The 461,373-nt window shown below is 66.2% G+C and carries 395 protein-coding genes, 3 tRNA genes and 2 pseudogenes; 177 read left to right on the top strand and 223 right to left on the bottom strand.

Annotated elements, in window-relative coordinates; all coding sequences use genetic code 11:
- Positions 1-63 precede the first annotated feature (63 nt).
- The 11 genes from LQ564_RS15270 to LQ564_RS15220 form a co-directional block, all read right to left on the bottom strand.
- A complete protein-coding gene (locus LQ564_RS15270; RefSeq protein ID WP_231058950.1) occupies positions 64-840 on the bottom strand; it encodes an SDR family oxidoreductase in 777 nt (258 codons plus the stop codon).
- 103 nt (positions 841-943) lie between these two features.
- The gene (locus LQ564_RS15265; RefSeq protein ID WP_371873502.1) at positions 944-3,628 is read right to left on the bottom strand and encodes a M16 family metallopeptidase; all 2,685 of its coding nucleotides are present in this window, start codon (positions 3,626-3,628) and stop codon (positions 944-946) included.
- A gap of 138 nt (positions 3,629-3,766) precedes the next feature.
- Entirely contained in the window at positions 3,767-4,216 is a 450-nt protein-coding gene (locus LQ564_RS15260) for a CBS domain-containing protein (RefSeq protein WP_231058948.1), read from the bottom strand.
- 257 nt (positions 4,217-4,473) lie between these two features.
- Positions 4,474-4,818, bottom strand: coding sequence for a DUF3579 domain-containing protein (locus LQ564_RS15255; protein ID WP_231058947.1), 345 nt, complete (start codon positions 4,816-4,818; stop codon positions 4,474-4,476).
- A 99-nt stretch (positions 4,819-4,917) separates the two neighbouring features.
- Positions 4,918-5,877, bottom strand: a complete 960-nt coding sequence (locus LQ564_RS15250) for a CobD/CbiB family protein (RefSeq protein ID WP_231058946.1) — start codon at positions 5,875-5,877, stop codon at positions 4,918-4,920.
- Between the two features lie 113 nt (positions 5,878-5,990).
- Positions 5,991-6,656: a CoA pyrophosphatase gene (locus LQ564_RS15245; RefSeq protein ID WP_231058945.1), complete on the bottom strand. Its 666-nt coding sequence runs from the start codon at positions 6,654-6,656 to the stop codon at positions 5,991-5,993.
- 68 nt (positions 6,657-6,724) lie between these two features.
- Positions 6,725-7,111, bottom strand: a complete 387-nt coding sequence (gene rplS, locus LQ564_RS15240) for a 50S ribosomal protein L19 (RefSeq protein WP_231058944.1) — start codon at positions 7,109-7,111, stop codon at positions 6,725-6,727.
- A gap of 115 nt (positions 7,112-7,226) precedes the next feature.
- The gene (trmD, locus tag LQ564_RS15235; protein WP_231058943.1) at positions 7,227-7,988 is read right to left on the bottom strand and encodes a tRNA (guanosine(37)-N1)-methyltransferase TrmD; all 762 of its coding nucleotides are present in this window, start codon (positions 7,986-7,988) and stop codon (positions 7,227-7,229) included.
- 26 nt (positions 7,989-8,014) lie between these two features.
- Positions 8,015-8,548, bottom strand: a complete 534-nt coding sequence (rimM, locus tag LQ564_RS15230; RefSeq protein WP_231059002.1) for a ribosome maturation factor RimM — start codon at positions 8,546-8,548, stop codon at positions 8,015-8,017.
- Positions 8,549-8,585: 37 nt separating this feature from the next.
- Positions 8,586-8,834, bottom strand: coding sequence for a 30S ribosomal protein S16 (gene rpsP / locus LQ564_RS15225; RefSeq protein ID WP_036216003.1), 249 nt, complete (start codon positions 8,832-8,834; stop codon positions 8,586-8,588).
- A gap of 156 nt (positions 8,835-8,990) precedes the next feature.
- Complete coding sequence (locus LQ564_RS15220; protein ID WP_231059001.1) at positions 8,991-9,746, bottom strand: AAA family ATPase; 756 nt, start codon at positions 9,744-9,746, stop codon at positions 8,991-8,993.
- 77 nt (positions 9,747-9,823) lie between these two features.
- Here LQ564_RS15220 and LQ564_RS15215 point away from each other — a divergent pair, with 77 nt between their 5' ends.
- Entirely contained in the window at positions 9,824-10,237 is a 414-nt protein-coding gene (locus LQ564_RS15215) for an NINE protein (protein ID WP_231058942.1), read from the top strand.
- A gap of 109 nt (positions 10,238-10,346) precedes the next feature.
- Here the strand turns inward: LQ564_RS15215 and LQ564_RS15210 are convergent, their stop codons facing one another.
- The 5 genes from LQ564_RS15210 to LQ564_RS15190 all read right to left on the bottom strand — a co-directional run bounded on the left by LQ564_RS15210 (position 10,347) and on the right by LQ564_RS15190 (position 15,752).
- A complete protein-coding gene (locus LQ564_RS15210) occupies positions 10,347-12,137 on the bottom strand; it encodes an acyl-CoA dehydrogenase (protein ID WP_231058941.1) in 1,791 nt (596 codons plus the stop codon).
- 198 nt (positions 12,138-12,335) lie between these two features.
- Positions 12,336-13,277, bottom strand: a complete 942-nt coding sequence (locus LQ564_RS15205; RefSeq protein ID WP_231058940.1) for an electron transfer flavoprotein subunit alpha/FixB family protein — start codon at positions 13,275-13,277, stop codon at positions 12,336-12,338.
- 19 nt (positions 13,278-13,296) lie between these two features.
- Complete coding sequence (locus LQ564_RS15200; RefSeq protein WP_231058939.1) at positions 13,297-14,046, bottom strand: electron transfer flavoprotein subunit beta/FixA family protein; 750 nt, start codon at positions 14,044-14,046, stop codon at positions 13,297-13,299.
- Positions 14,047-14,243: 197 nt separating this feature from the next.
- A complete protein-coding gene (locus LQ564_RS15195) occupies positions 14,244-14,471 on the bottom strand; it encodes a sulfurtransferase TusA family protein (RefSeq protein ID WP_231059000.1) in 228 nt (75 codons plus the stop codon).
- 279 nt (positions 14,472-14,750) lie between these two features.
- Entirely contained in the window at positions 14,751-15,752 is a 1,002-nt protein-coding gene (locus LQ564_RS15190; RefSeq protein ID WP_231058938.1) for an OmpA family protein, read from the bottom strand.
- Between the two features lie 242 nt (positions 15,753-15,994).
- Between LQ564_RS15190 and LQ564_RS15185 the strand changes: the two genes are divergently transcribed.
- Entirely contained in the window at positions 15,995-16,633 is a 639-nt protein-coding gene (locus LQ564_RS15185) for a PEP-CTERM sorting domain-containing protein (protein ID WP_231058937.1), read from the top strand.
- A gap of 56 nt (positions 16,634-16,689) precedes the next feature.
- Here LQ564_RS15185 and alaS read toward each other — a convergent pair whose 3' ends face one another.
- The 3 genes from alaS to ugpQ all read right to left on the bottom strand — a co-directional run bounded on the left by alaS (position 16,690) and on the right by ugpQ (position 22,114).
- Complete coding sequence (gene alaS / locus LQ564_RS15180) at positions 16,690-19,299, bottom strand: alanine--tRNA ligase (RefSeq protein ID WP_231058936.1); 2,610 nt, start codon at positions 19,297-19,299, stop codon at positions 16,690-16,692.
- Positions 19,300-19,580: 281 nt separating this feature from the next.
- Positions 19,581-21,248 (bottom strand): flagellinolysin, encoded by a 1,668-nt coding sequence (locus LQ564_RS15175; protein WP_231058935.1) that lies wholly within the window; start codon positions 21,246-21,248, stop codon positions 19,581-19,583.
- Between the two features lie 101 nt (positions 21,249-21,349).
- Positions 21,350-22,114: a glycerophosphodiester phosphodiesterase gene (ugpQ, locus tag LQ564_RS15170; RefSeq protein ID WP_231058934.1), complete on the bottom strand. Its 765-nt coding sequence runs from the start codon at positions 22,112-22,114 to the stop codon at positions 21,350-21,352.
- 717 nt (positions 22,115-22,831) lie between these two features.
- Here ugpQ and LQ564_RS15165 point away from each other — a divergent pair.
- On the top strand, positions 22,832-23,260 hold the full coding sequence (locus LQ564_RS15165; protein WP_231058999.1) for a DUF3597 domain-containing protein: 429 nt from the start codon (positions 22,832-22,834) through the stop codon (positions 23,258-23,260).
- Position 23,261: 1 nt separating this feature from the next.
- On the opposite strand, the gene LQ564_RS15160 is transcribed toward LQ564_RS15165, so the two are convergent.
- Positions 23,262-24,311 carry a zinc ribbon domain-containing protein gene (locus LQ564_RS15160; RefSeq protein ID WP_231058933.1) on the bottom strand — a complete coding sequence of 350 codons (1,050 nt, stop codon included), beginning with the start codon at positions 24,309-24,311 and terminating at the stop codon, positions 23,262-23,264.
- A 142-nt stretch (positions 24,312-24,453) separates the two neighbouring features.
- On the bottom strand, positions 24,454-25,482 hold the full coding sequence (gene trpS / locus LQ564_RS15155; RefSeq protein WP_231058932.1) for a tryptophan--tRNA ligase: 1,029 nt from the start codon (positions 25,480-25,482) through the stop codon (positions 24,454-24,456).
- A gap of 307 nt (positions 25,483-25,789) precedes the next feature.
- Here trpS and LQ564_RS15150 point away from each other — a divergent pair, with 307 nt between their 5' ends.
- The 3 genes from LQ564_RS15150 (at position 25,790) to LQ564_RS15140 (ending at position 31,611) form a co-directional block, all read left to right on the top strand.
- Entirely contained in the window at positions 25,790-28,108 is a 2,319-nt protein-coding gene (locus LQ564_RS15150; RefSeq protein ID WP_231058931.1) for a family 1 glycosylhydrolase, read from the top strand.
- Between the two features lie 114 nt (positions 28,109-28,222).
- Positions 28,223-29,986 carry a cation:proton antiporter domain-containing protein gene (locus tag LQ564_RS15145; protein ID WP_231058930.1) on the top strand — a complete coding sequence of 588 codons (1,764 nt, stop codon included), beginning with the start codon at positions 28,223-28,225 and terminating at the stop codon, positions 29,984-29,986.
- A 23-nt stretch (positions 29,987-30,009) separates the two neighbouring features.
- Complete coding sequence (locus LQ564_RS15140; RefSeq protein WP_231058929.1) at positions 30,010-31,611, top strand: mechanosensitive ion channel family protein; 1,602 nt, start codon at positions 30,010-30,012, stop codon at positions 31,609-31,611.
- A 4-nt stretch (positions 31,612-31,615) separates the two neighbouring features.
- On the opposite strand, the gene LQ564_RS15135 is transcribed toward LQ564_RS15140, so the two are convergent.
- From LQ564_RS15135 to LQ564_RS15100, 8 genes are all read right to left on the bottom strand, one after another.
- The gene (locus LQ564_RS15135) at positions 31,616-32,371 is read right to left on the bottom strand and encodes a TerC family protein (protein WP_231058928.1); all 756 of its coding nucleotides are present in this window, start codon (positions 32,369-32,371) and stop codon (positions 31,616-31,618) included.
- A gap of 64 nt (positions 32,372-32,435) precedes the next feature.
- Entirely contained in the window at positions 32,436-32,990 is a 555-nt protein-coding gene (locus LQ564_RS15130) for a TMEM175 family protein (RefSeq protein WP_231058927.1), read from the bottom strand.
- A complete protein-coding gene (locus LQ564_RS15125; protein ID WP_231058926.1) occupies positions 32,987-33,667 on the bottom strand; it encodes a YoaK family protein in 681 nt (226 codons plus the stop codon). Before LQ564_RS15125 ends, LQ564_RS15130 begins: the two co-directional genes overlap by 4 nt.
- A 10-nt stretch (positions 33,668-33,677) precedes the next feature.
- Positions 33,678-35,552, bottom strand: a complete 1,875-nt coding sequence (locus LQ564_RS15120; protein WP_231058925.1) for an amidohydrolase — start codon at positions 35,550-35,552, stop codon at positions 33,678-33,680.
- 68 nt (positions 35,553-35,620) lie between these two features.
- Positions 35,621-36,313, bottom strand: a complete 693-nt coding sequence (locus LQ564_RS15115; RefSeq protein WP_231058924.1) for a hydrolase — start codon at positions 36,311-36,313, stop codon at positions 35,621-35,623.
- A gap of 354 nt (positions 36,314-36,667) precedes the next feature.
- Complete coding sequence (locus LQ564_RS15110) at positions 36,668-38,059, bottom strand: class I SAM-dependent methyltransferase (protein ID WP_231058923.1); 1,392 nt, start codon at positions 38,057-38,059, stop codon at positions 36,668-36,670.
- Between the two features lie 31 nt (positions 38,060-38,090).
- Complete coding sequence (locus tag LQ564_RS15105) at positions 38,091-39,692, bottom strand: NAD(P)-binding protein (protein WP_231058922.1); 1,602 nt, start codon at positions 39,690-39,692, stop codon at positions 38,091-38,093.
- Positions 39,692-41,203, bottom strand: a complete 1,512-nt coding sequence (locus tag LQ564_RS15100) for a polyamine aminopropyltransferase (RefSeq protein WP_231058921.1) — start codon at positions 41,201-41,203, stop codon at positions 39,692-39,694. Before LQ564_RS15100 ends, LQ564_RS15105 begins: the two co-directional genes overlap by 1 nt.
- A gap of 57 nt (positions 41,204-41,260) precedes the next feature.
- Between LQ564_RS15100 and LQ564_RS15095 the strand changes: the two genes are divergently transcribed.
- Genes LQ564_RS15095 through LQ564_RS15070 form a run of 6 tightly spaced genes read left to right on the top strand, consistent with a single transcriptional unit; the run spans position 41,261 to position 45,930 of the window.
- On the top strand, positions 41,261-41,647 hold the full coding sequence (locus LQ564_RS15095; protein ID WP_231058920.1) for a DUF350 domain-containing protein: 387 nt from the start codon (positions 41,261-41,263) through the stop codon (positions 41,645-41,647).
- Positions 41,648-41,683: 36 nt separating this feature from the next.
- Entirely contained in the window at positions 41,684-42,709 is a 1,026-nt protein-coding gene (locus tag LQ564_RS15090) for an SPFH domain-containing protein (RefSeq protein WP_231058919.1), read from the top strand.
- Positions 42,709-44,160 carry a DUF4178 domain-containing protein gene (locus LQ564_RS15085; RefSeq protein WP_231058918.1) on the top strand — a complete coding sequence of 484 codons (1,452 nt, stop codon included), beginning with the start codon at positions 42,709-42,711 and terminating at the stop codon, positions 44,158-44,160. Before LQ564_RS15090 ends, LQ564_RS15085 begins: the two co-directional genes overlap by 1 nt.
- Positions 44,157-44,321: a hypothetical protein gene (locus LQ564_RS15080; protein WP_231058917.1), complete on the top strand. Its 165-nt coding sequence runs from the start codon at positions 44,157-44,159 to the stop codon at positions 44,319-44,321. Before LQ564_RS15085 ends, LQ564_RS15080 begins: the two co-directional genes overlap by 4 nt.
- Positions 44,322-44,323: 2 nt before the next feature.
- Positions 44,324-44,677 carry an adenosylmethionine decarboxylase gene (gene speD, locus LQ564_RS15075; protein ID WP_231058916.1) on the top strand — a complete coding sequence of 118 codons (354 nt, stop codon included), beginning with the start codon at positions 44,324-44,326 and terminating at the stop codon, positions 44,675-44,677.
- Between the two features lie 8 nt (positions 44,678-44,685).
- Complete coding sequence (locus LQ564_RS15070; RefSeq protein WP_231058915.1) at positions 44,686-45,930, top strand: CaiB/BaiF CoA transferase family protein; 1,245 nt, start codon at positions 44,686-44,688, stop codon at positions 45,928-45,930.
- Positions 45,931-45,961: 31 nt separating this feature from the next.
- Here LQ564_RS15070 and LQ564_RS15065 read toward each other — a convergent pair whose 3' ends face one another.
- The gene (locus LQ564_RS15065) at positions 45,962-46,285 is read right to left on the bottom strand and encodes a hypothetical protein (protein WP_231058914.1); all 324 of its coding nucleotides are present in this window, start codon (positions 46,283-46,285) and stop codon (positions 45,962-45,964) included.
- A gap of 178 nt (positions 46,286-46,463) precedes the next feature.
- On the opposite strand from LQ564_RS15065, the gene LQ564_RS15060 reads away from it, so the two are divergent.
- The gene (locus LQ564_RS15060; RefSeq protein WP_231058913.1) at positions 46,464-47,744 is read left to right on the top strand and encodes a Xaa-Pro dipeptidase; all 1,281 of its coding nucleotides are present in this window, start codon (positions 46,464-46,466) and stop codon (positions 47,742-47,744) included.
- Positions 47,745-47,749: 5 nt separating this feature from the next.
- Here the strand turns inward: LQ564_RS15060 and LQ564_RS15055 are convergent, their stop codons facing one another.
- Both LQ564_RS15055 and LQ564_RS15050 read right to left on the bottom strand, forming a co-directional pair.
- A complete protein-coding gene (locus LQ564_RS15055; protein WP_231058912.1) occupies positions 47,750-48,934 on the bottom strand; it encodes a sensor domain-containing phosphodiesterase in 1,185 nt (394 codons plus the stop codon).
- Between the two features lie 76 nt (positions 48,935-49,010).
- Positions 49,011-49,907: a LysR family transcriptional regulator gene (locus tag LQ564_RS15050; RefSeq protein ID WP_231058911.1), complete on the bottom strand. Its 897-nt coding sequence runs from the start codon at positions 49,905-49,907 to the stop codon at positions 49,011-49,013.
- A 105-nt stretch (positions 49,908-50,012) separates the two neighbouring features.
- Here LQ564_RS15050 and LQ564_RS15045 point away from each other — a divergent pair, with 105 nt between their 5' ends.
- Positions 50,013-50,987 carry an NAD-dependent epimerase/dehydratase family protein gene (locus tag LQ564_RS15045; protein ID WP_231058910.1) on the top strand — a complete coding sequence of 325 codons (975 nt, stop codon included), beginning with the start codon at positions 50,013-50,015 and terminating at the stop codon, positions 50,985-50,987.
- 50 nt (positions 50,988-51,037) lie between these two features.
- On the top strand, positions 51,038-51,520 hold the full coding sequence (locus LQ564_RS15040) for a hypothetical protein (RefSeq protein WP_231058909.1): 483 nt from the start codon (positions 51,038-51,040) through the stop codon (positions 51,518-51,520).
- Between the two features lie 30 nt (positions 51,521-51,550).
- On the opposite strand, the gene LQ564_RS15035 is transcribed toward LQ564_RS15040, so the two are convergent.
- Positions 51,551-53,746 (bottom strand): TonB-dependent receptor plug domain-containing protein, encoded by a 2,196-nt coding sequence (locus LQ564_RS15035; protein ID WP_231058908.1) that lies wholly within the window; start codon positions 53,744-53,746, stop codon positions 51,551-51,553.
- A gap of 156 nt (positions 53,747-53,902) precedes the next feature.
- Here LQ564_RS15035 and LQ564_RS15030 point away from each other — a divergent pair, with 156 nt between their 5' ends.
- Positions 53,903-54,241: a PadR family transcriptional regulator gene (locus tag LQ564_RS15030; protein ID WP_231058907.1), complete on the top strand. Its 339-nt coding sequence runs from the start codon at positions 53,903-53,905 to the stop codon at positions 54,239-54,241.
- Positions 54,238-54,765 carry a DUF2812 domain-containing protein gene (locus tag LQ564_RS15025; RefSeq protein ID WP_231058906.1) on the top strand — a complete coding sequence of 176 codons (528 nt, stop codon included), beginning with the start codon at positions 54,238-54,240 and terminating at the stop codon, positions 54,763-54,765. The genes LQ564_RS15030 and LQ564_RS15025 overlap by 4 nt, the downstream gene beginning before the upstream one ends.
- A gap of 148 nt (positions 54,766-54,913) precedes the next feature.
- Here LQ564_RS15025 and LQ564_RS15020 read toward each other — a convergent pair whose 3' ends face one another.
- The 6 genes from LQ564_RS15020 to LQ564_RS14995 form a co-directional block, all read right to left on the bottom strand.
- The gene (locus LQ564_RS15020) at positions 54,914-56,137 is read right to left on the bottom strand and encodes an MFS transporter (RefSeq protein ID WP_231058905.1); all 1,224 of its coding nucleotides are present in this window, start codon (positions 56,135-56,137) and stop codon (positions 54,914-54,916) included.
- 10 nt (positions 56,138-56,147) lie between these two features.
- On the bottom strand, positions 56,148-57,020 hold the full coding sequence (locus LQ564_RS15015) for a hypothetical protein (protein ID WP_231058904.1): 873 nt from the start codon (positions 57,018-57,020) through the stop codon (positions 56,148-56,150).
- Positions 57,021-57,037: 17 nt separating this feature from the next.
- The gene (locus LQ564_RS15010) at positions 57,038-57,820 is read right to left on the bottom strand and encodes a hypothetical protein (RefSeq protein ID WP_231058903.1); all 783 of its coding nucleotides are present in this window, start codon (positions 57,818-57,820) and stop codon (positions 57,038-57,040) included.
- Entirely contained in the window at positions 57,817-58,326 is a 510-nt protein-coding gene (locus LQ564_RS15005) for a hypothetical protein (RefSeq protein WP_231058902.1), read from the bottom strand. The genes LQ564_RS15010 and LQ564_RS15005 overlap by 4 nt, the downstream gene beginning before the upstream one ends.
- Before the next feature lie 13 nt (positions 58,327-58,339).
- Complete coding sequence (locus LQ564_RS15000; protein ID WP_231058901.1) at positions 58,340-58,630, bottom strand: DnaJ domain-containing protein; 291 nt, start codon at positions 58,628-58,630, stop codon at positions 58,340-58,342.
- Positions 58,631-58,722: 92 nt separating this feature from the next.
- Positions 58,723-58,860, bottom strand: a complete 138-nt coding sequence (locus tag LQ564_RS14995; RefSeq protein WP_231058900.1) for a hypothetical protein — start codon at positions 58,858-58,860, stop codon at positions 58,723-58,725.
- Positions 58,861-58,998: 138 nt separating this feature from the next.
- Here LQ564_RS14995 and LQ564_RS14990 point away from each other — a divergent pair, with 138 nt between their 5' ends.
- The 3 genes from LQ564_RS14990 (at position 58,999) to LQ564_RS14980 (ending at position 64,015) form a co-directional block, all read left to right on the top strand.
- A complete protein-coding gene (locus LQ564_RS14990) occupies positions 58,999-60,753 on the top strand; it encodes a glutamine--tRNA ligase/YqeY domain fusion protein (protein WP_231058899.1) in 1,755 nt (584 codons plus the stop codon).
- Between the two features lie 271 nt (positions 60,754-61,024).
- Positions 61,025-62,869: a sensor histidine kinase gene (locus LQ564_RS14985; protein ID WP_231058898.1), complete on the top strand. Its 1,845-nt coding sequence runs from the start codon at positions 61,025-61,027 to the stop codon at positions 62,867-62,869.
- Positions 62,870-63,109: 240 nt separating this feature from the next.
- A complete protein-coding gene (locus tag LQ564_RS14980) occupies positions 63,110-64,015 on the top strand; it encodes a glycine-rich domain-containing protein (RefSeq protein ID WP_231058897.1) in 906 nt (301 codons plus the stop codon).
- A gap of 56 nt (positions 64,016-64,071) precedes the next feature.
- On the opposite strand, the gene LQ564_RS14975 is transcribed toward LQ564_RS14980, so the two are convergent.
- The 3 genes from LQ564_RS14975 to LQ564_RS14965 all read right to left on the bottom strand — a co-directional run bounded on the left by LQ564_RS14975 (position 64,072) and on the right by LQ564_RS14965 (position 65,690).
- Entirely contained in the window at positions 64,072-64,332 is a 261-nt protein-coding gene (locus LQ564_RS14975) for a hypothetical protein (RefSeq protein WP_231058896.1), read from the bottom strand.
- A 219-nt stretch (positions 64,333-64,551) separates the two neighbouring features.
- Positions 64,552-64,776, bottom strand: a complete 225-nt coding sequence (locus tag LQ564_RS14970) for a hypothetical protein (protein ID WP_231058895.1) — start codon at positions 64,774-64,776, stop codon at positions 64,552-64,554.
- Positions 64,773-65,690 carry an NAD(P)H-binding protein gene (locus LQ564_RS14965; protein ID WP_231058894.1) on the bottom strand — a complete coding sequence of 306 codons (918 nt, stop codon included), beginning with the start codon at positions 65,688-65,690 and terminating at the stop codon, positions 64,773-64,775. The genes LQ564_RS14970 and LQ564_RS14965 overlap by 4 nt, the downstream gene beginning before the upstream one ends.
- Positions 65,691-65,817: 127 nt before the next feature.
- On the opposite strand from LQ564_RS14965, the gene LQ564_RS14960 reads away from it, so the two are divergent.
- The 3 genes from LQ564_RS14960 (at position 65,818) to LQ564_RS14950 (ending at position 68,766) form a co-directional block, all read left to right on the top strand.
- Positions 65,818-66,846, top strand: coding sequence for a CDP-6-deoxy-delta-3,4-glucoseen reductase (locus LQ564_RS14960; protein ID WP_231058893.1), 1,029 nt, complete (start codon positions 65,818-65,820; stop codon positions 66,844-66,846).
- 95 nt (positions 66,847-66,941) lie between these two features.
- A complete protein-coding gene (locus LQ564_RS14955; protein WP_231058892.1) occupies positions 66,942-68,207 on the top strand; it encodes an MFS transporter in 1,266 nt (421 codons plus the stop codon).
- Between the two features lie 184 nt (positions 68,208-68,391).
- Positions 68,392-68,766 carry an HPF/RaiA family ribosome-associated protein gene (locus LQ564_RS14950; protein WP_231058891.1) on the top strand — a complete coding sequence of 125 codons (375 nt, stop codon included), beginning with the start codon at positions 68,392-68,394 and terminating at the stop codon, positions 68,764-68,766.
- A 41-nt stretch (positions 68,767-68,807) separates the two neighbouring features.
- Here LQ564_RS14950 and LQ564_RS14945 read toward each other — a convergent pair whose 3' ends face one another.
- Complete coding sequence (locus LQ564_RS14945) at positions 68,808-69,617, bottom strand: helical backbone metal receptor (protein ID WP_231058890.1); 810 nt, start codon at positions 69,615-69,617, stop codon at positions 68,808-68,810.
- Positions 69,618-69,721: 104 nt separating this feature from the next.
- Between LQ564_RS14945 and LQ564_RS14940 the strand changes: the two genes are divergently transcribed.
- The 3 genes from LQ564_RS14940 (at position 69,722) to LQ564_RS14930 (ending at position 74,084) form a co-directional block, all read left to right on the top strand.
- On the top strand, positions 69,722-70,684 hold the full coding sequence (locus LQ564_RS14940) for a GGDEF domain-containing protein (protein ID WP_231058889.1): 963 nt from the start codon (positions 69,722-69,724) through the stop codon (positions 70,682-70,684).
- A 102-nt stretch (positions 70,685-70,786) separates the two neighbouring features.
- Entirely contained in the window at positions 70,787-71,986 is a 1,200-nt protein-coding gene (locus tag LQ564_RS14935) for an ABC transporter substrate-binding protein (RefSeq protein ID WP_231058888.1), read from the top strand.
- A gap of 1 nt (position 71,987) precedes the next feature.
- Positions 71,988-74,084, top strand: coding sequence for a hybrid sensor histidine kinase/response regulator (locus tag LQ564_RS14930; protein ID WP_231058887.1), 2,097 nt, complete (start codon positions 71,988-71,990; stop codon positions 74,082-74,084).
- A gap of 61 nt (positions 74,085-74,145) precedes the next feature.
- Here the strand turns inward: LQ564_RS14930 and LQ564_RS14925 are convergent, their stop codons facing one another.
- Positions 74,146-74,667 (bottom strand): hypothetical protein, encoded by a 522-nt coding sequence (locus LQ564_RS14925; RefSeq protein WP_231058886.1) that lies wholly within the window; start codon positions 74,665-74,667, stop codon positions 74,146-74,148.
- Between the two features lie 122 nt (positions 74,668-74,789).
- Positions 74,790-75,236 (bottom strand): hypothetical protein, encoded by a 447-nt coding sequence (locus LQ564_RS14920; protein WP_231058885.1) that lies wholly within the window; start codon positions 75,234-75,236, stop codon positions 74,790-74,792.
- A gap of 195 nt (positions 75,237-75,431) precedes the next feature.
- On the opposite strand from LQ564_RS14920, the gene sbcB reads away from it, so the two are divergent.
- Entirely contained in the window at positions 75,432-76,889 is a 1,458-nt protein-coding gene (sbcB, locus tag LQ564_RS14915) for an exodeoxyribonuclease I (protein WP_231058884.1), read from the top strand.
- A 35-nt stretch (positions 76,890-76,924) separates the two neighbouring features.
- Here the strand turns inward: sbcB and LQ564_RS14910 are convergent, their stop codons facing one another.
- Positions 76,925-77,131 carry a hypothetical protein gene (locus LQ564_RS14910; RefSeq protein ID WP_231058883.1) on the bottom strand — a complete coding sequence of 69 codons (207 nt, stop codon included), beginning with the start codon at positions 77,129-77,131 and terminating at the stop codon, positions 76,925-76,927.
- A 63-nt stretch (positions 77,132-77,194) separates the two neighbouring features.
- Complete coding sequence (gene pyrF, locus LQ564_RS14905; protein WP_231058882.1) at positions 77,195-78,019, bottom strand: orotidine-5'-phosphate decarboxylase; 825 nt, start codon at positions 78,017-78,019, stop codon at positions 77,195-77,197.
- 148 nt (positions 78,020-78,167) lie between these two features.
- On the opposite strand from pyrF, the gene LQ564_RS14900 reads away from it, so the two are divergent.
- The 7 genes from LQ564_RS14900 to LQ564_RS14870 all read left to right on the top strand — a co-directional run bounded on the left by LQ564_RS14900 (position 78,168) and on the right by LQ564_RS14870 (position 83,245).
- Positions 78,168-78,788: a LemA family protein gene (locus LQ564_RS14900; protein ID WP_231058881.1), complete on the top strand. Its 621-nt coding sequence runs from the start codon at positions 78,168-78,170 to the stop codon at positions 78,786-78,788.
- A 4-nt stretch (positions 78,789-78,792) separates the two neighbouring features.
- The gene (locus LQ564_RS14895; RefSeq protein ID WP_231058880.1) at positions 78,793-79,662 is read left to right on the top strand and encodes a TPM domain-containing protein; all 870 of its coding nucleotides are present in this window, start codon (positions 78,793-78,795) and stop codon (positions 79,660-79,662) included.
- A complete protein-coding gene (locus tag LQ564_RS14890; RefSeq protein WP_231058879.1) occupies positions 79,662-80,171 on the top strand; it encodes a TPM domain-containing protein in 510 nt (169 codons plus the stop codon). The genes LQ564_RS14895 and LQ564_RS14890 overlap by 1 nt, the downstream gene beginning before the upstream one ends.
- Positions 80,172-80,240: 69 nt before the next feature.
- Entirely contained in the window at positions 80,241-81,011 is a 771-nt protein-coding gene (locus LQ564_RS14885; protein ID WP_231058878.1) for an SDR family NAD(P)-dependent oxidoreductase, read from the top strand.
- A 578-nt stretch (positions 81,012-81,589) separates the two neighbouring features.
- Complete coding sequence (locus LQ564_RS14880) at positions 81,590-81,901, top strand: hypothetical protein (protein WP_231058877.1); 312 nt, start codon at positions 81,590-81,592, stop codon at positions 81,899-81,901.
- Positions 81,902-81,971: 70 nt separating this feature from the next.
- Positions 81,972-82,373 carry a VanZ family protein gene (locus LQ564_RS14875; RefSeq protein WP_231058876.1) on the top strand — a complete coding sequence of 134 codons (402 nt, stop codon included), beginning with the start codon at positions 81,972-81,974 and terminating at the stop codon, positions 82,371-82,373.
- A gap of 281 nt (positions 82,374-82,654) precedes the next feature.
- On the top strand, positions 82,655-83,245 hold the full coding sequence (locus LQ564_RS14870; protein ID WP_231058875.1) for a hypothetical protein: 591 nt from the start codon (positions 82,655-82,657) through the stop codon (positions 83,243-83,245).
- 121 nt (positions 83,246-83,366) lie between these two features.
- Here the strand turns inward: LQ564_RS14870 and LQ564_RS14865 are convergent, their stop codons facing one another.
- The 5 genes from LQ564_RS14865 to LQ564_RS14845 all read right to left on the bottom strand — a co-directional run bounded on the left by LQ564_RS14865 (position 83,367) and on the right by LQ564_RS14845 (position 90,404).
- Positions 83,367-85,193, bottom strand: a complete 1,827-nt coding sequence (locus tag LQ564_RS14865) for a glycoside hydrolase family 2 protein (RefSeq protein WP_231058874.1) — start codon at positions 85,191-85,193, stop codon at positions 83,367-83,369.
- Complete coding sequence (gene galK / locus LQ564_RS14860; RefSeq protein WP_231058873.1) at positions 85,190-86,278, bottom strand: galactokinase; 1,089 nt, start codon at positions 86,276-86,278, stop codon at positions 85,190-85,192. The genes LQ564_RS14865 and galK overlap by 4 nt, the downstream gene beginning before the upstream one ends.
- The gene (locus LQ564_RS14855; protein WP_231058872.1) at positions 86,272-87,375 is read right to left on the bottom strand and encodes a M24 family metallopeptidase; all 1,104 of its coding nucleotides are present in this window, start codon (positions 87,373-87,375) and stop codon (positions 86,272-86,274) included. The genes galK and LQ564_RS14855 overlap by 7 nt, the downstream gene beginning before the upstream one ends.
- A complete protein-coding gene (galT, locus tag LQ564_RS14850) occupies positions 87,372-88,466 on the bottom strand; it encodes a galactose-1-phosphate uridylyltransferase (protein WP_231058871.1) in 1,095 nt (364 codons plus the stop codon). Before galT ends, LQ564_RS14855 begins: the two co-directional genes overlap by 4 nt.
- Before the next feature lie 393 nt (positions 88,467-88,859).
- Positions 88,860-90,404 carry a dipeptidase gene (locus LQ564_RS14845; RefSeq protein ID WP_231058870.1) on the bottom strand — a complete coding sequence of 515 codons (1,545 nt, stop codon included), beginning with the start codon at positions 90,402-90,404 and terminating at the stop codon, positions 88,860-88,862.
- A gap of 118 nt (positions 90,405-90,522) precedes the next feature.
- Between LQ564_RS14845 and LQ564_RS14840 the strand changes: the two genes are divergently transcribed.
- Positions 90,523-91,389, top strand: a complete 867-nt coding sequence (locus LQ564_RS14840) for a pirin family protein (protein ID WP_231058869.1) — start codon at positions 90,523-90,525, stop codon at positions 91,387-91,389.
- Between the two features lie 7 nt (positions 91,390-91,396).
- Here LQ564_RS14840 and LQ564_RS14835 read toward each other — a convergent pair whose 3' ends face one another.
- Entirely contained in the window at positions 91,397-91,792 is a 396-nt protein-coding gene (locus tag LQ564_RS14835) for a hypothetical protein (protein WP_231058868.1), read from the bottom strand.
- A gap of 232 nt (positions 91,793-92,024) precedes the next feature.
- Here LQ564_RS14835 and LQ564_RS14830 point away from each other — a divergent pair, with 232 nt between their 5' ends.
- On the top strand, positions 92,025-93,056 hold the full coding sequence (locus tag LQ564_RS14830; RefSeq protein ID WP_231058867.1) for an asparaginase: 1,032 nt from the start codon (positions 92,025-92,027) through the stop codon (positions 93,054-93,056).
- Between the two features lie 4 nt (positions 93,057-93,060).
- Here LQ564_RS14830 and LQ564_RS14825 read toward each other — a convergent pair whose 3' ends face one another.
- Positions 93,061-93,918, bottom strand: coding sequence for a hypothetical protein (locus LQ564_RS14825; protein ID WP_231058866.1), 858 nt, complete (start codon positions 93,916-93,918; stop codon positions 93,061-93,063).
- Between the two features lie 88 nt (positions 93,919-94,006).
- Here LQ564_RS14825 and LQ564_RS14820 point away from each other — a divergent pair, with 88 nt between their 5' ends.
- Positions 94,007-94,804: a hypothetical protein gene (locus tag LQ564_RS14820; protein ID WP_231058865.1), complete on the top strand. Its 798-nt coding sequence runs from the start codon at positions 94,007-94,009 to the stop codon at positions 94,802-94,804.
- On the opposite strand, the gene LQ564_RS14815 is transcribed toward LQ564_RS14820, so the two are convergent.
- From LQ564_RS14815 to LQ564_RS14800, 4 genes are all read right to left on the bottom strand, one after another.
- Entirely contained in the window at positions 94,794-95,483 is a 690-nt protein-coding gene (locus LQ564_RS14815; RefSeq protein ID WP_231058864.1) for a fumarylacetoacetate hydrolase family protein, read from the bottom strand. The genes LQ564_RS14820 and LQ564_RS14815 overlap by 11 nt on opposite strands.
- 52 nt (positions 95,484-95,535) lie before the next feature.
- Complete coding sequence (locus tag LQ564_RS14810) at positions 95,536-98,268, bottom strand: hybrid sensor histidine kinase/response regulator (protein WP_231058863.1); 2,733 nt, start codon at positions 98,266-98,268, stop codon at positions 95,536-95,538.
- A gap of 567 nt (positions 98,269-98,835) precedes the next feature.
- Positions 98,836-99,714: an SMP-30/gluconolactonase/LRE family protein gene (locus tag LQ564_RS14805; protein WP_231058862.1), complete on the bottom strand. Its 879-nt coding sequence runs from the start codon at positions 99,712-99,714 to the stop codon at positions 98,836-98,838.
- Positions 99,714-100,763 carry an aldose epimerase family protein gene (locus LQ564_RS14800; protein WP_231058861.1) on the bottom strand — a complete coding sequence of 350 codons (1,050 nt, stop codon included), beginning with the start codon at positions 100,761-100,763 and terminating at the stop codon, positions 99,714-99,716. The genes LQ564_RS14805 and LQ564_RS14800 overlap by 1 nt, the downstream gene beginning before the upstream one ends.
- 342 nt (positions 100,764-101,105) lie before the next feature.
- Between LQ564_RS14800 and LQ564_RS14795 the strand changes: the two genes are divergently transcribed.
- Entirely contained in the window at positions 101,106-102,122 is a 1,017-nt protein-coding gene (locus tag LQ564_RS14795; RefSeq protein WP_231058860.1) for a porin, read from the top strand.
- Between the two features lie 168 nt (positions 102,123-102,290).
- Here LQ564_RS14795 and LQ564_RS14790 read toward each other — a convergent pair whose 3' ends face one another.
- Both LQ564_RS14790 and LQ564_RS14785 read right to left on the bottom strand, forming a co-directional pair.
- Positions 102,291-103,895, bottom strand: a complete 1,605-nt coding sequence (locus LQ564_RS14790) for a methyl-accepting chemotaxis protein (protein WP_231058859.1) — start codon at positions 103,893-103,895, stop codon at positions 102,291-102,293.
- Positions 103,896-103,943: 48 nt separating this feature from the next.
- Positions 103,944-104,423: a chemotaxis protein CheW gene (locus tag LQ564_RS14785; RefSeq protein ID WP_231058858.1), complete on the bottom strand. Its 480-nt coding sequence runs from the start codon at positions 104,421-104,423 to the stop codon at positions 103,944-103,946.
- Positions 104,424-104,652: 229 nt separating this feature from the next.
- On the opposite strand from LQ564_RS14785, the gene LQ564_RS14780 reads away from it, so the two are divergent.
- The 3 genes from LQ564_RS14780 to LQ564_RS14770 all read left to right on the top strand — a co-directional run bounded on the left by LQ564_RS14780 (position 104,653) and on the right by LQ564_RS14770 (position 108,336).
- Entirely contained in the window at positions 104,653-105,186 is a 534-nt protein-coding gene (locus tag LQ564_RS14780; protein WP_231058857.1) for a GNAT family N-acetyltransferase, read from the top strand.
- A complete protein-coding gene (locus tag LQ564_RS14775; RefSeq protein ID WP_231058856.1) occupies positions 105,183-105,671 on the top strand; it encodes an urease accessory protein UreE in 489 nt (162 codons plus the stop codon). The genes LQ564_RS14780 and LQ564_RS14775 overlap by 4 nt, the downstream gene beginning before the upstream one ends.
- 79 nt (positions 105,672-105,750) lie before the next feature.
- On the top strand, positions 105,751-108,336 hold the full coding sequence (locus LQ564_RS14770; protein ID WP_231058855.1) for a hybrid sensor histidine kinase/response regulator: 2,586 nt from the start codon (positions 105,751-105,753) through the stop codon (positions 108,334-108,336).
- A gap of 159 nt (positions 108,337-108,495) precedes the next feature.
- Here LQ564_RS14770 and LQ564_RS14765 read toward each other — a convergent pair whose 3' ends face one another.
- On the bottom strand, positions 108,496-110,118 hold the full coding sequence (locus tag LQ564_RS14765; protein ID WP_231058854.1) for a M28 family peptidase: 1,623 nt from the start codon (positions 110,116-110,118) through the stop codon (positions 108,496-108,498).
- Between the two features lie 131 nt (positions 110,119-110,249).
- On the opposite strand from LQ564_RS14765, the gene LQ564_RS14760 reads away from it, so the two are divergent.
- A complete protein-coding gene (locus LQ564_RS14760) occupies positions 110,250-110,549 on the top strand; it encodes a putative quinol monooxygenase (RefSeq protein ID WP_231058853.1) in 300 nt (99 codons plus the stop codon).
- A gap of 4 nt (positions 110,550-110,553) precedes the next feature.
- Here LQ564_RS14760 and LQ564_RS14755 read toward each other — a convergent pair whose 3' ends face one another.
- The 12 genes from LQ564_RS14755 to LQ564_RS14700 form a co-directional block, all read right to left on the bottom strand.
- Positions 110,554-111,699 carry a sensor histidine kinase gene (locus tag LQ564_RS14755; RefSeq protein ID WP_231058852.1) on the bottom strand — a complete coding sequence of 382 codons (1,146 nt, stop codon included), beginning with the start codon at positions 111,697-111,699 and terminating at the stop codon, positions 110,554-110,556.
- 85 nt (positions 111,700-111,784) lie between these two features.
- Positions 111,785-112,480, bottom strand: coding sequence for a two-component system response regulator KdpE (gene kdpE / locus LQ564_RS14750; protein WP_231058851.1), 696 nt, complete (start codon positions 112,478-112,480; stop codon positions 111,785-111,787).
- Positions 112,473-115,169: a DUF4118 domain-containing protein gene (locus tag LQ564_RS14745; protein ID WP_231058850.1), complete on the bottom strand. Its 2,697-nt coding sequence runs from the start codon at positions 115,167-115,169 to the stop codon at positions 112,473-112,475. The genes kdpE and LQ564_RS14745 overlap by 8 nt, the downstream gene beginning before the upstream one ends.
- Positions 115,170-115,172: 3 nt before the next feature.
- The gene (gene kdpC, locus LQ564_RS14740) at positions 115,173-115,757 is read right to left on the bottom strand and encodes a potassium-transporting ATPase subunit KdpC (protein ID WP_231058849.1); all 585 of its coding nucleotides are present in this window, start codon (positions 115,755-115,757) and stop codon (positions 115,173-115,175) included.
- Between the two features lie 10 nt (positions 115,758-115,767).
- Complete coding sequence (gene kdpB, locus LQ564_RS14735; RefSeq protein WP_269143546.1) at positions 115,768-117,876, bottom strand: potassium-transporting ATPase subunit KdpB; 2,109 nt, start codon at positions 117,874-117,876, stop codon at positions 115,768-115,770.
- 2 nt (positions 117,877-117,878) lie between these two features.
- Positions 117,879-119,621: a potassium-transporting ATPase subunit KdpA gene (gene kdpA, locus LQ564_RS14730; protein WP_231058848.1), complete on the bottom strand. Its 1,743-nt coding sequence runs from the start codon at positions 119,619-119,621 to the stop codon at positions 117,879-117,881.
- Entirely contained in the window at positions 119,622-119,711 is a 90-nt protein-coding gene (gene kdpF / locus LQ564_RS14725; protein WP_231058847.1) for a K(+)-transporting ATPase subunit F, read from the bottom strand.
- Positions 119,708-119,800, bottom strand: a complete 93-nt coding sequence (locus tag LQ564_RS14720) for a potassium ABC transporter ATPase (RefSeq protein ID WP_231058846.1) — start codon at positions 119,798-119,800, stop codon at positions 119,708-119,710. Before LQ564_RS14720 ends, kdpF begins: the two co-directional genes overlap by 4 nt.
- Before the next feature lie 111 nt (positions 119,801-119,911).
- The gene (locus tag LQ564_RS14715; protein ID WP_231058845.1) at positions 119,912-120,646 is read right to left on the bottom strand and encodes a TorF family putative porin; all 735 of its coding nucleotides are present in this window, start codon (positions 120,644-120,646) and stop codon (positions 119,912-119,914) included.
- Positions 120,647-120,795: 149 nt separating this feature from the next.
- Positions 120,796-121,797 carry an ADP-glyceromanno-heptose 6-epimerase gene (gene rfaD, locus LQ564_RS14710; RefSeq protein WP_231058844.1) on the bottom strand — a complete coding sequence of 334 codons (1,002 nt, stop codon included), beginning with the start codon at positions 121,795-121,797 and terminating at the stop codon, positions 120,796-120,798.
- Between the two features lie 27 nt (positions 121,798-121,824).
- Positions 121,825-122,844, bottom strand: coding sequence for a lipopolysaccharide heptosyltransferase II (gene waaF / locus LQ564_RS14705; RefSeq protein WP_269143545.1), 1,020 nt, complete (start codon positions 122,842-122,844; stop codon positions 121,825-121,827).
- A gap of 59 nt (positions 122,845-122,903) precedes the next feature.
- Entirely contained in the window at positions 122,904-124,517 is a 1,614-nt protein-coding gene (locus tag LQ564_RS14700) for an ABC-F family ATP-binding cassette domain-containing protein (protein WP_231058843.1), read from the bottom strand.
- Positions 124,518-124,816: 299 nt separating this feature from the next.
- On the opposite strand from LQ564_RS14700, the gene LQ564_RS14695 reads away from it, so the two are divergent.
- On the top strand, positions 124,817-125,407 hold the full coding sequence (locus LQ564_RS14695; protein ID WP_231058842.1) for a PEP-CTERM sorting domain-containing protein: 591 nt from the start codon (positions 124,817-124,819) through the stop codon (positions 125,405-125,407).
- Positions 125,408-125,446: 39 nt separating this feature from the next.
- Positions 125,447-126,124: pseudogene (locus LQ564_RS26025) on the top strand (TMEM175 family protein).
- A gap of 73 nt (positions 126,125-126,197) precedes the next feature.
- On the opposite strand, the gene LQ564_RS14690 reads toward LQ564_RS26025, so the two are convergent.
- The 3 genes from LQ564_RS14690 to LQ564_RS14680 form a co-directional block, all read right to left on the bottom strand.
- Positions 126,198-126,809: an Rv1289 family protein gene (locus LQ564_RS14690; RefSeq protein WP_231058841.1), complete on the bottom strand. Its 612-nt coding sequence runs from the start codon at positions 126,807-126,809 to the stop codon at positions 126,198-126,200.
- Positions 126,810-128,215: 1,406 nt separating this feature from the next.
- Positions 128,216-128,306 (bottom strand) — tRNA-Ser (locus LQ564_RS14685).
- Positions 128,307-128,383: 77 nt separating this feature from the next.
- The gene (locus LQ564_RS14680) at positions 128,384-128,707 is read right to left on the bottom strand and encodes a helix-turn-helix domain-containing protein (RefSeq protein ID WP_231058840.1); all 324 of its coding nucleotides are present in this window, start codon (positions 128,705-128,707) and stop codon (positions 128,384-128,386) included.
- An 83-nt stretch (positions 128,708-128,790) separates the two neighbouring features.
- Between LQ564_RS14680 and LQ564_RS14675 the strand changes: the two genes are divergently transcribed.
- Together LQ564_RS14675 and LQ564_RS14670 are read left to right on the top strand one after the other, a co-directional pair.
- Entirely contained in the window at positions 128,791-129,156 is a 366-nt protein-coding gene (locus LQ564_RS14675) for a VOC family protein (protein WP_231058839.1), read from the top strand.
- A 146-nt stretch (positions 129,157-129,302) separates the two neighbouring features.
- Complete coding sequence (locus LQ564_RS14670; protein ID WP_231058838.1) at positions 129,303-131,978, top strand: polysaccharide deacetylase family protein; 2,676 nt, start codon at positions 129,303-129,305, stop codon at positions 131,976-131,978.
- 2 nt (positions 131,979-131,980) lie between these two features.
- On the opposite strand, the gene LQ564_RS14665 is transcribed toward LQ564_RS14670, so the two are convergent.
- Entirely contained in the window at positions 131,981-132,913 is a 933-nt protein-coding gene (locus LQ564_RS14665; protein ID WP_231058837.1) for a lipase secretion chaperone, read from the bottom strand.
- On the bottom strand, positions 132,910-133,839 hold the full coding sequence (locus tag LQ564_RS14660) for an esterase/lipase family protein (RefSeq protein ID WP_231058836.1): 930 nt from the start codon (positions 133,837-133,839) through the stop codon (positions 132,910-132,912). Before LQ564_RS14660 ends, LQ564_RS14665 begins: the two co-directional genes overlap by 4 nt.
- 405 nt (positions 133,840-134,244) lie before the next feature.
- On the opposite strand from LQ564_RS14660, the gene LQ564_RS14655 reads away from it, so the two are divergent.
- The gene (locus tag LQ564_RS14655) at positions 134,245-134,565 is read left to right on the top strand and encodes a KTSC domain-containing protein (protein WP_231058835.1); all 321 of its coding nucleotides are present in this window, start codon (positions 134,245-134,247) and stop codon (positions 134,563-134,565) included.
- 52 nt (positions 134,566-134,617) lie between these two features.
- Here LQ564_RS14655 and acs read toward each other — a convergent pair whose 3' ends face one another.
- Entirely contained in the window at positions 134,618-136,612 is a 1,995-nt protein-coding gene (acs, locus tag LQ564_RS14650; RefSeq protein ID WP_231058834.1) for an acetate--CoA ligase, read from the bottom strand.
- A gap of 204 nt (positions 136,613-136,816) precedes the next feature.
- Here acs and LQ564_RS14645 point away from each other — a divergent pair, with 204 nt between their 5' ends.
- The 5 genes from LQ564_RS14645 to LQ564_RS14625 all read left to right on the top strand — a co-directional run bounded on the left by LQ564_RS14645 (position 136,817) and on the right by LQ564_RS14625 (position 140,853).
- Positions 136,817-137,419: a TIGR00645 family protein gene (locus tag LQ564_RS14645; protein ID WP_231058833.1), complete on the top strand. Its 603-nt coding sequence runs from the start codon at positions 136,817-136,819 to the stop codon at positions 137,417-137,419.
- Between the two features lie 25 nt (positions 137,420-137,444).
- Entirely contained in the window at positions 137,445-138,980 is a 1,536-nt protein-coding gene (locus LQ564_RS14640; protein ID WP_231058832.1) for a fumarate hydratase, read from the top strand.
- A gap of 19 nt (positions 138,981-138,999) precedes the next feature.
- Complete coding sequence (gene murI, locus LQ564_RS14635) at positions 139,000-139,869, top strand: glutamate racemase (protein WP_231058831.1); 870 nt, start codon at positions 139,000-139,002, stop codon at positions 139,867-139,869.
- A 75-nt stretch (positions 139,870-139,944) separates the two neighbouring features.
- Positions 139,945-140,020 (top strand) — tRNA-His (locus LQ564_RS14630).
- Between the two features lie 122 nt (positions 140,021-140,142).
- Positions 140,143-140,853, top strand: coding sequence for a nitrogenase component 1 family protein (locus tag LQ564_RS14625; RefSeq protein ID WP_231058830.1), 711 nt, complete (start codon positions 140,143-140,145; stop codon positions 140,851-140,853).
- Here LQ564_RS14625 and LQ564_RS14620 read toward each other — a convergent pair.
- Complete coding sequence (locus LQ564_RS14620) at positions 140,811-141,251, bottom strand: tyrosine-type recombinase/integrase (protein WP_231058829.1); 441 nt, start codon at positions 141,249-141,251, stop codon at positions 140,811-140,813. The two genes, LQ564_RS14625 and LQ564_RS14620, sit on opposite strands and share 43 nt — an antisense overlap.
- On the opposite strand from LQ564_RS14620, the gene LQ564_RS14615 reads away from it, so the two are divergent.
- The gene (locus LQ564_RS14615; RefSeq protein WP_231059007.1) at positions 141,211-141,372 is read left to right on the top strand and encodes a hypothetical protein; all 162 of its coding nucleotides are present in this window, start codon (positions 141,211-141,213) and stop codon (positions 141,370-141,372) included. The two genes, LQ564_RS14620 and LQ564_RS14615, sit on opposite strands and share 41 nt — an antisense overlap.
- A 189-nt stretch (positions 141,373-141,561) precedes the next feature.
- Here the strand turns inward: LQ564_RS14615 and LQ564_RS14610 are convergent, their stop codons facing one another.
- Positions 141,562-141,903 carry a protein tyrosine phosphatase family protein gene (locus LQ564_RS14610; protein ID WP_231058828.1) on the bottom strand — a complete coding sequence of 114 codons (342 nt, stop codon included), beginning with the start codon at positions 141,901-141,903 and terminating at the stop codon, positions 141,562-141,564.
- Positions 141,904-141,995: 92 nt separating this feature from the next.
- On the opposite strand from LQ564_RS14610, the gene LQ564_RS14605 reads away from it, so the two are divergent.
- From LQ564_RS14605 to LQ564_RS14565, 9 genes are all read left to right on the top strand, one after another.
- On the top strand, positions 141,996-142,328 hold the full coding sequence (locus LQ564_RS14605) for an ArsR/SmtB family transcription factor (protein ID WP_231058827.1): 333 nt from the start codon (positions 141,996-141,998) through the stop codon (positions 142,326-142,328).
- Complete coding sequence (locus LQ564_RS14600; RefSeq protein ID WP_231058826.1) at positions 142,325-142,756, top strand: YeeE/YedE family protein; 432 nt, start codon at positions 142,325-142,327, stop codon at positions 142,754-142,756. Before LQ564_RS14605 ends, LQ564_RS14600 begins: the two co-directional genes overlap by 4 nt.
- A 17-nt stretch (positions 142,757-142,773) precedes the next feature.
- Positions 142,774-143,217 (top strand): YeeE/YedE family protein, encoded by a 444-nt coding sequence (locus LQ564_RS14595; protein ID WP_231058825.1) that lies wholly within the window; start codon positions 142,774-142,776, stop codon positions 143,215-143,217.
- A 3-nt stretch (positions 143,218-143,220) separates the two neighbouring features.
- Positions 143,221-144,024 carry a sulfite exporter TauE/SafE family protein gene (locus LQ564_RS14590; protein ID WP_231058824.1) on the top strand — a complete coding sequence of 268 codons (804 nt, stop codon included), beginning with the start codon at positions 143,221-143,223 and terminating at the stop codon, positions 144,022-144,024.
- Between the two features lie 31 nt (positions 144,025-144,055).
- The gene (locus tag LQ564_RS14585) at positions 144,056-144,757 is read left to right on the top strand and encodes an MBL fold metallo-hydrolase (RefSeq protein ID WP_272492087.1); all 702 of its coding nucleotides are present in this window, start codon (positions 144,056-144,058) and stop codon (positions 144,755-144,757) included.
- Between the two features lie 238 nt (positions 144,758-144,995).
- A complete protein-coding gene (locus tag LQ564_RS14580) occupies positions 144,996-145,625 on the top strand; it encodes a hypothetical protein (protein ID WP_231058823.1) in 630 nt (209 codons plus the stop codon).
- A 14-nt stretch (positions 145,626-145,639) separates the two neighbouring features.
- Positions 145,640-147,052, top strand: a complete 1,413-nt coding sequence (locus tag LQ564_RS14575) for a hypothetical protein (RefSeq protein ID WP_231058822.1) — start codon at positions 145,640-145,642, stop codon at positions 147,050-147,052.
- 325 nt (positions 147,053-147,377) lie between these two features.
- Positions 147,378-148,595 carry a glycoside hydrolase family 88 protein gene (locus LQ564_RS14570; RefSeq protein ID WP_231058821.1) on the top strand — a complete coding sequence of 406 codons (1,218 nt, stop codon included), beginning with the start codon at positions 147,378-147,380 and terminating at the stop codon, positions 148,593-148,595.
- Positions 148,596-148,675: 80 nt separating this feature from the next.
- Positions 148,676-151,204, top strand: coding sequence for a TonB-dependent receptor (locus LQ564_RS14565; RefSeq protein ID WP_231058820.1), 2,529 nt, complete (start codon positions 148,676-148,678; stop codon positions 151,202-151,204).
- A 108-nt stretch (positions 151,205-151,312) separates the two neighbouring features.
- Here LQ564_RS14565 and LQ564_RS14560 read toward each other — a convergent pair whose 3' ends face one another.
- Entirely contained in the window at positions 151,313-152,137 is an 825-nt protein-coding gene (locus LQ564_RS14560; RefSeq protein WP_231058819.1) for an NAD-dependent epimerase/dehydratase family protein, read from the bottom strand.
- Between the two features lie 188 nt (positions 152,138-152,325).
- On the opposite strand from LQ564_RS14560, the gene LQ564_RS14555 reads away from it, so the two are divergent.
- Entirely contained in the window at positions 152,326-153,321 is a 996-nt protein-coding gene (locus tag LQ564_RS14555; protein WP_231058818.1) for a LacI family DNA-binding transcriptional regulator, read from the top strand.
- Positions 153,322-153,410: 89 nt separating this feature from the next.
- The gene (locus tag LQ564_RS14550) at positions 153,411-155,267 is read left to right on the top strand and encodes a hypothetical protein (RefSeq protein ID WP_231058995.1); all 1,857 of its coding nucleotides are present in this window, start codon (positions 153,411-153,413) and stop codon (positions 155,265-155,267) included.
- 196 nt (positions 155,268-155,463) lie between these two features.
- Here the strand turns inward: LQ564_RS14550 and LQ564_RS14545 are convergent, their stop codons facing one another.
- On the bottom strand, positions 155,464-156,429 hold the full coding sequence (locus tag LQ564_RS14545) for an alginate lyase family protein (protein ID WP_231058817.1): 966 nt from the start codon (positions 156,427-156,429) through the stop codon (positions 155,464-155,466).
- A 178-nt stretch (positions 156,430-156,607) separates the two neighbouring features.
- On the opposite strand from LQ564_RS14545, the gene LQ564_RS14540 reads away from it, so the two are divergent.
- Positions 156,608-158,200 carry a sensor domain-containing diguanylate cyclase gene (locus tag LQ564_RS14540; RefSeq protein WP_231058816.1) on the top strand — a complete coding sequence of 531 codons (1,593 nt, stop codon included), beginning with the start codon at positions 156,608-156,610 and terminating at the stop codon, positions 158,198-158,200.
- Positions 158,201-158,249: 49 nt separating this feature from the next.
- On the opposite strand, the gene LQ564_RS14535 is transcribed toward LQ564_RS14540, so the two are convergent.
- The 4 genes from LQ564_RS14535 to dusA form a co-directional block, all read right to left on the bottom strand.
- On the bottom strand, positions 158,250-158,651 hold the full coding sequence (locus tag LQ564_RS14535; RefSeq protein ID WP_231058815.1) for a hypothetical protein: 402 nt from the start codon (positions 158,649-158,651) through the stop codon (positions 158,250-158,252).
- Positions 158,652-158,825: 174 nt separating this feature from the next.
- A complete protein-coding gene (locus LQ564_RS14530) occupies positions 158,826-159,170 on the bottom strand; it encodes an energy transducer TonB (protein ID WP_231058814.1) in 345 nt (114 codons plus the stop codon).
- Positions 159,171-159,245: 75 nt separating this feature from the next.
- Positions 159,246-161,033 carry a methyl-accepting chemotaxis protein gene (locus LQ564_RS14525; protein WP_231058813.1) on the bottom strand — a complete coding sequence of 596 codons (1,788 nt, stop codon included), beginning with the start codon at positions 161,031-161,033 and terminating at the stop codon, positions 159,246-159,248.
- A 343-nt stretch (positions 161,034-161,376) separates the two neighbouring features.
- The gene (gene dusA / locus LQ564_RS14520; protein WP_269143543.1) at positions 161,377-162,369 is read right to left on the bottom strand and encodes a tRNA dihydrouridine(20/20a) synthase DusA; all 993 of its coding nucleotides are present in this window, start codon (positions 162,367-162,369) and stop codon (positions 161,377-161,379) included.
- A 101-nt stretch (positions 162,370-162,470) separates the two neighbouring features.
- On the opposite strand from dusA, the gene LQ564_RS14515 reads away from it, so the two are divergent.
- Positions 162,471-162,890, top strand: a complete 420-nt coding sequence (locus LQ564_RS14515) for a hypothetical protein (protein ID WP_231058811.1) — start codon at positions 162,471-162,473, stop codon at positions 162,888-162,890.
- A 241-nt stretch (positions 162,891-163,131) separates the two neighbouring features.
- Here LQ564_RS14515 and LQ564_RS14510 read toward each other — a convergent pair whose 3' ends face one another.
- Positions 163,132-163,977 carry an STAS domain-containing protein gene (locus LQ564_RS14510; RefSeq protein ID WP_231058810.1) on the bottom strand — a complete coding sequence of 282 codons (846 nt, stop codon included), beginning with the start codon at positions 163,975-163,977 and terminating at the stop codon, positions 163,132-163,134.
- Between the two features lie 254 nt (positions 163,978-164,231).
- On the opposite strand from LQ564_RS14510, the gene LQ564_RS14505 reads away from it, so the two are divergent.
- The gene (locus LQ564_RS14505) at positions 164,232-165,635 is read left to right on the top strand and encodes a sensor histidine kinase (RefSeq protein ID WP_231058809.1); all 1,404 of its coding nucleotides are present in this window, start codon (positions 164,232-164,234) and stop codon (positions 165,633-165,635) included.
- Between the two features lie 14 nt (positions 165,636-165,649).
- Here LQ564_RS14505 and LQ564_RS14500 read toward each other — a convergent pair whose 3' ends face one another.
- Positions 165,650-166,741, bottom strand: coding sequence for a PAS domain-containing sensor histidine kinase (locus LQ564_RS14500; protein WP_231058808.1), 1,092 nt, complete (start codon positions 166,739-166,741; stop codon positions 165,650-165,652).
- 232 nt (positions 166,742-166,973) lie between these two features.
- Between LQ564_RS14500 and LQ564_RS14495 the strand changes: the two genes are divergently transcribed.
- Complete coding sequence (locus LQ564_RS14495; protein WP_231058807.1) at positions 166,974-169,052, top strand: putative bifunctional diguanylate cyclase/phosphodiesterase; 2,079 nt, start codon at positions 166,974-166,976, stop codon at positions 169,050-169,052.
- Between the two features lie 241 nt (positions 169,053-169,293).
- Here LQ564_RS14495 and LQ564_RS14490 read toward each other — a convergent pair whose 3' ends face one another.
- The 9 genes from LQ564_RS14490 to LQ564_RS14450 all read right to left on the bottom strand — a co-directional run bounded on the left by LQ564_RS14490 (position 169,294) and on the right by LQ564_RS14450 (position 177,976).
- Entirely contained in the window at positions 169,294-170,265 is a 972-nt protein-coding gene (locus LQ564_RS14490) for an extracellular catalytic domain type 1 short-chain-length polyhydroxyalkanoate depolymerase (protein ID WP_231058806.1), read from the bottom strand.
- Positions 170,266-170,424: 159 nt separating this feature from the next.
- A complete protein-coding gene (locus LQ564_RS14485) occupies positions 170,425-171,738 on the bottom strand; it encodes a cation:proton antiporter (RefSeq protein WP_231058805.1) in 1,314 nt (437 codons plus the stop codon).
- The gene (locus LQ564_RS14480; RefSeq protein ID WP_231058994.1) at positions 171,735-172,115 is read right to left on the bottom strand and encodes a response regulator; all 381 of its coding nucleotides are present in this window, start codon (positions 172,113-172,115) and stop codon (positions 171,735-171,737) included. The genes LQ564_RS14485 and LQ564_RS14480 overlap by 4 nt, the downstream gene beginning before the upstream one ends.
- The gene (locus tag LQ564_RS14475; protein WP_231058993.1) at positions 172,112-173,833 is read right to left on the bottom strand and encodes a sensor histidine kinase; all 1,722 of its coding nucleotides are present in this window, start codon (positions 173,831-173,833) and stop codon (positions 172,112-172,114) included. The genes LQ564_RS14480 and LQ564_RS14475 overlap by 4 nt, the downstream gene beginning before the upstream one ends.
- Positions 173,715-174,641: a PAS domain-containing protein gene (locus LQ564_RS14470; protein WP_231058804.1), complete on the bottom strand. Its 927-nt coding sequence runs from the start codon at positions 174,639-174,641 to the stop codon at positions 173,715-173,717. Before LQ564_RS14470 ends, LQ564_RS14475 begins: the two co-directional genes overlap by 119 nt.
- A gap of 103 nt (positions 174,642-174,744) precedes the next feature.
- Complete coding sequence (gene trhA, locus LQ564_RS14465) at positions 174,745-175,362, bottom strand: PAQR family membrane homeostasis protein TrhA (RefSeq protein ID WP_231058992.1); 618 nt, start codon at positions 175,360-175,362, stop codon at positions 174,745-174,747.
- Positions 175,363-175,384: 22 nt separating this feature from the next.
- A complete protein-coding gene (locus tag LQ564_RS14460) occupies positions 175,385-175,966 on the bottom strand; it encodes a phasin family protein (RefSeq protein ID WP_269143542.1) in 582 nt (193 codons plus the stop codon).
- A 304-nt stretch (positions 175,967-176,270) separates the two neighbouring features.
- Entirely contained in the window at positions 176,271-177,467 is a 1,197-nt protein-coding gene (locus LQ564_RS14455; RefSeq protein ID WP_231058802.1) for a GAF domain-containing sensor histidine kinase, read from the bottom strand.
- Positions 177,468-177,541: 74 nt separating this feature from the next.
- Entirely contained in the window at positions 177,542-177,976 is a 435-nt protein-coding gene (locus LQ564_RS14450; protein ID WP_231058801.1) for a response regulator, read from the bottom strand.
- A 188-nt stretch (positions 177,977-178,164) separates the two neighbouring features.
- Here LQ564_RS14450 and LQ564_RS14445 point away from each other — a divergent pair, with 188 nt between their 5' ends.
- From LQ564_RS14445 to arsH, 5 genes are all read left to right on the top strand, one after another.
- Complete coding sequence (locus LQ564_RS14445; protein ID WP_307729966.1) at positions 178,165-180,156, top strand: PAS domain-containing hybrid sensor histidine kinase/response regulator; 1,992 nt, start codon at positions 178,165-178,167, stop codon at positions 180,154-180,156.
- 450 nt (positions 180,157-180,606) lie between these two features.
- Positions 180,607-180,933, top strand: a complete 327-nt coding sequence (locus tag LQ564_RS14440; protein ID WP_231058799.1) for an ArsR/SmtB family transcription factor — start codon at positions 180,607-180,609, stop codon at positions 180,931-180,933.
- Positions 180,934-180,955: 22 nt separating this feature from the next.
- Complete coding sequence (locus LQ564_RS14435) at positions 180,956-181,438, top strand: arsenate reductase ArsC (RefSeq protein ID WP_231058798.1); 483 nt, start codon at positions 180,956-180,958, stop codon at positions 181,436-181,438.
- Between the two features lie 13 nt (positions 181,439-181,451).
- Positions 181,452-182,732 (top strand): arsenic transporter, encoded by a 1,281-nt coding sequence (locus LQ564_RS14430; protein ID WP_231058797.1) that lies wholly within the window; start codon positions 181,452-181,454, stop codon positions 182,730-182,732.
- 16 nt (positions 182,733-182,748) lie between these two features.
- Positions 182,749-183,465 carry an arsenical resistance protein ArsH gene (arsH, locus tag LQ564_RS14425; RefSeq protein ID WP_269143541.1) on the top strand — a complete coding sequence of 239 codons (717 nt, stop codon included), beginning with the start codon at positions 182,749-182,751 and terminating at the stop codon, positions 183,463-183,465.
- A 133-nt stretch (positions 183,466-183,598) separates the two neighbouring features.
- Here the strand turns inward: arsH and LQ564_RS14420 are convergent, their stop codons facing one another.
- Positions 183,599-184,417, bottom strand: coding sequence for an SDR family NAD(P)-dependent oxidoreductase (locus tag LQ564_RS14420; RefSeq protein WP_231058796.1), 819 nt, complete (start codon positions 184,415-184,417; stop codon positions 183,599-183,601).
- A gap of 97 nt (positions 184,418-184,514) precedes the next feature.
- Positions 184,515-186,188 carry an alkaline phosphatase family protein gene (locus LQ564_RS14415; RefSeq protein ID WP_231058795.1) on the bottom strand — a complete coding sequence of 558 codons (1,674 nt, stop codon included), beginning with the start codon at positions 186,186-186,188 and terminating at the stop codon, positions 184,515-184,517.
- Between the two features lie 182 nt (positions 186,189-186,370).
- Here LQ564_RS14415 and LQ564_RS14410 point away from each other — a divergent pair, with 182 nt between their 5' ends.
- Together LQ564_RS14410 and LQ564_RS14405 are read left to right on the top strand one after the other, a co-directional pair.
- Positions 186,371-188,770, top strand: coding sequence for a TonB-dependent receptor (locus tag LQ564_RS14410; RefSeq protein ID WP_231058794.1), 2,400 nt, complete (start codon positions 186,371-186,373; stop codon positions 188,768-188,770).
- 11 nt (positions 188,771-188,781) lie between these two features.
- The gene (locus tag LQ564_RS14405; RefSeq protein ID WP_231058793.1) at positions 188,782-189,915 is read left to right on the top strand and encodes a glycerophosphodiester phosphodiesterase family protein; all 1,134 of its coding nucleotides are present in this window, start codon (positions 188,782-188,784) and stop codon (positions 189,913-189,915) included.
- Positions 189,916-189,931: 16 nt separating this feature from the next.
- On the opposite strand, the gene LQ564_RS14400 is transcribed toward LQ564_RS14405, so the two are convergent.
- Entirely contained in the window at positions 189,932-190,762 is an 831-nt protein-coding gene (locus LQ564_RS14400) for an alpha/beta fold hydrolase (protein WP_231058792.1), read from the bottom strand.
- Positions 190,763-190,969: 207 nt separating this feature from the next.
- Between LQ564_RS14400 and LQ564_RS14395 the strand changes: the two genes are divergently transcribed.
- The 10 genes from LQ564_RS14395 to LQ564_RS14350 all read left to right on the top strand — a co-directional run bounded on the left by LQ564_RS14395 (position 190,970) and on the right by LQ564_RS14350 (position 198,498).
- Positions 190,970-191,836, top strand: coding sequence for an urease accessory protein UreD (locus LQ564_RS14395; RefSeq protein WP_231058791.1), 867 nt, complete (start codon positions 190,970-190,972; stop codon positions 191,834-191,836).
- 26 nt (positions 191,837-191,862) lie between these two features.
- The gene (locus LQ564_RS14390; RefSeq protein ID WP_231058790.1) at positions 191,863-192,165 is read left to right on the top strand and encodes an urease subunit gamma; all 303 of its coding nucleotides are present in this window, start codon (positions 191,863-191,865) and stop codon (positions 192,163-192,165) included.
- Positions 192,166-192,174: 9 nt separating this feature from the next.
- Positions 192,175-192,498, top strand: a complete 324-nt coding sequence (locus LQ564_RS14385; protein WP_231058789.1) for an urease subunit beta — start codon at positions 192,175-192,177, stop codon at positions 192,496-192,498.
- A gap of 1 nt (position 192,499) precedes the next feature.
- Positions 192,500-194,215: an urease subunit alpha gene (gene ureC, locus LQ564_RS14380; protein WP_231058788.1), complete on the top strand. Its 1,716-nt coding sequence runs from the start codon at positions 192,500-192,502 to the stop codon at positions 194,213-194,215.
- A 10-nt stretch (positions 194,216-194,225) separates the two neighbouring features.
- Positions 194,226-194,738 (top strand): urease accessory protein UreE, encoded by a 513-nt coding sequence (gene ureE, locus LQ564_RS14375; RefSeq protein WP_231058787.1) that lies wholly within the window; start codon positions 194,226-194,228, stop codon positions 194,736-194,738.
- Positions 194,735-195,397, top strand: a complete 663-nt coding sequence (locus LQ564_RS14370) for an urease accessory protein UreF (RefSeq protein WP_231058786.1) — start codon at positions 194,735-194,737, stop codon at positions 195,395-195,397. Before ureE ends, LQ564_RS14370 begins: the two co-directional genes overlap by 4 nt.
- A 24-nt stretch (positions 195,398-195,421) precedes the next feature.
- On the top strand, positions 195,422-196,054 hold the full coding sequence (gene ureG, locus LQ564_RS14365) for an urease accessory protein UreG (protein WP_231058785.1): 633 nt from the start codon (positions 195,422-195,424) through the stop codon (positions 196,052-196,054).
- On the top strand, positions 196,051-196,575 hold the full coding sequence (locus LQ564_RS14360) for a HupE/UreJ family protein (RefSeq protein ID WP_231058784.1): 525 nt from the start codon (positions 196,051-196,053) through the stop codon (positions 196,573-196,575). The genes ureG and LQ564_RS14360 overlap by 4 nt, the downstream gene beginning before the upstream one ends.
- Positions 196,576-196,722: 147 nt before the next feature.
- On the top strand, positions 196,723-197,550 hold the full coding sequence (locus LQ564_RS14355) for a flagellin N-terminal helical domain-containing protein (protein ID WP_231058783.1): 828 nt from the start codon (positions 196,723-196,725) through the stop codon (positions 197,548-197,550).
- A 90-nt stretch (positions 197,551-197,640) separates the two neighbouring features.
- Positions 197,641-198,498 carry a hypothetical protein gene (locus LQ564_RS14350; RefSeq protein WP_231058782.1) on the top strand — a complete coding sequence of 286 codons (858 nt, stop codon included), beginning with the start codon at positions 197,641-197,643 and terminating at the stop codon, positions 198,496-198,498.
- A gap of 66 nt (positions 198,499-198,564) precedes the next feature.
- On the opposite strand, the gene LQ564_RS14345 is transcribed toward LQ564_RS14350, so the two are convergent.
- The 7 genes from LQ564_RS14345 to LQ564_RS14315 are packed head-to-tail and all read right to left on the bottom strand — an operon-like array spanning position 198,565 to position 204,866.
- Complete coding sequence (locus LQ564_RS14345; protein ID WP_231058781.1) at positions 198,565-200,667, bottom strand: flagellar biosynthesis protein FlhA; 2,103 nt, start codon at positions 200,665-200,667, stop codon at positions 198,565-198,567.
- Positions 200,664-201,803, bottom strand: coding sequence for a flagellar type III secretion system protein FlhB (gene flhB, locus LQ564_RS14340; RefSeq protein WP_231058780.1), 1,140 nt, complete (start codon positions 201,801-201,803; stop codon positions 200,664-200,666). The genes LQ564_RS14345 and flhB overlap by 4 nt, the downstream gene beginning before the upstream one ends.
- Positions 201,793-202,578, bottom strand: coding sequence for a flagellar biosynthetic protein FliR (gene fliR, locus LQ564_RS14335; RefSeq protein ID WP_231058779.1), 786 nt, complete (start codon positions 202,576-202,578; stop codon positions 201,793-201,795). The genes flhB and fliR overlap by 11 nt, the downstream gene beginning before the upstream one ends.
- Positions 202,579-202,593: 15 nt before the next feature.
- Positions 202,594-202,863 carry a flagellar biosynthesis protein FliQ gene (gene fliQ / locus LQ564_RS14330; RefSeq protein WP_231058778.1) on the bottom strand — a complete coding sequence of 90 codons (270 nt, stop codon included), beginning with the start codon at positions 202,861-202,863 and terminating at the stop codon, positions 202,594-202,596.
- A 15-nt stretch (positions 202,864-202,878) separates the two neighbouring features.
- On the bottom strand, positions 202,879-203,643 hold the full coding sequence (fliP, locus tag LQ564_RS14325; RefSeq protein ID WP_371873501.1) for a flagellar type III secretion system pore protein FliP: 765 nt from the start codon (positions 203,641-203,643) through the stop codon (positions 202,879-202,881).
- Entirely contained in the window at positions 203,643-203,996 is a 354-nt protein-coding gene (locus LQ564_RS14320; RefSeq protein WP_231058776.1) for a FliM/FliN family flagellar motor switch protein, read from the bottom strand. Before LQ564_RS14320 ends, fliP begins: the two co-directional genes overlap by 1 nt.
- Before the next feature lie 3 nt (positions 203,997-203,999).
- Positions 204,000-204,866, bottom strand: a complete 867-nt coding sequence (locus LQ564_RS14315) for a FliM/FliN family flagellar motor C-terminal domain-containing protein (RefSeq protein ID WP_231058775.1) — start codon at positions 204,864-204,866, stop codon at positions 204,000-204,002.
- A gap of 342 nt (positions 204,867-205,208) precedes the next feature.
- Here LQ564_RS14315 and fliE point away from each other — a divergent pair, with 342 nt between their 5' ends.
- The 17 genes from fliE to LQ564_RS14230 all read left to right on the top strand — a co-directional run bounded on the left by fliE (position 205,209) and on the right by LQ564_RS14230 (position 218,717).
- Positions 205,209-205,556: a flagellar hook-basal body complex protein FliE gene (fliE, locus tag LQ564_RS14310; RefSeq protein WP_231058774.1), complete on the top strand. Its 348-nt coding sequence runs from the start codon at positions 205,209-205,211 to the stop codon at positions 205,554-205,556.
- An 89-nt stretch (positions 205,557-205,645) separates the two neighbouring features.
- Positions 205,646-207,379, top strand: coding sequence for a flagellar basal-body MS-ring/collar protein FliF (gene fliF / locus LQ564_RS14305; protein WP_231058773.1), 1,734 nt, complete (start codon positions 205,646-205,648; stop codon positions 207,377-207,379).
- Entirely contained in the window at positions 207,363-208,385 is a 1,023-nt protein-coding gene (locus tag LQ564_RS14300) for a FliG C-terminal domain-containing protein (protein ID WP_231058772.1), read from the top strand. The genes fliF and LQ564_RS14300 overlap by 17 nt, the downstream gene beginning before the upstream one ends.
- A complete protein-coding gene (fliH, locus tag LQ564_RS14295; protein WP_231058771.1) occupies positions 208,382-209,068 on the top strand; it encodes a flagellar assembly protein FliH in 687 nt (228 codons plus the stop codon). Before LQ564_RS14300 ends, fliH begins: the two co-directional genes overlap by 4 nt.
- The gene (fliI, locus tag LQ564_RS14290) at positions 209,065-210,381 is read left to right on the top strand and encodes a flagellar protein export ATPase FliI (RefSeq protein WP_288380833.1); all 1,317 of its coding nucleotides are present in this window, start codon (positions 209,065-209,067) and stop codon (positions 210,379-210,381) included. The genes fliH and fliI overlap by 4 nt, the downstream gene beginning before the upstream one ends.
- 8 nt (positions 210,382-210,389) lie before the next feature.
- Positions 210,390-210,827: a flagellar FliJ family protein gene (locus LQ564_RS14285; RefSeq protein ID WP_231058770.1), complete on the top strand. Its 438-nt coding sequence runs from the start codon at positions 210,390-210,392 to the stop codon at positions 210,825-210,827.
- 35 nt (positions 210,828-210,862) lie between these two features.
- Entirely contained in the window at positions 210,863-212,260 is a 1,398-nt protein-coding gene (gene fliD / locus LQ564_RS14280; RefSeq protein WP_231058769.1) for a flagellar filament capping protein FliD, read from the top strand.
- Between the two features lie 28 nt (positions 212,261-212,288).
- Entirely contained in the window at positions 212,289-212,678 is a 390-nt protein-coding gene (gene fliS, locus LQ564_RS14275; protein ID WP_231058768.1) for a flagellar export chaperone FliS, read from the top strand.
- Entirely contained in the window at positions 212,671-212,985 is a 315-nt protein-coding gene (locus LQ564_RS14270) for a hypothetical protein (RefSeq protein WP_231058767.1), read from the top strand. Before fliS ends, LQ564_RS14270 begins: the two co-directional genes overlap by 8 nt.
- Positions 212,986-212,993: 8 nt before the next feature.
- Positions 212,994-214,139 carry a flagellar hook-length control protein FliK gene (locus LQ564_RS14265; protein WP_231058766.1) on the top strand — a complete coding sequence of 382 codons (1,146 nt, stop codon included), beginning with the start codon at positions 212,994-212,996 and terminating at the stop codon, positions 214,137-214,139.
- A 10-nt stretch (positions 214,140-214,149) separates the two neighbouring features.
- A complete protein-coding gene (locus tag LQ564_RS14260) occupies positions 214,150-214,617 on the top strand; it encodes a flagellar basal body-associated FliL family protein (protein WP_231058765.1) in 468 nt (155 codons plus the stop codon).
- 4 nt (positions 214,618-214,621) lie between these two features.
- Complete coding sequence (locus LQ564_RS14255) at positions 214,622-215,359, top strand: FliA/WhiG family RNA polymerase sigma factor (protein WP_231058764.1); 738 nt, start codon at positions 214,622-214,624, stop codon at positions 215,357-215,359.
- A gap of 30 nt (positions 215,360-215,389) precedes the next feature.
- On the top strand, positions 215,390-216,301 hold the full coding sequence (gene motA / locus LQ564_RS14250) for a flagellar motor stator protein MotA (RefSeq protein ID WP_231058763.1): 912 nt from the start codon (positions 215,390-215,392) through the stop codon (positions 216,299-216,301).
- 2 nt (positions 216,302-216,303) lie between these two features.
- Complete coding sequence (locus LQ564_RS14245) at positions 216,304-217,245, top strand: flagellar motor protein MotB (RefSeq protein WP_231058762.1); 942 nt, start codon at positions 216,304-216,306, stop codon at positions 217,243-217,245.
- Between the two features lie 35 nt (positions 217,246-217,280).
- Positions 217,281-217,553: a flagellar biosynthesis anti-sigma factor FlgM gene (gene flgM, locus LQ564_RS14240; protein ID WP_231058761.1), complete on the top strand. Its 273-nt coding sequence runs from the start codon at positions 217,281-217,283 to the stop codon at positions 217,551-217,553.
- Positions 217,550-217,987: a flagellar export chaperone FlgN gene (gene flgN, locus LQ564_RS14235; RefSeq protein ID WP_231058760.1), complete on the top strand. Its 438-nt coding sequence runs from the start codon at positions 217,550-217,552 to the stop codon at positions 217,985-217,987. Before flgM ends, flgN begins: the two co-directional genes overlap by 4 nt.
- Entirely contained in the window at positions 217,974-218,717 is a 744-nt protein-coding gene (locus LQ564_RS14230) for a glycoside hydrolase family 73 protein (protein ID WP_231058759.1), read from the top strand. The genes flgN and LQ564_RS14230 overlap by 14 nt, the downstream gene beginning before the upstream one ends.
- Here the strand turns inward: LQ564_RS14230 and flgA are convergent.
- Entirely contained in the window at positions 218,707-219,291 is a 585-nt protein-coding gene (gene flgA / locus LQ564_RS14225) for a flagellar basal body P-ring formation chaperone FlgA (RefSeq protein WP_231058758.1), read from the bottom strand. The genes LQ564_RS14230 and flgA overlap by 11 nt on opposite strands.
- Positions 219,292-219,498: 207 nt before the next feature.
- Here flgA and flgB point away from each other — a divergent pair, with 207 nt between their 5' ends.
- From flgB to LQ564_RS14165, 12 genes are all read left to right on the top strand, one after another.
- Positions 219,499-219,858 carry a flagellar basal body rod protein FlgB gene (gene flgB, locus LQ564_RS14220; protein ID WP_231058757.1) on the top strand — a complete coding sequence of 120 codons (360 nt, stop codon included), beginning with the start codon at positions 219,499-219,501 and terminating at the stop codon, positions 219,856-219,858.
- A gap of 23 nt (positions 219,859-219,881) precedes the next feature.
- Positions 219,882-220,286, top strand: a complete 405-nt coding sequence (flgC, locus tag LQ564_RS14215; protein WP_231058756.1) for a flagellar basal body rod protein FlgC — start codon at positions 219,882-219,884, stop codon at positions 220,284-220,286.
- Between the two features lie 5 nt (positions 220,287-220,291).
- A complete protein-coding gene (locus tag LQ564_RS14210; RefSeq protein WP_231058755.1) occupies positions 220,292-220,987 on the top strand; it encodes a flagellar hook capping FlgD N-terminal domain-containing protein in 696 nt (231 codons plus the stop codon).
- An 11-nt stretch (positions 220,988-220,998) separates the two neighbouring features.
- The gene (locus tag LQ564_RS14205; RefSeq protein WP_231058754.1) at positions 220,999-222,189 is read left to right on the top strand and encodes a flagellar hook-basal body complex protein; all 1,191 of its coding nucleotides are present in this window, start codon (positions 220,999-221,001) and stop codon (positions 222,187-222,189) included.
- Positions 222,190-222,200: 11 nt separating this feature from the next.
- Entirely contained in the window at positions 222,201-222,929 is a 729-nt protein-coding gene (locus LQ564_RS14200; protein ID WP_231058753.1) for a flagellar basal body rod protein FlgF, read from the top strand.
- Positions 222,930-222,954: 25 nt separating this feature from the next.
- Entirely contained in the window at positions 222,955-223,740 is a 786-nt protein-coding gene (flgG, locus tag LQ564_RS14195; RefSeq protein WP_231058752.1) for a flagellar basal-body rod protein FlgG, read from the top strand.
- Positions 223,740-224,390 (top strand): flagellar basal body L-ring protein FlgH, encoded by a 651-nt coding sequence (gene flgH / locus LQ564_RS14190; RefSeq protein ID WP_231058751.1) that lies wholly within the window; start codon positions 223,740-223,742, stop codon positions 224,388-224,390. Before flgG ends, flgH begins: the two co-directional genes overlap by 1 nt.
- Positions 224,391-224,439: 49 nt before the next feature.
- On the top strand, positions 224,440-225,528 hold the full coding sequence (locus LQ564_RS14185) for a flagellar basal body P-ring protein FlgI (RefSeq protein WP_371873500.1): 1,089 nt from the start codon (positions 224,440-224,442) through the stop codon (positions 225,526-225,528).
- A complete protein-coding gene (locus LQ564_RS14180; protein ID WP_231058750.1) occupies positions 225,528-225,860 on the top strand; it encodes a rod-binding protein in 333 nt (110 codons plus the stop codon). Before LQ564_RS14185 ends, LQ564_RS14180 begins: the two co-directional genes overlap by 1 nt.
- Before the next feature lie 67 nt (positions 225,861-225,927).
- Complete coding sequence (flgK, locus tag LQ564_RS14175) at positions 225,928-227,301, top strand: flagellar hook-associated protein FlgK (RefSeq protein WP_231058749.1); 1,374 nt, start codon at positions 225,928-225,930, stop codon at positions 227,299-227,301.
- 10 nt (positions 227,302-227,311) lie between these two features.
- Positions 227,312-228,223: a flagellar hook-associated protein FlgL gene (flgL, locus tag LQ564_RS14170; protein ID WP_231058748.1), complete on the top strand. Its 912-nt coding sequence runs from the start codon at positions 227,312-227,314 to the stop codon at positions 228,221-228,223.
- Positions 228,224-228,232: 9 nt separating this feature from the next.
- Positions 228,233-229,252, top strand: a complete 1,020-nt coding sequence (locus LQ564_RS14165; RefSeq protein WP_231058747.1) for a hypothetical protein — start codon at positions 228,233-228,235, stop codon at positions 229,250-229,252.
- Between the two features lie 70 nt (positions 229,253-229,322).
- Here the strand turns inward: LQ564_RS14165 and LQ564_RS14160 are convergent, their stop codons facing one another.
- The 16 genes from LQ564_RS14160 to aroG all read right to left on the bottom strand — a co-directional run bounded on the left by LQ564_RS14160 (position 229,323) and on the right by aroG (position 250,192).
- Positions 229,323-229,841: a porin family protein gene (locus LQ564_RS14160; RefSeq protein WP_231058746.1), complete on the bottom strand. Its 519-nt coding sequence runs from the start codon at positions 229,839-229,841 to the stop codon at positions 229,323-229,325.
- 247 nt (positions 229,842-230,088) lie between these two features.
- On the bottom strand, positions 230,089-231,924 hold the full coding sequence (gene typA / locus LQ564_RS14155; RefSeq protein WP_231058745.1) for a translational GTPase TypA: 1,836 nt from the start codon (positions 231,922-231,924) through the stop codon (positions 230,089-230,091).
- Between the two features lie 165 nt (positions 231,925-232,089).
- Positions 232,090-233,112 carry a S41 family peptidase gene (locus LQ564_RS14150; protein WP_231058744.1) on the bottom strand — a complete coding sequence of 341 codons (1,023 nt, stop codon included), beginning with the start codon at positions 233,110-233,112 and terminating at the stop codon, positions 232,090-232,092.
- 146 nt (positions 233,113-233,258) lie between these two features.
- The gene (truB, locus tag LQ564_RS14145) at positions 233,259-234,176 is read right to left on the bottom strand and encodes a tRNA pseudouridine(55) synthase TruB (RefSeq protein ID WP_231058743.1); all 918 of its coding nucleotides are present in this window, start codon (positions 234,174-234,176) and stop codon (positions 233,259-233,261) included.
- Positions 234,173-234,583 carry a 30S ribosome-binding factor RbfA gene (gene rbfA / locus LQ564_RS14140; RefSeq protein WP_231058742.1) on the bottom strand — a complete coding sequence of 137 codons (411 nt, stop codon included), beginning with the start codon at positions 234,581-234,583 and terminating at the stop codon, positions 234,173-234,175. The genes truB and rbfA overlap by 4 nt, the downstream gene beginning before the upstream one ends.
- A 296-nt stretch (positions 234,584-234,879) precedes the next feature.
- Positions 234,880-237,732 carry a translation initiation factor IF-2 gene (gene infB, locus LQ564_RS14135; protein WP_231058741.1) on the bottom strand — a complete coding sequence of 951 codons (2,853 nt, stop codon included), beginning with the start codon at positions 237,730-237,732 and terminating at the stop codon, positions 234,880-234,882.
- Positions 237,733-237,778: 46 nt separating this feature from the next.
- Positions 237,779-239,344 carry a transcription termination factor NusA gene (nusA, locus tag LQ564_RS14130; protein ID WP_231058740.1) on the bottom strand — a complete coding sequence of 522 codons (1,566 nt, stop codon included), beginning with the start codon at positions 239,342-239,344 and terminating at the stop codon, positions 237,779-237,781.
- Positions 239,341-239,829 (bottom strand): ribosome maturation factor RimP, encoded by a 489-nt coding sequence (gene rimP, locus LQ564_RS14125; protein WP_231058739.1) that lies wholly within the window; start codon positions 239,827-239,829, stop codon positions 239,341-239,343. The genes nusA and rimP overlap by 4 nt, the downstream gene beginning before the upstream one ends.
- A 296-nt stretch (positions 239,830-240,125) precedes the next feature.
- Positions 240,126-242,045: a 23S rRNA pseudouridine(2605) synthase RluB gene (gene rluB, locus LQ564_RS14120; protein ID WP_231058738.1), complete on the bottom strand. Its 1,920-nt coding sequence runs from the start codon at positions 242,043-242,045 to the stop codon at positions 240,126-240,128.
- Positions 242,032-242,802 (bottom strand): SMC-Scp complex subunit ScpB, encoded by a 771-nt coding sequence (scpB, locus tag LQ564_RS14115; RefSeq protein WP_231058737.1) that lies wholly within the window; start codon positions 242,800-242,802, stop codon positions 242,032-242,034. Before scpB ends, rluB begins: the two co-directional genes overlap by 14 nt.
- A 385-nt stretch (positions 242,803-243,187) precedes the next feature.
- Positions 243,188-244,204, bottom strand: a complete 1,017-nt coding sequence (locus LQ564_RS14110) for a glucokinase (protein ID WP_231058736.1) — start codon at positions 244,202-244,204, stop codon at positions 243,188-243,190.
- A gap of 147 nt (positions 244,205-244,351) precedes the next feature.
- Positions 244,352-245,296: a VTT domain-containing protein gene (locus tag LQ564_RS14105; RefSeq protein WP_231058735.1), complete on the bottom strand. Its 945-nt coding sequence runs from the start codon at positions 245,294-245,296 to the stop codon at positions 244,352-244,354.
- A 95-nt stretch (positions 245,297-245,391) separates the two neighbouring features.
- Complete coding sequence (locus LQ564_RS14100; protein WP_231058734.1) at positions 245,392-247,077, bottom strand: ABC transporter ATP-binding protein; 1,686 nt, start codon at positions 247,075-247,077, stop codon at positions 245,392-245,394.
- Positions 247,074-248,084: an ABC transporter permease gene (locus LQ564_RS14095; protein ID WP_231058733.1), complete on the bottom strand. Its 1,011-nt coding sequence runs from the start codon at positions 248,082-248,084 to the stop codon at positions 247,074-247,076. The genes LQ564_RS14100 and LQ564_RS14095 overlap by 4 nt, the downstream gene beginning before the upstream one ends.
- Positions 248,081-249,019, bottom strand: a complete 939-nt coding sequence (locus tag LQ564_RS14090; protein WP_231058732.1) for an ABC transporter permease — start codon at positions 249,017-249,019, stop codon at positions 248,081-248,083. Before LQ564_RS14090 ends, LQ564_RS14095 begins: the two co-directional genes overlap by 4 nt.
- A gap of 114 nt (positions 249,020-249,133) precedes the next feature.
- A complete protein-coding gene (aroG, locus tag LQ564_RS14085) occupies positions 249,134-250,192 on the bottom strand; it encodes a 3-deoxy-7-phosphoheptulonate synthase AroG (RefSeq protein WP_231058731.1) in 1,059 nt (352 codons plus the stop codon).
- A 520-nt stretch (positions 250,193-250,712) separates the two neighbouring features.
- Between aroG and LQ564_RS14080 the strand changes: the two genes are divergently transcribed.
- Positions 250,713-253,592 (top strand): TonB-dependent receptor, encoded by a 2,880-nt coding sequence (locus LQ564_RS14080; RefSeq protein WP_231058730.1) that lies wholly within the window; start codon positions 250,713-250,715, stop codon positions 253,590-253,592.
- Between the two features lie 73 nt (positions 253,593-253,665).
- Positions 253,666-254,997 carry a TonB-dependent receptor gene (locus LQ564_RS14075; RefSeq protein WP_231058729.1) on the top strand — a complete coding sequence of 444 codons (1,332 nt, stop codon included), beginning with the start codon at positions 253,666-253,668 and terminating at the stop codon, positions 254,995-254,997.
- Positions 254,998-255,181: 184 nt separating this feature from the next.
- Here the strand turns inward: LQ564_RS14075 and tldD are convergent, their stop codons facing one another.
- The 3 genes from tldD to LQ564_RS14060 all read right to left on the bottom strand — a co-directional run bounded on the left by tldD (position 255,182) and on the right by LQ564_RS14060 (position 262,236).
- A complete protein-coding gene (tldD, locus tag LQ564_RS14070; RefSeq protein ID WP_231058728.1) occupies positions 255,182-256,642 on the bottom strand; it encodes a metalloprotease TldD in 1,461 nt (486 codons plus the stop codon).
- A 607-nt stretch (positions 256,643-257,249) separates the two neighbouring features.
- Complete coding sequence (locus LQ564_RS14065) at positions 257,250-258,047, bottom strand: carbon-nitrogen hydrolase family protein (RefSeq protein ID WP_231058727.1); 798 nt, start codon at positions 258,045-258,047, stop codon at positions 257,250-257,252.
- A 1-nt stretch (position 258,048) separates the two neighbouring features.
- Positions 258,049-262,236 carry a YhdP family protein gene (locus LQ564_RS14060; protein WP_307729964.1) on the bottom strand — a complete coding sequence of 1,396 codons (4,188 nt, stop codon included), beginning with the start codon at positions 262,234-262,236 and terminating at the stop codon, positions 258,049-258,051.
- Between the two features lie 149 nt (positions 262,237-262,385).
- On the opposite strand from LQ564_RS14060, the gene glnE reads away from it, so the two are divergent.
- The 3 genes from glnE (at position 262,386) to map (ending at position 269,128) form a co-directional block, all read left to right on the top strand.
- Entirely contained in the window at positions 262,386-265,115 is a 2,730-nt protein-coding gene (gene glnE / locus LQ564_RS14055) for a bifunctional [glutamate--ammonia ligase]-adenylyl-L-tyrosine phosphorylase/[glutamate--ammonia-ligase] adenylyltransferase (protein ID WP_231058726.1), read from the top strand.
- A 222-nt stretch (positions 265,116-265,337) separates the two neighbouring features.
- Complete coding sequence (locus LQ564_RS14050; protein WP_231058725.1) at positions 265,338-268,232, top strand: TonB-dependent receptor domain-containing protein; 2,895 nt, start codon at positions 265,338-265,340, stop codon at positions 268,230-268,232.
- A 128-nt stretch (positions 268,233-268,360) separates the two neighbouring features.
- Positions 268,361-269,128 (top strand): type I methionyl aminopeptidase, encoded by a 768-nt coding sequence (gene map / locus LQ564_RS14045; protein WP_231058724.1) that lies wholly within the window; start codon positions 268,361-268,363, stop codon positions 269,126-269,128.
- 66 nt (positions 269,129-269,194) lie between these two features.
- Here the strand turns inward: map and gap are convergent, their stop codons facing one another.
- From gap to LQ564_RS14030, 3 genes are all read right to left on the bottom strand, one after another.
- A complete protein-coding gene (gap, locus tag LQ564_RS14040; RefSeq protein WP_231058723.1) occupies positions 269,195-270,205 on the bottom strand; it encodes a type I glyceraldehyde-3-phosphate dehydrogenase in 1,011 nt (336 codons plus the stop codon).
- Positions 270,206-270,286: 81 nt separating this feature from the next.
- Positions 270,287-272,284, bottom strand: coding sequence for a transketolase (gene tkt / locus LQ564_RS14035; RefSeq protein WP_231058722.1), 1,998 nt, complete (start codon positions 272,282-272,284; stop codon positions 270,287-270,289).
- Between the two features lie 186 nt (positions 272,285-272,470).
- On the bottom strand, positions 272,471-275,371 hold the full coding sequence (locus LQ564_RS14030) for a TonB-dependent receptor domain-containing protein (protein WP_231058721.1): 2,901 nt from the start codon (positions 275,369-275,371) through the stop codon (positions 272,471-272,473).
- 292 nt (positions 275,372-275,663) lie between these two features.
- Between LQ564_RS14030 and LQ564_RS14025 the strand changes: the two genes are divergently transcribed.
- Positions 275,664-276,395, top strand: a complete 732-nt coding sequence (locus LQ564_RS14025; RefSeq protein ID WP_231058720.1) for a 16S rRNA (uracil(1498)-N(3))-methyltransferase — start codon at positions 275,664-275,666, stop codon at positions 276,393-276,395.
- Between the two features lie 97 nt (positions 276,396-276,492).
- Here the strand turns inward: LQ564_RS14025 and LQ564_RS14020 are convergent, their stop codons facing one another.
- Both LQ564_RS14020 and LQ564_RS14015 read right to left on the bottom strand, forming a co-directional pair.
- Positions 276,493-279,504, bottom strand: coding sequence for a TonB-dependent receptor (locus tag LQ564_RS14020; protein WP_231058719.1), 3,012 nt, complete (start codon positions 279,502-279,504; stop codon positions 276,493-276,495).
- Positions 279,505-280,337: 833 nt separating this feature from the next.
- Entirely contained in the window at positions 280,338-283,409 is a 3,072-nt protein-coding gene (locus LQ564_RS14015) for a TonB-dependent receptor (protein ID WP_231058718.1), read from the bottom strand.
- 726 nt (positions 283,410-284,135) lie between these two features.
- Between LQ564_RS14015 and LQ564_RS14010 the strand changes: the two genes are divergently transcribed.
- Positions 284,136-285,752, top strand: coding sequence for an NAD(P)/FAD-dependent oxidoreductase (locus tag LQ564_RS14010; RefSeq protein ID WP_231058717.1), 1,617 nt, complete (start codon positions 284,136-284,138; stop codon positions 285,750-285,752).
- A 44-nt stretch (positions 285,753-285,796) separates the two neighbouring features.
- Positions 285,797-286,600, top strand: coding sequence for an EamA family transporter (locus LQ564_RS14005; RefSeq protein WP_231058987.1), 804 nt, complete (start codon positions 285,797-285,799; stop codon positions 286,598-286,600).
- Here the strand turns inward: LQ564_RS14005 and corA are convergent.
- The 5 genes from corA to glnA all read right to left on the bottom strand — a co-directional run bounded on the left by corA (position 286,578) and on the right by glnA (position 292,300).
- A complete protein-coding gene (corA, locus tag LQ564_RS14000) occupies positions 286,578-287,546 on the bottom strand; it encodes a magnesium/cobalt transporter CorA (protein WP_231058716.1) in 969 nt (322 codons plus the stop codon). The genes LQ564_RS14005 and corA overlap by 23 nt on opposite strands.
- A 46-nt stretch (positions 287,547-287,592) precedes the next feature.
- Positions 287,593-289,068 carry a nitrogen regulation protein NR(I) gene (gene ntrC, locus LQ564_RS13995; RefSeq protein ID WP_231058715.1) on the bottom strand — a complete coding sequence of 492 codons (1,476 nt, stop codon included), beginning with the start codon at positions 289,066-289,068 and terminating at the stop codon, positions 287,593-287,595.
- 62 nt (positions 289,069-289,130) lie between these two features.
- Positions 289,131-290,204: a nitrogen regulation protein NR(II) gene (gene glnL, locus LQ564_RS13990; protein WP_231058714.1), complete on the bottom strand. Its 1,074-nt coding sequence runs from the start codon at positions 290,202-290,204 to the stop codon at positions 289,131-289,133.
- A 6-nt stretch (positions 290,205-290,210) separates the two neighbouring features.
- Complete coding sequence (locus LQ564_RS13985; protein ID WP_231058713.1) at positions 290,211-290,732, bottom strand: DUF4124 domain-containing protein; 522 nt, start codon at positions 290,730-290,732, stop codon at positions 290,211-290,213.
- A gap of 152 nt (positions 290,733-290,884) precedes the next feature.
- Positions 290,885-292,300, bottom strand: a complete 1,416-nt coding sequence (gene glnA / locus LQ564_RS13980; RefSeq protein WP_231058712.1) for a type I glutamate--ammonia ligase — start codon at positions 292,298-292,300, stop codon at positions 290,885-290,887.
- Between the two features lie 290 nt (positions 292,301-292,590).
- Between glnA and LQ564_RS13975 the strand changes: the two genes are divergently transcribed.
- Positions 292,591-293,049, top strand: a complete 459-nt coding sequence (locus LQ564_RS13975; RefSeq protein WP_231058711.1) for a rhodanese-like domain-containing protein — start codon at positions 292,591-292,593, stop codon at positions 293,047-293,049.
- A gap of 40 nt (positions 293,050-293,089) precedes the next feature.
- Here the strand turns inward: LQ564_RS13975 and LQ564_RS13970 are convergent, their stop codons facing one another.
- From LQ564_RS13970 to LQ564_RS13955, 4 genes and pseudogenes are all read right to left on the bottom strand, one after another.
- Positions 293,090-295,054, bottom strand: coding sequence for a CocE/NonD family hydrolase (locus LQ564_RS13970; protein ID WP_231058710.1), 1,965 nt, complete (start codon positions 295,052-295,054; stop codon positions 293,090-293,092).
- A gap of 61 nt (positions 295,055-295,115) precedes the next feature.
- Entirely contained in the window at positions 295,116-296,489 is a 1,374-nt protein-coding gene (locus LQ564_RS13965; protein WP_231058986.1) for a TAXI family TRAP transporter solute-binding subunit, read from the bottom strand.
- The gene (locus LQ564_RS13960) at positions 296,486-299,773 is read right to left on the bottom strand and encodes a transglycosylase domain-containing protein (RefSeq protein ID WP_231058709.1); all 3,288 of its coding nucleotides are present in this window, start codon (positions 299,771-299,773) and stop codon (positions 296,486-296,488) included. The genes LQ564_RS13965 and LQ564_RS13960 overlap by 4 nt, the downstream gene beginning before the upstream one ends.
- A gap of 254 nt (positions 299,774-300,027) precedes the next feature.
- Positions 300,028-300,587: pseudogene (locus tag LQ564_RS13955) on the bottom strand (molybdopterin-binding protein).
- Positions 300,588-300,663: 76 nt separating this feature from the next.
- On the opposite strand from LQ564_RS13955, the gene LQ564_RS13950 reads away from it, so the two are divergent.
- Positions 300,664-301,398 carry a DNA alkylation repair protein gene (locus LQ564_RS13950; RefSeq protein ID WP_231058708.1) on the top strand — a complete coding sequence of 245 codons (735 nt, stop codon included), beginning with the start codon at positions 300,664-300,666 and terminating at the stop codon, positions 301,396-301,398.
- Here the strand turns inward: LQ564_RS13950 and LQ564_RS13945 are convergent.
- Positions 301,301-302,119, bottom strand: coding sequence for an EI24 domain-containing protein (locus tag LQ564_RS13945; RefSeq protein WP_231058707.1), 819 nt, complete (start codon positions 302,117-302,119; stop codon positions 301,301-301,303). The two genes, LQ564_RS13950 and LQ564_RS13945, sit on opposite strands and share 98 nt — an antisense overlap.
- Positions 302,120-302,258: 139 nt before the next feature.
- On the opposite strand from LQ564_RS13945, the gene LQ564_RS13940 reads away from it, so the two are divergent.
- Together LQ564_RS13940 and LQ564_RS13935 are read left to right on the top strand one after the other, a co-directional pair.
- Positions 302,259-302,615, top strand: coding sequence for an FKBP-type peptidyl-prolyl cis-trans isomerase (locus LQ564_RS13940; RefSeq protein WP_231058706.1), 357 nt, complete (start codon positions 302,259-302,261; stop codon positions 302,613-302,615).
- Positions 302,616-302,744: 129 nt separating this feature from the next.
- Positions 302,745-302,999, top strand: coding sequence for an acyl-CoA-binding protein (locus LQ564_RS13935; RefSeq protein ID WP_231058705.1), 255 nt, complete (start codon positions 302,745-302,747; stop codon positions 302,997-302,999).
- 60 nt (positions 303,000-303,059) lie between these two features.
- Here the strand turns inward: LQ564_RS13935 and LQ564_RS13930 are convergent, their stop codons facing one another.
- Positions 303,060-303,341: a polyhydroxyalkanoic acid system family protein gene (locus tag LQ564_RS13930; protein WP_231058704.1), complete on the bottom strand. Its 282-nt coding sequence runs from the start codon at positions 303,339-303,341 to the stop codon at positions 303,060-303,062.
- A 178-nt stretch (positions 303,342-303,519) separates the two neighbouring features.
- On the opposite strand from LQ564_RS13930, the gene LQ564_RS13925 reads away from it, so the two are divergent.
- From LQ564_RS13925 to LQ564_RS13905, 5 genes are all read left to right on the top strand, one after another.
- Positions 303,520-305,001 carry a gluzincin family metallopeptidase gene (locus LQ564_RS13925; RefSeq protein WP_231058703.1) on the top strand — a complete coding sequence of 494 codons (1,482 nt, stop codon included), beginning with the start codon at positions 303,520-303,522 and terminating at the stop codon, positions 304,999-305,001.
- Positions 304,998-305,273 carry a protealysin inhibitor emfourin gene (locus LQ564_RS13920; RefSeq protein ID WP_231058702.1) on the top strand — a complete coding sequence of 92 codons (276 nt, stop codon included), beginning with the start codon at positions 304,998-305,000 and terminating at the stop codon, positions 305,271-305,273. The genes LQ564_RS13925 and LQ564_RS13920 overlap by 4 nt, the downstream gene beginning before the upstream one ends.
- Before the next feature lie 172 nt (positions 305,274-305,445).
- Complete coding sequence (fdxA, locus tag LQ564_RS13915; RefSeq protein WP_231058701.1) at positions 305,446-305,769, top strand: ferredoxin FdxA; 324 nt, start codon at positions 305,446-305,448, stop codon at positions 305,767-305,769.
- Positions 305,770-305,885: 116 nt separating this feature from the next.
- On the top strand, positions 305,886-306,983 hold the full coding sequence (locus tag LQ564_RS13910; protein WP_231058700.1) for an NAD(P)/FAD-dependent oxidoreductase: 1,098 nt from the start codon (positions 305,886-305,888) through the stop codon (positions 306,981-306,983).
- A gap of 287 nt (positions 306,984-307,270) precedes the next feature.
- A complete protein-coding gene (locus LQ564_RS13905; RefSeq protein ID WP_231058699.1) occupies positions 307,271-308,506 on the top strand; it encodes a polyhydroxyalkanoate depolymerase in 1,236 nt (411 codons plus the stop codon).
- Between the two features lie 219 nt (positions 308,507-308,725).
- Here LQ564_RS13905 and LQ564_RS13900 read toward each other — a convergent pair whose 3' ends face one another.
- Positions 308,726-309,058: an RcnB family protein gene (locus LQ564_RS13900; protein WP_231058698.1), complete on the bottom strand. Its 333-nt coding sequence runs from the start codon at positions 309,056-309,058 to the stop codon at positions 308,726-308,728.
- Between the two features lie 132 nt (positions 309,059-309,190).
- Between LQ564_RS13900 and rsxB the strand changes: the two genes are divergently transcribed.
- Together rsxB and nth are read left to right on the top strand one after the other, a co-directional pair.
- Positions 309,191-309,868, top strand: coding sequence for an electron transport complex subunit RsxB (gene rsxB, locus LQ564_RS13895; protein WP_231058697.1), 678 nt, complete (start codon positions 309,191-309,193; stop codon positions 309,866-309,868).
- Between the two features lies 1 nt (position 309,869).
- Positions 309,870-310,559: an endonuclease III gene (gene nth, locus LQ564_RS13890; protein ID WP_231058696.1), complete on the top strand. Its 690-nt coding sequence runs from the start codon at positions 309,870-309,872 to the stop codon at positions 310,557-310,559.
- 4 nt (positions 310,560-310,563) lie between these two features.
- Here nth and LQ564_RS13885 read toward each other — a convergent pair whose 3' ends face one another.
- The 7 genes from LQ564_RS13885 to rplU form a co-directional block, all read right to left on the bottom strand.
- Positions 310,564-310,923, bottom strand: coding sequence for a nuclear transport factor 2 family protein (locus LQ564_RS13885; RefSeq protein WP_231058695.1), 360 nt, complete (start codon positions 310,921-310,923; stop codon positions 310,564-310,566).
- A 51-nt stretch (positions 310,924-310,974) separates the two neighbouring features.
- Positions 310,975-312,546, bottom strand: coding sequence for a methyl-accepting chemotaxis protein (locus LQ564_RS13880; RefSeq protein WP_231058694.1), 1,572 nt, complete (start codon positions 312,544-312,546; stop codon positions 310,975-310,977).
- A 134-nt stretch (positions 312,547-312,680) separates the two neighbouring features.
- A complete protein-coding gene (gene proB, locus LQ564_RS13875; RefSeq protein WP_231058693.1) occupies positions 312,681-313,799 on the bottom strand; it encodes a glutamate 5-kinase in 1,119 nt (372 codons plus the stop codon).
- Positions 313,796-314,206, bottom strand: a complete 411-nt coding sequence (locus LQ564_RS13870) for a hypothetical protein (protein ID WP_231058692.1) — start codon at positions 314,204-314,206, stop codon at positions 313,796-313,798. The genes proB and LQ564_RS13870 overlap by 4 nt, the downstream gene beginning before the upstream one ends.
- A gap of 1 nt (position 314,207) precedes the next feature.
- On the bottom strand, positions 314,208-315,320 hold the full coding sequence (cgtA, locus tag LQ564_RS13865; RefSeq protein ID WP_231058691.1) for an Obg family GTPase CgtA: 1,113 nt from the start codon (positions 315,318-315,320) through the stop codon (positions 314,208-314,210).
- Positions 315,321-315,436: 116 nt separating this feature from the next.
- A complete protein-coding gene (rpmA, locus tag LQ564_RS13860; RefSeq protein ID WP_231058690.1) occupies positions 315,437-315,709 on the bottom strand; it encodes a 50S ribosomal protein L27 in 273 nt (90 codons plus the stop codon).
- Between the two features lie 43 nt (positions 315,710-315,752).
- Entirely contained in the window at positions 315,753-316,064 is a 312-nt protein-coding gene (gene rplU / locus LQ564_RS13855; RefSeq protein ID WP_027865917.1) for a 50S ribosomal protein L21, read from the bottom strand.
- A gap of 293 nt (positions 316,065-316,357) precedes the next feature.
- Here rplU and ispB point away from each other — a divergent pair, with 293 nt between their 5' ends.
- Complete coding sequence (ispB, locus tag LQ564_RS13850; protein ID WP_269143538.1) at positions 316,358-317,344, top strand: octaprenyl diphosphate synthase; 987 nt, start codon at positions 316,358-316,360, stop codon at positions 317,342-317,344.
- Positions 317,345-317,398: 54 nt separating this feature from the next.
- Positions 317,399-317,475, top strand: a tRNA-Pro gene (locus LQ564_RS13845).
- 142 nt (positions 317,476-317,617) lie between these two features.
- On the opposite strand, the gene LQ564_RS13840 is transcribed toward LQ564_RS13845, so the two are convergent.
- The 22 genes from LQ564_RS13840 to LQ564_RS13740 form a co-directional block, all read right to left on the bottom strand.
- Positions 317,618-318,256, bottom strand: coding sequence for an NAD(P)H-dependent oxidoreductase (locus LQ564_RS13840; protein WP_231058689.1), 639 nt, complete (start codon positions 318,254-318,256; stop codon positions 317,618-317,620).
- A gap of 88 nt (positions 318,257-318,344) precedes the next feature.
- Positions 318,345-318,902 (bottom strand): hypothetical protein, encoded by a 558-nt coding sequence (locus LQ564_RS13835; protein ID WP_231058688.1) that lies wholly within the window; start codon positions 318,900-318,902, stop codon positions 318,345-318,347.
- A complete protein-coding gene (locus LQ564_RS25840; RefSeq protein WP_269143537.1) occupies positions 318,899-320,818 on the bottom strand; it encodes a M23 family metallopeptidase in 1,920 nt (639 codons plus the stop codon). Before LQ564_RS25840 ends, LQ564_RS13835 begins: the two co-directional genes overlap by 4 nt.
- Before the next feature lie 15 nt (positions 320,819-320,833).
- Entirely contained in the window at positions 320,834-321,355 is a 522-nt protein-coding gene (locus LQ564_RS13825; RefSeq protein ID WP_231058687.1) for a hypothetical protein, read from the bottom strand.
- Positions 321,348-324,308, bottom strand: coding sequence for a type VI secretion system Vgr family protein (locus tag LQ564_RS13820; protein ID WP_231058686.1), 2,961 nt, complete (start codon positions 324,306-324,308; stop codon positions 321,348-321,350). Before LQ564_RS13820 ends, LQ564_RS13825 begins: the two co-directional genes overlap by 8 nt.
- 215 nt (positions 324,309-324,523) lie before the next feature.
- Positions 324,524-324,610, bottom strand: a complete 87-nt coding sequence (locus LQ564_RS26075; protein WP_443094013.1) for a small membrane protein YohP — start codon at positions 324,608-324,610, stop codon at positions 324,524-324,526.
- Positions 324,611-324,690: 80 nt separating this feature from the next.
- The gene (locus tag LQ564_RS13815) at positions 324,691-327,147 is read right to left on the bottom strand and encodes a glycoside hydrolase family 31 protein (protein WP_231058685.1); all 2,457 of its coding nucleotides are present in this window, start codon (positions 327,145-327,147) and stop codon (positions 324,691-324,693) included.
- A 23-nt stretch (positions 327,148-327,170) separates the two neighbouring features.
- Positions 327,171-328,478 carry a sugar MFS transporter gene (locus LQ564_RS13810; RefSeq protein WP_231058684.1) on the bottom strand — a complete coding sequence of 436 codons (1,308 nt, stop codon included), beginning with the start codon at positions 328,476-328,478 and terminating at the stop codon, positions 327,171-327,173.
- A gap of 142 nt (positions 328,479-328,620) precedes the next feature.
- Entirely contained in the window at positions 328,621-331,032 is a 2,412-nt protein-coding gene (locus LQ564_RS13805; protein ID WP_231058683.1) for a GH92 family glycosyl hydrolase, read from the bottom strand.
- Positions 331,032-331,955 (bottom strand): carbohydrate kinase family protein, encoded by a 924-nt coding sequence (locus LQ564_RS13800; RefSeq protein ID WP_231058682.1) that lies wholly within the window; start codon positions 331,953-331,955, stop codon positions 331,032-331,034. Before LQ564_RS13800 ends, LQ564_RS13805 begins: the two co-directional genes overlap by 1 nt.
- Positions 331,952-333,166 carry an AGE family epimerase/isomerase gene (locus LQ564_RS13795; RefSeq protein ID WP_231058681.1) on the bottom strand — a complete coding sequence of 405 codons (1,215 nt, stop codon included), beginning with the start codon at positions 333,164-333,166 and terminating at the stop codon, positions 331,952-331,954. Before LQ564_RS13795 ends, LQ564_RS13800 begins: the two co-directional genes overlap by 4 nt.
- Before the next feature lie 24 nt (positions 333,167-333,190).
- On the bottom strand, positions 333,191-334,177 hold the full coding sequence (locus LQ564_RS13790; protein WP_231058680.1) for a LacI family DNA-binding transcriptional regulator: 987 nt from the start codon (positions 334,175-334,177) through the stop codon (positions 333,191-333,193).
- A 238-nt stretch (positions 334,178-334,415) separates the two neighbouring features.
- Positions 334,416-337,052, bottom strand: a complete 2,637-nt coding sequence (locus tag LQ564_RS13785; RefSeq protein ID WP_231058679.1) for a beta-mannosidase — start codon at positions 337,050-337,052, stop codon at positions 334,416-334,418.
- On the bottom strand, positions 337,049-338,563 hold the full coding sequence (locus tag LQ564_RS13780) for a tryptophan halogenase family protein (protein ID WP_231058678.1): 1,515 nt from the start codon (positions 338,561-338,563) through the stop codon (positions 337,049-337,051). The genes LQ564_RS13785 and LQ564_RS13780 overlap by 4 nt, the downstream gene beginning before the upstream one ends.
- An 84-nt stretch (positions 338,564-338,647) precedes the next feature.
- Positions 338,648-341,776, bottom strand: coding sequence for a TonB-dependent receptor (locus LQ564_RS13775; RefSeq protein WP_231058677.1), 3,129 nt, complete (start codon positions 341,774-341,776; stop codon positions 338,648-338,650).
- 413 nt (positions 341,777-342,189) lie between these two features.
- Positions 342,190-344,844, bottom strand: coding sequence for a nitrate reductase (locus LQ564_RS13770; protein ID WP_231058676.1), 2,655 nt, complete (start codon positions 344,842-344,844; stop codon positions 342,190-342,192).
- A complete protein-coding gene (locus tag LQ564_RS13765) occupies positions 344,841-346,064 on the bottom strand; it encodes an NAD(P)/FAD-dependent oxidoreductase (protein ID WP_231058675.1) in 1,224 nt (407 codons plus the stop codon). The genes LQ564_RS13770 and LQ564_RS13765 overlap by 4 nt, the downstream gene beginning before the upstream one ends.
- Positions 346,049-346,396: a nitrite reductase small subunit NirD gene (gene nirD, locus LQ564_RS13760; RefSeq protein ID WP_231058674.1), complete on the bottom strand. Its 348-nt coding sequence runs from the start codon at positions 346,394-346,396 to the stop codon at positions 346,049-346,051. Before nirD ends, LQ564_RS13765 begins: the two co-directional genes overlap by 16 nt.
- The gene (gene nirB, locus LQ564_RS13755; RefSeq protein WP_231058673.1) at positions 346,386-348,911 is read right to left on the bottom strand and encodes a nitrite reductase large subunit NirB; all 2,526 of its coding nucleotides are present in this window, start codon (positions 348,909-348,911) and stop codon (positions 346,386-346,388) included. Before nirB ends, nirD begins: the two co-directional genes overlap by 11 nt.
- 10 nt (positions 348,912-348,921) lie before the next feature.
- The gene (locus tag LQ564_RS13750) at positions 348,922-350,223 is read right to left on the bottom strand and encodes an MFS transporter (RefSeq protein ID WP_231058672.1); all 1,302 of its coding nucleotides are present in this window, start codon (positions 350,221-350,223) and stop codon (positions 348,922-348,924) included.
- A 246-nt stretch (positions 350,224-350,469) separates the two neighbouring features.
- The gene (locus LQ564_RS13745; RefSeq protein ID WP_231058671.1) at positions 350,470-351,603 is read right to left on the bottom strand and encodes a CmpA/NrtA family ABC transporter substrate-binding protein; all 1,134 of its coding nucleotides are present in this window, start codon (positions 351,601-351,603) and stop codon (positions 350,470-350,472) included.
- Between the two features lie 26 nt (positions 351,604-351,629).
- A complete protein-coding gene (locus LQ564_RS13740; RefSeq protein WP_231058670.1) occupies positions 351,630-352,271 on the bottom strand; it encodes an ANTAR domain-containing response regulator in 642 nt (213 codons plus the stop codon).
- A 536-nt stretch (positions 352,272-352,807) separates the two neighbouring features.
- On the opposite strand from LQ564_RS13740, the gene LQ564_RS13735 reads away from it, so the two are divergent.
- Together LQ564_RS13735 and LQ564_RS13730 are read left to right on the top strand one after the other, a co-directional pair.
- On the top strand, positions 352,808-355,177 hold the full coding sequence (locus LQ564_RS13735) for a S9 family peptidase (protein ID WP_231058669.1): 2,370 nt from the start codon (positions 352,808-352,810) through the stop codon (positions 355,175-355,177).
- A gap of 56 nt (positions 355,178-355,233) precedes the next feature.
- A complete protein-coding gene (locus LQ564_RS13730; RefSeq protein WP_231058668.1) occupies positions 355,234-357,447 on the top strand; it encodes an RIFT barrel domain-containing protein in 2,214 nt (737 codons plus the stop codon).
- On the opposite strand, the gene LQ564_RS13725 is transcribed toward LQ564_RS13730, so the two are convergent.
- Positions 357,415-358,653: a M20/M25/M40 family metallo-hydrolase gene (locus LQ564_RS13725; RefSeq protein ID WP_231058667.1), complete on the bottom strand. Its 1,239-nt coding sequence runs from the start codon at positions 358,651-358,653 to the stop codon at positions 357,415-357,417. The two genes, LQ564_RS13730 and LQ564_RS13725, sit on opposite strands and share 33 nt — an antisense overlap.
- Positions 358,654-359,892, bottom strand: coding sequence for a urate hydroxylase PuuD (locus LQ564_RS13720; protein ID WP_231058666.1), 1,239 nt, complete (start codon positions 359,890-359,892; stop codon positions 358,654-358,656).
- A gap of 111 nt (positions 359,893-360,003) precedes the next feature.
- On the opposite strand from LQ564_RS13720, the gene LQ564_RS13715 reads away from it, so the two are divergent.
- Both LQ564_RS13715 and LQ564_RS13710 read left to right on the top strand, forming a co-directional pair.
- On the top strand, positions 360,004-360,942 hold the full coding sequence (locus LQ564_RS13715) for a LysR substrate-binding domain-containing protein (protein WP_231058665.1): 939 nt from the start codon (positions 360,004-360,006) through the stop codon (positions 360,940-360,942).
- A gap of 79 nt (positions 360,943-361,021) precedes the next feature.
- Positions 361,022-362,776, top strand: coding sequence for an allantoate amidohydrolase (locus LQ564_RS13710; protein ID WP_231058664.1), 1,755 nt, complete (start codon positions 361,022-361,024; stop codon positions 362,774-362,776).
- On the opposite strand, the gene LQ564_RS13705 is transcribed toward LQ564_RS13710, so the two are convergent.
- The 8 genes from LQ564_RS13705 to aptA all read right to left on the bottom strand — a co-directional run bounded on the left by LQ564_RS13705 (position 362,766) and on the right by aptA (position 373,112).
- On the bottom strand, positions 362,766-363,245 hold the full coding sequence (locus tag LQ564_RS13705) for an MgtC/SapB family protein (protein WP_231058663.1): 480 nt from the start codon (positions 363,243-363,245) through the stop codon (positions 362,766-362,768). The two genes, LQ564_RS13710 and LQ564_RS13705, sit on opposite strands and share 11 nt — an antisense overlap.
- A 79-nt stretch (positions 363,246-363,324) precedes the next feature.
- Complete coding sequence (locus tag LQ564_RS13700) at positions 363,325-364,563, bottom strand: Zn-dependent hydrolase (RefSeq protein ID WP_231058662.1); 1,239 nt, start codon at positions 364,561-364,563, stop codon at positions 363,325-363,327.
- A gap of 11 nt (positions 364,564-364,574) precedes the next feature.
- Positions 364,575-365,966 carry a dihydropyrimidinase gene (hydA, locus tag LQ564_RS13695; RefSeq protein WP_231058661.1) on the bottom strand — a complete coding sequence of 464 codons (1,392 nt, stop codon included), beginning with the start codon at positions 365,964-365,966 and terminating at the stop codon, positions 364,575-364,577.
- Between the two features lie 12 nt (positions 365,967-365,978).
- Entirely contained in the window at positions 365,979-367,460 is a 1,482-nt protein-coding gene (locus tag LQ564_RS13690) for an NCS1 family nucleobase:cation symporter-1 (protein WP_231058660.1), read from the bottom strand.
- A gap of 158 nt (positions 367,461-367,618) precedes the next feature.
- Complete coding sequence (gene preA / locus LQ564_RS13685) at positions 367,619-368,896, bottom strand: NAD-dependent dihydropyrimidine dehydrogenase subunit PreA (RefSeq protein ID WP_231058659.1); 1,278 nt, start codon at positions 368,894-368,896, stop codon at positions 367,619-367,621.
- Positions 368,884-370,248 (bottom strand): NAD(P)-dependent oxidoreductase, encoded by a 1,365-nt coding sequence (locus LQ564_RS13680; protein ID WP_231058658.1) that lies wholly within the window; start codon positions 370,246-370,248, stop codon positions 368,884-368,886. The genes preA and LQ564_RS13680 overlap by 13 nt, the downstream gene beginning before the upstream one ends.
- Before the next feature lie 50 nt (positions 370,249-370,298).
- Positions 370,299-371,792, bottom strand: a complete 1,494-nt coding sequence (locus LQ564_RS13675; RefSeq protein ID WP_231058657.1) for a CoA-acylating methylmalonate-semialdehyde dehydrogenase — start codon at positions 371,790-371,792, stop codon at positions 370,299-370,301.
- Between the two features lie 3 nt (positions 371,793-371,795).
- Positions 371,796-373,112, bottom strand: a complete 1,317-nt coding sequence (aptA, locus tag LQ564_RS13670) for an omega-aminotransferase AptA (protein WP_231058656.1) — start codon at positions 373,110-373,112, stop codon at positions 371,796-371,798.
- Positions 373,113-373,276: 164 nt separating this feature from the next.
- On the opposite strand from aptA, the gene LQ564_RS13665 reads away from it, so the two are divergent.
- From LQ564_RS13665 to LQ564_RS13640, 6 genes are all read left to right on the top strand, one after another.
- Positions 373,277-374,749 (top strand): aminotransferase-like domain-containing protein, encoded by a 1,473-nt coding sequence (locus LQ564_RS13665; protein WP_307726597.1) that lies wholly within the window; start codon positions 373,277-373,279, stop codon positions 374,747-374,749.
- 7 nt (positions 374,750-374,756) lie between these two features.
- Positions 374,757-375,383, top strand: coding sequence for a TetR/AcrR family transcriptional regulator (locus LQ564_RS13660; RefSeq protein ID WP_231058655.1), 627 nt, complete (start codon positions 374,757-374,759; stop codon positions 375,381-375,383).
- A 62-nt stretch (positions 375,384-375,445) separates the two neighbouring features.
- Entirely contained in the window at positions 375,446-375,910 is a 465-nt protein-coding gene (locus LQ564_RS13655) for a GNAT family N-acetyltransferase (RefSeq protein ID WP_231058654.1), read from the top strand.
- Positions 375,911-376,124: 214 nt separating this feature from the next.
- Complete coding sequence (locus LQ564_RS13650; protein ID WP_231058653.1) at positions 376,125-376,373, top strand: hypothetical protein; 249 nt, start codon at positions 376,125-376,127, stop codon at positions 376,371-376,373.
- A gap of 2 nt (positions 376,374-376,375) precedes the next feature.
- Complete coding sequence (locus LQ564_RS13645; protein WP_231058652.1) at positions 376,376-377,266, top strand: sensor histidine kinase; 891 nt, start codon at positions 376,376-376,378, stop codon at positions 377,264-377,266.
- Positions 377,266-378,039: a LytR/AlgR family response regulator transcription factor gene (locus LQ564_RS13640; protein WP_231058651.1), complete on the top strand. Its 774-nt coding sequence runs from the start codon at positions 377,266-377,268 to the stop codon at positions 378,037-378,039. Before LQ564_RS13645 ends, LQ564_RS13640 begins: the two co-directional genes overlap by 1 nt.
- 7 nt (positions 378,040-378,046) lie before the next feature.
- Here LQ564_RS13640 and LQ564_RS13635 read toward each other — a convergent pair whose 3' ends face one another.
- The gene (locus LQ564_RS13635) at positions 378,047-378,688 is read right to left on the bottom strand and encodes a DUF2076 family protein (protein WP_231058650.1); all 642 of its coding nucleotides are present in this window, start codon (positions 378,686-378,688) and stop codon (positions 378,047-378,049) included.
- Positions 378,689-378,808: 120 nt separating this feature from the next.
- Positions 378,809-380,206, bottom strand: coding sequence for a sugar MFS transporter (locus LQ564_RS13630; RefSeq protein WP_231058649.1), 1,398 nt, complete (start codon positions 380,204-380,206; stop codon positions 378,809-378,811).
- A 110-nt stretch (positions 380,207-380,316) separates the two neighbouring features.
- Between LQ564_RS13630 and LQ564_RS13625 the strand changes: the two genes are divergently transcribed.
- Positions 380,317-381,063: a GntR family transcriptional regulator gene (locus tag LQ564_RS13625; RefSeq protein WP_231058982.1), complete on the top strand. Its 747-nt coding sequence runs from the start codon at positions 380,317-380,319 to the stop codon at positions 381,061-381,063.
- A gap of 11 nt (positions 381,064-381,074) precedes the next feature.
- Here the strand turns inward: LQ564_RS13625 and LQ564_RS13620 are convergent, their stop codons facing one another.
- The 9 genes from LQ564_RS13620 to xapA form a co-directional block, all read right to left on the bottom strand.
- A complete protein-coding gene (locus LQ564_RS13620; protein ID WP_231058648.1) occupies positions 381,075-382,055 on the bottom strand; it encodes a glycoside hydrolase family 18 protein in 981 nt (326 codons plus the stop codon).
- 14 nt (positions 382,056-382,069) lie between these two features.
- On the bottom strand, positions 382,070-383,620 hold the full coding sequence (locus LQ564_RS13615) for a tryptophan halogenase family protein (RefSeq protein WP_231058647.1): 1,551 nt from the start codon (positions 383,618-383,620) through the stop codon (positions 382,070-382,072).
- 148 nt (positions 383,621-383,768) lie between these two features.
- Entirely contained in the window at positions 383,769-386,471 is a 2,703-nt protein-coding gene (locus tag LQ564_RS13610) for a TonB-dependent receptor (protein ID WP_231058646.1), read from the bottom strand.
- Positions 386,472-386,823: 352 nt separating this feature from the next.
- Positions 386,824-387,225 (bottom strand): cytidine deaminase, encoded by a 402-nt coding sequence (locus tag LQ564_RS13605; protein WP_231058645.1) that lies wholly within the window; start codon positions 387,223-387,225, stop codon positions 386,824-386,826.
- Positions 387,226-387,236: 11 nt separating this feature from the next.
- Positions 387,237-388,559: a thymidine phosphorylase gene (gene deoA / locus LQ564_RS13600; protein WP_231058644.1), complete on the bottom strand. Its 1,323-nt coding sequence runs from the start codon at positions 388,557-388,559 to the stop codon at positions 387,237-387,239.
- Positions 388,560-388,704: 145 nt separating this feature from the next.
- Entirely contained in the window at positions 388,705-391,083 is a 2,379-nt protein-coding gene (locus LQ564_RS13595; protein WP_371873491.1) for an aldehyde dehydrogenase family protein, read from the bottom strand.
- Between the two features lie 17 nt (positions 391,084-391,100).
- Positions 391,101-392,057 (bottom strand): deoxyribose-phosphate aldolase, encoded by a 957-nt coding sequence (gene deoC / locus LQ564_RS13590; RefSeq protein ID WP_231058643.1) that lies wholly within the window; start codon positions 392,055-392,057, stop codon positions 391,101-391,103.
- Complete coding sequence (locus LQ564_RS13585) at positions 392,054-393,247, bottom strand: phosphopentomutase (RefSeq protein ID WP_231058642.1); 1,194 nt, start codon at positions 393,245-393,247, stop codon at positions 392,054-392,056. Before LQ564_RS13585 ends, deoC begins: the two co-directional genes overlap by 4 nt.
- A 20-nt stretch (positions 393,248-393,267) precedes the next feature.
- A complete protein-coding gene (gene xapA / locus LQ564_RS13580; RefSeq protein ID WP_231058641.1) occupies positions 393,268-394,119 on the bottom strand; it encodes a xanthosine phosphorylase in 852 nt (283 codons plus the stop codon).
- Positions 394,120-394,427: 308 nt separating this feature from the next.
- Between xapA and LQ564_RS13575 the strand changes: the two genes are divergently transcribed.
- The 3 genes from LQ564_RS13575 to LQ564_RS13565 are packed head-to-tail and all read left to right on the top strand — an operon-like array spanning position 394,428 to position 397,424.
- A complete protein-coding gene (locus LQ564_RS13575; protein ID WP_231058640.1) occupies positions 394,428-395,546 on the top strand; it encodes a carbohydrate kinase in 1,119 nt (372 codons plus the stop codon).
- A 13-nt stretch (positions 395,547-395,559) separates the two neighbouring features.
- Positions 395,560-396,477, top strand: coding sequence for a pseudouridine-5'-phosphate glycosidase (locus LQ564_RS13570; protein WP_231058639.1), 918 nt, complete (start codon positions 395,560-395,562; stop codon positions 396,475-396,477).
- 29 nt (positions 396,478-396,506) lie between these two features.
- On the top strand, positions 396,507-397,424 hold the full coding sequence (locus LQ564_RS13565) for a LysR family transcriptional regulator (RefSeq protein WP_231058638.1): 918 nt from the start codon (positions 396,507-396,509) through the stop codon (positions 397,422-397,424).
- Here LQ564_RS13565 and LQ564_RS13560 read toward each other — a convergent pair.
- Entirely contained in the window at positions 397,411-397,620 is a 210-nt protein-coding gene (locus LQ564_RS13560; protein ID WP_231058637.1) for a hypothetical protein, read from the bottom strand. The two genes, LQ564_RS13565 and LQ564_RS13560, sit on opposite strands and share 14 nt — an antisense overlap.
- A gap of 196 nt (positions 397,621-397,816) precedes the next feature.
- Between LQ564_RS13560 and LQ564_RS13555 the strand changes: the two genes are divergently transcribed.
- Positions 397,817-398,224: a hypothetical protein gene (locus LQ564_RS13555; RefSeq protein WP_231058636.1), complete on the top strand. Its 408-nt coding sequence runs from the start codon at positions 397,817-397,819 to the stop codon at positions 398,222-398,224.
- 59 nt (positions 398,225-398,283) lie between these two features.
- On the opposite strand, the gene pcp is transcribed toward LQ564_RS13555, so the two are convergent.
- From pcp to LQ564_RS13535, 4 genes are read right to left on the bottom strand one after another with little or no spacing between them, the layout of a single operon-like run.
- Positions 398,284-398,934 carry a pyroglutamyl-peptidase I gene (gene pcp / locus LQ564_RS13550; protein WP_231058980.1) on the bottom strand — a complete coding sequence of 217 codons (651 nt, stop codon included), beginning with the start codon at positions 398,932-398,934 and terminating at the stop codon, positions 398,284-398,286.
- Positions 398,934-399,887: a DUF979 domain-containing protein gene (locus LQ564_RS13545; protein WP_231058635.1), complete on the bottom strand. Its 954-nt coding sequence runs from the start codon at positions 399,885-399,887 to the stop codon at positions 398,934-398,936. Before LQ564_RS13545 ends, pcp begins: the two co-directional genes overlap by 1 nt.
- On the bottom strand, positions 399,884-400,576 hold the full coding sequence (locus tag LQ564_RS13540) for a DUF969 domain-containing protein (RefSeq protein ID WP_231058634.1): 693 nt from the start codon (positions 400,574-400,576) through the stop codon (positions 399,884-399,886). Before LQ564_RS13540 ends, LQ564_RS13545 begins: the two co-directional genes overlap by 4 nt.
- Before the next feature lie 47 nt (positions 400,577-400,623).
- Positions 400,624-400,923 carry a YciI-like protein gene (locus LQ564_RS13535; RefSeq protein ID WP_231058633.1) on the bottom strand — a complete coding sequence of 100 codons (300 nt, stop codon included), beginning with the start codon at positions 400,921-400,923 and terminating at the stop codon, positions 400,624-400,626.
- 231 nt (positions 400,924-401,154) lie between these two features.
- Between LQ564_RS13535 and LQ564_RS13530 the strand changes: the two genes are divergently transcribed.
- The 7 genes from LQ564_RS13530 (at position 401,155) to LQ564_RS13500 (ending at position 408,325) form a co-directional block, all read left to right on the top strand.
- Positions 401,155-401,685, top strand: a complete 531-nt coding sequence (locus tag LQ564_RS13530; RefSeq protein ID WP_231058632.1) for a DUF2231 domain-containing protein — start codon at positions 401,155-401,157, stop codon at positions 401,683-401,685.
- 184 nt (positions 401,686-401,869) lie between these two features.
- Complete coding sequence (locus tag LQ564_RS13525; protein WP_231058631.1) at positions 401,870-402,802, top strand: alpha/beta hydrolase; 933 nt, start codon at positions 401,870-401,872, stop codon at positions 402,800-402,802.
- Positions 402,803-403,168: 366 nt separating this feature from the next.
- Positions 403,169-404,170 (top strand): BMP family lipoprotein, encoded by a 1,002-nt coding sequence (locus tag LQ564_RS13520; RefSeq protein ID WP_231058630.1) that lies wholly within the window; start codon positions 403,169-403,171, stop codon positions 404,168-404,170.
- A 95-nt stretch (positions 404,171-404,265) separates the two neighbouring features.
- Positions 404,266-405,795 (top strand): ABC transporter ATP-binding protein, encoded by a 1,530-nt coding sequence (locus tag LQ564_RS13515; RefSeq protein ID WP_231058629.1) that lies wholly within the window; start codon positions 404,266-404,268, stop codon positions 405,793-405,795.
- Position 405,796: 1 nt separating this feature from the next.
- Positions 405,797-406,882, top strand: a complete 1,086-nt coding sequence (locus tag LQ564_RS13510) for an ABC transporter permease (protein WP_231058628.1) — start codon at positions 405,797-405,799, stop codon at positions 406,880-406,882.
- 4 nt (positions 406,883-406,886) lie between these two features.
- On the top strand, positions 406,887-407,852 hold the full coding sequence (locus LQ564_RS13505) for an ABC transporter permease (protein WP_231058627.1): 966 nt from the start codon (positions 406,887-406,889) through the stop codon (positions 407,850-407,852).
- A gap of 185 nt (positions 407,853-408,037) precedes the next feature.
- A complete protein-coding gene (locus tag LQ564_RS13500; RefSeq protein ID WP_231058626.1) occupies positions 408,038-408,325 on the top strand; it encodes a hypothetical protein in 288 nt (95 codons plus the stop codon).
- A gap of 3 nt (positions 408,326-408,328) precedes the next feature.
- Here LQ564_RS13500 and LQ564_RS13495 read toward each other — a convergent pair whose 3' ends face one another.
- The 10 genes from LQ564_RS13495 to puuE form a co-directional block, all read right to left on the bottom strand.
- Positions 408,329-409,189: a MipA/OmpV family protein gene (locus LQ564_RS13495; RefSeq protein ID WP_231058625.1), complete on the bottom strand. Its 861-nt coding sequence runs from the start codon at positions 409,187-409,189 to the stop codon at positions 408,329-408,331.
- 176 nt (positions 409,190-409,365) lie between these two features.
- The gene (locus tag LQ564_RS13490; protein WP_231058624.1) at positions 409,366-410,427 is read right to left on the bottom strand and encodes a S1/P1 nuclease; all 1,062 of its coding nucleotides are present in this window, start codon (positions 410,425-410,427) and stop codon (positions 409,366-409,368) included.
- Positions 410,428-410,435: 8 nt separating this feature from the next.
- On the bottom strand, positions 410,436-412,115 hold the full coding sequence (locus tag LQ564_RS13485) for a bifunctional metallophosphatase/5'-nucleotidase (RefSeq protein ID WP_231058623.1): 1,680 nt from the start codon (positions 412,113-412,115) through the stop codon (positions 410,436-410,438).
- 180 nt (positions 412,116-412,295) lie between these two features.
- A complete protein-coding gene (locus LQ564_RS13480; RefSeq protein WP_231058622.1) occupies positions 412,296-415,718 on the bottom strand; it encodes a TonB-dependent receptor in 3,423 nt (1,140 codons plus the stop codon).
- 551 nt (positions 415,719-416,269) lie between these two features.
- A complete protein-coding gene (locus tag LQ564_RS13475) occupies positions 416,270-417,757 on the bottom strand; it encodes an amidohydrolase family protein (protein ID WP_231058621.1) in 1,488 nt (495 codons plus the stop codon).
- A 118-nt stretch (positions 417,758-417,875) separates the two neighbouring features.
- Positions 417,876-419,180 carry a guanine deaminase gene (guaD, locus tag LQ564_RS13470; RefSeq protein WP_231058620.1) on the bottom strand — a complete coding sequence of 435 codons (1,305 nt, stop codon included), beginning with the start codon at positions 419,178-419,180 and terminating at the stop codon, positions 417,876-417,878.
- Between the two features lie 4 nt (positions 419,181-419,184).
- The gene (xdhC, locus tag LQ564_RS13465) at positions 419,185-420,216 is read right to left on the bottom strand and encodes a xanthine dehydrogenase accessory protein XdhC (protein WP_231058619.1); all 1,032 of its coding nucleotides are present in this window, start codon (positions 420,214-420,216) and stop codon (positions 419,185-419,187) included.
- Positions 420,213-422,546, bottom strand: a complete 2,334-nt coding sequence (xdhB, locus tag LQ564_RS13460) for a xanthine dehydrogenase molybdopterin binding subunit (RefSeq protein ID WP_231058618.1) — start codon at positions 422,544-422,546, stop codon at positions 420,213-420,215. The genes xdhC and xdhB overlap by 4 nt, the downstream gene beginning before the upstream one ends.
- Before the next feature lie 11 nt (positions 422,547-422,557).
- On the bottom strand, positions 422,558-424,036 hold the full coding sequence (xdhA, locus tag LQ564_RS13455; RefSeq protein ID WP_231058617.1) for a xanthine dehydrogenase small subunit: 1,479 nt from the start codon (positions 424,034-424,036) through the stop codon (positions 422,558-422,560).
- Between the two features lie 116 nt (positions 424,037-424,152).
- Positions 424,153-425,094 carry an allantoinase PuuE gene (gene puuE / locus LQ564_RS13450; protein ID WP_231058616.1) on the bottom strand — a complete coding sequence of 314 codons (942 nt, stop codon included), beginning with the start codon at positions 425,092-425,094 and terminating at the stop codon, positions 424,153-424,155.
- Between the two features lie 102 nt (positions 425,095-425,196).
- Here puuE and uraH point away from each other — a divergent pair, with 102 nt between their 5' ends.
- The 9 genes from uraH (at position 425,197) to LQ564_RS13405 (ending at position 436,226) form a co-directional block, all read left to right on the top strand.
- Positions 425,197-425,550: a hydroxyisourate hydrolase gene (gene uraH / locus LQ564_RS13445; protein ID WP_231058615.1), complete on the top strand. Its 354-nt coding sequence runs from the start codon at positions 425,197-425,199 to the stop codon at positions 425,548-425,550.
- 68 nt (positions 425,551-425,618) lie between these two features.
- Positions 425,619-427,436, top strand: a complete 1,818-nt coding sequence (locus tag LQ564_RS13440) for a DUF4153 domain-containing protein (protein ID WP_231058614.1) — start codon at positions 425,619-425,621, stop codon at positions 427,434-427,436.
- 37 nt (positions 427,437-427,473) lie between these two features.
- Complete coding sequence (locus tag LQ564_RS13435; RefSeq protein ID WP_231058613.1) at positions 427,474-428,031, top strand: ATP-dependent Clp protease proteolytic subunit; 558 nt, start codon at positions 427,474-427,476, stop codon at positions 428,029-428,031.
- A gap of 214 nt (positions 428,032-428,245) precedes the next feature.
- Positions 428,246-429,508 carry a hypothetical protein gene (locus tag LQ564_RS13430; RefSeq protein ID WP_231058612.1) on the top strand — a complete coding sequence of 421 codons (1,263 nt, stop codon included), beginning with the start codon at positions 428,246-428,248 and terminating at the stop codon, positions 429,506-429,508.
- 10 nt (positions 429,509-429,518) lie between these two features.
- The gene (locus tag LQ564_RS13425) at positions 429,519-429,926 is read left to right on the top strand and encodes a hypothetical protein (RefSeq protein WP_231058611.1); all 408 of its coding nucleotides are present in this window, start codon (positions 429,519-429,521) and stop codon (positions 429,924-429,926) included.
- A 73-nt stretch (positions 429,927-429,999) separates the two neighbouring features.
- Complete coding sequence (locus LQ564_RS13420; protein WP_231058610.1) at positions 430,000-431,553, top strand: methyl-accepting chemotaxis protein; 1,554 nt, start codon at positions 430,000-430,002, stop codon at positions 431,551-431,553.
- Positions 431,554-431,764: 211 nt separating this feature from the next.
- Positions 431,765-433,063, top strand: coding sequence for an HlyC/CorC family transporter (locus LQ564_RS13415; RefSeq protein ID WP_231058609.1), 1,299 nt, complete (start codon positions 431,765-431,767; stop codon positions 433,061-433,063).
- 185 nt (positions 433,064-433,248) lie between these two features.
- The gene (gene pilB / locus LQ564_RS13410; RefSeq protein ID WP_231058608.1) at positions 433,249-434,976 is read left to right on the top strand and encodes a type IV-A pilus assembly ATPase PilB; all 1,728 of its coding nucleotides are present in this window, start codon (positions 433,249-433,251) and stop codon (positions 434,974-434,976) included.
- A gap of 17 nt (positions 434,977-434,993) precedes the next feature.
- The gene (locus tag LQ564_RS13405; protein WP_231058607.1) at positions 434,994-436,226 is read left to right on the top strand and encodes a type II secretion system F family protein; all 1,233 of its coding nucleotides are present in this window, start codon (positions 434,994-434,996) and stop codon (positions 436,224-436,226) included.
- Here the strand turns inward: LQ564_RS13405 and LQ564_RS13400 are convergent.
- From LQ564_RS13400 to LQ564_RS13385, 4 genes are all read right to left on the bottom strand, one after another.
- On the bottom strand, positions 436,204-436,974 hold the full coding sequence (locus LQ564_RS13400; protein WP_231058606.1) for a hypothetical protein: 771 nt from the start codon (positions 436,972-436,974) through the stop codon (positions 436,204-436,206). The genes LQ564_RS13405 and LQ564_RS13400 overlap by 23 nt on opposite strands.
- 337 nt (positions 436,975-437,311) lie before the next feature.
- A complete protein-coding gene (locus LQ564_RS13395; protein WP_231058605.1) occupies positions 437,312-438,196 on the bottom strand; it encodes a hypothetical protein in 885 nt (294 codons plus the stop codon).
- Positions 438,196-439,722 carry a DUF262 domain-containing protein gene (locus LQ564_RS13390; RefSeq protein WP_231058604.1) on the bottom strand — a complete coding sequence of 509 codons (1,527 nt, stop codon included), beginning with the start codon at positions 439,720-439,722 and terminating at the stop codon, positions 438,196-438,198. The genes LQ564_RS13395 and LQ564_RS13390 overlap by 1 nt, the downstream gene beginning before the upstream one ends.
- A 370-nt stretch (positions 439,723-440,092) precedes the next feature.
- A complete protein-coding gene (locus LQ564_RS13385) occupies positions 440,093-440,980 on the bottom strand; it encodes a LysR family transcriptional regulator (protein WP_231058603.1) in 888 nt (295 codons plus the stop codon).
- Between the two features lie 109 nt (positions 440,981-441,089).
- Between LQ564_RS13385 and LQ564_RS13380 the strand changes: the two genes are divergently transcribed.
- Entirely contained in the window at positions 441,090-441,518 is a 429-nt protein-coding gene (locus LQ564_RS13380; protein WP_231058602.1) for a tellurite resistance TerB family protein, read from the top strand.
- Between the two features lie 33 nt (positions 441,519-441,551).
- The gene (locus LQ564_RS13375; RefSeq protein WP_231058601.1) at positions 441,552-442,535 is read left to right on the top strand and encodes a TerC family protein; all 984 of its coding nucleotides are present in this window, start codon (positions 441,552-441,554) and stop codon (positions 442,533-442,535) included.
- A 221-nt stretch (positions 442,536-442,756) separates the two neighbouring features.
- Here LQ564_RS13375 and LQ564_RS13370 read toward each other — a convergent pair whose 3' ends face one another.
- The gene (locus LQ564_RS13370; protein ID WP_231058600.1) at positions 442,757-444,127 is read right to left on the bottom strand and encodes a hypothetical protein; all 1,371 of its coding nucleotides are present in this window, start codon (positions 444,125-444,127) and stop codon (positions 442,757-442,759) included.
- A gap of 190 nt (positions 444,128-444,317) precedes the next feature.
- Here LQ564_RS13370 and LQ564_RS13365 point away from each other — a divergent pair, with 190 nt between their 5' ends.
- The 4 genes from LQ564_RS13365 to yacG all read left to right on the top strand — a co-directional run bounded on the left by LQ564_RS13365 (position 444,318) and on the right by yacG (position 446,868).
- Complete coding sequence (locus tag LQ564_RS13365; protein ID WP_231058599.1) at positions 444,318-445,193, top strand: prepilin peptidase; 876 nt, start codon at positions 444,318-444,320, stop codon at positions 445,191-445,193.
- 7 nt (positions 445,194-445,200) lie between these two features.
- Positions 445,201-445,821, top strand: coding sequence for a dephospho-CoA kinase (coaE, locus tag LQ564_RS13360; RefSeq protein ID WP_231058598.1), 621 nt, complete (start codon positions 445,201-445,203; stop codon positions 445,819-445,821).
- Positions 445,822-445,911: 90 nt separating this feature from the next.
- Complete coding sequence (gene zapD / locus LQ564_RS13355; RefSeq protein WP_231058597.1) at positions 445,912-446,667, top strand: cell division protein ZapD; 756 nt, start codon at positions 445,912-445,914, stop codon at positions 446,665-446,667.
- Between the two features lie 18 nt (positions 446,668-446,685).
- Positions 446,686-446,868 carry a DNA gyrase inhibitor YacG gene (gene yacG / locus LQ564_RS13350; RefSeq protein WP_231058596.1) on the top strand — a complete coding sequence of 61 codons (183 nt, stop codon included), beginning with the start codon at positions 446,686-446,688 and terminating at the stop codon, positions 446,866-446,868.
- 148 nt (positions 446,869-447,016) lie between these two features.
- Here yacG and mutT read toward each other — a convergent pair whose 3' ends face one another.
- Genes mutT through argJ form a run of 3 tightly spaced genes read right to left on the bottom strand, consistent with a single transcriptional unit; the run spans position 447,017 to position 449,570 of the window.
- A complete protein-coding gene (mutT, locus tag LQ564_RS13345) occupies positions 447,017-447,433 on the bottom strand; it encodes an 8-oxo-dGTP diphosphatase MutT (RefSeq protein ID WP_269143534.1) in 417 nt (138 codons plus the stop codon).
- Complete coding sequence (locus tag LQ564_RS13340; RefSeq protein WP_231058595.1) at positions 447,423-448,328, bottom strand: ATP-binding protein; 906 nt, start codon at positions 448,326-448,328, stop codon at positions 447,423-447,425. The genes mutT and LQ564_RS13340 overlap by 11 nt, the downstream gene beginning before the upstream one ends.
- Before the next feature lie 3 nt (positions 448,329-448,331).
- Positions 448,332-449,570 (bottom strand): bifunctional glutamate N-acetyltransferase/amino-acid acetyltransferase ArgJ, encoded by a 1,239-nt coding sequence (gene argJ, locus LQ564_RS13335; RefSeq protein ID WP_231058594.1) that lies wholly within the window; start codon positions 449,568-449,570, stop codon positions 448,332-448,334.
- A 140-nt stretch (positions 449,571-449,710) separates the two neighbouring features.
- On the opposite strand from argJ, the gene LQ564_RS13330 reads away from it, so the two are divergent.
- A complete protein-coding gene (locus tag LQ564_RS13330; protein WP_231058593.1) occupies positions 449,711-450,730 on the top strand; it encodes a MerR family transcriptional regulator in 1,020 nt (339 codons plus the stop codon).
- A 145-nt stretch (positions 450,731-450,875) separates the two neighbouring features.
- Here the strand turns inward: LQ564_RS13330 and LQ564_RS13325 are convergent, their stop codons facing one another.
- Both LQ564_RS13325 and LQ564_RS13320 read right to left on the bottom strand, forming a co-directional pair.
- Positions 450,876-451,574: a hypothetical protein gene (locus LQ564_RS13325; protein WP_231058592.1), complete on the bottom strand. Its 699-nt coding sequence runs from the start codon at positions 451,572-451,574 to the stop codon at positions 450,876-450,878.
- Between the two features lie 88 nt (positions 451,575-451,662).
- Positions 451,663-452,148 carry an Lrp/AsnC ligand binding domain-containing protein gene (locus LQ564_RS13320; RefSeq protein ID WP_231058591.1) on the bottom strand — a complete coding sequence of 162 codons (486 nt, stop codon included), beginning with the start codon at positions 452,146-452,148 and terminating at the stop codon, positions 451,663-451,665.
- 114 nt (positions 452,149-452,262) lie between these two features.
- Here LQ564_RS13320 and LQ564_RS13315 point away from each other — a divergent pair, with 114 nt between their 5' ends.
- Positions 452,263-453,552, top strand: coding sequence for a D-amino acid dehydrogenase (locus LQ564_RS13315; RefSeq protein ID WP_231058590.1), 1,290 nt, complete (start codon positions 452,263-452,265; stop codon positions 453,550-453,552).
- 19 nt (positions 453,553-453,571) lie between these two features.
- On the top strand, positions 453,572-454,651 hold the full coding sequence (alr, locus tag LQ564_RS13310; RefSeq protein ID WP_231058589.1) for an alanine racemase: 1,080 nt from the start codon (positions 453,572-453,574) through the stop codon (positions 454,649-454,651).
- Positions 454,652-454,875: 224 nt separating this feature from the next.
- Here the strand turns inward: alr and secA are convergent, their stop codons facing one another.
- The 3 genes from secA to LQ564_RS13295 all read right to left on the bottom strand — a co-directional run bounded on the left by secA (position 454,876) and on the right by LQ564_RS13295 (position 460,434).
- On the bottom strand, positions 454,876-457,659 hold the full coding sequence (gene secA, locus LQ564_RS13305) for a preprotein translocase subunit SecA (protein WP_231058588.1): 2,784 nt from the start codon (positions 457,657-457,659) through the stop codon (positions 454,876-454,878).
- A 178-nt stretch (positions 457,660-457,837) separates the two neighbouring features.
- Positions 457,838-459,040 carry an alginate O-acetyltransferase AlgX-related protein gene (locus LQ564_RS13300; RefSeq protein WP_231058587.1) on the bottom strand — a complete coding sequence of 401 codons (1,203 nt, stop codon included), beginning with the start codon at positions 459,038-459,040 and terminating at the stop codon, positions 457,838-457,840.
- Between the two features lie 8 nt (positions 459,041-459,048).
- Positions 459,049-460,434, bottom strand: coding sequence for an MBOAT family O-acyltransferase (locus LQ564_RS13295; RefSeq protein WP_231058586.1), 1,386 nt, complete (start codon positions 460,432-460,434; stop codon positions 459,049-459,051).
- Positions 460,435-460,625: 191 nt separating this feature from the next.
- Between LQ564_RS13295 and LQ564_RS13290 the strand changes: the two genes are divergently transcribed.
- Both LQ564_RS13290 and LQ564_RS13285 read left to right on the top strand, forming a co-directional pair.
- Positions 460,626-461,090, top strand: a complete 465-nt coding sequence (locus LQ564_RS13290; protein ID WP_231058585.1) for a DciA family protein — start codon at positions 460,626-460,628, stop codon at positions 461,088-461,090.
- A 103-nt stretch (positions 461,091-461,193) separates the two neighbouring features.
- Positions 461,194-461,373 (top strand): transposase (locus LQ564_RS13285; protein ID WP_231058584.1); only part of this gene is annotated, 180 nt, incomplete at its 3' end.

The following is a 461,373-nucleotide window of genomic DNA, read 5'->3' as shown; positions in this document are numbered from 1 at the left end:
ATATGCCCCAGTGGGGCGTACGACGGTCTTTAGGCCAGAGGGGAAGGCCGGCGGTGCGGTGACTCAAACAGCTGTGAAACCACCATCAACCACCAACTCGTGCCCATTCACATACGACGCCTGCTCCGAACACAGCCACAACGCCGCATTCGCCACCTCAGCCGCCTCCGCGAACCTGCCCATCGGCGCCGGCGCCTCCAGCTGCCCTTCCTCGGCGGCGCGCGCCATGTGCGGGGTCTTGACGGCGCCCGGGCACAGCGCGTTGATGCGGATGCCTTCGCGGGCGTATTCGGCGGCGGCGCTCCTGGTCAGGCCGACCACCGCGTGCTTGCTGGCCGCGTAGATCGCGCGGTTCGGCGCGCCGACCAGGCCGGACACCGAGGACACGTTGACGATCGCCCCGCCGCCCTGCTTGAGCATCTGGCGCAGCTGCAGCTTCATGCACAGCCACACGCCCTTGACGTTGGCGCCCATGATGCGGTCGTACTGCTCTTCCTCGCCATCGGCCAGCGGCGCGGCTTCCTCGTCGACGCCGGCGTTGTTGACCGCGAAGTCGAGGCGGCCGTAGTAGTTGATGGTCTTTTCGATCAGCGCGGCCACGTCGCCCGACCTGGCGATGTCGCTGCGCACGAACAGCGCCTTGCCGCCCGATTCGACGATCATGGCGGCGGTCGCGTGGCCGCCGTCGATGGCGGTGTCGGCCACGACGACGCAGGCGCCGGCGCGCCCGAAGGCAAGCGCGGTGGCGCGGCCCAGGCCGCTGGCGGCGCCGGTGACGAGAGCGACTTTGCCGGTGAATGGCAGTTCCGCCACCGGCTGCGCTTTGGATGTCCCTTTCATGATGCTCCTGATGCTATGCAACTGATGCTTCCCAAAGGAAACATTCTAACGCAGCAGAACGCTTCTGTCACAATGCGGAACGTATCGTGTTGCTATTTTGGCGTCATTTCCCGCTTTCCTTCGCCTTGCCCTGGTCGCCGGCCATCACCACCGACAACTTAGCGGGGTCGATCGCCTTGCGGAAGGCGGCATTCAGCTGCGGCAGGGTGACCGCCATCAGCTTGCGCTCGAAGGCGGCCGACCAGTCATAGGTGCGGCCGCGGTACAGGAAGCCGGTCCAGCCCGAGGCCAGCACGGCGTCGTTGGCGCGGTTCTGCAGGCGCTGCTGCATCAGGCCGGACTTGGCGTCGGCCAGTTCGGCGGCGGTGAAACCGTCCTTGACGGCGCGCGACACTTCCTCGCGCACGGCGGCGTCCAGCTTGCGCAGGTTCTGCGGCGCCGCGATCGCGCTGATCGACAACGCGCCGGCGCGATCGAGGTCGCCCGCATCCAGGCTCGAGCCGCCGCCATAGGACAGGCCATCCTTCTGGCGGATGCGGTCCATCAGGCGCGACTTCAGGCCGCCCTCGCCGAAGATGTAGTTGGCCAGCATCAGGGCCGGATAGTCCGGATCCTCGATGTTCAGGTCGAGGTTCATGCGCGCGGTGTAGAAGCCGTTTTCCTTGTCAGGCGTATCGATGAAGCGGCTGGCGGCCGCCACCTCGGCGTGCCTGGTCAGCACCGGCGCCACATGGGCGGAGGCGGTCCACTTGCCGAACAGGGAATCCACCAGCGGCACGATCTCCTTCGGGTCGAAGTCGCCGACGATCGCCATCTCGGCCGGGCTGCTGTTGTGGAAGGTTTTATGGAAGGCGGCCACGTCTTCCAGGCCTGCGGCCTTGACGTCCTCGATGTCTTCTTCGAGCGTGTTGGCGTGGCGGATGTCGCCGCGCGGGTACTGCTCGAAGTGGGCCGCCAGGGCGCGTCCCGCCACGCTTTGCGGCTCGGCCCGGCTGGCTTCCAGGCCGACCAGCATCTGCTTGCGCAGCTGCTCGAATTCGCTCGCCGGGAAGCTTGGGTGCTGCAGCACGTGGGCCGCCAGCTTGAGGGCTTCCGGCAGGTTCTCGCGGGTGGTCTGGAAGTGCTGCGGGCTGCCGCTCATCTTGAGTTTGTCGAAGGCGTCGGCCAGCTGGGCGCGGCTGTACTGGGCGGTGCCGCGCATCAGCATGGCGCCGGTCAGGGCGGGAATCGCGCCCTTGCCGAACAGGTTCTTCTCGTCGCCGAAGTGCTGGCGCAGGTCGACGGTGACGGTCTCGCCGCGGTTCTTCTTGGGCAGCAGCGCCAGCTTCACGCCGCCGGCGGTGGTGAGCTGGGTGCGCTTCATGATGTTGGCCTGGCTGGGGTCGAAGTCTTCCGACACCAGGCTCGACGCGCTCGGCTTGAAGTCCTTCATCACCGCGTCCACGCTTGGCGCCGGCGGGATCGCGGCGCGCTGCGAGGCGTCCTCGGGCACGAAGGTGCCGGTCACGCGGTTGCTGCGTAGAAAATAGCGGCCGCTGGCGGCGGCGACCTGCTCGGCGCTGGTCGTCTTCAGGCGTTCGCGGCCCAGGAAGTACAGGCGCCAGTCGCCAAGCGCGATCATCTCGGACAGCGCCACGCCGACCGCCTGCGGGTCGTTCAGGCTGCGCTCGATCGTGTTCATGTAGGAGCGGCGCACCCGCTCCATTTCTTCGCTCGTCGGCGGGTTCTTGGCGAATTCCTCGACGGCTTGCGTCAGCGCTTCGCGCACCGGTTCGATCGGCTCGCCCTTCTTCACGATGGCGCCGAAGTATTGCAGGCCGGGTGCGAAGCCAGTCTGGGCGAAGCCGAACACCTGGCTGGCCTTGCCGGTCTCGACCAGCAGCTTGTGCAGGCGGCCGTTGGGCGCGTCGCCCAGGATCTCGCTGGCGAAGCCGAGCGCTTCGGCATCGTCCTGCAGGTCGGACGGCACCTTGTAACCGAGCGCGACGATCTGCACGTCGCCCTGGCGCCGCACCGCGAAGCTGCGCTCGCCGTCCTGGGTCGGCTCGACGGTCCAGAACTGCGGCAGCGAACGCTTCGGCTTGGGGATGGCGCCGAACAGGCGCTGGATGGAGGCCAGGGTCTTGTTGGCGTCGAACTTGCCGGCCACCAGCAGCACGGCGTTGTCGGGCTGGTAGTAGGTGCGATAGAAGCCCTGCAGGTTGGCGATCTTGACGTTCTCGATGTCGCTGCGGTTGCCGATGGTCGAGCGGCCATAGCTGTGCCAGTCGTAGGCCACGCTCTGCATGCGCTTGATCAGCACGTTCACGGGCGAGTTCTCGCCGCTCTCGTACTCGTTGCGCACCACCGTCATTTCGGAATTCAGGTCCTTCTGGGCGACCGGCGAATGGACCATGCGGTCGGCTTCCATCTGCAGCGCCCAGTCGAGGTTGTCCTGGGAGGCCTGGAACACTTCGTAGTAGTTGGTGCGGTCGAGCGAGGTGGTGCCGTTGAAATCCATGCCGCGGCGCGCGAACTGGCCGGTGATGTCCGGGTTCTTCTTGGTGCCCTTGAACAGCAGGTGCTCGAGCAGGTGGGCCATGCCGGTCTCGCCGTAGTTCTCGTGGCGCGAACCGACCAGGTAGGTGACGTTGACCGTGATCGAGGGGCGCGAGGCGTCCGGGAACAGCAGCACCTTCAGGCCGTTGGCGAGGCGGTATTCGGTGATGCCTTCGACCGAGGGGCCGAGAGTGACGCCTTTCGGCAGCGGCGCCGGTTCAAGTTTTGCGGCCCAGGCCGCGCCACCCATCACGAAGGCCAGGGCGCCGGCCGCGATCCCGGTCAACAGGCGTGCGCCGACGCCGCGTTCGATCAAGTTGGCTTCCCTCGTCCAGTTCATGTGTCCACCCCGCAAGAAAGTTAATGCGGGATGGTAACAGACCAAAGACTATTGCCGTGCGCGCCGCTCGTGAGCTTGTTGCCAAGGACTGATCCTGGACAACTCTCCCATCTCTTCCGCCAGGAATTCGAGCAGGTCGTCCGCGCTGACGATGCCGGCCAGGCTGCCGCTCCCGTCCACCACCGGCACCCGGCGGATGCCGCGCAGACGCATTTTCTCGATGGTTTCGTAGACGTCGTCGCTGTCGCGCGCGGTGAGCAGGTCTTCGCTCATGATGTCGCCGACCTGCAGGCTGGCGGGGTCCAGGCCGGGCGCGATGACGGAGACCACGATGTCGCGGTCGGTCAGGATGCCGACCGGGACACTGGCGCCGTCGAACCGGTCGACTACGATCACGTCGCCCACGTGCTGGCGCCGCATCAGGAGCGCGGCGCCCTGTACGGTTTCGTCGCGGGTGCAGTGGGTGGCCTGGCTGGTGCAGATTTGGCCGATGTGCATGGTTTCCCCCCTGTTTGTGCGGGGAAAGGATGAGCAAGCAGTATGCTGGGGACATTGGGTACCGGCCTACGCCGGCACGACGGTCTTCAGGCTAGTGGTAAAAGCAAGCTCGGCCACGTCCCCACGCACGTCGTTCCGGCGAAGGCCGGAACCCAATTCCTGCCTGCAGACCACGACCTCAACTCAGGCCCCACAAACAAAAACTGGCACTACGACTTTCATCATAGCGCCAGTTCGATAATCCGGTAGGTCCGCCCTTAGCCCTTTTTCTCATCCGGCGGCGGCACGAAGCACGCATCCGCCACCTGCAAATCGTTATCCTTGGCAAAGTTCAGCACGAAGTGATACGCCAGCGGCTCGACCTTCTGCAGCTCGCGGCTGACCACCACGGCTTTCACCCCATTGACGATGGTCGGGTGCACCCAGGGGGAAAACTGGAGGTGGGCGTTGCGGCCGGCGCTGCCGGGGGCGAAGCAGGACATGACGCCGCACAGGCGCTCGGCCCAGTCGCTGGGACGGAACTGCCTGCCTTTGCTGGTGATGCCCAGGATGAAAAACTCGTCCTTCAGTTTTGCATCCGTGGTGTGCGGTAACTCGGCCATAGTGCTGCTTGCTGATACAAGAATACTGCGTGGATGAGAACAACCCCAGTATTATATCTTATAGAAGACCTGCGGACGAGGCCCGTTACAACCTGAGCCTCAACCGAGCCACACCACGCTCGACAGCAGGAGCAGCAGGATCATCCACAGGATCAGCGCCCGCCACACCAGCCCGACCGTGCTCTGCAGCGCGCGCAGGTTCGGTTCCTCGCCCGGCAGGAACTCGGCGTCGCGGTCGCTCAGGTCGACCGTGGCGGCGTCCATCGGCAGCGGCTGCGGCGCGTTCTCGAGCGGCGTGCCCAGGCGCACGCCCATGGCGCCGCCGCCGGCGGACAGCAGGATGCCCTTCGACTCCTCCGCCCAGCGATAAGCGAAATTGCGCCAGGCATAGATCGCATCCTCGAAATTGCCGACCACGGCGAAGGCGACCGCCGTCAGGCGCACCGGAATCCAGTCGATCCAGTAAAAGGCTTTCGCGGCGAACCGGCCGAAGGCCTCGTTGCGCATGTGGTCCGGTTCGTTCCAGGCGCGCGCCAGGTATTCGGACACGCGGTACATCACCGCGCCGGCAGGCCCCAGCGGCATCAGGAACCAGAAGAATACGCCGAATACGTTGCGGTGGGTGGTGATCAGGGATTTTTCGACCGCCACCCGGCTGATCTCGGTGGCGTCCATGCCGACGGTGTCGAGGCGGGTCCATTCGGCCAGCAACTGGCGCGCGGTGGCTTCGTCGCCCTGGTTCAGGGCCAGCTGGATCGAGGTGAAATAGTGGCTGTAGTGGCGGAAACCGAGCGTGAGGTAGACGATCAGCACGTTCCAGGCAAAGGCCAGCAGCACCAAGTTGTAGTGCATGAAGAACCAGTAGACCAGCCAGGTCGGCAGCATCAGGGCCAGCATCATGAGGATCCAGCCCATGCGGCCATTCTTCTGCTCGCCCGCATTGAACCAGCCTTCGATGCGCATCGCGAAGCCCTTGATGCCACCATAGACCTGGTTGTCGGCGCGCAGCGGTTTCAGCTGTTCGATGATGAGCGCGACCAGGATGGAGAAAAATGTCATTCAGGAATCCTTTTTTGTTCTGGCAATACCATGCTGCCCGCTACGATAACGGAGAAGCGGGCGGGAATCAAATCGGGAAATGGAGGCAGGGCTCGGGTTCGCCCCGTGGACGGTCAGGCGCGCAGGAAATGGTAGAGGTTGCGCAGCATGGCCGCCGTCGCACCCCAGATGAAGTAACCCTGGTAGGGCATCGCATAGAAATTGCGCTTGCCCACGCCGTCGGGCAAGGCCACAGAACGGCGCTCGTGGTTGGCGCCGGACATCAGGAAGTTCAGCGGCACTTCGAAGATCTCGGCCACCTCGCCCGGGTCGGCGCTCAGCTCGAACGGCGGCTGCACCAGCGCGACCACCGGCAGCACGCGGTAGGCGCTGATGGTAACGTGTTCGGGCAGCACGCCGATGATCTCGACGTGGCGGCGGTGCAGGCCGATCTCTTCTTCCGCTTCACGCAGCGCGGTCTCGATCGGCGAGGAATCCAGTTCCTCGGCGCGGCCGCCCGGGAAGCTGATCTGGCCCGCATGGCTGATGTGGTCGGTACGCTTGGTCAGCAGCACGGATAAGCCGTCGGGCCGCGCGACCAGTGGCACCAGCACGCTGGCGCGGCGCAGGCGCAAGGCGGGCGCGGCCAGGGCTTCGTCGGAGGTTTCCGGATCCCAGGGCAAGGTCTGCGCGAAGCGCGCGCGCACGGCTTGCACGCTCAGCTGGGACGGCTGGAGCGGCGGCTCCCCGGCCAGGCCTTCGACCGGCATCAGGGCGGGATCAAACAGAGGCTTGCTCAAAGCATATTCTTTCGACACATAAAGAAAAAGGCATCCTTGCGGATGCCTTTTTCAGGACACAGTAGCGATTACTCAGCTGCTGCTGCGGTCTTGACTTTACGCTGCGGCAGTTTTTCTTTGATACGTGCCGATTTGCCCGAACGCTCGCGCAGGTAGTACAGCTTGGCGCGGCGGACGTCACCACGACGCTTCACTTCGATCGAAGCGATCAGCGGCGAGTACAGCTGGAAGGTACGCTCGACGCCTTCGCCCGACGAGATCTTGCGAACGATGAAGTTCGAGTTCAGGCCGCGGTTACGACGCGAGATGACGACGCCTTCATATGCCTGGGCGCGCTTGCGGTTGCCTTCGACAACGTTGACGCTGACGACCACGGTGTCGCCCGGTGCGAAGTCAGGGATGTCGCGGCCGAGGCGCGCGATTTCTTCTTGCTCGAGTTGTTGGATCAGATCCATTTTTATTACTCCAATGACCATCTTGCCGGCGCGGAGGTACTGCGTTGCCCGGTAGAGGATGGGGTTAAACAAGCGGACAACATGTCCACCTTCACATGCGCACGAGGCACATTCTTTACTCGGCGGGCCGGTTCAGCTCCGCCAGAAACTTTTCATCGGCCTTGGTCAGCTGGCCGGCGGCGCGCGCCTTGTCCAGCAGTTCCGGCCGTTTCTTCGATGTCGCTTCCAGCATGCGCTGGCGGCGCCATTTCATGATTTCCGCGTGGTTGCCTTTCAACAGCACCGGCGGCACCGCTGCGCCTTCGTAGACTTCCGGACGCGTGTAGTGCGGCGAATCGAGCAGGCCGTTGACGAAACTGTCTTCGACCGCCGATGCTTCGTCGCCCAGCACGCCGGGCAGCAAGCGCACCACCGCATCCATCAGCGCCATCGCCGGCAATTCGCCGCCCGACAGCACGAAGTCGCCGATCGAGATTTCCTCGTCGACGCAGCGGTCCAGCAAGCGCTGGTCCACCGCTTCGTAGCGGCCGCACAGGATCACCAGTCCCGGCTCGTTCTTCAAGGCCATCGCACGTTCGTGCGTCAGCGGCTTGCCCTGCGGCGACATGAACACCACGCGCGGCGCCGGCAAGCCGAGCTCGACCTGGCGCTGCTTGGCGGCGGCAATGGTCGCCTCGAGCGGCTTCGCCAGCATCACCATCCCGGGGCCGCCGCCGTAGGGGCGGTCGTCCACGGTGCGGTGGCGGTCCTGCGTGAAATCGCGCGGATTCCAGATCGTCAGACCCCAGCGCTTCTGCTCGATCGCGCGCCGGGTCACGCCCGACTGCGTCAATGCCACGAACATCTCTGGAAACAAGCTCACGACGTCAAACTGCATCGGGACCTCGCTTCAGAAGGACCGGGTCAATAATCCAGACCCCAGTCCAGGGTAATCTTCTTGCCGCCGAGATCGACGGTCTTGACGAACTGATCCACAAACGGCACGAGGCGCTCCGACACTTTCGCATCCTGGGCACCTTCGACCGCCACCGGCGTGATCCGCAAAATCGATTGCGCGCCGTTGTGCATCATGTCGGTCACCTTGCCGAGGGCTTCACCCTCCAGGTTGACCACGTCCAGCCCGATCAGGTCGGACCAGTAGAATTCGTCTTCTTCGAGCTTCGGGAACTCGCTGCGCGCCACGAACACGCCGGCGCCCTTGAGCGCCTCGGCGTCGTTGCGGTCACGCATGCCGACCAGGGTGGCGACCACGTCGCCGCCATGCAGCTTCGCGCTCCGCACGGAGACGCAGCGCTGGGCCGGCTTGTCGAGCCACCAGGTCTTGACCTTCAGCAGCGCGTCGGCGTCGACCGAGAAGGGAGTGACACGCAGGCCACCCACGATCCCGAATGCACCGGACACATATCCGACCTGGACCAGGTCGTCGGGGACTTGCACCCCGGATGCTGCCGAATCGGTCAAACCTTCTTCCTACTTAGGCTGCAGGCTGCTGGTTGGCGACCAGGCGAGCAACGGTCGGCGACAGTTGTGCGCCAACGCCTTGCCAGTGAGCCAGACGGTCAGCTGCGATACGCAGGCCGACTTCAGCGCCCGATGCCATCGGGTTGTAGAAACCGATGCGCTCGATGAAACGGCCATCGCGACGGTTACGCGAATCGGTTGCAACGATGTTGTAGAACGGGCGCTTTTTTGCGCCGCCACGAGCCAAACGGATAACGACCATAATATTTCCAAAAAGTTGTATTGGACGGAGAAAGCCGACGATTATAGCGCGTAAGCCTAGATAGCAGCAAGCGTTTATAGCAACACGGCGGACACGCAACGTGAGGTTCGGCGAATTGAGCATTATCGCGCATTTTTCGCCACAAGGCCAGCCACCCTACTTCTCATCCATCAGGATTGCCAGCATGCGCTCGGGATTGGCCAGGAAGTCATGGGTCACGCGGTAGTGTTCCGTATCCTGGTAGGCAATCTCGCGGATGCCGTGTTCGCCGAACTCGTAGATGAGGGCGTTCGGGTAGGCCATCAGGATCGGGGAATGGGTGGCGATGATGAACTGGCAGCGCTGGCCGACCAGCTGGTGCAGGCGGCTGATCAGGGCCAGCTGGCGCTGCGGCGACAGGGCAGCCTCGGGTTCGTCGAGCATGTAGAAGCTCTGGCCGCGGAAGCGTTCCATGAACAGGGTGAGGAAGGATTCGCCATGCGACTGCGCGTGCAGGGATTTGCCGCCGAAGTAACTCTTGATCGGCGGCCCGAGTCCCGGCTCGCTGTCGAGGCGCTCGATCTCGCTGCCGACGTTGTAAAAACTTTCCGCGCGCAGGAAGAAGCCGTCGCGCGGCCGCTCGATGCCGCGCACCAGGCGCAGGTGATCATGCAGGACCGAGTGCGATTCGTAGGTGGCGAACTTGAAGTTCTTGCTGCCGCCTTCGGCATTGAAACCCATGCCGACCGCGATCGCTTCCAGCAGGGTCGACTTGCCGGAGCCGTTCTCGCCGACGAGGAAGGTGACGTTCGGGTGAAACGGCAGGCGCTCGAGCGAGCGGATGGCCGGAAGCATGAACGGGAATGCCGGCGGATCGAGCGGGGCCGTGGATTTCAGCTGGACTTCTGCTAGATACGAGCGGGTCTTGATCATCGCCGGCGTCACGCAATGCGTGCCTTTCTCATCGTTTTGCACGATACTCGTGCATTCCTGAACTTTTGGCAACGTCCATGGCCGTCCAGCACAAGAACAAGACTTTCGCTACTTTGCTCGCCCTGCTGCTGGGCGGTTTCGGCGTGCACCGCTTTTATCTGAAGGGTGGCACCGACCGTCTCGGCCTGCTGCATCTGTGCGCGCTGCCCGTTACCGGCATCCTGTGGGGGGCGGTGCAGCCGCATCCCTTCTATGTGGTCCTGCCGCTGCTGCTGTCGTATATCGCCGGGTTCATTGAAGGGCTGGTGATTGGCTTGACGCCGGATGAGGCGTGGGACAAGCAATACAACCAGGGGAGCGGGAAGGCGTCACGGTCGAACTGGGTGTTGCCGTTGTTGCTGGTGTTGATACTCGGCGTGGGGGCGATCGTGCTGATTGGGACGATTGCGAGGGTGTTTGATTTGCTTTATACGGGCGGGGCGTACGGCTGACGGTTCGCGTGCAAACTTGGGTCCCGGCCTGCGCCGGGACGACGGTCTTTAGGCCAACAATATATGCACGTCGTTCCGGCGAAGGCCGGAACCCAAGTTCCTTGAGTCGTCAGAACTGCTCGACTTCAAGCGCCAGCACCCCCGGCGCACCTTCGACGATGGCGGTACGCAGGCCCGACGCGCCCGACAGCACGTGATCCGCAAAGAACCGCGCCGTCGCGATCTTCGCCCGCAGGAACGACGCATCGCCCTCCCCCGCGGCCAGCTTCGATTGCGCAACCACGGCCGCACGCGCCATCTGCCAGCCGCCCAGCACGATGCCGGCCAGCTTCAGGTACGGCACGCTGCCCGCAAACACCGCACGCACATCCGACTTCGCATTCGCGACCACATAGTCCACGACTTCCTCCAGCGCCGCAGACCCCAGCTTGAGCTGGCGCGCAATCGCCGCAAATTCCTCGCCCTGCAGCTCGCCCAGCTGGGCTTCGAGCGCGCGCACCTGGGCGATCAGCCCCTTGGCCACCGCGCCGCCGTCGCGCACCGTCTTGCGCCCCACCAGGTCGTTCGCCTGGATGGCAGTGGTGCCTTCGTAGATGGTCAGGATCTTGGCGTCGCGGTAGTGCTGGGCCGCGCCGGTCTCTTCGATGAAGCCCATGCCGCCATGCACCTGCACGCCGTCGCGCGCCACGTTCTCGCTCATCTCGGTCGACCAGCCCTTGATGATCGGGACCAGGTATTCGTAGACGGCCAGGTTGGCCTTGCGGGTGGCTTCATCCGCGTGGTTGTGCGCCAGGTCCGACAGCCCCGCGCCGACGTAGGCCAGCGCGCGCGCCGCCTCGGTCTGCGAACGCATCGACATCAGCATGCGGCGCACGTCCGGGTGGTTGATGATGGCGACCGGGCCCGGCGAGCCCGCCACTTCGCGCGACTGCACGCGGTCCTTCGCGAAGGCGACCGCCTGCTGGTAGGCGCGTTCGGCCAGGCCGACGCCCTGCATGCCGACGCCGAAGCGGGCCGCGTTCATCATGATGAACATGTATTCGAGGCCGCGGTTCTCTTCACCGACCAGGGTACCGATGGCGCCGCCGTGGTCGCCGAACTGCAGCACGGCGGTCGGCGAAGCCTTGATGCCCAGCTTGTGCTCGATCGAGACGCAGTGGGCGTCGTTGCGCGCGCCCAGCGAACCGTCGGCGTTGACCAGGAACTTCGGCACGATGAACAGCGAGATGCCCTTCACGCCCGGCGGCGCGTCAGGGGTGCGCGCCAGCACCAGGTGGATGATGTTCTCCGCCATGTCGTGCTCGCCGTAGGTGATGAAGATCTTGGTGCCGAAGATCTTGAAGGTGCCGTCACCCTGCGGCTCGGCGCGGGTGCGCACGGCGGCCAGATCGGAACCGGCCTGCGGCTCGGTCAGGTTCATGGTGCCGGTCCACTTGCCGCTGATGAGGGGCTCGAGGAACAGCTGCTTCTGCTCGTCCGAACCAGCGGTGAGCAGCGCTTCGATGGCGCCATCGGTCAGCAGCGGGGCCAGTGCGAACGACAGGTTGGCGGCGTGCAGCATCTCCATGCACGGCGTCGCGACCAGCTTGGGCAGGCCCTGGCCGCCGAATTCGCTCGGATGCTGGATGCCCTGCCAGCCGCCATCGGCAAAGGCGCGAAAGGCTTCGCGGAAGCCTTTCGAGGTGGTGACGGTGCCGTCGCGCCAGAAGCTCGGCTCCTTGTCGCCCGCGTGGTTCAGCGGGGCGATGACTTCGCCGCAGAACTTCGCGCTTTCTTCGAGCACGGCGTCGACGGTGTCCGGGGTCGCGTCTTCGCAGCCGGGGAGCTGGTTGATCTCGGCCAGGTTGGCCAGTTCGTTCAGGACGAACTGCATGTCTTTCAGCGGGGCTTGGTAGCTCACCTTTGTCTCCTGATGTAATGCCATAAGCTTCACGTCTCGTTTGGCACTGCCAAACGAGACTTCCGGCGTAGGCCGGAACCCAAGTTTGCTGGCGCCACCACTGACGTCAAACGCCAGAGGTACGCTACGAAATTGGGTTCCGGCCTTCGCCGGAACGACGGATCATGTGTTGGTGGTGGATGCCACCTGCAGTATGGATTAGCCCAGTTCCTTGACCAGTTCCGGCACCACGTCGAACAGATCGCCCACCAGGCCATAATCCGCCACGGAGAAGATCGGCGCTTCCGGATCCTTGTTGATGGCGACGATGGTCTTCGAGTCTTTCATGCCGGCCAGGTGCTGGATCGCGCCCGAGATGCCGACCGCGATGTACAGGTTCGGGGCGACGATCTTGCCCGTCTGGCCGACTTGCCAGTCGTTCGGCACGAAGCCGGCGTCGACCGCCGCGCGCGAAGCGCCCATGGCGGCGCCCAGCTTGTCGGCCAGGGGTTCGAGCAGCTTGAAGTTGTCGGCCGAGCCGATGCCGCGGCCGCCCGAGACGATGATCTTGGCGGCGGTCAGTTCCGGACGGTCCGACTTGGCCAGTTCGCGGCCCACGAAGGTCGATTTGCCCGAATCGGCGACGGCGCTCACCTGCTCGATCGCGGCCGAACCGCCGGTCGCGGCGGAATCGAAGGCGGTGCCGCGCACGGTGATGACCTTCACGCTGTCGCTCGACTGCACGGTGGCGATAGCGTTGCCGGCGTAGATCGGACGCTCGAAGGTGTCCGGCGACTCGACCTTGGTGATTTCCGAGATCTGGGCCACGTCCAGCTTGGCGGCGACGCGCGGCAGGATGTTCTTGCCGTAGGCGGTGGCCGGGGCCAGGATGTGCGAGTAGCTGCCGGCGATCGCCAGGATCTGCTCGGCGACGTTCTCGGCCAGGCCGTCGGCGAAGTGCGGCGCGTCGGCGACCAGCACTTTCGAGACGCCCGCGATTTGCGCGGCGGCTTCGGCGGCGGCGCCGCAGCCGGAGCCGGCGACCAGGATGTGGACCTCATTTGCCCCACCTTCGCCGCACTGGGTGGCGGCAGTAACGGTGTGGTGGGTAGCGCCCTTGAGGGAGCCGTTGTCGTGTTCAGCAATGACGAGTGCGACCATGTTCTTTTCCTAAATTTGATTAGATAACCTTGGCTTCGGTGCGCAGTTTCTGCACCAGGGTCGCCACGTCAGGCACCTTGACGCCGGCCGAGCGCTTGGCCGGCTCGGTGACCTTCAGGGTCTTCAGGCGCGGGCTCACGTCGACGCCCAGGTCTTCCGGCTTGACGGTTTCCAGCGGCTTCTTCTTGGCCTTCATGATGTTCGGCAGCGTCACGTAGCGCGGCTCGTTCAGGCGCAGGTCGGTGGTGACGATCGCAGGAAGAGTCAAGGCAACGGTTTCCAGGCCGCCGTCGACTTCACGGGTCACGGTGACTTTGCCGTCTTCCAGCACCACTTTCGACGCGAAGGTGGCTTGCGGCCAGCCCAGCAAGGCAGCCAGCATCTGGCCGGTCTGGTTCGAATCGTCGTCGATCGCCTGCTTGCCCAGGATGATCAGCTGTGGCTGTTCCTTGTCGGCCAGCGCCTTCATGATCTTGGCCACGGCCAGCGGCTCGGTCTCGCCACTGGTCTCGACCAGGATGCCGCGGTCGGCGCCGATCGCCATGCCGGTGCGCAGGGTTTCCTGGCACTGGGAGACACCCACGGACACGGCCACCACTTCGGTGACCTTGCCGGCTTCCTTCAGGCGCGTGGCTTCTTCCAGCGCGATCTCGTCGAACGGGTTCATCGACATCTTGACGTTGGCGATATCGACGCCGCTGCCGTCGGACTTGACGCGGACCTTGACGTTGTAGTCGACCACGCGTTTGACGGGTACCAGGACTTTCATAGGGTGCCTTTAGAAAATGGAATGGACGAAAATGGCCTAGATTATAAGAGAATTTCGGCTTCAGGTCGAAATTAAAGCACGATCGTGCGATTTTTACCTAGAGGATTCCGACTAAAGTACATGAAAACAAGGTGTCGGGAATCGATGACGGGGCGGGCGCCAGCCTGCCCCGTAGTGTGTGTGCGCCGCGGAAAAGCTTATTTGCGGCGCATCAGGAAGGTGAATTCACCGTTTTCCACGGTGTGGGCCAGCAGGGCATTGCCGGTCTGCTTGGCGAAAGCCTGGAAGTCGCGCACGGATCCGGTGTCGGTGGCCACGATGCGCAAAACCTGCCCGCTCTCCATCTCGGCGAGTGCCTTCTTGGCTTTCAGGATCGGCAGCGGACAATTCAGTCCGCGCGCATCCAGGTCTTTCTGGAATTCCATGGTGTCAATGTCGATTGTGGTGTCGCTCATCGCATGCCTGCAATAGGTGGTGGTGCTAGGAAGTCGAATACTACTCCTTTTCCGGCAGTATGACGCAGCGCACCAAAATAGTCACACATTGTTGCAAAACTGCAACCAATTGTGAATTCAATCATGGTTGCGCACCACAGGGCGGCAAAGGCGATTCGGGCGGCGCTCGCGCAGCACTATCGCAGTGCGTCGCGCCGTAGATGCGGCCCGCGCCTGCCGATTGCAAGCGAGCGCGGACGCAGGGGGATCTTATTGGGCGACCAGCTCGACGCGGCGGTTCTTCTGGCGGCCGGCGTCGTCGTTGTTCGACGCCAGCGGCGCATACGAGGCCACGCCTTTCGGGCTCAGGCGGCGCGCATCGACCTTGTAGCCGTCGGCTAGCGACTTGACCACGGCTTCGGCGCGCTTCTGCGACAGGCTCAGGTTGCCCGCCAGCTCGCCCTGGTTGTCGGTGTGGCCGACCACGAAGACTTTCAGCTTCTGGTTCTGCTGGAGCATCTTGGCCATCTCATCCAGCGCCGGTTTCGAGTCCGGCTTCACGTCGGCCTTGCCGGTGTCGAAGTGGACGCCGTAGATCGCGACCTTGCCCTCGCTGGTAATGCTCTTGGCCATGTCGGCCGCGTTCAGCGTCGCGGCAACCTTGCCGGTCTCCATGGCCTTGCCTTCGACGATCTCGAGGTAGACCCCGCCGTTGTAATCCTTGACCGGCGAGACGACGTACACGACCGCATGCACGGCCGAGCCGTTCGGCCGCGTGCCCGATGCCGCCAGGTAGCGCATATCGCGCCTGCCGTAGTTGAAGGGGGACCAATAATCCCCGCCTCCCTTGATGAAGTGGCCATCGATCTTGTCGATCCAGTGGTCACCCAGGTCCTGGCCGCAGGTCTCCTTGGCGCAGGCGAAAGCGATCTTGAGGCCGGCTTTTTCCAGCGCCGCCTGGTAGTTGCGCATGACTTCGAGCGAGGAGCGCTCCTTCGGGTAGTTATAGGCGATACGCGTCACCTTGCCTTCGAGCTGGAAGGTCTTTTCGAAGCCCCATTTACCGTCCTTGTTGCGCAAGCGCTTACCGGCCGGCAGCGCGGCTTCGTCGAATTCCTTGACGTCATAGCCGACCAGCTTCGAGCCTTCGAAGCGCGACAGCAGCGGATGATCCTTGGCGTCCTTGACGGTATCGGCCTTGGGCATCTGGCCATGCGCGAGCGACGCCGCGCCGAAGAAGACCATGAACCCGAGAAGACGATGAATGCGCATACCTGTTCCTGTTTGTCTTGATGAACCGACGATTCTAGGAACAGCTCTGTACGGCTGCAATGAATACGCACCGTGCATGGTCAATCGTGCGCGACCATGCAATCTGCATGGCGGTGTCGGAAAATATTACAGCGATTGGAAACGTTACCAATCGAATGTATGTAAGTCCTTGTTTGCACAACAAATCGCCTGCTTGGCACAAGTTTTGCAATAACGTCATCTCCCACAACAAGGAGACAACCATGTTTGCAAACCTGCTCCGTACGACCCTGCTGTGCAGCGCCCTCTTCCTCACCGGCGCCGCCAGCGCCGCCCCGATCGCATTCGTCCCCGCCAACGACCCGGTCGGCTTCGACACGGCCGGCACCGAATACGCCGTTTCCAACGACAGCTGGTGGATGGGCCGCGGCCTCACCTTCAACGTCAGCTCGGCCCAGGCGATCAACAGCATCGGCCTGCTGCACGACCTCACCGGCATCGACCTGTCCTTCGGCCTGTACGAAATCTCGAAGACCAGCATCACCCTGAGCAAGACCGCGACCCTGGCCAGCGGCGGCGCCAACGTCACCACGAACGGCCGCGAGTGGATTGACTTCGACCTCGGCGGCCTGGTGCTGGAAGCCGGCAAGGATTACCTGCTGGAGTTCGCGTTCACCGGGGACGCCAACAGCAACTTCTACTACAACAACCTGAACGAACCGTGGAGCCAGGGCGCCTTCACCGGGCTGGATGGGACCATGGGGCCGGAGCTGCAGAACTTCGTGGTGGCGGGTTTCCGGATCGATGCGGTCGATGCAGCCGCGGTGCCGGAGCCGGGCTCGCTGGCCCTGCTGGTGATCGGTGTCGCAGCCCTCGCCCGCCGACGCCGCGCGCAAATTTGACGTTCAAATGCAAACGCCGCCCGGAGGCGGCGTTCGTTGCGGGGAGCGTGTAGAGCTTAAGCGCGCTCGCCCACCCAGGTTGCCACGCCGGCCAGCGCCTGCGGCAGGCCCGACGGATCGGTGCCGCCGGCCTGCGCCATGTCCGGACGGCCGCCGCCCTTGCCGCCCACTTGCTGGGCGACGAAGTTCACCAGTTCGCCGGCCTTGACCTTGCCGGTGGCGTCCTTGGTCACGCCGGCGATCAGGCTGACCTTGCCTTCGGAGACGCTGGCCAGCACGATGGCGGCGGTCTTCAGCTTGTCCTTCAGCTTGTCCATGGTCTCGCGCAGCGCGGTGACGTCGGCGCCTTCCATGGTCGCGGCCAGCACCTTGATGCCGTTGACGTCCACGGCCTTGGTCACCAGCTCGTCGCCCTGGCCGGCGGCCAGTTTCGACTTCAGCGCGGCCACTTCCTTCTCCAGCGACTTCACCTGGTCCTGCACCTGGGCGATGCGCGACGGCAGTTCGTCCGGGCTGGTCTTCAGCGCGCCGGCGGCTTCCTGCAGCTTGCGGTTGATCGACTGAACCAGCGCCAGCGCGCCCTCGCCGGTCACGGCTTCGACGCGGCGGATGCCGGCGGCGACGCCGCCTTCCGACACGATCTTGAACAGGCCGATGTCGCCGGTGCGGGTCACGTGCACGCCGCCGCACAATTCTTTCGAGGAGCCGATGTCCAGCACGCGCACGCTGTCGCCGTACTTCTCGCCGAACAGCGCCATCGCGCCGTGCTTCACGGCGTCGTCGAACGACATGTGCTGGGCCTGGGTCGCGTGGTTCTCGAGGATCTCGCGGTTGACGATGGCTTCCACTTTCGCGATTTCCTCGGCGGTGAGCGGCGCGCCATGGCTGAAGTCGAAGCGGGTCTTGTCCGGATCGACCAGCGAGCCTTTCTGCTGCACGTGGCTGCCCAGCACTTCGCGCAGGGCCTTGTGCATCAGGTGGGTCGCCGAGTGGTTGCGGATGGTGCGCGCGCGCTTGACGGTGTCGACTTGTGCGTCGACCGTGTCGCCGACCTTCAGCGAACCTTCGCGCAGCACGCCGTGGTGGCCGAACACTTCGGCCTGGATCTTCAGCGTGTCCTCGACTTCGAACACGACGCCGCCGGCGGCGATGGTGCCCTGGTCGCCGACCTGGCCGCCCGACTCGGCGTAGAACGGAGTGGTGTCGAGCACCACGATGCCTTCCTGGCCGGCCTTCAGTTCCTGCACCGAGACGCCTTCCGCGTACAGCGCCAGCACGTGGGTGTTATGGGCCAGCGAGTCGTAGCCGACGAACTTGGTCTTCTCGCCCGCATACTCGACCTTGGCGGCCATCTTGAACTTGCCGGCGGCGCGCGCGGTCTTCTTCTGCTGCTCCATCGCGGCGGTGAAGCCTTCCTCATCGAGCGTCACGCCGCGTTCGCGGCAGATGTCGGCGGTGAGGTCGAGCGGGAAGCCGTAGGTGTCGTACAGGGTGAAGGCGGTGGCGCCGTCCAGGTTTTTCGCGTCCTTGGCCAGCTGCGCTTCCAGGATCTTCATGCCGTTTTCCAGCGTCTCGCCGAAGCGCTCTTCCTCGGTCTTGAGGGTCTGGGCGACGCGGTCCTTGGCGTCGCGCAATTCCGGATAGGCTTCGCCCATCTCGAGGTCGAGGTCGGCCACCAGCTTGTGGAAGAACGGGCGGGTTTGCCCCAGCTTGTGGCCGTGGCGCAGGGCGCGGCGGATGATGCGGCGCAGGACGTAGCCGTGGCCTTCGCTGCTCGGGATGATGCCGTCGACGATCAGGAACGACGCCGCGCGGATGTGGTCGGCGATGACCTTCAGCGAGTTGTTGTTCAGGTCCGTGGCGCCGGTTTCGCGCGCGGCGGCCTTGATGAGGGCCTGGAACAGGTCGATCTCGTAGTTGCTGTGCACGTGCTGCAGCACCGCGGCCAGGCGCTCCATGCCCATGCCGGTGTCGATCGACGGCTTCGGCAGCGGGGTCAGGACGCCCGATTCGTCGCGGTTGAACTGCATGAACACCAGGTTCCAGATCTCGATGAAGCGGTCGCCGTCTTCTTCCGGCGAACCCGGAGGACCGCCCCAGATGTCAGCGCCGTGGTCGTAGAACACCTCGGTGCACGGGCCGCAGGGGCCGGTGTCGGCCATCTGCCAGAAGTTGTCCGATGCGTAGCGCGCGCCCTTGTTGTCGCCGATGCGGATGATGCGCTCCTTCGGCACGCCGATTTCATTGGCCCAGATGTCGTAGGCTTCGTCGTCCTCGAAGTAGACGGTGACGGTCAGCTTCTCGGCGGGCAGCATGTAGACCTTGGTCAGCAGCTCCCAGCAGTAGTTGATCGCGTCGCGCTTGAAATAGTCGCCGAAGCTGAAGTTACCCAGCATCTCGAAGAAGGTGTGGTGGCGCGCGGTGTAGCCGACGTTTTCCAGGTCGTTGTGCTTGCCGCCGGCGCGCACGCAGCGCTGCACGGTGGTGGCGCGCGAGTACGGGCGCGTATCCAGGCCCAGGAACACATCCTTGAACTGCACCATCCCGCTGTTCGTCAGCAGCATGGTCGGGTCGTTGCCCGGCACCAGCGGGCTGGAACGGACGATGGTGTGGCCTTTGGACTCGAAGAACTTGAGGAACTTTTCGCGGATTTCGGAGGATTTCATGTCGTGGGGGCGGAAATGGGGGAGCTTGCGCTATAAAAAAACGATTATAGCGTAGCTGGGCGTGGGGTTATCGGGCGGGCCGATATTTACGGGACGTGGGGAACGGTGGCGCTGGTGGGTGCGCAACCAACTTGGGTTCCCGCCTTCGCGGGAACGACGTGCAAGGGTAGCGGACCAGCGATGGCGTCGTAAATCCGCGACCTTGACACCGTCGCACGCCCCACTGGGGCCTGCGACCTCCGGCGCAGGCCGGAGCCCAAGTTGACTTTCGCAGCGCAGAGTTAGCGCAACAGCGACAACACCGCCCTCGGCTGCTGATTCGCCTGCGCCAGCATCGCCGACGCCGCCTGCTGCAGGATCTGCGCCCGCGTCAGCCCCGCCGCCGAAGACGCGTAGTCGACGCCTTCGATCCGCTCCTTGGCCGCCGTCATGTTGAGCGACTCCGTCTGCAGCGCAGTCGCCGCGACGTCGAGCCGGTTGCTGGAGGCGCCCACCACCACGCGCTGCTTGTTGACGAAGTCGAGCGCCTCGTCCACGTGCAGCAGCGAGATGGCGCCGTTCTTCATGTCGAGGTTGGCCAGGCCGAGCGCGCGTGCGTTCATGGCCGAGAACTGCAGCTCGATGAACTCGCCGGCGCCCTCTCCGGCCTGGATCTGCACCCGACGTATGCCGGTGCCGCCGCCGAGCTCCGGGTAGTCCACGTCGAACTTGGCCAGCCCGTCCTTGGCATTGTTGTCGCCGGCGTCCGCCACCACCTGGCGCGCATCGCGCGGCGCCGCGCCGTCGGCGTCCAGCCCGCCGATCGCGCCGGTGTCGGCGTTGGTCAGGTCGACCCTGGTGTTCACGAAGTTCACCCCGTTGGCGCCGAAGTCCGAGAGAAAAGCCGCGGTGGACGCGATCTCTCCCTTGCTGACGGCGTTCAGCGCCTGGTCCAGGGTCGATCCCGCGTTCTCGCTCAGATGCTGCATCACGCCCTTGATGCCGCCTTCCACGCCCAGGCCCTTGAGCTTGTCGTGCAGGTAGCGGCTGGCCAGGTAGCCGCCCTCGTAGACGAAGCCGCCGCCGGCCACGCCGCCGACGATGGCCGCAACCGAATTGCCGCTCGCGATCGAGCTGCGCACGCGCTCGTCGGCGCCCTGGATCAGTTCCGCCGTGCCTTCGACGAACCACTGCGGCAGCGCGGTGAAGTTCATGGTGCGCGACATCACCGCATGCGCCATCTCGTGGGCGACGACGCGGTCGTTGTAGTAGGGCGAGCCGCCGCCGTCGCGGGTGTCGCCGCCGCCGAAGTCGGCCATGTCGAGGTTCAGGTGCAGGTTCGTGTACTTGCCGCCGACGACATTCCCCGACACCGAAGCCAGCACGCCGGCGCCGCCGTCGGTGGTGTCGAGGTTCACGGTGATCTTGACCCCGTCGCCCTCGATCCCGTAGTACTGCTTGACCATCTGCTCGGCCGAACTGAGCCAGCCGGTCTTGAGGCCGTCCAGCACGCGCCGCTTCTTCTCGTCGCCGCCGATGCTGCCGCCATCCTGCGAAAACAGGGTCTCGCCATTGAACTTGGTCTGCTCGCCCACTTGGTTGATGTGGGCGAGGATCTCGAGCGCTTCGGTCCGCAGGGCGGCGCGGTCGCCGTCGACATAGGTGGCGTTGCCGGAAGCGACCGCCAGTTCGCGCAGGCGCTGCAGGCGCTCGACCACGTTCGCCATCGCGCCTTCGGCCACCTGCAGCATCGAGGTGCCGTCGTTGATGCTGCGCAGCGTCTGGCTCATGCCGCGCTGGCCGGACGAGATGCGCGCGGCGATCGCCTGGCCGGCCGGATCGTCCCTGGCCGCGGTGATGCGCGAACCCGAGGACAGCTGTTCGATCAGCTTTTCCTGGGTCCGGTCGTGCGATTTGAGCGCGCGCTGCGCGCCCATCGAGAGGACGTTGGTCGTGATTGATAATGACATTTTGGCATGCACCTGGGGTGGTCGCCTGTCATTAACGACAACTGCCCGCGCTGCTTGAGGCGGACGATGACAAATTTGATAAATAGTTTATCGAGATGGCGCTAGCCGGGTGCGCGCCCGAAATCCGGGCCGATCAGGTCGATGCGGTCGGTGCAGAAGGCTTCCACGCCCCAGTCCAGCAGCTCGGCCGCGCGCGCCGGCTCGTTCACCGTGTAGCAGAACAGGCCGAAGCCGGCGTCGCGCACGGCCCGCGCCAGGGCCGGCGTCAGGTGGCGGTGGTTGGTGTGGATCGCGCGTGCGCCGACCGAGCGCGCGATCGGATCCCAGCCGGGCGGCAGCTCGCTCATCAGGCAGGCGCGCGGCAGGTCCGGCGCGGTGCGCTGGGCCGCTTCGAGCGCGGCCAGGCTGAACGAGGACAGCAGCGGCACACGGGCCGGTTCGCCGTGCGCCAGCTCGTCCGCGAACAGGGCGCGCGTGATGCGGGCGACGGTCTCGCCGGTCTCGACGTCGAAGCCGCGCGCCGGCTTGATCTCGATGTTCATCCAGATGCCGTTGGCCTTGCAGAACTGCGCGAACTCGACGAACAGCGGCACTTGTTCGCCCCGGTAGTCGGCGCCGAACCAGCTGCCGGCGTCCATCCGCGCCAGCTCCAGTCCGTCGTAGTCGAACACGTGGCCGGCCCCGCTCACGGTGCGGCCCAGGTAGGGGTCGTGCATCACCACCGGCACGCCGTCGCGCGCCAGCATGACGTCGAATTCGATCGCGCGAAAGCCGAAGTCCATGCCGCGCCGGATGCCGGCGAAGGTGTTCTCGGGGGCCAGGGTGCCGCCGCCGCGGTGCGCCAGGATCCGGGGATAGGGCCACATATGCGATTTCCTTCCAGGTGTCGGGCGATGCGGCAAACGGACCATGGATAAAAGATTACCCGCCTCGGGTCGTTATGTCCATACGGAAAATGGTCGAGTTCGCCGCGCGACGGTGGGATAACGTACAGAGGATTTGCTGTCAAACCGCCTACCCTCGACCTTCGAGCAACCCACGAGCAGGAGAACCAGATGGCATTCGACTTAGGCAATTTATTGTCGCAATACCTCGGCGGCGGCAACCCCGCCCAGGCCGCGGACGACTTCGACCGCGTCGCCCAGAACGCGCCGCGCGCCACCGTCGCCGAAGGCGTGGCCAACGCGCTGCGCTCGAACCAGACCCCGCCCTTCCCGCAAGTCGTCAGCCAGCTGTTCGGCCAGAGCGACGCCAACGGCCGCGCCGGCATGCTGAACCAGCTGCTGGGATCGGCGAACCCGGGACTGCTGTCCTCGGTTGCGGGCGGCATCTTCGGCAAGATGTTCGGCGGCGGCAACCAGGTCACTCCGGAACAGGCTTCGCAAGTCTCGCCGGACCAGGTGCGCGAGCTGGCCGAGCAGGCCGAGAAACAGAATCCCGGCATCGTCGACCGCATGAGCGACTTCTATGCCGAACACCCGACGCTGGTCAAGGCGATCGGCGGCGCCGCGCTGGCGCTCGCCCTCGGCCACGTGGCGCAACGCATGCGTCCCTCATCCACCAACGCTAATGAAGGAAAAGACATGGGCATCCTGAGCAATATCTTCCACAAGATCTTCCCGTCCTCGCACCCGGCCAACAAGGGCGCCGCCGCACCGGCGCCGCAGGCCCAGCCGCAGGCTGCACCGCAGGCCGCACCGCAGGCCGCTCCTCAAGCGGCCCCTCAAGCCGCGCCGGCCCCGGCCGCGATCCAGCAGGTCGACGTCGAGCAGATCCTGACCCAGATGCAGCAATCCTCCGGCCAGCAACTGAACTGGCGCACCTCGATCGTCGACCTGCTCAAACTGCTCGGCCTGGACAGCAGCCTGCAGGCGCGCAAGGAACTGGCCGCCGAACTGCACTACTCGGGCGACACGAGCGACTCGGCCTCGATGAACATCTGGCTGCACCGCCAGGTCATGAACAAACTGGCCGCCAACGGCGGCAAGGTGCCGGCCGACCTGCGCGACTGATTCAATCGGGCAGACTCGTGTTGGCCGCCGTCCCGCAGGAAAAGCAGAACCGCGCGAACGCGTTCTTGCGGGACGAGCAGCACCCGCACTTGTCGAACAGCCCGATCCCGCAGTGCGGGCAGTAATCCAGGCTGGCGTCCTTCAGGTCGACCGGCCGTTCGCAGCCCGGACACACGCCCTTGCCCAGCCGGGCCAGGGCGGTGTCGTAGCTGAGCGTCTGGCGGCGCTGCGCGTCCGGCAGCGCCTCGGCCTCCTTCTGGCGCGCCAGGTAGCGCTGCAGCGACAGGATCGCATAGCGCCCGACCAGGAAGGTGATGATGATCCCGACCAGGTAGCGCACGTAGCCGCCGTAGCTCGGCAGGTAGGGCACCAGCTCGAAGAAGAAGGTGAACAGGGCGAAGATGATGAAGCCCCATACGAAGGGCCACCAGGTTCCCTTGCGCTTGCGCGCGAACATCCAGCCGGCCAGCACTAGCAGCGGCAACGTCAGCGCCAAGCGGTACAGGAAAATCCGCAGTTCCTGCCCCTGCGCCGCATCGATGAAGGCCGCGCGTGCGGGCTCTTCCATTTTCTCCCAACGGTCGCGCGCCCTTTGCTGGACCTGGTCGGCGTCGAGCAGGATCTGCTGCTGCGCCTGCACGGCCGCGAGCGCCTCGCGCTCCTGGGCTTCCAGCACATCGAGTGCCTTGGTGCGGCTGATGAGTTCCGGGTCCTGGTCGGGCCGCAGGGTGGCGCGGCGGGTGGCGAGCCAGTTGTCGAAGGTCTCGCGCGCGGTGCGGGTGTTGGCGCGCGCGACTTCGTGCTTTTGCGTGGCCTGCTCGACGGCGAGCTGGGCGGTGTCGTGCTGATCCTTGGCTTTTTCCTGCTCGACCCGTAGCGCATTCACTTGCGCCGGGTCCATGAACTCTTCCAGGGTGAGCTCACGTTCGACGTCGCGCATATTGCCGACGACGGCGCTGCCGAGGCCGATCAGGAAGGCCGCGAAGGCGAAAGCGACCAGCCACAACGCGCGTTGCAGCCATTTTTCGGTAAAGCGCAAGCCTTTGCTCATGGAATTTCTCCCGTGACAATAAAGCGCCAAGCTTGCCACGGGATGAAGGTGCGTTCCAGTATCAAACGCAAGAGCGGTATGCAATGCTACGCCAGGTAGCGCAACACGATACCGGGTGGACGGCTTTGCCGCCCACGCCACATCAGAAGTAGGACAGGCCGAGGGCCTTGCGCACCTCGTCGGTCGTCTGCGCCGCCACTTCGCGCGCGCGCATGGTGCCTTCCTTCAGGATCTGCAGCACCTGCCCGCGGTCCTTGGCGAACTCTTCGCGGCGCGCACGGATCGGCGCCAGCATGTCCTGCAGGATGCCCTCGAGGCGCTTCTTGACCACGCTGTCGCCCAGCCCGCCGCGGGTGTAGTGCGCCTTCATCTCTTCCAGGCCGGCCTTGTCGTTGTCGAAGGCGTCCAGGTAGATGAAGGCGACATTGCCCTCCAGGTGGCCCGGGTCCGATACCTTCAGGTGCAGCGGATCGGTGTAGACCTGCTTCACGGCCGCGCGGATCTCGTCGGCGGAGGCGCCCAGGTTGATGGTGTTGCCCAGCGACTTGCTCATCTTGGCGCGGCCGTCGATGCCCGGCAGGCGGCCGACTTCCGGCACGATGGCCTTGCACTCGACCAGCACGTCCTGGTCGCGGCCGTAGCTGCGGTTGAACTTGCGCACGATCTCGTTGCACTGCTCGATCATCGGGATCTGGTCCTCGCCCACCGGCACCACGGTCGCCTTGAAGGCGGTGATGTCGGCGGCCTGGCTGGCCGGGTAGGTCAGAAAGCCGGCCGGGATGTCGCGCTCGAAGCCGCGCTGGATGATTTCCTGCTTCACGGTCGGGTTGCGCTCGAGGCGCGCGACGGTCACCAGGTTCAGGTAATAGAAGGTCAGCTCGGTCAGTTCCGGGATCTGGGACTGGATCAGGATGGTCGTGCGGGCCGGGTCGATCCCCACGGCGAGGTAATCGAGCGCCACTTCGACCACGTTCCGGTGTACCTTACCAATGTCATCCATATTGTCGGTCAGCGCTTGCGCGTCGGCCAGCATGACGAATTGGCGGTACGTGTCCTGGTAGGCCACGCGGTTGCGCAGGCTGCCCACGAAGTGGCCGAGGTGCAGCGGGCCGGTCGGACGGTCGCCGGTCAGGATGATTGGTGCGGAAGGGTTGGGGGTTGCAGAGCTCATCGGGTTTCCTGTTATTTAGTTACCCCGATCCTGCCGCGCTAGATGTGAAAACGCCACCTGGATCGAGGCGGCGTCAGTCGAAATGCAGATCATTCCTGTGGCCGCGTGCTAGGAGCGGCGCCACCAGGTCAAGTCAAAGTGATGTGCTTTCGGAAAATTCATGGACCGCATGGTTGCAGGTTGGCGCGCCGATGTCAACCGCTTCGGGTCCCATGGCCTGCGGGCCGGCTCCCCTTTCGACACATTTTTTCCTGGGATGCCGAGCTGCAGGGAATTTGTTGTTAGAAAACTAATATTGGTGAAATTGATGATTCCAAAAAAGAGCACGAACAGCCACGCCCGCCCCCTCGAACTCTGGGGCGGCCTCGAATGCACGGTCAACCGGGTGCGCGACGAGTATTTCAGCCAGCTCGACCGCAACGGCCACCACGGCCGCGCCTGCGACATCGGGCGCTTCGCGTCCACCGGCATCAAGGCCATCCGCTACCCCGTGCTGTGGGAACGCACCGCCCCCGACGGCATCGACAAGGCCGACTGGAGCTGGGCCGACGAACGCCTGAACGCCCTGCGCGAAGCGAACGTCACCCCGATCGCGGGCCTGGTCCACCACGGCAGCGGCCCGCGCGACACCAGCCTGGTCGACCCGGCCTTCCCCGAACGCCTGGCCGAATACGCCGGCGCCGTGGCTGCCCGCTATCCCTGGATCGAGTACTACACCCCGGTCAACGAACCCTGCACCACCGCCCGCTTCGCCGGCCTGTACGGCGTCTGGTACCCGCACGGCCGCGACGACCGCACCTTCATCGAAGCGCTGCTGGTCCAGTGCAAGGCCGTGGTGCTGTCGATGCGCGCCATCCGCGCCGTCAACCCGAACGCCAAGCTGGTGCAGACCGACGACCTCGGCAAGACCTACGGCACGCCCGAGATGGGCAAGGTCGCCGAGTTCTACAACGAGCGCCGCTGGCTGGCCTGGGACCTGCTGTGCGGCACCGTCGACGAACACCACAAGCTCTGGAAATACCTCACCAAAACCGGCATCCCGCTTGAAGAATTCCTCTGGTTCCGTGACAACACCTGCCCGCCCGACATCATCGGTGTCAACTACTACGTGACGTCCGAGCGCTGGCTGGACCACCGTCCGGAACGCTTCCCGGAACACCACCGCGGCGTCGCCGACGGCATCCCCTGCGCCGACATCGAAGCATCGCGTGTGCTGGCCACGCCGACCCCGGGCATCGCTCCACTCCTGGCGGAAGTCTGGGACCGCTATGGCCTGCCGCTGGCGATCACCGAAGCCCACATCGACGCCAACCGCGAAGACCAGTTGCGCTGGCTGCTCGAGATCTGGGAAGCGGCCCAGCAGTCGCAGCAGAACGGCGTCGACGTGCGCGCCGTCACCGTCTGGTCGCTGCTCGGTTCCTTCGACTGGAACAGCCTGGTCACCCAGAACAAGGGTTACTACGAACCGGGCCCCTTCGACGTGCGCTCGCCGACCCCGCGCCCGACCGCGCTGGCACGGATGATGAAGGAACTGTCCTCCGGCTCCGCGCTGTCGCACCCGGTGCTGCGCGGCCAGGGCTGGTGGCGCCGTCCGGGCCGCTTCCTGTGCCATCCGCCGGTCGCCACGCCCGCAGCCCTGACCTCGATCTCGGCCGACGGCCATCGCCTGGTCGGCACCAACTCGGCGCCGATCCTGATCCTCGGCGCCACCGGCACTCTGGGCCGCGCCTTTGCCCGCGTCTGCCGCAAGCGCAACCTGAACTTCCGGCTGCTGTCACGCCAGGACATGGACATCGCCGACCACGCCTCGGTCGAACGCGCGCTGGCGCAATACCAGCCCTGGGCCGTGATCAACACCTGCGGCTACGTGCGCGTGGACGATGCCGAGAACGACGCCCAGCGCTGCTTCCGCGAGAACACCGCCGGCCCCGCCATCCTGGCCGCCGCCTGCGCGCGCCACGGCGTGCACCTGACCACCTTCTCGAGCGACCTGGTGTTCGACGGCCTGCAGAGCCGCCCCTACGTGGAGTCGGACCCGGTCTCGCCGCTGAACGCCTACGGCCGCAGCAAGGCCCAGGCCGAAGTCGCTGTGCTGGACGAGAACCCGGACGCCCTGGTGGTGCGCACCAGCGCCTTCTTCGGCCCATGGGACGGGTACAACTTCGTGACCCTGGCCCTGAACGCGCTGGAGCGCGGCGAATCGTTCACCGCCTCCAACGACCTGGTGATCACTCCAACCTACGTGCCGGACCTGGTGCACGCCTGCCTGGACCTGGCCATCGACCGCGAAGCCGGTGTCTGGCACCTGGCCAACGGCGGCGAACTGACCTGGGCCGAGCTGGCACGGAAGGCGGCCGACAAGGCCGGCATCGACGCCGGCCGCCTCGAAGCCCGTTCGATCGTCTATCCGGCGGCGCGTCCCGCGTACGCAGCGCTGACCAGCGAACGCGGCATCCTGCTGCCGCGCCTGGAGCAGGCGCTGGACCGCTACCTGGAGCTGCGCAATACCGAGGATCCGGAGATCGAAGAGCTGCAGGCGACGGCCGAGAGCCGCCAGCCGGTGGCGAGCGGGCACCGGCAGCAGGAAGAGACGCCGCCGGAGGCGATTCAGGCGGGGAATTGCTGAGTTTCTAAAGTCAAATTGGGTTCCCGCCTAGGCGGGAACCCAAGTTCGCTCCGCAGCCTCCAGCCTCACACCACGCTACAATCCGGAGCAAACAACAACCCGCCCTCACCCACCGTGCAAGAGCAACACGCCTTCCCCTTCCTGCGAGAGATCCTCCTTTTCCTGATCCTCTCCGGCATCCTGATCCCCCTGCTCCAGCGCCTGCGCATCAACCAGGTGGTCGGTTTCCTGGCCGTCGGCGCCCTGGTCGGCCCCTTCGGCCTGGGGCTGCTGGCGGACGGGGTGCCCTGGCTTGCCTTCCTCACCTTCCCGCGTGGCGAAGGCATTTCGATGCTGGCCGAAGTCGGCGTGCTGTTCCTGATGTTCATGATCGGGCTGGAGCTATCGGCGGCGCGCCTGTGGGCGATGCGGCGCTGGGTGTTCGGGGCCGGCACCGCGCAGGTGGTCGCCAGCGCGGCGCTGATCGGCGGCGCCCTGCTGCTCCTTGGGATGGAAACCCGCTCCGCCGTGATCCTCGGCCTGGTGCTGTCGCTGTCCTCCACCGCCGTGGTGATGCAGCTGCTGGCGCAGCAGCAGGCGACGGGTACGCCCCTGGGCCAGGCGGCGTTCGCGATCCTGATGGCGCAGGACCTCGCCGTGGTGCCGATCCTGCTGCTGATCGGCGCGCTGGGCGGCGGCACGGGCAACGCGCACGACAGCGTGGCGATGCTGGCCCTGGTCACCATGGCCAAGGCGATCGGCGCCATCGCCCTGATCTACCTGGTCGGCGGCAAGGTCGTGCACCGCCTGTTCCGCTCCTTCGCCGAACACCGCCAGCCGGACGTGTTCATGGCCCTGATCCTGCTGTCGACCTTCGGCATCGCGGCCCTGTGCGCGCAGGCCGGCCTGTCGATGGCGCTGGGCGCGCTGATCGCGGGCCTGCTGCTGGCCGAGACCGAATTCAAGCACGAGGTCGAGCTGATGGTGGAGCCCTTCAAGGGCCTGCTCATGGGCCTGTTCTTCATGACGGTCGGGATGAACATCGACACGCGGCTCGTACTGGAAGCGCCGCTGCTCCTGGGGGCCCTGGTGTTCGGCCTGGTGCTGCTCAAGGCGCTGGTGGTCACGCTCCTGCTGCGCATCGGCGGCCAGTCCTGGGTGCGCGCGTTCGAGGGCGGCCTGCTGCTGGGCCAGGGCGGCGAATTCGCCTTCGTGGCGATCGGCGCCGCCATGGCCTCGCAAGTGCTGGAACCTGCGTTGGGCGCGCGCGTGATGCTGGTGGTCGGCCTGTCGCTCTTCATCACGCCGGTACTGGCGAAAATCGGCCACGCCCTCGGCGAACGCCACGAGACCCGCACGCGCGAGCTGGTCGCAAGCGGCGACCAGTCGGAACTCGCGTCGGCGCGCGGCCGCATCATCATCGCGGGTTTTGGCCGCGTGGGCCAGCAGCTGGCCAAGCTGCTGGGCGAGCAGCACATCCCCTTCGTCGCCTTCGAGTGCGACGCCAAGCTGGTCTCGAAGCTGCACGCCGAAGGCAAGCCGGTCTACTTCGGCAACGCGTCGCGTCCGGAACTGCTGCGCCACGTGCACGCGGGCGAAGCGCCGGCCATCGTGCTGACCATGGACCATCCGGCGTCGGCCCTGCAGGCGGTGCGCGGCATCCGCCGCGAGTTCCCGCACGTGCCGCTGTTCGTGCGCTCGCGCGACGAGAAGCACGCGCGCGCCCTGCGCCTGGCCGGCGCCAGCGTGGTGGTGCCCGAGACCCTGGAAGCGAGCCTGCAACTGTCGGCCTTCGTGCTGGAAGCGATGGGCCTCGACGAACGCCAGGTCGACGCCATCGTCGACCACGAGCGCGCGGTCGTCACCGCCCGGCTGCTGGAACCCGAGGCCAAGGCCTGAATCTCACAAAGGAATTGTTACGCATGCGTCGTTTGCTGATCGGTCTGCTCCTGCTCCTGAACTGTCTCGCCCTCCCCGCGGGCGCCTCCGCCCTACCCAAGCTGGCAGCCCCGCCCGCGCCGGCCGTCGCGCCCGACCCTCTGGGCCGCGAGACGCCGCGCTCGACCATCTCGGGCCTGATCGGCGCCCTGGCCGAGCATGACTACGACCGCGCCGCCCAGTATTTCGACCAGCCGGTGGGCAGCCCGCGCCAGCGCGTCACCGCCGCGGCGCGGGCGCGCGGCTTCCAGTCGCTGCTGGATAACGGCGGCACCTTGCAGCCCTACGCCCTGCTATCGAACGAGGCCAACGGCCGCATCGACGACGAGCTGCCGGTCGACCAGGAATTCGTCGGCCAGATCACGGTGCAGGGCAAGAAGGTGCCGGTGCTGCTCGCGCGCGCCGATGACGACGGCCGCCAGGTCTGGCGCGTCGCCGCCGCGACGGTCGAGCAGGTGGCCATCGCCACCCGGCGCAGCAGCGCCGCCGACATGGAAGACGACGGCCTGATCGTCGCCGGCGCGCCGCTCAAGGACTGGGCCATGCTGGTGGGACTGGGTGTGGTGATCTTCGGCGGGCTGTGGATGATCGCCCTGCTGGTGGTGGCGGGCGCGCGGCGCCTGGTGTCCGACCCGGCATCGAACGGCCTGTTCCGCTTCCTGGAGGCGGCGCTGCCGCCGGCCAGCCTGCTGCTCGCCGTCGGCCTGTTCTTCACCCTCGCCGAACGCCTGCCGGTCGCCATCGTGGCGCGCCAGACCCTGCTGCGCTACACCGGCATCGTGTCGGTGGTGGCCCTGGTCTGGTTCGGCCTGCGCCTGGTCGACGCCATCGCCGAGCTGGCGATCGCGCGCATGCAGAAGCGCCAGCGCCGCCAGGTGGTCTCGGTGATCACCCTGCTGCGCCGCACGGCCAAGGTGCTGCTCCTGCTGTTCTCCGGGATCGGCATCCTCGACACCTTCGGCATCGACGTCACCACGGGCATCGCGGCCCTCGGCATCGGCGGTATCGCACTTGCACTGGGCGCGCAGAAGACCGTGGAAAACCTGGTCGGCAGCGTCACCGTGATCGCCGACCGCCCGGCGCAGGTGGGCGACTTCGTCAAGGTCGGCGACGTGCTGGGCACCGTGGAAGACGTCGGCATCCGCTCGACCCGCATCCGCACCGGCGAGCGCACCGTGGTCACGATCCCGAACGGCGACCTGTCGGCGCGCCAGATCGAGAACTTCGCGGCGCGCGACCGCTTCCTGTTCAACCCGGTCATCGCGCTCGACTACCGGACGCCCTCGGGCAAGCTGAAGGAAGGCATCGCCATCATCCGCGAGGTGCTGCAGGGCCACGACAAGATCGGCGAAGGCGCCCGCGCCAACCTGGCCCGGATCACCGAGCGCGCCTTCAACATCGAAGTCCACTCCTACATCGAGGTGCGCGACTTCGACACCAACGTCATCGTGCGCGAAGAGCTGCTGCTGGCGCTGGTCGAGCGCCTCGAAGCGGTTGGCATCAAGCTGGCCTTTCCGGCCCAGACCATCGTGTTCTCGCCCGAGGAAAGCCCTGCTCCCGTCAGCCTGCGCAAGGGCGACGACTAGCGGCTCAGACGCGCGGCAGCAGCGCCTTGCGCTTGTTGCGGGCGCGGATGTTGAGCGACTCGACCACGAGCGAGAACGCCATCGCCGCGTAGATGTAGCCTTTCGGGACGTGGGCCTCGAAGGCTTCGGCGGTGAGCGCCATGCCGACCATGACCAGGAAGGCCAGCGCCAGCACCTTCACCGAGGGGTGGCGGTCGACGAAGTCGCCGATCGGCTTGGCGGCGATCAGCATCACCAGCACCGAGAAGATCACGGCCGCCACCATCACGCTGATCTGGTCGACCATGCCGACTGCGGTAATGACCGAATCGAGCGAAAACACGATGTCGATCACGGCGATCTGGCCGATGATGCTCCAGAAGAGCTTTTTGGTCGTGGCCTTGGCCGCCTGCTCGCCGGTGATGTCCTGCGGTCCCGCCGCGTCCTTGGCCTCCACTTCCACAAAAATCTCGTGCGAGGCCTTGTAGAGCAGGAACAGGCCGCCGAACAGCAGCACCAGGTCGCGGCCGCTGATGCCTTGGCCGACCACGTGGAACAGGTCGGCCGTCAGGCCCATCACCCAGCTCAGCGAGAACAGCAGCAACAGGCGCGAGACCATGGCGAAGCCCAGGCCCATGCGGCGCGCCTTGTCGCGCATCTCGGGCGGCAAGCGGCCGACCAGGATGGAAATGAAGATGATGTTGTCGACGCCGAGCACGATTTCGAGTGCGCTCAGCATCGCGAATGCGATCCAGACGTTCGGGTCCATCAAGAGTTCCATCGCGGTCTCCTGGTTGAGAAAACCGCAGTATCACACGAACGTCAATATTGCCGAGCACGCTCCTTCAGGACCGTTCCGGCATCAGCCACAGCAAGGCCAGCACGACGTGGATCGCCACGCCGAGCGGCGGGTAAACCAGCGAGACACCGATGGCCACCGCATACAGCACGATCGACAGCCGGTTCTTGCGGCTGCCCCAGGCCATCGCCTGGCCGGCGCCCTCGCTCTTCAGGCGCCAGGACAGCAGCAGGAAGGAGATCGAACATAGCAGCAGCACCGCGCCATACAGGGCGCCCGGCACCGGCGCCATCGGATGCTCGCCGGCCCAGGCAGTGACGAACGGGATCAGCGACATCCAGAACAGCAGGTGCAGATTGGCCCACAGCGCCGCGCCGTCCACCTTTGCCACCCGGTCGAGCAGCGCGTGGTGATTCACCCAGTAGATGCCGACGTAGACGAAGCTGAGCGCGTAGCGCAGCCAGACCGGCAGCACGTCCAGCAGGTCGGCCACCTCGACCCCATGGGGCGGGCGCAGCTCCAGCACCATGATGGTGATGATGATGGCGATGACGCCGTCGCTGAAGGCTTCGAGCCGTGTCTTCGGCGTGCTGCGCATCATGCCGCCTCGGGTTCGGCCAGCAGCAGGTGCAGGCACAGGATCGCCACCGGCACGATCAGGACCACGAAGCCGAAGGCCAGGAAGGCAAAGGCCGCGGCTGCGCAGCCCAGGGCGAAGGCGACCACCGGCCAGAAGAACTTGCCGCAACGGGCCTTGGTCGCGCCATCGGCGGCGCCGCGCAGCCAGTCGGTGGCGTCGATCACGAGCTGGGTCACGTTCCCGGTCATCATCGAGGTCGGCGCCAGGTGGGTCAGCAGGAGCTTGCTGGCCGCGCTGTGCGCGCCCATCGCCGCGGCGCCCAGCAGGCCGGCCGCCATCGCCAGCGCGCCCACGTTACGCCCGACCGGCTCGGCCAGCATGCCGCACACCATGAAGCCGACCAGGAGCACCAGCTGCAGCGCATACGAGGGCTTCACCGCGGAGGCGCGGCGCCGTTCGCAATTCGCCACCAGCAGCCTGGCCGCCGCCACACCGAGGATGAAGGCCGGGAAGGCCAGCAGTTTCAATAGCGACGGCGTCTGCGCCGGGTCGGCGGCCGCCACCGCGATCAGCACGAAGTTGCCGGTGACGTGGGCGGTGAACAGCCCGAACAGGGCGATGAAGCCGAGGGTGTCGACGTAGCCGGCCAGGAAGCCCATGCCGACGCCCTGGACACGCTGGAATTGTGTGCTTTTCATGGCGATGTCCTCAAAACGCGAAGCAGCTGCAGCCGAGGGCGCCCCAGAAGCCGCCGAAATCCGATACCGGGACACTCGATTTGCGCGCGCGGTCGTGCGAGTGGGCGTGCACGCCGCAGGGACCGCTGCACTGGTGGGCGATCGCCGCCACCGGCTGCGCTTGCGGCTCCGCACGGCCCCAGTGGCCCGGCACCCTGGCGACCGGCGACCACTCCGGCAGCACTGGAATCGGCGGCGGCCCGAGGCGCGTGAATTCGGCCGCGCCGTACACCAGCTTCCCGCCCACGACCGTCAGCACCGATTCGATCGCTTTGATGTCCTCTTCCTCCACCGTGAAGAAGTCATTGGACAGGACCACCAGGTCGGCCAGCATGCCTTGCTGGATCCGGCCCTTGCGTCCCTGTTCGTTCGAGAACCAGGCGCTGCCCGAGGTCCACAGCTCGAGCGCGGTCTCGCGCGCCAAGTAGCCGTTGTCGCCATACAGCGGCAGGCCGCCCACCGTGCGCCCCGTGATCAGCCAATACAGCGCGGTCCATGGGTTGTAGCTGGCCACGCGTGTCGCGTCGGTGCCGGCGCCGACCGGCACGCCGGTCTCCAGCATCCGCTTGATCGGCGGCGTCGCCTTCGCCGCATCCGAACCGTAGCGGTCGACGAAGTACTCGCCCTGGAAGGCCATGCGGTGCTGGATCGCGATGCCGCCGCCTAATGCTTTTACTCGTTCAATACTGCGTTCGCTGATAGTCTCGCAATGGTCGAACATCCAGTGCAGGCCATTGAAGGGGATGTCGCGGTTGACCTTCTCGAACACGTCCAGCATGCGGGTGATCGATTCCTCGTAGGTCGCATGCAGGCGGAACGGCCAGCGCGCTTCCACCAGGTGGCGCACCACCTGCTCCAGTTCGTCCTCCATCCCCTGGGCCAACTCCGGACGCGGTTCCAGGAAGTCCTCGAAGTCGGCCGCCGAGAACACCAGCATCTCGCCGGCGCCGTTGTGGCGGTAGTAATCGCTGCCCTGCCCTGGCGTGACCATGCCGGTCCAGCGCTGGAAGTCTTCCAGTTCCTTGCCCTTGTTCTGGGTGAACAGGTTGTAGGCGATGCGGATCGTCAGCTGCTTGTTGCGGTCGAGTTCCTCGATGACCGAGTAATCCTCGGGATAGTTCTGGAAGCCGCCGCCGGCGTCGATCGCGCTGGTGATGCCGAGGCGATTCAGCTCGCGCATGAACTGGCGGGTCGAGTTCACCTGCAGGTCGTAGGGCAGCTTAGGGCCTTTCGCCAGGGTGGCATACAGGATCATCGCGTTGGGGCGGGCGATCAGCATGCCGGTCGGGTTGCCGGCGCCGTCGCGCTGGATCTCGCCGCCCGGCGGGTTCGGCGTGTCTTTCGTGTAGCCGACGGCGCGCAGCGCGGCGCGGTTGAGCAAGGCGCGGTCGTACAGGTGCAGGATGAAGACCGGGGTGTCGGGCGCGGCGGCGTTGATCTCTTCCAGGGTCGGCATGCGCTTTTCCGCGAACTGGAATTCATTCCAGCCGCCCACCACGCGCACCCACTGCGGGTTCGGGGTGCGGTCGGCCTGGTCCTTGAGCATGCGCAGCGCATCGGCGAGCGAGGGCACGCCTTCCCAGCGCAGTTCCAGGTTGTAGTTCAGTCCACCGCGGATCAGGTGCAGGTGCGAGTCGTTCAGGCCGGGGATCGCCGTGCGGCCGTTCAGGTCGATGACCTGGCTGCCCTCGCGTTGATGGCGCATCACCTGCTCGGTGCTGCCGACGGCCAGGAACTTGCCGTCCTGGATGGCGACGGCGCTGGCATGCGGGTTCTCGCGGTCGAGGGTGGTGAATTTGCCGTTGATGAGGATGAGCGGCGCAGAGGCGGTGGATGGCGTTGGCATGGGGCGACTCCTGGAGTGGGCTGGTGGCAGGCGGCCCGCCGCCAAGGCGGACCGCCATCGGCTGCGGCTTAGCGGACCGGTGCGGCGACCGGCGCCAGCACTTCGTTCTTGCCCTGGTTGCGGGCCGCGGCCTTGTGCACCATGGTGTAGGCATAGTCGACACCCATGCCGTAGGCGCCCGAGTGCTCGGTGACGATCTTCATCACGGCGTCGTAGGTCTCGCGGTGCGCCCAGTCGCGCTGCCACTCGAGCAGCACCTGCTGCCAGGTCACCGGCACCACGCCGGCCTGCACCATGCGCTGCATCGCGAAGTCGTGGGCGTCCTTCGAGGTGCCGCCCGAGGCGTCGGCCACCATGTAGATCTCGTAGTCGCCTTCCAGCATGGCGCACAGGGCGAAGGTGGTGTTGCAGACTTCGGTCCACAGGCCGGCCACGATGACCTTCTTCTTGCCGTTGGCTGCCAGCGCGTCGCGCACCTTCTGGTCGTCCCAGGAATTCATCGAGGTGCGCTCGAGGATCGGGTGGTCCGGGAACACGTCCAGGATTTCCGGGTAGGTGTGGCCGGAGAAGGATTCGGTCTCGACGCTGGTGATGATGGTCGGGATGCCGAAGGCCTTGGCCGCCTTGGCCAGGCCGACCACGTTGTTCTTCAGGGTCTGGCGGTCGATCGATTGCACACCGAAGGCCATCTGCGGCTGGTGGTCGATGATGATCAGCTGCGAGTTTTCCGGGGTCAGGACGTCGAGTTTGGCGTTGTTCATGGTGTGCTCCTTCGTTTTTCAAGTGGGCCGCCTCAAGGCGGCGGGAGTGGTTCGATTCGGGCTGGCATTCTTCTTTCGCATCATCGTCGATCCGATTGATCGGAATCATCGAACACTCGGAAACTACCGGACTAGCTGGCCGCTTCTCCCTGTGCTCGATGCGATGAAGCCATTATGCGTGGCCCGAACGACATTGAAAAACGGATAATTTCGGAATCTATCGTCGAAAAAATTGAATATCGATGGAGCAGGACACTTTGCTCCTTGAGAAGCCCGATCACCCGGCCACGGTGCGATGACCGCGGAGCCGCAGCGTCGCGGCGGCCGACAGGCGGCATGCTGTTCTTGACCGGTTTACGGTCTCAAGCACATGCCCGGACTGTCGGAATCGTTCTTCTGGAAGACCAGCCACGACCAGGTGACGCCCACATCGCGGTGGGGCGCCTGCACCGACGGCAGCTGCGCGGCCATCAGCAGGTGCGCGTGCTGCGCGGCGGCGAGACCGATCGTTTGCTCGGGGGAGACATCGAAGCTCCTGTGACCGGGCGGCGGCGGACCATGGCGTATCGACATCACGAGGACCGCGCCAGGTTTCAGCAAGGGCAGGATGGCCGCCATCGCCGCCGCGCGTTCGGCGGCGTCCAGGTGCTGCCACACGGCGCTCATCACGGCCAGATCGTAGGCCTCGGTGCGTTCGGCGAGCCTGGCCAGCGCCGGCAGGCTGTCGTCGATCCATTCGATGCCGGACGACGGATGCAGTTCGCGTCCGGCTTTGCGCAAGGCAGCCACGGGTTCGACCGCCGTCACGGCGTGTCCGTGCGCGGCGAACCAGGCGGCGTCCGCGCCGGTGCCGGCGCCGATGTCCAGCACCCTGCCCGGCTCGATCGGCAGCAGGTACAGCACCGCGCGGTATTTTTCTTCGAAGGCGACGCTCTCAAAGCGCGGAATCAGCCATTCGGCCGCTTCGGCGTAGCCCTCGGTGCCGGGCGCCGTGGCCTTGCCCAGCCTGCCGATGCGCATATTGATCGGCCAGGACACCGTACGCTTGCGGGCGGGATCGCCCCAGGCGGCCCTTGCATCATCGGCATAGTCGAGCAGGATGGCTTCCCGGCCCGCCTCCCTCGCGCCACGCACCGCCGACCAGGTCGACAGGTAGCCCAGGAAGGCCGGCAGGTCCCATGCGAGGCGGATTTCCAGTGCCGGCTGCTCCAGCTCCTCGAAGGGAAAGTCGATGGTCGCGTAGCCGGAGTCGACGAGCTTGCGCTCGGCCGGCCAGAAGGGCCCGATCTCGTCCCGGTAGAAGGCGTGGAAGCGCGCGTCGAGCGCGGGCTCCAGCCGCATCACGCCGTAGCTGATGAGCGCCAGGATGGCGCCCGGCGCCGCGATCCGGCGCGCTTCGGCGTAGAAGGCCGGCAGGTCGAACCAGTGCGCGGCCTGGGCGGCGGTGATGAGGTTTGCGCCGCCGTCCGGCAAGGGAAGGCATTCGGCAGGCGCGCAGCGGTACTCGACCCCGTCCTGCGGCACGGCATGCGCGATCTGGTCGGCGCTTGGGTCGAGGCCGACGACCTGGTCGAAGTATGGCGCGAGCAGCCTGGTGAGCTGTCCGTTGCCGCAGCCGACGTCGACGGCCAGCCGCCGCTCGGGCGCGACGGATGCGAGGAAGGCCGCCAGCTGCCTGGGATATTCGGGCCGGAACCGGGCATACGCCTGCCCACCCTGGTCGAAGGGATTCGGTGTGGAGTCCATGCCTTGACCTTACCTCAGCGCCGCCGCATGTTCAAGCCGCCGCGCGCCGGGCCGCCTGGCAGCCCCACCAGCTGGCTTCCTCGAACACCGACAAGCCGGACAGGTCGGCGTGCGCGAACAGGATCGGGCCGGTGCTTGCGCGCAGGGCGGCCAGGCCTGGATTGCCCAGGAAACCCGGCTGCGGCACCGCCATCGCATGCGCGCGCAAGGTGATGTCGACCCGTTCGACGCAGGGCGCGAAGGTCCAGCCGTAGGCTTGCCTCAGGTCGCTGGCGGCGAGGTCCAGCAGCTCGGCCAGCGTCGCCGATTGCAGCCAGCGCCGCGCCTCCAGCGGCGTGCGCTGCGACAGCGCCGTGTAGGCCGTGAACACGGTCTTCTCGGGCGGTCGCGAACGGATGTCCTGGTGGGTCGAGACGACGTAGCCGAGTCCCCTGCCCCCGTACACCACATTGTCCCAGGCTAGAACCGCTTCGGGCAGCTCGCGCGGGAAGTCGCGCATCAGGAAGTTCGACACCATCCACGGCGCGTAGTCCGGCAAATGCCGTTTCGGATCGAAGCCGTAGCCTTCGATGCCCTCGACCACGCGGCTGGCCACGAACAGGGGCATGGCGCAGATCGCGCGGCGCGCGCGGACCAGGAAGGTGCGCGGCTGGCCGCCTTGATGCGTGAAGCACAGGGCCTCGATTCGGCCGTCCACTTCGCGCACGGATGCCGCCGTCCCCGCGCGGCGGCGCGGCCCCGCCTTGTTCGCCAGCGCCTCGGCCAGCGGCGCCAGGCCGCCCGGCCAGGTCAGCAGCGCGTTCTCGCCGGCGTTGGCGGCCTGGCCCCAGCGGCCAGCGAAATAGTGGATGCCGGCCCAGGCCGAGACGCGCGCCAGGCCCGCGCCGTAGTCGTCGCGGCAGCAGTAGTCGAGATACCAGCGCAGGGTGGCCGAGCGGTAGCCCTGCTCGTCCAGCCACTGGGCGAAGCTGATGCGGTCGAGCTGCGTCCAGGCCGGGTCGCTGGAGGACAGGGCCAGCGGGAACACGAAGGCGCGCCGGCCGTCCTTCCCGCGCGCGTAGCGCAGGCGCGCCATCTGGTCGAAGAAGCGCTGGTGCTGGGCCGCGTCCTGGGCGTCGTGCGGCACCAGGCCTTCGTGCCAGACGCCGTCGCGCAGCAGGCGTTCTTCAGGTCCGTGCAGGGTGAAGCGCTCGTCGTAATACGGCTTCTCCCCATCGGGATCGCGCAGCAGGATGCCGAGGTCCGCCAGCATCGCGCGCACGTGGGTCGATTCGGGTCCGGGCAGCGGCAGGTAGTGGGCGCCCGTGGGACAAGCCAGGTCGCCATAGCGGCTGCCGGCCGCGTTGCCGAAGGCTTCCGGACCGTCGAGCAGCAGGTAGTCGCCGTGGCCAAGCTTGTCCAGCTGCCAGGCCGCGCTCAGGCCGCCGATGCCGGAGCCGAGGATGACGACGTCGGTGTCGAGCACCTGCGCGGGCGGCGGCAGCGCGCCGCGATCGCGCAGGAAGTGGCCATCGCTGCGGCCGGGGTAATGCAGCGAGGGCGTGATCTCCTGCCAGCGCTGGAATCCCGCCGCCGTCGCCAGGCCGGCCGCACCGGCGCCGGCGGCCGTGAGCAGGAAGGAACGACGGTCCATCAGCGGATCACCTGGCGCCAGTCGTCCTCGAACTCGCGCACCAGCGACTGCGAATCCAGGCGGTTGGGCGCCATCTTGCGGCGCGCCATGTCGGGCGGGAAGACGAACATGGCGCGCGTGGTCTCTCCATTCAAGTAGCGCATCGGCAGGCGGTAGTTCGTGGGAGGCGCGTAGCGGCCCTGGGGCGAGGCCATGATGAAGCCCCACTCGCCGAACGAGGGCACGTACAGGTGATAGGGCCAGGTCTGCAGGCCCACTTCGCGCAAGGTGGCCTCGATCGTCCAGTAGGCGTTCGGCGCGAAGTAAGGCGAGGTCGATTGCACCGCGATCAGGCCGTTGGCCGCCACGTGCTTGCGCAGCTGGCCGTAGAACGGCACCGAGTACAGCTTGCCGAGGGCGAAGCTGGACGGGTCGGGGAAGTCGACGATGACGAGGTCGTACATGCCGGCTTCCTGCTGCAGCCAGATCGCCGCATCCTTGTTCACGACTTTCACGCGCTCGTCGTTGAGGGCGTTCGCATTCAGTTTCACCAGCTCGGGACGGTTGGCGAAGGCCTGCGTCATGGCGGGGTCGAGGTCGACCAGGGTCACTTCTTCCACGTGCCCGTAGCGCAGCACTTCGCGCAGCGCCAGGCCATCGCCCCCGCCCAGCACCAGCACCCGCTTCGCCCACGGCAAGGTCTGCAGCGCCGGGTGCACCAGGGCTTCGTGGTAACGGTATTCGTCGCGCGAGGAGAACTGCAGGTTGCCGTTGATGTACAGGCGCAGGTCGTCCTTCCAGCGCGTGATCACCAGGCGCTGGTAGGGCGTGGTGGTCGAGTACACGACCTCGTCGCCGAACAGGCCGTGCTCGCCCCACTCCACCATCTTGTCCGAAAAGCCGAAACCCAGCACCAGCGTGAACAGCACCAGGCCGGCGCGGATCGCCTTGGCGGTCAGGTCGCTCAATTCGGCGCGGAACACGTACAGGGTCCATAGCGCCACGCCGACATTGAGCATCCCGAACAGGAAGCCGGTGCGCACCAGGCCCAGGTGCGGCGCCAGTACCAGCGGGAACAGCAGCGACACGGCCAGCGCGCCGAGGTAGTCGAAGGTGAGCACGCGGCTGACGATCTCGGCGAATTCGGTGCGGCGCTCGTTCAGCGCGCGCATCACGAGCGGCACCTCCATGCCGACCATGGCGCCGATCATGAAGACCGTCACGTACAGCACCGTGCGGAACGGCGCGCCCATCCAGGTGAAGGTCATGAACAGCACCGCGGCGGACAGGCCGCCGATCAGGCCGACCGCGAGTTCGATGTCGATGAAGCGCGACAGCACGTCCTCGTCGCGCACGTATTTCGAGAAGTGGGCGCCGACGCCCATCGCGAACAGGTAGCAGCCGATGATGGTGGAGAACTGGAGAACCGAATCGCCCAGCAGGTAGCTGGACAGGGCGCCGGCGATGAGTTCATAGGCCAGGCCGCAGGAGGCGACGACGAATACCGACAGTATGAGAATTTTTTTGGTCATCGAACAACTTATGTCTTAAGATCGCTGCTGCGATTTCTTACTTTTCTGGAGAGACTTGTGCCCGCCATCCTAAACTATGTGCTGCATCTTGCGACGGCGATCGCGCTGGTCCTGGCATTTTTTGTGGTGTACACGCGGGTCACGCCCTACGACGAAATCCTGCTGATCCGCCAGGGGAACTGCGCCGCCGCGGCCTCGCTGGGCGGCACCCTGCTCGGCTTCTCGGTGACGATCGCCTCGGCGCTGATGCACACCGACGACTACTATGAATTCGCCGGCTGGGCCGCGCTGGCCATGCTGATCCAGGTGCTGGTGTTCGTGGTCGCCACCCGCCTGCTGCGCATGTCCAAGGACCAGATCGAACACAACAACATCGGCTTCGGCATCCTGCTCGGCTCCATCTCGCTGTCGATCGGCCTGGTCAACGCAGGCAGCATCTCCTGATACCAGAAGTTATTCCGCACGCATAAAGGAACCATCATGTCTATCGGCTCATTCATCAAGAAGCAGTTTCTCGACGTCCTGCAGTGGAACGAGGAAGGCGAAGGCGTGCTGGCCTGGCGCCATCCGATGGAGGACTTCGAAATCCAGAACGGCGCGACGCTGGTGGTGCGCGAGTCGCAGGTCGCGGTGTTCGTGGACGAAGGCCGCATCGCCGACGTGTTCGGACCGGGCACCCACCGCCTGACCACTTCCACCCTGCCGGTGCTGACCAACCTGAAGAACTGGGACAAGCTGTTCGCCTCGCCCTTCAAGTCGGACGTGTACTTCTTCTCCACGCGCGTGCAGACCGGCCGCAAATGGGGCACGCCGCAGCCGGTGACGATCCGCGACAAGGACTTCGACATGATCCGCGTGCGCGCCTTCGGCATGTATTCTTACCGCATCGCCGACCCGCGCCTGTTCTTCACCGAGATCAGCGGCACCCGCGCCGCCTATACGCGCGACGAGGTCGAGGACCAGCTGCGCGGCCTGATGCTGGCCACCATGGCCAATTCGCTGGGCGCGTCAAAAATCGCCTTCCTCGACATGGCCGCCAACCAGACCCTGATGGCGCAGCAGATCCGCGGCGACCTGGTGGCCGCCTTTGCCCGCTACGGCATCGGCCTGGATGAATTCAACGTCGCCAGCGTCAGCCTGCCGGAAGAACTGCAGTCGGCGCTGGACGAACGCATCTCGGCCGGCATGAAGGCCAGCCTGGGCGCCGACAAGATCGGCGGCTTCACCCAGTTCCAGGTCGCGAGCAGCATCCCGCTGGCCGCCCAGAACGAAGGCGGCATCGCCGGCATCGGCGCCGGCGCCGGCGCGGGCATCGCGATCGGCCAGGCCATGGCCCAGGGCATGCAGGGGGCGTTCGCGCCGCCGCAGCCGGCTGCCGTGCCGGCTGGCGCCGAATCGATCGAGGACCGCCTGGCGAAACTGAAAGGCCTGCTCGACAAGGGCCTGATCTCGCAGACCGACTACGACAGCACCAAGGCCGAGCTCCTGAAAAAACTGATCGGCTGATGCAGAACGTTTCCTGTCCTTCCTGCGGCGCGCCGGTCGCCTTCCGCTCGCACGCCTCCGTGATGGCGGTGTGCGAGTACTGCCGTGCGACCGTGGTCAAGGAGGCGGACGCGGTCCGTGACCTCGGCAAGATGTCCGAGGTGCTGGAGGACTATTCGCGCATCCAGGTCGGCACCGCGGGCATGCACGGCGGGCGCGGCTTCACCGTGGTCGGCCGCATCCAGCTGCGCTTCGAGGCCGGCATGTGGAACGAGTGGTACGTGCTGTTCGACGACGGCGCGGACGGCTGGCTGGGCGATGCTTCCGGCCAGTACACGATGACCACCAGGCGCGATGCGGCCGCGAACCTGCCCACGTTCGACGATATCGAGGTGACCAGGCAGTACGACATCGGCTTCGGCCCGTATGTCGCTTCCGACAAGCGCGTGGCGAAGTGCACCGGCGGCCAGGGCGAGCTGCCCTTCAAGGTCGGGCCGGGCTGGGAAGCGCGCGTGGCCGACTTCCGGCGCGGGCCGAGCTTCGCCACGCTCGACTATTCCGACGGCACGCCTCCCCTGCTCTACGCCGGCGCCGCCGTCACGCTGGAGGGAATGAAATGCCAGCTGCTGCGCGACGACCAGGCGATCAAGGCCGGCGCCGGCAAGTACCGCGGCCGGGTCGACGTGCTGCAATGCCCGGCGTGCGGCTCGTCGATCCGCTACGTGCCGGGCCTGGCCACCAGCTGCGTGTGCCCGAACTGCGCGACGCCGCTGGACGCCGCCTCGCCCAAGGTCGAGGTGCTGCTCAAGGGCGAGCGCAACGCGCGCGTGAGCTATACCCTGGAGCTGGGCGCGACCGCGAAGATCGGCGGCCTGGAATACCGCGTGCTGGGCGCCATGCGGCGCGAAGACGACGAGGGCGAGGCCTGGAACGAATACCTGCTGTACTCGACCGCGGGACCCTTCATCTGGCTGGTGGAGACCGACGAGGGTTGGTCGCGCTCGCAGGTGCTGGACGATTGGCCGACGCCGCCGCTGCCTTCCATGCAGACGGTCCAGGTGGACAACGTATCGTGGGAGCGCACCTGGGTGTACCCGGCGCGCGTGGTGCACGTGGCGGGCGCCTTCAACTGGCGGGTGCAGGCCGGCGACATGGTCCAGGTGGCCGAATACGAACATGGCCAGAACGGCCTGGCCGCCGAATATACGGATGAAGAGCTGAGCTGGTCGCGCTCCTCCCCGGTGGCCGACGACCAGGTGCGCACCTGGTTCAAGCTGGCCGCACCTGCGCAAGCCAGGGCGGCGGCGAAGGGGCCGCTGAGCCAGAGCGACATCGCCTGGCGCGCCCTGCTCTGGATCCTGGGCCTGAACTTCATCCCGCTCATCTTCAACTTCTTCGGAACGACGTTCTGGATGGTGCTCGGCATACTCGCCCTGTTCCTGCCGGCGCTGCTCTTCCCTTCCAGGAAATGAACCGACACTTTCTCTTCTACGCCATCGTCGTCACGCTGGTGACCACCATCGTGTGCTGGGTCAGCATGGCCTCCAGCGCCCGCACCGGCGGCGGCAACAGCTGGCGCAGCCACAGCTACGGCGGCGGCAGCGGCGGCTACTCGGGCGGCGGCCACAAGTGAGCATGGCGCACCGCCCCGCCGGCATCCACCTGCTGGCCGACCTGGCCGGCATCGACGCCGCCCTGCTGGTCGATGCCGACGCGATCGACGCGCTGCTGCGCACGGCGGCGGTGGCGGCCGGCGCGCGCATCCTGCACGGCCACTTCCACACCTTCGGGCCAGGGATGGGCGTGACCGGCGTGCTGCTGCTGGCCGAGTCGCACATCTCGATCCACACCTGGCCCGAACACGGCTTCGCGGCGGCCGACATCTTCATGTGCGGCGACGCCCAGCCGCAGCGCGCGCTCGACCTGATCGACGCAGCGCTCAAGCCAGGCACGCGTTCGGTGCGGACCATCGCGCGCGGACAGCTATAATCGCCGGCATGACGACCAACGCTTCTCCCCTGCCGACGGCGCTCGGCCACATCCGCGTGCTCGACCTCTCGCGCGTGCTCGCCGGCCCCTGGTGCTCGCAGAACCTGGCCGACCTCGGCGCCGACGTGATCAAGATCGAACGGCCCGGCAACGGCGACGACACCCGCGCCTGGGGGCCGCCGTACGCGAAGGATGAGCAAGGGAACGACACCAGCGAAGCGGCCTACTACCTGTCCGCCAACCGCGGCAAGCGCTCGGTGACGGTCGATATCGCCAGCGGCGAAGGCCAGGCCTTGCTGCGCGAACTGGTGAAGCACTGCGACGTGGTGCTGGAAAACTTCAAGGTCGGGCACCTGAAGCGCTACGGTCTCGATTACGACAGCCTGAAGGCGATCAAGCCGGACCTGGTGTATTGCTCGATCACCGGTTTCGGCCAGGATGGGCCGTACGCGCACCGCGCCGGCTACGACTTCCTGATCCAGGGCATGGGCGGCCTGATGTCGGTGACCGGCGAACGCGACGACCTGCCCGGCGGCGGGCCGCAAAAGGCCGGCGTGGCGCTGACCGACCTGATGACCGGCATGTACGCGACCGTCGCCGTGCTGGCGGCGCTCACGCACCGCGACCGCAGCGGCAAGGGCCAGCACATCGACATGGCGCTGCTCGATACGCAAGTGGCGATGCTCGCGAACATGGGTAGCAACTACCTCAACAGCGGCAAGCCGCCCAAGCGCTGGGGCAATGCGCATGCGAATATCGTGCCTTACCAGACCTTTGCCTGCGCGGATGGGCACATCATCGTCGCGACCGGGAACGATGGGCAGTACCAGAAGTTCGTCGAAGCCGGCGGCCGCGTAGAACTTGGAAGCGACCCGCGCTTCGCCACGAATCCGCTGCGCGTGAAGAACCGCGACGTGCTGGTGCCGCTGCTGGCGGAGATGGTCAAGCAGAAGCCGCGCGACGAATGGATCGCGCTGCTGGAGTCGGTCGGGGTGCCGTGCGGGCCGATCAACGATATCGGCGAGGTGTTCGCCAACGAGCAGGTGCAGGCGCGCGAGGTGGCGATCGAGCTGCCGCATCCGAGTGCGGGCAAGGTCAAGCTGGTGCGCAATCCGATCCGGATGTCGGCGACGCCGGCGACCAGCGACAAGGCGCCGCCCTTGCTCGGCCAGCATACCGATGAAGTGCTGCGCGATGTGCTCGGCCGCAGCGACTCCGACATCGCCGCCCTTCGCGCCAAGGGGATTTTGTAACGCGGACGGGGCGACCCGCCCGCGTGACGGTTCAATGCAACTGGTGCTTCAAGTCCGACAGCACATCATGCACCCGCGTCACCACCGACGCCACCTGCGGCGACGGCTGCTGGCTGCGGCACATCCGTTTTGCTTCATCACCCATCTCTTCCAATCGATCGATGCACTCGACCATGCGCGACTGGTCGTTCGACTGCATCACGCGCTGGGCTTGCGGCATTTCGTGGGCGATCTTCTGGATGCAATCGCGAATCTCGCTGGGCGCACCCTGGTCGTTGCGGGTGACTTCCTCGGCCTGGTTGATGGTCTGCTGGATCTGGCTGAAACGTTGCTGGATTTCGGCGGCTTGCAACATGATGACCTCCTGAAAGTAACGCGGCGACTCCGCTGGAACCATCCACTTTAGTCTTCCTGCCAACGATATCAAGTGCCGCTTTCCTGCGGTGCGAGGGACAAGCGCGGGTCGGCCGAGTATGGACGCGCCCGCCCGAACGCTGTATAAAGTTGCAAAAAATAAACAGCAAGGGGATACCATGAAAGGAGCACGCCTCCTGGCGGCCGCCATCGCATTCGCCTGCGGCAGCGCCCAGGCCGCCGACGTCATCATCACCGCCGAGCGCCTGCTCGACGTGCGCAGCGGCCGCATGGTCGCGCGTCCCGAGATCCTGGTCCGCGACGGCAAGGTCGTCAGCATCAAGCCCGATGCCACCACCCAGCAGGCCGGCGACACAAGCACCCGCATCGACCTGCCCGGCATGACGCTGCTTCCGGGCCTGATCGACATGCATGTGCACCTCGATGCCGACCCGACCTACGGCGGCTACAGCTACCTCGAATACAACGACCGCTTCTGGTCCGCGCTCGCCGTCGTGCACGCGGGCCGCACGCTGGACGCCGGCTTCACCACCGTGCGCAACGTCGGCGCCTCGGACTGGAACGACGTCGGCCTGGGCCAGGCGATCGCCGCCGGCAAGGTGCGCGGGCCGCGCATCATCCCGGCCGCCTGGTCCTTCGGCGCCACCGGCGGCCATTGCGACAGCACCTACTTCCCGCCCTCGATGGAAGAGAAGAACCCCTACAACGCCGACGGCCCCGACGAGGTGCGCAAGTCGGTGCGCGCGCTGCGCAAGTACGGCGCGCAGGTGATCAAGGTGTGCGCCACCGGCGGCGTCTTCTCGCGCAATACCGAGCCGGGGCAGCAGCAGATGAACTACGCCGAGCTGCGCGCCGCGGTCGAGGAAGCGGCCCAGTGGGGACTGAAGGTGGCGGCCCATGCCCACGGCGCGGCCGGCATCAAGGATGCGATCCGCGCCGGCGTGGCGACCATCGAGCATGCGAGCCTGATCGACGACGAAGGCATCCTGCTGGCCAAGAAGCACGGCGCCTGGCTGTCGATGGACATCTACAACGGCAGTTACACCGAGCTTGAAGGCAAGAAGAACGGCGTGTTGGAGGACAACCTGCGCAAGGACCGCGAAGTCACCGAAATCCAGCGCCGGAATTTCAGGAAGGCGCATGCGGCCGGCGTGAAGATGGTGTTCGGCACCGACGCCGGCATCTACCCGCACGGCGACAACGCGCGCCAGTTCGCGCTGATGGTGAAATACGGGATGACGCCGCTGCAGGCGATCCAGGCCGCCACCGTCAACGCCGCCGAGGCGCTCGGGCGCCAGGACGTCGGCGTGGTCGAAGCGGGCCGCGTGGCCGACCTGGTGGCGATCCAGGGCGACCCGCTGGCCGACGTGCGCCTGCTGGAGGCGCCAGCGGTGGTGATCCAGGCCGGCGCCGTCGTCAAGCGCAACGCGGCGCGGTAAGAGGGTCAGCCGATGGCGGCGGGACGCCCCAGCAGCCAGCCCTGGCCGGCATCGACGCCGAGCGCGCGCAAGGTCGCCAGTTCGGCGGGCGTCTCGATCCCTTCCGCCACCACGCGGCAAGCGGTCGCCTTGGCGAAGCCGGTCAGCGCCGCCGCCAGCGCGCGCCGGCCGGCGTCGCTGTCGATGTCCCGGATCAGGCTGCGATCGAGCTTGATGATGTCGGGCTGCAGCTGCAGGATGTGGCGGAAACTCGCGTAGCCAGAGCCGGCGTCGTCGATCGCCAGGCGCAGGCCGGCCGCGCGCAGCGGCGCCAGCGCGTCCGCCAGCGCCGCGTATTCTCCGATCGGCGCGTGTTCCGTGATCTCCAGCACCACCCGCGCCAAGGGAACGCCGGCCAGGCGTGCGGCCAGGCTGCCGCACAGGATGGTGGCGGGCGACACGTTCAGCGCCAGGTAGGCGTGCGGCGGCAGCATGGCCAGGCGCGCGCCGGCCAGTTCGATCGCCAGCAGTTCCAGCTCGGCGCCGCGCGCGACCCGGTGCGCTTCCTCGAACCACAGGTCGGGGCCGCGTTCGGGCTCGGTCGGAAAGCGCGCCAGCGCCTCGACCCCGAGCAGGCTGCCGTCGGCCAGGTCGACGATCGGCTGGTAGACGATGCCCAGCAGGCGTCCGTCGATCACGCTGCCGAGGCGTTCGCGGCTCGAGGCGATGGCGCGTTCGGCGAGCACGCGGTTTTCCAGCAGGCGCGCGATCAGCTCCGCGAAGCGCGTCATCGCCTGCACGTCCGCATCGGTCAGCGTGAAGCTGGGCATGCGGCTGTAGCAGCAGAAGGTGCCGTACACCGAGCCGTCCGACAGCCACATCGGCACGCCCAGGTAGGCGCGGATCCGCATCGCCTCGGTGGCGGGCAGGCGCTTGAGGACCGGGTAGACGTGGCTGTCGTCGACGATGGCGGGAATGGTGCCGTCGACCACGTGCTGGCAGTAGCTTTCATCGAGCCGGTCGGAGTCGCCGGGCTTGACGGGCGCCTCTCCGTCCGGGGCGACGACGTGGCGAAACACCCGCCGGCCGTCCTTGAATTCGCTGACGAAGGCCACGTCCATGCGCATGCAGACGCGGGCCAGGTCGACGGCGGAATGAATCAGTTCTTCGAGCGGGGGCTGCGCCGGCTGCGGCGTCTCCAGTTTCGACATGCGGGCGACTCCCTTCTTCGTTCTCGGGGCACTGCTTGCAGGTCGAGTGTAAGCCCACGGCCGCGCCGGTGCAATACTAGGACACGCCGGCCTTTACATGCTCTTCCAATGCCTCCACCAGCGCGTCGAACACCACCCGGCAGCGCGGGCTGTCGCGCAAGTCTTCATGCATCGTGACCCAGGTGTCGAGACCGGGACCGAAGCCTTCCGGCAGCACCCGCACCAGGCCCGGCATGCGGCGCGCCAGCGCGACCTGGCAGATGCCGATGCCGGCGCCCGCGCGGATCAGCGCCAGCTGGGCGACGTCGCTGTCGGTGGCGAAGGCCATGCGCCCGCCCAGCTGCGGCCAGCGCTTCAAGGCCTCGCGCGCATAGGGCGTCGGGCGGTCGTAGCCGATCAGGTCGTGCCGCGCCAGCGCGTCCATGTCGGCGGGCGTGCCGCGCCGCGCCAGATAATCCGAATGCGCGTGCAGGCCGAGCACCACGGCGCCGACCCGGCGCGCCACCAGCTGCGCCTGCACGGGCCGCGCCATGCGCACCGCGACGTCGGCTTCGCGCTGCAGCAGGTCCTGCACCTGGTTCGACAGCACCAGTTCGACGGCGAGGTCCGGGTAGCGTGCGCGCAGGCCGGCCAGCACCGGCGGCAGCACCTCGATGCCGATCACTTCGCTGGCCGTCACGCGCACGATGCCGCGCACGCCGTCGCCGTAGCTGGCCGCCGTGCGCTCGAGGCTCGCCGCCATGCTCTCCATCGCCTGCGCATGCGGCTGCAGGGCGCGCGCGGCCTCGGTCGGCAGCAGCCCGGTCTGCGAGCGCGTGAACAGCGCCAGGCCAAGCGCGCTTTCCAGCGCCGCGACGTGACGTCCGACCGTGGGCTGCGCCACGCCCAGCGCACGCGCCGCGCCGCTCAGCGACCCTTCTCGCATCACGCCCAGGAAAGAGCGATACAGCTCCCATTCGATGTTCGACGCCACCCTCCCCTCCTATACATTTTTGCATGGATGCTGGTATATGGTATGCAATTCCATTTAACCCCAGCATGCCGCAACATGGCTCCATCGTCAACGAAGGAGGCAAGCATGAAACAGGAACTGGCACTGGTACTGGGCGCGAGCGGCGGCATCGGCGGCGAGGTGGCGCGCCAGCTGCTGCAGGCCGGCTGGCGGGTGCGCGCGCTGTCGCGCCGCCCGCCGGCGCAGGCCGACGGCATCGAATGGCTGCAGGGCGACGCGCTGGCCGGCGCCGACGTGGCCCGCGCCGCGCAGGGCTGCGCGGTGATCGTCCACGCCGTGAACCCGCCCGGCTACCGCAACTGGGCCCAGCAGGTGGTGCCGATGTTGCGCAACACGATCGCGGCGGCGCAGAAGAACGGCGTGCTGGTGGTCCTGCCCGGCACCGTCTACAACTACGGTCCCGACGCCTTTCCGGCCGTGGGCGAGGATGCGCCCCAGCGCCCGCTGACGCGCAAGGGCGCGCTGCGGGTCGAGATGGAAGAAGCACTCGCGGCCCACGCCGCGCGCGGCGGCCGGGTGCTGATCGTGCGCGCCGGCGACTTCTTCGGGCCGCAAGCCGGCAACAGCTGGTTCGCCCAGGGCCTGGTCAAACCTGGACAGGCGCCGTCCAGCATCGCCAACCCGGGCCGCGCCGGCGTCGGCCACAGCTGGGCCTACCTGCCCGACCTCGCCGCCACCATGGTGGCGCTGATCCACCGCCGCGCCACGCTCGCACCGTTCGCGCGCTACCACTTCGAAGGCTACTGGGACGAAGACGGCGAGGGACTGGCGCGCGCCGTGCAGCGGGTGGCGGCGCGCCATGGGATCGAGGCCCGCATCAAGGGCTTCCCGTGGTGGGTGGCGCCCCTGCTGGCGCCCTTCCACACCACCATGCGCGAACTGCTCGAGATGCGCTACCTGTGGCGCGAGCCGCTGCGGCTCGACAACGCGCGCCTCGTCGCGGAACTGGGCATCGAGCCGCGCACGCCGCTCGATGAAGCGGTCGAGCGTACCCTGGCGGGCCTGGGCTGTTTGCCCGCACCGGCCCTCGCACCCGCATAATCCGGTATGCTGGGCTTCACCCAACCCATCCTATCCTGGAGAACCGCGCCGTGCCGTTTCGCATCCTGCCCCTGCTGATTGCCTGCGCCGGCGTGGCGAGCGCCCCGGTCCACGCCCAGGACGCCGGGGGCTTCCCGCCAGGCTGGATCCACGAGCGCCCGGTGCCGAAGCCGCCGCAAGCCGTCAGCCCGATGCCGACCTGGTACGAGGTGCGCGGAGGGACCTGGCAAGTCCCGCTGACGACCTTGCAGCGCATCGCAGGCCTGCTCAAGGTGCGCCTGGCGGGGAACCCGGACTTCGATCCGCCACGGCCGGACCAGGCGATCCAGTTCCGCGGCGAGACCGTCGACGGCCAGCGCATCGTCCGGCTCTACGGCTACTGCGCGTTCGGACATGCCGATACCGCCTACCTGTCGGAGACCTTCCTGGACGTGCGCGACGGCTGGCGCTGCGTGTTCGATGCCGAATACGATCCGGCGCAGCAACGCATGCGCAGCTTCAGCTATTACCTCGACGGCGGGACCGGCTCTTGAGCACGCGTCCCACGTGACGCAGCAGAAAATTCAGTACCGCGCCTCCAGCGTCAGGCGCGCCATCGCGCTGCCAGGGAAGGCGCTGCTGCGGCGCAGGACGCCACTTGCATCGACGTAGCGCGCGTCGCTGAGGAAGTCCTGTCCCAGCAGGTTCGAGAGCGCGAAGCGGACCTGGTACCGGGGATCGACCTTCCACAGCGCGTACAGGTCGAGGTCGCGGCGCGCGCTCTGGCAGGCCCACTGTTCGACGTTGATGCGCACCGGTCCGCCGCTGCGGAAGGCGAAGCTGGCGCCGGCACTGAGCTTGCCGCCAGGCGCGCGGTAATCGAGGCCCAGCGTGCCGGAGAACGGCGTCTGCTGGTCCAGGCGGTTGTCCGGACCCGGCACCGCTTCCACGCGCGACCAGTTGCGCGAGACGCTGGCGCGCAGATCGAGGTCCGGCACGTCGTGCGCCACCGCCGACAAGGGGAACTTCGCTTCCAGCTCCAGGCTGCGGGTGTCCGCGCGCCCGTCGTTAACCGGCGTCTGGATCCAGCGGCCGTTCTCGAACACCAGTCCCTGGCGTGTGTAGTCGCCGATGCGGCGCACCGACACGCTCGCGCTCAGCAGCGCCTTCTCGGCCCAGTAATGTTCGTACGAGGCGTCGATGCCGGTCGCCAGTTCCGGCTTGAGGTCCGGATTGCCGCGGAAGTCCGGGTCGGTCTGGCTGTTGTTGGGGGTGGTGAAGCGGCGCGGCACCAGGCTGTTGGCGGACGGCGCCTTGTAGGTGCGGGTCAGGGCCAGGCGCAGCTGGTCGCGGCTGTCCGGCAGCTTGTACAGGGTCTGCGCCAGTGGGCTCCAGACCGTGCTGCGGTTGGTGGTGGCTTCGAAGGTATTGCCTTCGCTGCGCGTCTCGAGTCCCTCCCAGCGCAGGCCCGCGTACATCGACCAGCGCGACGTGACGTTCCACTCGTCCTGCGCGAACAGGGCCAGGCGCTGCACGCGCGCCTCGTAGCGCTCGTCGCTGTGCACGGTGCGGCCGCTGCGCGGGAATGCCTCGTCCTCGATGCGCGCATCCTTGCGCAGCAGCGTGCCGCCATCCCAGCCCATCGACAGCGCATGGTCCTTGCGCCAGGGCGTCGAATATTTGCCGGTCGAGGACAGGCCGCGCTCCGAGGTCCGGCTCAGCACCACGGCGTCGCGGCCGCGCGCGCCCAGGCTGTCGTCGTGCTCGCGCCAGGTGCCGCGGTTGCGCATGCCGTTCACGCCCAGCTTGACGTCGAGTTTCGCGCCTCCCGCCATGTCGTGGACCCAGTTCAGGTCGGAGCGCAGCAGCGCATTGCTGCCGCGGCTCGACGTGTCGCGCACGTCGTATTGCGGCGCCTGGCCGAGCAGCGTGCCGGTCACCGCGTAGCCGTCGTAGCTGTTGCGGTTGGCGTTCACGAGCGACTGCCAGGTGATCGTGTCGCCCTGCTCCAGCGTCCAGTTCAGGCGCGGCGCGAGACTCAGGCTGTAGGGCGTGCCGCGGTCGCGCGCGTCGGTCCGGCGCAGCATCGCCACGCGCCCGTCCGGCGCGACCAGGCTTTCCTCGACCGGCGAGCCGCGGTCGAAGTCGAACACTGTGGCGTTGGCGCCGATCGAATACGACATGCCGTCCACCCGGTCGGACAGCTGCAGGCTGGCGTTCGGGTTGCTGGCGTCGCGGCTTTTCCCGAAACCGAGCTTGAACTCGCGCTGTGCATTGCGCACCGTCTTCTTGAGGACGATGTTGATGGTGCCGGCGATCGACTGGGTCGAGAACTCGGCGCTGGCGGCGCGCAGCACCTCGATGCGCTCGATGACGTCGGGCGAAAGCTGGTCGATCGAGAAGCCGTTCGGCGCACGCTCGCCGTTGATCAGGATCTGCGTGTAGCCGCTGCCCAGGCCGCGCATCCGGACCTCGCCGCCGCCCCGGCCCGCCGCGCCGCTGACCGTGATCCCAGGCAGGCGCTTGAAGACGTCGAGCACCGAAGTGTCGCCATAGCGCTTGATCTCTTCGCTGGTGACGACGATCTTGCTGGCGGTGTCGTCGCGGCGCGCATCGTAGGCGCCGGCCTTGACCTCGACCTGCTGCATCGGCTGCGCGCCGGTCGTGTTGGCGGGTGGGGTGGAACTCGTCTGGGCGTAGGTGGGCAGCGTGGCGAAACAGAAGGCGATGAGCGGTGGGCGCAGCATGAAGGCGAAGCGAAAAACGTGGAGGTCGCGCATTGTCCCGCAGATCGGATGCGCCGCTGTGACCGCCGCTGAAATTACGCATTCCGCATAACTTGCAGCCGGTCTCGATAATTCGTTGACATCGCAAGGCACCCTGCTACTATATCGTTACTCGATATACCGAACGACGCTATAAAACAGGAAGCCGGTTTGGACATCAACTACACGAAATACCTGCCGCTATCGGAAGCGACCTATTACGTCCTCGCCGCCCTTCAGGAACCCCTGCACGGCTACGCGCTGATGCAGAAGGTCGAGGCGATGAGCGAAGGCCAGGTGGTCGTCGGGCCGGGCACGCTGTACGGCGCCTTCTCGGCCCTGGAAAAACAGGGCCTGATCGAGAAGGTCAGCGAGGTCGAGCGGCGCAAGATCTATGGCCTCACAGGCAAGGGACGGCTGGTGCTGGCCGAACAGGTGCGGCGCCTGGAAACCATGGTGCGCAACGGACAGTTCGCACTTACACATAGCAAACAGGGAGAAGCGGCGTGAGCGGGACGATCAGGAAGTTCAAGTTTTTCTTTGCCCACCAGGACGAGGAACAGGAAGCCTGGCTGCGCTCGATGGCGCGGCAGGGCCTGCACCTGGCGGACGTCGACCCCTTCTGCAGGTGGACCTTCCGCCGCGGCGCGCCGGCCGATATCGTCTACCGCGTCGACTTCTCGCAGGCGAACGAGGACGCGTCCTACCGCCAGCTGATGCAGGACGCCGGCTGGACCCTGGCCGCGACCACGGTCGGCTGGCAGTACTGGGCCACGAAGGCGGTCGATGGCCGCGCGCCGGAGCTGTTCACCGACAACGCCTCGAAAGCCCGCAAGTTCAAGCAGTTGCTGTCGGTGCTGGTCTGCACCTCGCTGCCGCTCTTCATCATGATCGTCACGTCCAACAAGCAGCAACTCGCGCAGCAGCTGTCGACACCTTCCCTGATCGCGCTGGGCGTGATCCTGTCGGCCTACTTCCTGATCATGCCCTACTCGGTCCTGCGCCTGCTGGTGCGCGTGCGCGAGCTGAAATAGCGCTAAGTACTCGCCACGAAATAAATGTGTTTTTGGCTGCCATAACCGGCGCGTTGCTGCGTTGGCTCCTGCTTGCAGTGCTCGCACTGCGGCGCACTCGCCGCCTTGCACCGCATCCGGTTCTGTTTGCCAAAATTCACATTTATTTCTAGTCGAGTACTTGGGCGGGTGGCGCCGCGGCCGGCCGCAAATGCCGCAGCCGCAGCGCGATCGCGAGCCCCACGCCGAGCAGCGCCGCCAGCAGCGCCACCACGCCCGGCCAGCCCCAATGCTCCCACAGGTAGCCGGTCAACCACCCCACCACGCTCGAGCCCAGGTAGTAGCAGAACAGGTAGATGCCCGAGGCCAGCGCCTGCGGCGCCTTCGCGCGCCGGCCGACCCAGCTGCTGGCCACCGAGTGCGCGGCGAAGAAGCCGAAGGTGGCCAGGCCGACGCCCAGCACGATCGCAAGCACCGATTCGACCAGCGTGACCAGCAGCCCCGCGATCATCACGCACATGAACAGCCACAGCACGTTGCGCCGTCCCAGCCGGTCGGCCAGCTTGCCCGCCCACATCGAGCTGAACATGCCGAGCAGGTAAAGCAGCGACACCGCGCCCACCGCGCTCTGGCTCAGGTGGAAGGGCGCCCCCAGCATGCGGTAGCTGATGTAGTTGTACAGGCTGACGAAGCAGCCCATCAGCAGGAAGGGCAGCACGAACAGCCAGGGCAGCCCTGCGTCCGACAGATGCCGGCGCAGACCGTCGACGAAGCCCGGCCCCTTGGCGCGCGGCGCGCCCGCATGGCGCGAGGCCGGCAGGCTGCGCGAGAACTCCCACGCCGCATACAGCCCCGCCGCCCCCAACAGACCGACCGCGACGCGCCACGAGACGAAGTCGCTGATCACCGAGGACAGCACGCGCCCGCTCATGCCGCCGAAGGCCGAGCCGCTGATGTACATGCCCATGGCGTGGCCCAGCGACGCGCCTTCGACCTCGTCGCTCAGGTAAGCCATGGCCACCGCCGGCAAGCCGCCCAGCACCAGGCCGAGCAGCGCGCGCACGGCCACCAGCTGGGTGTAGTCGAAGGTGAAGGCGGAGATGAGCGTGAGCAGCGCGCCGCCCGTCATCGACGCGACCATCAGCTGCTTGCGCCCGATGCGCTCTGCCACGCTGCCGGAGGCCAGCAGCGCCACCGCCAGCGCCGCGGTGGACACCGACAGGGCCAGGCTCGATTGGGCGGGAGTGAGGCGAAAATCCTGCGCCAGCAGCGGCATCAGCGGCTGGACGCAGTAGAGCAGCGCGAAGACGGAAAAGCCGCCGAAGGCCATGGCGCGGTTGATGCGGCGGTATTCCGTGCTGCCCGCCGCGATCGGCCCGCGCCCCTGGCTCACGAACGATCCATCAAGGCAGGTCCGGATCGAGCTCCGATCCGGCGTAGTTTTCCAGCTCGGTGAAGAGCTGCTTCATGGTCGCTTTGGTCTTGATGCTCTGCAGGACCGTGCAGTGCTCGCGGTAGGTGGCGATGCGCTCCGCGATCACCGCCTGGTGCGCGCTCGGCACTTGCGCCATCAGGGCGGCCCAGCCGGCCTCGAAGTCCGGATCGTTCTTGCGCACCGATTTCACCAGGCGCTCGAACTCCTTCTGCCCGGTGCGCGCCGTGATGCGTCCGCCGCCTTCGACCGCGAAGATGATCGCCAGCGCGATCACGCCCTCGGCGTTCAGGTCCGGGTCCTGCACCGGCCCTTCGTAGTGGTGGCGGCGCAGCCACTGGGCCGCGCGCACGATGGCCTGCACGCCCTGGCGCTGCTTGAGCTGTCCGAGGTAGCGCTCGTAGCCGGACCAGGATTCGCCCGGGTCGGCCGTGCACAGGTCGATGAACAGTTCCTTCAGGCGCCGCTGCGAATAGATCGGGTCGACGTCGTATTCGCCGACCAGGCTGTCCTCGGGCATCGCCGACAGATCCTTCACCAGGCGGAAGCCCTGCTGGAACACCAGTTCCGCGCCCTCCTCGATCAGGATGTCGAGCGCGTCGAGATCATCCTCGGTGTCCAGCAAGTGCTCGAGCCCCAGCGACACGCCGCCGACGGTGAGCAGCTGGGCGCGCTGGATGCCTTCGGCGGTGCGGTCGTTGGTGAACTTCTCGGCCACCATGGCGGTGATGCCGGCCAGTTCGTCGGCCAGCATCGCGGCTTCGTCCGGCGTGGCCTCTTCCGCCATCAGCTTGATGGCGCGCACCAGGAGCGGCGGCTTCTCGATGACGATGGCGGGCAGCATGGTTCCCTGGCCTCCGCTCACGAGAAGATGTCCGTGCCCATGCTGCGGCGGCTGCCGCGGCGCGGCATGCTGCGCACCGACGGCACCTGCTTGCGCAGGCGGTACAGCAGTTCGCGGGTGGAACGCTGCATGAAGTCCGATTCCTCGTCCGGATCGTCCGGCAGCTCGACGTCGGCCATCTCGGCGCTGTGGCGGAAGTCCGGGAACAGCTCGAGCAGCGAACGTTCCCAGCCGTCCTCGGTCGCCTTGGCCAGGTCGACGGCGAGCGGCGCGATGTCGCTGTCGCCGCTGGTCTGGGCGGTCACGTAGCGGCCCTTGGAGAGGATCTCGCCGGCCAGTTCCAGGATCTCGCGCGGGGCCAGCGACCACAGGATCGCGAACACGGTGGCGCCGTGGTCGGTGGCGGACGCTTCCTGCAGCAGTTCGTGGCGGCGGTCTTCGTCGTCAGACGCGTAGACGATGCCGTGCACGTGGTTGAACAGGTTCTCGGCGATGCGCTCGGGGTCGTCCTCGATCATGTTGTCGGGCCAGGTCGCGGCGATGTAGGCCAGGCTGTCGGCCCAGGCCTTGGGCGGCACCAGCATGGTCGCGAGCGAGGTCTTGGCGCCGTCGAAGCCGGACAGGTGCAGCGCCGTGACCTGCGGCGGCAGGGTCGCCAGCACCTCGACCACCGCGTAATCGCCATGCTCGTCGGCCGCCTGCGAGAACGCCTCTTCGGCGTGCTCGAGCGAGCCGGCCAGCACCAGTTCGCTGACCTGCTGCCTCAGCGCGGGCAGGTTGGCTTTGTTGTCGTCGCTCATTCGCGCTCTCCATCGGCATCGAACAGCTGGGTGAAGTCGTCGGTGGCGGCCGTGTCTTCCATATCGTCGTCGTCACCCTCGTCGCCTTCGGCCAGGCGGTCGAGCGAACGGTCCTCGTCGTCCCAGCGGCCCTGGTTCTTGTACAGGAAGGCGGTGATGATGGCCTGGCGCGCCAGTTCCGGGTGGTTCGCCGTCATCGATTCGTACATGGCGGCGCCTTCGTCGCTGCTGCATTCGGCCATGGCGAACACGCGCGTGGGGTCGTCGCCTTCGTAGTCGGCGGCCTCGCGCAGCAGGCCTTTCGGGTCTTTGAACTTGATGCAGTCGACCAGGGCGAAGGCCATCAGGTTGACGTCGTCGATGCCGGAACCGCTGGCGTATTCGGACACCAGGGCATTGACCATCATGTCGTAGTTTTTCTTGTTGGGCGGGTCGCCGAGCGTGCCCTCGATCTGCCCTTCCAGTTCGCGCGACTGGAAGGAGAATTCGGGATGTACGTTTTTCATTGGGTTTCCTGGTTCAGTTCTGGAGGTTCACGCCGTTCAGCGCGAACAGCGAGCGCCACAGCTCGAAGGCCTCGGCCTCGGCATCGAGCACGATGCGGTGGTTGACGCTCTGGTTGTACTCGGCCCGCTTGACCGGGTCCGACAGCACCTCGTAGGCCTTGGCGACGGCCTTGAAGCGCGCGTCGGCGCCCGGCGCCTGGTTGCGGTCCGGGTGGTAGCGCATCGCGAGCGAGCGGTAGACCTTCTTGATCTCGTCGTCGCTCGCGTTCGGCGCGACGCCCAGGATCGCGTATAAATTTTCCACTTGGAATTCTCCCGGCAGGGCCGCAAAAAGGGCAAAGGCGAGATTATCCACTATAAAGCGGCAAGGTGGCGAGCAGCACCCCGCGGCGGGTTTCAGCGCCGATATGGCTGCACCGGCGGCGCAACGTTCGGACGCGCTTCCTGCGGCGCCGGCAGCTTGGGCATGGGCATGCCGGCCAGGGCCAGCAGCCAGGCGCGCACCAGCTCGGGATGGGTGGCGAGGGTTTTCATGATGAGCCTTGCGTATTGACCGGATTGCCCCAAGTATGTAATCGTCGCCTGCTTCCGACCGTGCGTTCCGCCACATAGAGGGGAGCGTCGTGCTGCGTTACGGTAGAATGTCCGCCACAACCATCTCAAACTGTTTCCATGAGTATTGAAAAGAACAAGCCGGCGACGGCACATGCACCGTCGTCCAACTTCCTGCGCGCCATCATCGAGCAAGACCTGGCGGCGGGCACCCATGCGCGCGAAGGGATGCCGCCCGTCATCACCCGCTTCCCGCCGGAGCCGAACGGCTACCTGCACGTCGGCCACGCCAAGTCGATCTGCCTGAACTTCGGCCTGGCGCGCGACTATAAGGGCCGCTGCCACCTGCGCTTCGACGACACCAATCCGGAGAAGGAAGACCAGGAATACGTCGACACCATCATGGATTCCGTGAAGTGGCTCGGCTTCACCTGGGAACAGGGCGACGGCGAGTACCTGCACTACGCCAGCGACTATTTCGACAAGCTGTACGAGATGGCCGAGTACCTGATTCGCGAAGGCAAGGCCTATGTGGACAGCCAGACGCCGGAAGAAATGGCGAAGAACCGCGGCAACTTCGGCACGCCGGGCACCAACTCGCCCTTCCGCAACCGCCCGGTCGAGGAGTCGCTGCAGCTGTTCCGCGACATGAAGGCCGGCAAGTACAAGGACGGCGAACACATCCTGCGCGCGAAGATGAGCGAGGACGCGATGTCCTCGCCCAACATGACCAACCGCGATCCGGCCCTGTACCGCATCCGCCATGCGCACCACCACCGCACCGGCGACGACTGGTGCATCTACCCGATGTACGACTACACGCACCCGATCTCGGATGCGCTGGAAAACATCACCCATTCGATCTGCACGCTGGAATTCCAGGACCACCGCCCGATGTACGACTGGCTGGTCGAGACCCTGGCCGACGGCGGCTTCTTCCCGCGTCCGGTGCCGCGCCAGTACGAGATGGCGCGCCTGAACCTGACCTATGTGGTGACGTCAAAGCGTAAATTGCGCGAGCTGGTGGACACGGGCGTGGTGACGGGTTGGGACGACCCGCGCATGCCGACCATCGTCGGCCTGCGCCGCCGCGGCTATACGCCGGAATCGATCCAGCTGTTCTGCGAGCGCATCGGCGTCTCGAAGGCCGACGGCTGGATCGACATGAGCACGCTGGAAGGCGCGCTGCGCGACGACCTGGACCCCAAGGCGCCGCGCGCGATCGCCGTGCTGCGTCCGCTGAAGCTCATCGTCGACAACTTCCCGGAAGGCGAATCCGTCGAGTGCTCGTCGCCCGTCCACCCGCACCATCCGGAGATGGGCATGCGCACCTTCCCGTTCACGCGCGAATTGTGGATCGAGCAGGAAGACTTCATGGAAACCCCGACCAAGGGCTACCACCGCTTCACTCCGCCCGTCGGCGACCAGCCGGGCGCGCGCGTGCGCCTGAAGTACGGCTTCGTGGTCGAGTGCACCGGCTTCGACAAGGACGAAAACGGTAACGTGACCGCCGTGCACGTGAAGTACTTCGAGGATTCGAAATCGGGCACGCCGGGCGCCGACAACTACAAGGTCAAGGGCAATATCACCTGGGTCAGCGCGGCTACCGCGCTCGAAGCCGAAGTGCGCCTGTACGACCGCCTGTTCACGGAACCGCAGCCGGACGCCGGCGGCAAGGACTTCAAGGCCGCGCTGAATCCGAACGCGCTGGAAACCGTCACCGCCTACCTGGAACCGGGCATGAAGGACGCTGTCGCCGACCAGCGCTTCCAGTTCGAGCGTCACGGCTACTTCGTGGCCGACCGCGTGGATTCGCAACCGGGCAAGCCGGTGTTCAACCGCGTGACCACGCTGAAGGACAGCTGGGGCAAATAAGCGCCGATTCACTTCATTCGCAATGGCGCCTAAGGTAGAGACGGCGCCGCGCGAACTCCTACAGGCCCGCGCCCAGTCGCACACTGGGGGCGGGCCTGTTTTTATTAGTGCTTTTGAAAGGTTTCCAAGGGAAAATTACGTGGCGTGAATGGTAAACCTGGTAAAACAGCCAGGTATTTTGTTGAGTAATCCAGCTAACGTAATGTATGTTTGTCGTATTTACGATACGCGGTTTGCGATACATCATTATCCGTAAGTGAGGTAGCCGCCCATGGCCGTTCCCGCACAGCTAGTCAAATATCCCTTCACCCTGTTGCTCGGTTCCGCCTTGTCGGTAGCGGTCGGCGCCGCGATGTACGTGGCGACCGCGCGCGCGATCGACACCGACGCCCAGTCGCGTTTCCGCGGCATGGCGCGCGCCGCCCAGTATGCGATCGAGGCCCGCATCAAGAGCTATACCGACGTGCTGCGCGGGATGGCCGGGCTGCTCCACGCCAACCCGGAAGCCGGCGCCGACGACTTCCGCCACTACGTCGAACAGCTCGACACGCCGCGCAACTTCCCCGGCATCGAGGCGATGAATTACGCGCGCAGCGTCGGGCCGCAAGGCCTGGCGGCGATCGACGCCGACGTGCGCCGCCGCCTGCGCGCCTACGGCATGCCCGAGCCGGCCAAGCGGCTGCGGCCCGTGCCGGAACGCGACAGCTACACCATCATCGTGTACATGGAGCCCGCGATTCCGCAGACGCTCGACAAGCTCGGCCTCGACCTGGAAGAGCGCGACTATATCCGCGGCATCGCGGCGGACTCGCGCGACAACAACACCATCGCCGCCTCGGGCTTTCGCGTCAGGATCCAGCCCGGCCCGATCCAGAACGTGCTCGCCATGCGCCTGCCGGTCTACCGCAGCGCCATGCCGATCGATACCGTGGCCCAGCGCCGCGCCGCCTACATCGGTTCGGTCGGGATCGGCTTCGGCGTCAACCGGATGGTCAACGGCGTCCTCGAGCAGTTCCCGGCCGAGGGCGTGCGCCTGATCCTGACCGACCTCGACGGCGTGCCCGGCGAGCGCCAGCGCGGCGGGATCCTGTACGACAGCCATGCGACCACGCGCGCGCGGCCGCCGGTGTCGCATGACGACAGCCTGCTGCATGCCAGCCTGCCGATCGAATACAACCGGCGTCACTGGCGCGCCGATTTCAGCATCGACAGGTCGGCGCTGTACAGCCGCTACGATTTCGCCTCGCCCTGGCTGGCGGCGCTCGCCGGCATCATCGTCACCGCCCTGCTCTACGCCCTGTACCAGATCCTGGCGTCGTCGCGCCGCTCCGCCCTGCGCATGGCCGAAGACATGACGACCGAAGTGCGCGCCGGCCAGGCCAAGCTGCAGGCCACCAACGAAAAACTGCGCCAGCTGGCCGCGCATGCGGAGCAGATCAAGGAGGGCGAGCGCAAGCGCATCGCGCGCGAGATCCACGACGAGCTAGCGCAGAACCTGCTGGCCCTGAAGATCGAGGCCGAGATCCTCGCCAACCGCACCCGCGACCGCCACGGCCGCCTGCACGAGCGCGCGCGAGAGACGGTGCGCCAGATCGACCTCACCATCCGCAGCGTGCGCCAGATCATCAACGACCTGCGTCCGAACGTGCTCGACCTCGGCCTGAACGCGGCGGTCGACTGGCAGGTCGCCGACTTCGCGCGCCGCACCGGAATCGATTGCGAACTGGTCGAGGACGAGACCGAGCACCAGCTCGACGACCACTGCGCCACCGCCCTGTTCCGCATCCTGCAGGAATCGCTCAACAACGTGGCGCGCCATGCGCGCGCCAGCCGGGTGCGGATCGACCTGCACATTCACGCCGACGTGCTGACCATGACGATCCGCGACAACGGCGTCGGCCTCCCGCCGGACAGCCGCAACCGCAACGGTTCCTTCGGCCTGGTGGGCATCGAGGAAAGGGTCACCATCCTCGGCGGCACCTTCTCGATCAGCAGCGGACCGGAGACCGGCACCACCATCGTCGTCACCGTGCCCGTCAGCCCGGAACTGCCCGGCGCGCCCGCCTTCCGTGAGCGGGACGAGAACCCGGCAATGCCGGCGATCGCCCATTCCTGAAGGGAGCAAACGGCCATGTTGTGGCGTTTCTACACAGCACTTTCTTGGTTGATTGAAGTCAACATTCCGACTGACCGTAAGCAGGACAATTTTTATCAATGCTTCCGGTCAAGACATCGTTCCTGGCCTCCACTTAACGCAGCACGTCCGTATGGGAGGGATTGGAAAAGTACCGCTTCAAACACTAGGGATAAAAAGGAAATACCTCAACTCGCAGGTCTACAACAAAAGGTGAACATCATGTCGACGAACGCACTCGCAACCGCATTCCAAGCAACCGCAGCCAACGCAGCCAACGCGGCAAGCGCAGCAAGCGATGCCATCGCTGCCCTCGATCTTGGCCAGATCAAGATGAAACTGATGCACGTGGAATCCGGCGAAGGCTGGTCCGCGGCGCGGGCCGATGCTGTCGAAACGGAATACCGCCGCTTCCTGTTCCTGATGAAGAAGTATCCGGATGCCGAGGCCTCGCCGACCGTCGACGTCGACACCTTCTGGCACTACCACATCCTCGATACGATGAAGTACGCCCGCGATTGCGAGGCCGTGTTCGGCTACTTCCTGCACCACTATCCCTACGTCGGCATCGGCGCCGATGCGGGCGACGACGACCATGCCGCTGGCGGGGAGCGCATGCGCGCGATCTATGAAGCGGAATTCGGCGCCGGTCCCGCGATGAACGACTACGCATTCTGCTCCTCGCCGGGCACCCCGCGCGAAGCCGCCGGCTCGGCCCAGGCATTCTGCTCGTCGCCCGGGACCCCGCGCAAGGCGGCCGGCGCCGGCGCCGCGTTCTGCTCCTCGCCGGGCGCGCCGCGCAAGACCGCCGAGGTCGCGGACACCGCGTTCTGCTCGTCGCCGGGCACGCCGCGCCAGGCCGCCAACGCAAGGGACTTCGCGTTCTGCTCGTCGCCGGGTGCGCCGCGCAAGGCCGCCAACGCGGCGGACTACGCGTTCTGCTCCTCGCCGGGCACGCCGCGCCAGAGCGCCAGCGCCGCGCATGCGTTCTGCTCGTCGCCCTCGACACCGCGTGAAGCCGCCAACGCAGCGTACGCGTTCTGCTCCTCGCCTTCGAAACCGCGCGAATCCGCCAACGCCGCGTATGCGTTTTGCTCCTCGCCAGGAAAAACGGCGCTGGCAGCCTGACTGAGCTGCCCCCGACGGCCGGCGGAACGCATTGCGCGTCCCCCGGCCGTCGTCCATCAGAACGCCAATTCCTCCACCGGCTTGACCATCAGCGCGCGCAACTCGCCGATGCTGAATTCGCTCTCTTCATGCATGCGCAGCAGCAGCGTGGCGCCGATCGGCAGCGTGTTGTGGCGGATCTTGCTGATCACGGGCGGGGCCACCTCGAGCACGCGCGACAGGGCGGCGTCGTTCTTCAGGCGGAGTTTGGCGATGATGGCGTCGAGGACCCGGTTCGGGTCGTACTCTGCGCCTTCGGGCAGTCTGCGGATGGGCATGTCATTCTTTCAGGATGGTTTAATAATTTGTCACTTTCCGTGATCTATCGCGAAAAATTAGCACCCCATGCTCTGACGGCATGGTTTATATGGCATTTTTCGTCAGGGACGAAATGATACACATAATGATTAATTTTTGCACAAGACCACCTGATTTTTGATGTATGGACGTGCGATGGCCTCCGGCGCGGGCCGGAGGCGGCAGGAAGAGCGGGGGATTTACTTTTTCCTGGCGGCGGCCTTGCCGATGCCGCTGGCCTGGTACAAGGTGCGCGCATCGGCATGGGCGCGGTCGAGGGTGCGCATCTCGGGCTTGTCGTCGTGGGCGACGAAATATTCCTTGTCCTGCGCGTCGACGACGATCTTGATGGCGGCGGCATCCTTGACGCCGTATTTTTCGACGATCAGGGTGGTCACTTCGTCGAGGTATTCTTCATAAGTCATGTGGGCTCCTTGGGGGTGCCGGATTGTACGGGAGCGGACCGCATCCGCGCCAGCAGCGCCGCCACGTCCGGATAGCGCAACCGCACCCGCAGCTCGCGCCTCAAGCGCGTGTCGTCCAGCACGCGCGACTCGGACATGAAGGAAAGCAGCGCCGGCGACACCACCGCCTGCAGCTCCGCGCGCGGCAGGCGCGGCGGGCGCTCCAGGCCGAGGGCGTCGGCCACCGCGTCGAAATAGTCGGCCATCTTCAGGCGCGTGCCGTCCACCGCGTGCACCACCCGCCCCGGGCGCCCGCGGAACAGCGCCAGCGCGACGATGCGCGCCAGGTCGTCGGCGTGGATGTGGTTGGTGTAGACGTCGTCTTCGGCGCGCAGGGCCGGCGTGCCCTGCTCCAGGCGCTTGCGCGGCAGGCGGTCCTGCGCATAGATGCCGGGCACGCGCAGGATCGCCAGCCGGGTTCCGCTCGCCAGCGCCCAGGCACGCAGCACGCGTTCCGCATCGACCCGGCGCACCGCGCGCGCATTGCGCGGCGCTACCGGGCGCGATTCCCTTACCTGCGCGCCGCCGCAGTCGCCGTACACGCCGCTGGTGCTGACGTAGACCATGCGTTTCACGCCGCCCAGCGCCGCCACCAGGTGGCGGGTGCGGCGGTCGAGCGCGCCTTCCGGCTGGGGCGGGGCCAGGTGCAGCACCGCATCGGCCAGGCCGCGCAGGCGTGTCAAGGTGTCGGGACGGTCGAGGTCGGCGACCACCGGCACCGCGCCGGCGGCGCGCAGTTCCGCGCGCCGTTCGGGCTGGCTGGTGAGCGCGAAGATGCGGAAGCGGTCGGCGAGCAGCGGCAGCACGCGCATGCCGACGTCGCCGCAGCCGACGACGAGCAGGCGCGGACGGTGAAAGGCGGGACGCTGGATCATGGCAAGAAGGCAGATGGACGGGGCGGAGCGCGCCACTCTAGCACAGCCAGCCGTCCCACGGCCTTTGCAGGGGCGGTGTAGAATGCCGCCTTGTTTTACCAATAACTTTTTGACGTCACGACAGCACATGACTTTCCAGATCACCGTCCAGCCCAGCGGCCACCAGTTCACCTGCGAGGATGACGAAACCGTCCTCTCCGCCGCCATCCGCGCCGGCATCGGCCTGCCCTACGGCTGCAAGAACGGCGCCTGCGGCTCCTGCAAAGGCAAGGTGCTCGAGGGCGAACTGACCCACAAGCCGCACCAGGCGCGCGCCCTCAGCGACATCGAGAAGACGCAGGGCATGTCGCTGTTCTGCTGCGCCGTGCCGCAGCAGGACCTGGTGATCGAGGCGCGCGAAGTGGGCGGCAGCTCGGAGTACCCGGTGCGCAAGATGCCGACCCGCGTCAACGCCATCAGGCGCGCCGCGCCGGACGTCGCCATCGTCACCCTGCAGCTGCCGGCCAACGAGGCGCTGGCCTACCGCGCCGGCCAGTACATCGAATTCCTGCTCAAGGACGGCAAGCGCCGCGCCTACAGCATCGCCTGCGCGCCCTCGTATTCCGGCCCGCTCGAACTGCACATCCGCCACCTGCCGGGCGGCCTGTTCACCGACCACGTATTCGGCGCCATGAAGGAGCGCGACATCTTGCGCTTCGAAGGCCCGCTCGGCACCTTCTTCCTGCGCGAGGAGTCGGAAAAGCCGATCGTGCTGCTGGCCTCCGGCACCGGCTTCGCGCCCGTCAAGGCGCTGGTCGAGCACCTGATGCACCTGAAGTCGACGCGTCCCGTGCGCCTCTACTGGGGCGGACGCCGGCCGCAGGACCTGTACATGGACGAACTGTGCCGCGCCTGGGAGACCACGCTGCCGGACTTCCGCTACGTGCCGGTGGTGTCGGATGCGCTGCCCGAGGACGGATGGCAGGGGCGGTCCGGCTACGTGCATGCGGCGGTGATGCAGGACATTCCGGATCTGTCGGGCTGGCAGGTGTATGCTTGCGGCGCGCCGGTCATGGTGGACTCGGCGCGCGCCGACTACGTGGCGCAGTGCGCGCTGCCGGAAGAGGAGTTCTTCGCCGACGCGTTCACCACCGAAGCCGATCTCGCGCAACCGTAACGGGGCCGCCGTCGTACGGTGGGCGGTCCTCCGCCCACCGTACGAAAATCGGGCACAATGCTGAGGTTCCCGAGCATCGTCCCCGAAAGCCCTACATGTCTTTGCTGCCCTCTTCCAGCGGCCTGGCCGTCCTGCGCAACCGTAACCTCGCCTTCTACCTGTCCGCCCGCTTCCTCGCCACCCTCGCGGTGCAGATGCAGAGCGTCGCCATCGGCTGGCAGGTCTACCAGATCACCGGCAGCCTGTTCGACCTCGGCCTGATCGGCCTGGCCCAGTTCGCGCCCTTCCTGGTCCTGATCCTGTGGGCCGGCCACGTGGCCGACCGCCACAACCGCCGCAACATCGTCCTGCTGTGCATGGCGACCCAGCTGCTGTGCAGCCTGCTGCTGGTGGGTTTCACGGCCAGCGGAAGCCGCGTCGTGTGGCCGGTGTTCGCGATCCTGGTGCTGTTCGGTTCCGCGCGCGCCTTCATGATGCCGGCCTCGCAGGCGGTGCTGAAGAACCTGGTGCCGGACCGCGACTTCAGCCAGGCCGTGGCGCTGGGCTCCTCGACCTTCCACGTGGCCGTGATCGCCGGCCCGATCATCGGCGGCCTGCTGTACACCTTCGGCCCGATGACCGTGCACATGGTGGCCGCCAGCCTGCTGGTCGTCGCGGTGCTGTGCATGTCGGGCACCCGCGCCACCCAGCAGGCCCGCTCGCAAGGGCCGGTCAGCTGGTCCTCGCTGCTCGAGGGCCTGCGCTTCGTGTGGTCGCGCCCGATCGTGCTGGGCGCGATCTCGCTCGACCTGTTCGCGGTGCTGTTCGGCGGCGCCACCGCCCTGCTCCCGGCCTATGCCCACGATGTGCTGCACGCCGGGCCGCAGGCGCTGGGCCTGCTGCGCACCGCGCCCGGCGCCGGCGCGGCGCTGTGCTCGATCCTGCTCGCCTTCTTCCCGATCACGCGCCGGGTCGGCCTGTGGATGTTCGGCGGCGTCGCCGTGTTCGGCCTGTGCACGCTGACGATGGGACTCACCAGCAGCTTCCCGGTGGCCCTCGGCGCCCTGTTCCTGCTGGGCGTGGGCGACATGGTCAGCGTCTACATCCGCCACCTGCTGGTGCAGTACGAGACCCCGGACGATATCCGCGGCCGCGTCAGCGCGGTCAACTCGGTGTTCATCGGGGCGTCCAATGAGCTGGGCGAATTCGAATCCGGCGTCACCGCCGGCTGGCTCGGCCTGACGCGCGCCATCCTGCTGGGCGGCGCGGCCACGCTGGCCGTCACCGGCATCTGGGCGGCGCTGTTCCCGGTGCTGTCGCGCATGGACCGCTTCCCGCATCACGAAAAAGAGCAGGCGCAGAAGTCGAGCGCCGCAGCCTGAGCGTGCCGACGGTCGAGGACCACCCTGCCATCGCGCCAGCCCGTCGGCGTCCTGGGCGCTCCCAGCGACAAAACAGTGTGGTCGGCCTTGCAACTTGCGCGACCGGCCCCACCTGCCACAACAGGACGCGGCCAAATTGGACTCGCATGTACCATGAAGACGTCATGATTACAGGAGAATGAATATGCAAATCAATGTGAATACCGACCGCACCATTCAAAACCATCAAGGCCTGGACGAGCACGTGGAATCCGTCGTGCGCGGCTCGATCGACCGTTTCGGCGATCACATCACCAGTGTCGAAGTGCATCTGAGCAATGAGAACAAGGAAAAGCACGCCGATGGCGGCAATTCCGTCATGATGGAAGCCCGCGTGCGCGGCTACCAGCCGATCGTCATCCACGACCACTCCGACGACCTGCGCCAGTCGATCAAGAATGCCGGCGGCAAGCTCGCCCGCGCCCTCGACAGCGCCATCGGCCGCCTGCAAGACAAGAACAAGCATGCGACCCCGGCCGTCGACGATCCGCTGTCGGACAAGCACCTGACCGATTCCTGATCGGCCCGTGACGGTCATGCACGCCCCTGGGCGTGCATGTGTCATCCGGCCACGCCGTCGACCATCGCCCTGACTTCGCGCAGGTAGCGCAGCCCCGCCAGCGCGCGGCTGCCATACCACGACATCATTTCCCCATCGACCAGGAACACCGGAATGCCGAGCTGCTTCTCGAGCGCGTCCGCATGCGCTTCCGTGAAGCGATACGGCTCGGTCGACAGCAGCACCGCATCCAGCTGCGCCACCAGCGCATCCGACCAGGCAAAAGAGGGATAGCGCGCCTCGCCCAGCAGCGGCACTTCCCAGCCGAGCTCGCCCAGCATCGCGGCGATATACGTGTCGCGCGACACGCTCATCCACGGATCCTGCCAGATGCAGTAGAGCACCGTCCGCTTCGCCGTCTTGGGCAACGCGCGCAGGGCCGCATACTCCGCCTCGAACGCGTCGCACCAGCGCTCCGCTTCCCGCTCCCGTCCGAAGACAGCGCCCATCAGGCGCGCCAGGCCGAGGTTGTCGCGCGGCGTCACCGGATGCGTGACGACGATGTTCGGCACGAACTCCGCCAGCCTGTCCACCGTCGGCTTCTCGTTCTCGTCGATGTTCACCACCAGGTGGGTCGGCGCCAGGCGGCGGATCTTCTCGATGTTCACGTCCTTGGTGCCGCCGATCTTCGGAATTTTCTCGACCAGCGCGCGCGGGTGGATGCAAAAGCCGGTGCGGCCGGCCAGTTGGCCGGCCAGGCCGAGGTCGCACAGAAATTCGGTAATCGATGGCACCAGGGACACGATGCGGGCGTCCGGTGCCTGGGGGTGGGGGTGGCCGAGCGCGTCGGCCAAGGGGGAGGAAGTCGTCATGGCCGCTATTGGACCACTGTTGTTTATGGAACGCCAGTCACGCTCAGCAGTTCCAATCGGTTATCATGCCATGACGTAACGACGCTTTCCGCCAGAGACTTTCCTTGGACCAAATCAGCACCTTCGGCGCCTCCCGCTACGCCGTGCGCGACCTCCAGCTGTTCCGCGATGCCGACGACCCGGGCGTCGTGGCGGCGCTCGCCCCTTGCGCGGTGATCAAGGTGGCGGCCGGCGCCCGCGTCGAGGATGGCTTGCGCGCGCGTCTCTACATCGTGCTGTCGGGTTCGCTCGAAGTGGCGCCGGATGCGCACAGTGTCGACGATTCCGGCACCACCCGCGTGCTGCCCGGCGAAAGCGTGGGCGAGCAGGCGGTGCTGGACGACGCGGTCAACCTGGCCGCCATGACGGCGCTCGAGGACTGCGAACTGCTGGTGATCGAACCCGAGCTGGTGTGGCAATTGATCGACCGCTCGAACGGGTTGGCGCGCAACCTGCTGCGCCTGCTGTCGTTCCGGGTGCGCGCCGCCAACGCCCAGTTGAAGCGGCGCCAGAAGCTGGGCGAGTTCTACCGGCAATTGTCGCTGAACGACGGCCTGACCGGCCTGTACAACCGCGCCTGGCTCAACGAGATGCTGCCCAAACTGGCCATGCGCGCGCGCCAGGACGGCAGCCCGCTGTCGATCGTCATGGTCGACCTCGACCACTTCAAGCGCTTCAACGACACCCACGGCCACATCGCCGGCGACGCCGCCCTGTCGAGCGCGGCCGGCGTGATCCGCGATTCGTTGCGACCGTCGGACTTTGCCGTGCGCTATGGCGGCGAGGAATTGATGGCGGTGTTGCCGGACACGCCGCTCGGCCTGGCCGAGATGGTGGCCGAGCGCCTGGCCGAACGCCTGCGCACGGCCATGGTGTTCCCCGACATGCGGCTGCCGCTGCCGCACGTCACCGGCTCCTTCGGCGTGGCGACCCTGGCGGCGGGCGACGATGAGCACGCCCTGATGGCGGCGGCCGATGCCGCGCTGTACCGCGCCAAGCAGGCGGGGCGTGACCGGGTCAGCGTCTAAATCTGTTGTTTTGAGGCAATAAATGCTTGCCTTCGAGCGCGTGCGCGGACTCTCTTCGCACAGCGCGGTTTACAATGGTGGATTGCGTTTTGTCCAACACCTATGCCGCTCTCCTTTCCCTCCTGTCTGAACCGCGCGTTTACCGCCCTGCTACTTGCCTTGTCGACCGTCTGCACGGGCGCGCTGGCCGGGCCGGCGCCGGTGCGCGTCGGCCTCGACGCCGAGTTCGGCCTGGACAACAGCACCTCGGCCCAGGCGGTCGAACTGGGGATGCGGGCGGCGATCCACGAGATCAACCGCGCCGGCGGCGTGCTCAAAGGCCGTCCGGTCGAACTGGTCACCCGCGACCATCGGTCGATTCCCGCGCGCGGCATCCGCAACATCGAGGAATTCGCGCGCATGCCCGACCTGGTCGCCGTCTTCGGCGGCCGCTTCAGTCCGGTGATCATCGAGGAACTGCCGACCCTGCGCGCGACCCGCACCCTGTTCATGGCGCCGTGGTCCTCGGCCGACGCGATCATCGACAACGACATGCAGCCGAACTACGTCTACCGCCTGTCCCTGCGCGACAGCCTGGCCATGCCCAGGCTCCTGCAGACGGCGCGCAAGCGCGGCCTGAACAAGGTCGGCCTGCTGCTGACCAACACTTCCTGGGGCCGCAGCAACCTGGCCGCCGCCGAGAAATTTGTCGCGGCGAACAAGGACATCACCATCGTCCAGACCGCCTGGTACAACTGGCGCGACCAGACCCTGGTCGCGCGCTACCAGGCGCTGCGCAGCGCCGGCGCCCAGGCCATCGTGCTGGTCGCCAACGACGACGAAGCGGCGGTGCTGGTGCGCGAAGTGGCGGCCTTGCCGAAACGCGAACACCTGCCGATCCTGAGCCACTGGGGCGTGACCGGCGGCGAATTCGTGCGCCAGGCCGGGCCGGCGCTGAACAAGGTCGACTTCTCGGTGATCCAGACCTTCTCCTTCTTCAAGGCCGACAAGAAGCCGCTGGCGCGCTTCATGCAGAGCGCCGCCGCGATCTCGCCGGTGCGCAAGATCGAGGACATTCAGGGACCGGTCGGTGTGGCCCATGCCTACGACCTGATGCACATCCTGGCGAAAGCCATCGACCTGGCCGGCAGCACCGACCGCAAGGCGGTGCGCGACGCGCTGGAGAAAGTGCGCGCGCACCAGGGCCTGGTCAAGCACTACGCGCCGCCGTTCGCTCCGAACCGCCACGAAGCCCTGGGCCCGCGCGAACTCCTGATGGCGCGCTACCGGCCCGACGGCGTGCTGGTGCCGACCGGCGACTGACATGATGGCGTGGCCCACCTTCGCGACCCGAAGCCTGACGCAGCGCTTCGCCTTCGCCTCGGCCGTGCTGGCCGCGGCCGCCGTGCTGCTGGTGGCGGCGGCCTCGTTCTGGCTGGTGAATCGCCAGCACAATGCCGCGGTCGCGCTGCTGGAGGGGCGCGAAGCCGCCTTCCAGGCGCGCACCGTGGGCGACACCCTCGCGACCCTGGCCTCGCGCATGGACGAGGTGGCGGGCAGCCCGATCCTGGCCACCGCCCTGGTCGACAGCGCGGGCCGGGAAACCTATCTGGCGCCCTTCATCAACGGCCTGCGCCAGATCAACGGCATTCCGGTCCAGGTCCTGTTCACCGATTTCGAAGGCAAACCCATCGCCGGCAACGGCTCCGAGCGCTTCGATCCGGCGCAGCTGGCCTGGCTGCGCGCGCGCCTCGACGAAGGCAAGGAAAGCGCGGCCATCTTCCGCCAGGGCCCGCAGGCCGAACTGGTCGGCGTCAGCCTGCTGCGCTATTCGCGCACCAATACCCCGGAGGGCGCGCTGCTGTACAAGGTCAGGATGCAGGACCTGCGTCCCGGGACCGCATCCGCCCTGGGCTGGCAAGGACAGATGGCGGCACGTGCGCACAGCCCCGGCACCGAAGTCCCGGTCAGGGTGCCGCCGCTGTTCGCGCACCTGGGCTTGAGCCTGCGGGTCGACGCGTCCGAACTCGGCCACCTGCTGGCGACGCCCTGGACCCAGTACAGCCTGATCGGCGGCAGCGCCGCGCTGATCGCCCTGCTGGTGTTCCTGCTCGGTTCGCGCTTCTCGCTGGGCCTGACCCAGGACCTGCGCAAGCTCGAACAGTTCGCCGGCCGGATCGGCCAGGAAGGCATCGATGAACAGCGCGCGGAACTGGCCGGCAGCAGCGAAACGATCAACCTGGCGCGCTCGATCAACGGCATGCTCGACCGCCTGCACCGCCAGCAGGAACACCTGCAGCGCGAGCACCGGCGCAAGGACGAATTCCTGGCGATGCTGGCGCACGAGCTGCGCAATCCGCTGGCGCCGATCAGCAGCGCCGCCCAGTTGCTGCGCGTGCTGTTCGCGAACGAGCCGCGGATCCGCCAGACCAGCGAGGTCATCTCGCGCCAGGTCGCGCACATGACCCACCTGGTCGACGACCTGCTCGACGTCTCGCGCGTCACGCGCGGCCTGGCCACGATCGAGCAGGCCGACGTCGAACTGGGCGCGGTGCTGCGCGAGGCGGTCGAGCAGATCACCCCGCTGATCGAGGCCCGGGGCCACCGCCTGACGGTGGACATCGCCGGCCAGCCCCTGCCGGTGTGCGGCGACCGCACCCGCCTGATCCAGGTGGCGGCGAACCTGCTCAACAATGCAGCCAAGTACACACCGGACGGCGGCGAACTGCGCGTCGCGCTGCGCCAGGAAGGCGAGATGGCGGTGCTGCGGGTCGAGGACAACGGGATCGGCATCGGCCCCGACCTGCTGCCGGTCGTGTTCGACCTGTTCACCCAGGCCCAGCGCACACCGGACCGCGCCCAGGGCGGCCTCGGCCTCGGCCTGGCGCTGGTGAAAAAGCTGGTCGAACTGCACGGCGGCGCCGTCGAGGCGCACAGCGGCGGCGCGGGACAAGGCAGCAGTTTCACCGTGCGGCTGCCGCTGCTGGCGGCCGGCCACGGTATGGTCGCAACGCCGGCTGCCGCGGCCGGCACCGGCATGGCGGAGGCCAGCCGCATCCTGGTGGTCGACGACAACGTCGACGCCGCAGACACGCTCGCCATGCTGCTCGATACCGCGGGACACCGGGTGACGGTGGTGCATTCGGCGCAGGCCGCGCTGGAGGTAGCTGGGCGAGAAACCTTCGACTTCATCCTGCTCGACATCGGCTTGCCCGACATGAGCGGACACGAGCTGGCGCCGGCCCTGAAGCGCCTGCCGTGCTGCGCGGACGCGGTGCTGATCGCGGTCAGCGGCTACGGCCAGGAACAGGATCGCCGCATGTCGCGCGAGGCGGGGTTCGCGGCGCACCTGGTCAAGCCGATATTGGCGGATGAGCTGATGGCAACGATTGCGCGGCTGGAAGCGGCGCCGGCTGCGTAGCTGGCCTGAGCGGCTTCGATGTCGTCAAGCCGGCCCTTTGTCAGCCCAAACAGACTTGGCCTTATGGGTCGATATGCTGGGCGCAAACGGTCAGCAGGTGCTTGACCGATCCAGGCATGCATTCGTAGCGATATCCTCGTGCGACACATTCGAATACGGAGTCATGAAAGGAAAAGATGAAGTGGCGCTTGCCTTCATAAAACCGCTCCGGGTCGTGCTGCGGATGAACCGAATTCATAATTTCGAGTTGTCTTATCCATTCGGAATTGATCACCTCGAATACGCCATAAGGCCGTAGCCCCTTGCTGGCAAGCCGGTGGCCACTGAACGCCTCATCGTTCGGTGGGCCAAAAATGTGCATAGTGGGATGTTCAAAATGGACGACGACGCATTGCTCATCAGTCGAAGCAACATCCACGACGCGCACTGTTTTCCCATCGCACTCGAGATCCCTATCTTCCAGGATGAAAACGAGGGCGAGTCTGTCTTCGGTCGCGATGACCGCGGGAAACGGTGCACCGATCGACGACTGTGGAAAATCGTCGACTAACACAACGCTTTCGGAATCGAACGAAGCGACCATATCTGCTTACACTCCCTAGTTGTACCATGCATTCAGTGTTTGCTCGCGGACCTGCCGATGACTTTCGCATCGGTCAACTCCGCAAAGTACTCGAGCATGTGTCTGGGCTGGGGGCGGACGATTCACTCGGCTTGATGCTCCCGGACGCGGATGCCGAAATACGGCTTGCCACTCACTTCTTCCCGCGCGATCCGGTACGTGAAATGGCCTTTTCCCAAAGGCGTCTCTCCAAGATAGTCATCAGGGATCGATTCGAAGCTCGTGCCAGCCGCCACCAGGCGCAGGCTGGCGTAGCGGTAGGCGCTCGTCAACGGCTGATAGCCGCTGATACCGCCGACCGGCAAGTCTCCGAACGGAACGCCGTTGACGCGGACCTGCCGGAGCGGCAGGCCGGTGTCGTTGGCAATACGGATCATCGACGTTGGAGCACCGGATTGCGGTTGACGCCCGACGGCCAGCGCAACCAGCACGGCGACGGCGGCAAGCATCGCGACCAGCGCAGTCAGGGTACGTCGCAGCCCGCCGTCGATGCGGTCCGCTTCTGTCTCCACACTCGTCTCGCTTCCCATGCGCCACCTCCGCAACTGATCTCTTCATGCCGGCTTGCAGAGCAAAACAGTCTGCATGCCTTGTTTTAATGATACGTTTTCGTGCCGCCGAACTCCCGGTTTGTGGCCAGGCAGGTCATGACGGCTGACGTTGCCCTCAATCTGTGCCACCATGGCGCCTGCCCGCCGCCCCATGCGGCGACACCATAAGAATACATGAGCACGCATACCTTCCTCTGGCACGACTATGAAACCTTCGGCGCGACCCCGCGCCGCGACCGGCCCGCGCAGTTCGCGGCCATCCGCACCGATGCGGAACTGAACGAAATCGGCGAGCCGATCATGCTGTACTGCCAGCCGGCGCCGGACTTCCTGCCCGATCCGCAATCCTGCCTGATCACCGGCATCACGCCACAACACTGCCTCGAGCACGGTGTGCCCGAGCACGAATTCGCGCGGACGATCGAAGCCGCCTTCAGCGAGCCGAACACCATCGGCGTGGGCTACAACACGATCCGTTTCGATGACGAGGTGACGCGCTTCCTGTTCTGGCGCAACCTGATCGACCCGTATGCGCGCGAGTGGCAGAACGGTTGCGGCCGCTGGGATTTATTGGACGTGGTGCGCATGACCTATGCGCTGCGCCCGGACGGCATCGAATGGCCGTCGCGCGAAGACGGCAAGCCGAGCTTCCGCCTGGAGCACCTGACCGCCGCCAACGGCCTGTCGCACGAGTCTGCCCACGACGCCCTGTCCGACGTGCGCGCGACCATCGCGCTGGCGCGCCTGATCCGCCAGAAGCAGCCCAAGCTGTTCGACTTCTGCCTCGAGCTGCGCCGCAAGGACCGCGTCGCGGCCGAGATGGGCCTGCACCTGGATCCGGCGGCGCGCCAGCCCTTCCTGCACGTGTCCGGCATGTTCCCGGTCGAGTACGGCTGCCTGGGCCTGGTCTGGCCGCTGGCCCAGCATCCGACCAACAAGAACGAGATCCTGGTGTGGGACTGCCGCCACGATCCGTCGGAATTGTTCGAACTCGACGTCGAGACCATCCGCATGCGCATGTTTACGCGCACGAGCGAACTGCCGGAAGGCGTGACGCGCCTGCCGATCAAGAGCGTGCACCTGAACAAGTCGCCGATGCTGGTCGGGAACCTCAAGACGCTGCACCCAAGCATGGCGACGCGCTGGAACATCGACCTGGACCGCGGCCGCGCGCATGCGGCGCTGGCGGTGTCGGGCGCTTCCAGCCGCGACATGGCGGCGATCTGGGCCGAGGTGTTCAAGAAGCCCACCGGGGCCACGCGGGTAGACGTCGACGAAGACCTGTACGGCGGCTTCGTCAGCAACGGCGACCGGCGCAAGCTGGAATCGCTGCGCAGCGAGAAGCCCACGGCGCTGGCCGGCATGCGGCCCTCCTTCGAGGACGAGCGCCTGGCCGAACTGCTGTTCCGCTACCGCGCGCGCAACTTCCCGCAGACCTTGTCGGACGACGAGCGCCAGCTGTGGGAAGCGCACCGGGCGGCGCGCCTGTTCGAGGGCGAATACGGGGCGCGCACGGTCGACCAGTTGTTCATGGAGATCGATACGCTGTCGGAAAGCGCGGACGAGCGGGCCGAGGAAATCCTCGGGGCGCTGTACGATTACGCGGAAGGAATTGCGCCGAACAGGTATTGATGGCGCGGCAGTTGTCGACGGCGGCGCTTGCCTGCTCAGGCGCCGTCGGAACTATCCTTCAGCACTTCTTCCAGCTCTTTCTCGAGCAGCTTGCGGTCGCGCGCGTTGGTATAAAGCATCCAGCCGAGCACGGCAACTGCAACGATAGCAAACGCCAGGATACCGAGCATGCCGCCTCCACAAGGGGTTGAAAATCTTAGTACAAAATCGCGCGTGTCAGAAAAAGTCAGCACGCCGTCCATGCATGAAGCGTCGCTCCGGCGCAGGCCGGAGCCTCATTTCCCAAGCAAGCCGCAAGCGCTCGCTCATCCCCGCCGCGCTACATTGATCGCATCGCGCGTCTCCTGCGCAACCCGGCGCGCGGCCGCCGCGAAATCCTCGCCGTCCTGCGGCGCCGCATACAGGATCGCCCGCGAGGAATTGATCATCATTCCGGCGCCATCCGCCGAACGCCCGGCCTTCACGGTCGCCTCGACATCGCCGCCCTGGGCGCCGACGCCCGGGATCAGCAGCGGCATGTCACCCACCAGCTTGCGCACCTGCGCGATCTCGTCCGGGAAGGTGGCGCCGACCACCAGCGCCAGCTGGCCGTTGCGGTTCCACTTCTCGGCGACCAATTGTGCCACGTGCTGGTACAGCGGACGTCCGCCGACGTCGAGGAATTGCAGGTCCGAGCCGCCCGCGTTCGAGGTGCGGCACAGCACGATGACGCCGCGGTCCGCCCACTCCAGGTAGGGCTCGACCGAATCGAAACCCATGTAGGGGTTGACCGTCACGGCATCCGCACCGTAGCGCTCGAAGGCTTCGCGCGCGTACTGGTGGGCGGTGGCGCCGATGTCGCCGCGCTTGGCGTCGAGCACGATCGGGATGTGCGGGTAGTGATTGCGCAGGTAGGCGCAGATCTGTTCGAGCTGGTCTTCGGCGCCGAGCGCGGCGAAGTAGGCGATCTGCGGCTTAAAGGCGCAGGCCAGGTCGGCGGTGGCGTCGATGATGGCCTTGCAGAACTGGACGATGGCGTCCGGCTGGCCCTGCAGGTGCGCGGGGAAGCGCGCCAGGTCCGGGTCGAGCCCCACGCAGAGGAGCGAGTCGTTGCGGGTCCATGCCGCGGAAAGCTTGTCGATGAAAGTCACGTGGGGCCTCTTGTCGGTCTGATGTTGCAAACCCAATATTGTACCCGCCGGCCTCCGATCCGGGCCCACCCAAGCCGATGATGCGCCGGAATATCTTTACATACTGTATATTTTGACCATTCGACAACTTGCCATGGATAAAACGATCATGACATTCCCCCGCTTCTCCTTCTTCTCCCGCTGGACCCGCCTGCTTGCCACGGCCCTGGTCGCCGGCTCCCTGCTGTCCGGTTGCGGCTACAACGACTTCCAGACCAAGGACGAGGCGACCAAGGCGGCCTGGGGCGAAGTAGTAAACCAGTACCAGCGCCGGGCCGACCTGATTCCGAACCTGGTGAACACGGTCAAGGGCTACGCTTCGCACGAACGCGAAACGCTCGAAGCGGTGACGCGCGCCCGCGCCGCCGCGACCAGTTTCCAGATCACGCCGGAAGTGCTGAACAATCCGGAAGCGTTCAACAAGTTCCAGCAGGTGCAGGGAGAATTGTCCGGCGCCCTGTCGCGCCTCATGGCCGTGTCGGAAAAATATCCTGACCTGAAGGCCAACGAGAACTTCCGCGACCTGCAGTCGCAGCTGGAAGGCACGGAGAACCGTATCACGGTGGCGCGCCAGCGCTATATCGCCGCGGTGCAGGACTACAACGTCACCGTGCGCAAATTCCCGAACAACCTGACCGCGATGGTGTTCGGCTACGAGACCAAGCCCTCGTTCACGGTCGAGAACGAAAAGGCGATCTCGACTGCGCCGACGGTCGACTTCGGCAAGTAAGACCATGGGGGCGATCGAAGGCCGCATGCGCGCACTGTGGACCGGCTGCCTGGCCTGCATGCTGGCATTGATGCTGGCGAGCCCGGCCTTTGCCCAGCTCAAGCCGGTGCCGGCGCTGAGCGGGCGCGTCGTCGATGAAGCCGGCATGCTCGACCCCGCCCAGCGCGAACGCCTGACGGCGGTGCTGGCCGACTACGAGACCCGCACCGGCAGCCAGATCGCGGTGCTGCTGGTCAAGTCGACCGAGCCGGAAGCGATCGAGCAGTACAGCATCCGCGTGACCGATGCCTGGAAGCTCGGCCGCAAGGGCATCGACGACGGCGTGCTGCTGATGGTCGCGCGCGATAATCCGAGTTCCTTGCGCCGCCTGCGCATCGAGGCCGGACGCGGCGTGCAGGGCGTGCTGACCGATGCGCAATCGAAGCGCATCCTGCAGAATGTGATCGCGCCGCACTTCCGCCAGAACCATTATTACGAAGGCCTGGTGGCCGGTGTCGGCGCCATCGCGACCTTGCTGAACAAGGAAAGCTTCCCTGCACCAGCCCAGCAGGGGGCGCCGCAGCGCCAGGTGGAGTCGAGCGGCGCCGGCGGTTTCTCGCTGTTCGGCATCTTCGCGCTGGTCATCGGTTTCATGTTGCTGCGTTCGATCTTCCGTCCGCGCCGCGGCCGGCTGTCGCCGAACCACTGGGGCCGCGGCAGCAATAGTGGCCTGGGCAATGTTGCGACCGGCATCATCATCGGCAATATCCTCGGCAATATGCATCATGGCGGCGGAGGCGGCTTTAGCGGAGGCGGCGGTGGATGGAGTGGCGGCGGCGGTTTTTCGGGTGGCGGCGGCAGCTTCGACGGCGGCGGCGCCTCGGGAGATTGGTAATGGGTTTCGGACAACGATTCGGGCGCGCGTGGCGCCACCTGACGAGCAGCAGCGCCGACGCCAGGCGCGCCTTCCCGGAAGCGACCCTGGTCGCGATCGGTGAGGCGATCACGGCCGGCGAGCAGACCCACCGCGGCGAGGTGCGCCTGATCGTCGAGAAAGGCCTGTCTTTCGATGACGCCTGGGACGGCGTCACCAACCGCCAGCGCGCCGTAGCCCTGTTCGCCGACTACGGCGTGTGGGATACCGAAGACAATTGCGGCGTGCTCATCTACATCAACCTGGCCGAGCACAAGGTCGACATCGTCGCCGACCGCGGCATCGACCGCAAGATCGACAGCGCCACCTGGCAGGCCGTGTGCCGCACGATGACGGAGGGCTTCCGCCAGGGCCAGTTCCATGATGCGACGCTGGCCGCCGTCGCGCACGTCAACGCGCTGCTGCAGGAACACTTCCCCGCGAATGGCGCGCGGCCGAACGAGCTGCCGGACCGGCCCTTGATGCTGTAGGGCGCGCCGGCTGCTTCGTTCGGCTCCCGGCTGGTTACAATGCCGCTTTCCCATTTTTGAGAGCCCGCCATGAGACTAGCCAACAAGACCGCGATCGTCACCGGCGCCAGCCAGGGCATCGGCCTGGCCTGCGCCCAGCGCCTGGTGCAGGAAGGCGCGCGTGTCATGCTCGTCGACGTCCGCCCGGAAGGCGCGAACGCCGCTGCCGCCCTCGGCGAGGCCGCCCGCTTCCAGCTGGCCGACGTCGGCATCAAGGCCGACGTCGACGCGATGGTCGCCGCCACCCTGGCCGCCTTCGGCCAGGTCGACATCCTGATTAACAATGCCGGCGTCACCCACGCGGCGGATTTCCTCGACCTGGAGGAAGAGGACTTCGACCGCGTCCTGCGCATCAACCTCAAGTCGATGTTCCTGTGCAGCCAGGCCGTCGCCCGCGAGATGGTGAAGCGCCAGCAGGGCTGCATCATCAATATGTCGAGCGTCAACGCCGAGCTGACGATTCCCAACCAGGTGCCGTACGTCGTCTCCAAGGGCGGCGTGAACCAGTTGACGCGTGTCAGCGCCATCAGCTTGGCCCGGCACGGCATCCGCGTGAATGCGATCGGACCGGGAACGATCCTGACCGAACTGGCGAAGAAAGCCGTGCTCGGCAGCCCCGAGGCACGCCACACCATCCTGTCGCGTACGCCGCTCGGCCGTTGTGGCGAGCCGGAAGAGGTCGCGTCGATCGCCGCCTTCCTGGCGAGCGACGATGCGTCCTACATGACCGGTCAGACCCTGTACGCCGACGGCGGCCGCATGGCGCTGAACTACACGGTGCCGGTACGCGATGAAGCGTAGTTTTGCGAGAAAGAGACAGTTGCACTAGATATGCGATAAATCAATGTCTGGTATCTGTATTTGCAATTGGACATATATATCGCGTCGCAACATAATGGCACCTGTCTCCACTATTCTCCTCCAAGAAAATAGTTTTAAGCCCGCCTCGAGCGGGCTTTTTTTTGCCCGTTCAAAACACCCTGGTCCGCGCGTCCTGCGCGATATGGTTCAGATCGGGGATCTCTGGATCAGTTCGACGTTTCAAACATACGCTTGATACGCGTCATAGCGTGGTCACAATCAGCCCATATACTTTGACTCACCTGCCACACACGCAACCGATATGCGTGGTTGCAGCAGGTGTGCTGCGCCAAGGGTGCAACACACCAACCGAATACGTCTCTTGGCCCGATCTTGGGTTGTGCCCGCCAGTTCCTGGCGGGCATTTTTTTCTCCGCGCCTCTCTTTGCATTGGCAGCATGCTCACGAAATCTGGCGGAACAGCTTGAAGCAGCGCCGGATTTGGCTATGATGAATCTCGCACCCTGCGTTCCCCTCATCCGTAGGGATGCCGACAACAGATAACGGGAGCTTGTTTTATGAGTTTTCATGCGACCTCTGCGCATCCGCCCGAATCCGGCGTCGCCTGCCGCCGCAGCCACGTCGACGGCAATCTTGTTCTGAGCGAACTCAACCCCCACGCCGTCATCGACCGCTCCGGCGACACCGGCATGTCCCTCACGCTGCTGACCTTCGGCAGCGTGCGCGAAGTCTGTCCGAAGTGCCAGCAGACCCACCTGAAGCTCGTGCTGCGACAGAACAGCGTGCGCATGGCGCACCTGTTCTGTCCCGATTGCGAGAGCTGTTTCGACGCCCATTACCGGGACGGCGCCCCGGCGCTCACGATCTGAGCAGGAAAGCGGTGTGGCCGCCAAGCAGGGCGGCATGATATCGTTGGCATTTGCCCAACGCCCTGCCGTCATGCCCGCCGTCCTGTCGCTGCTGCTGCTCGATCCCCGCCTGCGTCCCGCCCGCATCAAGCTGGCCCTGCTGCTGTATGCGGGGGTGATTGTGGCCGGTTCGATCCCCGGCGCGCGCGCCGAGGTCGGCGAATTCGCGCCGGGCGTGGTGCTTCACGGACTGACCTATGCCTTCCTGTCCATGCTGTGGTTCCTCGGCAGTAGCGGAAGCGGGCCGGTGCGCGCCGCCAAGGCGGTGCTGGCGATCGCGCTGATGGGCGCCGGCGACGAGCTGGTGCAGAGTTTCCTGCCCTACCGCAGTGGCGCCGTCGCCGACTGGATGATTGACGTCGCCGCGGCCTGCCTGACCAGCACGGCGCTCGCCTTCCTGGTCCCGCCCGCCGAAGCCACGCGCCGGCGCTGACCATTTTGACTGTCCGGAAATTGCGGCTTCCACAGCCTGCTTGATTCAGCTCAGCTCCAACCCGAGTCAGCCGGAACGCTGGCGCGCTTCGCCCCTCTCACTCCAGTGGCAGCTTGCATCGTCACGCATCTGACGAGGGTATGAAAAATTCCGCCATGGCTGCGTTGCCTCGTCTTGCCGTACTAGCGTACTGTCGTCGACTCGGCGCCGGATCGCCGGACCGCTTGCCCTGGCGGTGTTTTCACACCCTCGATATGAACATCCACCATAAGGAGTTAATCATGAAGCAAAAACACCAGAGCATGATCCTGGCGGGCTTGCTGGCGGTGTCGCTGGGCATGGCGGGGTGCTCCTCCATGCGCGGCGGCAGCGGCGAGTCCTCGAGCGGCAGTTCGGGCACCAGCAGCACCTCGGGCGGGTCGAGCGGCACGAGCGGTTCGACCGGCACCGGCGGTTCGAGCAGCTACGGCTCGGGCAGCGCCACCGATGCGTCTGGCAACCCCACCGGCACCAGCGGCAGTTCGGGCACGTCGGGCACCTCGGGCAGCAGCGGTTCGTCCGGCTGGGACCAGTCCGGCAGCACCAGCAGCGGCGCATCCGGCAGCGCGGGCGCCACCACCGCCGGCGCCGCCTCGCCCAACAGCACCGTGCTGGCCATCGAGGTAATGCCGCCGTCCGGCAGCGCGGGGAGTTCCGGCAGCGCGGGCAGCACCGGCTCGAGCGGCGCGGCGGGCAGCACCGGCAGCGCCAACAGCTACCGCATCACCGTGCGCATGGACGACGGCAGCAGCCAGGTCATCACGCAGGAGACCACGCCGGACTTCCGCAGCGGCGACCGGGTGAACGTCAGCAGCGGCGTCATCCAGCGCTGAAAGGGGCGCGGCCGAGCCCGCCATCGCCAGGCACGCCCCAAGGAAAAACGCGCACCGGTGGTGCGCGCTTTTGTGTTTGCCCGTGTTTGCCCGGCCCTGCCCGGCCGGACCGGATCAAGACTCAGGGCATGCCGGTTCCGCCCGGAATGCCGTCGCCTTCCGTCTCGATGTCCTTCTTCTGCTGCGCCACGTTGCGGGTGGCGGCGCTGATGACGTCCAGCGGCAGCTTCGGCGTGCGGTCGGCATTGAGCAGGCCGTTCGCCTCCTGGAAGGTATCGGTGAACTGGGTATAGCAGAAACCGCTGAACATGAAGGTTTCGTTCACGACCTTCAGCAGCCTGCGGTACAGCGACAGGTAGCTGTCGGCCGAGTGCGCGCGCGAATAGCCCCAGGTCGTCTTGTCGGCGTCCGGGTCCTGCTTCGGATCGTAGGCGATGCCGCCGAATTCGGTCAGCACGATCGGCTGGCCGCGGTGCGGGAAGCCGTCCAGGGTCAGGATGCGGCCGCCCGGACGCCGCTGATCGAACAGGGTCCGCACCGGGTCGGTGACGGCATAGCGCGCCTCCAGCTTTTCCGGGTCGCAATCATAGTCGTGGATGCCGAGGATGTCGGTGGCCGAGGCTTCCCAGCCGTCGTTGCCGATCACCGGACGGGTCGAGTCCAGGGTGCGCGTCAGGTGGTACAGGGCCTCGACCGCGTTGCGGTGCGCCTGCGTCAAGGTCAGGTTCGGCACGCCCCACGATTCGTTGAAGGCGACCCACACGATGATGCAGGGGTGGCTGTAGTCGCGCTGGATCGCTTCCGTCCATTCGCTCACCATGCGGCTGATGGCGCGCGAGCTGAAGCGGTAGGCCGACGGCATCTCTTCCCACACCAAGAGGCCCAGCCTGTCGGCCCAGTACAGGAAGCGCGGATCCTCGATCTTCTGGTGCTTGCGCACGCCGTTGAAGCCCATCAATTTCACCAGCTCGACGTCGCGTTTCAGGTGCTCGTCCGAGGGCGCGGTCATGAAGGATTCCGGCCAGTAGCCCTGGTCCAGCACCAGGCGCAGCTGGTAGGGACGGCCATTGAGCATGAAGCGGTCGCGGTTGATCGAGACCGAGCGCAGCGCCGTGTAGGAGCGGATGCGGTCGAGCACGCGGTCGCCGCAGCGCAAGGTCACCTCGGCATCGAGCAGGGTCGGACGTTCCGGACTCCACAGGATTTCATTACGCGAATCGTCGATGCCGGGGTCGGACAGCGCGATCTTGCGGTTCGCCTCGCCCCCCAGCAGCTTGTAGTAATCGTCCGCCAGCAATTGCTCGCCGTGCCAGATCTTGACCTCGACGAACAGCTCTTCTTGGGTGTGGCCGGCGGCGAACACTTCGCAGCCGATCTCGTAGGTCTCGAAAATCGGGGTCCAGCGCAGCGAGGCGATATAGGTGTCTTCCACCTGCTCGACCCACACGGTCTGCCAGATGCCGGTGGTGCGCGGATACCAGATCGAGTGCGGTTCCAGCAGCCAGTCCTGCTTGCCGCGCGGTTTCGCCAGGTCGGCCGGGTCGTCCTCGACGAACACGGTCACCACCTGCTTGCCGTCGGCGTTCATGGCGCCGGTGATGTCGGCCTGGAACGGCGTATGGCCGCCTTCGTGCTCGGCCACCAGCTGGCCGTTGACCCACACCCGCGCAGCGTAGTCGACCGCGCCGAAGTGCAGGATGGTGCGCTTGCCGTTCGGGCTGAGCTCGAATTCGCGCTCGTACCAGACGGCGCGGTGGAAACCGGTGTCCTGGATGCCACTCATTTCCGTCTCGGGCGCGAAGGGCACGGTGATCTCGTGGGTCCATTCGCCGACACCCTCCGGCATCGAGTACTTCAGCTCGTCGTCGAAGGTGAAGCGCCAGGTGCCGTTGAGGTTGATCCAGTTGTCGCGCACCAATTGGGGACGGGGATACTCGAACTGATTCATTGTTGTCCTTTCTGTTCAGCCGGAACCGGGATCAGGATCCGGCCTTGACGGTCATTCTTGTTGTAGGCCGCCAGCGCGTTGGCGGCCGCTTCCTGCGCCTGTCCGGCACGGCACAGCGCCACGCAGGCGCCGCCGAAACCAGCGCCGGTCAGGCGCGCCCCCAGCACGCCGGGCTGCTCGCGCAGGCGCGCGCACAGTTCGTCGAGCTCGGGGATCGAGACTTCGTAATCGTCGCGCAGGCTGAAGTGCGAAGCGTTCATCAGTTCGCCGAAGCGCTCCGGGCTCACGCCCTGCGCCGCCTCCAGCACGCGCAGGTTTTCCTGCACCACGTGGCGGGCGCGCTCGCGCATCGGCGACGGCAAGCCTTCCACCGTGGACGGATCGGTCACGTCGCGCAGCGCCTGCACGCCCAGCTTGCGCGACGCTTCCTCGCACTCGGCGCGGCGTTCGTTGTACTTGCTGGCCGCCAGGGTGCGCGCCACGCCCGAGTCGATCACGATCAGTTCGGTCCCGGCCGGCATCTGCACCAGGCGATGCTCGAGCGTGCGCGCATCGATGAACAGCATATTGTTCTCGTCGCACAGGCTGGACGCCATCTGGTCCATGATCCCGCAGTTCACGTGGGCGTACTCGATCTCGGCGCGCTGGGCGATGCGCGCCAGCTTGACGTCGTCGAGTTCGAAGCCGAGCAGCGCGCGCATGGCGCGCAGGGTCGCCACCTCGAGCGCCGCAGAGGACGACAGGCCCGAGCCGACCGGCAGATCGGTGGTGATGTAGACGCGCAGCGGCGGCACCTCCACCCCCTCGGCCTGCACCAGCCGGATGCAGCCCTCGATGTAGCTGCCGAAGCCCTGCGGCGGGCTGCCGTCGGCCGCGAAGGTGACGGTGTCGTCGAAGGTCGGCGAATACAGGTGGAAATGCCCGTCGCCGCTGCGGCTCATCGCCACCAGCGTGCGCTGGGGCGTGGCGACCGGCAGCATGAAGCCGTCGTTGTAGTCGGTGTGCTCGCCGAGCAGGTTGACGCGCCCGGGGGCCGACGCGTTCACTTCCGGCGCGCCGCCGAAGAAGGTGTCGGGGTTCAGCATGATTGCGCCTCCAGCCAAAGGGGCCGCTTGCGGCCATGTACGTCCAGCGCCGGCCAGGCCGGGTCGAACGTGAGATTCTCGAGGCCATCTGGCCCGAGCAGGAAAGTGTCTTCGATTTTCACGCCCGCGAAGCTCGGATTGAAGGCGAAGGCCATGCCCTCCTCCAGCTCGGTCGCGGTGCTCGGGCTGGCCACGATCTCGCGCGCCCGGTAGCCGGTGATGCCGCCCTGGTGGTGCTCGCGGATCGCGTTCTCGCGGTCGGCATGCTTGTAGGCGGCCGCCAGCGTGTGGTACACGGCCGACAGCGACTTGCCCGGCTGGACGTCGGCCAGGGCCGTGGCCTCGACCTCCATCAGCGCGCGCTGATCGTCCAGCGGGGCCGTGCCGAAGGTCACGAAGCGGGTCAGGCTGGCGTGCAGGCCGTGGCGGCGCGCGCAGAACACCAGCATGGCCTGCTGCCCGATCGGTTCAATCGACGGCGTCGCGTTGCGGTAGGCCGCCAGGCGGCGCGCGCCGGCCGCCAGCACCAGGGCCGGATGGATGCCGCGCCGCCACAGGGCGTCGGCGCCGGCGCCGGCCAGCTGATGTTCGGTCCAGTCGGGTTGGGCGCGGCGCAGCACTTCCGTCATCGCCTCGGCCGCCTCGCGGCCCAGCAGACGATAGCGTTCACGCTCGCCCTCGTCCAGCACCAGGCGGCGCAGCTTCAGGGCGTGCGGCAGCGGCTGCTCGCCGTTGGCGGGACGGTCGGAAAAGATGGTGCGTCCGGCGGCCGCGCCCTGCACGTAGCGTTCGCGCAGCTCGGGCTCGGCCCAGGGCTCGATGTGGAAGGTGAAGCCGGCCGGGATCTCCTCGACGCGCAGGCGCTCGGCCTCGATCTCGTCGGTCAGGATGCAGGCCTCTTCCGGCGTCACGAGCACCTCGGCGACGCCGGCGTCGGTGGTGTGCAGCACCGCGCTCGAGCCGCCGGCCGTCAGCCAGGCGAACCAGTCGACGCCGCGCAGCCGGATCGCACCCCCGCTCGCCGCTGCGAGTTGCGCGCGCAGGACCGCCAGCTTGTCCGCGACTTCCGCCGCGCGCGCGTCCATCCCTGCCGTCATGCGCGGTCCTCCAGACTCACCTCGACCTGCTGCAGCTCATAGGCCGTGGTCTCGGGCAGCACGTCCATCGCGAACATGCCGGCCGCGAGCTCGGTGCCGGCCAGGTACTTCAGGCGGTCCTTGGTGCGGTAAGGCGGATAGAACTGGGCGTGCAGCTGGGTCTCCGGATGCTCGGCGCCGTCGGTGGGCGCCTGGTACCAGGCCATCAGGTAGGGGAAGGGCCGGTTCCACAAGGTCTCGAACTTGAGCAGCACGGTCTTCAATGCGCGCGCCAGGCCTTCGCGCTGCGGCGGCGTGAGCGCGGCGAAATCCTTGCACGGCGCGGTCGGCATCACCCACACCTCGTAGGGGTAGCGGGCGCAGGCCGGCACGAAGGCGATCGCGTAATCGTCCTGGTACAGCACGCGCTTGCCGTCGGCGGCCTCGTCGCGCGCCATGTCGCACAGCAGGCTGCTGCCGTGCTGCAGGAAGTATTCGCGCTCCTGCGCCAGCTGGCGCGCCGGCACCGCCGGGATGAAGGGATAGGAGTAGATCTGGCCATGCGGATGGTGCAGGGTCACGCCGACTTCCGCGCCGCGGTTCTCGAACGGCAGCACGTAGTGGATGTTCGGATGGCTGCCTACCCGCGTGGTGCGGTCGCCCCAGACCGACAGCAGCAGCTCGATGCGCGACAACGGCAGCGAGGCCAGCGAACTGTTCGGATCCTGGGTGAACACCACCACTTCGCAGTGGCCGTTGGCGGGCGCGGTCGGCACCGTGACGGTAGGCGGGTCGTGCGACTCCAGCGCCAGCGAGGGAAAGCGGTTGTCGAACACGGCGATCTCGTAGTCGCCGGCCGGCATCTCGGTCGGGTGCTCGGGATCGCTGATCGGCGCCAGCGGGTTGTACTGCGGCGGCGGCTGGTAGGTGCGGTTCTGGCGGAAGGCCGCGTAGGTCACCCATTCGCCGCGCAGCGGGTGCCAGCGCAGGTGCGGGTTGGCGTGCTGCGGATCGGGAAACGGGCTGGGCGCGGTGAGGCCTTCCGGGATCGGCTGGTTGCTGTACAGGGTGATGTTGCGTCCGTCCGGCTTCTTGAGATCTTGGCTGTGCATGGCGTCCAGTGAATGTCGGGCATGGTTGAGCGAATGCGCGCGAGCCGACACCGGCCGAACCGGGGTCCTCGCGTTCTGAAAAACCATCCTATCATGCTGTTTTCACCACATTTTCTCCCTGGCATTCGTGCATTTTCCAGCCGTTAATACCGCCCCTGTAACGGAAATATGCTGTTGCAGCATAGGTCCTTGTCGCACCAAGGGAAACGGGGTTTAAGCCATAGTGCGGACACCTCTTTTGTAGGCACGGTCCTACAATACGATCAGATGTTTTGGCACATCTCGGCGAGCCATGCACCTACAAACTCTGCATGAGCGGGAATGGTCGGATACCTACCAAAAACAAAGCCCCGGTCAGTGCCGGGGCTTTGCGAATGCCGATGTCATCCAGATTTATTTGGCGAGCTCCACCAGCACCGCCGTGTACATCTGCAGGTTCAGCAGCAACTGCTTCTCGGTCATGAACTCGTGCTCCGAATGGCCGGTGTAGACCTTGCCCGGCATCGCCGGACCGAAACTGACCGCGCTCGGGAACAGGCGCGAGTTGGTGCCGCCGCCGACCGAGACCGGTTGCGGGTCCTTCATGCCGGTGAAGTACGAGAACACGCCCATCAGGGTCGGCAGCTGCGGCGCATTCTTCTGCAGCCAGGGGTCGCTGATGCGCACCGTGACGTTCGCCAGCGGAACCTGGCGGCTCTGCCACTGGGCCAGCGCGGCGTTCACCTCGTCGGTCAGCTGGGCGATCGTCTTGCCCTGCGGGCGGCGCATGTTGATGGAGACCTCGATGCCATCGTCACGCTGCTTGATCACGGTGGGCGCGAAGGTCATCGGGCCCATGAAGCTGTCGCGGTAGGCGATGTTGCCGAACTTCTCGCCGTAGATGCCGGTGCCGACCATCTCGTTCAGGTAGTTCACCACGCCGCCGGCGGTGGTGTTGGCCCAGGGGCGCACGGCCAGCGCATCGGCCAGCATGCTGATCGCGTTGACGCCGTCTTCCGGTTTCGACGAGTGGGCCGACACGCCCTTGGCCTTGATGTTCAGGTTGCCGCCTTCCCAGCCGAAGGTGTACTGCATGCCTTCCTGCCTGGCGCCGCGCGCGCGGATCTGCTTTTCCAGTTCCGGGCTCGCATTCGCGATGGTGGCGCTGGCGTCTTCCGGGATCTGGCTGCCGAAGAAGCCGCCGGCAAAGGCCGCCACGTGCGGCTCGCCCGCCGGCGGCGCCACGGCGCCGGCCTTCGGCACGGTCACGGCGACCACGCCGTAGCCCTTTTCCGCCGTCACCGCCGGGTACTCGGCGTCGAGCGTGATGTTCATCTGCGGCGGCTGGTGGGTTTTCAGGAATTCGACCAACGGCTGCCAGTCCGATTCCTCGCCCATGTACACGTACAGCTCGATGCGCTTGGACAGCGGCACCTTCTGGTCGCGGATCGACTTCATCGCATACAGGGCGGTGGCGATCGGGCCCTTGTCGTCCTCGGCGCCGCGCGCCAGCAGCTTGCCCGGCTCGCTGGTGCGGTCCAGGATGAAGGGCGACTTCTTCCACTTGCTCGGGTCGACCGGCTGCACGTCGCCGTGGGTGATCACGCCGACGCGGTCCTCGCTCTTGCCCAGGCCGACGACGACCGTCCAGCCATGGTCGGTGAAGTCCAGGCCCAGGCGCTCGGCTTCCGCCTTGAGGGCTGCCTTGAAGGCGATGTGGACCGGGTTCTTGTCGGACGGGACGTTCGGGTCGGCCACCGTGTTGAAGCTGACCAGCTTGGCCAGGGTGTCGACGATGTCCTTGCGGTAGGTCGTGACCGCGTACTTGGCGGTGGTGACGGCGACGTCGCCCGGCGGGGTGCCGCGCACGGCGGCCGGCGTGGCGGCGTGGACGAGTTCCGGCGCGGCGCCGGCGAAGGTGGCCAGCAGCAGGCTGGCAAGCAGGGTGTTCCGAATCATGGGTGGCCGTCTCCAGTTTGCAAAAGCGCAACAAGAATAGCACAGGGGCGTGCGCCCGGCAGGCGGGCAATCGCGGTATCGTAGGCGTCAATCGAACCCACTTTTGGAGCACCCCAACATGACCGACAGAAGCGTCCACCGGCTGCATCCCGCGATGCGCGACGACATCGGCGACCTGATCACGCAGCGGCCCCTGCCCGGCCCGCACATTGAGCAGCTCGACCCCTTCCTGTTCCTCAACCACCACGGCCCGCAGACCTATCCGCCGCATAACCGCGGCCTGCCCTTCGGCCCGCATCCGCACCGCGGCTTCGAGACCGTCACCTTCATCCTCGAGGGCGAGCTGGCGCACCGCGACAACGCCGGCCACGAAAGCATCATCGCCGCCGGCGGCATCCAGTGGATGACGGCGGGGCGTGGCATCGTGCATGCGGAGGTGTCGCCGCGCGCCTTCCTCGAGACCGGCGGGCCGGTCGAGATCCTGCAGCTGTGGATCAACCTGCCTTCGCGCCTGAAGATGAGCGAGCCGGCCTACACCGGCCTGCAGCGCGCCGACATTCCGACGCTGGAGCTGGACGGCGGCAAGGTGTCGCTGGACCTGATCGCGGGCGAGTACGAAGGCGGCACCGGGCCGGTGCGGTCGCTGACGGGAGTCTTCATGAGCACCGTGCGCATGCGCGCCGGCGGCAAGATCCGCTTCGAAGGCCTGGAGAGCCGCAGCGTGTTCCTGTACGTGGTGCGCGGGCTGCTCCAGGTGGGCTCGCACGACGACCAGATCACCGCCATGCATCTGGTGGAACTGGACGACAACGGCGGCGCGGTCGAGCTGCGCGCCGAGCACGATACCTTCGTGGTGTTCGGCCATGCGGAACCGATCCGCGAACCGGTGGTGGCGCATGGCCCCTTCGTGATGACCACGCGCGAGGAGATCGCGCAGGCCATCCAGGATTACCAGGCCGGACTCTTCGGCGCGGCCCTGGCCTGAGGCGCCATCAGCCCTGCGGCGCGGAGGTCACCTGCACCGTGGACGGGTGCGCGCCGACGTAGTCCTCGAAGCTGAGCCCCAGGCCGCGCTCGGCGCCGACGAAGCGGCCGTGGCCGACCTGCACCATCTCGACCGGACCGTCGCCGAGGTCGGCGTACAGCGTGCGCGCCTTGCCGGCCGACTTGCCGGTCACGCGCAGACGGCGGCCGTCGTCGAGCACATAGACGCCCTGCACGCCGGTATAGGTCATCGCCGCGAGCGGCTTGTGCGTCGGCTGGGCGCCGACCACGTTGACGCGGCCGGCGCCGGCGTCGTAGGTGACGGTGGCGGCGCCACTGTCGTCGGCGCTGGCATTGAGAGACATGAGTGCGATGGCGGATGCGATCAGGAGTTTGGTGCGCATGATGGTGATTCCTTTCGGGTGACTGAGGTTTCGGAATCGCCAGCGTCGTGTGCGTGGTCTGGCGATGTAGGGAGTCTAGCCAGGTGCGAGCTGGCAACAAGCGCCATGTGCCGAAGTGCCGGTCTTGCACGACGAACGGTGGATTTCCCGTGCTGGACGGGAGGTGCATACGCGTGCGTCGGCCGCTTCGATAAGTGGCTACAGTAGGGCTTTCCCATCCGCGAAGCGTCCCATGCAAGCCATCCCTCTCGTCGCCACCACGCGCGGCTATCCCGACACCGGCAAGGTGGTCGAGAACGTGCACGCTGGCTCGGTCGCCGTCGTCGACGTCCACGGCCGCCTTCTTTACAGCGCGGGCGATCCGCACTACCCGACGTTCACGCGTTCGGCACTGAAGCCCTTCCAGGCCCTGCCCTTCCTGCTGTCCGACGGTCCGGCGCGCTATGGCTTGTCGCGCGACGAGCTGGCGCTGCTGTGCGCCAGCCACTCGGGCGAGGACAAGCACCTGGCGGGCGTGTCCTCGATCCTGGACAAGATCGGCCTTGACCCCGGCCACCTCGAATGCGGCTGCGCCACCCCGCTGTTCTACGAGTTCACCGGCCAGCAGGTGCCGAACGAAGCGCGCTTCACGCCGCTGCACCACAACTGCTCGGGCAAGCACAGCGGCTTCCTGGCCTGGTGCCGCCTGCATGGCGCGCCGACCGCCGGCTACGTCGAGCGCGGGCACCCCTTGCAGCAGGCGATCCGTTCGACCCTGGCCGAGACCGTGGGCATGCCGGCGGACAGCATGCCGACCGGGATCGACGGCTGCTCGGCCCCGAACTACGCGATGCCGCTGTCGAAGCTCGCGCATCTGTACGCGCGCCTGGGCCAGGGCAGCGCCGACCCCGTGCTGGGCGGCGCCATGGGCATGCTGCTCGATGCGATGACCGGCCGCCCGGACCTGGTCTCGGGCACCGAACGCACCGACCTGCACTGGATGACGGCGGGCGACGGCGACTGGGTGGCGAAGATCGGCGCCGACGCGGTGCAGGCGATCGGCGTGCGCTCGGCCGGCATCGGCGTCGCCATCAAGATCGCCGACGGCAACAGCCGCGCGCTGCATCCGGCCGTGCATGCGACCCTCGACCAGCTCGGCCTGCTGAAAGGGATCGATGATGAGAGGCTGGGCGTGATCGAGCGCTATCGCCAGCCGCCGATCCGCAATGCGCGCGGCACGGTGGCGGGCGATATCCGGCCGCTGTTCACCTTGAAGCTCGCCTGACGTCCTATGCGGCCAGGCGCCGCAGCATGGCGGCGATGGCCTCGACCACCGCCGCATCGTCCCAGTAGCTGTTGTGGGAGAAGGGATTCCAGCTGCGCAGCAGCAGGCTGCCGACGCCGCCGCTGGCGTTGATGGCGCGGTCCTCGACCAGGGCGCGGTAGCCGTTCGACAGCGGCTGCAGCGGCCAGCCCAGCACGTCGTCGGGGTCGTAGAAGTTGATCCACTTGAACAGCGGCGTGGGCGGCGCGATCGGGATGATGTGCATCTCCTTGTGCGCGGCCACGAAAATCGGGATGTTGCAGCCGGTCGTCACCAGGCCGGCGCAGGTGCCGGCCGCCAGGTAGCGCTTTTCGCTCGCCGTCAGCGGACGCGTGAAGTGGGCCGCGGCCCAGGCGTCGATATTGCGCCAGATGCCGGCGCCGACCGGCTTGCCACTGGCCGCCTTCTGGGCGTCGTAGATGTAGCTCGACAGCAGCTGGCAGCCGAGCGACTGCGCCACGAACACCACCGGGGAACCGGGCCGCGCCGCATGCGCCGACAGCAGCGCCCTGGCGATCTCGCCCTGCGCCTCTTCGTAGACCGAGCCGGGCATTTCCTTGCGGTTTTCCAGCCCGGCGGCGTCGCCAAAACCGTAGAGCACGAACTTGCGCAGGTCGGCGTAGCGCAGCGGCGCCCTGCCCTGCATCCGGCGCCAGACCTCGTTCTCGTTATCCTGCAGGATCTTCTGGTAGTAGGCCGAGCGCATCGCCACCTTCCCGGCGGTCGCGCCCAGCAGGCCGCGCAGGCGCGCCATCAACGCGTCGGCATAGTCTTCCGGGGTTTCCCCCATCCCGTGCACCGTGATCAAAGCCACTTCGGACATGGCATTCTCCCCTTGTCCGGACAGCGTACCAGTTTTCGCGTCCGCACAGGAGACCGCCGCGCGCGCTACCATGGCGCTTTCATCCACGATGAGACACCCGATGCCGGACGTGCTGTTCAACCGCTACCGCGAGACGATCCGCAGCCTCGACCTGGCCGCCGTCGCCACCCCGCACCAGATTCCGCCGGCCTTCCTGCTCGGCCGCGAAGGGCGCTACAGCGCGCACTACATTCCCTTCGAATCGGTCCACGAACACGCCCGCGTGGTGGTGGTCGGGATCACGCCCGGCTTCGCGCAGTGGAAGAACGCGATGCGCGAGGCGCAGCGCCAGTTGGCGGCGGGCAGCGACGACGACGCCGTCCTGCATGCGGCGCGCCTGGCGGGCGCCTTCAGCGGCGCGATCCGGCCCAACTTCGTGGCCCTGCTCGATGCGATCGGGGTGCAGCACTGGCTCGGCATCGCCAGCTGCGCCACCTTGTTCGATGCGGATGCGGGCCTGGTGCAGGTGAGCGGGATCCTGCGTCATCCGATTTTCGTCGACGACAAGAACTACAGCGGCTCGCCGCCGATGACCAGGCATGCGTTCCTGCGCGAGCAGGTGCTGCGCTATTTTGCGCACGAGGCCAGGCAGCTGCCGAATGCCTTGTATATCCCGATGGGGGCGAGCGTGAGCCTGGGACTGGACTGGCTGGCGGAGGAAGGGGTGATCCGGCGCGAGCGGATTTTGCATGGCTTGCCGCATCCGTCGGGGGCGAATGCGGAGCGGGTGGCGTACTTCTTGGGGAAGAAAGAACGAAGCGCGCTGTCGGCGAAGACCAACGGCGCGCAGATCGATGCGGCGCGCGCCGCGCTGCTGGCGCAAATGGGGCAGTTGTTTACGCGATAGACAGTGCGAACGTCGCCACTCCCTCCACCCCGCCGCGCAGCTGGTCGCCAGGTTTCAGCGCCGCCACGCCGGCCGGCGTGCCGGTGTAAATCAGGTCCCCCGGCGCCAGGGTGACCAGCCGCGACAAGGTCGCAATCACCTCGGGAATCGACCAGATCATCTCGTTCAGGTTCCCCTCCTGCTTCACCGCGCCATTCACCTCGAGCCAGATGCGCGCATCCTGCGGGTGCCCCAGCGTCGCCGCGGGAACGAGATCGCTGCACGGCGCCGACGCGTCGAAGCCCTTGGCCATGTCCCAGGGCCGGCCGCTGTCCTTGGCGACCGACTGCAGGTCGCGCCGGGTCAGGTCCAGGCCGACGCCATAGCCCCACACCAGGCCGAGGGCGTCGGCCGGGTCGATGTCCGCGCCGCCCGCGCCCAGCGCCACCACCAGCTCGACCTCGTGGTGCAGGTCTTGCGTCGCGGGCGGATACGGCACGGCGCCGCTGGCCGGCACCACGGCGTCGGCCGGCTTGGTGAAGAAGAAGGGCGGCTCGCGGTTCGGGTCGCTCCCCATCTCGCGCGCGTGGGCGCCGTAGTTGCGGCCGACGCAGAACACGCGGCGGACCGGGAAGCGCTGCTCGGAATTGGCCACGCCCAGCGATGGCTGGACGGGCGCCTGGATGACGTAGGAGGACATGCGGATCCTTTCATGGAACGTGAACGTCCAATGATAACCGCGTCCCGGCGAACTAGCTGGCGCTTCCCTGCCGCGCGGCCTGGGTGGCGACCGCCTCGAGCACGCGAGCGAGCGCGTTCATGTCGACCGGCTTGACCAGGTGGTGGGCGAAGCCGGCGCCGATGGCGCGCTCGCGGTCTCCCGCCTGGCCGTAGCCGGTGATCGCCACCAGCACCGTGGCGCTGGTCTCGGGCATCGCGCGCAGCTGCTGCGCCAGCTGGTAGCCGTCGATGTCGGGCAGGCCGATGTCGACCAGCATGGCGTCGGGCCGTTCGGCGCGGGCGCGGCGCAGCGCCGAGCGGGCGTCGTATTCGACCGCCGTATGGTAGCCCTGCACGCCCAGCAGGGTGGACAGGCTGTCGGCGGCGTCGGCGTTGTCGTCCACCAGCACCAGGCGCAGGGGGCGCGCGAGCGGCGCGGCGCCGGGTTCTTCCAGGGCCGGAGCGCAGGCGCCGTCGAGGGGCGCCTCGGCGCAGGGCAGGTGCAAGGTAAAGCTGCTGCCCTGCCCCACCCCACCGCTGGCGGCGCCGACTTCGCCGCCGTGCAGCTCGACCAGGCGCTTGACCAGGGTCAGGCCCAGTCCCAGGCCGCCCTGCGAGCGCGCCAGCGTGCGCGCGCCCTGCGTGAACAGGTCGAACACGCACGGCACCAGTTCCGCCGGCATGCCGGAACCGTTGTCGGACACGGTCAGGCACATGCGGCCATCGGCCGCCTCCAGGCGCAGCGCGATGCGGCCATCGCGCTGGGTGTACTTGGCGGCGTTGTTCAGGATGTTGGCCACGCTCTGCACCAGGCGGGTCTGGTCGCCGCGCACGTACACCGGCTCCTGGGGCAGGTGCAGCGCGACCGCGTGCTCCTTCTCCTGCAGCAGCGGGCGCGCCTGGTCGAGCGCGCCGGCGACGATGTCGCGGAAGTCGACCACGCCGAGCTGCAGCTTGACCAGGCCGCGCGTCACGCGCGAGACGTCCAGCAGGTCGTCGATCAGGCGGCTCATGTGGCGCACCTGGCGGCTGATGATGGTGCTGGTCTGGCGGATGCGCGGCTCGTCCTTGAACTGCATCGACAGCAGGCTGGCCGAGCTGCTGATCGGCGCCAGCGGATTGCGCAGCTCGTGCGCCAGCATCGCCAGGAATTCGTCCTTGGTGTGGCTCAGGCGCTCGGCCTCGACCCGCGCCGCGCGCTCGCTGCGCAGCGAGTCGTCGCGTTCGCGCGCGGACTTCTGCGCCACCTCGTACAGGCGCGCATTGTCCATCGCGATCGCCGCCTGCGCCGCGACCCCGGCGATGATGCGCTCGGTGCGCTCGGTGAACACGCCGGGCTCCGGGTGGCCGAACAGCAGGCCGCCCAGCAGCGAGCCGGAACGCGACACCACCGGCACCGCGAGATAGCTGCGCACCGCCGGGTGGCCGGGCGGCATGCTGCTCTCCACGCCGAGCGCCGCGTAGCGCGGGTCGCAGGTGATGTCGCTGCTCCTCACCGGGCCGTCGTTGTCGAAGGTCGGGCGCAGCATGCCGGTGGCGCGCGGCATGCCGAGCCACTCGACGTCTTCGAGCGCGGCGCCGCACAGGGTGTAGAGCTGCAGGGTCCGGCCCTGCGCGTCCTCGCCGTTGTAGAAGAAGGCGCCGAAGCGCGCCCCGGACAGCTCGGTGCCGGCATCGGTGATGGCCTGCAGCAGGGTCTCGAGGTCGAGCGTCGAGGCCAGCGCCTGGCCGGTGCGGTTGACCATCTCGAGCACGCGCTTCTCGTCGCGCAGCGATTCTTCCACGCGCGCGCGGCGCACTACCTCGCGGGTATGGCGCGCCACGTCCTCGGCCAGCGCCACTTCCTGGTCGGTCCAGTGGCGCGCCTGCGGCTCGTGCAGGTAGAAGATGGCCGCCATCTGGCCCTCCTCGATCAGCGGCACGATCACCATCGCGCGCGTGCCGATGCTGGCGTAGCCGCTCGCATACGGCGCCGCGCGCGCATCAAGCGCGATGTCGTCGAGGCGCAGGCTGCGGCCGCCGCGCAGCTGGGCGATGATGCCGGGGCCGAAGGCGTCGAGCGGCCGCGACTCGCCGGCCAGGCTGGCGACGCTGCCGTCGGTCCAGTCGCGGTCGACGCTGACGCTGCGATCGACCATGTTCACTTCGCCATAGCCGACCCGCGCCACGCCGAGGAATTCGCCGAGCAGGCTGCTCGCCGCTTCCATGATGGCGGCGGTGTCGACCAGGCCGCGCAGGGTGTCTGTCAGTTTCAGGTGGAAGGCGTGGCGATGCTCGGCCTGCACGCGCGAGGTGGTGTCCGACAGCACGAAATAAATGCCGATGACGTCGCCGTTGTGGCGCACCGGCGTGATCGAGGCCGAGAAATAGCGCCGCTCGATGCGGCCGTTGCGCACGATGCCGGTCATCAGGTTGTCGAGGCGGACCGCGTTGCCGGCCATCGCATCGAGGACGCTGGGCTGCAGCTGCGGCCACAATTCGGGGCGCACCAGCGGGAAAGGCTGGCCCATCGCTTGCGGGTGCTTCTCGCCCAGCAGCTCGGCGTAGGCGTCGTTGTAGAACATCCGCAGCTCCGGTCCCCAGGCGATGAACATGGGGAAGTGGGAGGCGACGATCAGGTCGGCGATCGCCTGCATGCCCTCGGGCCAGTTATCCGGTTTCACGGACGGGAACACGGGACAGGGAAGCTCGGCCTGGGCCGCCGGCGCATTGGCGACGGCCGTCCCGCCTTCCGGCAGGAGGGAAAAACTGCGTTGGATGCTCATCAGGATGCCCCAGTTCGATTCCGCACGGCGCCGGTCGCAGGCATGGGAACCCTGTCGCCGACTTTTGTTGTCTCGCCGCTAACTTTTGTAATCGCGAAATTATAGCGGTCAATCACTTGAGGCCGCGCGCGTTACAGTCGAGTAGACAGAATGTCATGCTGTATGCGGCCGGCATCAGGCGCGGGGCCTGGGCAACTTCTCCTTCACCGGAACAAATGGTTGGGCTATATTTCCACAAAACAACATCTGGAGATGAGATGGGTAGTCGCAAACGCAGGAAGGGGCAACGGAGCCTGATCCAACTTCCATGGCAGCTGAGTGCAGGACTCGCGCTCGCTTCGTTCATCGGTATGCGCTGGCTGCTGCCCGCCTTCATGCCGGCCAGCGGGCCGCTGGCTGCGATCGGGCCCACGTAGACGACACTGCCTATGCGGCAGGCGGCTTGACCTTGTAGGGTGGACGGCTTCGCCGTCCGCGCGTTCAACCAGCTCAGAAGTGGACGATACTTCTGTTCAAGCGGGAGTTGAACGCGCGGACGGGAAACCCGGCTGCGCGCCCCGGTCCACCCTACGCTGCGCTGAGGAAGCGGGCTTCGGGAAGGCCGCGCACATCGAGCTCTTTGCGAAATAAAGCGCCCGAGAACGGCGCCGCGGCGCGGTCGTTCACCGTCATGCCCTGATGCGCTGTCGTTACGTACAGCGTGGACAGCCCCGGCCCGCCGAAGGCCGGGCAGCTCGGCTGCGGCGCGTCGAGCTGCACGACGCGGTCGATGCGGCCGTCCGGCGCGAACCGGATCACCTGCCCCGCGCCCCAGCGCGTGCTCCACAGATAGCCTTGCGCATCGATGCAGGACCCATCCGGCTCGCCCGGCGCCACGTCACGCCCAACGAAGGTGCGCGGCTCGCCCACCTCGCCGCTGCAGGGGTTGTAGGGCGCATGGCGGATCTCGCGCGTGGCCGAGTCGGCGAAGTACATGCGCCGCCCGTCGGGGCTGAAACAGATGCTGTTGGCGATCGCCGCCGTGCCGATCGGCAGGCGCTCGAGCGACAGGTCGAGGTTCAGGCGGTAGAAGCCGCCCAGCGCCGGTTTCGGGTCGTCCTGGTTGAACATGCCGAACACGAAACGCCCCTGGCGGTCGCAGCGGCCGTCGTTCAGGCGCGTCGATGGAAGGTGCGCCTCGACCTCGCAGATGCGCTTGATGGCGCCGGTCGAGAAGGTGAAGAAAGCGAGGCCGGAGGCGAAGCCGAGCAGCAGGCGGTCGTCGCTGCCGGTCAGGGCGAAGGAGCACAGGCGTTCCGGCATCGGCCAGCTGCGGGTCTCGCCGCTGGCGGGCCGCCACGCCCACAGGCGGGCGGCCGGGATGTCGGTCCACACCAGGCGCCCGGTGCGCTCGCACCACAGCAGGCACTCGCCCAGCTCGTGCCGGCCGTCGAGGAAGGCGTCCATCAAGCTTCGACCGAGAAGCGGAAGCGCGATTCGGTGGTGTATTCCTCGCCCGGACGCAGGATCACGTTCGGGAACTGCGGCTGGTTGGGCGAATCCGGGAAGTGCTGCGGTTCCAGGCAGAAGCCGGTGCGGTGCCGGTAGGCGCCGCCCTTCCCCACCAGCGAGCCGTCGAGGAAGTTCCCGCTGTAGAACTGCACGCCCGGCTCTTCGGTGAACAGTTCCAGCACCCGGCCCGAACCCGGGTCGACCACGCGCGCCGCACGGGTCATGGCCTTGGGCGCCGGTTTGTTCAGCACGAAGTTGTGGTCGTAGCCCTGGCCGTTGCGCAGCTGTTGGTCGTCTTCATCGATCCGGCTGCCGATCGGGCGCGGGCTGCGGAAGTCGAAGGGGGTGCCGGCCACCGGCGCCAGTTCACCGAGCGGGATCGACTCGGCATCGATGGCCGTGAAGGTGTCGGCATCGATCTGCAGCAGGTGGCCGAGGATGTCGCCGCCGCCGGCCAGGTTGAAGTAGCTGTGCTGGGTCAGGTTGATGGGCGTGGCGCGGTCGCAGACGGCGTGGAAGCGCACCACCAGTTCGTTGTCGTCGGTGAGCGTGTAGGTGACGGTGGCGTCCAGGTTGCCCGGATAGCCCTGCTCGCCCTCTACGCTGCGGTAGGAGAGGCGCAGGCTGTCGCCCTCGATGGCGGCCTGCCACTTGACCTTGTCGAAGCCGGGGGCGCCGCCGTGCAGGTGGTTGTTGCCGTCGTTGGTCGGCAGCTGGATTTCCCGGCCGTCGAGTGTGAAGCGGCCTTTGGCGATGCGGTTGCCGTAGCGGCCGATCAGGGCGCCGAAGTAGGGGCTGTCGCTGCGGTAGGGTTCCAGGCTGTCGAAGCCGAGCACGACGTCGGCGAGCAGGCCGGCGCGGTCGGGCGCATGGAGTTCGGTGATGACGCCGCCGAAGTCGATGATCTTCGCCACCAGGCCGTTGGCGTTGGCGAGCGTGAATTGGGTGATGGCGCTGCCGTCCGGCAGTTGGCCGAAGGGCGCTTGCGTGATGTCGGGTCGCACGTGCTGGAGTCCTCGCGTGAGTCGGCCGATGGGCCGTGATGATCAGGATGACAAGATGCTAGCACGCGCCCTCGATCGCCCGCGCGAGGGAGGGAAACGGTGGGCCTGTTACATAAACACAACAGGACTACGTACTTACACGTATAACTTGTTCCAAATCCTGCGGCATTTTAGCCACACGGCGATGCTTGCCAGAAAACGTGTAAGGAAATTGCAAATGTTTATTGGCATCATTTCGATGGTGCTGGTAACGTGACTGTCTGACAAAGCTGCTTTTTGACTAATACCCACTCCCGCACCAACGTTCCAAAACGGACGCACACACACAACTGGAGACCACCAATGAAGAAGACTAGCCTGGCACTTGCCCTGCTGACCCTGCTGCCGCTGGCAGCCCATGCCCAGACCAGCGTGACGATCTACGGCATCGCCGACGCCTCGGTCGGCATCGAAGACACCGATGCGCCGGGCGAAGGCCACCGCACCGTGATCAGCTCGGGCACCCAATCCACCAGCCGCATCGGCTTTCGCGGCACCGAGGACCTGGGCAACGGCCTGAAGGCGCTCTTCAACATCGAAGCCGGCGTCGCCCTCGACAACGGCGCGTCGGACGCCGCCGGCACCTTCCAGCGCCGCGCCGTGGTCGGCCTGCAGGGTTCCTTCGGCACCATCACCGTCGGCCGCGAATACGGTCCGATCGCCGCCGTCGCGCAATCGGCCGACCCGCTGGGCCACGGCTTCTACGGCTCGACCCTGACCAGCTTCGGCACCGGCCGCCTGACCCGCCGCCTGTCGAATTCGGTCAACTACAGGAGCGACGCCATGAGCGGCTTCACCGTGCTGGCCGCCTACAGCGCGGGCGAGCGCAACGTCGATCCGTCGAACGACCTGTACGGCGCCGCGGTCGAGTACAAGAACGGCCCGATCTACCTGGGCGCCGGCTACCAGGAGACCGACGCCCAGCTCGGTCCGAACAACAAGGAAGTCGCCTTCGGCGCGGGCTTCACCGCCGGCGCCTTCGACTTCCGCGCGGCCTACCTGGAAGCCGATCCGTCGGGCCCGAACAACGAGTACAAGTACACCACCGTGGGTGGCGTCTACACCGCCGGCCCGAACAAGTTCTACGCCTCGGTGCACCAGCAAAAGCTGGAGACCGGCGCCAAGGGCAACGGCTTCTCGCTGGCCTACAGCTACACCCTGTCCAAGCGCACCAACCTGTACAGCAGCTACGCCAAGGTGCGCAACAACGGCCGCGGCGTGTTCGGCGTCGCGTCGGCGGGCGGCACCTTCGCACCGCCGACCACCGCGCTCGGCTCGGATCCGTCGGTGTTCAACGTGGGTGTGCGTCACTCGTTCTAAGCGCAGCGGTTGAACAAAAAAAACGGCAGGCCAATCGGCTTGCCGTTTTTTTTCGGGGGTTGAATTTGTAGGGTGGGCGGATTCCGCCCACGCGATCAAATTACGTATCCCGGCCCGCTCCGTGGTTCGAATCCGTCCGTTGAACGCGTGGGCGGAGGACCGTCCACCCTACGCCAACAGGGCCTGCGGGGCGCGCTGCGGGAGTGCCGCGGTTTTCACGGCTTGCCCGGCATCGATGCGGAACACCGCCATCGCCGCGGTCAGGCGCGACGACTGTTCGCGCATCGCCTCGGCGGCGGCCGCCGCTTCCTCGACCAGCGCGGCGTTCTGCTGCGTCACGTTGTCCATCTCGGCCACGGCCTGGTTGATCTGCTCGATGCCGGCGGTCTGTTCCAGGCTGGCCGAGCTGATCTCGCCCATGATGTCGGTCACGCGGCGCACGCTGTCGACGATCTCCTGCATGGTGCTGCCGGCTTCGGCCACCAGGCGGCTGCCGTCCGCGACCCGGCTCGAGGAAGCGTTGATCAGTTCCTTGATCTCCTTGGCCGCGGCGGCCGAACGCTGGGCCAGGTTGCGCACCTCGGTCGCCACCACGGCGAAGCCGCGGCCCTGTTCGCCGGCGCGGGCGGCTTCGACCGCCGCATTCAGCGCCAGGATGTTGGTCTGGAAGGCGATGCCGTCGATCACGCCGATGATGTCACCGATCTTGCCGGCCGAGGCGTCGATGTCGGCCATGGTGCCGACCACCTGCCTGATGACCGCGCCGCCGCGCTCGGCGACCGAGGAGGCCGCGTCGGCCAGCACGTTGGCCTGGCGCGCGTTGTCGGCGTTCTGCTTGACGGTCGAGGTCAGTTCTTCCATCGAGGACGCGGTCTCTTCCAGCGACGAGGCCTGCTGCTCGGTGCGGCTCGACAGGTCCTGGCTGCCGGCCGCCACTTCCGAGGCGGCCACGTTGATGGTGTCGGTGCTGAGGCGCACGTTGCCGACGGTGCGCGCCAGGTTCTCGTTCATCGCCTTGAGGGCCTGCAGCAGCTGGCCGACTTCGTCGCGGCCGGTGACCTCGATGCGGCTGGTGAGGTCGCCCGCCGCCACCGTGTTCGCCACTTCCAGCGCGCGCTGGACCGGCACCGTGATCGACCGCGTGATCAGGTACGCCACCACGCCGGCCAGCGCCAGCGCCACCGCGCCCAGGCCCCACATCAGGCGCATGGTGCTGTCGTAGGTCTGCTGGGCCTCGCGCGCCTTGTCCATCGCGATCGACTTCTGCAGCGTGATCTGTTCGTTGATCGCCGCCTTCAGCTTGGCCAGCAGCGGACGCAGCTCCTCGGCCAGGTACTGGCGCGCTTCCTCGTGCAGGCCGGCGTCGACGTGCTTCATCAGCTGGTCCTGGCCGGCGGCGTAGCGGTCGATATGGCCGTTCATCTCGGCCAGCAGCTGGCGCGCGCGCGGATGCTGCAGCGTGCGGTCCATCTCGTCCAGCAGGCGGTCGATCTCCTTGCGCGAAGCCAGCACTTCTTCCTTCTGCTTCTGGCGGTCGGCCTGCTCCTCGCTCAGCATGATGTTGCGCAGCGCGACCGCGATGTCGCTGACCTCGCCGTCGATGCGGGTGCTGGCCTCGATGCGGGGAATGCGGTTGTTGACGATTTCGTCGGTGCCGGCGTTGATCCGGCCCAGCATCGCATTGCTCATGGCGATCATGCCGACGAGCATGAGGCAGATGGTGGCGAAGCCCAGTCCCAGGCGCTTGCCGATGTTCAGGTTTGCAAGGTTCATCAGATTCTCTTCAGGTGCGGGCAGCCCTGCCCGCGGGGTTGTGTCGCTTCAGGCGGCCTGCTTCACCGCCTGGATCAGGCCCAGCTGCTCGGAACTCATCAGGCGGTCGATGTCGAGCAGGATCAGCATGCGCTCGCCCACGGTGCCCAGGCCGGTGATGTAGTCGCCGTCGGCGGTGGTGCCCATCTCGGGCGCCGCGCGCACCTGCTCCGGCTCGAGGGTGACGACATCGGAGACGCTGTCGACCACCATGCCGATCACGTGGTTCTTGATGTTCAGGACGATCACGACCGTGAACTGGTCGTAGGTCGGCTCGCCCAGCTTGAACAGGATGCGCATGTCCACGATCGGCACGATCGAGCCGCGCAGGTTCTGGATGCCCTTGATGCAGGCCGGCGCGCTGGGCAGCAGGGTCGGTTCTTCGTAGCCGCGGATCTCCTGCACTTTCAGGATGCTGATCGCGTACTCTTCCTTCGCCAGGCGGAAGGACAGCACTTCGTTCTCTTCGGTGGTCTTGGCTGCGTCCATGTGGTGGTATCCCTTTCTTTTGACTGCGATTTGTTAATTGCTGTAGCGCAACAAGTACATTACGTCCAAGTTGGTGCGGAGGCGATGGAGAAGATGCAAGAGCCGGAAAATATTTCACTTTTGCGGTGCGGAGTATGGCGCGCCTACAACGTTTGACCCGCAGCGGCGCCACGGCCGAGCTGGCACGCATCCTGCATGCATCAAATCCGGCATATTTGACGGAGGGCCCATGATCATCCACCGACTCGACGCCCGCGGCGCCAGTGAGCTGCGCGCCCAGCTGGGAACGCTGCTGCTGGACGCGGTCGCCGACGGCCATTCGCTCGGCTTCCTGGCCGGGCTCGACCAGGACCAGCTCGACGCCTACTGGCGCGGCATCGAAGGAGACGTGGCGCGCGGCGTGCGGGTGCTGCTGGGAGCCGAGCGCGACGGCATGCTGGTCGGCACGGTGCAGCTCGAACTGTGCCAGAAACCGAACGGCGCCAACCGCGCCGAGCTGCAGACCCTGCTGGTGCACTGCACCGCGCGCCGGCAGGGACTCGGCACCGCCCTGCTGCAGGCGGCCGAGATCGAGGCGCTGGGACTGCGCCGCGGCCTGCTGCACCTGGAGATCGAGGCAGGCTGCGGCGCCGAGCAGCTGGTCGAGCGCGCCGGTTTCACGCGCGCCGGCAGCCTGCCCGACTTCGCCTGCACCCCGAACGGCCACTGGCGCGCCGCCGCGATCTGGTACAAGACGCTGTTCCCGCGCACCCGCCGTCCATGATCGCCCCGCCCCTCCTGACGCTCACCGACCGCATCGGCCACGCGGCCCGGGTGCATGGCGTGCTGGCCCTGCCCTGGGACCGGCGCGGACGCACCCGCCTGCGCGCGCTGCTGGCCTCGGGCGAGGCGGTGGCGCTGGCGATGCCGGGCGGCAGCCGGCTGCGCCACGGCGACCTGCTGCGCGGCGACGACGGCCGCGTGGTGCGGGTGGTCGCCGCCCCGGAACCGACCTATGCGCTGCGCTGCCCCGACCCGGCGGTGCTGGCGCGCTGCGCCCTGCTGCTCGGACGGCGCCGGATCGCCGCCGAAGTCTGCCCATGGGGCTTGCGCATCCGCGCCGTCCCGGCCCTGCGCGCCCTGGTGAGCGGCATGGGCGCCAGCGTGCACGAGGAGCTGGCGCCGTTCGAGCCGGAAGCCGAACCGGCGCACGAGGCGGCGCTGCGGTCCCGGCGCCAGGCGCCGGAGCTGGACATCGACGGCGCTTGAGCCCTGCCTCGCACGTAAAGACAGTGCCTTGGCGCAATGTCACGTAGAATCGGGGGATCTTATCGCCGCCCCTGAATCCGTGACCTTGACATCCATCGCCCGCAGGCCCTTGCGCGCCTACCTTCTCTGGCTGGTCCTGGCGACCCTGCTGCCGGGGGTGATCGGCGCGACGCTCCTGTTCGTCAACGAGTACCAGAAGGGCCGTGCGCAAGTCGAGCGCAAGACCCTGCAGACGGTGCGCGCGCTGGTCCTGAACGTCGAGAACCGCCTCAACAAGGCCCAGGCCGTGGGCCAGACCCTGACCGTCCTGGATGCGATCGAGGCACGCGATTTCGCGCGCGTGCACCAGCAGGCACGCGAGGCGCTCGGCCTGGCCGGCGGCGGCATGGTGATGGTTCTGCGCGACCGCGAGGGTCAGCAACTGGTCAACACCGCGGTCGAATGGGGCACGCCGCTGCCGCGCGAACCATCGCCGCAGCTGGACAAGATCTTCGCCAGCGGCCAGCCGGCCGTCTCGCCGATCTTCACCGCCGCGGTGACGCGCCAGCCCACCGTCAGCGTCGACATGCCGGTGCGTGAAGGCGATGCGATCCCGCTGGTGCTGAGCATCGGCCTGCAGAGCGCGTATTTCGGCGGCATCCTGGCGCCCGATGCCCTGCCCGAGGGCGCCGTCGCGACCATCTTCGACGCCGGGGGCGTCATCTTCAACCGCAACCTGCGTCCTGAAGCATCGATCGGCAAGCGCGTCACCGCGCCCCTGCTCGCGGGATTGAATCGCAGCCAGGAAGACGTGATCGACTCGCGCAGCCAGGAGGGCGTGCCGGTGCTGACCCACTTCGCGCGCTCGCGCTCGACCGGCTGGGGCGTCGCCATCGCCTTGCCGCGCGAAACCCTGCGCGCGGAACTGGCCGAGCAGCTGGCATGGGTGGCAGGCGGCGTCGCGCTGCTGTTCGCGATCGGCCTGTGCCTGGCGTGGCTGATCGGCGGCCGGCTGGCGCGCTCGGTGCAGGCGCTGGGGGCGCCGGCGCTGGCGCTGGGACGCGGCGAGCAGCCCAGGATTGCCGACCAGTTCTACGTGCGCGAGACCGCCGACGTGGCGGCCGCGATCCAGGCCGCGGCGCTGCTGCTCGAACAGCGTTCGAACGAGCTGTCGGCCAAGGAATCGGCGCTGCGCGAAACCCACGTGCTGGCGCGCTTCGGCACCTGGCAGTGGCGCCTCGGCTCTCATGCGATCGAGGTGTCCGCCTCGGTCCCTCACATCTTCGGCCGCGAACTGCCGTCCTTCGCCGAACAGCGCGGTGCCGTGCTGTCGGAAGCCTCGTGGGAACAGGTGCGCAGCCTCACCGCGGAACTGGCGCGCAGCGGCGGCAGCGGCCAGCTGCAGCTGAGCGCCCGCCATGCCGACGGCCACCCGATCTGGCTCGACTACCGCTGCGAAAGCGTGCACGGCGCGGACGGACGGGTGGTCGCCCTGCGCGGCACCATGCAGGACGTGACCGAGCGCGTGCGCGCCGAGGAAGCGCTGCGCCAGGCCGACCAGCGCAAGAACGAATTCCTGGCCATGCTCGGCCACGAGCTGCGCAACCCGCTGGCGCCGATCGCCTCCGGCGCCCAGCTGCTCGGCCAGGCCAGCCTGGACCCGGCGCGCGTGCAGCACATCAGCGGCATCATCGCGCGCCAGGCGCGCCACATGGCCGGCCTCGTCGACGACCTGCTCGACGTCTCGCGCGTCACGCGCGGCCTGGTGGTGCTGGCCAAGGAACGCACCGACCTGAACGCCGTGGTGGTCGACGCCGCCGAACAGGTGCAGGCGCTGGTGCGCGAAAAGCAGCACACGCTCGACCTGCAATTGCTGCCGCGGCCGGCCTGGGTGCTGGGCGACCGCAAGCGCCTGGTGCAGGTGGTCGGCAACCTGCTGCACAACGCGGCCAAGTTCACCGGACCGGGCGGCCGCATCGAGGTCGCGCTCGGGCTGGACGCCGATGCGGTCACGTTCGAGGTGCGCGACAACGGCATCGGCATGCTCCCGGGCGAACTGGAACGCGCCTTCGACATGTTCGTGCAGGGGGAGCGCACGCCCGACCGCTCCTCGGGCGGCCTGGGCATCGGCCTGGCCCTGGTGCGCAGCCTGGTCGAACTGCACGGCGGCAGCGTCGGCGTGGCCAGCGCCGGCCAGGGCATGGGCGCGATCTTCACGGTGCGCCTGCCGCGCCTGGCCGACGAGGAAGCCGCGCCTGGCGCCGACGTGCCGGCACAGCCCGGCGCCACGGCCGGCGGCCTGCGGGTGCTGGTGGTGGACGACAACGTCGACGCGGCGCAGATCCTGGCCATGTACGTCGGCGCCCAGGGCCACACGGTCGCGGTCGAGCACGAGCCCGAAGCGGCGCTGTCCCACGCCCCGGCCTTCGCGCCCGAGGTCTGCCTGCTCGACATCGGCCTGCCCGGCATGGACGGCCACGAACTGGCACGCCGCCTGCGCCAGCTGCCCGGCACGCGCGATGCCTTGCTGGTGGCGGTGACGGGCTACGGGCAGGAACAGGACCGGGTGAACAGCGCGCAGGCGGGGTTTGATCATCACCTGGTCAAGCCGGTGGATATGGCGGCGCTGGAGGCGATTCTGCAGGAGGCGCCGGCGGTCCTGGCTGCACGCCGCGCTACCCGCTAACTGTTTATATCGTTACCCGCAAGACCGTCGCACCGGCGAAGGCCGGTGCCCAATTTTGCATCCGTAGCGGCTGCTCGACGAACTTGGGCACCGGCCAAGGGGGACGCCTGGTCCCGGTGCGACGTGCAAAGGGAGCGGGACGAAGTGATGCGTTAGTTGTCAGCGCTTGACGCTCCCGAACGGATCCCCCTTCTTCCACGCCGGCATCCCTGGCGCATTCGCCACCGCATACCCCAGGTTCAGCGTGAACTGCGCCTGCTGCACCATCCCCGACAAATCCCAGTCGGCGTGGTACTCGTCGCTCACCTGGTGATAATCCTTCTTGAAGCCCACCAGCTTCGCACTGCTGGCGGCGTGGTCGTGGGCGAACTCGAAATGGCCGTCGCCCGAGAACACGGCCGAGCCCACGTTGAACGCCGGCACGCCGGCCTTGGCGAAGTTGAAGTGGTCGGCGCGGAAGTAGGAGCCGGACAGGTCGGGAATCGCGGGCGCCAGCTTCAGGCCCATGCTTTTCGCCACCGTGGACGCGGTCTCGTACAGGCTGCTGCGCTCGGCGCCGGCCACGCCGATGTCGCGGGTGCGGCCGGCGAAGTTCAGGCTGTCGAGGTTCAGGTCGGCCGCCGTCTGCGCCAGCGGCACCGCCGGGTTCTTCACATAGGCCGCGCTGCCCAGCAGGCCGGCCTCTTCGGCGGCCGGCCACAGGAAGACCTGGGTGCGGCGCGCCGGCTTCTTCACGGCTTGCTCCGCCATCGCCAGCAGCGCCGCGGTGCCGGAGGCGTTGTCGATCGCGCCGTTGTAGATGCGGTCCTTGCCTCCGCGCGCCTCGTCGTCCATGCCCAGGTGATCCCAATGCGAGGAGTACACCACCGCCTGCGCCTTCAGCTTCGGATCCGAACCCGGCACCACGCCGGCGACGTTGTACTGGGCGACCTGGCGGATGCTCGACTTCAGGTCGACTTTCGCACTGACCTTCAGCTCCACCGGGCGGAAGTCGCGCCGTTCGGCCCGTGCACGCAGCGTGTCCAGGTCGAAGCCGCCGGCCGCGAACAGGGTGCGCGCCATGTCCTCGTGCAGCCAGCCCTCGACCGGATTACCGGGCCCCGCCAGGCGGAAGCGCTCGTGCGAGAAGCCGTTGGCCGGCACGCTCCAGGGGTAGGACGAAGACGGCGTCGTGTGGATCAGCAGCGCCCCGGCCGCGCCCTTGCGCACCGCTTCCTCGAACTTGTACAGCCAGCGGCCGTACCAGGTGTAGGCCTTGCCGGCGAAGCGGTTCGGTTCCTCGGCGGTGGGCTGCGGGTCGTTGACCATCATGACCAGGATCTTGCCCTTGACGCCGACGCCCTTGTAGTCGTCCCACTGTTCGTCCGGGGCCGACACGCCGTAGCCGACGAACAGCAGCGGCGCATCGAAAGCGAGGCCGGTGCGGCCGCTCGAGGTGCCGAACACGATGTCCTTGCCCAGCACCGGTTCAATGCGCTTGCCGCCCGCTTCGAACACCACGCTGCTGCCGGGCAGCAGGCGGGTGCCTTCGATCTCGACCTTCTGCAGATAGCTGTTACCGAAGGCTGGCTTGAGGCCAAGGATGGCGGCCTGGGTCTCGAGGTAGCGCACCGTCAGGTCGCCACCGCGCTGGCCGGTGCCGCGGCCTTCGAGCAGGTCGTCGGCCAGCAGCGCCAGGTGGGCGCGCAGCACGGGTTCGGAGATTGCCGGGGCCTGGGCGAAGGCGGCACCGGACAGGGTGAAGGTCAGGGAAGCGGCAAGGGCAAGCGGGGAAAGTCGCATCGGGACTCCGTTCGAAAAGGCGGATTGTCAAAACAAACATCATACTCCAGCATACATACGCCATGCGACCGGAATTGCCTGCCGCCGCCGGGCGCTGCATACTCCCCGCATCCACGAATAGAAAGGCAATCATGTACGGTTTGATCGGAAAAATGCGCGCCCAGCCTGGCCAGCGCGACGCCCTCATCGCCATCCTGCTGGAGGGGACGTCAGGCATGCAAGGCTGCCTGAGCTATGTGATCGCCAGGGACAAGACGGACGCGGACGCGCTCTGGATCACGGAAGCCTGGGATAGCCAGGCCAGCCACAAGGGATCGCTGGCGCTGCCCGCGGTGCAGGCCGCGATCGCCAAGGGCCGGCCGCTGATCGCCGGCTTCGGCGAGCGTTTCGAGACCGAGCCGGTGGGCGGCCAGGGCCTGGCCTCGGCTTGACGCCTCAGGCGGCGCTGGGCGCCCCGGCGAAGGGCCGCGCATCGAGCGGAATGTCGATGACGAAGGTGGTGCCGTCGTCGATCGACGACGACATCAGCACGCTGCCGCCGTGCGCCTCGGCCACCCGCCGCACATAGGGTAGGCCGACACCCCAGCCGCTGCCCGGCCCACGGCTGCCGGCGCGGCGGTAGAGCTGGAAGATGCTCTCGCTGTCCTCGGGCGCGATCGGGTCGCCCGCGTTGTGCACCATCAGCTGGACCCGCTCCGGCGTGGTCGATACCGTCACGCGCACCGGCGCATCCGGCGCGCCGTACTTGATCGCATTGTTGACCAGGTTCTCGGCCACGCGCCGGATCGCGTCGCCGCACCACCAGCCCTCAATGCCCTCGCGTTCGAGCGTCAGCTCGACCGGGTGCGCGCTCGCCGCCGCCAGCACCACCTCGCGCATCAGCGCCGTCATGTCGACCGGATGGATCTCCAGCCGCACCGCGCCGGTCTTGCAGAAGGCGATGCGGTCGAGCAGCTCGCGCGTCATGCCGTCGATGCGCTGGGTGCTGGCGACGATCTTCTCGGCGTAGCGCCGCACGTTCGGGTCGTTCGAGGTATGGCTGATCATCTCGGCCGCCATCTGGGCGGTCGACAAGGGCGTGCGCAGGTCGTGCGCCACCGAGGCCACGAACTGCTCGCGCAGCGCGGCCTGCACCACGGTGAAGGCGTTGGCGCTTTCGCGGATGGAGGCGTCGATGTGCGCCGACACAGCCGCATGCCCGCCGTCGCCGAGCGCCACGCCGTGCTCGTGCAGCGCGCGGAACAGCACGTCGCGGAAGATCTGCAGCTCGTGGATCACGGCGGTGGCGTCGTAGTCGGTCATGCGGGCGCGCTCGCCCCCGTGCTCGCTGGCCACCGCGCCCAGGTCGTTCAGCACGCGCGCCGGGTAGCCGGGCGTGAGCAGCGCGGCCAGGGTGTCGAAATAGGCCGGCAGCGTGTTCGCCAGGATCGGCAGCGGCAGCTCCTTCGCCTGCGGCACGGCGCTGCGTACCGCATCCATCCAGGCCTGCACCACCTCCTCGCGCAGCGCCACCAAGGCGCGGGTGAGCGGTGACAGTGCGGGGTCGTCCGCCAAGAGATGTCCGGTAAGGTTTGCGCTCATGCCTGGTAGACCGCCGCAGCGTTGTCAAAATTGAACGTCTGCAAAGTCTACCCGAGGGTGTTTACGAGCGGCGCGAGAATGGATGCTACTGCCCGAGCCAGAGGCGGTAGCCGACCCCGGTCTCGGTCAGCAGGTGGCGCGGCTGGGCCGGGTCGTCTTCCAGCTTGTGGCGCAGGTGGCCCATGTAGATGCGCAGGTAGTGGCCGCTCTCGGCATGGCCCGGGCCCCATACCGCGCGCAGCAGCTGCGGATTGGTCATCACGCGGCCGGCGTTGCCGACCAGGACCGACAGCAGCCGGTACTCGGTCGGGGTCAGGTGCACATGCTTGCCGTCGCGCGTGACGCTGCGTTCCTGCGGGTACACCGCGACGCTGCCGAAGCGCACGCTGCCATCCAGGCGCTCGGCCGGCTGGCGCTGGCGGCGCAGGGTCGCGCGCACCCGCGCCAGCAGTTCGCCGGTGCCGAAGGGTTTGCTCAGGTAGTCGTCGGCGCCGGCGTCGAGCGCGCGGATCTTCTCGCTTTCCAGCGTGCGCGCGGACAGCACGATCACCGGCGCTGCCGACCACTTGCGCAGGTCGTTGATGAAGTCGATGCCGTCGCCGTCGGGCAGGCCGAGGTCGAGCACGACCAGGTCGGGACGGCGCGTGCCGGCGTCGATCAGGCCGCGCGCCATGGTCGTGGCTTCGAACACCTGCCAGCCCTCCTGCTCCAGCGCGGCGCGCACGAAGCGGCGGATCTGCGGTTCGTCCTCGACCAGCAGGGCGGTCGGCTTGTCACTCATGGGCGCTATCCAATGGCAGTTCTGGTTCGGGCATGTCGGGCGGGCTGCCGGCCGGCAGCGAGAACACGAAGCCTGCGCCCCCTAATGGCGAAGCACAGGCGCGGATCGTGCCGCCGTGGGCTTCGACGATGGCGCGGCAGATCGCCAGCCCCAGACCCACGCCGGGCAGCGCCGATTCGCGCTCGCCGCGGGTGAACTTGTCGAACATGCGTTCCTCGCTGCCCGGCGGCAGGCCGGGGCCGTTATCGTAGACCATCACGTCCACCAGGTCCTTGCGCAGCGCCGCCGACACCTCGATGCGCGAGCCGCCAGGGGTGTATTTTGCGGCATTCTCGAGCAGGTTGCACAGCACGCGCTCGATCAGCACGGCGTCGAAGCGCAGCAGCGGGATATTCGACGGCAGGCGCACCGTCACCTGGTGGTGGCGCAGCGCGACGCGGCTGGCGCGCAGGGCGCCGCCCACCAGTTCTTCCAGCGCCTGCCACTCGAGGTTGAAGCGCACCTGGCCGCTTTCGATGCGCGCCATGTCGAGCAGGTTCGTGACCAGGGTGCTCATGCGCAGCGCTTCCTCGTACAGGGCCTGGGCGACACCGTGCGGGCCGTCGGCCAGCGGCGGGTCGGTGCGCAGCAGCGATTCGGACAGGCCGACCAGCGCGGTCAGGGGCGTGCGCAGGTCGTGCGACAGCGCAGCCAGGAGCGAATTGCGCAGGCGTTCGGATTCCATGTTCACCAGGGCCGACTGCGCCACCTCGACGTAGTGCACGCGTTCGAGCGCAATCGCGGCCAGCGCGGCCAGGGCGTCGAGCTGGCGGCGCTGCTCGGGGATCAGGACCCAGCGGCTGGAGTCCGGTCCGATCGCCAGCACGCCGCGGGTGCGCATCGGCGCCACCAGCGGCAGGTAGAACAGCGCGCTGGCCGGCAAGGTGTCGGTGCCCAGGCCCGCGCTTTGCGCATGGTCGAAGGCCCATTGCGCGATGCCGGCGTCCAGGCCCGGCAAGGCGTCGCCCGGCACCACCAGTTTGCCATCGAGGTCGGGCGTGAGCAGCAGCGCGCGGGCGCCGAAGGAATCCTGGACCACCGCCTGCGTCGCCTGCACCACCTGTTCCGGCATCAGCACGCCCGACAGTTCGCGCGCGAATTCGTACAGCGCACGCACGCGGCGCTCGCGTTGGGCCGCCACGCGCGCCTGGAAACGCAGGCCGGCGGTCAGCTGGCCGATCGTCAGGCCGACGGCAAGCATGACGCCGAAGGTGATCAGGTACTGGAAGTCCGTCACCGCCATCGTGAAGCGCGGCGGCACGAAGAAGAAATCGAAGCTGGCCACGCACACGCAAGTGGCGGTGACCGAGGGCGCACGGCCGAGACGGAACGCGACCAGCACCACCACCAGCAGGAACAGCATGGCGATGTTGGCCAGGTCGAGCCAGGCCAGCAGCGGCGAAACCAGGGCCGCGGTAAGCAGGCTGGCGCCGGCGGCGATCAGGTGCGGCAGCGGACGCAGCGTGTGCGGGGCCGGATCGCGGCCCGCGGGCGGCGGGGATGGCGGTTTGACCGCCGGCGCGCCGATCTCGATCAGGTCCAGGCCAGGGGCCAGCCGCGCCAGGCGGCGCGCGACCTGACGCTGCCAGGGCCAGCGCGCCTCGCTGCGGCCCAGCGCGATCTTCGACAGGTTATGGCTGTGGGCGTAGTCGATCGCGGCCTGCGCCACGTCGTCGCCGGAGACGGCCGACGTCTGCGCGCCGAGATCGCCAGCCAGCTTGAGCGTGGCCAGCATCCGCTCGCGCTCGGAGCCCGCCTGACGCGCAAGGCGGGGCGTCTCGACGAGGAGCGCGTGCCAGTCGGTGCCCAGCTGCGAGGCCATGCGCGCGGCGCTCCTCACCAGGTGCTCGCCGCCCACCGGCCCGACGCACACCAGCAGCCCCGCCCCGGTCTTCCAGATCGCATCGACCGACTGCTCGATGCGCCAGGCGCGCACGTCGTCCTCGATGCGGTCGGCGGTGCGCCGCAGCGCCAGCTCGCGCAGGGCGATCAGGTTGCCCTTCTTGAAGAAGTTGCCGGCGGCCCGCTCGGCCTGGGCCGGCTGGTAGACCTTGCCCTGTTTCAGGCGGGCGAGCAAGGCGTCGGCCGGCAGGTCGACCATCACGACTTCCGCCGCCTCGTCGAACACGGAATCGGGCACGGTCTCGGCGACGCGGATGCCGGCGATGCCGCCGACCACGTCATTCAGGCTTTCCAGGTGCTGGACATTGACCGTGGTGAGCACGTCGATGCCGGCGTCGAGCAGTTCCTCGACGTCCTGCCAGCGCTTCGGGTGGCGCGAGCCGGGCGCGTTCGAATGCGCCAGCTCATCGACCAGGATCACGGAGGGCTTGCGCTCGAGCGCCGCATCGAGGTCGAATTCGCCGATGCGAACGCCGCGATGCTCGACCTGGCGGCGCGGCAGGACTTCCAGGCCGTCGAGCAGCTGCGCGGTGTCCTGGCGTCCGTGGGTCTCGACCACGCCCACCAGCGGCAGCCTGCCCTCGGCCTGCAGGCGGCGCGCCTCCTGCAGCATGGCGTAGGTCTTGCCGACGCCGGCCGAGGCGCCGAAATAAATGCGCAGCTTGCCGCGCGCCGCGCTGCGTTCCTGCTCGCGCATCTGCGCCAGCAGGGCATTGGGATCGGGTCGAGGGGGAATGTTCGGCTGCATCGTTCAGCGAGTATCGCGCTTTTGGCCGTCCAGCGCCAGATTCAGGGCCAGCACGTTGACGCGCGGCTCGCCGAACAGGCCCAGCACCCTGCCCTCGGCGTGCTCGTCGATCAGCCGCTGGACGTCGTCGGTCGCCAGGCCACGCGCCTTGGCCACGCGCGCCGCCTGCCAGCGCGCGCCGTCCAGGCTGATCTCGGGATCGAGGCCGCTGGCCGAGGCGGTGACCAGGTCGACCGGGATCGGCGCCGCGTTGGCCGGGTCCGCCGCACGCAGGGCCTCGGCGCGGCCCTTGAGCGCATCCCCCAGGGCCGGGTTGAGCGGCCCCTGGTTCGAGCCGGACGAGCCGCCGCCGTTGTTCGGCATCGGGCCTGTCGCCGACGGGCGGCCCCAGAAGTACTGCGGGGCGGTGAACGACTGGCCGATGAGGCGCGAGCCAACCACTTTATCGCCCTGCTTCAGCAGGCTGCCGTTGGCGGCATCTGGAAAGGCCGCCTGGGCGACGCTTGTTACCAGCACCGGGTAGGCGACGCCGCAGACCAGGGTCAATGCGCCGAACATCACCAGCGCGGGACGGAGAATGGATTGCATGGTCAGGTCCTCAAACAAGATTCAGCGCGGTCAGCGCCATGTCGATCAGCTTGATGCCGGCGAAGGGCAGCAGGATGCCCCCCAGGCCGTACACCAGCATGTTCCGGCGCAGCAGGCTGGCCGCGCCGATCGCGCGGTAGCGCACACCTTTCAGGGCCAGCGGGATCAGGAACACGATGATCAGGGCGTTGAAGATCACCGCCGACATGATCGCGGAGGCGGGACTGGCGAGCTGCATGACGTTCAGCGCCTGCAGCACCGGATAGGTGCCGACGAATGCCGCCGGCACGATGGCGAAATACTTGGCGATGTCGTTGGCGATCGAGAAGGTGGTCAGGGCGCCGCGCGTCATCAGCATCTGCTTGCCAATCTCGACGATTTCGAGCAGCTTGGTCGGGTTCGAGTCCAGGTCGACCATATTGCCGGCCTCCTTGGCCGCCTGGGTGCCGGAGGCCATCGCCACCGCCACGTCGGCCTGGGCCAGCGCGGGCGCGTCGTTGGTGCCGTCGCCGGTCATGGCGACCAGCTTGCCTTCAAGCTGGTACTGGCGGATGATCTCCAGCTTCTGCTCCGGCGTCGCTTCCGCCACGAAATCGTCCACCCCTGCTTCGGCCGCGATGGCGGCGGCGGTCAGGCGGTTGTCGCCGGTGATCATGACGGTCTTGACGCCCATGCGGCGCAGCTCGGCGAAGCGCTCGCGGATGCCGCCCTTGACCACGTCCTTCAGCTCGACCACGCCCATCACGCGGCCGCCGTCGGCCACCACCAGCGGCGTGCTGCCGCGGCGCGCGGCGGCGTCGGCCAGCGCTTCGACCTCCGCCGGATAGCTGTGGCCGAGCGCCTCGACGTGGGCGCGGATCGCGCTGGCGGCGCCTTTACGCAGGCGGCGCTCGCCCGCATCCAGGCCGCTCATGCGGGTCTGGGCGGTGAAGGGCACGAACGTGGCGTGTAGCTGCGCCATATCGCGTTCGCGGATATTGAAGCGGCTCTTGGCCAGCACCGCGATGCTGCGGCCTTCCGGCGTCTCGTCGGCGAGCGAGGCCAGTTGCGCGACGTCGGCCAGTTCCTGCTCGCTGACGCCCGGCGCCGGCAGGAAGGCGCCGGCCTGGCGGTTGCCGAAGGTGATGGTGCCGGTCTTGTCCATCAGGAGCACGTCCACGTCGCCCGCCGCCTCGACCGCGCGGCCGGAGGTGGCGATGACGTTCGCGCCCATCATGCGGCTCATGCCGGCCACGCCGATGGCCGACAGCAGGCCGCCGATGGTGGTCGGGATCAGGCAGACCAGCAGCGCCACCAGCACGGTGATCGTCACCGGCTGCCCGCTGCCTGCGGCTTCCACCGAGAACAGCGAGAACGGCAGCAGGGTCACGGTCACCACCAGGAACACGATGGTGAGCGCCACCAGCAGGATGGTCAGCGCGATCTCGTTCGGGGTCTTCTTGCGCGAGGCGCCTTCGACCATGCCGATCATGCGGTCGAGGAAGGTCTCGCCCGGGTCGGCGCTGACGCGCACCACCAGCCAGTCGGACAGCACGCGGGTGCCGCCGGTGACGGCGCTGAAGTCGCCGCCCGACTCGCGGATCACGGGGGCGGATTCGCCGGTGATGGCGCTTTCGTCGACCGAGGCCACACCCTCGATCACTTCACCGTCGATGGGAATCACGTCGCCGGCTTCGACCAGCACATGCATGCCCTTGCGCAGCTCTTCGGATTTCACCGGATACCAGGTGACGCCATGGTGCGGCGACGGCAGCTTCTTGGCCATCACGGTCTGCTTCAGGCTGCGCAATGAGGCCGCTTGCGCCTTGCTGCGCCCTTCGGCCAGGGCTTCCGCGAAGTTCGCGAACAGCACCGTGAACCACAGCCAGGCGGCGGTGGCGGCGATGAAGCCGACCGGCGCCTCGCCCTGCCCCGCGGCGGCATCAAAGGCCAGCAGCGTGGTCAGGATGCTGCCCGCGTAGACCACGAACATCACGGGACTGCGCAGCTGGGTGCGCGGATGCAGCTTGCGGAAAGAGTCGACGATGGCCGGACCGACCAGCTTCGAGTCCAGCATGTTCAGGCTGCGGCGGGTCGGCAGCGCCTGGGGAACGGTAGTTTCGATGACAGGAGTATTCATGATCATTTGGCGAACAGCTGAAGATGCTCGACCACCGGGCCGAGGGCGAGCGCCGGCACGTAGTTGAGGATGCCGACCAGGACGACGGCGCCGGCCAGCAGGCCGACGAACAGCGGGCCGTGGGTGGGCATGGTGCCGGCATTGGCGGCGAGGCGTTGGCGCGCGGCGAGCGAGCCGGCGATCGCCAGCACCGGGACGATCACGCCGAAGCGGCCGAACCACATCGCCACCGCCAACAGGGTGTTATAGAACGGCGTGTTCGCGGACAGGCCGGCGAAGGCGCTGCCGTTGTTGTTGGCGGCGGAGCTGAGCGCGTACAGGATCTCCGAGAAGCCGTGCGCGCCCGGGTTGGCGATGCCGGCCTTCCCTGCCCCCGCCACCACCGCGATCGCGGTGCCGATCAGGACCAGGCAGGGCGTGATCAGGATGACGACGGACGCCATCTTCATCTCGTAGGCGCCGATCTTCTTGCCCAGGTATTCCGGCGTGCGGCCGATCATCAGGCCGGCGATGAAGACCGCCAGGATCGCGAACACCAGCATGCCGTACAGGCCGGCGCCGACGCCGCCGAAGACGACTTCGCCGAGTTGCATCAGGACCATCGGCACCATCCCGCCCAGGGGCATGAAGGAATCGTGCATGGCGTTGACCGCGCCGCAGGAAGCCGCGGTGGTGACGGCCGCGAACAGGCTGGAGGCGGCGATGCCGAAGCGGGTCTCCTTGCCTTCCATATTGCCCGCGCCCCCATCGATGCCGAGCGCGCTCAATGCGGGATGGGCCGCTTGTTCCGCCGAGTACGCGCAGGTGGCGGCGATGACGAACAGGATCGTCATGGCCGCCAGCACCGTCCAGCCCTGGCGCATGTCGCCGACCATGCGCCCGAAGGTGAAGCACAGGCCTACGGGGATCAGGAAGATGGCGACCATCTGCAGGAAGTTGGTCAGCGCATTCGGGTTCTCGAAGGGGTGCGCCGAGTTGGCGTTGAAGTAGCCGCCGCCGTTGGTGCCCAGGATCTTGATGGCTTCCTGCGAGGCGACGGGACCCATCGGGATGGCCTGGGTGGCGGCGCTCAGGCTTTCCTTGGTGTCCGGCAGGGTATAGCTGGCCGGGTCGAGCACCTGCGCATCGACATGGGCGGAAAAGCCCTGCACCACGCCCTGGCTGGCCAGGAACAGGGCGAACACGATGGACAGCGGCAGCAGGATGTACAGGGTGGCGCGGGTCAGGTCGACCCAGAAGTTGCCGATCGCGCTGCTGGAACGGGCGGCGAAGCCGCGGATCAGGGCGAAGGCGACGGCGATGCCGGTGGCGGCCGAGAAGAAGTTCTGGCCCGCGAGCGCGACCATCTGGGTCAGGATGCTCATGGTCTGTTCGCCGCTGTAGCCCTGCCAGTTGGTGTTGGTCGTGAAGCTGACGGCGGTGTTGAACGAGGAGTCGGCGCTGATGTTGGCCATGCCCTCGGGGTTCAGCGGCAGCCAGGCCTGCAGGCGCTGGATCGCATAGACGGCGAGCGCGCCGACGGCATTGAAGGCCACCAGCGCCAGTGCGTAGCCTTTCCACGACTGCGCGGCGGTGGAGCCTGCGCCGGCGGCGCGATAGAACAGCGATTCGACCTTGCCCATCCAGCGCATGCCGGGAACGGCGGCGCTGTCGGCGACGCGCGCCATGAACAGGCCCAGGGGATAGCCCAGCACCAGCAGGACGATCAGGAATACCGCGAGCAGCGGCAGGAAGTCGGAGAACATTTACAGATCCTCCGCCTTGAACAGGGCTACCAGCAGGTAGACCAGCAGGCCGGCGGCGACCAGGCCGCCGACGATATAAAAGGTACTCATTGCTTGCCTCCGAGACGATGGCAGCCGGCCAGCAGCAGCCAGGTCAGCGCGAAGAACAGGAGGAAGGCGCCGATGAAAAGGAAGTCCATGGGGTACTCGCTTTCGACGTTGTTGTTGTTGGATGGAGCGTAGAGGCGCCGCGCGAAACGGGGCGTAAAAAGCCTGCGGCGCCGTGTAAACGCGTTGTAAACGCGCCGGTCTTAGAAGGTGGCGCCGACGGTCAGCTGCAGCGCGGTCTTGCCCGTGAATTTGCCGTTGGCCGGCGAGGCATAGGCGCTTTTGTCCGCGTTGGTGCCGATGGCGGCCAGGGTGATGGTAGCGGGGCCGAAGGCGCGGCTGGCGCCGATCTTCCAGTCGGTGTAGGTCGCCGCGCCGTTGTTCTCGACACGCTGGCGGCCGGCGTGCAGCTGGAGCGTGACGCCGTTGCCGGCGTCGATGTTGGCGCCGATGTCGAGGTAGCCACTGTTTTCGCTGTCGACAAAGCCGAACAGGTTGGTGGTCGCGTGCGAGTACTTGACGTAGGCGGGGCCGTAGCCGAGCTGGCCGTAGACTTCGGTGGTGTTGGCGTTGACGAAGCCTTTGACGCGGCCGAGCTCATTGCCGGAATAGAGGTAGCGCAGGACGCCGACGTCGTAGCTGACACCCGGGGCGATCTCGCCGCGCTTGCCGCCGTAGAGGTCGAGTTCGATGCTGCCGTCGCCGCCGGCGTCTTTCGTCCACTTGATGGTCGAGGCCCATGCGCCTGCGTACCAGCCGGTGGCGTGGACGAAGTCGGCGCCTCCCTGCAGGGCGGGCTGCAGGCGGGTTTGGGAGATGCCGCGGTAGCGGTAGTCGCTTGTGACGGCGGCGTTGAAGGTGGTGGTCGATGCGGGGGGCTCGGTCTGCGCGTGGGCGCTGGTGGCGAGGATGGCGGTGGCGAAGATCAGTGCTTTCATGGTACCTGCGTGTTGTTGTTGGAGCAGGTGAAAGCGTAGGGGTTTGGGTGTAAAAACGGGCTAAAAGCTGGGGGCGGGGATGTAAACGGAGTGTATTGGAATGCGGGGGGAAATTGGGCCCCGGCCTGCGCCGGGGCGACGGTGCTGAGTTAGCGGGCCGTTTTCAGGTAGTCCATGTATTTTGCGACGCCGGTGGCGACGTCGGTGAACGGCTCGGTGTAGCCGACGGCGCGCAGGGCGCCGATGTCGGCCTGGGTGAAGCTCTGGTACTTGCCCTTCAGTTTGTCGGGGAATGGCAGGTAGTCGAGCAGGCCCTTGTCGATGATCTGGTCGAGGCTCAAAGGCGGGTTGCCCTCGTTGGCCAGGGCGTTGACGGTGGCGATGGCCAGGTCGTTGAAGGGCTGGGCGCGGCCGGTGCCGAGGTTGAAGATGCCGCGCTTGTCGGGGTGATCGAGGAAGAACAGGTTCACCTTCACCACGTCCTCGACGTAGACGAAGTCGCGCATCTGGGTGCCGGCCTCGTAGCCCTCGTTGGCGCCGAAGAGCTTGACCTTGCCCTCTTTCTGGAACTGGTGGAACTGGTGGAAGGGCACGGAGGCCATCGTGCCCTTGTGGCCTTCCAGCGGGCCGTAGACGTTGAAGTAGCGCAGGCCGACGACCTGGCTGCCGGCATCCATCCCGTGCTGCTGCCAGTAGCGGCGCATGTACTGGTCGAACAGGAATTTCGAGTAGCCGTAGACGTTCAGCGGGCGCTCGTGTTCACGCTCTTCCCTGAACACGGTGCCGCCACCATACACCGCCGCGGACGAGGCGTAGATGAAGGGGATCTTCTCGCGCTGGCAAAACTCGAACAGCGCGATCGTGTACTCGTAGTTATTCCGCATCATGTAGCGGCCGTCGGTCTCCATGGTGTTGGAGCAGGCGCCCTGGTGCAGCACGGCGCTGAACTTGCCGTCGAATTCGCCGGCCTTCAGGCGCACCAGGAAGTCTTCCTTGTCGGCGTAGTCGGCCAATTCGGCGTCGACGATGTTCAGGAATTTGTCCGGCCGCGACATGTTATCGACGGCGAACACGCTGAAGGGTTGGCGCTTGGAGAGCGCGTGCACCAGGTTGGCTCCGATGAAGCCTGCTGCGCCGGTTACCAGAATCATTGTGGACCTCTCTTCTAACTCGTTCGTTCAGGCCGCGGCCAGCATCGGCTGCAGCGGTTGCCAGACGGCGTCCGGCGTAATCAGTTTCATGCAGTTCTGGTGGCCCAGTGGGCATTCGCGCTGCTGGCAAGGCGAGCACTCGATGTGCAGCCACAGGATCTTCGCCAGTTCGGACAGCGGCGGCGTATGGCGCGGATCGGTCGGGCCGTAGATCGCCACCACGGGGCGCTTCAAGGCGGCGCCGATGTGCATCAGGCCGGAATCGTTGGTGACCACGGCGGCGGCGCGCGAAATCAGGGCGATCGCTTCGCTCAGCGAGGTCGAGCCGGCGAGATTGTGCGCCTGCGGGACGATGGCGGTGATCTCGTCGCAGACGGCGCGGTCTTTCGGGGAGCCGAGCAGCAGGATCTGGGCATCTGGCCGGTTGGCGCGGATCGTCCGGGCCAGTTCGGCGAAATAGGATGCGGGCCAGCGCTTGGCGGGGCCGAACTCGGCGCCGGGGGCGAAGGCGACGTAGGTTCCGGCTGGCAGGTTCAGGCGGGCGATGGCGGCGTCGGCGTCCTTTGCGTCGGCGATCATCTCCGGCTCGGGGAGCTTGTCAAGCCGCGGCAGGTTGCGCACCGGCTGGTCGGCCAGCGCGGCATAGAACTGGGCCATCGGACGCGGCGCATCCTTCTCGTCGTGGTGCATCACGTTCACCAGGCCGTAGCGCATCTCGCCCTTGTAGCCGACGCGGCGCCTGATGCCGGCCAGCCAGGGGATCAGCGCGAATTTCAGCGTGTTCGGCAGCACGTAGGAGTCGGCATAGCCGCGCTTTTTGAGGATCTTCGCGTACGCCTTGCGCTCCTTCCACTGCAGCGAACCGTGCTTGAAGGGCGACTCGAGCACCGTGTCCACCTCGCGCATCGCACGCCAGACCGGCGCCACCCAGGTCGGGGCCAGCACGTCGATCGGGCGGTCGGGGTGCAGATCGCGCAGGCGGCGCAGCAGCGGCTGGGCCATCACGGCGTCGCCGATCCAGTTGGGGGAAATGACAAGGGTGCGCAACGTTGGTCCTTCAAAAAAGCGTGGCGGTGATCCGCGATTATATCAATGGCGGGCCCCGGTCAGCAGGCCTCCAGGCGCCAACCGCCCTCGCCTGCCGTCAATCGATGGGTCAGGTGCAGGCGGTCGAGGAAGACTTCATCGTGCGACACCACCACCAGCGCGCCAGTGTACTGGGCCAGCATCGACTCCAGCGCTTCGAGGGAGGCCAGGTCCAGGTGGTTGCCCGGCTCGTCCAGCAGGAGCAGACGCGCGGGCGGGTCGGCGTACAGCGCGCAGGCCAGCGCCGCCTTCAAACGTTCGCCGCCGCTCAGCAGACCAGTCGCCATGGTTGCCTTACGGGCGTCCAGGCCGATCTGGGCGAGGTAGGTGCGCAGTCGGTCGGGGGCGACGCTGCGGTTGGCGGCGATGAGCTGGTCGATGGCGCAGCGATCGGGGTCGAGGGTGGCGAGGCGCTGGTCGAGCCAGGCGCAGGCCGGGTCGCGCGTGACCCGTCCGGCCAGCGGGTCGATCTCGCCGGCGATGACTTTCAGGAGGGTCGACTTGCCGCTGCCGTTCGGGCCGGTGATGCCGATGCGCTGCTGGCCGGTGATGACCAGGTCGATGCGGCGCAGGACTGGCGGCACGAAAGGCAGCGCGACGTCTTCCAGCTGGACGACGCGGCGCTGGGCGGCGGCGCTCAGTTGCGGGCCTTGCAGGCGGATGGCCTGGTCCTCGCGCAGCTGCTCGGCGGCGTGCCGGACCTGCTCGCGGTGCTGCTGGCGGGTTTCGTCGATGCGCTGCTGCAGGCGTCCGCCGCTCGCTTCGCTGCGCTCCTTCTGGCGTCCCAGCAGGATCTTCGCCTGGTTGGCGGCCTTGCCTTCGCGTGCGCCTTGCGCCTGGCGGCGCTGCTGGCGTTCGCGCTGCTCGCGCATGGCGCGTTCCTCGCGCTGCAGGGTGTGTCGCGCGTGGTCGAGATCGCGCTGGGCGCTGTCCTGCTCCGCAGCGCGGGCGGCGGCATAAAAGCTGTAGTTGCCGCCGTAGCTGCGCAGGCCTTGCGAGGAGAGTTCGACGATGCGGTCCATTTGCTCGAGCAGGGTGCGGTCGTGGCTGACGACGATCAGGCCGCCCTTCCACTGCCTGAGCTGGTCCACCAGCGCCTGGCGCGATGGGCGGTCGAGGTGGTTGGTGGGCTCGTCGAGGATCAGGAAGTCGGCATTCGAGAGCATGGCGCCGAGCAGCGCCACGCGCATGGCTTCGCCGCCGCTGAGTTGCTGCGCGGGGGTGGCGGCGTCCAGGTGGCCGAGGCCAGCCTGCTCGAGCGCGTGCTGGAGGCGTGCGGGCAGGTCCCAGCGGTCGCCGACCAGGTCGAAATCCAGCGGGTCGATGCTGCCGGCATCGATGCGCTGCAGGGCGTCGAGCGTCGGCTTCAGGCGGGCGAGCGAGGCGACGGTTTCGCCGTGGAGGCGATCGACCTGCTGCGGCAGGTAGAACACGGGGCCGGAGCGGACGCAGCGGCCTGCACTCGCCTGCAGCTCGCCGGCCAGCAGGCGCGCGAGCACGCTCTTGCCGACGCCGTTACGGCCGACCAGGCCGGTGTGGCGGGAATCGAACTGCTCTGTGAGGCAGGACAGCAACGTGGTGCCGTCGGGAAGATCGAACGAGGCGCTGTCGAGCGCCAGGAATGGGTGCGTCATGGAACCTCCAAGGATGCCGGGTGCTCCCTGCTTTCGCGGGAAGATGGGAGAACTGGCCGTCAAGCAGACGGCGGCATCAATGGCGCATCGGACGAACCCCTTGGTGTGTGAATGATGTGGAATGATAGCAGGATGAGTCAGCAATGTCGTCGGGGCCGTAGCGCAGACTGTGTCAGGAATCTTTACAGCGACACCGAGACGGCAGAGGTTTCTGTTCAACATTGCCTGCAAAAACAGAGGCTTAGCCAGCCTGGTCTGTTAATTGCTTGTTTTCAAGTGTTACATCCCAGGAGTTCATCATGCGTTTCAAATCCCTGGTACTGGCCTCCGCCCTGTGCCTTGCCTCCCTCAGCAGCCAAGCAGGCGTGATCTACGAGTGGCGTCCGCTCAATGAAAAACTGCCCCAGCACGTCACCTTCCGAATGGAATTCACCACGGCAGCCGTCAACAGCGGCAAGCTGAATTTCAAGGTCCCGATGGGCGATTGGGAGGAGTCCTATCCGGACGCAGGCCTGCTGTCCATCTACTTCTCCACGCCGGGGGTCTCTCCGATTTCCTATAAACCGAGGGAAGAGCAATTCCGATACGGCCTGGGCTCGCTCGACCTGAACCTGACGTTCGGCAGCGATGGTTTCCTGAGCGGCCGCATCTATGCGAACGATGCCAACAGCCACTTCGGGATGAGCTCACAAGGCAGCCTGTTCACCATCCTGGACGCACGTAGCGATCAAGACATGGGCGGCGCCGGTTGCGGTGAGAACTGGGAAATCTGCAACGGCGCGACGGGTCAACTGCAGCGTGTGGATATTCCGGAACCAGGCTCTGTCGCGCTGTTGGGAATCGGCCTGTTGGCCGCAGCTGGTCTCCGGCGCAAGGTGTTGAAGAACTGATTATTTCTTGACGTTAAGCCGCAGCGAAGTGTTAGTATTTTGCAAGTTAACGCTCCGTTCACTTTCGCAGGATACTTATGCGCAGCGGCCCATTCGACCTATCCAGCCATCGGGCTTGACCCACTCATCGACGGAATCTTTGCCGTTGCGCTGACGGTGCTGGTGCTCGAGGTGAAAGTACCGGAATTGAAAAATCCTTCCAGCTCAAGCGAACTGCTTACTTCGATCGGCGCCGTCGGACCGCTAGTCATTGCCTAATTCGTCAGCTTTGCCTTGCTCGGGTTGTTCTGGGTCTGGCATCACGGCCTAAAGGACAAGGTCAAACGGATCGACGGTCCACTTTTATTCTGCACCCTGACTTTCCTGGCACTGGTGTGCTTTTTCCCGTTTGCGGCTGCGGTAATCGGGCGCTACATGATTCATGGGAATCTCGTCTGCCTGCTCGTCTATTTGCCGCTGGTCGGGTTAATTTTGCTGCTACAGCTGCTGTACTTCAGGATGGCAATGCGTCGCGGGCTTCTTCGAGACGAACTGTCTCGAGAGCAGATCATGACGACGCATCGTCGCAACCTGTATTCGCTTGCGATCTTCTTATTCACGTGTACACCGGCTGCGTTGATTCTAGGCGTTAGTGCAGCACTTGTCTGCTTGGTGTGTAGTGCATTTCTTGCATTCGCAGGAGTACGTAGTCAGAAGCCCAAGACTCAGGCAGCTTAAGACGAGAAGCGCGTATTCATGGGCAATCGAATATTCCACACGCTTTTCAATCCAGATTTTGCCTATGATTTGTCTATTTGGCCATATGGTTAGAAAAGTCAAGCTTGACGCGAATAAGCGAATCAAAGTCCATGATCTGTCTAGCACATTCTAACTTTCCCCACCAACGGTCAACCACATATGTGTTGATTGAATCGCGGTAATGATAAAGATTGCTCCCAATCTTTTGATCCTCGTTCACCGGAGCCAGCACGGCAGCCAAGCCCAGAGCATAAATGGCACTTTGCGGAACGGTCATTGCCCCCACTTCCAGGTCAATGACGAATTGCATCTGTCCTGGTGCAACTTGGACAGCGACTCCATACCCGTCTGGCAGTTCGGAGCCATGCGCTAAGTTACATCGGAACTTCTCATAGATGATATCTGCAAATGCAAGTCCCTCCACCCCCTTGTTGCTCTTGAATGGAAAGACTGTCTCTTGAAGATTTATCCCCCCGTGCATTAGCTCAATTACGTCTAAATACTCATTGATAAACCTACGAAAGCGCTTTCCGACTAGCGGCTCTCGTGGATACATCTTGCTCGCCGTGCCATCTATAGCAATGCACGCGGACAACATAGCCTGATCTAGATCGCCTCTGTCAGCTGCATCCAAAGACTGCTTTATATGCTCAGAAATTTTCACGTAAATTCCGATTCGGTAAGAGTGACATGAGGACTGTAGCTCATCTGAAATCTAAAATCATGTACCGTGACTCTTTCTTACCCGGGCTGAGGGTCAAGTCTGCCATTTGCCACATGCTCTGCCGTCGGGAGGGCAAGCTTAGGTGAAGAGGTAAGATGAAGTCCAAGCGTAGAATCACGTTCGCCCGCGGCTCGCTTTCTAGATCTAACCTACACGCACTGCGTGCCCTCGGCGGGCAAGGCTGCTGCACAGACGCAGCATATGGTGGTTCGGAGGGGGTGCTCGGGCAGGAGCGAGCTCTTCAAATCTGCTCTCGCAGAGCTCACAGGCACTCTGCCTCTCCGCCACAACATGCACAGTGCCAGGTCTGACATTCAGACACGAACGAGGCAGTTTCAACGCGTTCAGGCGCAGACCGTGAAAACATGCGGTGTCCAGATTACCCAGCTGCCTGCACCGCTGGCCATGGTCAAGCTATCTACCAGCTCTAACTTTCGCACCTACGTAAGTAGGCCGAATCGAAATGTTGACTTCAATCGTGCGGCATGCTCTTCATCCGAATTTGTGCACGCGGATAGGATCGCATCCAAATGAACTTTAACAATTTCAGTTTGGAGCATGGAAATGGATCACAAAGGCAAATTTCCTAGAGAGACAACTTCTACATCCGATAGTAGCACCCTACTTTACTCAGCTGTTCTACTCGATGGTGACTTGACGTTGCGCTTGCCATTACGCTACAACGGCGGAGACCTCGGCTAGGCAATCGAGGTAGACCATGGATCCATTTTAGTGATGACAGCGGCAAACGCTTCCTGACCCACTCTGTTGAATGGCTTCTTAAAATATCGAAAGTTTTGCCGAAGGGCGCTGTCGAGTTCAGCCACTAGCCTGTGCTGCTATTCATTACGGCCTCGATGCTTGCGCCCTGCTTGGCCCCAGTCAACTGTGTGATGTGCGCAAGTCGTCAGGCGAAATTATGCTTGCCAATGTATCTCATGAAGCAGCTTCGTGGGCTCGTGACGAATACATGAGTCGTCCAGAATGGAAAGACCATCTGCATGTTCGATTCCTCGGTTGCTTTGGGACATCTACAAGTGACAACCGCTACGATGGACCGCTAGTTCTGCTGCCACATAAATTAATGTTGCGGGGCAGTGTCAGCGTACCCGTACGATCGCATAGTGGCTGCTCTAGTATAAATTTAGAGGAAGCGCTGCTCCGGATTGGTCAGTTTAGCCATGCTCATCAGACAGAGATACTGATGGGACTAAGAAACCGCGACAGCAAGAAGCTACCTGCTCTCCAACATGTTCGACTACTGAGGACACGTCCAACCAAGATGCAGTGACTAGAGATAGGAGACGGAAATAAAAAAGCCCCTCAAGAGGGGCTTTCAAGTTTTCTGGCGGAGAGAGGGGGATTCGAACCCCCGATAGGCTATGAACCTATACACGCTTTCCAGGCGTGCGACTTAAACCACTCATCCATCTCTCCTGATGGGGTCTCGTGTGTCCACGAAGCCGCCTATTATAGCAAGTATTCTCTTCTGTACAAGACCGATCTCGCAAGCGTCATGCTGCAGCCTCGGTCCAGCGTCGTCGCCAGGGCCGCAGCACTTGCCGAACCGGATTCACCTGCGTGCCGACCTCATCCTCCCCAACCAGTCCGCGCCGCTTCAGGTGGCGCAGCGCAACCTGCACCGCCGACTTCGACAATCCCGTCTTGACCGCGATCGTCTGCAGGCTGGCCGGCACCTGGTCGCGCCCCAGGGCCTGGGCACTGTGCAGCAGGTAGAGATAGACGACGAACGCCGCCGGCCGGCGGTCGTGGCCGACCAGGTCGGGCATCAGGACCTCGAACACATAGGCGTCGAGCGAAGACTGGCGGGTAGTCATGGAAACTATAGTATTTAAAAGCACGTGGGTCGCGAGTCTGCCACGATAATGGCGGCCATGACAACCACGGCATCGAGCCATTCATGATCACCCAACTCAAATTCGTCAGCATCCCGGTCTCGGACCAGGATCGCGCCCTCGCCTTCTACACTCACAAGCTCGGCTTCGACATCTCCACCGACCAGCCCATGGGCCCGGGCAAGCGCTGGATCGAGCTGCGCATCGGCAGCGCCGGCACACGCGTGGTGCTGTTCGCGATGGATGGCCAGGAAGACCGAATCGGCACCTTCTTCAACGGCTCTTTCGCCTGCGACAATGTCGAAGCGACCTATCGCCAGCTGAGCCAGCGCGGCGTCGAGTTCATCGAGCCGCCGACGGCGCAGCCGTGGGGAACGTTCGCGAAGTTCCGCGACCCGGACGGGAATACCTTCGTGCTGTCGTCTTCCTGAGACAAAACGCTTACGCACCCAGCATAGAATGCCGCCTCCCGGGCGGCATTGTCGTTTTTGCCCGCGCACTTTGCGGTTTTTCACGAGCGTACCCGACACCGGAATGGTATCGTTGCCCGAATTTAACTCTTCCGTACCGCACCGCCGTGAAACGCAAAGCCCTGTATTACGTCGTCTTCGCTGTGGCCGCCGCCGGCGCCGCTGCCGGCAGCTGGGTCGTCAGCCTCAAGTCGCCCTCTTCCGCGCCTGCCCCTTCAAGCGCACCCGCCAACGCCGGCATGGACGTCAGCGCCATCTCGGCCGACATGAAGACCATGCTGGCGTCCTACCGCAAGATCATCGTGCTGACGCAGGACGAGGCGAGCTTGTCGACCAGCGAACGCGCCCAGGCCAACAGCGTCGGCCAGCAGCTCTTCCACGAGAATCAGGAACGCATCAACAAGGTCGACGCCGCCCTCGCCCAGCTGCTCGCCTCGAACAATCCCGCGCGTTTCGACGCCCTCGGCACCCTGATCGACTACGTCGAATCCGGCGATGGCCTCTACGATGCCGACCGCCTGGCCTTCCGCGAGCTGATGCAGTCGCTGCTGGCGCAGGTCGCGAAGGACTCTTCGCTGCCCGCGATCAAGCTGCACAAGCGCATCTCGGAAGACATCGACGCGCTGGCGGAGATCGAACGACACTATGAGAAGGAAATCCGCGCGGTGTTCGGGCGATTCGAATCGCGTTCGATCGAGCTCAAACGCGAGAAGTGGGACGCCTACGTCGCTTACCTGAAGACCCTGTACAAGCGCGAAACCATCCTCAAGGATTACGGCGTCATCGCCCCCTACCCGGCCAAGCCGGAACCGGCGGCGCCGTCGCAGGCGGGCACGGAAGACGGCGAGATCTTCGGCAAGGCGCTCCCGAAGAAAACCGTGGTGCTGACTTTCGACGACGGCCCGCACCGCCGCTACAGCGAGGAAATCGCGGCCATCCTCAAGCAGTACAACGCGCCGGCAATTTTCTTCAGCGTCGGCCGCAACATCGGTACGCTCGACGCCCAGGGCAAGGCCAAGCTGAACGGCGGCGCGGAGGTGATGCGCCGGCTGAAGCAATCGGGTTACGTGCTGGCCAATCACAGCTTCTCGCACGCGCAACTGTCCAAGCAGACCGGCGACGGCCTGAAGGCGGAGATCCTGAATACGGACGCCCTCCTGAAGGCGGTCGATCCGCAGCGCTCGCAGCTGTTCCGCTTCCCCTACGGCGCGCGCAACCGCGAAGGCATGCAGCTGCTGGAAGACGCGCACCTGCGCTCGGTGATGTGGAATATCGATTCGCTCGACTGGGCCGACCCGGTGCCCTCCTCCATCGCCGACCGCGTGCTGCGCTCCGTCGATAAGGAGGGCCGCGGCATCATCCTGTTCCACGACATCCACGAGCGCACCGTGAAGGCGCTGCCAGCCATCCTCGACCGCCTGGTGGCCGAGGGCTACCAGTTCGCCGGCTGGGATGGCGAATCGTTCAAAGTCTCCGGAGCAAGTGCGCCGGCGCCGGTGCAGCGTTCGGCGGCGACGGGTTACGCCAATTCCTGGGCCATCGTGGTCGGCATCGACAAGTACCAGAAATGGCCGCAGCTGCAGTACGCCGTGCGGGACGCTGAAGGTGTTGGACAGATGCTGGTGCAGAAATTCGGCTTCGCCCAGGAGCGCGTGATCACGCTCAAGAACGAGGCGGCGACCCGCAACGGCATCCTGGCCGCCTTCCACGACCGCCTTGCGCATGGCAACCTGCAGCCGAACGACCGCATCTTCGTGTTCTTCGCCGGCCATGGCGCGACGAGAAAACTCAGCTCGGGGCGCGACCTCGGCTACATCGTGCCGGTCGATGCCGACCCGAACAATCTGGCCACGGATGCGATTCCGATGACGGAGATTCAGAACATCGCGGAAAGCCTGCCGGCCAAGCATGCGCTGTTCGTGATGGACGCCTGCTATAGCGGCCTCGGTCTCACGCGCGGCGCGGCGAATGCGTCCTTCCTGCGCGACAACGCCAAGCGCCTGGGACGCCAGATGCTGACGGCGGGCGGCAGCGATCAATTGGTGTCGGATGGCGGGCCGAACGGGCACTCGGTGTTCACCTGGACCCTGCTGCAAGGTCTCGGCGGCAAGGCCGACCTGAACGGCGACAGCCTGATCACCGGCACCGAGCTGGCGGCGTATGTTGCGCCGGCGGTGTCGAGCGTGTCGCAGCAGACGCCGGCCTTCGGCAGCCTGCCGGGGTCGGAGGGCGGCGAGTTCGTGTTCGAACTGCCGGAGGAAAGCGAGTTCCTGAACACCAATACCGCGCAGCTGTCGAACGATGCGATCGCGCTGAATACCAAGCTCGACGCCCAGGCCTCGGCGCCGGCCGCGGCCGTGGTCGTCAAGGATTTGCAGGGTGGCGAAACCAAGCTGGTGGCGCCGGCTGCGGTGCCGGTATCAAACCGCCAGAAGGCGCAGCGGGCAAATGACCAGGGGCTGCTGCTCTACAAGGAGAAGCAGTATGCGCAGGCGGAGGCGCAGTTCACCGAGGCGCTCAAGCTGCGGCCGGATTTTGCACTGGCGGCCAACAACCTGGGCTTCGTGTTCTATAAACAGGAGAAGTACGCGGAGGCGGCGCGCTGGTTCGAGAATACGATCCGGATGGATCCTTCACGCGCGATCGCCTATATGAACCTCGGTGACGCCTATGCGCGGGCAGGCCAGGGCGACAAGGCCAAGGGGGCGTACAAGACCTACCTGGAGCTGGCGCCGAAAAGTCCGACTGCAGGCTACGCGCGGCAACAGATGGAGAAGCTGTAGCCTCACATCTGTCCCGACTCGTACACCGGCAGGCGCCGCTGCTCTTCCGCGCTGAACATACGGCTGCGCAGCGCGCTCACCGCCTGCTCGTTCAAGCCCTTGCGCTGGGCGAGGTAGGTCCCGATCCGCTGCTTCCACGCGGCTTCTTCGCGGTCCACCTCGGCCAGCCGGCCCGCCGCATCAGCCCCGAACGCCTCGGCGCGCACGCGGAAGATCTCCTCGTCCGACGCCCCTGCCGCGCGCATTCGCTCGGCTTCCTGCTGCAGGCGCCCGATGATCAATGGCGCCTCGCGCTCCTCGCGCAGCGCGGCCGGCATGCTGGCGTCCAGCGCGGCCAGGCGTTCCTCCGTTTGCTGTGGCGTCAGGGAATGGTCTTCGCGGATCCGCAGGCGCGCGAGGGCGTCAGCGTTGGCGGCATCTTCCTGGCCGAAGATCGCGGCGATCTCGGTTTTGGTGAAGAACTGCGCACGTACCCGGGACAGCGCCTCCAGCCGGCGCACCAGCGACGCGGCGTCCGGGCCGGCCAGTCCGGGCCCGGCTTCCAATGCGGCCAGCGCCCGCTTGTAGGACAGGTATCGCGCCAGCGCATGCTTGGCAGCGCCGGCCGCGGCCGGCCTCAGGGTACGGTCCAGTTCGCGCTCGATCCCGGCCTGCACCTCGCTCGGGGACTTTTCGCCGACCGTGCTCAGGTAATACTCGAACAGGGCGATCAGTTGCGCATCGACGACGATGCTGTCGTCGGGCGCGACGCGGATCGCGCCGTCCGGCCGCGTGCCCTCGAGCGAGGGCGCGAACGCTTTCGCGGGCGGCGCCACGGCGATTTCGACCGTGCCGGGCTCCGGCGCGGCGCCCTGCCCGAACGCCGCCATCCACAGTACCCCGGCGACCGCGGCCGTGAATGCCGTGCCGCCGATGAACGAGGCGCGCAGGCTCACAGGCCCATCTCGCGCAGGCGGTTGGCGTGCTGGCGGTACACCGTGAGCGGATTCGTTTCGAACAGGTTGACCAAGCCCGCCACCTGGTTGATTTCATCCATGTGGTTCATGCCGTAGTCGTCGCGGATCACGCGGCCGAGACGGCTCGAGCAGCTGCCCACCAGGCCGTCGTTCTTTTCGCCCTTGAAGGCCAGCGACGCCAGCTTCAGAGCGCCGTCGACCGGATCGAGCACGTTGGTCAGCGGCCGCGCGCCGCTCCAGGAGAAGTAATAGACGCCGTTGACCTGGTAATCGCCCTCGCCGCAGGCGGTGCCCGGCACGCCCTGAGGATGGGCGGCGTTGAACCTGGCGGCGCCTGCGGTGGTGATCGAGTCCAGTGCCGCCGCCGACATCTGGGCATTGCGGTCGCCGGACAGGAAGGCGATGGTCTTGGCCAGGCCGTCGACGACCGAGGTCAGCACCGTCTCGGAAAACGATCCCGGCGCGGCCGCACCGCGCATGATGTCGGCCGTCACCACGCCCTTGTTGGTGCCGCCGACGCTGGTCACGGACGCGACGAGTGCCGGCGCCACCGACGCCACGTAGCGCACGGTCGGCCCGCCATGGCTGTGGCCGATCAGGTTGACCTTCCTGGCGCCGGTCGCGGCCATGACCTGCTTGACGTAAGTGAGCAGTTGCTCGCCCCGCACTTCGGTACTGTTGGCAGCCGACACCTGGGCTACGTAGACCTGGGCGCCGTCGCGGCGCAAGGCGCCGGGGATGCCGAAGAAGTATTCATAGGGTCCGATCGAGTCCCAGCCAAGCATGCCGTGCACGAGGATGATCGGATACTTGGTTTGGGTGTATCCGGCGGCGGATGCGGATGCCGGGATGAGGGACAAGGCGAGCAGCAGCATACCTGCCCATCTGGCTAAGGACTTGATCATATCTCTCCTGTGTTATCGAATTTTTTCTCTGGTCGTACGGTTGAGTTCGCGTACGCAAAAATTATAAATTCAACAAGAAAAGATTGCCGCACGGGACGAGTTGGCTCGCTGAGAGAGCCGTTAAAAGCTTTTCTAGCCCCACCCTTCGAGTCGTCATGCGCGCCACGGGCGCCCATGACTCCCGGCGAAGGCCGGGATCCAATTCTGCGCGTAGCCAATAGCGTATAAATTTTTACTTACACGACTTCGGAAAAGAAATTAGGCTCCGGCCTTCGCCGGAGCGACGGTTTTGAGGGTGGCGGAGTAAAAGCGATTGGGTGACGCGGGCGGATCGGTGTGGAGCTTCACTGTCAACGCGTCGTTTGCGATATCGTTGATGAATCAGACACTGGACAGGAGAGCCCAATGGAAATCAAGAAAATCAACGCCGGCAAACTTCGCGCCATCGGCTACGCGCCGAAGGAGCGCGTGCTGCGCGTGGAGTTCGACGACGGCACCGCCATCGACTATGCCGGCGTCGGCAGCGACCTGTGGAAGCGCTTCTCCACCTCGGGCGCCGCCTGGAGTTTTTATCGGGACAATATCGAAGAGGAGTTTGCCGGCAAGCGCGGGCGCGCGGCGGTCGCCAGCCAGCGTGCGGAGCTGGACGCGCTGTTCGGCGGCGCCCCTGCGCCGAAGAAGGCGAATCCGCTGGACGACCTTTTCAAGCAACCCGGCGAAGAATAAAAAATGCCGCGCCGTCTGCACGGCGCGGCATCATCTTGACCTTGTCGAGGGGTCAGGCAGACTCTTTGAGCTGCTCCAGAATCGCCGGGTTTTCCAGCGTCGACACGTCCTGGGTGATGTTCTCGCCCTTGGCCAACACGCGCAGCAGGCGGCGCATGATCTTGCCGGAGCGGGTTTTCGGCAGGTTGTCGCCGAAGCGGATTTCCTTCGGCTTGGCGATCGGGCCGATTTCCTTGGCCACCCAGCTGCGCAGTTCGGTCGCCAGTTTCTTGGCGTCTTCGCCGCTCGGACGCGCCTGCTTCAGCACCACGAAGGCGCAGATCGCCTCGCCGGTGGTGTCGTCCGGCTTGCCGACCACCGCCGCTTCCGCGACCATCGGGTGCGCCACCAGCGCCGATTCGATCTCCATCGTGCCCATGCGGTGGCCCGAGACGTTCAGCACGTCGTCGATGCGACCGGTGATGGTGAAGTAGCCGGTGTCCTTGTTGCGCACGGCGCCGTCGCCGGCCAGGTAGTACTTGCCGCCCAGTTCATCCGGGAAGTAGCTGGTGCGGAAGCGGTCCGGGTTGTTCCAGATGGTGCGGATCATCGACGGCCATGGGCGTTTCACGACCAGGATGCCGCCCTGCCCGTTCGCCACGTCGGCGCCGGACTCGTCCACGATCGCCGCCATGATGCCCGGCAGCGGCAGCGTGCAGGAGCCCGGCACCAGCGGGGTCGCGCCCGGCAGCGGGGTGATCATGTGGCCGCCGGTCTCGGTCTGCCAGAAGGTGTCGACGATCGGGCAACGCTCCTGGCCGACGTTCTTGTAGTACCACATCCAGGCTTCCGGATTGATCGGCTCGCCGACCGAACCCAGCAGGCGCAGGCTCGACAGGTCGAAGCTCTTCGGGTGCACCTTCTCGTCCGCATCGGACGCCTTGATCAGCGAACGGATCGCGGTCGGCGCGGTGTAGAAGATCGAGACCTTGTGCTTGGCGATGGTTTCCCAGAAGCGGCCGGCGTGCGGGAAGGTCGGCACGCCCTCGAACACCACCTGGGTGACGCCGGCGGCGAGCGGGCCGTAGGCGATGTAGGTGTGGCCGGTGATCCAGCCGATGTCGGCGGTGCACCAGAACACATCGCTTGGCTTGATGTCGAAGGTCCACTTCATCGTCAGCGCGGCCCACAGCAGGTAGCCGCCGGTACTGTGCTGGACGCCCTTCGGCGTGCCGGTCGAGCCCGAGGTGTAGAGGATGAACAGCGGGTGCTCGGCGTCGACCCACTCCGGCTCGCATTCCTTCTCCTGGTTGTCGATCAGCTCGTGCAGCCAGATGTCGCGGCCTTCGGTGAAATTGATCGGGCCGCCGGTGCGCTGGTAGACGATGACGTCGCGGATGCTGTCGCAGCCGCCCAGCGCCAGCGCCTCGTCGACGATGGTTTTCAGCGGCAGCGACTTGCCGCCGCGGCGTTGCTCGTCGGCCGTGATGACGGCGACGGCGCCGGCGTCGATGATGCGCTCCTGCAGCGACTTCGCCGAGAAGCCGCCGAACACCACCGAGTGGGTGGCGCCGATGCGGGCGCAGGCCTGCATGGCGGCGACGCCTTCGATCGACATCGACATGTAGATGATGACGCGGTCGCCCTTCTTGATGCCGCGGCTTTTCAACCCGTTGGCGAACTGGCAGACGCGGGCATGCAGCTCGCGGTAGGTCGCCTTGGTCACGGTGCCGTCGTCCGCCTCGAAGATGATGGCGGTCTTGTCGGCGTTGCCGTTCGTGAGGTTGCGGTCGAGGCTGTTGTAGGACGCATTCAGCTGGCCGTCGGCGAACCATTTGTAGAACGGGGCGTTCGATTCGTCGAGGGTGCTGGTGAACGGCTTGTGCCAGTCGATGTTTTCGCGCGCCAGTCGCGCCCAGAAGCCTTCGTAGTCGGTGGCGGCTTCCGCGCACAGTTTTTCGTAGGCTTCCATGCCGGAGATCGCGGCCGTCCCGGCGAACTCGGCGGACGGTGGGAACACGCGGTTTTCCTGCAGCGTGAATTCTTGGGTGCTCTCGTTCTCGGCCATGCTTGTCTCCATAGTAGTAAGTTTTACCGGACACCTTAGGGGCGCTCGCTTACTGAGCCCTTACATGGCTTTTCTCATACGCCCGCTGGTCGAATAGCATTCTACCAACCTTGCCGCAAAGCGGAGAGGAACCGGCAAAAGACGTGCTGTCGGGTGTAGAATGCTCGGCTGTAATTTATCCAGCATCCAGGAGTCCGCATCTCGATGGCGCAGTTAATTCCCCCGAACGAAGCTAAGAAACTCAGTCCCCTGAACAACCTGATCTTCGCCAGCCGCTGGCTGCAGCTGCCGCTGTATCTCGGCCTGATCCTGGCGCAGTGCGTCTACGTGTTCCATTTCTGGGTCGAGCTCAAGGACCTGATCGGCGCGGCGATGGGCAATGCGGCGTCGCTGCAGCACATCCTTGACGTCGTCACCGTGCCTGGCGCGCCGCGCCCTACCAAGCTGACTGAAACCACCATCATGCTGGTCGTGCTGGGCCTGATCGACGTGGTCATGATCTCGAACCTCCTGATCATGGTCATCGTCGGCGGCTACGAGACCTTCGTCTCGCGCATGCACCTCGAAGGCCACCCGGACCAGCCCGAATGGCTGTCCCACGTGAACGCTTCGGTACTCAAGACGAAACTGGCGATGGCGATTATCGGCATCTCGTCGATCCACCTGCTGAAGACCTTCATCAACGCAGCGGCGTACACCGAGAAGACCCTGATGTTCCAGACCATCATCCATCTCGCTTTCCTGCTCTCGGCCATGGCCATTGCCTATACCGACCGCATCGTCATGACCACGCATTCGAAACATTAAACACACCTCCTGATCGAGAACTTCCATGGCAACCGTCATTACCCAGAGCGACCTCATCGAATCGGTCGCGGCAGCCCTCCAGTACATCAGCTACTACCACCCGGCCGACTATATCCAGCACCTGGCGCGCGCGTATGAGACCGAGCAAAGTGCGGCGGCGAAGGACGCCATCGCGCAGATCCTGACCAACTCGCGCATGTGCGCCGAGGGCAAGCGCCCGATCTGCCAGGACACCGGCATCGTCAACGTGTTCCTCAAGATCGGCATGAACGTGCGCTTCGAAGGCTTCACCGGTTCCGTCACCGACGCCGTCAACGAAGGCGTGCGCCGCGCCTACGGCTTCGCCGACAACAAGCTGCGCGCTTCGATCGTGGCCGACCCGCACTTCGAGCGCAAGAACACCAAGGACAACACCCCGGCCGTGGTCCACATGGAACTGGTCGAGGGCGACACGGTCGACGTCAAGCTGGCGGCCAAGGGCGGCGGCTCGGAGAACAAGACCAAGTTCGTCATGCTCAACCCGTCCGACTCGCTGGTGGACTGGGTCATCAAGACCGTGCCCCTGATGGGCGCGGGCTGGTGCCCGCCGGGCATGCTCGGCATCGGCATCGGCGGCACCGCCGAGAAGGCGATGCTGATGGCGAAAGAGTCGCTGATGGAAGACATCGACATGTACGAGCTGAAGCAGCGCGGCCCGCAAAACAAGCTGGAAGAGCTGCGCATTGAGCTGTGCGACAAGATCAACGCGCTCGGCATCGGCGCCCAGGGCCTGGGCGGCCTGACCACCGTGCTGGACGTGAAGATCAATATGTACCCGACCCACGCGGCTTCGAAGCCGGTGGCGATGATCCCGAACTGCGCCGCCACCCGCCACGCCCATTTCGTGCTGGACGGCTCGGGCCCTGCGTACATCGAACCGCCGGCGCTGTCGACCTGGCCGGAAGTGCACTGGACCCCGGACACCGAGAAATCGAAGCGCGTCGACCTGAACACCCTCACCAAGGAAGAAGTCGCGTCGTGGAAGCCGGGCCAGACCCTGCTTCTGAACGGCAAGATGCTGACCGGCCGCGACGCTGCGCACAAGCGCATCCAGGACATGCTGGCCAAGGGCGAGCCGCTGCCGGTGGACTTCACCAACCGCGTGATCTACTACGTCGGCCCGGTCGACCCGGTGGGCGACGAAGTCGTCGGCCCGGCCGGCCCGACCACCGCGACGCGCATGGACAAGTTCACCGACATGATGCTGGAGAAGACCGGCCTGATCTCGATGATCGGCAAGGCCGAGCGCGGCCCGGCGGCGATCGAATCGATCCAGCGGCACAAGTCGGCCTACCTGATGGCGGTCGGCGGCTCGGCCTACCTGGTGTCGAAAGCGATCAAGACCGCCAAGGTCGTCGGCTTCGAGGACCTGGGCATGGAAGCGATCTACGAATTCGACGTGACCGACATGCCGGTCACCGTCGCCGTCGACGCCACCGGCACCTCGGTCCACAATACCGGCCCGAAGGAATGGTCGGCCAAGATCGAATCGCTGAAAGGCATCCCGGTCACGACGGCCTGACCCCCTGTGCGCCGCATTTATGGCTACTTCACTCCATAACAACGACGCCCCGATCGGCATCTTCGATTCGGGCGTCGGCGGCCTCTCGGTGCTGCGCCACATCCAGGCGCAGCTCCCGCACGAACATCTCCTCTACTTCGCCGACTCAGGCTTCGCCCCCTACGGCGACAAGCCGGAACCCGTCGTCATCGACCGCGTCCTCTCTGTCGCGCGCTATCTCGAAACGCAAGGCGTCAAAGCCTTCGTGGTCGCCTGCAATACCGCCACTGTCGCCGCCGTGCGCATCCTGCGCGAACGCTACCCCGCCATGCCGATCGTCGGTGTCGAACCTGGCCTGAAGCCGGGCGCCGCCGCGACGCGCAACGGCGTGGTCGGCGTGCTGGCCACCGAGCGCACCCTGTCAGGGGAAAAATTCCTGCTGCTGCGCGACCAGATCCACATGAGCACTGGCGCCCGCTTCCTGCTGCAGCCCTGCGTCGGGCTGGCGGACCAGATCGAGTTCGGCGAACTGGATTCGCAGGAAACGGAAGCCATGCTGGATCGCTACATCGCCCCGCTGCTTCGGGACGGCGCCGATACGCTGGTGCTTGGCTGTACTCATTACCCGCTGGTGCAGGCGTCGATCGAGCGCGTGGTGCGCCGGCATACGGAGCAGCCGGTGACGCTGATCGACACCGGCGACGCGGTCGCACGCCAGCTCGCAAGGCTGCTGGAAGCATCCGGCCTGCTGCGCGTGGCCAATGGCCAGCCAGCGCGCCTGACCGGCTTCACCAGCGCCAGCGGCGAGGCCCTGCGCGCCGCTTTCACCTCCCTGCTGGGCCAGGATCCGCCCGTGCACGAGGTCGAAATCGGCCTTCCGCTGCCAAACGCGACCGCATCGCACATTTAGATTTGCCAGTTCGCTCAGACCTTTGTATAATCTTGTTCTGTCTCGGAAACACAGAGACAGAGAAGCAAGACAGTGGTGGCTGTAGCTCAGTTGGTAGAGTCCAGGATTGTGATTCCTGTTGTCGTGGGTTCGAGTCCCATCAGCCACCCCAAGAATTCGCAGTAAAAACAAAGGGTTACATGCTTAAGCTTGTAACCCTTTTGTCTTTTTGGAAGATGGATTCCAAATTTTGGAAGATGGCTGTCGTTGAGCATGTGACGCACGGGGGCAACCTTGGACCAAAAAGTACCGGCAGATTGGAAAGCCTTGGCATATCTTCGACCGGCGGTAGTGCTTGATCGTCTTCGTCGAATCGCGACAAGTGGGATGCTCACAGGGTTACCTGAGGACGTCCAGAACTTACGCCGTCGGGATTTGCACCAGTTTCTTGAGGGACGACAGGCGGCGCTGTTCTGCCATGGTGTAGGCCGCGCCTTAGGTGTTGAAGTTACATTTGCGCTATGCGAAAAGGACGACTACGACTTCATCGCAACGTATCGCCAAGGCGATGCACAGATCTTCGTCCCAGTTCAGTTGAAGGAGTTGGTCCCTCTTCAGCGGAATAGAAAGGCAGACCTGCAAAGTCTACTGGACAGCGTGTCACGCAAGTATCCGACATCCAAAGATTTGGTCGTGGCAATTCACATTAACCGCGATATAACGGATTTGCGCACAGAAGAGTTGCGGTTGCCCCGCGGGGTTGGTGAACTTTGGTTCTTCGGTGCGCGTGACCACACTCAGCAGCGGTGGATGATCGTCGGCGACCTGCTTCGGAATCCAAATTTAGTCAGGGAGTTTAATTATCCCCGACCACAATCCTACATCTGGCAACAAAAGCTTGACGGCCTTTACGGTCAGCGCAACGTGTCATGGGTCGCCAGGAGCGTCGGGTCTGACTTCTACTATTCCGTCGCTCGTGCTGCCTTCGTCTTCCTGCGGTCGTAGACCTGCCGCACCATCCGATCGCTACTGTGCCCGGTAGCGTTCGTGATCGTCTCGCCCCCCCCCCCCTCTTCCACTCGGTCTGTCACCGCTGCCGGCCGCATGTCCTTCAAGGTGAATCGCTCGAACGCGATCCCTTCCCTCTTCGCCTTCGTCTCCGCGTGCGCCATCAGCCGGCGCAGGTTCGTGTTCCAACCGCTGACCGTGTAGGGCTGGCCTTCGCTGTTGCCGAACACATACAGGCTGGTGGTGCGCTGCAGGGACAGCGCTTCCTTGATCACCGCGCGTAGCTCGTCCGACCACTCGATCAGCTTGAATTTCTCAGCCCTGCCCTTCCTCCGTTTCCCGACCGGCATTTCCATGCCGAGGTCCGTGATCGCCTGTCGCGTGATTTTGCGCATCTCGTCCGGCCGGCTCACGGTCAAGTACGCCGCGCGCAGACACAGCGCGCCCAACAGCTACATGCCGCCGCGTTCGCGCGCCGTGCGCATCACCAGGTCGAGCTCGGCCGGCGTCATGTAGCGCGTGTCTGGACGGGTCCTGTTGTACTTGATGTCGCGGCACGGGTTCGTCTAGAGCATTCCCTTGCATCACCCGAATTCCAGCAGCGCCGACCGTAGTACGATTTTCTTTCCTGCAACGGGATGGCGCCCACTCGACTCCATGCCAGGCTCACCGGCACAGGGGCGTACGCTGGCAGCCTCGGATCGTCTAACGGTCGGCGTCACCCTGGGTATCGGTCCATAGCGTCTCGGCGCGCATGCCGGTACGGCAGAATGCAAACACCGGCTTCGGCGCCGCCACATACAGCGCGGCGAAGGCATCGCGGTCGGCCGGCATGATCTTGCCCGGCATCACCGGGAGATGCAGCGCCTCCATGCCCTGCTTGCGGGCTTCGGCAGCGATCTCGGCAAATGCGGGCTGATCGCCGCTTTCGCCGTCCGGCCGGTTGCACACCAGCGTGGCAAATCCTTGCGCCTTCAAGCGCGCAACATCTGCCGGCGTGATCTGCGGTCCTACTGCATAGTCCTTGCTGAGGTGACGAATGCTCATGTTGCTCTCCTGAATCAATGGAAGACACAGTATATTGAAATATATATTGTCTGTCGATATAATGTGTCTCAGTAGATTAACTGAGGCGAGCCATGCCGGACACACAAACACTCGATTTGCACGAAATGCGGGCGGCGGCGGCGCAGGCCTGCACTTTGCTGAAGGTACTGGGCAATCCCGACCGCCTGATGCTGCTGTGCCAGCTGACGCAAGGCGAATACTGCGTCAGCGACCTGGAGGCCCTGCTGGGCATTGCCCAGCCGACGCTGTCGCAACAACTGGGCGTACTGCGCGAAGAAAAACTGGTGAGCACACGCCGTGAAGGCAAGCAGATTTTCTACCGCATCGACAGCAAGGAAGCGTTGGCGGTCATGCAGGTCCTGTACCAGCAGTTCTGCCTTCCCACCCAAGGAGCAACAGCATGAGTATCGACTGGTACCACTTCACGCCCTGGACCTCACTCGTGGGCGGGATGATCATCGGCGTCGCCGCAGCCGCATTCGTGCTGTTCAACGGCCGGATCGCAGGCATCAGCGGGATTCTCGGCGGCCTGCTGCGTCCCGTGCGCGGCGACATCGGCTGGCGCCTGGCCTTCTTGCTCGGCCTGGTCGGCGCTCCCCTCGCCTACGCGATGTTCGCCACGCTCCCCGCCGTCACGGTCGCCGCCGATAACGTGACCTTGATCATCGCCGGACTGCTGGTCGGCCTGGGAACCCGTTACGGCGCAGGCTGCACCAGCGGGCATGGCGTGTGCGGACTGTCGCGGCAATCGCCGCGTTCGCTGGCCGCCACCGCCGCCTTCATGCTGGCCGGCTTCGCCACCGTCTTCGCGACGCGCCACCTCTTCACCTGATACACAAGGACATCGACATGAACATCCTGATGGCGTTGATCGCTGGACTGGTATTCGGCATCGGCCTGATCGTGTCGGGCATGACCGATCCCGCGAAGGTGACCGGCTTCCTCGACCTGGCCGGCAACTGGGATCCCTCGCTCGCCTTCGTCATGGGCGGCGCGATCCTCGTCGGCCTGGTCGGATTCCGCATCGCCGGCAAGCGCGAACGCGCGCTGCTTGGGGAGCCGATGCGCCTGCCGACCGCGACCCGGATCGACCGTCGCCTGGTACTCGGCTCGCTGGCCTTCGGCGCCGGCTGGGGCCTGGCGGGCTACTGCCCTGGTCCGGCACTGGCGTCGCTGGCGACCGGCGGCTCCCAGCCGTGGATCTTCACGCTGGCCATGGTGGCAGGCATGGGCGTGTTCGAGCTGGTCGAGCGGCTCAAGCGCAGCAACTCCCCTGCTGCCGGGAAGGATTGAGCCATGGACCTGCCGCCGCTGGCCGCCGTGCTCGGCCTTGTCGTCGGGCTGATCCTGGCGCTGACCGGCGCCGGCGGCGGCATCCTGGCTGTCCCCCTGCTGGTATTCGGCGCCGGGATGAGCGTCGCCGAGGCCGGTCCGATCGGCCTGCTGGCGGTCGGAATGGCGGCAGCCCTCGGCGCCATGCTGGGACTTCGGGATGGGATGGTGCGCTACCGCGCGGCCTTGCTGATTGCCGCGGCCGGCATGTTGCTGTCGCCGGCCGGACTGTGGGCGGCGCGCCAGGCCGATGGACGGTGGCTGGGCGTGATGTTCGCCCTGACACTGCTATACGTGGCGTTTCGTACCTGGCGCCAGGCTGCCGGGCGCAGGGCGGCGCGGGGAATGAACAAGCCCGTATGCGTGCTCGGAGAGGACACCGGCCGCTTCGTCTGGACCCGCCCATGCATGCACGCGCTCGGTTTGGCAGGCGCGCTTGCCGGCTTCCTCTCCGGCTTGCTCGGCGTTGGCGGCGGCTTCGTGATGGTGCCGGCCCTGCAGCGCTACACCGACCTGACGATGAAGTCGGCGGTCGCCACGTCTCTGGCCGTCATCGCCATCATTTCGGCCGCGGGAGTGGCCACCTCGGCGGCGCAGGGAGGCGTCGACTGGTTGACTGCAACTCCGTTCGCCGGCGGGGCCCTCGCTGGAATGCTTGGCGGCCGCTCGCTTGCGGCCAGGATCGCAGGCCCGGCTCTGCAAAAAGCATTCGCTGCGGTGTCGGCCATGGTGGCGCTTGGCATGGTCGCGAAGGCCCTGCTCTCTTGATTGCATTACCTGGTATTTTTTGGAGAACGACATGAACATGAACCCGATCCAGCTGTTCGATACGGAATCGTCCACCTTCACCTACATCCTGGCTGCGCCAGGTGAAAAGGAAGCGGTCATTATCGACCCGGTAGAGCGGCACTGGGAACGCGACCTCCAGCATCTCCAGCGCCTGGGCCTGAAGCTGCGCTACGTGCTCGAGACCCACGCCCATGCCGATCATGTCACCTCGGCCGGCAGGCTGTGCGAGCTGACCGGCGCGGTCGCCGCCGTTCCGAGCGGTTGCGGTATCGCCCCCGCCCAGAAGCAGTTGAACGACGGCGAATTGATCTCCTTCGGGACTGGCGAAGAAATCCGTGTCCTCCATACGCCAGGCCACACTGCCGGCAGCATGAGCTATGTCTGGCGCGGCAACGTCTTCACAGGCGATACGCTGCTGATTGATGGCTGCGGGCGCACCGACTTCCAGAGCGGCAGTGCGGATGCCCTGTTCGACAGCGTCAACGACAAGCTGTTCACGCTGCCGGACGACACCCTGATGTGGCCGGGCCACGACTACAAGGGGCAAGCGGTGTCGACGATCGGCTGGGAAAAGCGTCATAACACACGGCTGGCCAACCGCAGCCGCGCCGACTTTGTCCAAATCATGGGTGAACTCAATTTGCCGAAGCCGAAGCTGATCGACGTGGCTGTGCCGGCGAATCAGAACCTCGGCCTGCCGCATGGCGGCTAACGGAGCGGCAGGTCGGGGGGGGGGTGCGAGACCGATCAATCGCTCGGCGTCACTAACATTTCCTCATAACCCAACTTTCCGCGCCTAACTTTATCGCTGTCCAGCGTTCAGCGATTCCTTCACGCGCAGCATGCTCACGTTCATACGTTTTCATGATGATGCACCAAACTATTTGAATGGGAAGAACGAGCAGTAGTGGCGATTCCCTTGGCCATCTCTTGGGTGCTAACATTGCCTCATGGTTAATCAGAAAACCTTCAAGCAGCTTCTTGCCGACCCTATCCTGATGGCTTTCGGGATTGCCGGCTTCTCGATCGGCGTGCTGGTCTTCACCGGCATCAAGCAGCGCTTCAGCCCGGACCAATGGGCGACCTGGGTCCAGGCTGTCGGTTCGATGTCCGCCATCTGGATTTCGCTGGCGCTGGTCCAGCACCAGATCCGTCACCAGCAGCAAATGGAGCAGGCGCGCGATGCGAGGAACGATTATCGGATCGCCAGCTTTGCCGAATCCGTGATCCGCGAAGCGATCGACGCCATCAAGGATACCGAACGCGCGCAGGAAGCCTGGCCCGACGGCGGCGCGGGATACGTGTTCCATGAAAAGTCGCGGCTCCAGGCCGCGCAGATCATGACCCGCACCCTCGCTGCCGAACCGCTGTTCGCCGAGCTGATCAAGCCGGTCATCGACATGCATGCGCTACTCGTGTCGGTCGAATCCGCGAGCGAGCAGCTGGTCGGCAATGGCCCATTCCAAGGCGACAGCAGGTTCAAACACTTCTGGACGCAGAAGAACGAGCAACTGAACGCCATCGCCGCCACGACGGAATCGGCGATCGGACTTGCGCGCCGTTCGCTGTCCGCGGATTGACGAGACATCGCCCCATGGTCAACATCATCAGGTCCCTGTTCGGCTTGAGTCCGGCGCTCGGCAAGGAGGCCCCTCCTGCACGCGGGACCGATCCGTATCGGAACTGGCGAACTCGTGAAGTAGCCGCGATCCGCCAATGCACGTCGGTCCCCGACCTGGCCGCCCGAATCGACGACTACGACGGCTACCTGCGCGAGGCGGCGATCGCGCGCGCCGTCGAATGGGGCGCGCCCGAGCTGCTCCCCGCCATCGCGGCCCGCCTGAACGACTGGGTGCCGCAAGTTCGCCGCGCGGCCAAGAACGGACTGCTGACGCTCGTCCCGACGATGCCTGCAACGGCCCTGCTGGCCCAGTTGCCGGCGATCGACCGGCTCCTGCATGCGCAGCGCGACGACCACAGCGAGTGGCTCGGACGATTCGAAGACACGCTGCTCGCCGCAACCGGTCCGCAAGCCATCGTCGACGGCATCCGCAGCCAGGAAATCCGGCTCGCGCGCGCCTGCTTTCGCATCGCACGCCAGCACCGGCTGGTCCCGCCGGCTGCGATCATCGAGGACGCCCTGCACAGCAAGGACATCCGCATCGCCATCGATGCGGCCGCGATGGTCGCCGGCCTGCCGGAGGAAGAGCAGCATGCCCTTTACCTGGCGGCGCTCGCCTCACCCTTCGGCGCGGTGCGCACTCTCGCGCTGCGCGGGCTGCTGGCGCTGGCTTCCTGCGACCATGCGGCGCTAGCGCGCTCCTGCCTCCTCGATCCGCAGTCCTCGGTGCGCGCGCTTGCAGCGCATTATCTGAAGGGGCATGGCGACGATCCGGACGCGTTCTACGTCGAACGCTTGCGCAGCCCGCAAGCCGGCGCCGACGAAGTGCGCATCTGCCTGCTGGCGCTCGCTGCCGGCGGAAAGGCAGGCCATGCGGCCTGGATGGAGCGCCATGCCGCCAGCCCGGCGCCGCGCATCCGGATGGCGGCGCTGATGGGGTGGGTCCGCCTCGATCCCGCGCGCAAGGATGACATTGCGGTACTGGCGCTGCGCGACCCGGTTGCGCGCGTGCGCAAGCTGGCGCTCACGCTGATCCGCGATTTCAATGCCTATGTCACGGCTGCGGATGCGGTCGCGCTGGCACAATCGCATCGAGACTATCGCCTGATGCTCAGGCTCGCCCGGCAGGATCCCTGGGCCTGGATCGACACGATCGCGTGCCTGGCGCTCCAGCCGGAAGCCGTCGCAGGCATGCGTGACGTTCTGGCGGATGAACTGGACGCCTGGGGATGGCGCTCGGCCGGCATCTACGTCGCGCCAAAGGCGCAGCAGATCGCACTACTGACCGATCCGGATGCGCGCGCCGATCTGAAGGCCATCTTCCCTCGCTTCGAGCGGGTCTTCTCGATCATCGACGGCGTCATGGAGAGCAGCGGACGCGCCTAGCTGCGCAGAGCCGACTCCCTCTTCCTTAGGCAAGAGTTCCTACCTTGGCCGCGCATCACTGTGGCGAAATGGCAACGTTTCCAGATTTCGTGGAAAATTTCTCTGCACGATCTTTTCCCATTTCGCCCGCGACCTCCTCGCCAGAGTGGAAGAGTCATGCAAAACGTTTTCTCTTCACCCTGTAAAAAGGTAGGGAACGTGATAGCGATTTAACAGTCAAGCTTCCCCAAAAAACATCTAGTTAAGCGTTTTCCTAATTCTGTTGACTTCGCCAAATGATGTGATTACGATTTGGGCAAGCAGAAGAACAAACAGGAGACACCCGATGACGCGAAATAACTCGCGCACCCTGCTGGCAGGCATCGCCCTGCTGGCGGCTGTACCAACGCTTGCACCCGAATTCGCCCAAGCCGCCGCCGAATCGAACGCCGCCCTGGTCAAGCGTGGCATCGACGCCGCGGCAAAGCAGTACGCCACCCTGCTGCCCAAGGTGCAGAACAAGGAAGGCTTCCCCCGCACCGTCGAAAACGGCGACGTGAAGCAGGTCGGCGTCAAGGACTGGACCTCGGGCTTCTTCCCCGGCTCCCTGTGGTATCTGTTCGAAGCCACCGGCGACAAGCAATGGCGCGCCGCCGCCCAGGACTACACCGCGCGCATGGCCCCGGCCAAGTTCGACAAGTCCCAGCACGACCTCGGCTTCATGCTCGGCGCCAGCTACGGCAACGGCTACCGCCTGACGAAAGACCCGAGCTACCGCGACGCCCTGCTGGCCGGCGCCACCACCCTGGTCACGCGCTACAACCCGAAGGTCGGCAGCATCCAGTCCTGGGACCTGTGGAAGAACTCCAACTGGGCCTTCCCGGTCATCATCGACAACATGATGAACCTGGAGCTCTTGACCTGGTCCGCCCGCGAAGCGAAGGAGCCGTACTACCGCGAGGTCGCCGTCACCCACGCCGACACCACGTTGAAGAACCACTTCCGCCCCGACGGCTCCAGCGTGCACCTGGTCGACTACGACCCGCAGACGGGCAGCATCCGCGGCAAGGTCACGGTGCAGGGCAATGCGGACACGTCGAGCTGGGCGCGCGGCCAGGCCTGGGGCCTGTACGGCTACACCATGATGTACCGCGAAACGAAAAAGCCCGAGTTCCTGGAGCAGGCGCACAGGATCGCCGCCTTCTTCATGAACCACCCGCGCCTCCCCGCCGACAAGGTGCCGTACTGGGACTTCGACGACGCCACCATCCCGAACGCCCCGCGCGACAGCTCGGCCGCCGCGATCACGGCATCGGCCCTGCTGGAACTCGCCGGCTTCTCCGACAAGGCCACCGCCCAGAAATACCGCGACTTCGCCATCGCCCAGCTGCGCAGCCTCGCCTCCCCGGCCTACCTGGCGGCGCCAGGCGAGAACGGCGGCTTCCTGCTCAAGCACGCGACAGGCCACAAACCGGCCGGCAAGGAAATCGACGTGCCGCTCAACTACGCGGACTACTACTTTCTCGAAGCATTGCTGCGCCTGAAGGCCAGCGCAACACACTGACGCATCCGGAGCGCCGGGATCGATCGCCGCATGGATCGTCACCCGGGCCTGGCACATTTTCATGAAATAAGGAGACAACGTTGGACAAGAACCAAAGCACCTACTTCGCGGTGAAACCGGTGGCGGCCGTGGTCGCGCTGGCCGTCGCACAATGGGCCTTCCCGGTCCACGCCCAGAACACGCAGGAAGGCCAGGAAGCGCAGCCGAACCCGAACCAGCTGCAGTCGGTCGTCGTCACCGCCAACAAGCGGGTGGAAAAGCTCGAGAGCGTGCCGATGGCGATCTCGGTGCTGTCGGAAGAGGAACTGCAGCGCAATAACGTGCGCGAGATCGAGGATGTCATCGCCCTCACCCCTTCCCTGACGCAGGCATCGGGCACCACCGCCGCCAACAACGCGCTGTTCATGCGCGGCATCGGCACCGTCTCGGTCGGCATCGGGGTGGAGTCGGACGTCTCGGTGATCCTGGACGACATCCCGATCGCGGTGCAGTTCCAGGCCTTCCGCGACCTGGCCGACGTGGCCCGCGTGGAGGTGCTGAAAGGCCCGCAGAGCACCCTGTTCGGCAAGTCGGCGGTGGCCGGCGCGATCAATATCGTGACCAAGCCGATCAGCGGCCCGGTCACCTACCGCGGCAGCGCCTACTACACCAACGACCACGAATGGCGCCTGGCCGCTTCGATGGGCGGACGCTTCACCGACACCTTCGCCATGCGCATCGCGGCGAACAAGAGCGACATGCCGGGTAACTTCACCAACCTCACCGACGGCAAGAAGGTGAATGGCTCCTCGGGCAAGACCTTCATGGCGAAGTTCAGCTGGACCCCGATCCGGAACCTCGACATCGACTTCATGCCGCAGTATAACGAGCAGGAAAACACGCGCGGCGTGACCGCGGTGAACGGCTTCTACCGCACCACCGGTTCGGCCGCCGCCGGCAACCTGACCCGCGTGCCGGTCGACATCAGCACCGCCTACATGAACGGCAACCCGAACCTGCCCGCCTCGCAGGTGCTGGCCGGGATCGACCCCACCAACCCGCGCAACCGCCTGGTGCGCCGCGATTTCCCGACCGGGATTGCGTCGCGCACCACCGGCACCGGCCTGAAATTCTCGTACACGCTGCCGAACGACGCGACCCTGATGTCGATCTCGTCCTACCAGCGCTACAAGGCGAACGACTCGCGCGACCAGGACTTCACCGACGTGCCGACCATCGCGCGCCCGGGCCAGACCGCCCTCACGGTCGGCAATAACCAGTTCGGCACCTACGACATCACGTCCAAGACCCAGGAAATCCGCCTGGTCTCGCCGGACAACAGCAGCCTGCGCTACGTGGCCGGCCTCTGGTGGGCGCGTAACGAGATCGAACGCCACTTCATCCGCGGCTTCTGCGTGGCGCCGACCCGCTGCGCGTCGAACTCGCCCTCGAGCCCGACCAACTACTACACCGACATCTACAACGTGAACAAGGCGGTGTTCGGCCAGGCGAGCTGGGACTTCGCCCCGACCTGGACCCTGGTGGCCGGCCTGCGCCGCAACCTGGAAGAATCGGGCTTCAACTACGAGCGCAACTTCTACACCGACCAGCTGGACCGCTCGACCTTCGTGCCGGGCCCGGTGGGCGTGGACGTGTTCTCGAGCAGCGGCAACGAGGACTGGGCCACCACCGGCAAGCTGAGTATCCAGAAGCAGATCACGCCGGAAGTCATGGTGTACGCGATGACCGCGACCGGCCACAAGGGCAAGGCCTACGACGTGACAAGCGGCCTGCGCGCCTCGGCCGCCTTCCCGGTCGATCCGGAGACCAGCCGCACCTACGAGATCGGCGCCAAGGCGAATCTGTTCAACAACCGCATGTCGGTCGCGGCCACGATCTACAAGACCGATTTCAAGAACTACCAGCAGAACACCTCGTTCGTGCTGCCGAACGACCCGACCATCTACACCCAGCTGAATTCGATCCCGGAGATCGGCACCAAGGGCTTCGAGATCGACGCCAACATGCTGATCGCCACCGGCTGGTCGGTGAACGCGGCGCTGGCCTACACCCGCCCGACCATCAACGACTGGAAGAACGGGGTCTGCTACCAGGACAACACGAATCCGGCGATCGGCACCACCGGCAAGGGCGAGAACGGCTCGCTGGCGGGCTGGAACCGCGCCTGCTTCGCGATCCGCGAAGGCGCCACCACCGGCATCCAGGACCTGAGCGGCGGGATCTTCCCGGGCACGCCGAAGGTCAAGGTCAACATCGGCAGCAACTATGACCTGCGCTTCGACAACCAGCCGTTCCGCGCCTTCATCAACGGTAATATCCGTTACCAGAGCGACTACCAGACCGCGATCAGCAACGACCCGCGCGCCGTCAACGACGCCTACACCATCGCCGACCTGGGCTTCGGGCTGCGGGAGAACAAGGACCGCTGGCGCCTGAGCTTCCAGGTGAAGAACCTGTTCGACAAGTTCTACATCCCGAACGCGAACGCGAGCGGCCCGAGCTTCCGCGCCGGCCCCACCTCGACCTCGCCCGCGATCACGGTGGACAGCTGGGTGCCGCCGCGCGATGTGTTCCGCTACTACAGCGTGAAGCTGGATGTGAAGTTCTAAGTACCTGATCGGGGCAGTGGCGACACCGCCCCTCAATAAAAAACGCGGCGCATCCGTTAAAGGATGCGCCGCGTTTTTGTAGGGTGGGCGGTCCTGCCCACCCTAGGATCAGTCCTTGTAGATCGGGCCGGCCAGGACGAAGGGGCCACCTTGGTACGTCGCTGTGATGTCTTCCTTCGCTGGCCACTCTCCCTGCGCCGGGAAGCGCTCGGCAAATTCGCGCGAGCTGCGTTGTGCTTCGTACCCCAGATGCCCCGCCAGCCGGTTATCCCACCACTTCGTCTTGTTATCGGACACGCCAAAGGTGATGGTATGCCCGACACGCGGCGTGAACAGCGCGCAGCGCACCAGTTCGACCAGGTCGTCGTACGACAGGAAGGTCGTCATCATGCGCGCGTTGCGTGGCTCATCAAAGGAAGATCCGATGCGCAGGCAGACGGTCTCGATGCCGAAGCGGTCGTAGTAGTAGCGCGACAGCGCTTCGCCGAAGCACTTCGAGACGCCGTAGATGCAGTCCGGACGCAGCGGGGCGCCGGCGTCGATCACCTGGGTGGTCGGATAGAAGCCGACCACGTGGCTGGAGCTCGCGTAGATCACGCGCTTGATGCCCTTCTTGTGCACCGCCTCGTACAGGTGGTGCAGGCCGACGATGTTGGCCTGGACGATCTTGTCGACCTGCTCCTCGACCGAGACGCCGCCGAAGTGCAGCACGGCGTCCACGCCGTCGAGCAGGGACAGCACCGCCTCGCGGTCGGCCAGGTCGCACTGGACCACTTCTTCGCCCGGGCCGGCCGGGGCGATGACCTTGACGTCACTGAGGCGGACGACGTCGGCCCAGGGCTTGATGCGTTCGCGCAGCAGGGTGCCGAGGCCGCCGCCGGCCCCGGTCAGCAGCAGGCGGTGGAAGGGCTTGCGCGGTGCTTCTTCATTCATGGAGTCTCCAATCTGGTTATGGAACAGCGAGTTAAACGTTTAACTCAAGTATAGCCGAACCGCGTAAAGCGTCAATGCCGCGGCAGCCGGCAAAGGATTGGCTGGACCGCATGGAGACAGGGGAAAATGCTGTTTTGTCATTGGCGGCGCGTGATAAGATGCCGGGTCAAATAACGATTACCCGCCCAATGAAAAGCTCCGCCCCGACCATCCGCGACGTCGCCGCCGCCGCCCAGGTGTCCACCGCCACGGTGTCCAAGTACATCAACGGTGCGCAGCGCTTTTCGCCCAAGGTCGAGGCGGCGCTGGACGCGGCCATCGCCAGCCTCGGCTACAAGTCCAATCCTCTGGCGAAATCGATGATCACGGGGCGCACCAACACCATCGGCCTGTCGGTGCTGGACGTGACCAATCCCCACTTCTCCAGCATCCTGAAGGGCGCCAACCGGGTCGCCCACGACCACGAGTATTCGGTGGTGCTGGTCGATACCGAGGAAACCCCGAGCCGCGAGCGGCGCACGCTGGAAGACCTGAGCCGGCGCGTGGACGGGCTGATCGTCTCCTCGCGCCTGCGCGAGCACGAGATGGCCTGGGTGGCGGAGATCGACAAGCCGCTGGTGTTCTTTGGGTCGCTGAACGAACTGCCGCTGCCCACCGTCGCCAGCGACGACCACGGCGGCGCCTTCATGCTGGCCCAGCACCTGCGCATGCTGGGGCACCGGCGCATCGCCTACCTGGGCTTCTCGAAGTCGCGCCGCGACGAGGAGCGCCTCGGCGGCATCCGCGAATGCCTGGAGGCGGCCGGCCTGCCGCTCGCGGTGTACGACGCCGAAGGCCCGTCGATGGCCGAGGGCGAGCGCATGGCCTCGAACATCGTGCTGGGCGCCAGCCGCCCGGACGCGGTGATCTGCTACAACGACCTGATGGCGCTCGGCTTCATGAAGGAAGCGGCCAGCCTGGGGCTGTCGATCCCGCGCGACCTGTCGGTGGTCGGCTTCGACAACATCCCCTACGGGAAGTACGTGACGCCGGCGCTGACCACGGTCGACCTGCAGAGCGAACGCCTGGGCGCGACCGCGATGAGCAAGCTGCTGTCGGTGATCCGCGGCGAGCAGGTCGAGAAGCTGACCAAGGTCGCGCCCCAGCTGGTGCTGCGCGCCTCGACCGTCGCCCGCCAGGCCTGATCCTTCTTCCACACACGCGCATCGCTTTACTTTCCGGTAGCGTTCGCCTATATTTAGGAAAACGTTTAACAACATCGGAGACACGATTGATGCGCCCTGCCCTGACCCTGCTGGCGACCGCCTTGCTGGCCGCTCCCGCCATTGCTCACGCCGCACCCGCAACGGCCACCCCGCCCTTGCAGAAGAGCGTCGACCAGGCCTACCCGCAGCTCGACTACCTGTTCCAGAAGCTGGTCAAGGAGCGCGACGGCATCACGATGGACGGCCAGGCGGCCCTGAAATCGAAGGACAAGTTTCTGCCCGGGAAAATCGCCACCGGCCTGGCCGACCTGCTGGTCCACTTGCCCAAGGGCGACCCGCGCCTGGACGGCATGCTGCGCGATTACGCCGACATGGCCGACCTCACCATCGGCATGGCCAACGACACCTGGGGCATCTATTACTACATCGGCGCCCTCTACCACCTGAAGCAGGCCGGCCTGCTGGAACGCGCGGTGCGGCCCGCCACGCTGGAAACCCTGCGCAAGCGCCTCGACTGGCGCACCTTCGTGCGGGTGCCGAGCTATGAACTGATCGACCTGCCGACCAACTACTACGGCGTCGCTTTCAGCATCGCGCGCCTGCGCATGCTGATGGGCTGGGAAGACGGCAAGTCGGGCGAGATCCTGCTGGACCAGATGCTCAAGCACTACGCCACCTATTCGGGCGAATACGGCTTCAGCGACGAGACCGACGGCCAGGGGCGCTTCGACCGCTACAGCATCCTGCTCGCCGCCGAGATCTGCGAGCGCTTCATCGAGACCGGCCTCGAAGTCACGCCGGAACTCAAGGCCCTGCTGCGCAAGTCGGCCGAGGTGGCGCTGAACAGCGCCACCAGCGACGGCACCGGCTTCACCATGGGCCGCAGCCTCGGGCCCTATGGCGAGACCGCGATGCTCGAGATCCTGTCGACCGCCGCCTACCTCGGCGTGCTGTCGCCGGAAGAAAAGCAGTACGCCTACGCCTACTCGTCGCGCATCGCGCAGCGCTACATGGACTTCTGGTACAACAAGGAGATGCGCTCGGTCGACATGTGGAACGGCGGCCGCCGCACCGATACCTACCGCGGCAAGCACCGCATCCTGGGCGAGAACTTCTCGCTGCTGCACCAGCTGATCGCGACCAACGAGATGTGGAACAAGGCCGGCATGAAGGACGTCGCGCCGCGCGCCGACCTGGCGGCCTGGCTCGAGCGCAGCCGCCCGAAGTTCTCGCTGACCCGCTTCGCGCGCGGCGAGCATGACCGGGCGCTGGGCATCTGGCGCGACAAGGGCCATGTGTTCAGCCTGTCGATCATCAACGGCGGCCAGAGCCAGCACGCCAACAGCCCGTACTACCCGCTGCCGTTCGCGCACGACGTGATCGCCGGCGTGGCCGACAGCGGCCATGCGCATCCGCAGCTGTTGCCGAAGTTCACCCTGGCCGATGGTTCGGAACTGATCGCGACCGCGTGGATGAAGGATATCGAGACCAGGGCGCAAGGCAGCGGCCAGCTGGTGACGTATCGCCAGGACGCCCTCACCCGCCTCGGCAAGAACGTGCCGGTGGCTGATCCCCGCATCAAGGTCGAGACCAGTTATTCGCTGCAGCCGGGCGCGATCACGCGCACCGACCGCTACACGCCGGCCTCGAACCTGGACGTGAGCAAGCTGACCCTGGAATTCGGCTCGTTCTCGCAAGGCGCGATGGTAGGCGGGAACACGGTGCGCTTCGCGAATGGCGCGGTGCAGGCCTTCGAGGTGAAAGGGCTGGCCTCGTGCAGCGCGCAGCCGGCGAACGGCAGCGCGGACTGGCGCGCGCCGTACGGCCAGATGCAGACCGTGGTGAGCTGCGCCAGCGGCGCCTTCAGCATGCGCGAGCCGCTGGTGGTCAGCTGGACGATCCGCTACCGGGACAAGCAGCAGTAAGCGACAGGACTCTCCATCCCGCGGGACCTGGACCCGCGTTGACGCCCGACCGGCAGCGATGCCCGTCGGGCTTTTTTGTAGGGTGGACGGGGACGCCCAGTCGGCTTTGCCGTCCGCGCGTTCAACCGGCGTGGAAATGGACGATGCGCGTCATTTCGTCGTGCATTCGGACGCGCGCACGGCGGAGCCGTGCACCCTACCTGAGATGCTCCAGTGGATTCGGCAAACTCCGGTCCCCACCCATGCGCGCATCCCAGTTATTGGCCGGCGGCGCCTCCTTCGCCCACGGCTCGGCCGCATGCCGGTCGTAGATCGCCACCCACCCCGGCATGCGCGACGGCTTCTCCTGCTCGGCCCCGGTCATGCGCTGCAAGACCGAAGGATCGGCCACGTTGGCCGCGCCGAAGCGCACCAGCCGGTCCAGGTTCGGATGCTGCAGGTCGAGGATCGACGCCATCAATACCAGGGGCGCGGCCGCGTACAGGTGGTAGCCGAGCGCCTTGCCGGCGCGCGCAACTTCCAGCGGCAGCGAACCGTCCGGCTGGATCTGCCCCATCGCGTGGTCGAACACCTTGCGGCCCCAGGCCAGGTAGCGCGCCTCTCCCGTCACCGCGCCGGTGGCGGTGACGGCCAGGCCTTCCCAATAATAGTGGTTGTTGCGCACGCCCTTGTGCGCGTCCGCGTGCGCGATGGTGAGGTCGGCCAGCCGGCGCAGCCAGGCTTCGATCGCCGCGCGCTGGGCCGGGGTGGCTTGCGGCTTGACCCGCGCATAGCTCAGCGCCAGGCCGGACAGGGTCCACTTGCGGGTGTACCAGGACTGGTTGGTGGTCATCGTGCCGAGCATCCCGCCGCCCTCGGCCCAGGCCTGCAGCCAGCCCAGCCCGCACTGCGCATCCGCCGGCTTGCCGTCACGCTGCCAGGCATTCGCGGCGCGCGCCACGCCCTCCAGGTAGTCGTTGACCGGTTTCACCGCCGCCTCGTTGCGCGCCTTGAGCACCGGGTCGACGATCGAGCTGCGGCTGTCGGTGTAGTAGCGGTTGGCGTCGATGTCACGCACCACCGGCGGCGCGGCCTCGCAGGCCAGCGCGGCGCCCTGGGCAAACACGGACAGGAACAGGGCCGCGAGGGCCGGACGGAAAACGGGCTGGGTGGGATGCGGCATCGGGTCTCCTGTAAGTATGTTTTGGAAAACGTTTAACCAATTATTTAACCGATTGTATGCAAGGTCTGCCTCCAAGTAAATGCCGCGCTCGCGCCGGCAGCGCGTAAGGCTCGACTTTTTCCTGCGGCATGGCTATTCTCGGGGTTCAGCCAAGCACCGTGCCCCAGTGGCCTTTCTGATGCCAGACAAGCAGACCCTTCCTACACCGATCACCCGCCTGACGGCACAAAAACGCCCCGCTGTGCGCCTCGCGGTCAGGGTCCTGGTCCTGTTCTGCTTCCTGCTGGTGGGAGCCCAGGCCTGGAGCGTCTGGACCGCGCGCGAGACGCGCCTGGCCGAGAATTCGGCCTCGACCGCGAACATGGCCGGCGCGCTCGCCGCCCAGGCCGAGAGCACGGTGCGCATCGTCGACACCGTGCTGGCCGGCGTGGTGGAGCGGGTCGAGCACGATGGCCTGTCTTCCGCCTCGTCCGACCGCCTGCGCCTGCACCTGCGCAATATGGTGGCCGAGGTCGGTCAACTGCACGGCCTGTTCGTCTATGGCGCCGACGGCAGCTGGCTGGTGTCCTCGCTCGACCGCCCGATCACCGGCAACAATGCCGACCGCGAATACTTCCAGTACCACCTGAAGCACGCCGACCGCGGCGTGCACGTCGGCAAGCCGATCCGCAGCCGCTCGACCGGCGTCTGGGTGCTGCCGATCTCGCGCCGCATCGACCATCCCGACGGCAGCTTCGCCGGCGTCGCGCTGGGCACCATCCGCATCGAGTTCTTCGCCGACCTCTACGACAGCTTCGACGTCGGCCGCGAAGGCGTGATCCTGCTGACGCTCGACGACGCGACCATGATCTACCGCCGTCCGTTCAACGAAAAGCTGATCGGCACCAGCGTGGCGGGCGGCCCGATCTTCCAGATGTACCGCACGCGCGGGCCGGTGGGCACGGCGATCCTGCGCTCGAAGGTCGACGGCGTGGTGCGCCTGTACAGCTATCGCCACCTCGACAATCTGCCGCTGATCGTGGCCACCGCCCGCTCCAAGCACGAGATCCTCGAGGAATGGCAGCAGTCGGCCCTGCTCCTGACCGGCGGCACCGTGCTGATCGTGCTGATCCTGGCGCTGGTCGGCATGCGCCTGGTGCGCCAGATCGTGATCCGCGACCAGCTCGAGGCCGAATTGCGCATCGCCGAGGAACACCTGCAGGAGCGCAACCAGGCCCTGACGGTGCTGGCTACCAACGACGGCCTGACCGGCATCGCCAACCGCCGCCATTTCGACGACACCCTGGCGCGCGAACTGAGCCGCGCCACGCGCACCGCGGCGCCGCTGTCGCTGGTGCTGCTCGACGTCGATTTCTTCAAGAAGTACAACGACCGCTACGGCCACGTGGCCGGCGACGACTGCCTGCGCCAGGTGGCCGGCTGCCTGCGCAAGAGCCTGGGCCGTCCGGCCGACCTGGCGGCGCGCTACGGCGGCGAGGAATTCGCGGTGCTGCTGCCGGCCACCGGCCAGGTCGGCGCGCGCTACGTGGCGGAACGCCTGCGCCAGGCGATCCTGGAACTGGCCATTCCCCATGCTGACAATCCGGGCGGCGTGGTGACGATCAGCGCCGGCGTGCACACCCACCAGGCGCTCCCTGACGAGATGACCGAAGCCGAAGACTTCGTGGCCCGGGCCGACGCCCTGCTCTATCGCGCCAAGATGGGCGGGCGCAACCGCGTGTGCAGCGATCTCGACACGGTAGACGCGGCGCCGGTGTCGTTCACGGTATAAAAAAACCGCCTGCGATGCAGGCGGTTTCTCCTTTAACCCTCAGACCGGCTTAGTAGCGGTTCGGATTGTTCGGACGGTTGTCGTAGCGGTTCGGGACGCCGTCGCCGTCACGGTCGCGGCGCGCCATGCGGTGGTCTTCGCGGACCCAGCCGCCACGTTCCATATACCAGCCGTTACGGTCCTGGCGCCATTCCGGGCGATGGTAGACGTAGCCGGCGCGCACTCGCTCGTAGTGGCCGCGTTCCCAGGTGTAGCGGCGGCCGTTCCAGCTCCAGTAACCCGGCACCCATTCGTAGCCGCGGCGGGCGGCGGGGATGGCTTCGCGCATCGGTGCCGGCGGCGCCTTGTGCACCACGATCACTTCGGTGCGGCCCTGGGCCTGCGCCTGGACCGGCGCGAAGGCGGCAGTACTGATCAGGACGGCTGCGGTAGCGGCAAGAATGCTTTTCATGGTGATTCTCCTTTCGGTTTGTGTTGGAATCACTATAGCCAGCCGCTGCCGCGCACGGTTGAATTGAAAAAAGTGCTTACAAACGATACACGATGTTGGAGAGTTGTAACTGCATGCCGAAATGCAAAACAGCCGGCACCAGGCCGGCTGTTTCAGTGAGAACCGCTGTCTGGATTAGTCCAGTTTCCAGGCGTAGTCGACCTTGGCCCAGGTCTGGGCCGGTGCGCCGTCCTTGGTGCCCGGCTTGAACTTGCATGCCGACAGGCCTTTCAGGGCTGCCTTGTCCAGGTTCTTGAAACCGCTCGACTTGTCCAGCTTCGACTCGGTCACGGTGCCGTCGGCGCTCACCAGGAACGATGCCGAAGTAGTGCCTTGTTCTTCGTTCATCAGGGAAGCTTTCGGGTACTCGACCGCGCACTTTTTCGGATCAAAGGTCGCCGGCACTTCGGCGGCGAAGGTGGCGCCTGCTGCGGTGGCGAGGGTCATTGCTGCGATCAGTTTCACGGTCAGGTTTTTCATCATTTCCCCAATAAGGTTTTGTTAAAGGTTGGCAGTCTCACTGCTTGCCGGCCCGGAAGCCGGCGCTTTTCTCTCTTAGAATTCTTCCCACTCGTCGCTGGCGACGGTGGCGGCCTTCTTCGGCTTGGCGGCCGGGACTTCATCCTGCGCAGGAGCTGCCGCTGCTGCTGCGGCTGGCTTCTTCGCGACCGGCTTTTTCAGGGCCGGGGCCGGGCGCTTGGCCGCTGCTGCGGGACGCACCACCACGGCGGTGCTCGTCGCTGCGGGAACCGAGGCTTCGGCCTGGTACTGCTCGCCCTCGCTCAGCTTGAAGATGCTGACGACGCGGGACAACTCGCTCGCCTGGTCTTGCAGGCTCTGCGCTGCGGCAGCGGCCTCTTCCACCAGTGCGGCGTTCTGCTGGGTCATGCTGTCCATCTCGATGATCGACATGTTGACCTGTTCGATACCTGCGCTCTGCTCGGCGCTGGCGTTGGCGATCTCGCTCATGATGTCCGTCACGCGTTTCACGCTGTTCACGACTTCGTCCATCGTCACGCCGGCCTGGCCGACCAGCTTGCTGCCGCGCTCGACCTTCTCGACGGAGTCGCCGATCAGCGTCTTGATTTCTTTCGCCGCCGCAGCCGAACGCTGGGCCAGGTTACGCACTTCCGACGCCACCACCGCAAAGCCGCGGCCTTGTTCGCCGGCACGTGCCGCTTCCACCGCGGCGTTCAGCGCCAGGATGTTGGTCTGGAAGGCGATGCCGTCGATGACGCCGATGATGTCCGAGATCTTGCTGGCCGAGGTGTTGATCTCGCCCATGGTGCCGACCACTTGCGACACCACCTCGCCACCCTTGCGGGCCACGTCCGAAGCGGTCGCCGCCAGGGCGTTCGCTTGACGGGCGTTGTCGGCGTTCTGTTTCACGGTCGAGGTCAATTCTTCCATCGCCGAGGCGGTCTTTTCCAGCGAGCTGGCCTGCAGTTCGGTACGCGAGGACAGGTCGATGTTGCCGGCAGCGATTTCACGCGAGGCGGTGCCGATGGTCTCGGTGCCGCGACGCACTTGCTCAACGATACCAACCAGGCTGTTGCGCATTTCTTTCATTTCGACCAGCAGGCTGCCGCGGTCCGACGAATCGGTTTCGATGGCGATCGACAGGTCGCCGTGGGCGATACTGCCGGCGATCTGGGCGGTGTAAGCCGGTTCGCCGCCCAGCTGCTTGCGCAGGCTGCGGGCAATCAGCCAGGCCATCGCGACACCCATGGCGACCGCTGCCAGCAGCAGGACGATCATGAAGTTACGGGCATTCTGGAAAGCGGACTCGGCGTCGGCCTTGCTCTGGGCGTTCTGTTTTTCCTCGAGGACGGCCAGCTGGTCCAGGCCATCCATCCACTTCTTCTGCACCGGGCGCACTTCGCGGATCATCACGCGGGTGGCGTCCATGGCGTTGTTTGCCAGGTACAGTTCCGATGCCTTGGCGATTGCCGGCATCGCGGTGCCTTCGAATTCCTTGATCTGGGCCAGCAGCGCTTTTTCCTTGTCGCTGGCGTGGGCCGCGAAGATCGTCGACAGCTTCTTCTGGGCTTCGTCGTACTTCCGGGTCTGTTCCTTGAACTTGGCCATTTCCGGTTCCATGTCGGCCGGATCGGTCATCAGGGTCAGGACGCGCAGGGAAGCGACGCGGTCGCTGACGTTGTTGCGCATATCGATCACGAGGCCGGTCGACACGTTGCTGACGCTGACCACGCGGTCGAGGCGGTCCTGGATCTCGGACATGCGAACGATGCCCACCACCGTCACCGCAACCAGCAGTACCAGCACCAGCGCGAAGCCGAGTGCGAGTCGGGTACCGACCTTCAAGTTATTCAAAAAAGCCATGCTCGTGTTCTTTCCTGTATCTATTGATCGAAATTCGCCCGGATTCCTGCGCCGTGCGACGCGTTAGTCGTATGTATGTATTCACTCGACTATTTCCGACAGGATAAATCAAAAGTTCTGACCGGAAACTTGGAAATCGGTTGCAGCATCCGAACTGTTTCAGCTCAACAACAGTGTTGGTGTTCAACAAGACAAATTATGCTTGCAGTCTTGCCGGCGAGCAAGCTTGATGCAAGGCATCATTATTTTAAATGCAATGATTTGTATCAATTTGCCGACAGGAAACGAAAAAGGCGCACTGAAGTGCGCCCTTTTTAAGAAAAATAGTTGTTTTTATCGTAATTTAAGCAACGATCGGCATGCGTGCCGCAGCCTCCAGAAGCAGGGCCGGATCGGCTTCGGCCAGGCGTTTCGGATCGGACAGCATCTGGCGGAAGGCGCGCGCACCCGGAAGACCGGTCATCATGCCGAGCATGTGGCGGGTAATGCTGTTCAGCTTCAAGCCATGGCCGCCGTGCAGGCGCAGTTGCTCGGCGATATAGGGAATCATGGCTTCCAGTACCTGCACCCGGGTTTTCAGGGGGGCGTTCGTGTCGCCGTAGAAGCGGCGGTCCCAGTCGGCCATCACCCAGGGGTTGTGGTAGGCCTCGCGGCCCAGCATGACGCCGTCGACGTGCTCCAGGTGCAGGGCGATCTCGTCGCCGGTCTTGATGCCGCCATTGATCAGTATCTCGAGATCCGGGAACTCGCGCTTGAGCTGGTAGGCGACTTCGTAGCGCAGCGGCGGGATCTCGCGGTTTTCCTTCGGCGACAAGCCTTTCAGGATGGCGTTACGGGCATGCACGATGAAAGTCTTGCAGCCGGCGTCGGCGATGGTGCCGACGAAATCGCGGACAAAGCCGTATTCCTCGTTGTGGTCGATGCCGATGCGGTGCTTCACGGTAACGTCGATCGCCACCGCGTCGCGCATCGCTTTCACACAGTCGGCCACCAGTTGCGGTTCGGACATCAGGCAAGCGCCAAAGGCGCCCTTCTGCACCCGTTCGGAGGGGCAGCCGCAGTTCAGGTTGATCTCGTCGTAGCCCCACTGCTCGCCCAGCTTCGCGCTTTTCGCCAGGTCCAGCGGGTCGCTGCCGCCCAGCTGCAGGGCGACCGGGTGCTCCATCTCGTTGTAGCGCAGGTGACGCTCGACGTCGCCATAGACCAGGGCGCCGGTGGTGACCATCTCCGTGTACAGCCAGGTATGTTGTGTAATGTGGCGGTGGAAGACGCGGCAGTGGCGGTCGGTCCAGTCCATCATGGGTGCTACAGATAATTTTCGCTTGCTGTGCTTCATCAAATCCCTACTTTTCCCTATGAGAGGGCGCAACGCGGCTTCCCTCAAGCTCCCGCGAACCGTCCCACTTTCCCTCACCCGTTACTCCAAATATGCACCAAATGACGACGATCGCTCAGCGAGGCCAGACCTGGCGGGCACAGATTCGCCACGAGGGTCACAAGGCCGTGACGGCAACATTTCCAACGAAGGCACAGGCCCAGGCTTGGGCGCGGAAGATCGAGGCTGAGATGGATGCCCGAGGCGTCATGGAAGCGCGCGGGCTGGCGAATATTACCCTAAAAGAGCGCATTGATTGCTACTCCGAAGAGATCGGAGGTGGGCATTCTTTCGGAGAAAACAAGCAATCCCAGCATGAACATGGTCACTGCTGGCTATTTGCCAACGTACGTTCGCGTTCGTCGGAAACCGGGTGTCCAGGGTTGCGACCAGACTTGAATCGGATTGACCGTCGCCGCTTCATGTTCCCAGCTGGTGAAAGACGCGCGACTTGGCTCACCGAGATTTTGCGAAGCAAATGACTTTGCAGATATTGCTTCAACAAGCTTTTTAGTCTTGTTTCCCTTGGCATGGTAGAGGCAACGTTTTCTTCGATCTCCCTGTTTTCTTGCTTGCAGGCCGCAGTTCGCGTCGCTCGCATCAAGAACACCCGCCGCGCACTGGCATTCGCGCCCTATCAGCCTGCCTGGACAAACCGCGTACGTTTGATTCCAGCCCGGGCCCGCATTCCGTACGAGCCTTGCTCGAGCTTTATCCGCTCGATCATGCCGACCGCGGGTGGCCCCGCCCGATCGCCAGTGCGAGGGCGTCGGCCAACGTGGCTTTTGTCAGAACCGTATCGAGTTCGATGCCGAGATGCACGATAGTCTGGGCGATTTGCGGACGAATACCGCTCACGATGCAATCGCTGCCCATCAGGCGCGCCGCCGCAATGGTCTTCAACAAATGCTGCGCCACCAGCGTATCCACGGTCGGCACACCGGTGATGTCGATGATCGCCGTGTGCGCGCCGCTGGAGACGATCTTGTCGAGCAGGCTTTCCATCACGACTTGGGCGCGCATGCTGTCGAGCGTACCGATCAGGGGCAGTGCAATGATACCGTCCCACAAATCGATGACCGGCGTCGATAATTCGAGCAGCTCCCGATGTTGCCGAACGACGATCTGGTCGCGGCTTTTCTGGAATACGTCGAGCGTGTACAGGCCGAGCTGGTCGACAAGCATGCTGACCGTCCAGGAAACACGCGCGAGAGCCAGGGCGTCCCCGGCACAATATCGACGCAAGAGCGCGAACAGCGGCTGCTTGAGAGAGAAAATGAAGGTGGCGGTCGCGACCGAGGTGGACCCGTCGCTGGCCCGGAAGCTGCAGATCGCGTCGAGTTCGCGCTTGACATCGTCCCATGCACGGCCGTCGACATTGTCGAGTTCAGCAAACTGCAGCGCTTCGGCCAAGGCGTGAACGAATCGGAGGCATTGATCTCGCGACCGTTCGGCTTCGCCGGGTCCGACACGCATCGTTGCGGCGGCATAGTGTTCCTGCCACTCGCCACCGAGCATGACCGCATGGTCCCTCACCACACCTGCAAGCAAAACGCCGTCATTGGTCATTACCGGTTCCCCATCATTGGTCAGGCTACGAAAGTCATTCGCCGACCTGGAGACATCGGATCTTAACCGCTCAAGGGTCCGACTATAACACTCTTCCAACCCGAGCAGCATGTGCGGCGCGCTTGTCGTTTAATTGGGTGAGACTCACTATTCTTTAGGCATTTGTAGGATAATGCTTACACCTCTTCCCACGCGTGCAGCTACTCGCCGGGCATGACGCCGAGCCCACCATAATACAGGCATACGTACCTTGCATGCGTACCAACGAAAGCATATCCGACGATCCGATGCTGCAACGGCAAGCGCCGCTTCATCACCTGTTGACGGTCACGGTGCACAGCGAGCTCGAGGTCATCGCCTCGCGCCTGCGCGCGCGCCAGATCGCTGCGCTGTGCGGATTCCGCGGCAACGGGCAGACCCGTATCGCAACCGCCGTGTCGGAGCTGGCGCGCAATGCCGTGTCCCATGCGGGCGTCGGCAAGGTGCGCTTTTTTCTCGGTACGGTCGGCAGGAATCAGGCGCTGACGATCGTGGTCGATGACGACGGTGCGGGCATACCGGCCGCGCACGTTCGCGCGGCGCTCGTAGGCGACGCCGGCACCATGCTGGGCGGACTGTCGGTGGCGCGCAGGTTCATGGACGAGTTCGATATTCACGCGAATGCGGACGGAACGCGCATCGTGTGCGCCAAGCTGCTTCCAGCCCAGGCGCCCGCCTTGACCGCCCACGACCTCACCTGCGCCGTAGGCAATCTGGCGGAACTGCCCGGCAACATCGCGCTGTCCGAAGCGAACCAGCAAAACCGCGAGCTGACCCATGCCCTGGCGGCATTGCAGGCCAAGCAGAACGAGCTGCTCGACGTCAGCGCGCATCTCGAACGCACCAACCGGCAAGTCGAGGCCTTGAACCTGTTGCTCAAGGAAAAAGCCGATTCGCTGGTATCGGCCGATCACCGCAAGGATGAATTCCTGTCGATCCTGAGCCATGAATTGCGCGGTCCGCTGTCGGCGACCGCCATGGCCGCCACCTTGCTCGAGACCGGCTGCGATCCCGACCGGAGCATCAAGCTCGGCCAAATGGTCGGGCGCCAGGTGCGGCACATGAGCCGCCTGGTCGAAGACCTGCTGGACGTATCGCGCGTCAGCCGCGGCTTGGTATCGATCCGTCGCCAGCCCGTCGACATGCGCGACGTGATCGAGGCCGCCGTCGAACAGTTGAACGCGGCCGCACAAGCCAAGAGGCACCGCGTCGACACCGTGCTGCCGTCCCGGCCTTGCATGATCGAGGGTGACCGCACGCGATTGATCCAGGTCGCCGCCAACCTGCTCGGCAATGCGATCCGCTACACGCCGGAAGGGGGAAGGATCGAAGTGCGCGCCGAATGGCACGGAGCCGACCTGATGGTGCGCGTCACGGACAACGGCATCGGCATTCCCGATACATTGATGCCGCACCTGTTCGACCTGTACACCCAGGCGACGCGTTCTCCCGATGGGCGCGACAGCGGCCTGGGACTCGGGCTGGCCCTGGTCAAGAGCCTGGTCGAGGCGCATGGCGGCAGTGTCGCCGCGAGCAGCCCCGGCACGGGGTTCGGCAGCCGGTTCGACGTGCGCCTGCCTCTGCCAGCCGGGCACGACGTCGAACGCGTCCCCGATTGAGGTAGCGATCCGGCTCAAGCGGACATCGTGTCCTGCACCACCGGCAGGATGAATTCCAGTCGCGTCCCCTGTCCGGGTCCGGCGCTGTGGGCAAAAACCGTGCCGCCATGCGACACGCAAATGCTGCGTGCGATCGCCAGGCCAACGCCTGCCCCGGACGGCGCCCGCCGGGGGTGCGCGGCAAGCTTGCGGAACGGCTCGAACATGGCGGGCAATTCGCTCGCCTCGACGCCGATGCCATGGTCGCTCACCGACATGTCGAGAACCTCGCCATCGACCGAGACCGCCAGCGCAATCTCGGCGCCGTCGTCGGAAAATTCACTGGCATTGAGCAGCACGTTCCCGAGCGCCTGCGCCAGCCGCCCGGGATCGCACCAGAGCATCGTTTCGGGCGCTTCAGCGCCGGCATCGAGGTGTACGCGCAAGGTCTGCGAGCGCCTGCCCAACACGCCGGCGACGACGTCGCGCGCCGGCGCCAGCACCTCGTCCAGGCTGGCTGCGCGCTTGGTCACCGGCACATCGCTTGCGTGCTCGATACGCGCGGCGTCGAGCAGGTCGTCGATGAAGCGAGCGAGCTGGCGGGTCTGACGTTCGATCACGCGCGCCATCGACACGATGCCCGGTTCGCCCGGCCGGCGGCGCAGGATCGTGGCGACCGTCATCACCGACGCCAGTGGATTGCGCAGCTCGTGGGCCAGCACGCGCAGGAAGTCTTCCCGGTCGCCGCGCACGGACTCGATTTCACGGCGAAGCCGGCGCCGCTCGCTGATGTCGGTCAAGGAGCATAGCACGCCTGCGGTGACGCCATCGGCGCCGCGCACCGGCTGCGCATGGACCACCACGCAGCGCGTCTGTCCGTCGTTGGACTGCGCCACCAGCTCGGTCGGCGGCGGTGCGACGCCGGTGCGCGCCGCCAGCGCGGCCGGCGACGATGCCTTCTCGACCGGACTGCCGTCCGGTCGACACAAGGAGGCGAAGCCGTCCCAGCGGCCGTCCTCGGCCGGCGATGGCGCGGCGCCCCACAGGCGCCTCGCCGCGCGATTGCAATGCAGAACGGCGCCGGCAGGCGTGCAGCAGTAGGCCGGGCAAGCGATCTGGTCGATCACCCGACAGGACGTTTCCAGCGAGTCGCCGCCGCCTTGCTCGATGGCGCGCCGTTGTTCAGGTATCCATCTCACGTTGTTCACTCCATAACCGATGACATCGGTTCATTATCGATGCAATGGTCCGGATCCGACGTAGGACTCAGTCCGGCGCGCCTGTCGTCCGCACCGCTGCGCACGCCGACAACGTGATACCGTGTAGCGGCGACGGAACCCCGCCGCGGGAGGAATTGCCATGCATATCGTGACGCAGGTCGTGACAACCGACGAAGGCGAGCGCGCACGCCTGTCACTGCTGTTCCAGCCGGCCGCGGGCGACCTGAGCGCCATCGTGCTGCGTTTCGCGGCGACGCTGGAGGAAGCCGCATGCGTCCCGCCACCCTTTCCGGACCTGCTCTTGCTGGCGCCGACGGACGACGACGGCGCCGGCATGGCGCTGCCCGTGAGCCCCGCGGTGTTCGGCAACGCGGCGGTCGTGATCGTCGGCGACGCCATCGACATTGCCGGGACGCGCCGGCTGCTCACCAGCGGCCTGGCGGACGACGTGATGCTGTCCAGTGATTCGCGATCCGACACGTTCGCGCGCTTCGTCGCCGTCATCGAGCGCGTCCGTGCGCGCGAACGTGAACGCAACGGCGCCGCCATCGTGCTGGCGGCGATGGCCGACGCCGTCATCGCCACCGATGAGGCGGGTACGATCGCCTACTGCAACGATGCGGCCTGCAGCCTGACCGTCCGTGCGCGCAAGGAAATGCTTGGGCTGCCTATCGACGCCGTGATGGCGCTGCACGCCGCCGGAACGCTCGCCGCCGTCGAGCATCCGATCACGCGCGCGATGAACGACAAGCAAGCCATCCGGCTACCGCCGGGCACCGTGATGGTGCGCGTGGACGGCAGCGAGATCATGATCGCCGATTCGACCTCGCCGATCGTCGCCCCGGACGGCAAGCTGGACGGCGCCGTCATGGTGTTCCACGACGTCACCGCCACACACCAGCTCCAGTCCCAGGTCGATTACCTGGCCAGGCACGATTTCCTCACCGGCTTGCCCAACCGCTACGCCGCGCAACTGCATCTGGCCGAGATCCTGCGCCAGGCCGGCGCGAACGGCCAGGGCCTGGCGGCGATGTACCTGGATCTCGACAACTTCAAATCCATCAACGACACCCTCGGCCATGCGGCCGGAGACCGTTTGCTGGCGTCGGTCGCGACGCGCCTGCGCGCTTGCTGCCGCTCGATCGACATGGTCAGCCGCCAGGGCGGCGACGAATTCCTGATCCTGTTGGCGCCCGGCACCCAGCCGGACGAATCCCGGGGCGCCGCGCAGCGCATGCTGGAGGCCGTGGCGGCGCCGCACCTGATCGACGGCGCGACCATGCGCGTCGGCTGCAGCATCGGCATCGCGCTGCATCCGCAGCACGGCTTGGCCGCGGACACGCTGCTGCAGCACGCCGACACGGCGCTGCACGCCGCCAAGGCGGCGGGACGCAACACGTTCAATGTGTTCCAGCCGCGCATGCTCGACAGCGTGGCCGAGCGGCGCGCGCTGGAGGATGCACTCAGGCTGGCGCTCGACACCGGCGGCCTGGAACTGTTCTACCAGCCCAAGGTGTGCCTGGCCGACGGCGCGATCCACGGTTGCGAATCCCTGCTGCGCTGGCGCCATCCGGACTGGACGCGCTTCGCGATCGCCGAGGTAATCCGGTGCGCCGAACAGTCCGGCCTGATCGTCAACCTGGGCCGCTGGGTGATGCACGAAGCCATGCGCCAGGCGCGCGCCTGGCGCGACAGCGGCATCGACCCCGGTCCGATCGCCATCAATGTTTCGGCGCTGGAACTACGCCAAGCCGACTTCATCGCCCACCTCGAGGGCTGCATGGCGCGATTCGGCGTCCTGCCGCCGGACGTGCAAATCGAACTGACCGAGTCGGCCCTGATGCGCGACGTCGCCAGCGCGGTCGACGTCCTGCATCGCCTGAAGGGCCTGGGCATGTCGATCGCGCTCGACGATTTCGGCACCGGTTACTCGAACCTGAGCTATCTCGCCGATATCCCGATCGACCTGCTGAAAGTGGACCGCAGTTTCGTGCACGGTATCGCCGCGGCCTCGCCGCGCCGCCAGGCGCTGTTGGGCGCGGTCCTGTCGGTCGCCGCGCACCTCGGCCTGCCAACCGTCGCCGAAGGCATCGAAACCCCTGCCGAAGCGCTTTACCTGATGAACGCGGGCTGCCAGATGGGCCAAGGCTTCCTCTACAGTCCCGCCGTCAGCGCGGCTGCCTTCGAACGCCTGCTATCGCACCGCGAAAACCCGTGATTTGCCCCGCAGACCGTATCCGCGCCGGGCGACTGCAAGCACGTGACGAAGCGATCGTTTCGCCGTGAGAAACCGGGTTTACTGCTACCGCGCTTTCTCCGCCTTTTTGACCCGCTTGTCCGCCTTTTTCTCTTTCGCCGTTTTCGCCGGCTCTTTTTTCGTGGATTTTTTTGCGTCCTGGTTCTTACTCATGATTCGCTCCTATCAAATGAAGGGCAGAGGGCTTACAGGCAGGGCGAGCTCACCGTGCATGCCGCTCGCCGAAAAACCGTAGCATTTCGCGGCTGGCGTCAGGACCGTTCGCATCGGTGTTGGCGGCACGCAGATCGCCGCCGGACCAGGCGTGTCCCGTGCCGTGCACGAGCCAATGCTCGGCCACGACGGTGCCGGACTTGCCGGTGTGGACCGAGCGCGTGAAGTCGCGCCCGCCTTCCTGTCCCGTTACCTGGACATTCATGACGCTCCGGCAACCGGCCGGCCTGGCCGACAGATAGCTCTGGATCGACTGGCGCACGACACCGTCGCCGTTACTCTGGTGGACGATGGCATCGTCGCCTCCGTGGAATACGATGACCGGGACGCTGGTCAGGCAGGGCCCGCCGGCGCAGGCTGGGACGGCGCCGCCGAAGCGCATGGTCGTCATCGCGCCGATGCCGCTCGTCGCGCTGCCGTGCGGCATACCGGAATGGCAGCCGATTGCGCTGAAGATGTCCGGATAATTGCGTCCGACGATCAGCGCCATCGCGGCGCCCGCCGACAGGCCCGCGATCGAGACGCGGCGCTGGTCGACCCCATGGTCGCCGATGATTTTCAGGGTCAGGGCCGCGACCAGCGCCGGCTCGCCCTGGTCACGCGCCTGGTTGGCCGCCTCGAACCAGTTCCAGCAGCTGTTCCAGTTCGCGTAAGGCGACTGCTCGGGATACAGCACCAGGAAGCCGGCCTGCTCGGCCAGCTCGTTCATCCCGGTGGCCAGCGCGAAATCCGCGGCGTCCTGGCCGCAACCGTGCAGCATGACGACCAGCGCGGGTGGTTCGCTCCCGCGCGTCGCGGGAACGTACAGGCGATACCTAATGACCTGTCCGTTCGCTTGCAAGCTGCCTGCCAGGAATCCATGCGGCTGCCGGACGGCGGGCAGGACATGGAACGGGACGCTGGCGGAGCGCGCCGCCTCGCTGGTCCAGGAGAACCAGTCCACCATGATTCTACTGTACATTACTCGACTCCTTCGTTGTAGAAAAAGTCTCCTTTATTATTGTCGACGGCACGGCCTGCGCACTGCCCGATGTAATGCACTATGCGCCCTTTTGCGGCGTCACGCCGGACCGGGGCAAGTCTATTTTCCTGGCTTGGTGCGAGGCAAGACGCGCAGCGACTATACGACTGCCTCCTCAGGCGCCTTGCGCGGTTCACCCTGGCCGGTTTCGCCCTTCGCATACGATGCCATCAACGGCCCGGCCGTCACGCCGTGCAGCAGGATCGACGCTGTCACGGCGACCAGCGTGAATGCGACGAAGCGCTGCGCCAGGTCGCCGGACAATCCATGGTCGAGCGCATACATCAGGTAATACACCGAGCCGATGCCGCGAATGCCGAACCAGCCGACCATCGCGTGGTGCCGCGCAGGCATCGCACTGCCAGCCATGCCGAGAAATACCGCCAGCGGCCGTACCACGAACAGCGACAAGGCAGTGAACCACCACAGGGAGGGAAACGTCGTGACGTAGGCCAGCATGGCGCCGGTCAGGATGACGAGCACGGGCTCGGCCAGTTTCTCGATCTGCTCGTTGAATCCCTGGACGTCTTCCTTCATCGCCGCGCTCGTTTCGCGCTCGGGACGCGTGCTCCCGCGCTTCCACATCCACAGGTAGGAGATGTCGCGGCGGCGGTACACGCGCTGCAGGGCGATGCCGGCCGCGAACACCGCCAGGAAGCCGGATGCATGGCACAGCTCGGCAAGTCCGAAGCAGACGGCGACGATGCCGAGCGAGAGAAATTCGTTCATGCCGAGCGCCTCGTCGTGCCGGTTCCTGAGGAAGACGACCGCCGTGCCGATGAGAAAGCTGGTAGCGGCGCCGATCAGGATACCGCCGACCAGCGACCAGGCCAGATCCAGTGACAACCAATGCGCGACGCCGGTTCCATCGTCGTGGCTGCCCATCAGGCCCAGCCCCAGCACGACCACCGGAAAGGCAGAGCCATCGTTCAGTCCGCCCTCGCCGGCCAGGTTGAAACGGACCAGGTCGGGCGTATCGCCGGCTTCCGGCTGGATGCCCGAGGCCAGCACGGGATCCGTCGGCGCCAGGATGCCGCCGAGCAGGATCGCCGCGCCCAGCGGCAAGTCCAGCAGCAGCACGCCGATGGCGGCGATCAGCACCACCGTGATCGCCATCGACACGAACGCGAGACGCAAGGGCGCCAGCCAGCGCCGGTCGCGCAAGGGAATCTCGAGCTTGAGTCCGACGGAGAACAGGGAGATCAGCAAGGCCGCCTCGGCGACCAGTTCCAGCGCGGGCGCGAAACGCAAGGGATCCGGCGCGAAGACGTTGGCCACGGCCGGACCAAGCAGGACGCCCACGCCCAGGTAGATCATCGCCCCGCTGAGGGGCAGGCGCGTCACCAGCGTACCGCCCAGCATCATCACGATGAGGGTAGCGCCGCCGAACAGGATCCAGTGCGTGGACGTCATCCGGCAGCCCGCGTCGGGCTCTTACCGGACTGCCGCATGCCGGCCAGGAGCGCGGACAACTGGCGCGTATCGACCGGCTTGACCAGGTGATGGTCGAAGCCGGCCGCCTGGGTTTCGATGCGGTCCCGGTCCCGGCCGTAGCCGGTGATTGCCACCAGCATGGCGCTGCCGGTGCGCGCACCGGCACGCAGGCGCCGGGCCAGCTCGTTGCCGCTGATGTCGGGCAGGCCGATATCGAGCAGGAAAACATCGGGAGCGGCCATGTCGCTGCGCTCGAGCGCGCTGCGCGCATCGTGTTCGACCGTCACTGCGTGTCCATGCGACTCCAGCAGCATGGCGAGCATCGCGGCCGCATCGACGTTGTCGTCGACGATCATGATCCGCAACGGCCGCTCCGATGCGACTTGCGCCTCGCGCGCAGGCCCGGAATCGCCGGCGGCGTCCCTTTCCGGCGGGCGGCGCGGCAGCGTGACGGAAAACACGCTGCCAGTTCCGAGGCCGCGGCCGTCCCGCCGTGCAGGTTCACCAGGCTCCTCACCAGCGCCAGGCCGAGCCCGAGCCCGCCGAGCGAACGGTCCGACGGGCGCTCGGCCTGGGTGAACAGCTCGAAGGCGTGCTCGACCAGCTCCGGCGCCATGCCGATGCCGTCGTCCTCGACGCGCAAGATGACCTGCCCCAGTTCGACGGCGATCGCCAGCGTGATGCGGCCGTCCTCGGGCGTGTACTTGGCGGCATTGTTCAACAGGTTGGCCAGCACCTGCACCAGACGCTTGCGGTCCCCCGTGACGAATGGAGCAAGCGGCGGCAGCGCCAGGGCCAGTCGATGACGCCGTGCGTGCAATAGCGGCATGGCCTGTTCGATCGCGTCGTCGGCGACCTGGCGCATGTCGACCGGTTCCATGACCAGCTCCACCTGCCCGCGCGTCACGCGCGAGACGTCGAGCAGGTCGTCCACCAGGCTGCTCAGATGCCGGACCTGGCGCGCGATGATTTCGCTGGTGCGGCGTACCCGCGCCGGGTCCACCTGGCCCATCTGCAGCAGGTCGTCCGCGGCGCCGATCGGCGCGAGCGGATTGCGCAGCTCGTGGGCGAGCATGGCCAGGAACTCGTCCTTGCGGCGGTCGGCGACGGCCAGCTGTTCCTGGGCCGCCTTGCGCTGCGTGATGTCGTGGAAGAAGAAGGCGATGCCGCCCTCCAGGGAGCGATGGGTGCGGATTTCCATCCATACATGGCGCCCGTCCGGCAGCCGGTGGAACAACTCGACGCTTTCCGTCTTGCCGGTGTCCATGACGCGCCGGTGAGCCCGTTCGGCATCGGTATGCCTGAGCTCCGGCCAAACGTCCCAATGGCTGCGTCCGATGACTTCACCGGCGCTGCGCTGGGCGAGCCGCAGTCCCTCGGCGTTCATGCGCAGGCTAATCCAATCGCGATCGAGCACGGCGAACCCTTCGACCATGGCGTCGAAGATGTACTGGCTCTGGTCGCGCTCGGTCTGCAGCTCGTTGCGCGTCCGGGCGGCTTCGAGCGCCGGCCAGGTCCGGCCGGCCGCTTCGGCGACGAGGGCGAGCGCCTCATCCTGCCAGGTGCGCGGCGCAACGCCCTCGATCGCCAGTACCGCCTTGAGATCGCCGGCCTTCACGTACGGCACCAGCAACGCGGCGCCGGCGCCATCGTGCTTGCGCCATACCGGCTGGTCGGCGACCTGCCCCCCATTGCGCAGCACCATGAGCGCCGCCGGGTCGAACGCCTCGAGCGCGATGCCGCGACCCGCCTGGCCGGGGAACCCCGCCGGAGTCCAGTCGCACCGACAGGCGGCCATGCCCGATGCGCCGTCGATGTCAGCATACCAGACACGCGCCGCGCCCAGCCGGGTGCCCAGCATCTCGCAGACGGCTTCGCCGATGCGACCGGCGTCGTCCAGTTCCCGGATCCGGTCGGCGAAGCGCAGCTGGAACGCCTGGTTCGATTTCGCGGTCTCAAGTTGCCAGACCTTGCCGCGCAGCTCGCTCTTCGCCAGGCAGGCGGCCGTCACGTCGTTCGCCTGCGCGAAGATGCCGGTTACGTGTCCGTCGCGGCCGACGAGCGGCTGGTACAGCAAATCCACGTAGCGCTCTTCCGGCGCCCCCCCCGGCCACGCGCTGGAGCGTGAGCCGGCGCTCGTGCAGCACGATGCGCTCGCCGGTTGCGAACGCGCTGTCGAGCAGCTCGTGCAAGCCCTGCCCTGCCAGTTCAGGCAATGCCGCCAGGGCCGGCTTGCCGATCAGGTCGCGGCGGCCCACCAGCGCATAATAAGCTTCGTTGACCATGTCGAACACATGGTCGGGGCCACTCATGATCGCCATCGAACCGGGGGCCTGGTCGAACATCGCCTGCAGTTTATGGCGCTCCGAACTCAGGATGCGCGTCAGGGCCTCGTGCAGCAAGGGGCGCTCGATCGGCGTCACGTCCGGCACGGCGTCCGCACCCTGGCGCAGGTAATAGTGCCTGGCCGCGCCGTCGAACTGGTACAGGTCGGTGACGTCGATCGCGTTCTGCGCCACGAAGCCCACCGCGCCGCCGGCATCGCGCACCGGCGTGTGCACGGTGCTCCAGTAGCGCAGGTCGAACACGACGCCGGCCGGCGTCTCGCGCGGGACCGCGTAGCGCAGCAGCGCGCTGGTCTGTGGCTCACCGGTCGCGATCGCGCGCGCGATCGCGGCGCGCACCTCCTCGAGATTGGTCGACTCTGGGTCGGCGGGGTTCGACGGGAACGCGTCGAAGATGTGCTTGCCCATCAGCGCCGCCGCAACCCGGCCGGTGGCCCGCAGGTAGGCCGCGTTCGCGCCGATGATGACGCAGCTGGTGTCGACCAGCAGGTAGGGATAGGGCGAGGCGGCGAACAGCGCCGCGAAGTCGGGTTGCATGTGTATGCTCCATAATGACACCCGAGGGGTGCCGACGTACGGTTTCCATGATGTACGCCTAGGACATTGCATGGCGGCACAGGATGAGCGAGAGGCTTGCCGGTCAGGCGACGTAGCGCAGAATCGCGACGTAATGGCAGGCACTGCCGGCAAGGACGAACAGGTGCCATATGCCATGACCGTGGCGTACCTTGTGGTCGGTGGCGTAGAACGCGATGCCCAGTGTGTAGCATAGGCCGCCTGAAGCGAGCCAGGCGAAGCCCGGCCAACCAAGCGCGACGACGAGTGGTTTTGCGCCAATCACGGCAAGCCAGCCCATCAAGACGTAAATGATGAGCGACAGGATGCGCGTGCCCTTGGCATACCAGATTTCCTGGACAATTCCGAATAGTGCAAGAGCCCACACGGCGCCGAACATCGACCAGCCCCAGGCTCCGCGCAGCGTTACCAGCGTAAAAGGTGTGTAGGTGCCAGCAATGAGGAGATAGATGGCGCAATGGTCCAGCTTGCGCAGTACCACCTTGGCGGCGCCGCGTGCGCCGTGGTACAGGCTCGATGCCATGTACAGTTGCAGCAGCGTGGCGGCATACACGCTGCTGGCGGCGATTCTCCAGCCGTCGCCGCTGGACCGGGCCGCGGCGAGCAGGAACAGGCCGCCCACCGCGGCCAGCGCCGCGCCGGCAATGTGGGTGATGCTGTTGAAACGTTCGCCAGCGTACATCAGACCGGGCAAGTAGCGATATTCAGCGCCCCGGGGCCTGCACGTTCTTGCTGTCCTGCGCGTTGGGCCCTTTCATGTTGCCGGGTCCGCCAGCCGGTACGGACGGGTCACCGGGTTTGCCGGCTGCGGCTTCGGCGCCGCGTTGCGCGTCCTGCTTGAAAGCGGCGCGCGCATCCTGCCGGGGTTCCTCTGGCTGTCGCAAGTTCTTTTCCGTATCCTCGGCCGTGGTGCGCGCCACCTCGTCGGCCAGCGCGCGCGCGGTACGAGACGCTTGCTGTGCATGCTGCTCGGTCACGCCCGCCAGGTCGACCTGGGTCGTCGCGGCGAGCTGGGCCAGCTGCTGTTTGTAAGCGCGCAATTTGTCGGTGGCAGGCTGGGCGCCCGACGACGCCGCGGCCAAGGCGTCGTCGGGGCGTTCGGTGGTCAGCATGCGCTGGGCCGTGCCGGACGCTTCCTCGATCAAAGTCTGGCCGATCTGCATATTCAGCTGAAAAACTTGCTGAAGGGACCGTGACATGGTTTGCGACAGTTCGTTCAAGAATGCGATCTGGGCATCCAGGTGGGAACGCACGGCGGGATTGACGGATTGCGGGTATGGATACATGGTGTACCTTTGACGAAAACGGGATAAATCGAATGCGGGGCGTGCCGAACGCGATGCGTCGACATGTCTAGCAGAAATGGCAGCGCAGCAATGCTGGCTGGAGGACCACGATCATCGAAGACCGTGCATGACTTTCATACTATGCGCCCTTTTTCGCCCTTGCGCGGACGGTGCGCACATCTATTTTCGTGTGATGGAAAGCGGCAATCTGTTGATCCGGCAATGGCTTAGCGTCGGCCAGGGTTCCCCTTGCAGTCCGGCGCCCGCTGCAAGCGACCTGCGCGCGGCGCAGGCGACACGCGGGTCATGGGGCGCCGAGGTGCCCGCGCTCCAGATTCAGCATCGAGAACGTGAAACAGACCCTGCCGTCCAGCGATGCCACGTCGATCGCGCCTTGGTGTGCACGGGCGATCTCCGCGACGATGTACAGGCCCAGGCCCAATCCCTCGTGGTGCGTGCTGGACGGCGAACGCCAGTAGGGCTTGAACAGCTGCTGGACGACATGCGGCGGCAAGGCATCGCCTTCGTTGGTCACGGACATGAAGAACCGCCTGTCCGTACAGGTGACCAGCACCTGCACAGGCGCCTGCGCGCCATGCACGATGGCATTCTTGATCAGGTTCGACAACAACTGGCAGAGCCGGCCCGCATCGCAGCACAACGAGATGCCGGACTGGATGATGTCGACGATCTCGGCCTCGGAATGGATCGCGCGCAACTCGGCGATCACCTGGCCGAACTGCAGCTCGAGCCCGCGTTCTTCGCGCAGGCTCACGGCGATGCCGCCGCCCATGCGCCCACGCGTGAAATCGACGAGATCGTCGACCAGCGCGGACATGCGGTCGACGCTGCGCCCCATGCGCTGCAGGATCTGCAGCATGGCGTCGTCCCTGGTCTTCATACCGAGCAGGTCCACGCCGTTCTGGAAGGCGTTGAGCGGGGTACGCAGGTCGTGGCCCAGTACGGCGATAAATTGCTCGCGCAGTTCCGCCGTTTCGCGCTCGTCGGACAGGTCGGTCCGGGCTGCCGCATGCAGGCGCTCGGTCTCGAGCTGGCCCGAGACCAGCTGGGCGAACAGCTCGAGCGTCGACACCGTCGTCGCCGCCGACAGCGTCATCGGTTTGGGATCCAGTCCGCACAGGGTGCCGAAGTAGCTGCCGTCGCGACGCAGGATCGGAATCGAAAAATAGCTTTGGAACCCATAGATGCGCGGCGTGCGGTGCTCGCGATACTGTTCGCTGAGCTCGACGTGGTCGATGACGATGCTGCCCCGCGTGCTACGCACCTCCTCGCACAGCGTCGTGGTCACATCCAGGCCGTCACCGGCCTTCAGGCCGAAATCGAGCTTGTCCCAGACGGCGCAGGCGGTCCACGACGTTTCCGCGACGTGGGCGATGGCGACGAAACCGACGCCGGTCAGCGACGCGACTGTTTCGAGGATTTTCGGCACCGCGCCGATCGCCTCGATTTCGCGCACGTAGGTCATCACCTTAGTGTTCATGGCTGCACGTTTTTTGTTGACGACGATTCAACCATGTTAGCACTACTCGCGTGCCTGGAGCGAAGACAACGCCATCAACACCATGACGATAGCGCCCGCGCAAGGGCGAATGCGTTGATGTGGCTGATATACAGCTGGTATCCGACCGGCTTGGTCAGGCATACGTCGAAGCCGGCAGCGTCGACCTCAATGGCCGTGCCGGCGTCCTGCCAGCCGGTGATCGCGATCAGGAAGGCATGCTTGAGCCGCTCGTCCCGTCGAATGGCGCGTGCGAAGGACAAGCCAGGCTTCGGGGCTTGGCCGATACTCGAACAAATCACATGCGGGATGAATTGCCGGGCCAGCGCCAGCCCGGCTTCGTGGCCGCGTACAGCGCATACTTCCCAGCGGGGACAAGCGAGACGCGCTAGCTCGAGGAAAACTTCAAGGATGAGTTCATTGTTTTCCACAAACATTACGCGCATCGGCTGCGCGCCTGACGCATGCTTGCGATCGTCGATCTGGGTCATTGCCGGTCATCCTGGTTGATTCAACTACGGAAGTGATCCGCCGACCTTGGAGGCATCGGTTGCAAACCGCTCGCTTTACTGACTATAGCACCACGCGAGCCGTGCAACGAAGCCCTCGGACGGCGAGGCGAGCGTCCGAGACTGGCCCGGCCAGGCCAATTGTGGCATGCTGCTCAAGCACAGGTAACATGCGCACTATCCGGCATGCCTGCTCCACCGCCCCGCGCCACCGACAGATCATGTTGCTAGATAAAATATTTCATTCTGCCTTCGATTCCTCGCCCATCGGACAATACTTGCTGGCGCCGACCGACGGCCTCGAGATCCTTGCCGTGAACCAGGCCTTCCTCACTTCGGTATCGCGGACCCGGGCCGAGCTGCAGGGACATCGGCTGTTCGAGGCCTTTCCGAACGATCCGGACGATGCGACGGGCACGGGCATACAAAACCTGCGCCGTTCCATCGCTGCCGCCATCGCCACGGGCCACAGCCAGAGCATGGAAGCGCAGCGCTATCCGATCCGGATGCAAGCGGATGGACGCAGCTGGTTCGAGGACCGCTACTGGAGCGCGACCAATACGCCGATCTACGATGACGACGGCGCCTTGCTTTGTATTTCACACACGACCATCGACATTACCGCGCGCGTGCGTTCGGAAGTCTTGCTGCGAGAAAGCGAAAGCCGGCTCAGCGCCTACGTATCGGCGACGTCGGACGTACTGTACCGGATGAGTCCCGACTGGACCCATATGCACGAACTCGATGGCCGCGGCTTCCTGAAGACCACACGGGGCTGGGCCGAGTACCGCATCGAGCAGTATGTGCATCCCGACGACCTCGAACTCGCACGCAGGCACATCCGCGACGCCATCGACGGCAAGCGCCAGTTCGAGCTCGAGCATCGCGTGCTGCGGGCCGACGGGTCGCCAGGCTGGACGTATTCGCGGGCCGTGCCGCTGCTGGACGCACAAGGCGACATCCGCGAATGGATCGGGTCCGCCAGCGACATCACCGAACGTAAGCTGGCCGAACTGAAACTGCGCGACATCGACCAGCGCAAGGATGAGTTCCTGGCGATGCTCGCGCACGAGCTGCGCAATCCGCTGGCACCGATCAGCGCGGCTGCGGAACTGCTGCTGCTGGCCGACTTCGACCAGGAGCGCGTGCGGCGCACCAGCGAGATCATCGTTCGCCAGGTGAGGCACATGACGAGCCTCGTCGACGACCTGCTCGATGTCTCGCGCGTCACCCGGGGACTGGTGGAGCTCGACAACACGGCACTCGATCTCGCGCAGGTCGTCGCGGACGCGGTTGAGCAGGCGGGGCCGCTGATCGCGGCACGGCGCCAGCATTTGTCCATCGATCTCGTTCCCGGCGCCTTAGCGCTGTCGGGCGACAAGAAGCGGCTGGTGCAGGTATTTGCCAACCTCGTCCACAATGCCGCGAAATACACGCCGGAACACGGCAGCATACGCATCCGGGCCGCGATGCGCGATAGCGACATCCTGGTCGAGGTCGCCGACGACGGGGTCGGGATGGATGCCCAGCTGGTCGACCGCGTCTTCGATCTGTTCGCCCAGGCGAGCGTCACGTCGGACCGCTCGTCCGGGGGCCTGGGCCTGGGCCTCTCCCTGGTCAAGAACATCGTGGAGCTGCACGGCGGCCGCGTGCACTGCGAGAGCCCAGGGCCGGGTCTGGGGAGCACATTCACGGTCTGCCTGCCCTGTCTGGAGCGTCAGTCCGCGGCCATGCCGGACCTCGCCCCGCGGCCCTCCGTGGACATCGCGGGGCCGCTGCGCGTGCTGGTGGTGGACGACAACGTGGACGCGGCCGATGTCCTGGGCATGTTGCTCGAGGCCGCCGGACACGCGGTGACGGTGGCGCACGACCCGCTGCACGCGCTGGAATTGGCCCGTGCCGAACGTCCTGACGTGTGCCTGCTCGACATCGGCCTGCCCCGGATGGACGGCAACGAGCTGGCCCGGCGCCTGCGGACCGACCCCGCGACCGCCGGCGCGTTGCTCGTCGCGGTGACCGGCTACGGGCAGGCCGAAAACCGGCAACGTTCACATGCGTCCGGATTCGACCACCATCTCGTCAAGCCGCTCGATTATGCGACGCTGGAGGCGATCCTCGACGGCATCCACGCCGGACCGAGGCCGGCAGGGTCAGTGGCCTGACTGGCCAAACGCCTCTGCCGGCAAGGGAAACTCGAGCCCAACATGCGCGGTGCAAGCGCTCGCCGCAAGTCATCGTGAGTCGGCTGCCCGCAAGCCAAGAGAACCGCTGCCACGAATCAGTGCCACAAACTACTGTTTTAGGGCGACTTTCGGGGCTAGCCTCGTTTCATTCAGTCCAGTCCATCATCGGGGCGACGGAGAGACGGCGCGACGGCAGGGCCGGATTGGCAGATTTGACGGGTTCGAGAGACATGGGACGTTGCGCGCCGGTGCGGCGGCTGAGAAACAGGCGAAAGGGCGACATGATAGAACAGAATGCCCGGCCGTGCTGCGCGCCGCTGCTCGGTCCGAACGCCGTGGACAAATCATGAACGCGTCACCCGGTATACATTTCAACATTTAATGAAATATAATACTGACACGATAGCTTAACGGAGGCTTTGAAGTCGCATGGAAATTTCAACAGCAGCCAAGGCCCTGGATGCGCTCGGACACGAATCCAGGCTGGCAATCTTTCGCGCACTTGTCCAGGTCGGGCCAGCCGGTCTGGCAGCCAGCAAGATTGCGGAGATGGTCGGCATCAGCCCTTCTTCCCTCACCTTCCACCTGAAGGAACTCGCGCTCACGAATCTGGTGACATCGCGCCAGGACGGCCGCTTTGTCATCTATGCGGCGCAATTCGAAACGATGAACGCCTTGCTGGGCTTCCTTACTGAAAACTGCTGCGGGGGAAACCCGTGCACGCCGATGCCTGCAAGCTGCAAGCCTGCTACCTAAACCTGCGAAACCATGCTCATTCATGAACGTACTATTTCTCTGCACCGGTAATTCCTGCCGCTCGCTCATCGGCGAAGCCGTCTTCAACCACCTCGCGCCCGCCGGCTGGCGCGCCTTCAGCGCCGGCAGCCAGCCCACCGGCCGCCTGAACGAGCGCGCGCTGCGGCTACTCGCCGACAAGGGCGTATCGACCGAAGGATGTTACAGCAAGTCCTGGGACGCGCTCCCCCTCACGCCCGATATCGTCGTCACCGTCTGCGCCAGCGCCGCCGGCGAGACCTGCCCTGCCTACCTGGGGCCGGTGCTGCGCAGCCATTGGGGCGTGGACGATCCGAGCCACGTCGAAGGTTCGGAGGAGGTCATCACTGCCGCCTTCGAGCGTGCCTACGCCATCCTGCGCACGCGCATCGAGGCATTCCTCGCGCTGCCGCTCGAGCAGCTGGCGAATGACCGCGCCCGGCTCGAAGCGGAGCTGGACCGCATCGGCACATTGCTGCCGGCGTGATGGGGGAAGGTGCGTGCTGCCCGCTTTCCTGATCTTCGCCGCCACCCTGGTACTCGTCATCTGGCAGCCGCGCGGACTCGGCATCGGCTGGAGCGCCTCGCTCGGCGCCATCGCGGCGCTCGTGCTGGGCGTGGTCAGGCTGGAGGACATCCCGGTCGTCTGGGGCATCGTGTGGAACGCCACCGGCGCTTTTGTGGCCATCATCGTCATCAGCCTGCTGCTCGACAAGGCCGGCCTCTTCGAATGGGCCGCGCTGCACGTGGCGCGCTGGGGCCGCGGCAACGGACGGCGCCTGTTCGTGCTGCTGGTCCTGCTCGGGGCCGCGGTGGCCGCGCTGTTCGCCAACGACGGCGCGGCGCTGATCCTGACACCGATCGTGATCGCGATGCTGGCGGCGCTGCGCTTTTCGGCGCGCGCCACGCTGGCCTTCGTGATGGCTGCCGGCTTCATTGCCGATACCGCCAGCCTGCCGCTGGTGGTGTCGAACCTGGTGAACATCGTCTCCGCCGACTACTTCGGCATCGGCTTCGCGCGCTACGCCGCCGTGATGGCGCCCGTGAACCTGGTGTCGGTATTGGCCACGCTGGGCGCGCTGCTGATCTTCTTCCGCCGCGACATTCCCCATGACTACGACCTGGCCCAGCTGCGCGCGCCGAACGCGGCGATCCATGACCGCGCCACCTTCCTTGCCGGCTGGTGGGTGCTGGCCATGCTCCTGATCGGCTTCTTCTGGCTCGACGACGCGGGGGTGCCGATCAGTGTCGTGGCCGCGCTCGGCGCGCTGGTGCTACTGGCGGTCGCGGCGCGCGGCCACCGCATCTCGACGCGGGCAGTGTTGCGCGGCGCGCCGTGGCAGGTGGTGGTGTTTTCGCTCGGAATGTACCTGGTGGTCTACGGCCTGCGCAACGCCGGGCTGACCGGCTACCTGACTGCCCTGCTGCAGGTCTTCGCCGAACATGGCGTGTGGGGCGCGGCGTTCGGCGCCGGCTTGTCGAGCGCCCTGCTCTCATCGGTGATGAACAACATGCCCACGGTGCTGGTCGGCGCGCTGTCGATCGACGCCACCGATGCGACCGGGGCGGTGCGGGAAGCGATGGTCTACGCGAACGTGATCGGCAGCGATCTCGGACCGAAGATCACCCCGATCGGCAGCCTGGCCACCCTGCTCTGGCTGCACGTCCTGGCGAGCAAGGGCATGCGCATCTCCTGGACTTACTATTTCCGTGTCGGCATCGTGCTTACCTTGCCGATCCTCCTGCTGACCCTGGCGGCGCTGGCGCTTCGCCTGGGCTGAAGAAAGCGCGACAACCATGAGCAAGATTCCCGGACTTCCCAACATTCACGCCGAGCAGCTCGACATGCCGGGCATGGACAAGCTGGCGCAGGTAGGCGACCTCACCCATCCGCCGCGCATCCTCTTGCTGTACGGATCGCTGCGCGAGCGCTCGTTCAGCCGTTTCCTGACCTGGGAGGCGGCGCGCATCCTGGAATATTTCGGCGCCGAAGTGAAGATCTTCGACCCGATGGCGCTGCCCATGGTGGGCAGCGCGCCGGAGACGCATCCGAAAGTCGTCGAGCTGCGCGAGCTGTTCCTGTGGTCCGAAGGCCAGGTCTGGTGCAGCCCCGAACGCCACGGCGCCATCACCGCGGTGATGAAGAACCAGATCGACTGGGTGCCGCTGGAACAGGGCGCCCTGCGCCCGAGCCAGGGACGTACGCTGGCGCTGATGCAGGTGTGCGGCGGTTCCCAGTCCTTCAATGTGGTCAACACCATGCGCCTGCTGGGGCGCTGGATGCGGATGTTCACCATTCCCAACCAGTCCTCGGTGCCGATGGCCTACAAGGAGTTCGACGAGGAGGGCCGGATGCGCCCATCGGCTTACTACGACCGGGTGGTCGACGTGATGGAAGAACTGTTCAAGGTCACCTTGCTGATGCGCGGCCGGACCGACTATCTGACTGATCGGTATAGCGAACGCAGCGAAAAGGCGCTAGAGGCGATCAACAAACAGATCGATCGGCTCTAAAATTTTTGTTTTCGCGCATGTGCTGAGCGGACACTCAGTAAGGGCGATAGAGGGCTGGGAGCCCTCATCCTCGTGTCGCCGGCTGGTTGTCGAAGAGTAGCGACCAGCCATTGCGGCCAGTCGCCAATGAAGATCAGTCTTTCAGTCCCGACCCCGGCTCGGCATCGGCGGCGTGCAGCTTGGCCTTGACCGTATCGGGAGCGACATTATTGAGGACATTGCCGATGAACTTGCTGCTCATCATGCCGGCGACGATGCGGTCCCTGCCGTCCTTCATCGCTTCAAAGCCTTCTTTGGCGACCTTGGCCGGGTCCGCTTTTTCGCCCACGCCCAGCTTGTTGTCGGTCATGCCGGCGCGTGGCCAGAACGGGGTATCGACCTGGCCCGGCATCAGGAGCGTGATGCTGACGCCGCTGTCCTTGATTTCCGCTTTCACGGCTTCGGCGAAGGAAATCAGGAAGGCCTTGGTGGCGCCGTACACCGTTTCGTAAGGCGTCGGCATGGTGCCGGAAATCGATGCGGTGTACAGGAGCTTGCCTCCTCCTTGCGCCACCATGTCCGGCAGGATGCGCTTGGTCAGGTGGACCTGGGACACGACGTTCAGCTGGATCATTTCCAGTTCCCGCGCCAGCTCGGTGCCGCCGACGAAGTAGCCGCCCAGGCCGACGCCGGCGTTCAGGGCTGCGGCCGCGAGCGGACGGCCGATGCCCTTGATCGCTGAGTACAAGTGTTCGACGCCATCGAATCGCGTCAGGTCGGCGGCCACCAGCTCCACTTGCGCGCCGGCGGCGCGCGTCACCTCGGCGGTGTGCTGGAGTCCTTCGATGGTGGTGGCCGTGATGATCAGGTCGTAACCGTCCGTGGCGAACAGCTGGGCCAGTTCGTAGCCGATGCCGCTGGACGCGCCGGTCACCAGGGCCAGCGGCCGTCCGTTCGTGCTTGTGCTTGTCATGCCGAGCATCCTTTCGATTCGTGTTGCAGGTGAATCGAGTGTAGCGCTCGGGTGGATTTTCCCGCGGACGTTAGCGGCCAGGAAATCCGTCCTGCCCTCACTGCGCCCGTGGCGCGCCGGCCAAGGCTTCGTTCAGCACCCGGCCTTCCGCTCCCGCCGGCGGACGCAGGCGCAGCAGGTGCGCCAGGGTCGGCGCGATGTCGACGGTTTCGGCGTACTGTCCATAGAGGCCCGGCTTGATCCATTTGCGTCCGCTCAGCACCAGCGGGACGTTGGTGTCGTAAGCGTACGAGGAGCCGTGCGAGGTGCCGCTGGACGAGGACCCGAAGATCCAGAACGGCTTCGTGACCACCACCAGGTCGCCCGACAGTTCCCGGTTCCACGCGCGCCGCATCAAGAGCTGCATGCGGGTGGTGGCGGCCGCGCCGGTTTCGAAGTAATGGCGCGTAAACACTTCCGCTACGCCTTCCTGGGTGCGCAGGAAATTGGCCGCGGTCTCTTCCACCTCGATGCGGGACAGGCCCAGCTTGTCGAGCGCCGCGTAATCCAGGTGGAAGTTCGGCGCCGACTCTGCGATCACCAGCTTGTCGTTGCCGTATTTGGCCGCCAGCGCCGCGTTCAGCGCGGTGACCAGCTTGGCCGGGTCGACACGGCCGGCATTGCCGCCGCTTTCCTTGACGAATTCGGGCGTGTTCGGGAAGCCATGGTCGGCAGTCAAGACCACCAGCACCTTGTCGGCGCCGACCTTCTTGTCGAGGTAAGAGAAGAAATTGGCCAGCATGCGGTCCAGGCGCTGCAGGTGGTCGTGCGACATCTTGCTCTCCGGCCCGTATTTGTGGTTCACGTAATCGTGTCCGGACAGGCTGACACCCAGCACGTCGGTGACGCCGGCCGGGTTGTTGCCGAGGTTTTCGCCGTCGATCGCGGCGCGCGCGAAGTCGAGGGTCAGTTCGTCGAGGAAGGGGCTGGGTTTCAGGCGGTTGTAGTAGTCGGCGTCGATGCTGCCGCTCTCGCTGTAGAAGGCGAAGGGGAAGCGGTTCGGCGAAGCCGGCGTGGCTGGAAACAGTTCGTCGCGCGCATCGTTGGCGTAGGCCGCGTCCGGCAGCAGCGGGCGCCAGGTCTTGCCGTAATACCGGTCCTGCGGCTTGGCCGCCTGGAAGCTGCGCACCCATTCCGGATGCGCCTTCATGTAAAAGTCGCTCGAGGCGAAGTTGCCGGTCTCGTCCATGTACATATAGGCGGTGCCGGTCTTCCCCGCGAGCAGGATCGCGCCGCGGTCCTTGCCGGATACCGCCACGACTTTCGCACGGTTGCCGGTGGCATAGCGCAATTGGTCGCCGAGCGTATCGACGCGCAGGCGGGCCGGCGAGGTGCCGTCCATCGGCCTGGTGGTCTCGCCGATATAGGTATGGGCCGTGTCCTGGGTGCAGTAGACGCTGGTCTTGGTGACCGGATCGATCCAGTTATTGCCGATCACGCCGTGCTGGTAAGGATAGGCGCCGCTCAGGATGGCGGCGTGGCCGACCGCCGTCACCGTGACGCCGTGGGCCTGGTGCGCATTGCTGAACGAAGCGCCCCCTTCCATCAGCCGGCGCAGGCCGCCTTTGCCGAACTGGCTGCGGTAGCGCTGGACCTGTTCCGCGGGCAGTCCGTCGACGACGAGGACCAGCACCAGTTTCGGCGCTTCTTCGCTCGGTGCGGCGTGGGCATTGGCGGCCAGGAAGGCGCAGGACAGGAGCAGCTGGGTGGCGGTGGAAAGCAGGAAGCGCATGGTCAGGTCGAGAGAATGGTCAGCCTGACATCCTAGGCGGGACATATGACAAGACGATGAAATCATGCGCGCGGAATGGAATGCGGCGCGTCATCGAGCCGTCACGCAAGCGTCACGGCTTGGTCATTTAGCAAGGTTACGCTGCCGTCCACTTTCCACCACCACCTCGCTGAATGATCCCGATGAAAACGTTCCACGCTGCCACCGCCCTGCGCCATTCCTCCATCGCCGTTGCGGCCAGCCTCCTGTGCGCGTCGCTGGCGCATGCCGTCCCGACCGACACTCCTGCCGCCGCGGAAGAAACGCCGGCCGCGCAGGACGCGCCCGACCTGTCCAGGGCCGGCGCCGTCAGCACGGTCGCGATCTCGACCCGCAAGACCCGCTCCTCGGTCGCCATGTCCGGCCCGGACATCCAGAAGGTCATGCCGGGCGTGAGCCCGCTGAAGGCGCTGCAGGCGCTGCCTGGTGTCAGCTTCCAGACCGCCGACCCGTGGGGCAACAACGAGCAGAACCTGTCGCTGTTCGTGCACGGCTTCAACGGCCAGCAGCTCGGCTACACGATGGACGGCGTGCCGCTCGGCGACCAGCAGTACGGCAACTACAACGGCCTGGCGCCGCAGCGCGCGCTCACCAGCGAGAACGTGAAAAGCGTGGTGCTGTCGACCGGCGCCGGCGACCTCGGCACGCCGTCGACCAGCAACCTGGGCGGCACCATCGAGACCTATTCGCGCGACCCGATGAACGAGCGCAATGTCAACCTGCAGCAGACCGTCGGCAGCCACAAGGCCAGCCGCACCTTCCTGCGCTACGACTCGGGCGACCTGGGTGGCGGCAACAGCTTCTTCGTCTCCGGTCTGCACCACGAAGCCAAGGCCTGGGACTTCAATGGCCGCCAGAGCAACGACCAGTTCAACGCCAAGTTCGTGCACGAGGGCGAATCCGGCAAGCTGACCGTGTTCGCCGACTGGTCCGACAAGATCGAGCCGAACGAGGATTCGACCCTGCACCAGGGCAGCCTGGTGGCGCCCTACACCCGGCCGTTCATTTACCCCGATTTCGCCGCCGCCCTCGCCTACCTGGACGCCAACGGCGCGCCGCCCGCCAACGTCGGCGCCAACTTCCGCAACTACTACAGCGATGCCCAGCGCACCGACCACCTGGCCTATGTGAAGTACGAGGCCTTCCTCAGCGATAAGCTGAGCTGGACCAACCAGTATTACTACCACCGCAACGACGGCGTCGGCGTGGTGGCGGGCCCGATCAACCAGGCCGGCCTGCCCGCCCTGTTCCGCGTCTACTTCCCGAACCAGGACCTGAAGACCGTGTTCGGCAACTCCGGCTACGCGACCCGCACCACCGAATACCAGATCAACCGCCAAGGCGCGACCTCGACCGTGCGGTGGGAGGCGGGCGACCACCGCATCCAGGCCGGTCTCTGGTTCGAGCACAATAACTCCGGCGCCTATCGCCGCTGGTATGCGCTGGACGTGAACAATCCGAGCACGCCCTACCAGCGTCCGAGCAATCCGCTGATCACCCAGTACGGCAGCGACATCGACAACAAGGTGGTGCAGTTCCACCTGGTGGACGAGTGGAAGCTGCGCCCGGACCTCACGGTGCAGGGCGGCTTCAAGTCGAGCCTGCAGTTCGCGGAGGGCCTGTTTCCGGTCAACCAGCTGCCGGCGGCGATCGGCAATGGATCGAAGGGTCTGCCGGAAGGCAAGATCACGACCAAGAAATGGTTCCTGCCACAGCTGGGTGCGCGTTGGGATATTTCCGGCAGCATGCAGGCCTTCGCCAACGTCCAGAAGAACATGCGCCAGTTCGTCACCTACGGCGGCGGCGGCAATTCGCCGTGGAGCCTGTCCTCGCAGGCAGCCTTCGACTACTTCAAGGCCACGGCGAAACCGGAGACCTCGGTGACGATTGAAGCCGGCCTGCGCGATTCGCGCTCCCTGGACCTCGGCCCCTTGACCGCCTTCGATGGCCAGGTGACCCTGTACCACGTGAACTTCCGCGACCGCCAGCTGGCGATCAGCTCGAACCCGATCATCACTTCCTTCGCCGGCGGCACCACCATCCTGTCGAACGTCGGCGGCGTGAAAACCGACGGCGTCGACTTCGGCGGCACCCTGCACTTCGGCCGCGCCTTCTCCTTCTACGATGCGATCTCGTACAACCGCTCGCGCTACCAGGACAGCTACCTGTCCGGCACCACCGTGGTGCCGACCGCCGGCAAGACCGTGCCGAACACGCCGGAGTGGATGAACAAGTTCGTCGCCACCTTCAAGCCGGGCGCCGGCATCGAGATGCAGCTGCAGGGCGACTACGTGGGCAAGCGCTTCGCCACCTATACGAATGACCTGAACGTCGGCAGCTATTTCCTGCTAGGCTTGAACGTCTCGGGCGCGGTGCCGATGGCGCCGAGCTTCTTCAAGAACCTGCGCTGGAGCATCAACGTGACCAACCTTGCCGACCGCAAAGGCGTGCTGCAGCCGAACGTGGGCCAGGCCAGCGGCAGCTATGCGACGTATCCGATTCCGCCGCGCATGGGCTTCCTGACCCTGAAGGCGGACATCTGATGCCGCTCGTGTTGTCCACGAACCAAGCGCGCCGCCGCCTGCTGCGGGGCCTGGGAGGCGCCCTCGGCCTGGCCGCCCTGCCCGCCTTCGGGCAGGCGCGTCCGGCTTCCGCGCGCCTGCAGGCCGATGCGGCGCCGACCTTGTACGCCCACCGTGGCGCCAGCGCCCTGTTCCCCGAGCACACGCTGGCGGCGTATGCGCGAGCCATCCAGGATGGCGCCGACTTCGTGGAGCCGGACCTGGTCTGCACCCGCGACGGCATGCTGGTGGCGCGCCACGAATACGCGATCACCGACACCACCGACGTCGCCGCCCGCCCGGAATTCACCAAGCGCAAGACGCGCAAGACCATCGACGGCGAAGCCCACGAGGGTTGGTTCGTGTCCGACTTCACCCTGGCCGAGCTCAAGACCCTGCGCGCGGTCGAGCGCCTGCCGAAGATGCGCGGCAGCCGCCACGATGGCCAGTTCCAGATCGTCAGCCTGGAGGAGATCATCGACTTCGTGGCCGCCGAATCCGCCGCGCGCGGACGGACCATCGGCCTGATTCCGGAGCTGAAGCACTCGACCTGGTCGGCCGCCAACGGCCTGGCGCTGGAAGAGCGCCTGGTCTCGACCCTGAACGCGCACGCCTACACCCGCCGGGCGCCGGTGGTCGTGCAGTCCTTCGAGACCGCCAACCTCAAGGCCTTGCGCAAGCGCCTGGGCGCGTCCGGCAACGTGCGCCTGGCCCAGCTGATGGTGGCCGGCGGTCGCCTCGATGCGCTGCGTCCCGCCGACGTGGCGCTCTCGGGTGGCTCCCTCACCTACGGCGAGATGGTCTCGCGCCGCGGCCTGCAAGCCGTCGCCGCGTATGCGGACATCGCGGCGCCGGTCCACCGGGCGGTGATTCCACTCGGGCCGGACGAGCGCCTCGGCGCGCCCACGGCGATCGTCGCCGACGCCCACGCGGCCGGCCTGCAGGTGGTCGCCTGGACCTTCCGTCCGGAGAACGCCTTCCTGGCCGCCGATTTCCGCAACGGCGACGGCCCGAACGCGCGCAACGAGGCCGGCTCGATCGCCGAAATCCGGCGTTACCTCGAGACCGGCATCGACGGCCTGTTCTCGGACGACAGCGCGGTGGCGCGCGCGGCGATCCGCGGGTGAGCCAGGCGGCCCGGCGTCACCCCTGCAGGAAGGCCAGGATGTCGGCGTTGATCACCTCCGCGTGCGTGGTCGGCATCCCGTGCGGGAAGCCGGGGTAGGTCTTGAGGATGCCGTTTCGCAGCAGTTCGGCGCTGCGCGGGGCCGAGGCGGCATAGGGGACGATCTGGTCGTCGTCCCCGTGCTGCACCAGCACCGGGATCGTGATCTTCTTCAAATCCTCGGTGAAGTCGGTCTGCGAGAACGCCACCACGCCGTCGTAGTGGGCCTTCACTCCTCCCATCATGCCCTGGCGCCACCAGTTCTGGATCACACCCTCCCGCGCCCCGGCGCCGGGCCGGTTGTAGCCGTAAAAGGGGCCGGAGGGGAGGTCGCGGTAGAACTGGGCCCGATTGGTGGCGACCTGCTGCTGGATGCCGTCGAACACGTCTTTCGGCCAGCCGCCCGGGCTGGCCTCGGTCTTGACCATCAACGGCGGCACCGCCGCGATCAATACCGCCTTCGACGCCCGCGCCGTGCCGTGGCGCGCCAGGTAGCGCACCACTTCGCCGCCGCCGGTCGAGTGGCCGATGTGGACCGCGCCCTGCAGGTCGAGATGCGCGACCAGGGCGGCGAGATCGTCGGCGTAGTGGTCCATGTCGTGGCCATCCGCCACCTGGCTCGAGCGGCCATGCCCGCGGCGGTCGTGGGCGATGACGCGGTAGCCCCGGTCCAGAAAAAACATCATCTGGGCATCCCAGTCGTCGGCGCTGAGCGGCCAGCCGTGCGAGAACACGATCGGCGTGCCGCTGCCCCAGTCCTTGTAGAAGATCTCGACGCCATCCTTCGTGGTGACGGTGTTCGTAGCCATCTGCCTTCCCCTTTCAGAATGTGTGCCGGCCCGCCCGATATGGCGGCAGCTCCCGCTAGTCTGCGTGGATTTGGCCGGCGCGGCGTCTCCCTTTTGCAGCCGGCGCTTGAAAATGGCGCATTGGTAGTAAAAAAGCACCAGAATGGGACGCTCGCTGCGCTTCAACGCACGCCCGCAACGCGCTGCTCACTGTGGCCCGGCAATGGCATGGATCGTGCTAACCGTAAGGTCATGCGCGATGAACCGTCTTCGACTGCCGCACCCCCGACCGGCTGGCTGGCCCAGCTGGAGCTGGAGGTCGCGTTCGACGGCGACAGGAGCGTGCTCGTGCGCAACCGCCACCAGGGCCCGCTGCGCGTGCAGAAACCTCTCTACCCCGAAGGGCCCGCGGCCGTGCATGCGATCGTCGTGCACCCACCGGGCGGCATCCGGTCCGGCGACAGGCTTGAGATCGCGGCCGCCGTCGCGCCTTCCGCGCACGCCTTCCTGACCTCGCCCGGCGCCGCCAAGTGGTACCGCGGCGACGACGGCGACGCGTTCCAGACGGTGACGCTGGCGGCGGACGACGGCGCCGCCCTCGAATGGATGCCGCAGGAGACCATCTACTTCGACGGCGCCTGCGCCGTGCAGCGCCATACCGTGCGCCTCGGCGTCGACGCCCGCTACATCGGCTGCGACGTCCTGTGCTTCGGACGCCAGGCCAGCGGCGAACGTTTTACGCGCGGGCGCTTGCGCCTGCATGCCGAGATCTGGCGCGGCGAGCAGCTGCTGTGGCACGAACAGGCCTGCCTGCGGGCCGGTTCGGCGGCGCTGGACGGTCCTTTCGGGCTCGACGGCGCAACCGTCTGCGCCACCCTGGTGGCGGCCGGGCCGGCGCTGCCCGCCGCCCTGCAGGCGCAGATCCGCAGCCTCGACCCGGCGCTCGGCGCCAGCCAGCTCAAGTCCGTGTTCATCGCGCGCCTGCTGTGCGCCGACAGCGAACATGCGCGCCGTGTGATGGGCGATGCCTGGCGTCTGCTGCGTCCCCACGTCGTCGGACGGCCGGCGCTGTTTCCCCGCATCTGGGCCACCTGATCCTCCTGATCCTCCCTGGCGACGACATGGACCTGACACCGCGCGAAAAAGACAAGCTGCTGATCTTCACCGCCGCCCTGCTGGCCGAGCGCCGCCGCGCGCGCGGCCTGAAGCTGAATCATCCGGAAGCGGTGGCCCTCATCACGGCGGCCATCATGGAGGGCGCGCGCGACGGCCGCAGCGTGGCGGAGCTGATGTATGAAGGGAGCCAGGTCCTGGCACGCGCCGACGTGATGGAAGGCGTGCCCGAGATGATCCCCGACATCCAGGTCGAAGCCACCTTCCCGGATGGGACCAAGCTGGTCACCGTCCACCACCCGATCGCATGAAGGCCATCCATGATCCCCGGTGAATACGTGCTGCGCGAAGAAGACATCGTCCTCAATCCGGGCCGTCCGTTCGTTTCGCTGCGGGTGGCGAACGGCGGCGACCGTCCGGTGCAGGTCGGCTCCCATTTCCACTTCGCCGAAGTCAACGCCGCGCTGCGCTTCGACCGCGCGGCGGCCCTGGGCATGCGCCTGAACATCGCCGCCGGCGCCGCGGTGCGCTTCGAGCCGGGCCAGCACCGCAGCGTCGAACTGGTGGCGCTGGGCGGCGCACGCGCGGTCTACGGTTTCAATGGCCAGGTGATGGGCCCCCTGCCACCGCTGGAGGACAAATAGGATGGCAAGCATCGGGCGCCAGGCCTATGCCGAGATGTACGGCCCCACGGTGGGCGACCGCATCCGGCTGGCGGACACTGAACTCTTCATCGAGATCGAGCGCGACTTCGCCGCCGCCCACTACGGCGAAGAGGTCAAGTTCGGCGGCGGCAAGGTGATCCGGGACGGCATGGGCCAGTCGCAGCGGCTGCATGCGCAGGTGATGGACACCGTCATCACCAACGCCGTCATCGTCGACCACTGGGGCATCGTCAAGGCCGACATCGGGATCAAGGACGGCCGCATCGCGGCGATCGGCAAGGCCGGCAATCCCGACATCCAGCCGGGCGTGACGATGGTCATCGGCGCCGCCACCGAGATCATCGCCGGCGAAAACCGGATCGTCACCGCCGGCGGCGTCGACACCCACATCCACTTCATCTGCCCGCAGCAGATCGAGGAAGCCCTGTGCAGCGGCGTGACCACCATGATCGGCGGCGGCACCGGGCCGGCGGCCGGCACCGCGGCCACCACCTGCACGCCCGGACCCTGGCATATCCACGCGATGCTGATGGCGGCCGAGGCCTTCCCGATGAACCTCGGCTTCCTCGGCAAGGGCAACGCCAGCCTGCCCGGTCCGCTGGAAGAACAGATCCGCGCCGGCGCCGTGGGCCTGAAGCTGCACGAGGACTGGGGCAGCACGCCGCGGGCGATCGACAACTGCCTGGCGGTGGCCGAACGCTTCGACGTGCAGGTCGCGCTGCACTCGGACACGCTGAACGAGGCGGGCTTCCTGCAAACCACGCTGGACGCCTTCAAGGGCCGCACCATCCACACCTTCCATACCGAGGGCGCCGGCGGCGGCCATGCGCCCGACATCATCGCGGCGGTGGGCGAGCCGAACGTGCTGCCCTCGTCCACCAATCCGACCCGTCCCTATACCGTCAACACGCTCGACGAACACCTCGACATGCTGATGGTCTGCCACCACCTCGACGCCGCCATCGCCGAGGACGTGGCCTTCGCCGAATCGCGCATCCGGCGCGAGACCATCGCCGCCGAGGACATCCTGCACGACCTGGGCGCGATCTCGATGATGTCGTCCGATTCCCAGGCCATGGGGCGGGTCGGCGAAAGCATCCTGCGCACCTGGCAGACCGCGCACAAGATGAAGGTCCAGCGCGGCCACCTGGCCGAGCCGGGCGCGCCGGCGGCGGACCACGACAACTTCCGGGTGCGGCGCTACATCGCCAAGTACACCATCAACCCGGCCATCACCCACGGCATCGCACACGTGGTGGGGTCGGTCGAAGCCGGCAAGCTGGCCGACCTGGTGCTGTGGCAGCCGGCCTTCTTCGGCGTCAAGCCGTCGTTGATCCTGAAGGCCGGCATGATCGCGATGGCGCAGATGGGCGACCCGAATGCGTCGATCCCGACGCCGCAGCCGGTCCATTACCGCCCCATGTTCGGGGCCTTCGGCGGCGCCTTGAAGAAATCGGTGACCTTCGTCTCGCAGGCGGCGTTCGACGCCGGCATCGCGCAGCAGCTGGGGTTGACGAAGACCGTGCTGCCGGTGCGCGATACGCGCGGCCTGCGCAAGGCCGACATGGTGCTCAACGGCGCCACCCCGGTCATGCAGGTGGACCCGGAGACGTATGAAGTACGAGCCGACGGCGCCCCCCTGGTCTGCGAACCGGCCGCCGTGCTGCCGCTGGCGCAGCGTTATTTTTTATTCTGAGGAGAGCCCGATGCTGACCCTGCACACCCGGCTCGCGCGCGCCGGCCGGATCGACGACGAGGCGGTGCTGCCCTTCGAGGGGCGCGAACGCTGCCGCCTGCGCATCCGGCTTGCGTCGGGCCGCGAGGCGGCGCTGCTGCTGCCGCGCGGTACGGTGCTGCGCGACGGCGACCTGCTGACTGGACCGGAAGGCGCGGTGGTGCGCGTGCGCGCGGCGCCGGAAGCGACCTACCGGATCGAGGCGGACGATGCCCGCGCCCTGCTGCGCTGCGCTTTCCACCTGGGGAACCGCCACAGCCAGGTGCAGCTCGGGGCCGGCTGCCTGCGCATCCGCGCCGATCCGGTGCTGCGCGAGATGCTGCTCGGCCTGGGGGCGCGCGTGACCGAAGAACCGGCGCCGTTCGATCCCGAATCCGGCGCCTATGGCGGGGGCCACAGCCATGAGCACGGCCCGCGCCACCTGCTGGCGCCGGTGCCGCTGCGCCAGAAGATCCACCGCCCCGGCGACGCGGACAGTGCGTGAACGCGCGCGCGCTGCTGCACCTGCTGCAACTGGCCAGCCCGGCGCTGCCGGTGGGCGGCTACAGCTATTCGGGGGGACTGGAGACGGCCATCGAGCTTGGCCGCGTACGGTGTGCGGACACTGCGGCGCATTACCTGGCGCGCCAGCTGGCAGACGTGCTGGCGACCTGGGACGGCGCCGTGTACTGGCGTCTGCTGGGCGCCTGCCGCGACGGCGACGATGCCGCGTTCCGGCAGTGGAACGCGCGCTACCTGGCCTCGCGCGACAGCGCCGAGCTGCGCGCGGAGACGGTGCAGATGGGCTTTTCGCTGGCCCGGCTGCTGGAGGAACTCGGGCTGGCGCCGCCTGTCGCGGCGCGCGAGACCTGCCTGCCCGCGGCGCTGGCGCAGGCGGTGCAGGCGCTCGGCGTGCCCCACGACGAAGCGCTGCTGGCGATGCTGTTTTCCTGGGCCGAGAACGCGGTGCTGGTCTGCGTGAAGTCGGTCCCGCTGGGCCAGGTGGCCGGGCAGCGCCTGCTGCTGTCGCTGCGGCCGGCGATCGAGGATGCGGCGGCGCGGGCGCGCGCGCTGCCGGATGAAGAATTATCGAGCTGGGCGCCGGGATTGTCCTGGCTGTCCATGGCCCACGAAGTCCAGCACGGCCGGCTTTACCGGTCATAGGACTGACCATTGAAAGGAGCAGGCATGGAGTCGAATCCCTTGCGCGTCGGCGTCGGCGGCCCGGTCGGGTCGGGCAAGACCGCGCTGTGCGAGCATTTATGCCGTGCGATGCGCGACCGCTACGACATGGCCGTCATCACCAACGATATTTATACCCGCGAAGACATGGAGATCCTGCTGCGCGCGGGCGCCCTGCCGCCGGAGCGCCTGATGGGGGTCGAGACCGGCGGCTGTCCGCATACCGCGATCCGCGAGGACGCCTCGATCAACCTGGAAGCGATCGCGCGCCTGCAGGCCGACTTTCCGGATCTCGAACTGATCCTGGTGGAGTCGGGCGGCGACAACCTGGCGGCGACCTTCAGCCCCGAGCTGTCGGACCTGACCCTGTACGTGATCGACGTGGCCGGCGGCGAGAAAATTCCGCGCAAGGGCGGACCGGGCATCACGCGCTCCGACCTGCTCATCATTAACAAGACCGACCTGGCGCCGCACGTGGGCGCCGATCTCGACGTCATGGCGGGCGACGCGCGCCGCCAGCGCGGCGAGCGGCCCTTCGTGTTTACCAACCTGCGCACCGGCGCCGGCGTGGACGAGGTGGTGTCCTTCATCCGCGAACAGGGCTTGCTGGGCCCGATCAACCAGGAGCATGCCGCATGAAATACCCGATCGCCTTCATCCTGTCGATGTCCGCCGCCGGCGCCTGGGCCCATTCCGGCCACGGCGCCGCGGGCTTCGGCGCCGGCCTGCTCCATCCCCTGCTGGGCCTGGACCACTGGCTCGCCATGCTGGGACTCGGCCTGTGGAGCCGCGCCGCCGGCGTGCCGCGCCAGGCGCTGGTGACCGTCGGCGCCTGCCTGGCGCTGGGCGCCTTCACCCGGCTTGCCCTGCCCCTCGTCGAGCCGCTGCTGGCGGCCAGCGTGCTGGCGGCCGGCCTGATGGGGCTCGGCGCGGCGCGGCTGCCGGCGCGCCTGGGCCTGGTGCTGGCCGGCGCCTTCAGCCTGGTGCACGGCCATGCCCATGGCCAGGAAATGGCCGGCGCCGCGGCCGCCGCCGGCGCGATCTGCATGAGCATGGGTTTGATGGCGCTGGGCTGGCTGGCGGCGGGCCAGGCGCGCCTGGAGCGGGTGGCGCCGGCGCTGGTCGCGGTGCTGGGGGCGGGGCTGCTGGCGCTGGCGTGAAGATGGGGACAGGGCCTTGTTGTTTCATCAACGGAAAAAATATTTAAAATAATTTCCGTATGGAACTTAATGCCTAACTGAAACTTGTCGCCTTGTACCTGTGAGAGCGAGTGACGCTCGATTCAACCCCACTTCCTGGAGCCGAAAATGCTGAGCCTTCACACCAACAACGCTGCCCTGTCCGCACAAAACGCCATCAACCGCACCCAGAATTCGCTGTCGACCTCGATGACCCGCCTGTCGACCGGCTACCGCATCAACTCGGCAATGGACGACGCCGCCGGCCTGCAGATCGCCAGCCGCCTGAAAGCCCAGACCTCGGGCATGAACGTCGCCATGCGCAACACCCAGAACTCGACCTCCATGCTGCAGACCGCCGAAGGCGCGCTGGATGAAGTCGGGAACATGCTGGTCCGCATGAAGGACTTGGCGACCCAGGCCGCGGACGCATCGTCGACCGCCAACGACAAGACCGCCATGAAGTCGGAATACGACGCCCTGGCCCTGGAACTGGAAAACGTCATGAACAACACCAGCTTCGGCGGCACCAAGCTGCTGACCGGCGGTACCGTTGCTTCGTCGATGACCTTCCAGATCGGCGCATCGGCCAGCGAAACCATGACCATCAACCTGACCACCGACATGACCGCGGTCGGCACCTCGGTCACCGCTGTCAAGGCTGCCGACATCACCAGCGCCGCCAACGGCACCATCACCACCCTGGACACCGCCCTGACCAACGTCAACAAGGTCCGTTCGGGCCTGGGCGCCGCGGCCAACCGCCTCGAGCACGTGTACAACAACCTGGCCAACGTCAGCACCAACACCAAGGCCGCGACCGGCCGCATCATGGACGTCGACTTCGCCAGCGAAAGCGCGAACATGACCTCGAACCAGATGCTGCTGCAAGCCGGCACCGCGATGCTGAAGCAGACCAACAGCATGTCCTCGATGGTCATGTCGCTGCTGCAGTAATCCAGATATTTCCTCCTGGGCATCAGCTCAGGTAGTATCGGGGGGCCGGCCGGCAACGGTGCGGCCCCTTTTTTCTTTCGGTAGACCGCCATGGCCAGCATCCCGTCCATCGTTCCCCTCCTCCCGCCGGCTACGGCGCCGCATAACGTCGGCGCGGTCGCAGCCAGCGCCCCGGTGGCGCTGGCGCCCTTCGAGGCGGGCGAGCCGCCGCTTCCCTCGTCCCAGCTGCTGCCCCAGGCGAGCGCCGCCGTCACGCCGGATGCCAGCGCGGAAGGCGCGGCCATGCGTCCCGACCAGGTCTTCCTGGCGCGCCAGATGAGCTATCCGGCGGCCGACTCCCAGGCCCTGGCCACCTCCTGGCGTTCGATGGTGCGCAGCTACGGCGACCAGCTGGCCGAGCGCGCCCTGCGCAGCAACGCCGGCCAGCTGCCGCCGGCGGTGCTGGCCGCCAGCCAGGAGGGACGCGTGCTGCGCCAGCCGGACGGCTCCCTACTGCCGCCCGACGCCTGGCGCTTCACCGTGCACGCGGGCGGCGCGCGCGACCAGCACCTGGGCGTGGTGCAGGACTCCGCCGACGGCCCCGGTGGCCGGCGCCGCCAGGCGCGCGCGGCGCTGCGGCTGGAACTGGAACTCGACGACGGATCGCGGGTCGTGCTGCAGGTCGAGCCGATGCCGGGCGGCCTGGCGCTGGAATTGTGCGCGCCGGGCGCGCCCGCGCTGGCGCGGCTGCGGGCGCTGCAGCCGGTGCTGGAAGAAGCGGTGGAACGGTCGGGCTTGCGGGTGCTGCGCTGGCGCTACCGCGACCGGCTGCCGCTGGCGGCCGCGCACGCGCGGCTGGCAGCGGGGGATGTGGTGCAGGTGCTGACCTTGCCGGTGTTCCGGGCGGTGGCGGAACTGGCGCTGGCCCTGCCGCGCCAGAGCGCGGCGCTTGAAACGGCCGTGAAATAAAATTTCAAATCCGGCCGCCTGCTGAAATATTATTTCGTAGGGTGGACGGGTTTCCCGTCCGCGCGTTCAGCCAACGGTGCCCACGATCGACACATCCCGATTCTCGGGAATCTCGTTATACGACAGCACATGCAAGCCCGGCGCGAACAGCCGCGCATACCGCGCCAGCAGCGGCCGCACCTGCGGCAGCACCAGGAGCAGCGGCGGCGTGTGCTGCCCCTTCATCTGCTCGCGCGCCACCGGCATGTTCACCTGCAGCTGCGACAGCAGCTGCGGATCGATCGGGTAGTTGTCCAGCGCCACCTTGCCGCCATTGTTCTGGCGCGCCTGGTTCAGCGACCCGAGCAGCATGTTCTCGAGTTCGGCCGACAGGTTAAAGGCCGGCATGTCCTTCTTCTTGCCGTACAGGCTGGAGACGATCTGGCGCCGCAGCGCGCAGCGCACCTCGGCCGCCAGCAGGATCGGGTCCTTGGTGGTCTCCGAGCTGTCCAGCAGGGTCGTCGCGACCACCACGATGTCCTTCAGCGACACGCCTTCCTGCAGCAGCACGCGGAACACCCGCAGCAGCTGAGTATGGGAGAGCGCCTTTTCCAGCGCGCCCGCCAGCTTGGGCGACAGCGCCGTCAGGCGTTCCAGGATCGCCGGCACGTCCTCGTGGCGGAACAGCTCGTGCAGGTATTCGCGCACCACCTTCGACGTGTGGGTCGCGATCGCGCTCGGCACCTCGACCACCTGGTAGCCCAGGCCCAGCGCATGGCCCTTCTGGTCGGGCGTGATCCAGGTGATCGCCATGCCGTAGGCCGGCTCGATGCCGGGGATGCCATCGAGTTCGCCGTAGACGTTGGGCGACGGGATCGCCATCAGGTGGTCGGGCATCACCTCGGCCTCGGCCACCACGGTGCCCGACAGGCTGATCGCATACTGCGAGGGCCGCAGGGCCAGGTCGTCGCGCACGCCGATGTTTGGCAACAGCATGCCCATCTGCTCGGACAAGCTCTGGCGCACGCCCTTGATGCGCTTGGCCAAGGGTTCGCCCTGGGCCTTGTCGAGCATGCCGACCAGCTTGTAGCCCACCGCCACCGTCACCGGCTGCACCACCGGGAGCGCCTGCCAGTCGAGTTCCGGCGCGCGTTCGTCGCGCAGGGCCGCCTCGATCGCCGCCACGCCCGCGTTGTCCGGCGCCTTTACCCGCTTGCCCAGCTTCCAGCCGACGTAGAACAGCACGCCCGCGAAGATGAAGAAGGTCAGGGTCGGCATGCCCGGCACCAGGCCGAGGATGACCATCACGCCGCCGGCCGCGAACAGCACGCCCGGCTGGGCCAGCAGCTGGCCGCCGACCTGCTGGTCGAGGTCCCCGGATTCGCCGATGCGGGTCACCAGGATCGCAGCCGACGCCGACAGCAGCAGCGCCGGGATCTGCGCCACCAGGCCGTCGCCGATGGTGAGCAGCGCATACACCTTGAAGGATTCGGCCAGCGGCAGGCCGTGCATCAGGGCGCCGATCGCGATGCCGCCCACCAGGTTGATGATGAGGATCAGGATCGAGGCGATGGCGTCGCCGCGCACGAACTTCGAGGCGCCGTCCATGGCGCCGTAGAAGTCCGCTTCGGCCGCCACTTCGGCGCGGCGCTGGGTCGCCTTGTCCTGGTTGATCAGGCCGGCGTTCAGGTCGGCGTCGATCGCCATCTGCTTGCCCGGCAGCGCGTCCAAGGTGAAGCGCGCCGACACTTCCGAGATGCGCTCGGCGCCTTTCGTGACCACGATGAAGTTGATGATCATCAGGATCACGAACACCACCAGGCCGACCACGAAGTTCCCGCCGATGACGACGTTGGCGAAGGATTCGATGACGTTGCCGGCCGCGTGCGGGCCGGTGTGGCCGTTGAGCAGGACCACGCGCGTCGAGGCCACGTTCAGGGCGAGGCGCATCAGGGTGGTGCCGAGGATCACGGTCGGGAATACCGAGAAGTCGAGCGGCCGCTTGGCCGAGACCGCGACCAGGATCACGATCAGCGCCAGCACGATGTTGAACGTGAACAGCACGTCCAGCAGCACCGGCGGCAGCGGCAGCATGATCATCCCCAGCAGGGCGATCAGGAACACCGGGGCGGCGAACTTCTGGCGCTTCAGCTCCGTGACGAAGGCGTTGAAGCTGGCGAAAACGTTCATGCGGAGACCTCACTCAGATGCGATGGCACGACGACCTCGTTGGGGAAACGTGGGGGCGCGGGGCGCCGGCCGGTACGGAAAGCGTTCAGTTGTAATACGTAGTTCAGCACCTGCGACACGGCCTGGTAGAGCTGGGCCGGAATCTGCTGCTGGACCTGGCTGGTGTTGTAGATCGCGCGCGCCAGCGGCGGCAGGGTCAAGGTCTCGACCTTGTGCTCGAGCGCCACGCGCTTGATGTACAGGGCCATCTCGTCGACACCCTTGGCCACCACGAACGGCGCCTCGGCGCGGCTGGTGTCGTACTTCAGCGCCACCGCGTAGTGCTCGGGGTTGACGATCACCACGTCGGCGGTCGGCACGCTCTTTCGGACGCTGCGCTGGGCCAGCTGGTGCTGCAGCTGGCGGATGCGGCGCTTCACCTCGGGCTTGCCCTCGTTGCTCTTGTGTTCTTCCTTCACTTCCTGCTTGCTCATGCGCTGGTTTTTGGTGAACAGGAAGGACTGCACCGGCACGTCGATGAGGGCGAACACGATGAACACCGCGACCATCGCCATCAAGCCGTCCAGCATCAAGGATGCGCCGCCGGCCAGCGCATCGCCCAGCGCCATGTGCTGCAGCGCGATGTAGGACTGGTAGCTCGAACGGGAGACGTGGTACAGCACCAGGATCAGCACGACGGCCTTGGCGGCGCTGGTGGCGAAGCCGATCCAGTGCTGCTGGCCGAACAGCTTGCCCAGGTTGCCGATCGGGCTGAGGCGCCCGAGCTGGGGCTGCATGCCCTTGCTCGAGACCACCAGGCCGCCCGGGAATGCGCCCGCCGCGATGCTCGCCAGCGGAATCGCCGCCAGCGGCAGCAGCATCTTGGCCAGCAGCGCCAGCGCGCCCATGAACACCGTCGACATCGCGTTCTCCATCGCGCCCGCCTCGCCCAGCGGCACGAACACCATGCGAAACAGGGTGCGGAAGGACTCCAGGTAGCCAGGCAGCAGCAGCGCGAACAGCTTCACGCTGACCAGGATGCCGACCGCGGTCGAGAGGTCGCGCGAACGCACGACCTGGCCCTCAGCGCGCGCCTTCTTCAGCTTCTGCGCCGTGGGCTTTTCGGTCTTGTCGCCACCGCTGCCGCTATCGGCCATGCGCCATCCTCATCTGCTGCTGGATCATCTCCAGGATCTGGTTGGTCATCGCGACGTAGTGTTCGGGGATGAAGCGCACCAGCTGCACCAACATCATCAGGCCGAACACCGTCACCAGCGAAAAGCCCAGCGAAAACAGGTTCAGGCTCGGCGCGACCCGGTTCAGGAAGCCGAAGCCGATCTGCACCACCATCGTCGAAAACACGATCGGCAGCGCCAGCAGCACCGCCGCCGAGAACACCCAGGCCAGGTTCAGCGCCACCGCTTCCAGCAGCAGCGGCGCATGGCCCGCGCCCACCGGCCAGGCGCTGAAGCTCTGGCCCACCACGCCCATCAGCACCAGGTGGCCGTCGATCCCGAAAAACACCAGGATCGCCAGCAGCGACAGCAGGCCCGAGATCACGTCCGACACCTGGCCATTCACCGGGTCGTTCATCTGCGCCATCGAAAAGCCCACCTGGCTCGACGTCAAAAAGCCCAGCATGGTGATCACGGCCATCGCGAACTGCAGGGCCAGTCCGAGCACGCCGCCGATCAGCGCCTGCTCCGCCATCGCCACCACGCCGGCCAGCGAAAACGGGTCGGGCATCGCACCGCCGGTCGCCTGCGTCATTGGCAGCAGCACGAAGCTGAGCGCCACCGACAGCAGCACGCGCACCGGCACCGGCACCGAGCCCTCGCCCAGCGCGGGAGCCGTCGAGAGCAGCGCCATGATGCGGCAGAAGGGCCACCACAGTGCGTGCATCAGGGGCAGCAGGAAGCCGACCAGCTCCATCGACAGGAAACCGCCCTAGGTCGCGAGCGTGGCCGCGCGCTGGAACACCGACACGCAGTAATCCATCAGCGTGGTCGTCATCCAGTGGCCGGCGACGATCACCGCCAGCAGGGTCACCACCAGGCGCGGCAGGAAGCTCAGGGTCTGCTCGTTGATCTGGGTGGCGGCCTGGAACAGGGCCACGACCAGGCCCATGACCAGGCCCGGCACCACCAGCACCAGCACCAGCAGCATCACGATCTGCAGGGCTTCGACCACCAGGTCGACAGCGACGTCGGGACTCATGTTCGTCTCTCCTCGCTAGAAGCCGTGGATGCTGCCGACCAGGGTGTTGACGGTCAGGGTCCAGCCGTCCACCAGCACGAACAGCAGCAGCTTGAAGGGCAGCGAGATCACCAGGGGCGACAGCATCATCATCCCCATCGCCATCAGCACCGAGGCCACCACCAGGTCGATGATCAGGAAGGGGATGAACAGCATCGCCCCGATCTGGAAGGCGGTCTTCAGTTCGGACAGCACGAAGGCGGCCAGCTTCACCGTGAAGCCGCGCTGCTCGGGCGCGAGGCCGGCCGGTTCGCCCGCCAGGTGGCCGACCTGGGCCAGCGCGGTCTTGCTGGTCTGGGCCAGCATGAAGCGCGACACCGGCACCTCGGCGATGCGCAGGGCCTGCTCCAGGCCGATCTTGTCGCGGTCGTAGGGCAGGAAGGCATCGCGCCACACCGCCTCGCCGACCGGGCGCATGACCAGGATGGTGAGGATCAGGGCGATGCCGGTAATGATGCGGTTCGGCAGGCCCTGCTGCAGGCCGAGGGCCTGGCGCAGCAGCGACAGCACGATCACGAAGCGGGTGAAGCTGGTCATCATCATGACCATCACGGGCAGCAGCGCGAGCAAGGTCATCAGGACCAGGATCTGCGACTTGACCGTCATGCCCTGGGTCGAGCCGGGGATCACGCCGGGCAGCACGCTGGCGCCTTCCTGGGCCGCCGCGGGCAGCGCCAGGAACAGGATGGGCAAGGCGAGGAACGCGGCGCGCTTCAACAGCGCCCCGCGGCTGGAACGCATCATTTGGCCAGTGCGTCCAGGTTCAGGCCGTCCAGGTCGATGACCTTCAGGCCGTACTGTTCGCCGGCGACGACGACTTCGGCGCGCCCGATCGGGGCGCCATTGACCTTGATGACCAGCGGCTCGCCGGCCAGCGCGTCGAGCGGCACCACCGAGGACGGCCCGATCGCCATCAGTTCCTGCAGCGAGATGCGGGCCGAGCCTACTTCGAGGGTCAGGGTCACCGGGATGCGGCGCATCATGGCCGGCAGCTGGCGCGCGGCGTTCTTGCCGCCTGCCGCGGTGGCCGCGTCCAGGCCGTCGAGGTCGTCGATGATCACGTCGCCCAGTTGCTCGTTCAGGTTCATGTCCATGGATTATTCAGCGTCTTCGAAAGAGGTTAAACAGAGCTTGCCCTTGTGTTCGGCCACGTTGGCGGTGAACAGGCGCGATTCGTCCAGCAGCACGTCGGCGCGCCCGACCGACACCGGGATGATGTCGCCCACCTTCAGCGCGAACAGCGCTTCGAGCAGCATCTCCTTGCTGGCCAGCCGCCCTTCCAGCTTGACCGACAGGCCGGTGGCGAGCGGTTCGCTGGCGCGCGCGGTGCGCACGCTGCTACGTTCTTCCTTCAGGCCCTGCAGCACCTGCGCCATCAGGGCCTGGTCGAGCGCGATCCAGGCGTGGCTCGGGGCGTCGCCCGGCGCCGCCTCCAGGCCGAGGCGGATCACCCAGCCGGCCTTGCCCGGCGCGCTCGACGGCGCCGGCGCGTCCAGGGCGGCGGCGGACGGAATGTCTTCCACGCCGGCGCTCAGCAATCCTTCCAGCACGCGCCCGTACAGTTGCTCGACCAGCTGGGCGGTGAGCGTCGCGGCCAGGCGTTCCTCGGTGGCGGTGACGCGTTCCAGCGCCGGGTCGCGCAGCGAGGCGCCGGCCTTCTTGCGGCCGTAGCGCCCTTCCAGCAGGCCGAGCAGCAGGCCGCGCTCGAAGGCGACGGCGGCGCTGCCCAGCGCGCCGCTCACGCCCAGCCAGCGCAGGCCCTCGTCCTCCGGCGCGCGCTCGAACGCCAGCTGCGCCAGGCGCCAGCCGCCCCAGTAGCGGCGGCCGCCCGGCCCGGCCATCGCCGTGCCCAGGGCGTCGGCGAAGCGGCGTGCGAATTTCGGCAACAGGTGCACGGGACGCCCCAGCAGGCTCGGGTCGAGGACCTGGTAGGTGGCGCCGCTTTTGCGATCGGGTGGATTCATCGGATTGTTGACGGGATTTCTATTGTCACTAGGAAACTGGATGACTTTTTTCATTCCTCAAGGAAACTATTATACATGGAGATTGGCAGCGAAGACTTTGACATTCACCTTTGATTTCCTACTTGCCCTACGGTAAGATCATGGTTCTTGCACTGCAGCAACCAGCGTCTTATCGCCCTTCCGAGAGGGATGCACGGTAAAGGGACCAGGAATAAAACAGCTGTTCATTAAACTGGATTTAACAATCCAATCTCTACGAACCGCTTTCCAGCAACAAACAAAGACACAATTTGTCGCCTCCGCACAACACGTCGATCACGACCACACAGCATTGGGATGAGCATGGGAACTGAACTCGCGGGACTGATCAAAGCAGACCTTGCCGCACTGACCAACGACGCCAATCGCCTCGCCATTGCCCCGCCAGCCGACCATTCGGCACCGGGCACATTTAACAATTCGCAAGGTGCGTTCTCGTTTACCCAGTCGATGAAGGATGCCCTCGCCAGCGTGGACAGCGAAGACCGCGCCGCCGCCGACCGCATGGCCGCCGTCGATGCGGGAAAAAGCGACGACCTGGTCGGCGCGATGCTGGCCAGCCAGCAGGCCAGCCTGTCCTTCTCGATGCTGATGCAGGTGCGGAACAAGGTCATGGGCGCGGTCGACGACCTGCTCAAGCTGCCGGTGTAACGATCCCTCTCCCTTATTGGCGACCCGCCTCTTCCCTGAGATGGAAGCGGCAGTTCCAGAGACACTCCTAGCGACCCAGAGACCTGCCTGTGATTTCGACCCTCAAGACTGCCGTCGGCGGCAAGCTGGCCCTCCCAGGCCTGCCCCCGGCGCTGCGTAACAACCTCAGCTTGCTGCTCGGACTGGCCGTCGCCATCACGGCCGCGGTCATGCTCTACCTGTGGCAAGACCAGGCCAGCTACAAGCCGGTGTTCGGCGCGCGCGAAAAGGTCGCCGCCAGCGACATGATGAGCGTGCTGGAAGCCGAAGCGATTCCCTACCGCGTGCATCCGGAAAGCGGCCAGGTGATGGTCCCAAGCGGAGAGCTGGGCAAGGTGCGCATGCTGCTGGCCGCCAAGGGCGTGACCGCCCAGCTGCCGGCCGGCCTGGAACTGATGGACCGCAACGATCCGCTCGGCGTGTCGACCTTCGTGCAGGACGTGCGCTTCCGCCGCGGCCTGGAAGGCGAGCTGGCGCAGAGCATCCTGACGATGGACGCGATCGCCTCGGCGCGCGTGCACCTGGCGATCGCCAAGTCGAGCTCCTTCGTCGCCGGCGCCGGCGACCAGTCCTCGGCCTCGGTGGTGGTCGCCGTGAAGCCGGGCCGCCAGCTGTCGAACGAGCAGATCGCCGCGATCGTCAACATGGTCTCGAGCAGCGTGGCGAACCTGTCCCCTGCCCGGGTCTCGCTGGTCGACCAGGCCGGCAACTACCTGTCCTCGCGCGTCGACCTGAGCGAAGGGTTCGACGGCCAGGTGCAGGGTGACGCGGCATCGAAGCACTACACCGACGCGGTGCGCAGCAACGTCAACGAGCTGCTCGGACCGGTGCTGGGCGCGAACAACTTCAAGCTCTCGGTCACCGCCGACGTCGACAACGACAAGGTCGAGGAGACCCAGGAAAAATACGGCGAAGCCCCGAAGGTCACCAGCGAGGCGATGCGCGAAGAGATGGAGCGCAACCGCATGGCGATGGGCGTGCCGGGCACCTTGTCGAACCGTCCGCCGCAGGCTGCCGACCCTGCCGCCGCAGCCCCAGCCGATGGCGCCGCCGCCGCCAAGCCCGACGACGGCAGCGCGCGCAAGAACGCCACCACCCGCCAGTACGCCTACGACCGCGCGATCACCCAGATCAAGCGCTCGCGCGGCCGCCTGAAAAAGCTGTCGGTGGCGGTGGTGCTGAACAATGCGGTGGCCGCGAATCCGAAGGTCGGCTACACCCCGGCCGAGCTGGCGAACATCGAGAAGATCCTGAAGGGCGGCCTGGGCATCGACGCCGCGCGCGGCGACGTGCTGACCGTCTCCAGCCTGACTTTCCCGGCCGCCCCGGTGGCCCAGGAATGGTGGCAGGAGCGCGACAACGTGGTCGACATGACCAGCTACGGCGGCTACGCGCTGGGCGCGGTGCTGGCCTACTTCCTGCTGGCGCGCCCGCTGCTGCGCGCGCTGACCGGGCGCCTGGCGCCGCAGCCGCCGCTCATGCCGGCCGCTCCTGCCCTGCCGGGCATGCCGGGTGGCGCCGCTGCCGCTGGCGCTGGTACGACCGCCGCCCTGCCCGCGGCGGGCGCACCCGTGGCCGGCGCACTGGCCGCTCCGGTGGCCGCCGCCGGCGCGCCGCAGGCGATGCCGGTCGTGCCGCTGCTCGAGAACTACGACCTCCCGCCGGCCGGTTCGGCGGTGGACGTGATGGTCGACCACCTGAAGGTCCTGGCCGGCAAGGAGCCCGAGCGCGTTGCCGAAGTCGTCAAACAATGGGTACAGAAAAAACATGGCCGAGCTGAATAACTTCGATGCCGCCGACGGCGTGCTCACCCCGGTCGAGCAAGCCGCCATCGTCCTGCTCTCGATCGGCGAGGAAGGCGCGGCCGCCGTGCTGCGCTGCCTCGAGCGCGAAGAGCTGCTGGAACTGACCCAGGTGATGTCGCGCATGAGCGGCATCAAGGTCGACTCGGTGAAGTCGGCGGTCCAGAACTTCTTCGACGACTACCGCCAGCAGAGTGGCCTGCACGCCGCCTCGCGCAGCTACCTGAAGCGCTCGCTCGACCTGGCGCTCGGCAGCGACATCGCCAACAGCGTGCTGAACACGATCTATGGCGACGCGATCCGCCCGATGATGGCGCGCCTGCAGTACGCCTCGCCCAAGTGGCTGGCCGAATTCGTCTCGACCGAGCACGTGCAGATGCAGGCCGTGTTCCTCGCCTTTTTGCCGCCCGCGCTGGCCTCGCAGATCCTGGAAGCGCTGCCGGAAGACGGCCGCGAACTGGTGCTGCTGAACATGGCGCGCCTCGATGAGATCGACCGCGACGTGCTGCACGAGCTGGAAGAGCTGGTGAATCGCTGCCTCGCTGCGCTGGACACGCAAAGCGCCAGCGTGGAAGGCGTGCGCCAGGTCGCCGAGATCCTGAACCGCCTGCAGGACAACCGCGCCGGCATGGTCGAGCTGCTGCGCGCCCACGATCCGGAAGTGGTGTCGCAGATCGAGATGTCGATGTACGACTTCTTCATCCTGTCGCGCCAGACCGAGCAGGTCATTACCCGCCTGCTGGACGAAGTGCCGCTCGAGCAGTGGGCGGTCGCGCTCAAGGGCGCCGAACCGGCGCTGCGCGACGCGATCCTGAGCGCGATGCCGAAGCGCCAGGCCCAGAGTTTCGAGGACCTGATGCGCCGTTCCGGCCCGGTGCCGATGTCGCGCATCGAGCAGACCCGCCGCGAGATCATGGCCACCGTCAAGGAACTGGCCGACGCCGGCGAGATCGACATCGCCCTGTTCGCCGAGGCGACCGCCGAATGAAGCAGTTCCGGCCCTATCACTTCCCGCCGCTGCACCAGTTCACCAGCAGCCTGCCGAAGGGCGCCGGGACCGGCGGCGGCGCCGGCTCGCTTGAAGAATGGCAGGCCGCGCTCGCCGACGGCTACCGCCAGGGCCAGCGCGAAGGCTATGAAGCTGGCCTGGACCAGGGCCGCGCCGACGGTTTCACGGTCGGCCAGAGCGAAGGCTTGCAGCGCGGCGTCGAGGAAGGCCGCGCGATGGCATTGGAGGGCCTGGAGCAGCTGGCCAAGCCGGTCGACGCCATGCTCAAGAGCCTGAAGAAACTGAAGACCGATATGCGCGCGGCCCAGCGCAAGGAAGTCGTGGACCTGGTCGGCAAGATCGCGCGCCAGGTGATCCGCGCCGAACTCGCGCTGCAGCCGGTGCAGCTGCTGGCCCTGGTCGAAGAAGCATTGTCCGTGATGCCGCCCTCGCGCGACCAGGTCGAAGTCTTCCTCAATCCGGAAGAGCTGCGCCGCGTGCTGGAACTCGATCCGAAGCGCGCCAGGAAGTGGACCCTGTTGCCCGACCCCGCGCTGGAACCGGGCGAGTGCCGCGTGCGCTCGGGCGACCATGAAGTCGATGCCGGCTGCCAGGGCCGCCTCACGGCCGTGATGGACCAGGTGCGCGAGCAGCTGCTGGGCGACGAGGAGGAGGCGGCGTGACCGCGCTCGCCCAGCGCCTGCGCGCCGTCGAATTGGGCGCGGTTCCCGTCGCCCTGCCCACCGGCCGTCTGGTCGGCGCCCAGGGCCTGCTGCTCGAATCCGTCGGCTGCCGCCTGCATACGGGCCAGCGCTGCCGCATCGAGACCGTCGACGGCGGCTGGCTGGAAGCGCAGGTGGTCGGCTTCAAGGAAAAGGTCTCCTACCTGATGCCTTTCAAAAAGGCGACAGGCCTGGTGACCGGCGCGCGCGTGCTGCCCGCGCAGGATAAGAACGCGTTGATGATCGGCCCATCGTGGATGGGCCGCATGGTCAACGGCATGGGCGAAGCGATCGACGGCCTCGGCAAGCTCGGTGGCGACCAGCCGCTGTCGACCACGCCGCCGAAAGTCAACCCGCTGAGGAAGGCGCCGGTGGAAGAGCCGCTGGACGTGGGCGTGCGCGCGATCAACGCCATGCTCACCATCGGCAAGGGCCAGCGCGTCGGCCTGATGGCCGGCTCCGGCGTCGGCAAGTCGGTCCTGCTCGGCCTGATCACGCGCCAGACCGTGGCCGACGTGATCGTGGTCGGCCTGATCGGCGAGCGTAACCGCGAGGTGCGCGAGTTCGTCGAGAAGTCGCTCGGGCCCGAAGGCCTGAAGCGCGCGGTACTGGTGGTGGCGCCGGCCGACGAATCGCCGCTGATGCGCGTGATGGCGACCGAATTGTGCCACTCGATCGCGGCCCACTTCCGCGACCGCGGCCAGAACGTGCTGCTGCTGTGCGATTCGCTGACACGCTACGCGATGGCGCTGCGCGAAGTCGCGCTGTCGCTGGGCGAGCCGCCGGCCACGCGCGGCTATCCGCCCTCGGTGTTCTCGAACCTGCCGCAGCTGGTGGAATCGGCGGGCAACGGCGAGAACCCGAAGGGCAGCATGAGCGCGATCTACACCGTGCTGGCCGAAGGCGACGACCAGCAGGACCCGGTGGTCGATTCGGCGCGCGCGATCCTGGACGGCCACATCGTCCTGACGCGCGAGCTGGCCGAGCGCGGCCACTATCCGGCGATCGACGTGGCGCAATCGATTTCGCGCTGCATGGCGCAGGTGGTGCCGCAGGAGCACCAGCTGGCGGCGCGCAGGCTGAAAGCCGCGATGGCGAAACACGCACGCGTGCGCGACCTGATTCCGCTCGGCGCCTACGTCCCGGGCGCCGATCCGGACACCGACCACGCGGTGCGTCTGCATCCGCACATCGAGGCCTTCCTGTGCCAGGGCACGCGTGAAGAGGCGCCGATGGACGGCTGCGTCGACGCCTTGAAAGTAATGATGGCATGAGTGGCGCCGTGAAACGCGAACAGACCATCGCCAGCCTCGGGACGCTGGTGCAACTGCGCTCGCTCGCCGTCGACCGCCTGCAGGCCGACCTGGCCAGCCAGGAAGCGACCCGGGTGCGCTATCAGAACAACCTGGCGCGCATGGATGCCCTGGCGACGGGCAGCGGCGCGTCCGGCGCCCTGCCCCCGGCGCTGGCGCTGAACTGCGGCGCCTACAAGCAGAACGTGCTGGCGATGGCGCAGCTGCACCGCACCGACCTGGCGCTGCACGAAGCGAACATGGCGGTGGCCCAGCGCAAGCTGAGCGAAGCGTGGACGGAGCGTGAACTGCTGGGCAAGGTGCTCGAGCAGCAGGAAGTCGAGCTGGCGAAGGAACAGGACCGGATCGTGCGCAAGCGCGAAGACGATATTGCCACCCAGTCGTGGATGGCGAACCGCACCGCTTGAACAAGCGGGACGAACGACAAGAAGGAGCAGCGAACATGGCAACGGCGATCACCGCACCAACCTATGATCCGGTCACCACGTCCCAGGGACTGGCGGACCAGTACGTGCTGGCGCGCCAGCAGATCCTGAACGCCCAGACCAGCGCCGCCAGCGCCACCGCCAAGGCCCTGACCGAGCTGGGTAGCGCGATGACCACGTTCCAGGGCACGCTGGCCAGCCTCACGGGCCTGAACAAGAGCGTGTTCACGCAGTCGGCCGTCTACAGCGACGCCGGCTTCGGCAGCGCCACCGCGTCCGCCAGCGCCGCCGCCGGCAGCTATTCCTTCTTCGTGAAGCAGCTGGCCAGCGCCAGCCAGGTGTCGTACACCGGCCTGGGCGACAACGCCGGCGTGGGCGGCGCCCTGAAGATCAAGCTGGGCGGCGCCAGCGCCTTCGAGGTCGACCTGGCCGCGGCCGACAGCGACGCCAACGGCATCCTGAGCACGCGCGAACTGGCGGCCGCGATCAACGGCGCGGCCGACAACAAGTCGCTCGTCACCGCCTCGATCGTCACCACCGGCTCGACCTCGGAACTGGTGCTGACCGCGAAGAACACCGGCGCCTCGAACCGCATCACGATCGACACCTCGGGCGTCACCGGCCCCTCGAGCCTGGCCGCCGCCAACGCCGATCCGGCGCGCGTGCGCGAGCTGGTAATCGCGCAGGACGCCGAGATCCGCATCGGTTCCGAGACCGGCACCCCGATCATCCAGGCCAGCAACACCTTCACCGCCATCGACGGCGTGAAGATGACCTTCACCAAGGCCCACGCCGCGGGCAGTGCGCCGCTCACCGTCACGGTCGGCACCGATACGGCGGCGACCACCGCCAACGTGCAGGCTTTTGTGGACGCCTACAACAAGCTGAAGGCGGTGCTGAACAAGCTGACCGACGCCGGCGACCCGTCCAAGGGCGCGGCCGGCGGCGCCTTTGCCCACGACGGCGGCATCCGCGCGCTCAACGACCGCCTGGTCAGCCTGCTGCGTCCCGCGGCGGGCGGCGACACCCTGGCGGCCTACGGCATCATCGCCACCAAGGAAGGCACGCTCGAACTGCGCAGCGACCGCTTGCAGGCCCAGCTGGCGCGCAACCCGAACGGTCTCGACAAGCTGATCGGCAGCAGCTCGGCCTCGGCGCCGAGCGGCATCGCGGCAAGCCTCGACGGCTTCCTGAAAAGCTGGAGCAACGCCACCAGCGGCCAGATCCTGAAGCGCAAGGACGCCAACACCACGCTGCAGAAGACCATCGAAGACCGCCAGGCCGCGCTCGAGGTGCAGCACGAAGCGGCCTACCAGCGCTACCTGAAGCAGTTCACCGCGCTGGCCACGCTGCAGAATTCCATGACCAACAACCTGTCGATGTTCGACGCCATCTTCGGCAACGACAAGGATTGAACCGCGTCCCCTACCCAAGGTAACCATCATGTCCTACGAAGAAGCCTACGGCGGCTACCACGCCGTCAACCTGGATGCGCAGACCTCGCGCGCCTCGCCGGTCGAGCTGGTGCTGCTGCTCACCGACGGCCTGCTCGACGAGCTGGCGCGCGCCCGCGCCCACATCGTCGCGCGCCGCTTCGAAGCCAAGGCCGCCAGCATCGACAAGTGCGTCGAGATCATCAACGGCCTGTCCAGCTCCCTGGACTTCGACCAGGGCGGCGAAACCGTCGCCAACCTGGCCCGCATCTACGATTTCTGCGCCCAGCACCTGCACGGCGCCGGCATCAAGATGGATCCGGCCATGGTCGACGAGGTGGTGCGCATCCTGGGCACCATCCGCCAGGGCTGGAAAGGCGTCCAGGAGCACAATGGATAGGATCGGCGCCATCGACCGCCTGGCCGCCGTGCTGCAGGACGCCGGCGCGCGCGAGGACTGGGAGCTGCTGGGACGCGCCGTGCGCGAACTCGGCCCGCGCCTGCAGCGCCTCGCCGCCGGACGGCCCTGGAGCGCGCCCGAACGCGCCGCCTTGACGCGCCTGCGCGCCGCCCACGAGGGCGCGGCCCTGCAGGTCGCCGCCGCCAGCGGCCGCCTGCAGGCCCAGCTCGAACACATGGGCAGCAACAAGGAAGGCTGGATGGCCTATGCCCTCGCGGACGAACCCGAAACCGGTAACACCCTATGAACATCACCATGAACAGCGCGCCAGCCAGCACCCTGCCCGCTTCGAGCGATGCGGTCGCGCCAGGCAGCCCCGCGCCGGCCGACGCCCCGGCCTTGATGCCGGCCGCCGCCGGCGCGCAGGCGACCGCCAATCCGCTCGCCTTCTTCCAGTTCCTGGACGTGGCGCCGGCCGCGCCCGCGCCGCACGCCGTGCCGGGTGAGGCCGAAGCCCTGCCGCAAGCGCAGCAAGCCGCCGTCCCGGACGAAGCGCCGGCGGCCGCCGAGCCGGAGCAGGAAGCTGTGCTCGATCAGTCCCTGCTGGCCGCCATGGCCATGCCGATGATGCCGTCGATGATGACGATGCCGGCCGCCATGCGCGTCTTCGCCGGCATGCCGGAGCAGCCGCGCGCCGCCGACGCCGCGCCGGCCGCCGCCGCTGCCATTCCGTCCGAACTGCCGCAAGCGGCATCGGCGCGGCCGGCCGAGTTGCCGCCGCAGCCGGCCGTGGCCGCGCCGGTGAGCGAGACCGTCCAGCCGGCGCGCGCCATGGCCCAGCCAGCCGCCCCGACCCCACAAGCCGCGCCGGCCGCCGGCGTGGCCCAGCCTGCCGCTTCGCAGGCCGAGACCACATCCGGCGAGGCGCCGGCGCCCGCCAACGGCGCCATTGCCGTCGCCGCACCGAACACCGCGAACCCCGCACCGCGCGAGACCGCTGCCCTGACCCTGTCCGGCCCGCCCACCGCCTGGCGCCAGCCGCTGCGGGAAGCGCTGGGCGAGCGCTTGAACCTCCAGGTCGGCAAGCACGCCGAGCAGGCCGTGATTCGCCTCGAGCCGCCGATGCTGGGCCGGGTCGAGATCTCGATCCGCCACGCCGCCGGCAGCCTGGAAGTGAACATCAGCGCCACCCACGGCGAAGTGCTGCGCCAGCTGAACGGCGTGAGCGAGCAGCTGCGCAACGACCTGGCCGGCCGCCAGTACAGCGACGTGTCGGTGAACGTGACGCAGGCGCCGCGCGCCCAGGCGATGGCGCAGTCCGGCGCCGGCTTCCATGCCGACGCCCAGGGCCGCGGACGCCAGCAGGAACAGCAACAGGACCAGCAGAACCGGCAGCCCGGCGCCGCGCTGCTGGATGCCCACCAACCCGACGCCGCGTTCTCGCTGAACGCGCGCGCATGACCCGCCGACCATGAACAGCAAAGTGAAACTCATCGCCGCCTTCGCCGGCGTCGCCATCCTCGCGGCCGCCGCGGCCGGCGGCGCGATGTGGTACCTGGCCCCGAACCAGCACGCCGCCGGCGCCCAGGTCGAAGCACCCAAGCCGGAACCGGAAAAGAAGCCGACCAAGTACGTCACCCTCGACAAGGTGATCGTGATGCTGCGCCGCGCGCCGAACGAGGCCGCCGCCCACTACCTGTCGGTGGACCTGGTGCTGGCCACCAGCGCCGAGCAGGAGAAGGAAGCCAAGGAACACCTGCCGCTGCTGCGCTCGATCGTGCTGTCCTCGCTCTCGCCGCTGTCGCTGGCGGAAGCGAACGCGATGACGGTCGACCAGTACGCCGCCAAGCTGAACAAGACCTTCGACGCCAGCTATGCCAGGGAAAACCACATCAAGCCGTTTTCCGAAGTCATGATCGGCAAGCTGATCATCGAGTGATTCCGTGGCCTACCTAGCCGATTACGCCGACACCGGCGCCGCCCTTTACGGGGAGGCGAGCGCCAACGCGGGCATGACGCCGGCCGACGAGGCGCGCCACCTGGTCGCCTATGCGCCGCTGGTCAAGCGCATCGCGCGCCAGCTGAATTCGCAGGTGTCCGGCGCCGTCTCGCGCGAGGACATGGAGCAGATCGGCCTGATGGGATTGCTCGAGGCGCTGCGCCGCTACGGCACGCCGGACACCGGCTTCGGCAGCTACGCAAGCTTGCGGGTGCGCGGCGCCATCCTCGACGAATTGCGGCGCCAGGACTGGCGTCCGCGCGCGGTGCGCCAGGACAGCCACCGGGTGCGCGATGCGCTGCGCGCGCTGACCCGCAAGCTGGGGCGCGAGCCGACCGAGAAGGAAGCAGCCGCCGCCCTGGGCGTGAGCGCGGAAGAATTCCGCCAGCACGTGCTGGACGATTGCGCCGAAGAGATGCTCAGCTTCGACGAGGTGCTGCAGGAATCGCTTGAGCACGCGCACAGCGCGCCGGGTCCGGAAGACGCCTACCTGGTGCGGCGCAGCCTGGAACAGGTGCTGGGCAGCCTGAACGACAAGGAGCAGCGCGTGATCCAGATGATCTACGAGTTCGAACTGAGCTACAAGGAAATCGCCGCCGTGCTCGACCTGTCGGATGCGCGCGTCTGCCAGCTGAACAAGAGCGCGCTGGCCAAGATGAAGGCCGCGCTGCAGCGCAGCTGATATAGAAGATAAAAGAGAGAGGCTTACGTCATGCAGCAATTACTCGGTATCGCCATCGTGCTCGGGTGCGTCTTCGGGGGGTTCACCCTGATGGGCGGCACCTTTTCCGCGATCTTCCACCCGGTCGAACTCCTGATCATCGGCGGCGCGGCGCTTGGCGCCCTGGTGCTGGGCAACCCCAAGCACGTGCTGGCCGAACTGGCCCACCAATTGAAGAAAGTCGCGGCGCGTAAAAAGCACGACTCGGAATTCCAGCGCCAGCTGCTGCTCCTGATGTACGAGCTGCTGCAGACCGCCGCCGGCGGCCTGAAAGCGCTGGACGCCCACGTCGAGGCGCCGTCGGAAAGCCCGATGTTCCAGCGCTATCCGCGCATCCTGGAAGAGCCGAAGCTGCTGGCCTTCATCGTCGACAACTTCCGCCTGATGGCGATGGGTAAGATCAACGCCCACGAACTGGAAGGCGTGCTGGAACAGGAACTCGAAGCCATCCACGAGGAACTCACCCAGCCGGCGAAATCGCTGCAGAAGATCGCGGAAGCGATGCCGGGCTTCGGCATCCTGGCCGCGGTGCTGGGCATCGTGATGGCGATGTTCTCGGTTTCGGGCGGCGCCGACTCCGGCGAGATCGCCGAGAAGATCGGCGCGGCCATGGTCGGCACCTTCATCGGCATCTTCTTCTGCTACGGCCTGCTCGAACCGCTGGCCAACCTGATGAAGCAGTCGGTCAACTCCGAAGCCTCGACCATGGAAACCGTGAAGGTGGTGCTGTGTACCCACGTGGCCGGCAAGCCGGCGCTGCTGGCGATCGACGCCGGTCGCCGCCTGATCCAGCTGAACACCAAGCCCAGCTTCGCCCAGCTGGAACAGTGGATCAATGCGATGGGCGGCGAGGACGAGTCGCAGAACAAGCGCCGCCGCGGCAGCGATCGCATGGCGGGTTGAACGTGGCAAACCCTAAAGAAAAGCACCACGAAGCGACCATCGTCAAGCGCGGCGGCGGCAAGCATGCGCACGACGAGCACGGCGGCGCATGGAAGGTGGCGTTCGCCGACTTCTGCCTGGCGCTGATGGCGCTGTTCCTGGTGCTGTGGCTGATCGCCTCGCGCGAACAACAGAACCTCAAGAAGATCGTGCGCGACGCCACCGACAGCGGCATGCTCGAGGGCATGGGCCACAAGTCGGCCATCGCGGCGGAGCCGAGCGGCAGCATGATCGAGCGCTTCCAGCTGCCCACCGCCGGCGGCAAGGGCAGCAACGATCCGGGCGCGCCGAGCCAGCCGCGGGTGGCCTACGAGTCGCCCGCCGAACTGGCGGCGCTCTCCAAAGCGCTGGGCGAGATGAGCCAGGAAGCCGGCCTCGCCGCCAATCTCGACACCGTGGTCACCCCCTACGGCCTGCGCGTGATGCTGCACGATACCGAGCGCCAGGGCATGTTCATGCGCGGCAGCGCCCTGCCCACGGGCCGCTTCGTGAAACTGCTGCGCAAGATGGGGCCCCTGTTCGCCCAGATGGAAAACCAGATGCTGATCGTCGGCCACACCGACTCTTCGCGCTTCGCCGGCTCCGACAAGGGCGGCTACTCGAACTGGGCGCTGTCGACCGACCGTGCGCTGTCCGCGCGCGCCGAGCTGCTGGGCGGCGGCATGCGCGGCGAGACCGTGCTGCAGGTAGTCGGCATGGCCGAGCGTGCGCCGATCGACGCGCAGCAACCGCTGGCCGGCGTGAACCGCCGCATCGAACTGCTGATCCTGACCCGGGCGCAGTCGCGCGCGGTGGCCGGCATGTTCGGCAAACCCGGCGCCACCAGCCCGCTCGGCCAGGAAGCTTCAGTATCCATGCCCGATCAGGCAGAACTCGAGAAACTGCGCGTCCAGTTACCGAAGTAATCATGACCGTTCAATCGAAAACCCGAGGTACCCGCATGAAGATCACCGGCGCCAGCGCCCCCGTCTCCACCGTGAGCATCGGCCCCCAGGCCGCCGCGGCCCCGGCTGCGGCCCCCGCGCCTGCCGCCGCCGCGCCGGCCCTGCAATCGGAAGTGCTGCAACCGGCCGCCAAGGCCTTGGCCGCGCTACCGGACTTCGACGCCGCCCGCGTGGCCGAGCTGCGCGACCAGCTGGCCAAGGGCGAGCTGCCCTTCGATGCGGGCCGCCTGGCGGGACTGATCCAGCGCTTCCACGGAGGCCGCGGATGAACGCGCCCAGCCGCCTCACGCGCCAGCAGGCGCAGTCGCTGCTGGCCGACGGCGTCCAGGCCGACGTGCGCGACAGCGCCGAGGTGCTGGCCCTGCTCGAGCGCCAGTTCGAGGCCGCCCTGCGCCACCGCAGCGGCGAACTGACGCAGCTGGCCGGACTGCTGTCGCCGCTGCTGGACGCGATGGAAGCGCGGCGCCAGCAGCGCGTCTCGCTGGTGCGCGCCCTGCTCGGCCCGGACGGCACCATGGCGCAGTACATCGCCGCCCAGCCGGCGCCGGCGCAAGCGGATTTGAAAGCCGCCTGGTCCGACCTGGAACGCACGGTCCAGGCCTGCAAGGAAGCCACGGCCCGCAACGGCGGCCTGCTGGCGGAACAGTACGGCGTGATGCAGCGCGTGCTGCACGGAGAGGACGGCATCTATGCGCCGCGCTGATCTCACCACGGCGCCCTTGACGTCCACCGCGCCGACGGCGCCGACAGCCGCCACCCGTCCGCTTGCCGCGATCGGCGGCGGCAGCGGTTTCGGCGGCATGTTCAGCGAGGTGCAGGGCGAAGTCGCCGCCTATATCCAGAACGGCGACGGCGGCTCCGGCGGCGGGGCCTCGACCTTGACGGCGGAAGGCGCGATGTGGCGCGCCCGCGCCACTGGCTGGATCAATGGCGACAGCGAGGTCGAGGCGACGAGCGGCGCCACCACGCCGGAACAGCAGGCGTTCCTGGAAAGCATCGCACCCTGGGCTCAGGAAGCCGCCGCCCGGCTGGGCGTGGCGCCGGAACTGGTGTCGGCCCACGCGGCGCTGGAATCGGGCTGGGGCAGGCATCCCTTGAAAACCGGCGACGGCGCCTCCAGCCACAACCTGTTCGGCATCAAGGCCGGCGGCAGCTGGGAAGGCGCCGTCAGCGAGTCGGCGACCACGGAATACCTGGGCGGCGCGGCGATCAGGACCCGCGAGCGCTTCCGCGCCTACCCGGATGCGGGCGCCGCCTTCCGCGACTATGCGCGCACCCTGATCGAGAATCCGCGCTACAAGGACGCCCTGAACGTCGGCGCCGACGCCCACGCCTTTGCGCGTGGCCTGGCGCGCGGCGGCTATGCGACCGACCCGGCCTATGCCGCCAAGCTGGCGCGCCTGGCGACGAAACTGCAAGGTGCTAGCGACTGACGCCGAGCGGCAGGTCGAGCGGTTCGACCGTGCCGGCGCCGGCCACGCGCATGCGCACGACCTGCCCGCTGCCCGTGTTCCGCACGCGCACCACGGCGCCGCGGGCGCCGGGGTCGAGCGCCTCGCCGGCCATGCTGACTTCGACGCCCTCGACCCGGGCCTGCATCTGGACCTGGTCGCCGCGCTTGACCAGCAGCGGCGCGCTGAGCTGGCCGGCGCGCAGGATCTCGCCGGCGCGCAGGCTGCGCCGGCTGGTCTGGCCGACCGCCAGCTCGGGCGCGCCGATCGCGTCGCCGACCAGCGTGACGTCGCGCCGCTCGAGAGTGACGTGTTCGTCGCCGATCGGCTGGCCCGCAACGACCGGGCTGGCTGCCACGGCGACGATGGCCGAGACCCGCGCGCGCACCACGAAATCCCGGCGCCACCCGGCGTTATCGCCAAGCGCCGGGCAACGCGCCAGGAAGCGCATGCGGGCGTACTGGCGGGTGTCGAGCGCCTCGACCTCGAGCGGGACACTGCAGGGAGGCGCCGGGCGTGCGCTGAGAACGCTCAGGTCGACCTGCGGTTCCGACAAGCCGCTGCTTAGCAGTTGTTTGTCGATTTGTCCACGGGCGGCTTGTTCTATTACGGAAGAAATACCTTGAGCAGCGTCGCTTGTGGCACAGAAAAGACAGGTTACAATGGCAAAGGTTGCCGTACGGAAAGCAATCATTGTTAAATAGCGGGCCGTGAAGCGCCCATTTTACTGAAACATTCGCAGTTCACCGACAGAGGATCGCCAATGACGATTAATTTCAAGGATGCCCTCGGCGTGCACGCCGACGCGCTGCAGCTGCGCGCCGAACGTACCCGCGTGCTGGCCGCCAATATCGCCAATGAGAGCACGCCGGGCTACACCGCGCGCGACGTCGACTTCGCCTCGGCACTGCAGGAGCAAATCGACCAGGAAGCGGGCGCGCCGACGCTGTCGAGCGACGGCCCCTTGTACCGCGTGCCCTTCCACCCGAGCGCCGACGGCAACACCGTCGAGATCGGCGTCGAGCAGGCCGCGTTCTCGCAGAACGCTTCCGACTTCCAGACCAGCCTCACCTTCATCAACATGAAGCTGCGCGGCCTGGCCAAGGCCATCAACGGTCAATAACCCCGGCCAGTAAGGACAATACCATGGGCTTCAAGGACATCTCGAACATCGCAGGCTCGGCGATGGCGGCGCAGACCGTGCGCCTGAATACGATCGCCAGCAACCTGGCCAACGCCAATGCCGTCGCCGGCTCCGAGGCCGAAGGCTACCGCGCGCGCAAGCCGGTGTTCGCCTCGGTGCTGGGCGAGGACGGCGCCGCCCGCGTGCAGGTGCTGGACGTGGTCCAGTCGAACGAACCGATGCGCAAGATGTACGAACCGGGCAACCCGGTGGCCGACGCCGATGGCATGGTCTACTACGCCAACGTCAACGAAGTGGCCGAGATGGCCGACATGATGGCCGCCTCGCGCGCCTTCGAGACCAATGTCGAGGTGATGGGACGCATCAAGAACATGCAGGCTTCGCTGCTGAAACTGGGCGAGGGCTGATCCGCATGACTACCACCTCCGCCACCAACGCCTTCGGCTTCGCCACCTCGAACACCGGCGGCGACACGGTCGCCGGCAACGCCACGGGCGTGGCCACCAGCGAGAACAAGGACATGTTCACCAAGCTGCTGGTCGCCCAGATCCGCAACCAGGACCCGCTCGCGCCTTCCGACCCGAGCCAGTTCGTGAACCAGCTGTCGCAGCTCTCGCAGACCGAGGCGCTGCAGAACCTGGCCCAGACCACCAGCGCCAGCGCCAGCGTCCTGCAGAGCATCCAGGTGCTGGCCATGGGCGCCCAGGTCGGCAGCGACGTCTCGGTCGTGACCAGCCGCCTGCGCCTCGGCGGCGACAAGGTCGATGGCAACGTCCAGCTCTCCGGCAGCAGCAGCGCGACCAGCCTGGTCCTGGTCGACGCCGGCGGCAAGGAAACCCGCGTTGAGCTGCCCGCGCACGGCGCCGGCGCCCTGCCCTTCACCATCGACCCGACCGCCCTCGGCCTGGCGCCGGGCAGCTACGGCATCCGCGCCGAAGCGGCGGACGGCAGCAAGCCGGCGGTCGAAGTCACGGCCCGCCTCGAGAGCGTGCGCATGGCGGCGGGCGGCGGGGTGGTGCTGCAGGTCGCCGGCATCGGCGAAGTCGACCCATTCGCCGTGACTGGCTTCAACGGCAAGGCGAACGCCCTGGCCGCAACGGACAACTGAAAGGAAACCCCATGAGCTTCAATATCGCACTGTCCGGCATCCAGGCCATCAACGAGCAGCTGGAAGCCGTGTCGAACAATATCGCCAACGCCGGCACCTACGGCTTCAAGAGCAGCCGCGCCAACTTCGCCTCGGTGTACGCCGGCGACCAGGCCAACGGCGTCGAAGTCGCCTCGCTGACCCAGAACATCGGCCAGAACGGTGGCCTGATCAACACCGGCCGCAGCATGGACGCGATGATCCAGGGCCGCGGCTTCTTCACCAGCCGCGACGCGCAGGGCGTGATGCAGTACACCCGCGTCGGCATCTTCTCGGCCAACAAGGACGGCTACCTGGTCGACGCCGCCGGCCGCAACGTGCAGGGCTACGGCCCGTCGGTGAACGGCGCGCTGGGCGTGATGGGCGACATCAAGATCCCGACCGGCCAGATCCCCGCGGTCGCCACCACCAAGGTCGCCTACGTCGGCAACCTGTCCTACGACTGGACGCCGCCGACCGTCGCCACCTTCGACGCCACCAACGACAAGAGCTACAACATGGTGAAGCAGTCGGTGGTCTACGATTCCGTCGGCACCCAGCACACCCTGTCGCAGTACTTCGTCAAGGCCGCCACCCCGGCCAACACCGTCACCGTCCACTACGCCTTCGACGGCGGCGCCCCGGTCGCGGCCACCAAGACCCTGACCTTCAACACCAAGGGCGAACTGCCGGCCGGCACCATCCAGGCCCTGACCTACAACCCGGGCGCCGGCGTCGATCCGATCGCCTTCACGCTCTCCTACGACGGCACCACCCACGTCTCGGGCGAAGCGACCAACACCACCAACAGCAGCGACGGCTATGCCTCGGGCAGCTTCGTGGGCGTGGAACTGGCCCAGGACGGATCGGTCGTGGCCAAGTACAGCAACGAACAGCGCCAGGTGGTCGGCACCGTGGCGATCGCCACCTTCCCGGACGAGGGCAGCCTGGCGCAGACCAGCGACACCAGCTGGATCGCCAACAGCACCTCGGGCGCGCCGCTGTACGGCACCCCGGGCGTCGGCCTGGCCGGCAAGCTGTCCACCGGCACGCTGGAAGGCTCGAACGTCGACATCACCTCGGAACTCGTCGGCCTGATGACCTCGCAGCGCAACTACCAGGCGAACTCGAAGGTCATCACCACCGAGAACCAGATGATGCAGGCCCTGATGCAGGCCCTTTAAGGTAAGCAGGCATGGATAAGCTCATCTTCACGGCGGTCAGCGGCGCCGAGCGCACCCTGCGCTCGCAGCAGGTGCACGCCAACAACCTGGCCAACAGCGAGACCGCGGGCTTCCGCGCCAACCTCGAGGTGGCCGCGACCCAGGCCATGCAGAACGGCTACGGCTACGACAGCATGCACCTGGCGCGCACCGAGGCCGACACCATCTCGACCCGCGCCGGCGCGGTGCGCGAGACCGGCCGTCCGCTGGACGTCGCCATCAGCGGCGCCGGCTACCTGGCGGTGCAGTACGGCGACGGCGAAGCCTACACGCGCGCCGGCGCCATCGACATCGACGCCAACGGCGCGCTGTCGGTGAACGGCCATCCGCTGCTGGGCGAAGGCGGCGCGATCGTGCTGCCGCCGCACCAGGCGGTCGAGATCGGAACGGACGGCACGATCTCGGTGCTGACCGATGGCGCGACCCTGATGCAGCCGGTCGACAAGCTGCGCCTGGTGAATGCCGAAGGCGCGGAGCTGACCAAGAACGAGGCCGGCCTGATCGTCTCGCGCGAAGGCAATCCGCTCGAGATGGACCCGAACGTCACCGTGCGCGGCCGCGCGCTGGAAGGCAGCAATGTGTCGGCGATCGAAGAGATGGTCGCGGTGATGAGCCTGAACCGCAGCTTCGAAATGCAGATGAAGATGTTCAAGGCCAGCGACAGCATGAACGAGGCGGGCAACCGCCTCATCGGCGCATGAATCGGCGCACAATCAAGGAGTAGCAATGAACCCCGCAATGTGGATCAGCAAGACCGGCGTGCAGGCACAGGATGCCAAGCTGCAGGCGATCGCCAACAACCTGGCCAACGTGAACACGGTCGGCTTCAAGCGCGACCGCGTCGTGTTCGAAGACCTGTTCTACCAGGTCGACGCCCAGCCGGGCGCCCAGAGCGCGGACAACACCGTCTCCAACGGCGTCCAGCTCGGCAACGGCACGCGCGTGGTCGGCACCCAGAAGGTCTTCACCAACGGGAATATGCAGACCACCAGCCAGCCGCTCGACGTCGCCATCAACGGCGCCGGCTTCCTGCAGGTGCGCCGCCCGAACGGCGAACCGGCCTTCACCCGCGCCGGCCAGCTGCAGGTCGATGCGAACGGCACCCTGACCAACGCCCAGGGCCTGCCGCTGGTGCCGCAGATCACCGTGCCGCAGAACGCCACCGCGATCACCATCGGCGAGAACGGCATGGTCTCGGCCACCGTCGCCGGCGCCACCGCGCCGACCGAACTCGGCCAGCTCACGCTCACCAGCTTCGTGAACCCGGCGGGCCTGCTGGCCCTGGGCGAGAACCTGTTCCAGGAAACCGCCGCTTCCGGCACCGCCAACGAAGGCCGTCCCGGCGACGGCGCTTTCGGCAAGCTGAAACAAGGCGCGCTGGAAGGCTCGAACGTGCAGGTGGTCGAAGAGATGGTCGACATGATCGCGGCCCAGCGCACCTACGAGATGAACACCAAGGTGCTGTCGGCGGCCGACAACATGCTCCAGTACCTGGCGCAGGCTGCTCGCTGATGAAAGTCATGATCGCGGCGCTCTGCGCCTCCATCCTGGCCGGCTGCGCTTCGGCGCCGCCGCGCCAGCTCGCGAACGACGAGGACTTCGTGCCGATGGCGCGCACCACGTCGCGCGGCGTCTCGGGCGGCGTGTTCACGGGCGACACCGTGTCGCTGACCTCGGACAGCCGTGCCTACCGCGTGGGCGACGCGGTCACCGTCATACTGCAGGAAACCACCCAGGCCAGCAAGCGCGCCGGCACCAGCTTTTCAAAAGGCTCCTCGGTCGGCGTGTCGCCGATCGCGGCGCTCGGCAAGACCTTCGGCAAGACCGCGATCGACATCTCGGCCGACCGCAGCTTCGAAGGCGACGCCACCAGCACCCAGCAGAACGCTCTGTCCGGCTCGCTGACCGTGATCGTGCAGGAAGTGCTGCCCAACGGCCTGCTGCGCGTGTCGGGCGAGAAGAACCTGACCCTGAACCAGGGCGAGGAATTCGTGCGCCTGAAGGGTTTCGTCCGCGCCCAGGACATCGACAACGACAACCAGGTGTCCTCGCTGCGCGTGGCGAATGCCCGCATCGCCTATTCCGGCAAGGGCGCCCTGGCCGAGAGCAACCAGCCGGGCTGGCTGACCCGCTTCTTTACCGGCCCGCTGATGCCGTTCTGAGGACAAGATGATCCAAGCATTGCGCGCCTCGCGCCTTCTCCGCACCGTCATGTGCGCGCTGCTGATGACGGCGACCGTGTTCCCCGGCGTGGCATCAAGCGCGCAGGCGCTGCGCAACCTGGTCAGCGTCGAAGGCGTGCGCGAAAACCCGCTGGTCGGCTACGGCCTGGTGGTCGGCCTGAACGGCAGCGGCGACTCGACCCAGGTGAAGTACGCCAGCCAGTCGGTGGTCAACATGCTCAAGCAGTTCGGCGTGCGCCTGCCCGAAGGCGAGGACGCCAAGAACAAGAACGTGGCGGCCGTGATGGTGTCGGCCGTGTTCCCGCCGGGCTACCGCCGCGGCCAGGCGATCGACGTCACCGTCTCCTCGCTCGGCGACGCGAAAAGCCTGCGCGGCGGCACCCTGCTGCTCACGCAAATGCGCGCGGCCGACAACGAGATCTATGCGCTGGCCCAGGGCAACCTGGTGGTGGGCGGCCTGAACGCCACGGGAAAAAGCGGTTCCTCGGTGACCGTGAATACCCCGACCACCGGCCGCATCCCGAACGGCGCCATGATCGAGCGCGAGATCCCGAGCGACTTCGCGACCCGCCCGCAGGTCATGCTGCGCCTGCGCCAGCCGCACTTCGAGACCGCCACCAATGTGGTCAACGCGATCAACGCCAAATACGGCCCGATCGCCACCACCGCCGACGGCACCAGCGTCGAAGTGGTCGCCCCGCAGAACCCGACCGAGCGCGTGGCCTTCATGGCGCGCCTGAACAACCTGCAGGTCGACGCCGGCGTCGAAGTGCCGAAGGTCGTGTTCAATTCGCGCACCGGCACCGTGGTCATCGCCGACGGCCTGCGCGTGAAGGCGGCGGCCGTTACCCATGGTTCGCTCAAGGTCATCATCTCGGAAAGCTCGCGCGTGTCGCAGCCCGGGCCCTTCTCGCGCGGCCAGACCGCGGTGACGCCGGAATCGAAGCTGTCGGTCGACCAGGGCTCGGGCCAGATGTTCCACTGGCCGGCCGGCGCCAGGCTGCAGACCATCATCGACGTGGTCAACAGCCTGGGCGCCTCGCCCGACGACATCATGGCGATCCTGCAGGCCCTCGACCAGGCCGGCGCGATCGAAGGCGAACTGGTGGTGATCTGATGAAGATCGACCAGCAGCTCGCCCAATCCCAGGCCGGCGCGGATGCGCCGGTCGCTCCGGCCGCCGAGCAGCCGGACCCGGTGTACGCCGCCAAGGCCACCAAGGCCGCGGTCGAGTTCGAACGCTTCTTCATCTCGCACATGCTCAAGGAGATGCGCTCCTCGACCCGCGCCATGGCGGCCGAGGACAGCGTGTTCAACAACCGGGTCAACCAGGACATGCAGGACATGGCCGACGACCTGCTGGCCGGGAACATGGCCGGCAACCGCGCCTTCGGCATCGCCGACGCCATCCTGCGCCAGCTGGTGCCCGGCGCAAAAACGAGCAAGTAGGCTTAATAAGTCGCAACAAACGGTCGCCTTTACATGGTGAACCCTGCCCAAAGGAAGAATCCGCACCATGGCCATCATCAATAACGCCCTGTCCGGCGCCCTCGCCGCCCAGGTGGCGCTCACCGCCAGCAGCCAGAACATCGCCAACCTGCAGACCAAGGGCTATACCCGCCAGGCCGCCCTGCTCACCACCATCGGCCCCGGCGCCGATCCCCGTGCGGCCGGCAATGGCGTGCAGGCCAGTTCGCTGCTGCGTTTTTCAGACGGCTATAAAAGCCAGGCCATGTGGCGCGCCGCCTCGGAACTCGGTGCGCATTCGCAGAACCAGCCCTACCTGAGCCAGCTCGAAAGCGTGATGGGCGACAAGACCGCCAGCCTGTCGGCCGGCATCGACGAGTTCTTCGGCGCCTTGAACGCCGTCGCCGGCGATCCGGGTTCGACCCCGCTGCGCCAGCAGGTGCTGACCTCGGCCGGCCTGATGTCGGAGCGCTTCAATGGCCTGAACAATGTGTTCAACGCCCAGCTGCAATCGGTGCGCACCCAGCGCAGCGCGATCGTCGATTCGGCCAACGCCCAGATCGCCACCATCGCGCGCCTGAACGCCCAGATCGGCGCGGCCAATGCCAGCGGCCAGAACGCCTCGTCGATGATCGATGCGCGCGACCAGGCCATCGACGATCTGGCCGGCAAGATGGCGCTGGAAGTCTCGGACAATGCCGACGGCACCCGCAACGTCTCGCTCAAAACCGGCCAGGCCCTGGTGCTGGGCGGCATCTATGGCACCCTGAAGGCCGCCCCCACCGCCACCAGCGCCCAGGAATTCAGCCTCAGCTTCGCCAACACCACCTACGTGCTCGACGCCGGCCGGCTCGGCGGCCAGCTCGGCGGCCTGACCAGATACGAAACCGAGACCCTGGCGCCGCTGCAGCAGGACATCGCCGACATCGCGCGCCAGATCGCCGACAAGGTCAACACCCAGCTCGGCCTCGGCTACAAGACCGACGGCACCGCCGGCAGCGCGCTGTTCGCCTACACCCCGGGCAGCGGCGCCGACATGCTGAAAGTCGCCAGCGGCTTCATCGTCGAGGACCTGGCCTTCTCCGCCGACGGCACCCCGGGCGACACCGGCAACCTGCAGAAGCTGGTGGCCGTGAAATCGCAGCCGATCACGGTCGGCTCGATCGGCACCGTGCTGCTGAGCGACGCCGACACCCAGCTGGTCGGCAAGCTCGGCGTCGACAGCCAGCTCAACAAGGCGGCCCTGAAGACCACCACGACCGTGCGCACCCAGTCGGTGGACGACTGGCAATCGACCAGCGGCGTGAACCAGGACGAGGAAGCGGTCAATCTCGTCGAGTACCAAAACATGTACCAGGCGAACATGAAAGTCATTTCGGTCGCCAACCAGCTCTTCGACGCCACCCTGGCGATGATGGGCTAAAGGAATAGCCATGCGGATCGCCACCACCCAGTACCAGTCGACGATGAACCAGTCGCTCCAGACCAACCAGGAGCGCATCACCACCATCACCCAGCAGCTGGCCAACAACCAGCGCATCCTGGTGCCCTCGGACGACCCGGTCGACAGCGTGCGCCTGGCGCGGCTGTCGCGCGAAGAAGCTACGGTGCAGCAGTACCGCGACAACATCGCCTCGATCCAGATCCGCCTGAACAAGACCGAAGGCTATCTGAGCAATATGAGCAAGGAAATGGTCGTCGGCCGCGACACGCTGGTCTGGGCCCTGGATGGCGGCAATGCGCCGGACGACCTGAAGGCCATGATCAGCCCGCTCGAATCGCTGCGCGACAGCCTGTTCTACAGCGCCAACACCATCGACCACGAAGGCAACTATGTGTTCTCCGGCACGCTGACCCGCACCGCGCCGCTGAAATACGATGCCAGCGCCCCGCTCGGTTCGCGCTATACCTATGTCGGCAACACGAATTCCCAGGATGTGGTGGTCGGCAACGGCATCACCCAGCCGGCCAACGACAACCTGCAAGGCCTGGAAAAGCTGCTGAACCAGCTCGAAACCACCATCTCGGCCCTCGGCGCGCCGGGCGCCTCGGCCAACGATCCGGCCGTGCGCGCGGTGCTCACCGCCAATCTGAACGGCTTCGACGATGCGATGAACCTGGTGACCGGCAAGATCGCCACCATCGGCGGCGCCCAGAACATCATGGAGACGCTGGACGCCAACCACGCCAACGTCAGCCTCTCGAACAAGATGGCGATCACCGACATCGGCGCGCTCGACGTCGGCGAAGCCGCCACCGCCCTCAATGGCTACTCCACCGCCCTGCAAGCCACCTACAAGGCGTACAGCCGCATCGGCAACCTGTCCCTGTTCTCGGTCCTGTAATCGTTCGTCATGGAAGCAGCCCTTCGCCCCGCCAACCCGGCCTCCACCACCGCCGTCGCCAGTCCAGCCGCCGCCGGCGCCACCGCCGGCGCAGCGCGCGCCACCGCGGTGCGCCCGGCCGATCCGGACAGCCGCGTCGTCACTGCCAGCGCCCCTGCCGCCGCGCCACTGCAGCGCGGCATCAAGTGGGACACGCGCCTGCAAGGCGACGTCGCACGCGCGCAACAGGCGCTCGACTACCTGCAGCGCGTCGCCGCCCAGCTCGAAGCCCTGAAGGCAGACCTGAGCGCCAAGATCGCCGGCCGCAGCGACCCGGTGCGCCAGATCGAGGCGCGCGCCCAGCAGCTCGCCAGTTCGCTCGCCTCGCGTGCGAAACAGGGTGGCGGCGGCATCGACGCCCAGCTCGACTTCCGCAGCGCCGAACCGGCGCGCACGCGTTTCCGCATCCGCGGCTTCGACATGGCGTCCCTGCAGGCGGGCGGCCAGCAGACCTATGCCTTCTCGGTGGGCGCTTCCGGCGGCCCCAACATCACCGCCACCATCGAAGCGGGCATGACGCCGGAAGACATCGCGGCGCGCCTGAACCGCACCCTGACGCCGGTGAAGGTGCAGGTCTCGCTCGACAGCGAGCAGCAGCTGGTGTTCAGCGCGCCGGAGTCGGAATGGGTCGGCATCAGGGAGGCGATCGCGATCTCCGGCCGCGGCCGCGTGGACACGGTGGAAGACCCTGCCGTCATCGCACCTGAACAATGGAACATCGGTAACCCCGACGCCCTGCGCCAGAGCCTGCGCGAGGTAATGCAGGCGCTGGCGCGCGTGCGCCGTTCGCAGGAAGCGGCCAGCGCGGCGCTGAGCGCGGCCATGGCGGCCACCAGCCAGCCGGCAATTCCGGAAGCCGAGCTGCTGGCCATCACCGGCGACTTCGCCGCCACCGCGGCCAGCCACGACTACCAGTCGCTGCTGGCGATCACCTCGGCGCTGGTCGGCGTCAGCCGCGACCGGGTCCAGGCCCTGCTCGGCCTGCGCTGATCTTTTTTGCGAATTAAAAAAGCCCTCCGGCGCCAGGCGCCGGAGGGCTTTTTCGTCAGCTTCTGAAGGGTCAGAAGCCGTATTTCACGCCGGCACTCCACACGTTCGCGCGGGCGCCGTAGTCCTTGGTCTTGCCGTAGCGCTCATATTCCGCCACCAGCGCGGTGTTCTGGTTCAGCTTGTACTCGACGCCTATACCGCCGTAACCGCTGGTGTCGTCGTCCTTGAAGCGCTGGCCGATGTTGTTGGTCATCTTGCGCTCGCTGTGCGACACACCAACTTTACCGTAGACACCGACCTGCTCGTTTACCGGGATGGTGTACTTGGCGGCCACGTAGGTGCCATAGCCTTCGGTGCTGCCGCGCGGGCCGACGTCGGTCTTGTGGTGGTTGGTCCAGCCTGCCTCAACGCCGAGCTGCTCGTTGAATTTGTAGCCGCCGAACAGTTTGCCGTCGGCCTTGTTCGAATCGAGCGTGGAGTTCTTCGAGGTCACGGCGGCGGCGCCGACGTAGGCCTTGCCGGTGTCCTGCGCTTGGGCGGCGCCTGCGACGGCGGCGGTGGCCATTACTGCAATCATCAGCTTTTTCATACCAAGTCCTTTCAAAGTGCTTCAACTGTGTCGCAATTCCCAGTGAATCGCGTTGTGATCACAATAGCATCGCACCCCCCACCGGCCCAAGCGAACGGCTGTAAGAACTGTAACAAGATGAAAAATGAAGACCAGATCTACACTAATGTGCGCCAGATGACGGACGATATGCACATCGCATCGCGCCGGCATCTTAGGCGTAAAAAAACCCGCTGCGAGCAGCGGGTTTTTCATGAAGCCGTGGCGATTACGCGCCTTCGCGGCTCGCCTTCTTGCGCTCGTGCTCTTTCAGGTAACGCTTGCGCAGGCGAATCGATTTCGGGGTGATCTCGACCAGCTCGTCGTCCTCGATGAACTCGACGGCGTATTCCAGCGACATCTGGATCGGCGGCACCAGGCGCACGGCTTCGTCGGTACCCGACGAACGCACGTTGGTCAGCTGCTTGCCCTTGATCGGGTTGACGACCAGGTCGTTGTCGCGCGAGTGGATGCCGATGATCATGCCTTCGTACACCGGGGTGTTGTGCTCGACGAACATGCGGCCGCGGTCCTGCAGCTTCCAGATCGCGTAGGCGACGGCGGCGCCGTCGTCCTGCGAGATCAGCACGCCGTTACGGCGGCCGGCCAGTTCGCCCTTGCTGTTGTCCACGGCTGCGTATTCATGGAACACGTGGCTCATCAGGCCGGTGCCGCGGGTCAGGGTCATGAACTCGCCCTGGAAGCCGATCAGGCCACGCGCCGGGATCAGGTATTCCAGACGGACACGGCCCTTGCCGTCCGATTCCATGTTCTGCAGGTCGCCACGGCGGCGGCCCAGTTCTTCCATCACGCCGCCCTGGTTCGCTTCTTCCACGTCGACGGTCAGGTTTTCGTACGGTTCCTGGCGCACGCCGTCGACCATCTTGTAGACCACGCGCGGACGCGACACGGCCAGCTCGAAGCCTTCACGACGCATGTTTTCCAGCAGAATGGTGAGGTGCAGCTCGCCGCGGCCCGACACTTCGAAGGTGGTATCGTCGTCGGTCGGCGACACGCGCAGTGCGACGTTGGCCTTCAGTTCGCGCTCGAGACGCTCGCGCAGCTGGCGGCTGGTGACGAACTTGCCTTCGCGGCCGGCCAGCGGCGAGTTGTTGACCATGAAGTTCATGGTCAGGGTCGGCTCGTCGACGGTCAGCATCGGCAGCGCTTCCGGCACGTCGGCGGCGCAGACGGTCGAACCGATGCCGATTTCTTCGATACCATTGATCAGGCAGATGTCGCCAGCGACGGCTTCGTCGACCAGCACGCGCTCCAGGCCCTTGAAGTTCAGCACCTGGTTGATGCGGCCCTTGATCGGGGTCGCATCCGGACCGTTCATGACCACCACGTCCTGGCCGGTCTTCACGCGGCCGCGGTTGACACGGCCGATGCCGATCTTGCCCACGTAGGACGAGTAGTCCAGCGAGGTGATCTGCATCTGCAGCGGGCCGTCCGGGTTGTCGTCACGCACCGGCACGTATTTCAGGATGGCGTCGAACAGCGGCTTCATGTCGCCGCCACGCACGCTTTCATCCATGCCGGCGTAGCCGTTCAGGCCCGAGGCGTAGACGATCGGGAAGTCGAGCTGCTCGTCGGTGGCGCCGAGCTTGTCGAACAGTTCGAAGGTCTGGTTGATCGCCCAGTCGGCGCGGGCGCCCGGACGGTCGATCTTGTTGACCACGACGATGGGCTTGAGGCCCAGGGCCAGCGCCTTGCGGGTCACGAAGCGGGTCTGCGGCATCGGGCCTTCCTGCGCATCGACCAGCAGCAGCACCGAGTCGACCATCGACAGCACGCGCTCGACCTCGCCGCCGAAGTCGGCGTGGCCCGGGGTATCGACGATGTTGATGTGGGTGCCTTCGTACTCGACCGCGCAGTTCTTCGACAGAATCGTGATGCCACGCTCTTTTTCGAGGTCGTTCGAATCCATCACGCGGGTGTCCACCGCCTGGTTTTCACGGAAGGTGCCCGACTGGCGCAGAAGCTGGTCGACCAGGGTGGTCTTGCCGTGGTCAACGTGGGCGATGATTGCAATATTACGAATTGCGCGTTTGGTGTCTGACATGTGTATTTTCAACAGTGAATGTTGCGTGATGGATGAAATCGCGCAGCTCAACTGTGAAGCCAGACGAACATGCCGATTTCCGTAACCCGCTACTATAGCACGGTTATTCCGGTTGCTGCACCGCAGCGTGCCAGAAACAAGCGTCGACATGTGCCTGGCTGCGCTTCAGCGCCGCTCGAGCGCTGCAATATGTTTTTCCAGACTCGCCCTCACTGTCTCGTCCTTGCTACGCTGATGCAAGGTTTGCAGGGCTTGCCGGTGCGCGACGTCGAGGGCCGATGCTTCGTCCACTGCGACGTCGGGTTGGACGCCCACGCCTTCCCAGCTACCGCCATCGACGGGGCTGACGGAGACGCCGGTGGGCACCGACAGCAGGTAGTCCCTGCGCAGCGGAAACATGGTGATCGGATTGCCCCCACCCCGCGTCGTGGCGCCGACCAGGGTTGCGCGCTTTAGGCTTTTCATCGCATACGAAAACGCTTCGCCCGCCGAGAAGGTACGGTCGGACGTCAGCAGGTAGACCGGCTTGTCCAGGTAACGCTTGCCGGGGATGCGGGCCAGGGTGCGCGCCTTGTAGATCCCATCATGGCGGTAATGCAGTTCCATGACGGTGAACTGATGCTTGAAAAAATAACTCGTCAACAACTGCATTGCTTCCCCGCCGCCGCGGTTGTTCCGCAGGTCGATGATCAGGGCGTCGGTATGCGCGACGAAGCCCATGGCCGCGCCGATGGTCTCCCTGGCGCCTTCGGCGGTATCGTGGAACTTGACGATATCGATGTATCCCACATTGCCGGGCAGGATTTCGACTTTTTGCAAGCCATAATTCTCGCGCCGCTCGAGCGCGCGCTTCGCCGGCGTGCTGGCATTGGCTGACGGGCGCAAACTGCGTACGTCTGGCTGGAACTTCAGGCGCATGTGCTTGTCATGGCTGATTTCCTGCATATGCGCGGTCAGGAGCCGCGCGAACTCTTCCTCGCTCACCGCGCTGGTGTAATCGCCCGCTTCCTGGTGCTTGCGTACATGTTGTTCGATGGCGGGATAAGTAGCGGGATGGACGTACTGCGCCTTAAGCTGGGACAGTGTTTCGTCGACCACCCGGTCGCGTTCGGTGGCGGCATGAAGCGTGCCGGACGTGCTCAAGAGGAAGGCCAACGACAAGGCGGTACGCATGAAAAGCTGAGGCATGGGAATCTCCAAAATAAGGAATTCCCGTATCTGCAAAAGGCATGCCAGTTAAGTCCTACCAGGAAAAACCAGTCCCATCGGGCCGGCGCCGCGTCCGCGGACACGGCGCCGCTGTCCAGCAGCGTCGTGCGGACAGCGGCGTGGTATCATCTGCCGGCGGCGATCAGTCGCTCCGGCGCCAGGATCGCGTATTCCTGCAAGTTCGCCGTCCCAAGCAACTTTCCTTCGCAATACACGCGGACCCGGCCGAGTTGCGCCGGCACCACGACCGCTTCCTTGCCCAGCGCCAGACGCTGGCCATTCAGGAAGCGTCCGGCCAGGTCCGGGCTCAGTTCGATCGGCGGGAAGCTCGACAGCAGCGCATCGACCGGCCCCAGCAGCGACAGCGGGTCGGGATGGGCCTGCAGGTCTTCCAGCGTGATCATGCGTTCCGTCGTCAGGCTGCCGACCTGCACCCGGCGCAGCGCGTTCAGGTGGGCGCCGCAGCCGAGCGCGGCGCCGATGTCCTCGCCCAGCACGCGCACGTAGGTCCCCTTGCTGCAGGTCACCAGGATCTTCAGGAAAGGCGCGCTGTAGTCGATCAGCGACAGGCCGTGAATGGTCACCGGACGCGCTTCGCGCTCGAGCGTGACGCCTTCGCGCGCGTATTCGTACAAGGCCTTGCCGTCGCGCTTGAGCGCGGAATACATGGGCGGGACCTGGAAGATGAGACCGCGGAAACGCGCCAGCGCCGCCTCGATCGCCTCGCGCGTCACGTCGACGGTGCGCTCTTCGATGGTCTCGCCTTCGGTGTCGCCGGTGGTGGTCATGATGCCGAGGTGGACCGTCGCCTCGTAGGTCTTGTCCGCCTCCAGCAAATCCTGCGAAAACTTGGTCGCTTCCCCGAAGCACAGCGGCAGCAAGCCGGTGGCGAAGGGATCCAGGGTGCCAGTGTGGCCGGCCTTCTTCGCATTGAACACGCGCTTGGCCTTCATCAGTGCGTCGTTCGAGGACAGGCCGACGGGTTTATCCAGCAGCAGGACCCCATCCACCAGGTCGCGCGGCTTCTTGACGGCGCGGTTCACTCTTTGTCCGACGCTTCGTCGTCCTGGCCGAAATCGGCTGCACGGACCGCGTTGGCCTGGTCGATCAGCGCCGACATCGCGAGGCCGCGGGTGGTCGAGGTGTCGTGCACGAAGTGCAGCTGCGGCAAGGTGTGGATGTGCAGGCGCTTGCCGAGCAGGTTGCGCAGGTAGCCGGCCGCTTTCGACAGGCCGTCCAGGGTCTGCTTGACCTCTTCCGGGCTGTCCTTCAGCAGGGTGAAGTAGACCTTGGCGTGGGCGTAGTCGGGGGTCAGCTTGACTTCGCTGATGGTGACCATGCCGACGCGCGGGTCCTTGAGTTCGAAGGCGATCAGTTCCGACAGGTCTTTCTGGATCTGGTCGGCGACGCGCAGGCCGCGCTGGGGGATGCTTTTGCTGTGTTTTGCCATGATGTTGCTGGTGTATTGTTCTTGTGATGTGTGTGCTGTGTTGGCATTCACTTCATCCAACACACTTCGCACCGTCATCCCGGCACAGGCCGGGATCCAATTTTGCGTGCGTACCGTCTACGTTCGAGGCTAATGGCTGATCGACGAAATTGGGTACCGGCCTTCGCCGGTACGACGATTCAGAGGGAGCGGGCCAAAAGCCTTGAAACGTAACTCATCCAATAAAACAAGGGCCAGGCCCCTCGCGGCATTCGCCGCGAAGCGTCCTGGCCCCCATGGTACGCCTCCTGCCGGAATTACAGCGTACGCGCCACTTCGGTGACTTCGAACACTTCCAGGACGTCGCCGACCTGGATTTCGTTCATGTTCTTCAGCGACAGGCCGCATTCCAGACCGGCGCGGACTTCCTTCGCGTCGTCCTTGAAGCGCTTGAGCGAGTCGATCTCGCCGGTCCACACGACGATGTTGTTGCGCAGCAGGCGAACCGACGAGGTACGCTTGACCACGCCATCGGTGACCAGGCAGCCCGCGATCGCGCCGACCTTCGAGACCAGGATGACCTGGCGAATCTCGACCTGGCCGGTGATGGTCTCGCGCTTCTCCGGCGCCAGCATGCCCGACAGTGCGGTCTTGATCTCGTCGATCGCATCGTAAATGATGCTGTAGTAACGGATATCGACGCCGTTGGCTTCCGCCAGCTTGCGCGCCTGGCCGTCGGCACGGGCGTTGAAGCCGATGATGACCGCTTTCGAAGCGACCGCCAGGTTGACGTCCGACTCGGTGATGCCGCCGACCGCCGCGTGGACGATCTGGACCCGCACTTCCGAGGTCGACAGCTTCTGCAGCGAACCGACCAGCGCTTCCTGCGAACCCTGCACGTCGGTCTTGACGATGAGCGGCAGGTTCTTGACTTCGCCTTCGGCCATCTGGTCGAACATGTTCTCCAGCTTGGCGGCCTGCTGCTTCGCCAGTTTGACGTCGCGGAACTTACCTTGACGGAACAGGGCGATTTCACGCGCCTTGCGCTCGTCGGCCATCACCATCACTTCTTCACCGGCGCTCGGCACCTCGGTCAGGCCCTGGATCTCGACCGGGATCGACGGACCCGCGGTGGTGACCGGCTTGCCGTTCTCGTCCAGCATCGCCCGGACGCGGCCGAAGGACGAACCCGCCAGCACGACGTCGCCGCGCTTCAGGGTACCCGACTGCACCAGGATCGTCGCGACCGGGCCCTTGCCCTTGTCCAGGCGCGCTTCGACCACCAGGCCACGGGCCGGGGCTTCGGTCGGGGCGGTCAGTTCCAGCACCTCGGCCTGCAGCAGCACTTGCTCGAGCAGGTCGTCGATGCCGGTACCGATCTTCGCGGACACCGGAACGAACGGCGAATCGCCGCCGTATTCTTCCGGCACCACGCCTTCGGCGACCAGTTCCTGGGTCACACGGTCGGCATTCGCGCCCGGCTTGTCGATCTTGTTGATCGCCACGACGAGCGGCACACCGGCGGCTTTCGCGTGGGCGATCGCTTCCTTGGTCTGCGGCATCACGCCGTCGTCCGCCGCCACCACCAGGATGACGATGTCGGTCGCTTTCGCGCCGCGGGCACGCATGGCGGTGAACGCCTCGTGACCCGGGGTATCCAGGAAGGTGATCATGCCGCGCGGGGTGTCCACGTGGTATGCGCCGATGTGCTGGGTAATGCCGCCGGCTTCGCCCGCAGCAACCTTCGCACGGCGGATGTAGTCCAGCAGCGAAGTTTTACCGTGGTCGACGTGACCCATGACGGTCACCACCGGCGCACGCGAGGTCGCTTCGAACTCGGCGTGGGCGCCCTGGTCGGCCAGCAGCGCCTCCGGATCGTCCTCTGCAGCCGCGAACGCCTTGTGGCCCATTTCTTCCACGAGAATCATCGCGGTTTCCTGGTCCAGCACCTGGTTGATGGTGCACATCTGGCCCAGCTTCATCAGCTGCTTGATGACTTCCGACGCCTTCACCGACATCTTGTGCGCCAGTTCGGCGACGGTGATGGTTTCCGGCACGTGCACGTCCTTGACGATCGCCTCGGTCGGGGCCTGGAAGTTGGTCTCGCGGTCCTCGTTGTGCGAACGGCGTCCGCCGCTGCGGCCGCCACTGCGCCAGCCGTCACGGCCACCGGTCGGGGCGCCCGCGCCACGGCCCTTGCCGCCGCCCGGCGCGCCGCGCTTCTTGGCGTCGTCCGACCAGGTCGAGGAGACATTCGCCGACTTGATCGACTTCTTGTCGCCCGGCTTCTTGTCGCCCGGTTTGGCGTCGCCCGGCTTCTTGTCGGCGCTTGCCGCCGGCTTGTGCAGGGTGCCCGCCGGTGCTGCCGGAGCAGCAGGCTTGGCGACCGGTTCCGGCGCCTTGATGACGCGGCGCGGCTGGCTCATCATGAGCTTGATCTGGGCCACTTCGTCGGCCACGGCCTTGCGTGCGCGCTCGGTCGCGGCAGCACGTTCGGCGGCTTCCTTGGCGGCTTCCTCGGCGCGCTTCTTGGCTTCCGCGGCGGCGGCCTGGGCCGCTTCTTCGGCAGCAGCCGAGGCCGGCGCGGCAGGCGCCTTGGCGCTGGCGGCCGCTTTCGCGGCGGCAGCGGCTTCGGCGGCTTCGCGCTTCGATTTCTCGGCGGCGTCGCGCTTGGCTTGCTCTTCGGCGGCCTTGGCTTGCGCAGCCTCTTCCGCTTCGAGCTTGGCCAGGCGTTCCTGCTTCTCGCGCAGGTCGGCTTCCTGGCGGGCGATCAGCTCGGCCTGGCGGCGTGCGTCTTCCTCGCGGCGCGCCTGTTCGGCGGCGTCGACGACGGGTGCGGCTTCCACTTTCGGGGTGGTGACCAGGTCGTCGCGCTGCACGAAGGTGCGCTTCTTGCGGACTTCGACCTGGATGGTGCGCGATTTGCCGCTCGAGTCAGCCTGCTTGATCTCGGTGGTTTCCTTGCGGGTCACCGTGATCTTCTTCTTCTCACCGCTTTCGGCGGCGCCGTGGGTACGGCGCAGGTGGTTCAGCAGCTTGTCCTTATCATCTTTTGACAAGGGATCTGACGTCGAACTTTTTTCGACGCCGGCCGAGCGCAGCTGTGTCAGCAGCAGGTCTGCAGGCATCTTCAGTTCGGTGGCAAATTGGGCTACGTTGTTACTCGCCATTCAGTCCTCTTTTCTATGTGTCGCAGAGATGATAAAGATTTGCAAATTACGCCTTGGCCGTTTCTGCCAGGCTCCAGGCTTTCGCCTGCAGCGCCTTGGCGCGGTCATCGTATTTACTGTCGACCAGCTTCATCTCATCGTCGGTCACATCGTTGAATTCATTCTTGATCAGTTCGCCGGCACGATCCGACGACAGCGCCAGGATGGCGCCGAATTCGTCGTAGGCGAGTGCTGCAAAGGCGTCGACCGTCTTGATCCCAGCCAGGCCGAGCTTGCCGGCGGTGGTGCGGTCCATGCCTTCCAGGTTCACGAGGGCTTCTTCCATCCCTTCGAGGCCTTCTTCGGAAGCGATCGCTTCGGTCACCAGCGCGTCACGGGCACGGGTGCGCAGTTCGTTGACGGTGTCTTCGTCGAACGACTCGATTTCCAGCATTTCGGAAATTGGGACGTAAGCGATTTCTTCAAGGCTCGAGAAGCCTTCATCCACCAGGATGTCGGCCACTTCCTGGTCGACGTCCAGTTTTTCCATGAACAGCACGCGGATCGCCGCGGTTTCCTGGGCCACCTTGTTCGCCGATTCTTCGGCGGTCATGATGTTGATCTTCCAGCCGGTCAGCTCGGACGCCAGGCGCACGTTCTGGCCCGAACGGCCGATCGCGATCGCCAGGTTCTCTTCATCGACCACCACGTCCATCGCGTGCTTGTCTTCGTCGACCATGATCGACGACACGTTCGCCGGAGCCAGGGCGCCGATCACGAACTGGGCCGGATCGTCCGACCACAGCACGATGTCGACGCGCTCGCCGCCCAGCTCGCCGGTCACGGCCTGGACGCGCGAACCGCGCATGCCGACGCAGGTGCCGATCGGATCGATGCGCTTGTCGGCGGTGAACACCGCGATCTTGGCGCGCACGCCGGCGTCACGGGCAGCCGATTTGATCTGCAGGAGGCCTTGCTCGATTTCCGGCACTTCCAGCTCGAACAGCTTCATGATGAAGTCCGGCGCGGTGCGCGACAGGATCACCTGCGGGCCGCGCATATTGCGGTCCACGCGCAGGATGAAGGCGCGCACGCGGTCGCCGATACGCAGGTTTTCCTTCGGGATCATCTGGTCGCGCGGCAGGCGCGCTTCGATCTTGCCCGATTCCACGATGGCATCGCCGCGCTCCATGCGCTTGATGGTGCCGGTGACCAGCGAATCGCCGCGCTCCAGGAAGTCCTGCAGGATCTGCTCGCGCTCGGCATCGCGCACGCGCTGCAGCACGACCTGCTTGGTGTCCTGGGCGAAGCGGCGGCCGAACTCGACCGATTCGATCGGGTCTTCGATGTATTCGTCGACTTCGATGTCCGGAATCTGTTCCTTGGCTTCGAAGTGCAGGATTTCCTGGTCGGGCAGCTGCAGGCCGGCCTCGTCCGGCACCACGTGCCAGCGGCGGAAGGTTTCGAATTCGCCGCTGTCGCGGTCGATGCTCACGCGGATGTCGACCTCGCCTTCATAGCGTTTTTTCGTGGCTTGCGCGAGCGCGAACTCGAGCGCTCCGAAGACCACTTCCTTATCGACGTTCTTTTCGCGCGCGAGCGCATCAACCAGTAACAAAATTTCGCGACTCATGCTTTGCGACTCCTAAAATCCACCTGTGGCACCAGGCGTGCCTTGTCCAATTCGGCCAGCGTAAATTCCAACAACGCCGCACCATCTTTATTATCAAATTCCAGACCAACCTTGTCGCCTTCGACGCCGCGCAGGATACCGGTAAAGGTTTTCCGGTTCGCAGTGCCGGGCATCGCGACGCGCAGCTTGACCGTGCACTCGTGCCCGGCGAAACGCGCAAAGTCGGCCAGGGTCCGTACCGGGCGATCGAGGCCCGGCGAAGAAATTTCCAGCCGTTCGTAGTCCACGTTTTCGACGGTGAGCACGTGCGACAGCTGGTGGCTCACCGTGGCGCAGTCCTCGACCGTGATCGGGCCTTTTTCTTCCGCATCATCCGCGGGGAAATCGATGTAGACACGCAGGATGCCGCGCTCGCCGCGTTCGACGTCGACGAGTTCGTAGCCGAGGCCACTCACTGTTTTGGCGATTAATTCAAACTGCTGCACGACGCTTCTCCAGGTGCTTCAAAACGATTTTCCAAAAAAAAAATGGGCATCTGCCCATCTTTTTGTATTCACAACCCAACCAGATGAAAGCACTTGCGCCAAGAAAACTTTGGGAAGAACTTTGATTAGGCTGCAAATTATACAGTGATCCCGCTTCTCTCGCAATCGCCGTGAGTAGAAATGACAAGTAAACAACAGTTAGCAGGATTACCATAAGGGCTATGGCCGCCATTCTACGGCATTGCAGCATGGCGCGAACGGCGCGACGAAAAAAAGTCGCGCCGGCTGGTACAAACTCAGCCGCGGCGGCCGCGGCGCGGCAGGCCGTGCTCGGAACCGCGCGGACCCTGGCCGCCGCGACGGCCGCCGCCGGTGCCGGCGAAGCCGAAGGTGGTCTGCAGCGGATCCGGCTGCTTCGGACGGCTGCTCTGCTTGCCGCCGCCGAAGCCGCCCGCATTGCCGCCACCGTTGCCGCGGCCCTTGCCCTTGCCACCCTGCGCGCCCTGTCCCTGCGGACGGCCGGCCGGCATGCCCGGCAAACCCTGCGGACGGCTGGTTCCGACCCGCACCACCGGCGGGCCGAAGGGGTCGACGTTGCGGTTGGCGTCGGCGCGGTCGATGCGGTTGCCGTCGGCGCGGTTTGGCTGCGGCGCCTGGCCCTTGGCGCCCTTGCCGCCCTTGGCCTTGCCCTGCTCCAGCGCGCCGCCCTTCTTCTCGACGCCGAAGGCCGCCATCAGCGCGCGCACATCGTTGTCCTGCAGCTCTTCCCAGCGACCACGCTTGAGGCCGGTCGGCAGGGTCATGGCGCCGTAGCGGGTGCGGATCAGGCGCGAGACGGTCAGGCCGACGGCCTCGAACATGCGGCGCACCTCGCGGTTGCGGCCTTCGCCGATCACCACGCGATACCACTTGTTGATGCCTTCGCCGCCGCCGTCCTGCACCTTCGAGAACGAGGCCAGGCCATCGTCCAGCTCGACGCCGGCGAGCAGCTTCTGGCGCATGCCTTCTTCCAGTTCGCCCAGGGTGCGCACCGCGTATTCGCGGTCGATGTTGTAGCGCGGGTGCATCAGCCGGTTGGCCAGGTCGCCCGAGGTCGTGAACAGCAGCAGGCCCTCGGTATTGAAGTCGAGGCGGCCGACGGCCAGCCACTTGCCGGTCTTCATGGTGGGCAGGCGGTCGAACACCGACGGACGGCCTTCCGGATCGTCGTGGCTGACGATCTCGCCGGCCGGCTTGTGGTACACCAGCACGCGCGGCGGCTTGCTGTTGTTCACGCGGCGCTGGATCAGCTTGCCGTTGATGCGGACCGCGTCGGTCGGCAGGATGCGCTGGCCGATGTGGGCCGGCTCGCCGTTCACCGACACGCGGCCGGCGACGATCAGGTCTTCCATGTCGCGGCGCGAGCCCAGGCCGGCCTCGGCCAGCACCTTGTGCAGCTTCGGCGCGTCGTCGTCGGCGGTCAGGTCGCGGCGCACCGGCTTGGATTGCTGCTGGCCGCGGCCGCCTTCATTGGCGTCGAAAGCGTCCGAGGTGACGAAGGAGAACACGGCATCGGCTTCATTGCCCTTGCCGCCCTTGCCCTGCGGCTTGCCCTGCTTGCCCGGCTGTTTGCCCTGCTGCTTGCCGCCCTGCGGCTGCTGGCCCGGCTGGGCGTTCTGCTGCGGACGGCCGCTCTGCTGGCCCCGGATCTTCTGCTGCTGGCGGCCGCGGCCTTCGCGCTTGCCCTCGATCTGGGCCTGGCCGGCCTCGGCGGCTGCGGTGTCGGCAGGCGCTTCAGGAGCGGCTTCCGGATTGGCGGCGCGCTGCTCCATCTGGCGCGCTTCGCGTTCCTGGCGTTTTTCGCGCATCTGGCGCGGGCCGCGCGGCTTGCGGGCGTCGCCTTCCGGACGTGCTTCCGCTTCGGCAGGAGCGGCCTCGGCGGCAACCGGGGCGGCAGCGGGCTGCGCCTCGTCCGCGGCGGCCTTGGCGGCGCGCGGCTTGCGCGCCTTCGGCGCCGGCTTGGCTTCCTCGGCAGGGGCGGCTTCGCTCACCGGAGCGCTCTCGGCAGGCGCGGCGGCGGCCTTGCGGGTGCGCTTGGGCTTGGCGGCGGCTTCGGTCGCGGCGGGTACTTCGGCGGCGGCTTCCTTCGGCGCCGCCGGCTTGCGGGTGCGCTTCGGCTTGGCGGGAGCGGCGTCGGCGTCCACGGGCAGGGTGTCGTTCGGTTCAGTTGGGTTCATCGTTCGTATCTTTATTATGCTGACCCGGCCCAGCGGCGGCTGCCGACGCGTGGTCATCGTTCCGGTCAAAAATCGGGACGTCGACAGGCAGCGGGCCCGTCTCGGTATCTGTATCTAAGTCGTGTTCGCTTGCGGCGCTCGCTGCGTCCGCTTTTTCAAAATTGTCGTTCAGCGCCGCTTCCAGCGCCTCGAGGCTGCGGCTGTCCGGCCCCTCGCTCACCGCCTGCAGCGGCGGCAGCTGCGACAGCGAGGCCAGGCCGAGGTCGTCCAGGAACTGCTTGGTCGTGCCCAGCAGCGCCGGGCGCCCCACCACTTCGCGGTGGCCGACCACGTCGATCCAGCCGCGGTCTTCCAGCATCTTGACGGTCTGCGAGTTCACCGCGACCCCGCGGATCTCCTCGATGTCGCCGCGCGTGACCGGCTGGCGGTAGGCGATGATCGCCAGCGTTTCCAGCGTCGCGCGCGAATACTTCGGCGGCTTCTCGGGCGACAGGCGGTCGAGATAGGGCTTCATCTCGGGCCGGCTCTGGAAGCGCCAGCCCGACGCCAGGCTGACGACCTCGATGCCGCGCCCCTGCCAGTCCTGGCGCAATTCTTCCAGCAGAATCTTGATCGTGTCGCTGCCGACGCCGGCATTCAGCTGGCGGCCATTGGCGTCGAGCTCGGCGAACAGCTTCCTCATGCCGTGGATCGTCATCGGCTCGCGCGCGCACAACAAGGCGGTCTCGAGGACGCGCTTGGCCTCGTCAGTATTCATATCGCGGTGTCGTCACGCTCAGAATGCAAGAATCAATTCAAGTTAAACCGTCAATGCGGATGCCATCGCGGATGCAGGCGCGGCCGGGGGCGGCGGTGCGAAGGTGCTGCGCAAATGCTGGAATCCGGGGCCCGGGCCTGGATAAGCCGGGCTGATTTTGGCGGCGGGCCGAGAACCTGTTCCAGGTTCCAAGCGCGCCACGGCTCTGTTGGTGTTTCGGCGAAACGCTGGTTCGCAGGTAATACGGCGGGGCGTCTCAAGCAACTGGAGGGCATTGTAACCGATAAAACACGGAAAAGGACAAGGCCCGCCCCTCGGGAAGCAGGATTGTCGTCAAATCCCGCCGCAAATGGGCCGCCCGCAGCCCGATTCGGCCTGGCTCCTCTCAGGCGGCCAGTTTTTCCGACAGGATCGCCGACACGCCGAGGAAGGCCGGATACTCGGCCGTGATCACATAGGTCGGCACCCCGGCCAGGTAGGCGCTGAAACGCCCCTTGTGCTCGAAGCGGCGGCGGAAGCTCGACGCCAGGAAGCGCTCGCCCAGGCGCGGCACGATGCCGCCGCCGATGTAGACGCCGCCCTGGGCGCCGAGCGTGATCGCCAGGTTGCCGGCGGCGGTGCCGAGCATGCCGCAGAAGGTTTCCAGCACGGCGTCGCACAGGCCGCATTCGCCGCTCAATGCGCGGCGCGAGATTTCCGGCGCCGCCAGGCTTTCGCCCGGACGGCCGGCGCGGTCGGCCAGCGCGCGGTAGATCAGCTCGACTCCGGCGCCCGACAGCAGGCGCTCGCAGGAGACGTGCTCGAACTCGCGCCAGGCGTATTGCAGGATCGCGACCTCGGTGTCGTCGACCGGCGAAAAGCCGACGTGACCGCCTTCGCTGCGCAGCGCGGTCCACTGCCCGTCGGCGCCGGGGACCAGGCCGGAGACGCCCAGGCCGGTGCCCGCGCCCAGCAGGCCCAGCGTGGCGCCAGCGACGGGCGCCCCGCCGCCGACCTGTAGCTTCTGCGTTCCAAGGTGCGGCAGCGAGCGCGCCAGCGCGGAAAAATCGTTCACCACTTCCAGGGTGGCGAAGCCGCATTCGCGGCGCAGCGCCTCGATCGAGAACGCCCAGTGGTGGTTGGTCATGCGCACCTGGTCGCCCACCACCGGGTTGGCGATGGCGATGGCGGCGTGGCGGATGCCAGCATGCTGCGCGGCGACTTGGGGCAGGGCCAGGTAGGCGCGGATCGCGTCGGCCAGGGTCGCGTGCTCGCTGCAGGCCAGGACCTCGATCGCCTCGAAGCGCCCTGGCGCGGTCTCCAGCGCGAAACGGGCATTGGTACCGCCGATATCGGCGAGCAGGCGCGCGCCGTCGGCAAACGCAGAAGACAGGAAAACGGGGCTGGGGGCGAGGACGGTCATTGCAGCATGGAAGGAAGCGATGACCAAGCTTACTAAACTTCGTAGTGCTCTTACAAGTTCTTTTTGTAGTTTAGGTACAAGCGCGCAAATCGTGCTCCAGCGCTACAACACCCTATCGACCACGGACGAAGTAGTCGAACTACCTCATCAGCAGGTGACCGGATCCAGCGCCGGGCCACTGCCGTGGTGCGCGTTCCAGGCATCCAGTCCGCCCTTGAGCGGCCGGGTACGGTGGAAACCATTGGCCAGGAACTGTTTCGCCACCTCGGCGGCGGTGACGTCGTTCGGGCAGCTGCAGTAGACGACGATATGGCGGTTGCGGTCCAGGGTCGCCATCAGCTGCTCCGGCGGACAGGCCTTGAACACCAGCGCGCCGGGAATCGCCGCCTCGATGCCCTGCGCCGTCAGGCTGCGCGCATCGATGATGATGGGGTCGTGGCCGCCGTCGATCAGGCTGAGCAGCTCGCCCACCTCGATGCGCGCCATGGCGGTGCGGGCGCGGTGACGGCGCCGCTCGATGTACTTGAGGGCGACGAACAGGGCCAGCAGCGCGGCGATGACCGACAGCGCGGTGCCGCCCATGGTTTCCAGCAGCGCGAGCAATTCCTCGACGCCATCGTGGAACACCACGCCCAACAGGATGCCGCTGCCGCTCCACAGCGCGGCGCCGGTGACGGCATACAGCAGGAAGGGACGCGCCTCGGTGCCGATGGCGCCGGACAGCGGCGCGGCGATGGTGTTGAAGCCGGGGACGAATTTCGACACCAGCAGCGAGCGCGCGCCGAAACGGCGGAAGCGGTCCTCGGTCTGGTTGACGCAGGAATCGGGAGACAGGGAAATTTTGCACAGCAGCCGCAGGATGCGCTTGCCGTAGAAGCGTCCGGCGCGGAACCAGAACAGGTCACAGATCAGGCAGGCGCACACCGCGGCGAGCAGGCACAGCTGCCACATCAGCTCGCCGTCGACCGACAGCGCGCCGGCCACGACCAGGATCGGAAAGGCGGGAATCGGCAAGCCGAACTGCTCGACGAGGACGAGGCCGAACACGATCAGCACACCGTAAATCTGCAGCAGTTCGATAAGTTGGGACATCGTTCTAGTGTATCCCAATTCCATTTTGCTCACAGGTGGCAAGGCCCTGCCTTTGGATAGGCTTGCGGCGCAAATCCAACAGATTGGCACAGCGGTCAAACACCGCGCGGGATTGCTGCGAGCAGCGAGCGCGTATATTCATGCTGCGGATTGCGATACAGCGCATCCGAATCCGCCAGCTCGACCACCCTCCCCTGCTGCATCACCATCACCTGGTCGGCGATGTACTTCACCACCGACAGATCATGCGAGATGAAGATGTAGCTCATGCCGTACTCGTCCTGCAGGTCCTGCAGCAGGTTCAGCACTTGCGCCTGCACCGACACGTCCAGCGCCGACACCGATTCGTCGCAGACCAGGATCTCGGGCTGCATGGTGAGGCAGCGCGCGATCGCGATGCGCTGGCGCTGGCCGCCCGAGAACTCGTGCGGGTAGCGATGGAACGCCCCCTCCGGCAGCCCCACGCGTTTCAAGAGATGGTGCGCCGTCGCCACCCGCTCGGCATCGTTGGCGCCGATGCGGTGGATGCGCATCGGTTCCAGCAGAATCTGTCCGACCGTGAAGCGTGGATTCAAGGAAGCATAGGGGTTCTGGAAAATGATCTGGATCCGGCGCTTGTACGCGGCGTACTCCCGATCCGACATGGCCAGCAGATCCTGCCCATCAAACAGTGCGCTGCCCCCAGTCGCACGGTGCAGGCGCAGCAGCGTCAAGCCGACGGTGGTCTTGCCCGAGCCCGATTCACCGACCACGCCCAGGGTCTTGCCGCGCGCCAGCGTGAACGACACGTCACGCACCGCCTGGAACTCGCGTTTCCTGAACAGGCCCTCGCGCAGCCAGAAGCTCTTGGCCAGGTGCTTCACCACCAGCAGCGGCGTGTCATCCGGCCCGGTGCCGCGGGTGCGCTGGGGCAGCACCGCATCCGGAGCGAGCCGCCCATCGATATAGTCGTCGATCACCGGCAGGCGCAGCGGCCGCTCGTCCAGCTTCGGCCGGCAATGCAGCAGCGCACGCGTATAGGCGTCGCGCGGGGCGCCGAAGACCTGTGTTGCGTCGCCCTCTTCGCGCACCTCGCCATGGCGCATCACGATCACCCGGTCGGCGATCTCGGCCACCAGGCCCAGATCGTGTGTGATGAACAGCACCGCCATCCGGTGTTTTTCTTGCAGGCGGGCGATCAGTTCCATGATCTGCTTCTGGATGGTCACGTCGAGCGCCGTGGTCGGCTCGTCCGCGATCAACAGCTTGGGCTCGCAGGCAATGGCCATCGCGATCATGACGCGCTGCTGCTGGCCGCCCGACATTTGGCTCGGGTAGGCGTCGATCTTGAGCGCCGGGTCGGGAATGCCGACCTCGGCCAGCAGTTCCAGCGTGCGGGCCCGCGCCGCCTTGCCATTCATGCCCATGTGCCGGCGCAGCACTTCGCCGATCTGGTAGCCGACCGTGAACACCGGGTTCAGCGAAGACATCGGCTCCTGGAAAATCATCGCGATGTCCTTGCCGCACAGCTGGCGGCGCTCGGCAACCGGCAGGCCGAGCAGCTCGCGGCCGTCGAAGCGCGCGCTCGACCCTGGCTGGACGATCGTGGTCTCCGGCGGCAGCAAGCCCATCACGGCCAGCGAGCTGACCGACTTGCCGCTACCCGACTCGCCCACCAGCGCCACCGTGCTGTTCCTCGGCACGTCGAAGGAAACGCCTTTCACGGCCTCGACCGTATTCTTCTTGTCGACACGGAAGGCGATGCGCAGGTCGCGCACCTGGAGCAAGGTATCGTCGTTCATTTCAGCTTCGGGTCCAGGGCGTCGCGCAGCGCATCGGCGAACAGGGAAAAAGCCGTCACCAGCAGCGCCATCGCGCCGCTGGCCGCCGCCAGCTGCCACCACTTGCCGAGGATCAGTTCGTTCTGCGCCTCGTTCAGCATGCTGCCCCAGGACACCACCCCGACCGGCACGCCGAAGCCGAGGAAGGAAAGAATGACTTCGGCCTTGATGAAACCCACCACCAGGATCGACATCTGCACCAGGGCCACGTGGGCAACGTTGGGCAGGATGTGGCCGAACATGCGGCGCATGGCGCCGGCGCCGATGGCGTCGGCCGCCATCACGTACTCGCGCGCCTTGTGCTTGATGTACTCGGCGCGCATCAGGCGGTAGGGCCCGGTCCAGCCGGTCAGGCCGAGGATCAGCACGATGGTCATCACGCCCTTCTGCTGCAGCACGGCGGCCACGGTGAGAATCATCAGGATCGAGGGAATCGCCGTGAAGATGCTGTAGAACCAGTTGAACAGGTCATCGATCACGCCGCCATAGAAGCCGGAAAGTGCGCCGAACAAGGTCCCCAGCGCCACCGCGACCAGGGCCGCCACCAGGCCGACGACGATCGAGGTCTCGCCTCCCTTGATGGTTTTCTTGACGATGTCGTGGCCCCATTTATCGGCGCCGAAGGGCAAGGTCGTCGCCTTTTCCGCGGGAGGATGGCTGGCCCGCACTTGCGCCTTGAGCTCGGCCAGTTCGACGGCGAGCGGATCGAAGGCATTCGGCGGCGTCTCGCGCGGCAATTGCGCGGCAGCCAGTGCGCGGACGCTGGCATCGGCCCCGACGAAAGTCGGCGGCGCGTAATTGACGGCTACCTCTTCCTCCCAATCCGATGCAATCAGACCGATGCTCGACAGCAGCAGCATCACGAGGAAAGCCACGACAACGGCCAGCGCCCCCATCGCGATGCGGTCGGCGCGCAGGCGGCGCCAGGCCAGCGCCCACAGGCCCGGGGAAGCGGTGTGCAGCATCATGCGAGTTTCACGCGCGGATCGACGGCCTGGTACAGCAGGTCGGCCAGCAGATTGAACACCATGGTGGCGGCGGCGACGTAGACGGTGATCGCCTTGATCACCGGGAAGTCGCTGCGTTCCACCGCCAGGATCACCTCGCGCCCGATGCCGGGGATGCCGAAGAAGCGTTCCAGCAGGAAGGCGCCGATGAGCAGGGCCGGCAGGTTGGCCATGACGTGGGTGATGATCGGGATCGCCGCATTCCTCAGCACGTGCACCCACACCACGCGCCGCTCGCTCAGTCCCTTGGCGCGTGCGGTGCGTACATAGTCCTGGTTCACTTCATCGAGCACGAAGCTGCGGTACAGGCGCAGGGTCGGCGCGATCGATACCGCCAGGCCGATGATGATCGGCAGCAGCGCATAGCGCAGCAAATTTTCTCCTAAGCTATTCCCCCAGCCCTGGACCGGGAACAGCCCCATTTCATAGGCGAACACGTACTGGAACACGATGATGTAGACCAGGATCGAGATCGACATCCCGACCGTGCAGGCCACCATCACCGCGCGGTCGGTCAGCGAGCCGCGCACGAACGCGATGCCGAGCGCCAGCGCGATGCCCAGCACGGTTTCCAGGATGGTGAGCGGCACCAGCACCGTGAGCGAGGGCCCGAGGCGGCTGGCGATGATGTGCGACACCGGCTCGCCCGTGCTCCAGGCATTGCCGAAGTCGAAGGTCAGGATTTGCTTGACGAAGATCCACAGCTGGACCGTGTAGGGCTGGTCGGTGCCGAGCTGGCGCCGGATGTTCTCGATCGCGGCCGTGTCGGCCATCTTCCCCGCCAGCAGGTAGGCCGGGTCGCCGCCTACCCAGTTGAACAGGACGAAGACCAGCACCACGACCCCGAGCATGGTCGGCAGCATCTGCCACAGGCGCCGGACGATAAAACTCAGCATGGAATTCCCGGATGGTTGAAGCGCCTATTCTGCCGTCTTGCCGTCTCGACAGCCATTCCTTTTCATCAGCCCGTCATAACGTGGCGTGGCGGGAAGACCCGCCACGCCACCAAATCACTCTGGACGTACCCGGCGCTGGCGCACGGCGGCCGCCAGGTTCTCCAGCACGCCAATACTGGTCTCCCAATCGATGCACCCATCCGTCACCGACTGCCCATACGTCAATTCCTTCCCCGGCACCAGATCCTGCCGCCCCGCCACCAGGTGCGACTCGATCATCACCCCCACGATCCGGTCGTCGCCGCCCGCGATCTGGGTGGCGATATCGGCGCACACCGGCACCTGGTTCTGCGGATTCTTGCTGCTGTTGGCATGCGAAGCATCGATCATCAGGCGGCTGGCCAGCCCGTTGGCGGCAAGCTGTTTGCACGCGTCCTCGACACTCGGCGCGTCGTAATTCGGCGTCTTGCCGCCGCGCAGGATGATGTGGCAATCCTCGTTGCCCGCGGTCGACACGATCGCCGAGTGCCCGCCCTTGGTCACCGACAGGAAGTGGTGCGGTTGCGAGGATGCCTTGATGGCGTCGGCCGCTATCTTGATATTGCCGTCGGTCCCGTTCTTGAAACCGACCGGGCAGGACAGCCCCGAGGCCAGTTCGCGGTGCACCTGCGACTCGGTGGTGCGGGCCCCGATCGCGCCCCAGCTCACCAGGTCGGCGATGTATTGCGGGCTGATCACGTCGAGGAACTCGGTGCCGGCCGGCAGGCCCAGCTCGTTGATGTCGCGCAGCAGCTCGCGCGCCATGCGCAGGCCGTCGTTGATGCGGAAGCTGTTGTCCATGTAGGGATCGTTGATCATGCCCTTCCAGCCCACGGTGGTGCGCGGCTTCTCGAAATAGACCCGCATCACGATCTCGAGCTCGCCCTGGAAGCGTTCGCGCTGCTCCGCCAGGCGGCGCGCGTACTCGAGCGCGGCCTTCGGATCGTGGATCGAGCAGGGTCCGACCACCACCATCACGCGGTCGTCCTGGCCGTGCAGGATGCGGTGCAGCGCCACGCGCGCGCCGGCCGCGGTGCGTTCCGCCGCCGGCGTCACCGGGAACTCGCGGATCAGGTGCGAGGGCGGCGTCAGTTCCTTCATTTCGCGGATGCGTAAATCGTCGGTGCGAGGCATGCTGTACTCCGTATGGATGATATGGCTGGGCTATAAACGAAAAAACCGCCATCGCTGGCGGTTTGTCTGGATTGCGTCGGACTGTTCCTGTTATTGCGTGAACCTGCCGCTACTCCACCGCCAAGGGGCCGGAATGGCTAAAGTAAAAATAGCGGCGAAAGAAAACGGTCTGGCGCATGCGGTGTCCGGGTGGGTCGAAGTTGACCATGTCTCATTGACTATAACAACATTGCATGAAGCTTGGCAAGCCCTTTGTCGCTTGTCCAGACAAGCGCTTTTCCCCTTTGCCGCGACTTGGACGATGCGGATTTGGCGACTGGTTGCGCGAACCATACAGCCCCGTGTTCCCTTTCCGAGCACTTTGAGCCGGATCAGTCGCCGTCCATTAAACGGTGCAACAGTCCCTCCAAGCCCCGCCGGAACCCTGCTTTGCTTGCGTTCTCGCAAGAACATGATCTTGCGAAAGTGTTTGCACTCAATAGTCAGGACTGCGGGAAAACCCATTCACTGGAGTCCGGACATGACCGAAACCCTGCTCTCGCGCGCCTTGCGGCGCATCTTCGCCGGCGGCGGCGCCGTCGGCCTCGCCTCAGTCGGCTTCACCATGCTGGCGCTACCAACGACAGTGCAGGCGCAGGAAGCGGCCCCGAAACCGATCACACGGGTCGAGATCACCGGCTCGAACATTCGCCGCGCCCAGGCCGAGACCGCCTCCTCGGTGCAGACCGTGAACCGCGCCGACATCGAGCGCTCGGGCAAGACCACGGTCGCCGAACTGCTGCAGACGCTGGCGGTCGACAATTCCGGCTCGGTGCCGATGACCTTCGGCGGCGGCTTCGCCTCGGGCGCCTCCGGCATCTCGCTGCGCGGCCTCGGCACCGCCTCCACGCTCGTGCTGCTCAACGGCCGCCGCATGGCGCCCTACGGCCTGGCGGACGACGGCCAGAAGGTGTTCTCCGACCTCAACGTGATTCCCACCGACGCCGTCGAACGGATCGAGATCCTCAAAGACGGCGCCTCGGCCATCTACGGCTCGGATGCGATCGCCGGCGTGGTCAACATCATCCTGCGGCGCGACTTCAACGGCACCACCGCGCGCGCCATGATCGGCACCGGCGAGGCGGGCGACGGCCAGACCAACAACGTCGCCCTCACCTGGGGCAAGGGCGACCTCGACACCGACCGCTACAACGTGCTGCTGAACTTCGAGTACAAGAAGACCGACGAGATCTGGAACCGCGAACGCGGCAACCGCGACTACATCGGCAAGGCCGACCTGCGGCCCTGGGGCTTCTCGGCCCAGGAGGCGCTGGGCGGTTCCGGCGCCATCACCGGCAACAATGCCTCGGGCAGCGGCTCGATCAACGGCAACGTGCGCAACCCCGACACGCTCGACTACTACAACCGCGGCAACCCGGCCGGCGTCGGCTTCACCCGCCTGTTCCCCGGCGCGGCCTGCGGCAACTTCACCAACCACCCGCAGGGCGACCCGCTCGGCGGCTGCCTGATCGACGCTTCCTTCCAGTACAGCCAGATCCAGCCCGACTCGGAATACGTCACGGTATTCGGGCGCGGCACCTTCAAGCTGAACGACAAGGTCGAGGGCTATACCGAACTCAACCTATACAACAGCCTGAGCGAATCCGGCACCACGCCCACCGCCGTCAGCTTCAACCAGGGCTACCCCGGCGGCCCGGTCAGCGGCGCCGGCGTGGCGCTCGGCGCGGCCCACCCGGACAACCCGTATTTCGGACGCGCGGCGCGGCTGCGCTACCTGGCGGCCGACGTCGGCCCGCGCATCTCCAGCATCGACTCCACCTTCATCCGCGCCCTGGTCGGCGCGCGCGGCGAGGCCGCCGGCTGGGAATGGGACAGCTCCCTGCTCTACTCGCGCAACAAGGTCAGCCAGGAGCGCACCGGCTACCTGCAGCGCGACGCCACCTTCGCCCTGCTCAACCCCACCGCCGAGAACGTCGCGGCGGCGATTGCCGGCAGCCCCGGCTACCGCGCCCTGCCGGTCGGCAGCCTCTGGCGCATCGCCGAGAACGCCGGACTGAATTCGCCGGCCATCTACGCCGCGCTGTCGCCCGAAATCTCGAACGACGCCCACACCGAGATCGCCCAGATCGACTTCAAGGCCTCGCGTGAATTCGGCAAGCTGCCCGGCGGCGCGCTCGGGGTCGCGGTCGGGGCCGAGTTCCGCCACGAATCGGCCGAGCTGGAACCGACCGCGGGCACCGAGCGCGGCAACATCATCGGCCTCGGCTATTCGGCCTACGAGGGCCAGCGCAATGTGTTCGCCGCCTACGGCGAGGTGCTGGCGCCGGTGCTGCCCGGCGTCGAGCTGACCGGCGCCATGCGCTGGGACCATTTCACCGACGTGGGCAACGCCTATACCCCGAAGGCCGGCATCAAGTGGACGCCGATGCGCCAGCTGGCCCTGCGCGCCACCTTCGCGCGCGGCTTCCGCGCGCCGAGCCCGGCGGAAAACGGCCGCGGCGGCCTGGCTGCCTTTTCCACGGCGGATGACCCGGTGCGCTGCGCCCTCGGCGTGGAGGCGGCCTGCAATCCGGCCAGCATCGCCCTCATCACCTCGCCCAACCCGGACCTCGATCCGGAGCGCTCGAAGAGCTGGAACGTCGGCGTGATCTGGGACCCGCTGCCGCGCACCAGCATCTCGCTCGACTTCTGGCAGATCAAGCGCAAGAACGAGATCAACCAGGAACAGGTCGACGCCGCGATCCTGGCCGGCCGCGTGGCGCGCGACCCCAGCACCGCGGAAGCCGGCATCCCGGGCGACCCCGGCGCCATCACGGCGGTGCTGGCCAGCTACGTCAACTCGGCCAGCACCAAGGTGCGCGGGCTGGACCTCGACGCGCGCTACAGCATGCCGCTGCCGCAGGGCCTCGGCAACCTGGTGTTCGACGCCAAGTGGACCCACCTGTTCAAGTGGGAACGCACCGAGCAGGACGGCAGTTCGCGCGACTACGCCGGCACCCACGGCAACTGCGACGTCACCAACTGCATCGGCACCCCCGACAACCGCGCCAACCTGCGCGCCTCCTGGGAGCGTCCCGACTTCCGCCTGTCGGCCAACCTGAACTACCGCGGCAAGATCGACAACACCCTGTTCAAGGACGATCCGGACGGCTGCGCCACCCACTTCGCCAACGGTAACGACGCCCCGACCGATTGCAAGCTGACCTCGTTCACCACGGTCGACCTGGTGTTCCGCTGGAAACCCCAGCCGCGCTGGGAAGTGTTCGGCTCGATCCAGAACGTGTTCGACCGGGTCGCCCCGCTCGATCCGCTGACCTACGGCGCCGTGTCGTACAACCCGCTGGACTATGCCGGCGCCATCGGCCGCTTCTACACGCTGGGGGCCCGCTACTCCTTCTGAGGCTCGAAACGGCGGCGCCGGCCCATGCGCCGGCGCCGTCCACCGGCCAATCAACGCAGCACTTCATTCCACCATGAACGAAACCTTCCTGTCCCGTACCCTGCGCCGCCTGTTCGCCGGCGGCTCGGCCGCCGGCGCCCTGCTGTGCGCCCCGCCGCTGCTGGCCCAGACCGCGCCGCCCGCCCAGGAGCCGCCGCCAACCCCGACGGTGGCGCCGATGCAGCGCGTCGAAGTCACCGGCTCCTCGATCCGGCGCCGCCTGGCGGCCGAAACCTCGCTGCCGATCACCACCATCCGCGCCTCCGACTTCGCCAAGCAGGGCCTGGCGGCGGCCCAGGAAGTGCTGAACGCGATCCCGATGAACCAGTCCTCGGAAGGCTCGAGCGCGGCGGTCGGCTCCGGGACCGGCGGGCGCGCCACCGCCGACCTGCGCGGCCTGGGCGGCGACAAGACCCTGGTGCTGCTCAACGGCCGGCGCCTGGCGAACCACCCCTACTTCGCCGACAGCATCGACCTCAACATCATCCCGGTGGCGGCGCTGGAACGGGTCGAGGTGCTGCGCGACGGGGCGTCGGCGATCTACGGCACCGACGCCATCGGCGGCGTGATCAACTTCATCACCAAGCGTTCGGTCGAGGGCGCCGCCATCACCTTCGAAGGCTACGAGCCCTACCGGCGCGGCGGCGGCAACGAGCAGCGCCTGAACCTGTCCGGCGGCTGGGGCGACCTGGAACGCGACGGCATCAGCGCCTGGGGCGTGATCGACTGGCACCAGCAAAGTCCGCTGCGCGCCACCGACCGCGCGTTCTCGCGCACCGGCATTCGTCCCGACCGCGGCATGTTCGAGGTCAGCGGCACGACCTTCCTCTCCAACTTCTTCTCCGATCTCGGCATCAGCGGCAACCCCTGTTACCCGGCCTGCCAGCCGCCCGCATCCGTCGCCCTGTCCGACGCGCCGCTGTGCGCCTACGACTACACCCGCGACGTCGACAACATCCCGAAGACGCGCCAGTTCAGCGCCATGGGCCGATTGAGCCAGAAATTCGGCGATCACACCGGCAGCGAGTTCTTCAACAAGGTCGGCCACTACTCGACCTCGTCGATCTCGGCCACCTACACCGGCAACGACAAGGCCGAACTGACCGCCGGCATCAAGAACCTCTTCGACGAGAAGCCGCCTTTCACCAACCAGGTCACCAACTTCCAGCTGGGCTACGACCCGCGCTACACCGACCCGCTGGGCGCCACCGTCTACATGCGCCTGACCTACCCGCTTCCCATGATGCGGCCATCCAGGTTGAACAGCGATAGGGTGGACCGGGCCACGAAAGGAGGCTCCACCCTAGCGCGTGAAGACCTGCAGCCATCACGCCGTCCGCGCGTTCAACTCCCCGCAGCACAGTGACAGTGCTGCGCGAAGCCGCACCCGCATGACAGTTCAACTCCGCGGCACGGTGAAAGCGCGCCTCCGAGCCGACCGCACATGACAGCCCCTACGAACACGCTGCGATGCTGACGCAAGCCCAGATACGACAACGCCCGGTCGAAACCGGGCGCTGCTGTTCATGCCATGACTGCCGGTACGCGTCTCAAGCCGTCCCGCCCACAGTCACCCCGTCGATGCGCAAGGTCGGCTGCCCCACGCCCACCGGCACGCTCTGCCCTTCCTTGCCGCACACGCCGACACCCGAATCCAGGCGCATGTCGTTGCCGATCATCGAAATATTGTTCATCACTTCCGGACCGTTGCCGATCAGGGTGGCGCCCTTCACCGGATAGCTGATCTTGCCGTTCTCGATCATATAGGCCTCGCTGGCCGAGAACACGAACTTGCCGTTGGTGATGTCGACCTGGCCGCCGCCGAAGTTCACCGCATACAGGCCGTTCTTCACCGACGCCAGGATTTCCTCCGGATCCTTGTCGCCGGCCAGCATGTAGGTATTGGTCATGCGCGGCATCGGCAGGTGGGCGAAGGACTCGCGGCGCGCGTTCCCCGTCACCGGCATCTTCATCAGGCGCGCGTTCATCGTGTCCTGGATATAGCCCTTCAGGATGCCGTCTTCGATCAGGGTCGTGCACTGGGTCGGATTGCCCTCGTCGTCCATGTTCAGCGAACCGCGGCGGTCCTGCAGCGTGCCGTCGTCGACCACGGTCACGCCCTTGGCCGCGACACGCTCGCCGATGCGCCCCGCGTAAGCCGACGAACCCTTGCGATTGAAGTCGCCTTCCAGCCCGTGGCCCACCGCCTCGTGCAGCAGCACGCCGGGCCAGCCCGGCCCCAGCACAATGGTCATCGGCCCCGCCGGCGCCGGCCGCGCCTCCAGGTTCACGCAGGCCGACTTGACCGCCTCGGTCGCATACTTGTCCAGCAGCTCGTCGCTGAAGTAGCCATAATCGTAGCGCCCGCCGCCGCCGGACGAGCCGACTTCGCGGCGCCCATTCTGCTCCGCAATCACGGTCACCGACACCCGCACCAGCGGACGAATATCCGCCGCCAGCACGCCATCGCTGCGCACCACCAGCACCACATCGTATTCGCCGGCCAGGCCCGCCATCACCTGCACCACGCGCGGATCCTTGGCGCGCGCCATCTTCTCGACCCGCTCCAGCAGCTTCACCTTCGCGGTCGCATCCAGCGAGGCCAGCGGATCGTGCGGCAGATACAACGAGCGCCCCCCGGTCGGACGCGCCGCCGTCGCGATCTTTACCTTGCCGCTACCCGCGCGCGCAATGGTGCGCGTCGCCGCCGCCGCATCCAGCAGCGCCGCTTCGGAAATATCGTCGGAATACGAAAACGCCGTGCGCTCACCCGACACGGCGCGCACGCCGACGCCCTGGTCGATCGAGAAGCTGCCGGTCTTGACGATCCCCTCTTCGAGGCTCCAGCCTTCGCTCTTGGTGAACTGGAAATACAGGTCGGCGTAATCGACCTTGTGCGTGAACATCGAGCCCAGCGCCTTGAGCAGCTTGGCCTCGTCGAGGCCGAAGGGCGTCAACAGCACATCGCGCGCGACGGCCAGGGAGGAAAGGTTCGGTTCGAATGGTTTCATTTTGCGTATGGTCTTCCTATGGAAGTTTCATTGTGCCATATCCGCCCACATCGTACCGAACGCGAACCACCCAATGGCGCACCCAAATAGGGTCAGAGTTGAATTGTTGAGCACGATCCACAAGACCATATCAACAAAACAATTAACCTATCCATTTACCGATTGATTCAACGCTCTTGGCAAATAATTTGACTCTGACCCTCATTACCGGCCAAGTGATCGCTCGACCACCTGATTAGGGTCAGAGTCAAATTAATGGGCACGGTCTGCCGAACTATTAGCCATGAGAATGAAACATGGTCTGCTAACAGTTTCTTCATAGATGTTGGCAAATAATTCCACTCTGACCCCAATAAGGATTTGGGTAGATGCGGGCCGTCCCAATGAGGGTCAGTGTCGAATTGTTGGGTTCGAGCTGCGAGGAAACTGGTAGAAGGAATGAAACATGGTCCGCCGGCGATTGAGCAGGAGATCTTGGCGAATAATTTGACTCTGACCCTAATTGCCGCTCTGACCCTAATTGCCGACTCTAATTGCCCTCTGCCCCTGATGACCTTGCTGATGGCCTGGCCATGTGCCAAGGCCAGGCGCGAGGCGGGGAGAAGAATTACAGCTTGCGGTGGCGCAGCGCCGGCAAGCTTTCGCGCACGCCTGCCAGGCAGGCGGCGTCGAGTTCGCCATGGATGACGCCCTCGCCTTCGCGCAGCACGGCCTTCACTTCGCCCCAGGGGTCGATCAGCATGCTGTGGCCGAAGGTGCGGCGGCCGTTGGTGTGCAGGCCGCCCTGGGCCGAGGCCAGGACGTAGCACTGGTTTTCGATGGCGCGGGCGCGCAGCAGGACTTCCCAGTGGGCGAGACCCGTGGTATGGGTGAAGGCGGCGGGGACGATGATCAGGGCGCACTCGCCCATCGCGCGGAACAGTTCCGGGAAGCGCAGGTCGTAGCAGACCGACAGGCCGACCCGGCCGAAGGGCGCGTCGAAACCGCCCACGCTTTCACCCGGCACGATGGTGCGCGCTTCGTCGTAGGATTCGCTGCCCTTGTTGAAGCCGAACAGGTGGATCTTGTCGTAGCGGCTCACCTCTTGCCCCTGCGGGTCGTAGACCAGGGTGGTGTTCAGCACCTTGCCGGCGTCCTGCGACACCAGCGGCAGCGTGCCGCCCACCAGCCAGATGCCGTGCTCGCGCGCCAGTTGCGCCATGCAGTCCTGGATCGGGCCGGCGCCCTGCGGCTCGGCGTGGGCGACCTTGTCGCTGTCGCTCATGCCCATGATCGGCCAGTACTCGGGCAGCGCGACCAGTTGCGCGCCGGTGGCGGCGGCCTCGCCCACCAGGCGGCGCGCGGTCGCCAGGTTTTCCTCGACCACGGGGGTGGACACCATCTGTACTGCGGCGACGCTTGCCATATCAATCCTTTCCTTGTTTCTTCGAAGCCGGCCGCGCGGGCTGCGGCGGCGCCGGCGGCGGGTTGTCGAGCTTGACGATCGTCGGGGATTTCCACGGCCCCGAAATCCGCATCTGGTAAGTCAGCGCCTTCATCACCGGCGCGCGCAGGAACAGCTGCGCCAGGTAGCTGCCGATACCGATCACCGGGTTCACCGCCAGGCCGTACACCAGCGGCCCGGTGCCCAGATTGAATTCGGGAATTACGACCACGCGCAGATTGGTGGTCTCGTTGGCGATGTCGGCCGTGCCGTCCATCAGCACGGTGGCCGCGACCCCGTGCATCTTGAGGTTCTCGGTGCGCAGCACGCCGCGCTGGATGATCGCGTTGGCGCTGATGCCGTCGAAGGCCAGGCCTTCCGAGAACACGTCGTGGAAGTCGAGCTTCAGGAGACGCGGCAGGGCTTGCAGGCTGAGCACGCCGAGCAGCTTGGCGGCGCCCGGGTCCTGCTTCAGGAACTGGCCGGATTCCACGTTCATCTCGATCTGCCCCGACAGGCTCGGGATGTCGAGCGCATACGGCAGCCCGCTCCAGGCGATGTCGCCCGACATCTTGCCCTTGCCGCGGCGCAGGGTCTCGGGGAAGCCGAGGCGGTCGAGCAGCCGGCCGGCGTCCAGGATGTCGAGGCCGAAATTCAGGCTGGTGGTGCTCTTGCCGTCCTTGGTCAGCCAGCGCCCGTTGGCCTTCAGCTGCCCGTCCGGGCTGTCGAGGGTGAGGCGGTTGATGCGCCACTCGCGCCCGGCCAGCGCCTGCACATTGTTGGCCTGCAGTTCGAGGCGCCCGAGGCGCTTGTCGAACAGCTGGAATTGTTCGGCGACGATGTCGAGCGAGGGGATGCTGGCGCTGGCGCCGCGGTTCGATTCGAGCAGGTCCTTGACCTCGGCCTGGGCCGACTCGGGAATCACGAGCGAGGCCAGGCGCGCCGTGACCTTGCCCAGGCCGCCGGCCGATTCGACCCAACTGAGGTAGCCGCTGGCCTGGCGCGAATGGATGTTGGCCTGCCAGGTGTCCTTCTGGTGGGTCGCGCCCAGCACCACGTCGGCCATGCGGCGCTCGCCCACGGTCAGCTCGGCCACGCGGCCGGCCAGCACGGTCGGCATCACGTACTGGCCGAAGCCGCCGCCCGGCGCCGTATCGCCGGCGGCGGCCACGGCGTCCTCGCCGGCGATCGCCGTGCCGGCCGCGATCCAGCCATCGACGTTCAGCGCGCGCATGTCGACGTGGATCATCATGCCGCCGTCCGGGTCCGGCGCCGGCACGTTCACGCCGATGCCGCCGTGGCGCACGATCCAGGGACCGCGGCCCTGCTTCTCGCGCAGGTAATGGGCGGCGATGTTCTCGCCCAGCTGGACGCGGATATCGTCGCGCGCCTGGCTGTTGACGGTTGGCTCGCCGGCCAGCACGAAGCGCAGCGGCAGCGTATCCGGCGCCGGCTTGTTGAGCGGCGCCGGCAGTTCCAGCCCCAGCCCCGCGAGCGTCGATTCCAGCGTCACCGTGCGCCGTCCCTCGCGCACCGCCACCACCCCGGTATAGGGGGTGCTGCCGGACAGGCGCGCCGCCAAACGCCCCAGGGCCGGGATCGGCGCGGTGCGGCGCATGCCTTCGCTCGACAGGGTGCCGGCCAGGCGGATCGCGATGCCGCCGTCGCGCTGGGTGCCGCCGGACAGGGCCAGCGGCCCACCCAGGAAGCTGGCGCCGACCCCGTTCAGGTTGACGCCATGGTCGAAGAAGTCGATCCGGCCCAGCGCCGCGTTCAGCGGCGGCAGTTCCGGGAACAGGGTGACGTCGTTGCCCAGCAATTGCAGGCTGCCCTGCACTTTCGTGTCCGGCAGGTGGGCCAGCGGCATCCGCAGTTTCAGGCCGAGGCGCGCGTTGCCGCTGCCGTGGGTCTCCTCGGTGAAGTGGCCGATCCAGCCCAGCACCGGGGAGGCCGCGACGTAGCGCAGGAATTCCTGCAAGGGTCCGTTGGCGGCGCCGTCGATCTCCAGCATCATCGCTTCGTGCGCCCCGAGGTCGGGGATCACCGCCTTCACGTTCGACAGCGCCACGCCCATGGTGCGCAGGGTGTCGCCGTGGATTTCCATGCGCGCGCGGTCGAACTCGATGCGGCCGTCGATCTGTTCCGCCAGCGGCCACAGGGGCGCGCCGTCCGGATGGCGGTGCCCCGGCGCATACTCGAGGCGCGCGTCGTGCAGGCGTCCGGCCACGTTGAATTCGCCGCGCGCGCGTTCCAGCATATTGGTGGCGCGGAACGGGAAGCCGGCCAGGTCGCCGCGCAGGCGGAGGGTCGCGTCGCGCAGGGTGCCGCCCTGCAGCGCGCCGACCAGCCAGTCGCGCAGGTGCTCGGGCGTCGCCAGCGGCAGGAAGCGGCCGATCGTGCCGATCGCGAAGCCGTCCAGGGTGCCGGTGAAGTCGGCGGTGCCGGGGCCCTTGCCGGGTCCGAGCGGCAGCGCATGGCGGCCCGACAGCGCGCCGTGCAAGGCGCCCATCGCGAACTGCAGGCGCTCGAATTCGAGCAGCAGCTGGCGTCCCGGGTCGTAGGTCCAGCGCGCCTTCATCTCGAGGCGGTCGAGCGGCATCGCGCCTTGTGCGAACCAGGCCGGCATGTCGAGCACCAGGGCGGTCGAATCGACCGTCACGCTGCCGCCGCGCTCGGTGGCGTCGATGCTGCCGCTGAGGTTCTGGAAGCCGGGCGTGGCCGGCCGCGCCGGCAGCGCGGGCGCCCCAAGGCCTGCCGCCTGCGCCGGGCGCGCCGGCTGCGCCTTCACAGCGAGGGCGGCGACGTCGCCGCGCACCCGGAAGCCGCGCAGCGCCGGATAGCGGCCGGTCCATTCGGCGGCGAGGTCGCGCAGCACGCCGCGCGGCGCATAGTCCTGCAGCAGCTGGCGCTGCTGCGGCGGCAGCGGCAGGTAGGTGGCGAGCGCGGCCAGCGCGCCGACGTCGAGCTGGCGCGCGTGCAGTTCGCCGTGCTCCGGCTTGCCGCCCTGGGCCGGGCGCCAGCGCTGCTCGAGGGTGGCCGGAGGCAGCGCCTTGCCGTCGGTCGTCGTGATCGAAAAGTCGCTCAGGGTGATGTCATGGCCGTGGGCGCCGAAGGTCGGCTTGCCGCCGTCGCCGCCCGGCAGCAGTTCCTCGCGCGCCGCCAGCCGGCCGCTCAGGCGCGCCAGGGACAGCGGCGCCAGCGCGGGGTCGAGCCGGGCGTTGACGTCGGCCAGGGCCAGGTCGGCGGTGAAGCCGGCCACGCGCGCGTGGTCGACGTTCAGCCAGGCGCGCAGCGAGCCGCGGCCGCGCGCCAGTTCGAAGGGCATGTCGATGTGGCGCCGCCATGCGGTCAGGTCGGCGTCGCGCAGGTCGGCGTACAGCTCGCCCTTCCAGCGCGTGACGTCGGAGGGGCGCGCCCCGAAGCGGTGGCGGAACTGGGCGCGCACGTCGATCGGGCGGCTGTAGGCGCGCGGCGGGGTGGCGCGCAGCGCGAAGCGGTGGCCGCCGGCGAAGCGGTTCATCAGGGCCATGGTGACGTCGCTCAGGACCAGGGTGGGCGCGCCGCGCAGCTCGTCGGTCCAGTCGACGCGGCCCTCGCGCACCACGATCTCGCGCTGGCGCAGCAGCCAGTCGGCGCCGCCGCCCTCGTCCTTCTTGTTCGGGTCGAGGCGCACGCCGGCCACCGTGAACACGCCGTCCTTGCCGCGCCGGACGTCGAGCTGGGGCCGGCGGATCTCGAGCGCCTGCAGGCGCGGCTCGAAGGCGGCCAGGCTCCACCACGACAGGGTCGCCGACACCGACGGCAGCGCCAGCAACTGGCGTCCCGCGGGGTCGATCAGGCGCACCTCGCCCAGGAACAGTTTCGGGTGGATGCCCTGCCAGGACGCGGCCAGCCGGCCGATCGTGACCCGGTTGCCGAGCGCGCGCCCGGCCGCGCTTTCGATGTCGCTTTTGTACAGGCCGATGTTCGGCAGCACGGCGTAGCGCAGCACCAGGAACAGCACGGCCAGCGCGAAGTAGATGAACAGCACCAGCTTGATGGTGAAGCCGAGGACGTGGTGCGAGGCCAGGTTCGCATAGCGATAGGCGGCGCGCAGCCGCTGCCACCTGACGGCGAGCGGCAGGTGCTCGCATGCGGCCTGCGGGTCCGGGTTGTCCATCAAGGTGCTCAAAAAGGCTCGCCGTAAATAATTTTTCTCTAATAACAGGCCACTTGCCTAGGGCGCGGCGTCTACCTTACCATCGTGCCGACCGGCGCAGCACGGCGGGCAATTCTACCGCACGATGCCTGCCGGACGGCAAAAACACACAAGGACAGCCCATGCCCCCAGCCGCGCCGGTTGCGCATCCCGCCCAACGCACCTCCCGTTTCCTGCAGCGCTGGCTCGATGCCGATCCAGGCCGCACCGCCCTGCTCGACGACCTGGCCCGATTATCGCTGGCCGAGGCCGACCTTGGCGCAGCCTTGGCGCGCGAGCTGGACGCCGGCCTGCCCCTGCCGCGCGCCATGCGGCGCCTGCGCAACCTGCTGGTCTGCGCCATCATCCGGCGCGACCTCGAGGGCAAGGCCGACCTGGACGAGGTCGTCACCGCCATGACCCGCTTCGCCGACTTCGCCATCCAGACCCACCTGGCCGCCCTCGCCGAGGAACTGGTGCAGGCCCACGGCATGCCGATGGGCGAGGAATCCGGCCGGCCCCAGCAACTCATGGTGCTGTCCATGGGCAAGGGCGGCGGCGGCGAACTCAACGTCTCTTCCGACATCGACCTGATCTTCGTCTACCCCGAGGATGGCGAAACCGCCGCCGGGCCCGGCCAGCGCCAGCTCTCGAACCACGAATTCTTCATCCGCCTCGGCCGGCGCCTGAACGCGGCGCTGTCCGAGATCATCGAGGATGGCTTCACCTTCCGCGTCGACATGGCGCTGCGGCCCAACGGCAACTCGGGCCCGCTCGCGGCCAGCCTCGCCATGGTCGAGGAATACCTCATTGTGCAGGGCCGCGAATGGGAGCGTTATGCCTGGGTCAAGGCGCGCGCGGTCACCGGCACGCCCGAGGACATCGCGGCGCTGGACGCGATCGTGCGCCCCTTCGTGTTCCGCCGCTACCTCGACTTCGGCGTGATCGACGCGATCCGCAATATGCACGCCCAGATCCGCGCCGAAGTGAAGCGCCAGGAGCGCCTGCACCCCGAGCGCAGCCACAACGTCAAGCTGGGCCGCGGCGGCATCCGCGAGATCGAGTTCCTGGCCCAGGTATTCCAGCTGATCCGCGGCGGGCGCGACCCGGCCCTGCGCGAACGTTCCACCCGCGCCACTCTGCGCCTGCTAGGGGAGCGCGAACTGCTCATGCCCGAAACGGTCGAACGCCTGCTGGAGGCCTACACCTTCCTGCGCAACCTCGAGCACCGCCTGCAATACCTGGAAGACGCCCAGACCCACACCCTGCCGGCCAGCGAGGAAGACCGCCGCCTGGTGGCCGAGATGATGGGCATGCCGGACGTCGCAGCCCTGCTCGCCCGCCTCGAGGAAGAGCGCGCCTACGTCGCCGCCCAGTTCGACGCCATCTTCGCCGACAAGACCGAAAACCCGGACCCGGACGTGGCCCTGCTGGCCGACGATCCCGAGAACCGCGCGGCGATCGCCGCCCGCCTGGCCGAGCTCGGCTACGACGACCCGGATGGCGCGGCCGCGCGCCTGGTCGCCACCCTGCAGGGCCCGCGCCTGCTGAACCTGCCCGAGGCCAGCCGCGCCCGCCTGCTGGCGCTGGCCGACGCCGCCCTGCTGCGCATCGCCGGCGTGGTGCGTGAAGCCGGCATCGGCAGCCATGCGGCCACGCTCGGCCGCCTGCTCGACTTCTTCGAAGCCATCGCGCGCCGCTCGGCCTACCTGTCGCTGCTCACCGAATACCCGCACACGCTCGAGCGCGTGATCCGCATGATCAACGCCAGCGGCTGGGCCGCGACTTACCTGTCCCAGCACCCGATCCTGCTCGACGAATTGCTGGACGACCGCAACGCCGGCGCCGAAGACATGGGGCAGCTCGCCGCCACCCTGGATGCGCAATTGTTCGAGGCGGCGGGCGACACCGAGCGCCAGCTCGACATCCTGCGCGAGACCCACCACGCCCAGCTGTTCCGCCTGCTGGCGCTGGACCTGGCCGGCGAGCTGTCGGTCGAGCGCCTGGCCGACCACCTGTCGCTGCTGGCCGACACCATCGTCGGCGCCACTGTCCGCCACGCCTGGCGCACGGTGGCCACCCGCCACGTCGAGGAACCGCGCTTCGCCGTCATCGCCTACGGCAAACTGGGCGGCAAGGAACTGGGCTATGTGTCGGACCTCGACGTAATCTTCCTGTTCGACGACGAGGACGACAGCGCCCCTTCCAACTACGCCAAGCTGGCGCAGCGCTTCATCACCTGGAACACCGCGCACACGGCGGCCGGCATCCTGTTCGACGTCGACACCGCCCTGCGTCCGGACGGGGCCAGCGGCATGCTGGTCAGTTCGATAGGAGCTTTTGAACGCTACCAGGACGCTTCGGCCTGGGTGTGGGAGCACCAGGCCCTGACCCGGGCCCGCTTCTGCGCCGGCGACGCCGCCATCGGCGCACGCTTCGAGGCGATCCGCGAGCGCGTGCTGCGCAAGGACCGCAGCAGCCGCGAGCAGGAATTGAAGGACGAGATCCGCGCCATGCGCCGCCGCATGCGCGACGCCAATCCCAGCCGCGACGGCCTGTTCGACCTGAAACAGGACGAGGGCGGGATGATCGACATCGAGTTCATCGTCCAGTACCTGGTGCTGCGCCATGCGGCGAGCTATCCGCAGCTGACCGTCAACATCGGCAACATCGCCCTGCTGCGCCAGGTCGGGGAGCTGGGCTTGATCGACCAGGAACTCGGACGCAAGGTGGCTGAAGCCTACCGCCTGATGCGGCGCCTGCAGCACCAGGTGCGCCTGCAGGGACAGGAAAAGGCGCGCGTCGATCCCGAGCTGCTGGGCGCGCATCCGGAACAGGTGCGCCGGCTGTGGCAAGCCTGCCTGGGGTCATAAACAAATAACAACATTGTAAATACTGTGGTATTTACGAGTGAATTCCGTTCACAAAGTTGTTTTTTTATGAAAATTCTCGTCACATTATTGACACAATTTCACGTGGAATGATCCTATATGTACGGTGTTGACGGCGGACACTGCTCACAAGGCAGCGTACGCATGCACATGTTGTACCTCTAAAACCCAAGCCCCAAACCAGGGGCCAACGATGGAGAACACATGCAACAACGTACCAAGATCGCCCTCGCAGTCGCCATCGCGCTGCACTCGATGACCGTGCTGGCGCAGGAAACCAGCCTGCAGCGCGTCGAAGTCACCGGTTCGCGCATCCGCCAGGTCGACATCGAGACCGCCCAGCCGGTCCAGGTGGTCAGCCAGGAGCAGATCCAGAAAAGCGGTCTCGTCACCGTCGGCGACATCATCAACAACCTGACCTCGTCCGGCGCGCCGGCCCTCAGCCGCGGCAACGTGCTCGGCGCCAGCCGCGAACAGGGCGGCCAGTTCGTCAACATGCGCTACCTCGGCACCCAGCGCCTGCTGGTGCTGGTCGACGGCAAGCGCTGGACTGCGAGCATCAACGGCTACACCGACCTGTCGACCGTGCCCTCGGCCCTGATCGAGCGCATCGAGGTGCTCAAGGACGGCGCCTCCTCGATCTACGGCTCGGACGCGATCGCCGGCGTGATCAACATCATCCTCCGGAAGAACGTGGAAGGCGGCCAGGCCAGCGCCTACGTCGGCCAGAACGACAAGCACGACGGCACCACCAAGGATTACTCGCTCACCTATGGCGCCGGCGGCGAAAAGGCTTCGCTGGTGTTCGGCCTGACCTACAGCGAACAGGGCGCCGTGTGGGCGCGCGACCGCGACGTCACCGCCACCCCCTACGGCCCGCTGCACCCGACCAGCGGCTTCGGCGGCGGCCCCTGGGGCCGGATCCAGCCGGTCGATCCGCGTACCGGCGGCGCCCTGGCCGGCGGCTTCGACCAGATCCTGAACCATACCGGCGGCCCCACCGGCGACGGCACCGGCGCCGATTCGCGCAACCCGGCCAACTACCACCGCTACGCCGGCACCGTGACGGACGACCTGTTCAACTCGACCTCGCAGATGATGTTCCAGTCGCCGACCAAGCTGACCTCGATCTTCGTCAAGGGCGAGATCGCGCTGCCGGCCGACATGCGCTTCCGGACCACCGCGATGTACGCCGACCGCAAGTCCTCGCGCCAGATCGCCGGCTACCCGCTGAACAGCCTGTCGCAGTCGACCTATCCGGTCTACATCGACCGCAACAGCTACTACAACCCCTACGGCAGCTTCTCGACCGGCAACCCCGGCACGCCGCAGGACCTCTACTTCAGCCGCCGCACCATCGAAGTGCCGCGCTCGACCGACAACGACAACCGCACCCTGCACATCGACGCCGCGATCGAAGGCGAGTTCAACCTGCGCAACCTGCCGTGGAACTGGAGCGTCGGCTACAACCACAGCAAGATCGACGGCACCGTCACCGGCCGCGGCGACCTCAACCTGGTCAACCTGAAGCGCGCCCTCGGCCCCTCCTTCCTGAACGCCCAGGGCCAGGTCCAGTGCGGCACCGCCGCCGCCCCGATTCCGCTGGCCCAGTGCGTGCCCTGGAACATCCTGGGCGGCCCTTCGGCCAGCACCCCGCAAGCGCTGGAATACGTGATGTCGCTGGCCCAGGCCACCTACGCCTCGACCGTCAACAGCGCTACCGCCGACCTCTCCGGCGAACTGTTCAGCCTGCCGGCCGGCGCGGTCGGCATTGCCGGGGGCCTCGAATACCGCGAGGTGCGCGGCAACGACCTGCCGGGCCAGTTCGAACAGTCCGGCTTCTCGAGCAGCCTGGCGGGCAACGCCACCTTCGGCCGCTACACCGTGCGCGAAGCCTACCTGGAAGCCAATGTCCCGCTGCTCAAGTCGCTCCCGCTGGTCGATTCGCTGGGCATCAACCTGGCCTCGCGCTACTCGGACTATTCGAACTTTGGCTCGACCACCAACAGCAAGGCCAGCGTGATGTGGAAGCCGATCCGCGACGCCCTGATCCGCGGCACCTGGGCCGAGGGCTTCCGCGCCCCGACCCTGGGCGACACCTTCGGCGGCGGCTCGCAGACCTTCGCCAGCTACCTCGACGCCTGCGACAGCCAGTTCGGCGAAGCGCGCGTGAACCCGGCCGTGGCCGCGCGCTGCGCCTCGCTCGGCGTGCCGGCCGGCTTCCGCCAGCGCAACCAGGCTGGCGACTTCGTCGGCTCGGGCGGCGGCCAGACCCCGACCCCGTTCATCACCGGCGCCGGCAACCTGGCGCTGCAGCCGGAAACCGCGACCACCCGCACCCTCGGCTTCGTGATCAGCCCGTCGCAGGTGCCGGGCCTGTCGCTGTCGGTCGACTGGTACAACATCCGCATCGCCAACCGCATCGCGGCGATCAACGCGACCGACACCGTGCGCGAGTGCTACATCAACGCCGTCGACTCGTTCTGCGACCTGATCCAGCGTAATCCGGTGACGGGCCAGATCGTCAACCTGGCGATCGGCAACGCCAACCGCGGCCTGACCGAGACCGAGGGCCTGGATGTCGCCGTGTCCTACCGCCTGCCGCGCACCCGCTTCGGCCAGTTCAGCGTGCGCAGCGAAACCTCCTACCTCGATTCCTTCAAGGAAAAGGCGACCCCGACCGCGGACTGGATCGAGTATGCCGGCCAGTGGAACTACTTCCGCGTGAAGTCGAACCTGACCCTGGACTGGACCCAGGGCAACTGGAGCGCCACCTTCATCACGCGCTTCTTCAGCAGCCAGAAGAACCGCTGCTGGACCGTGGCGCCGGCGGTCGAGTGCTCGAATCCGACCGTGAAGACCTACTGGGGCACCGGCTATACCCGCGCCAAGGAGATGTGGTTCGGCGACCTGTCGGTCGGCTACGCGCTGCCGTGGAACGCCAAGCTGCTGGTCGGCGCCAACAACATCTTCGACAAGAAGCCGCTGATCAACTACAGCGCCTCGGGCAACAACGGCGGACCGTCCTCGGCCTCGGCCGTCAACCCGGACCTGCCGATCGACCGCTTTATCTACATGCGCTACAACCAGGCCTTCTGATCACGCCGTCCTGGTCGTGCGCCCGGCCCACCTGCTTTTGCGGGTGGGCTTTTTCTTTTCTGCGGGCCGGAAGGGTATCATCTCGCTTTGCGCGTTTTTCCGCGCGCGGCAATCCAGAACGGACAGGCATGGCAATCAAACTCAAGAATCAGAAGGACATCGACAAGATGCGCATCGCGGGCCGCCTGGCCTCCGACGTGCTGGAGATGATCGGCGAATACGTGGTCCCGGGCGTCAGCACCGAGGAACTCGACCGCCGCTGCAACGAATTCATCCGCAAGGTGCAGAAGGCGACGCCGGCCAACGTCGGCTACCACGGCTTCCCGAAGACCCTGTGCACCTCGATCAACGGCGTGGTCTGCCACGGCATCCCGAGCGAGCAGGACGTGCTGAAGGACGGCGACATCGTCAACATCGACGTTACCGTGATCAAGGATGGCTGGCACGGCGACACCAGCCGCATGTACTACGCCGGCACGCCCTCGCCCGAAGCGAAGAAGCTGGTCGAGACGACGTACAAGGCCATGATGGCCGGCATCCGCGTGGTGAAGCCGGGCGCGCGCCTGGGCGACGTCGGCCACGCGATCCAGAAACTGGCGGAAAGCGCCGGCTATTCGGTGGTGCGCGACTACTGCGGCCACGGCATCGGCCGCGTCTATCACGAGGATCCGCAGGTGCTGCACTACGGCCGCCCGAACACCGGGCTGCTGCTCAAGGAAGGCATGACCTTCACGGTGGAGCCGATGATCAACCTGGGCGGGCCGGACGTCGATCAACTGGACGACGGCTGGACCGTGGTGACGGCCGACAAATCGCTGTCGGCCCAGTGGGAGCACATGATCGCGGTGACCGCGCACGGCTTCGAAATCCTCACCCCCGGCAGCCACGACAAATAACATCAGCCGCATGGCGAAAAAAAACCCGGCGCGCAAACGCCGGGTTTTCTGTCGGTGTGCAGCGAATTACTTCGCGTTCATCAGCGCCACGGTGGTGTCCAGCATGCGGTTCGAGAAGCCCCACTCGTTGTCGTACCACGACGACACCTTCACCAGGCGGCCCGAGACCTTGGTCAGCGTCGCGTCGAAGTTCGACGATGCCGGGTTGTGGTTGAAGTCGACCGAGACCAGCGGGTCGGTGTTGTAGGTCAGGATGCCCTTCAGGGCGCCTTCCGACGCGGCCTTCATGATCTGGTTGACTTCATCGACGGTGGTGTCGCGCTTGGCGATGAAGGAGAGATCCACGATCGACACGTTGATGGTCGGCACGCGGATCGCGAAGCCGTCCAGCTTGCCGTTCAGTTCCGGCAGCACCAGGCCGACCGCGGCGGCGGCGCCGGTCTTGGTCGGGATCATCGACTGGGTGGCCGAACGGGCGCGGCGCAGGTCTTCGTGCATCACGTCGGTCAGCACCTGGTCGTTGGTGTAGGCGTGCACGGTGGTCATCAGGCCGGTTTCCAGGCCGATGGCTTCGTTCAGCGGCTTGACCAGCGGGGCCAGGCAGTTGGTGGTGCAGGATGCGTTCGAAATGACAGTATCCGAGCTCTTGAGCACGTCCTGGTTAACCCCGAACACGATGGTCGCGTCGACGTCCTTGCCGCCCGGGGCCGAGATGATGACCTTCTTGGCGCCGCCCTTCAGGTGGGCCGAGGCCTTTTCCTTGGTGGTGAAGAAGCCGGTGCATTCGAGGACGACATCGACGCCGAGCTCGCCCCATGGGATCTCGGCCGGGTTGCGCTGCGCGAACACGCGGATCTTGTCGCCGTTGACGATCATGTTGTCGCCCTCGACCGAGACGGTGCCCGGGAACTTGCCATGCGCGGTGTCGTAGCGGGTCAGGTGGGCGTTCGATTCGGCGTTGCCGAGGTCGTTGATCGCCACGATCTGGATGTCTTGCTTCTTGCCGCCTTCGTAGAAGGCGCGCAGGATGTTGCGGCCGATGCGGCCATAACCGTTGATTGCAACTTTGATCGTCATGCTTTGCTCCTGATTAGAAAGAAACTTTTATTATCACGCATACGAAACGGGCCGCCTCGTCGAAGCAGCCCGTGATGAAACTTACGCGCCGATCACGCCCTTGGCCTTGGCCACGACGTTCTCGACGGTGAAGCCGAAGTGCTTGAACAGCACCGGCGCCGGCGCCGATTCGCCGAAGGTGTCGATGCCGACCACGGCGCCTTCCAGGCCCACGTACTTGTACCAGAAGTCGGTCACGCCGGCTTCGATGGCGACGCGCGGCACACCACGGGTCAGCACGCTCGCCTTGTATTCCGCGCTCTGGCGCTCGAACACGTCGGTCGACGGCATCGAGACGACACGTGCCGGGACACCCTCGCCTGCCAGCGCATCGGCGGCTTTCATGGCGAGTTCGACTTCCGAACCGGTGGCGATCAGGATCACTTTGGCCTCAGGCGCGTCGCGCAGCACGTAGCCGCCCTTCGCAACGTTAGACACCGTGGCGGCCTCGCGTTCCATGTACGGCAGGTTCTGGCGCGAGAAAATCAGGGTCGACGGGCCATCCTTGCGCTGCACCGCCGCGCCCCATGCCACGGCCGATTCGACGGTGTCGCACGGACGCCAGTTGTCCAGGTTCGGGATCAGGCGCAGCGACGAGACGTGCTCGATCGACTGGTGGGTCGGGCCGTCTTCGCCCAGGCCGATCGAGTCGTGGGTGAACACGAACAGCGAGCGGATCTTCATCAGCGCGGCCATGCGCAGGGCATTGCGGCTGTAGTCCGAGAAGGTCAGGAAGGTCGCGCCGAAGGGAATGAAACCGCCGTGCAGGGCCACGCCGTTCTGGATCGCGGCCATGCCGAATTCGCGCACGCCGTAGTTGATGTGGTTGCCCGGAATGCCCGAACGCACCGCGACCGATTCCTTCCAGTTGGTCAGGTTCGAGCCGGTCAGGTCGGCCGAGCCGCCCAGGAATTCCGGCAGCGCCGGAGCCAGGGCCTGGATCGCGTTCTGCGACGCCTTGCGGGTGGCGATGGTTTCCTTCTTCTCGACGCAGGAAGCGATGGCGGCGTCCAGCACTTGCTGGAAATTGCCCGGCAGCTCGCCCTTCATGCGGCGTTCGAACTCGGCGGCCAGCTCGGGGTGGGCGCCGCGGTATTCGGCGAATTTCGCGTTCCACTCGGCTTCGAAGGCGGCGCCGCGTTCCTTCGCGTCCCAGGCTTCGTAGATCTCGCCCGGGATGTCGAACGGGATCGGGTCCCACAGCAGGTGCTGGCGCACGGCCGCGATTTCCTTGTCGCCCAGCGGAGCGCCGTGGACTTTATCTCCGCCTTCCAGGTTCGGGGCGCCCTTGCCGATGATGGTCTTGCAGCAGATCAGGGTTGGACGGTCCGACTTCTTGGCCTGTTCGATCGCTTCCGAAATCGTGGCGACATTGTGGCCGTCGATCTGGCCGATGACGTTCCAGCCGTAGGCTTCGAAGCGCTTGCGGGTGTCGTCGGTAAACCAGCCTTCGACGCGGCCGTCGATCGAGATGCCGTTGTCGTCGTACAGCCAGATCAGCTTGTTCAGGCGCAGGGTGCCGGCCAGCGACGCCACTTCGTGCGAGATGCCTTCCATCAGGCAGCCGTCGCCCAGGAAGGCGTAGGTGTAGTGATCCACCACGTCGTAGCCCGGACGGTTGAATTCATAGCCCAGCAGCCACTCCGACAGCGCCATGCCGACCGAGTTGGCGATGCCCTGGCCCAGCGGGCCGGTGGTGGTTTCCACGCCCGGGGTGATGCCGACTTCCGGGTGGCCGGCGGTCTTCGAGTGCAGCTGGCGGAAGTCGCGCAGGTCGTCCATGGAGAGGTCGTAGCCGGCCAGGTGCAGCATCGCGTAGTGCAGCATCGAACCGTGGCCGTTCGACAGCAGGAAGCGGTCGCGGTTGAACCAGCCCGGATTGGCCGGGTTGTGGCGATAGTGCTTGTCCCACAGCGCGACGCCGATCTCGGCCATGCCCATCGGCATGCCAGGGTGGCCGGAATTCGCCTTCTGGACGGCGTCCATCGCCAGCGCGCGGATCGCGTTGGCCATCAGGGTGGTGGTTTGGGTAGATTTCATGGGTGACGGAGAGTCGATGATTGGAAAGCGGTGGCGATGCTGCTGGCCGTAGCCCGTTATTTTACCAGAGCCGTCCGGCCGGGGCTGAAACCGTCAGCCCTCTATATAAGAACATAACGGGATTTGGGCGAAAAAAAACCCGGCGCTTGCGCGCCGGGCAGAACATACAGCGTGAAACTCAGGACATCAGAACTTGACCGAGGCGCCGAAGGTCACATAGCGGCCGATCGCATCGTAGTACTGCGGGAAGGTGTTGCCGCTGTTGGTGCCGGTGCTGCCGATGGTGCCGCCAACGATCGGCGGCTTCTTGTCGGTCAGGTTGGTCACCGACGCGGTCAGGCGCACGTTCTTCAGCACGTTCCAGCTGGCGGTCAGGTCCACGTAGTTATACGAAGGGATGCTCGAGAATGCCGGCAGGAAGGTCGCGCCGCCCGGCTCTTCCACCAGCGCGCTGGTGTAGCGCCAGTTGTAGCCGACCGACCAGGCGCCCATGTTCCAGGTGGTGCGCTGATTGAACTTGCGCTTGTAGTTGATGGTGCCGTTGATCTCGGTACAGGCCACGCTGTAGAAGCCCAGGCAATTGCGGTTGACCGCGTTCGGGGTTGCCTGGTATTCCCACTCGTTGACGAAGTTCGCACCCAGGCCCAGGTCCAGGCTGCCGTAGCGCGCATCCATGCCGAGCTGGCTGAAGTTGACGCGGTAGTTCACGCTCAGGTCGACGCCGGTGGTGCTGAAGCGGCCCAGGTTCGACTGTGGACGCGCCACGCCCTTCGAATCGACGCCGTTGAAGGTGCCGTTCAGCGGGTTACGGCCGATCACCGCGCAAGCCTCGTTCATCACCAGGCCAGGATTGAAGGCCGTGCTGTAGCAGCGGTCGATCACGTCGGCGCTGGACGGACGCGAGACGGCATCCGTGATGGCGATCTTGTAGTAGTCGACCGCGATGGCCAGGCGCGGCAACGGTTCGATCACGAAGCCGAAGGTGCGGGTCTTGGCCGATTCCGGTCCGAGCGCGGTGTTGCCGCCGACCAGGGTATTGATCTGGCCCGAGGACGGGACCGGCAGGCTGCCGATCTCGCTGAGCGGCACGCCGGTCAGGCGGCACAGGTTCGACAGCGTGCCAGCGGTATTCGCCTGGGCCCGGTTGATGTTGGCGCCCTGGCAAGGGTCGGTTGCCAGATTCGACAGGCTGGTAACGGCCGGCGCGAACAGCTCGTTCACGTTCGGCGCGCGGGTCGCCTTCTGCACCATGCCGCGCAGGCGGAGCATCTTGACCGGCGCCCATTCGCCGCCGAACTTCCAGCTGCCATAGTCGGTGCTCTTGCCGGCGGTTTCGAAGGAAGTCGTGCGATAGCCCAGCTCCATGTTCAGGGACTGGATGAAGGGCTTGTTCTTCACCAGCGGAATGAACATCTCGTAGGCGTATTCTTCCAGCGTGAAGCTGCCGCTACGGTCAGGCGTCGGCGCGCCGGTGCCCAGCACTTCGCCCTGGATCTGCGAGGCCGCGTCGGACTGGGTGCCGGCGGTGACCTTGCGGCGCTCGCCCAGCAGCGACAGCGCGATCGGATCTTCGGCCCAAGGACTGCGGAAGGTCTCGCCCAGGTTGCCGTTGATCGAGGCCAGGAACACGTCCTGCTCGACTTTCTGGCGCAGCACGGCGCTCTGGTTGATGAAGGCTGCCTGCTGCGGCGTGATCGAGCCGGCGGCGCCGAACACGTTCAGCGGCACGCAGCCGTTGGCCGGATTGACGCAGGCGGTAGTGGTCAGGGCGTTCAAGGCCTGACCGACCTTGGCGAGCGACCCCCAATTCTGGCGGGTCTGGATCTGCTCGGCGGTGCCGCGGCTGTAGTAGGTGTCGTAGGTCCAGTCGCCTGCCAGGTCGCCCTTCAGGCCGATGTTGTACTGCAGGGTCTTGTTGTCGAAGTTGTTATAGCGCGGTCCGAGTTCGGTGAAGCGGCGATTGACCGTCATCGGCACCAGCGTCGCATTGCCGGCCACGCAAGCGGACGCTGGGATGCCGCGGCGGTCGCAGATCTGCTGGCGCGCGGCCGCAGGGATGTACGGGTTACCGATCGGCACATTGAAGGTGTTGGCGAAGGTGCCGGTCTCGGCCAGCGCCGATGCCACCGTGCTGTCGGTGAAGAACAGTTCGGTGTACAGCTCGAAGTTGTCGCTGATCTTGTAGTTGCCGAGCGCGGTCGCCTGGGTGCGCTCGAGGCCGGTTGCATAGTAGTTCGGCGGGTTGGTGTTGTAGGCCACGGCCGGTTGCACCAGAGCGCCGGTGGTCGGGTTGATCTGCCAGTTGCCGGCCAGGGTGCTGGTGCCGCCTGGGCCGACCGGCACCGAGAAGCCCGAAGGCACGGTGGTGGCCGAGCCGGACGGCAGACCGCTGACCGAGTTCAGGCTGGTGATGCCGAAGTCGCGCTCGCCCTGGGTCAGCGGATCGGTCTTGGTCTTGCCAATACTCAGGACCACATTGCCGCGGCCGTCTTCCAGGTTGGCGCCCATGGTCAGATCGACGCGGCGGCGCTTGGTGTCCTTTTCGTCGGCGGTGGCGCCGTAGGTGCTGCTGATATCGACGCCGGTGAAGTTGCGCTTGAGCGTGAAGTTGGCCACGCCGGCCACCGCGTCGGCGCCGTACACGACCGAGGCGCCGCCGGTGACCAGGTCGACCCGGTTCAGCAGGGCCAGCGGGATCGAGTTGGTGTCGACGGTGCCGTCCAGGCTGTAGGGCACCAGGCGGCGGCCGTTGATCAGCACCAGCGAGCGGTTCGAGCCGAGGCCGCGCAGGTCGATGGTGGCGGCGCCGCCGCTGCCGTTATTCGTGCCCTGGCCGATGGACGGTGCGGCCGCCGGCAGGTTCTTGAAGAATTCTTCGACCGCGATCGGCTGGGTCGACTGGATTTCCGCTGCGGTGATCGAGGAGATCGGGCTGTTGGAGGTAATGCCGGGCGAGGTGATGCGGGTACCGGTCACTTCGACGACGGCTGTCTTTTCCTGGGCCAGGACCGGCTGGGCGATGGCGCCGAGGCCGGCCACCAGCAGGGACATACGGACAGCACGCGATAAGGCTTTTTCTTTCATCATTTTTATAATCCGACTTATTGAACAACACGAACAGACCGGCCCCGGGTAACGGTGTCCGGCAACCCATTCCCTCTACGCGTCCATCGCCTTGTGAGCAAGCGGCTATGGTTGGACGCGTAAGTACATGGAAACATTTGGTGTTGATTGCTGTCAATACATAAATACAGGTGTGTCTAAAATGAAACGTTTTATGACTGAAGCATTTTTTTGAATTAACATTGGCTGGACCAATTTGCTGTTCCGCGGAGCAGTGACGCACTACAATGTGCGTCTTTCGCACCGCTTTCGCGCCATGCCACGTTTCTACTGCCCGCCCCCTTTATCGACCGGCCTGACCATTGCCCTGCCGGCAGAGGTCGCCCACCACCTGCACGTGCTGCGCCTGCAACCGGGCGCCGCGCTGACCCTGTTCGACGGGCGCGGCGGCCAGTACGCGGCCACGCTGGCGGACATCGGCAAGAAGACCGCGAGCGCGCACATCGGCGCTTTCGAGGACGTCGAGGTGGAATTGCCCTACGCGGTCACCCTGGCCCAGGGCCTGCCCGAAGGCAGCAAGATGGACTGGATCATCGAAAAGGCGGTCGAACTGGGCGTGGCGGCGGTGCAGCCGCTGGCGGCGCAGCGCAGCGTGGTGCGCCTGTCGGGCGACCGGGCCGAGAAGCGCCATGCGCACTGGCAGGGCGTGATCGAGGCGGCCTCCGAGCAGTGTGGGCGCAACCGGCTGGCGCAGTTGAACCCGGTGGCGGACTACCGGCGCTGGCTGGCCCAGCCTGGCGCGGCGCCCTCCCCGCGCATCCTGCTCAGTCCGCGTGCGCAGGGTTCGCTGGCGCAGTGGGCGCAGGCATCGGGACCGCAGGGGCTGACCCTGATGGTGGGGCCGGAGGGCGGCTTCACCCATGAAGAGGAAGACGCGGCGGTGGCGGCGGGCGCCCTGATGCTGTCGATCGGGCCGCGCGTGCTGCGCACCGAGACCGCGGCGCTGGCGGCGCTGGCGCTGCTGGGCGGCGTGTGGGGCGGGATGTAGCCGGACAGGCACAAGAAATCGCGGACGAAGCCGCGAAGAAAGCGCAGACGAAAAAAACCGGCCCCTTTCGGGGCCGGTTTCATTGTCAACTCGTCTATTAGAACGAGTAGCGTGCGCCGACGTACAGGCGGCGTGGTTCGTTCCACGAGATCGCCTCGCCGAACTTGTACACGCCGTTGCCGGCCACCAAGTTCTGCGCGGCAGTCGCCGACTGCTTGTCCAGGATGTTGAAGATGTCGAAGAAGAACTCGACTTTCTGCGAACCGGACAGCTTGTAGGTGTATTTCAGACGAACGTCGAAGGTGTAGTACGACGGAGCGGTCTGGCTGCCGACGGCGCCCGGTTTCACCCAGGTATCGATCGAGCCACCGACGTTGTACGGCAGGTCCACCACTTCCGGCAGGTTACGACCGGAGTTCAGGGCGGTGCGGCTGTACACCGCGCCGCTATTCCAGTTATACACGCCTGCCAGCTCGATACCGTTGTTGAAGAAGTAGGTACCATAGGCCTTGAACTGGTGCTTGATGTTGCCAGGCTGCGGGCCGTAGACGTTCGGGGCGCGCGGATCCAGGAACAGGAAGTCGCCCTGCACGTCGGCGTTACTATCCGAGTTGGTGTTGCCTTTCGCTTCGTTCCAGGTGTACGACGCCGAACCTTGCCAGTTGTCGCGCTTGGCTTTGGTCAGGCTGACTTCGACGCCCTGGTAGTCGCGCTTGCCGCCTTTCAGCGTACCCAGCACGTAGTTCGAGTTCGGCGCCGACGAGTAGCCGAAGTACGAGTATGGCAGGTAGAACGGGGTGCCCGGAGCGGCGACACCGACGTCCGCACCTGGTTTTGCGCTCGGGTCCGAATACACGGCCAGGTCGTAGTCCTCGATGATGTCGCGGGTCTGGCGCTTGGTGTAAGCGACCGACACGGTGTAATCGCGGCCCAGGTTGGTTGCGTAGCCGAGCATGAACTCGTCGGTGAACGGCGTCTTGGTCGACGGCGAGAACACGGCGTCAGGCTGCTTTTCGCCGCCGCGGGTACGGAAGTTCACCCAGCGATCGCCCAGGAACACTTCCTCGCTCAGGACCGGGCCGGTCAGGTTACCCGCGAAGTCCGACATATTCGTGCGGACCGGGTCGTAGTAACGGCCCAGGAAGCCCCAGATCTTGCTGCGGCCGTCGCCGGTCGGGTCATACACGACGTTCAGGCGCGGCGCCAGTTTCCACTTGAATTTCGCGGACTGGTTGCCTTTGGAATCCTTGTGGACCCATTCTTCCGCGCGCACGCCGGCGCCGACGGTCAGGCGGTCCTTGGTCCAGGTGTCCTGGATATAGGCGGCCTTGCCGGTGGCTTCCACGCTGTACGGTGCAGCCTGCACTTCGCGAATACGGTACTGGTTGACCTGGCCGTTCGGGTTGCCCGCGGTGCTGACGAAGCGGTAGGCATTGTACTCGGCATTCGAGATGGTGCCGTTGCGGTCGGTATCCAGCAGATTGTAGAAATAGGCGCGGTCGGCGGCCGAGCTGGCGTTGATGCCGGCGGTGATACGCGGATAGTCAGCCGCGCTCATCTGACGCGAACCAGTCCACAGGCTCGAGGTATTGTATTCGGCGAAAGTCACGCCGGCGTCCGCCGCGGCGATCGAGGTATACCGTGCCTTGTCGGCGCCGGTCACCAGCGAATCTTCGAAGTATTCGTTCTTCGACACCAGGAAGCCGCCCTTGAAGGTGTGGGTGCCGGCATTCGCGGTCTCGAGGAAGTACTCGGCATTGATGCCGACTTCGTCGCGGTTACGTTCGGTGATCAGGTCGCTGCCGGCGCCGCCCAGGGTGCGGTCGGCCAGCGTGGCGGTAGCGCGATTCTTGCTGAAGGCAACGCTGTTCAGCGCCGACTTGTTGGCTGCAAAGTCCGAAACCTCGCCTTCGTGACGGAAGGCGTAGGCGCTGACACGCAGGTTCTCCATGTCGCGCGAATACTCGACGCGGTAGTTGTTACCACCCTGCTTACGACGCGTGTCGCGATTGTTCAGCACGGTTGGGGTGGTCGAACCGTCGGTCTCGGTCGGGTCGTTGAAGAACGACGCCACCAAGCGGTCGTTCTCGGTTGCCTGCCAGGTCAGCTTCAGGAAGCCCAGGCGATCGTCGCGCTTGACGGTACGCATGAAATCGCCGGTTTGCGCCTGGACCACATCGGTCTCACGGCCTTTTTTCTGGAACGAGCCGAAGAACCACAGATTGTCCTTGATGATCGGGCCGCCCAGGGTGACTGCCGCATCGTAGGTCGAGAAGCCGGAAGCGGTGTTGTGCTTGTTGTCGGCGACCAGGCTGTCGTTCTGGAAGTAGTAGTTGACCGAACCGTGGTATTCGTTCGAACCCGACTTGGTGATCACTTTCGAGACCAGGCCCGAACCGCCCGCATATTCCGCAGGGATGCCGCCGGTCAGGATCTGCTGTTCCTGGATGATCTCGGAGTTGATGTTCGAACCGAAGGTACCGGTCTGGTGGTCGGTAACGTCGATGCCGTCGAGGATATAAACGTTGTCGGTCGAGGAGCCGGTGGCGCCGCCGATGTCCGAGTAGTTCACGCCCGATTTCGACGACGGGTTGCCGCCTGACGAAGGCTTGACGCCTGGAACCAGCTGCAGGTAGCTCTGGAAGCTGCGGCCGGTCGGCAGCGATTCCACGACGCCCAGGTTCAGGATGGTGCCGACGGTTGCCGACGTGGTGTCGACCTGCGCCAGGCGCGAACCGGTCACGACGACCTGTTGCGCGTTGGTAGCGCCGGCAACCGACGTGTCGGCAACCGAGTAGGTCAGGCTTGGGTTCTGGTTGGAAACAACTGCCACGCCATTGGCAGCAAAGTTCGAGTAGCCAGGTGCAACGACTTCGACTTTGTAGTCGGTCGCAGGGTCGAGACCGGCGATACGGACCGAACCGTCGGCTTCGGTGACAGCAGTCTTGGTGACCAGGCTGCTCGGCGAGCTGACGCGCACCGTTGCGCCGGCGACCGGCTTGCCGCCGGCGCCAGTGATGTTAATACGCAGACCGCCGGTTTCGGCAGCAAGGGCGGCGCCCATGAAGCACATGCCGACCGCGACCGAAATTGCGGAACGACGGATCACTGCAACCTTCGACTTCTGTTTCACTGTATGCAACATATGTGATTCCCTAAGTGTTGTTGTTACGGGAGCACCTTCGACCTACAGGCTCAAAGTTTTCCCGGCGTCGGTACTGTTGTGCGTACCTTGTGCCGGAGTGCCACGGCTCTTGACCCCGCCAAGTTTGTCTCCCAACCGGGCAAGAAAGGAACATGCATTCCTCGTTCAGCTGGGTTGTTCCCAGCGGAACTAGTACATAGAACCATACGCAAAGTTGCGGCGTCAACAATAAGTGTGTCATTTTGCACACTTACAACACTTTCCAAATTGATATGCGGACGGAGCATAAAAGTATTCTTTTGGTGCACAGCACCAATTGTTTTACCGTAAAACCTCGAAAAAACTGTGTTTTTAACTGGGAAACTTGGTCTGCACCATTTTTGCCCAATGGTCATAAAACGGTGCAAATGTGACATAGTGCAGCGCAACATTCCTACGGCCTTGCCCCTTTGCCTCATGCCGCGGTTGAACGCACACTTTGCGAGAAAATATTCTCGTTGCGCGGGTCAAACAGTACATTTCAACTTTTGGCGTATTGACGCTGGCGTTAGTGCCGGGCCGATGGCATGGGAAGCCCTCGCCAAAACCGGGCTGCCGGCGAGATTTCAAGCAGACGCGCGTAGTCGACAGGCTCACCACTGACGTTCGCCTTGACATGCCCTCCCCTCATCCACGGGCGGGAGGCACCAACGAAAACACCCCGCAGGCGCAAGCTTGCGGGGTGCAGGGAGCCCGGTCCGGGCTGGTGCGTCGACACGCTTGCGGCCTCAGGGGACCGCAAGCGCCCGATCACACGATTACTTGAACCGGCGGTTGTACTCGATGCTGAGCTTCAGCGAACGAGGCGCGGTGAAGTAGGTCGGCATCTCGTAGGTGGCGACACGCACGAGATCGCTGTTGTATGCCTCGTTGACCTTCTGGACCGACTGGTCGTTCAGGACATTGAAGACATCGGCGCGCAGCGCCAGGCCGTCGAGGAAGCGTGGCTTGTAGACCAGGTTCAGGTCCAGCGTCTTCTCCCAGCCGAGGCGGCCCAGGGTGCCGCGTTCGGACAGCTTGTTCTCTTCGCCGGTCGTGCCGAAGCAGTAGTGCGAGGCCGAGTTGTAGTTGTAGTTGTCGAACTCGGGCGACTGGGTGTACGGGTTCGCGCCCGAGCACGAACGCGGACGACCCGACGACAGCAGCAGGTTGGCGCCGACGGTGACTTCCGGGGTCACGTCGTAGAAACCGTAGGCCTTGATCTGGTGCTTGCGGTCGTTCGGCAGCAGGCCGTAGGCGCCCACCATCAGCTCCGGGTAGTCCCAGGTCTGGGTGGCCGACACGTCGCCCTGTGCGGCCGCGGTGTCCGACAGGGTCTGGCCTTCGGTATTGCCGCGGCTGCGCGACAGGGTGTAGGTCGCCTTGGCGTACCAGCCGTCGCGGTAGGCACGTTCCACGAAGAAGTCGAGTGCGGCGTAGGTGCGCTTCGGCTTGTCGAAGCCCAGTTCCGCAGCCGACAGGTTGACGTCGGTGTAGGTGCCGTTGCCCGCGTAGTCGACCAGGAACTTGTTGCCGCGGCCCGGGTTGAAGGTGGCGCAGCCGAAGCCGGCCCAGTTCGAGGTATCGATGTTGTTACGCTCGGCATAGGCCTCGAACGGACGCGCGTCGCAGGTATCGTCGATGGTCGACTTCAGGGTGCGGTAGGTGAACTTGGCGCCGAAGCTCAGGTTGCGGTTCCAGGCGCGTTCCATGCCGACGGTGAACTCGTCCTGGTAGGCCGGTTTCATGTCCTGGGCGGCGACCACTTTCGGATCCTTGGCCTGGCCGTACTCGTTGTTGTTCGACATCGGCGCGGTCAGCTGGGTGGTGCCGGTGGGCAGGCCGTTCGCGTCCACGCCGTTGTAGGTGTAGTACTGGAAGGTGTACAGCGAGCCGTTGGCGCCGCGCAGTGCGACCATGGTCGGGATCTGGATGGTATAGCGGCCGATGCTGCCGTAGACCTTGAGCGAAGCGTCGCCGTTCACGTCCCACGACACGTTGGCGCGTGGGGCGAGCTGGTTCTTCATCTCGATGTACTTGGTGTTGTCCTGGTTCGCGTTGTAGAAGCCTTCGCGGCGCAGGCCGACGGTCAGCAGGACGTCCTTGGTCGCCTGCCAGCGGTCTTCCAGGTACTGGGCGTCCTGGCCGGCATAGGCGTTCGAGACGGTCGAGTACTTGATGTTGCGGACGTAGTAACCCTGGGCCGCGTAGCCGCCGTACGGCGCCAGCGCCGGCAGGGTGCCGCCGGAGACGGCGATCGGACGATTCGGGCTCGGGCTGAGCTGGTACTGCCACAGGCTGCCGCCCGCGTAGGCCTCGCCGGCGCCCTCAGACACCGCCTTGTTGTTGTCCAGGCCGGCGCGCAGGGTGTGGTTGCCAACCTTGTATTCCAGGTCCAGTCGCTTCGAGGTCACATCGTCGGTGGAACCGCTCAGCGGGATCGTGCCGGTGACGCGCTGTCCGCTGACGTAGCTCAGGCCGGGAATGCGGTTGGCGATCGGGGCCGACATCTGCGCGATGGTCGGGTCGTACCCGGTCGGCTCGTAGATGTGCTCGGCCTTGGTCTTGCCATACAGGGCATTGATGGTCAGGTCTTCGGTGATGTTGCCGACATAGCGCAGGCTGTTCAGCTTGCCGCCATTGGTATGGGCCGGACCGTATTCCTGGTGGATCGAGTTGGTGACGGTCGAACCCACGGCGCGGGTGCCGTAGTTGTACGAACGGTACTCGTAGTCGCTCTCCGGCAGGTCGCCGATGGTGGTGAATTCGAGACGATGGCTGTCGTTGATGTTCCAGTCCAGCTTACCGAAGTAGCGCTTGGAGGTGGTTTTCGCATCGCGCCAGCCCGAGGTGCCCAGGTTGGTCGCGGTGGTGCTGCCGACGACCTGGTTGGCCTTGGTCTGGGTCTGTTCAAGCGCGACGAAGCCGAACAGCTTGTCTTCGATCAGCGGACCACCGACATAGGCCGAGACCTGGGTCTGCTGCAGCTTGTTGTCTTCGCGGCGCAGGTACAGCGAGCCGTCGGTCTCCGGGAATGCGCCGGTGTTGGCGTAGTGCTGGTCGCGGTAGCTGGCGCGGGTCGACTTCGGAACGATCGACGCCAGGGCGCCGGCTTCCCAGGTGTTGGTGCCGGACTTGGTGGTGATGTTGGTCACGCCGCCGACCGAACGGCCGAATTCGGCGCCGAAGCCGCCGGTCAGGATCTGCGCCTGGGCGATCGCGCCGAACGGCAGTTCCATCGCACCCAGCTGGGTCAGCGGGTTGGTGGCAACCATGCCGTTGATGTAGTAAGCGTTTTCCGACGGAGCGCCGCCGCCGAAGCTGGCGCCCGCGCCGTAGCTCGGGTCGGCGCGCGTGGTGTTCGGGGCCAGCTGGATGATCGCGTCGACGTTGCGGCCGATCGGCAGCTTTTCGAGTTCACGCGAGGTGAAGGTGGTGCTGTTGGCCGAAGTGGAGACGTCGATGCGGGTACGGCGGCCGGTCACCTGGACCGACTGCATGCCGCCCGCTGCCGCGGCGCCTGCGAACTGGGCTTCGACGCCCTGGCCGGCCAGCACCTCGAGCTGGGTGGTGCCGACGGTGGCGCCGCCCTTCAGCAGCGTAATGGTGTAGCTGCCAATCGGCAAGCTAGTTGCGCGGAAATTGCCAGTGGCGTCAGGCGTGACGGTACGGGTCTGGTTGGTGTCGTTGCTCTTCAGTACGACCGTGTCGCCGCTGCCAGCGGCAACCTTGCCATACACCGAACCTGCGGCATTCGACTGCGCCATTGCCGACGGAACGACCGCGACCGCGAGCGCCGTGGTGCTGAAGGCGATCGTGAGTGCACGGGCTACTACAGTTTTTTTCAACATGTGATTCCCTAAATGTTTTTGTTACCGGAAGTACTTCCGTCCGACAGGCCGACAATCCACCGCGCCAAGCGGTGCGATCGCGTCTCCTGGCCTGCCCGACTTTATCTCCCACTTGGCATAGGAGGAACGTTCATTCCTCGTCTAACTGGTTGCGTCCAGCTCAACCCAAGCATAAAACCATAGGGAATTTGCAACGTCAATGGTAATAGCGGTAAATATGCAAACATACAACAGTTAACAATTCAGAGAAAATTTATACAACCAAAAATGCGGCCACTGACATATTTCGTTACATGTTTGACGTACTTACGCTGCCTATACGAACAAAAATTAGCAATTCTCGGCAAAATCCAAACTTTTATTGCACATGCGTCCATCAACCGAATTTCGTAGAAAACGTCATGAAATGTCCAAATATGTTAAAAACATGTGACACGTCGAGGCCGCCTCTTTTGAGCGCGATACCTTGCCTTGCGCAACATCGGGTCAGGTCCAGGAAGTTAAAATATTTCGATATTTACATATACGAGGAATATTTACACTTTCGAGCACACCGCCGCGAACGGTTGGGCGGCCATGCGGGAGGCCCGCCCATGCGCCGGCGGTCGCGGGGCTGGGCCATATCACGGTAAAATAGCGCTTTGCCTGCGCGCTTCCCGTCACCGACCGGCTGCGCCATCCATGCCGCCGGCGCTCCTGCCGGCACTGCCCTCGTCCTGCCCTAAGATGCTCCGAATAAACGAACTCAAACTCCCGCTCAACCATCCCGATAGCGCGCTGCGCGAAGCCATCCTCACGCGCCTGGGAATCGCAGGCGAGGACCTGATCGGCTTCAGCGTGTTCAAGCGCAGCTACGACGCGCGCAAGAAGACGGCGATCGTCCTGATCTACGCCCTCGACGTCGAAGTGCGCGGGGAAGCGGCGGTGCTGGCGCGCATGGGCGGCGACCAATACATCGTGCCGGCGCCGGACACCAGCTACAAGTTCGCCACCACCGCTCGTCCGCCGGCCGGCGTCCCGCGCCCGGTGGTGGTCGGCATGGGCCCCTGCGGCATGTTCGTGGCCCTGATCCTGGCGCAGATGGGCCTGAATCCGATCGTGCTCGAGCGCGGCAAGATCGTGCGCGAACGGACCGTCGACACCTTCGGCTTCTGGCGCAAGCGCAAGCTCAATACCGAGTCGAACGTGCAGTTCGGCGAAGGCGGCGCCGGCACCTTCTCGGACGGCAAGCTGTACAGCCAGATCAAGGACCCGAAACACTACGGCCGCAAGGTGCTGACCGAGTTCGTGAAAGCCGGCGCGCCGGAAGAGATCCTGTACGTCAGCAAGCCGCACATCGGCACCTTCCGCCTGGTCAAGATGGTCGAGCAGATCCGCGCCGAGATTCAATCGCTGGGCGGCGAGATCCGCTTCGAAACCCGCGTCGACGACATCTTCGTGTCCGAGGAAAACGGCGTGCGCCAGGTCCAGGGCGTGCGCCTGTCGAACGGCGAAGAACTGCCGACCCGCCACCTGGTGATGGCGATCGGCCACAGCGCGCGCGACACCTTCGAGCTGCTCTACGAGCGCGGCGTCTACATCGAGGCGAAACCGTTCTCGATCGGCTTCCGGGTCGAGCACCCGCAGTCGCTGATCGACGTGTGCCGCTTCGGCCCCAACGCCGGCAACAAGCTGCTGGGCGCGGCCGACTACAAGATCGTGCACCACGCCTCGAACGGCCGCTCGGTCTACAGCTTCTGCATGTGCCCGGGCGGCACCGTGGTCGCCGCGTCGAGCGAGGAAGGCCGCGTGGTCACCAATGGCATGAGCCAGTATTCGCGCGCCGAGCGCAACGCCAACAGCGCCATCGTGGTCGGCATCACGCCCGACGATTATCCGGGCCACCCGCTGGCCGGCATCGCCTTCCAGCGCGAACTCGAATCGCGCGCCTACGTGCTGGGCGGCTCCAACTACGACGCGCCGGGCCAGCTGATGGGCGACTTCGTCAAGGGCGTGGCCTCGAAGGAGTTCGGCTCCGTGGTCCCCTCCTTCAAGCCGGCGGTGCGCCTGACCGACCTCGCGCCCTCGCTGCCGGACTATGCGATTCAAGCAATGCGCGAAGCCTTTGTCGCCTTCGACAAGCAGATCAAGGGCTACTACAAGCACGACGCGGTGCTCACCGGCGTCGAGACCCGCACCTCCTCGCCGATCCGCATCAAGCGCAACGACCATGACCTGCAAAGCCTGAACACGCGCGGCCTGTTCCCGGCCGGCGAAGGCGCGGGCTACGCCGGCGGCATCATGTCGGCGGCGGTGGACGGCATCCGCGTGGCGGAAGCCGTGGCGCTGTCGCTGGTCGCGTGAGAGAAAGCACCGGCCCCGGCCCCATCCTCGCCATCCTGGCCTCGATGGTGTCGGTGAACGCCGGCGCCGCCTGGGCCAAGCATCTGTTTCCTCTCGTCGGCGCCCAGGGCGTGACCGCGGTGCGGGTCGGCCTGGCGGCCATCATCATGCTCGCCATCGTACGGCCCTGGCGCACCCTGCCCGCGCGCGCCGACGCCCGCAATCTCCTGGTCTACGGCCTGATGCTGGGCTGCATGAACCTGCTGATCTACGCCGCCTTCGCGCGCATCCCGATCGGAGTGGCGGTGGCGATCGAAGTGGTCGGGCCCCTGGGCGTGGTGGTGTTGTCCTCGCGCCGCGCGCGCGACATCGGCTGGGTGCTGCTGGCGGCCTTCGGCCTGTGGCTGCTGGCGCCGGTGCACGACGGCGTCCCGCCGCTCGATCCGCTCGGCGTGCTGTACGCGCTCGGCGCCGCTTTTTGCTGGGCGATGTACATCGTGTTCGGCAAGCGCGTCTCAGGCCTCGGCGGCGGCCAGGCGGTGGCCTGGGGCATGCTGGCGGCGGCGCTGTTCACGGTGCCGGTCGGCGTGGCGCATGCGGGCGGCGCGCTGCTCGATTCTTCCGTGTTGATCGGCGGGCTGGCGGTGGCGGTGCTGTCGTCCGCCCTGCCCTACTCGCTCGAGATGGCGGCGCTGGCCCGGCTGCCGCGGCGGGTGTTCGGGATCCTGGTGAGCGCCGGGCCGGCATTCGCAGCCCTGGCGGGTTTTATTGTCCTCGGCGAGCTGCTCACCACGATGCAATGGCTGGCGATTGCCCTGGTGATCGTCGCCTGCGGCGGCGCCGCCGCTACAGCCACCCGGCCCGCTTGAATCTCCGGTACAGGTAGAAGCATACCCCGCCCATGGTTGCCAGCGCCAGCGGATAGCCATACTTCCACTTCAGCTCCGGCATGAACTCGAAGTTCATGCCCCAGATCCCCGCGAACGCCGTGAACACGGCGAAGATCGCCGCATACGAGGCGAGCTTCTTGCTGATGTCGTTCTCTTCGATCGCCACCATCGACAGGGTCACCTGGATCGCGGTGTTGATGGTGTCGCGCACCGCATCGAGCCGGCCGAGGATGCGCAGCAGGTGATCATGCACGTCGCGGAAGTAGTCCTGGGTCTCGACCACCACTTCCGGCACCCGCCCGCCGTACAGGTGGCTGATGGCGTCGAGCAGCGGGATCACCGCATGGCGCAGCACCTGCGACTTGCGCTTGAGCGCATACAGGCGCTCGATGTTGCCGCGCTGTTCGCCGACACCGCCGAAGATATGGTCCTCGATCGATTCGAGCTCGGACTCGAGGGCGTCGACCACCGGAAAATAGCGGTCGACCACCGCATCGACCAGCGCGTACAGCACGAAGCCGGAGCCTTTTCTCAACTGGTGCGGTTCGCGTTCGGCGCGCGCGCGCACGCCGAGGAAGCCCTGGTTGGCGTCGCGCCGCACCGACAGCACGTAGTTGGGGCCCGCGAAGATAGCCAGTTCGCCGGCGCAGAGTTCGTCGCCATTGAGCTCGACGATGTGGACGATGACGAACACGGAGTCGCCGTACTCCTCCATTTTGGGCCTTTGGTGCCCGCGCGCGGCGTCTTCGACCGCCAGCTCGTGCAGGTTGAACTCCTCCTGCATGACGGCGATCTCGGACTGGTCCGGGTCGCGCAGCGCGACCCAGACGAAGGTCTCGGGGAGCTTCAAGTACTCGCTGATGTCGGCGACGGGGATGTCGGAGAGCTTCTTGCCTTCCTGGTAAGCGACACAGTTGATCAGCATGGATAATGGTGTAAGCAGTCGAGACGCCAGCTTACACCATCACCCCTCACTCATCGCGTGCGCCATCTATCCCAAGCTCGCCGATCTTGCGCGTGATGGTGTTGCGCCCGATCCCGAGCCGCATCGCGGCGTCGTTCTTGCGCCCGTGCGTGTGCTTGAGCGCGGTCTTGATCAGGGCCGACTCGAACTGGCGCCCGAGGATGTCCATCACGTCCATCTGGCCGGCGCTCAGCATGCCGGCCGCCTGCAGTTCGAGCAGGCCGATCCAGCCTTCGGGCGAGGCCGGCAGCGCCGCGTGCGCCGGCGCGGGCACGGCCGCCACCGGCATGCCTGGCAAGCCGGCGTCCTGCAGGGTCGAGGGCGGCGGCATGCCCTGGGTGAGGTCGCGCGGCAGGTCCTTCACCTCGACCGTCTGGCCAGGCGCCATCACGGTGATCCAGTTGCACAGGTTTTCCAGCTGGCGCACGTTCCCCGGCAGTTCCAGTCCCGACAAAAAACGCATCGCCGGTTCGGACAGGCGCTTCGGTTCGACGCCCAATTGGCGTGCGCTCTGCACCAGGAAGTGGCGCGCCAAAATGGGGATGTCGTCGCTGCGCTCGCGCAGGGATGGCAGGCGCAGGCGGATCACGTTGAGGCGGTGGTAGAGGTCTTCGCGGAACAGGCCGTCGCGCACGCGCTGTTCCAGGTTCTGGTGGGTGGCCGCGATCACGCGCACGTTCGCTTTCACCGGCTGGTGCCCGCCGACGCGGTAGAAGTGGCCGTCGGACAGCACCCGCAGAAGGCGGGTCTGCAAATCGAATGGCATGTCGCCGATTTCATCCAGGAAAAGGGTGCCGTTCTCGGCCTGCTCGAAGCGGCCGCGCCGCATGGCCTGGGCGCCGGTGAAGGCGCCCCGCTCGTGGCCGAACAGTTCCGACTCCAGCAAATCCTTCGGGATCGCCGCCGTGTTCAGCGCGATGAAGGGCTGCGCCGCGCGCGGGCTGTGCTTGTGCAGGGCGCGCGCGACCAGCTCCTTGCCGGTGCCGGATTCGCCGGTGATCAGGACCGTCACGTTCGACTGCGACAGGCGGCCGATGGCGCGGAACACTTCCTGCATCGCCGGCGCGTGGCCGAGGATCTCGGGGGTCTCGGCGGGCGCCGCTTCCACGCTGGCTTCGCGCAGGCTTTCCTCGAGCGCGCGCCGGATCAGGGCGACGGCCTTGTCGATGTCGAAGGGCTTGGCCAGGTAGTCGAAGGCCCCGCCCTGGAAGGAAGCGACCGCCGAATCGAGGTCGGAAAAAGCGGTGATGATGATGACCGGCAGGCCGGGATGGCGCGCCTTGACGGCTTGCAGCAGGTCGATGCCGGATTCGCCCGGCATGCGGATGTCCGAGACCAGCACCTGCGGGGTGTCGGTCTCGAAGGCGTTCATGGCGTCGCGCGCGTTGGCGAAGCTGCGGGTCTCCAGGCTTTCGCGCGCCAGGGCCTTTTCCAGCACCCAGCGGATCGAGGCGTCGTCGTCGACAATCCAGATTGGTTTCATGTGTTCGTGGTTCCCGCAATTGGATAATTCGGGGACCCGCGGCGGAGCGTGATGCCCGCTACTTATGGCAGCGGCAGCAGGATCCGGAAATCCGTGAGTCCAGGCCGGCTTTCGCACTCGATCACACCCAGGTGCTGCTGCACGAAGGTCTGCGCCAGCGTCAGCCCGAGGCCGCTGCCGCCTTCGCGCCCGGAGACGAGCGGGTAGAAGATGCGGTCGCGGATCTCGGGCGCGATGCCCGGTCCATTGTCGATGATATGCAAATCTAATGCCAGCCCGTAGCGGACCTTGGCCAGGGTGACCTGGCGCGCCACACGGGTGCGCAGCACGATCTCGGCGTCGCCCTGCGCGATGCGGCTTCTCAAGGCCTGGGCGGCGTTGTGGGCGATGTTCAGGACCACCTGGATCAGCTGCTCCATGTCGCCCCTGAACTCGGGGATCGAGGCGTCGTAGTCGCGCCGGATCGTGAGGCCGGTGGGGAATTCGGCCAGGATCAGGCTGCGCACGCGCTCGCACACTTCGTGGATGTTGACGTCGCCCACGATATGGGGCTTGCGGTGCGGCGCCAGCAGGCGGTCGACCAGGGTCTGCAGGCGGTCCGCTTCCTTGATGATCACCTGCGTGTATTCCTGCAGTTCCAGCAGGTGGTGCGGCGGCAGCTCGAGTTCCAGCAGCTGCGCGGCGCCGCGGATGCCGCCGAGGGGATTCTTGATCTCGTGCGCCAGATTGCGAATGAGTTCCTTGTTGGCCTGGCTCTGGTCGAGGATGCGCTCCTCGCGGTCGAGCTTGAGCTGCTGGACGTTTTCGCGCAGTTCGACCAGCAGCTCGCTGCTCCCCTGCGCGCTGACGCTGCAGATCACGTGCAAGGGTTCCCTGCCGGCGCGCTGCAGGCTCAGGTCCTGGCGCAGGTCCGCGTACTGGTGGGCCAGCGCCTGGGCGCACAGCGCGGACAGTTCCGCGCCATTCGTGAACAGGTCCGGCAGCGGCGCGCGCTGCAGGGATTTCAGGGACAATTCGAGCAGGTTCTCGGCGGCCGGATTCGCATAGCGCACCTCGCCCCCGGCATCGACCAGCAGCACGCTGGTCGAGAGCAGGTCGAGGCCTGCATACATGGGGTCGGATCCCGCTTCGCTCATGGTGTCCTATCTGATATTCGTGATCTCGCGCTGCAGCGCTTCGATATTGCGCTCGGTGCGGCCGATCTCGTCGCGCATCGAGGCCACGCGCTCCTGGTACTTGGCGTAATTACGCTCGTTACCCATGCGTTCCGGCTCGCCGCCGTTGAAGTCCTTGCGCAGGTCGGCCAGCTTCTTCTGCTCGGCGCGCAGCTCGTCGTTGAGGATCTCGCGGCGGTCGTCGTCGCGCGCGCGCTGCTGGGCGCTGTCCACGCGCGGGAAGCTGGCCGGGCTGGCGCTCGGGGCCGGCCCGATGCTGCCGCTCGGACGCACCGCGGGGATCGGCGCCGAGGCGCGCACCGGCGACGGCACGGTCGAGATGAAGCTCTCGAGCTGCTTGCAGCCCTTGCGGCTCTGGTCGGTGAATTCGACGCGGCCCTGCTCGTCCACGCATTTATAGACCGCTCCCTGGGCCTGTGCGCCGTTATGGAGCGCGAAGCCGATTGCGAGCACGGCGAGGTAGCGGTAATGGCTGATTGTCGTTCCCATCAGAAATCAATTTGCACAATAAACGTGCACCTATTGTAGAACGGCCCGACTATACAGCAAGCATGAAAAAAGGCGGGGAAAGCCCTCGCTTTCCCCGCCTTTGCAGCAGAGCGTTGCGCGATCTGATGTAGATGCGCAACGATCCTGTTGGCTTACGACGAGTAGTACATGTCGAATTCGGCCGGGTGCGGGGTCATGCGCATGCGCTGCACTTCGTTCATCTTCAGCTCGATGTAGGCATCGATCATGCTGTCGCTGAACACGCCGCCGCGGGTCAGGAACTCGCGGTCCTTGTCCAGCGCTTCCAGCGCTTCTTCCAGCGAGGAGCAGACGGTCGGGATCAGCTTGTCTTCTTCCGGCGGCAGGTGGTACAGGTCCTTGGTTGCCGCTTCGCCCGGGTGGATCTTGTTCTGGATGCCGTCCAGGCCGGCCATCAGGAGGGCCGAGAAGCACAGGTAGACGTTGGCCAGCGGGTCCGGGAAGCGGGTCTCGATGCGGCGGCCCTTCGGGTTCGCCACGTGCGGGATGCGGATCGAGGCCGAGCGGTTGCGGGCCGAGTAGGCCAGCTTGACCGGGGCTTCGTAGCCCGGCACCAGGCGCTTGTACGAGTTGGTGCCCGGATTGGTGATCGCGTTCAGCGCGCGTGCGTGCTTGATGATGCCGCCGATGTAGAACAGCGCGGTTTCCGACAGGCCGGCATAGCCGTCGCCGGCGAACAGGTTCTTGCCGTCTTTCCAGATCGACTGGTGCACGTGCATGCCCGAGCCATTGTCGCCGTTGATCGGCTTCGGCATGAAGGTCGCGGTCTTGCCGTAGCTGTGGGCCACGTTCCAGATCACGTACTTCAGGTTCTGGGTCCAGTCGGCGCGCTCGACCAGGGTCGAGAACTTGGTGCCGAGCTCATTCTGGCCGGCGCCGGCCACTTCGTGGTGGTGCACTTCGACCGGGATGCCCATCGATTCGAGGATCAGCGACATTTCCGAACGCATGTCCTGGAACGAGTCGACCGGCGGGACCGGGAAGTAGCCGCCCTTGACGGTCGGACGGTGGCCGCTGTTGCCGCCTTCGATTTCCTTGTCGGTGGCCCAGGACGATTCGTCCGAGTCGATCTTGACGAAGCAGCCCGACATGTCGATCTTCCAGCGCACCGAGTCGAAGATGAAGAATTCCGGTTCCGGGCCGAAGTAGGCGGTGTCGCCGATGCCCGACGACTTCAGATAGGCTTCGGCGCGTTTCGCGATCGAGCGCGGGTCGCGGTCGTAGCCCTTGCCGTCCGACGGTTCGATCACGTCGCACTGCATGAACAGGGTGGTCTCTTCCATGAAGGGGTCGAGATTGGCGGTGTTCGGGTCCGGGTACAGGAGCATGTCCGACGCTTCGATGCCCTTCCAGCCGGCAATCGACGAACCGTCGAAGGCGTGGCCCGACTCGAACTTGTCTTCGTCGAAGTGCGACACGGGGACGGTCACGTGCTGCTCCTTGCCGCGGGTATCCGCGAAGCGCAGGTCAACGAATTTCACTTCGTTGTCTTTGATGAGTTGAATTACGTCTGCAGCCGTCTTTGCCATTCGTATCTCCTGATTGAAAAGGGGGTGCCGCGCCATATCTTCATGATGCGGCAACTTGCTGTACACCAAAGCATAAACTGTGCCAAGCTGCCGTTATGAGCAAATGCACAATGCTTCGTTGGAATTCGCTCGCGCTGCTCCTACAATCGCTGGGTGCTGGGTGTCACATTGTGAATACACTCGCACCAAATAAGTGCACCATACGGGTGCGTGCACCATCGCAGCGCAGGATACACCGAACCAAGTTGGTGCAACGCTTTTTCTTGTTCAAAAAATTGGGACCGATGCTCATGACCACTTCCGACTCCATCTTCAGCCAAGCGCGCGAACGCGCACCCGGTCAGCCCTATGCCGGCGCCGTCACCCCGGAAGAAGCCTTTGCCCTCTTGCAGAGCGACCCGCGCGTGAAACTGGTCGACGTGCGCACCAATGCCGAGCGCGACTGGGTCGGCAAGGCCGCGGTGCCGGAATCCCAGCACGTGGCGGTGCAATGGGCCACCTACCCCGGCGGCCAGCCGAATCCGGACTTCGCCGCCCAGCTGGAACGGGTGGCGCGCAAGGACGAGGTGCTGCTGTTCCTGTGCCGTTCCGGCGTGCGCTCGCGCCACAGCGCGCGGGTGGCGACCGAGGCAGGCTTTGCGCAGTCCTACGACATCCTGGAAGGGTTCGAAGGGGATCGGGATGAGGAGGGACACCGCAAGACCGTCGGCGGCTGGTGCAAGGCGGGACTGCCCTGGATCGGGGCTTGACGCCGCACGGTGGACGGCCATGCCGTCCACCACACGAACATCACGGCGCCGGCATCACCATCAGTTGCAGGCTCGATGCGGCGCCCGGCGCGCGGAACACGCGCTGGGTCGCCTTCTGGAAGTCCTCCGGCTTCGCCTTGGGGATGCTGACGAAGGTCTGCGGATTCAGGTCGATCAGCGGGAACCACGAGCTCTGCACCTGCACCATGATGCGGTGGCCGCGGCGGAAGGTGTGGCTGACCGGGCCGATGTCGAAGCTCAGCGCTTCCTGCTTATTCGGCGTGAACGGCTCCGGCTTCTCGTAGCTGTTGCGGAACTTGCCGCGCAGCGGATTGCCGCGCACCAGCTGCTGGAAGCCGCCCATGTTCACCGACGGCGGCGGGACGTCGTTGCCCTTGCGCTCGGCCTGCGGGGTCGGGTACTCGGCCGGGTACACGTCGATCAGCTTGACCACCCAGTCGGCGTCGGTCCCGGTGGTCGAGACGAACAGCTTCGGCACCACCGGCCCGGCGATCGTCACGTCCTGCTCCAGCACCTCGCTCTGGTAGACCAGCACGTCGGGACGGGTCGCGGCGAAGCGCTGGTCGGAGACCATGTATTCGCGCGGGACGCCCGTTGCGGCGTAGCCGATGTAGGGCACCGGTTTGCGTGGGTCGGCGACGTATTCGTCGTAGCCCATGCCGCTGTTTGCCGGCTGCTGCCAGGTCAGCGTGCCATTCGGGCCGAAGTACAGGTCCCTGGCCTTGGCGGGCGCCGGCGGCCACACGTCATAGCTGCGCCAGACATTGGTGCCGGTCTCGAAGGCGGTGACCGCCGGCAGGGTGCGCGCCGGCTTCACGCCCTTCAGGTGCTGCTCGAAGAACGGGAACTGGATCTCGCGACGGAAGTACTCGCTGGTCCTGGCGTCGAAACTCACGTGGCCGAGGCGCGCGCCGTCGCTGCCGGCCCAGCCGCCGTGCACCCACGGACCGATCACCAGCGAGTTCGGGGTTTTCGGATTGTGCTTGCCCACTGCATTGAAGATGGCGAAGGGGCCGGCCGGGTCTTCCGCGTCGTACCAGCCGCCCACCGTCAGCACTGCCGCCTTCACGTTCTTCATGTGCGGCGTGATCGCGCGCGAACGCCAGAATTCGTCGTAGGTGTCGTGCACGATGGTGGGTTCGAGCAGGGCGCGCTGTTCGGCGTTGAGGGTCGCCAGGATGTTCGACATCGTCAGGCGCTTCAGGAAGAAGTCGTAGGCGTCGGCGTCGCCGTATTCGAAACGCGAGCGCTCCTTGTTGCCGGTGGTCGGGTTCTTTTGCGGCACGAAGTTCGTGTAGAAATCGAAGTTCGCCGACAGCATGAAGGCGCCGTTGTGGTAGGAGTCGTCGCCCATGTACAGGTCGGCGATCGGCGCCTGCGGCGAGGCCGCCTTGATCGCCGGGTGCGAGTCGATGATGCTGGCCGCGGTGTAGAAGCCGGGGTAGCTGATGCCCCAGATGCCCACCTTGCCGTTGTTGTTCGGGACGTGCTTGAGCAGCCATTCGACGGTGTCGTACATGTCTTCGCTCTCGCTGCCCTCGCCCTTCGCGCGCTTGGCGTTCACGTGCGGCGTCATCTCCTGCCACGTCCCTTCCGACATGTAGCGGCCGCGCACGTCCTGGGTTACGAAAATGTAGCCGGATTGCTCCAGTTCCGGAGTCGGACTGAGCGCACGCGGGAACCAGTCGACGCCGTAGCGGTTCTCGCCCTCTGCGCGCGCGCCGGCGCTGTACGGGGTGCGCTGCATCAGGAAGGGATAGGGCTTGGAGCTGTCCTTCGGCACGTACACCACCGTGAACAGCTTGACGCCGTCGCGCATCGGAATCTGGTATTCGTACTTGGTGTAGTGCTCGCGCGGGTTGCGCTGCTGGGCGGGCGCATCGGCGCGGCTTGCCTGGACTGCGGCGGATTCGTTGGCGGCCTGGGCGCCGGCGCAAGCCAGCAGTGCACCCAAGGCCAGGGCGGTAAGGGAACGGCGGGTCATGGCTTCCTTGCGGGATGAGGAACAAAGATCGCCAGTGTAATCCTTTTCCGCAGGAAATTATCTATTTAGTCACGGCTCTGCCATGCATGTCGATCGTCCCGCGCACCCGCTCGCGCACGAAGTTGATGTGGCTGCGCAGGCGGTACAGTTCCTCGGCATAGGCCAGCGGCACCGAGATGTGGTTCACGCTGTCCTCGATCTCGTCGAGGCGCACCAGCAGGCCGTCGCGCGCCGCCTCGCGTGCTTCCATCTGCGTCGCTTCCAGCGCCTGCTCCACCTTGCGCAGTTCGCCGTACCAGCGGTAGATGCGCGAGCGCACCCGCCACACGTAGATCGGCGGCACCACCTTCGACAAGGGAATCAGCAAGGCCGCCAGCGCTACCACGACCACCCACAGGCGCTCGGCCAGGTTGGCCAGCCAGAAGCGCATGTAGCGCTGCAGGAAGGGCGGCCCGTCGCGGTAATAGCGCTCGGCCTCGCGCGCCACCGGGATCTCGGTGTACTTGGGCGAGGGGAACTGGCCCTGCTGCTGGAACCACCCGGCCTTGCCGTGGATCTCGCCGGCCGATTTCACCAGGAGGCCCACCAGCGCCGGATGCAGGTCTTCGCGCGCCACCAGCGTCGCCGTGGGGGCGATCAGGTGATAGTCCTGGCTCGGGATGTCGCGCCCCAGGTCGACGATCCCGCGCGGCAGCACCACATGGGTGAGGAAAGGCAGGCGCCGGGTATAGGCGTCGGCCTGGGTGAAGTTGAAGAGCCGGATGCCGGGCGTCTGCAGCAGCATCTGGATCAGCGGCGCTTCCGGCGCGGAGCTGAACACCAGGCCGTCGATCTGCCCCGCCAGCAGCGCCATCGTGGCCGGCGTGTTTTCCAGTTCGCCGATGGTGAGCTCTTTCGCATCGACGCCGTTCGCGTCCAGCACCTGGCGGAACAGGCGCGGCACGCCGGTGCCTTCCGGCCCCAGGTTGATCCGCTTGCCCTTCAAGTCGGTCAGCCCGTTCACCTTGGCCGACTCGCGCAGGAACAGCCAGACCGGTTCGGTGAACAGGCTGCCCAGCGAGACCAGGCCGGCCTGCTCGGCCGCGTCGTCCGCGGTGGAGCCGCTCTGCACGAAGGCCACGTCGGCCTTGCCGTCGAGGAGGCGCTGCAAATTCTCGGCGGAGCCGAGCGAGGGTTCGAGGGTGAGCGCGATGTCGTCGCGCGCCAGGATGGCGGCGTACTGGCGGCCGAATTCCTGGTAGGCGCTGTTGAACTGGCCGGTGGCCATGGTGAGCTTGCGCGGCGGCGCCGGGTCGACCCAGATATAGGCCAGCACCGCCACCGCGATCACCGCCAGCAGGGTCGGCCCCGACGCCACCAGCAGGTCGCGCAGGGACACGATGCTGAATTGCCGCACGCGCGTCACGGCGCGCTTGACCGCCGCCTTCCCCTTCAACGCACGCACTGCCGCTGCGCGGCCACGCTGCCCGCAGGCGGTTCGATCATCGGCATCAGGCTCGGCGCCAGGTTGGCCAGCAGCTGCACCGGCAGCGCGCTGGTGAAGTCGTAGTTACCGGACTGCGGGCCGTGCACGTAGGCGGTCATGCTGCCGAAGTAGCGTTCGCCGATGTTGAAGACGAAGGTCGCCGAGCGGTTCACGTAGCGCGACTCGATCACGCGGCCGCCGCGCGCATAGACTTCGAAGCGCTGGTCGCCGGTGCCGGTCTTGCCGCCCACGGCGATCACGTTGCCGTCCGATTGCGTGAAGGCGGTCTTGACGCGCTTGGCGGTGCCGTTGCTGACCACGCCCTGGATGGCGTCGGCCACGGTGCGCGCAACGTCCGGCGACAGGACCTGCTCCTTGCCGCCGCCCTTGCTGCGCTTGACCAGGGTCTCGTACGGCGTGTCCTTGGCGAAGTGCAGCGAGTCGATGCGCTCCACTGGTTTGCGCACGCCGCCGTTGACGATGATGCCCATCAGTTCGGCCAGCGCGGCCGGACGGTCGGCCGAGGCGCCCAGCGTGGTGGCGTAGGACGGCACCAGCGAGTCGAACGGGTAGCCCATCTTCTTCCACTGCGCGTGGATCTTGAGGAAGGCCTCGACCTCGATCAGGCCGGCGATGCGCTTGTCCTGGGCGTGCTTGCGGTGGGTCTTGAAGAGCCACGAATACACGTCCTGGCGCTGCTGGACGCTGGCGTTGGTGACTTCGGTCCAGCCGGCGTTCGGGTGGGTGCGCAGGTAGCTCACCAGCCACAGTTCCAGCGGGTGCACCGAGGCCACGTAGCCGCGGTCGGCCAGCGACATGTTCTTCACGTCGTACATCTCGTACATCTTCGGAATGCGGTCGGCATCCATGTCGTGCGAGGCCGGCAGGTTCTTGTCCACGAAGGCGCCGAAGTCCGCCACCGACGCGTCCGGGAACACGGTGCGGTGGGCCGCGGCCAGTTTCGAGGCCATCGGGCGCACGCCGGAGAACAGCAGGTCGACGACTTCCTGCGAGGTCTTGCCCTTGTACTTGTTCCAGAATTTGGCGAGGAAGACCTTGCCCTCGTTGTCGGCGAAGCGCGCCAGGTAGGTCTGGCGGCGCGGGTCGTCGGCGTCGGCCAGCAGCTGGGCCGAGGAGCCGGGCAGCTGGAACATGTAGTAGCGCACCACGTCGCGCATCATGCGCACGAACACCAGGTTGGTCGAATTGCGCAGCGCCTCGGTGACCGTCATGATCTTGCTGTTATCCAGCTTGCTGAAATTGCCGAAGGTGTGCACGCCGCCGCCGGTGAAGAAGGCTTCGCCCGGATTCGCCGAGTATTTCCTCTCCATCGCCGCCGCCAGCATCGGGGTCAAGCCGCGGTCGGCGCCGTCCGGCAACTGCTGGAAGTATTCCACCGCCCACTGCGACATGCGGTCCTTCGGATCGGTCTCGATGCCCATCAGGCCGATCTTGTCCATCGGCTCGTAGCGCTTGTGCAGCTGGTCGACGATGTCGAGGTAGGTCACCAGGGTGCGCAGCTTGGCGGTCGAGCCGAGGTCGAGTTTCGCGCCCTCGTTGATGTCGAGCGGCTGGTCGTAGTTGTCGGTCTGGACGCGCAGGTAGTTGACGTGCTCGCCGCGCTCCATCAGCGTGAAGCTGTACACGACCTGCGACGGGTCGCCGTTGCCGAGCAGGCCCTTGCCGGTCAGGCCCGCCTCTTTCGCGTGTTCGGCGTCCGAGAGCTTGCGCAGCGCGTCGGTGACGGCCTGCTGCACGCCGGCGTCCAGGGTCGACACCACCGACAGGTCCAGGCGATCGAGGTTGTACAGGCGCGAGTCGCCGACCAGGTAGCCGAGGTGGTTGCGCACCGCGTTGGCGGCCTTGCGCGACACGAAGGCGTCGGCGCCGGGGGCGGCCACGCCGGAACCCTGGGCCGGGTGCAGCGCCACCTTGAGGGCGGCGTCGCGCAGCTGCGGGGAGATCACGCCGGCCTGCGCCAGCACGCGCAGGTGGCTGTTGGTCAGGGTTTCGAGATCCTGCTCGCCGGCGCCCAGGTAGTAGGCCGGTCGGCGCTGCGCGATCATCAGCGACAGCGCTTCCTTGTAGGCGGTGGCCGCCTCCGGCGTGTTCATCGGGCCCTTCAGCAGCCTGGTGGTGTCCTCGATGTCGCGGCCGTACCAGACCCACATGCCGTCGCCGATGCCGTTGACTTCACCGTAGCCCGGCTTGGCCGACAGCGGCACGGTGTTCAGGTAGTCGAGCACGATCTTCTGGCGCGATTTGGTAGTGTCTTCGCCGTCCTGGTAGGCGCGCAGGGTGGCCGAGGCCATCTGGATCATCTTGTCCTGCAGCGAACCGGTGCGCCCCTCCGGCGAGTGGCGGTACTTCTCGATCTGGGTCGCGAGCGTGGAGCCGCCGGCCACGCGGCCTTCGCCGCCCAGGCCCACGGTGCTCAGGGTCTTGTAGAACACCGCCTGCGAGAAGCGGTCCCACTCGACCGCCGGGTTGCGGCGCGGGTAGGTCGGGTCGAGCAGCTCGCGGTTCTCGATGAACAGCAGGCTTTGCACCAGCAGCGGCGGGGCGTCCTTGAATTCGTGGTAGTAGCGCTCGGGGTATTTCGAAGTGAACAGGGGCTGGGCGCGGCAGTCGAGGATCTCGAGGCCGACCTTGGTCTTCTCGTGGTAGGTGGCGTACAGGCCGCGGTCGGCCATCTCGACCATTTTCGGCGAGATGCGCGCCTGCGCGTCGATGTGATAGCCGCGCGACTGCAGCTTGTCGAGGTAGGACGGCAGGTTGGCGTAGCCCAGGCGCGTGTCGTAGGGACTGGCGGCCGGGAAGCGGATCGATTGGCTCGGCCCCTGGTCCATGCGGTAGGTCAGCTCCTTGGCCATGCCGGCGAAGATGCGCGCCTGCAGGCGCGAGGTGCGCATCTCGAGCACGCCCCAGCCGGCCAGCAGCACCAGCAGGATCAGGAGGACGAGGAAGAACCAGAGCTTGAAGCGGCGCTTGCGCGGCCTGGTCTCGGGCGTGTCGTCCTGGATGTCGTCGGGCGGGCCTTCGCCTTCGGGCGGCTCGGGCGGCGGCGCGCTCTTGCGGCCGGGCGCGCCCCCGCCTGCCAGGTGGGGATAGGCTTCGTACAGGGGGACGTCGTTGCCGCCCGCCGACGCGAGCACGGGGGCGCCGCCGGTCATGCCGAAGACGAAACGGCCGCGCAAGCCGGAGAAAACGCGGGACAGAAGACTGGGCCGCTCGGTGCGGCGATTACTTTCCATGATGGCTCAACTGGTTCGAATCAATACGCGTGCACATCCCCAACCTGCCTGCCATCCGTGATGCTGGTGTGATCGAGTGACTGCTCGCGTCAGGTCGCAAAACGCGCGGTGCAAACTCACTCAGGATTGCACCTCCACAGGTATCATTCCACCACATCAATACGACACGCGCGAGACACGGTTTAACATATTTGATGCGCACGAAGCATTTTCGCAAAAAAACAACGGCAGAGTTAGCTGGACGGCATGCAGTCCTACAGGACCGCGATCTCGGCCCCGCGCCGCCGCAGCCCGGCCTGCATCGCCTCGAAGGCGGCGACCTGCGCGGGCTCGCCCTTCAGGCCCAGTTCGATGTGGCGGCGCGTGTGCGCATCGCCCACGCTGGGCAGGCTGAACACGCGCACGCCGGGAAAGTCGCGCTCCAGCGTTTCGATCAGCGGCGTCAGCGCCGCTTCCGCCCCCTCGACCACCAGCAGCGCGCGCTCTTCATGGGCGACGGCATGGAACAGGTGGGCGTAGTGCGTGTCGAGCACCCATTCGAGCATCGGCCAGGCCATCACCGGAAAGCCCGGCACGAAGTGATGGTCGGCCATCGTGAAACCGGCGATCCGGTTGTACGGGTTCGGGACCAGGTGGCGCCGGCGAAGCTGCGCCGCAGGGTATCGGTGAGGCGCGGCGGATCGTCGCCGACGAATTCGGCCCACGCCAGTTGCAGGCCGCGCGCGCCCAGCAGTTCGACCACCTTGCTGAAATGCTTGTCCTGGCGCCTGTCGGACAGGATTTCGTCGCCCACCACGATCAAGCCGAATCCCATGCCTTCTCCTCTTACCTGTTCAATCTTGAACGGGGGAGCGGCCGATCCGGTTGACGCCCGCGCTTGATTGGACGATATGACAACACCCGACCCCATCGATACCCTCAAGGCGCGATTGGAATCGCTGGCGGACCCCGCGCGCGCCGCCGGCATGCGCGCCTACCAGCGCGACCAGTTCGACTTCCTCGGCGTGGCCAGCCCCGTGCGACGCGCCCTTGTGAAGGAATGGGCGCCGTCACTTCCCTGGCCGGAGCTGCTCGAGCTGGCCGGCCGGCTGTGGATGGAAGCGCCGCGCGAATACCAGTACGCGGCCATCGACCTGCTGGCCCTGCGCCGCAAGCAGCTCCCCATCGAAGCCATCGGTCCCTTGCTGGAGCTTGCGCGCCGCAAGCCCTGGTGGGAAACCGTCGACGGCATGGCGGGCGTGATCGGCAAGCTGGTGCGCGCGCACCAGGCGCCAGGTGCGCAGGCGATGATGGACGGGCTGCTTGCCGACGAGTCCTTCTGGATCCGCCGCATCGCCATGCTGCACCAGTTGGGCTGGCGGCTGGAGACCGATGAAGCGCGCCTGTTCGGCTATGCGCTGCAACTCGCGCCCGAGCGCGAATTCTTCATCCGCAAGGCGATCGGCTGGGCCTTGCGCGACTATGCGAAGTGGGCGCCGCAGGCGGTGTCGAACTTCGTCGCCGCGCACGAAGGCGCCTTCTCTTCGCTTACGGTGCGCGAGGCGACAAAGCATCTGCGCGCAGCGCTTCCAGCGCACCCAGGCAGTAATACTGGAACCACAGGCCGGCGAACAGGAAGATCATGATGTAGAGCCACAGCGACAGCATCGCCAGGAAGGGGAACAGCACCACCGAGATCAGCGCACCGCCCATCCACGCGATGCCGGGCAAGGCCCCGGCCAGGCCGGAGGCGAAGCCGATCGCCAGCAGGGAGCCGCGGTGGCGGCGCATCAGTTCGCGCCGCTCGTCAGGACTGGCGTGGGCGGCGAGCGCGTCGTAGCTCATCACGCGCGAAGTCACCCAGGCCCACAAACACGCCTGCACCAGCCAGGCCACCGGCGGCACCGCATATAGCGGCAGCGTGACCAGCCACAGCACCGCGAACACCGCCGTGCTGCCGAGGTTGATGGCGACGCTGCCGAGGAAGGAGCCGCCCTGCTTCTTCTCCAGCTTCGGGTACTGGCTGTTGCCGACGTGGCGCTCGATCGCCGGCATCGCGATCACGCCCATGAACAGCAGGGCCGAGGCGATCATCAGGGGCAGCAGCACGGCGATCGCGAGCAGCGGGATCACCATCGCCTTCAGCACGCCGAGGCCGAGCATGGCCAGCATGCTGCCGCTGGTCTGGAAGATGTCGTACTGCGCGAAGACGCCCTGCAGCCAGTCGAGCAGCGGCTGCAGGCCGGTCCACAGCAGCGCGCCCCACAGGATCAGGGTCAGCGCCAGCGGCGCGGTCGACAGCACCAGCATGCGGCGCGAGAACTGGGCGCCGAGCGCGCGCCGGTAAGCGAGACCGACGCCCTTCATGGCGCGGGCTTCCACTGAACATGTGCACGGGCGCTGATCGGCATCGCGGTTCCTTGTCGGGTTTTCAATACGGCCATTCTACGCAAAGCCTTCTACGATGCACTACAATCGCCGTTCAACTTGAACAACAGGGAATACCATGTCCACCATTACCACCGATTCCGGCCTGCAATACGAAGACACCGTCGAAGGCAGCGGCGCCGAAGCCAAGGCCGGCCAGCACGTCACCGTCCACTACACCGGCTGGCTGCGCAACGACGACGGCAGCCAGGGCGCCAAGTTCGATTCGAGCAAGGACCGCAACGACCCGTTCCAGTTCTCGCTGGGCGCCGGCCACGTGATCCGCGGCTGGGACGAAGGCGTGCAGGGCATGAAGGTCGGCGGCCAGCGCCGCCTGACCATCCCCGCCAGCCTCGGCTACGGCGCACGCGGCGCCGGCGGCGTGATCCCGCCGAACGCGACCCTGATCTTCGACGTCGAACTGCTGGCCGTCTAAGATTTTTTTCCGGCGGCGCCGTTCGGCGCCGCTTCGAGCATCCCCTCTAAAATGCGGCCGGATTCCCGGTGTCCGCACCCCTCCTGCGCTAAGATGGCTGAGCATTCAGTCAACTACACAGGAGCATTCATGAGCTTGCAGGAACAGTTCGCCCAGGCCCAGGCCGAGTCCAAGAATCTGCCGGAACGCCCGGACAACATGACCTTGCTGAAGATTTACGCGCTGTACAAGCAGGGCGCGAACGGCGACGCCAGCGGCGAGCGCCCCGGCATGACCGACTTCGTCAACCGCGCCAAGTTCGACGCCTGGGCGGCGCTGAAGGGCACCTCGCAGGAAGATGCGATGCAGCAGTACATCGATCTGATCGAGGAACTGAAGGGCTGATTGCTCCGGCTGCTGCTTGATCGAACGGCCGCCTGGGGGCGGCCGTTTTCATTCATGTATTCACGCGGGTACGAATACCTTGCGCATTTTCTCCGTCACCTTCGCTTCGATGGCCGGCGCAAACGCCCCCATGAAGAAGCCGAGCCGGATGCGCATCGCCGCGCGCTGGTCTTCCAGGGTCAGGGCCCCTTCCACGCCGCTGCGCTCGAAGCGCAGCACGTCACCGTCCCACTTGCATTCCAGGCCATATTCCGCAGAGATGCGCTGCGCCACCTGCTGGGCCGCGGCGCGCGCCTGTTCCGGGCTCAGGTTGTGTTCCTGGACGATGCTGATTTCCGACATTGGCTTTGATTCCTTCAATCTGTTGCAAGACAATCCGCAATGATGCCAGTTGGAAGCGGACTTATCCAGCCCGGCACGGTTCCAGCTCTTCAATATAGATCAATTGACCGCTATCAATGCCCTTGCCGCCCGGCGCGCGACCATGGTCAGGCCGCCCGACATTTCGCAAGGAGCCGTCATGGAAACAGGTGCCCTCTCTCCGGAGGTGCTGGACACGCAGGATCGTGACCAGCCGCCGGCCCGCTTCATCCCCACGCCCAGCGCCCCCTACCTGGCGCAGCACCGCGCCGCCCAGCTGCTTGAGCAGCCGCCGGCGCCCGACGAGGACCCGCTGACCGAGGCCCCCGCCCTACCCCAGGCCTTCGGCGCGCGCGTGCTGATGTGGAAGCAGGACCCCTCGGTCGGCGAGATCGGCACCCGCCGCGCCTGGCTGCCCGGCGCGGTGCTGGCCGGCCCGCGCGACGCCCGCATCGCGCCGGGCGCCCCAGGCATCGACGCGGTCGAGCCGAATGCCTTCGGCGACTTCGTGACCCAGCCCGACACCCCGCAGTTCGACGCCGTGCACACCTTCGCGGTGGTGCGCCAGACCCTGACCATGTACCAGCGCGCCCTGCTCAACGCCGGGCTCGACATGCCCCTGCCCTGGCAATGGAACACCAGCCTCGACACCCGGCCGCTGATGGTGTTCCCGCACGGCCTGCCGAACGTGATGAACGCCTTCTACAGCCGCACCCAGGGCTGCCTGAAGTTCGGCGATTTCGTGCCGACCCTGGAGAAAGCAAGCACGGAAGCCTCGGAACAGGAACGGGTCTACACCTGCCGCTCCTTCGACATCGTGGCCCACGAGACCGCCCACGCGGTGCTCGACGGCCTGAAGCCGCAGTGGCTGCTGGCCGACGCCCCGCCCCAGACCGGCGGCCTGCACGAAGCCTTCGGCGACCTGACCGCGATCTTCCTGACCCTGTCGCAACTCGACCTGTGCGAAGCCGTGATCGCCCAGACCAGGGCCCAGCTGCACGACAAGAATTTCCTGTCCGACGTCGCCGAGCAGTTCGGGCTGGCGCTCGGCTCCAGCGTCGGCCTGCGCAACGCCGACAACGACATCACCCTGTCCCAGGCCGGCACCCAGGTGCACGCGATCTCGCAAGTGTTCACCGGCGCCATGTACGACGTGCTGGCCGACATGTTCGCCTACGAGCGCAACCCCGTGCTGGACGATTGCGCCGCCGTGCTGCACCGGGTCGCGGCCTACCTGCGCGGCCTGCTGCTGCGCGCCCTGATCGCGGCGCCCGACAGCGCCGCCGGCTATGCCGACGTGGTCAACGAAATGCTGCGCCTGGTGGGCGAGGACGGCAAGCCGGCCGCCTACGCCGGCTTCATCCACAACCAGTTCGCGCGCCGCGAGGTGGTCGAGGGACCGGGCGCGGGCCTGGCGCCGGCCCGGCCGGGCGACAAGGTCGCGGCCAAAGTCTGCGACAAGGCCGGCGCGCGCCAGGACCGGCGCGCCTGCTGCGGCACCATGAACCTGCCCGAGTACTACCGGATGGACCGGGTGCTGGACGCCGAAGCGCGCAAGCTGGCGCTCTGGTGCGGCGCCAACGGTCGCCTGGCCGAATGCGTCGCGCCGTCCGTCGCCGCCATCGATACGGACAACCCATGAAGATCAGCGCACGCGCCTGCGGCGGCTTCGCCGGCCTGGCCGAGGCCTACGACCTCGACACCGCCGCCCACCCTGCCGGCGGCGAACTCGAAGGCCTGCTGGGGCGGCTCGACTTTTTCTCGGCCGCGCCCGCCTGCCCGGTCGGCGCCGACCTGCCGCGCTGGGAGATCACGGTCGAGGACGGAGCGCGCTGCCACACCGTCTTCATGCGCGAGGACGGCAGCGGCGGCGACTGGCAGGCCCTGCTCGACCGGCTGCGCGCTACTGCTTGAGCACCACGGTGGCGCCAGGCGCGCGCCACCCGGCGCATTTGCTTATATATATTGTGTATGAAGCCAATTTGAAGGAAACGCCGAATTGCCCTAAAATACAGTGCTTTGCCATGTCCGGCCGGCCCAGTCAGCGCCCGGCGACGCGACACACACCAACACTAATAGGACTGTTATGACCCACGTTGTCACCGAATCGTGCATCAGCTGTCGTTACACCGACTGCGTCGATGTATGCCCGGTAGATTGTTTCCGGGAAGGCCCGAATTTCCTCGCCATCGACCCTGACGAGTGCATCGACTGCGCCGTCTGCGTGGCCGAGTGCCCGGTGAACGCGATCTACGCGGAAGAGGACGTGCCGTCGGACCAGCAGCAATTCATCAAGATCAACGCGGATCTCGCGCGCTTCTGGCCGTCGATCACCAAGACCAAGCCGGCCCTGCCAGACGCCGAACAGTGGAAAGACGTCAAGGACAAGCTGGACCAGCTGGCCCGCTGATCGCCGCGGACGGCGGCCCGCGTCCAGCGCGGCCGCCGTCTGCGTGCCATTCCCAATCGTGGCACACTAGCGGCCACCGTCCCACTCATCCCAAAATCCTTAGAAAGTAGAAGCACATGACCATCAGTGCCTCCCACGAAGCGGGCAGCATCGCTCCCAACAGCTCGTTCGCCGGCGCGATCGACGCCGACGCCGTCATCATCGGCGCCGGTCCGGTCGGCCTGTTCCAGGTCTTCGAACTCGGCCTGCTCGAGATCAAGGCCCACGTCATCGATTCGCTGCCGGCCGTCGGCGGCCAGTGCGTGGAACTGTACCCGGACAAGCCGATCTACGACATCCCGGCCGTTCCGGTGTGCACCGGCCAGGAACTGACCGACAACCTGCTCAAGCAGATCGAGCCGTTCGAGCCGACCTTCCACCTGGGCCAGGAAGTCACCACCGTGCAGCGCCGCGAAGACGGCCGCTTCAACGTCGAAACGTCGACCGGCACGCAATTCATCACCAAGACCATCTTCATCGCCGCCGGCGTCGGTTCGTTCCAGGCGCGCACCATGAAGGTCGACGGCCTCGAGAAGTTCGAGAACAGCCAGCTGTTCTACCGCGTGAAAGATCCGGCGCTGTTCGAAGGCAAGAACCTGGTCATCTGCGGCGGCGGCGACTCCGCCCTCGACTGGGCCTTGAACTTCGTCGGCAAGGCCGAGTCGGTCGTGCTGCTGCACCGCCGCGAGGACTTCCGCGCCGCCCCGGCATCGGTCGCCAAGATGAAGGCGCTGTGCGACGAGTACGAGATGCAGCTGATCACCGGCCAGGTCACCGGCTTCGATGAAGCCGACGGTAAACTGACCGAAGTGAAGGTCACCGGCGCCGACGGCGTCACCCGCCGCGTGCCGCTGGACATGCTGCTGGTGTTCTTCGGCCTCTCGCCGAAGCTGGGTCCGATCGCCGAATGGGGCCTGGACATCGAGCGCAAGCAGCTGAAAGTCATGGACACCGAGAAGTTCGAGACCAACGTCCCGGGCATCTTCGCGGTGGGTGACATCAACACCTATCCGGGCAAGAAGAAGCTGATCCTGTCGGGCTTCCACGAAGCCGCGCTGGCGGCCTTCGGCGCCGCGCCCTACATCTTCCCGGACAAGAAGATCCACATGCAGTACACGACGACTTCGCCGAAGCTGCACAAGATCCTCGGCGTCGAGACCCCGGTCTTCGACTGATCGTCCTGCTTCCAAGAGAATGCCGCCCCGCGCAAGCCGGGCGGCATTTTTTATTTCCTGGCCGCCGTGTTCAGTAACGGTATCGCGACGTAAAGGCTATCTTGCGCAAGTGGTTTGCACATATGTTGGTGGCCTCACCGAACGGCATTGCGCAAATATGCTACAAGTAACCATGGGTTCCAGGGGTGTGAAAACGACTGTTTCCACAAGTAAATGACTATCCCCTATAATTGATTGAATCCATGCGCAATCGTTTGCGACGCGCGCACCCAATGAAGGAAATATTTATGCTTTATCAACTGCACGAGATGCAACGCTCCTTCCTGACCCCGCTGATGCAGTGGGCCGATGCGTCCTCGAAGCTGTTCTCGAACCCGGTTTCCCCGTTCGCGCACACCCCGTTCTCGCAACGTATCGCCGCCGGCTACGAGCTCATGTACCGCCTCGGCAAGGACTACGAAAAACCGGCCTTCGGCATCAAGACCGTCCCTGTCGCGGGCGCCGAGGTCGGCATCATCGAACATACCGTCGTCGAAAAACCGTTCTGCAAGCTCATCCACTTCAAGAAGGACCTGAGCGACCAGGCCTTCGCCGCCCTGAAGCAGCCGTCGGTGCTGGTGGTGGCGCCGCTGTCCGGCCACCACGCGACCCTGCTGCGCGACACCGTGCGCGCCCTGCTGTCGGAGCACGACGTCTACATCACCGACTGGATCGACGCGCGCATGGTGCCGCTGTCGAACGGCCCCTTCCACCTGCACGACTACATCTACTACGTGCAGGATTTCATCCGCCATCTCGGCCCGGACGTGCACGTGATTTCCGTGTGCCAGCCGACTGTGCCGGTGCTGGCCGCGATCTCGCTGATGGCGACCAACAAGGATCCGAAGCTGCCCAAGACCATGACCATGATGGGCGGCCCGATCGACCCGCGCAAGTCGCCGACCGCCGTCAACGACCTGGCCACCGAGAAGCCGTTCTCGTGGTTCGAGAACACCGTGATCTACTCGGTGCCGGGCAACTACCCCGGCTATGGCCGCAAGGTCTATCCGGGCTTCCTGCAGCACGCCGGCTTCATCGCCATGAACCCGGGCCGCCACGCCCAGAGCCACCGCGAGTTCTACCAGCACCTGGTGCGCGGCGACGACGACTCGGCCGAGTCGCACCGCCAGTTCTACGACGAATACAACGCCGTGCTCGACATGCCGGCCGAGTACTACCTCGAGACCATCAAGACCGTGTTCCAGGACCACGCCCTGCCGAAGGGCACCTGGGAAGTCGGCGGCCAGCTGGTGCGCCCGCAGGACATCACCAGCGTCGCCCTGTTCACCGTCGAGGGCGAGCTGGACGACATCTCCGGCCTGGGCCAGACCCGCGCCGCGCACGACCTGTGCACCGGGATTCCGAAGGAGATGCACCAGGAATTCGTGGCCCCGAAGTGCGGGCACTACGGGATCTTCTCGGGGCGGCGCTGGAGGGAGATTATTTGTCCGAAGATTACGGAGTTCATCAAGGCGCATGCTTGATGTGACAATGCCGGAGTTGTCTCCGGCATTTTTTTTGCGAGTGGCTGCTCTTGTAAACTTGGGTTCCGGCCTTCGCCGGAAGTCGTAGGCCCCAGTGGGGCGTACGACGTGCTGGCGGACCTAGCCTCGAGCGAGCGTAACAAGTACCCGTAGCTCAAAAACCGTCATCCCGGCGCAGGCCGGGATCCAATTGCGCATGCACTCCACCACTGCACGCTTTCACCTGCCAACCAGCACCTCGGTAACCACCCCCGTCGCAATCGACACCAGCGCATAATCACTCCCCGCCTGCACCCACTGATGCCCCGCCGGCGGTTCCGTCAGCCGGTGCGCCTTCCAGTTCTCCACCACATAATGATGCGTCCGGTACCGCGACGGCAGCTGTTCGCCGCGCTTGAGTTGTCCGCTCGCCGCTACGCTGCGGTAAGGCCCGGCCTTGACGGCCCTGGCCTGCTGCGCGCGCGCATCCTGTTCGTTGCGCTGGTGCGCCTGGGCCGCGGCCCCGCAGGCCAGCGCCGTGGCGACCAGGGCTGGCACGATGATCTTGTTCATGTTGGCTCCCTGTTTGTCGATGGCCCCAGTACACCACGCGCGCACGGCCCGGTCTGTTCGCTCCAGCACGCAGGTCGCGGTGGCTGCGGTTTTGGCGGATAATGTCGGCTTTCGCCGTTCGAATGCCGCACCGTGACCAAGACCCTCGCCGACCTGATCGAAGACCAGCTGCCGCAGACGCAATGCACCAAGTGCGGCTACCCCGCATGCCGGCCGTATGCGGAGGCGATCGCGCGCGGCGAAGCGGAGATCAACCAGTGCCCGCCGGGCGGCATCGAAGGCGTGGCGCGGCTGTCCTCGGTGACGGGGCGCCCGGTCATCCCGATCAATCCGGCCAACGGCGTCGAGCGCCCGCGTCCGGTCGCCTTCATCGACGAGTCGCTGTGCATCGGCTGCACCCTGTGCATCCAGGCCTGCCCGGTCGATGCGATCACGGGCGCGGCCAAGCAGATGCACACCATCCTGCCGAGCCTGTGCACCGGCTGCGACCTGTGCGTGGCGCCCTGCCCGGTCGACTGCATCGCGATGGTGCCGGTGACTGGCGAGACCGGCTGGGCCGCCTGGTCGCAGCCGGCCGCCGATGCGGCGCGCGAGCGCCACGACTTCCGCACCGAGCGCCTGCGTCGCGAGAAGGAAGAAAACGATGCGCGCCTGGCCGCCAAGGCGCTGGAGAAGATGCGCGCGGTGACGGCCGAGGTGACCAACACGCCGGAGGAACTCGCGGAGAAGGAGCGCAAGCGCGCCATCATCGCCGCCGCCATGGAACGCGCGCGCCTGAAAGCCGCCGGCAACCCTCACGACAAAGCCTGAGATGAACCCCGCCAAACGCCTCGAAATCTTCACGCGCTTCCGCACCGCCAACCCGAAGCCGACCACCGAACTCGAATTCACCACGCCCTTCGAACTGCTGATCGCGGTGCTGCTGTCGGCGCAGTCGACCGACGTCGGCGTGAACAAGGCCACGCGCAAGCTGTACCCGGTGGCGAACACGCCGCAAGCCATCCTCGACCTGGGCCTCGATGAACTCAAGTCCTACATCGCCACCATCGGCCTGTACAACACCAAGGCCGCCAACGTGATGGCGACCTGCCGCATCCTGGTGGAGCAGCATGGCGGTGAAGTGCCGCGTTCGCGCGAGGCCTTGGAGGCCTTGCCGGGCGTGGGCCGCAAGACCGCGAACGTGGTGCTCAATACCGCTTTCGGGGAGCCGACCATGGCGGTCGACACCCACATCTTCCGCGTGTCGAACCGCACGAAGATCGCACCGGGCAAGAACGTCGACATCGTCGAACAGAAGCTCCTGAAATTCGTGCCCAAGGACTTCATGATCGACGCCCACCACTGGCTGATCCTGCACGGCCGCTACACCTGCGTGGCGCGCAAACCCAAGTGCTGGAACTGCCTGATCGCTGACCTGTGCGAATTCAAGGACAAGACGCCGGCGCCGCCCGGCACCCTCGATCCGAAGGTCGAAGCGCTCGAGGCGGCAGGACTGAAGTAAAGCTTCACCCGAGGCGCTTCTCGCCGGTGGCGAACGAGGCGCGCGCGATGCGGCCGTCGACCACTTCGTACACGCACAGCATCTCCACCGTGCCGCGCCCCTCCGGGAAGTTGCGGGTCACGATCTCGACGTCGGTGACGAAGTTACCGATGACCGAGCGGTTGACCAGGCGTGCGCGCAGGTCGGGTTCCGCGAAGCGCTCCTCGTAACGCGGGCGGATTTGCGCGTGGCCTTGGGCCAGCAGGGCGCCGTGGATGGCGAATTGCTGCGCATCTGACGCGTAGGTGGCCATCAGGGCGTCGAGGTCCTTGGCGTTGTAGGCGTCGAGCTGGGCCTGGACGACGGCGAGTGGGGATGTGTTCATGGGCTCCGTATGTAGATAAAAAACGCGCCAACTCCGGGCGCGTTTTCTATCTTACGCGGCCAAAAGCTTCGGTGCGTGCGCCGGCAGCGCCTTGCGCGCATCTTCGAGCTTGAAGACCGCCACCACCTCGTTCAACGCCGCGGTCTGGTCACGCAGCGACTGCGCCGCGGCCGCCGCCTCTTCCACCAGGGCCGCATTCTGCTGCGTGGTCGTGTCCATCTCGCCGACCGCCATGTTGATCTGCGCGATGCCCGCGCCCTGCTCGGCGCTGGCGGTGCTGATCTCGGCGATGATGTCCATCACGCTACGCACGCTGGTGACGATTTCGCCCATGGTGGCGCCGGCCTTGCCCACCAGCTGGTTGCCGGTGTCGACGCGCGCCACCGAGTCGTTGATCAGTTCCTTGATTTCCTTGGCCGCCGTGGCCGAGCGCTGCGCCAGGTTGCGCACCTCGCCCGCCACCACCGCGAAGCCGCGGCCCTGCTCGCCCGCGCGCGCCGCCTCGACCGCGGCGTTCAGCGCCAGGATGTTGGTCTGGAAGGCGATGCCGTCGATGACGCTGATGATGTCGACGATCTTGCGCGACGATTCGCTGATCGAGGCCATGGTCGTGACCACCTGCTCGACCATCTGGCCGCCCTTGCTGGCCACGTCGCAGGCCGAGATCGCGAGCATGCTGGCATGCTGGGCATTCTCGGCGTTGCGCTGCACGGTCGCCGTCATCTCTTCCATCGACGAGGCGGTTTCCTCGATCGCGCCGGCCTGCTGCTCGGTGCGGCTCGACAGGTCCAGGTTGCCCTGTGCGATTTCGTCGGACGCCACGGCGATGGTCTCGGAACCGTTGCGCACCTGCGCCACGATGGTCTGCAGGCTGCCGGTCATGTCCTTCAGGGCCTGCAGCAGCTGGCCGGTCTCGTCGTCGCTGCGCACGTCGATGGTGGTGCGCAGGTCGCCCGCGGCCACGTTCTGTGCGACCTCGACCGCGTCCTCGAGCGGGCGGGTGATCGAACGCGATACCAGCACGCCGGCGACGACGGCAACGACCGCGCCCAGCAGCATCAGGGTGTAGCTCAGGATGGTAGCCTGCCTGCCGACCGCTTCCGCCTCGGCGACGGTGGCGACGGCCTGCTTCGACATCGCTTTCTGGGCCTTGTCCAGCAGCTCGGCAGGCGCCCGGTCCATGCCCTTGACAGCCAGGTCGCCTGCGGCGGGGTCGAAGCCGGCGCTGGTGAAGTCGGCGAAGCCGCGGCGGTAGCCCTCGCCCATCTTCGCGTGCTCGCCGCCGAAGCGAGTGAGCAGCTCGCGCACCTCGCCCGCCGGCAGGACCGCGACCAGCGCCTTCGCTTCGCTCGCGACGTCCGTCTCGGTTTTCTGGAAGGCGCTCCAGTATTTCCCGCGCTGCTCCTCGTCCTTGCCGCGCAAGAGCGTGTTCTTCCATTCCTGGGTCTGCAGGCGGAAGTGCGACAGCAGGCCTTCGACGCGCTGGGCGTGGCCGGACTGGGTAACGGCATCGTTATAGGTGTCGAGCGCGTGGTTCATCCGGCTCATGCCGAAGAAGCCGGCGCAGGCGACGAGGAGCGTGACGGCGGCGAAGCCAAGGGGCAGTTTGCGGCTGAGTTTCATATTTGTCTCGTTGGGAATACCGCGGCGCATGCGCGGTGCATGGCCAGTCTAAGGACTTTGTATCCCACAAGCAAAATTAACTGACGACGCTGGAGCGACTTGTAATTAAATGTAGCTCAGCAGCAACGTAGTCTTTACAGCAGCACAAGATTATCCCGGTGTACCAGCTCTGGCCCCTCGACATAGCCGAGGATGCCCTCGATCTGCGCCGACGAATGCCGCATGATGCGCCGCACTTCGCTGCTCGTATAGTTGGTGAGCCCGCGCGCCAGCGGCGTGCCGGCCTCGTCGATGCAGGTGATCACCTGCCCGCGTCCGAATTCGCCGCGCACCGCGATCACGCCGATCGGCAGCAGCGACTTGCCTTCGCGCGTGAGCTTTTGCGCCGCGCCTGCATCGATCACGACTTCGCCGGTGGTGTGCAGGTGGTCGATCATCCACTGGCGGCGCGCGGTCAGGCGGCCGGTCGGTGCGCTGAGCTGGGTGCCGATCGCTTCGCCGCCGGCCAGGCGGGTCAGCACGTTTTCTTCGCGGCCCCAGGCGATGATGGTGTGGGCGCCCGAGCGCGCGGCGCGCTTGGCGGCCAGCACCTTGGTCAGCATGCCGCCGCGTCCCAGGCTGGAACCGGCGCCGCCGGCCATCGCCTCCAGCGCGGCGTCGCCGGCCTGCGCTTCCTCGATCAGCTTCGCCTGCGGATCCTTGCGCGGATCGGCGGAGAACAGCCCGCGCTGATCGGTCAGGATCACCAGCGCATCGGCCTCGATCAGGTTGGCGACCAGGGCGCCGAGGGTATCGTTGTCGCCGAACTTGATTTCGTCGGTGACGACGGTGTCGTTCTCGTTGATGATCGGGACCACGCCCAGGCGCAGCAGGGTCGTCAGGGTCGAACGTGCGTTCAGGTAGCGCTCGCGGTCGGCCAGGTCGGCGTGCGTCAGCAGCACCTGCGCGGTGCCGGTGCCGTGGCTGCGAAAACTGCTTTCGTAGATCTGCGCCAGGCCCATCTGACCCACGGCGGCGCAGGCCTGCAGTTCGTGGATATCCGTCGGGCGCTTGGCGAAGCCGAGGCGCAGCATGCCTTCGGCGATGGCGCCGGAGGAGACCAGCACCACCTCCTTGCCGAGGCTGCGCAGGGCGGCGATCTGGGACGCCCAGCGGGCGATGGCGGCGTGGTCCAGGCCCCTGCCCTCGTCGGTGACGAGGGAGGAACCGACCTTGACGATGATGCGAGCGGCGTGCTGGAGTGCAGGGGTCATGGCGACAGGAATCTTCCTCGCGGCCGTAGGGCCAGCAGGGAAAGTCCCGCCACCAACTCGACCGCGCAAACAGCTAATAATACCCCCTTCGGCAGCCCGATCGCGAAAGCGGCGACGAGACGCCCGGCCGGCTGGGCCAGGAGGAACAATGCGGTGAGGTCGCCGAGGATGGGCTGGTCGCCCTGCCTGGCTGCCAGGTAGGCGAGCATCGCGGTAGCGAGGCGGACGCCCACGTAGATGGCGTAGAACTGGCTGTAGCCGTTCACGCCCACGAGAAACAGGCCCATCGCCGACGCGATGCCATCGGGATCGAGCAATGCCGCCAGCGCCGCCAGGGAACTGGCGGTGGCGACGAGGTGCAACAGCCGGCTACGCAGCCGGTGACGAATTGGCAGGACCGCGGCCAACTCAGTCTTCGAGGATCTTGAAGCGGGGATCGTCCGGATCGATCGAGTTGATGCCGCGCGCTTCCTCGGTCATCGACGTCTCTTCCGAACGCTGCTCGCTGGTGCGCTTCGCTTCCAGGTGCAGGTAGATCGCGTTGATCAGGTCCTGGCAGCCTTCGCGGTTCAGTGCCGAGATCTCGAACACCGGACCCTTCCACGCCATGCGCTTGACGAAATCCTTCACGACCTTCTTGCGCTCGGATTCTTCGACCACGTCGAGCTTGTTGAGCACCAGCCAGCGCGGCTTGTTCAGCAGCTCTTCGTCGTACTTCTCGAGTTCCTTGACCAGCGCCTTGGCTTCCTTGACCGGGTCGGCCTTGGTATCGAAGCCCGACAGGTCGACGATGTGCAGCAGCAGGCCGGTGCGCGCCAGGTGGCGCAGGAACTGGTGGCCGAGGCCCGCGCCTTCGGCGGCGCCTTCGATCAAGCCCGGGATGTCGGCGATGACGAAGCTTTTTTCGTGCGACACGCGCACCACGCCCAGGTTCGGATGCAGGGTGGTGAACGGGTAGTCGGCGATCTTCGGCTTGGCGTTCGAGACGGCCGTGATGAAGGTCGACTTGCCGGCGTTCGGCATGCCCAGCAGGCCCACGTCGGCCAGCACCTTCAGCTCGAGGCGCAGGGTGCGACGCTCGCCATCCTTGCCTTCGGTCTTCTGGCGCGGCGCGCGGTTGGTCGAGGTCTTGAAGTGAATATTGCCCCAGCCGCCCTCGCCGCCCTTGGCCAGCAGTTCGGTCTGGCCGTGCTCCATCAGGTCGGCGACGATTTCGCCGTTGAGGTCATCCACGATCAGGGTGCCGACCGGCATGCGCAGGTAGACGTCTTCGGCGCCCTTGCCGTAGCAGTCCGAGCCGCGGCCCGGTTCGCCGTTGCGGGCGTGGTGGGTCTTCGAGTAGCGGAAGTCCACCAGGGTGTTGATGTTACGGTCGGCCACCACGTAGATCGAGCCGCCCTTGCCGCCGTCGCCGCCGTCCGGGCCGCCGAAGGGGCGGAACTTCTCGCGGCGGAACGAGGCGCACCCGTTGCCGCCGTCGCCGGCGATGACTTCAATTCTTGCTTCGTCGATAAACTTCATGATGGTGACCGATAAAAACTAAAAAGGCCCTACCGTGGGCAGAGCCTTTCGATGGAAGGCTTGCGCCTTGCAAAGAAGCGCCGCATGTGCGGCGCGAGTGCGTCTCAGTTGCTGTATTAAGCAGCGACTGCTTCGTTAGCAACGACGGTCACGAACTGCTTCGAGCCCACGCCTTGCTTGACGAACTTGACGGTACCGTCGACCAGCGCGAACAGGGTGTGATCCTTGCCGGTGCCGACGTTGGCGCCAGCGCGCACCGGGGTGCCGCGTTGACGGATGATGATGCCGCCGGCGCTGATCGCCTGGCCGCCGTAGACTTTCACGCCAAGGCGTTTGCTTTCTGAGTCACGGCCGTTGCGGGTAGTACCGCCACCTTTTTTGTGTGCCATTTATTTGCTCCTTGATGAATGAACTTGGTGAATCGAACGGCGATTAGCCGTTGATCGACACCACCTGGATTTCGGTGAAGTTCTGGCGATGGCCCTGACGCTTCTGGTAGTGCTTACGACGGCGCATCTTGAAGATGCGGACCTTGTCGTGGCGACCGTGGGAAACAACTTTCACCAGGACCGAGGCACCTTCGACCAGCGGAGCACCAAACTTGATGCTGTCGCCCGCGCCGAGCGCGAGAACTTGATCGATGGTGAGTTCGGAACCAATGTCAGCAGGTATCTGTTCTACTTTGAGTTTTTCGCCAGCGACAACTTTGTATTGCTTGCCACCGGTTTTTATGACCGCGTACATGATTGAAACCTCATCAAATGTTAAAAGAATCCCGCCGGCGTCAGAGACGCTGAGCTGTTCGGATGCCGGGGAACAGGGGATTATACATAAGTCGCGGCAAGCGGTCAAAATGCCTTGACGATTCCGAAGCGTGCCGCCTGGCTGGCGTAGCGCAAAGCCAACGCCGTGTGCGGCATGCCCTGGCGGTAGCGCTCTCTCAGCCAGTCGTGGGACGCCCTACCCTTGCATGACGTATAATCCCCGCACTTGACCAAAACACCACTGTATTTATTCACCGTTAACGCAGGTTCGCCTTGTCAGCCGCTACCCAAAACGCCCAGAACACCATCGCCCAATCGATCGCCGCCGACATGGAATCCGTCAACACGGTGATCCGGCAGCGGCTGCACTCGGAAGTCAGCCTGGTGAACCAGATTGCCGAGTACATCATCAGCGCGGGCGGCAAGCGGATCCGTCCTGTGCTGGTGCTGCTGCTGGCCAATGCCTACGGCTACAAGGGCACGGCGCACCACGAACTGGCGGCGGTGGTCGAGTTCATCCACACCGCGACCCTGCTGCACGACGACGTGGTCGATGAGTCCTCGATGCGCCGCGGCCGCCAGACCGCCAACGCCCTGTTCGGCAACGCGGCCTCGGTGCTGGTCGGCGACTTCTTGTATTCGCGCTCGTTCCAGATGATGGTCAGCCTCGACAATATGCGCGTGATGCGCATCCTGTCCGACGCCACCAACGTGATCGCCGAAGGCGAAGTGCTGCAGCTGCTGAACATGCACGACCCGGACGTCACCCACGAAAGCTACCTGAAGGTGATCCGCTCGAAGACCGCCAAGCTGTTCGAAGCGGCCGCCGAACTCGGCGCCCTGGTCGGCGGCGCGACCGACGAACAGATCGAGGCGGCCGGCGAATACGGCCGCTCGCTGGGCACCGCGTTCCAGCTGATCGACGACGTGCTGGACTACGCCGGCGATGCCGCCGAGATTGGCAAGAACCTGGGCGACGACCTGCGCGAAGGCAAACCCACCCTGCCCCTGATCTGGCTGATGGAAAACGGCACGCCGGAACAGCGCCAGCTGGTGCGCAGCTGCATCGAGCACGGCGACGAAGCGCAGTTCGACGCGGTGCTGGCGGCGGTGTCGTCGAGCGGCGCGCTGGATTACACTCGCGCCCAGGCCGAGAGCGCAGGCCGCCGCGCGGCCGAGGCGATCAGCGGCCTGCCGGACAGCATCTACAAGACGAGCTTGCAGCAGCTCTGCAGTTTCGCAGTTGACAGGAACCATTGAGCCAACTATAGTAATGCCTTCCCGAGATTTCGGTCACGAAGTCTCAAACCCAGTCGGGGTGTAGCTTAGCCCGGTAGAGCGCTACGTTCGGGACGTAGAGGCCGGAGGTTCGAATCCTCTCACCCCGACCAAGAATTCGAAAAGCCAGACACGATGCAAATCGGTCTGGCTTTTTTCATTTCCGCGAGCCTGGGTCAGCCACGGCAGCAGCAAGACCGTCGCCCCGGGACTAGGCGTCCCCCTTGGCCGGGGCGCAGGTCAAGCTGCTGTGTCTTACGCCACCTCGGTGACGAACTGCGAAATCGGACGGCGCACTTTCTTCAGGTTGACCAGCCAGTCACCCTCATCCGCGCGATAGCCGAGCGGCAGGAGGACCACCGAACGCAAGCCGCGTTCGCGCAGCTTCAGGATCTCGTCGACCTTGCCTGGGTCGAAGCCTTCCATCGGCGTCGCATCCACCTTCTCTTCGGCGGCGGCGATCAGCGCGCTGCCCAGGCCGATGTAGGCCTGGCGTGCGGCGTGCTCGAAATTGGTCTGGGCGTCGCGCTGCGGATAGGTCGACAGCAGCTGCTGGCGATAGGCTTCCCAACCTTCGTTCCTGAAGCCGCGCTCGGTATTCACCAGGTCGAACATCGCATTGATGCGCTCGGCCGTATAGTTGTCCCACGCGGCGAACACGAGCAGGTGCGAGCAATCGGTCACCTGGGACTGGTTCCAGGCATGCGCCTTGATCTGTTCACGCACGGCGTCGTTGGTGACCACAAACATCTCATACTGTTGCAGGCCGCTGGAACTGGCGGTCAGGCGCACCGCTTCGAGGATGCGGTCGATCGTCTCCCTGGCGACCTTTTTGGCCGGATCCATTTTTTTGGTGGCGTAACGCCACTGCAGGGTTTGCAGGAGATCGGACATACGGATTTCTTTCCATGTGAAGTAAAGGACCCGCCATGATGCCCGACTCGGCAATTTCTTGCCGAACAGGGCCTCATCCTTCACATGCTCACGGCCCCTGCTCCAGCGCCACTGCGAAGCCCACGGTCTGCTCGTCCTCGCGGGACAGGCTGATCACCGGCGTGCCCAGCTTGCTCAGTTCCTTGTCGCCGCTGTACTCATAGCGCACGAAGTCCTTGCCGCTCTTCTTCGGCTTGCCGAGTTTGCCCTGGATCTGCGACTTGAGCGGATTGAAGCGGTCGGGCTTCAGGAACAGCTGGATATACATCACGTAATTCTTCGCAGGCGTGGCGCCCTCGCGCGTGCTGATCTTCATTTCCGTGATCCCGGTCTTCGGGTCGCAGCTGTACTCCGCATCCACGCCATGCTCGTCCTTCTGGCGGTCGGTACGCTTGCAATCCGGCGTCACCAGCTTGTCGAAGCTGTCGCTGTTCATGCGGAAGGCCTTGTAGTCGATCAGCGACGCCATGATCCGGTCGAGCGGCGCCTGCGCGACCGCCGCCTTCTGCGGCTGTTCGCCTTCCGCCTGTGCGCAGCCAACCGCCGCGAAGCCGATCACCGCGGCCAGCGCCGCCCGTTTGAAACCGTGTCCCACGAAACCCATCATTCCATTACCGCCTTGTCGATACTTGCTGTCGGATCCATCAGGTCGGAGCGGCGCTGGTAGGGCGGCCTGCCCCTCAGCGTCAGGCCCTCGTCCCTTGGGCTCTTGTTACTGCTATACATTTCCAGGTGCAGCATGGACGACTTCAGGCCCTGCAGCTTGCCCACCTGCCCCAGCAGCTGGCCGCGCTTGACCTCCTGGTTGCCCTTGACCTTCAGCCCGGTCGGCTTCACCTCGCCATAGCGCGCGATGAAGCTGCCGTGGTCGACCTCGATGACCCAGGTGCCCAGGTAGAAGGCGTACACCTGCACCACCTTGCCGTCCGCCATCGCGCGCACCGGCGTGCCGACCGGCGCGTACAGGTCGATGCCCGCGTGCTTGCGGCCCTTGGAACGGTTGGCGCCGAACTGGCGGCCGCCGTTCTTGTACGACACCGGCGGGCGCGCCTCCAGCGGGAACAGCAGGCCGGAAATCACCTTGCCGCCGGTCGACTTGACCGGTGGCGGCGGCGCCGGCTTCTTGACGGCGACCGCCTTCGGATGGCCGCTCTGGCTGCGCGTGGCTTCCACGTCGACGGTCGGCGCGGCGGGTCTGGCTGCCGGCTTCGGCGTCGGTACGGGGACCGGCGCTGGCGCTGGCGCTGGTGCAGGTGCAGGCGCTGGTGCTGGTGTCGGAGCTGGCGTCTCGGGCACAGCGGGCGCGGGCGATGCCGGCGGCGTATCCGCCGGCCCGCCGCTGACCGCTTCCGCTCCCGGTGGTTCGGCATGTGCCGAGGTCGGCGGCGGGGCGGCCTCGCCCGCCGGCGCGGACGTCGCCGGACCAGCTTCCTCACTCTCCGTAAACTCGATGTGCGCCAGGCTTTCCCACAGGGCGGAGTTGATGTCGAGCTGGTCGATCTGCTCCGGCTGCACTTCGATCGGTTCGATCTCGCGTTCCAGCGACGTGGGCGCCGCTGCGGGTGCCGGTTCGGGCGCGGCCGGCTTCGGCGCAGGTGCAGGCGCAGGTGCAGGCGCAGGTGCAGGCGCCGGCTTCGGCGTGGGTTTCGGCGCCGGTTTCGCCGCGGCGGGCGGCGGCGGCGCAGGCTTCTTGCGCGCGGCCGGCGGCGGTCCCGGCTTGCCCTTGTGGACGTCGGTCGTGGCGCAGGCCTTCGACTTCGGGCTCAGGCAAGCCACCGTGTGCACCGAGTCCTGGATGATCCCGCTGCGCAGCTGCTTCCAGCCGCCGGTGATGCGCGCGACCCAGATCTCGTACTGGTCGCCGATGCTGAAGCCGCGGATCGTGCTGATCAAGCCCTTGTCGTCGGTCTTCGCCGTCTTGTGCGGCGCGCCGTTGCGCTTGACCTGCACGTTCAGGCCGGCGATCGGCGCCTTGGTTTCCTTTTCCGCGAACACCAGGTTCATGTGGCCGCAGCAGCCCAGGTCATAGCCGCCCAGCAGCTCGACGTAGTGCGACACTTTGGTGCCCAGGCCGTCCTGCGGATCGGTCTTGCCGTTCGAGCGCAGGAACTGCATCACGCCCGGGTTCTTGGGGCTGCCGAAGCCCTTCAGGTGGGCGCCGGCGATGATGCCCGACTCGGTGATCCTGACGCCGTTGATGGTGCTGCCGATGAACTTGTCGAGCTTGTAGCCCTTCATGCGCTTGCACAGCAGCGCGATCCATTCCCTGGCCGCGGTGTCCTGGGCCGCTTCGCTGTTGCGGAATTCCTCCAGCGAGTCGATGCCGTGCTTGCCCTTCCACTTGCCCTTCCAGTCGTTCTTGTAGTTGTTGCCGTCGGGTTCGTAGTAACCGAGGTCGATCAGCGCGGGTTCGCCGAACTGGTACTTGCCGACGTAGCCGGCATAGTTGACCACCCGGGTGTTGGTGCCGGCCTCGCGTGCGAACAGGGCTTTCAGGAAGGCGTCGGTATTTCCCTTGCTCATGGCGCCGGGCCCCGCTTATCGGGCCTGGCCGAGCAGGCGCTGCTCGCCGGCCGACGGCGCGCCGAGGAACTCGGTCTGCTTGTCCAGGTTCAGCTTGCCGACCATGCGGCGCGAGGCCGGGTCGTACAGCAGGCGCAGCGAGATCTCGTCGCAGCGGTGGGCCTGGCAGGCGTCGTAGACGATCCATTGCGCGCCGGTGGCCGGGTCGGGCCGCAGCGTGGGCTCCGGCGCCGGTCCGCTCAGCAACCGTTTCTTGAGCGGCACCCGGACCTTGTCCGCCTTCGCCAGGCTGGACGAGGCCAGCAGCGCATCGAACTGCTTGGCGAAGCCGCCCTGGTAATAGGTCTTGCCGTCGACGATGTTGGCGTCCTTGCTCAGCAGGTTGAAGAGCTGGGTCTGATAGGGCGCGAGCGACGCGGCGTCGACGGCGGCGGCGGCCGGCTTGTCCGCACGCGAGGAATCGGCGATCGCGCCGACGCAGACGGCGCCCACCGCGCATGCAATGAGCAGCGAGGCCAGGCGGTGCTTCCTAATCATAGTCAATATCCTCATAAATTTCCCATTCCCCGTCGCCGACCAGCAGGGTCACCTCTTCCGGCGCATCGGTGAAGACACGGTTGGTGCGGCCGAACTGGTCGAGCTGGCCCTCGAACACGCTGCCGTCCGCGCGCTGCAGCAGATAGGGCGTGCCGGCCGCCGCCAGCGGCGAATCGAACAGGCCGGCGGCGTCGAAGCGGGTGCTGTACGCGGTCTCCGTCTGCGTGTCGAGCGCGCCGGCGGCCGGCAGGTGCGGCAGCACCGGCGCATCCTTCATCGGCCCGGTCAGCTCCTTCATGCTGGCCTTGAAGGCCATGGTCCCGGGACCATGAATCATGATGTTGCCGCCCTCGAGCTTGAGCCAGGCGCCTTGCGCGGTCAGCATCACGTGCTGGCGCGCCGCCACCGTCACGCTCTTCGTCACGCTGGCGACCGTGATGCTCTTGTCCGCGGTGAGACGGGTCGGGCCAGACTGGCTCTGGGCGCTGACCTTGCCGCTGGCCGCGTGCAGCGCGATGCCGGTCTCCTGGTTCGGTTTATCGGGCGCGCTGGCCTTCCCGTAGGTGAACAGGCCGACGCCCTTGGCGGCCGCGCTGTACCAGTTGCCCTGCGCCGCGAAGTCGATGTCCTGCCCGGCCGCGATGCTGGTGGTGGCGCCGGCCGCGATGACCGCGCTCGCGGGCGTCAGGGCGGCGATGCCTTTCGGGCTGGAGAGCTGCAGCTGCGGCTCGCGGAAGGCCGCCGCATGCTCGGCGTCGGCGTCGGCGCCGGCATTGCCGGGCGCGGTGTGCGCCAGCACCTCGGCGCTGTGGGCGAGCTCCTCGAGCGCGGGCAGCTTCGCCGGCTCGGTTTCGCCGGCCAGTGTCGCATTGTGCTTGTGCGCGGTCTCCGCGAGCGCGGTCTGCATCGCGTGGCTGGCCTCGACCTGGGCCAGGGCGTCCTGCGCATCGAGCTGGTCGCGGCCGTCGCCGGCGGTGCTCAGCAACAGGCCCTGGGCCGCACGCAGCGCGGCGGAATGCGCGGTCTTGAGTTCGGCGCCGAAGCCGGCCGGCGCCAGGCGCTGGTTATCCGTCTGGTGGCGCAGGTGGCCCAGGTTCAGTTCGTCCGTGCCCTCGTAGGCCTTGGCGTGGCGCTGCAGGGCCACGCGCGGCTCGCCCGGCGTATCGTCGAACACCAGCTGGCTGAAGGCGCCGGCGCCATCCTGGCTCGCGGCCAGCGCCTGGGATTTCAGGCCCGACAGCACGGCGGGGTGCGCGTAAGCGCCGCCCTGGCCGGGGAACCAGGCGGGCGCGTTGCCGGTCGCCGCGCCGGCGCCCTGCACCACCCCGTTGCTCTGCGCGTCCTGGTTGCCGGCGCCGTTGTAGAGCGCGCCGATCACCACCGGGCGGTCGATGTTCCCGTCGAGGAAATCGACCAGCACTTCCTGCCCCACCCGCGGCAGCGCGTGGCTGCCCCAGTTGGCGCCGGCCACCGGCGCCAGCGGCGTCGCCACCCTCACCCAGGTGCCGGCGCGGTCGTCGGCCGGGGCGCCGGTATGGCCGTCGGGAGAAGGATGGTCGAGGCGGCTGTGGCTGGCGCTGCCGCGCTGCCAGTGGAACTGCACCTTGATGCGGTGGTCGCGGTCGGTGTGGATCACGGAGCCGGCCGGGCCCACCACGATCGCGCTCTGCTGGCCCTGCACCGAAGGACGCGGATGCAGCAGGCTGCCGCGCTCGTCGACCCAGCGGCTGCGGTAGGGCGTGGCCGCGGGAATCGCCTCGAAGCGGTTGCGGTAGACCGGGCGCTCGCCGGCGCCGCGTCCGACGGCGTGCAGGCTGGTGGCCAGGTCGGCGTCGTTCGCCGCGCGCACCGGGCAGGCGCCCAGCAGGCGCGCCAGCGCATCGCCGGTGTCGGCATTCAGGTTGTTGTGGGCCAGGTGGCGCACCCGGACGATCGCGAACTCGGCGTCGCTGCCGCCGTCGTACTTGCTGTGGTCCTGCAGGGCGAAGGTGCTGCCGGGCGCGAAGCTGCGCACCGTGCCGGCGCCAACGGCCACCTCGGCGCTCGCCTGCAGCGCCTGCAGCTGGTGCTCGGCGATGCGTTCGCCGTCGGCGCGGGTCGCATACGCATACACACCGGGATGGTCGCTGCTCGCCAGCGGCACGGCGCCGCCGCTGGAGGCCGACACTTCGCGCCGCTGGCGCGTGCGGTAGTCCCAGCTGCTCAGGGAGACCTCGTTGGTCTGCAGGCGGCACTCGAGGCGCCAGCGGTCGACGCTGTCCTCGCGCATCACGGCGCCGGGCTGGGTGAAGCGCACCTGCGCCTGCGGGTTCGGCGCGAACGCGCCGTTGTGGTCGGCGATCACCAGGGTATGCGCGTCGGCCGCATGCTCAAAGAAGTAAAACAGGCCCTCTTCGCTCATCAGGCGTTCGGCGAAGGCCAGGTCGCTCTCCTGGTACTGGGTGACGATGCTGCGGCGGGGGTAGACCGCGGGGTCGCGCAGCTCGAAGCGCCAGGCCGGCGCCAGCCTGCCCTTGCCCTCCCAGGCCTTGAACACCTCGCTCAGGATGTCGGGCACGCTCAGGTCCTGGAAGATGCGGCTGTCGCGGCCGAGCTTGAGGAAGGCGGTCCAGGGTTCGACGACCAGCAGGTAGCGGGCGAAGCCGCCGTTCGCGCCGAGCAGCTGGGCGCTGGTGACGTGGCCGTGGAAGGGCCGCGCGGCGCCGGGGGCCAGCAGCTCGACCAGCACCGGCTGGCCGATCAGGGATTTGAGAGGGATGGCGGCGTCCAGCGACAGCGCAGAGACCTCGAAACGGTAACCCTCGCCCAGCGCCTCGTCGCCGCGCAGGGATTCGGCCAGCAGGGTCGCGTCGCCGGCGGGCGTCGTCAGGCGCAGCACGCGCTGGTGCTGGGTGTAGCGCCCTGCCAGGGCGTCAAGCACGGTCGATGCCAGCGACTGGAGCGGGTTCGACATCCGATTCCTTCCGAAACTAACTCTCTGTTAATACGGATGACATTCTAAAACATGACCTGCCCGGACAAAATGTTTTCACAATTCAATTGTGCGGCCGCTATGAGCCATGGATAAATGCAACATTCGGATGAGTGCAGACCGTCTACAGCCAGCGACAGGCCGGGGCCGGCACCTGCCCCGGGACTGGCTGACGAAGCCGAAGTGAGACCACCGGCTTAGAAAATAGCGCTGAGTACGCCGCTTACGACGAGCAGGCCGATCAGGAAAATAATGACAATCGCCCACAGCAGGAATTTCAACATAATGCTCTCCTTAAATAAGTTTCTGTGGAGATGATTGCATTTTCTTCAACCATACGGCGCATGTTTCCCGAGCGCGCTACTCAGGGACGCAACTGCAGCAGCCTGACGTTCTCGTCCGCCAGCGGGATGCGCAGGCGCCGCGCCGCGGCGTCGAAGGTGGCGTCCTGCGCGGCCCTGCCGTCGATCGCGACGCCGGCTGGAGGCGAGGACAGGCCGATGAACTCGACGGCGCCCACGCGCTGGTAGCCGGCATTGGCAGGGACGTCCAGCCGCACGCCCATCCCATCCTGGCGCGCGGTCAGCGTCCGCGATTGGCCCTGGCGGTAGGCATAGCCGTCGCCGGCATCCTGGAACACGCGCCCGGTGCCATCGGCGCCGGTGGCGACCAGCAGTGTCAGGGGCGCATCGCGCAGTTCGCCGGTGTGCTGGACCGGCGCGGAGACCGGCACGATGGCGCCGGCGCGGATGAACAGCGGCAGGCGATCCAGCGGCGCGTCGATCTTCGCCGACGTGCCGCCCTTGTGGCGGCGGCCGCTCCACCAGTCGATCCAGGCGGCGCCTCGCGGGAAGTAGACCTCGCGGCTGCGCTGCCCTTCCTTCACGACCGGCGCCACCAGCAGGTCGGCGCCGAGCAGGAACTGGTCCTCGACCAGGCCGGCGCGCGGGTCGGCGGGATAGTCGAACCACAGTGGCCGCATCGGGGGGCTGCCGGTGCCTTCGTTTTCTTCGAACAGCGTGTACAGGTAAGGCAGCAACTGGTAGCGCAGCTCGATGGCGGCGCGGCTGATGCGCTCGAACTCAGGACCGAAAGCCCAGGGCTCGCGCGGCTTTGACACGTCGTTCGAATGGGTGCGGAAGTATGGCGTCAGCGCCGCCGCCTGCATCCAGCGCGCGTGCAGCTCGGCGCCCGGGCTGCCCATGAAGCCGCCGACGTCGGCGCCGACGAAGGGCACGCCCGACACCGACAGGTTGGCCAGCATCGGGATGGTGAGGGCCAGGCCTTCCCAGGTCGGCGAATTGTCGCCGGTCCAGACCGCGGCGTAGCGCTGCACGCCGGCGAAACCGGCGCGCGTGAGCACCATCGGGCGCTTCTCGGGACGGAGCTTCGTCAAGCCCTCGAAGCTGGCGCGCGCCATCTGCAGGCCGTAGACGTTGTGGTACTGCGCGTGGCTGCCGGGGCGGCCGTCGCCGTCGTGGCGGACGTCGAGCGGAAAGGTGCGCTGGGGTCCGAGCGGGATCTCGGGGCCCTCGAAATCGTCGGGCGGGAACACGCCCGGCTCGTTCATGTCGTTCCAGAAGCCGTCCACGCCGAGGTCGAGGGCCGACTGGTACAGGCTGCCGAACCAGGTGCGCGCTGCCGGCGAGGTGAAATCCGGGAAGGCGCAGATGCCGGGCCAGACCTTCGCATGCAGCTCGCTGCCGTCCGGCTTCTTGACGAAGTGGCCCCCTGCCCGGCCGCTCCGGTAGATCGCGAAACCGGGATCGCGCTTGATGCCCGGGTCGACGATGGTGACGGCGCGGAAGCCCTGCGCGTGCAGGCTGTCCAGCATCTTCTTCGGCTCCGGGAAGGTCTTCCCGTTCCAGGTAAAGACGCGGAAGCCGTCCATGTGGTCGATGTCGAGGTAGAGCACGTCGGCCGGGATGCGGCGCCGGCGGAATTCGCGCGCGACGTCGAGCACCTTTTCCTGGTTCATGTAGGACCAGCGCGACTGGTGGTAGCCGAGCGCCCACAGCGGCGGCAGCGCGCCGCGTCCGGTGAGCGCGGTGTAGTCGCGCAGCACACCCGCGGGGGTGCGTTCAAGGCCGCCCGTGAACACGTAGTAGTCGAGTTCCCCGCCCTTGGCGCCGAAGCTGTAGCGGTGCGGGTCCTGCTTGCCCATGTCGAACCAGCTGCGCCAGGTGTTGTTGAAGAACAGGCCGTAGCTGCGGCCCTGGTGCAGGGCGATGAAGAAGGGGATCGCCTGGTAGGACGGGTCGTGGCCGGATGGATAGTCGGGCACGTCGGCGTTCCACATCACCATCGACTGCTGGTGGCGCGACATCGGGAAGGTCTTTTCGCCGAAGCCGTAATACAGCTCGTAATCGTCGCGCCGCATCGAGGTTTCGATGGCGCCGTCCTGGGCGTTGAAGGCCATGGGACGGGCGGGATCGTCGGCCACCACGAGGCGGCCAGCGCTGTCGTAGACCGAGATCGCCAGTTCCGGCGCATGCCGGATCACGATGCGGGCGCCGCTCGCCGAACGCAGCTCCTGCTTCGCCACGACGGCCCTGGCGCGCGGCGGCGCGCCTTCGATGGCATAGGAGACGTCGGCGTCGAAGCGGCCGGTGGGGCTCATGCGGACGCGCACGACGTCCGGGGTGGCGAAGCCGACCCGCACGCGCGCGCCGCTGGACGTTCTCAGTTCGAGGCCGTCATCGAGCGGACGGCTTGCAACGACCTTGCCGACGCTGCGCAGGGCGGCGTCGGCAGGCAGGCTGGCGCAGAGGAGAACACATGCGGAGCAGGCCGCGACGGGAAAACGCAGGGTGCATCGCATCGGGCCGGCTCCTCGTGACTACATCAGATCTTCGCGCCCTTGTCGTACAGGTTCGCGTACTTCAGGCCGAAATACAGGATGAAGGCGTAGCAGGCCGCCGGCACCAGGAAGGACTGCTGGACGCTGATGCTGTCCGCGCACATGCCCTGCACGAAGGGGATGATGGCGCCGCCGACGATGGCCATGCACAAGATGCCCGAGGCCTGGCCGGTGAACTTGCCGAGCTTGAACAGCGCCATGCTGAAGATGGTCGGGAACATGATCGAGTTGAACAGGCCGACACCGATGATCGCCCACATGGCCATGTGGCCCTGGCCGAACACCGCCAGCAGGATCAGCGCGATCGAGGCCGCCGAGTTGAAGGCCAGCGCCTTGCCCGGGCTGACGAAGCGCATCGCGGCGAAGCCGATGAAGCGGCCGATCATGGCGCCGCCCCAGTAGAAGCTGACGTAGTGGGCCGCGTCCGCGTGCGAGAAGCCGGCGATGTGCGGCTCGGCGAAGAAGTTGATCAGGAAGCTGCCGATGCTGACCTCGGCGCCCACGTAGAGGAAGATGCCGATGGTGCCCAGCACCAGGTGGCGATGCGCCAGCACCGAACCCTTGGCCTCGGCGCTTGCCGCCTGCGCCGGGTCGTCCGCGTGGACGATCTTCGGCAGCTTCACCAGCGCGAACAGCACGGCCAGCACCAGCAGCGCGCCGGCCAGCACCAGGTAGGGGCCCTGCACGCTCGCCGCCTGCGCCGCGCGGTAGGCGGCCTGCTCGACCGCCGGCAGCTTGGCCAGTTGTTCCGCGCCGATCACGCTGCCGGACAGGATCAGGATGCCGCCCAGCGCCGGCGCCACGGTGGTGCCGAGCGAGTTGAAGGCCTGGGTGAGCGTGAGGCGGCTCGAGGCGCCGCGCGCGTCGCCCAGCACCGTCACGAAGGGGTTGGCCGCCACCTGCAGGATGGTGATGCCGGCGGCCAGCACGAAGAAGCCGAACAGGAACAGCGCGTAGCCGCTGTTGGCGGCCGGGTAGAACAGGCCGCACCCCAAAGCCGCGACCACCAGGCCGGCGACCGCGCCGTTCTGGTAGCCGATGCGCTTGATCAGCGCGCCGGCCGGCAGCGACACGATGAAGTAGGCGCCGAAGAAGCAGAACTGCACCATCATCGCCTGCACGTAGGTCAGCGTGTAGAGCTCCTTCAGGTGCGGGATCAGGACGTCGTTCAGGGCGGTCAGGAGACCCCACATGAAGAACAGGATGGTGATGATGACGAGCGGGCCGGTGGTGCCCGACTGGACGCTGGCCTGGGGCACGGTCGTCGCCGTCGATTGGGGGATGGTTGCCATGTGAGGTCTCCTGAAAATGTCTTTTTTAGTTCGCTTCAAAACGTCGTTCCGGCGCAGGCCGGAACCCAGGTCAAGCATCTCGACAACGCACGCAGAACTTGGGCACCGGCCTGCGCCGGTGCGACGGTCTTGCGGCTAACGCTTACTGCACGCCAGCGGGAGGGTTAGGCAAGTCCTTCGCCTTCGTCCCCCAGCCCGCCGTATCCGGCTGCGCCGACAGCCCGTACCGCAGCGTGCCCGCCTGCTGCAGCTGCTCCCAATCCAGCCACACGCGCTGCACCGGCTTGCCGGCATAGTTCACCGACTTGACGAACTGGCGCTGGCCCGGCTGGGCGCCCGGCGCTTCGATGCGCAGCACGCGGCCTTGGGGCAGGTCGATCTCGGCCCTGGCGAAGCGCGGCGCGTGCAGCAGGAAGCGGCCGCTGCCCGGGGTGTCCGGGTAGATGCCCAGGGCGCTGAACAGGTACCAGGCCGACATGGTGCCCAGGTCGTCGTTGCCGGTGACGCCGCCGGCGCCGTTGGTGAACAGGGTCTCGGCCGCGCGCAGCACCGTGGTGGTCTTCCACGGCTGGCCCATCAAGGTGTACATCCAGGGCGCGTGCAGGTCGGGCTCGTTGTTCGGGTTGTAGCGGAACTGGGCGTAGTAGCTGTACGGACCCACGACCCAGGATTTACGGACCGCGTTCGCGTCCGCCAGCACCGCATCATAATCGAAGAACTGGTCCAGGCGCCCCAATGCTTGTTTGGCGCCGCCCATCGCCGCGGCCAGGCCCGGCACGTCCTGCTGCACCAGCCACTGGTATTGCCAGGCGGTGCCTTCATGGAAGCCGTGGTCGCCGCGCGGATCGAAGCCGCTGCCGACGTCCGCGAACCAGCTGCCGTCCTCCAGGCGCGGACGCGGGAAGCCCTTCTGGCCGGTCGGCTGGTCGACCACGCTCGGGTCCCAGATCTTGGTCCAGTTCCTGGCGCGCTGTTCGAGCACCTTGGCATCGGCGGTCTTGCCCAGCTTCTTCGCCATCACGGCCAGCGCGCTGTCGGCCAGCGCATACTCCAGGGTCGCGGATGCGCCGTGGTGCGGGTCGGTGTCCATGCCCTTCGAGATGAAGCTGCGGTCGTACTGCACGAAGCCCTGGCGCAGGTAGCTCGGGTTGCCCGAACGGCCTTGCGGACGAATGCCGAAGGCCGGCACGCCGAAAGCGTTTTCGCGCAGCGCGGTCCAAGCCTGCTGCTCGCGGCCCTTCAGCGCGCCGTAGCGCCACAGGTCGACCATGAACGGGGTCACCGGGTCGCCGGTCATGATGTTGGTCTCGAAGCTCGCATAGCCCCAGCGCGGCAGCCAGCCGCCCTGTTCGCGGATGGTGAGCACCGAGTTGGCGATGTCGCGCGCGCGTTCGGGACGCAGCAGGGCGATCAGCTGGTTCTGGGCGCGGTAGGTGTCCCACAGCGAGAAGTACTCGTAGTAGGTCCAGTCCTTGGCGGTGTGGATCTTGTCGTCGTAGCCGCGGTAGCGGCCGTCGGCGTCGTTGCCGGTCATCGGCTGCAGCAGCGCGTGGTACAGCGCCGTGTAGAACACGGTGCGGTCGTCAATCGACCCGCCTTCGATGCGAACGCTGGACAGCTCGCGCTGCCATTCGGCTTGCGATTTCGCCTTCATCGCATCGAAGCTGATCGGCTGGCCGTTCACCACGCCGTCGGCCTTCTGGTTGATGCGCGCGCCTTCCGCGTCGACGTGCGAGATCGCGCTGACGGCGGTAACCGACTTGCCGTTCTTCAGGTCGAAGCTGAGCCACACGCCGTGTGGCTTGGCTTCGCCGTTCTGGCTCGGGCCGTCCACGCCGGGCCAGCCGCCGCGGTCGTCCCAGATGCCCTTCGCCACGAAAGGCTGGTCGAAGGTGATGCGGAACCAGGTGGTGTACTTGGCGCCACCACAGAAGCTGCGGGTGACGATCTGGCCTTCGACGCTGCGCTCGTCGACGATTTTCACCTGGCTGCCGATGACGGAGTGGCGTTCGTTGGCCTGGCCCAGGTTCAGCAGCACGTGGCCGGTCGCGGTTTTATCGGAGAAGGTGTAGCGCTCGGCGGCGGCGCGGGTCAGCGCGGTCGATTCGGCCGTGATGCCGCCGTAGCTGGTGAGCTTCACCTTGTAGTAGCCGGCCTGGCCGACTTCGCCGTCGTGGGTGTATTCGGCGGCGTACTTCTTGTGGTCGAAGCTGCCCGGTTTGCTGGTGTCGAAATCGCCGCCCGGCTTGATGGTGCCGGTGACCGGCAGCACCGACAGCTGGCCGCCCTGCTCCCAGCAGCCGGCGCCGGACACGAAGGAGTGGCCGAAGCCGCGGATGCGCTTGTCGCTGTAGCGGTAGCCGGCGTAGTGGTCGGCGATCGGGCTGACCTGGATCTTGCCGAAGGGGGCCGAGGCGCCGGGGAAGGTGTTGCCTTCATCCTGGGTGCCGATGAAGGTGTTGACCGGCGTGGTGTTGGCGGTGGCGGCCGACAGCGGCAGCGCGATCACCGCCAGGGCGAGGCCGAAGGCCGGGACAAATTGAATCTGACGCATCACGATACTTCTCCTTCGAGCAGTTCGAACAATTGGTGCATCGACGCAGGCGTCGGTGGCGTGGCGCCGGCCTGCAGGCAGGCGGCGGAACCCGCCGCCAGCGCGGCGTGCAGGTGGGATTGCAGGCTGCGCGCCGGCTGGCGCGTCAGGGAATGCAGCAGGCCGGCGATGCTGGCGTCGCCCGCGCCGACGGTGTCGACCACGGTGACTTTCGGCGCCAGCGCGTGGGCGCGCTCCTCGCCGCGGAACAGGCTCGCGCCCTGGCCGCCACGGGTCAGCAGGAACAAGGCCGCCGGATTCATGGCGCGCAGGCGGGCGAAGGCTTCGTCCACGCCCAGGCCCGGGAACAGGCCGCGCAGGTCGTCGTCCGACACCTTGATCACGTCGGCGATCGCCGCCATGCTCTCCAGGGTCGGCGTATAGCGCTCGTCCATCAGGTTGCGGTAGTTCGGGTCGAAGCTGATCGACACGCCCTGCGCCTTCAGCCGCTGCGCCAGCGCCACCAGGGTGCTTGCCAGCGGCTGGCGCGCCAGGCTGATGCCGCCGAAGTGGGCCCACTGCAGGCCGTCGGCCCACCCATCCGGATATTGCGAAGGATCGAAATGCAGGTCGGCGCTGTCGTCGCCGATGAAGAAGTAGTGCGGCGGCTCGCTCTTTTCCACGATCGCCAGCAGCGGCGAACGGGGAAAGCGCTGCAGCAGGCGCAGGTCCAGGCCGACCGCCTCGCTGGCGGCCCACAGGGCGTCGCCGAAGCGGTCCTGGCTGATGGCGCCGGCGAAGGCCGTCTTCTCGCCCAGGCCGGCCAGGGCGCGCGCCACGTTCCAGGTCGAACCGCCCACGCGGGCGACCCAGGTATCGTTGCCCTGGTCGATCATGTCGGTGAGCGCCTCGCCGGCGCACAGCATCACGGGCGCGTCGTTCATGCCGCGCTCTTCGGCAGCACGGCGACGATGTCGTAGACGGCGCCCATGGTGTGGTAGTCGACCTTGCCGGCCGGGCTCTTCTCGTCGCTCAGCTTGCGGTTCTCGCGGTCGAGGATGCGGTACCAGGCGCCGTACTGGTGGTCGACCATGTGGGTCCAGCTGTAGGCCCAGATACGGTCGTACCACTCCCAGTAGAAGGCGTTGCCGGTGCGCTCGCCCAGCATGGCGGCGGCGGCGGCGCTTTCGGCCTGCACCCAGAAGTACTTGTGCCAGTCGCAGATTTCCAGGGTCGGCGCCAGCGAGTAGCACAGGCCGCCGTGTTCCTTGTCCCAGCCCTGCTCCACCGCCACCTTGAACAGGCGTTCGGCGGTCGGCAGCAGCCAGCTGGCATCCTTGCCCGGCACGCCTTCCAGACGCGCCTCGAGCAGCAGGAGCAGCTTGGCCCATTCGGTGAAGTGGCCCGGCTGGTAGCCCCAGGGGCGGAACAGGTTTTCCGGGTCGTCGATGTTGAACTTCCAGTCCGGCTGCCATTGCTGGTCGTAGTGTTCCCAGATCAGGCCACCGCAGCGCCCGGCCTGGCGCTGGGTGATGTTCCAGGCGACAATGTAGGCGCGGTCGAGGTAGCGCGCGTCGCCGGTGGCCTGGTGCGCTGCCAGCAGCGCTTCCACCGAGTGCATATTGGCGTTCTGGCCGCGGTAGGTGGACAAGGTGCTCCAGTCCTGGCTCGCCTCGTCCGCATACAGGCCGTCGGCCTCGTTCCAGAAGCGGCGCTCCATCAGCTCGAAGGCCTCGTCGATCCAGGGACGCGCTTCTTCCAGGCCGGCCATGACGGCGTGCGAGTAGGCCAGCAGCACGAAGGCTTCGCCGTAGGCGTGCTGGGTGCCGTCTTCGATCTTGCCGCCGTCGAGCATCCAGGCATAGCCGTCGCCGTCCGGGGCGCGGTGCGCTTCGCGCAGGAAGCGCAGCGCGTGCTTCAGGCCGTCCAGGTAGGCCGGGTCCTGGAAGTGGCGGTAGGCCATCGCGTAGGTGAACACGAAGCGGGTGCTGCTCACCAGGTGGCGGTGGCTGGCGTCGTAGACCGCGCCGTCGTCCTTGAAGTACTGGTACATGCCGCCCGCGGGGTCGATCGCGCGCGGATGGTAGAAGCGCATCGTGTGGCGCGCGTGGTCGAGCAGGACGTCCGGGCTGCGGAAGTTCGGGAGAGTGGTCATATGGTCGTGTTGGTCAGGGAAGGACTAATCGTCGTAACTGCTCTCGCGCACGATCATCTCGACCGGCACGGTAATCTGGGAGGGCTGTTCGTCCGGCTTGTGCAGCAGCAGCTCGACCCCGGCGCGGCCCAGCGCCTCCTTGTCGACGCGGACGGTGCTCAGCGGCGGGATGGCGGCGGCCGCCGCGGCGATGTCGTCGAAGCCGACGATCGCGATGTCGTAGGGGACCTTCATGCCTTCGCCCAGGCAGAACTTCATCGCGGCCAGCGCGGTGCTGTCGTTGTAGCAGAACACCGCGTCGGCCGGCTTCGGCAAGGCCAGCAGGCTGCGCATGGCTTCGGCCACCGCCTCGTCGCCCTCGCCCATCGCGGGCACGATGACTTCCAGGTCCGGGTCGGCGTGGACCTTGGCGTCGAACAGGGCCTGGCGGAAGCCCCGGTTGCGCTGCTGGATGCTGTAGTGGGCCAGCGAACCGGAGAGCATGGCGATGCGCTTCCTGCCGGTGCGCAGCAGGTGCTGGGTGGCGAGATAGCCGCCGCGCAGGTGGTCCGGATTCACCGAGGTGAAGCCGCGCCGGTGCATGTCGACCAGCACCATGGGTTTGCCGACCTGCTGCAGCGCGGCCAGCACTTCGGGTTCGAAGAAACCGGCGCAGATGATGGCGTCCGGCTGGTGCAGGCGGATCTGGCCCAGCACCGGTTCGGCCGGGCCGACCGCGATGAAGGAGAGCGCGATGCCTTCGCGGCGGCAGGCTTCCTCGGCTCCGTGCAGCACGGGCGAGAAGAAGGGGCTCGACGCCAGGGTGTTGTGCTGGCTGTGCAGCAGGAAGGCGATGCGGCGGATCCGGCCCTTCTTCAGCTGCGAGAAATCGTAACCGAGGCGCAGGGCGGCTTCGCGCACCTTGTCGCGCGTGACTTCGGTCATGCCGGCCTGGTTCTTCAGCGCGCGCGAGACCGTGCCGATCGAGAGGCCGGTGTTTTCCGCGATGTCGCGCAGGGTGACCTGGCTCATGGCTGACCCCGCATATGCTGCGGCCAGCCATGCAGCGTCGTAACGTGCATGAAGGTCTCCAGTCCTTGTTTTAATAAACGCTTGCTGCGGCGTTTTCTTGTATCTGGCGGAACTGCCTTCGGGACAGTTCCGCCACTCTAGCTACTAGACGTTTTTATATCAGCCGCGTTTTGGCAGCGTCAACCGGCGCCACGCAAACGGCCGAGTTTTTAGCTTCTTTTTAGTAAACAAACTTTTGTTAGTTGGCAATGTCTTTTGTCAGGGTCTGGAGCTTCAGGCTGCGCTGCAGGGTCGCCAGGCCGGCCTTCGACGTCACGCGCAGCCTGACCCGCTCGCCCGGCAACAGGGTCAGCGCGTTGTCGGAGACCTCGGCCTCGCCCGCGTCGACCCAGAGGCCGCGCACCAGGCTGGCCGCCTGCAGCTCGAGCACATACGCCCCGCCCTCGCGCCCCCAGTTCGCCCGCAGGCCTGCTTCGAGCCAGGCCATGTCCTTGGCCGGCTTGAAGTACACCACCTTGCGCGCCGCCGGCTCGCCCTCGGCGCGCAGTTCGAACACGGCGACGGTGGCAGCCGGGTCGGCGCGGCCGAGCAGGTCGGTATCGACGTAATCGCCCATCTGGGTGGACGACAGCGGCGCCAGCTCCACCGGCTTGCGTTCGTCGCGCAGCACGGCGCCATCGAGGGTCATCACGCGCAGGCGCAGTTCGCCGCGCACGGGATGCACGCGGTCGTTGAGCAGGTGGACCCGGGTCTTGCCGCCGGCGTCGCGTAGCGCCGACACCGTCACCGGCGCGAAGAAGCGGCGCGCGTGGAACTGCAGCGCCTTCCAGCGTCCGAACCAGTCGATGCTCGACCAGGAGGCGCCCGGCCAGACGTCGTTCAGCTGCCAGTACAGGGACCCCATGGTGAAGGGCCGGCTGGCGCGGTGGTGCAGCGCGGCCAGCTCGATGCCCTCGGCCTGCATCACCTGGCTCAGGTAGATGAAGCGGCCGAAGTCCTGCGGCTCGCCGAATTCTTCCTTCACGTATTTCAGCAGGCGCTCGTTGCCTTTACCGGCCAGGAACTTCTGGTGCGCTTCGATGACCGGCGTGGCCACGCCCTGCTCCGCGCGGGTCGCGAAAGCGTCCACGGTGCGCTGCACCGGCCAGGCCTGCAGGCCGTACTCGGACATGAAGCGCGGCGTGATTTCCAGGTACTTGGTCACCGGATGCGCCGGGTTGCCCCACACTTCCCAGTAATGCATGTCGCCGCTGGCCGGGGTGTTGGCGACCTCGGCCAGGTCGTCGCCAGGCGAGCTGGACCAGTAGCCGATGCCGCCGCCCTCCTCCGCCACCACCTGGCGCAGGTCGCCGCCGAAGAGCTGGACATAACCCTTCCACACCTTATCGGCGAACTCGGGGTCGGCCTGCTTCAGGTCCTTGCCGTGGCCCCAGTATTTCCAGGCGATCTCTTCCTCGTTATTGCCGCACCAAAGGACCACGCTCGGATGGTTGCGCAGGCGCCGCACCTGGTCGCGCGCTTCCAGCACCACGCTGGCGCGGAAGGCATCGTCATAGGCCGGCTGCATGCCGCCGCCGAACATGAAGTCCTGCCACACCATCAGACCGAGCTCGTCGGCCAGTTCGAAGAAATCGTCGTTTTCGTAATAGCCGCCGCCCCAGCTGCGCAGCATGTTCATGTTGGCGTCGCGCGCCGATTCCATCACGCGGCGCAATTGCGCCTTCGTGATGCGCGGCTGGAACATGTCGAAGGGGATGGTGTTCGCGCCCTTGGCGAAGACCGGGATGCCGTTGACGAGGAAATAGAAACTCTTGCCCTTGGCGTCGGGGTCGCGGCGCAGTTCGACACTGCGCAGGCCGGTACGCGCGGCGGCCTTCGCCAGCGTCGCCTTGCCATCGTCTACTTCCAGCTCGTAGCGGTACAGGGGCTGGCCGCCATAGCCCGCCGGGAACCAGCGCTGCGGTTGCGTGACCTGCACCGGCATGTCGATGCGGTTCATGCCGGCGCGCAGGGTGGCTCGCTGCTGCGCCACCAGCGTGCGCTTGCCGCCCGGGGCCGTCTGCCACAGGCGCAATTGCGCCGCGCCGTCGCGCACCGCGTCCAGCGAGGCAACCGCCGCCAGATCCGCACGCGCCGCGTCAACATGGTCCTGGCGCAATTGCAGATCGTCGATGCGGACCGCATCCCAGCTCTGCAGCACGACCGGTTTCGAGATGCCGGCGGTGACATAACGCGGCCCCCAGTCCCAGCCGTAGTGATAGGCCGGCTTGCGCGCGAAATTGCCCGTCATCGCATCCTTCGGCTCATCCCCATACGGCGAAGGGTAATTGCCCGCGATCTTGTGCGGCATCGCTTGAACGCCCGGCAGCAGGGTCGCGATCGGCGAGCGGAACACGATGCGCAGCTCGTTGGATTTCGCACGCAGCTTGCCCTGCACCGGCAGGCGCCAGGTGCGGTGGGCATTGTCGGCTTTGAGCAGTTGCTCGCCATTGAGCCAGACTTCGGCATAGGTATCCAGGCCATTGAAGACCAGGTCGCTGCGCGCCCGCCCGAGCACGTCGCGCGGCGCGTCGAACTTCGTCTGGTATTCCCAGTCCGCCAGCCCGATCCATTGCAGGCCGGCCTCCGGCGCGCCGACATACGGGTCGGCAATGACCTTGTGCGCGAACAGATCGGTATGCACCGTGCCGGGCACCGTCGCCGCCCGCCACGGCGCCGCTTCCGGATGCGCGCCGGCCTGGGCACTGCCCGGCAGGATGCGGAAGCTCCAGCCCCTGTCGAGGGGAATCTGGCCGGGGGCGGCGGCCATGGCGGAGGCCGTGGCCAGCACCAGCACGGCGCCCAGCAGCAGTCGCGAGAAAGATCTCAGCATCATGGCGCGCTCGCTTTCCAGTAACGGTCGATCCATTCCTGATGGGTCGGCATGGTGGACACGGCGCGCGCGAGTTGCGTGCGGATGCCCTCGACGTGTTCGACGAGTTTGTCTTCCGGCATCTCGTCGACGATGGGGTGATAGCTTTGCGGCACGATGCGCTGCCCCAGCATCACCTGCACCCAGCTCGGCAGCGCAAAGAAATCCTCGCCGTTGCGGAAGTAGCGGCCGTCGTAGCGGAACAGGTCCATCGCTTCGCGCAGGGAATCCGGAATCGACATCGTGCGGCAGTCATTCCAGAACGGCGTATCGTCGCGCTCGGTCGCGTGGTAGTGCAGGATCAGGAAGTCGCGCACGCGCTCGTACTCGAAGGCCGATTCGCGGTTGTAGCGTTCGCTGAGCAGCGGGCTCATGTCGCGCGTCGGGAATAGGCTCAGCAGGCGCGTGATGCCCGACTGGGCGAGATAGATGCTGGTCGATTCGAGCGGTTCCAGGAAACCGCTGGCCAGCCCCAGCGCCACCACATTCTTGTTCCAGAACTTGTTGCGCATGCCGGTGGTGAAGCGCAGTGGACGCGGCTCGGCCAGCGCCTTGCCGTCCAGGTTCGCGAGCAGGGTGCTTGCCGCCTCGTCGTCGCTGATGTACTTGCTCGAGTACACGTAGCCGTTGCCGGTGCGGTGCTGCAGCGGAATGCGCCACTGCCATCCAGCGTCACGCGCGGTGGCTTTCGTGTACGGCGTGATCGGATCGACCTTTTCGCTCGGCACCGCCATCGCACGGTCGCAGGGCAACCAGTGCGACCAGTCGACATAGCCGGTCTTCAAGGTCTCTTCGATCAGCAGCCCGCGGAAGCCCGAGCAGTCGATGAACAATTCGCCCTCGACCACCTGCCCGTTCTCCAGCATCAGCGATTCGACGAAGCCGTCGCCGGCGCGCTGCTTGACCTGGACGATCTTGCCTTCGATGCGCCGCACGCCGCGCTGCTCGGCCAGCTCGCGCAGGTAGCGCGCGTACAGGGCGGCGTCGAAGTGATAGGCGTAGGCGATGTCGGCCAGCGGCGACTGCGGCGGCGCGTTGCCGTCGCGGGGCGCGAAGCGGCCCTGCGGCGCCATCACCGTCTGTGGTGAATAGGCGCCGATCGGCGCGGCGCGTCCGGCCAGGTGCAGCTTGAGCCAGAACTGGTGGAAAGGCAGCGGTCCGATCGAGCGGCCGATGGCGCCGAAGCCGTGGACGTAGCTGTCGCCGATGCGGCCCCAGTCGTTGAACTGGATGCCCAGCTTGACGGTGGCATGGGTGCGCTTGACGAAATCCGCTTCCTCGATGCCGAGCCATTGCCCGTTGAATTGCCGGATGTGGGGCACGCTGGCCTCGCCCACGCCGACGATGCCGATCTCCTCGGATTCGACCAGGCGGACCACGGCGTTGCGGCCCAGGTAGGTGGCGAGCGCCGCCGCGGCCATCCAGCCCGCGCTGCCGCCCCCGACGATGGTGATACTCCTGACACGGTCCTGCATACGTTCTCCCGCTGCACCGTCCAAATAAAGAAGGCAGTTGCCCGGAAATACCTGGCAACTGCCGTTACAGACACAAGGCGGAACTTAGAACTTGTAGTTCAGGCCCACGTAGACCACGCGACCGGTGTAACCGCTCGAGTAGAAGCGGTCCTTGGTGTCGTTACCCAGGTGCGAGCGCGACTCTTCCTTCGTCAGGTTCAGCACCGACGCGGTCAGGCTGAGTTCCTTGGTGAAGTTGTAGGCGGCGTTCAGGTCGACCTGTGCGAAGGGATCGCGGTACACATTGAAGCCGTTGACGATGCCGTCCACCACTTCGCCGCGGCGGTTGTACGAAGCACGCACCAGGAACTTGTCGGTTTCATAGAACACCGTCAGGTTGGTCTGGTTCTTGGCGCTGCCGACCAGCGGCGCGGTGCCGATGTCGGTGCCGTCTTCCAGCGTGATCGCCGCCAGGTTGGTCTTGTTGTAGGTGTAGTTGAACTGCACGCCCAGGCCGGACGGCAGCGTGTGCTGCACGTAGAACTCGACGCCTTTCGACACCGCGCCGCGGCCGCTGGCCTTGGTCGCGTAGTTCTGCACCGTGACGGCCTCGCCGCCGACGGTCAGGTTGATGTCGCGCACCACGTCCACGGTGAAGTTGTCGACGTTCTTGCGGAACAGGCCGAGACCGAGCACCGAGCCGCGCTGGAAGTACCATTCCAGGCCCAGGTCGACCATGGTCGCCTTGTAGGCTTCCAGGCTCTTGTTACTGCCGCTGCCGAACCAGCCCAGCTGGTCGCCGCCGCCGATCAGGCGGCGATCGTTGATGTATTCCTGGCTGTAGTAGCGCAGGCTGCCCGGCGAAGCGATGTCGCCGTAGCTCGGACGCGCGATCGCCTTGGACGCGGCGGCGCGGAACAGCAGCGTGTCGGACACGTCATACGCCAGGTTAAAGCTCGGCAGCACGTCGGTGTAGCTGCGGTCCAGCGAGCTGACCAGGAAGGTCGACACGTGGCCCGAGGCCGGGTTGGTCTGGCTGTCCGGCAGCACGGTGAAGCCGCTGGTGCAGCCCGAACCCGCCGGCGCGCCGACGGCCGGCAAGCCGCCTGCCAGGCAAGGCGCCGGGGCGCCGTTGACGTTGTAGAAGTAGTCGTTGTAGAGGTCGACACGGTCGGTCGAGTCGGCATGCTGCTTGGTTTTCACCACACGCACGCCAAGGTTGCCGCGCAGGCGGTCGGTCTTGTAGTTCGCCTGCAGGTAGAACGACGAAATCTTTTCCTCGACGTTGTAGACGAAGTTGTCTTCGTCACGGGTCTTCATGGCCCCGTAGGTATTGGTCAGGTAGCTGATGTAGGCCGGGTAGTTAATCGCCGGGAAAGCGCTGGTGTTGAAGGCGCCGCCCAGGTTCTCCAGGTTACCCTCGTACAGATAGGACGGATTGAACTTGTTGGCGTTGGAATCGCAGCCGTTCTGGAAGCGGTTGTCGTAGCTGCCGTCGCTGCCCTGGCAGGTCCAGTAGTTGTTGCCGGTGCTGCGGCGGATGCCGCCGTCGCGGTACTTGAGGCCGAACTGCAGCGAGTCCAGGAAGTTGTAGTCGGTATGCCAGGTGAAGTCGGCCTGGGCGTAGTTCTGCTTGTTGCTGTTCTTGGTCCACGACGACCCGGTCGAGCCGAGGTCGATCTCGCCGATGCCCTTGCGCAGGTTCGCCAGCAGCTCCGGCGAGAAGTTGAACGTCGGCGTGCCGCTGATGTCCCACGAGGTCACGCTGTTGCCGTTGGTCCAGCTGCCGTCCGCATTCTGGACACGCGGCTTGATCGGCATCGACATCACCAGCGACGGACCACCCTTGGCCCAGGTACGGCCGGCCTTGAAGTTGGCGTCCAGCGATTCGCCGCGCCATTCGGCGCCGATGTCGAAGGTCTGCGACAGGGATTTCTCCTTGTTGTAGCTGCCGTTCAGCCAGGGCGTCGGCAGGGTGCAGTCGTCCGGACCCCAGCCGCCCGGCTTCTGGCCATTGGCGGCCGCCTGCGCTTCGCTGCAGTAGTAGGCCTTGCCCGGGCGCAGGCTGTAGTTGGCGCCGGTGACGATGGTGCCGCTCGGGTCGAAGGTCAGGCCGTCGAGCAGGCGGCCGCCCCGCCAGTTGCCGTCGCCGCTGTAGCGCGCCAGGCTCCATTCCGGCACCACGAGCGAATTTTCCTGGGAATCCTGCTTCAGGTCGAAGCGGAAGTAGTTGGCGACCAGGTTCAGGTTGCGAACCGGCTTGAATTGCAGGGTCAGCTGGCCGCCGCGTCGCACGCGTTCCTCTTCGGTCACGGCCGCCCTGACCGTGGTCGGCATCATGAAGTTGGTGTAGTACTTGCCGTTCTGGTCGTAGAAGCCCGACTCGCCCCACCAGGTCGGGACCTGGTCGTTCGGCTTACCGTTGACGTCGCTCGGCGGGTGGTTGCTGTAATCGTCGCCGTACCACTGCCAGCCGCCGGTGCTGGCGCCCATGGTGCGCGTGGTGCGCTTCTGCTGGGTCAGGCCGACCAGCACGCCGATGCGGTTGCTCTCGTCGTGCCAGGCGTACTGGCCCGAGAACTGGCCGTCGCCCTTCTTGGTCGTGTCGGCCCAGGTGCCTTCGGCGTTGACGAAGCCGCTGTTCGACGGCATGTCGAGCGGACGGCGGGTGTTCAGGATCACGGTGCCGCCGATGCCGCCCTCGTCGATGCGCGCCTCCGGCGTCTTGAACAGCTCGGCGCTGCCCAGCATGTTCGACGGCAGCAGCTGGTAGTTGAAGGAACGGGTCGGATCGCCGTTCGATTCCGCGGTGGCGATGTAATTGCCGTTCAGCTGGGTCAGCGTCAGTTCCGACGACAGGCCGCGCACGGACACGTTCTTGCCTTCGCCGCCTTCGCGGGTCACGACCACGCCCGGCACGCGCTGCAGCGCGTCGGCCACGTTCTTGTCGGGGAACTTACCGATGTCTTCGGCGGTGATCACCTCGACGATCGAATTGGCGTCGCGCTTCTGGTCGAGGCTCTTCTCGATCGCGTAGCGGTAGCCGGTGACCTGGACCTTGACGGGCTCGCCGTTGTTGACCTGCGTCTGCTGGGAGGGAGTTGCGGCAGTTGCGGCGTCGGTGGTCTGGGCCTGGGCGCTCATGCTCAACAGCGCCGTCGCGACCGCGATGGCGATCGGGGTGGCGCTGATACGCACGGTATGGCGCGATGCAAGAACTTTGCTGAACATCATGATTTACATCTCCTTATTGTGCCCTGTGGATGGGCTTTTTATCTGTCGCGACGAGGAAGGCGTTCCCGACTCGCGGCACACGTGGACCGGCGCCAATCGCCCCGTACTCACGCATCAAGGGGGGGCTTTTGCGTAGAGCCAGGAGCGCGTTTGGCAGCATTTACTAAACGGCGATGCTGGCCGCTTTACGCGTCTGGGTATGGCACTTCGGTTGTGGAAGTTATACAAAGTTGGTTTCAGGAACTCAACTGAGTTTCAAAAAAGGCGTGCAGTTTAGCCATGTTTTCCTAAACATGTTTGTCGCCTTTTTCCAACAGTGTTCGTGTTTACAGAGGGAGAGTCCGGGGGATGTCATTTGTGACGCATAAAAGGCCGGCCAGCTGAGCCGGCCGGCCTTTCATCCGTGTCATGAACTACCGTGGTTCGGCCAGCAGCTGGCGGATCTCGGGCAGGCAGGAGCCGCAGTTGCCGCCGGCGCGCAGGCAGGCGGTGACGGCGCCCGCATCCTTTAGCCCATGCTGCGCGATGGCGCTGCGGATGGTGTCGCGGCCGACGCCGAAGCAGGCGCAGACGGTGGGGCCGGGGTCGAGGCCCTGGACCGGGGCGCGGCCGGCCAGCAGGGTGGCGCGGTCTTTCGGCGACAGGGCGTCCTGGGCGAACAGGCCGCCCAGCCAGGCGCGCGCGGGCAAATCGGGGCGGCGCGAGACGAACAGGCAGGCTTGCAGGCGGCCGTCCACCAGCAGGGCGCAGCGCAGCATGCCTTCGGCGCGGTCCTCGTAGTCGATCCAGTCGGCGTCCGGGTCCGCGCCCAGCAGCGCGCGTGCCCACGCGGGGGACGCCGGCTCGCGTCCGCCCAGTTCGTAGCGCAGGAAGCCGGCGCCGCGAACGCGCGTCCAGTTGGCGACCTGGGCCAGGCCGATCTCGTTGCGGCTGAGGATGAAGCCGTGCCAGGCGACGGCGAAGGGTTCGATGCGCACCGGCGTGTGCTTGAATTCCGGCTCGCCCGAGACCGGGTCGACGGCCGGATTGACCACCGCGCCGACCCGCGCGTCGGAAGCGTTCTGGCCGGTCCAGTGGATCGGAATGAAGGCGCTGCCGCGCGCGATGCCGCCGCCGTGACTGACCCGCGCGACCATGGCGCCCCAGCGGCTGCTCACGCGCGCCAGTTCGCCTTCGCGCACGCCGGCCAGCAGGGCGTCGTGCGGATGCAGGTCGACGCAAGGTTCGGGCGCGTGATTCGCCAGGCGCGGCGACTTGCCGGTGCGGGTCATGGTGTGCCACTGGTCGCGCAGGCGGCCGGTGTTCAGGACGATCGGATATGCACGGTCGGCCGGGTTGGCGGGCGCGCGCGGCACGGTGGCGACGAAGCGCGCCTTGCCGTCGGCGTGGGCATAGCGGCCGTCGGTGAACAGCCGGGCGCTGCCCTCGCCTGCTGCGCCTACCGGCCACTGGATCGGTGCGAGGCCGTCATAGCCGGCGCGGCTCAAGCCGGCCAGGCCGTCGATGCGGAAGGCGCGCGGCACGCCGGTCTCATCGTTGCGCCAGGCGGAGAGGCGCGCGTGTTCGCCGAAGATCGCGTGGGCGTCGCGGTAATCGAAGCCGTGGAAGCCCATGCGCCGCGCCACCTGGCACAGCGCCCACCAGTCGGCGCGCGCCTGGCCCGGCGCGTCCAGGAAGGCGCGCTGGCGCGAGATGCAGCGTTCGGAGTTGGTGACGGTGCCGTCCTTTTCGCCCCAGCCGAGGGCGGGCAGCAGCACGTGGGCATGGGCGGCGGTGTCGGTGGCGGCGCTCATGTCCGAGACCACCACCAGCTCGCAGCGCGCAAGGGCGCGCCGCACCTGGTCGGCGTCGGGCAGGCTGGCCACCGGGTTGGTGGCCATGATCCAGACCGCCTTGATGCCGCCCTCCTCGATGGCGCGGAACATTTCGACCGCCTTCAGGCCGGGCCTGGCGGCGATGCGCGGCGCGTCCCAGAAGGTGCGGACCAGCTCGCGGTGCGCCGGCTGGTCCAGCTCCAGGTGGGCGGCCAGCATGTTCGCCAGGCCGCCCACTTCGCGTCCGCCCATGGCGTTGGGCTGGCCCGTGAGCGAGAACGGGCCCATGCCCGGCTTGCCGATGCGGCCGGTGACCAGGTGGCAGTTGATGATGGCGTTGACCTTGTCGGTGCCGCTGGTGGACTGGTTCACGCCTTGCGAGAAGGCGGTGACGACCTTGTCGCTGGCGGCGAACAGTTCGTAGAACTCGACCAGCAGGCGCGGGTCAATGCCGCAATGGCGGGCGACGAATTCGATGCTGGCGCACTCTCCAGCCGCCTCGAGGGCCGCCTCGAGTCCGTTCGTGTGCGCGTCGATGAAGGCGCTGTCGACGGCGCCGCTGTGGGCCAGGTAGGCGAGCAGGCCGTTGAACAGCCAGACGTCCGTGCCCGGCTTGATCGGCAGGTGCAGGTCGGCCGATTCGCAGGTGGCGGTGCGGCGCGGATCGATGGCGACGATGCGCAGGTGCGGGCGCAGTTCGCGCGCTTTGGCGATGCGCTGGAACAGCGTCGGGTGGCACCAGGCGGCATTCGAGCCGACCAGCACGATCAGGTCGGCCAGCTCGAAATCCTCGTAGCAGCCGGGCACCAGGTCTTCGCCGAAGGCGCGCTTGTGGCCGGCCACGCTGGAGGACATGCACAGGCGCGAATTGGTGTCGATGTTGGCGCTGCCGATGAAGCCCTTCATGAACTTGTTGGCGACGTAGTAGTCCTCGGTGAGCAGCTGGCCGGAGACGTAGAGCGCCACCGCGTCCGGGCCGTGCTCGGCGACGATGGCGGCGAAGGTGGACGCGACTTTGGCGAGCGCCTCGTCCCAGCCGGCTTCGCGCAGGCCTTGTTCGTCGCGGATCGCGGGCGCCAGCAGGCGTCCGTCCAGGTCCAGGGTCTCGCCCAGGGCCGCGCCCTTGACGCACAGGCGGCCGCGGTTCGCCATGTGGTCCGGGTCGCCCTCGATGATGGCGCCATGCGCCATCGGCGTCGCCTTCACGCCGCAGCCGACGCCGCAGTAGGGGCAGGTCGTGCGCACCGTCATCATGCGGCCTCGCACATGGCCGGGCCGAACAGCAGCCGGTCGCGGATGCCGGAGATGTCCCTCCCTTGCTGGATCAGGTCGAAGTACCAGGGCCCGTCGGCCACGTCGCCGTACAGCACCGCGCCGGTGACGCGGTTCCCGGCCAGCACCAGGCGTTTATACACGCCGGCGTGGCGGTCGCGCAGCACCAGGTCTTCGCTGCCGTCCAGGCCGACAATGTCGCCCGCCGAGTACAGGTCGATGCCGGTGACTTTCAGCCTGGTGGCCGTCGCCTGCTGCACGTAGCGGCGGTGGCCGCGGCCGGCCAGGTGGGCGGCGCAGACGCGCGCCTGTTCCCAGATCGGCGCCACCAGGCCGAAGGTCGCCTTGCGGTGCTGGACGCATTCGCCCACCGCGTACACGCGCGGGTCGTAGGTCTGCAGGGTGTCGTCGACCACGATGGCGCGTTCGCAGTACAGGCCGGCGTCACGGGCCAGCGCGATGTTCGGCCGCACGCCGGCGGCCATCACGACCAGGTCGGCCGGCAGTTCCAGGCCGTCGGCGAAGCGCACCGCTTCCACCTTGCCTCTGCCTGCGATGCTGTCGGTCTGCGCGCCGAGCAGGATGCGCAGGCCGCGCCGCTCCAGCGCCGCCTTGAGCAGCAGCGCGGCTTGCGCGTCGAGCTGCTGGTTCATCAGGCTGTGCGTCAGGTGCACGACGGTCACGTCCATTCCCCGCCGCAGCAGGCCGTTGGCCGCCTCCAGCCCGAGCAGGCCGCCGCCGATGACGACCGCGTGGCCGCCACGCCGGCTGGCCGCCAGCATCGTGTCGACGTCGTCCAGGTCGCGGAAACCGATCACACCTGCTAGCTGCGAACCCGGCACCGGCACGATGAAGGGGCTGGAACCGGTCGCCAGCAGCAGCCGCTCGTAGCCCACCTCCAACCCGGAATGTGCGCGCACGACGCGCCGGCGGCGGTCGAGGCTGACCACCGGGTCACCCGCGTGCAGGGCGATGCCGTGTTGCTCGTACCAGGCGCGCGGGTGCAGCACGATGTCCTCGGCCTGCTTTTCGCCGGCCAGCACGGGCGACAGCAGGATGCGGTTGTAGTTCACCCGCGGCTCGGCGCCGAAGACGGTAATGTCATACATGCCGGCGTCGAGCTCGAGCAGTTCCTCGACGGTGCGCATGCCCGCCATGCCGTTGCCGACCACGACCAGCCGCTGCTTCAGGGGGCGATCCATACCTTCCCCCCTTCCACCCGGGCCGGGTAGCTTGCCACCGAGTGCTCGGGCGCTTCCAGGCATTCGCCGCTGTGCAGGTCGAAGTGCTGCTTGTAGATCGGCGAGGCGACCACGATGCGCTCGCCGATGCTGCCGACCAGGCCACGCGACAGCACGGCGGCGCCGGCGTTGGGGTCGAGGTTATCGATGGCGAACACGCGCGGCTCGATCACGCCGATGCGGAACACGGCCACCTGGCGCCCGTCCAGCAAGGCGCAGACGCCGGTGTCCGGGACGATCTCGTCGATGCCGCAGACCGCGGTCCAGTTCTGGAGTTGCGAATCACGATGCATGGGACTCTCCTTGGGCGATCGGGATGACGCGGCCGCGCGGCCGGATCTGGCCGCGTTCCGGCACGAACACGACATTGCTGTCGGGCGCATCGCTGTTGACGAAATGGCGGAAGCGGCGCCGCACCTCCGGGTTGGTGACCGCCTCCTTCCACTCGCAGGCATAGGTGTCGACCACGTGCTGCATCTGCGCTTCCAGCTCGTGCGCGATGCCCAGCTTGTCCTCGACCACGACCTGCTTCAGGTAATCCAGCCCGCCCTCCAGGTTCTCGCGCCACACGCTGGTGCGCTGCAGGCGCCCGGCGGTGCGCACGTAGAACATCAGGAAGCGGTCGACCAGCCGCACCACGGCCGCGTCGTCGAGGCCGGACGCGATCAGCTCCGCGTGGCGCGGCTTCATGCCGCCGTTCCCGCAGACGTAGAGGTTCCAGCCCTTTTCGGTGGCGATCAGCCCGACGTCCTTGCCCTGCGCCTCGGCGCATTCGCGGGTGCAGCCGGACACGCCGAACTTGATCTTGTGCGGCGCGCGCAAGCCCTTGTAGCGGTTCTCGAGCGCGATCGCAAAGGCCAGGCTGTCGCCGACGCCATAGCGGCACCAGGTCGAGCCGACGCAGGATTTCACGGTGCGCAGCGACTTGCCGTAGGCGTGGCCGGACTCGAAGCCGGCCGCGATCAGCTCTTCCCAGATGTGCGGCAGCTGCTCCAGGCGCGCGCCGAACAGGTCGACCCGCTGGCCGCCGGTGATCTTGGTATACAGGCCGTACTTCTTGGCCACCTGCCCCACCGCGATCAGGCCGTCGGCGGTCACCTCGCCGGCCGGCATGCGCGGCACCACCGAATAGGTGCCGTCCTTCTGGATGTTGCCGAGGAAGTAGTCGTTCGAGTCCTGCAGGCTGGCGTGCTCCGGTTTCAGGACGAAATCGTTCCAGGCGGAGGCGAGGATGTTCGCCGCGACCGGCTTGCAGACGTCGCAACCCAGGCCCTTGCCGTGCTTCGCCAGCAGTTCGCCGAAGCTGCGGATGCCTTCCACGCGCACGATGTGGTAGAGCTCCTGGCGCGAGCAGGCGAAGTGTTCGCACAGGTGGTCGTTCACCGTCACGCCGAGGCGCGCCAGCTCGGCGTTCATCACCTGCGTCATCAAGGGCACGCAGCCGCCGCAGGCGGTGCCCGCCTTGGTGCAGCTCTTCAGCGCGCCGATCGAACCGGCGCCGCCCGCCACCGCCTCGCACAGCGCGTCCTTGGACACGTCGTTGCAGGAGCAGATCTGGGCGCCGGCCGGCAGCGCGTCCACGCCGAGCGCCGGACGCGTGGCGCCTTCGAGCTGCGGCAAAATCAGGACTTCGGGCGACGCCGGCAGCGCGATCCGGTTCAGCATCAGCTGCAGCAGTTCGCCATAGGGCGAGGCGTCGCCCACCAGCACGGCGCCCAGCAGGTACTGGCCGCAGCCGGAGGTGACGATCTTGCGGTAGACCCCCTTGCGCTCGTCGAGGAACTGGTAGCTGCGCGCGCCCGTTGTGGCGCCATGCGCATCGCCGATGCTGGCCACATCCACGCCCATGAGTTTCAGCTTGGTGCTCATGTCGGCGCCGCTGAAGGCGCCCTCTTGCGCCAGGATGTGCCGTGCCGCCGTGCGCGCCATGTCGTAGCCCGGCGCCACCAGGCCGAACAGCTGGCCATTCCAAAGCGCGCATTCGCCGATGGCGTAGATGTGCGGATCGCTTGTTACGCAGCGGTCGTCGATCACGATGCCGCCACGCTGGCCGAGCGCCAGGCCGCTGCTACGCGCCAGTTCGTCGCGCGGGCGGATGCCGGCCGAGAACACGATCATGTCCGCCTCCAGGTGCGCGCCGTCGGCGAACTGCATGCGGTGCGTGGCCGCTTCGCCATCGACGATGGCCAGCGTATTCTTCTGCGTGTGCACCTGCACGCCCAATTCTTCGATCTTGCCGCGCAGGATGCGCGCGCCAGCCTCGTCGACCTGCACCGCCATCAGGCGCGGCGCGAACTCGACGACGTGGGTCCGCAGCCCGAGGTCGCGCAGCGCCTTGGCGCATTCGAGACCCAGCAGGCCGCCGCCGATCACCACGCCGGTTTTTGAGCGCGCGCCGCACTCGCGCATCGCTTCCAGGTCCTCGATGGTGCGGTAGACGAAGCAATCCTTGCGGTCCGCCCCCGGCACCGGCGGCACGAAGGGTGTGGAACCCGTGGCCAGCACCAGCTTGTCGTAGGCGACGGTCTCGCCGTCGGCCAGCAGCACGGTGCGCGCCGCGCGGTCGATGCCGGTGACCCTGCTATTCAACCGCAGCACCGCATCGTCACGCGCGAAGAAGCCCGGTGCGACCAGCGACAGGTCGTCGGCGGTCTTCCCGCTGAAGAATTCCGACAGGTGCACCCGGTCGTAGGCGGGGCGCGGCTCTTCCCCGAGGATGGTGACCCGCAGGCCCGGCGTGCCTGCCGCCAGCAGGGTCTCGACGAATTTGTGGCCCACCATGCCGTGGCCGGCGACGACGATATGCATTGCCGACTCCTTATGCTGCGGATGCTACCGGCGCGCCGGCGGCGGCGCCGATGCTGAAGCGGGCGGCGATGGCGCACAGGCTCGAGACCAGCACCAGCACGCTGAGGATGGTGAGGGTCTGGGCGATGTCGCCGGTGCCCTTCATCAGGAAGCCGGCCAGCACCGCGCCGACGTTGCCGCCGGCGCCGACGATGCCGGCCACGCCGCCCAGCGCCCTGGGCGCCACGAACGGCACCAGCGCATAGGTCGCGCCGCAGGCCATGTGGGTGAACAGCCCGAAGCACAGCATCGCGATCACCGCGTACGCCACGCCGTCCGCCTGGGCGAACCACAGCAGGCCCAGGCCCTCGCCGATCATCAGCACGAACAGCACGGTGACGCGGCTGTTCAGGTTCCCGCTGCGCGCGCCGCGGTCCGACAGCCAGCCGCCCAGGGCGCGGGCGAACAGCGCCAGCAGGCCGAAGCTGCCGGCCGCCAGGCCCGCCGCACCCAGCGACAGGCCGAACTTCTCGACGTAATAGACCGCCGCGATGTTGTGGATGAAGATCTCGATGCCGAAGCAGGCGCCGTAGGTGACGAACAGCAGCCAGGCGCGGTGGTTGCGGCAGGCCTCCGTGAAGCTCGCCCAGCCGCCCCGTCCCCCACTGCCTTGCGGCTGGATGCCCTGCTTGCGCAGCTCGTCGTAATTGCCCGCGGGGCAGTCCTGGGTGTAGCGCCAGTAGAAGAAGGCCATCACGATCATCATCACGCCCGGCGCCACCAGCGCCACCCGCCAGCCGAGGGTCTGCGACACGCCCAGCATGGTGAGGCTGGCCAGCAGCAGCGGCATCAGGGCCTGCGCCGCGCCGCCGCCGCTGTTGCCCCAGCCGGCCGCCGCCGCGTTGGCGGTGCCGACCACTTTCGGGCTGAACATCACCGAGGTGTGGTACTGGGTGATGACGAAGCTGGCGCCGACCGCGCCGATCCCGAGGCGGAACAGCAGGAAGCTCTCATAACTCTGCGCCATGGCCACGCCCAGCACCGGGATGGCGCCGAGGAGGAGCAAACCGGTGTAGGTCTTGCGCGGGCCGTAGCGGTCGCACAGCGGGCCGACGATCAGGCGCACGAAGATGGTGATGGCGACCGCCGCGATGTTGATGTTGGCGATCTGCTCCATCGTCAGGCCGAATTCCCCTTTGATCACCGGCATCAGCGGCGCGCAGGCGAACCAGGCGAAGAAGCAGATGAAGAAGGCGACCCAGGTGAGGTGGAAGGCGCGCATCGGCGCCGTGTCGAACGAGAAGAGCTTGATGCTGTCTGCTTTGCTGGCCATGTTTCTTCCTTTGGAAAACAAAACGGCGTCCGCGCTTCTGCCCATGAAGAGGCAGGAAGCCGCGGACGCCGTTGTCCTGGTTGCCGGTCCCTCGTTGGACCGGTCGAATGTGAAGAGGATCGCCATTGACCCTGTACTACCGTTATTGCAAGGGCCGTGCCAGGCCCGCGCCAGAGGGAGGGGACCAGCAGCTGCGCTACATTGCGGTGCACCATGCGCGCGAATGATGCACGCGGGCGCACCAGATCAGGCCGCGCCCCCGAATGAGGCGAGGTAGGCCGCGGGGTCGCTGCCGTCCCACACGCGGCCGTCGATCAGGGTCGAGCGGCGCAACACGCTGGTCGGCAGGTCGACGCCGACCTGGCTCGCGGCGTCGCGGTACAAGTCGATCCGGTTGACCTCCGCCGCCACCGAGCGCCAGGACGGATCGCTGCGCAGCAGGCCCCAGCGCCGCTGCTGGGTCAGGAACCACATGCCGTCGGACAGCCAGGGGAAGGTGGCCGCGCCGTCGCCGAAGAAGCGCAGGCCATTATGGCCGCGCCAGTGGTCCGGATCGCCGCCGCGGCCGGCCAGGCAGTACTGCAGCAGGGCGCGGTCGGCGTCGACATAGTGGGGGCTGGCCAGCACCTCGGCCGCGGCCTCGCGGTTCAGGCGCGCGGCGTCCAGCCAGCGCGCGGTTTCCAGCAGCGCCGCGATCATGGCGCGGCAGGTGTGCGGATTGGCGGCGGCGAAGTCGGCGCTGGCGCCCAGCACCTTGCCCGGATGGTCGGGCCAGATCGATTCGCTCGACACGGCCAGCGTCCCGGCGCCCTCGCGCACCGCGCGCTGGCCCCAGGGCTCGCCGGCGCAGAAGCCGTCGATGTGACCGGCCGCCAGGCTGGGCGCCATCTGGCAGGGCGGCACCGTCACCATGTCGCAGTCCCGCACCGGATCGATGCCGTCCGCCGCCAGCCAGTAGTACAGGAACATCGCGTGGTTCCCGGTCGGGAAGGTGTGGGCGAAGCGCAAGCGCCGTTCGCGTGCGCGCAGCGGCGCCACCGCGGCGGTCGACACCGTCACGCCCTGCCCGTTCTGGTTCAGGTTCATCAGCACCGCCATCTGGCGCGCGCGGGTGCCGATCCCCATCTGCAGGCCGTACAGGAGCCCATACAGCACGTGCGCCGCATCGAGTTCGCCGGCCAGCAGGCGGTCGCGCATGCCGGTCCAGGACAGTTCGCGGCTCAGCACGAAGCGCAGCCCATGCTTCTCGTCGAAGCCGAGCACCGACGCCATCACCAGCGGCGCGCAGTCCGCGAGCGGCATGAAGCCGATGCGCACGGTCGCGCGTTCCGGTTTGTCCGAGCCGGCGACCCAGGCGCCGCCCTTGTTCGATCCTGCCATAGTGTTCCTCTGTTGCGCCGCCGGCATCAGCCGAGCAGGTCTTCCACGTCGATCAGGCGCTGGGCGATCTCGTCCAGCTTCATGTTCTTGTTCATCGCCATGCTGCGCAGGCGCTGGTAGGCCTGGTCCTCGCTGAGGCGGTAGCGCGCCATCAGGAGGCCCTTGGCGCGGTCGACCAGCTTGCGCTCGACCAGCTTCTGGCGCGTGCCTGCCAGTTCGTCCAGCAGCTTCTGCTCACGCCGGAAGCGCGCCAGCGCCACGTCGAGCACCGGCTTGACCCGCTCGGCCTGCAGGCCGGCCACGATATAGGCCGACACGCCGGCGTCCAGCGCCGCGTCCATGCTGGCGGGCGCATCGTCTTCGGTGAACAGCACGATCGGCCGGCGCGCACTGCTTGTTGCGATCACGATGTGCTCGAGGATGTCGCGCGCACTGGAGGCGCTGTCGACGATGATCATGTCGGGCTGCAGCTGGCTGATCCGCTCGGCCAGGAACACGTCGGCCGGCAGCGAGGCCACCAGATCGTAGCCGCATTCGAGCAGGCCGATGCGCAGCGCGGCACTGCGGCGCGCCTGTTCGGCCGCCGCTTCGTTCTCTTCGGCCACCGGTGTAGCGGGATTGACGACAACGATGCGTAAGGAGGATGAGGCACTGCCGGGCGATTTCATGTCCTGTCGACATGCAAGATTCGCACCACCCTGTCGAGCAGCTCAGTCCGCCAGCCCTTTACATTCACAGTGGCAACAATGAGACATTCGCGTCGTAAATATCTGCGGACGAGAGAAGCCGACAATTATTCCTGGAATCTATCGCTGAGATCACAAACCGAAAGTTTATTTATGACGCGGACGTCCTTATACTGCAACGCAACATCGCATCACATCCTTACCCTGACAGGAGAACACCATGGCCGCATCCACCCGCCGTCTCGTCGCCAGCGCCGTCGCCGCCGTGCGCAGCTTTTCGATCGAACTCTACACCGCCCACGGCGGCTGGGCGCCGACCGTCCGCGGTTAAGCGCGCACGCTGCGCCGCAGCAGCGCCCCCCCAAATAACAGCGCCACCCGTACGTACGTACGGTGGCGCTGTTTTCTTGTGGGTCCCAACCATCCGTTTCGCTTCACCGCAACATTGTCTGCTGAGCTAGAATGCAAGCGCGTTTTTCTGGCAAGAAAGTCCCTTTCACTCAGCTCACCATTCGACAATGCGCATACCTGCACTCACTTCGTTTGCCGCGGCCTTCGCCCTGGCGCTGCCTGCGGCGGCGTCCACGCCCATCACCCTCGACCAGGCCATGGCCCATCCCGACTGGATCGGCACGCCGGTGGAAGCCGCCTGGTTCAGCTGGGATGGCAAGCAGGTGTTCTATAAACAGAAGCGCACCGGCTCGCCGATCCGCGACACCTGGCAGGTCGGCCAGGACGCCAAGCCGAAGCTGGTCCTCGATGCCGAGCTGACGAAGATCGACGGCGCCGACGTCATCTACAACCGCATGCACACCCGCGCCCTCATGCTGCGCAACGGCGACCTGTTCGAGCGCGACCTCAAGAGCGGCGCGCTGGTGCAGATCACCCGCGGCGCCGCCAAGCTCAATGCGATGCAGTACAGCAGCGACGAAGGCAGCGTCCAGTACCGCATCGACAACGACTGGTACGGCTGGGACCGCGCCAACAAGGTCGCCGGCCCGCTGGCCCTGCTGCGCGCCGCGAAAGACCCGGCCGCGAGCGAGGACGATCCGCTGCGCACGCAGCAGCTGCGCCTGAGCGAGCACCTGAAGCGCCAGAAGGACGACCGCGACGCCATGCGCGAACGCATGAACGAACAGCGCCGCAGCGACCCGACCCTGCCTCCGGGCCCGGTCTACCTGGGCGACAAGGTCGCCGTCGACAGCAGCGTGCTCTCGCCCGACGGCCGCTGGCTGATCGTGGTCACCGAGCCCAAAGGCGCCGACAAGGGCCGCACCGGCAAACTGCCGCGCTACGTGACCGAATCCGGCTACGAGGAAACCGAGGACGTGCGTTCGCGCGTCGGCCGCGCCATGCCGCCGGCGCACACCGTCAAGCTGGTCGACCTGCGCACGAACCGCGTGCAGGACCTGTCCTTCGACGTGCTGCCGGGCGTGACGACCGACCCGCTGGCCGAGCTGCGCGCCGCGGCGAAGAAAGACCCGTTGAAAGGCAACCGCGCGGTGCGCGTGATCGACGGCGCCGACGCCATCGACTGGACCGCCGACGGTTCGAAAGTCGCGGTGATGCTGCGCGCGGTCGACAACAAGGACCGCTGGATCGCCACCGTCGACCTGCAGGCCGCGAAGCTGCAGCCGCTGCACCGCCTGACGGACGGCGCCTGGGTCAACTACGACAACAACGAATTCGGCTGGCTGCCGGACAACCGCACCCTGTGGTACCTGTCCGAGGAAAGCGGCTACTCGCACCTGTACACCCAGGACAGCAACGGCGGCGCGCCGCGCGCCCTCACCAGCGGCAAGTGGGAAGCCTCGGACGTGCGCTGGTCGAAGGACGGCGCCACGGCCTGGGTGATGTGCAACCGCGCGACGCCGGGCGACTACGAAGTCTGCGCCGTCGACGCCCGGGGCGGTAACGTGAAGGAAGTCACCAGCCTGGACGGCGTCGAGCGCTTCCGCCTGTCGCCGGACGAGCGCAAGCTGCTGGTGCATTATTCGAGCAGCTACACCCCGATCCAGGTCGCCACCGTGCCGGCCGGCGGCGGCGCGGCGACCAGGCTGACCGACACCCGCAGCGACGCCTACAAGGCGCGCAGCTGGGTCGAGCCGCGGTACGTGGCGGTGCCCTCGAGCGCCGGCGGCGACCCGGTCTGGGCCAAGCTGTACCGCCCGGCCCAGCTCGAGCCGGGCAAGAAGTATCCGGTGGTGATGTTCGTGCACGGCGCCGGCTACCTGCAGAACGTGACCAGGCGTTATCCGAACTACTTCCGCGAGCAGATGTTCCACAACCTGCTGGTCCAGAACGGCTACGTCGTGCTCGACATGGACTACCGCGCCTCGAAGGGCTACGGCGCCAAGTGGCGCACCGCGATCTACCGCCAGATGGGCCACCCGGAGCTGGTCGACTACCTCGACGGCGTGAACTACATGGTGGCGCAGCAGCAGGGCGACAAGGCCAACGTCGGCGTCTACGGCGGCAGCTACGGCGGCTTCATGACCTTCATGGCCCTGCTGCGCGCACCGGAAACCTTCAAGGCCGGCGCCGCCCTGCGCCCGGTGACCGACTGGGTGACCTACAACCACGAGTACACCGCCAACATCCTGAACACGCCGGACATCGACCCGCAGGCCTACAAGATCTCGTCGCCGATCGAGTACGCCGACAAGCTGCAGGGCCACCTCCTGATCGCCCACGGCATGATCGACGATAACGTGTTCTACCAGGACTCGGTGCGCATGGCCCAGCGCCTGATCGAACTGAAGAAGGACCACTGGGAGCTGGCCAGCTACCCGCTGGAACGCCACGGCTACGTGCAGCCGGAAGCCTGGTACGACCAGTACCGCCGCATCTGGCAGCTGTTCGAGCGTACGCTCAAGCAGGGCAAGTAAGGTGTAAGATGCAGGGCGCCTCCAGGCGCCCTTTTCATTGGCCGGTCACTCATCCCATGCTGCTATCCCGCCTGAGCGTCGTCGTGTTCTCCCTTGCCGTGCCGGGCGCGGCGCAGGCGCAGGAATTCCCTGCCGGCGGCGGCCTCGATGACGCCCGCGTGCTCGAACACCGTTATGGCAAGAGCGCCCCCACGAAGGCGGATGCGGCGCCGGCGCGCGCCGCGGCGGCAGCTCCGATCCCGGGTGCGCTGGCCACGCTCTCCTTCGGCAACACCGGCCAGCAGGATCAGGACGATGTCCCGGTCACCTTCGGCCAGGTGTTCGGGGTCGGCCAGGTCGCTTCCAGCCAGCAGTTGCAGGCGCGGCTCGCCGACGGCGGCAGCGTGCCGGTACAGGTCGACATCAAGTCGCGCCATCCCGACGGCTCCGTCAGGCACGCGGTGGTGTCGCTGGTGCTCGCGCATTTGCCGCGCGACCGCCCGGCGGTGATCGGCCTGTTCGCCGGCGGCGCGAAAGGCGTGGCGCCGGCTGCGGGCCAGCGCGCGGCCATGCCCGGCAAGGAACTGGACGCCAGGGTCGAAGCGCGCCTGGAGGGCAAGCGCTGGAGCGCGCAGCTGCGTCCCCTGCTGGATCAGGACAGGGGCGCCCTCTGGCTCGACGGCCCGGTGGCGCGCGAATGGCTGCTGTCCACGCCCCTGCTCGATGCCGAGGGCCGCCCCCATCCGCACCTGGCCGCGCGCTTCGCCGTGCGCTGGTATCCGCTGCTCGCCAGGGCGCGTATCGACGTCACGGTCGAGAACAACTGGGCCTGGGAGCCGGCGCCGCAGAACTTCGTCTACGACGCCCGCATCATCGTGGGCGAAAACGAGGTCTACGCCCATCCGGGCCTGAACCATTATCACCACGCGCGCTGGCGCAAGCTGTTCTGGTGGGGCGGCGAACCGGCGCTGCACGTTCGCCACGACACCCGCCAGCTGATCGGCTCGCGCGCCGTGCCGAACTACGACCAGTCGGTGCGCATCGATGAAAAGGCGCTGGCGCAGCTGTACGGCATCTGGAACCGCGAGAAGGCGGAGCCGATGAGCACGGGCCTGGCCACGCGCGCCATGCCGACGACCGGCGGGCGCCCCGACATCGGCCTCATGCCCGGATGGGCCGCCATGTACCTGCTCGGGATGGACCCGCGTGCCCGCGAGATGACGATGGGCACCGCCGACCTGGCCGGCAGCTGGTCGATGCACTACCGCGACCGGCGCACCGGGCTGCCGGTCAGCCTGCTCGATTTCCCCTACATGACCCTGGTCGGCAACCCGGGCGACACGCGCAATCCGGCCACCGGCAAGAGCGAAATGTTCCCGGCCTGCGTGCGGCGCGGCGCCTGCGACACCCCGAACCAGCACGACATCTCGCACCAGCCGGCCTTCTCCTACCTGCCTTACCTGCTCACCGGCGACCACTTCCACCTGGAAGAACTGCAGTTCTGGGCCATGTACGACGTCTTCAACTCCAACCCCGGCTATCGCGACGCCAGCAAGGGGCTGCTCCGCCCCGAGCAGGTGCGCGGCCAGGCCTGGGCCCTGCGCACACTCGGGGAAGCCGCATACATCACGCCCGACACCCATCCGCTCAAGCGCCACTTCGCCCGGATCCTCGACGACAACCTGGACTGGTACAACGCCAGCTATGCCGACAACCCGCAGGCCAACCGGCTCGGAGCCATCGTCAATGGCTACGCGATGGCATACCACGACAAGCGCGGCTTGGCGCCCTGGCAGGACGATTTCTTCACCGCGGCTGTCGGCCACCTGGCGGAACTGGGCTTTGCCAAAGCCCGTCCGCTGCTGCGCTGGAAAGCGGCCTATCCCGTGATGCGGATGACGGGCGACGGCATGTGCTGGATCCACGGTGCGATGTACAGCATGATCGTGCGCGACAACGAACGTGCGCCCTTCTTCACCACCATCGGCGACGCTTACCGCGCCAGCGTCACCCCCGAGATGGCCGCCCTGCCCTGCGCCGGTCCGGACATGGCTTCCGCACTCAAGCTGCGCGTTGGCGAGATGACCGGCTATTCGTCGGGCGATTCCGGTTATCCGTCGAACATGCAACCGGCCCTGGCCTACGCCGCGGACGTACTCGGGGAGCCCGGCCGCAAGGCCTGGCGCCGGTTCATGGCCCGCAGTGTCAAGCCCGACTACGGCCTGGGGCCGCAGTTCGCCATCATCCCGCGCACCGAATCAGGCGCCGCCGAGGAAGTCCAGCAGCGTTAGCGCCACCACCTTGGTCGCCTTGCGCAGGTCGTCGAGCACCAGGCGCTCGTCGGCCTTCTTGGCGTTCGACTCCGGCACCGTGCGCGGCCCGGCGCCGTACAGCACCGCCGGGATGCCGTGCTCGCCGTACAGGCGCGCATCCGCATACAGGGGCGTGCCGCCGGCCGCGATCTCCTGGCCCAGGATGGCGCGCCCGTGCCGCTGCAGGCTCGCCACCAGGCGCTCGGAACCCGGCAACGGGCGCAGCGCCTGCGACAGCAGCAGGCGCCGGATCTCGAGCCGGATGCCGGGCATGCCGGCCACCGCCGCCTCGACCAGGGCGCGCACCTGCGCTTCCACCGCCGCCGGGTCTTCCTCGGGAATCATGCGCCGGTCCATCTTCATGACCACCTTGCCCGGCACCACATTGGTATTGGTGCCACCGTCGATGCGGCCAACCAGCATGGTGGGCGAATCGATGCCGGGCACCTGCGACCTGATCTTCTTCAGCTCCGGCAGCTGACCGTAGATCGCGTTCAGGATGCGGGACGCGGCCTGCAATGCGTCGACCGCCGTCTCCGGCATCGCGCCATGGCCGGCCTTGCCGTGCACCGTGATCTCGAGCTGCAGGCAGGCGTTGTGGGCGGTGACGATGCCGTAGCTGAAGCCGGCCGCGATCACGTAATCCGGGCGCGTGAGCTTCCGCTCCAGCAGCCAGCCGGGGCCGAGCAGGCCGCCGAATTCCTCGTCGTAGGTGAAGTGCAGCTCGAGCGCGCCTTTCAAGGGCAGGCCGAGCGCCTCCAGCGCCCGCGCCGCGAACACATAGGTGGCGAAATCGCTTTTCGACACCGCCGCTGCGCGGCCGTAGATGGCGCCGTTGTCAATCTCGGCGCCGTAGGGCGGCCTGGTCCAGCCCTCGCCCGGCGGGACCACGTCGCCGTGCGCGTTCAGCGCCACGGTCGGGCCGCCCGCGCCATAGGGGCGGCGCACGATCAGGTTGGTGATGCTCTGCATGCCGTAGTCGTGCACCTCCGCTTCCGGCACGGCGTGCTGCTCGGCGGTCCAGCCGTATTGTTCCAGCATGGCGGCGACAAGCTGCGCATGCGGCGCGTTGTTCCCCGGCGGGGTGTCGGTCGGCGTCCGGATCACCTGCTGCAGGAAGGCGACTTCCTCGTCGAAGTGGGCGTCGATCCAGTCCAGCAGGCGTTGTTGCGTTTGCGTGTCCATTCAGGGTTTTCCTGTCCGTGCGCCGGCTTCGAACCAGGCGCCGACCTGCGCCCGTTCGGCGTCGGTCATGTTGGTGAGGTTCGCCAGCGGCATCGCCTTCATCTGCACGGTCTGCTGGTAGATGCGGGCGGCGTTCCGGCTCACGTGTTCGGTGGTGTCCAGCATCACGCCGGCGGGGGCGGTGGCGAAGCCGGGCTGGGTCGGATGCGCCGCGTGGCAGGACACGCAGCGCTGGTCGATGATGGTGCGGACCTGCGCGAAGTCGACGCCCGGCGCCGCCGCGGCCGCGGGCGCCGGCGCGCTCGGCGCGATCGCCACCGCGACACCGGCCAGGATCGCAACGCCCGCCAGCGGATAGCGCCATTCGATGCGGCCCTTGTGGCGCAGGTTGAAGAAGTGGCGGATCAACACGCCCGCCGCCATGATCGCGCCCAGCACCGCCCAGGAGAACGCGTGGCGGTAGGTCATCGCATAATGGTTGCTGATCATGATGAACAGCACCGGCAGGGTGAAGTAGTTGTTGTGGACGCTGCGCTGCTTGGCCTTGATGCCGTGGACGGGGTCGGGCTTCTCGCCCGCCAGCATGGCGTTCACCATCTTGCGCTGGCCCGGGATGATCAGCATCGCCACGTTCGCCACCATCATGGTCCCGATCATCGCGCCCACGTGCAGGTAGGCGGCGCGGCCGCTGAGCAGATGGGTCAGCACATAGCTGCTGGCCACCAGGAAGGCGAAGATCGTCAGGCCGAAGGCCAGGTCGTGCCGGCCCAGGGGCGAGCGGCACAGCAGGTCGTAGACCACCCAGCCAACCACCAGGCTGCCCAGGCCGATGCCGACCGCCTGCCAGGACGAGAGATCGGCCACGCCGCGGTCGACCATCATGGCCTGGGCGTTCAGGTAGTAGACGATGACCAGCAGCGCGAAGCCCGACAGCCAGGTCGAATACGCTTCCCACTTGAACCAGTGAAGTTCCTTCGGCAGCGCGGCGGGCGCCACCAGGTATTTCTGCGGATTGTAGAAGCCGCCGCCGTGCACCGCCCACAGCTCGCCCGACACGCCCTTTTTCGCCAGCTCCGAATCGGGCGCCGGGGGACGGATGGTGTTGTCGAGCCAGACGAAATAGAAGGAGGCGCCGATCCAGGCGATGCCGGTGATGATGTGCAGCCAGCGCACGAGCAGGTTGAGCCATTCGAGGCCGTATGCGCCGAGATGAGCGGCCAGGTGTCCAAATGCGTCCATGCGGCGTCCTTATGTGGTTTCCCCGACGATAGCCTGATTTCAATTTCTGCAACATGAAAACTAGCGTATATTCGACATAACCAGATTGATATACGCAAACCGACGCCGCCGATGTCCAGCCTGCCCCAGCACCTCGACCTGCACCTGATCCGCATCCTCTACCTGCTGCTGGTGGAGAAGAACGTCTCGCACGTGGCGCTCAAGCTGAACCAGCCGCAGCCCTCGATCTCGGCCTCGCTGCGCAAGCTGCGCGAGCTGACCGGCGACCCGCTGCTGGTGCGCGGCGCGCGCGGCATGGTGCCGACCCAGCATGGCGAGACCCTGCTGAAACCGGCCAAGCGCATCCTGGACGAAGCCGAGGGCCTGTTCGTCAGGAAGTCGCCCTTCGTGCCCGAAGAAGCGACACGCACCTTCCACATCGCCGCCCCCGACTACCTCGACACCCAGTTCCTGCCGAACGTCGTCGCGGCGCTGCGCCGCGGTTCGCCGGGCAGCAAGGTCGTGTTCCACAGCCTGGGGCCGGGCCTGGACTACCTGCGCATGCTGTCCGACGGCGAGATGGACCTCGTGATCGCCAACTGGGACGAGCCGCCGGCCCACCTGCACATGTCCAAGCTGTTCGAGGACCCGATCATCTGCACCATGCGCGCCGACAGCCCCTATGCGCGGCGCACCGCAAGCGACGCGATGACGGTCGAGGACTACCTGTCGCTGCCGCACGTGGCGCCGTCGCAGATGCTGCCGGGCTACCATGGCGTGATCGACGCCTTCCTCGACCGCCAGGGCCTGCAGCGCAAGGTGGCGGTCGAGTCGCCCTACTTCGGCGTGATTCCCTACATGCTGACCCAGACCGATCTGGTCCTGACCACCGGGCGCCAGTTCATCCGCTTCTACGAGCGCACGCTGCCCCTCAAGAGCTTCACGGTGCCGATCAAGTTTCCGCCGATGCGCTTCTACCAGCTGTGGCACCAGCGGGTGCACCAGTCGTCCGAACACAAATGGCTGCGCGACCAGGTCAGCGCCGCGGCGCGCGCGCTGGTGGGCAAATAACCCCATACTGCGTATGCGTTGCGGCGTATGAACCCGGAGGCGTACAGGATTTATCATCCCGTGACCCACGGAGGCATTCTTGAACACGACCACCCTGCCGCACCTGAACAGCTGCCCGCCCGCCGCCTTCGTCGAGGCGCTGCAGGGCGTCTACGAGCACTCGCCCTGGATCGCCGACCGCGCCGCCGCCATGCGCCCCTTCGCCAGCGTCGCCGCCCTCAAGCAGGCCTTGCAGGCGGTGGTCCAGCAGGCGTCGAACGACGAGCGGCTGGCCCTGCTGCGCGCCCACCCGGAACTGGCCGGCAAGGCGGCCATCGCCGGCGAGCTGACGGCGGAATCCACGGGCGAACAGGCGGCGTCGGGTCTGGACCGCTGCAGCCTCGACGAGTACGGGCAGCTGCAGCAACTGAACAAGGACTATGGCGACAAGTTCGGCTTCCCCTTCATCCTCGCGGTAAAGGGACCGACCGGACGCGGCTTGACCCGCGCCGCCATCATCGCGACCTTCGCGCGCCGGCTCGAGAACAGTCTCGACGCCGAAATGGCCGAATGCCTGCGCCAGGTGCACCGCATCGCCGAGATCCGCCTGAACGCCCTGCTCGGCGTGGCGCTGCGCTTCGGCCCGCAGGTGATGGACTGGGCGGAAACCCTGGGCGCGATCAGCGACGGCGGCGACGGGCTCACCTGCGCCTACATGACACCGAGCCACATCCGCACCGCCGCCCGGCTGGCGGACTGGATGCGCGAGGCCGGCATGACGGTGCACATCGACGCGGTCGGCAACGTCATTGGCCGCTATGCGGCGGCGCAGCCGGATGCGCGGGTATGGATGACCGGCTCGCACTACGACACCGTCCGCAACGGCGGCAAGTACGACGGCCGGCTCGGCATCCTGCTGCCGATCGCGCTGGTGCGCCACCTGCATGAACGCGGCGAGCGCCTGCCCTTCCACCTCGACGTGGTCGGCTTCGCGGAAGAGGAAGGCGTGCGCTTTCGCAGCACCTTCCTGGGCAGCAGCGCGATCACCGGGCGCTTCGATGCCGCTCTTCTCGAGCAGCGCGACGGCGACGGCGTGACGATGCGCTCTGCCTTGGCGGCGGCCGGCCACGATCCATCGTCGATTCCCGCCATCGCGCGCGACCCCGCCTCCCTGCTCGGCTTCGTCGAAGTCCACATCGAGCAGGGCCCGGTGCTGCTCGAGCGCGGCCTGCCGGTCGGCGTGGTGACGGCGATCGCCGGCAGCTCGCGCTACCTGGTCGAACTCATGGGCGTGGCCGGCCACGCCGGCACCACGCCGATGGACATGCGGCGCGACGCCGCCGCGGCGGCGGCCGAGATCGTGCTGCTGGTCGAGGAGCGCTGCGGCGGACGCGGCTCGCTGGTCGGCACCGTCGGCCAGCTCGAGGTACCGTCCGGCTCGGTCAACGTGATCCCGGGCCGCTGCCGGCTGTCGCTCGACATCCGCGCGGCCAGCGACGCAGAGCGCCTGGCGGCGGTGGACGACATCCTGGCCGGCATCGGCGCCATCTGCGCGCGGCGCGGTGTCAAGGAGCAGCTGTGGAAGCTGGTGGAAGCGGACGCCGCGCCCTGCTCGCCGCGCCTGATGGACATGCTGGGCGACGCCCTCCTCGACAGCGGCCTGCCGCGCTTCGACCTGCTGTCCGGCGCCGGCCACGATGCGATGGAGATGGCGCGGATCACGGAGGTCGCCATGCTGTTCACCCGCTGCGGCAACGGCGGCATCAGCCACAATCCGCTCGAGACCATGACGGCGGACGATGCCGAGGTGGCGGGCGAAGTGCTGCTCGGTTTCCTGCGACGCCTCAGCTATTAGATAGGTTCTTGGTCTTGACCCGCAGGATCGCCAGGATGGCCAGCGCGAACAGGGCGCTCAGCACCGCGGTCGCCTCGCGCCCCATGCCGGCGGCGATACCGACGGCGGCGGTCAGCCACACGCTGGCGGCCGTGGTGAGGCCCTTGATGTCGTCTTTCTGGGATTGCTTGAGGATGGCGCCGGCGCCGATGAAGCCGATGCCGGCGGTGATCCCCTGCAGCACGCGCGAGATGTCGCCGATCTCCATCCCCGCCTGCAGCGGAATCAGCACGAACAGCGCCGCGCCGAGCGAGACCAGCATGTGGGTGCGCAGGCCGGCCGAGGCGCCGACCGATTCGCGTTCATAGCCGAGCAGGCCGCCCAGCGCCACCGCCACCAGCAGGCGCACGACGATGCGGGTGATGTCCTCGACGCTGCCCACGTCCGCGAATTCCTGCTGTATCGTCAGCCAGCTTCTCTCGATCCACACCTTGTACGCCCTCCAGTCGCACTATTCCAGTAGCATGGAATGATGCCATTTCGACAGGGAGGGCGTCGCCACGTTCAGCTCAAGCGGCGATGCCGGCCCGCTCCAGCATCGCATGCAGCAGCACGTTGCAGCCGGCTTCCAGGTGATCCGGGCGCGCATCCTCGATCTCGTTGTGGCTGATGCCATCCTTGCAGGGCACGAAGATCATCCCGGCCGGGGCGACGCGGGCGGCGTAGATGGCGTCGTGGCCGGCGCCGGAGACCACGTCCATGTTCGAATAGCCGAGTTGTTCGGTGGCGGCGCGCACGGCGTTCACGCAGTCGGGGTGGAAGGGGCATGGCGGGTAATAGGAGACCCGCTCGACCTCGATCGCCAGGCCGCTTTGCTCGCGGGTGCGCGCCACGAAGGCCAGCATCTCCTCGTGCATGGTGTTCAGCAGACCGTCGCTCACGTTGCGCAGGTCGATGCTGAACTTGACCTGGCCGGGGATCACGTTGCGGCTGTTGGGAAACACCTGCACCATGCCGACCGTGCCGCGGCCATAGGGCGGGTAGCGGTTCGCGATCGCCACCACTTCCTGCATGATGGTGGTGGCCACCTGCAGCGCGTCGCGGCGCAGGCCCATCGGGGTCGGCCCAGCATGCGCCTCCATGCCGGTGACGACGCAGTCGTACCAGGACAGGCCCATCACCGCCGGCACCACGCCGATCACCTTGTCAGCATCTTCCAGCACCGGGCCCTGCTCGATGTGGGTTTCGAAGTAGGCGCCGATCGGGTGGCGGCCGGGGATCTCGTCGCCGAGGTAGCCGATGCGTTCCAGTTCCTCGCGCACGCTTTTCCCGTCGACGTCGCGCGCGGCGTAGGCCGTCTCCAGGCTGAAGGCGCCGCAGAACACGCCGGAACCCATCATCACGGGCACGAAGCGCGAGCCCTCCTCGTTGGTCCAGAAGGCGACCTCGATCGGCGCCTCGGTCTGGATGCCCTTGTCATTCAGGGTGCGCACCACTTCCAGGCCGGCCAGCACGCCGTAGTTGCCGTCGAACTTGCCGCCGGTCGGCTGGGTGTCGACGTGGCTGCCGGTGACGATGGGCAGGGCGTCCGGATTGCGCCCTTTGCGGCGCATGAAGACGTTGCCGATCTGGTCGACCGTCACCTCCAGCCCCGCCTCGCGGCCCCAGCGCACCACCAGGTTGCGGCCCTCGCGGTCGAGGTCCGTCAGGGCCAGGCGCTTGACGCCGCCCTTCTCGGTGGCGCCGATGGCGGCCAGGTCCATCAGCGATTGCCACAGGCGCTCGCCGTCGATGCGCAGCTCAATCATGCCCGTTCTCCTCAGGCGGTGGTTGGGGTGAAGGCCGGACGCTCGATGTAGCGCCCGGCCCCGGCTTCGGCGCGCAGCTCGCCGCGTTCGAACACCAGCTTGCCGGCGGCGACCGTGTGGGTCGGGATGCCGCGCACGGTGCGGCCCTCGAAGACGTTGAAGCCGCCTTTCGAGAACTGGGTGCTGGCCGAGATCGTCCGGCTGCCGTTCGGGTCCCATACCACCAGGTCGGCGTCCGCGCCCACCGCGACGACGCCCTTGCGCGGGTAGACGTTGAAGATCTGGGCCGCGTTGGTGGAGGTCACGCGCACGAATTCCGAAGGTGTGAGCAGGCCCGTGTTCACGCCCGCGTCCCAGATCACGGCCATGCGTTCTTCCACGCCGCCGCAGCCGTTCGGGATCCGCGTGAAATCGTCCTTGCCGGCCGCCTTCTGCTCGGCGCAGAAGGTGCAGTGATCGGTGGCGGTGGTGTGCAGGTTCCCGCCGCGCAGGCCCTGCCACAGTGCGTCCTGATGGTGTCGGCTCCTGAAGGGCGGGCTCATGACGTGGCCACGCGCGAACTCCGGGTCCGGGTGGCGGTAGACGCTGTCGTCGATGACGAGGTGGCCGGCCAGCGCCTCGCCGTACACGCGCTGCCCCTTGGCGCGCGCCCGCGCGATGGCGTCCAGCGACTCGGCGCAGGACACGTGCACGATGTAGACCGGGGTGCCGAGCACGTTGGCGATCGCGATCGCGCGGTTGGCGGCTTCGGCTTCGACTTCGGGCGGGCGCGAGAGCGGATGCGCTTCGGCGCCGGTGATCCCTTTCTTCAGGAGTTCTTGCTGCAGCTGGTAGACCAGTTCGCCGTTCTCGGCATGCACGGTCGGGATCGCGCCCAGCTCCAGCGCACGGCGGAAGCTGTTCACCAGCGTCTCGTCGTCGGCCATGATGGCGTTCTTATAGGCCATGAAGTGCTTGAAACTGTTCACGCCGTGCTCGCGCACCAGCACGCCCATCTCTTCGTGCACAGAGGGGTCCCACCAGGTGACGGCGACGTGGAAGGTGTAGTCGGCGGCCGATTTCTTCGCCCAGCCACGCCAGGTGTGGAAGGCCTCGAGCAGCGACTGCTTCGGGTCGGGGATGACGAAGTCCATGATGGTGGTGGTGCCGCCCGCCAGGCCCGCCGCGGTGCCGGTGTAGAAGTCGTCCATCGTCACCGTGCCCATGAAGGGCAGCTGCATGTGGGTGTGGGTGTCGATCCCGCCCGGCATCACGTACTGCCCGCCGGCGTCGATGATCGTGGCGCCCGCTGGGGCGTCGAGGTTCTCCCCGATCGCCACCACCTTGTCGTTGGAGCACAGCACGTCGGCGCGGAAAGCGCGGTCCGCGTTCACCACGGTGCCGCCACGGATCATCGTCGTCATCAAGCTTCTCCTTTAAGTGTGTCTCGGCGCCAGCGCGGGCACGCGCTGGCCTTTCATCATGGCGCCATAGACCACGGCCGCGATGGCCAGGCCCACGAACCACGCGTAGGTATAGATGGTCTTGAAGGTCTCGCCCACATCCGGGAAGGCGGACGGGAAGGCCGCGTTCATGAAGCCCGGGATGTTGGGCAGCACGCCGGCCACGAAGGCCACGATGGCGGCCGGGTTCCAGCCGCCGCGATAGGCGTAGACGCCGTCCTCGCGGTACAGCTGGTCGACGTCGAGCCGGGTGCGGCGCACCAGGTAGTAGTCGACCATCAGGATGCCGGCGATGGGCCCCAGCAGCGCGGAGTAGCCGACCAGCCAGGTGAAGATGTAGTTCTGGGTGCTCTCCAGGATCTTCCAGGGCATCATGGCCAGCGCGATGCCGGCGGTGATGTAGCCGCCCGTGCGGTAGGAAATGCGCTTCGGCGACAGCGCGGAAAAATCGTAGGCCGGGCCGACCAGGTTGGCGGCCAGGTTCACGCTGGCCGTGTCGATCAGCAGGATGATCAGGGCGACCAGCACGGCGATGCCGGTCATGCGGCTGGCCACGTCGACCGGGTCCCACAGCGCTTTGCCATACAGGACGATGGTGGCCGAGGTGACGGTGACGGCCAGGGCCGCCAGCAGGGCCATGGGCAGCGGCAGGCCGAGGCTCTGGCCGATCACCTGGTCGCGCTGGGTGGTGGCGAAGCGGGTGAAGTCGGGAATGTTCAAGGCCAGCGTGGCCCAGTAGCCGATCATGGCGGTGAGCGAGGGCCAGAACACGGACCAGAACAGGCCGGCCTTGGGACCGCCTTCGACGAATTGCGAGGGTTGCGCGAGCAGCGGACCGAAGCCGCCGACCTTGTCGTAGACCCACCAGAGCAGCAGGAAGCAGATCGCGATTTTCAACGGCGCGGTGTAGGTCTCCAGCTTCCGGATCGAGTCCATGCCGTGCACGATGAAGTACATCTGGATCGCCCAGAAGCCGAGGAAGCAGGCCAGCTGGCCGAAATTGATGCCCAGGCCCGGCAGGGGTTCGCCGCCGATCGGGGCGCCGAGCAGCACGCCCAGCAGGGTATAGATCATGCTGCCGCCGAACCAGGTCTGGATGCCGTACCAGCCGCAGGCGACGATGGCGCGCATGAAGGCGGGCAGGCGCGCGCCGCGGGTGCCGAAGGAGGCGCGCGCCAGCACCGCATACGGGATGCCGTACTTGGTGCCGGCGTGGCCGATCAGCAGCATCGGCGCCAGCACGATCACGTTGGCGAAGAACACCGTCAGCACCGCCTGCCAGGCCGACATGCCGCTCTCGATCAGGCTGGACGCCAGCATGTAGGCGGGGATGCTGATCACCATGCCGACCCAGAGGGCGGCGAAGTGGTACCAGCGCCAGGTGCGCTGCGCCGGCGTGGTGGGGGCCAGGTCGTGGTTCCAGAGTTCAGGGCTGGCGTTGTGGTTTGTCGTCACGGCGGGACTCTCCTGGTCGGTGGCAAAAAATTGGCCAGCCGAGTGTAGCTGTTTTTCGTAGGGTGGGCGGCTCGTCCGCCCACGCGTTCAAACCGACCATGAATTGTGGCGCGATTGATCGTCGGCCAGTTGAACGCGTGCGCGGAGGACCGCCCACCCTACGTAAGTACCTCTGCTCTTGGGTTACGCGGATCCTGCGTCCAGTTCATATAAGGTTTGCCGGTCTCCTGCGGCACCATCGTGATGCAGGCCTCGACCGGGCAGGTGATCTCGCACAGGTTGCAGCCCACGCATTCGTCGCGGATCACCTCGAAACGCCGCCCGCCCATCGCATCCACGCCGAAGCCGATGGCCTGGTGCGAGGTGTCCTCGCAGGCGACGTAGCACTTGCCGCACTTGATGCACTTGTCCTGGTCGATATGGGCGATGACCTGGTAGTTCATGTCCAGGTACTTCCAGTCCGTGGTGTTGCCCACCGCCTTGCGCGAGAAGGCGGCGATGTTGGGGTAGCCCTGCGTATCCATCCAGCGCGACAAGCCGTCCTTCATCTCTTCGACGATGCGAAAGCCGTGCAGCATCGCGGCCGTGCATACCTGCACGCAGCCGGCGCCCAGCGCGATGAACTCGGCCGCGTCGCGCCAGTTCGCGATGCCGCCGATGCCGGAGATCGGCAGCCCGGCCGTGACGGGGTCGCGCGCGATCTCGGCCACCATGTTCAGCGCGATCGGCTTGACCGCCGAGCCGCAATAGCCGCCGTGGGTGCTGGCGCCGCCCACGATTGGGTGAGCCACCATGCGGTCCAGGTCGAGGTGGGTGATCGAATTGACCGTGTTGATGAGCGAGACCGCATCCGCCCCGCCGGCCAGCGCGGCCCGCGCCGGATGGCGTACGTCGGTGATGTTCGGGGTCAGCTTGACGATGACGGGCAGGCGCGTGTGCTTCTTGCACCAGCCGGTCACCATTTGCACATACTCCGGCACCTGGCCGACCGCCGCGCCCATGCCGCGCTCGGGCATGCCGTGCGGACAGCCGAAATTCAGTTCGATGCCATCGGCGCCGGTGGCTTCCACCAACGGCAGGATCGCTGCCCACGGCGCTTCTTCGCAGGGCAGCATCAGCGAGACGATCATGGCGCGGTCCGGCCAGGCCTGTTTCACCTGGGCGATCTCGCGCAAATTTGTTTCCAGACTGCGGTCGGTGATCAGCTCGATGTTGTTGAAGCCGATGACCTCGCGGTTCTTGCCGTAGTGGGCCGAGTAGCGCGAAGAGACGTTCACCGCCGGGGGATCTTCGCCGAGCGTCTTCCACACCACCCCGCCCCAGCCGGCCTCGAAGGCGCGCACCACGTTATACGCCTTGTCGGTCGGCGGCGCGGAGGCCAGCCAGAAGGGATTCGGGCTCTTGATGCCGCAGAAGTCGATGCTCAGGTCGGCCATGCTGCCTCCGTGCTTGTCTGGATGTCTGCGTGGATGGCGTGGGCCGCCAGCTTGCCGTGCTGGACCGCCTGCACCGTCAGGTCCTGGCCCGGGGCGATACAATCGCCGCCGGCATAGATCCCCGGGATCGCGGTGCGGAACTGGGCGTCGACCCGGATCCGGTCGCCTTCGCGTACCAGGGCGTCGCCAAGACCGTCCTCGCACATGCCCTGGCCGATGGCCTTGAACACGGCGTCGGCCGCGATCTCCACAAAAGCGCCGGTACGCACCAGCCGTCCCTCTTCCATGCGGGTCTGCTCGAAGCGCATGCCGGCCACGCGGCCGTCCGTATCGAGCAGCACCTCGAGCGGCGCGGCCCAGGTGCGGATGCGCACGAAGTTCGCCTTGGCGATCTCGATCTCGTGGCCGGTCGCGCTCATCGATTCCAGGCCGCGGCGGTAGACCAGGGTGACGTCCTCCGCGCCCAGGCGCTTGATCTGCACAGCCATGTCGACCGCCGTATTGCCGGCCCCGATGACGATGGCGCGCCGCGGCACCGGCAGCCGCGACAGGTCATCGGCCTGGCGCAGCGCGGCGATGTAGTCGGTGGCGGCCATCAGGCCGGGCGCATCCTCGCCGGTGAGTCCGAGCGCGCGGCTGGCGCCCAGGCCGAGGCCGAGGAAGACCGCATCGTAGCGGGTGTGCAGGTCGGCGAGAACGAGGTTCTCGCCGAGCCGACAGCCGTACTCGATGCGGATGCCGCCGATCGCCATCAGGAAATCGACTTCCTCCTGCGCGAAGTCGCCCGGCAGCTTGTATTTGGCGATGCCGAATTCGTTCAGCCCACCCGCTTTCTCGCGCGCCTCGTACACGACCACGTCGTTGCCGAGCAGGGCCAGCCGGTGCGCACAGGACAGGCCGGCGGGGCCCGCGCCGACCACGGCGATGGTCTTGCCGGTCGCCGGGGCGCGCGTGAAGGGATGACCGGAGAACCGGGCATTGTCGAGCGCATAGCGCTGCAGCAGCCCGATGCGCACCGGATCGCGCTCGACCGGGTTGTTGCGCACGCAGGACTGCTCGCACAGGATCTCGGTCGGGCACACGCGGGCGCAGCTGCCCCCGAAGATGTTCGCCTTCAGGATGCCGTAGGCGGCGCCGTCGATATTGTCGTCCTGGATGTTGCGGATGAAGCCGGCGACGTCGATGCCGGTCGGGCAGGCGTTCATGCAGGGCGCGTCGTAGCAGTAGAGGCAGCGCGCCGCCTCCAGCGCGGCCTGGCGCGCGCTCAAGGGCGGCGCCAGGTCGGTGAATTGTGCAGCCAGTTCGCCGTTCGATCCTGCCGCTGGCGGCAGGTGCTGGAGTGATTCGATCATGCGCATCCCTTCTGGTTGGTTGGACGACGACCGTGCTGCTGCATCAATCGCTACTTCATCTGCGGGAAGGCGAACTGCGGGCCGCTGCTCGCCGTATCCGGCCAGCGCTCCATCACCGCCTTGTGCCGGGTGTAGAAGCGCACGCCCTCCGGTCCGTAGGCGTGGTGGTCGCCGAACAGGCTGCGCTTCCAGCCGCCGAAGCTGTTGAAGGCCATCGGCACCGGCAGCGGCACGTTCACGCCGACCATGCCGACCTCGATCTGGCGCACGAACTCGCGCGCCACGCCGCCGTCGCGGGTGAAGATGGCGACGCCGTTGCCGTATTCGTTGGCGTTGATGAGTTCCACCGCGCGCCCCACGTCCGGCAGGCGCACCACGCACAGCACCGGGCCGAAGATCTCTTCCCGGTAGATCGCCATGTCGGGCGTGACGTGGTCGAACAGCGTGCCGCCGACAAAAAAGCCGTTCGGACTGCCGTCGACGCGGTAGTCGCGCCCGTCCACCACCAGCGTCGCGCCCTGCTCCACGCCCTGCCCGATCAGGCGCTCGATGCGCTCCTTGGCGGCGCGCGTGACCACCGGGCCCATCTCCATGCCGGCCGCCATGCCGTCGCCGACTTTCAGCCGCGCCGTGCGCTCGGCCAGGCTGGCCACCAACTGGTCGCCAGCCTCGCCGATCGCCACCGCCACCGAGATCGCCATGCAGCGCTCGCCGGCCGACCCGTAGGCGGCGCCGATCAGGGCGTCGACCGCCATGCCCATGTCGGCGTCGGGCATCACGACCATGTGGTTCTTGGCGCCGCCCAGTGCCTGCACGCGCTTGCCGTTGGCCGAACCCTTGGCATAGATGTATTCGGCGATCGGCGTCGAGCCGACGAAGCTGATGGCCTGCACGTCGCGGTGCTCGAGCAGCGCATCGACCGCCACCTTGTCGCCCTGCACCACATTGAAGACGCCGTCAGGCAGCCCGGCTTCCCGCAGCAGGCGCGCGTGCAGCAGCGAGGCCGACGGATCGCGTTCGGACGGTTTGAGGACAAACGTGTTCCCGCACGCGATCGCGACCGGGAACATCCACATCGGCACCATCACCGGGAAGTTGAACGGTGTGATGCCGGCCACCACGCCGAGCGGCTGGCGCATCGACCAGGCGTCGATGCCGCGCGCGATCTGGTCGGTAAACTCGCCCTTGAGCAGTTGCGGGATGCCGACCGCGAACTCGACCACCTCGATGCCGCGCGCGACCTCGCCTTGTGCATCCGCGAAGGTCTTGCCGTGCTCGCGCACCACCATGGCCGCGAACTCGTCGACATGCCGCTGGCACAGCTGCAGGTAGGTGAACAGGATGCGGGCGCGCGCCAGCGGCGGCGTGGCGGCCCAGGCCGGGAAGGCGGCGAGCGCGCTTTGCACCGCCGCGTCGACGTCGTCCGGGTCGGCCAGGGCGACCTGCGCGCACGGTTCGCCGCGGGCCGGGTTGTATACGTCGGCGCGGCGCGTACCTTCCGCAACCACCTGCTGGCCGTTGATGAAATGCGAGATGAGTTCCATTGCTTAATCCAGGTTGTTCAGGACGGTGGCGAGCTTGCCGAACAGTTCGTCGATGTGCCCTTTGTCGAGCACCAGCGGCGGCGACAGCGCGATGATGTCGCCCGTCACGCGGATCAGGATGCCGTCGGCGAAGGCCTGCTTGAAGGCGGCGTAGGCGCGCGCACCCGGCTTGCCGGGAATGGGCTCGAGCTCGATGCCGGCCACCAGCCCGATCGAGCGCAGGTCGATCACGTGCGGCAGGCCGCGCAGCGAGTGCAGCGCATCCTCGAAATAGGCCTGCATCGCCTGCGCGTTCTCGATGACGCCTTCTTCGCGGAACACCTGCAAGGTGGCGAGGCCCGCCGCGCAGGCCAGCGGATGCCCCGAATAGGTATAGCCGTGGAACAGCTCGATCCCCGCCGGCGCATCCATGAAGGCGTCGTGGATGAAGCGCCTGGAAAACACCGCGCCCATCGGCACCACGCCGTTGGTGATGCCTTTCGCGGTCGTCATCATGTCCGGCTCGACGCCGAAGTAGTCGCTGGCGAACGGCGTGGCGAGCCGGCCGAAACCGGTGATCACTTCGTCGAAGATCAGCAGGATGCCGTGCTTGTCGCAGATCTCGCGCAGGCGCTTCAGGTAGCCCTTGGGCGGCACCAGCACGCCGGTGGAACCGGACACCGGCTCGATGATCACGGCCGCGATGGTGGAGGCGTCGTGCAGGGTCACCAGGCGTTCCAGCTCGTCCGCCAGCTCGGCGCCGAAATCCGGCTCCCCGCGCGAGAACGCGTTCTTGAGCAGGTTGTGGGTATGCGGCAGGTGGTCGACACCCGGCAGCAGCGGGCCGAAGCTCTTGCGGTTGTTGCCGATCCCGCCCACCGACAGGCCGCCGAAGCCGACGCCATGGTAGCCGCGCTCGCGCCCGATCAGGCGGGTGCGCCCGCCTTCGCCGCGCGCCTTGTGGTAGGCCAGCGCCATCTTGAGCGCCGTGTCCACCGCCTCCGAGCCGGAGTTGGTGTAGAAGACGTGGCCGAACTTGTGGCCGGTGTAGTCCATCAGCTGCTCGGCCAGGTCGAAGGCGGCCGGGTGGCCCATCTGGAAGGTCGGCGCGAAATCGAGCTGGCCGACCATCTCGCTCACCGCCTGGGTGATGCGCGGCTGGGCGTGGCCGCAGGGAACGCACCACAGGCCTGCCGTGCCGTCGAGGATGCGGTTGCCGTCGACGTCCTTGTAATACATGCCTTCGGCGGAGACCAGCAGGCGCGGACTGGCCTTGAAGTCGCGGTTATTGGTGAAGGGCATCCAGAATGCGGACATCGAGCTGGGCCGGGATTCGTTCATGTGTGTCTCCTTTGCCATGGCGGCCGAAAAATTTTTACCAGTTGGCAAAATATTGATGAATAATAGTCAGCAAGGCAACACCGGCACAGATACACCAGGGTAAAAACAGGCCAACCGTACAGGCAGCACGACCTGCACAGTGACAGCCCTTTGGCGGAGCGGTGATGGAACAAGCTGTTTTGACAGAAGAGTTTCCTTGCGAAATGCCGGTGGCGGCGCCCGCGCCGCTGTGGCCGACATTGCCCATTAACAAGGACAAGCGCGGCAGCCTGGTCGAGCAAATCGTCGGGGCCATCTCGACGATGGTAAACGAGCGCCGGCTCGGTACCGGCACGAAAATGCCTTCGGTTAGACAATTCGCAAAGTGCAATGGCGTCAGCACATTCACGGTCGTCGAAGCCTACGAGCGCCTGCACCAGCTCGGCCTGCTGTCCTCGCGCCGCGGCGCCGGCTTCTTCGTCGCCCGCGCCCTGCCCCCTGCCGCCTGCCCGGCGCCCGCGGCGCCCGGCCTGCAATCCGACATCGACGCCCTGGCGCCCGCGCTGTACTCCGGCCAGCAGGAAGCGCTGCCGGCCGGCGCCGGCTGGCTGCCGCCCGAGTGGTATGGCGAGAATACCATCCTGGATGCGGTGCGCCACGCGATGAAGATCCCGGCCGGCCGCCTGCGCGGCTACGGCCATCCGCTCGGCCTGCCAGCCCTGCGCCAGCACCTGGCCACGAGCCTCGGCGCCGATCTGTTCCCGGTCGACCCCGACCAGGTGCTGCTGACCCACGGCGCCACCCATGCCTTCGACCTGGTCCTGCGCACCCTGGCGCGCCCCGGCGACGTGGTGCTGGTCGAAGACCCCGGCTACGGCAATCTGCACGCCCTGATCCGCCACCATGGCTGCGTCCCGGTCGGCATCCGCCGCCACGATGCGGGCCTCGACATGGAAGAACTGGCGCGCCAGGCCGCCCTGCTGCAGCCGAAGCTCATGTTCGTCAACACGGTGCTGCAGAACCCCCTCGGCACCTCGCTCACGCAAGCGCAGGCGCACCGCCTGCTCGGGCTGGCCGAGCAGTTCGACTTCCGGCTGGTGGAGGACGACATCTACCGTGAGCTGGCCGCGCCCGGCGAAGCGTCACTGGCGGCGATGGACGGCCTGCGCCGCGTGATCCGGGTCGGCAGCTTTTCCAAGACCCTGTCGCCGGTGCTGCGCGTGGGCTCGCTGTGCGCTTCCCCTTCGCTGATCCCGGAACTGCTGCGCGTGAAGATGCTGGCGGGGCTGACGACCTCGGAGATCAACGAGCGCGCGGTGCTGGACGCCATCGGCACGCGCGGCTACCGCCGCATGGTCGCGCGGCTGACCGCACGCCTGGACAGCGCGCGCGAGGACGCCCTCGAGGCCCTGCGCGAGGCGGGACTGCAGCCTCTGGCGCGGCCGCGCGGCGGCATGTTCGTCAGCGCCGGCTGGCGCGAGCCGCCCGCATCCGGACGCACTGCCCGCGGCATCGCCGACGCCGCCCTCAAGGCCGGCATCCTGCTCGCGCCGGGCGACTTCTTCACCCAGCGCCCGCTCGACCTTATCTGGTTCCGCTTCAACGTCGCCTTCGCCGCCGACCCGCGGCTGCTGGACTTCCTGCGCAGGCAGGGCTGAGGATTTCATGGACATCAAAGCCATTCCAAGGAAGCGCGACAAGGTCGAAACCGCGATCCTGCAGTCCGCCACCCGCCTGTTCGCCGAATGCGGCTTCGAGGGCACCACCATCGCCGCCGTGGCGGAACGGGCCGGCATCTCGAAGCAGAACCTGCTCTACTATTTCCCGACCAAGCCGAGCCTCTACCAGCGCGTGCTCGACGACGTGCTGGACGACTGGCTGGCCAGGATGGAACACCTGGCCGACAGCGACGGCGCCCCGGCCGACGTGCTGCGCGCCTACGTCGCCGCCAAGCTGCGCTTCTCGCGCGAGCAGCCCTGGGCCTCGCGCGTGTACGCGATGGAAGTCATCGGCGGCGCCAAGTTCTACGGCGACCAGATCCGCGAACGCGTGGTGCCGCTGCTGCGCCGCGACATCGCCGTGTTCGAGCGCTGGATGGCGGACGGCCGCATCCAGCGCGTGAACGCGACTCACCTGCTGTTCGCGCTGTGGGCCATGACCCAGTCCTACGCCGACTTCGCGGCCCAGATGGCGCTGGTGCTGGGCCGCCCGGAACTGAGCGGTGCGGACTTCGAGGACGCCGGACAGCTCATCGGCGAACTGGTGCTGCGGGCTGTCACTTCCGTCGGATAGCAACGCTCGCCCATGCGGTATTATCATGCACTCATAACAACAGGTTTTACCGGGTCCAGCCCATGTCCAACTACGTCACACCGATCCTGACCACCGACCGGCTGACGCTGCGCCCCCTGACGCGCAGCGATGCCGACGACCTGTACGCCGTGTTCTCCGACCCGGCCGTGATGCGCTACTGGAGCGCCGAACCCTGGACCTCGGTCGCCAGCGCCGAGAAGGCCATTTCGCAGGCGCTCGACGCCTACCGCGACGCCTCCGAAGTGCGCTTCGGCGTCGAGCTGGCGCAATCCGGCATCCTGGTCGGCACCGTCAACCTGCACCACTTCTTCGGCCAGAACCGCCGCTGCGAACTCGGCTACGCCCTCGGCAGCGCCTGGTGGGGCAAGGGCTACGCCACCGAGGCCCTGTCGGCGGCCCTCGACTACGGCTTCCACGAGCTGCGCCTGAACCGGGTCGAAGCCGACATCGACCCGCGTAACGCGGCCTCGGCCGCCGTGCTGGAACGGCTGGGCTTTCGCAAGTAAGGCTATATGCCGGAGCGCTGGTTCGTGCACGGGCAGATGGCCGACACGGTGAATTACGGGCTGCTCAAGCGCTACTGGGATCAACGCCACTAGACCGCTTATCCGCCCTTGCTGCCGCCAGACCCGGGAATCCGACCATTCGTCGGATGGCCGTGGCGCGCGCGGCATCGCTGTCCTACAGTAGCGCCATCCTCTCTACCAAAGGACATACCGCATGAAAACCACCTTCACATCCTTCGTCGCCGACATGGAAGACATCGGCCGCACATGCAACCGCGCCGTGCGCTCGGGCGCCCGCACCCTGGCCGCCCTGCCCTGGCCGTCGCTGCTGGCGGTGTCGATCGTGCTGGCCTGCCTGATGACCATCATTCCGCTGGCCCTGACCCTGTTCGTCGGTTTCCTGCTGCTGAAGTTCGTGGCCGCCGCGCTGTTCGGCCGCCGTCCGCAGCAGATCGTGGAGTAATCATGGCCGCCGCTCCGATCAACCGCGCAGTCGACTTCGTGCGCGAAGCCGTCGACGAAGCCAGCGTCCTGTGGTGGCGCTTCTTCGACTGGCTGGCCCTGGTCGAGTGGCGCCAGCTGTACGTCACCTGGTTCCTGGTCTTCGTGTTCGGCGTCATCGTCGACCTGATCAATCCCGCCATCTGGTTCATCCTGATTTCCTTCGGCGTCAAGGTGCTGGCCGGCGGCAAGCGCCGCGCCGAACTCAAGGCCAAGGAAGCCTCCGACAAGGCCAACGTCGCCACCCTCGAGCGGCGCCTGATGGAAGCGCAGATGGCGACCCTGCAGGCCCAGGTCGAACCGCACTTCCTGTTCAACACCCTGGCCCTGATCGGCCAGCTGATCGAGACCGACCCGAAGGAGGCGGCGCGGGTGCACGCCCACCTGATCGAATACCTGCGCTCCTCGCTGCCGCAGATGCGCGCCGGCGGCGGTGGGACGCTGGGCAAGCAGGTCGAACTGTCGCGCGCCTACCTCGCCATCATGCAGGCGCGCATGAAGGAACGCCTGGCGGTGCGCTTCGAGGTGCCGGACTTCCTCGGCAGCGCGCCCTTCCCGCCGATGATGCTGCAAACCCTGATCGAGAACGCGATCAAGCACGGCCTGGAGCCGAAGGTCACGGGCGGGACGATCGTCGTGCGCGGCCACGTGGTCGGCGCCACCCTGCACGTCGACGTCTGCGACGACGGCGTCGGCATCGACCTGCACGCCGACGAGGGCGTCGGCCTGGCCAACATCCGCGAGCGCCTGGCCCTGCTGTACGGGAAGGATGCCGAGCTGGTGATCGAGATGCCCCCTAGGGGCGGCGCCTGCGCGTCGATCCGCCTGCCCTACCGGATGACGGAGTTCGACTGATGCCGCTGACTGCCTTGATTGCCGACGACGAGGCGCCGATGCGCGAGCAGCTGCGCATGCGCCTGAACGAAGCCTGGCCCGAACTGCGCATCGTGGCCGAAGCGGCCAACGGCGCCGACGCGGTGGCGCTGGCGGCCGAGCACCGGCCCGACATCGTGTTCCTCGACATCCGCATGCCCGGCATGGGCGGCATCGACGCCGCGCGCCAGCTCTACGACCGCTGCCACATCGTGTTCGCCACCGCCTACGACCAGTACGCGCTCGACGCCTTCGAGCAGGGCGCGATCGACTACCTCCTGAAACCGGTGACGCCGGCGCGCCTGCAGACCACCTGCGAACGGCTGCAAAAACGCCTGGCCGACAATGCGGCGCCACCCCAGGACATCGGCGCGCAACTGGCCGAACTGGGGGCGCTGCTCAAGAGTGGTGGCGGTGCGGCGAAGCCGAATTACCTGCGCTGGATCCAGGCGCAGGTCGGCGGCAGCCTGCGCATGGTGAGCACCCGCGAGATCCTGTTCTTCCAGGCCGAGGACAAGTACACCAGCGTGCAGACGGCCAGCACCCAGCTCCTGATCCGCAAGACGCTCAAGGAGCTGGCGGACGAGCTGGACCCGGACGAGTTCTGGCGCATCCACCGCTCGACCTTGGTGCGGGTGGACGCCATCCTGGAGGTCACGCGCGACCTGCGCGGACGGCAGATGGTCAGGCTGCGCAACCATCCGGATCTGCTGGAGGTGAGCCGGAATCACGGCTACCTGTTCCAGCAAATGTGAGCCGGTATCAGCTGAACAAGCCTTCGTCGGAACCGTCGCCGTCGAAGAAACCGCCGGGGCCGTCGATGCCGCCGCTGTCGCCTTCGCCGAGCAGCTTGTCGGACTGGCCGATGTCGTTGATGCCGGCCTGGTCGGCCAGGGAACTTGCTGACTGATCATTATCGGACAGCAAGTGGCTAGCGTTGCCGGCGTCATGATCGTGGAACAGCTTGTCGAGGCCGTGGAAGAGGAAACTGCCTGCAGCCACACCGGCGGCGGTGGCGGCGATCGAACCGAGCATGCCACTGCCGCCGCTGCGGCTCATCGAAGCCGGGGTGGCGTGCTGCCAGGACATGTGCTGGGATTGGTGGGGTTGCGGCTGCGACTGTGCCCGGTGGCGGTTGCCCCATTTGTTTGGGTCGAGGAAGCCGCCGCTGCTGTTGCCCTGCTGGTTGTCGAGCTGGCCTTCCAGCATGGCGATGCGGGACTTGGCGGCATCCAGCGCCTGTTCCATCAAGAAGGCGCGCTGGACCAGCAGATAGGCGGCGTCGGGTTGCTGGGTGACGGCGCGCTGGATCAGGGCGTCGGCTTCGGGATCTTTCTGGATGCCGCGGGCCTGGACCAGCTGGCCGAGGAAGTCATGCAGTTTCTGGGTATCGGATGGGCTCATGGCGGGCGGTGCTCCTCATCGTGGCTGTGATTAACACTGCATGTTGTGCATTTGCGCACGATTTCAAGCATCGTAAAGAGTGCGATCTTCTTTCGATGGAACAATCCAGGGCCTGACCACTCATCTATCCACCGTGGCCTGCGGCACGCGCACGGCAGGCGAGTCACCCGGCTGCGCGGAACCGGCCGGCGTCCAGCCCCAGCGCCGCAAGGCATGCCCCTTGACCGCATAGAACAGGATCAGCGCATAGCACGGCAGCATCACCGCATACGCGGTTTGCGGATGGGCCGCATCCGAGAAGTGACCGTAGAGCATGGGCAGCAGCGCGCCGCCCGCCACGCCCATCACCAGGAGGGCCGAGCCGGCGGCGGTGTACTTGCCCAGCCCTTCCAGCGCCAGCGGCCAGATCGCCGGCCACACCAGCGCGTTGGCGAAACCCAGCAGCGCCAGGTACATCACCGAGTCCGGCACCGCCGGCACGCCCGCCCATCCCAGCAGGACGCGGGACAGGCCGGTATCCATGCCGGAACCAAACAGCACGCCGCAGGTGAACAGGATGCCGAGCAGCGCCGACAGCATCAGGGCGGTCTTTTGCGCCAGCAGGCGCGGAATCGCGACCACGCCGACCAGGTAGCCGAACGCCATGAAGCCCATCGTATACGACGTCAGCACGCCGAACTGCTTCACGTTCAAGTGCTGGCCATAGAGGCCGATGGTGTCGCCCGCGATCACTTCCACGCCGACATAGGCGAACAGCGCCAGGGCGCCCAGCACCAGCTGCGGGAATTGCAGCACGCCGAAGCGGCGCACGGCGACCTCGTCCGCTTCCTGTTCCGGCGCGATCTCCCGCAGCCTGGAAAAGTGCACGATGACCATGACCAGCAGCAGGCCGCCCGCCATCACCAGGTAAGGAAACACCAGCCGGTCCGCCAGCTGTACGCGCAGGGCCGCTTCCTGCGCGGCGCCCATGCTCGCAATCGCCCCGTCGGAGACGTCGCCGGCGCCGGACAGCATCAGCGAGGCGAACACGATCGGCACCACGATCCCGGCGCCCTTGTTGAACAGGCCCATGATGCTGATGCGCATGGCGGCGCTCTCGCGCGAGCCGATGCAGACCAGGTAGGGATTGACGGCGGTCTGCATCAGGGTGGCGCCGGTCGCCAGCGTGAACAGGGCCAGCAGGAACAGCGGGTAGGCCGCGCTGCGGGCGGCGGGAATGAACAGCAAGGCGCCGGCCGCCATCACGCCCAGGCCGATCGTCATGCCGTGCTTGTAGCCGACCCGGTTCAGCACCGCCGCCGACGGCAGCGCCATCACCGTGTAGGCGATGTAGAAGGCGAAGGTGACGAACAGCGCCTGGAAGTTGCTGAGGTCGCAGACGATCTTCAGGTAGGGGATCAGGGAACCGTTGAGCCAGGTGACAAAGCCCAGGATGAAGAACAGCATGCCGACGAACAGCATGGCGACGATGACTTCCCGTGTAGAACCGGCGGCCGGAGCCGCGTCGAATCGTTTCATGAATATCCCAAAAAGGTGATTTACCGCTACCGCATACCAGTCAAATACCGGTTGACGCTGTCATTACGCAAGCTCTATATTTACTGAACCTTATTACAAGAAAGGCCGTGATGGACGAAGACCTGCAGGCCTTCCGGCCCGACCCCGCCGACGTCACGCCCCTCTACATCCAGCTCGCGAACAAGCTGTCGACCGCGATTGGCAAGGGCCGCTGGCGCGCCAGCGACGCCCTGCCCTCCGAACGCAGCCTGTCCGGCATGCTGGGCATCTCGCGCGTCACCGCCCGCAAGGCGATCGACCTGCTGTGCGAGCGCGGCATCCTGACCCGGGTGCGCGGCTCCGGCACCTACATCACGCCCAAGCTCGAGCAGCCGCTGTCGCGCCTGTCCAGCTTTTCCGAGGAACTCAGCCAGCGCGGCGCCAGGGCCGGTTCGATCTGGCTGGCGCGCGAGACCGGTTCCGCCACCCCGCACGAGATGCTGTCCCTCGGCCTGTCGCCGAACATGCCGGTGGTGCGCCTCAAGCGCCTGCGTACCGCCGACGAGATCGTGGTCGCGATCGAGACCTCGACCATCCCCGCCGTCTACATGCCGGACCCGCAGGCGGTCGGCGATTCGCTCTACGACTACCTGGACGGCCGCGGCATCCCGCCGGTGCGCGCGCTCCAGCACATCCGCGCGGTCAACGCCAGCGCCGCGCAGGCGCGCCTGACCGACATGGCGCCGAACGCCGCCATGCTGCACATCACGCGCGTGAGCTACCTCGGTTCCGGCTCCGCCGTCGAGCTGACCCATTCCTGGTTCCGGAGCGACTACTACGGCTACGTCACGGAGTCCCAGCGCCAATCCCAGCGCTGATCCAGCCGTCCCTACTTCAACCCAAAGGCGCGGGCATACTCGCCGGCCGCCACCCCCAGGCCGCTGCACACCGGGCTCGCCGCATCCACCGTCTCCGTACACGGCGTGTCGCGGTCGAGCGACCAGTAATGCAGCCCCGCCAGTCCCATGCGCTCGGCCGCTTCGGCCATCACCCGCACATCCTCGACCGTGGTCTGGTTGTCCGGCCGGTCGTTCTCCCCGATCATGGCCGTGATGGCCAGCTGCGCCAGCGGCACCTTGTAGCGCTCGTGCACATTGCGCACCGCCTGGATCGCCGAACGCCCCATGTCGCACTTGCCCTTGTCTCCCACCACGCAGCTGGCCGGCGTGCCGGCGCCGTAATTCATCACCATCAGGTTGATGACGTAGCCGCGCAGTCCGCTCTTGCGCAGCTGCCGCAGCACCATCTGGCCGGTCGCGTTCAGACTATTGCGGCTGCCGTCCGAGGCGGCGACGGTGGCGATCGTGAAGCTGTAGCGCAGCGCCGGATGCCGGCGCTGGGCATGGCGCACCTGCGCCAGCAGGGTCGCCACCTGTTTCTCGGTCTGCCCGGTCTCGATGTCGAAGTCGAAGCCGGCCAGCATGGTCGACCGGTAGCGCGCCAGGAAGCGGTCCATGCCGGCGCGCGTGCCGCAGGTGAAGATGCCTTCGGCGCCGCCGGTCGAGATCACGTAGGGCACGCCTGCCTTCACGAAGGCCGGGACGTTGGCCCGCACCAGCGCGTCCGCATCCGGCTTGCCCCAGGTCTCGCGGCCGCATTCGCCGGTGGCGAAGGCCAGCGACACGGTCGCATTGGCGTACATCGCCTTGCCATCGGCGACATAGGGCGCCTTGACGCCGCCCGGCGCCGCCGCGAGCACCAGGTCCTGGCCCAGGTGCTGGGGCACGTGCTTGTAGGGACCGCGCATGAGCGGCGCCGCGTGGGCGGCACTCATGCAGGCCAGCAGGATGCAGGCAGCCTTCAATGTCATCGTTCCTCCTCGTCTCATGCGGCGCGCGCGGCATGCGCGCTGCCCGACTCGTACTCGCGCAGCACCTCCATGTGGCCGCGAAAATTCAGCGCGCAGCGGCGCAGGAATTCCCGCATCTCGCGCGCCTGCTGCTGCAGCGCCGGGTCGGGCGGCGCCGGCCGCGATGGCGGAAAGATGCCCATGCCGGCCAGCAGCGCGTACCAGGAGCCGATCGGGTAGTACTTGTCGATGCCCTGGCGCGTGATCTCGGCGCCCAGCTCGCGGCCGCCGAGCCAGGCGTCGAACACCGCGCGCAGCGAGTCGGAGACCGCGCCCGGGTTGCTGGCGCGGTCGCGCCAGTAGGCGGTGTCGGGACGGCTGTTGGTCTTGTAGTGGGCGACGATGTAGTCGCGATGGCCGTCGAAGTAGCCGTTGACTTCGCGGTTGTAGGCGTCGCGCGCGCGTTCGCCGTAGTCGCCTGCGTCCAGGTAGGCGGCGAAGATCGCGGCCGAGGTCTGGGTCAGGAACAGCGCGGTCGCCTCCAGCGGCTCGAGGAAGCCCTGCGCCAGGCCGATCGCGACGCAGTTGCGGCGCCAGGCCTGCTCGACCCGCCCGACCTTCATCGCGATGTGCCGTGCCGGCACGTCGGCGTCGAGCAGGCCGAGGCGCTCGCGCAGCTCGTGCTCGGCGTCGTCGGCGCTGCAGTAGGCGCTGCTGTAGACGTAGCCGTTGCCATGGCGGCTGGTGAGCGGGATCTGCCATGCCCACCCGTTCCTGAGCGCGGTGGACACCGTGTGCGGCGCGACGTCGCCGTCGTGCGGGGTCGGCATGGCCACGGCCGCGTCGTTGGCCAGGTCCCTGGCGTAGCTGATGAAAGGCGTCCCGAGGGCCTGTTCGATCAGCAGGCCGGCGAAGCCCGAGCAATCGATGAACAGGTCGCCCGCGAACGCCTCGCCGTTCGAGGTTTGCACGCTGGCGATGTCGCCGGCGGCGTCGAGCCTGGAGGCGACGATGTGGCATTCGTGATGGCGCACGCCCCGCTCCAGCGCCTTCTTGCGCAGGAAGCGCGCCAGCAGCGTCGCATCGAAATGGAAGCCATAGTTCGCGGTGAAGGGGAAATGCTCGGGGTTGACCGGCGCCAGCTTGTTCTTGACGAGGTAGGCCGACAGGAAGTAATCGTTCGGCCAAGCCGGCGCGTCCGCGCCACGCAGGCGCGCCGCCACGTTGGCGCTCAGGACCGGCTGCGTCAGGTTGTCGACCATGGTCGAGAACTGGTGGAAGTAGCTGGTGAAGCCCGGCCTTGTCGACCAGCCGTCGAAGGTGATGCCGCATTTGTAGGTTGCGTGGCAGGCGGGCATCCATTCCGATTCCTCGATCCTGAGCGTATCGAAGAAGCGTTTCAGCGCATGGGTCGAACCCTCGCCGACGCCGATGGTGCCGATCACGGGCGACTCCAGCAGGGTGATGCTCGCTTCCCGCATGGTGGCCGACTGCGCCAGGGTGTCGGCCAGGATCAGGGCGCTCATCCAGCCCGCGGTGCCACCGCCGACGATCACGATCTGTTTGATTTCCGAAGCGCGTTTCATGGCACTCCTCAAAAAGGGAATTCGTAGGGTGGGCGGTCCCCGCCCACGCGTCCAATGTACAGATGCACTGTGGCAGAGTATTTTTTCGTTGAACGCGTGGGCGGAGTAATTTCGGGCAATGCCCAAAATTACAAACGCCCACCCTGCATTACAGCTTGCCGTTGAGGGTCAGGAACCACTGGCGCCCGTTGCGATAGATCGAGCCCGGCAGATCCTGCGCGCCCGGGTTCTTCACGATCGAACGGTGGGTCGGATTGTTCAGGTCCTTGCCGTCCAGCGAGAGGCTCAGCTTGTCGTTGATCCGGTACGAGAAGGTCGCCGACAAGGTGCCGACGTCGTCCTGGTACTGGGCCGTATTGCGGCTGAAGCCATTCAGGAAGCCCGAGCGCCAGCTGTAGTTCACGCGCGCGCTGAACTGGTCGTTTTCAAAATAGGCGCCGACGTTGGCGGCGTTCCTGGAAGCCCCGATCATCGTGCAATCCGCATACTGCACCGCGCCGCAGGCCGATCCCGGCTTGCGTCCGGTCTCTTCGGCATCCGTATACGTGTAGTTGGCGTTGAAGCCGAAGCCCATCGGCAGCGTCTGGATCCAGTTCAGCTCCACGCCCTTGACCTTGGCGGTCGAGTTGATCGGGGAGCTGGTCTGGTACTCGGTATTCCCCTGCGCCTGCTGGTTGTAGTAGATGCCCGAGCTGGCGCCATACGACACGTAGCCGTCGATGTCGGCGTAGAACACGTTCGCCGCCAGCAGCGAGCGCGGGGCGAAGTACCAGTCGACGCCGACGTCGAAGTTGTCCGAGGTGATCGGCGCCAGGTTCGGGTTGCCGGTGGTGCCGGTGCGCTGCTGGTCGCGCAGGTCGATGCCGGCCATGGCGCCCAGTTCCGGGCGCGCCAGGGTGCGCGACAGGCCCGAGCGCAGCACCATGTCGGGCGCCAGCTCGTAGCGCACGTTCACGCTCGGCAGCCAGTCCTTGTAGGTGTTCTCGTAGCGGCGCGGCTCGAAGGTGCCGGACGGCCCCATCTCGTACTTCAGCACGTCCTCCTTGGTGCGGGCGTAGCGCACGCCGAAGTTGCCGGACAGGCCGTGGTCGTTGCCGAAGTCGGCCTGCACATAGGCCGAGGCGGTCGGCTCCTCGATGTCGAATTCGGCCTGGCTGCGGCGCACCAGGAAGGCGGTGTACTTGCCGACCCAGTCGTTCACGCTCTGCTGCGAGAAGGTCCAGTAGTTCGAGCCGATCCCGGCCACGTCCTTCAGGTGGTCCGGGAAGGTCGTCAAGCCGTACAGCGGCAGGTTGCGCGGGTCGTCCAGTCCCGGCAGCGGGCCGTTGTCGATCACCGACAGGCTGCGCTCGTGCTTGGCGCCGCGCGCGCCGACCTTCACGGCGCGGAAGAACGGGTGCTCGAGGCTGCGCTCGAGGTCGAGCTGGGCGTAGGTCTCCTCGTCCTTCGAGGTCACGTGCGAGCCGAAGGTGGCCGGCACGCCGCCGTAGCCGCCGCCGATGGCGTGGGTGGCGCTGCCGGCGGTGACGTAGGTGATCGGCTTGTCGGTGCCGTTCAGGGTGTAGCTGATCGGGCCGAAGGGGATCGGGTTGCTCAGCGCCCCGCTTTCGGTATTGCCCTTGCCCTTGGTGGTGCCGACCTTGCCGCTGACCGTCCACAGCTCGTTGATGCGGTACTTGCCGTCCAGGTTCACGAACTGCGACTGGCTCTCGGCCACGGGACGCGAGAAGATCTCCTGGATCGAGCCGGACATGTCGCGGCACACGGTGCAGTTGGCCGGCACGGTGGCCGACACCGAAGTGATCACGCCGTTGCTGACCGAGCCCGTGATGTTCGACGCCGGGAACGAGGGCGCGGCCCAGGCATTGCCCAGGAAGCGGCCCATGGTCTGCATGAAGTTGTGGTTGACGTTGGGCGCATCCATCTTCGAATGGAACACCGTCAGGTCGAGGTTCAGGTCCTTGTTGGGACGGATCTGCAGGTCGACCAGGCCGCCGGTGCGGGTGCGCTCCTGCTCGAACCAGGCGGTGCCGCCCAGGTAGTTGACGATCGCGCCGACCGAGCCGGGGATCGCGTTGGCGATCGGCGAACCCGCTTCGACCTTGTCCCACCAGATCGAGTTTTCCTGGGCCACGCGGCTCAGGTGGCGCTTCTGGCGAAAGCCCTGGAACAGCACGCCGACGGTGGCGGCGTCGTTGCGCCAGGCGACCATGCCGCTCAGCTGCGGGTCGGTCTTCTTGGCGTACTCCGAGTGCATGGCGCCGATGCTGGCCTGGCCGGTGATGGTCTGGCGGCGCAGCAGGTCGAGGGGCTTGCGGGTCTCGATGTCGATCAGGCCCATGGCGCCGCCGTCGATCAGGCTCGCCTGCGAGCCCTTGTACACGGTGACGCGGCCGATCAGTTCGGACGGGAACAGGGTGAAGCTGACGCTGCGCCCGCCGGCGATGATGTTGTCGGCGAACCAGTCGCCGCTCGAGACCGAGTGGCCGTTCAGGGTGGTCAGGGTCAGCGACGAGGGCGTGCCGCGCAGGGCCACGCGGTCGTTCTCGCCGAAGCTGCCCTCCGAACCGCCGGCCGCGGCCACGCTCACGCCCGACAGGCGCTGCAGCGAGTCGGCCACGTTCTTGTCGGCGAGTTTACCCACGTCTTCGGCGGTGATCACTTCCACGTAGGAGTCGGCGTTGCGGCGCTGGTTGATCGACTCCTGCACCGAGGCGCGGATGCCCTGCACCACCACGGTGGTCGGCGCGTCGGTCGTCTCCTGCTGGGCATTGGCGTTCAGGCTCAGCACCATCAGGGCCGCGGCGGCGGCGAGTGGAGTGAGGTTGATTTTTTGTGTTTCACGCTGCATGTGAATCCCCTAAATGGATAAGCCGCCAACTGCACAGCCTGTTTGTGGAACCAGCTCTTTTACCACCCCTACCAAAACCAATCGATAACCAATATATAACTCTTTGCATACCAAATCACTACCAATTTTTATGGGCATATGCGTTTTTGGCATGGACTGGCTGGACCAGAAATCCAGGAGCGGGCAAGTGGTATCAGGGGAAAAGCAGGGATGCCGACGGGCGGCCATTGGGGGAGCGGAGAAGACCAGCTGAAAAGTGGTATTAGCCGCAATCGCGGCGCGAACGGCCGCGGGGATGTCGCAAAATGGAAACATTTCCACACCAGACGGGCGTCTGGTGTGGAGTGTGCGGCTAGCGCAGGTCGTGGCCGCCGAAGCCGTTCGGCAGCTGCTCGGCGGCGGTGGTTTCGAACACATCGCCTTTCAGGTTGGTCAGGACGACGGGCAGCGCGTTGCCGCCCAGTTCCAGGATGACCTGGCGGCAGGCGCCGCAGGGGGCGATCGGGCCCTCGGTCTGGCCGATCACCGCCAGCGCCGCGAAATCGCCCGGCTTGCAGCCGTCGGCGATGGCGCTGAAGAAGGCGGTGCGCTCGGCGCAGTTGCACAGGCCGTAGGCGGCGTTTTCCACGTTACAACCGCGGAAGATGCGGCCGTCCTTGGTTTCCAGGGCGGCGCCGACCTGGAACTTCGAGTATGGCGCGTAGGCCTGTTCACGTGCGGCGCGTGCTTCGTCGATGAGTTTTGCGTACTTCATTGCCTGCCCTTTCAAGGACGGATGGTGCGGTAGATCATCGGCTCGGCCGCGGCTTTCTCAAGGCCGATCTGGTAGGCGGCCTGCACCTGGCGCACGGCCTGTTCGGCGGCTTCCGTGCTGCGCGCATGCACCATGGCCAGCGGCTGGCCGACGGCGATGCTGTCGCCCAGTTCGACCAGCTTGGTCAGGCCGACGGCGAAGTCAATCGAGTCCTGCGGACGCACGCGGCCGCCGCCCAGCGCGACGACTGCCAGGCCCAGGCCGCGGGTGTCGACCGAGGTCGCAAAGCCTGCCTGCAGGGCGGGCGCGGGCACGATGACCGGCGCGGTTTCGAGGTGCGCGTCGGGCTTGTCCATCAGGTCGGCCGGGCCGCCGAGGGCCGTGACCATGCGCGCGAAGCGTTCCGCGGCTTCACCCGAATCGAGGGCGGCCTGCAGCTTGGCGCGTGCTGCGCTATCGTCGGCGGCCAAGCCCGAGATGACCAGCATCTCGGCGCACAGCGCCATCGTGACCTCGTGCAGGCGCGCGGGGCGCGACTTGCCGGTCAGGTAGTCGATCGCGACGCGCACTTCGACCGCGTTGCCGGCCGCGTGGCACAGCGACTCGTTCATGCCGGTCAGGATCGCCGAGGTGCGGGTGCCCGCGCCATTGCCGACGTGGACGATGCTCTCGGCCAGCTCCACCGATCTGTCATAGGTCGGCATGAAGGCGCCGCTGCCGACCTTCACGTCCATGACGAGGGCATCGAGGCCCGCCGCCAGCTTCTTCGACAGGATCGAGCCGGTGATCATGGCCACCGATTCCACGGTCGCCGTGGTGTCGCGGATGCTGTAGAAGCGCTTGTCGGCCGGCGCCAGCTGCGCGGTCTGGCCGATGATGGCGACGCCGACGTCTTTCACGACCGCGCGGAACTTGTCCGGGTCCGGGACGGTGCTGTAGCCGGGGATCGAATCGAATTTGTCCAGCGTGCCGCCGGTGTGGCCCAGGCCGCGGCCCGAGATCATCGGCACGAAGCCGCCGCAAGCGGCGATCATCGGTCCGAGCATGAGGGAGACCACGTCGCCGACGCCGCCGGTCGAGTGCTTGTCGACCACGGGGCCCGGCAGGTCCAGGGATTTCCACTCCATGACCAGGCCGGAATCGCGCATCGCCAGCGTGAAGGCGACGCGCTCATCCATGGTCATGTCGTTGAAGTAGACGGCCATCGCCAGCGCGGCGATCTGGCCTTCGGTGGTGCTGCCGTCGGGGATGCCGCGCACAAAAAACTGGATTTCTTCGGCACTCAGGATGCCGCCGTCACGCTTCTTGCGGACGATTTCTTGGGGTAGGAACATGCTCGATTCCTCTTCAGGTATATCTGATCGTTAGCTTAAAAACCGTCATGGGCACCACTGGTGCCCATGACTTCCCGCCTTCGCGGGAATGACCTTGTTTTGGGGTGCGGGTACGGCGTACCTCGCGATTTCTTACACGCCTTACTTACACGCCGTACGGAATCCAGACGTTCTTCACCTGGCTCGCGTGCTGCAGCACCGTGCGGCCGCAGGCCTGCTTCGCATCGAACCAGTCACGGCCTTTCGCGCCGCCGACCCAGGTGCGCTTCAACGAATCCGCAGACAGGCGTTCCACTTCCGCACAACCCTCCGCCGAGCCGTCATGACGCCACACCGCATCCACGTCGCCGTGCGAGGCCAGCGTGCGCGCCAGCTCGTCCGCGGAACCGGTCACGATATTCAGCGCCCCACCCGGCAGGTCCGAGGTATCCAGCACCTGGTACAGGTCGGTGCTTGAAAGCGGCGCCGATTCCGACGGCACCGCCACCACGCGGTTACCCAGCGCCAGCGCCGGCGCCACCAGCGAGATGAAGCCCAGCAGCGGGTTCTCGTTCGGGCAGACGATGCCGATCACGCCGACCGGTTCGTTCAGCGCGACGGTGATGCCGTGCATCGGCGGCTGGTGGGCGGCGCCGTCGTACTTGTCGCACCAGGCGGCCCAGTAGAACAGGCGCTCGATCGAGGCCTGCACTTCGCGGGCGGCGTCCTTGGAACCGGTCTGCGCGGCGATGCGCTGGGCGAATTCGTCGGCGCGGATGGCGAGATTCTCGGCGATGTAGTACAGCACCTGGGCGCGGTTGTGCGCGGTGGCCTTGGACCAGCCGGACGCCTTGTGCGCCGCTTCCACGGCGTTGCGGATGTCCTTGCGGTTGCCTTCGCCGACGTCGGCCAGGAAGGCGCCATTCGCACCGTTGATCGCGCGGCTGTAGGCGCCGTCAGGGCGGGCCTGCTTGCCGCCGATGTAGAGCTTGGCGGTGCGGTCGATGGCGAAGGGGCTGCCCTCCTCAAGTGCCTTCACGCGGCCTTTTTCGGCAACGATCGGCGCAGCCGGGCGTGCATCTTCCGACAGCGGCGTCAGGTACTCGTACATCCCTTCCTTGCCGCCTTCACGGCCGAAGCCCGATTCCTTGTAGCCGCCGAAGCCGCAGGCCGCGTCGAACTGGTTGGCGGTGTTGATCCACACCACACCGGCCTTGATCTGCGGCGCCACGTCCAGCGCCAGCGAGATCGATTCCGACCACACGCAGGCGGCCAGGCCGTAGACGGTGTTGTTCGCCAGTTGCACGGCTTCCGACGGGGTGCGGAAGCTCATCGCCACCAGCACCGGCCCGAAGATTTCGGCCTGGGCCACGGCGGCCGAGGTCGAGGCGCCGGTGATCAGGGTCGGCAGGTACCAGGCGCCGGCGGTCGGCGCTTCGCAGGCCGGCTGCCAGATTTCGCAGCCTTCCGCACGCGCCGATTCCACCAGGCCGTGGATGCGCTGCTGCTGGATCGGATCGACCAGCGCGCCGATGTCGTTCGACTTGTCGAGCGGCGAGCCGACACGCAGGTTCTGCATGCGCGCCTTGACCTTGGCGATGAAGCGCTCGTACACGGATTCCTGCACCAGCAGGCGCGAGCCGGCGCAGCAGACCTGGCCCTGGTTGAACCAGATCGAATCGACCAGGCCTTCGACGGCCGCGTCCAGATCCGCGTCGTCGAACACGATGAACGGCGACTTGCCGCCCAGTTCCAGCGACAGCTTTTTACCCGTGCCGGCGGTCGCTTTACGGATGATGCGGCCCACTTCGGTCGAACCGGTAAAGGCCAGCTTGTCGATGCCCGGATGGTTGACGATCGCCTCGCCCACGGCGCCGTCGCCGGTGACGATGTTGACCACGCCAGCCGGCACGCCGGCCTGCTGGCACATTTCGGCAAACAGCAGTGCGGTCAGCGGCGTGAACTCGGCCGGCTTGAACACGACCGTGTTACCCGCGGCCAGCGCCGGCGCGACCTTCCACGCCAGCATCAGGAGCGGGAAGTTCCACGGCACGATCTGGCCGACCACGCCGACGGCGCGGTAGTCGGCGAATTCCTCCGCCTGCAGCGCGGCCCAGCCGGCGTGGTGGTAGAAGTGCCTGCTTGCTAACGGCAGGTCGGCGTCGCGGGTTTCGCGGATGGTCTTGCCGTTGTCCAGGGTCTCGAGGACCGCGAACAGGCGTGCGTGCTTCTGTAGCAGGCGCGCCAGCGAGTACATGATCTTCGCGCGGCCATGGCCGCCCAGCGCCACCCAGCCTGGTTGCGCGCGACGCGCGGCCTGCACGGCGCGCTCGACGTCCTCATTGGTCGCCTGGGTCACCTGCGCCAGTTCGCTGCCGTCGGCCGGATTGCTGGTCGCGAAGGTGGTCGCGGCTTGGCTCCAGGCGCCGTCGATGAACAGGCCGAAACGGCGTCCATGCTGGTCCAGCCACGCATTCGCTTCCTTGGTGCTTTCTGGTGCGGGGCCGTAATCCATAGTCTGAAGAATCTCTTTGATAGTGGGCATGACGTGTTCCGTTACGATTATGGTTGCGCGTGGCGATGGGCGGCCGAGTAGTTGCCGGTCACGTAGTGCTCGAGCTGGCGTTCGATGTCGGTCATCAGGCTCGACGCGCCGATGCGGAACAGGTGCGGCTGCAGCCAGTCGTTGCCGAGCTCTTCCTTCATGACGGTCAGGTACTGCAGCGCGGCCTTGGCGGTGGATACGCCACCGGCCGGCTTGTAGCCGACCTGGAAGCCGGTCTGCTCATGGTAGTCGCGGATCGCACGGACCATGACCAGGGACACCGGAATGGTCGCATTGACGCCTTCCTTGCCGGTCGAGGTCTTGATGAAATCGGCGCCGGCCATCATGCAGACCATCGAGGCCTTGGCCACGTTGTCCAGGGTGACGATGTCGCCGGTGGCGAGGATCGCCTTCACGTGCGCGTCGCCGCAGGCCTGGCGGTAGGCGACCATCTCGTCGTACAGCGCCTGCCAGTTCCCGGTCAGGACGTGCTGGCGGGTGATCACGATGTCGATCTCGGTGGCGCCGGCGGCGACGCTCAATTCGATTTCGCGCAGCTTTGTTTCCAGGCTCGACAGGCCGGCCGGGAAGGCGGTCGACACCGCGGCGATCGGCAGGCGGCCCTGCAGCACTTTCACCGCTGGCTGGATCATCTCGTGGTACACGCAGACCGCGCCGGTGCTCAAGGTTTCGAGGCCGAGGGCCTGCATCAGGTCCGCGCGCAGCGGACGCATCGCCTTCATGCACAGGCGCTCGACCCGGCCCGGGGTGTCGTCGCCGCCGAGGGTGGTCAGGTCCATGCACTCGACCGCGCGGATCAGCCACGCGGCCTGGTATTCCTTCTTGACGGTGCGGCGGTTCGCCAGGCTGGCGGCGCGGCGGTCGGCCGCGTTGCGGTTCACCTTGACATGCTTGACCAGGCCGAGGTCGAGGCCGACGGCGATATTACGTTTGAAATCCAGGGGCTGGGTCATAGCAGTGCGGTTCCGTTCGAAAGAGGTTTGACGCCGAGGTGCTTGGCGAGCGTGGCGCCGATGTCGGAGAAGGTCGATGCGGTCGGCAGTTCCTGCGCGGCGACGCGCGGGCCGAAGAAGATCATCGGGATGTGCTCGCGGGTGTGATCCGAGCCCGGCGCGGTCGGGTCGCATCCGTGGTCCGCCGTGATGACGACCAGGTCGTCGTCCTTCAGCCTGGCCATGAATTCCGGCAGGCGCGCATCCATCTCGTGCAGCGCGTTCGAGTAGCCGGCGACGTCGCGGCGGTGGCCGAAGTGCATGTCGAAGTCGACGAAGTTCACGAAGGTCAGCGATTTGGACGGCGCGGTATCCGCCACTTCGACCAGGCGGTCGAACAGCGCCATATTGTCCGGGCCCTTGATCAGCTGGGTCACGCCCTGGGCCGCGAAGATGTCGCTGATCTTGCCGAGGGCGATGACTTCGCCGCCTTCGTTTTTCACATGGTCGAGCAGCGTCGGGCTGGTCGGCGGCACGGCGTAGTCGTGGCGGTTCGACGTGCGCTTGTAGTCGCCGTTGGCGCCCACGAAGGGACGCGCGATCACGCGCCCGATGTTGTAGGGCTTGACCAGCTCATACGCGGCTTCGCAGACTTCATACAGGCGCTCGAGGCCGAAGTGCGCTTCGTGCGCCGCGATCTGCAGCACCGAGTCGGCCGAGGTGTAGAGGATCGGTTTGCCGGTCGCGACGTGCTCGTCGCCCAGTTCGTTGATGATGGTGGTGCCCGAGGCGTGGCAGTTGCCGAGCCAGCCCGGCACGCCGGTCAACTCCTGCAGCTTGTCCGTCAGCTCTTGCGGGAACGACGGCACCGTCTTCGGGAAGTAGCCCCAGTCGAACAGCACCGGCACGCCGGCGATCTCCCAGTGGCCGCTCTGCGTGTCCTTGCCGGTCGACTGCTCGCGGGCGACGCCCCAGGCGCCGCTGAAGCCGTCGCGCAGGCTGAAGCCCGGCGCCCACTCGCCGCTGGCTTTGTGGGCGGCGGCGGCCAGGCCCAGGCGCTCGAGATTCGGCAGCGCCATCGGCTTGCCCTCTTTCGCGGCCCACTCGGCGATGTGGCCGAAGGTGTTGGCGCCCGTGTCGCCGTATTTGTCGGCGTCGGGCAGCGCGCCCAGGCCGAAGGAGTCCAGCAGGAGGATGAATGCGCGTGACATATCGATGGTCCTCGACGAAGTTAGGCTTGAACGGCGTCCGCGCGCGGGGTCGCGCCCAGGCGCTCGATGAAGGCGTGGATCAGGGTGACCATGTCCTTGGCCGCGACGGCCGCGTACTTCAGGGTCTGCTCGTGCGACAGCGGGAACGGGGTCAGGCCTTCGGCCAGGTTGGTGATCGCCGACATGCCGGCAACCTTCAGGCCGCAGTGGCGCGCCGCGATCACTTCCGGCACCACCGACATGCCGACCACGTCGGCGCCCAGCGTCTTGAAGGCGCGGATTTCAGCGGCGGTCTCGAAGTTCGGGCCCGGGCAAGCCAGGTACACGCCTTCGTTCAGGGTGATGCCCTTGCTTGCCGCGGTTTCCTTGATCAGCGCGCGGATATCGGCGTCGTAGGCGTTGGCCATGCTGAAGAAGCGCGGGCCGAAGCGCTCGTCGTTCGGGCCGGCCATCGGGCTGCCCGGCAGCAGGTTGATGTGGTCGTTCAGGACCACGACACTGCCCGCGTCGACTTCCGGACGCAGCGAGCCGGCCGCATTGGTCACGAACAGCAGTTCGCAGCCGATCAGCTTGAAGGTGCGCACGGCGGAGGTCATCACGCTGGCGCCGTAGCCCTCATAGAAGTGGCCGCGGCCCTTCATGCACACCACCGGCACGCCCGCCAGGGTGCCCAGCACCAGCTCGCCCGCGTGGCCGTGCACGGTGCTGATCGGGAAGCCCGGCAGGTCGGCGTAGCTGATCGAGACGGCGTCCGTCATCTGCTCGGCCAGCACGCCCAGGCCGGAACCCAGGATCAGCGCGACGCGTGGCGCGAAACCGGGTTTGCGCGCCTTGATGACTTCTGCTGCTTCGAATGGAGTGTTGCTGAACATGATCGTCCTTGTGTATGCGGTACGGGAGAGATGAGGAGGGCTGGCACCGATCTTGCTGCTGAGCTTTCTGATGGGCAGCTGATTCGGTACATGTGAATCTGAATATTATAACTATGCATGAAGGGCGATATGTATGGCAAATACCATTTTTCTTCTCGATTTATTGCTTTAAAAAATAAATCAAGCGGTGTATTGTTGGCATGCAGACACATCCAGACACATCACACCATAGAGCGGTTGACACTTTCCAAACATTTATCTAGCATCGATAAACAATTGTTTGATTCCTGACCCAGCCTGGACCGACCGTGAGCGAGCAGCCCAAAAAAGAACAGCTATATGAACTGATCCGCGCGAATCCCTTCATTGCGCAGCAGGACCTCGCGGCGCAACTCGGGCTGTCGCGCTCGGCCGTGGCCAACTACATCGCCACCCTGGTGCGCGAACGCCGCATCCTGGGGCGCGCCTACGTGCTGCCGGACCGCCGGCCGATCCTGTGCATCGGCGCGGCCGTGCTGGACCGCAAGCTGCGCTCCCTCGACAAGCTGGCCCTCGCCACCTCGAACCCCGCTACCCAGAACGAATCCTTCGGCGGCGTGGCCCGCAACATCGCGGAAAACCTGGCGCGCCTGGGCGCCCCGTCGGCCCTGATCACGGCGGTCGGCAACGACGCCTCGGGCCGCGCCCTGCTCGCCCACCTGGAGGACGCCGGCATCGACACCCGCGGCACCCTGCGCCTGGACGGCGTCGGCAGCGGCACCTACACCGCGGTGCTGGACCAGGGCGGCGAGATGGTGGTGGCGCTGGCCGACATGGCCTGCAACGAACACCTGACGCCAGGCTTCCTCGCCAGCCGCCAGCAGCAGCGCCTGGGCGCCGCCCTGGTGGTGGCGGACCTGAACCTGCCGCTCGACACCATCGACGCCCTGGTCGAGGATTCGGCGCGCGAAGGCATCCCGCTGGTGCTGGTGGCGGTGTCGGAACCGAAGATGGCGCGCCTGCCGCAGCAACTCCCCGGCGTGCGCCTCCTGATCCTGAACGAAGGCGAACTGGCCGTGCGCGTGGGCCGCCCGCTGGCCGGCCTGGACGCCATCGCCGCCGCCTGCGCCGAAGTGCAGCGCCAGGGCGTGCAGGACCTGATCGTCACCTGCGGCGCGCGCGGCGTGCTGCACACCAGCCCCGCCGGCCTGCGCAGCCTGGACGCGCCGCGTGCGGAAGTGGTCGACGTCACCGGCGCCGGCGACGCCTTCGCGGCGGCCATCTGCTGGTCGCTGCACGCCGGCGAAACGGACCTGGGCCTGGCCTGCGCGCGCGGCCTCAAGCTGTCCGCCATGACGGTGGCCTGCGCGCAGACCGTCTGCCTGGAGATCGAACCGGGCCTGCTCGACGGCCCGGCGCATTTGAACATTGACACCATATTGGACTAACTGGACTAACAGCATGCAATCCTTCCTCCTGTTCTCGCCCGAAGTGGCAGCCGCACGCGCCGCCGGCAAGCCCGTCGTGGCGCTGGAATCGACCATCATTTCGCACGGCATGCCCTACCCGCAGAACGTGCAGACCGCGCGCGAAGTGGAGCAAATCATCCGCGACGCCGGCGCGGTGCCGGCCACCATCGCCATCATTGGCGGCAAGATCTGCGTCGGCCTCTCGGAAGAACAACTCGAACTGCTCGGCTCTTCGCCGGACGCGATGAAGGTCAGCCGCCGCGACCTGGCCTATGTGCTTTCGACCGGCAAACTGGGTGCCACCACCGTGGCGGCGACCATGATCTGCGCCCAATTGGCCGGCATCGAAGTCTTCGTCACCGGCGGCATCGGCGGCGTGCACCGCGGCGCCGAGACCAGCTTCGACATCTCGGCCGACCTGCAGGAGCTGGCGCACACCAGCGTGGCCGTGGTCTGCGCCGGCGTGAAGTCGATCCTCGACATCGGCCTCACCCTCGAATACCTGGAAACCCACGGCGTGCCGGTGCTGAGCGTCGGCCAGCCGGGCTTCCCCGCCTTCTTCACCCGCGAATCAGGCTTCAAGGCCGACTTCCAGCTCGACACGCCCTCGGAGCAGGCGGCATTCATCCGCACCAAGTGGCAGCTGGGCCTTGCCGGCGGCGTGGTGGTCAGCAATCCGGTGCCGGCGGAGCATGCGATGCCGGGCGAGGAAATCGACGCCATCATCGCCCAGGCACTGGGCGAAGCGGATAGCCAGGGCGTGAAGGGCAAGGCGGTGACGCCCTTCCTGCTGGCGCGGATCAAGGAACTCACGCAAGGACGCAGCCTGGCGACCAATATCGCCCTGGTCAAGCACAACGCCCTGGTCGGCGCGCGCCTGGCGGTGGCCTTGAGCCCGGCAACGGTATAAACGGTATCAATGGTGATAAAGGTCCGGCCATGTCGATCGACCTGAAACAGCTGCGCTACTTCCTCGCGGTGGCGGAAGAAAAGAGTTTTTCGCGCGCGGCCGAGCGCCTGCACATCTCGCAGCCGCCGCTGAGCCAGCAAATCATGAAGCTGGAGAGCGAACTCGGGGTGCGCCTGTTCACGCGCACTACCCGCAGCTTCGAACTGACGGTGGCCGGCAAGGCCCTGATGGCGGAAGCGGCCGAACTGCTGGCCAAGATGCGCATGACGATCGACACCATCCGCCAGATCGACCGCGGCGAAGTCGGCCGCCTGCGGGTCGGCATCGTCGGTTCGGCGATGTGGGGGCCGATTCCCGGCCTGCTGGAGCAGTTCCAGAGCCAGTACCCGCGCGTGACCTGGACCATCCACGAGCTGGGCCCGAACGACCAGTGGGAAGCGCTGCGCGCGCGCCAGATCGACGTCGGTTTCTGGCGCGAGCCGCGCATCGAAGCGGACGTGCTGAAGCAGGCCAACATGCGCCAGGACCTGTGCTTCCGCGAGAACGTGTGCGTGGCGATCAACGCCAGGCATCCCCTGGCGCAGCAGGAGTCCATCGAACTGATCGACATCGCGAACGAGCCGATGCTGACCCTGCACCTGGACCAGTCGGCCGAGCCGCGCTACCTGATCCAGTGCTGCGTGAACGCCGGCTTCCAGCCGACCATCTTCCAGGAAGCGGCCGAGCCGCAGACTTTACTGGCCATGGTCGGCGCCGGCCTCGGCGTGGCGCTGCTGCCCGAAACCACCAGCCGCATCGGCTGGCCCGGCGTGCGCTTCCTGCCGGTGCGTACGAATCCGCCGTCGGCCAATCTCTACATCAGCTATCCGCTGCTGGACGACGCGCCGGTGGTGCGCGCCTTCCTGAATATCCTGTTCCCCGACGAGAACGCGGCTACTGCCGCTTGATCTCGACCGCGACCGTGCTGAGCGAGGCGATCTGGTGCCGTCGCTCGGCGGGACGGGTCAGCACCCGCATGGTGACTTCCATCGGCACGCCGATCTTCGCCAGCTCGGTCGCGGCGCGCGGGCGCCCTTCGCTGGCCGCTTCGTGGATGGCGGCATCGATGAGCAAGGCGGTCTTGTAGTCGTTTCGTCGGTCCATACGGGCATCGTATCATTCTTGCCACTAATCCAGCTCTTTGACAAAATTGATCGACCCAAGTGTGTCGATTTAAAATTATATAAGACACAAACTTTCTTTATTCTGCGTTACTTCGCGCACCGTTCTCACGCATGAGCTGAGGCAAACTCTTGTCAAAACATGAATAACCAGTCCCCACCTTGACAAGGAGCACACCATGAAAACCACCGCTACCCTCTCCGCCCTGATGCTGGCAGTTGCCGTGATGGCCACCGGCTGCAAGAAAGCCGACGACAATCCGAACATGGGCCCTGCCCAGGAAGCCGGCGCCGCCGTCGACAACGCAGCCGCCAACGCAGCCCAGGAAACCCGTGAAGCCGCACAGAAAGTCGAGAACGCGACCGAAAACGCAGCTGCACGCGTCGACGCCGCCGCCGACCGCGCCGGCGAAAACATCGAGAACGCTGCCGACCGTGCCAACCAGAACATGAAGGAAGCCGGCGCCGAGATCAAGCAGGAATCGAAGGAAGCCGCCGCTGAAGTCCGCGCAGCATCGGACAAGGTCGGCGACAAGACCGGCGCAGCGCTGGAACGCGCCGGCGAGAAGCTGCAAGAGAAGCGTTGATCGGCTGAACGGGGACTCCTCCCCGTTCTTCCTCACCGCGCAGGCGGGCGCCGCGGCTCCTAGTGGGTCGCGCCGCCCGCCTGCGCCACGTCGCGCTCCACGCGCACCGCGGTCTCGACCGCGATCCGGATGCTGGAGACGATCGCCTCCAGCGCCATCGACGGCGGCGCGTCGTCACGCGCCTCGGCCTGTTCCGGCAAATACGGCACGTGGATGAACCCCGCCTTCACATTGCGCCCGCTCGCGGCCACATGGCGCATCAGCCCGTAGAACACGTGGTTGCAGACGAAGGTGCCGGCCGTCTGCGACACCCCCGCCCGCAAGCCCGCCTCCCGCATCGCCGCCACCATCGCCTTGATCGGCAAATTGGTGAAATACGCCGCCGGGCCTTCTTCGGCGATGGCCTGGTCGACCGGCTGCCGGCCCGCGTTGTCGAGGATGGAGGCATCGTCGACATTGATCGCCACCCGCTCCACCGAGATCTCTGCCCGCCCGCCGGCCTGGCCGACGGCGATCACCACGTCCGGATGCAGCGCATCGACCATGTCGGCCAGCGCCCGGTTGGCGTCGACGAACACGCAGGGAAGCTGGCGCACCTCGACGCGGAAATCCTCGCCGCTCCAGCCTTCGAGCGCGCGCACGGCTTCCCAAGCGGGGTTGATGGCGGCGCCGTTGAAGGGTTCGAAGCCGGTCAATAAAACGGTCTTGATCATCGGTTCATCAGGAAGTAGAGCAGGAAGACATTCGCCGCCAACAGCGGCAGCGCGGTCGGGACCTGGGCCCGGATCACGGCGTTCTTGTCGGGCAGGTCGAGCAGCGCCGCCGGCACGATGTTGAAGTTGGCGGCCATCGGCGTCATCAATGTACCGCAATAGGCGCTGAACATGCCGATCGCCGCCATCACCGCCGGGTTGGCGCCGTAGACGCCGACCAGCACCGGGATGCCGACGCCGCCCGCCATTACCGGGAAGGCGGCGAAGCCGTTGCCCATCACGATCGTGAACAGCGCCATGCCGATACAGAATACCGCCACCGCGACGAAGCGCGAGTCCATGTTGATGTACGAGGTCGTCACGTGCGCCACCGCCTTGCCGACGCCGGCCTCGGTGAACAGCAGGCCGAGCACCGCCAGCATGTGCGGCAGCACCACGGCCCAGCTCATCGCATCGACCAGGCGGCGCCCTTCGCGCATGCCCTGCAGCGGCGTCGAGCGGGTCAGCCAGCAGGCGGCGGCCACCGCGATGACGGAGGCGCAGCCCAGGCTGACCAGGGTCTGGTGCTTGTCGTCCAGCAGCAGCATGCCCTGGACATGCACGTCCTTGAACACGGTCGCGCACAGCATGGTCACGACCGGGAGCAGCAGCGCCGGGATGAACAGGCGGTTGCCGAGGCGCTCGCTACTGGCGCGGCGCTCTGCTTCCGGCCGCAGCTGCGCCTTGCCGGCGGCGACGCCCTTGAAGCCGGCGACCAGCGCCATCGCGATCATCAAGGCGCCGGCCAGCGCGGGCGGCATCCGCTCGCCCGCCAGGTACAGCAGCGCGTACAGGCCCCAGAACAGCGCGGTCGTGTAGCGGCGCGGGTTGCTCGCGTCGCGCAGGTTCATCACGGCCACGAACACGAACAGCAGGCCGACCAGCAGGTAGAAATGGTCGAGGGTGATCATGCCTTGGCCATCTCCCGCAGGATGTGCGCATCCAGGCGCCGCAGGTTCCAGGCATGGATGATGAAGGCGCTGATCGCGGTCGGGATGCCCCACAGCGCCATGTGCAGCGGATCGACCGCGATGCCCTCGGCCTGCAGGATGGTCTGCATCAGCACGATGGCGCCGAAGGCGACGAAGATGTCCTCGCCGAAGAACAAGCCGACGTTGTCGGTGGCGGCGGACATGGCGCGGATGCGGTGGCGCAGCTTGTCGGGCAGGCTGCCGTAGCGGGTCTCGGCCGCGGCTTCGGCCATCGGCGCCACCAGCGGACGCACCATCGACGCCTGGCCGCCCAGGCTCGTCAATCCGACGGCGGCCGAGGTCTCGCGTGCGAACAGGTAGACGATCAAGAGGCGCCCCGCGGTGGCCGAGCGGACTTTCGCGACGGCCGTCTGCGCACGTTCGCGCAGGCCGAAGCGCTCCAGCAGGCCGATGGCGGCGACCGGCAGCAACAGGATCAGCGGCAGGTTGCGGGTTTTCACAAACGCGGCGCCGAGAGATTCGAGCAGCGCGACGACCGGCATGGCGGCGGCCAGGCCGGTGACGCCGCAGGCCGCCACGACCACCAGCACCGGGTTTGCCCGCAAGAGAAAACCAAGGATGACGACTGCGACCCCGAGCAGGGGCCACAGCTTGACGGCAGATTGCATGAATTCTCCGGCTCGGATTGGAAGCCGGGCAATCTTACCTCAGCTAATCAAGGACGAACCGGGTTGAATGCGCCCTCGCCCACCACCGTGTTCCACTGCCGCACATGGAAGGCGCGCACCAGGCCGTGGGTGACGTAGGGGTCCCTGGCCGCGAACAGCTGGACCGGCTCGGGCGACTCGCAGCTGAACATCAGCACCGCCTGGTCGCTCGGCTCCATCAGCGCGCCCGCGATCACCAGCTCGCCGCGCTCCTGCGCCTCCCAGGCCAATTTCAGGTGCTCGTCACGGAATTCGCCGCGGCGTTCGAGGTAGTCGGGGGCGAGGTCGTACATGAGGAGGTAGTGCACGGGATTCTCCGGTTGGATTGTTAAGGCGTGATGTTGATGGTACTCGATCGCACGAACCAGGGCTGCGCATCTGGCGCCCCGCTCCCCTCGCCCGTCGTACCGGCGCAGGCCGGTAGTCGTAGGCGCCAGTGGCGCGTACGACGGTCTTAAGGCTAACGAATACGGCAAGCGTGCGTGGCGCCCGCGCACCCTATGTCACACTCTTCCCGACCCTTTACCCAGGAGACCGCCATGCAAAAGACCACCATCGCCGGCCATTCGCTGCACTCGATCCTGATGGCCGCCCCCGCAGTCCTGATACCCTTCGGTTTCATCCTCGACGCCCTGCACAGCGCCACCGGCGACGAGGACTACGCCAAGGCGTCCTACCTGAGCATGGCCGGCGGCATCGCCGGCGGCCTGGCAGCCAGCGTCGCGGGGGCCGTGGACTACGCCGCCGAGAAGCCGCAGGGCGACACGAAGCAAGAGGGCCAGCTGCATGCCGCGCTCACCGGCGCCGCGCTGCTGGCCGGCGCCGCCAACCTGATCCTGCGCCGCGAAGGACGCCACGACAGCGGCGGCTCGCTGGCCCTGTCGGCGATCGCGGCCGCCGGCACCCTGGCCTCGAGCTGGTTCGGCATGCGCATGAGCGGTTCCGACCACGCGCAGGTCGGCATGGGCGCGGAAAATGCACAGCAGGACGTGCGTATCGACCACACGGCGCTGGACGTCGAGCAGTACGTCGCGGCCGGCCCGTCCACCACCCTGCATCCGCCGCAATGACGACGGCGGGGCCACCTACGGCCCCGCTCGTTGTTGCGACAAAGCAACTGTTTCGCTGCTCATCCATGTTCCAGCCGACTTTAGCGAAGTGCCGCACAGTGGACAGTCCAGCGGCAGGCGTAGACTGTCCTTCATGGACACGTCAAAGAAAATGGCAGCGGGTATCACCGGATTCGCAAGCTTCTTGTGGCTCACCCTCACGGCCGCCGTCGCGGCCAACCAGCGTCGCCTGGTGTTCAATCCCTGCATCAAGCCCGAAGTCGAAAGCCCGCGCAGCAGCGGGCACCGCACCCGTCCCATCGTCCTGCGCGCCAAGGACGGCACCCGCCTCTCCGGCTGGCTGCTGACGCCCCTGGTGCCCGGTCCCCGCCCCGCCGTGATGTACTTCGGCGGCCGTTCCGAGGAAGTGTCCTGGGTCGCGCGCGACGCGGGCAAGCTCTTCCCCGGCATGACGGTGCTGGCCATGAACTACCGCGGCTACGGCCAGTCGCAGGGCGTGCCGGCCGAAATCCACATGATCGACGACGGCTGCCACCTGTTCGACTGGCTCGCGGCCCTCGGCCAGGTCGACGCGTCGCGCATCGCGGTGGTCGGCCGCAGCCTGGGTTCGGGCGTGGCGGTGCAGGTGGCCAAGGAGCGCCCGGTGCACTCGGTGGTCCTGATTACCCCCTACGATTCGATCCTGGCGATCGCCAAGCGGCGCTTCCGCGTGATGCCGATCGAGTACATGCTGCGCCACCGCTTCGAGTCGATCAAGTACGCGCCCTCGCTCAAGGCGCCGACCTACGTCCTGCGCGCCGCCGAGGACGACGTGGTCCCGCACTCGCACACCGATCAACTGGCCGGCAAGCTGGCCACCCTGGTCGGCGACGACACGGTGCCGGCCTCGGACCACATGAACATCCCCTACCTGGAAGCGACCCAGGCCCTGATCGCCAGCTTCCTCACCAAGCAGTTCAAGAAGCCGGCCGCGATCCCGCAACTGCCGCCGGCCGAGCCGCCCGCATTGAAAGCCGAGGTCGGCGTCGAGGTCGGTCCCGCCCCCGCCGTGGAAACGCCTGCCAGGACGCCTGCCGTCTTGACAACGGCCGACACGATGGACGCCATTGCAAAATAATTGCTGAAAATTGTCAGCAGTTATATTTCCTTGGAATAAATTGCCAAGTAAAATCGTATTTGTCATCAATATGTCGCTTGATGCATATTTGACAGGTTGCGCCGCGCAGGTCCGTTACGTCCTTTTTGCGCGGTAAGGAAGCCTGGTTCGCCGCCCGCGCTGTTGCAGGCGAGCGACATGCATCATGCGCTGTCTGTGAGAATCAACATCGCGTTACAAATCGACGTCCCGCGCACGCCGTGCGGCTGACACAATGCGCTACGCATTGCCCAGCTCCCTTGTGCGTGGATGATGCAGCTTGCGCTGCCCGCTCCCAGCCTCAGGCTTGCGGCGGGTACAATATCGAAATTCCCAGGAGCCTCATTCATGAAACTTAAGCAACTCAGCATGACCATCGCGGCGCTCGCCGTCGCCGGCAGCGCAGCAGCGGCGCCCGCCGCGCCCAAGCTCGGCATGGTCTACGATGCGGGCGGCAAGTTCGACAAATCGTTCAACCAGTCGGCCTTCGAGGGCCTGCAGCGCTTCTCGAAAGAGACCGGCATCAAGGTCTTCGAAGCGCAAGCCAGCAGCGACACCCAGGCCGAACAGGTCATGCGCGGCCTTGCCCGCAAGAAGCTGGACCTGATCGCCGCCATCGGTTTCTCCCAGACCCAGGCCGTGCAAAAGGTTGCCAAGGAATTCCCGAACGTGCGCTTCGTGCTGATCGACAGCATCGCGCAGGGTAACAACATCAACTCGGTGATGTTCAAGGAACAGGAAGGCTCCTACCTGGTCGGCGTCGCCGCCGCCATGGCGTCCAAGTCGCACAAGCTCGGCTTCGTCGGCGGCATGGACATCCCCCTGATCCGCGCCTTCGCCTGCGGCTATTCGCAGGGAGCGAAAGCACAATATCCGAAGTCGGAAATCGTCCAGAACATGGTCGGCACCACCGCCGCCGCCTGGAACGACCCGGCCAAGGGCGGAGAATTGGCGCGCGCCCAGTTCGACCGCGGCGTCGACGTGGTCTTCGCCGTGGCCGGCGGCAGCGGCATGGGCACGCTGCAGATGGCCAAGGAAAAGGGCAAGCTGGCGATCGGCGTCGACTCGAACCAGAACTACCTGCACCCGGGCACCATGCTGACCTCGATGGTCAAGCGCGTGGACGTCGCCGTCTACGATTCCTTCATGGCGATGAAGAACGGCACCTGGAAAGGTGGCGTCACCTATAAAGGCCTGAAGGAAGGCGGCGTCGACTGGGTCCTGGACAAGGACAACCGCAAGGTCGTCTCGCCGGAGATCGAAAAGCGCGTGAACGCCGTGCGCACCGACATCATCAACGGCAAGATCAAGGTCATCGACTACCGCGCGGCAGGCAGCTGCCCGGTCTGATCGATCTATTCCCATTCAAAGCGCGCCGCACCGGATAAAACCGGTCCGGCGCGCTTTTGAATACAGCACTCACCATTTTTGAAATACAGATCGCAATGCAGCCAGCCGTAGAATTTCGCAACATTAGCAAGGCCTTCGGGGCCGTGCAGGCGAACGCTGACGTCAGCTTCTCGATCGCCAAAGGCTCGATCCATGGTGTGATCGGCGAGAATGGCGCGGGCAAGTCCACCCTCATGAGCATCCTGTACGGCTACTACAATGCCGACAGCGGACAGTTGCTGATCGACGGCGAGGAGCGCACCATCCGCACCTCGCACGAGGCGATCGCACTGGGCATCGGCATGGTCCACCAGCACTTCATGCTGGTCGAGAACATGACGGTGCTCGACAACGTCATGCTCGGCACCGAGGGCGGCTTCAAGCTGGCCGCAAAGCGCAAGGAGACGGAGGCGAAGCTGCGCGAGATCTGCGCCCGCTACCGCCTCGACGTCGACCCGCTGGCCACCATCCACGACCTGTCGGTGGGCGCCCAGCAGCGCGTCGAGATCCTCAAGCAGATCTACCGCAGCGCCGAGATCCTGATCCTGGACGAGCCGACCGCCGTCCTCACCGCCCAGGAAACCGCCTCGCTGTTCGAGATCCTGCGCCTGTTCAAGGAACAGGGCAAGACCATCATCCTGATCACCCACAAGCTGGGCGAGATCATGGAGATCACCGACCAGGTGACCGTGATGCGCGCGGGCCGCGTGGCCGGCGCCGTCGCGACGCGAGACACGTCCAAAGAGCAGCTGGCCAACATGATGGTCGGCCGTCCGATCGAAGGCAACCTGCCGCGCAAGCCTTTCAATCCGGGCGCGCCGGTGCTGAAAGTGAGCGGCCTGCAGCTGCAGGACAAGCAGGGCGTCAAACTCCTGTCCGACATCGACCTCACCGTGCGCGCCGGCGAAATCGTCGCCATCGCGGGCGTGTCCGGCAACGGCCAGAGCGAGCTGATGGAAATCCTGTCCGGCATGCGCCTGCCCTCTTCCGGCACCGTCGAATTCCTCGGCAAGGCGCTTCCCTTTGCGCGCCGCTCCAACGCCGACGGCCTGCCGGCCGAATTCCGCGACCTCGGCATCGGCCACGTGCCGGAAGACCGCCTGCGCGACGGCGTCATCAAGGATTTCTCGGTGATGCAGAACACCGTGTTCGGCTACCAGGACCGGGTCAAGAACAAGGCCGGCCTGTTCGACTTCAAGGCCATCGCCGACCGCTGCGCCCACCTGCTGGAAGCCTTCGACGTGCGTCCCAAGAACCCGGACCTGCGCATCGGCCTTCTGTCCGGCGGCAACCAGCAGAAGGTCGTGATCGCGCGCGAAGTCTCGGCCGCGCCGAAGCTGATGCTGGTCGGCCAGCCGACCCGCGGCGTCGACATCGGCACCATCGAAAGCATCCACACCCAGCTGCTGCGCCTGCGCGACGAGGGTGTCGCGATCCTGCTGGTGTCGACCGAGCTGGAAGAAGTGCGCGCCCTGGCCGACCGCATCGTGGTCGTCTCGGGCGGCCGGGTCACCGGTGAGCTGAACATCGACGAATTCGACACCACCCGCATCGGCCTCCTGATGGGCGGGATGCACAAGCACTGACATGAAGACTACTGAACTCCCACGCTGGGCCTCCGGCTTCGTCCTGCCCGTCCTGAACCTGCTCTCCGCGCTGCTGGTCGCCGCGCTGGTGATCCACCTGCTCGGCGAAAGCCCGGTCGAATCGCTGCAGATCCTGATCAACAGCGCCGTCATCAATCCGGAAGGCCTGAGCTACACGCTGTTCTACGCCTCGACCTTCATCTTCACCGGTCTCGCGGTCTCGGTGGCGATGAAGGCGGGGCTGTTCAACATCGGCGCCGAAGGCCAGATGTACCTGGGCGGCCTGGGCCTGACCCTGGCCATGCTGTCGTTCGACGCGACGCTGTCGCCCTGGCTGCTGATCCCGCTGGCGATGGTGGCCAGCGCCGTGTTCGGCGCCGCCTGGGCCTTCCTGCCGGGCTACCTGCAGGCCAAGCGCGGCAGCCACGTGGTGGTCACGACCATCATGTTCAACTTCATCGCCGCCAACCTGATGAACTGGCTGATCGTCGGCTTCCTGATCCCCGAGGGCGACCAGAACCCGGCCAGCCGCACCTTCAGCGAAGCCGCCGCGATGCCGCGCCTGTTCGACTGGTTCCCGGCGCTGGGCGACACGCCGCTCAACATCTCCTTCCTGATCGCGATCGTGGCGCTGGTGATCTACGGCGTCGTGATGTCGCGCTCGTCCTGGGGTTACAAGCTGCAGGCCACGGGCCTGAACCAGCACGCGGCCCACTACGCGGGCGTGCGCATCAGCCGCATGATCGTGGTCGCCATGCTGATCTCGGGCGCGCTGGCCGGCCTGGCCGCGGTGAACTCGATCATGGGCTCGACCCACTACCTGAGCCTGAACTTCCCGGCCGGCGCCGGTTTCATCGGCATCGCGATCGCGCTGATGGGCCGCCAGAACCCGGTCGGCATCTTCCTCTCCTCGGTGCTGTTCGGCGCGCTGATCCAGGGCGGCTTCGACCTGTCGCTGGAAAAACCGAACATCCCGCAAGAGACCTTCATCTTCATTCAAGGCCTGATCATCCTGTTCTGCGGCGCCATGGAAAACATGTACGGCCCGGCGGTCCTGAAACTGATCAACGCAACTCGTAGGGGCTAATACCATGGAAGACTTCCAGTTCGCCAGCATCCTCGTCTCCACCATCCGCAACGCCCCGGTCCTGATCTTCGCGGCGATGGCCGGCCTGTTCGCCGAACGCAGCGGCGTGGTCGACATCGGCCTCGAGGGCAAGATCCTCGCCTCGGCCTTCGTGTCGGCCGGCGTCGCCTATACCTACCAGGACCCGTGGATCGGCATCGCCGCCGGCATCCTGGTCTCGGTGGCCCTCGCGCTGGTGCAGGCCTTCGTGTCGATCACGCAGAAGGGCAACCAGCTGGTCGCGGGCATCGCGATCAACATCGCCATGAGCGGCCTGACCTTCGTCGTGGCCCAGTACTTCTTCCAGCAGGGCGGCCGCACGCCGGACCTGGGAGAAGCGCGCCTGACGGACGTGGTCCTGCCGGGCACCGCCGCGGTGGCCGACATCCCCTTCCTCGGCTGGTTCTACGGCCACCTGATCGGCGGCCACTCGGTGCTGGTCTACCTCGCCTTCCTGCTGCTGCCGGTCGTGCACTGGGTCCTGTTCCACAGCCGCTTCGGCCTGCGCCTGCGCGCCTGCGGCGAGAATCCGCATGCGGCCGACGCCGCCGGCGTCTCGGTGCAGCGCACCCGCTACGCGGCCATGCTGATCGCCGGCGTGCTGTGCTCGTTCTCGGGCGCCTACCTGTCGGTGGTCCAGAGCGGTTTCTTCCTGCGCGACATGTCGGCCGGCGCCGGCTACCTGGCGCTGACCGCGCTGGTGTTTGGCAACTGGCGTCCGGTGCACACGGTGCTGGGTTGCCTGATGTTCGCCTTCTTCCAGGCGGTGCAGATCCAGATCGAAGGCGTCGACCTGCCGGTGGTGGGCCGGATTCCGGGCTCGCTGATCCAGATGATCCCGTACGTCGTGACCGTCATCGTGCTGGCAGGCCTGATGGCCAAGTCGGTGGCGCCGAAGGCGCTCGGCAAGCCCTTCGTGAAATCGCGCTGATCGCCCCCTGCTCCCGACAAAAATGGCCTGCATTGCTGCAGGCCATTTTTTATTGCCCATGTTGTGAGCAAATGTGACCAGGGTAAGGCTTTGTAAGCATGGTCATCGAGGCACGTTCGGGGCCCGTTGATCCATCAGGTGACACGATAACCGTACGCCAGAAACGACTATAAAGGACTCATGACATGAAGCAGACCATTGCCACCCTGATCGTCGCCCTGTCCGCCGCATCGGCATTCGCCCAGACCACCACCCCGGCCATGCCGGCAACCCAGACCACCCCGGCCAGCCCGCAAACCACGGCCACGCCGACCAGCCCGGTGCCGCCGGTGAGCGATACCACCGCGACCGCCACCTCCCCGGCCTCGCCGACCACCGCGACCCCTGCGCCCGCTCCGGCCGACAAGACCGACACCATGCAGGACAAACAGGACGATAAGTCGAAAGACAAGAAGTCCAAAGACAAGAAGTAAGCCCTACATCAGCGCCGGGTCGACGGTTTCCCTGCCGCTGCCCCGGCGACCGGACCGCTTGAAAGTCCACATCACACCTACCCCACCCGACACGCCGCTGTCCTTCACGTGCAGCGGGCTGTCGCGGTTCGCCGCTCCCTTGAAGCTCTCGTAGCGCACATAGCCGAACAGGCGCACGTCCTCGTTGACGCGGCGCGAGCCGAACAGGCCGAGGCGCGTCGCGATCAGGCCGGAATCGGCCGCATAGGCCGCACGCGTCGCGGTCGCATACTGCGGCGCGACTTCATAGAAATGCCGGTTGATGCGGCGGTCGCCCAGCACCACCGACAGGTTCGTCTCCAGCGTCCACACGCCGCGCTCGCCGGCCATCTCGTAGGCCACGCGCGGCTCGAAGGTGTACCCGCGCGCATGCAGGCCGCCGCGCGCCTCGATCACCGCCCGCAGCGGGAATTCGGCGCGGATGCGGCGATTGTTGCCCATGTCCGCCAGGCGCAGCTTCAGGCGCGGGCCGAATTCGATCAGCGGGCCGAGATCCGGCATCCCGGCGCGCTCGTCGACGTCGTCCGAATCCGAGGGCAAGGCGCCGGCGAAGCCGATGTCGAACTCGGCGCGGTCGGAGCTGAACAGGCGGGCGTTCACGCCGGAGCGGTCGGCGCGCAGGACTTCCCCTCGGTAGACGATATTGGGGAACACCAGCACACGGTTTTCGCGCTCGTCGGCGCCGGGGTAGGACGGGGTGGAGAGGGCGGCGGCGCCGAGGCCGAATTCCCAGAGGGGGAGATTGGCGTCGGGCGTGGTTTGCGCGTGGGCGGTGGTGGCGAGGAAGAGGCAGGCGGCGCAGGCGGCCTTGAGAGAAGTGGTCATGGTGTTTGTCGTCGGTTCGGGTGAACGCGATTCTATGCCAAGACCGGGGTGATGACGCGCTGAAGACGGCGAACATTGCTGGCGCATGAATCAGACCCGCACCCCGTAAACGTCATTCCCGCCTTCGCGGGAATGATGGAGCTACTGCCAGGGGTGCTGAATCTGCAGCGGGCCGATCAACCCTTTTCCGGGAAAATCGCCTGCAGAATCGCCGCCAGATTGTACCCGCCCTTGATCAGCTGCGTCTTCGCCACCGCCGAGCTCGGCACCGGGTAGTTCTGCGGCACTTCGAGCGCGAAGGTGTAGTAGGTGTCACCCTTCTTGCTGGTCTGCTGCGTCAGCTTGCCCGGCACCACGTCGGCATACGCCAGCTTGGCCGCGATGAGCGAGTCGTCCGCCCACTGGTAAGGCCAGGTGATCGGATCGCCCGATGCCTTGGCGATCTGCGGGTTGCCAGCGATGGCCGCGTCGGCGAACTGCTCGGGGGTCTTGGTCTTGATGCGGCGGAAGGCATAGTCCACCGTGGTGCTGTCCCAGTACGAGTGGAAGGGCTTGGTCAGCGCCTTCGGCACGCCTTCGCGCACCACCGCCGGTTCGCCCGGGCCGATCAGGCCGTCGGCCAGCGCCGACACCTTGGCGTCGTCCAGCAGCAGGTTGTTGCCGCCGCGCGAATCGAAGATCGCGGTTTCGTCGACTTCGGCATGCGTCTTCGGCACCACGAACTTGCCGTCCTTCGACACGAAGGCCGCGCCCACGTGCAGCGGCTGGTGGATGTCGCCGGCGAAGTGGGTCAGCAGGATCAGGGCCTGGCGCTTGGTGAACTTGTGCGGGTTCAGGGCCGGGTCGGTCTTGCCCTGCAGCACCGCGATGGCCTGCTTCAGGGTCTGGACGATGTCGACTTCCGCCGTGCCCACGCCGTGGTCGTGGTACTTCTCCAGCTGGAAGGGCACGTCGGTGTAGTGGTATTCGCTGTGCTTCGGATTGGCGTTGACGTACTCGATCATCTCGGGCGTCTGCGGGCCGCAGTAGGTGCCCTTGACGCAGTCCGGCCAGTTGGCGATCGACTCGAGCGATTCGCCCGGCAGCAGCAATGCTTGAATCTGCTTCTGCGCGTTGCTGCCCTTGAGCAGCTTGTCGGCGATGGCGCCGACCGCCTTGTGGCCGTCACGGCCCCAGGCCGCGGCGTCGAAGGAGGCGAAGGCGCCCGTGAGCGCGAGTACGAGGGCGATTTTCTTCATGGTGATCCTCATTGAACTTTGATGATGCGCGGGCTGGCGGGAGCGAGCGCAGCGCCCTGCCCTTCGTTCGCACGCAGGTAATCGGTGAAGGCGTCGAGGTCCAGCAGGCCGGTCTCGAGGCGGTTGCTACCTTTGGCGAAGTCGGGGAAGTTGTCGCCGCCCTCGGCCAGGAAGTTGTTGGCGACGATGCGGTAGGTCTTCGCGTCCTCGATCGGCTGGCCGTCCAGCAGCATGCCGACCACGCGGCTGCCGACCGGCCTGGTCGCATCCCAGCGGTAGCTGAAGCCGTTCGAAACCTGCAGCATCGAGCCGCCCGTCGACCCTTCGTGCCACTGGTTTTCCAGGATGCGGCGGATCTGCGCGCCAGTGAGGTCCATCACCACCAGCGTGTTCCCGAAGGGGAGCACGGCCTGGGCCTGGCCGAAGGCGGCGACGTTGTCCGCGCCCGCTTCGAGATCCTTGCGGATGCCGCCTTCGTTCATGAAGCCGATACGCGCGCCCATGTTGCGGGTGGCCGCCAGCACCGCGTCCGCGATCAGGTTGCCGAGCGGCGCTTCGCCCGCGTCGTTCTGCTTGCGCAGCACCGGCGCCGCCGCCAGGCGTGCGATCGGGCGGTTCAGGGCGGCGCGGCTGCTTTCCTTCACCTTGGCGACGTACGCCACCATCTTCTCGTCGGCCGGATAGTCGCCCGCTTTCATGAGGACGTTCTCGACTTTGATATCGCTAGGTGCGCCGGCGCCCTTCTGCACCGTCATCGACACGCGCGTGGCCAGGTGGCCGTAGGAGGCGCCCTGCGTCACGGTGCGGCCGTCGACCGTGCACAGGTAGCCCTGGTGGGTGTGGCCCGACAGGACCAGGCGCACCGCCGGATCGAGCTTCTTGACCACGTCGACGATCGGGCCTTTCAGGTTGGCGCAGCCCGGCTGCAGAGGGTGATCTGTGGTGTTGCCGCCCTGGTGCACCAGCGCGACGATCACGTCGGCGCCCTGGCTGCGCATCTCGGGAATCGCGCGGTTGATCGCGGCCGCCTCGTCCTCGAAGCTCAGGCCGGCGATACCGGACGCCATGACCACCGAGCGGGTGTCCTGCAGCACCACGCCGACCAGGCCGACCTTGACGCCCTTGACGGTCTCGATGCGGAAGGCGGGAATGAAGGGCTTGCCGGTGGCGCTGTCCAGCACGTTGCCGGCCAGCCAGGTGAACTTCGCACCGCGGAAGTCCTTCGACATCTGGCAGGCCTTGTTCGGACGCGGCGAATCGCAGCCGCCGTTCTGCTGGCGCAGCAGTTCCTTGCGGCCGGCGTCGAACTCGTGGTTGCCGACCGCGGAGGCGCGCAGGTCGAGCATGTTCATGGCTTCGATGGTCGGCTCGTCCGCCCACAGCGAGGACATCGCCGGGCTGGCGCCGACCAGGTCGCCGCTGGCGACGAACAGCAGGTCCTTGTCTTCCTTGCGCCAGGCCTGCAGCGCGGCGGCGACGTTCTCGATGCCGCCGGCGCGGATCGCCTCGGCCTTGCTGCCGTCGGCATTGGCCGGGACGTAGCGGCTCGGTTCGAGGTTGCCGTGGAAGTCGTTGATGGCGACGATGTTGATGGTCACCGGGCCCTGGGGCGCGGTGGCGCAGCCGGCCAGGACCAGCGCCAGCGCGAGGCAGGAAAGACGTGCCGGGGCACGCAGGGAAACAGTCATGGAGTGTTCTCGGTTTTCTGGGAGGGAGGCTCGTCGAGCCCATCCGCATTATGGCATCTGCCCTGCCGGCCCGCCATCTTTACGGCGGCGCTGGACGGGGTCTTCATCCAATAAAAAACGGCCGGTGTCGCCACCGGCCGTCCTGTGTCTCAGCGCGTCAGACGCCTCGACAGATCGCGCTTAGAACTCGTAGCGTGCGGTCACCTGGACTGCCCACTGCGATTCGCCCTTGGCTTGCTTGGTCACGTAGCTTTCGACCTGGTCACGCACCTGGTAGACATACTTGCCATTTTCCATACCGGCGTAGTCCACGAAGCTGCGCGAGTTGCCGCCGGCGCTGGCGAAGGAGACTTCGTTGATACGGCCCCAACGCTTGTTGATCATGTTACCGACGTTCATGAAGTCGAACACGATCGCGCCCTTGTGACCAGCGAACAGGCCCGGGACTTCCTGGCTCAGACGCATGTCGAAGCTGTTGGTCCACGGTGCGCGCGAACCGGCACGGCCGATCACGCCGCCAGCCGAGCCCTTGAGCATTTCGTCCTTGTTGACGATGTCCCAGAACTTCTGCTCGTTGGCCTTGTTGGTCGCGGTGTCGCCACGGAAGATGACCTCGCCCGAACCGAAGGCGGTCGGGATGTACATCAGGTCGTTCGAGTTGACGCCATCGCCGTTCATGTCGTTGTTGAAGGTCCAGCTGTACGGCTTGCCGCTGCGGCCTTCGTAGAACAGGCCGAAGCTGGTCTTGTAGTTGGCGAAGAAGGCCTTGTCCCAAGCCAGCGACAGGGTCACGCGGTCCTTGATCAGGTAAGCCGACTTGCCGGCGACTTCCTCGTTCGGGTTGAAGATGGCGCGGCCACTCCAGTTCGAGTTCGAGGTCGACGAGCTCAGGTTGCTGACTTCGGTCGCGTCGCTGTAGGTGTAGGCCGCGGTCCAGCGCAGGCCGCGCGAACGGCCGTTGCTCAGCGAGATCGTGGCCAGGTTGCCGTCACCCTTCTTGGTTTCACGCACGGCGATCACGTTGGTGTACGCGGCGTTCGACAGGGCGCGCGAACGGAAGCCTGCGCATGCGCCGGTGCTGTTGAAGCCGCCGGTGCCGTTGGCGCACGACGCGGTGTAGCCCTGCTCGGTCCAGAACATCTGGCGGCCATCCGGGCCGATACGGGTCGGTGCGCCCAGGTTCAGGTGCTCGAAGTAGATGCCCTTGTTGACGCTGGTGCGCAGGTATTCCACGCTGAAGACCAGGCCGTACCATGGCAGTTCGGTTTCGATCGCCAGGTTACCCTTCCACACCGACGGCTGGCTGATGCCAGGCGACAGGATGTCGACCGCGACGGCAGGCGCAGCGCCGGCGATGGTCGGCTGGGTCGCCGGGTTCGGGCTGAAGATGCCTTCGGCGGTGCCGCACGAGGCGAAGCTGTCGCGGCCGCAACCGACCGAGTAGGTCGCGATACCGGCGTTGGCGAACGGGTTGCCCAGCCAGACGTTCAGGGCCGAGCCCGAGAACAGGCCGACGCCGCCGCGGATCTGGGTCGCTTGCTTGGTGTCGAGGCGGTAGTTGAAGCCGAAGCGCGGCTGGATCAGGTCGTCGCCGTCGATGGTGACGGTGTTGTCCACGCCGAAGCCGCCGGTCTCGCGCACGATCGCGGTCGAGTTGGTGCTGTAGCGGCCGGCCACGCGCGGTGCGGCGACAGCGTTGTTGCGCAGCGGACGGTCGCCGGTGGTGGCCTTGTCGTAGCGGACGCCGTAGGTCAGGGTCAGCTGGTCGTTGACCTTCCAGTTATCCTGCAGGAACAGGCCGGTGTTGGCCAGGGTCCATTCGGCGGCGGCGTCGTTCAGGCTGTAGCCCTGGCGAGCGATCTGCGCGATGTACTGGGTCGGACGGCCGCGCGAGAAGTTTTCCAGCACGGCGCGTTCGATCACGTCGGCCGGCGAGGTCGAGCAGTTGACGGTACCGAAGGTGTAGGTGTAGGTCGCGCTCGAGTTGGTGCAGCCGAAGGTGTAGGTGCCGTTCACGTTCTGCAGGAAGGCATTGAAGATCTCGTTGCGCACGTAGTCCGCGCCGAACTTGATCTCGTGGTCGCCCTTCAGCCAGGTGGCGCCGGCGTAGGCGTCCCAGGTGGTGGTGTCGAGGGTGTTGAACTGGCGGCTCGCTTCGGTACCGAAGTTGATGAAGCGGCTGCCGGTACGCACGGACGACGGGGTGCCGGCCGGCAGCGGACCCGGGAAGCTCAGGGCCATCGACGGCAGCGCGGCGTTGTTGGCGTTGTTCTTGCCCGATTCACGCTTGGAGATCTTGAACTCGGTCGAGAAGTCCTGGGTCCAGTCGCTGAACACCTGGGCGACGGTCGACTCGATGTTCTTGCCTTCGGTCCACAGGTAGGAATCCAGGGCGATACCGGTCGCCGAGTAGCCCGAGAATTGCGGCTCCGACTGCTTGGTCTTCTGGTAGCGCAGGCTGGCGCGGTGGTTGTCGCTGATGTTCCAGTCCAGCTTGACCAGGCGGTCTTCGACGTCCAGCTCGAAACCGGTCGGCACGTTGGCCGAACCGGCTTCGAAGCCGTAGCGGGTCTTGGCGATGTTCTGCAGGCTGGCGATTGCCGACTGGGTGATGCCGACGTTGGTCAGGCCGCTGCCCAGCGGGCCGTATTCCGGCGAGTTACGCGAGCTCTTCAGGTTTTCGGCGCTGGCGAAGATGAACAGCTTGTCCTTGATCAGCGGGCCGCCCAGGGTGAAGCCGGTGGTGTTTTCCTTGAACGCGGCCGGAGCGCTGTAGCTGTTGTCGGTCGCGTTGTAGCGGTCGCCTGCCAGCTTGTCGTTACGGAACACGTGGTACACGCTGCCGTGCCACTCGTTGGTGCCCGACTTGGTGATGGCGTTGATGTTGGCGCCGGTGTAGCCCTTCTGGGTCACGTCGTAGTTCGAGACGTTGACCTGCACCGACTGGATCGAGTCGATGGAGATCGGCTGCTTGTTGGTCGGCAGGCCGTTCGATTCCAGGCCGAAGGTGTCGCTGATCGAGACGCCGTCGATGGTGATCGAGTTGAAGCGCGAGTTCTGGCCGCCGACCGAGATTTCGCCGCGGTCCTTGTCGGTCTGCGACAGGCGCGGATCCTGGCGCGCGTAGTCGGCCAGGTTACGGTTGATCGATGCGTGCGCTGCCAGGTCGGCGCGGCTCAGGTTGGTGCCCGAGCCCATGTTGGCGCTGTTGAAGGTGTTCGAGCGGGCCTGGCCGGTCACGTTCACGACCGCGACCTTGGCGCCCAGGGTGCCGTCGACAGCCGAGGTTTCCGCCAGGGTGGTGTAGACGTTGTTGATGGTTTCGGTGGTGCCGTCCTTCGACATAACGATCGTGAACGGGCCGCCGACGCGCAGGCCGCGTGCGACGTAACGGCCTTCGGCATCGGTGGTGACCGTGCTGACAGAACCCGACTCGGCGTGGCGAATGACGACTTGCGCGCCCGCGACCGGCTTGCCATCCGCGCCAGCGACGCGGCCGCCGATGGCGGAGGTGGTGTTCTGTGCGATGGCCGGAGCGGCCGACAGCACAATCGACAAAGCCAGTGCCAGCTTGGTCAGCCGGATCTGTTTGTGAGTGATCATTGTTAAAACCCCAAAATAGACTTAATAGTTATTGGACGCTGCGACACGTCCCTCTTCACAAGTACTGCAAACCCTGGCTGCCGGAAGCGGCGTCGCTGGATGCGTTCATGAACCGGGCGATTGTAGATTTGAAATCTTTCATCACTGTTACACGCAAGCCGCACGTCCTTAGGAAAACTTCAAGCATATTTATTAACAACCATAAATGTGCAGGAGCTCAGACCAGCCCGACAAATACGTTTTTCCATGGGAATTTATAGGCTGAGCCTATAAATGCGTCGAAAAACGGGGAAATGGGGGGCTGAGGACGATGGTTCCGGGCAAAATCACAAGGCGCGATTATACGGAAGGCATACTTCAGTGAAATATTTACATAAGCAATTTCGGAAAACGACAGCGGCATCGCTGTAAATCTGTGGCAAGTTGGCCACAAAAATGAGTGATGCGCTCACTTTCCAGCGTCGCTCATGACATTGTCATGACAGCGGCCGGCGGGTTTTCCGCCAGCCGCAGGTGCGGAAGAATTTTTGCCCGGGAAGGGCAAGTGTTGTTTATTTGCGTACAGCCTTGGCCGCCATGCCGGCGACATCGGCCTCGAAACGGGCGAAGCGCTCATCCAGCTGGCGCGTCAGGCGGGCCTTCTCTGCTGCTGGGAGGAAAGCATACTTGATGCTGTTGTACGAGGTCCTCTTCATTTCGGCGTAGTCGGGCTTGTAGCGGCTGGCGAACAGCACGTACTCGTTGGACAGGGTGTGGCGGGTCACGCCGGCGTCGTCGGTCGAGATCACGTAGGGCACGCCATATTTACGGTAGATCGTCACCGGGTGGTTGGCGCCCTCGATGCCGTTGATGAAGGCGTTCGAAGTCAGGTTGATCTCGACCGGGATGTCGTCCTTGCGCATCTTCGCCAGGATGGCCGGGGCATTGGTCTCGTGGGCCAGGTCGATGCCGTGGCCGATGCGGTTGGCGCCCGCCATCACCAGGGCCTGGTCGATGTGGAAGGTCAGGCTTTCCGGCGGCACGTCGCCCAGCGCCAGCTCGCCCGCGTGCATCGCCACCTTGACGTCCGGGTAGCGCGACTTCAGGAAGCGGAACATCTTCATGTGCAGGGTGTAGTCGCGCATCGAGACCATGGTGCTCTCCTGGCCGACGATGTTCACGCCCACGATCTTGTCGCTCATGGTCGCGGCCTTGAAGCCGGACACCATCGACGAGAACACCTGGGACGGGTCGAGCAGGCGCAGCACATAGGTCTGGTAGCGCATGGTGAAGCGCTCGTCGTCGATGCCTTCGGCGGCTTCGTGGATCTTCGTCACGAAATCCTCGGTCTGCTTGCCGAAGGCCGCGTCCTGCTCCAGCACCGCCAGCCAGGCGCCCATCTGGGCGTCGAACGCCTTGTCGTCGCCGACGTTGGCCCAGGCCTGCTTGTCGAACTCCTTGTTCACCACGAAGGGCGACATCTTGAACATGGTCTCGATGTAGCCGACGTTTTCCAGGATCGCGCGCTGTTTCAGTTCCTGCAGGCCTTCGCGGAAGTTGGCGTTCGAAACCGGGCCGAAGAAGCCGAAGGTCTGGAAGAACAGGCGGTCCGGCGGCGGGTTCAGGGCGCCGTGGTTGCCGAAGTCCTTGTTCGACCAGCGCTGCAGCAGCTCGCGCCAGGTATGGTCGTCGGCGTAGACTTCGGCCGTGGACAGGCAGTTGCGCTCCTTGGCCGGCTTGGCGCGTTCGGCAGCCACGTTGTCCTTGTTGGTCTCGATGCGGTAGGTGCGCTTGTCGACGCAGTAGCCCTGCATGTCGAGAAAGTCGACGTAGGATTCGGCATACACCGAACCCGAATAATGATGGTGCAGGTCGCCGCCCTTGGGCATGCGGGTGAAGAACAGAGTCAGCTCGGCCGTCTTCGGCTCGCCGGCGATCAGGCTCGCGTAGTGGCGGGCGGTGGCGGTTTCGTTGGCGGTCGAGGCCGGGCCCTTGGCCAGGGCTGGAGCGGCAGCGACGGCCAGGGCGAGCAGCAGGCTGCCGGTCAGTTTGGTGGTCATGGATCGTGGCTTTCTGGTGCGGTTAGTACGGGATGGATGTCCCGCGTGACCGCGCAACTCTAACCGCTTGAGTTTGCGTTTGCAATAAGGCATGTAGGGTGGGCGGTCCCCGCCCACCCTACCGGGTATGCACTTGCCGGCCAGCCGAATAGGTTGCCTTGATCGAGCGGTCGTCGCCCAAGAGCGCGAACGCGAACAGCAGCTCTTCCAGCGACTCCAGCTGCGCCGTGCGGCGCGCCATCAGGGGCGTGGCCTTCGGGTCGAGCACCACGAAATCCGCTTCCGCGCCGACGGCGAAGCTGCCGATCGTGCCTTCCAGGTTCATCGCGCGCGCCGCGCCCAGGGTGGCGAGGTAGAACATGCGCAGGGCCGGCAGATAGCTGCCCTTCAGGCGCGCCACCTTGTAGGCTTCGTTCATGGTCTGCAGCATCGAGAACGAGGTGCCGGCGCCGACGTCGGTGCCGAGCGACAGAAGCGTGCGCGCGCCGTCGGCCTTTTCGAAGTCGAACAGGCCGCTGCCCAGGAACAGGTTGGAGGTCGGGCATACCGCCGCCGCGCTGCCGGTGGCCGCCATGCGCGCGAAGTCTTCGTCGTCGAGCCAGATGCAGTGGCCAAACAGGGCGCGCGGGCGCATCAGGCCGAAGCGCTCGTAGACGTCGAGGTAGCTGCGCGCCTGCGGATGCAATTCGCCCACCCATTTGCACTCGTCCTTGTTTTCCGAGACGTGGGTCTGGATGAAGGTGTCCGGGTAGCTCTTCGCCAGTTCGGCGGTCGCGCGCAGCTGGGCGTCGGTGGAGGTCGGGGCGAAGCGCGGGGTGATCGCGTAGAGCTGGCGGCCGCGCTTGTGCCACTTCTCGATCAGGGCGGCGCTGTCGCCCACCCCACCCTCGACGTCGCGCAGGAAGTCCGGGCAGTGGCGGTCCATCAGCACCTTGCCGGCGACCATGCGCAGGTTGCGCGCTTCGCTGGCGTCAAAAAAGGCGTCGACCGACTGCGGGTGCACGGTGCAGTAGACCACGGCGGTGGTGGTCCCGCAGCGCAGCAGCTCGTCGAGGAAGAACTCGGCGGTGGCGCGCGCATGCGCCGGGTCTTCGAAGCGGCGCTCGGTCGGGAAGGTGTAGGTCTCGAGCCAGGGCAAGAGGCCGGGCGCCGGCGAGGCGATCATGTCGGTCTGCGGGTAATGCAGGTGGGTGTCGATGAAACCCGGGGTGATCAGGTGGCCGCGCAGGTCCTGCGGCGTGACGCCCGGCGGCAGCGTGCCTGCCAGCGCGGCGTAGTCGCCCGCGGCTTTGATTTTACCGTCTTCGACCAGCAGCAGGCCGTCCTCGAACCAGGCATGGGCCTGGTCGTCGAAGGCCGGGTCGGCGTGAAAGTGCAGCAAGCTCGCACGGTAGGCTTGCACGTTATCGGGTGCGGTGGACATCTTCTTATTCCGTTGAATCTTCGGGTTGGCTCGCAGCTTCCCACACGGTGAGGAGTTGCGCCGCCACGGAGGCTGCGATCACGGCCGGGGCCTTGCCCTCGATGCCGGGCAGGCCGATGGGGCAGACCATGCTGGCGATGCGCTCGTCGGCGACGCCGCGCTCGCGCAGGCGGTGCTCGAACTGGCGGCGCTTGGTGTCGCTGCCGATCAGGCCGAACCAATCCTGGGGGCCGGGGCGGGACAGTATCGCGTGGGACAGGGCCAGGTCAAGGGCGTGGCTGTGGGTCATGACCAGGAAGGTCGTGCCGTGTGGTGCGTTTTCAACAAGCGCTTCGGGGGTGTCGGTGGCTTCGACCGCCACGTTGGCCGGGACCTGTGGGGGGAACAGGTCGTCGCGTTCGTCGATCCAGGTGATGCGGCACGGTAGATCGGCCAGGGCGCGCACGATGGCGGCGCCGACGTGGCCGGCGCCGAACAGCATCAGGTGCGCGCGTGGGGCGAGGACGGCGTCGATGAGCCAGAGGCGGCCATCGTGTTCCATCACGTGAGTTCCCGCGTTGCGATCAAAGTCGGGGGGCGTAGGGTGGACGGGTCCCCCGTCCGCGCGTTCAACTGACGGTTGCGCTTCGGCGGAGCCGGAGCTGCCTGGACGCGCGGACGGCGGAGCCGCCTTTCGTGGCCCGGTCCACCCTACGGGGATTACACGCCACGTGTCTTCGTTGCGGCGGCGGTCGAGCATGGCCAGTTGGTCGGGATCGGCCATTTCGAATACGAGCCACGCGATGCCGCCGCAGCACTGGCCCAGCTTGGGCCCAAGCGGGAAACGCTCGATGCAGGCCGCGCCGCCTGTTGCCAGCATGGCGCGCGCCATCTCAAGCGCGCGGTGCTCCAGGTGCCCGCCCCCGATCGTGCCGCGAAAACCGTCGGCATCGACCAGCATGCGCGCTCCGGGTTCGCGCGGCACGGAACCCTCGACGCGGGCGACCGTCACCAGCACGGCCGGGCCATGCAGCGTCTGTGGCAGCCAGTCGTTCATCCGATGCTCGCAGCTTCCACGGCGGCCACCGCCTTGAGGATCTCTTCGCAGGTCGCGGGCGCATTCAGCGGCGGATTGACCTTGTGCCCGCCCACGCTGGAGATCGCATCGCGGATCGCGAAGAACACCGAGAACGGCAGCAGCAGCGGCGGCTCGCCCACGGCCTTGGAGCGGTGGATGCTGTCTTCGACGTTGCGGTTCTCGAAGAGCCGCACGCGGAAGTCCTGCGGGCAGTCGGAGATGCCGGGGATCTTGTAGGTCGAGGGGGCGTGCGTCATCAACTTGCCGGCCGGGTTCCACCACAATTCCTCGGTGGTGAGCCAGCCCATGCCCTGGATGAAGGCGCCTTCGACCTGGCCGATGTCGATGGCCGGGTTCAGCGAGTTGCCCGCGTCGTAGAGGGCGTCGGCGCGCAGCAGCTTCCATTCGCCGGTGAGCGTGTCCACCACGACTTCCGCCACCGCCGCGCCGTAGGCGTAGTAGGAGAACGGGTGGCCGGTCATGGTCTTCGCATCCCAGTGCAGGCCAGGGGTGGCGTAGAAGCCGTCGGACCACAGCTGCACGCGCGCCAGGTACGCCTTGGCGACCACTTCGCCGAAGCGCAGCGCCTGGCCGGCGACGAACACGGTGTCGTCGGCGAAGCGTACTTCTGAGGCGTCGCCACCGAACTGCGACGCCACGAAGGCGGCCAGGCGTTCGCGGATCTTGCGCGCCGCGTCCTGCGCGGCCTTGCCGTTCAGGTCCGCACCGGTGGAGGCGGCGGTGGCCGAGGTGTTGGCGACTTTGCTCGTGTTGGTGGCGGTGGCGCGCACACGGTCCAAGTCCACGCCCAGCTCGTGGGCGACCACCTGCATCACCTTGGTGTTGATCCCCTGCCCCATCTCGGTGCCGCCGTGGTTCACCAGGATCGAGCCGTCCACGTAGACGTGCACCAGCGCGCCGGCCTGGTTCAGGTGGGTGACGTTGAAGGCGATGCCGAATTTGACGGGAGTGAGCGCCAGGCCTTTCTTCAGCACGGGGCTGGCGCGGTTGTAGTCGTCGATGGCGGCGCGGCGGGCGCGGTAGGCGCTGGTCTCTTCGAGCTCGGCGACCAGTTCGTGGATCACGTTGTCGACGATGAGCTGGCCGTAGGGCGTGACGTTGCGTTCGTTCTTGCCGTAGAAATTCAGACGCCGGATGTCGAGCGGGTCGCGGCCGAGGTTGCGGGCGATCTCGTCGATCACGTATTCGATGGCGATCGCGCCCTGCGGCCCGCCGAAGCCGCGGAAGGCGGTGTTCGACTGGGTGTTGGTCTTGCCGCAGGCGGCGCGGATGTCGACGTCGGACAGGTAATAGCTGTTGTCGAAGTGGCAGACGGCGCGCGTGGCGACCGGGCCGGACAGGTCGGCGGAATAGCCGGCGCGCGAGACCATGTCGACTTTCGCGGCCACGATGCGGCCATCGGCGTCGTAGCCGACTTCGTATTCGTAGTGGAAGCAGTGGCGCTTGCCCGTCACCAGCATGTCGTCGTCGCGGTCGGCGCGCAGCTTGACCGGGCGGCGGGTGCGCACGGCGGCGATCGCCGCGGCCGCCGCCCACAGCGCCGACTGCGATTCCTTGCCGCCGAAGCCGCCGCCCATGCGCCGGCACTCGACCGTCACGTGGTGCGAATGCAGGCCGAGCGCGTGCGCGACCACGTGCTGCATCTCGCTCGGGTGCTGGGTCGAGCAGTAGACGTGCATGCCGCGGTCTTCGCCCGGAATCGCGTAGGCGATCTGGCCTTCGAGGTAGAACTGCTCCTGGCCGCCGACGTGCAGCTCGCCTTTCACGCGATGGGGTGCGCCGGCGAAAGCGGTTTCCGCATCGCCGCGCGCGAGGCGCATCGGCGGCAGCACGTAGGACTCCGCGGCGCGCGCGGCCTGCGGGGTCAGGATGGCGGGCAGGTCCTCGTAATCGATCTTCACCAGCCTGGCCGCGCGGCGCGCGTTGTCGTGGCTGTCGGCGACGACGATGAAGACCGGCTGGCCCACGTACTGGACCAGGCCGTCGGCCAGGATCGGATCGTCGTGGATGATCGGGCCGCAGTCGTTCAGGCCGGGGATGTCCTGCGCGGTGAGCACCGCCACCACGCCGCGGCTGGCGCGGACCGGGTCGAGATCGATGCCGAGGATGCGCGCATGGGCGCGGTTCGACAGGCCGAGGGCCGCGTGCAGGGTGCCGGCGGTTTCGCGGATGTCGTCGGTGTAGGTGGCCTGGCCGAGCACGTGCAGCACGGCGGATTCGTGTTTGCGCGGGCGGCCGACTTCGGTCCAGTCGGCGGCTGCGAGTACGGGATTGGCGGCGTCGTTCATGTTCGTGTTCCTCAGGCCTGCGCGAAGGCGTTGACCGCGGCGGCCGGCAGTGGATCGTCGACGCGCGTCTCGAGCCAGAAGCGGCGCAGCAGGTTCTGCGCGGCCTGCACGCGGTAATTGCTCGACGCCCGCATATCGCTCAGCGGCGCGTAGTCCTCGCGCATCGCGGCCATCGCGGCACGCATGGTGTCTTCATTCCAGGGCTGGCCGATCAAGGCTGCTTCGGCGTTGGCAGCCCGCTTGGGCGTGGCCGCCATGCCGCCGAAAGCGATGCGCGCGTTCGTCACGGTATCTCCATCGAGCATGACGGCAAACGCGGCGCATACCGCCGAGATATCCTGGTCGAAGCGCTTCGCCAGCTTGTAGGTCCGGAAGCGCAAGCCCGCGCGCGGCAGCGGAATGCGCACCGCCCGCACGAACTCGCCCGCCTGCAGATCCTTCTGCTGGTAGCCCAGATAGAAATCCTCCAGCGCCAGCACGCGCTCGCCGGCCGCGCCGCGCAGCACGATCCGGGCGCCGAGCGCGATCAGCCACGGCATCGAATCGCCGATCGGCGAGCCGTTGGCGACGTTGCCGCCCAGGGTGCCGGCGTTGCGGATCGGGAGCGAGGCGAAGCGCTGCCACATCTCGCCCAGTTCGTCGGGGTAGTGGGTGCACACCGCGGCATAGGCATCGTTCAGGCTCACACCCGCGCCGATCTCCAGCATGCCGTCATCTTCGGCGACGTGCTTGAGTTCCTCGACCTGGCCCAGGTAGATGATCTCGTTCAGCTCGCGCATGTGCTTGGTGACCCAGAGCCCGACGTCGGTCGATCCGGCCAGCAGCAGCGCCTGCGGCAGTTCAGCGCGCAGGCGCACCAGCTCATCCAGCGTGCGCGGCACGTGGAAACGCGCGCCTTGCGCTTCATAGCTGAAACCGTGGGCGCGCTGCAGCAGTTGCAACCGTTCGGCCAGCGCGGCGCGGTCGAAAGCGGCGGGCGGCAGCTCGACCATGCGGCGCGCCGCGTCGATGATCGGGCGGTAACCGGTGCAGCGGCACAGATTGCCCGACAGCGCGTCGTCGATCTGGCAGCGCGAGAGCTGGCGTCCGGAAAGCCTGTGGCTTTCCTGCTTCAGGTACATGCCCCACAGCGACATCGCGAAGCCCGGCGTGCAGAAGCCGCATTGCGAGCCGTGGCATTCGACCAGGGCCTGCTGCACCGGGTGCAGGCTGCCGTCCTGCGCCTGCAGGTCCTCGACCGTGAACAGGGCCTTGCCGTCCAGGGTCGGCGTGAACTGGATGCAGGAATTCACCGCCTTCATCTCCAGCTTGCCGTTCTCCAGCGAGCCGATCACCACCGTGCAGGCCCCGCAGTCGCCCTCGGCGCAGCCTTCCTTGGTGCCGGTGCAATGCAGATCCTCCCGCAGGTGCTGCAGGATGGTCTGCGTGGGCGCAGCATCGCGCACTTCGTGGACGGCGCCGCGGTAAAAGAATCGGATCGGTTCGGACATGGTGGCTGGCTTTCGGGCAAGGGCGAGAGGCTACCACCCCGGCGCAGATGACTTATAAGCTTTTACTAATAATACTTATCAATATATTCGTATATCTAATGGAACGCCCACACCCTTCATTCTAGAAAAGGATGGACGGTTTTCCAGTGATCCGCGATATCGATCCGGCGCGTGATCCAGACCCGTTCGTGGCGCTGCACGTAATCGAGGAAGCGCGCCAGCGCCGCCGCCCGCGCCGGCCGGCCGACCAGGCGGCAGTGCAGGCCGATCGACAGCATCTTCGGCTGGTCCAGGCCGTCGGGGTCGCCTTCCGCATACAGCACGTCGAAGGCATCCTTCAGGTAGTCGAAGAACTGGGTGCCGGAATTGAAGCCCTGCAGGGCGGCGAAGCGCATGTCGTTGGTGTCGAGCGTATAGGGCACGACCAAGTGCGGCACGGTGCGGCCATCCGCTACCTCGACCTGCTGCCAGAACGGCAGGTCGTCCCCGTAGTGATCGGCGTCGTAGGCGAAGCCGCCGTGCTCCACCACCAGGCGGCGCGTATTGGGCGAATCGCGCCCGGTGTACCAGCCGAGCGGCGCTTCTCCGGTCAGTTCGCGCATGATCCCGACCGCCTCGGCCAGGTGGGCGCGCTCGGTCTCGGCGTCCATGTTCTGGTAGGAGATCCAGCGCAGGCCATGGCAGGCGATCTCGTGCCCGAGTTCGCGGAAGGCGGCGACCGCTTCCGGATTGCGTTTCAAGGCCATGGCGACGCCGAACACGGTCAGCGGCAAGCCGCGCCCCTCGAACATCCTCAGCACCCGCCACAGCCCGGCGCGCGAACCGTATTCGTAGAGCGACTCCATGCTCATGTGGCGCATCGGGAAGGCTTGCGCGCCGATGATCTCGGACAGGAAGGTTTCCGACGCCGGGTCGCCATGCAGCACGCTGTTCTCCGCGCCCTCCTCGTAGTTCAGCACGAACTGCAGCGCGATGCGGGCCCCGCCGGGCCAGCGCGGATGCGGCGGATTGCGACCGTAGCCGATCAGGTCGCGCGGGTAGTGGGCGTAGCTGTCCATGGTGTCGAGGAATGAGCGTATATAAGCCTGACTATATATTGCATGAAGCACAACGGTATATGATTGCCCGCATACTTCAACTCAATCGGGGAATATGGTCATATGGGTAAATTGTCCACGCACGTACTCGATACCGCCCACGGCCGTCCCGGCGCCGGCGTGAAGGTCGAGCTCTACGCCACCGACAGCTGCGGGCGCACCCTGCTCGCCACAGCCCACACGAACGCGGACGGGCGCTGCGACGCTCCCCTTCTCGAAGGCGAGCAATTGCGGGTTGGCCAGTACGAACTGGTCTTCCACGCCGGCGACTATTTCACCGCACAGGGCGTCACGCTCCCCTCCCCGCGCTTCCTCGACCGCATCGTGATCGCCTTCGGCGTCTCCGACAGCAGCCAGAACTACCATGTGCCGCTGGTGGTGACGCCCTGGTCCTATTCGACCTACCGGGGAAGCTAGGCCGCTGGAGAGTGGCGCGACCAGTTGAATGACAGTAATATTTACTAAATGACAAACTGGAGCACACCATGCAGAGCACTGCGGACACGGTCCCACAACCCGGCATCGCCGCCATCCGGATCGTCATCGGCCTGCTGCAGGGCCTGCTTCTGTACCTGCTCTACCGCGCCGGCACCGACCTGGCCTGGCCGGCCACCGTGCCGCGCCTGTTCGTTCCGCTGCTGCTGGTCGCGGCGATCGCGCCGGTGGTGGCGATCAGCGGAATCGGCCAGCTGACGCGGCGCCAGCTGCTGGTGTGGACGGCAAGCGTCGCCGCGGTCGTTGCCGCCCTCGCCTTCTACGACGTCTGGCGCATGGAAGGGGCATGGCGCCTGCCGGAGGGACCGAAGCCGCGTGCCCGCGAACCGTCACCCCAGCTCTGTCTGTCGCTGGTCGCCGGCTTCTTCATCGCCCATGCCCTGGTGCTGGCCGGCGCGTTCGAAAAGCGCCGCATCGCCGGCTATACGGCCTACTTCGAGACCGCCTGGAAGCTCGGCGTGCAGCTGGCCTTCAGCGGCGTCTTCGTCGGCGCTACCTGGATCGTGCTGCACCTGGGCGCGGCCCTGTTCGTGCTGATCAAGCTCGACTTCCTGCGCCGGGCGATCGGCGAATCGTGGTTCGCGATTCCCGTCACCACCTTCGCCTTCGCCTGCGCGATGCACCTGACCGACCTGCGGCCCGCCATCGTGCAGGGCATCCGCAACCTGCTGCTGGTGCTGCTGTCCTGGATCCTGCCGGTGCTGGTGCTGCTGGTCGGCGGTTTTCTCGTCAGCCTGCCTTTCACCGGGCTCGAGCCGCTGTGGGCCACGCGCAGCGCGGCCGGGGTGCTGCTGAGCGCGGCGGCGGCATTCGTCATCCTGATCAACGCCGCCTGGCAGAACGGCGTGCCGGCGTCCGCGCGTCCGGTGGCGCTGGCGGCGCGCATCGCCGCGCTGCTGCTGGTGCCGGTGGTCCTGCTTGCGATCTATGCGCTGGCGCTGCGGGTGAACGAATACGGCTGGACCGACGAACGCGTGCTGGCCGCGGCCTGCATGCTGGTGGCTGCCTGTTATGCCGGCGGCTACGCGGCCGCCGCGGTGCGCCGCGGCTGGCTGCGCGGACTGGCCGGCGTCAACATCGCCGCCGCCTTCGTGGTGCTGGGCGTGTTGTTGGCGCTGCTCACGCCGCTGGCCGATCCAGCGCGCCTGGCGACGAACGACCAGCTCGCGCGCCTGGCGTCCGGCCGGGTCACGGCGGCGCAGTTCGACGTCGGCTACCTGCATTTCGACGGCGCCCGCTACGGCCCGGAGGCGTTGGCGCGGCTGGAAGCGGACGCCGCCCGGCCTGACGCATCCGAACTGCGCCGGCGGATCGCCGCCGTGCGCAAGCTGCAAAGCAAGTACCAGCTCGACCGGATCGGCGCCGCGCCGCAGCTGGCCGACAACCTGCGCGTCTGGCCCGCCGGCGCGCGCCTCCCCGACAGCTTCCTCAAGATGGATTGGCAGCTCGAGGCCAATGCCCCCTTCATGCCCGACTGCCTGGTGCGCGCAAAACAGCAGTGCGACGCGATGGTCATCGACCTCGACGGCGACGCGCAGGCCGAGGTGCTGCTGTTCGGCGAAGACACCGCCTGGAGCGTCGCCTTTGCGCATGCGGGGGAGCGCTGGCGCATCGTCGGGACCTATTCCGCCAGCCTGGCCTGCCCGGGATGGCGGCAGGCCATGCGCGATGGCGCGTTCCGCATCCTGCCACCCCTATGGAAGGACCTGGAAGTGGCGGGACGCCGCTTCCCCTTCCAGCCTCATGCGGATGCGGCCGATGGCTGCAAGACCGGCGCTGCGGCGAAGCCGGACGCGGCCGCCCCCTGAAACTTGCTATCCTTGGGCTCATCGGAAAGGGGGGCCCATGGCACTGCACATCGTTCACTTCATCGGACCGATCAACCACAATTCGGCGAGCGCGATCCGCAACAACTGCTTGCAGGCGCTGCAGAACGGCGCGACCGAAATCGCGCTGCACATGTCGAGCGAAGGCGGCAACATGACGGCCGGCTTCGCCCTCTACTTCTTCCTGAAGTCGCTCCCGATCCCCCTCACCACCCACAATATCGGCAGCGTGGAATCGGTGGCCGTCGTGATCTTCCTGGCCGGCCACAAGCGCTACGCCTGCCCCGGCACGCGCTTCCTGATCCACCCGCTGCACTGGGGCTTCGGCAGCCTGGTCGCGGCCGACCATTCGCGCGTGTCCGAATGGCGCGATTGCCTCGACTTCGACGCCGAGCGCTACGCCAGCATCTTCCTCGAAGCCACCACGGCCGCCGGCACGCCAACCGACATCCGCAACAACCTCACCGGCAACGCCCGCATCTTCGACGCCGACGAGGCTGCCAAAGCCGGCATTACCCACGGCGCACAGCAAGCCAAGCTGCCGGCCGCCGGTTCCACCTGCCACTGGTGGAATTGACAACCCTACTTGTCAGCTAAACAAGCAGCTGTTTCAACTAAACAACGCCGTAAAGACATTCACGGCTGAATTGTCACCAATTGTCATCTTTTTCTTGCTGGGAAAATTGCGCGCTGGATAGAATCATTTCCAGTGTTTCACGGTATGACGAGCTTGCTGCTTCCGTCAGCACCGCCTTCCCAGAGCAGCTTCCGCAACAGAAGACGTAACAAGAATGATGATGAATAAACGTGTGATTGCAACCCTGCTGGCGCTTCCGCTGGCAGTCTCGACCGCCTACGCCCAGGATGGCGGCGGTTTCCCGGCAGTGAAAGTCAGCGGTTTCGGCAGCGCAGCCGTGACCTATTCCGATAACGGCCACGCCGAATTCGCCCGCCCGAACCAGGCTTCCGGCTCCTCGCGCGACCTGCGCACCGGCATCGACTCGAACCTCGGCCTGCAGGCCGACATGCCGGTCAACAGCTGGCTGTCGCTGACCGCCCAGGGCCTGGTGCGCCGCGACGCCGAAGAAAGCTGGGGCGCCGAACTGAGCTGGGCTTTCGCCAAGGCCCGCCTGTCGGATGAAATCAGCCTGCGCGTCGGCCGCGTCGGCCTGCCGGTCTTCATGATTTCGGACTACCGCAACGTCGGCTACGCCAACACCCTGCTGCGCCCGCCGGCGGAAGTGTATTCGCAAGTCCCGTTCAACAGCGTCGACGGCCTTGATGTCACCTGGCAGCACAGCTTCGGCGACACCAGCGTGACCTCGCAGCTGGCGGTCGGCAGCGTGAAATCGCCGCTGGCCGGCGGCATCCACGCCAAGGGCAAGAAGATCGCCGCGTTGAACATCAGCGCCGAACACGGCCCCTTCACCGTGCGCGCCGGCCACGCCCGCGCCGACATCACCATCGACGACTCGGCCTCGCTGAACACCCTGGTTGCCGGCTTGCGCGCTGCGGGCGCCGGCTACCGCTTCGCCGCCCTGCCGACCCTCGCCAACGAGATCGAAGCCAACGGCAAGGGAGCGCATTTCAGCTCGCTCGGCCTGGCCATGGACTGGAACAACATCGTCGTCCAGAGCGAATTCGCCAAGCGCAAGACCAAGACCTACATCAACGACACCACCTCGTGGTACCTGATGGGCGGTTACCGCATAGGCAAGTTCCTGCCCTACGTCAGCCACGCCCGGCTGAAGGTCGACAGCGCCATCGTCAACACCGTGCCGGCAGCCTGCCCGGCCGGCTATCCGGCGGCCTGCACCCCGACCCTGCAGCAGCTCGGCGCCGGCGTGCGCCGCCTGCCGAACACCGGCGTGGGCCAGGGCGAGCAGTCGACCAACAGCTTCGGCTTCCGCTGGGACTTCGCCAGCTCGGTCGCCCTGAAGGTGCAACTCGACCGCGTCAAGCCGCGCAACGGCAACGGCCTGTTCCTCAACGTGCAGCCGGGCTTCAAGGATGCCGTGATGGTCGGCGCCCTGTCGCTCGACTTCGTGTTCTGAGGAGGCGCGCATGAACAAGCACATCGCAATCCTGATCGCCGCCGCCTCGTTCGCAGCCGCCGCGCCGGCCATGGCCGAAGTGGTGGTCGTGGTGAGCAGCAAGGCCGCCGAATCGTCGATGACGAAGGAGCAGGTCGCCCAGTTCTTCCTGGGTAAATCCTCGAGCATGACCCCGATCGACCAGGCGGATTCCAGCGCCATCCGCGCCGAGTTCTACAAGAAGGTGGCGGACAAGGACGCGGCCCAGGCCAAGGCCCTGTGGTCGAAGCTGGTCTTCACCGGCAAGGCCACCATGCCGAAGGAAGTCGCCGACAGCGCAGCAGTCAAAGCCGCCGTCGCCGCCAATCCGAAGGCGATCGGCTACATCGACAAGGGCGCCGTCGACGGCAGCGTCAAGGTCGTCTACACCGCGCAGTAAGCGCACGCAGCATCAATGAAGCACCCGCCGCAGGCATTGCACCTGCGGCGGTTTCTGCATTCTGGAGACATCAATGAGCATCAAGCGCAGGATCTGGGCACTGCCCGTCATTTCCGCCATTATTTTCGGCCTCGGCGCCGGCGCCAGCGCGATGATCGCGAAAGGCGCGCTGGACTCGATCACCACCACCGCGAGCGTCGACTACCCGGTGCTCGATGCCTCCAAGGCGCTGACGCTGGACGTCGCCGCCATCACCGACGGCCTGCAGGAAGCGGTGGCCGAAGGCGACAAGGATAAGGTAGGCCAGATGGGCGAGCAGGCGAACAAGCTGCGCGCCAAGCTGGAGAAATTCAAGCAGATCCCGGGCCAGCAGGACGTCGGTGCTCGCCTGGCCAAGGAATTCGACGCCTATTACGCGCCGGCCCAGTCGGCCGCGCGCATCATGCTCGAGATGGAGCAAGGCGACCCGCAGGCCGTGGTCGGGAAGATGCAGGCGGCCCTCGCCACCCTGAACGGCGACCTCGCCAAGATCAACGAAGCGGCCCAGCGCCAGTTCGCGGCCGGCGTCGACGCCTCGAAGAACAGCGTCAACAAGGTCTTGATCTCGATGCTGGTCACCGCGCTGGTGGTGATCGCCTGCCTGGCCCTGGTTTCGTGGTTCGTGGTGCGCACCATCTGGCAGCAGCTGGGCGGCGAGCCGGCCTATGCGCGCGAGATCGCGCAGGCGGTGGCCGGCGGCGACCTGTCGACCGAGATCCGCATCGAAGCCGGCGACCAATCGAGCCTGCTGGTGGCGCTGAAGGAAATGCGCGGCCGCCTGGCGACCCTGGTGGCCGAGATCAAGGCCTCGGCCGACACCATCGCCCTGGCCAGTTCGGAAATCGCGAGCGGCAACGCGGACCTGGCGCGCCGCACCGAATCCCAGGCCGCGAGCCTGGACCGCACCGCCCGCTCGATGGACGAACTGACCGGCGCCGTGCGCGAAAACGCCAGCGCCGCCAGCCAGGCCAACGCGCTGGTGGAAAACGCGACCAGTATCGCGACCCGCGGCGGCCAGGTGGTCGGCGGCGTGGTGAGCACCATGGGCGACATCAACAGCTCGGCCAACAAGATCGTCGAGATCATCTCCGTCATCGACGGCATCGCCTTCCAGACCAACATCCTGGCGCTGAACGCGGCGGTGGAAGCGGCGCGCGCCGGTGAACAGGGCCGCGGCTTCGCGGTCGTGGCGAGCGAGGTGCGCAACCTGGCGCAACGCTCGGCCAGCGCGGCCAAGGAGATCAAGGAACTGATCGGCGACTCGGTGGCCAAGGTCTCGGCCGGCAGCGCGCTGGTGGACGAAGCCGGCGTGACCATGGGGCAGATCGTGGAATCGGTGGGCAAGGTGCAGGCCATCATGGCCGAGATCAGCGCCGCCGGCGCGCGCCAGAGCGCGGGCATCGAGGATATCGGGCGCGCGATCGGGTCGATCGACGAGATGACGCAGCAGAATTCGGCGTTGGTGGAAGAGGCGTCGGCGGCGGCGGAGTCGCTCACCGAGCAGACTTCGCAGCTGACGGGGGCGTTATCGGTGTTCAAGCTGGAGGCGCAGGCGGTTGGCGGCGCCAAGCGGCTCGCGTTGCGTTAATGGTTTGCTACGAACTTGGGTCCCGGCCTTCGCCGGGACGACGGTTTTGAGGGCGGTGGCATAGGCACACCTTATCTCACGACGTTAGCTTAAAGACCGTCATCCCGGCGCAGGCCGCGATCCAAGTTCCCCCGCATCCCTCATCCGCATCCTTGCACCCCATCCAAGCTTGCCCTAGAATTAACACCCCGCAAGCTTCCCACGGTGACCCTTGGATACCGTCCCTTTATGGGTGCTGATCCTCGCACTCGCCCTCCTCATCCTGCTCTCCGCCTTCTTCGCGATGTCGGAAACGGCCCTGATGGCCGCCAACAAGTATCGACTGCGCCACCTGGCCGGGCGCGGGCACCGCGGCGCCATTACCGCGCTGTGGCTGCTGGAACGCACCGACCGCTTCCTCTCGCTGGTCCTGATCTCGAACATCCTCCTGAACGCCATGTGCGCCGCCCTGCTGACGGTGATCGCGATCCGCCTGTTCGGAGCCGAGGAAAGCGTGATCGCCGGCGCCGCGGCCGCGGTGGCGTTTTTGCTGATCGTGTTCGCCGAAGTCTCGCCCAAGATCATCGGCGCGACCTATGCCGAACCGGTGGCCGCCGCCACCAGCCTGCCGCTCAAGGGCCTGATGCGCATCGGCCGTCCCTTGATCTCGTTCGTGAACGTGTTCGTGCGCGCCGTGCTGTGGATGCTGCGCATCCGGACCGCGCCTGACGCCGCGCGCCAGCGCCTGTCGCAGGAAGAGCTGCGCTCGGTGGTGCTGGAAGGCGGCAGCTTCATGCCGCAAAAGCACCGCAGCATCCTGCTCAACCTGTTCGACCTGGAAGCGGTGACCGTCGGTGACGTCATGACCCCGCGCGCGCGCATCGAGGCGCTCGACCTGGACGACCCGCTCGACACCCTCCTCGACGGCCTGGCCGGCTGCGTGCACAACGCCCTGCCGGTGTATGAGGGCGAGATCAACCGGGTGATCGGCATCCTCCACGTGCGCAAGGCGGCGAGCCTGCTGCGCGCGCCCGGCGGCGCCAGCAAGGACAGCCTGCGCGCCCTGCTCGCCCCGCCCTACTTCATCCTCGAGGACACGCGCGCGCTCGACCAGCTGCAATACTTCCAGGAGGCGCGCGAGCGGCTCGGCGTGGTCGTCGACGAGTACGGCGAGGTGCAGGGCCTGCTCACGCTGGACGACATCATCGAGGAGATGATCGGCAACTTCACCACCCAGCAGGCCGGCGACGCGGCGCCGGATAGCCTGGCCTGGGATGCGGCCGGCGCATGCCTGCTCGACGGCGGCACCCCGCTGCGCGACATCAACAAGGCGCTCGGCCTGGCGCTGCCCCTGGAAGGCCCGCGCACCGTCAACGGCCTGCTGCTGGAAACGCTGCAGGAGATCCCGGACGCGCCGATCGCCCTCAAGATCGGCGGCTGCGTGATCGAGGTGCTGCTGGTCGAAGGCCAGGCCGTGAAGCGCGTCAAGCTGCTGCGGCCCGCCCCGTCAAGGCGTTTCCTTGTCGCCTGATTCACACTCATTGTCGCCCGTACCACAGCCCTTGATCGGCTGATATCGAATCCGCGCGTGCCATCCTGTCTACGTGGCGCGCACGCATCTCGCACGGTACGGAATCCTTTACAAATGTGATGCCCGTAGGCATCATCCAGTGATCCCAGACCAAGCCCGATCCCCCTTTTCTCCTACTTGCGCATATGGCAGCAGTCCTCCCCAACACGACCCAAGGCACGCCGATGGCGGGCCTGGCGCGCGCGCTGGTCCAGGCCAACCGCCTGAGCGCGGGACAGGCCGATGCGCTGCAAAAGAAGGCGACGCAGGATAAAAGCGCCTTCATCGACGCCCTGCTGGAGAGCGGCATCATCGATGCGAACGCCCTGGCCGCCTTCTGCGCCGAGACCTTCGGCTATCCGCTGCTCGACCTGTCCGCTTTTGCCCAGGAGGCGATGCCGGGCGCCGCCATCGACGCCAAGCTGATGCAGGCGCAGCGCGTCATCGCGCTGGCCAAGCGCGGCAACAAGATGTCGGTGGCTTTATCGGATCCGACGAATACCCAGGCCCTCGACCAGATCAAGTTCCAGAGCGAGGCGACGGTCGAGCCGGTGATCGTGGCCCACGACGCCCTGCTCAAACTCCTGGCGACCATCGCCAAGAGCGCCGAGGACAGCCTGAACGACCTGGCGGGCGAGGACGGCGACATCGAGTTCGCCGAGGAAGAGACCCAGGCCGCGCCGCCGCCGGATGCGGCCAACGACGTCGAGGACGCGCCGATCGTGCGCTTCCTGAACAAGATCCTGATGGACGCCATGCAGCTGGGCGCCTCCGACATCCACTTCGAGCCCTACGAGAAGTACTACCGCATCCGCATGCGCGTGGACGGCGTGCTGCGCGACCACGCCAATCCGCCGATCGGCATCCGCGACAAGCTGGTCTCGCGCATCAAGGTGCTGGCCAAGCTCGACATCTCGGAAAAGCGCGTGCCGCAGGACGGCCGCATGCGCCTGGTGATGGGCCCGACCAGGACCGTCGACTTCCGCGTGAGCACCCTCCCGACCCTGTTCGGCGAGAAGACCGTCATGCGTATCCTGGACGCGACCCAGGCGCAGATGGGCATCGACGCGCTCGGCTACGACCCGGACCAGAAAGCCCTGCTGCTGGACGCGATCTCGCGCCCCTACGGCATGGTGCTGGTCACCGGCCCCACGGGCTCCGGTAAAACGGTGTCGCTGTACACCTGCCTGAACGTGCTGAACAAACCGGGCATCAACATTTCGACCGCGGAAGACCCGGCCGAGATCAACCTGCCCGGCGTGAACCAGGTGAACGTCAACGACAAGGCGGGCCTCACGTTCCCGGTGGCGCTGAAGTCCTTCCTGCGCCAGGATCCGGACATCATCATGGTCGGCGAGATCCGCGACCTGGAAACCGCCGACATCGCGATCAAGGCCGCCCAGACCGGCCACATGGTGTTCTCGACCCTGCACACCAACGACGCGCCCTCGACCCTGACGCGCCTGATGAACATGGGCGTGGCGCCATTCAACATCGCCTCGTCCGTCATCCTGATCACCGCCCAGCGCCTGGCGCGCCGCCTGTGCAGCTGCAAGCAGCCGCTCGAGACCTCGCGCGACGTGCTGCTGGCGGCCGGCTACCGCGAAGGCGACCTGGGAGACGACTGGAAGCCCTACGGCCCCGTGGGATGCGACCGCTGCCTCGGTTCCGGCTACAAGGGCCGCGTCGGCATCTACCAGCTGATGCCGATCACCCCGGCGATCGAGGCCCTGATCCTCGCGCACGGCAACGCGATGCAGATCGCCGCCCAGGCCGAGAAGGACGGCGTGAACTCGCTGCGCCGCTCCGGCCTCATGAAAGTCAAGCAGGGACTCACCAGCCTCGAAGAAGTCCTCGGCTGCACCAACGAATAGGAAGCGAACGACACGATATGGCAAGCCTCCTCACGAAAAGCCAGGGCAACGCCCAGGTCAAGGAAAAGGTCTATGCCTGGGAAGGCAAGGACCGCACCGGCAAGACCGTGCGCGGCGAACTGCGCGCCGGCGGCGAGGCGATCGTCAACGTCACGCTGCGCCGCCAGGGCATCCTGGTCACCAAGGTCAAGAAGAAGGCCTACCGCAGCGGCAAGAAGATCACCGACAAGGACCTGACCCTGTTCACGCGCCAGCTGGCCACCATGATGAAGGCCGGCGTGCCGCTGCTGCAGGCCTTCGACATCGTCGGCAAGGGCCACGCGAATCCGTCCATGTCGAAGCTGATCATGGACCTGCGCAACGACGTCGAGACCGGCACGAGCCTGAACAACGCCTTCCGCAAGTACCCGCTGTATTTCGATCCGCTGTTCTGCAACCTGGTGGGCGCGGGCGAACAGGCCGGTATCCTGGAAGACCTGCTGACGCGCCTGGCGATCTACAAGGAGAAGACCCTGGCGATCAAGGCCAAGATCAAGTCGGCGCTGATGTACCCGATCTCGATCCTGGCGATCGCCTTCGTGGTCACGGCCGTGATCATGATCTGGGTGGTTCCGGCCTTTAAAGAAGTGTTCAAGACCTTCGGCGCCGACCTGCCGGCGCCGACGCTGATCGTGATGGCGATCTCGGAATTCTTCGTTGCCTACTGGTGGCTGATCTTCGGTTCGCTGTTCGGTGCGCTCTACTTCTTCTTCCAGTCCTGGAAACGCTCGGTCAAGATGCAACAGTCGATGGACCGCCTGCTGCTGCGCCTGCCGATCTTCGGCGCGGTGATCCGCAAGGCCACCATCGCACGCTGGACCCGCACCCTGTCGACCATGTTCGCGGCCGGCGTGCCGCTGGTCGAAGCCCTCGACTCGGTCGGCGGCGCCTCGGGCAACTTCGTCTACATGGAAGCGACGCGCAAGATCCAGCTTGAAGTCAGCACGGGTACCAGCCTGACCTTGTCGATGCAGAACGTGAACGTGTTCCCGAACATGGTGATCCAGATGGTGCAGATCGGGGAGGAATCCGGGTCGCTGGATGCCATGCTGGGCAAGGTGGCGGATTTCTTCGAGGATGAGGTCGACGAGGCGGTGGCGGCCTTGTCGTCGCTGATGGAACCGCTTATCATGGTGGTGCTGGGGGTGTTGATTGGTGGCCTGGTGATTGCGATGTATATGCCGATCTTCAAGCTGGGTTCGGTGGTTTGATTTCCTGCTGACCTGACAGCACCCGCACGGCGGCGCGGCCATCTGGCCCGCCGCCGTTTTCAATTTCCCATCCATACCGAACGCCGCCATCTGCCTGCCGGCGCCAGCGTGCTTCGCGGGCTTCCGCCCACCCTGCGCCCCACGACGATCCAGTCAGATCAGCATGGCTGGCGTGCACAGGGGCCCTGCATAGTCGGCAGGAAGGTTTTCCACCACAATCCCCGGCTGCACGCGCGCGACGGCGGCCACCACGGCCAAATAAACCGCATTGTCGATCGCGGCGGATTCGCTCCACCACGACGTGCTGGTGAAGGGCACGACGCGCGCGTCGTCGTTGGCCTCTGGAGCGAGGGTAGAGGCAGATGGACATGTTCTGGAAGCCGGTGCCGGTGTAGCGGATCGTGCGCACCTGGGATGCGTCAAAGCTCTGCCAGCGGAACATGGTCGCGGTGCTCTTTACGCGGATCGTGCTGCCGTCGATGTGGACCCGCTGGTAGCTCATGAAGCACAACATGACGAACGCGAACAGGGTGCCGATGCCGCTGAGCATCAAGGTCCACCCGAGCGTGGGCTTGGGGTCCCGCAGCCAGGGCGCCGTCGGGCCGGCGGGAAACAAAATCGAGATCAGCACCAGCGCCAGGCACACGAGGACGGTCGTCAGGATCAGTTGCCGCGCCGTCGGCCGGTGCGCCGAAAAGCACGTGCCCGGCGGCTTGAGGTTGGCGCGCCCTTTGCCACGCGCCCTCATGGCCAGCTTCGAACACGATGCCGGGTCCGTTGCAGATGCAGCACAAGGCAGGATAACGAACCCGCCCCGTTACCGATAAAACATCGTGATTCTCAACGATTGCATGAATGGCGCTGCGACTTACCAGACGATCCTTATATTGCACGACATCGGCCAGCACCATGGCGTCACCATAATCCCCTGTGGAAAAAGCGAAGATTGCACAAGCGTCCTGCCGTCGAACACGCGACAAAGAAAGATGCGTTATATGGCTTTTGAAAGAGTTGTTGGGAAGTCTGGGTATAGCAGCTTATAAACAAATCCTTCAACATATCCAAAATTAGCCTCGGTGATAAATCTACTTGGACTCTTTCAGGCCATAGTCCCATGACCCTTTTGCCACTTTCGCCGTTAAAGGAACAGAAACCTTATTAGCCCACATCGTTGTACGATCAGCAGTTAACTTCGTCAAAGATATAAGTTTGTCTCGGTGGGCAGGAGTTGTTAACGTAATGTTATATTTGACAGTCGTAACCCACGTAACTCCCGAAAGACTCTCATAGAATATATTGATCTTTAAAGAAACAGGGATGGCACTAGGAGCCGAATTAGAGCCATTGGTTTTTGTTTCGGCCTCATCTTCTAGGGCTCCCAGAACTGTCTTAAAAGCATCAGCTTTAAGAGTTCCTCTGACTATTTCATGGACATCAAATTCTGCAACTAGAGGGCTTTCAAGGGATACCTCATCAATTTGAAATTTTTTACCAGCGTACTCGAGTTCCGCCGAAATATTGACATTAATAGCAACTTCACCGACGTTCTTGAATACTAGAGGTACTAACACATCAATGTTTTGCTCAGTTCCCAAATTAGGGTCCTGAAGTGTTATCCCGTCCTCTCCTAAATTTGAAATTACAAACGGCTTTAGCTCCGATTTCCGTGCCTTAGACTCGACGTGAACAGTGAAAGCGACTGCAAAAAGACCTAATGCGGAAAATAGCGAGGTTACTGCTCCAAAAAGGTCACCAGTTGCACCATAACTGCCAAGTACATTGACACACTCTGGTGTTGGTCTGCCGTCTGGCAAACTAACTTGGCACTCCACAGCCGACGTAATCAACAATGAAGAAACTTTTGGAACCCAAAATATTGCAGAGAACCAAACAACAACGATTGCTAAAAAACATCCCCAGAGAAACTTGGTATTATTTTCATTGACGGGACTAGACTTGGTCAATTTCATTAAATTTCTCCACTCTGAAGGACATTGATTAGGAAAGCTTCCACTCGTTCGTATGTTCCCAAATCAAGTCCTTGAGATGACAGAGCAAGCTGACTTACTTTTGGATCGCTAGCAAGGATTTGCCGACCAATTTTTTTATCGCCTTCGTCACTAAGCATTATAATTTGTGAAATCTTATCCACGGATCTAATTCTACGAATAACTCCGTCCGAGGAGATTGAACGGAATGCAATTCTTTGGCTAGACTGCAAAGGCTTATTTGTCAAAGGATCTAATGCGCCGCCTTTATAAATAAGTGCCAACAGACCCTTATTTAACAATCCATTTGCGCCAGCCGGCTTAGCGAGAATTTCACGAGCTTTATCCTCACCAATTTGAACTTTCTCGACAGTAAATGCCCCAGTCCTCAATATATCCCAATGAGCTACAATTTTCGTATTTGCCGCCTGTGCATAATGTTGTTCAATCAAAGAATTTCGCCACCATGCTTCAGTTGCATCATAACGATGAAACTTGATTAGCCCAGCAAGCCCATGTATCATCGCCCAGTTCGGAAGCAATTCCGGAGATATAACTCCGAAATTTAATTTCGCAAATTGAAGAGTTTCTGCCATTAACGAGACGCCGTCACGCCAATATGTACTGATATTTTCTTTGCTTAATGCAAGCAGATCTCCTTGACGTACACCCCTCGAAAATTTTTTGCCTTCACTAATTCTTATTATTAACGAAACAAGCTTTAGAAGCTCTAACTTATGCTTCTCATCTGGATCGAAATCTCCCAAGATACGAAATTCTTCCCTTGCCTTTTCCCATTCTTCCTTTAAATTAAACCCATGTGGATAAAGCTTTGCGACTAATAGCTCGAATGCATCCAGATCGACGCCTTTCCTATTAATTGTCTCAAAAATCCTAGCCAAAGCTTCCAGGTCAATATCTTGCTCCAGGACAATTGCAAAAACATCGTAAACTTTACTTTGTAATCCGCCCAACCTGGTCTGACGCAAGTGAATAACCTGCGACGTATCGATATTTTCAGGAACAAATCTCATCCACTCATAGAATTTCGATATCTCCCACAAGTCAGTTACAAGCGCAACCATCCCTTTAGCGCGACTTTTTACATCAGGATATTGCCTTTCGAACTTTGATCTTCGCTCCCACGAAAATACCTCATCACTTCCATTCAGGAGCTCCTGAAAATCCACAAAATAACAAAAATCGGAAACATCAGCAATCGCATGAAATAAAGCCGTTACACGCTGTTGCCCGTCCAAAATATACAAGTCCAAGTCGCTTACCGATAGCTCTGGACCACTATTGATGGGGCGAAAGGCAAACGGCTGAGGGCCAGATAATAGAAGGAGAGAGCCAATCGGCCACTGTCGAGAAATGCTGTCTAAAAGATCTACTACTTCTTTCGGCTCCCATACGAAGTCTCGTTGAAAGTCAGGTAACGCCAATTTACCGCTACGAACTCGTTGAACTAAACTATCAATCGAATACTTAGATTGTTGAAAATCCATGACACCCCCTTTAGCTTTCATTATTGCATGAATCTTCGTGATGTGCGCATCTAGATGACACATTATGCCTAACGAATAATCTCAAAGCTTAGCACTAGCTAAGTACTAAATTATAAAAATATATAGGTAATTCCGGTTAATTCGCAATGGGTCACGAATCCGACAATATGAACAAAATTTTGGTGATTAATTTCTATATTAGGATACTACCGACAAGACCAACTTATATTCTCAACCAAAATAAGAGGGCGACGACATTACCACTTATATTAGCTGGATATTGTTGAACTTAATTTTCCATTTCAATGTCGACCAAAATTGGAGCTTTCAAGTATTGCCCTTGCATTCAAGATAGGTAATTACATTCCCGTTAAAATACCGATCCCGCATTATTTAGGATGCGGCGCACCGCGGGATGATGCTCGCGCCGCTCGACCGACACGGCATAGAAATGCTCGACGATGGCGTCGATGGTGCCGATCGCCACCAGGCCGTCCTCCTCGTGCACGACGTCGGCCAGCACGGTCGGCGCCACCATGAAGCCGGTGCCGGCGCAGGCAAAGGATTTCAGCAAGGCGCCATCGTCGAATTCGCCGACGATGATCGGTCGCAGCGCGTGGGTCTCGAACCAGCTGTTCAGCTGGCTGTGCACGGCGGCGTCCTGGCCCGGCAACAGGACCGGGGCGCCCGCCAGGCGTTGCGGGAAGTCGCCCGGCCAGGCTTCGCACAGCTCCGGGTGGCCCATCACGGTGAGCGTGCTGGAGCCGAGCAGGCGGGTGTGGCCACGCACCGCGCCGCCGGTCGGCAGGCCCTGGTCGGCGATGACGAGATCGAGCCGGTGGGCGGCGAGCTCGACCACCAGGTCATCGAAGCGGCCTTCCTTGCAGATCAGGCGCATCGCCAGGCCCGCTTCACGCGCTGGCTGCAGCAGGCGGAAGGCCATGGTCTTGGCGATCACGTCGGTGATGCCGACGCGCAGGGTTTCCGGTTCTGTGAAACCGCCGCGGCGCACCGCCTGTTCCAGCTCGTTACCCAGGTCAAAGATCTGCTCGGCATAGCGCAGCACCGTCTTGCCCGCCTCGGTCAGCTCCAGCACCCTGCCCTTCTTCTGGAACAGTGCCTCGCCCAACTGATCTTCCAGCACCTGCAACTGCATGCTGATCGCCTGCGCCGTCACGTGCAATTGCTCGGCGGCGCGCGCCACCGTGCCGAGCGAGGCGACCGCGTGAAAGTAATGCAGGTGCTTGTAATTGATCATCCGGCCGATCCTCAACAAAAACTGATGAATAGCGAAAGATTAATCGATTTTACTTTGCAATAGTGCGCTCCTATAGTGACTTCACATTCATTTTTTGTCGAGGTCAACCATGCACACCTACACCGCCAACAGTCCCGAAGCCATCAGCCGCATCCTGGCGCTGGCCATGATCGTGGACGGCCACCTGAGCCCGTCCGAGCTGCACGCCATGCAGCGCGCCACCTTCCTGGAGCAGGTCAAGGTCGATGACGACACCTTCGACCGCACCCTGCGCGAGCTGTGCGAAGACCTGCTGGACGCCGCCGCCAACCGCCGCGCCGGCATGGTCGAGATCGACCCGGTCCTGCTGGACGGCCTGCTGCAGGACATCCGCGACCCGCTGCTGCAGATCTGCCTGTGGAAGACCATGGTCGACATCGTCCAGGCCGACGGCCACCTCGACGGCCGCGAAACCACCCTGGTGCGCCGCGCGGCCCGCGCCTGGTTCGGCCAGGACCGGGCCGAGGATGCTTTCACCACCGCGGCTCTCGCAAGCTGAGGCCGCAACCTCTACGGATAAATGGAGCCCATCATGGACATGCTTACAACACTCTGGTTGGGAACCCCCGCCTGGTCCTGGCTGGTGTTTCTCACGATCGTCGTGGTCCTGCTCGCCTTCGACCTCGGCGTCCTGAACAAGAAGGATCACATCATCGGGGTCAAGGAAAGCCTCAAGTTGTCTGCGCTCTACCTGACCGCGGGCCTGCTGTTCGGCCTCTGGGTCTGGCATGAGTTCGGCGGCGAAAAAGGGATGCAGTTCTATACCGGCTTCCTGATCGAGAAGAGCCTGTCGCTAGACAATATCTTCGTGATCTCGCTGATCTTCGCGACCCTGGCCATCCCGCCGCTCTATCAGCACCGGGTGCTGTTCTGGGGCATCATGGGCGTGATCGTGACGCGCGGCATCATGATCGGCGCCGGCTCGGCCCTGGTCGAAAACTACTACTGGACCCTGTACCTGTTCGGCGCCTTCCTGGTCTTCACCGGCATCAAGATGTTTTTCGTGGATACCAGCAGCGACGACATTCGCGAGAGCAAGGTGCTGTCCTGGCTGAAGCGCCACCTGCGCATCACGCCGGAGCTGCACGGGAATCATTTCCTGGTGCGCCAGCCGGACCCGGCGGTGCCGGGCAAGACCGTGCTGTGGGCGACGCCGCTGTTCCTGGCGCTGTGCATGGTCGAGATCACGGACGTGGTGTTCGCGGTGGACAGCGTGCCGGCGATCTTTGCGATCACCAGCGATCCGTTCATCGTGTACACCTCGAACATCTTCGCTGTGCTGGGCCTGCGTGCGCTGTACTTCGCGCTGGCGGCGATGGTGGAGCGCTTCCACTACCTGAAGTATTCGCTGGCGGCGGTGCTGGTGTTTATCGGGTCGAAGATCTTCCTGGGTGACTTCGTGTTCGGCGGGAAGGTGCCGGCGGGCTTGTCGCTGGCGATCACGGGGGTGCTGATTGCGTCGGGCGTGCTGTATTCGCTGTGGAAGACGCGCAATGATCCGCCGCATGTAGCGTAGGGCGGGTGGGGAATTCAGTCAGGTGGACTGGATTCCCCCTCAACTCGTTCAAATCACGGCGATGGACGGCTCGGCGGCTCGACACCGTTCGTTGACCGCATGGGCAGGATCTGTCCACTCTGCGACGTCCTGGTGTCCGCACAGCTTATCGTTATGCTGAAAAATTGGGCACCGGCCTGCGCCGGTGCGACGGCCTCCAGGCTAGCGGTGGAAAGGTGCGCCTAGCGTAGCGCGGCGTGCAGTCGCCGCGCCATTCGACCCAGCAGCGCCCGCCACAGCACGCCGCCCATCGCCAACGGCCGCCGCCGGTCCGCCCCGCGCCTTGCCATGCGTTGCGGCAGGAAGAAGCGGCCGAAGGCGGACAGGCCGCTCCTGCGCAGGGTCCAGAAACAGCCGCCTGCATACACGGTCTCGAACCCATCCGCGCTGGTGAGCAGGCGCAGTGCGGTGCCGGAGAACATGGCGATGTGGGCTGCCATTTCCCTGGGCTGCAGGCGCAGGCCGTGGCGGTAGGACAGTTCCACGTTCTGGCGCAGGTCGGGCAGGTGCAGCAGCAGCGGGCGCACCACGCCCAGCATTTCGAGCAGGCGCGGCAGCCGGTAGAGGCCCTCGGCCACGTGTTCGCGGTAGCGCGAGAAGGCGGCCTTGAGTTCGCCGACCGAAGCTTGCGGCGGACGCGGCAGCGGTGGCGGGCGGTTGCGCCAGCAGGCGCCCCAGCGTTCCAGTGCGGCTTCGTGGCGCGCCGCCAGGGTGGCCGGCGTGTCGCGCTGCAGGTCGACGCGGTCGCCGGGCGCCATGAAGCGGATCAGGCCGCGCAGGGTTTCCAGCCGCGGCGCGTCCAGCAATTCGCGCGGCGCCAGCCGGCCGCCGTTGAGCCAGGCATTGTCGGCGCGCGCGAAACGCGCAAAGGAGGCCACCGGCACCACCAGCCTGGGCCGCAGCCTTTCGATCTGGGACGCCAGCCGCTCGACCGCCGCCTTGGCCGCCGCCTCGCGCGCCGCGAAGCTGTCCGGGTTGCCGCACCAGCCCATCGTACCGAAGCCCGTCAACAGCACATCGATTCGCGGCGCGATCTGGCCGATGCGTGGCAGCAGCGCCTGGCAGGCGGCGGCGGTCGGCAGCGCGCGGTCGCCCAGGCTGAGGATGTGGCGGCCGCCGGCGCCGATCAGACAGGCAGTGTCGCCGTCGCCATTGCTCAGGGCGGTCAGGCGCAGGTCGCCGGCCAGGTCGACGGTGGCGCCGTCCGGGCATTCCGCCACCGGCAGGCGCAGGCGCCGCAGCTCGTCGCCAAGGCGCAGGTCGCGTCCGGGGCGGTAGAGGAAGGTGGCGATGCCGCGGAATTCTTCCCGAAAACGGCGCAGGAAAGGCAGGACCAGGCGGTCCGGCGTGGCGCGCGAACACCAGATGTAGACCGGCACGCCGGCACCATTGAGGAGCTCGAGCAGCTCGCCCTCGCTGCCGGACGGGTCCATCAGCGCCCAGGCGTTGTCGAACACCGCGCCCTCGAGCCAGGGATCGGCCAGCAGCAGCGCGCCATCGGTGCGCACCATGAAACAGGCGTGGTTCAGGAAGGTGAAGCTGGCGCGTGGCATGGCGGCACCCGGCGGCGATAAAAGTCCAGCGTAGCCGCGCGCCACGGATGGGGCCTGATCCGCGACAATCGTGCGCCATGGACGCGTCCCTGCGAAGCTTCGCCAAATCGCATCGAAAGCTCTACAATAGATTGATCTGGAGAATCATTCTCGCACCGCCGCCAACACCTTCTGATCGGATCCTGCCGCCATGCCCCTGGACTTCTTCCTGTTCGCCCCGCCGGCCACCCTCAGCGCCACCCTGGTGGCCGCCCTGTTCGGCCTCTTGGTCGGCAGTTTCCTGAACGTGGTCATCCACCGCATCCCGAAGATGATGCAGCGCGAGTCCGATAACTATGTGGCGCAGGAAAGCGGCAAGGAGCCGCCGCACACCGACCGCTACAACCTGATGGTGCCCCGCTCGGCCTGCCCCTGCTGCGGCCACCAGATCACGGCGATGGAAAACATTCCCGTGATCAGTTGGCTGGCCCTGCGCGGCAAGTGCCGCAAGTGCAAGGCGCCAATCTCCGCGCGCTATCCGGCGGTCGAGCTGCTCACCGGCGTGCTGGCGGGCGTGCTGGTCTGGACCTTCGGCAGCGGCCTGGCGGGCCTGGCGACCCTGCTGTTCCTGTTCCTGCTGGTCGCGATGACCTTCATCGACATCGACACCCAGCTGCTGCCGGACGACCTGACCTATCCGCTGCTGTGGGCCGGCCTGCTGATCAACCTGAACGGCACCTTCGTGCCGCTGCAGGACGCCGTGATCGGCGCGGCGGCCGGCTACCTGGTGCTGTGGGCCGTGTATTGGCTGTTCAAGCTGGTGACCGGCAAGGAAGGCATGGGCTACGGCGACTTCAAGCTGCTGGCGGCGCTGGGCGCCTGGCTCGGCTGGGCGATGCTGCCGACCATTATCCTGCTGTCTTCGGTGGTGGGGGCGGTGGTCGGCATCAGCCTGATCGTGTTCGCCAAGCGCGGCCGCGACAAGCCGATTCCCTTCGGTCCCTACCTGGCGGCGGCCGGCCTGATCGCCCTGCTCTACGGCAGCGGCATCAGCGCGCGCCTGGCCGGCTTCGTGGCCGGCGCCTGAGGCCAGCATGGCCGGGCAGACCACATTGACGTTCTCGGTCGGCCTCACCGGCGGCATCGGCTGCGGCAAGACCACGGTGGCCGACATGTTCGCGGAGCTGGGCGCATCGGTGATCGACACCGACGTCATCGCCCACTCCCTGACCGCCCCGCACGGCGCGGCAATGCCGGCCCTACTGGCCGAGTTCGGCGCAGACTTCGCCACGGCGGACGGCGCCCTCGACCGCGCCAGGATGCGCGCCCTCGTATTTACGGATGCGACCGCACGCGCGCGACTGGAAGGCATCCTGCACCCGCGCATTCGCGAGGCCACGGCTGCGGCCGCCGCGATCGCGACCGGCGCCTACGTGATCTTCGTCGTCCCTCTTTTGATAGAGTCCGGCAGCTGGCGCGAGCGGGTCACACGGGTGCTGGCGATCGACTGTCCCGAGGAAATCCAGATCGCGCGGGTGATGGCCCGCAGCAGCATCAGCGAAGAGCAAGTGCGCGCCATCATGGCGGCCCAGGTCACGCGCGCACAGCGCCGCGCGGCGGCCGACGACATCATCCTGAACGACGACGGGCTCGACGCTCTATACCCTCAGGTAGAGCTGCTGCACGCCATGTACCTGTCCCAGGCAAGACAATGACATGAAAGTCCATGCAGCATTTGTAATTTTGCCCAGCATGGTTCAGAATCACGGAGTTGCTCGCCAGCCTACATTCAGAGGAATGTCATTTTGATCGTCTACGAATATCCTTTCAACGAGCGGATTCGCACGTTGTTGCGGCTGGAAGATTTGTACGAGAAGTTCAAGTTTTTTGTGCACCAAGAGCACCCGATGCAGCACCACGTGGCCCTGGCCACGATCTTCGACATGCTGGAAGTGGCCGGCCGCGCCGACCTGAAGTCCGACCTCCTGCAGGAACTCGAGCGTCAGAAGCAGAGCCTGCTCACCTACCGCAGCAACCCGAACGTCGCCGCCGAAGCCCTCGACGCCGTCCTGGCCGAACTCGATGCCGTCAGCGGCGCCCTCGTGGCCGCCCAGGGCAAGACCGGCCAGAACGTGCGCGACAACGAATGGCTGATGAGCATCCGCGGCCGCACCATCATCCCGGGCGGCGCCTGCGAATTCGATTTGCCCTCATACTATGCCTGGCAGAAGCGTCCCGCCGAACAGCGCCACGCCGACATCATGGGCTGGTTCGCCCCGCTGGCGGCGCTGTTCGAAGCCCTGGCCCTCGTGCTGCGCCTGCTGCGCGACTCCGGCGGCCCGGTCAAGATGATCGCCACCGGCGGCAGCTACCAGCAGATGTTGCAAGGCAAGGTCTACCAGATGCTGCGCCTGTCGGTCGACGAGACGCTCGGGGCGATTCCCGAGATTTCGGCCAACAAGTACATGCTGTGGGTGCGCTTCACGACCCAGGACGGCGACTGCAAGCCGAAGGCGCTCGAGGAAGACGTGCCCTTCAACCTGACCCTCTGCAATTTTTGATTCTCGATTGGTAGTGACATGACTGTTGTAGCCTGCCCGACCTGCGGCAAGAAGGTCGAATGGACCCCGGCGAACAAATTCCGCCCTTTCTGCTCGGAGCGCTGCAAGCAGATCGACCTGGGCGCCTGGGCCGAAGAGAAGTACACGATTCCCGGGGCGGCGGCGAGCGATCCGCAGGATGACAAGCTGGCGGATGATTGAGTCGGCCTGCGCCTCTAGCACGTCGTACGCGCCACTGGCGCCTACGACTTCCGGCGAAGGCCGGAACCCAATTTGACGTTCGTGGCGGACTGACGAACTTGGATCCCGGCCTTCGCCGGGATGACGTGCTACTGCTAGCCGTACTAAATTACGCTGCCGACGGATAGCGTACTTTATCCAGCCACTCTAACAGCGGAATAGTCGCCGGCAACAAGGGACTGACGCTATACGCCCCCTGCCACGCAAATGCCTGCCCTTCCAGGCTTTGCGGCTCCCCGTTCCACTCGCGGCAGATGTAGAAGTACAAGCGCACATGCGCGTGCTCGTACACGTGCTCGACGCAGCACCACGCCTCGCCGCTGAGCACCTCGATCCCCAGCTCTTCCAGGAACTCGCGCTGCAGCGCGTGGAAGATGTCCTCGCCCTGCTCGACTTTCCCGCCCGGGAACTCCCAGTAGCCCGCATACGGCTTGCCTTCCGGCCGCTGGCCCAGCAGCACGTCGCCGTTCGCGCGCATCAGGATGCCGACCGCGACGTCCACCGGCTTCTTCACTTCATGACTCATTCGTTTCACCAGCCGGCAGCTTGCCGGCATAGTCCTTCGCAAACTGCCAGGCCACGCGGCCCGAACGCGAGCCGCGCTGCAGCGCCCACTGCAGGGACGCCAATCGCGCCGACTCGATCTGTTCAGCCGTGCAGCCGAAGCTGGCCAGCCAGTGCGCCACGATCCCCAGGTAGTCGTCCTGCTTGAAGGGATAGAACGACAGCCACAATCCAAAGCGTTCCGACAGCGAGATCTTCTCTTCGACCGTCTCGCCCGGGTGCAGATCGCCGTCGTCGCCGTGCGTGTAGCCGGCATTGTCCGACAGCCTTGAAGGCATCAGGTGGCGCCGGTTCGAGGTCGCGTAGATCAGCACATTGTCCGACTGCGCCGAGATGCTGCCGTCCAGCGCCACCTTCAGCGCCTTGTAGCCGGCCTCGCCTTCTTCGAACGACAGGTCGTCGCAGAAGATCACGAAGCGCTCCGGCCGCCCCGCCACCAGGTCGACGATGTCGGGCAGATCGGCCAGGTCGGCTTTATCGACCTCGATCAGGCGCAGGCCCTGCTCGGCGAAGCCGTTGAGGCATGCCTTGATCAGCGAGGACTTGCCGGTGCCGCGCGCGCCGGTCAGCAGCACGTTGTTGGCCGGGCGGCGCAGCACGAACTGGCGGGTGTTCTGCTCGATCTGGCGCTTCTGCGCATCGACGTGCTGCAAGTCGTCCAGCTGGATGGTCGATGCGTGCAGCACCGGCGCCAGGTACTTCCCGCCGCCGCCGATGTTGCTACTAAGGCGCTTGCGCCAGCGGAAAGCAAAGCTGCGCTTCCAGTCCGGCTCGCGCGGGACCGCCGGCGGCAGCACCGCCTCGACCCGCGCCAGCACGGCTTCGGCGCGGTGCAGGAACTGCTCGAGGGGCGTCATCGCTTACGAGCGATAATCCGCGTTGATCGACACGTAGTCGTGCGACAGATCGCAGGTCCAGACGGTGGCGGTGGCGTCGCCGCGGCCCAGGGTCACGCGGGTGGTGATCTCGGACTGCTTCATCACGCGCTGGCCGTCTTCTTCCTTGTAGTCCGGATTACGGCCGCCGCTCTTCGCGACCCACACGTCGTCCAGGTAGAGATCGAGCTTGCTCACATCCAGGTCGTCGACGCCGGCATAGCCGACGGCGGCCAGGATGCGGCCCAGGTTCGGGTCCGATGCGAAGAAGGCGGTCTTGACCAGCGGCGAATGCGCGATCGCGTAGGCGATCTTGCGGCACTCCTGGACGTCGCGGCCGCCGTCGACGGTGATGGTCATGAACTTGGTCGCGCCTTCGCCGTCGCGGATGATCTGCTGCGCCAGGTTGCGCGAGATGTCGGTGACGGCTTCCTTCAGCGCTTCGTAATCGGCGCCGGATGCGCTGTCGATCGAGAGGCCGCCGGTGCCGGTCGCCATCACGATGAAGGAGTCGTTGGTCGAGGTGTCGCCGTCGATGGTGATGCTGTTGAAGGAGTGGTCGGCCGCGTGCTTCACCAGTTCGTCCAGCACCGGCTGCGCGACCTTGGCGTCGATGGCGAGATAACCCAGCATGGTCGCCATGTTCGGCTTGATCATGCCGGCGCCCTTGCTGATGCCGGTCATGGTGACTTCGTGGCCGCCGATGAGAAGCGTCCGCGAAGCCGCCTTCGGCTGGGTGTCGGTGGTCATGATCGCCTCGGCGGCGTTGAACCAGTTGTCAGCCTTCAGGTTGCTGACTGCTGCCGGCAGACCGTCGATGATCTTCTGGATCGGCAGCTGTTCGAGGATCACGCCGGTGGAGAACGGCAGCACCTGCTGCGGCTCGAGATTCATCAGCTTGGCCACTTCGGCGCAGGTGGCATTGGCGTTGGCCAGGCCTTGCTCGCCGGTGCCGGCGTTGGCGTTGCCGGTGTTGACCACCAGCGCGCGGATCGGCTGGCCGCCGGCCTTCACTGCGGCCAGGTTGGCCTTGCTGATCTGGACCGGCGCGGCGCAGAAGCGGTTCAGCGTGAACACGCCGGACACGGTCGCGCCTTCCGCCAGCTTCATGACCAGGAGGTCCTTGCGGTTGGGCTTCTTGATGCCGGCTTGGGCGAAGCCGATTTCGATACCGTTGACGGGTTTCAGGTCGGCGGCGACGGGCAGAGGGGAATTGACGGCCATGGCGATCTCATTGGAAAAATTGTCGAATGCATTATTGTACTGCCAGCGGCGCGCGATCGACGCGTGGCCGAAGATTGTGCTTGACCCTCACGCGACGTGAGGCTGCAAGCTGTTCATGGTCGAAGAACAGGAGAACGGGAATGCTGAAAGTGGGAGAACTCGCAACGCGCGCCGGCCTGACGGTCCGCACGCTGCACCATTACGACAGCCTTGGCCTCTTGCGTCCTTCGGCACGTTCCGATGCCGGCTACCGCCTCTACAACCTTGACGACGTGGCGCGCCTGCAGCAGATCCAGGCCCTGCGCGCGTTCGGCATGGGGCTGGGCGACATCGGGGCTTACCTGGACAGTCCGGCCGGCTCGCCGCTGGCCATCGTCGAACGCCAGCTGACCGCGCTGGAGCGCCAGATCCGGGAAGCGGCGCACATGCGCGACCAGCTCCGGACCCTGCGTTCGCGCCTGGCAAGCGGCGAGCAGCCGGACCTGTCCACCTGGCTGACCACTTTGGAGCACATGACGATGTACGAACACTACTTTTCGCAAGAAGAACTGGCGCGCCTGCCGCTCTACCAGAACCGCGAGGCCCAGCTGGAATGGCAGGAACTGGTGCGCACCGCCCAGACCCTGAAGGACAGCGGCACTGATCCGGCCTCGCCTGAAGCCACGACCTTCGCCGAACGCTGGCTGCGCTGCGTGGAACGCGACAGCGGCGGCGACCCGGACTTCGTGCTGCGCCTGACCACGATGGCGGCGCAAGACGCGGCCGGGGAACAGGAAATGCGCATGTCGCCGGAACTGCTCGACTACATGCGCCGCGCGATGGCCGAGCTGCGTTTCGGCGTCTACGGCCGTTACCTGTCGCAAGAGACGATCGAGCGCATGCGCCGCCACGAGCTGGCGCATTCGGATGAATGGATCGTACTGGCGAAGGAGATCCGCGGCTGCATGGCGATTGATCCGGAAGCACAGTCGGAACAGGCGAAGGGACTGGCGCGCCGCTGGTTCGGGCTGTTCACGGACATGGTGGGTGATGATCCCGAGGTGGTTGCGCAGTTCCGCAAAGCGTCGGCAAGCGAACCGCTGCTGCGCATCGGCACCGGCATCGGCGACGACGTGATCGCCTTCCTGCGCCGCGCCATGCAAAACATGCACGCCGCCTGATCAACGTCGCCCCGCGGCTCCCGCACCGTCGTACGCGCCACTGGCGCCTACGACTTCCGGCGAAGGCCGGAACCCAAGTTAAGCAAGCGTCACGGCTGCTCAACAAACTTGGGCACCGGCCTGCGCCGGTGCGACGGTCTCACGGCTAACGGCAAGTATCGGCAACCCGCTTCATGCGGATAACCGTGCGGGTACGCACCGGCGACCCCGCATCGACGTCGTCATCGATAATGTCCGCATTCTCCCGCAGCGCCGCCTCCGCCTCCTTGATCTGCTGCTCCATCCCGGCCAGCGCCTCGCGCGCCTCCGCGCGCTGCGCGGGAGTACCGGTGCTGGCCTGCTGCCGCAGCATGGCCATCAGCGGCGCCGTGCTGGCGCGCAGGTCCTGCTTGCCGCCGCGGGCGCCGCTGCGCTCTTCCTCGACGATGTTTTCCCAGTTGCGGTCATCAAGCCGGCGCATGGACAGCGTCATCTTCCCCCACGGGCAGTTGGCCACCGAAACCATGCTGTCGCCCTTCACCACGCCCGGCTTGCCGATGCAGCCGCCCGCCAGCATCTGCGCCGGAATCGCACCCGACTTGGTCGGCTGGATGCAGGTGCGCGCCGGCGTATTGCCCGGAATGTTGTACTGGCCGCTGCGCCCATCCTCGCGCTGGAAGCGGACATCCTGGTTGCTGTTGGCGTCGATGTCCCGCTGGTCGCGCGAGGTGCCGGATTCGCTCTGCGTGACGCGCAGGGTCGACGAGGTGAATTCGTACAGCCCCGGCGTCGGCACATAGCGCGGATCGGCCGCCTGCGCCTGCGATACGAGGATGGCGGCCAGGGCCAACCAGGATTTGTTCATGCTGACTCCCGTTATATGAAAACAACAGGATGGTAGGCCAGCCATGGGGCGCGCACGACTGGGCGGCCGCATTTCATGCAGCGCGGGTTCAGCGCGGAATCGACACCGCCAGCGTTTCCTTCAGCTCTTCCATTACCACATAGCTCTTCGACTGCCCCGCATCGGCCACGTGCAGGATCTCGCCCAGCAGGCGCCGGTATTCGCTCATCTCGGGAATGCGCGCCTTGATCAGGTAGTCGAAGTCGCCCGACACCAGGTGGCATTCCATCACCTCGGGCACGGCGAGCATCGCGCGGCGGAAGCGGTCGAAGGCCTTTTCGGACTTCTGGTGCAGCGTGATCTCCACGAACACCAGGATCTGCAGTCCCATCGCCTGCGGATTCACGCGCGCGTGGTAGCCTGTGATGACGCCATCGCGCTCCATGCGCTTGACCCGCTCGATGCAGGGCGTGAGCGACAGCCCGACCTGCTCGGCCAGGTCCTTCATGACGATGCGCGCGTCCTCCTGCAGCACCGACAGGATGTGGAGGTCGATCTTGTCGAGTACCCGGTTCGAATTTTTCTGGACGCGCATGAAGTTCTACTGAAAAGATGCGTAATAACAGAATCAATTATTTCACTACCCGATATATCATGGCAATCTTTTCTGAATCCGGCTTCTTTTCCCTCTAAGGATCTACCAAACATCATGCGCGTTCTCGTACTGGGCAGCGGCGTTATCGGCGTAAGCACCGCCTACTATCTGGCCAAGGCCGGCCACGACGTCACCGTCATCGACCGTCAACCCGGCCCCGCCCTGGAGACGAGTTTCGCCAACGCCGGCCAGATTTCGCCGGGCTACGCTTCGCCCTGGGCCGCGCCGGGCATCCCGCTGAAGGCCGCCAAGTGGCTGTTCCAGAAACACGCGCCGCTGGCGATCCGCCCGGACGGTTCGCTGTTCCAGCTGCAGTGGATGTGGCAGATGGTCCGGAACTGCACGGCCGACCGTTACGCGGTCAACAAGGAGCGCATGGTGCGCCTGGCCGAGTACAGCCGCGATTGCATCCGCACCCTGCGCGCGGAGACCGGCATCGCCTACGAAGGCCGCAGCCTGGGCACCATCCAGCTGTTTCGCACCCAGCAACAGCTGGACGGCGCCGCCAAGGACATCGAGGTGCTGCGCGACGCCGGCGTCGAGTACGAGCTGCTGCAGGGCCGCGAACTGGGCAAGGCCGAGCCGGCGCTGGGCAACCACGCGACCCTGGTCGGCGGCCTGCGCCTGCCGAACGACGAGACCGGCGACTGCCAGCTGTTCACCACCCGCCTGACCGCGATGGCGCGCGACCTCGGCGTGCGCTTCGAGTTCGATACAAGCATCCAGGCGCTCGACATCAGCAACGGCCAGATCACCGGCGTGCGCACCGCGAAAGGCACCTTGAGCGCCGACCGCTACGTGCTGGCGCTGGGCAGCTACTCGCGCCTGCTGCTCAAGGACCAATTCACCCTGCCGGTCTACCCGCTGAAGGGCTACTCGATCACCGTGCCGATCACGGACGAGAGCCGCGCGCCGGTGTCGACCATCCTGGACGAGAGCTACAAGATCGCCGTCACCCGTTTCGAGAACCGCATCCGCGTCGGCGGCATGGCCGAGATCGCGGGCTACAGCAAATACCTGAATCCGGCCCGCCGCGAGACCCTCGAAATGGTCGTCAACGACCTGTTCCCGGGCGCCGGCGACACCCGCCAGGCCTCGTTCTGGACCGGCCTGCGTCCGATGACCCCGGACAGCACCCCGGTGGTCGGCCCGACCCCGCTGCGCAACCTGTTCATCAACACCGGCCACGGCACCCTCGGCTGGACCATGGCCTGCGGCGCCGCCGCCGTCATCGCCGACCTGGTGAGCGGCAAGCAGCCGGCGATCCGCGCCGACGACCTCGCGGTATTCCGTTACGCCGGCGTGCCGCCGCGCCGCCCGGCGCCGGAACTGGTCAAAGCGTAATTCAACGATGGTGGATTCTGTGGACGCGTCCCGCGCGGGGGCGCAGCTAACGGTCGACCTGGGCGCGATCCGTGACAACTACCGGCTGCTGGCCGGGATGAGCAAGGGCGCCTGCGCGGCCGTCATGAAAGCCGACGCCTACGGCCTCGGCATGGAGCAGGTGGCGCCCGCGCTGGCGCTCGAGGGCTGCAGGGTATTCTTTACGGCGCACCTGCAGGAGGCGATCGCGCTGCGCCAGCTGGTGCCGGAACACTGCGTGATCTACGTGCTGCATGGCCCGCCGCCGGGAACGGCGAAAGACTTCTTCCAGTACGACCTGACGCCGGTCCTGAACGAGCCGGGCCAGCTGCAGGAATGGCGCCGGCTTGCCCACAAACTGGGCCGCGAACTGCCCGCCGCGATCCAGCTCGATACCGGCATGTCGCGCATGGGCTTCGCGCCCGCCGACCTCTCCGCGCTCGGCGACCTGGCCGGCGTGCGCCCTGCCCTCGTGATGAGCCACCTGGCTTGCGCCGACGAGCCGGACCACCCGATGAACGAAGCCCAGCGCCGCCGCTTCGATTCGCTGCGCGGCCTGCTGCCCGGCGTGCCGGCCAGCCTGGCGAATTCCTCGGGCGTGTTCCTGGGGCCTGGGTATCACTACGACCTGCTGCGGCCGGGTGCGGCGCTGTACGGCATCAATCCACAGCCTGGAAGGCCGACTCCCTTGCGGCAGGCGGTGTCGCTGCATGCGCGCGTGGTGCAGGTGCGGTCCGTGTGCGAAGGCGACGTGGTTGGTTATGGCGCGCACCATGTGTGCGCGGGTGAGCGACGGATTGCCACCGTGTCCGTGGGGTATGCGGATGGGTGGCAGCGCTCGCTGTCGGGGCGGGGGCAGGCGGCGGTCGATGGGGTGATCGTGCCGATTGTCGGCCGCGTGTCGATGGATTCGATGGGGCTGGATGTGACGGGGATTGACCCGGAGCGCGTCGTGCCGGGGGCCGAGGTGGAGTTGATGGGGCCTACGCTGCCGGTCGATGATGTGGCGGCGCTGGCTGGGACGATTGGGTATGAGGTCTTGACTCGTTTAGGTAGCCGGTTTCATCGGCGCTATCTCTGATCGTACAAAAATTGGGTACCGGCCTTCGCCGGTACGACGTTGTTTTAGTTCGCCAAAACATCAGCAACGCCATTCCTGCACCTAACTCATAGACCGTCGTACGCGCCACTGGCGCCTACGACTTCCCGCGAAGGCGGGAATCCAAGTTCGTCGAGTCATCGCAGACATAAAAAAACGGCCAGACATCTCGTCCGGCCGTTTTTCATTGATGCCCTTAAAGCAGCTTACGCCAGCTTGCCATGGCACTGCTTGAACTTCTTCCCACTCCCACAAGGGCACGGATCGTTACGCCCGACCTTCACACCCATATAGGTGCTGTGGTCTTCCGCCGCCACCCCCGCCGCATCGCTGCGCACCGGGTTCGGGTTGAGCAGTTCTTCCGGCGCCGCCGACGGGTTGAAGTCGGCGTGCTGGTAGTTGATGTTTTCCAGATGCGCCTGCTGCGCCGCCATCGCCGCTTCCGCCGCCTCGACTTCCTCGCGGGTCTGGATGCGGACCGTCATGACGGTGCGGATCACTTCGTTCTTGATCATGTCCAGCATATTGCTGAACAGCTCGAAGGCTTCGCGCTTGTACTCCTGCTTCGGGTTCTTCTGCGCGTAGCCGCGCAGGTGGATGCCCTGGCGCAGGTGGTCGAGGGCGGCCAGGTGTTCGCGCCAGTGGGTGTCGACGCTCTGCAGCATGACGTTGCGTTCGAAGCCGCCGAAGGATTCCTTGCCGACCACCGACACCTTGCTGTCGTACGAAGTCTCGGCTGCCTTCAGCACCGCTTCCAGGATGTCGTCGTCATTCAGGTTCGAATCGTCCTTCAGCATCTGCTGCAGCGGCACGTTCAGGTTCCACTCGGCAGCCAGCACCGATTCCAGCGTCGGGATATCCCACTGCTCCTCGACCGATTCGGCCGGCACGTGCTGGCGCACCAGGTCGGTGAACACGCCGCTGCGCAGCGACACGATCAGGTCGGTCATGTCGGTCGACTCGAGCAGCTCGTTACGCTGGGTGTAGATCACCTTGCGCTGGTCGTTGGCGACGTCGTCGTATTCCAGCAGCTGCTTGCGGATGTCGAAGTTGCGGGCCTCGACCTTGCGCTGGGCGGTCTCGATGGAACGGGTCACGATGCCCGCTTCGATCGGCTCGCCTTCCGGCATCTTGAGGCGCTCCATGATGGCGCGCACGCGGTCGCCCGCGAAGATGCGCAGCAGCGGGTCGTCCAGGCACAGGTAGAAGCGCGAGGAACCCGGGTCGCCCTGGCGGCCCGAACGGCCGCGCAGCTGGTTGTCGACGCGGCGCGATTCGTGGCGCTCGGTGCCGATGATGTGCAGGCCGCCGGCGTTCACCACGTGGTCGTGCAGCGACTGCCATTCGTCGCGCAGGGTCTTGGCCTGCGCGGCCTTGTCGGCCTCAAGCAGTTCCGGATTGGCTTCGATCAGCTGGATCTGCTTCTCGACATTGCCGCCCAGGACGATGTCGGTACCGCGGCCCGCCATATTGGTGGCGATGGTGATCATCTTCGGACGGCCAGCCTGGGCGATGATTTCCGCCTCGCGTGCGTGCTGCTTCGCGTTCAGGACATTGTGCGGCAGGTTCGCCTTGTTCAGGATGCTCGACAGCAGTTCCGAGTTCTCGATCGAGGTCGTACCCACGAGCACCGGCTGGCCGCGCTCGTAGCAGTCGCGGATGTCGTTCAGCATCGCGTTGTACTTCTCTTCGGCCGACTTGTACACCTGGTCCTGGCGGTCCTTGCGCTGCGACGGCTTGTTCGGCGGGACGACCACGGTTTCCAGGCCGTAGATCTCCTGGAATTCGTAGGCTTCGGTGTCCGCCGTACCGGTCATGCCGGCCAGCTTGGAATACATGCGGAAGTAGTTCTGGAAGGTGATCGAGGCCAGGGTCTGGTTCTCGTTCTGGATGCGCACGGCTTCCTTGGCTTCCACGGCCTGGTGCAGGCCGTCCGACCAGCGGCGGCCCGTCATCAGGCGGCCGGTGAATTCGTCGACGATCACGACTTCGCCGTTCTGCACCACGTAGTGCTGGTCCTTGTGGTACAGGACGTGGGCGCGCAGCGCCGCGTACAGGTGGTGGATCAGGGTGATGTTGGCGGCGTCGTAGAGCGAAGCGCCTTCCGGCAGCAGGCCCATCTTCGTCAGGATGGCTTCGGCCTTCTCGTGGCCGGCCTCGGTCAACAGGACGGTGTGCGCCTTCTCGTCCTTGGTGTAGTCGCCCGGGACTTCGATCTTGCCCTTGCCGTCCGGGGTTTCTTCGCCGATCTGCAGGGTCAGCTGTGGCGGGACTTCATTGATCTTGTAGTACAGGTCGGTGTGGTTCTCAGCCTGGCCGGAGATGATCAGCGGGGTACGCGCTTCGTCGATCAGGATCGAGTCGACCTCGTCGACCACCGAGAAATTCAGGCCGCGCTGCACGCGCTCGCGCGCGTCGTAGACCATATTGTCGCGCAGGTAGTCGAAGCCGAATTCGTTGTTGGTGCCGTAGGTGATGTCCGAGGCGTAGGCGGTCTGCTTGCTGTCGTGGTCGAGCTGCGAGAGGTTGACGCCGGTGGTGAGGCCCAGCCAGGCGTACAGGCGGCCCATCTGGTCCGCATCGCGCTGGGCCAGGTAGTCGTTGACGGTGATGACGTGCACGCCCTTGCCGGACAGGCCGTTCAGGTAGACCGGCAGGGTCGCCATCAGGGTCTTGCCCTCCCCGGTGCCCATCTCCGCAATCTTGCCCTGGTGCAGGACCATGCCGCCGATCAGCTGGACGTCGAAGTGGCGCATGCGCAGCACGCGCTTGGCCGCTTCACGGCAGACCGCGAAGGCTTCCGGCAGGATGTCGTCCAGGGTCTGGCCGTTCGCCAGGCGCTCCTTGAATTCCGGCGTCTTGGCCTGGAGTTCGGCGTCCGACAGCTTTTCCATCTGCGGCTCGAGCGCGTTGATCTGACGCACGGTCTTTTGGTATTGCTTGAGCAGTCGCTGGTTACGGCTGCCGAAAATCTGGGTCAGGAATGACATGCTTAATTTCTGGATAAAAGGTGCTGCAACGCCGCGAAAAGAGCCCGGGCTGGATCGTCTGTACGACCCGCCGAAGACCGCCTATGGCAAAAAGCTACTGATTTTATCATGCGATCCGGCCACACTTGGGGCCAATAGCAAGGATCACAAGACCAGACCATGATCGATAGGCAATAATTTATTTGCCCTCTGGAAATAACATATTGAAATCGATGTCGATCCGGTTCGCCAGCACGGTGGCGTCATGATAAAGGAAGAGGACCTCGTCATCGCTCCCCGGCACGAACAGCAGGGCGCGCAGGCGCGCCAGCTCGCCCTGCGACAGGCTTTCCAGCGCATTGGTCCCGACCAGCACCACCTCGCGGTGGTAGCGCGCGAACATCGGCAGGGCGTTGTAGCCGAAGGAATCGGTCACCAGCACCAGGCGCGGGCCCAGGCCGGGCGCGCTGTTGACGTAGCGCCCGATCAGGTAGAGCTTGTCCATGATCGGCTTGATCTCGGGGAAGCAGTCGGGGCCATAGCAGGGGGTGATGGTGCTGCCCGCGAAATCCGCGTGCTCGACCATGGCGTTGCGCTCGATCCCGGGGAACATGAAGCCGACGTCGGACGGCGTGTCGCGCGCCACCAGGTTGATCGGCGTGCCGGTCTCCAGGCCGCGGCGCCAGAAATGCTGCTCGGCCAGCGCCGCCACCGCGCCGGCGCCGGCATTCCCCCAGTGGAAGAAGTTCTTCGGGAACAGCGTGACGCGCTCGCGCATGGCGCGCATCTCATGCAAGGGGAAATAGACCAGCGACCGTGCCGCGGGCGACAGTTCCGGCGCCTTCAACAGGCCGGCCATGGGCACCTTGTCCGGATCGCAGCGTTCGGCGGCCCAGGCCGGCATCTGCTCGCGGTACACCGCCGGCGCCGACGGCACCACCAGCAGCTTGCCCGGAATCCCGCGTGCGCGCATGGTGCGCTCGAAACGATTCAGGTCGTTCAGCACGCGCGCGCGGCGGTCGAACTGCCAGCCGCAGGCGACCAGCGCCTTGTAGCGTTCGCCTTGCGCGTCGTGGGCGACCAGGAACAGGCGGTCGTCGCTGCCGGCGACGATGCGGGTGGTCGGGAAGCGCTCGAACAGCGCATAGCGCAGGCGCGCGAAGCCCGTGACCATCTGCGGCCGCCAGCCGAAGTGATCGTTCACCCAGGCTTCGGCCTTGGCCGGCCAGGCCAGCGCTTCCTCGATGTTCTGCGGCCTGCCCGCGGCCGGCGCCAACTCTCGCCGCTCGACGCTGGGGTCGACCGGCCACAGCACGGCGGCCGCCATCGGCAGGGCCAGGAAGCCGGTCAGGACCAGCTTGGCGGCGTGGGCGCGCAGGGCGCCGGCGGTTTGTCGGATCACGCCCATGCTCAGAACCGGTAATAGAGGAAGGGATTATAGGTGCCGCTGGCCAGGCTGCAGGCGCACAGGGCGACGCAGGCCAGGGCCAGCGGCAGGCCGGCCCAGCGTCCCGGCGCGCGCGGCGCCGGCACGCCGGGCGCGCGCCCGGTCGGCAGCAGCGCGAGCGCCAGGCCGACGCCGAGCGTGACCAGCTCGAGGAGGCCGATCTCGGCCTGCCAGGGATGGCCGCCGGGGTTGGCCGCCCTGCCCGCCAGCGCGCCGAAATAGCCGAGCGCCGCATCCAGGTCGGCCGCGCGGAACCAGACCCAGCCGAGCATGACCAGGAACAGGGTCCAGGCCTGGGCCGCCACCCTCGGCAGGCGCTCGAGCAGGCCGCGCACGCCCATGCGCTCGACGATCAGCCAGGCGCCGTGCCAGATGCCCCACAGGACGAAGGTCCAGGCAGCGCCATGCCACAGGCCGCACAGCAGGAACACCAGGCCGAGATTGAAGTAGGTGCGCAGCGGGCCGCGGCGGTTGCCGCCCAGCGGAATGTAGAGGTAGTCGCGGAACCAGGACGACAGGCTGATGTGCCAGCGCTGCCAGAACTCGGTCACCGAGCGCGCCGAGTACGGGCGGTCGAAGTTGGGCGGGAAGCTGAAGCCCAGCATGTGGCCGAGGCCGATCGCCATGTTCGAGTAGCCGCAGAAATCGTAGTAGATCTGCAGGGTGTAGCACAGCAGGCCGAGCCAGGCGGTCAGCACCGACAGCTCGCCATGGTCGGCGCCGAACAGGCGGTCGGCGGGCAACGCCAGGGTGTTGGCGATCAGGACCTTCTGCGCCAGGCCGATGGCGAAGATCCGGAAACCGGCCAGCAGGCGCTCGTTGCCCAGCACCCGTTCGCCCATCTCGCCGGCGATCTGGCGGTAGCGCACGATCGGGCCGGCGATCAGCTGCGGGAACAGGGCTTTATAGGTGGCGAACTTGAAAAAGCTCGGCTGGGCCGCGACGTCGCCGCGGTACACATCGATAAGGTAGGAAATGCCCTGGAAGGTAAAGAAGGAAATTCCGAGCGGGAGCGTGATGTGCGGCACCGGGATGCCGGCCGCCAGCGCGCTGTTGATGGCCTGCGCCAGGAAGCCGGCGTACTTGAACCAGGCCAGCATGGCGAGATTCGCGCCCACGCCCAGCGCCAGCCAGCCTTTGCCGCGGGCGCGGTCGCGCGCGATCGCCATGCCGGCGCCGTAGTTGATCACGGCCGACAGCAGCAGCAGCGGCACGAAGCGCGGCTCGCCCCAGGCGTAGAACACCAGGCTGCCCAGCAGCAGCACCGCGTTCTTCCACGGCAGCAGGTAGTACAGGGCCAGGAAGCTGGGCAGGAAAAAGAACAGGAAAACGATCGATGAGAACAGCATGGGGCGTGGTCGCAGGCGACAGCAACGCGCCATCGATTCCGACAATTGTAGGAATAATGTTAAGGCGAGGCAAGTTTGATGCGGGATGAGCCTGGCGCGAACCTGTCTTGCGTTATCACCATGCCATTGCAAATGTCCTGTGCTGTGGTATGTTCCCTCCTGTTCCTGCCCTCTTCGCTCATCGCCTCCACGTGCATATCTACGGTACCAAGAACCGGCAAACGTCGATCGTCGCCACCGACTTTTTGCGCGCCAACGACCGCATGGCCAGCCTGCTGCCGGCCGCCATGCGCATGGCGCGCCTGCAGTCGGACTGCGCCGCCATCCTGCCCCTGCTGGCCGGGAATACCGACGTGATCGCCTTCCACGAAGGCACCCTGGTGCTCGCCGTGCCGAGCTCGGCCGTGGCGGCGCGCATGAAGCAGATGGTGCCCAAGCTGCAGTCGGCGCTGAACGCCAAGGGCTGGCCGGTGGAATCGATTCGCCTCAAGGTGCAGGTGGCGCGCGCCATGCCCGCCAGGCCGGAAATGCGCACGCTCGAGCTGCCGCCGACGGCGGTGCAGGCTTTCGAGGAGCTGGCGGAGTCGCTGGAGGAGACCAGCCAGAACAAGGGGCTGGTGGCGGCGTTGAGGAGGCTGGCGGAGAAGAGGAAGTAGCTGGGGGGGGAAGGATGCGATAGCGGTTCGGGACGAACTTGGGTTCCGGCCTTGAACTGCCACACGAAAGTTGGACAGTAAATTGTCCACTTTCGAGGGGTAGATGGTTAAGTACACAGAGAAGAGCAAGCTCAAGGTCATCAAACGGTATCTGGATGGACAGATTGGATATCACCGGCTGTCCGCGGAGGTCGGCATCCCTGCGTTCACGATTCGACGCTGGGTAGATGCGTATCGGTTGCACGGCGATGGGTCGTTCGCACGGCGCCGAGATCATTACCCT

The sequence above is a fragment of the Massilia phyllostachyos genome (assembly GCF_021044825.1).
GTDB classification, from domain to species: Bacteria; Pseudomonadota; Gammaproteobacteria; order Burkholderiales; family Burkholderiaceae_D; genus Telluria; species Telluria phyllostachyos.
Note: the sequence above shows the minus strand (reverse complement) of the source record. Positions and strands in the feature narration are given on the sequence as shown.

Excerpts from the sequence above, each read along its gene's own strand:
- LQ564_RS13630 (WP_231058649.1), bottom strand. The coding sequence starts at position 380,206 with ATGAAACGATTCGACGCGGCTCCGGCCGCCGGTTCTACACGGGAAGTC.
- LQ564_RS14785 (WP_231058858.1), bottom strand. The coding sequence starts at position 104,423 with ATGGACGCAGCCAAGACCACCGAAGAGAACGAAGTGCTGTCCTTCCGC.
- LQ564_RS14320 (WP_231058776.1), bottom strand. The coding sequence starts at position 203,996 with ATGGACATGAACCTGAACGAGCAACTGGGCGACGTGATCATCGACGAC.
- LQ564_RS14900 (WP_231058881.1), top strand. The coding sequence starts at position 78,168 with ATGACATTCCCCCGCTTCTCCTTCTTCTCCCGCTGGACCCGCCTGCTT.
- LQ564_RS15130 (WP_231058927.1), bottom strand. The coding sequence starts at position 32,990 with ATGATGCGCAGCACGCCGAAGACACGGCTCGAAGCCTTCAGCGACGGC.
- LQ564_RS14315 (WP_231058775.1), bottom strand. The coding sequence starts at position 204,866 with ATGAATCCACCCGATCGCAAAAGCGGCGCCACCTACCAGGTCCTCGAC.
- LQ564_RS14920 (WP_231058885.1), bottom strand. The coding sequence starts at position 75,236 with ATGGGAAGCGAGACGAGTGTGGAGACAGAAGCGGACCGCATCGACGGC.
- LQ564_RS13785 (WP_231058679.1), bottom strand. The coding sequence starts at position 337,052 with ATGATGCTGAGATCTTTCTCGCGACTGCTGCTGGGCGCCGTGCTGGTG.
- proB (WP_231058693.1), bottom strand. The coding sequence starts at position 313,799 with ATGACCCCTGCACTCCAGCACGCCGCTCGCATCATCGTCAAGGTCGGT.
- LQ564_RS13745 (WP_231058671.1), bottom strand. The coding sequence starts at position 351,603 with ATGGCAGGATCGAACAAGGGCGGCGCCTGGGTCGCCGGCTCGGACAAA.
- scpB (WP_231058737.1), bottom strand. The coding sequence starts at position 242,802 with ATGAATACTGACGAGGCCAAGCGCGTCCTCGAGACCGCCTTGTTGTGC.
- LQ564_RS14065 (WP_231058727.1), bottom strand. The coding sequence starts at position 258,047 with ATGGCAAGCGTCGCCGCAGTACAGATGGTGTCCACCCCCGTGGTCGAG.
- LQ564_RS15220 (WP_231059001.1), bottom strand. The coding sequence starts at position 9,746 with ATGATCAAGACCCGCTCGTATCTAGCAGAAGTCCAGCTGAAATCCACG.
- LQ564_RS13330 (WP_231058593.1), top strand. The coding sequence starts at position 449,711 with ATGCTGAAAGTGGGAGAACTCGCAACGCGCGCCGGCCTGACGGTCCGC.
- LQ564_RS14015 (WP_231058718.1), bottom strand. The coding sequence starts at position 283,409 with ATGTTGAAAAAAACTGTAGTAGCCCGTGCACTCACGATCGCCTTCAGC.
- LQ564_RS13700 (WP_231058662.1), bottom strand. The coding sequence starts at position 364,563 with ATGATTGAGCTGCGCATCGACGGCGAGCGCCTGTGGCAATCGCTGATG.
- murI (WP_231058831.1), top strand. The coding sequence starts at position 139,000 with ATGGCTACTTCACTCCATAACAACGACGCCCCGATCGGCATCTTCGAT.
- LQ564_RS14825 (WP_231058866.1), bottom strand. The coding sequence starts at position 93,918 with ATGTCCGAAGTGGCTTTGATCACGGTGCACGGGATGGGGGAAACCCCG.
- LQ564_RS14440 (WP_231058799.1), top strand. The coding sequence starts at position 180,607 with ATGGAAATTTCAACAGCAGCCAAGGCCCTGGATGCGCTCGGACACGAA.
- flgL (WP_231058748.1), top strand. The coding sequence starts at position 227,312 with ATGCGGATCGCCACCACCCAGTACCAGTCGACGATGAACCAGTCGCTC.
- LQ564_RS13320 (WP_231058591.1), bottom strand. The coding sequence starts at position 452,148 with ATGCGCGTCCAGAAAAATTCGAACCGGGTACTCGACAAGATCGACCTC.
- LQ564_RS14820 (WP_231058865.1), top strand. The coding sequence starts at position 94,007 with ATGAGACACCCGATGCCGGACGTGCTGTTCAACCGCTACCGCGAGACG.
- LQ564_RS14485 (WP_231058805.1), bottom strand. The coding sequence starts at position 171,738 with ATGACGTCCACGCACTGGATCCTGTTCGGCGGCGCTACCCTCATCGTG.
- LQ564_RS14830 (WP_231058867.1), top strand. The coding sequence starts at position 92,025 with ATGCAAGCCATCCCTCTCGTCGCCACCACGCGCGGCTATCCCGACACC.
- LQ564_RS14720 (WP_231058846.1), bottom strand. The coding sequence starts at position 119,800 with ATGGACTTCCTTTTCATCGGCGCCTTCCTCCTGTTCTTCGCGCTGACC.
- LQ564_RS13475 (WP_231058621.1), bottom strand. The coding sequence starts at position 417,757 with ATGACCACCAAACTGACCGGCAGCCTGCTGCTCGCCCTGGCCGTCGCT.
- tldD (WP_231058728.1), bottom strand. The coding sequence starts at position 256,642 with ATGAAACCATTCGAACCGAACCTTTCCTCCCTGGCCGTCGCGCGCGAT.
- LQ564_RS13675 (WP_231058657.1), bottom strand. The coding sequence starts at position 371,792 with ATGGAACTCATCTCGCATTTCATCAACGGCCAGCAGGTGGTTGCGGAA.
- LQ564_RS14095 (WP_231058733.1), bottom strand. The coding sequence starts at position 248,084 with ATGATGCTGCACACCGCTTCCCCGGGCCTGTGGGCGCTGGCCTGGCGC.
- LQ564_RS14360 (WP_231058784.1), top strand. The coding sequence starts at position 196,051 with ATGAAATACCCGATCGCCTTCATCCTGTCGATGTCCGCCGCCGGCGCC.
- hydA (WP_231058661.1), bottom strand. The coding sequence starts at position 365,966 with ATGACGACGATGATCCGTGGCGGCACCGTGGTGAACGCGGACCGCGCT.
- LQ564_RS14490 (WP_231058806.1), bottom strand. The coding sequence starts at position 170,265 with ATGTACAGTAGAATCATGGTGGACTGGTTCTCCTGGACCAGCGAGGCG.
- LQ564_RS13515 (WP_231058629.1), top strand. The coding sequence starts at position 404,266 with ATGCAGCCAGCCGTAGAATTTCGCAACATTAGCAAGGCCTTCGGGGCC.
- LQ564_RS15110 (WP_231058923.1), bottom strand. The coding sequence starts at position 38,059 with ATGGACTCCACACCGAATCCCTTCGACCAGGGTGGGCAGGCGTATGCC.
- ntrC (WP_231058715.1), bottom strand. The coding sequence starts at position 289,068 with ATGAAACCAATCTGGATTGTCGACGACGACGCCTCGATCCGCTGGGTG.
- motA (WP_231058763.1), top strand. The coding sequence starts at position 215,390 with ATGCAGCAATTACTCGGTATCGCCATCGTGCTCGGGTGCGTCTTCGGG.
- LQ564_RS13315 (WP_231058590.1), top strand. The coding sequence starts at position 452,263 with ATGCGCGTTCTCGTACTGGGCAGCGGCGTTATCGGCGTAAGCACCGCC.
- aptA (WP_231058656.1), bottom strand. The coding sequence starts at position 373,112 with ATGAACGAATCCCGGCCCAGCTCGATGTCCGCATTCTGGATGCCCTTC.
- LQ564_RS14870 (WP_231058875.1), top strand. The coding sequence starts at position 82,655 with ATGAAGCAAAAACACCAGAGCATGATCCTGGCGGGCTTGCTGGCGGTG.
- pilB (WP_231058608.1), top strand. The coding sequence starts at position 433,249 with ATGGCAGCAGTCCTCCCCAACACGACCCAAGGCACGCCGATGGCGGGC.
- LQ564_RS14495 (WP_231058807.1), top strand. The coding sequence starts at position 166,974 with ATGCATATCGTGACGCAGGTCGTGACAACCGACGAAGGCGAGCGCGCA.
- LQ564_RS13765 (WP_231058675.1), bottom strand. The coding sequence starts at position 346,064 with ATGGATCGCCCCCTGAAGCAGCGGCTGGTCGTGGTCGGCAACGGCATG.
- LQ564_RS14910 (WP_231058883.1), bottom strand. The coding sequence starts at position 77,131 with ATGGACGGCGTGCTGACTTTTTCTGACACGCGCGATTTTGTACTAAGA.
- LQ564_RS14945 (WP_231058890.1), bottom strand. The coding sequence starts at position 69,617 with ATGACGACTTCCTCCCCCTTGGCCGACGCGCTCGGCCACCCCCACCCC.
- LQ564_RS14230 (WP_231058759.1), top strand. The coding sequence starts at position 217,974 with ATGCGCCGCGCTGATCTCACCACGGCGCCCTTGACGTCCACCGCGCCG.
- rplS (WP_231058944.1), bottom strand. The coding sequence starts at position 7,111 with ATGGATCTGATCCAACAACTCGAGCAAGAAGAAATCGCGCGCCTCGGC.
- argJ (WP_231058594.1), bottom strand. The coding sequence starts at position 449,570 with ATGGCCGTCAATTCCCCTCTGCCCGTCGCCGCCGACCTGAAACCCGTC.
- LQ564_RS15010 (WP_231058903.1), bottom strand. The coding sequence starts at position 57,820 with ATGAGCGACGACAACAAAGCCAACCTGCCCGCGCTGAGGCAGCAGGTC.
- LQ564_RS13430 (WP_231058612.1), top strand. The coding sequence starts at position 428,246 with ATGATGATGAATAAACGTGTGATTGCAACCCTGCTGGCGCTTCCGCTG.
- LQ564_RS14580 (WP_231058823.1), top strand. The coding sequence starts at position 144,996 with ATGGTTAATCAGAAAACCTTCAAGCAGCTTCTTGCCGACCCTATCCTG.
- LQ564_RS13540 (WP_231058634.1), bottom strand. The coding sequence starts at position 400,576 with ATGCAATCTGCCGTCAAGCTGTGGCCCCTGCTCGGGGTCGCAGTCGTC.
- LQ564_RS13530 (WP_231058632.1), top strand. The coding sequence starts at position 401,155 with ATGCAAAAGACCACCATCGCCGGCCATTCGCTGCACTCGATCCTGATG.
- fliS (WP_231058768.1), top strand. The coding sequence starts at position 212,289 with ATGTCCTACGAAGAAGCCTACGGCGGCTACCACGCCGTCAACCTGGAT.
- LQ564_RS14875 (WP_231058876.1), top strand. The coding sequence starts at position 81,972 with ATGCCCGCCGTCCTGTCGCTGCTGCTGCTCGATCCCCGCCTGCGTCCC.
- LQ564_RS14795 (WP_231058860.1), top strand. The coding sequence starts at position 101,106 with ATGAAGAAGACTAGCCTGGCACTTGCCCTGCTGACCCTGCTGCCGCTG.
- LQ564_RS13905 (WP_231058699.1), top strand. The coding sequence starts at position 307,271 with ATGCTTTATCAACTGCACGAGATGCAACGCTCCTTCCTGACCCCGCTG.
- alaS (WP_231058936.1), bottom strand. The coding sequence starts at position 19,299 with ATGAAATCCTCCGAAATCCGCGAAAAGTTCCTCAAGTTCTTCGAGTCC.
- LQ564_RS13545 (WP_231058635.1), bottom strand. The coding sequence starts at position 399,887 with ATGATCACCCTCGACCATTTCTACCTGCTGGTCGGCCTGCTGTTCGTG.
- LQ564_RS14390 (WP_231058790.1), top strand. The coding sequence starts at position 191,863 with ATGGACCTGACACCGCGCGAAAAAGACAAGCTGCTGATCTTCACCGCC.
- flhB (WP_231058780.1), bottom strand. The coding sequence starts at position 201,803 with ATGGCCGATAGCGGCAGCGGTGGCGACAAGACCGAAAAGCCCACGGCG.
- corA (WP_231058716.1), bottom strand. The coding sequence starts at position 287,546 with ATGCTGATCAACTGTGTCGCTTACCAGGAAGGCAAGAAGCTCTCCGAC.
- infB (WP_231058741.1), bottom strand. The coding sequence starts at position 237,732 with ATGGCGAGTAACAACGTAGCCCAATTTGCCACCGAACTGAAGATGCCT.
- LQ564_RS14080 (WP_231058730.1), top strand. The coding sequence starts at position 250,713 with ATGACCGAAACCCTGCTCTCGCGCGCCTTGCGGCGCATCTTCGCCGGC.
- LQ564_RS14985 (WP_231058898.1), top strand. The coding sequence starts at position 61,025 with ATGGCCGTTCCCGCACAGCTAGTCAAATATCCCTTCACCCTGTTGCTC.
- LQ564_RS13340 (WP_231058595.1), bottom strand. The coding sequence starts at position 448,328 with ATGACGCCCCTCGAGCAGTTCCTGCACCGCGCCGAAGCCGTGCTGGCG.
- rpmA (WP_231058690.1), bottom strand. The coding sequence starts at position 315,709 with ATGGCACACAAAAAAGGTGGCGGTACTACCCGCAACGGCCGTGACTCA.
- LQ564_RS13795 (WP_231058681.1), bottom strand. The coding sequence starts at position 333,166 with ATGACCACTCTCCCGAACTTCCGCAGCCCGGACGTCCTGCTCGACCAC.
- glnE (WP_231058726.1), top strand. The coding sequence starts at position 262,386 with ATGCCCCCAGCCGCGCCGGTTGCGCATCCCGCCCAACGCACCTCCCGT.
- LQ564_RS13660 (WP_231058655.1), top strand. The coding sequence starts at position 374,757 with ATGGACATCAAAGCCATTCCAAGGAAGCGCGACAAGGTCGAAACCGCG.
- LQ564_RS14700 (WP_231058843.1), bottom strand. The coding sequence starts at position 124,517 with ATGACGCACCCATTCCTGGCGCTCGACAGCGCCTCGTTCGATCTTCCC.
- LQ564_RS14050 (WP_231058725.1), top strand. The coding sequence starts at position 265,338 with ATGCAACAACGTACCAAGATCGCCCTCGCAGTCGCCATCGCGCTGCAC.
- nirD (WP_231058674.1), bottom strand. The coding sequence starts at position 346,396 with ATGCATCGTGATTCGCAACTCCAGAACTGGACCGCGGTCTGCGGCATC.
- LQ564_RS14620 (WP_231058829.1), bottom strand. The coding sequence starts at position 141,251 with ATGCGCAAAATCACGCGACAGGCGATCACGGACCTCGGCATGGAAATG.
- arsH (WP_269143541.1), top strand. The coding sequence starts at position 182,749 with ATGAGCAAGATTCCCGGACTTCCCAACATTCACGCCGAGCAGCTCGAC.
- glnL (WP_231058714.1), bottom strand. The coding sequence starts at position 290,204 with ATGAGCGAAGCGGGATCCGACCCCATGTATGCAGGCCTCGACCTGCTC.
- LQ564_RS15260 (WP_231058948.1), bottom strand. The coding sequence starts at position 4,216 with ATGCACATCGGCCAAATCTGCACCAGCCAGGCCACCCACTGCACCCGC.
- LQ564_RS14545 (WP_231058817.1), bottom strand. The coding sequence starts at position 156,429 with ATGCCGCATCCCACCCAGCCCGTTTTCCGTCCGGCCCTCGCGGCCCTG.
- LQ564_RS13665 (WP_307726597.1), top strand. The coding sequence starts at position 373,277 with ATGGAACAAGCTGTTTTGACAGAAGAGTTTCCTTGCGAAATGCCGGTG.
- fliQ (WP_231058778.1), bottom strand. The coding sequence starts at position 202,863 with ATGAGTCCCGACGTCGCTGTCGACCTGGTGGTCGAAGCCCTGCAGATC.
- LQ564_RS15140 (WP_231058929.1), top strand. The coding sequence starts at position 30,010 with ATGCGTCGTTTGCTGATCGGTCTGCTCCTGCTCCTGAACTGTCTCGCC.
- LQ564_RS14865 (WP_231058874.1), bottom strand. The coding sequence starts at position 85,193 with ATGAATCAGTTCGAGTATCCCCGTCCCCAATTGGTGCGCGACAACTGG.
- LQ564_RS14570 (WP_231058821.1), top strand. The coding sequence starts at position 147,378 with ATGACGCGAAATAACTCGCGCACCCTGCTGGCAGGCATCGCCCTGCTG.
- LQ564_RS13725 (WP_231058667.1), bottom strand. The coding sequence starts at position 358,653 with ATGGACACGCAAACGCAACAACGCCTGCTGGACTGGATCGACGCCCAC.
- LQ564_RS13770 (WP_231058676.1), bottom strand. The coding sequence starts at position 344,844 with ATGATGACGGTGCGCACGACCTGCCCCTACTGCGGCGTCGGCTGCGGC.
- LQ564_RS14355 (WP_231058783.1), top strand. The coding sequence starts at position 196,723 with ATGCTGAGCCTTCACACCAACAACGCTGCCCTGTCCGCACAAAACGCC.
- LQ564_RS13625 (WP_231058982.1), top strand. The coding sequence starts at position 380,317 with ATGGACGAAGACCTGCAGGCCTTCCGGCCCGACCCCGCCGACGTCACG.
- preA (WP_231058659.1), bottom strand. The coding sequence starts at position 368,896 with ATGGCCGACCTGAGCATCGACTTCTGCGGCATCAAGAGCCCGAATCCC.
- xapA (WP_231058641.1), bottom strand. The coding sequence starts at position 394,119 with ATGTTCAGCAACACTCCATTCGAAGCAGCAGAAGTCATCAAGGCGCGC.
- glnA (WP_231058712.1), bottom strand. The coding sequence starts at position 292,300 with ATGGCAAAGACGGCTGCAGACGTAATTCAACTCATCAAAGACAACGAA.
- LQ564_RS15070 (WP_231058915.1), top strand. The coding sequence starts at position 44,686 with ATGACGACCAACGCTTCTCCCCTGCCGACGGCGCTCGGCCACATCCGC.
- LQ564_RS13950 (WP_231058708.1), top strand. The coding sequence starts at position 300,664 with ATGACAACACCCGACCCCATCGATACCCTCAAGGCGCGATTGGAATCG.
- kdpB (WP_269143546.1), bottom strand. The coding sequence starts at position 117,876 with ATGAATACTCCTGTCATCGAAACTACCGTTCCCCAGGCGCTGCCGACC.
- ureG (WP_231058785.1), top strand. The coding sequence starts at position 195,422 with ATGGAGTCGAATCCCTTGCGCGTCGGCGTCGGCGGCCCGGTCGGGTCG.
- typA (WP_231058745.1), bottom strand. The coding sequence starts at position 231,924 with ATGTCAGACACCAAACGCGCAATTCGTAATATTGCAATCATCGCCCAC.
- LQ564_RS13395 (WP_231058605.1), bottom strand. The coding sequence starts at position 438,196 with ATGAAATTGACCAAGTCTAGTCCCGTCAATGAAAATAATACCAAGTTT.
- LQ564_RS14845 (WP_231058870.1), bottom strand. The coding sequence starts at position 90,404 with ATGATTCGGAACACCCTGCTTGCCAGCCTGCTGCTGGCCACCTTCGCC.
- LQ564_RS13505 (WP_231058627.1), top strand. The coding sequence starts at position 406,887 with ATGGAAGACTTCCAGTTCGCCAGCATCCTCGTCTCCACCATCCGCAAC.
- deoA (WP_231058644.1), bottom strand. The coding sequence starts at position 388,559 with ATGTTCCTACCCCAAGAAATCGTCCGCAAGAAGCGTGACGGCGGCATC.
- LQ564_RS13985 (WP_231058713.1), bottom strand. The coding sequence starts at position 290,732 with ATGGGAACGACAATCAGCCATTACCGCTACCTCGCCGTGCTCGCAATC.
- LQ564_RS14560 (WP_231058819.1), bottom strand. The coding sequence starts at position 152,137 with ATGAATGAAGAAGCACCGCGCAAGCCCTTCCACCGCCTGCTGCTGACC.
- LQ564_RS14010 (WP_231058717.1), top strand. The coding sequence starts at position 284,136 with ATGCTCCGAATAAACGAACTCAAACTCCCGCTCAACCATCCCGATAGC.
- rplU (WP_027865917.1), bottom strand. The coding sequence starts at position 316,064 with ATGTACGCGGTCATAAAAACCGGTGGCAAGCAATACAAAGTTGTCGCT.
- coaE (WP_231058598.1), top strand. The coding sequence starts at position 445,201 with ATGGCCGGGCAGACCACATTGACGTTCTCGGTCGGCCTCACCGGCGGC.
- LQ564_RS14105 (WP_231058735.1), bottom strand. The coding sequence starts at position 245,296 with ATGTCCCAACTTATCGAACTGCTGCAGATTTACGGTGTGCTGATCGTG.
- LQ564_RS13970 (WP_231058710.1), bottom strand. The coding sequence starts at position 295,054 with ATGACCCGCCGTTCCCTTACCGCCCTGGCCTTGGGTGCACTGCTGGCT.
- LQ564_RS13960 (WP_231058709.1), bottom strand. The coding sequence starts at position 299,773 with ATGGAAAGTAATCGCCGCACCGAGCGGCCCAGTCTTCTGTCCCGCGTT.
- LQ564_RS14990 (WP_231058899.1), top strand. The coding sequence starts at position 58,999 with ATGAGTATTGAAAAGAACAAGCCGGCGACGGCACATGCACCGTCGTCC.
- LQ564_RS15265 (WP_371873502.1), bottom strand. The coding sequence starts at position 3,628 with ATGGGTGGCGCGGCCTGGGCCGCAAAACTTGAACCGGCGCCGCTGCCG.
- nusA (WP_231058740.1), bottom strand. The coding sequence starts at position 239,344 with ATGAGTCGCGAAATTTTGTTACTGGTTGATGCGCTCGCGCGCGAAAAG.
- LQ564_RS15005 (WP_231058902.1), bottom strand. The coding sequence starts at position 58,326 with ATGAAAAACGTACATCCCGAATTCTCCTTCCAGTCGCGCGAACTGGAA.
- LQ564_RS25840 (WP_269143537.1), bottom strand. The coding sequence starts at position 320,818 with ATGAGCAAGGGAAATACCGACGCCTTCCTGAAAGCCCTGTTCGCACGC.
- LQ564_RS13940 (WP_231058706.1), top strand. The coding sequence starts at position 302,259 with ATGTCCACCATTACCACCGATTCCGGCCTGCAATACGAAGACACCGTC.
- LQ564_RS14960 (WP_231058893.1), top strand. The coding sequence starts at position 65,818 with ATGACTTTCCAGATCACCGTCCAGCCCAGCGGCCACCAGTTCACCTGC.
- LQ564_RS14185 (WP_371873500.1), top strand. The coding sequence starts at position 224,440 with ATGTGCGCGCTGCTGATGACGGCGACCGTGTTCCCCGGCGTGGCATCA.
- flgC (WP_231058756.1), top strand. The coding sequence starts at position 219,882 with ATGGGCTTCAAGGACATCTCGAACATCGCAGGCTCGGCGATGGCGGCG.
- rluB (WP_231058738.1), bottom strand. The coding sequence starts at position 242,045 with ATGAACCCAACTGAACCGAACGACACCCTGCCCGTGGACGCCGACGCC.
- guaD (WP_231058620.1), bottom strand. The coding sequence starts at position 419,180 with ATGTCCACCGCACCCGATAACGTGCAAGCCTACCGTGCGAGCTTGCTG.
- LQ564_RS13975 (WP_231058711.1), top strand. The coding sequence starts at position 292,591 with ATGACCACTTCCGACTCCATCTTCAGCCAAGCGCGCGAACGCGCACCC.
- galK (WP_231058873.1), bottom strand. The coding sequence starts at position 86,278 with ATGCTGAACCCCGACACCTTCTTCGGCGGCGCGCCGGAAGTGAACGCG.
- LQ564_RS14345 (WP_231058781.1), bottom strand. The coding sequence starts at position 200,667 with ATGAACGTTTTCGCCAGCTTCAACGCCTTCGTCACGGAGCTGAAGCGC.
- trmD (WP_231058943.1), bottom strand. The coding sequence starts at position 7,988 with ATGCAGTTTGACGTCGTGAGCTTGTTTCCAGAGATGTTCGTGGCATTG.
- aroG (WP_231058731.1), bottom strand. The coding sequence starts at position 250,192 with ATGCCTCGCACCGACGATTTACGCATCCGCGAAATGAAGGAACTGACG.
- LQ564_RS15150 (WP_231058931.1), top strand. The coding sequence starts at position 25,790 with ATGATTCCAAAAAAGAGCACGAACAGCCACGCCCGCCCCCTCGAACTC.
- LQ564_RS14600 (WP_231058826.1), top strand. The coding sequence starts at position 142,325 with ATGAGTATCGACTGGTACCACTTCACGCCCTGGACCTCACTCGTGGGC.
- LQ564_RS14935 (WP_231058888.1), top strand. The coding sequence starts at position 70,787 with ATGCCGCTCTCCTTTCCCTCCTGTCTGAACCGCGCGTTTACCGCCCTG.
- LQ564_RS14075 (WP_231058729.1), top strand. The coding sequence starts at position 253,666 with ATGAACGAAACCTTCCTGTCCCGTACCCTGCGCCGCCTGTTCGCCGGC.
- LQ564_RS14925 (WP_231058886.1), bottom strand. The coding sequence starts at position 74,667 with ATGGTCGCTTCGTTCGATTCCGAAAGCGTTGTGTTAGTCGACGATTTT.
- ureE (WP_231058787.1), top strand. The coding sequence starts at position 194,226 with ATGCTGACCCTGCACACCCGGCTCGCGCGCGCCGGCCGGATCGACGAC.
- LQ564_RS14745 (WP_231058850.1), bottom strand. The coding sequence starts at position 115,169 with ATGCAGCCGAACATTCCCCCTCGACCCGATCCCAATGCCCTGCTGGCG.
- LQ564_RS13825 (WP_231058687.1), bottom strand. The coding sequence starts at position 321,355 with ATGATTAGGAAGCACCGCCTGGCCTCGCTGCTCATTGCATGCGCGGTG.
- gap (WP_231058723.1), bottom strand. The coding sequence starts at position 270,205 with ATGACGATCAAAGTTGCAATCAACGGTTATGGCCGCATCGGCCGCAAC.
- LQ564_RS14205 (WP_231058754.1), top strand. The coding sequence starts at position 220,999 with ATGAGCTTCAATATCGCACTGTCCGGCATCCAGGCCATCAACGAGCAG.
- LQ564_RS13740 (WP_231058670.1), bottom strand. The coding sequence starts at position 352,271 with ATGAAATCGCCCGGCAGTGCCTCATCCTCCTTACGCATCGTTGTCGTC.
- LQ564_RS13810 (WP_231058684.1), bottom strand. The coding sequence starts at position 328,478 with ATGGCAACCATCCCCCAATCGACGGCGACGACCGTGCCCCAGGCCAGC.
- LQ564_RS14880 (WP_231058877.1), top strand. The coding sequence starts at position 81,590 with ATGAGTTTTCATGCGACCTCTGCGCATCCGCCCGAATCCGGCGTCGCC.
- flgM (WP_231058761.1), top strand. The coding sequence starts at position 217,281 with ATGAAGATCACCGGCGCCAGCGCCCCCGTCTCCACCGTGAGCATCGGC.
- secA (WP_231058588.1), bottom strand. The coding sequence starts at position 457,659 with ATGTCATTCCTGACCCAGATTTTCGGCAGCCGTAACCAGCGACTGCTC.
- LQ564_RS15200 (WP_231058939.1), bottom strand. The coding sequence starts at position 14,046 with ATGAAAGTCCTGGTACCCGTCAAACGCGTGGTCGACTACAACGTCAAG.
- LQ564_RS14605 (WP_231058827.1), top strand. The coding sequence starts at position 141,996 with ATGCCGGACACACAAACACTCGATTTGCACGAAATGCGGGCGGCGGCG.
- LQ564_RS13900 (WP_231058698.1), bottom strand. The coding sequence starts at position 309,058 with ATGAACAAGATCATCGTGCCAGCCCTGGTCGCCACGGCGCTGGCCTGC.
- tkt (WP_231058722.1), bottom strand. The coding sequence starts at position 272,284 with ATGAAATCTACCCAAACCACCACCCTGATGGCCAACGCGATCCGCGCG.
- LQ564_RS15185 (WP_231058937.1), top strand. The coding sequence starts at position 15,995 with ATGTTTGCAAACCTGCTCCGTACGACCCTGCTGTGCAGCGCCCTCTTC.
- LQ564_RS15175 (WP_231058935.1), bottom strand. The coding sequence starts at position 21,248 with ATGTCATTATCAATCACGACCAACGTCCTCTCGATGGGCGCGCAGCGC.
- LQ564_RS14965 (WP_231058894.1), bottom strand. The coding sequence starts at position 65,690 with ATGATCCAGCGTCCCGCCTTTCACCGTCCGCGCCTGCTCGTCGTCGGC.
- LQ564_RS13835 (WP_231058688.1), bottom strand. The coding sequence starts at position 318,902 with ATGATGGGTTTCGTGGGACACGGTTTCAAACGGGCGGCGCTGGCCGCG.
- LQ564_RS15120 (WP_231058925.1), bottom strand. The coding sequence starts at position 35,552 with ATGCCAACGCCATCCACCGCCTCTGCGCCGCTCATCCTCATCAACGGC.
- LQ564_RS13365 (WP_231058599.1), top strand. The coding sequence starts at position 444,318 with ATGCCCCTGGACTTCTTCCTGTTCGCCCCGCCGGCCACCCTCAGCGCC.
- LQ564_RS13375 (WP_231058601.1), top strand. The coding sequence starts at position 441,552 with ATGGACATGCTTACAACACTCTGGTTGGGAACCCCCGCCTGGTCCTGG.
- LQ564_RS14890 (WP_231058879.1), top strand. The coding sequence starts at position 79,662 with ATGGGTTTCGGACAACGATTCGGGCGCGCGTGGCGCCACCTGACGAGC.
- kdpA (WP_231058848.1), bottom strand. The coding sequence starts at position 119,621 with ATGTTCTCCGACTTCCTGCCGCTGCTCGCGGTATTCCTGATCGTCCTG.
- LQ564_RS14555 (WP_231058818.1), top strand. The coding sequence starts at position 152,326 with ATGAAAAGCTCCGCCCCGACCATCCGCGACGTCGCCGCCGCCGCCCAG.
- LQ564_RS14420 (WP_231058796.1), bottom strand. The coding sequence starts at position 184,417 with ATGACAAGCACAAGCACGAACGGACGGCCGCTGGCCCTGGTGACCGGC.
- LQ564_RS14855 (WP_231058872.1), bottom strand. The coding sequence starts at position 87,375 with ATGACGGCAGGGATGGACGCGCGCGCGGCGGAAGTCGCGGACAAGCTG.
- LQ564_RS15160 (WP_231058933.1), bottom strand. The coding sequence starts at position 24,311 with ATGAGCAAAGGCTTGCGCTTTACCGAAAAATGGCTGCAACGCGCGTTG.
- LQ564_RS15015 (WP_231058904.1), bottom strand. The coding sequence starts at position 57,020 with ATGCTGCCCGCCATCGTCATCGAGAAGCCGCCGCTCCTGGTGCGCGCC.
- LQ564_RS14775 (WP_231058856.1), top strand. The coding sequence starts at position 105,183 with ATGATCGCCCCGCCCCTCCTGACGCTCACCGACCGCATCGGCCACGCG.
- kdpC (WP_231058849.1), bottom strand. The coding sequence starts at position 115,757 with ATGCAATCCATTCTCCGTCCCGCGCTGGTGATGTTCGGCGCATTGACC.
- fliD (WP_231058769.1), top strand. The coding sequence starts at position 210,863 with ATGGCAACGGCGATCACCGCACCAACCTATGATCCGGTCACCACGTCC.
- LQ564_RS14460 (WP_269143542.1), bottom strand. The coding sequence starts at position 175,966 with ATGTATCCATACCCGCAATCCGTCAATCCCGCCGTGCGTTCCCACCTG.
- LQ564_RS14765 (WP_231058854.1), bottom strand. The coding sequence starts at position 110,118 with ATGCGACTTTCCCCGCTTGCCCTTGCCGCTTCCCTGACCTTCACCCTG.
- LQ564_RS14395 (WP_231058791.1), top strand. The coding sequence starts at position 190,970 with ATGGATCGTGCTAACCGTAAGGTCATGCGCGATGAACCGTCTTCGACT.
- LQ564_RS15215 (WP_231058942.1), top strand. The coding sequence starts at position 9,824 with ATGGCCGTCCAGCACAAGAACAAGACTTTCGCTACTTTGCTCGCCCTG.
- LQ564_RS15090 (WP_231058919.1), top strand. The coding sequence starts at position 41,684 with ATGTCTATCGGCTCATTCATCAAGAAGCAGTTTCTCGACGTCCTGCAG.
- xdhC (WP_231058619.1), bottom strand. The coding sequence starts at position 420,216 with ATGAACGACTGGCTGCCACAGACGCTGCATGGCCCGGCCGTGCTGGTG.
- LQ564_RS13325 (WP_231058592.1), bottom strand. The coding sequence starts at position 451,574 with ATGAACAAATCCTGGTTGGCCCTGGCCGCCATCCTCGTATCGCAGGCG.
- flgN (WP_231058760.1), top strand. The coding sequence starts at position 217,550 with ATGAACGCGCCCAGCCGCCTCACGCGCCAGCAGGCGCAGTCGCTGCTG.
- LQ564_RS13405 (WP_231058607.1), top strand. The coding sequence starts at position 434,994 with ATGGCAAGCCTCCTCACGAAAAGCCAGGGCAACGCCCAGGTCAAGGAA.
- LQ564_RS13840 (WP_231058689.1), bottom strand. The coding sequence starts at position 318,256 with ATGTCCGATCTCCTGCAAACCCTGCAGTGGCGTTACGCCACCAAAAAA.
- LQ564_RS13520 (WP_231058630.1), top strand. The coding sequence starts at position 403,169 with ATGAAACTTAAGCAACTCAGCATGACCATCGCGGCGCTCGCCGTCGCC.
- mutT (WP_269143534.1), bottom strand. The coding sequence starts at position 447,433 with ATGAGTCATGAAGTGAAGAAGCCGGTGGACGTCGCGGTCGGCATCCTG.
- LQ564_RS14300 (WP_231058772.1), top strand. The coding sequence starts at position 207,363 with ATGGCCGAGCTGAATAACTTCGATGCCGCCGACGGCGTGCTCACCCCG.
- LQ564_RS13930 (WP_231058704.1), bottom strand. The coding sequence starts at position 303,341 with ATGTCGGAAATCAGCATCGTCCAGGAACACAACCTGAGCCCGGAACAG.
- LQ564_RS14270 (WP_231058767.1), top strand. The coding sequence starts at position 212,671 with ATGGATAGGATCGGCGCCATCGACCGCCTGGCCGCCGTGCTGCAGGAC.
- LQ564_RS13400 (WP_231058606.1), bottom strand. The coding sequence starts at position 436,974 with ATGAGGGCGCGTGGCAAAGGGCGCGCCAACCTCAAGCCGCCGGGCACG.
- LQ564_RS14450 (WP_231058801.1), bottom strand. The coding sequence starts at position 177,976 with ATGACCCAGATCGACGATCGCAAGCATGCGTCAGGCGCGCAGCCGATG.
- LQ564_RS14350 (WP_231058782.1), top strand. The coding sequence starts at position 197,641 with ATGGCCAGCATCCCGTCCATCGTTCCCCTCCTCCCGCCGGCTACGGCG.
- sbcB (WP_231058884.1), top strand. The coding sequence starts at position 75,432 with ATGAGCACGCATACCTTCCTCTGGCACGACTATGAAACCTTCGGCGCG.
- LQ564_RS14505 (WP_231058809.1), top strand. The coding sequence starts at position 164,232 with ATGCGTACCAACGAAAGCATATCCGACGATCCGATGCTGCAACGGCAA.
- LQ564_RS15135 (WP_231058928.1), bottom strand. The coding sequence starts at position 32,371 with ATGGAACTCTTGATGGACCCGAACGTCTGGATCGCATTCGCGATGCTG.
- LQ564_RS14615 (WP_231059007.1), top strand. The coding sequence starts at position 141,211 with ATGCCGAGGTCCGTGATCGCCTGTCGCGTGATTTTGCGCATCTCGTCC.
- LQ564_RS13295 (WP_231058586.1), bottom strand. The coding sequence starts at position 460,434 with ATGCTGTTCTCATCGATCGTTTTCCTGTTCTTTTTCCTGCCCAGCTTC.
- LQ564_RS14810 (WP_231058863.1), bottom strand. The coding sequence starts at position 98,268 with ATGAGCATCCAACGCAGTTTTTCCCTCCTGCCGGAAGGCGGGACGGCC.
- LQ564_RS14435 (WP_231058798.1), top strand. The coding sequence starts at position 180,956 with ATGAACGTACTATTTCTCTGCACCGGTAATTCCTGCCGCTCGCTCATC.
- LQ564_RS14885 (WP_231058878.1), top strand. The coding sequence starts at position 80,241 with ATGAGACTAGCCAACAAGACCGCGATCGTCACCGGCGCCAGCCAGGGC.
- nirB (WP_231058673.1), bottom strand. The coding sequence starts at position 348,911 with ATGCATATCGTCGTCGCCGGCCACGGCATGGTGGGCCACAAATTCGTC.
- LQ564_RS15250 (WP_231058946.1), bottom strand. The coding sequence starts at position 5,877 with ATGACATTTTTCTCCATCCTGGTCGCGCTCATCATCGAACAGCTGAAA.
- LQ564_RS15205 (WP_231058940.1), bottom strand. The coding sequence starts at position 13,277 with ATGGTCGCACTCGTCATTGCTGAACACGACAACGGCTCCCTCAAGGGC.
- fliH (WP_231058771.1), top strand. The coding sequence starts at position 208,382 with ATGAAGCAGTTCCGGCCCTATCACTTCCCGCCGCTGCACCAGTTCACC.
- LQ564_RS13715 (WP_231058665.1), top strand. The coding sequence starts at position 360,004 with ATGTCCAGCCTGCCCCAGCACCTCGACCTGCACCTGATCCGCATCCTC.
- xdhA (WP_231058617.1), bottom strand. The coding sequence starts at position 424,036 with ATGTCCGAACCGATCCGATTCTTTTACCGCGGCGCCGTCCACGAAGTG.
- LQ564_RS14260 (WP_231058765.1), top strand. The coding sequence starts at position 214,150 with ATGAACAGCAAAGTGAAACTCATCGCCGCCTTCGCCGGCGTCGCCATC.
- LQ564_RS14955 (WP_231058892.1), top strand. The coding sequence starts at position 66,942 with ATGTCTTTGCTGCCCTCTTCCAGCGGCCTGGCCGTCCTGCGCAACCGT.
- LQ564_RS14950 (WP_231058891.1), top strand. The coding sequence starts at position 68,392 with ATGCAAATCAATGTGAATACCGACCGCACCATTCAAAACCATCAAGGC.
- LQ564_RS14930 (WP_231058887.1), top strand. The coding sequence starts at position 71,988 with ATGATGGCGTGGCCCACCTTCGCGACCCGAAGCCTGACGCAGCGCTTC.
- LQ564_RS14470 (WP_231058804.1), bottom strand. The coding sequence starts at position 174,641 with ATGCAACCCGACTTCGCGGCGCTGTTCGCCGCCTCGCCCTATCCCTAC.
- LQ564_RS15115 (WP_231058924.1), bottom strand. The coding sequence starts at position 36,313 with ATGAACAACGCCAAACTCGACGTCCTGACCCCGGAAAACTCGCAGCTG.
- LQ564_RS13750 (WP_231058672.1), bottom strand. The coding sequence starts at position 350,223 with ATGGCCAGCAAAGCAGACAGCATCAAGCTCTTCTCGTTCGACACGGCG.
- LQ564_RS14090 (WP_231058732.1), bottom strand. The coding sequence starts at position 249,019 with ATGCTGAGTTTTATCGTCCGGCGCCTGTGGCAGATGCTGCCGACCATG.
- LQ564_RS14445 (WP_307729966.1), top strand. The coding sequence starts at position 178,165 with ATGCGCACTATCCGGCATGCCTGCTCCACCGCCCCGCGCCACCGACAG.
- LQ564_RS13385 (WP_231058603.1), bottom strand. The coding sequence starts at position 440,980 with ATGATCAATTACAAGCACCTGCATTACTTTCACGCGGTCGCCTCGCTC.
- LQ564_RS13620 (WP_231058648.1), bottom strand. The coding sequence starts at position 382,055 with ATGACATTGAAGGCTGCCTGCATCCTGCTGGCCTGCATGAGTGCCGCC.
- LQ564_RS15055 (WP_231058912.1), bottom strand. The coding sequence starts at position 48,934 with ATGTCGAAACTGGAGACGCCGCAGCCGGCGCAGCCCCCGCTCGAAGAA.
- LQ564_RS13425 (WP_231058611.1), top strand. The coding sequence starts at position 429,519 with ATGAACAAGCACATCGCAATCCTGATCGCCGCCGCCTCGTTCGCAGCC.
- LQ564_RS15195 (WP_231059000.1), bottom strand. The coding sequence starts at position 14,471 with ATGGAATTCCAGAAAGACCTGGATGCGCGCGGACTGAATTGTCCGCTG.
- LQ564_RS14100 (WP_231058734.1), bottom strand. The coding sequence starts at position 247,077 with ATGAACGACGATACCTTGCTCCAGGTGCGCGACCTGCGCATCGCCTTC.
- nth (WP_231058696.1), top strand. The coding sequence starts at position 309,870 with ATGAACCCCGCCAAACGCCTCGAAATCTTCACGCGCTTCCGCACCGCC.
- LQ564_RS13565 (WP_231058638.1), top strand. The coding sequence starts at position 396,507 with ATGTCGATCGACCTGAAACAGCTGCGCTACTTCCTCGCGGTGGCGGAA.
- LQ564_RS14660 (WP_231058836.1), bottom strand. The coding sequence starts at position 133,839 with ATGATCAAGTCCTTAGCCAGATGGGCAGGTATGCTGCTGCTCGCCTTG.
- LQ564_RS13805 (WP_231058683.1), bottom strand. The coding sequence starts at position 331,032 with ATGCGTCAGATTCAATTTGTCCCGGCCTTCGGCCTCGCCCTGGCGGTG.
- LQ564_RS14530 (WP_231058814.1), bottom strand. The coding sequence starts at position 159,170 with ATGAAAAACCTGACCGTGAAACTGATCGCAGCAATGACCCTCGCCACC.
- LQ564_RS26075 (WP_443094013.1), bottom strand. The coding sequence starts at position 324,610 with ATGTTGAAATTCCTGCTGTGGGCGATTGTCATTATTTTCCTGATCGGC.
- LQ564_RS13910 (WP_231058700.1), top strand. The coding sequence starts at position 305,886 with ATGACCATCAGTGCCTCCCACGAAGCGGGCAGCATCGCTCCCAACAGC.
- LQ564_RS13585 (WP_231058642.1), bottom strand. The coding sequence starts at position 393,247 with ATGTCACGCGCATTCATCCTCCTGCTGGACTCCTTCGGCCTGGGCGCG.
- LQ564_RS13880 (WP_231058694.1), bottom strand. The coding sequence starts at position 312,546 with ATGAAACTCAGCCGCAAACTGCCCCTTGGCTTCGCCGCCGTCACGCTC.
- LQ564_RS15270 (WP_231058950.1), bottom strand. The coding sequence starts at position 840 with ATGAAAGGGACATCCAAAGCGCAGCCGGTGGCGGAACTGCCATTCACC.
- LQ564_RS13650 (WP_231058653.1), top strand. The coding sequence starts at position 376,125 with ATGAAAACCACCTTCACATCCTTCGTCGCCGACATGGAAGACATCGGC.
- LQ564_RS13440 (WP_231058614.1), top strand. The coding sequence starts at position 425,619 with ATGCAGAGCACTGCGGACACGGTCCCACAACCCGGCATCGCCGCCATC.
- LQ564_RS15125 (WP_231058926.1), bottom strand. The coding sequence starts at position 33,667 with ATGAAAAGCACACAATTCCAGCGTGTCCAGGGCGTCGGCATGGGCTTC.
- speD (WP_231058916.1), top strand. The coding sequence starts at position 44,324 with ATGGCGCACCGCCCCGCCGGCATCCACCTGCTGGCCGACCTGGCCGGC.
- flgG (WP_231058752.1), top strand. The coding sequence starts at position 222,955 with ATGAACCCCGCAATGTGGATCAGCAAGACCGGCGTGCAGGCACAGGAT.
- LQ564_RS13640 (WP_231058651.1), top strand. The coding sequence starts at position 377,266 with ATGCCGCTGACTGCCTTGATTGCCGACGACGAGGCGCCGATGCGCGAG.
- fdxA (WP_231058701.1), top strand. The coding sequence starts at position 305,446 with ATGACCCACGTTGTCACCGAATCGTGCATCAGCTGTCGTTACACCGAC.
- LQ564_RS14575 (WP_231058822.1), top strand. The coding sequence starts at position 145,640 with ATGGTCAACATCATCAGGTCCCTGTTCGGCTTGAGTCCGGCGCTCGGC.
- LQ564_RS13420 (WP_231058610.1), top strand. The coding sequence starts at position 430,000 with ATGAGCATCAAGCGCAGGATCTGGGCACTGCCCGTCATTTCCGCCATT.
- LQ564_RS13945 (WP_231058707.1), bottom strand. The coding sequence starts at position 302,119 with ATGAAGGGCGTCGGTCTCGCTTACCGGCGCGCGCTCGGCGCCCAGTTC.
- LQ564_RS13480 (WP_231058622.1), bottom strand. The coding sequence starts at position 415,718 with ATGATCACTCACAAACAGATCCGGCTGACCAAGCTGGCACTGGCTTTG.
- LQ564_RS13485 (WP_231058623.1), bottom strand. The coding sequence starts at position 412,115 with ATGACTGTTTCCCTGCGTGCCCCGGCACGTCTTTCCTGCCTCGCGCTG.
- LQ564_RS15255 (WP_231058947.1), bottom strand. The coding sequence starts at position 4,818 with ATGGCCGAGTTACCGCACACCACGGATGCAAAACTGAAGGACGAGTTT.
- LQ564_RS14025 (WP_231058720.1), top strand. The coding sequence starts at position 275,664 with ATGCCACGTTTCTACTGCCCGCCCCCTTTATCGACCGGCCTGACCATT.
- LQ564_RS13935 (WP_231058705.1), top strand. The coding sequence starts at position 302,745 with ATGAGCTTGCAGGAACAGTTCGCCCAGGCCCAGGCCGAGTCCAAGAAT.
- flgH (WP_231058751.1), top strand. The coding sequence starts at position 223,740 with ATGAAAGTCATGATCGCGGCGCTCTGCGCCTCCATCCTGGCCGGCTGC.
- LQ564_RS14415 (WP_231058795.1), bottom strand. The coding sequence starts at position 186,188 with ATGCGCTTCCTGCTTTCCACCGCCACCCAGCTGCTCCTGTCCTGCGCC.
- fliP (WP_371873501.1), bottom strand. The coding sequence starts at position 203,643 with ATGCGTTCCAGCCGCGGGGCGCTGTTGAAGCGCGCCGCGTTCCTCGCC.
- LQ564_RS14680 (WP_231058840.1), bottom strand. The coding sequence starts at position 128,707 with ATGACTACCCGCCAGTCTTCGCTCGACGCCTATGTGTTCGAGGTCCTG.
- LQ564_RS13610 (WP_231058646.1), bottom strand. The coding sequence starts at position 386,471 with ATGCAGCGTGAAACACAAAAAATCAACCTCACTCCACTCGCCGCCGCC.
- LQ564_RS14160 (WP_231058746.1), bottom strand. The coding sequence starts at position 229,841 with ATGAAAAAGCTGATGATTGCAGTAATGGCCACCGCCGCCGTCGCAGGC.
- trhA (WP_231058992.1), bottom strand. The coding sequence starts at position 175,362 with ATGTACGCTGGCGAACGTTTCAACAGCATCACCCACATTGCCGGCGCG.
- LQ564_RS14110 (WP_231058736.1), bottom strand. The coding sequence starts at position 244,204 with ATGACCGTCCTCGCCCCCAGCCCCGTTTTCCTGTCTTCTGCGTTTGCC.
- LQ564_RS14180 (WP_231058750.1), top strand. The coding sequence starts at position 225,528 with ATGAAGATCGACCAGCAGCTCGCCCAATCCCAGGCCGGCGCGGATGCG.
- LQ564_RS13730 (WP_231058668.1), top strand. The coding sequence starts at position 355,234 with ATGCTGCTATCCCGCCTGAGCGTCGTCGTGTTCTCCCTTGCCGTGCCG.
- ugpQ (WP_231058934.1), bottom strand. The coding sequence starts at position 22,114 with ATGTGGCCCTATCCCCGGATCCTGGCGCACCGCGGCGGCGGCACCCTG.
- LQ564_RS14980 (WP_231058897.1), top strand. The coding sequence starts at position 63,110 with ATGTCGACGAACGCACTCGCAACCGCATTCCAAGCAACCGCAGCCAAC.
- LQ564_RS14200 (WP_231058753.1), top strand. The coding sequence starts at position 222,201 with ATGGATAAGCTCATCTTCACGGCGGTCAGCGGCGCCGAGCGCACCCTG.
- rbfA (WP_231058742.1), bottom strand. The coding sequence starts at position 234,583 with ATGGCAAAACACAGCAAAAGCATCCCCCAGCGCGGCCTGCGCGTCGCC.
- LQ564_RS13495 (WP_231058625.1), bottom strand. The coding sequence starts at position 409,189 with ATGACCACTTCTCTCAAGGCCGCCTGCGCCGCCTGCCTCTTCCTCGCC.
- LQ564_RS13555 (WP_231058636.1), top strand. The coding sequence starts at position 397,817 with ATGAAAACCACCGCTACCCTCTCCGCCCTGATGCTGGCAGTTGCCGTG.
- LQ564_RS14835 (WP_231058868.1), bottom strand. The coding sequence starts at position 91,792 with ATGCGCACCAAACTCCTGATCGCATCCGCCATCGCACTCATGTCTCTC.
- LQ564_RS13775 (WP_231058677.1), bottom strand. The coding sequence starts at position 341,776 with ATGATGTTCAGCAAAGTTCTTGCATCGCGCCATACCGTGCGTATCAGC.
- LQ564_RS13490 (WP_231058624.1), bottom strand. The coding sequence starts at position 410,427 with ATGAAGAAAATCGCCCTCGTACTCGCGCTCACGGGCGCCTTCGCCTCC.
- LQ564_RS14655 (WP_231058835.1), top strand. The coding sequence starts at position 134,245 with ATGGAAATCAAGAAAATCAACGCCGGCAAACTTCGCGCCATCGGCTAC.
- ureC (WP_231058788.1), top strand. The coding sequence starts at position 192,500 with ATGGCAAGCATCGGGCGCCAGGCCTATGCCGAGATGTACGGCCCCACG.
- flgB (WP_231058757.1), top strand. The coding sequence starts at position 219,499 with ATGACGATTAATTTCAAGGATGCCCTCGGCGTGCACGCCGACGCGCTG.
- LQ564_RS15060 (WP_231058913.1), top strand. The coding sequence starts at position 46,464 with ATGAAAGGAGCACGCCTCCTGGCGGCCGCCATCGCATTCGCCTGCGGC.
- LQ564_RS13920 (WP_231058702.1), top strand. The coding sequence starts at position 304,998 with ATGAAGATCAGCGCACGCGCCTGCGGCGGCTTCGCCGGCCTGGCCGAG.
- LQ564_RS13885 (WP_231058695.1), bottom strand. The coding sequence starts at position 310,923 with ATGAACACATCCCCACTCGCCGTCGTCCAGGCCCAGCTCGACGCCTAC.
- LQ564_RS13570 (WP_231058639.1), top strand. The coding sequence starts at position 395,560 with ATGCAATCCTTCCTCCTGTTCTCGCCCGAAGTGGCAGCCGCACGCGCC.
- LQ564_RS14265 (WP_231058766.1), top strand. The coding sequence starts at position 212,994 with ATGAACAGCGCGCCAGCCAGCACCCTGCCCGCTTCGAGCGATGCGGTC.
- rpsP (WP_036216003.1), bottom strand. The coding sequence starts at position 8,834 with ATGGTCGTTATCCGTTTGGCTCGTGGCGGCGCAAAAAAGCGCCCGTTC.
- LQ564_RS14675 (WP_231058839.1), top strand. The coding sequence starts at position 128,791 with ATGATCACCCAACTCAAATTCGTCAGCATCCCGGTCTCGGACCAGGAT.
- flgK (WP_231058749.1), top strand. The coding sequence starts at position 225,928 with ATGGCCATCATCAATAACGCCCTGTCCGGCGCCCTCGCCGCCCAGGTG.
- LQ564_RS14400 (WP_231058792.1), bottom strand. The coding sequence starts at position 190,762 with ATGGCTACGAACACCGTCACCACGAAGGATGGCGTCGAGATCTTCTAC.
- LQ564_RS14645 (WP_231058833.1), top strand. The coding sequence starts at position 136,817 with ATGGCGCAGTTAATTCCCCCGAACGAAGCTAAGAAACTCAGTCCCCTG.
- LQ564_RS15165 (WP_231058999.1), top strand. The coding sequence starts at position 22,832 with ATGGGCATCCTGAGCAATATCTTCCACAAGATCTTCCCGTCCTCGCAC.
- dusA (WP_269143543.1), bottom strand. The coding sequence starts at position 162,369 with ATGAAGCACAGCAAGCGAAAATTATCTGTAGCACCCATGATGGACTGG.
- LQ564_RS13390 (WP_231058604.1), bottom strand. The coding sequence starts at position 439,722 with ATGGATTTTCAACAATCTAAGTATTCGATTGATAGTTTAGTTCAACGA.
- LQ564_RS13820 (WP_231058686.1), bottom strand. The coding sequence starts at position 324,308 with ATGTCGAACCCGCTCCAGTCGCTGGCATCGACCGTGCTTGACGCCCTG.
- LQ564_RS13615 (WP_231058647.1), bottom strand. The coding sequence starts at position 383,620 with ATGAAACGCGCTTCGGAAATCAAACAGATCGTGATCGTCGGCGGTGGC.
- LQ564_RS15100 (WP_231058921.1), bottom strand. The coding sequence starts at position 41,203 with ATGACCAAAAAAATTCTCATACTGTCGGTATTCGTCGTCGCCTCCTGC.
- LQ564_RS13680 (WP_231058658.1), bottom strand. The coding sequence starts at position 370,248 with ATGATCGAATCACTCCAGCACCTGCCGCCAGCGGCAGGATCGAACGGC.
- LQ564_RS15085 (WP_231058918.1), top strand. The coding sequence starts at position 42,709 with ATGCAGAACGTTTCCTGTCCTTCCTGCGGCGCGCCGGTCGCCTTCCGC.
- LQ564_RS14715 (WP_231058845.1), bottom strand. The coding sequence starts at position 120,646 with ATGAAAGCACTGATCTTCGCCACCGCCATCCTCGCCACCAGCGCCCAC.
- LQ564_RS14755 (WP_231058852.1), bottom strand. The coding sequence starts at position 111,699 with ATGAGCGCAAACCTTACCGGACATCTCTTGGCGGACGACCCCGCACTG.
- LQ564_RS13720 (WP_231058666.1), bottom strand. The coding sequence starts at position 359,892 with ATGGACGCATTTGGACACCTGGCCGCTCATCTCGGCGCATACGGCCTC.
- deoC (WP_231058643.1), bottom strand. The coding sequence starts at position 392,057 with ATGACCCAGCCCCTGGATTTCAAACGTAATATCGCCGTCGGCCTCGAC.
- LQ564_RS14525 (WP_231058813.1), bottom strand. The coding sequence starts at position 161,033 with ATGGCTTTTTTGAATAACTTGAAGGTCGGTACCCGACTCGCACTCGGC.
- LQ564_RS15080 (WP_231058917.1), top strand. The coding sequence starts at position 44,157 with ATGAACCGACACTTTCTCTTCTACGCCATCGTCGTCACGCTGGTGACC.
- LQ564_RS14695 (WP_231058842.1), top strand. The coding sequence starts at position 124,817 with ATGCGTTTCAAATCCCTGGTACTGGCCTCCGCCCTGTGCCTTGCCTCC.
- galT (WP_231058871.1), bottom strand. The coding sequence starts at position 88,466 with ATGCACAGCCAAGATCTCAAGAAGCCGGACGGACGCAACATCACCCTG.
- cgtA (WP_231058691.1), bottom strand. The coding sequence starts at position 315,320 with ATGAAGTTTATCGACGAAGCAAGAATTGAAGTCATCGCCGGCGACGGC.
- LQ564_RS14640 (WP_231058832.1), top strand. The coding sequence starts at position 137,445 with ATGGCAACCGTCATTACCCAGAGCGACCTCATCGAATCGGTCGCGGCA.
- map (WP_231058724.1), top strand. The coding sequence starts at position 268,361 with ATGGCAATCAAACTCAAGAATCAGAAGGACATCGACAAGATGCGCATC.
- LQ564_RS13925 (WP_231058703.1), top strand. The coding sequence starts at position 303,520 with ATGGAAACAGGTGCCCTCTCTCCGGAGGTGCTGGACACGCAGGATCGT.
- puuE (WP_231058616.1), bottom strand. The coding sequence starts at position 425,094 with ATGGACAGCTACGCCCACTACCCGCGCGACCTGATCGGCTACGGTCGC.
- LQ564_RS13500 (WP_231058626.1), top strand. The coding sequence starts at position 408,038 with ATGAAGCAGACCATTGCCACCCTGATCGTCGCCCTGTCCGCCGCATCG.
- LQ564_RS13655 (WP_231058654.1), top strand. The coding sequence starts at position 375,446 with ATGTCCAACTACGTCACACCGATCCTGACCACCGACCGGCTGACGCTG.
- LQ564_RS15065 (WP_231058914.1), bottom strand. The coding sequence starts at position 46,285 with ATGTTGCAAGCCGCCGAAATCCAGCAACGTTTCAGCCAGATCCAGCAG.
- xdhB (WP_231058618.1), bottom strand. The coding sequence starts at position 422,546 with ATGAACGACGCCGCCAATCCCGTACTCGCAGCCGCCGACTGGACCGAA.
- LQ564_RS14790 (WP_231058859.1), bottom strand. The coding sequence starts at position 103,895 with ATGAACCTTGCAAACCTGAACATCGGCAAGCGCCTGGGACTGGGCTTC.
- LQ564_RS13510 (WP_231058628.1), top strand. The coding sequence starts at position 405,797 with ATGAAGACTACTGAACTCCCACGCTGGGCCTCCGGCTTCGTCCTGCCC.
- LQ564_RS14840 (WP_231058869.1), top strand. The coding sequence starts at position 90,523 with ATGACCGACAGAAGCGTCCACCGGCTGCATCCCGCGATGCGCGACGAC.
- LQ564_RS13635 (WP_231058650.1), bottom strand. The coding sequence starts at position 378,688 with ATGAGCCCATCCGATACCCAGAAACTGCATGACTTCCTCGGCCAGCTG.
- LQ564_RS14585 (WP_272492087.1), top strand. The coding sequence starts at position 144,056 with ATGAACATGAACCCGATCCAGCTGTTCGATACGGAATCGTCCACCTTC.
- fliE (WP_231058774.1), top strand. The coding sequence starts at position 205,209 with ATGGGAACTGAACTCGCGGGACTGATCAAAGCAGACCTTGCCGCACTG.
- uraH (WP_231058615.1), top strand. The coding sequence starts at position 425,197 with ATGGGTAAATTGTCCACGCACGTACTCGATACCGCCCACGGCCGTCCC.
- LQ564_RS14975 (WP_231058896.1), bottom strand. The coding sequence starts at position 64,332 with ATGCCCATCCGCAGACTGCCCGAAGGCGCAGAGTACGACCCGAACCGG.
- LQ564_RS14385 (WP_231058789.1), top strand. The coding sequence starts at position 192,175 with ATGATCCCCGGTGAATACGTGCTGCGCGAAGAAGACATCGTCCTCAAT.
- rfaD (WP_231058844.1), bottom strand. The coding sequence starts at position 121,797 with ATGATTCTGGTAACCGGCGCAGCAGGCTTCATCGGAGCCAACCTGGTG.
- LQ564_RS13435 (WP_231058613.1), top strand. The coding sequence starts at position 427,474 with ATGGCACTGCACATCGTTCACTTCATCGGACCGATCAACCACAATTCG.
- LQ564_RS14165 (WP_231058747.1), top strand. The coding sequence starts at position 228,233 with ATGGAAGCAGCCCTTCGCCCCGCCAACCCGGCCTCCACCACCGCCGTC.
- LQ564_RS14455 (WP_231058802.1), bottom strand. The coding sequence starts at position 177,467 with ATGAACACTAAGGTGATGACCTACGTGCGCGAAATCGAGGCGATCGGC.
- LQ564_RS14760 (WP_231058853.1), top strand. The coding sequence starts at position 110,250 with ATGTACGGTTTGATCGGAAAAATGCGCGCCCAGCCTGGCCAGCGCGAC.
- trpS (WP_231058932.1), bottom strand. The coding sequence starts at position 25,482 with ATGAGCTCTGCAACCCCCAACCCTTCCGCACCAATCATCCTGACCGGC.
- LQ564_RS14410 (WP_231058794.1), top strand. The coding sequence starts at position 186,371 with ATGAAAACGTTCCACGCTGCCACCGCCCTGCGCCATTCCTCCATCGCC.
- acs (WP_231058834.1), bottom strand. The coding sequence starts at position 136,612 with ATGGCCGAGAACGAGAGCACCCAAGAATTCACGCTGCAGGAAAACCGC.
- fliR (WP_231058779.1), bottom strand. The coding sequence starts at position 202,578 with ATGGAGCTGGTCGGCTTCCTGCTGCCCCTGATGCACGCACTGTGGTGG.
- LQ564_RS13800 (WP_231058682.1), bottom strand. The coding sequence starts at position 331,955 with ATGAACGACGCGCCCGTGATGCTGTGCGCCGGCGAGGCGCTCACCGAC.
- LQ564_RS13815 (WP_231058685.1), bottom strand. The coding sequence starts at position 327,147 with ATGCGATGCACCCTGCGTTTTCCCGTCGCGGCCTGCTCCGCATGTGTT.
- LQ564_RS14510 (WP_231058810.1), bottom strand. The coding sequence starts at position 163,977 with ATGACCAATGACGGCGTTTTGCTTGCAGGTGTGGTGAGGGACCATGCG.
- LQ564_RS14780 (WP_231058857.1), top strand. The coding sequence starts at position 104,653 with ATGATCATCCACCGACTCGACGCCCGCGGCGCCAGTGAGCTGCGCGCC.
- kdpE (WP_231058851.1), bottom strand. The coding sequence starts at position 112,480 with ATGAGTGACAAGCCGACCGCCCTGCTGGTCGAGGACGAACCGCAGATC.
- LQ564_RS13735 (WP_231058669.1), top strand. The coding sequence starts at position 352,808 with ATGCGCATACCTGCACTCACTTCGTTTGCCGCGGCCTTCGCCCTGGCG.
- LQ564_RS14480 (WP_231058994.1), bottom strand. The coding sequence starts at position 172,115 with ATGATCGTCGACGACAACGTCGATGCGGCCGCGATGCTCGCCATGCTG.
- LQ564_RS14535 (WP_231058815.1), bottom strand. The coding sequence starts at position 158,651 with ATGAAAAGCATTCTTGCCGCTACCGCAGCCGTCCTGATCAGTACTGCC.
- LQ564_RS13380 (WP_231058602.1), top strand. The coding sequence starts at position 441,090 with ATGCACACCTACACCGCCAACAGTCCCGAAGCCATCAGCCGCATCCTG.
- LQ564_RS14515 (WP_231058811.1), top strand. The coding sequence starts at position 162,471 with ATGACGACGATCGCTCAGCGAGGCCAGACCTGGCGGGCACAGATTCGC.
- LQ564_RS15035 (WP_231058908.1), bottom strand. The coding sequence starts at position 53,746 with ATGCGCGACCTCCACGTTTTTCGCTTCGCCTTCATGCTGCGCCCACCG.
- kdpF (WP_231058847.1), bottom strand. The coding sequence starts at position 119,711 with ATGAGTACCTTTTATATCGTCGGCGGCCTGGTCGCCGCCGGCCTGCTG.
- LQ564_RS14005 (WP_231058987.1), top strand. The coding sequence starts at position 285,797 with ATGGTGTCGGTGAACGCCGGCGCCGCCTGGGCCAAGCATCTGTTTCCT.
- LQ564_RS14895 (WP_231058880.1), top strand. The coding sequence starts at position 78,793 with ATGGGGGCGATCGAAGGCCGCATGCGCGCACTGTGGACCGGCTGCCTG.
- LQ564_RS14210 (WP_231058755.1), top strand. The coding sequence starts at position 220,292 with ATGACTACCACCTCCGCCACCAACGCCTTCGGCTTCGCCACCTCGAAC.
- yacG (WP_231058596.1), top strand. The coding sequence starts at position 446,686 with ATGACTGTTGTAGCCTGCCCGACCTGCGGCAAGAAGGTCGAATGGACC.
- LQ564_RS14970 (WP_231058895.1), bottom strand. The coding sequence starts at position 64,776 with ATGACTTATGAAGAATACCTCGACGAAGTGACCACCCTGATCGTCGAA.
- LQ564_RS13780 (WP_231058678.1), bottom strand. The coding sequence starts at position 338,563 with ATGCAGGACCGTGTCAGGAGTATCACCATCGTCGGGGGCGGCAGCGCG.
- LQ564_RS14595 (WP_231058825.1), top strand. The coding sequence starts at position 142,774 with ATGAACATCCTGATGGCGTTGATCGCTGGACTGGTATTCGGCATCGGC.
- LQ564_RS15045 (WP_231058910.1), top strand. The coding sequence starts at position 50,013 with ATGAAACAGGAACTGGCACTGGTACTGGGCGCGAGCGGCGGCATCGGC.
- LQ564_RS14540 (WP_231058816.1), top strand. The coding sequence starts at position 156,608 with ATGCCAGACAAGCAGACCCTTCCTACACCGATCACCCGCCTGACGGCA.
- LQ564_RS14590 (WP_231058824.1), top strand. The coding sequence starts at position 143,221 with ATGGACCTGCCGCCGCTGGCCGCCGTGCTCGGCCTTGTCGTCGGGCTG.
- LQ564_RS15105 (WP_231058922.1), bottom strand. The coding sequence starts at position 39,692 with ATGGACCGTCGTTCCTTCCTGCTCACGGCCGCCGGCGCCGGTGCGGCC.
- LQ564_RS13605 (WP_231058645.1), bottom strand. The coding sequence starts at position 387,225 with ATGAAGTACGCAAAACTCATCGACGAAGCACGCGCCGCACGTGAACAG.
- LQ564_RS14150 (WP_231058744.1), bottom strand. The coding sequence starts at position 233,112 with ATGCCTCAGCTTTTCATGCGTACCGCCTTGTCGTTGGCCTTCCTCTTG.
- LQ564_RS13560 (WP_231058637.1), bottom strand. The coding sequence starts at position 397,620 with ATGGACCGACGAAACGACTACAAGACCGCCTTGCTCATCGATGCCGCC.
- LQ564_RS13370 (WP_231058600.1), bottom strand. The coding sequence starts at position 444,127 with ATGCCACGCGCCAGCTTCACCTTCCTGAACCACGCCTGTTTCATGGTG.
- LQ564_RS13645 (WP_231058652.1), top strand. The coding sequence starts at position 376,376 with ATGGCCGCCGCTCCGATCAACCGCGCAGTCGACTTCGTGCGCGAAGCC.
- LQ564_RS14550 (WP_231058995.1), top strand. The coding sequence starts at position 153,411 with ATGCGCCCTGCCCTGACCCTGCTGGCGACCGCCTTGCTGGCCGCTCCC.
- LQ564_RS14805 (WP_231058862.1), bottom strand. The coding sequence starts at position 99,714 with ATGGACGCCTTCCTCGACGGCCGGCACGAGCTGGGCGAGTGCCTGCTG.
- LQ564_RS14995 (WP_231058900.1), bottom strand. The coding sequence starts at position 58,860 with ATGAAAACCCTCGCCACCCATCCCGAGCTGGTGCGCGCCTGGCTGCTG.
- LQ564_RS15190 (WP_231058938.1), bottom strand. The coding sequence starts at position 15,752 with ATGCGCATTCATCGTCTTCTCGGGTTCATGGTCTTCTTCGGCGCGGCG.
- LQ564_RS13595 (WP_371873491.1), bottom strand. The coding sequence starts at position 391,083 with ATGCCCACTATCAAAGAGATTCTTCAGACTATGGATTACGGCCCCGCA.
- LQ564_RS13790 (WP_231058680.1), bottom strand. The coding sequence starts at position 334,177 with ATGAGCCAGGTCACCCTGCGCGACATCGCGGAAAACACCGGCCTCTCG.
- LQ564_RS14610 (WP_231058828.1), bottom strand. The coding sequence starts at position 141,903 with ATGAGCATTCGTCACCTCAGCAAGGACTATGCAGTAGGACCGCAGATC.
- LQ564_RS14030 (WP_231058721.1), bottom strand. The coding sequence starts at position 275,371 with ATGATGAAAGAAAAAGCCTTATCGCGTGCTGTCCGTATGTCCCTGCTG.
- LQ564_RS14815 (WP_231058864.1), bottom strand. The coding sequence starts at position 95,483 with ATGTCCTCCTACGTCATCCAGGCGCCCGTCCAGCCATCGCTGGGCGTG.